The organism is Nostoc sp. XA010, assembly GCF_020829625.1.
Taxonomy (GTDB): domain Bacteria; phylum Cyanobacteriota; class Cyanobacteriia; order Cyanobacteriales; family Nostocaceae; genus Nostoc.
On record NZ_JAIVFX010000001.1, the window covers coordinates 230,686 to 624,561 of the forward strand.

At 41.8% G+C, this 393,876-nt stretch carries 346 protein-coding genes, 2 tRNA genes and 17 pseudogenes (1 of these 365 only partly in view); 190 read left to right on the top strand and 175 right to left on the bottom strand.

All coding sequences use genetic code 11. The features are described 5' to 3' along the window. Together LC608_RS01010 and LC608_RS01015 are read left to right on the top strand one after the other, a co-directional pair. Window positions 1-104, top strand: a pseudogene (locus tag LC608_RS01010) (Uma2 family endonuclease) (its annotated part extends 453 nt beyond the left edge of the window); the annotation flags it as partial. Between the two features lie 604 nt (window positions 105-708). Beyond that, complete coding sequence (locus LC608_RS01015; RefSeq protein ID WP_229551755.1) at window positions 709-1,959, top strand: serine/threonine-protein kinase; 1,251 nt, start codon at window positions 709-711, stop codon at window positions 1,957-1,959. Between the two features lie 138 nt (window positions 1,960-2,097). Here LC608_RS01015 and LC608_RS01020 read toward each other — a convergent pair whose 3' ends face one another. Continuing rightward, on the bottom strand, window positions 2,098-2,283 hold the full coding sequence (locus LC608_RS01020) for a hypothetical protein (protein WP_229551756.1): 186 nt from the start codon (window positions 2,281-2,283) through the stop codon (window positions 2,098-2,100). Between the two features lie 11 nt (window positions 2,284-2,294). Further along, the gene (locus LC608_RS01025) at window positions 2,295-3,203 is read right to left on the bottom strand and encodes a DUF3365 domain-containing protein (RefSeq protein WP_229551757.1); all 909 of its coding nucleotides are present in this window, start codon (window positions 3,201-3,203) and stop codon (window positions 2,295-2,297) included. Window positions 3,204-3,491: 288 nt separating this feature from the next. On the opposite strand from LC608_RS01025, the gene LC608_RS01030 reads away from it, so the two are divergent. Continuing rightward, window positions 3,492-5,384: a serine/threonine-protein kinase gene (locus tag LC608_RS01030; protein WP_229551758.1), complete on the top strand. Its 1,893-nt coding sequence runs from the start codon at window positions 3,492-3,494 to the stop codon at window positions 5,382-5,384. A gap of 130 nt (window positions 5,385-5,514) precedes the next feature. Then, complete coding sequence (locus LC608_RS01035; RefSeq protein ID WP_229551759.1) at window positions 5,515-6,408, top strand: hypothetical protein; 894 nt, start codon at window positions 5,515-5,517, stop codon at window positions 6,406-6,408. Window positions 6,409-6,439: 31 nt separating this feature from the next. On the opposite strand, the gene LC608_RS01040 is transcribed toward LC608_RS01035, so the two are convergent. Then, window positions 6,440-7,177, bottom strand: coding sequence for a peptidoglycan-binding protein (locus tag LC608_RS01040; RefSeq protein WP_229551760.1), 738 nt, complete (start codon window positions 7,175-7,177; stop codon window positions 6,440-6,442). Window positions 7,178-7,632: 455 nt separating this feature from the next. On the opposite strand from LC608_RS01040, the gene LC608_RS01045 reads away from it, so the two are divergent. From LC608_RS01045 to LC608_RS01075, 7 genes are all read left to right on the top strand, one after another. Further along, entirely contained in the window at window positions 7,633-9,051 is a 1,419-nt protein-coding gene (locus tag LC608_RS01045) for a hypothetical protein (RefSeq protein WP_229551761.1), read from the top strand. A 218-nt stretch (window positions 9,052-9,269) separates the two neighbouring features. Beyond that, complete coding sequence (gene rimP, locus LC608_RS01050) at window positions 9,270-9,731, top strand: ribosome maturation factor RimP (protein ID WP_229551762.1); 462 nt, start codon at window positions 9,270-9,272, stop codon at window positions 9,729-9,731. Window positions 9,732-9,919: 188 nt separating this feature from the next. Then, window positions 9,920-11,206 (top strand): transcription termination factor NusA, encoded by a 1,287-nt coding sequence (nusA, locus tag LC608_RS01055; protein ID WP_229551763.1) that lies wholly within the window; start codon window positions 9,920-9,922, stop codon window positions 11,204-11,206. A 148-nt stretch (window positions 11,207-11,354) separates the two neighbouring features. Then, a complete protein-coding gene (locus LC608_RS01060) occupies window positions 11,355-11,624 on the top strand; it encodes a YlxR family protein (protein ID WP_229551764.1) in 270 nt (89 codons plus the stop codon). Between the two features lie 482 nt (window positions 11,625-12,106). Then, window positions 12,107-15,265, top strand: a complete 3,159-nt coding sequence (gene infB / locus LC608_RS01065) for a translation initiation factor IF-2 (RefSeq protein WP_229551765.1) — start codon at window positions 12,107-12,109, stop codon at window positions 15,263-15,265. 104 nt (window positions 15,266-15,369) lie between these two features. After that, the gene (locus LC608_RS01070) at window positions 15,370-15,990 is read left to right on the top strand and encodes a low-complexity tail membrane protein (protein WP_229551766.1); all 621 of its coding nucleotides are present in this window, start codon (window positions 15,370-15,372) and stop codon (window positions 15,988-15,990) included. 138 nt (window positions 15,991-16,128) lie between these two features. After that, on the top strand, window positions 16,129-16,326 hold the full coding sequence (locus LC608_RS01075) for a hypothetical protein (protein WP_229551767.1): 198 nt from the start codon (window positions 16,129-16,131) through the stop codon (window positions 16,324-16,326). On the opposite strand, the gene LC608_RS01080 is transcribed toward LC608_RS01075, so the two are convergent. Then, window positions 16,323-16,856, bottom strand: coding sequence for an alpha/beta hydrolase (locus tag LC608_RS01080; protein ID WP_229552068.1), 534 nt, complete (start codon window positions 16,854-16,856; stop codon window positions 16,323-16,325). The two genes, LC608_RS01075 and LC608_RS01080, sit on opposite strands and share 4 nt — an antisense overlap. A gap of 469 nt (window positions 16,857-17,325) precedes the next feature. On the opposite strand from LC608_RS01080, the gene LC608_RS01085 reads away from it, so the two are divergent. Continuing rightward, entirely contained in the window at window positions 17,326-19,020 is a 1,695-nt protein-coding gene (locus LC608_RS01085; RefSeq protein ID WP_229551768.1) for a DUF1565 domain-containing protein, read from the top strand. 441 nt (window positions 19,021-19,461) lie between these two features. Here LC608_RS01085 and LC608_RS01090 read toward each other — a convergent pair whose 3' ends face one another. Further along, window positions 19,462-19,755, bottom strand: a complete 294-nt coding sequence (locus LC608_RS01090; RefSeq protein WP_229551769.1) for a DUF3493 domain-containing protein — start codon at window positions 19,753-19,755, stop codon at window positions 19,462-19,464. Window positions 19,756-19,788: 33 nt separating this feature from the next. Between LC608_RS01090 and LC608_RS01095 the strand changes: the two genes are divergently transcribed. The 5 genes and pseudogenes from LC608_RS01095 (at window position 19,789) to LC608_RS01115 (ending at window position 21,494) form a co-directional block, all read left to right on the top strand. Then, window positions 19,789-19,860: transfer RNA gene (locus tag LC608_RS01095), tRNA-Thr, on the top strand. A gap of 296 nt (window positions 19,861-20,156) precedes the next feature. Further along, window positions 20,157-20,336 (top strand): hypothetical protein, encoded by a 180-nt coding sequence (locus tag LC608_RS01100; RefSeq protein WP_229551770.1) that lies wholly within the window; start codon window positions 20,157-20,159, stop codon window positions 20,334-20,336. 99 nt (window positions 20,337-20,435) lie between these two features. Next, window positions 20,436-20,714 (top strand): annotated as a pseudogene (locus LC608_RS37430) (BrnT family toxin). 26 nt (window positions 20,715-20,740) lie between these two features. Further along, window positions 20,741-20,911, top strand: coding sequence for a BrnA antitoxin family protein (locus tag LC608_RS01110; RefSeq protein WP_229551772.1), 171 nt, complete (start codon window positions 20,741-20,743; stop codon window positions 20,909-20,911). 43 nt (window positions 20,912-20,954) lie between these two features. Next, the gene (locus LC608_RS01115) at window positions 20,955-21,494 is read left to right on the top strand and encodes a hypothetical protein (protein ID WP_229551773.1); all 540 of its coding nucleotides are present in this window, start codon (window positions 20,955-20,957) and stop codon (window positions 21,492-21,494) included. Between the two features lie 5 nt (window positions 21,495-21,499). Here LC608_RS01115 and LC608_RS01120 read toward each other — a convergent pair whose 3' ends face one another. From LC608_RS01120 to LC608_RS01150, 6 genes are all read right to left on the bottom strand, one after another. After that, entirely contained in the window at window positions 21,500-22,543 is a 1,044-nt protein-coding gene (locus LC608_RS01120) for a M42 family metallopeptidase (RefSeq protein WP_229552069.1), read from the bottom strand. A 433-nt stretch (window positions 22,544-22,976) separates the two neighbouring features. Continuing rightward, window positions 22,977-24,371, bottom strand: a complete 1,395-nt coding sequence (locus LC608_RS01130) for an S-layer homology domain-containing protein (protein ID WP_229551774.1) — start codon at window positions 24,369-24,371, stop codon at window positions 22,977-22,979. Between the two features lie 555 nt (window positions 24,372-24,926). Then, on the bottom strand, window positions 24,927-26,492 hold the full coding sequence (locus tag LC608_RS01135; RefSeq protein WP_229551775.1) for a glucosaminidase domain-containing protein: 1,566 nt from the start codon (window positions 26,490-26,492) through the stop codon (window positions 24,927-24,929). Window positions 26,493-26,623: 131 nt separating this feature from the next. Further along, window positions 26,624-27,382, bottom strand: a complete 759-nt coding sequence (locus tag LC608_RS01140; RefSeq protein WP_229551776.1) for an N-acetylmuramoyl-L-alanine amidase — start codon at window positions 27,380-27,382, stop codon at window positions 26,624-26,626. A 101-nt stretch (window positions 27,383-27,483) separates the two neighbouring features. Further along, window positions 27,484-28,104 carry a hypothetical protein gene (locus LC608_RS01145; protein ID WP_229551777.1) on the bottom strand — a complete coding sequence of 207 codons (621 nt, stop codon included), beginning with the start codon at window positions 28,102-28,104 and terminating at the stop codon, window positions 27,484-27,486. 267 nt (window positions 28,105-28,371) lie between these two features. Then, window positions 28,372-29,313, bottom strand: a complete 942-nt coding sequence (locus LC608_RS01150) for a DNA polymerase III subunit delta' (protein ID WP_229552071.1) — start codon at window positions 29,311-29,313, stop codon at window positions 28,372-28,374. 251 nt (window positions 29,314-29,564) lie between these two features. Between LC608_RS01150 and LC608_RS01155 the strand changes: the two genes are divergently transcribed. Further along, window positions 29,565-30,146, top strand: coding sequence for a DUF411 domain-containing protein (locus LC608_RS01155; protein WP_229551778.1), 582 nt, complete (start codon window positions 29,565-29,567; stop codon window positions 30,144-30,146). Between the two features lie 119 nt (window positions 30,147-30,265). On the opposite strand, the gene LC608_RS01160 is transcribed toward LC608_RS01155, so the two are convergent. Continuing rightward, window positions 30,266-31,234, bottom strand: coding sequence for a tetratricopeptide repeat protein (locus LC608_RS01160; protein WP_229551779.1), 969 nt, complete (start codon window positions 31,232-31,234; stop codon window positions 30,266-30,268). A gap of 249 nt (window positions 31,235-31,483) precedes the next feature. Then, window positions 31,484-31,870, bottom strand: coding sequence for a hypothetical protein (locus tag LC608_RS01165; protein ID WP_229551780.1), 387 nt, complete (start codon window positions 31,868-31,870; stop codon window positions 31,484-31,486). A 677-nt stretch (window positions 31,871-32,547) separates the two neighbouring features. Here LC608_RS01165 and LC608_RS01170 point away from each other — a divergent pair. The 3 genes from LC608_RS01170 to metX all read left to right on the top strand — a co-directional run bounded on the left by LC608_RS01170 (window position 32,548) and on the right by metX (window position 36,122). After that, complete coding sequence (locus LC608_RS01170; protein ID WP_229551781.1) at window positions 32,548-33,363, top strand: SGNH/GDSL hydrolase family protein; 816 nt, start codon at window positions 32,548-32,550, stop codon at window positions 33,361-33,363. A gap of 290 nt (window positions 33,364-33,653) precedes the next feature. After that, entirely contained in the window at window positions 33,654-34,958 is a 1,305-nt protein-coding gene (locus tag LC608_RS01175) for an O-acetylhomoserine aminocarboxypropyltransferase/cysteine synthase family protein (protein WP_229551782.1), read from the top strand. Window positions 34,959-35,042: 84 nt separating this feature from the next. Then, complete coding sequence (gene metX / locus LC608_RS01180) at window positions 35,043-36,122, top strand: homoserine O-acetyltransferase (protein WP_229551783.1); 1,080 nt, start codon at window positions 35,043-35,045, stop codon at window positions 36,120-36,122. A 215-nt stretch (window positions 36,123-36,337) separates the two neighbouring features. Here the strand turns inward: metX and LC608_RS01185 are convergent, their stop codons facing one another. Beyond that, a complete protein-coding gene (locus tag LC608_RS01185) occupies window positions 36,338-37,858 on the bottom strand; it encodes a PLP-dependent aminotransferase family protein (protein ID WP_229551784.1) in 1,521 nt (506 codons plus the stop codon). A 220-nt stretch (window positions 37,859-38,078) separates the two neighbouring features. Between LC608_RS01185 and LC608_RS01190 the strand changes: the two genes are divergently transcribed. Continuing rightward, window positions 38,079-38,294 (top strand): hypothetical protein, encoded by a 216-nt coding sequence (locus tag LC608_RS01190; RefSeq protein ID WP_229551785.1) that lies wholly within the window; start codon window positions 38,079-38,081, stop codon window positions 38,292-38,294. A gap of 60 nt (window positions 38,295-38,354) precedes the next feature. Here LC608_RS01190 and LC608_RS01195 read toward each other — a convergent pair whose 3' ends face one another. The 6 genes and pseudogenes from LC608_RS01195 to LC608_RS01220 form a co-directional block, all read right to left on the bottom strand. Further along, window positions 38,355-39,920 (bottom strand): hydantoinase B/oxoprolinase family protein, encoded by a 1,566-nt coding sequence (locus tag LC608_RS01195; protein ID WP_229551786.1) that lies wholly within the window; start codon window positions 39,918-39,920, stop codon window positions 38,355-38,357. Window positions 39,921-39,958: 38 nt separating this feature from the next. Beyond that, a complete protein-coding gene (locus tag LC608_RS01200) occupies window positions 39,959-40,744 on the bottom strand; it encodes a putative hydro-lyase (protein WP_229551787.1) in 786 nt (261 codons plus the stop codon). A 65-nt stretch (window positions 40,745-40,809) separates the two neighbouring features. Then, the gene (locus LC608_RS01205) at window positions 40,810-42,903 is read right to left on the bottom strand and encodes a hydantoinase/oxoprolinase family protein (RefSeq protein WP_229551788.1); all 2,094 of its coding nucleotides are present in this window, start codon (window positions 42,901-42,903) and stop codon (window positions 40,810-40,812) included. A 124-nt stretch (window positions 42,904-43,027) separates the two neighbouring features. Next, the gene (locus LC608_RS01210) at window positions 43,028-44,872 is read right to left on the bottom strand and encodes an ABC transporter substrate-binding protein (RefSeq protein ID WP_229551789.1); all 1,845 of its coding nucleotides are present in this window, start codon (window positions 44,870-44,872) and stop codon (window positions 43,028-43,030) included. Window positions 44,873-44,964: 92 nt separating this feature from the next. Further along, window positions 44,965-46,665 (bottom strand): annotated as a pseudogene (locus LC608_RS01215) (ATP-binding protein); the annotation flags it as partial. Window positions 46,666-46,740: 75 nt separating this feature from the next. Further along, the gene (locus LC608_RS01220) at window positions 46,741-47,214 is read right to left on the bottom strand and encodes a GMC family oxidoreductase (RefSeq protein WP_229551790.1); all 474 of its coding nucleotides are present in this window, start codon (window positions 47,212-47,214) and stop codon (window positions 46,741-46,743) included. A gap of 504 nt (window positions 47,215-47,718) precedes the next feature. Here LC608_RS01220 and LC608_RS01225 point away from each other — a divergent pair. Together LC608_RS01225 and tmk are read left to right on the top strand one after the other, a co-directional pair. Further along, complete coding sequence (locus LC608_RS01225; RefSeq protein WP_229551791.1) at window positions 47,719-48,948, top strand: transposase; 1,230 nt, start codon at window positions 47,719-47,721, stop codon at window positions 48,946-48,948. 61 nt (window positions 48,949-49,009) lie between these two features. Then, window positions 49,010-49,645 (top strand): dTMP kinase, encoded by a 636-nt coding sequence (tmk, locus tag LC608_RS01230; protein ID WP_229552072.1) that lies wholly within the window; start codon window positions 49,010-49,012, stop codon window positions 49,643-49,645. 15 nt (window positions 49,646-49,660) lie between these two features. Here tmk and LC608_RS01235 read toward each other — a convergent pair whose 3' ends face one another. After that, a complete protein-coding gene (locus LC608_RS01235; RefSeq protein WP_229551792.1) occupies window positions 49,661-49,963 on the bottom strand; it encodes an acylphosphatase in 303 nt (100 codons plus the stop codon). Window positions 49,964-50,277: 314 nt separating this feature from the next. On the opposite strand from LC608_RS01235, the gene LC608_RS01240 reads away from it, so the two are divergent. From LC608_RS01240 to LC608_RS01255, 4 genes are all read left to right on the top strand, one after another. Continuing rightward, a complete protein-coding gene (locus LC608_RS01240) occupies window positions 50,278-50,655 on the top strand; it encodes a DUF1823 family protein (protein ID WP_229551793.1) in 378 nt (125 codons plus the stop codon). A 312-nt stretch (window positions 50,656-50,967) separates the two neighbouring features. Then, on the top strand, window positions 50,968-52,626 hold the full coding sequence (locus tag LC608_RS01245; protein ID WP_229551794.1) for an alpha-amylase family glycosyl hydrolase: 1,659 nt from the start codon (window positions 50,968-50,970) through the stop codon (window positions 52,624-52,626). 196 nt (window positions 52,627-52,822) lie between these two features. Further along, entirely contained in the window at window positions 52,823-53,878 is a 1,056-nt protein-coding gene (locus tag LC608_RS01250) for a 3-deoxy-7-phosphoheptulonate synthase (RefSeq protein ID WP_229551795.1), read from the top strand. Between the two features lie 151 nt (window positions 53,879-54,029). After that, a complete protein-coding gene (locus tag LC608_RS01255; RefSeq protein WP_229551796.1) occupies window positions 54,030-54,269 on the top strand; it encodes a hypothetical protein in 240 nt (79 codons plus the stop codon). 20 nt (window positions 54,270-54,289) lie between these two features. On the opposite strand, the pseudogene LC608_RS37435 reads toward LC608_RS01255, so the two are convergent. Together LC608_RS37435 and LC608_RS01260 are read right to left on the bottom strand one after the other, a co-directional pair. Beyond that, a pseudogene (locus tag LC608_RS37435) lies at window positions 54,290-54,361 on the bottom strand (hypothetical protein); the annotation flags it as partial. Between the two features lie 372 nt (window positions 54,362-54,733). Further along, a complete protein-coding gene (locus LC608_RS01260) occupies window positions 54,734-55,237 on the bottom strand; it encodes a 2TM domain-containing protein (protein ID WP_229551797.1) in 504 nt (167 codons plus the stop codon). A gap of 253 nt (window positions 55,238-55,490) precedes the next feature. Between LC608_RS01260 and LC608_RS01265 the strand changes: the two genes are divergently transcribed. Both LC608_RS01265 and LC608_RS01270 read left to right on the top strand, forming a co-directional pair. Then, window positions 55,491-56,207, top strand: coding sequence for an ROK family protein (locus LC608_RS01265; RefSeq protein WP_229551798.1), 717 nt, complete (start codon window positions 55,491-55,493; stop codon window positions 56,205-56,207). Window positions 56,208-57,088: 881 nt separating this feature from the next. After that, window positions 57,089-57,613, top strand: a complete 525-nt coding sequence (locus LC608_RS01270; protein WP_229551799.1) for a peptidoglycan-binding protein — start codon at window positions 57,089-57,091, stop codon at window positions 57,611-57,613. 46 nt (window positions 57,614-57,659) lie between these two features. On the opposite strand, the gene LC608_RS01275 is transcribed toward LC608_RS01270, so the two are convergent. Both LC608_RS01275 and LC608_RS01280 read right to left on the bottom strand, forming a co-directional pair. Continuing rightward, the gene (locus tag LC608_RS01275) at window positions 57,660-60,080 is read right to left on the bottom strand and encodes a sucrose synthase (RefSeq protein ID WP_229552073.1); all 2,421 of its coding nucleotides are present in this window, start codon (window positions 60,078-60,080) and stop codon (window positions 57,660-57,662) included. 949 nt (window positions 60,081-61,029) lie between these two features. Continuing rightward, window positions 61,030-61,102, bottom strand: a tRNA-His gene (locus LC608_RS01280). Window positions 61,103-61,226: 124 nt separating this feature from the next. Between LC608_RS01280 and LC608_RS01285 the strand changes: the two genes are divergently transcribed. The 3 genes from LC608_RS01285 to cobA (LC608_RS01295) all read left to right on the top strand — a co-directional run bounded on the left by LC608_RS01285 (window position 61,227) and on the right by cobA (LC608_RS01295) (window position 63,356). Then, window positions 61,227-61,610 (top strand): DUF4359 domain-containing protein, encoded by a 384-nt coding sequence (locus tag LC608_RS01285; protein ID WP_229551800.1) that lies wholly within the window; start codon window positions 61,227-61,229, stop codon window positions 61,608-61,610. A gap of 198 nt (window positions 61,611-61,808) precedes the next feature. Next, on the top strand, window positions 61,809-62,576 hold the full coding sequence (locus tag LC608_RS01290) for a sirohydrochlorin chelatase (RefSeq protein ID WP_229551801.1): 768 nt from the start codon (window positions 61,809-61,811) through the stop codon (window positions 62,574-62,576). Beyond that, window positions 62,577-63,356, top strand: a complete 780-nt coding sequence (cobA, locus tag LC608_RS01295; protein WP_229551802.1) for a uroporphyrinogen-III C-methyltransferase — start codon at window positions 62,577-62,579, stop codon at window positions 63,354-63,356. A 30-nt stretch (window positions 63,357-63,386) separates the two neighbouring features. On the opposite strand, the gene LC608_RS01300 is transcribed toward cobA (LC608_RS01295), so the two are convergent. Continuing rightward, window positions 63,387-64,004 (bottom strand): hypothetical protein, encoded by a 618-nt coding sequence (locus LC608_RS01300; RefSeq protein ID WP_229551803.1) that lies wholly within the window; start codon window positions 64,002-64,004, stop codon window positions 63,387-63,389. A 439-nt stretch (window positions 64,005-64,443) separates the two neighbouring features. Between LC608_RS01300 and LC608_RS01305 the strand changes: the two genes are divergently transcribed. The 7 genes from LC608_RS01305 (at window position 64,444) to LC608_RS01335 (ending at window position 73,443) form a co-directional block, all read left to right on the top strand. After that, the gene (locus LC608_RS01305) at window positions 64,444-65,457 is read left to right on the top strand and encodes a homogentisate phytyltransferase (RefSeq protein ID WP_229551804.1); all 1,014 of its coding nucleotides are present in this window, start codon (window positions 64,444-64,446) and stop codon (window positions 65,455-65,457) included. A 3-nt stretch (window positions 65,458-65,460) separates the two neighbouring features. Then, window positions 65,461-65,934 carry a M48 family metallopeptidase gene (locus LC608_RS01310; protein ID WP_229551805.1) on the top strand — a complete coding sequence of 158 codons (474 nt, stop codon included), beginning with the start codon at window positions 65,461-65,463 and terminating at the stop codon, window positions 65,932-65,934. A gap of 623 nt (window positions 65,935-66,557) precedes the next feature. Continuing rightward, entirely contained in the window at window positions 66,558-68,711 is a 2,154-nt protein-coding gene (locus tag LC608_RS01315; RefSeq protein WP_229551806.1) for a hybrid sensor histidine kinase/response regulator, read from the top strand. A gap of 165 nt (window positions 68,712-68,876) precedes the next feature. Continuing rightward, on the top strand, window positions 68,877-70,103 hold the full coding sequence (locus LC608_RS01320) for a tetratricopeptide repeat protein (protein ID WP_229551807.1): 1,227 nt from the start codon (window positions 68,877-68,879) through the stop codon (window positions 70,101-70,103). A 56-nt stretch (window positions 70,104-70,159) separates the two neighbouring features. Further along, entirely contained in the window at window positions 70,160-71,797 is a 1,638-nt protein-coding gene (gene cobA / locus LC608_RS01325; protein WP_229551808.1) for a uroporphyrinogen-III C-methyltransferase, read from the top strand. A gap of 72 nt (window positions 71,798-71,869) precedes the next feature. After that, window positions 71,870-72,466 (top strand): dephospho-CoA kinase, encoded by a 597-nt coding sequence (gene coaE / locus LC608_RS01330; protein WP_229551809.1) that lies wholly within the window; start codon window positions 71,870-71,872, stop codon window positions 72,464-72,466. Between the two features lie 671 nt (window positions 72,467-73,137). Then, entirely contained in the window at window positions 73,138-73,443 is a 306-nt protein-coding gene (locus LC608_RS01335) for a hypothetical protein (RefSeq protein WP_229551810.1), read from the top strand. Between the two features lie 134 nt (window positions 73,444-73,577). Here LC608_RS01335 and LC608_RS01340 read toward each other — a convergent pair whose 3' ends face one another. Both LC608_RS01340 and LC608_RS01345 read right to left on the bottom strand, forming a co-directional pair. Then, a complete protein-coding gene (locus LC608_RS01340; RefSeq protein WP_229551811.1) occupies window positions 73,578-73,943 on the bottom strand; it encodes a DOPA 4,5-dioxygenase family protein in 366 nt (121 codons plus the stop codon). A gap of 177 nt (window positions 73,944-74,120) precedes the next feature. Continuing rightward, the gene (locus LC608_RS01345; protein ID WP_229552074.1) at window positions 74,121-74,651 is read right to left on the bottom strand and encodes a universal stress protein; all 531 of its coding nucleotides are present in this window, start codon (window positions 74,649-74,651) and stop codon (window positions 74,121-74,123) included. A 631-nt stretch (window positions 74,652-75,282) separates the two neighbouring features. On the opposite strand from LC608_RS01345, the gene LC608_RS01350 reads away from it, so the two are divergent. Further along, entirely contained in the window at window positions 75,283-75,888 is a 606-nt protein-coding gene (locus tag LC608_RS01350) for a hypothetical protein (protein WP_229551812.1), read from the top strand. Window positions 75,889-76,244: 356 nt separating this feature from the next. Here the strand turns inward: LC608_RS01350 and LC608_RS01355 are convergent, their stop codons facing one another. Then, on the bottom strand, window positions 76,245-82,883 hold the full coding sequence (locus tag LC608_RS01355; RefSeq protein ID WP_229551813.1) for a HAMP domain-containing protein: 6,639 nt from the start codon (window positions 82,881-82,883) through the stop codon (window positions 76,245-76,247). 365 nt (window positions 82,884-83,248) lie between these two features. Here LC608_RS01355 and LC608_RS01360 point away from each other — a divergent pair, with 365 nt between their 5' ends. Continuing rightward, the gene (locus LC608_RS01360) at window positions 83,249-83,932 is read left to right on the top strand and encodes a Uma2 family endonuclease (RefSeq protein ID WP_229551814.1); all 684 of its coding nucleotides are present in this window, start codon (window positions 83,249-83,251) and stop codon (window positions 83,930-83,932) included. Between the two features lie 268 nt (window positions 83,933-84,200). Here the strand turns inward: LC608_RS01360 and LC608_RS01365 are convergent, their stop codons facing one another. Beyond that, window positions 84,201-84,398, bottom strand: coding sequence for a hypothetical protein (locus LC608_RS01365; protein ID WP_229551815.1), 198 nt, complete (start codon window positions 84,396-84,398; stop codon window positions 84,201-84,203). An 89-nt stretch (window positions 84,399-84,487) separates the two neighbouring features. Between LC608_RS01365 and LC608_RS01370 the strand changes: the two genes are divergently transcribed. After that, the gene (locus tag LC608_RS01370) at window positions 84,488-85,999 is read left to right on the top strand and encodes a hypothetical protein (protein ID WP_229551816.1); all 1,512 of its coding nucleotides are present in this window, start codon (window positions 84,488-84,490) and stop codon (window positions 85,997-85,999) included. Window positions 86,000-86,216: 217 nt separating this feature from the next. Here LC608_RS01370 and LC608_RS01375 read toward each other — a convergent pair whose 3' ends face one another. Next, on the bottom strand, window positions 86,217-86,438 hold the full coding sequence (locus LC608_RS01375; protein ID WP_229551817.1) for a type II toxin-antitoxin system HicB family antitoxin: 222 nt from the start codon (window positions 86,436-86,438) through the stop codon (window positions 86,217-86,219). 424 nt (window positions 86,439-86,862) lie between these two features. After that, complete coding sequence (gene bchH / locus LC608_RS01380) at window positions 86,863-90,534, bottom strand: magnesium chelatase subunit H (protein WP_229551818.1); 3,672 nt, start codon at window positions 90,532-90,534, stop codon at window positions 86,863-86,865. Between the two features lie 654 nt (window positions 90,535-91,188). On the opposite strand from bchH, the gene LC608_RS01385 reads away from it, so the two are divergent. Then, the gene (locus LC608_RS01385) at window positions 91,189-92,130 is read left to right on the top strand and encodes an N-acetylmuramoyl-L-alanine amidase (protein ID WP_229551819.1); all 942 of its coding nucleotides are present in this window, start codon (window positions 91,189-91,191) and stop codon (window positions 92,128-92,130) included. A gap of 714 nt (window positions 92,131-92,844) precedes the next feature. On the opposite strand, the gene LC608_RS01390 is transcribed toward LC608_RS01385, so the two are convergent. Beyond that, window positions 92,845-93,597 carry an alpha/beta fold hydrolase gene (locus tag LC608_RS01390; RefSeq protein ID WP_229551820.1) on the bottom strand — a complete coding sequence of 251 codons (753 nt, stop codon included), beginning with the start codon at window positions 93,595-93,597 and terminating at the stop codon, window positions 92,845-92,847. Between the two features lie 443 nt (window positions 93,598-94,040). On the opposite strand from LC608_RS01390, the gene LC608_RS01395 reads away from it, so the two are divergent. Further along, a complete protein-coding gene (locus LC608_RS01395; protein ID WP_229551821.1) occupies window positions 94,041-94,349 on the top strand; it encodes a hypothetical protein in 309 nt (102 codons plus the stop codon). Between the two features lie 326 nt (window positions 94,350-94,675). Here the strand turns inward: LC608_RS01395 and LC608_RS01400 are convergent, their stop codons facing one another. From LC608_RS01400 to LC608_RS01410, 3 genes are all read right to left on the bottom strand, one after another. After that, complete coding sequence (locus LC608_RS01400) at window positions 94,676-97,204, bottom strand: mannose-1-phosphate guanyltransferase (RefSeq protein ID WP_229551822.1); 2,529 nt, start codon at window positions 97,202-97,204, stop codon at window positions 94,676-94,678. Window positions 97,205-97,663: 459 nt separating this feature from the next. Next, window positions 97,664-99,517 (bottom strand): glycosyltransferase, encoded by a 1,854-nt coding sequence (locus LC608_RS01405; protein ID WP_229551823.1) that lies wholly within the window; start codon window positions 99,515-99,517, stop codon window positions 97,664-97,666. A 102-nt stretch (window positions 99,518-99,619) separates the two neighbouring features. Further along, entirely contained in the window at window positions 99,620-100,858 is a 1,239-nt protein-coding gene (locus tag LC608_RS01410; RefSeq protein WP_229551824.1) for a glycosyltransferase, read from the bottom strand. A 1,054-nt stretch (window positions 100,859-101,912) separates the two neighbouring features. Between LC608_RS01410 and LC608_RS01415 the strand changes: the two genes are divergently transcribed. The 5 genes from LC608_RS01415 to LC608_RS01435 all read left to right on the top strand — a co-directional run bounded on the left by LC608_RS01415 (window position 101,913) and on the right by LC608_RS01435 (window position 106,006). Next, complete coding sequence (locus LC608_RS01415) at window positions 101,913-102,836, top strand: energy-coupling factor ABC transporter permease (protein ID WP_229551825.1); 924 nt, start codon at window positions 101,913-101,915, stop codon at window positions 102,834-102,836. Beyond that, window positions 102,829-103,482 carry an energy-coupling factor transporter transmembrane protein EcfT gene (locus tag LC608_RS01420; protein WP_229551826.1) on the top strand — a complete coding sequence of 218 codons (654 nt, stop codon included), beginning with the start codon at window positions 102,829-102,831 and terminating at the stop codon, window positions 103,480-103,482. Before LC608_RS01415 ends, LC608_RS01420 begins: the two co-directional genes overlap by 8 nt. A 29-nt stretch (window positions 103,483-103,511) precedes the next feature. Then, window positions 103,512-104,276, top strand: coding sequence for an energy-coupling factor ABC transporter ATP-binding protein (locus LC608_RS01425; RefSeq protein ID WP_229551827.1), 765 nt, complete (start codon window positions 103,512-103,514; stop codon window positions 104,274-104,276). A 155-nt stretch (window positions 104,277-104,431) separates the two neighbouring features. Next, a complete protein-coding gene (locus LC608_RS01430) occupies window positions 104,432-104,908 on the top strand; it encodes a hypothetical protein (RefSeq protein ID WP_229551828.1) in 477 nt (158 codons plus the stop codon). A gap of 441 nt (window positions 104,909-105,349) precedes the next feature. Then, complete coding sequence (locus tag LC608_RS01435) at window positions 105,350-106,006, top strand: DUF1361 domain-containing protein (protein ID WP_229551829.1); 657 nt, start codon at window positions 105,350-105,352, stop codon at window positions 106,004-106,006. Here LC608_RS01435 and LC608_RS01440 read toward each other — a convergent pair. After that, window positions 105,970-106,437: pseudogene (locus tag LC608_RS01440) on the bottom strand (ISAzo13 family transposase); the annotation flags it as partial. The gene LC608_RS01435 and the pseudogene LC608_RS01440 sit on opposite strands and share 37 nt — an antisense overlap. 292 nt (window positions 106,438-106,729) lie before the next feature. Beyond that, on the bottom strand, window positions 106,730-107,938 hold the full coding sequence (locus LC608_RS01445; protein WP_229551830.1) for a hypothetical protein: 1,209 nt from the start codon (window positions 107,936-107,938) through the stop codon (window positions 106,730-106,732). A gap of 238 nt (window positions 107,939-108,176) precedes the next feature. Here LC608_RS01445 and LC608_RS37440 point away from each other — a divergent pair. Together LC608_RS37440 and LC608_RS01455 are read left to right on the top strand one after the other, a co-directional pair. Then, window positions 108,177-108,570: pseudogene (locus LC608_RS37440) on the top strand (hypothetical protein); the annotation flags it as partial. A 29-nt stretch (window positions 108,571-108,599) separates the two neighbouring features. Next, complete coding sequence (locus tag LC608_RS01455; protein ID WP_229551832.1) at window positions 108,600-109,439, top strand: hypothetical protein; 840 nt, start codon at window positions 108,600-108,602, stop codon at window positions 109,437-109,439. A 2-nt stretch (window positions 109,440-109,441) separates the two neighbouring features. On the opposite strand, the gene LC608_RS01460 is transcribed toward LC608_RS01455, so the two are convergent. Beyond that, complete coding sequence (locus LC608_RS01460; RefSeq protein WP_229551833.1) at window positions 109,442-111,805, bottom strand: putative PEP-binding protein; 2,364 nt, start codon at window positions 111,803-111,805, stop codon at window positions 109,442-109,444. 901 nt (window positions 111,806-112,706) lie between these two features. Here LC608_RS01460 and LC608_RS01465 point away from each other — a divergent pair. Beyond that, complete coding sequence (locus LC608_RS01465; protein ID WP_229551834.1) at window positions 112,707-113,165, top strand: MgtC/SapB family protein; 459 nt, start codon at window positions 112,707-112,709, stop codon at window positions 113,163-113,165. 98 nt (window positions 113,166-113,263) lie between these two features. Here LC608_RS01465 and recF read toward each other — a convergent pair whose 3' ends face one another. Together recF and LC608_RS01475 are read right to left on the bottom strand one after the other, a co-directional pair. Continuing rightward, window positions 113,264-114,385 carry a DNA replication/repair protein RecF gene (gene recF, locus LC608_RS01470; RefSeq protein ID WP_229551835.1) on the bottom strand — a complete coding sequence of 374 codons (1,122 nt, stop codon included), beginning with the start codon at window positions 114,383-114,385 and terminating at the stop codon, window positions 113,264-113,266. 101 nt (window positions 114,386-114,486) lie between these two features. Then, complete coding sequence (locus LC608_RS01475) at window positions 114,487-117,345, bottom strand: cation-translocating P-type ATPase (protein WP_229551836.1); 2,859 nt, start codon at window positions 117,343-117,345, stop codon at window positions 114,487-114,489. A 491-nt stretch (window positions 117,346-117,836) separates the two neighbouring features. Here LC608_RS01475 and LC608_RS01480 point away from each other — a divergent pair, with 491 nt between their 5' ends. Next, window positions 117,837-119,513: a transglutaminase family protein gene (locus LC608_RS01480; RefSeq protein WP_229551837.1), complete on the top strand. Its 1,677-nt coding sequence runs from the start codon at window positions 117,837-117,839 to the stop codon at window positions 119,511-119,513. A gap of 195 nt (window positions 119,514-119,708) precedes the next feature. Here the strand turns inward: LC608_RS01480 and LC608_RS01485 are convergent, their stop codons facing one another. Continuing rightward, entirely contained in the window at window positions 119,709-120,563 is an 855-nt protein-coding gene (locus LC608_RS01485; RefSeq protein ID WP_229551838.1) for a PD-(D/E)XK nuclease family protein, read from the bottom strand. 146 nt (window positions 120,564-120,709) lie between these two features. Here LC608_RS01485 and LC608_RS01490 point away from each other — a divergent pair, with 146 nt between their 5' ends. The 6 genes and pseudogenes from LC608_RS01490 (at window position 120,710) to LC608_RS01520 (ending at window position 123,806) form a co-directional block, all read left to right on the top strand. Then, window positions 120,710-122,134: a phosphoglucomutase/phosphomannomutase family protein gene (locus LC608_RS01490; RefSeq protein WP_229551839.1), complete on the top strand. Its 1,425-nt coding sequence runs from the start codon at window positions 120,710-120,712 to the stop codon at window positions 122,132-122,134. Window positions 122,135-122,206: 72 nt separating this feature from the next. Continuing rightward, entirely contained in the window at window positions 122,207-122,482 is a 276-nt protein-coding gene (locus LC608_RS01495; RefSeq protein WP_100901829.1) for a LapA family protein, read from the top strand. 12 nt (window positions 122,483-122,494) lie between these two features. Next, complete coding sequence (locus LC608_RS01500) at window positions 122,495-122,719, top strand: DUF433 domain-containing protein (RefSeq protein ID WP_012412401.1); 225 nt, start codon at window positions 122,495-122,497, stop codon at window positions 122,717-122,719. A gap of 53 nt (window positions 122,720-122,772) precedes the next feature. After that, window positions 122,773-123,048: pseudogene (locus LC608_RS37445) on the top strand (DUF5615 family PIN-like protein). A gap of 11 nt (window positions 123,049-123,059) precedes the next feature. After that, window positions 123,060-123,317, top strand: coding sequence for a BrnA antitoxin family protein (locus LC608_RS01515; protein WP_229551840.1), 258 nt, complete (start codon window positions 123,060-123,062; stop codon window positions 123,315-123,317). Window positions 123,318-123,362: 45 nt separating this feature from the next. Beyond that, complete coding sequence (locus LC608_RS01520) at window positions 123,363-123,806, top strand: DUF29 domain-containing protein (protein WP_229551841.1); 444 nt, start codon at window positions 123,363-123,365, stop codon at window positions 123,804-123,806. Between the two features lie 46 nt (window positions 123,807-123,852). On the opposite strand, the gene LC608_RS01525 is transcribed toward LC608_RS01520, so the two are convergent. Then, the gene (locus LC608_RS01525; protein WP_229551842.1) at window positions 123,853-124,095 is read right to left on the bottom strand and encodes a CopG family ribbon-helix-helix protein; all 243 of its coding nucleotides are present in this window, start codon (window positions 124,093-124,095) and stop codon (window positions 123,853-123,855) included. A gap of 117 nt (window positions 124,096-124,212) precedes the next feature. Between LC608_RS01525 and LC608_RS01530 the strand changes: the two genes are divergently transcribed. After that, window positions 124,213-126,195: a DUF262 domain-containing protein gene (locus LC608_RS01530; protein WP_229551843.1), complete on the top strand. Its 1,983-nt coding sequence runs from the start codon at window positions 124,213-124,215 to the stop codon at window positions 126,193-126,195. Between the two features lie 119 nt (window positions 126,196-126,314). On the opposite strand, the gene LC608_RS01535 is transcribed toward LC608_RS01530, so the two are convergent. The 9 genes and pseudogenes from LC608_RS01535 to LC608_RS01585 form a co-directional block, all read right to left on the bottom strand. Then, the gene (locus LC608_RS01535) at window positions 126,315-126,548 is read right to left on the bottom strand and encodes a DUF433 domain-containing protein (protein WP_229551844.1); all 234 of its coding nucleotides are present in this window, start codon (window positions 126,546-126,548) and stop codon (window positions 126,315-126,317) included. 138 nt (window positions 126,549-126,686) lie between these two features. Beyond that, window positions 126,687-127,382: a hypothetical protein gene (locus tag LC608_RS01540; protein ID WP_229551845.1), complete on the bottom strand. Its 696-nt coding sequence runs from the start codon at window positions 127,380-127,382 to the stop codon at window positions 126,687-126,689. A 150-nt stretch (window positions 127,383-127,532) separates the two neighbouring features. After that, window positions 127,533-128,255, bottom strand: a complete 723-nt coding sequence (locus LC608_RS01545; protein ID WP_229551846.1) for a Uma2 family endonuclease — start codon at window positions 128,253-128,255, stop codon at window positions 127,533-127,535. A gap of 506 nt (window positions 128,256-128,761) precedes the next feature. Continuing rightward, window positions 128,762-130,339, bottom strand: a complete 1,578-nt coding sequence (locus LC608_RS01550; RefSeq protein WP_229551847.1) for an NAD(P)H-quinone oxidoreductase subunit 4 — start codon at window positions 130,337-130,339, stop codon at window positions 128,762-128,764. Between the two features lie 291 nt (window positions 130,340-130,630). Further along, window positions 130,631-130,951 carry a nucleotidyltransferase domain-containing protein gene (locus LC608_RS01555; RefSeq protein WP_229551848.1) on the bottom strand — a complete coding sequence of 107 codons (321 nt, stop codon included), beginning with the start codon at window positions 130,949-130,951 and terminating at the stop codon, window positions 130,631-130,633. Between the two features lie 289 nt (window positions 130,952-131,240). Next, window positions 131,241-131,345, bottom strand: coding sequence for a YgiT-type zinc finger protein (locus tag LC608_RS01560; protein WP_229551849.1), 105 nt, complete (start codon window positions 131,343-131,345; stop codon window positions 131,241-131,243). Next, on the bottom strand, window positions 131,346-132,191 hold the full coding sequence (locus LC608_RS01565; RefSeq protein ID WP_229551850.1) for a hypothetical protein: 846 nt from the start codon (window positions 132,189-132,191) through the stop codon (window positions 131,346-131,348). It abuts the gene before it with no gap. A gap of 98 nt (window positions 132,192-132,289) precedes the next feature. Then, the gene (locus LC608_RS37170) at window positions 132,290-134,749 is read right to left on the bottom strand and encodes a serine/threonine-protein kinase (RefSeq protein WP_308189819.1); all 2,460 of its coding nucleotides are present in this window, start codon (window positions 134,747-134,749) and stop codon (window positions 132,290-132,292) included. Window positions 134,750-134,941: 192 nt separating this feature from the next. Beyond that, window positions 134,942-135,223 (bottom strand): annotated as a pseudogene (locus LC608_RS01585) (NAD(P)H-quinone oxidoreductase subunit F); the annotation flags it as partial. Window positions 135,224-135,313: 90 nt separating this feature from the next. Here LC608_RS01585 and LC608_RS01590 point away from each other — a divergent pair. Next, window positions 135,314-135,583, top strand: a complete 270-nt coding sequence (locus LC608_RS01590) for a UPF0175 family protein (protein WP_152588364.1) — start codon at window positions 135,314-135,316, stop codon at window positions 135,581-135,583. Beyond that, entirely contained in the window at window positions 135,580-136,065 is a 486-nt protein-coding gene (locus LC608_RS01595) for a DUF3368 domain-containing protein (RefSeq protein WP_229551851.1), read from the top strand. The genes LC608_RS01590 and LC608_RS01595 overlap by 4 nt, the downstream gene beginning before the upstream one ends. A gap of 49 nt (window positions 136,066-136,114) precedes the next feature. On the opposite strand, the gene LC608_RS01600 is transcribed toward LC608_RS01595, so the two are convergent. The 4 genes from LC608_RS01600 to LC608_RS01615 form a co-directional block, all read right to left on the bottom strand. After that, window positions 136,115-136,339 carry an addiction module protein gene (locus LC608_RS01600; RefSeq protein ID WP_229551852.1) on the bottom strand — a complete coding sequence of 75 codons (225 nt, stop codon included), beginning with the start codon at window positions 136,337-136,339 and terminating at the stop codon, window positions 136,115-136,117. Between the two features lie 167 nt (window positions 136,340-136,506). Beyond that, on the bottom strand, window positions 136,507-138,609 hold the full coding sequence (locus LC608_RS01605; RefSeq protein ID WP_229552075.1) for an NAD(P)H-quinone oxidoreductase subunit 5: 2,103 nt from the start codon (window positions 138,607-138,609) through the stop codon (window positions 136,507-136,509). Window positions 138,610-138,801: 192 nt separating this feature from the next. After that, a complete protein-coding gene (locus tag LC608_RS01610; protein ID WP_229551853.1) occupies window positions 138,802-139,188 on the bottom strand; it encodes a co-chaperone YbbN in 387 nt (128 codons plus the stop codon). A 416-nt stretch (window positions 139,189-139,604) separates the two neighbouring features. After that, entirely contained in the window at window positions 139,605-140,327 is a 723-nt protein-coding gene (locus tag LC608_RS01615; protein WP_229551854.1) for an NnrU family protein, read from the bottom strand. 212 nt (window positions 140,328-140,539) lie between these two features. Here LC608_RS01615 and LC608_RS01620 point away from each other — a divergent pair, with 212 nt between their 5' ends. The 4 genes from LC608_RS01620 (at window position 140,540) to LC608_RS01635 (ending at window position 146,100) form a co-directional block, all read left to right on the top strand. Continuing rightward, the gene (locus LC608_RS01620) at window positions 140,540-141,553 is read left to right on the top strand and encodes a LysR family transcriptional regulator (protein ID WP_229551855.1); all 1,014 of its coding nucleotides are present in this window, start codon (window positions 140,540-140,542) and stop codon (window positions 141,551-141,553) included. 344 nt (window positions 141,554-141,897) lie between these two features. Further along, on the top strand, window positions 141,898-143,295 hold the full coding sequence (locus LC608_RS01625; protein ID WP_229551856.1) for a serine/threonine-protein kinase: 1,398 nt from the start codon (window positions 141,898-141,900) through the stop codon (window positions 143,293-143,295). A gap of 63 nt (window positions 143,296-143,358) precedes the next feature. Further along, the gene (locus LC608_RS01630; protein WP_229551857.1) at window positions 143,359-144,756 is read left to right on the top strand and encodes an ABC transporter substrate-binding protein; all 1,398 of its coding nucleotides are present in this window, start codon (window positions 143,359-143,361) and stop codon (window positions 144,754-144,756) included. Between the two features lie 297 nt (window positions 144,757-145,053). Beyond that, entirely contained in the window at window positions 145,054-146,100 is a 1,047-nt protein-coding gene (locus LC608_RS01635; RefSeq protein ID WP_229551858.1) for a PstS family phosphate ABC transporter substrate-binding protein, read from the top strand. A gap of 79 nt (window positions 146,101-146,179) precedes the next feature. Here LC608_RS01635 and LC608_RS01640 read toward each other — a convergent pair whose 3' ends face one another. Next, on the bottom strand, window positions 146,180-146,899 hold the full coding sequence (locus LC608_RS01640) for a Crp/Fnr family transcriptional regulator (protein WP_100901811.1): 720 nt from the start codon (window positions 146,897-146,899) through the stop codon (window positions 146,180-146,182). Window positions 146,900-147,424: 525 nt separating this feature from the next. Between LC608_RS01640 and LC608_RS01645 the strand changes: the two genes are divergently transcribed. Continuing rightward, entirely contained in the window at window positions 147,425-148,180 is a 756-nt protein-coding gene (locus LC608_RS01645) for a DALR anticodon-binding domain-containing protein (RefSeq protein WP_267870925.1), read from the top strand. A gap of 179 nt (window positions 148,181-148,359) precedes the next feature. Here LC608_RS01645 and LC608_RS01650 read toward each other — a convergent pair whose 3' ends face one another. Further along, window positions 148,360-149,229 carry a Cof-type HAD-IIB family hydrolase gene (locus LC608_RS01650; RefSeq protein ID WP_229551860.1) on the bottom strand — a complete coding sequence of 290 codons (870 nt, stop codon included), beginning with the start codon at window positions 149,227-149,229 and terminating at the stop codon, window positions 148,360-148,362. 197 nt (window positions 149,230-149,426) lie between these two features. Here LC608_RS01650 and polA point away from each other — a divergent pair, with 197 nt between their 5' ends. Next, window positions 149,427-152,366 carry a DNA polymerase I gene (gene polA, locus LC608_RS01655; RefSeq protein WP_229551861.1) on the top strand — a complete coding sequence of 980 codons (2,940 nt, stop codon included), beginning with the start codon at window positions 149,427-149,429 and terminating at the stop codon, window positions 152,364-152,366. A gap of 132 nt (window positions 152,367-152,498) precedes the next feature. On the opposite strand, the gene psb27 is transcribed toward polA, so the two are convergent. The 5 genes from psb27 to LC608_RS01680 form a co-directional block, all read right to left on the bottom strand. After that, a complete protein-coding gene (gene psb27 / locus LC608_RS01660; protein WP_229551862.1) occupies window positions 152,499-152,903 on the bottom strand; it encodes a photosystem II protein Psb27 in 405 nt (134 codons plus the stop codon). 236 nt (window positions 152,904-153,139) lie between these two features. Beyond that, entirely contained in the window at window positions 153,140-154,285 is a 1,146-nt protein-coding gene (gene cofH / locus LC608_RS01665) for a 7,8-didemethyl-8-hydroxy-5-deazariboflavin synthase subunit CofH (RefSeq protein ID WP_374108354.1), read from the bottom strand. A 56-nt stretch (window positions 154,286-154,341) separates the two neighbouring features. Further along, entirely contained in the window at window positions 154,342-156,288 is a 1,947-nt protein-coding gene (locus tag LC608_RS01670) for a glycosyltransferase family 39 protein (protein WP_229551863.1), read from the bottom strand. A gap of 102 nt (window positions 156,289-156,390) precedes the next feature. Continuing rightward, on the bottom strand, window positions 156,391-157,560 hold the full coding sequence (locus LC608_RS01675) for a hypothetical protein (RefSeq protein WP_229551864.1): 1,170 nt from the start codon (window positions 157,558-157,560) through the stop codon (window positions 156,391-156,393). A 279-nt stretch (window positions 157,561-157,839) separates the two neighbouring features. Continuing rightward, complete coding sequence (locus LC608_RS01680) at window positions 157,840-158,031, bottom strand: CbtB domain-containing protein (protein WP_229551865.1); 192 nt, start codon at window positions 158,029-158,031, stop codon at window positions 157,840-157,842. A gap of 683 nt (window positions 158,032-158,714) precedes the next feature. Here LC608_RS01680 and LC608_RS01685 point away from each other — a divergent pair. The 5 genes from LC608_RS01685 to LC608_RS01705 all read left to right on the top strand — a co-directional run bounded on the left by LC608_RS01685 (window position 158,715) and on the right by LC608_RS01705 (window position 163,209). Then, the gene (locus tag LC608_RS01685) at window positions 158,715-159,740 is read left to right on the top strand and encodes a multicopper oxidase domain-containing protein (RefSeq protein WP_229551866.1); all 1,026 of its coding nucleotides are present in this window, start codon (window positions 158,715-158,717) and stop codon (window positions 159,738-159,740) included. A 172-nt stretch (window positions 159,741-159,912) separates the two neighbouring features. Beyond that, entirely contained in the window at window positions 159,913-160,950 is a 1,038-nt protein-coding gene (locus LC608_RS01690; protein ID WP_229551867.1) for a helix-hairpin-helix domain-containing protein, read from the top strand. 198 nt (window positions 160,951-161,148) lie between these two features. Then, entirely contained in the window at window positions 161,149-161,583 is a 435-nt protein-coding gene (locus LC608_RS01695) for a bacterioferritin (RefSeq protein WP_229551868.1), read from the top strand. 107 nt (window positions 161,584-161,690) lie between these two features. Next, window positions 161,691-162,659 carry an FTR1 family protein gene (locus LC608_RS01700; RefSeq protein WP_229551869.1) on the top strand — a complete coding sequence of 323 codons (969 nt, stop codon included), beginning with the start codon at window positions 161,691-161,693 and terminating at the stop codon, window positions 162,657-162,659. A gap of 112 nt (window positions 162,660-162,771) precedes the next feature. Continuing rightward, window positions 162,772-163,209 (top strand): hypothetical protein, encoded by a 438-nt coding sequence (locus tag LC608_RS01705; protein ID WP_229551870.1) that lies wholly within the window; start codon window positions 162,772-162,774, stop codon window positions 163,207-163,209. Between the two features lie 156 nt (window positions 163,210-163,365). Here LC608_RS01705 and LC608_RS01710 read toward each other — a convergent pair. Continuing rightward, window positions 163,366-163,482, bottom strand: a pseudogene (locus LC608_RS01710) (IS1 family transposase); the annotation flags it as partial. 168 nt (window positions 163,483-163,650) lie between these two features. Between LC608_RS01710 and LC608_RS01715 the strand changes: the two are divergent. Next, window positions 163,651-163,782 (top strand): annotated as a pseudogene (locus tag LC608_RS01715) (IS5/IS1182 family transposase); the annotation flags it as partial. Window positions 163,783-163,883: 101 nt separating this feature from the next. Here LC608_RS01715 and LC608_RS01720 read toward each other — a convergent pair. Then, the gene (locus LC608_RS01720; protein WP_229551871.1) at window positions 163,884-164,819 is read right to left on the bottom strand and encodes an ABC transporter substrate-binding protein; all 936 of its coding nucleotides are present in this window, start codon (window positions 164,817-164,819) and stop codon (window positions 163,884-163,886) included. A gap of 270 nt (window positions 164,820-165,089) precedes the next feature. On the opposite strand from LC608_RS01720, the gene LC608_RS01725 reads away from it, so the two are divergent. Further along, a complete protein-coding gene (locus tag LC608_RS01725) occupies window positions 165,090-166,595 on the top strand; it encodes a family 10 glycosylhydrolase (RefSeq protein ID WP_229551872.1) in 1,506 nt (501 codons plus the stop codon). Window positions 166,596-166,687: 92 nt separating this feature from the next. Here the strand turns inward: LC608_RS01725 and LC608_RS01730 are convergent, their stop codons facing one another. From LC608_RS01730 to LC608_RS01740, 3 genes are all read right to left on the bottom strand, one after another. Beyond that, window positions 166,688-167,314 (bottom strand): molybdenum cofactor guanylyltransferase, encoded by a 627-nt coding sequence (locus LC608_RS01730; RefSeq protein ID WP_308189820.1) that lies wholly within the window; start codon window positions 167,312-167,314, stop codon window positions 166,688-166,690. 10 nt (window positions 167,315-167,324) lie between these two features. After that, the gene (locus LC608_RS01735) at window positions 167,325-169,388 is read right to left on the bottom strand and encodes a thioredoxin domain-containing protein (RefSeq protein WP_229551873.1); all 2,064 of its coding nucleotides are present in this window, start codon (window positions 169,386-169,388) and stop codon (window positions 167,325-167,327) included. Between the two features lie 362 nt (window positions 169,389-169,750). Continuing rightward, window positions 169,751-169,906 (bottom strand): hypothetical protein, encoded by a 156-nt coding sequence (locus LC608_RS01740; RefSeq protein ID WP_181373890.1) that lies wholly within the window; start codon window positions 169,904-169,906, stop codon window positions 169,751-169,753. Window positions 169,907-170,489: 583 nt separating this feature from the next. On the opposite strand from LC608_RS01740, the gene clpP reads away from it, so the two are divergent. Beyond that, window positions 170,490-171,101 (top strand): ATP-dependent Clp endopeptidase proteolytic subunit ClpP, encoded by a 612-nt coding sequence (gene clpP, locus LC608_RS01745; protein ID WP_196517036.1) that lies wholly within the window; start codon window positions 170,490-170,492, stop codon window positions 171,099-171,101. Window positions 171,102-171,243: 142 nt separating this feature from the next. On the opposite strand, the gene LC608_RS01750 is transcribed toward clpP, so the two are convergent. Continuing rightward, window positions 171,244-172,131 (bottom strand): hypothetical protein, encoded by an 888-nt coding sequence (locus LC608_RS01750; protein WP_229551874.1) that lies wholly within the window; start codon window positions 172,129-172,131, stop codon window positions 171,244-171,246. Between the two features lie 1,127 nt (window positions 172,132-173,258). Between LC608_RS01750 and LC608_RS01755 the strand changes: the two genes are divergently transcribed. The 3 genes from LC608_RS01755 to LC608_RS01765 all read left to right on the top strand — a co-directional run bounded on the left by LC608_RS01755 (window position 173,259) and on the right by LC608_RS01765 (window position 177,409). Continuing rightward, window positions 173,259-175,613, top strand: a complete 2,355-nt coding sequence (locus tag LC608_RS01755) for a ribonuclease R family protein (RefSeq protein ID WP_229551875.1) — start codon at window positions 173,259-173,261, stop codon at window positions 175,611-175,613. Between the two features lie 182 nt (window positions 175,614-175,795). Continuing rightward, window positions 175,796-176,416, top strand: a complete 621-nt coding sequence (locus tag LC608_RS01760) for a flavin prenyltransferase UbiX (RefSeq protein ID WP_229551876.1) — start codon at window positions 175,796-175,798, stop codon at window positions 176,414-176,416. Between the two features lie 294 nt (window positions 176,417-176,710). Beyond that, the gene (locus tag LC608_RS01765; protein ID WP_229552078.1) at window positions 176,711-177,409 is read left to right on the top strand and encodes a LapA family protein; all 699 of its coding nucleotides are present in this window, start codon (window positions 176,711-176,713) and stop codon (window positions 177,407-177,409) included. Between the two features lie 19 nt (window positions 177,410-177,428). Here the strand turns inward: LC608_RS01765 and LC608_RS01770 are convergent, their stop codons facing one another. The 3 genes from LC608_RS01770 to LC608_RS01780 form a co-directional block, all read right to left on the bottom strand. Next, window positions 177,429-177,623, bottom strand: a complete 195-nt coding sequence (locus LC608_RS01770) for a hypothetical protein (RefSeq protein WP_229551877.1) — start codon at window positions 177,621-177,623, stop codon at window positions 177,429-177,431. A gap of 571 nt (window positions 177,624-178,194) precedes the next feature. Continuing rightward, window positions 178,195-178,446 (bottom strand): DUF5615 family PIN-like protein, encoded by a 252-nt coding sequence (locus LC608_RS01775; RefSeq protein ID WP_229551878.1) that lies wholly within the window; start codon window positions 178,444-178,446, stop codon window positions 178,195-178,197. After that, on the bottom strand, window positions 178,415-178,750 hold the full coding sequence (locus LC608_RS01780) for a DUF433 domain-containing protein (protein ID WP_229551879.1): 336 nt from the start codon (window positions 178,748-178,750) through the stop codon (window positions 178,415-178,417). Before LC608_RS01780 ends, LC608_RS01775 begins: the two co-directional genes overlap by 32 nt. A 221-nt stretch (window positions 178,751-178,971) precedes the next feature. Here LC608_RS01780 and LC608_RS01785 point away from each other — a divergent pair, with 221 nt between their 5' ends. From LC608_RS01785 to argB, 4 genes are all read left to right on the top strand, one after another. Then, on the top strand, window positions 178,972-179,517 hold the full coding sequence (locus LC608_RS01785; RefSeq protein WP_229552079.1) for a shikimate kinase: 546 nt from the start codon (window positions 178,972-178,974) through the stop codon (window positions 179,515-179,517). A 297-nt stretch (window positions 179,518-179,814) separates the two neighbouring features. Further along, a complete protein-coding gene (locus tag LC608_RS01790; protein ID WP_229551880.1) occupies window positions 179,815-180,873 on the top strand; it encodes an ABC transporter substrate-binding protein in 1,059 nt (352 codons plus the stop codon). Then, window positions 180,870-182,615, top strand: coding sequence for an ATP-binding protein (locus LC608_RS37175; protein ID WP_308189821.1), 1,746 nt, complete (start codon window positions 180,870-180,872; stop codon window positions 182,613-182,615). The genes LC608_RS01790 and LC608_RS37175 overlap by 4 nt, the downstream gene beginning before the upstream one ends. A gap of 182 nt (window positions 182,616-182,797) precedes the next feature. After that, a complete protein-coding gene (gene argB, locus LC608_RS01800; protein WP_229551881.1) occupies window positions 182,798-183,691 on the top strand; it encodes an acetylglutamate kinase in 894 nt (297 codons plus the stop codon). A 205-nt stretch (window positions 183,692-183,896) separates the two neighbouring features. On the opposite strand, the gene LC608_RS01805 is transcribed toward argB, so the two are convergent. Continuing rightward, window positions 183,897-184,397: a hypothetical protein gene (locus LC608_RS01805; protein WP_229551882.1), complete on the bottom strand. Its 501-nt coding sequence runs from the start codon at window positions 184,395-184,397 to the stop codon at window positions 183,897-183,899. 170 nt (window positions 184,398-184,567) lie between these two features. Here LC608_RS01805 and LC608_RS01810 point away from each other — a divergent pair, with 170 nt between their 5' ends. Together LC608_RS01810 and LC608_RS01815 are read left to right on the top strand one after the other, a co-directional pair. Continuing rightward, entirely contained in the window at window positions 184,568-185,110 is a 543-nt protein-coding gene (locus LC608_RS01810; protein ID WP_229551883.1) for a tetratricopeptide repeat protein, read from the top strand. 257 nt (window positions 185,111-185,367) lie between these two features. Next, complete coding sequence (locus tag LC608_RS01815) at window positions 185,368-186,270, top strand: DUF3153 domain-containing protein (protein ID WP_229551884.1); 903 nt, start codon at window positions 185,368-185,370, stop codon at window positions 186,268-186,270. Between the two features lie 30 nt (window positions 186,271-186,300). Here the strand turns inward: LC608_RS01815 and LC608_RS01820 are convergent, their stop codons facing one another. Next, window positions 186,301-186,675: a helix-turn-helix domain-containing protein gene (locus LC608_RS01820; RefSeq protein ID WP_229551885.1), complete on the bottom strand. Its 375-nt coding sequence runs from the start codon at window positions 186,673-186,675 to the stop codon at window positions 186,301-186,303. A gap of 146 nt (window positions 186,676-186,821) precedes the next feature. Here LC608_RS01820 and LC608_RS01825 point away from each other — a divergent pair, with 146 nt between their 5' ends. Both LC608_RS01825 and LC608_RS01830 read left to right on the top strand, forming a co-directional pair. Beyond that, window positions 186,822-187,439, top strand: a complete 618-nt coding sequence (locus tag LC608_RS01825) for an FMN-dependent NADH-azoreductase (RefSeq protein ID WP_229551886.1) — start codon at window positions 186,822-186,824, stop codon at window positions 187,437-187,439. A 238-nt stretch (window positions 187,440-187,677) separates the two neighbouring features. Then, a complete protein-coding gene (locus LC608_RS01830; RefSeq protein WP_229551887.1) occupies window positions 187,678-188,802 on the top strand; it encodes a transposase in 1,125 nt (374 codons plus the stop codon). A gap of 185 nt (window positions 188,803-188,987) precedes the next feature. On the opposite strand, the gene pdxH is transcribed toward LC608_RS01830, so the two are convergent. Beyond that, a complete protein-coding gene (gene pdxH, locus LC608_RS01835) occupies window positions 188,988-189,632 on the bottom strand; it encodes a pyridoxamine 5'-phosphate oxidase (protein WP_229551888.1) in 645 nt (214 codons plus the stop codon). A gap of 127 nt (window positions 189,633-189,759) precedes the next feature. Here pdxH and LC608_RS01840 point away from each other — a divergent pair, with 127 nt between their 5' ends. From LC608_RS01840 to LC608_RS01850, 3 genes are all read left to right on the top strand, one after another. Beyond that, window positions 189,760-190,848 (top strand): AI-2E family transporter, encoded by a 1,089-nt coding sequence (locus LC608_RS01840; RefSeq protein ID WP_229551889.1) that lies wholly within the window; start codon window positions 189,760-189,762, stop codon window positions 190,846-190,848. A gap of 281 nt (window positions 190,849-191,129) precedes the next feature. Beyond that, entirely contained in the window at window positions 191,130-191,960 is an 831-nt protein-coding gene (locus LC608_RS01845; RefSeq protein WP_229551890.1) for a segregation/condensation protein A, read from the top strand. A gap of 230 nt (window positions 191,961-192,190) precedes the next feature. Further along, window positions 192,191-193,360 carry a sugar phosphate nucleotidyltransferase gene (locus tag LC608_RS01850; RefSeq protein WP_229551891.1) on the top strand — a complete coding sequence of 390 codons (1,170 nt, stop codon included), beginning with the start codon at window positions 192,191-192,193 and terminating at the stop codon, window positions 193,358-193,360. A gap of 105 nt (window positions 193,361-193,465) precedes the next feature. Here the strand turns inward: LC608_RS01850 and speA are convergent, their stop codons facing one another. Next, complete coding sequence (gene speA, locus LC608_RS01855; RefSeq protein ID WP_229551892.1) at window positions 193,466-195,481, bottom strand: biosynthetic arginine decarboxylase; 2,016 nt, start codon at window positions 195,479-195,481, stop codon at window positions 193,466-193,468. 278 nt (window positions 195,482-195,759) lie between these two features. Between speA and ndk the strand changes: the two genes are divergently transcribed. Beyond that, window positions 195,760-196,209, top strand: coding sequence for a nucleoside-diphosphate kinase (ndk, locus tag LC608_RS01860; RefSeq protein WP_229551893.1), 450 nt, complete (start codon window positions 195,760-195,762; stop codon window positions 196,207-196,209). Window positions 196,210-196,276: 67 nt separating this feature from the next. Here the strand turns inward: ndk and LC608_RS01865 are convergent, their stop codons facing one another. Next, window positions 196,277-196,999: a TerC family protein gene (locus LC608_RS01865; protein WP_229551894.1), complete on the bottom strand. Its 723-nt coding sequence runs from the start codon at window positions 196,997-196,999 to the stop codon at window positions 196,277-196,279. Between the two features lie 90 nt (window positions 197,000-197,089). Then, window positions 197,090-197,224: a hypothetical protein gene (locus tag LC608_RS36745; RefSeq protein WP_267870927.1), complete on the bottom strand. Its 135-nt coding sequence runs from the start codon at window positions 197,222-197,224 to the stop codon at window positions 197,090-197,092. Between the two features lie 47 nt (window positions 197,225-197,271). Here LC608_RS36745 and LC608_RS01870 point away from each other — a divergent pair, with 47 nt between their 5' ends. The 3 genes from LC608_RS01870 (at window position 197,272) to LC608_RS01880 (ending at window position 198,067) form a co-directional block, all read left to right on the top strand. Then, window positions 197,272-197,508, top strand: a complete 237-nt coding sequence (locus LC608_RS01870) for a DUF433 domain-containing protein (protein WP_229551895.1) — start codon at window positions 197,272-197,274, stop codon at window positions 197,506-197,508. After that, window positions 197,505-197,705, top strand: a complete 201-nt coding sequence (locus LC608_RS01875) for a DUF5615 family PIN-like protein (protein WP_229551896.1) — start codon at window positions 197,505-197,507, stop codon at window positions 197,703-197,705. The genes LC608_RS01870 and LC608_RS01875 overlap by 4 nt, the downstream gene beginning before the upstream one ends. Window positions 197,706-197,815: 110 nt before the next feature. Beyond that, the gene (locus tag LC608_RS01880) at window positions 197,816-198,067 is read left to right on the top strand and encodes a type II toxin-antitoxin system RelE/ParE family toxin (protein WP_229551897.1); all 252 of its coding nucleotides are present in this window, start codon (window positions 197,816-197,818) and stop codon (window positions 198,065-198,067) included. 92 nt (window positions 198,068-198,159) lie between these two features. Here the strand turns inward: LC608_RS01880 and LC608_RS01885 are convergent, their stop codons facing one another. The 4 genes from LC608_RS01885 to LC608_RS01900 all read right to left on the bottom strand — a co-directional run bounded on the left by LC608_RS01885 (window position 198,160) and on the right by LC608_RS01900 (window position 200,874). Further along, window positions 198,160-198,600: a hypothetical protein gene (locus LC608_RS01885; protein ID WP_229551898.1), complete on the bottom strand. Its 441-nt coding sequence runs from the start codon at window positions 198,598-198,600 to the stop codon at window positions 198,160-198,162. Window positions 198,601-198,667: 67 nt separating this feature from the next. Next, window positions 198,668-199,357: a hypothetical protein gene (locus LC608_RS01890; RefSeq protein WP_229551899.1), complete on the bottom strand. Its 690-nt coding sequence runs from the start codon at window positions 199,355-199,357 to the stop codon at window positions 198,668-198,670. A gap of 92 nt (window positions 199,358-199,449) precedes the next feature. Then, complete coding sequence (locus LC608_RS01895; RefSeq protein WP_229551900.1) at window positions 199,450-200,199, bottom strand: Uma2 family endonuclease; 750 nt, start codon at window positions 200,197-200,199, stop codon at window positions 199,450-199,452. Between the two features lie 30 nt (window positions 200,200-200,229). Then, a complete protein-coding gene (locus tag LC608_RS01900) occupies window positions 200,230-200,874 on the bottom strand; it encodes a restriction endonuclease subunit R (protein WP_229551901.1) in 645 nt (214 codons plus the stop codon). Window positions 200,875-201,106: 232 nt separating this feature from the next. On the opposite strand from LC608_RS01900, the gene acs reads away from it, so the two are divergent. The 4 genes and pseudogenes from acs to LC608_RS01920 all read left to right on the top strand — a co-directional run bounded on the left by acs (window position 201,107) and on the right by LC608_RS01920 (window position 205,287). Beyond that, window positions 201,107-203,080, top strand: a complete 1,974-nt coding sequence (acs, locus tag LC608_RS01905) for an acetate--CoA ligase (RefSeq protein WP_229551902.1) — start codon at window positions 201,107-201,109, stop codon at window positions 203,078-203,080. Between the two features lie 126 nt (window positions 203,081-203,206). Further along, a complete protein-coding gene (locus LC608_RS01910) occupies window positions 203,207-203,887 on the top strand; it encodes a tetratricopeptide repeat protein (protein WP_229551903.1) in 681 nt (226 codons plus the stop codon). 440 nt (window positions 203,888-204,327) lie between these two features. After that, window positions 204,328-204,917 (top strand): annotated as a pseudogene (locus LC608_RS01915) (Uma2 family endonuclease); the annotation flags it as partial. Window positions 204,918-205,026: 109 nt separating this feature from the next. Further along, a complete protein-coding gene (locus tag LC608_RS01920; protein ID WP_229551904.1) occupies window positions 205,027-205,287 on the top strand; it encodes a MoaD/ThiS family protein in 261 nt (86 codons plus the stop codon). A gap of 142 nt (window positions 205,288-205,429) precedes the next feature. Here LC608_RS01920 and LC608_RS01925 read toward each other — a convergent pair whose 3' ends face one another. From LC608_RS01925 to LC608_RS01950, 6 genes are all read right to left on the bottom strand, one after another. Next, on the bottom strand, window positions 205,430-205,930 hold the full coding sequence (locus LC608_RS01925; RefSeq protein WP_229551905.1) for a hypothetical protein: 501 nt from the start codon (window positions 205,928-205,930) through the stop codon (window positions 205,430-205,432). A gap of 721 nt (window positions 205,931-206,651) precedes the next feature. Then, window positions 206,652-207,500 (bottom strand): lysophospholipid acyltransferase family protein, encoded by an 849-nt coding sequence (locus LC608_RS01930; RefSeq protein WP_229551906.1) that lies wholly within the window; start codon window positions 207,498-207,500, stop codon window positions 206,652-206,654. A 9-nt stretch (window positions 207,501-207,509) separates the two neighbouring features. Beyond that, window positions 207,510-207,743: a hypothetical protein gene (locus tag LC608_RS01935; protein ID WP_229551907.1), complete on the bottom strand. Its 234-nt coding sequence runs from the start codon at window positions 207,741-207,743 to the stop codon at window positions 207,510-207,512. A gap of 192 nt (window positions 207,744-207,935) precedes the next feature. Beyond that, window positions 207,936-208,643 (bottom strand): hypothetical protein, encoded by a 708-nt coding sequence (locus LC608_RS01940; protein WP_229551908.1) that lies wholly within the window; start codon window positions 208,641-208,643, stop codon window positions 207,936-207,938. Window positions 208,644-208,770: 127 nt separating this feature from the next. Beyond that, a complete protein-coding gene (locus tag LC608_RS01945) occupies window positions 208,771-209,223 on the bottom strand; it encodes a hypothetical protein (protein WP_229551909.1) in 453 nt (150 codons plus the stop codon). A 266-nt stretch (window positions 209,224-209,489) separates the two neighbouring features. Next, entirely contained in the window at window positions 209,490-210,683 is a 1,194-nt protein-coding gene (locus LC608_RS01950) for an MFS transporter (RefSeq protein ID WP_229551910.1), read from the bottom strand. 89 nt (window positions 210,684-210,772) lie between these two features. Between LC608_RS01950 and LC608_RS01955 the strand changes: the two genes are divergently transcribed. Together LC608_RS01955 and LC608_RS01960 are read left to right on the top strand one after the other, a co-directional pair. Beyond that, window positions 210,773-211,732 carry an AraC family transcriptional regulator gene (locus LC608_RS01955; protein WP_229551911.1) on the top strand — a complete coding sequence of 320 codons (960 nt, stop codon included), beginning with the start codon at window positions 210,773-210,775 and terminating at the stop codon, window positions 211,730-211,732. Window positions 211,733-211,841: 109 nt separating this feature from the next. Then, window positions 211,842-213,194 (top strand): cytochrome P450, encoded by a 1,353-nt coding sequence (locus tag LC608_RS01960; RefSeq protein ID WP_229551912.1) that lies wholly within the window; start codon window positions 211,842-211,844, stop codon window positions 213,192-213,194. A gap of 45 nt (window positions 213,195-213,239) precedes the next feature. On the opposite strand, the gene LC608_RS01965 is transcribed toward LC608_RS01960, so the two are convergent. Together LC608_RS01965 and LC608_RS01970 are read right to left on the bottom strand one after the other, a co-directional pair. Beyond that, window positions 213,240-213,788 (bottom strand): GNAT family N-acetyltransferase, encoded by a 549-nt coding sequence (locus LC608_RS01965; protein WP_229551913.1) that lies wholly within the window; start codon window positions 213,786-213,788, stop codon window positions 213,240-213,242. A 71-nt stretch (window positions 213,789-213,859) separates the two neighbouring features. Then, entirely contained in the window at window positions 213,860-214,558 is a 699-nt protein-coding gene (locus LC608_RS01970) for a glutathione binding-like protein (RefSeq protein WP_229551914.1), read from the bottom strand. A gap of 601 nt (window positions 214,559-215,159) precedes the next feature. On the opposite strand from LC608_RS01970, the gene LC608_RS01975 reads away from it, so the two are divergent. Then, entirely contained in the window at window positions 215,160-216,131 is a 972-nt protein-coding gene (locus LC608_RS01975; protein ID WP_229551915.1) for a class I SAM-dependent methyltransferase, read from the top strand. 99 nt (window positions 216,132-216,230) lie between these two features. On the opposite strand, the gene LC608_RS01980 is transcribed toward LC608_RS01975, so the two are convergent. The 8 genes from LC608_RS01980 to trxA (LC608_RS02010) form a co-directional block, all read right to left on the bottom strand. Next, window positions 216,231-216,998: a class I SAM-dependent methyltransferase gene (locus LC608_RS01980; RefSeq protein ID WP_229551916.1), complete on the bottom strand. Its 768-nt coding sequence runs from the start codon at window positions 216,996-216,998 to the stop codon at window positions 216,231-216,233. Between the two features lie 34 nt (window positions 216,999-217,032). After that, window positions 217,033-217,722 carry an SDR family NAD(P)-dependent oxidoreductase gene (locus LC608_RS01985; RefSeq protein ID WP_229551917.1) on the bottom strand — a complete coding sequence of 230 codons (690 nt, stop codon included), beginning with the start codon at window positions 217,720-217,722 and terminating at the stop codon, window positions 217,033-217,035. A gap of 75 nt (window positions 217,723-217,797) precedes the next feature. Continuing rightward, complete coding sequence (locus tag LC608_RS01990; protein WP_229551918.1) at window positions 217,798-219,096, bottom strand: MFS transporter; 1,299 nt, start codon at window positions 219,094-219,096, stop codon at window positions 217,798-217,800. 372 nt (window positions 219,097-219,468) lie between these two features. Then, on the bottom strand, window positions 219,469-220,134 hold the full coding sequence (locus LC608_RS01995) for a nitroreductase family protein (protein WP_229551919.1): 666 nt from the start codon (window positions 220,132-220,134) through the stop codon (window positions 219,469-219,471). A 104-nt stretch (window positions 220,135-220,238) separates the two neighbouring features. Continuing rightward, window positions 220,239-221,351 (bottom strand): alkene reductase, encoded by a 1,113-nt coding sequence (locus tag LC608_RS02000; protein ID WP_229551920.1) that lies wholly within the window; start codon window positions 221,349-221,351, stop codon window positions 220,239-220,241. 132 nt (window positions 221,352-221,483) lie between these two features. After that, window positions 221,484-222,122, bottom strand: a complete 639-nt coding sequence (locus tag LC608_RS02005) for an SDR family oxidoreductase (protein ID WP_308189823.1) — start codon at window positions 222,120-222,122, stop codon at window positions 221,484-221,486. Then, the gene (locus tag LC608_RS36750) at window positions 222,109-222,279 is read right to left on the bottom strand and encodes an SDR family NAD(P)-dependent oxidoreductase (protein WP_267870928.1); all 171 of its coding nucleotides are present in this window, start codon (window positions 222,277-222,279) and stop codon (window positions 222,109-222,111) included. The genes LC608_RS02005 and LC608_RS36750 overlap by 14 nt, the downstream gene beginning before the upstream one ends. Before the next feature lie 290 nt (window positions 222,280-222,569). Further along, window positions 222,570-222,893, bottom strand: coding sequence for a thioredoxin (gene trxA / locus LC608_RS02010; RefSeq protein ID WP_012412473.1), 324 nt, complete (start codon window positions 222,891-222,893; stop codon window positions 222,570-222,572). Window positions 222,894-222,974: 81 nt separating this feature from the next. Here trxA (LC608_RS02010) and LC608_RS02015 point away from each other — a divergent pair, with 81 nt between their 5' ends. Then, window positions 222,975-223,325 (top strand): helix-turn-helix transcriptional regulator, encoded by a 351-nt coding sequence (locus tag LC608_RS02015; protein ID WP_229551921.1) that lies wholly within the window; start codon window positions 222,975-222,977, stop codon window positions 223,323-223,325. A gap of 64 nt (window positions 223,326-223,389) precedes the next feature. Continuing rightward, window positions 223,390-223,740, top strand: a pseudogene (locus LC608_RS02020) (zinc ribbon domain-containing protein); the annotation flags it as partial. Here the strand turns inward: LC608_RS02020 and LC608_RS02025 are convergent. After that, entirely contained in the window at window positions 223,714-224,004 is a 291-nt protein-coding gene (locus LC608_RS02025; RefSeq protein ID WP_229551922.1) for a nucleotidyl transferase AbiEii/AbiGii toxin family protein, read from the bottom strand. The pseudogene LC608_RS02020 and the gene LC608_RS02025 overlap by 27 nt on opposite strands. A 143-nt stretch (window positions 224,005-224,147) precedes the next feature. Here LC608_RS02025 and LC608_RS02030 point away from each other — a divergent pair, with 143 nt between their 5' ends. Further along, on the top strand, window positions 224,148-224,528 hold the full coding sequence (locus tag LC608_RS02030; protein ID WP_229551923.1) for a hypothetical protein: 381 nt from the start codon (window positions 224,148-224,150) through the stop codon (window positions 224,526-224,528). 1 nt (window position 224,529) lies between these two features. Continuing rightward, window positions 224,530-224,766, top strand: coding sequence for an HNH endonuclease (locus LC608_RS02035; RefSeq protein ID WP_229551924.1), 237 nt, complete (start codon window positions 224,530-224,532; stop codon window positions 224,764-224,766). Between the two features lie 36 nt (window positions 224,767-224,802). Here the strand turns inward: LC608_RS02035 and LC608_RS02040 are convergent. Continuing rightward, window positions 224,803-225,558, bottom strand: a pseudogene (locus tag LC608_RS02040) (glycosyltransferase); the annotation flags it as partial. 124 nt (window positions 225,559-225,682) lie between these two features. Here LC608_RS02040 and shc point away from each other — a divergent pair. Beyond that, window positions 225,683-227,593, top strand: coding sequence for a squalene--hopene cyclase (gene shc / locus LC608_RS02045; RefSeq protein ID WP_229551925.1), 1,911 nt, complete (start codon window positions 225,683-225,685; stop codon window positions 227,591-227,593). A 242-nt stretch (window positions 227,594-227,835) separates the two neighbouring features. On the opposite strand, the gene LC608_RS02050 is transcribed toward shc, so the two are convergent. The 4 genes from LC608_RS02050 to LC608_RS02065 form a co-directional block, all read right to left on the bottom strand. Continuing rightward, window positions 227,836-228,588, bottom strand: coding sequence for a ZIP family metal transporter (locus LC608_RS02050; protein WP_229551926.1), 753 nt, complete (start codon window positions 228,586-228,588; stop codon window positions 227,836-227,838). 125 nt (window positions 228,589-228,713) lie between these two features. Beyond that, window positions 228,714-229,163 carry an orange carotenoid protein N-terminal domain-containing protein gene (locus LC608_RS02055; protein WP_229551927.1) on the bottom strand — a complete coding sequence of 150 codons (450 nt, stop codon included), beginning with the start codon at window positions 229,161-229,163 and terminating at the stop codon, window positions 228,714-228,716. A 521-nt stretch (window positions 229,164-229,684) separates the two neighbouring features. After that, a complete protein-coding gene (locus LC608_RS02060) occupies window positions 229,685-230,176 on the bottom strand; it encodes an orange carotenoid protein N-terminal domain-containing protein (protein WP_229551928.1) in 492 nt (163 codons plus the stop codon). 353 nt (window positions 230,177-230,529) lie between these two features. Next, window positions 230,530-230,928 (bottom strand): DUF6335 family protein, encoded by a 399-nt coding sequence (locus tag LC608_RS02065; protein ID WP_229551929.1) that lies wholly within the window; start codon window positions 230,926-230,928, stop codon window positions 230,530-230,532. 347 nt (window positions 230,929-231,275) lie between these two features. On the opposite strand from LC608_RS02065, the gene LC608_RS02070 reads away from it, so the two are divergent. The 9 genes from LC608_RS02070 to LC608_RS02110 all read left to right on the top strand — a co-directional run bounded on the left by LC608_RS02070 (window position 231,276) and on the right by LC608_RS02110 (window position 240,626). Beyond that, on the top strand, window positions 231,276-232,373 hold the full coding sequence (locus LC608_RS02070; RefSeq protein ID WP_229551930.1) for a DJ-1/PfpI/YhbO family deglycase/protease: 1,098 nt from the start codon (window positions 231,276-231,278) through the stop codon (window positions 232,371-232,373). A gap of 108 nt (window positions 232,374-232,481) precedes the next feature. Next, window positions 232,482-233,180 (top strand): SRPBCC family protein, encoded by a 699-nt coding sequence (locus LC608_RS02075; protein WP_229551931.1) that lies wholly within the window; start codon window positions 232,482-232,484, stop codon window positions 233,178-233,180. Window positions 233,181-233,211: 31 nt separating this feature from the next. Then, window positions 233,212-234,381 carry a zinc-dependent alcohol dehydrogenase gene (locus tag LC608_RS02080; RefSeq protein ID WP_229551932.1) on the top strand — a complete coding sequence of 390 codons (1,170 nt, stop codon included), beginning with the start codon at window positions 233,212-233,214 and terminating at the stop codon, window positions 234,379-234,381. A gap of 62 nt (window positions 234,382-234,443) precedes the next feature. After that, window positions 234,444-234,830 carry a hypothetical protein gene (locus tag LC608_RS02085; RefSeq protein ID WP_229551933.1) on the top strand — a complete coding sequence of 129 codons (387 nt, stop codon included), beginning with the start codon at window positions 234,444-234,446 and terminating at the stop codon, window positions 234,828-234,830. A 162-nt stretch (window positions 234,831-234,992) separates the two neighbouring features. After that, window positions 234,993-236,162, top strand: a complete 1,170-nt coding sequence (locus LC608_RS02090) for a zinc-dependent alcohol dehydrogenase (protein ID WP_229551934.1) — start codon at window positions 234,993-234,995, stop codon at window positions 236,160-236,162. Between the two features lie 138 nt (window positions 236,163-236,300). Beyond that, window positions 236,301-236,642: a cupin domain-containing protein gene (locus tag LC608_RS02095; RefSeq protein WP_229551935.1), complete on the top strand. Its 342-nt coding sequence runs from the start codon at window positions 236,301-236,303 to the stop codon at window positions 236,640-236,642. Between the two features lie 608 nt (window positions 236,643-237,250). After that, window positions 237,251-238,174, top strand: a complete 924-nt coding sequence (locus LC608_RS02100) for a manganese catalase family protein (protein WP_229551936.1) — start codon at window positions 237,251-237,253, stop codon at window positions 238,172-238,174. 160 nt (window positions 238,175-238,334) lie between these two features. Further along, the gene (locus LC608_RS02105; protein WP_229551937.1) at window positions 238,335-239,249 is read left to right on the top strand and encodes an AraC family transcriptional regulator; all 915 of its coding nucleotides are present in this window, start codon (window positions 238,335-238,337) and stop codon (window positions 239,247-239,249) included. Window positions 239,250-239,432: 183 nt separating this feature from the next. After that, window positions 239,433-240,626, top strand: coding sequence for an NAD(P)H-quinone oxidoreductase subunit H (locus LC608_RS02110; RefSeq protein WP_229551938.1), 1,194 nt, complete (start codon window positions 239,433-239,435; stop codon window positions 240,624-240,626). Window positions 240,627-241,262: 636 nt separating this feature from the next. Here LC608_RS02110 and LC608_RS02115 read toward each other — a convergent pair. Further along, window positions 241,263-242,504, bottom strand: a complete 1,242-nt coding sequence (locus tag LC608_RS02115) for a methionine gamma-lyase family protein (RefSeq protein WP_229551939.1) — start codon at window positions 242,502-242,504, stop codon at window positions 241,263-241,265. Between the two features lie 91 nt (window positions 242,505-242,595). Between LC608_RS02115 and LC608_RS02120 the strand changes: the two genes are divergently transcribed. From LC608_RS02120 to LC608_RS02145, 6 genes are all read left to right on the top strand, one after another. Beyond that, window positions 242,596-243,417, top strand: a complete 822-nt coding sequence (locus tag LC608_RS02120) for an acyl-CoA desaturase (protein WP_229551940.1) — start codon at window positions 242,596-242,598, stop codon at window positions 243,415-243,417. Between the two features lie 216 nt (window positions 243,418-243,633). Continuing rightward, the gene (locus tag LC608_RS02125) at window positions 243,634-244,686 is read left to right on the top strand and encodes a fatty acid desaturase (protein ID WP_229551941.1); all 1,053 of its coding nucleotides are present in this window, start codon (window positions 243,634-243,636) and stop codon (window positions 244,684-244,686) included. A 218-nt stretch (window positions 244,687-244,904) separates the two neighbouring features. Then, a complete protein-coding gene (locus LC608_RS02130) occupies window positions 244,905-245,984 on the top strand; it encodes a fatty acid desaturase (RefSeq protein WP_229551942.1) in 1,080 nt (359 codons plus the stop codon). 482 nt (window positions 245,985-246,466) lie between these two features. Continuing rightward, complete coding sequence (locus LC608_RS02135) at window positions 246,467-247,162, top strand: NYN domain-containing protein (protein WP_229551943.1); 696 nt, start codon at window positions 246,467-246,469, stop codon at window positions 247,160-247,162. A gap of 211 nt (window positions 247,163-247,373) precedes the next feature. Then, window positions 247,374-248,084 carry a response regulator transcription factor gene (locus LC608_RS02140; RefSeq protein ID WP_109008176.1) on the top strand — a complete coding sequence of 237 codons (711 nt, stop codon included), beginning with the start codon at window positions 247,374-247,376 and terminating at the stop codon, window positions 248,082-248,084. A gap of 5 nt (window positions 248,085-248,089) precedes the next feature. After that, a complete protein-coding gene (locus LC608_RS02145) occupies window positions 248,090-249,178 on the top strand; it encodes a cell wall metabolism sensor histidine kinase WalK (RefSeq protein ID WP_229551944.1) in 1,089 nt (362 codons plus the stop codon). A gap of 645 nt (window positions 249,179-249,823) precedes the next feature. On the opposite strand, the gene LC608_RS02150 is transcribed toward LC608_RS02145, so the two are convergent. Next, window positions 249,824-251,332 carry a BamA/TamA family outer membrane protein gene (locus LC608_RS02150; RefSeq protein WP_229551945.1) on the bottom strand — a complete coding sequence of 503 codons (1,509 nt, stop codon included), beginning with the start codon at window positions 251,330-251,332 and terminating at the stop codon, window positions 249,824-249,826. Window positions 251,333-251,877: 545 nt separating this feature from the next. Between LC608_RS02150 and LC608_RS02155 the strand changes: the two genes are divergently transcribed. Genes LC608_RS02155 through LC608_RS02165 form a run of 3 tightly spaced genes read left to right on the top strand, consistent with a single transcriptional unit; the run spans window position 251,878 to window position 253,527 of the window. Next, on the top strand, window positions 251,878-252,993 hold the full coding sequence (locus LC608_RS02155; protein ID WP_374108355.1) for a Gfo/Idh/MocA family protein: 1,116 nt from the start codon (window positions 251,878-251,880) through the stop codon (window positions 252,991-252,993). A 7-nt stretch (window positions 252,994-253,000) separates the two neighbouring features. After that, the gene (locus LC608_RS02160; RefSeq protein WP_190942101.1) at window positions 253,001-253,246 is read left to right on the top strand and encodes an HNH endonuclease; all 246 of its coding nucleotides are present in this window, start codon (window positions 253,001-253,003) and stop codon (window positions 253,244-253,246) included. 35 nt (window positions 253,247-253,281) lie between these two features. Next, window positions 253,282-253,527, top strand: a complete 246-nt coding sequence (locus LC608_RS02165) for a hypothetical protein (protein WP_229551946.1) — start codon at window positions 253,282-253,284, stop codon at window positions 253,525-253,527. Between the two features lie 68 nt (window positions 253,528-253,595). On the opposite strand, the gene LC608_RS02170 is transcribed toward LC608_RS02165, so the two are convergent. Further along, window positions 253,596-256,337 carry a DUF3536 domain-containing protein gene (locus LC608_RS02170; protein ID WP_229551947.1) on the bottom strand — a complete coding sequence of 914 codons (2,742 nt, stop codon included), beginning with the start codon at window positions 256,335-256,337 and terminating at the stop codon, window positions 253,596-253,598. Window positions 256,338-256,867: 530 nt separating this feature from the next. Between LC608_RS02170 and cax the strand changes: the two genes are divergently transcribed. Both cax and LC608_RS02180 read left to right on the top strand, forming a co-directional pair. Then, complete coding sequence (cax, locus tag LC608_RS02175) at window positions 256,868-257,959, top strand: calcium/proton exchanger (RefSeq protein WP_229551948.1); 1,092 nt, start codon at window positions 256,868-256,870, stop codon at window positions 257,957-257,959. Window positions 257,960-258,237: 278 nt separating this feature from the next. Continuing rightward, window positions 258,238-259,380, top strand: coding sequence for a serine/threonine-protein kinase (locus LC608_RS02180; RefSeq protein ID WP_229551949.1), 1,143 nt, complete (start codon window positions 258,238-258,240; stop codon window positions 259,378-259,380). 160 nt (window positions 259,381-259,540) lie between these two features. On the opposite strand, the gene gndA is transcribed toward LC608_RS02180, so the two are convergent. Then, entirely contained in the window at window positions 259,541-260,971 is a 1,431-nt protein-coding gene (gene gndA, locus LC608_RS02185) for an NADP-dependent phosphogluconate dehydrogenase (RefSeq protein ID WP_229551950.1), read from the bottom strand. Between the two features lie 217 nt (window positions 260,972-261,188). Here gndA and LC608_RS02190 point away from each other — a divergent pair, with 217 nt between their 5' ends. Next, window positions 261,189-261,926 (top strand): Ycf66 family protein, encoded by a 738-nt coding sequence (locus tag LC608_RS02190; RefSeq protein WP_229551951.1) that lies wholly within the window; start codon window positions 261,189-261,191, stop codon window positions 261,924-261,926. 471 nt (window positions 261,927-262,397) lie between these two features. Here the strand turns inward: LC608_RS02190 and LC608_RS02195 are convergent, their stop codons facing one another. Further along, complete coding sequence (locus LC608_RS02195; protein ID WP_374108357.1) at window positions 262,398-263,594, bottom strand: glycoside hydrolase family 10 protein; 1,197 nt, start codon at window positions 263,592-263,594, stop codon at window positions 262,398-262,400. 365 nt (window positions 263,595-263,959) lie between these two features. Here LC608_RS02195 and bchI point away from each other — a divergent pair, with 365 nt between their 5' ends. Both bchI and LC608_RS02205 read left to right on the top strand, forming a co-directional pair. Further along, window positions 263,960-265,084: a magnesium chelatase ATPase subunit I gene (gene bchI / locus LC608_RS02200; protein WP_229551953.1), complete on the top strand. Its 1,125-nt coding sequence runs from the start codon at window positions 263,960-263,962 to the stop codon at window positions 265,082-265,084. A gap of 113 nt (window positions 265,085-265,197) precedes the next feature. Further along, on the top strand, window positions 265,198-265,494 hold the full coding sequence (locus LC608_RS02205; protein ID WP_100901737.1) for a hypothetical protein: 297 nt from the start codon (window positions 265,198-265,200) through the stop codon (window positions 265,492-265,494). A 76-nt stretch (window positions 265,495-265,570) separates the two neighbouring features. Here the strand turns inward: LC608_RS02205 and LC608_RS02210 are convergent, their stop codons facing one another. Next, a complete protein-coding gene (locus LC608_RS02210) occupies window positions 265,571-266,659 on the bottom strand; it encodes a DNA polymerase beta superfamily protein (protein WP_229551954.1) in 1,089 nt (362 codons plus the stop codon). Between the two features lie 243 nt (window positions 266,660-266,902). Continuing rightward, on the bottom strand, window positions 266,903-267,136 hold the full coding sequence (locus tag LC608_RS02215) for a Nif11-like leader peptide family natural product precursor (RefSeq protein ID WP_229551955.1): 234 nt from the start codon (window positions 267,134-267,136) through the stop codon (window positions 266,903-266,905). A 454-nt stretch (window positions 267,137-267,590) separates the two neighbouring features. Between LC608_RS02215 and rplU the strand changes: the two genes are divergently transcribed. The 4 genes from rplU (at window position 267,591) to LC608_RS02240 (ending at window position 270,742) form a co-directional block, all read left to right on the top strand. Then, on the top strand, window positions 267,591-268,019 hold the full coding sequence (rplU, locus tag LC608_RS02220; protein ID WP_229551956.1) for a 50S ribosomal protein L21: 429 nt from the start codon (window positions 267,591-267,593) through the stop codon (window positions 268,017-268,019). Between the two features lie 27 nt (window positions 268,020-268,046). Beyond that, window positions 268,047-268,343 (top strand): 50S ribosomal protein L27, encoded by a 297-nt coding sequence (rpmA, locus tag LC608_RS02225; protein ID WP_099099325.1) that lies wholly within the window; start codon window positions 268,047-268,049, stop codon window positions 268,341-268,343. A gap of 251 nt (window positions 268,344-268,594) precedes the next feature. Beyond that, window positions 268,595-269,311: a molybdopterin-dependent oxidoreductase gene (locus LC608_RS02235; protein WP_229551957.1), complete on the top strand. Its 717-nt coding sequence runs from the start codon at window positions 268,595-268,597 to the stop codon at window positions 269,309-269,311. A 237-nt stretch (window positions 269,312-269,548) separates the two neighbouring features. Beyond that, the gene (locus LC608_RS02240) at window positions 269,549-270,742 is read left to right on the top strand and encodes an NADH:flavin oxidoreductase/NADH oxidase (RefSeq protein ID WP_229551958.1); all 1,194 of its coding nucleotides are present in this window, start codon (window positions 269,549-269,551) and stop codon (window positions 270,740-270,742) included. A gap of 377 nt (window positions 270,743-271,119) precedes the next feature. Here LC608_RS02240 and LC608_RS02245 read toward each other — a convergent pair whose 3' ends face one another. After that, a complete protein-coding gene (locus tag LC608_RS02245) occupies window positions 271,120-271,533 on the bottom strand; it encodes a hypothetical protein (RefSeq protein WP_181373946.1) in 414 nt (137 codons plus the stop codon). Between the two features lie 394 nt (window positions 271,534-271,927). Between LC608_RS02245 and LC608_RS02250 the strand changes: the two genes are divergently transcribed. Beyond that, window positions 271,928-272,494 carry a PadR family transcriptional regulator gene (locus LC608_RS02250; RefSeq protein ID WP_229551959.1) on the top strand — a complete coding sequence of 189 codons (567 nt, stop codon included), beginning with the start codon at window positions 271,928-271,930 and terminating at the stop codon, window positions 272,492-272,494. A 199-nt stretch (window positions 272,495-272,693) separates the two neighbouring features. Next, window positions 272,694-274,076 carry a carotenoid oxygenase family protein gene (locus LC608_RS02255; RefSeq protein WP_229551960.1) on the top strand — a complete coding sequence of 461 codons (1,383 nt, stop codon included), beginning with the start codon at window positions 272,694-272,696 and terminating at the stop codon, window positions 274,074-274,076. A 141-nt stretch (window positions 274,077-274,217) separates the two neighbouring features. Here the strand turns inward: LC608_RS02255 and LC608_RS02260 are convergent, their stop codons facing one another. The 3 genes from LC608_RS02260 to LC608_RS02270 all read right to left on the bottom strand — a co-directional run bounded on the left by LC608_RS02260 (window position 274,218) and on the right by LC608_RS02270 (window position 276,771). Then, window positions 274,218-274,925 (bottom strand): CAP domain-containing protein, encoded by a 708-nt coding sequence (locus tag LC608_RS02260; RefSeq protein ID WP_229551961.1) that lies wholly within the window; start codon window positions 274,923-274,925, stop codon window positions 274,218-274,220. Between the two features lie 499 nt (window positions 274,926-275,424). Continuing rightward, on the bottom strand, window positions 275,425-276,552 hold the full coding sequence (locus LC608_RS02265) for an acyltransferase family protein (protein WP_229551962.1): 1,128 nt from the start codon (window positions 276,550-276,552) through the stop codon (window positions 275,425-275,427). Window positions 276,553-276,579: 27 nt separating this feature from the next. After that, entirely contained in the window at window positions 276,580-276,771 is a 192-nt protein-coding gene (locus tag LC608_RS02270) for a hypothetical protein (protein WP_229551963.1), read from the bottom strand. A gap of 121 nt (window positions 276,772-276,892) precedes the next feature. Between LC608_RS02270 and LC608_RS02275 the strand changes: the two genes are divergently transcribed. Continuing rightward, window positions 276,893-277,351, top strand: coding sequence for a peroxiredoxin (locus tag LC608_RS02275; protein WP_229551964.1), 459 nt, complete (start codon window positions 276,893-276,895; stop codon window positions 277,349-277,351). Window positions 277,352-277,454: 103 nt separating this feature from the next. Here LC608_RS02275 and hpf read toward each other — a convergent pair whose 3' ends face one another. Continuing rightward, window positions 277,455-278,102, bottom strand: coding sequence for a ribosome hibernation-promoting factor, HPF/YfiA family (gene hpf, locus LC608_RS02280; protein WP_229551965.1), 648 nt, complete (start codon window positions 278,100-278,102; stop codon window positions 277,455-277,457). 633 nt (window positions 278,103-278,735) lie between these two features. On the opposite strand from hpf, the gene lipB reads away from it, so the two are divergent. Both lipB and LC608_RS02290 read left to right on the top strand, forming a co-directional pair. Next, window positions 278,736-279,416 (top strand): lipoyl(octanoyl) transferase LipB, encoded by a 681-nt coding sequence (lipB, locus tag LC608_RS02285; RefSeq protein ID WP_267870929.1) that lies wholly within the window; start codon window positions 278,736-278,738, stop codon window positions 279,414-279,416. A gap of 280 nt (window positions 279,417-279,696) precedes the next feature. Continuing rightward, the gene (locus tag LC608_RS02290) at window positions 279,697-279,897 is read left to right on the top strand and encodes a hypothetical protein (RefSeq protein WP_229551966.1); all 201 of its coding nucleotides are present in this window, start codon (window positions 279,697-279,699) and stop codon (window positions 279,895-279,897) included. A 92-nt stretch (window positions 279,898-279,989) separates the two neighbouring features. On the opposite strand, the gene LC608_RS02295 is transcribed toward LC608_RS02290, so the two are convergent. Continuing rightward, complete coding sequence (locus LC608_RS02295; protein ID WP_229551967.1) at window positions 279,990-280,745, bottom strand: amino acid ABC transporter ATP-binding protein; 756 nt, start codon at window positions 280,743-280,745, stop codon at window positions 279,990-279,992. A 102-nt stretch (window positions 280,746-280,847) separates the two neighbouring features. Here LC608_RS02295 and LC608_RS02300 point away from each other — a divergent pair, with 102 nt between their 5' ends. Together LC608_RS02300 and LC608_RS02305 are read left to right on the top strand one after the other, a co-directional pair. Beyond that, window positions 280,848-282,356, top strand: a complete 1,509-nt coding sequence (locus LC608_RS02300) for an ABC transporter permease subunit (RefSeq protein WP_229551968.1) — start codon at window positions 280,848-280,850, stop codon at window positions 282,354-282,356. A gap of 599 nt (window positions 282,357-282,955) precedes the next feature. Continuing rightward, window positions 282,956-283,567 (top strand): hypothetical protein, encoded by a 612-nt coding sequence (locus LC608_RS02305; protein WP_229552082.1) that lies wholly within the window; start codon window positions 282,956-282,958, stop codon window positions 283,565-283,567. 116 nt (window positions 283,568-283,683) lie between these two features. Here LC608_RS02305 and LC608_RS02310 read toward each other — a convergent pair whose 3' ends face one another. After that, window positions 283,684-284,052: a Dethiobiotin synthetase gene (locus tag LC608_RS02310; RefSeq protein ID WP_229551969.1), complete on the bottom strand. Its 369-nt coding sequence runs from the start codon at window positions 284,050-284,052 to the stop codon at window positions 283,684-283,686. A 209-nt stretch (window positions 284,053-284,261) separates the two neighbouring features. Between LC608_RS02310 and LC608_RS02315 the strand changes: the two genes are divergently transcribed. Beyond that, a complete protein-coding gene (locus LC608_RS02315; RefSeq protein ID WP_229551970.1) occupies window positions 284,262-284,498 on the top strand; it encodes a hypothetical protein in 237 nt (78 codons plus the stop codon). A 234-nt stretch (window positions 284,499-284,732) separates the two neighbouring features. Here LC608_RS02315 and LC608_RS02320 read toward each other — a convergent pair whose 3' ends face one another. Next, window positions 284,733-285,251, bottom strand: a complete 519-nt coding sequence (locus tag LC608_RS02320; protein ID WP_229551971.1) for a GNAT family N-acetyltransferase — start codon at window positions 285,249-285,251, stop codon at window positions 284,733-284,735. Window positions 285,252-285,823: 572 nt separating this feature from the next. Here LC608_RS02320 and psaC point away from each other — a divergent pair. The 4 genes and pseudogenes from psaC to LC608_RS02340 form a co-directional block, all read left to right on the top strand. After that, window positions 285,824-286,069: a photosystem I iron-sulfur center protein PsaC gene (psaC, locus tag LC608_RS02325; RefSeq protein ID WP_012411495.1), complete on the top strand. Its 246-nt coding sequence runs from the start codon at window positions 285,824-285,826 to the stop codon at window positions 286,067-286,069. 373 nt (window positions 286,070-286,442) lie between these two features. Beyond that, window positions 286,443-288,332 carry a glutamine--fructose-6-phosphate transaminase (isomerizing) gene (glmS, locus tag LC608_RS02330; protein ID WP_229551972.1) on the top strand — a complete coding sequence of 630 codons (1,890 nt, stop codon included), beginning with the start codon at window positions 286,443-286,445 and terminating at the stop codon, window positions 288,330-288,332. Between the two features lie 200 nt (window positions 288,333-288,532). Then, window positions 288,533-288,679, top strand: a complete 147-nt coding sequence (locus tag LC608_RS02335; RefSeq protein WP_229551973.1) for a hypothetical protein — start codon at window positions 288,533-288,535, stop codon at window positions 288,677-288,679. A 421-nt stretch (window positions 288,680-289,100) separates the two neighbouring features. Next, window positions 289,101-289,305: pseudogene (locus LC608_RS02340) on the top strand (gamma-glutamylcyclotransferase); the annotation flags it as partial. Window positions 289,306-289,321: 16 nt separating this feature from the next. Here LC608_RS02340 and LC608_RS02345 read toward each other — a convergent pair. The 3 genes from LC608_RS02345 to LC608_RS02355 all read right to left on the bottom strand — a co-directional run bounded on the left by LC608_RS02345 (window position 289,322) and on the right by LC608_RS02355 (window position 291,252). After that, entirely contained in the window at window positions 289,322-289,936 is a 615-nt protein-coding gene (locus LC608_RS02345; protein ID WP_229551974.1) for an anti-sigma factor, read from the bottom strand. Window positions 289,937-290,090: 154 nt separating this feature from the next. Then, entirely contained in the window at window positions 290,091-290,747 is a 657-nt protein-coding gene (locus LC608_RS02350; RefSeq protein ID WP_229551975.1) for a sigma-70 family RNA polymerase sigma factor, read from the bottom strand. A 364-nt stretch (window positions 290,748-291,111) separates the two neighbouring features. Continuing rightward, a complete protein-coding gene (locus LC608_RS02355; RefSeq protein ID WP_229551976.1) occupies window positions 291,112-291,252 on the bottom strand; it encodes a hypothetical protein in 141 nt (46 codons plus the stop codon). Window positions 291,253-291,531: 279 nt separating this feature from the next. Here LC608_RS02355 and LC608_RS02360 point away from each other — a divergent pair, with 279 nt between their 5' ends. Next, complete coding sequence (locus LC608_RS02360; protein ID WP_374108358.1) at window positions 291,532-292,509, top strand: L,D-transpeptidase; 978 nt, start codon at window positions 291,532-291,534, stop codon at window positions 292,507-292,509. A 59-nt stretch (window positions 292,510-292,568) separates the two neighbouring features. Here LC608_RS02360 and LC608_RS02365 read toward each other — a convergent pair whose 3' ends face one another. The 13 genes from LC608_RS02365 to LC608_RS02425 all read right to left on the bottom strand — a co-directional run bounded on the left by LC608_RS02365 (window position 292,569) and on the right by LC608_RS02425 (window position 309,685). Further along, entirely contained in the window at window positions 292,569-293,108 is a 540-nt protein-coding gene (locus LC608_RS02365; RefSeq protein ID WP_229551978.1) for a late competence development ComFB family protein, read from the bottom strand. Between the two features lie 122 nt (window positions 293,109-293,230). After that, window positions 293,231-294,145 carry a M23 family metallopeptidase gene (locus LC608_RS02370; protein WP_229551979.1) on the bottom strand — a complete coding sequence of 305 codons (915 nt, stop codon included), beginning with the start codon at window positions 294,143-294,145 and terminating at the stop codon, window positions 293,231-293,233. Between the two features lie 735 nt (window positions 294,146-294,880). Further along, on the bottom strand, window positions 294,881-295,573 hold the full coding sequence (locus tag LC608_RS02375) for a DevA family ABC transporter ATP-binding protein (protein WP_229551980.1): 693 nt from the start codon (window positions 295,571-295,573) through the stop codon (window positions 294,881-294,883). A 96-nt stretch (window positions 295,574-295,669) separates the two neighbouring features. Continuing rightward, on the bottom strand, window positions 295,670-296,842 hold the full coding sequence (gene devC / locus LC608_RS02380; protein WP_229552083.1) for an ABC transporter permease DevC: 1,173 nt from the start codon (window positions 296,840-296,842) through the stop codon (window positions 295,670-295,672). Window positions 296,843-296,960: 118 nt separating this feature from the next. Further along, window positions 296,961-298,172 (bottom strand): ABC exporter membrane fusion protein, encoded by a 1,212-nt coding sequence (locus LC608_RS02385; RefSeq protein ID WP_267870931.1) that lies wholly within the window; start codon window positions 298,170-298,172, stop codon window positions 296,961-296,963. 430 nt (window positions 298,173-298,602) lie between these two features. Next, the gene (locus LC608_RS02390) at window positions 298,603-299,829 is read right to left on the bottom strand and encodes a pentapeptide repeat-containing protein (protein ID WP_229551981.1); all 1,227 of its coding nucleotides are present in this window, start codon (window positions 299,827-299,829) and stop codon (window positions 298,603-298,605) included. A 472-nt stretch (window positions 299,830-300,301) separates the two neighbouring features. Continuing rightward, window positions 300,302-302,284 carry a response regulator gene (locus LC608_RS02395; protein ID WP_229551982.1) on the bottom strand — a complete coding sequence of 661 codons (1,983 nt, stop codon included), beginning with the start codon at window positions 302,282-302,284 and terminating at the stop codon, window positions 300,302-300,304. Beyond that, complete coding sequence (locus LC608_RS02400; RefSeq protein ID WP_229551983.1) at window positions 302,284-302,760, bottom strand: response regulator; 477 nt, start codon at window positions 302,758-302,760, stop codon at window positions 302,284-302,286. Before LC608_RS02400 ends, LC608_RS02395 begins: the two co-directional genes overlap by 1 nt. Next, the gene (locus LC608_RS02405) at window positions 302,757-305,861 is read right to left on the bottom strand and encodes a PAS domain S-box protein (RefSeq protein WP_229551984.1); all 3,105 of its coding nucleotides are present in this window, start codon (window positions 305,859-305,861) and stop codon (window positions 302,757-302,759) included. Before LC608_RS02405 ends, LC608_RS02400 begins: the two co-directional genes overlap by 4 nt. A 376-nt stretch (window positions 305,862-306,237) precedes the next feature. After that, a complete protein-coding gene (locus tag LC608_RS02410; protein WP_229551985.1) occupies window positions 306,238-306,561 on the bottom strand; it encodes a hypothetical protein in 324 nt (107 codons plus the stop codon). Between the two features lie 57 nt (window positions 306,562-306,618). Next, the gene (locus tag LC608_RS02415) at window positions 306,619-306,969 is read right to left on the bottom strand and encodes a hypothetical protein (protein ID WP_229551986.1); all 351 of its coding nucleotides are present in this window, start codon (window positions 306,967-306,969) and stop codon (window positions 306,619-306,621) included. A 101-nt stretch (window positions 306,970-307,070) separates the two neighbouring features. After that, window positions 307,071-308,546 carry a pentapeptide repeat-containing protein gene (locus LC608_RS02420; protein WP_229551987.1) on the bottom strand — a complete coding sequence of 492 codons (1,476 nt, stop codon included), beginning with the start codon at window positions 308,544-308,546 and terminating at the stop codon, window positions 307,071-307,073. 395 nt (window positions 308,547-308,941) lie between these two features. Then, the gene (locus LC608_RS02425) at window positions 308,942-309,685 is read right to left on the bottom strand and encodes a pentapeptide repeat-containing protein (RefSeq protein ID WP_229551988.1); all 744 of its coding nucleotides are present in this window, start codon (window positions 309,683-309,685) and stop codon (window positions 308,942-308,944) included. 223 nt (window positions 309,686-309,908) lie between these two features. On the opposite strand from LC608_RS02425, the gene LC608_RS02430 reads away from it, so the two are divergent. Beyond that, entirely contained in the window at window positions 309,909-311,123 is a 1,215-nt protein-coding gene (locus tag LC608_RS02430) for an FAD-dependent oxidoreductase (protein WP_229551989.1), read from the top strand. 116 nt (window positions 311,124-311,239) lie between these two features. On the opposite strand, the gene LC608_RS02435 is transcribed toward LC608_RS02430, so the two are convergent. After that, window positions 311,240-311,719: a beta-lactamase hydrolase domain-containing protein gene (locus LC608_RS02435; RefSeq protein WP_229551990.1), complete on the bottom strand. Its 480-nt coding sequence runs from the start codon at window positions 311,717-311,719 to the stop codon at window positions 311,240-311,242. A 422-nt stretch (window positions 311,720-312,141) separates the two neighbouring features. Here LC608_RS02435 and LC608_RS02440 point away from each other — a divergent pair, with 422 nt between their 5' ends. Together LC608_RS02440 and LC608_RS02445 are read left to right on the top strand one after the other, a co-directional pair. Then, complete coding sequence (locus LC608_RS02440; RefSeq protein ID WP_229551991.1) at window positions 312,142-312,639, top strand: GNAT family N-acetyltransferase; 498 nt, start codon at window positions 312,142-312,144, stop codon at window positions 312,637-312,639. Window positions 312,640-312,763: 124 nt separating this feature from the next. Beyond that, complete coding sequence (locus tag LC608_RS02445; protein WP_229551992.1) at window positions 312,764-313,405, top strand: TetR/AcrR family transcriptional regulator; 642 nt, start codon at window positions 312,764-312,766, stop codon at window positions 313,403-313,405. 192 nt (window positions 313,406-313,597) lie between these two features. On the opposite strand, the gene LC608_RS02450 is transcribed toward LC608_RS02445, so the two are convergent. Continuing rightward, window positions 313,598-314,347 (bottom strand): SDR family NAD(P)-dependent oxidoreductase, encoded by a 750-nt coding sequence (locus LC608_RS02450; protein ID WP_229551993.1) that lies wholly within the window; start codon window positions 314,345-314,347, stop codon window positions 313,598-313,600. A gap of 370 nt (window positions 314,348-314,717) precedes the next feature. Here LC608_RS02450 and LC608_RS02455 point away from each other — a divergent pair, with 370 nt between their 5' ends. Then, complete coding sequence (locus LC608_RS02455) at window positions 314,718-315,167, top strand: hypothetical protein (RefSeq protein ID WP_229551994.1); 450 nt, start codon at window positions 314,718-314,720, stop codon at window positions 315,165-315,167. A gap of 66 nt (window positions 315,168-315,233) precedes the next feature. Here LC608_RS02455 and LC608_RS02460 read toward each other — a convergent pair whose 3' ends face one another. Continuing rightward, entirely contained in the window at window positions 315,234-315,656 is a 423-nt protein-coding gene (locus tag LC608_RS02460; RefSeq protein WP_229551995.1) for an ester cyclase, read from the bottom strand. 248 nt (window positions 315,657-315,904) lie between these two features. Between LC608_RS02460 and LC608_RS02465 the strand changes: the two genes are divergently transcribed. Further along, window positions 315,905-316,852 carry a glycosyltransferase gene (locus LC608_RS02465; protein ID WP_229551996.1) on the top strand — a complete coding sequence of 316 codons (948 nt, stop codon included), beginning with the start codon at window positions 315,905-315,907 and terminating at the stop codon, window positions 316,850-316,852. A gap of 85 nt (window positions 316,853-316,937) precedes the next feature. On the opposite strand, the gene LC608_RS02470 is transcribed toward LC608_RS02465, so the two are convergent. After that, a complete protein-coding gene (locus LC608_RS02470; protein WP_229551997.1) occupies window positions 316,938-317,669 on the bottom strand; it encodes a hypothetical protein in 732 nt (243 codons plus the stop codon). Continuing rightward, complete coding sequence (locus tag LC608_RS02475) at window positions 317,669-319,033, bottom strand: AAA family ATPase (protein ID WP_229551998.1); 1,365 nt, start codon at window positions 319,031-319,033, stop codon at window positions 317,669-317,671. The genes LC608_RS02470 and LC608_RS02475 overlap by 1 nt, the downstream gene beginning before the upstream one ends. A gap of 259 nt (window positions 319,034-319,292) precedes the next feature. On the opposite strand from LC608_RS02475, the gene LC608_RS02480 reads away from it, so the two are divergent. Next, window positions 319,293-319,664: a zinc ribbon domain-containing protein gene (locus LC608_RS02480; RefSeq protein ID WP_229551999.1), complete on the top strand. Its 372-nt coding sequence runs from the start codon at window positions 319,293-319,295 to the stop codon at window positions 319,662-319,664. Window positions 319,665-319,798: 134 nt separating this feature from the next. On the opposite strand, the gene nblS is transcribed toward LC608_RS02480, so the two are convergent. The 4 genes from nblS to LC608_RS02500 form a co-directional block, all read right to left on the bottom strand. Further along, on the bottom strand, window positions 319,799-321,745 hold the full coding sequence (gene nblS, locus LC608_RS02485) for a two-component system sensor histidine kinase NblS (protein ID WP_229552000.1): 1,947 nt from the start codon (window positions 321,743-321,745) through the stop codon (window positions 319,799-319,801). A 131-nt stretch (window positions 321,746-321,876) separates the two neighbouring features. Further along, window positions 321,877-323,154: a phosphoribosylamine--glycine ligase gene (purD, locus tag LC608_RS02490; RefSeq protein WP_229552001.1), complete on the bottom strand. Its 1,278-nt coding sequence runs from the start codon at window positions 323,152-323,154 to the stop codon at window positions 321,877-321,879. Window positions 323,155-323,678: 524 nt separating this feature from the next. After that, complete coding sequence (locus tag LC608_RS02495; RefSeq protein WP_229552002.1) at window positions 323,679-324,302, bottom strand: TenA family protein; 624 nt, start codon at window positions 324,300-324,302, stop codon at window positions 323,679-323,681. A 35-nt stretch (window positions 324,303-324,337) separates the two neighbouring features. Continuing rightward, the gene (locus LC608_RS02500) at window positions 324,338-325,108 is read right to left on the bottom strand and encodes a pentapeptide repeat-containing protein (protein WP_229552003.1); all 771 of its coding nucleotides are present in this window, start codon (window positions 325,106-325,108) and stop codon (window positions 324,338-324,340) included. Window positions 325,109-325,303: 195 nt separating this feature from the next. On the opposite strand from LC608_RS02500, the gene LC608_RS02505 reads away from it, so the two are divergent. Beyond that, window positions 325,304-325,570 carry a type II toxin-antitoxin system HicA family toxin gene (locus LC608_RS02505; protein ID WP_229552004.1) on the top strand — a complete coding sequence of 89 codons (267 nt, stop codon included), beginning with the start codon at window positions 325,304-325,306 and terminating at the stop codon, window positions 325,568-325,570. Then, entirely contained in the window at window positions 325,554-325,766 is a 213-nt protein-coding gene (locus LC608_RS02510) for a type II toxin-antitoxin system HicB family antitoxin (protein ID WP_229552005.1), read from the top strand. Before LC608_RS02505 ends, LC608_RS02510 begins: the two co-directional genes overlap by 17 nt. Window positions 325,767-325,999: 233 nt before the next feature. Here the strand turns inward: LC608_RS02510 and LC608_RS02515 are convergent, their stop codons facing one another. After that, window positions 326,000-327,061: an L-histidine N(alpha)-methyltransferase gene (locus LC608_RS02515; RefSeq protein WP_229552006.1), complete on the bottom strand. Its 1,062-nt coding sequence runs from the start codon at window positions 327,059-327,061 to the stop codon at window positions 326,000-326,002. 211 nt (window positions 327,062-327,272) lie between these two features. Here LC608_RS02515 and LC608_RS02520 point away from each other — a divergent pair, with 211 nt between their 5' ends. The 4 genes from LC608_RS02520 (at window position 327,273) to LC608_RS02535 (ending at window position 331,816) form a co-directional block, all read left to right on the top strand. Next, window positions 327,273-329,069, top strand: a complete 1,797-nt coding sequence (locus tag LC608_RS02520) for an ABC transporter ATP-binding protein (protein ID WP_229552007.1) — start codon at window positions 327,273-327,275, stop codon at window positions 329,067-329,069. An 84-nt stretch (window positions 329,070-329,153) separates the two neighbouring features. After that, window positions 329,154-330,953, top strand: coding sequence for an ABC transporter ATP-binding protein (locus LC608_RS02525; RefSeq protein WP_229552008.1), 1,800 nt, complete (start codon window positions 329,154-329,156; stop codon window positions 330,951-330,953). 39 nt (window positions 330,954-330,992) lie between these two features. Then, window positions 330,993-331,247 carry a TIGR03643 family protein gene (locus tag LC608_RS02530; RefSeq protein ID WP_229552009.1) on the top strand — a complete coding sequence of 85 codons (255 nt, stop codon included), beginning with the start codon at window positions 330,993-330,995 and terminating at the stop codon, window positions 331,245-331,247. 35 nt (window positions 331,248-331,282) lie between these two features. Further along, window positions 331,283-331,816, top strand: a complete 534-nt coding sequence (locus tag LC608_RS02535) for a dihydrofolate reductase family protein (RefSeq protein ID WP_229552010.1) — start codon at window positions 331,283-331,285, stop codon at window positions 331,814-331,816. Between the two features lie 144 nt (window positions 331,817-331,960). On the opposite strand, the gene trxA (LC608_RS02540) is transcribed toward LC608_RS02535, so the two are convergent. Together trxA (LC608_RS02540) and LC608_RS02545 are read right to left on the bottom strand one after the other, a co-directional pair. Continuing rightward, window positions 331,961-332,323: a thioredoxin gene (gene trxA, locus LC608_RS02540; protein ID WP_229552011.1), complete on the bottom strand. Its 363-nt coding sequence runs from the start codon at window positions 332,321-332,323 to the stop codon at window positions 331,961-331,963. 195 nt (window positions 332,324-332,518) lie between these two features. After that, window positions 332,519-332,830 carry a hypothetical protein gene (locus LC608_RS02545; RefSeq protein WP_229552085.1) on the bottom strand — a complete coding sequence of 104 codons (312 nt, stop codon included), beginning with the start codon at window positions 332,828-332,830 and terminating at the stop codon, window positions 332,519-332,521. 565 nt (window positions 332,831-333,395) lie between these two features. Here LC608_RS02545 and LC608_RS02550 point away from each other — a divergent pair. Beyond that, entirely contained in the window at window positions 333,396-333,605 is a 210-nt protein-coding gene (locus LC608_RS02550; protein WP_229552012.1) for a hypothetical protein, read from the top strand. Window positions 333,606-333,717: 112 nt separating this feature from the next. Here LC608_RS02550 and LC608_RS02555 read toward each other — a convergent pair whose 3' ends face one another. Further along, window positions 333,718-334,041, bottom strand: coding sequence for a hypothetical protein (locus LC608_RS02555; protein ID WP_229552013.1), 324 nt, complete (start codon window positions 334,039-334,041; stop codon window positions 333,718-333,720). Window positions 334,042-334,405: 364 nt separating this feature from the next. On the opposite strand from LC608_RS02555, the gene LC608_RS02560 reads away from it, so the two are divergent. After that, the gene (locus LC608_RS02560) at window positions 334,406-334,555 is read left to right on the top strand and encodes a hypothetical protein (RefSeq protein ID WP_229552014.1); all 150 of its coding nucleotides are present in this window, start codon (window positions 334,406-334,408) and stop codon (window positions 334,553-334,555) included. A 40-nt stretch (window positions 334,556-334,595) separates the two neighbouring features. Here the strand turns inward: LC608_RS02560 and LC608_RS02565 are convergent, their stop codons facing one another. Both LC608_RS02565 and LC608_RS02570 read right to left on the bottom strand, forming a co-directional pair. Beyond that, window positions 334,596-337,130: a calcium-binding protein gene (locus tag LC608_RS02565; RefSeq protein WP_229552015.1), complete on the bottom strand. Its 2,535-nt coding sequence runs from the start codon at window positions 337,128-337,130 to the stop codon at window positions 334,596-334,598. A gap of 355 nt (window positions 337,131-337,485) precedes the next feature. Continuing rightward, on the bottom strand, window positions 337,486-337,629 hold the full coding sequence (locus tag LC608_RS02570; protein WP_229552016.1) for a hypothetical protein: 144 nt from the start codon (window positions 337,627-337,629) through the stop codon (window positions 337,486-337,488). A 680-nt stretch (window positions 337,630-338,309) separates the two neighbouring features. Here LC608_RS02570 and LC608_RS02575 point away from each other — a divergent pair. The 3 genes from LC608_RS02575 (at window position 338,310) to LC608_RS02585 (ending at window position 341,853) form a co-directional block, all read left to right on the top strand. Next, entirely contained in the window at window positions 338,310-339,170 is an 861-nt protein-coding gene (locus LC608_RS02575) for a choice-of-anchor I family protein (protein ID WP_229552017.1), read from the top strand. Between the two features lie 408 nt (window positions 339,171-339,578). Continuing rightward, on the top strand, window positions 339,579-339,872 hold the full coding sequence (locus tag LC608_RS02580) for a hypothetical protein (RefSeq protein WP_229552018.1): 294 nt from the start codon (window positions 339,579-339,581) through the stop codon (window positions 339,870-339,872). Between the two features lie 310 nt (window positions 339,873-340,182). Further along, window positions 340,183-341,853: an ABC transporter ATP-binding protein gene (locus tag LC608_RS02585; RefSeq protein WP_229552019.1), complete on the top strand. Its 1,671-nt coding sequence runs from the start codon at window positions 340,183-340,185 to the stop codon at window positions 341,851-341,853. A 48-nt stretch (window positions 341,854-341,901) separates the two neighbouring features. Here the strand turns inward: LC608_RS02585 and LC608_RS02590 are convergent, their stop codons facing one another. Further along, the gene (locus LC608_RS02590; RefSeq protein ID WP_229552086.1) at window positions 341,902-342,843 is read right to left on the bottom strand and encodes a hypothetical protein; all 942 of its coding nucleotides are present in this window, start codon (window positions 342,841-342,843) and stop codon (window positions 341,902-341,904) included. A gap of 728 nt (window positions 342,844-343,571) precedes the next feature. Here LC608_RS02590 and LC608_RS02595 point away from each other — a divergent pair. Both LC608_RS02595 and patX read left to right on the top strand, forming a co-directional pair. Further along, window positions 343,572-345,368, top strand: a complete 1,797-nt coding sequence (locus LC608_RS02595) for an FAD-dependent oxidoreductase (RefSeq protein WP_229552020.1) — start codon at window positions 343,572-343,574, stop codon at window positions 345,366-345,368. A gap of 107 nt (window positions 345,369-345,475) precedes the next feature. Continuing rightward, window positions 345,476-345,673, top strand: coding sequence for a heterocyst-inhibiting protein PatX (gene patX / locus LC608_RS02600; RefSeq protein ID WP_229552021.1), 198 nt, complete (start codon window positions 345,476-345,478; stop codon window positions 345,671-345,673). Between the two features lie 833 nt (window positions 345,674-346,506). Here patX and LC608_RS02605 read toward each other — a convergent pair. After that, the gene (locus LC608_RS02605) at window positions 346,507-347,565 is read right to left on the bottom strand and encodes a class I SAM-dependent methyltransferase (RefSeq protein WP_229552022.1); all 1,059 of its coding nucleotides are present in this window, start codon (window positions 347,563-347,565) and stop codon (window positions 346,507-346,509) included. A 289-nt stretch (window positions 347,566-347,854) separates the two neighbouring features. On the opposite strand from LC608_RS02605, the gene LC608_RS02610 reads away from it, so the two are divergent. Continuing rightward, the gene (locus LC608_RS02610) at window positions 347,855-348,055 is read left to right on the top strand and encodes a hypothetical protein (protein ID WP_100899525.1); all 201 of its coding nucleotides are present in this window, start codon (window positions 347,855-347,857) and stop codon (window positions 348,053-348,055) included. Window positions 348,056-348,176: 121 nt separating this feature from the next. Here the strand turns inward: LC608_RS02610 and glnA are convergent, their stop codons facing one another. Next, window positions 348,177-349,598 (bottom strand): type I glutamate--ammonia ligase, encoded by a 1,422-nt coding sequence (gene glnA / locus LC608_RS02615; RefSeq protein ID WP_229552023.1) that lies wholly within the window; start codon window positions 349,596-349,598, stop codon window positions 348,177-348,179. Window positions 349,599-349,955: 357 nt separating this feature from the next. Here glnA and apcB point away from each other — a divergent pair, with 357 nt between their 5' ends. From apcB to LC608_RS02640, 5 genes and pseudogenes are all read left to right on the top strand, one after another. After that, complete coding sequence (apcB, locus tag LC608_RS02620) at window positions 349,956-350,465, top strand: allophycocyanin subunit beta (RefSeq protein WP_229552024.1); 510 nt, start codon at window positions 349,956-349,958, stop codon at window positions 350,463-350,465. Window positions 350,466-350,684: 219 nt separating this feature from the next. Beyond that, window positions 350,685-351,074 (top strand): annotated as a pseudogene (locus LC608_RS02625) (element excision factor XisH family protein); the annotation flags it as partial. Then, window positions 351,062-351,397, top strand: coding sequence for a XisI protein (locus LC608_RS02630; RefSeq protein ID WP_229552025.1), 336 nt, complete (start codon window positions 351,062-351,064; stop codon window positions 351,395-351,397). The pseudogene LC608_RS02625 and the gene LC608_RS02630, both read left to right, overlap by 13 nt. Window positions 351,398-351,537: 140 nt before the next feature. Next, the gene (locus tag LC608_RS02635; protein WP_229552088.1) at window positions 351,538-351,972 is read left to right on the top strand and encodes a DUF29 family protein; all 435 of its coding nucleotides are present in this window, start codon (window positions 351,538-351,540) and stop codon (window positions 351,970-351,972) included. Continuing rightward, window positions 351,973-352,791, top strand: coding sequence for a TlyA family RNA methyltransferase (locus tag LC608_RS02640; protein WP_229552026.1), 819 nt, complete (start codon window positions 351,973-351,975; stop codon window positions 352,789-352,791). Here the strand turns inward: LC608_RS02640 and LC608_RS02645 are convergent. Further along, window positions 352,788-353,045 carry a Calvin cycle protein CP12 gene (locus LC608_RS02645; RefSeq protein ID WP_229552027.1) on the bottom strand — a complete coding sequence of 86 codons (258 nt, stop codon included), beginning with the start codon at window positions 353,043-353,045 and terminating at the stop codon, window positions 352,788-352,790. The two genes, LC608_RS02640 and LC608_RS02645, sit on opposite strands and share 4 nt — an antisense overlap. Window positions 353,046-353,095: 50 nt before the next feature. On the opposite strand from LC608_RS02645, the gene LC608_RS02650 reads away from it, so the two are divergent. Both LC608_RS02650 and LC608_RS36755 read left to right on the top strand, forming a co-directional pair. Continuing rightward, a complete protein-coding gene (locus tag LC608_RS02650) occupies window positions 353,096-353,317 on the top strand; it encodes a hypothetical protein (protein ID WP_229552028.1) in 222 nt (73 codons plus the stop codon). A 20-nt stretch (window positions 353,318-353,337) separates the two neighbouring features. After that, window positions 353,338-353,469: a hypothetical protein gene (locus LC608_RS36755; RefSeq protein WP_267870932.1), complete on the top strand. Its 132-nt coding sequence runs from the start codon at window positions 353,338-353,340 to the stop codon at window positions 353,467-353,469. Window positions 353,470-353,516: 47 nt separating this feature from the next. Here the strand turns inward: LC608_RS36755 and LC608_RS02655 are convergent, their stop codons facing one another. From LC608_RS02655 to LC608_RS02675, 5 genes are all read right to left on the bottom strand, one after another. After that, complete coding sequence (locus LC608_RS02655; RefSeq protein WP_229552029.1) at window positions 353,517-354,863, bottom strand: GTP-binding protein; 1,347 nt, start codon at window positions 354,861-354,863, stop codon at window positions 353,517-353,519. A 223-nt stretch (window positions 354,864-355,086) separates the two neighbouring features. Then, on the bottom strand, window positions 355,087-355,779 hold the full coding sequence (locus LC608_RS02660; protein WP_229552030.1) for a prolyl oligopeptidase family serine peptidase: 693 nt from the start codon (window positions 355,777-355,779) through the stop codon (window positions 355,087-355,089). A 21-nt stretch (window positions 355,780-355,800) separates the two neighbouring features. Next, window positions 355,801-356,538 (bottom strand): hypothetical protein, encoded by a 738-nt coding sequence (locus tag LC608_RS02665; RefSeq protein ID WP_229552031.1) that lies wholly within the window; start codon window positions 356,536-356,538, stop codon window positions 355,801-355,803. 135 nt (window positions 356,539-356,673) lie between these two features. Next, entirely contained in the window at window positions 356,674-357,009 is a 336-nt protein-coding gene (locus tag LC608_RS02670; RefSeq protein ID WP_229552032.1) for a hypothetical protein, read from the bottom strand. A 129-nt stretch (window positions 357,010-357,138) separates the two neighbouring features. Continuing rightward, window positions 357,139-358,152 carry a metal ABC transporter substrate-binding protein gene (locus tag LC608_RS02675; protein ID WP_374108359.1) on the bottom strand — a complete coding sequence of 338 codons (1,014 nt, stop codon included), beginning with the start codon at window positions 358,150-358,152 and terminating at the stop codon, window positions 357,139-357,141. 146 nt (window positions 358,153-358,298) lie between these two features. On the opposite strand from LC608_RS02675, the gene LC608_RS02680 reads away from it, so the two are divergent. Both LC608_RS02680 and LC608_RS02685 read left to right on the top strand, forming a co-directional pair. Continuing rightward, window positions 358,299-359,069 (top strand): metal ABC transporter ATP-binding protein, encoded by a 771-nt coding sequence (locus tag LC608_RS02680; protein ID WP_229552033.1) that lies wholly within the window; start codon window positions 358,299-358,301, stop codon window positions 359,067-359,069. A 55-nt stretch (window positions 359,070-359,124) separates the two neighbouring features. Continuing rightward, window positions 359,125-359,976, top strand: a complete 852-nt coding sequence (locus tag LC608_RS02685; protein WP_229552034.1) for a metal ABC transporter permease — start codon at window positions 359,125-359,127, stop codon at window positions 359,974-359,976. Window positions 359,977-360,410: 434 nt separating this feature from the next. Here the strand turns inward: LC608_RS02685 and LC608_RS02690 are convergent, their stop codons facing one another. Further along, window positions 360,411-360,845 carry a hypothetical protein gene (locus LC608_RS02690; RefSeq protein ID WP_229552035.1) on the bottom strand — a complete coding sequence of 145 codons (435 nt, stop codon included), beginning with the start codon at window positions 360,843-360,845 and terminating at the stop codon, window positions 360,411-360,413. Window positions 360,846-360,958: 113 nt separating this feature from the next. Here LC608_RS02690 and LC608_RS02695 point away from each other — a divergent pair, with 113 nt between their 5' ends. Continuing rightward, window positions 360,959-362,812, top strand: a complete 1,854-nt coding sequence (locus tag LC608_RS02695; protein ID WP_229552036.1) for a S8 family peptidase — start codon at window positions 360,959-360,961, stop codon at window positions 362,810-362,812. A 132-nt stretch (window positions 362,813-362,944) separates the two neighbouring features. After that, window positions 362,945-363,169: a hypothetical protein gene (locus LC608_RS02700; protein WP_109008009.1), complete on the top strand. Its 225-nt coding sequence runs from the start codon at window positions 362,945-362,947 to the stop codon at window positions 363,167-363,169. On the opposite strand, the gene LC608_RS02705 is transcribed toward LC608_RS02700, so the two are convergent. Further along, on the bottom strand, window positions 363,166-363,489 hold the full coding sequence (locus tag LC608_RS02705; RefSeq protein WP_118170230.1) for a thioredoxin family protein: 324 nt from the start codon (window positions 363,487-363,489) through the stop codon (window positions 363,166-363,168). The two genes, LC608_RS02700 and LC608_RS02705, sit on opposite strands and share 4 nt — an antisense overlap. 190 nt (window positions 363,490-363,679) lie before the next feature. Here LC608_RS02705 and LC608_RS02710 point away from each other — a divergent pair, with 190 nt between their 5' ends. Both LC608_RS02710 and hetF read left to right on the top strand, forming a co-directional pair. Further along, entirely contained in the window at window positions 363,680-363,832 is a 153-nt protein-coding gene (locus LC608_RS02710; RefSeq protein WP_229552037.1) for a hypothetical protein, read from the top strand. 1,306 nt (window positions 363,833-365,138) lie between these two features. Beyond that, the gene (hetF, locus tag LC608_RS02715; protein ID WP_229552038.1) at window positions 365,139-367,670 is read left to right on the top strand and encodes a cell division protein HetF; all 2,532 of its coding nucleotides are present in this window, start codon (window positions 365,139-365,141) and stop codon (window positions 367,668-367,670) included. 501 nt (window positions 367,671-368,171) lie between these two features. On the opposite strand, the gene LC608_RS02720 is transcribed toward hetF, so the two are convergent. The 3 genes from LC608_RS02720 to LC608_RS02730 form a co-directional block, all read right to left on the bottom strand. Continuing rightward, on the bottom strand, window positions 368,172-368,981 hold the full coding sequence (locus LC608_RS02720) for a type 1 glutamine amidotransferase (RefSeq protein ID WP_229552039.1): 810 nt from the start codon (window positions 368,979-368,981) through the stop codon (window positions 368,172-368,174). A 65-nt stretch (window positions 368,982-369,046) separates the two neighbouring features. After that, window positions 369,047-370,384 carry a Mur ligase family protein gene (locus LC608_RS02725; RefSeq protein ID WP_229552040.1) on the bottom strand — a complete coding sequence of 446 codons (1,338 nt, stop codon included), beginning with the start codon at window positions 370,382-370,384 and terminating at the stop codon, window positions 369,047-369,049. 78 nt (window positions 370,385-370,462) lie between these two features. Continuing rightward, window positions 370,463-370,633, bottom strand: coding sequence for a hypothetical protein (locus tag LC608_RS02730; RefSeq protein ID WP_229552041.1), 171 nt, complete (start codon window positions 370,631-370,633; stop codon window positions 370,463-370,465). A 126-nt stretch (window positions 370,634-370,759) separates the two neighbouring features. Here LC608_RS02730 and LC608_RS02735 point away from each other — a divergent pair, with 126 nt between their 5' ends. Together LC608_RS02735 and LC608_RS02740 are read left to right on the top strand one after the other, a co-directional pair. After that, a complete protein-coding gene (locus LC608_RS02735) occupies window positions 370,760-371,347 on the top strand; it encodes a thylakoid membrane photosystem I accumulation factor (protein ID WP_229552042.1) in 588 nt (195 codons plus the stop codon). A gap of 169 nt (window positions 371,348-371,516) precedes the next feature. Further along, on the top strand, window positions 371,517-372,125 hold the full coding sequence (locus tag LC608_RS02740) for a hypothetical protein (RefSeq protein ID WP_229552043.1): 609 nt from the start codon (window positions 371,517-371,519) through the stop codon (window positions 372,123-372,125). A gap of 89 nt (window positions 372,126-372,214) precedes the next feature. Here LC608_RS02740 and LC608_RS02745 read toward each other — a convergent pair whose 3' ends face one another. The 6 genes from LC608_RS02745 to LC608_RS02770 form a co-directional block, all read right to left on the bottom strand. After that, window positions 372,215-377,254 (bottom strand): PAS domain S-box protein, encoded by a 5,040-nt coding sequence (locus LC608_RS02745; RefSeq protein WP_229552044.1) that lies wholly within the window; start codon window positions 377,252-377,254, stop codon window positions 372,215-372,217. A 485-nt stretch (window positions 377,255-377,739) separates the two neighbouring features. After that, window positions 377,740-378,051 carry a hypothetical protein gene (locus tag LC608_RS02750; protein ID WP_229552045.1) on the bottom strand — a complete coding sequence of 104 codons (312 nt, stop codon included), beginning with the start codon at window positions 378,049-378,051 and terminating at the stop codon, window positions 377,740-377,742. Between the two features lie 478 nt (window positions 378,052-378,529). After that, the gene (gene bioF / locus LC608_RS02755; protein ID WP_229552046.1) at window positions 378,530-379,708 is read right to left on the bottom strand and encodes an 8-amino-7-oxononanoate synthase; all 1,179 of its coding nucleotides are present in this window, start codon (window positions 379,706-379,708) and stop codon (window positions 378,530-378,532) included. Between the two features lie 83 nt (window positions 379,709-379,791). Beyond that, window positions 379,792-380,424 (bottom strand): Holliday junction branch migration protein RuvA, encoded by a 633-nt coding sequence (gene ruvA / locus LC608_RS02760; RefSeq protein WP_229552047.1) that lies wholly within the window; start codon window positions 380,422-380,424, stop codon window positions 379,792-379,794. After that, on the bottom strand, window positions 380,421-381,182 hold the full coding sequence (locus LC608_RS02765) for a sucrose-phosphate phosphatase (protein WP_229552048.1): 762 nt from the start codon (window positions 381,180-381,182) through the stop codon (window positions 380,421-380,423). Before LC608_RS02765 ends, ruvA begins: the two co-directional genes overlap by 4 nt. A 187-nt stretch (window positions 381,183-381,369) precedes the next feature. Then, a complete protein-coding gene (locus LC608_RS02770) occupies window positions 381,370-382,554 on the bottom strand; it encodes a transposase (protein ID WP_229552049.1) in 1,185 nt (394 codons plus the stop codon). Between the two features lie 61 nt (window positions 382,555-382,615). On the opposite strand from LC608_RS02770, the gene LC608_RS02775 reads away from it, so the two are divergent. Continuing rightward, window positions 382,616-382,807: a hypothetical protein gene (locus tag LC608_RS02775; protein ID WP_229552050.1), complete on the top strand. Its 192-nt coding sequence runs from the start codon at window positions 382,616-382,618 to the stop codon at window positions 382,805-382,807. 556 nt (window positions 382,808-383,363) lie between these two features. Here the strand turns inward: LC608_RS02775 and LC608_RS02780 are convergent. Further along, the gene (locus tag LC608_RS02780; protein WP_229552051.1) at window positions 383,364-383,936 is read right to left on the bottom strand and encodes a M10 family metallopeptidase C-terminal domain-containing protein; all 573 of its coding nucleotides are present in this window, start codon (window positions 383,934-383,936) and stop codon (window positions 383,364-383,366) included. Between the two features lie 29 nt (window positions 383,937-383,965). Between LC608_RS02780 and LC608_RS02785 the strand changes: the two genes are divergently transcribed. After that, window positions 383,966-384,976, top strand: a complete 1,011-nt coding sequence (locus LC608_RS02785) for a chemotaxis protein CheB (RefSeq protein ID WP_229552052.1) — start codon at window positions 383,966-383,968, stop codon at window positions 384,974-384,976. Between the two features lie 247 nt (window positions 384,977-385,223). On the opposite strand, the gene LC608_RS02790 is transcribed toward LC608_RS02785, so the two are convergent. The 3 genes and pseudogenes from LC608_RS02790 to LC608_RS02800 all read right to left on the bottom strand — a co-directional run bounded on the left by LC608_RS02790 (window position 385,224) and on the right by LC608_RS02800 (window position 388,895). Then, window positions 385,224-386,615 carry a hypothetical protein gene (locus tag LC608_RS02790; protein WP_229552053.1) on the bottom strand — a complete coding sequence of 464 codons (1,392 nt, stop codon included), beginning with the start codon at window positions 386,613-386,615 and terminating at the stop codon, window positions 385,224-385,226. 467 nt (window positions 386,616-387,082) lie between these two features. Further along, a pseudogene (locus tag LC608_RS02795) lies at window positions 387,083-387,547 on the bottom strand (phosphatidylglycerol lysyltransferase domain-containing protein); the annotation flags it as partial. A gap of 61 nt (window positions 387,548-387,608) precedes the next feature. Next, a complete protein-coding gene (locus LC608_RS02800; protein WP_229552054.1) occupies window positions 387,609-388,895 on the bottom strand; it encodes a CCA tRNA nucleotidyltransferase in 1,287 nt (428 codons plus the stop codon). A 647-nt stretch (window positions 388,896-389,542) separates the two neighbouring features. Between LC608_RS02800 and LC608_RS02805 the strand changes: the two genes are divergently transcribed. The 6 genes and pseudogenes from LC608_RS02805 to LC608_RS02825 form a co-directional block, all read left to right on the top strand. Then, window positions 389,543-390,088: a DM9 repeat-containing protein gene (locus tag LC608_RS02805; protein ID WP_229552055.1), complete on the top strand. Its 546-nt coding sequence runs from the start codon at window positions 389,543-389,545 to the stop codon at window positions 390,086-390,088. Between the two features lie 399 nt (window positions 390,089-390,487). After that, window positions 390,488-390,736, top strand: a complete 249-nt coding sequence (locus LC608_RS02810; RefSeq protein ID WP_118167283.1) for a Ycf34 family protein — start codon at window positions 390,488-390,490, stop codon at window positions 390,734-390,736. 6 nt (window positions 390,737-390,742) lie between these two features. Then, complete coding sequence (locus LC608_RS02815) at window positions 390,743-390,931, top strand: hypothetical protein (protein WP_229552056.1); 189 nt, start codon at window positions 390,743-390,745, stop codon at window positions 390,929-390,931. A 138-nt stretch (window positions 390,932-391,069) separates the two neighbouring features. After that, window positions 391,070-391,729: a tRNA (adenosine(37)-N6)-threonylcarbamoyltransferase complex dimerization subunit type 1 TsaB gene (tsaB, locus tag LC608_RS02820; RefSeq protein WP_229552057.1), complete on the top strand. Its 660-nt coding sequence runs from the start codon at window positions 391,070-391,072 to the stop codon at window positions 391,727-391,729. Window positions 391,730-391,940: 211 nt separating this feature from the next. Continuing rightward, on the top strand, window positions 391,941-392,024 hold the full coding sequence (locus tag LC608_RS37450) for a hypothetical protein (RefSeq protein ID WP_374108360.1): 84 nt from the start codon (window positions 391,941-391,943) through the stop codon (window positions 392,022-392,024). Window positions 392,025-392,113: 89 nt separating this feature from the next. After that, a pseudogene (locus LC608_RS02825) lies at window positions 392,114-393,187 on the top strand (DUF3370 domain-containing protein); the annotation flags it as partial. Between the two features lie 10 nt (window positions 393,188-393,197). Here LC608_RS02825 and LC608_RS02830 read toward each other — a convergent pair. After that, window positions 393,198-393,876 (bottom strand): transposase (locus LC608_RS02830; protein ID WP_229552058.1); only part of this gene is annotated, 679 nt, incomplete at its 5' end.

The following is a 393,876-nucleotide window of genomic DNA, read 5'->3' on the forward strand; positions in this document are numbered from 1 at the left end:
AAGCTAAACAAGAAGCTGCTCAAGCTAAACGAAAAGCAGAACAATTAGCTGAACGTTTGCGTCAGTTGGGCGTGAATCCTGATGAACTAAATGAATTATTGTAGCTTTAAAAGTATTTTATTATACGCATCATAATTTTCTGCTATTGAGGAATCATTTATACTGAAAACCTTGATAGCCGATGCTGAAACAGTTATTTAATAATGATATTAGCTCTCAGTAAAGATTAATTTTTCAGAGCGATGTCTACGACGATCTGCGCTAACACATATTCAGCACTTTAAATACATATAATAATTTTTTCGGCAAGTCTATAGCAACCTCAGTTTTTCTGAGAAAATATCATATCACGCTATATCCTTACTGTTACAAAGCTCAGTGCCAATTGAGTTACTAGAGGTAAAATGTGGTTCATCTGCAAATCCAAAAAGCGATGCCCAGAGCAGTCGCAGAGATTACCGCAGACACTGATTATATTCCGGCTGCTAAAATACGTAAGTATGAGTAGTATGATTGAACTGCTTAGGTAAAAATTGTCTATTTGGTCACAAAAGACCGTCGAAAGATTGTAGAAGAGTGTATTTCCTTGTCTTAACAGTGATGCTAATCTCAATTGTAAGGATGTTATAAGCCAATATCAGCTAGAGTTTCTGACTTTCAGCAAACTGAATAATTTATCAATAATAAAATCGCTAGGAGTGCGATGAGATGTCACAGTCCCCTATGACAAGACCAGAAATAGCTGCTGGAACTCTAATCGATAACCGCTATATTATCCAAAAACTTCTGGGGCAGGGAGGATTGGGGCGAACTTACTTGGCCTTTGACACTCGTCGGTTTAATGAAGCTTGTGTTCTCAAGGAGTTTGCGCCCATTGGCACAGGGGAGAGTGGGCTGGAACAATATCGCAACTTGTTTAAAAGAGAGGCAAAAATTCTTCATCAATTGCAACATCCTCAAATTCCCAAGTTTTTGGCTTGCTTTGAAGGAGATGGTCGGTTATTCCTAGTACAAGAGTATGTTGACGGTAAAACATATTCTAGGCTGCTGGGAGAACTTCAACGTCAAGGAAGAAACTTTTCTGAAGAAGAAGTTATAGAGTGGCTAAAAAATCTGCTGCCTGTTTTGGAATATGTTCATCAGCACAACATTATCCATCGAGATATTTCACCTGATAATATCATGTTACCTGATGGTAAGGATCTGCCAGTGCTGATTGATTTTGGTGTAGGCAAGCAAATTGCTGACATCAATGAAGGCAGAAGTTCTAACAACCAGGTGACCTTTGTTGGCAAAATGTCCCTTGTTGGCAAAGTGGGGTATGCTCCCCGTGAACAGATTAGCTTGGGTTTATGTTCTCCCTCTAGTGACCTTTATGCTTTGGGAGTAACAGCTATTGTATTACTCACAGGTAGAGATCCATCCTTACTAATAGATCAATATTCCTTAGAATGGAACTGGCGTTATTATACCTATGTTACTGATGGGTTCGCTCAAGTACTTGATCAGATGTTGGCAGATAGACCTAACAAGCGATACCAAACAGCTAGGGAAGTTCTTATAGATTTAGAGCAGATTGGAGAACTAGAAGTGGTAATGTCTCCTGTAATCATGCTTGATGATTTGCCCCCCACCGTATTTAATCCTGAATTTCAGCCCATGTCGGCAATATCGTCGTCATACAACCAACCTGGAGAAACAATTTTTAGTTCACCTACTTCACCAGCCATTCCGCAAATTGGGCGAATTAAAGAACAGCAACCTTCGCTCCAACCAGCATTTATTAAACATTGTCATCAAGAGTTAGCTTATCACATTGGCCCAATGGCAAATCTAGTTATAGAAGAAATATTAGATCAAAATTCTTACATTTCACCCGACCAATTTATTGAACTCATAGCCAGGGAAATTCCTGACTTTCAAGCAGCTTTTGAGTTCAAAAAAAGCTTATTCTCATAAATATATAGACCACCTTTCATTTAGAGATAATTTTGAATTGTTTAACTAATTCTCAGAGTTTAAGTAAAGAGCAAATAAACGCAGCCAGTTTTGTGGTTGGGTCTAAATCTCCGTTGCCCAACTAAATTACGAATTACGTTAGCGCAGCGTTACCGAGTCTTCTGCCTTGGTGGTAGCCTCTCCCTTTGGGAGAAGGGGAGACGCCAAAGGCGATAGCGCAGCGTTAGCGAGTCTTCTCCCAAGGGGAGACGCCAAAGGCGAACGAGCGTCACGAGCGTCATTACGAATTACGTTAGCGTAGCGGTAGCGACGTAGGAGCGTCATTACGAACTATTTTAATCCCCTATACTTCCCTGAGTGCGTTTGATTCTTTTCATTGCCATTTCTAAACTTAACTGCATCCGTTTAAAGGCTTTAGCTAAATTACCGATTTCATCATTAGACATCTGCTCGAATTCAACTTCCATGTGTCCAATACTAACTTCTTCGGCAATGCGAGTCATGCGTTTGAGAGGCATAACAACTTGTCGATTCAAGAAATAGTTTACTAACAGGATAGTAGCTATAAAAATAGTTGATACAATTAGAATAATTAGTAAGGAAGACTGATGAGCTTTGTTGATGACGTTATTTGCTGGTACTGTAATAATCTGAGCGCCGACAATCTCATTCAGCTTCCACCCAAATCCATTAGCTGTACCATAAAGATTAATCATACTTGGAGGTGCAGCTTCTGGTACACTATGACAGACTAAACAACTTTGTTCAGAAACTGGTAAGGGACGAGCAATATAAAAGATATCCCCACCAGGAATTGAGCGAAATCCACTCAGTTCTTTAAGGTCTGATTTATTTCTGAACCTTTCTACAATTTCCGTCTCAAAAACGTCAGCCTTATCCCGAAGATTTGTAGGATTGAGAGTTGCTTCTTTGTAAAAGAAATCACGGTAGTCTGGTGTTTTCCGTAAAATCTCAAATACCTCCCGTGCTGAGTATGCAGGCACACTTTGCGGCAAAAACTCAGTTGCCAATTTATCAGCTAGCTCTGGATTAACTTGAGTATTGGTATATTTACGAATAGAACTCATGGTTTGCATGAGCATAAGACCTGTTGAGCTAATATCTTGTTTAGCATTCTCTCTAAGCAGAGAAGAAAGAGCAAATCCACTCAAGCTCAGACCGAATGTCAGAATTACCAGTAGGAGAATTGTAAACTTTTGTTTCAGCTTTAAATTCTTTAGCATAATTTCACATTACCTACAAGTCAAATTATGGTGACCAAATATTGCTAAAGTCATCGTTTACTTTAGCATGAACAATCAAATAAAATTTTGGTGTAAAAGTATAGTTTAGCTAAAACTACTAGGGTATACCCAACTCTATATTAGTAATTATTGAGGTTAATGAAAATGTTCTCTAAGTAAGTAATGCAAAAAGCTACAACAGCAAAACAAAATTGAATTTCCAAAAATTCGTGTTGGCTGTTCTGATACCGTGCCAAAATAAATACCAGGAATTGTCAAATATTACTAATGGTGTGGAATGCAGGAAAGTCTTTATTCGGTGGACGGTACATTATTGAAAGCCAACTAGGTGAAGGCGGCATTGGCATTACTTATCTTGCCAGAAATCAACAGAATCAACTGCGAGTGATTAAAACTCTCAAAGAAGAAATCTTGAATCACCCCGCCTGGATACTCCACCGAAACAAGTTACGGCAAGACTTCCGTGATGAAGCAGTAAGGCTGGCTGTGTGTCACCATCCTCATATAGTACAGATAGAAACCATCTTTGATGAGGGAAATTTGCCCTGCATGGTGATGGATTACATCGAAGGCGAAGACTTAGGACAGCGCCTAAGACGGATGGGAGTGCTATCAGAAGCAGAAGCGCTACTGTACATCAGGCAAATTGGCGATGCTTTGACGCTAATTCACTCTAAAGGGCTGCTGCATCGGGATCTCAAACCACGTAATATTATGATCCGCATTGATAAATCAGAAGCAGTGCTGATAGATTTTGGCATCGCTAGAGAATTTATTCCCAATATGATCCAAAGGCATACAGTGTATCGTACTCCTGGTTTTGCCCCACCTGAGCAGTATGAATCAGAAGCACCACGAGGAGAATATATTGATATCTACGCCTTAGCTGCTACTTTGTATAATTTGCTTACCGCAGTTATACCGACGAGTGCAGATGATAGACGTCACAATGTTAATTTAGAACCACCACAATATTTTAATCCTAAAATCAGCGACAGGGTGAATCAGGCTATTATGTGCGGCATGGATTTGGAGTCAACCTATCGTCCCCAGTCTGTGCAGGAGTGGTTAGATTTATTGGGTTCTGATACTGGTGGCGATAAGATAGCACCAATATCATCTAACTTGGTGATAACGCCTAAACTTAAACCACCTCCACCTGTTGTATTAGATCAACAGAAGTGGCAATGTGTACAGACCCTCAAAGGTCATTCTAGTATGGTTCATGCGATCGCCATTAGCTCAGACGGGCAATTTATTGCTAGTGGCAGTAATGACCATACTATTAAACTTTGGCAACTGGGTACTGGCAAGCTAGTGCGTCAACTAGGTCGTTGGTCTTCTGGTCATTCCAGTATGGTTCATTCCATCGCCTTTAGCCCAGTCTCCTCAAAGCTTTCTCATCAAAGGGAGTCAGGCAAATCTGCGGGAGTTGCAGAACTGAACTCGGAAATCTTAGCTAGCGGTAGTTGGGATAACACCATCAAATTATGGGATGTAAACACAGGCAAAGAAATTCGTACTCTCGCTGGTCATACTAATTGGGTGAATTCCGTTGCCTTTAGTCCAGATGGCAAATTTCTAGCTAGTGGCAGCGTTGACTGCACAATTAAACTGTGGCAAGTACACACAGGCATAGAAACCCAAACTCTCATAGGTCATTCTGACTCAGTTTCGTCAGTTGCCTATTCTCCAACAACGCCTGCAACGAATAGCAAAGATAGACAGCTTGTGGCTAGTGCCAGTACTGATTACACCATTAAATTATGGCAAGTATATACAGGCAGAAACATTTGCACATTATTAGGTCATTCCTTCTTTGTTAACTGTATCGCCTTCAGCAAAGATGGCGAAATTATCGCCAGTGGCAGTGGTGACAACACAATTAAACTGTGGGATGTAAATACAGGCAGAGAAATTCGTACTCTTATTGGTCATTCTGATTCAGTTTGGTCAGTTGCCTTTAGCCATAATGGGCAATTTCTCGCTAGTGCCAGTTGGGACAACACTATCAAACTATGGCACGTAGACAGTGGCAGAGAAATTAGCACACTTATAGGGCATTCCAGTTATGTTCGATGCGTCGCCTTTAGTCCCGATGGACAAACCTTAGTTAGCGGTGGTGATGACGACACTATCAAGATTTGGCGACGGGGATAATAAATAATTCATGATTGATAATATTTTTGCTTAGTGTGGTTAGATAGTTTTAAACCTACAGATAGAAATGCGATCGCCCAAAAATTGTCACAATAATGACGACAACCGTTATTTTTGAGCAATAAATTATATGGGCTTTGGTATTGGTGATTTATTCTGGATTTTTCTCCTTCTAACTTCTTTGCAACCCCTTTGGCAAAAACGTCAAATAGAATATCGCCGCTTGCGTGCTTTACAACAATTCCAGCAGGAACGCAATAGTCGGGTAATTTTGCTCATTCACCGCCAAGAGTCCCTTAGCTTCCTGGGAATTCCCTTATCTCGCTACATTACTATCGAAGACTCAGAACAAATATTGCGAGCAATTCGCCTCACACCCCCAGATGTGCCGATTGACTTAATTTTGCACACTCCTGGGGGTTTGGTTTTAGCTACAGAACAAATCGCCAGAGCATTAATTCGCCACCAAGCAAAAGTTACAGTCTTTGTACCTCACTATGCTATGAGTGGCGGTACAATGCTTGCGATCGCCTCTGATGAAATTATTATGGATGCTAACGCTGTCTTAGGACCAGTTGATCCCCAATTGGGTAACTACCCAGCAGCAAGTATCCTAAAAGTAGTCGAAGATAAACCCATCAGTGAGATTGATGACCAAACTCTAATTATGGCCGACCTCTCACGCAAAGCAATTGCACAGGTACAGAGATTTGTACGGACTCTGCTAAAAGACAGTATGCCCAAACAAAAAGTTCTGCCAGAAAATATCGAACCGATTATCGAAGCCTTGACAACTGGGCGCGTCACCCACGACTATCCCATCACTATAGAAGAAGCAACAGAAATGGGGCTGCCCGTAACTGTCGGACTGCCCCATTCTATTTATGATCTCATGGATTTGTACCCACAGCCACAAGGAGGCCGACCCAGCGTCCAGTACATTCCTATGCCTTACAATGACCGTCGTCCAATTCTACCTATACCCAAGGGCAGACCCTTAGAAGAACCAAATCAAATGACTTAAGAGGTTTTGGGGTAGGAGTTTTTGGTGGCGATTAGGGTCTAGTTGTTGGCGTAGCTGTCGGTGTAGCTGTCGGTGTAGCTGTTGGTGTAGCCGTCGGTGTAGCCGTCGGTGTAGCTGTCGGTGTAGCTGTTGGCGTAGCTGTTGGTGTAGCCGTCGGTGTAGCTGTCGGTGTAGCTGTCGGTGTAGCCGTCGGTCTAGCCGTCGGTCTAGCCGTCGGTGTAGCCGTCGGTGTAGTTGTTGGTCTAGCCGTCGGTGTAGCTGTTGGTGTAGCTGTTGGTTTAGCTGTTGGCTGACTGATCACTGTCTTTGCTTCTTCATTCAGCTTTTGGCGGAGTGCTAAATTAGCAATTCCAGTTTCTTGCAACTGATATTTCTTCTGATACTCCTTCACCACTGCTTCTGTGCGGGAACCATAAAAATGATCGCGCGGGAGGGGAGGATTTGGCTTTACCACTGCATTCAAATTTGTGTGCAGAATTTGAATGATGTTAGCAGCAAATGCTTGGGTTTTTGGCCCTGCTATCCCATCAACTGGTTTTAGCTTATAACCCGTCTGAAATTCACGAATTGCCTTTTTAGTTTCCTGATCCGCCAAAGCACCATTTGTTACCTTGACGTTATAGCCTAACCCTCGCAACACAGCACGGAATTGCTGGGGGGTATAGCTACGTTGAGAGGCTGCGAAACCTGTGTCTGCAATTACGACACTAGCCGTTATCAGGCAAGTAACAGCAAAATTCGCGCTTGATTTTCCAAACCCACACCACATACTTAAAACTCCTTTGAGTTAAACCAGCAGGATTATAAATGTTAACAGCTGCATTTTAAGTTTGTTTAATAACTTTTTTTGCGCTTTTTTAATATTTTTTGAATAATTTGTGATTTATTTTTGTTAAATTTAACTTTCTGTACAAAAACCAATTTTCGTCATCCATCAAAAGGAGTATGTTGTATTAGCAGAGATACAGCATCATCTGAATCGAATCCACACCTATGAACACTAAATTAGTGTAGTGCATACATCTGTCACCTGTGTCAAGCTAGAGCCAGGGCAATCAGAGATGTTGCCCGAACGGAGCGGCTTTTGACCTTCGTTCAAAATTCATTCTGTTAGCGGATAGCTAAGGTTTAGCCCATTCTGGCTCCTGACTCCTGAATTCTGTTTCGATAAATGAAAGAGCTTATATTCCAAACATTCATGAAATGTATAATATATGACAAAATATGAAAGATATAAAACCTTCTAAGCAACGGAATCTTTGGTTTGAAAGAATAATGGCAATTACTGCCACCGTAAATTTAGGTTTAGTTTTGTTTAATTTAAGTTACGTACCTTGGCGAGATTTCTACTTGCGAAAACTTCCCCAAATTATTCAGATTTATGACCCAATAAAAGGTATCGAACCCCATCGAGACACAAAAAGTTATCTAGAAACAGTAGACGCATTAGAAGAACAAGTCAGGCAAACAGGGTTAGAGTCTTCTCAGGTAAATAACAGGCTAATACAAATAAGTCGTCTTAGCAGCGAGATGATTGACAGTAACCCATTTGCGGGAGTGAATAAGAGTGGGACTCTGGAAAAAATCAAAAAGCAAATGCGATCGCACATTGGTAATGAATCTGCAAAACAGTCCTTTGCCACTTTTTGGAGTCAGCCTTACTTCTCACAAAATGGCTGGGATCAACAAATTAGTTTTTTCAACCAGAGTATTCGCCCTTTAATTGCCTCTAACTACTTCCGCCAAATCGGTGAAAATGGCGATTTTGTTGATAATTTCTGGATTATTGACTTACCCTTTGTGATTTTATTTGGCGTAGAATTGCTGGGGCGTACTTTCTTAATTAGACGCCGACATCCTGGTTTAAGCTGGTTTGAAGCAGTATTGTGGCGTTGGTATGACCTATTTTTACTACTGCCATTTTGGCGGTGGCTGCGAATTTTACCTGTAGTAGTCCGCCTCGATCAAGCGCAGTTGTTGAATTTGCATCCAGTGCGAAAGCAAATTCATCAGGGGATTGTCGCCAATTTTGCCGAAGAACTCACAGAAGTAGTAGTGGTGAGAGTAATTAATCAGGTTCAGGGTTCAATTCAGAAGGGTGAGTTAACGCGCTGGCTACTGCAACAAGAAAATTTACGTCCCTACATAGATATTAATAATGTAAATGAAGTCGAAGCGATCGCAGGTCTTCTAGTAAAAACAATTGTCTACCAAGTGCTACCCGAAATCCAACCTGCGATCGTAGCCATTTTGCGCCACAACATCGAAACCGTCTTCCATCAAGTCCCCGTCTACCGCAACCTCCAGAACCTCCCTGGCGTGGGACAGGCTCAAACCCAGTTAAGCGAACAACTGGCAACTCAAATCACAACTAATCTTTACAAAACGTTAGTTAGTGCTGTTGAAGACCCTGTGGGCGCAAAACTCACCAGTCAGCTAGTAGAAACTTTTAGCAAAGTCTTAGGATCTCAAATAAAGGAAAAACACGTACTCTCAGAAATTCAGAGTTTACTTTTTGACTTCTTAGAGGAAATCAAAATCAACTACGTCCAGCGTTTGTCCCAAGAAGACATAGACCAAATTATCGAGCAAACCAGACAGTTACGAACACAAATATCAGTTCCAGCAATAGTGAAAAGATGAGGCATGGGGCAAGGGGGAGAAGAAAATAATTAGCTCTTTCCCCTCTGCTCCCTGCTCCCTGCCCCCTGCCCCTCTGCCTCTTCCCAATGCACGACTATAAAAGAAATGCGCTAAACTACGAATTAGGCGAATCATAATTGGTTCGTCACAAGACTTCTTGGAAGATATACCTATCGCAGGAAGTGGGTCAGTGCCCACTTTTTTTATTGAATTTTCTCATGGCTCATCCTTTAGTTCCACAAATTATTGATTTGGCGACACCAGTGGCAGAAGAACTGGGATTGGAAGTGGTTGGCGTGGTTTTTCACACTAACCAAAGTCCACCAGTTTTGCGGGTAGACATTCGCAATCCTGAGCAAGACACCGGTTTAAATGATTGTGAGAGGATGAGCCGTGCTTTAGAAGCCTCCTTAGATACTGCCCAAATCGTTCCAGATGCATACGTCTTGGAAGTGTCTAGTCCTGGGATTTCGCGACAACTGGTAACAGACAGGGAGTTTATTTCCTTTAAAGGATTTCCTGTCATCATCTCCACAACGCCCCCCTACGACGGACAACAAGAGTGGACTGGTCAGTTGATTCGCCGGGATGAGACAGCACTTTACTTAAACCAAAAAGGTCGTGTAGTCGAAATTCCCCGCCCCCTAATTACTAAGGTGCAGCTAGACGAGCGCCGATAAACAAAGGGCTAAGGCTTAGGAGTTAGAGATTAGAACACCTTAGCTCAAGGCTAAAGGTTAGGGACTAAGGGCTAGAGATTAGAGACTAGTGTAAAACTATTTTCTAATCTCTGGCTCTAATGCGTAGTTTTCAGTCTCCACTCCCCACTCCCCACTCCCCATTCCCTAATTTTTAAAGGAGATTGCTTATGTCAATGGTTACTTTACCTGGATTAAAAGAATTAATTGAAAGTATAAGTCGAGAGCGGAATTTACCCCGTCTTGCAGTTCAATCAGCTATTAGAGAAGCACTACTCAAAGGTTACGAACGTTATCGTCGTGCCCAAAATTTAGAACGCAAACAGTTTGACGAAGATTATTTTGAAAATTTTGAAGTAGAACTCGATATTGAAGGAGAAGGATTTCGCGTTCTTTCTACCAAAACCATTGTTGAAGCAGTCAGTAACACAGACCACCAGATTTCCTTAGATGAAGTTCAACAAGTAGCTCCCGAAGCGCAGTTAGGAGACTCTGTGGTGCTGGATGTTACCCCCGACCAAGGAGAGTTTGGTCGGATGGCGGCGATGCAAACCAAGCAGGTACTGGCGCAAAAATTACGGGATCAACAGCGCCAAATGGTGCAAGAAGAGTTCCAAGATTTAGAAGGAACTGTCCTGCAAGCAAGAGTCCTGCGGTTTGAGCGGCAATCAGTGGTTTTGGCAGTTAGCAGTGGCTTTGGTCAGCCAGAAGTAGAAGCCGAATTACCGAAGCGGGAACAGCTGCCCAACGATAATTATCGCGCAAATGCCACCTTCAAGGTATATCTTAAAAAAGTCTCCCAAGGTCAGCAACGAGGGCCACAGTTGCTTGTGTCTCGCGCTGATGCTGGTTTGGTAGTTTATCTTTTTGCCAACGAAGTTCCAGAAATCGAAGATGAAGTGGTACGGATTGTTGCCGTAGCGAGGGAGGCAAACCCCCCTTCGCGTTATGTCGGCCCCCGGACTAAAATAGCAGTAGATACCCTTGATCGCGATGTAGACCCAGTAGGCGCTTGTATCGGAGCCAGGGGATCACGAATTCAAGTGGTAGTCAACGAATTACGCGGTGAAAAAATAGATGTAATTCGCTGGTCACCAGACCCAGCAACATATATTGCCAATGCCTTAAGTCCAGCAAGGGTAGATGAAGTACGCCTGATGGACCCAGAATCCCGGCAAACTCACGTACTAGTGGCTGAAGACCAATTGAGTTTAGCCATAGGCAAAGAAGGACAAAATGTCCGTCTAGCAGCCCGTCTGACTGGTTGGAAAATAGACATCAAAGACAAAGCTAAGTATGACTATGCCGGAGAAGATGCCAAATTTCTGGCTGTAAGAACAAAATATCAATCACAGGAATCAGAGGAAGACGATCTTGAATATGAAGAAGAATTCGAGGATGAAAATCAGGACGGAGCAGAAGAGGAGGATACTTTTGATAATGACGATGATGAATAATTGATTAATTTTGTAAAGTTTTGATAATGTAGATTGTAGTCTCAGTCTCAAGGATTATTTTCTCAAAAGCTACTTGGTATGAGTAAAAAATAGTAATAATAAACTTCTTTTTACATCCAGAATGCTGGACTGAGATCACCCAGAAACGATGAAACCAAATTATCGGCGCTGTATTAGTTGCCGGAAAGTAGGCTCAAAAGATCAGTTTTGGCGGATTGTCCGCGTCTTTCCATCGGGAAAGGTACAATTAGATCAGGGCATGGGGCGTTCTGCCTATATTTGTCCGCAAACGAGTTGCCTACAAGCAGCTCAAAAAAAAAATCGACTAGGGCGATCGCTACATGCATCAGTGCCAGAAACACTGTACCAAAGCTTGTTGCATCGTCTAGCCCAGAGCAATACCCAAAACCAAATTTAATTGGAACAACTTTGTGACGTAATCACCAGAGGAATAGTGCGAAAGCCGAAGTCGCGCTTTCATGACACCCTCTGTTGATCGTTAAGGTTAGTGCCAAAATAGTAAATGGGTGTAAAAGGCATTCGGCTCTCCAATAATTAAGAGAGGCGAGGCAAGATTCCCAGAACAAGATGTAATCGATTGTGTTGTGGAAGGCTCAGAATCACCAAAACAAGAAACTACAAAATGGCAACCTGGTAGCGCTCAGGCGCAGTTCGGCGTCAGGGGTTCCTATAAAAATCTTTTATTTAAAAAATTTTTATGGGTGTCCCTCAACCATCATTCCTGGTGGGGATGCCATTATTAAACCGAAACATCTCTCTTTCCTGATTGGAGGCACCGGCAAAAACTGAACGGCAGTCTAAAAACAGTAATCCAAGGATGGAGATGTCGCACTCCCAGGCAACCATCCGCTAAAACTGTAAATTAAAGGGGAAGAGTGGATGAACAACGGCAAAGTTAGAATCTATGAATTATCAAAGGAATTGAATTTGGATAACAAAGAGCTACTAGCAATTTGCGACCAGCTCAGCATCTCGGTCAAAAGTCATAGCAGCACGATTTCAGAATCCGAGGCAGAAAACATCCGCACGGCTGCGGAAAAACTCGCAGCGACGAATGCCTCCGCCAAAAAGGAACTACGTACAACCAGCCATAAACCAAACTCGCCATCAAACGGCGGATCTGCCCGACCTGCTGCACCCCACAAACAGCAAATTTTGGAAATACGCAAACCCAAAATATTGAGAAATACTACCCCCAACGCCCCAGAGGCGTCAGTTGCTACCAATACCCAAGCTGCCTTGTCTGAAGCTAATCCTCCCTCACCACCACGGCCTTTCGCTACACCAGTCTCACCCATGAAGCCGGCAGCACCAACTCGACCTGTGCCCCGGACTCAATCTGAGACTCAAGAGCAACCTCCTGTCACGGACTTGGAACAAACGCCAAATCCAAATCAGGGATCGGAAAAAATAGCATCCCAAAAACCAGAAAAAATAGTTCCACCGAGACCGAAAGCGGAAAAACCGATCAAACCGCAATTAGCTGCCCCACCGCCAAGACCTGCGGCGGAAGAAGCCCCGGTGGCAGATGAGCAAGTATCGCAGGCAGACAAACCAATCCTCAAGCGTGACCAACGGCAACGACCCGTCGAAGGCGATCGCGAACAAATTAAGCCTAGAGTTGCTAAACTGCCAACTGACCAGTCTCCACCAGGTGCACCACAAAGAACAAGTCGTCCTACCCCTGCACCCACCAGACCAGAGCAGAGGGTCAATAGACCATCTGCACCATCACAACTAGGAGAGGGGCAACGGCCCAGGCCAGCTCGACCTGGTGAAGCGGTAGCAGCAATGCCGATCGCTACTCCACCCAGGCAGATGTCAGGAATGGCGGGCAAATCTCAAGGATTAGGTGATGAGCCAGTCGTAGCACCCGATCTCCTCGATTTGAAACGCCCAAGTCCACCTCGCCCCACCAAAGGCGGCAAGAAGTGGGTAGAAGAGGAAATAATTGACGAAGTTAAAGAAAAGGCTAAAGCTGGCGTTAAAGGCAAGCGGATCAAGCCGATATTGGATGATGAGTTTGAAGAAGATTTGCTAGATGATGACGATCTAGACTCACCAGCCACCGTCCAAGTCAGCCTTTCCATTGCCCGTCCTCCCAAACCCAAAGCGACTCGACCTGTACAGATGCCAGGTGCAACCCTTGCTAGCGCCCCAACTGCTAGAGGCAGTAGAAAGCCTGGTTCTAAGTCTGGTTCTAGCCGTGACCATCACAATAACCGTCGCCAGCAACAAGAAGCTGACACCAAGCGCGATCGTCCAGCAAAAGTGGTGATCACAGGCCCGTTGACTGTGCAAGAACTGTCTGACGTTTTAGCCGTTCCCGATACAGAGATTGTGAAAATCCTGTTCCTCAAAGGCATGGCGGTGAGTATCACCCAAAATCTAGATATTCCCACAATTACCCTGGTAGGAAAAGAACTAGAAATAGAAGTCGAAACCGGCGAACGAGAAGCAGAAGCTCGGAAAGTTACGGAAATGGTCGGCGCAGAAGACTTTGAATATCTCCTCCGCCGTCCGCCAGTCGTGACAATTATGGGTCACGTAGACCACGGTAAAACAACCCTACTCGACTCAATCCGCAAAACAAAAGTGGCTGCTGGCGAAGCTGGCGGGATCACTCAACACATTGGTGCATACCATGTGGATGTAGTACATGAAGGCAAACCGCAGCAGATTGTCTTCCTGGATACTCCTGGTCACGAAGCCTTTACAGCAATGCGGGCCAGAGGAGCGCGGGTAACAGACATTGCCGTATTGGTAGTGGCTGCTGATGATGGTGTCCGTCCTCAAACCATTGAAGCCATTAGCCACGCCCAAGCTGCGGGAGTGCCAATTGTTGTTGCAATCAACAAAATTGACAAAGAAGGGGCACAGCCAGAGCGCGTTAAACAAGAACTCACCCAGTATGGTCTGACCTCAGAAGACTGGGGTGGTGAGACAATCATGGTTCCGGTGAGCGCCATCAGAGGTGAAAACCTGGATACGCTCTTAGAGATGATTCTCTTAGTAGCAGAGGTTGCAGAACTATCTGCCAACCCAGATCGTACCGCCAAAGGAACTGTAATTGAAGCACATCTGGATAAAGCCAAGGGAGCAGTTGCTACCCTGCTAATTCAGAATGGCACCCTGCATGTGGGAGATATCTTGGTAGCTGGCTCGGCTTTCGGTAAAGTCCGGGCGATGGTAGATGACAGAGGTAAGAGAGTAGATATTGCTTCTCCTTCCTTTGCTGTCGAGGTACTAGGTTTAAGTGATGTGCCAGCAGCAGGCGACGAGTTCGAGGTCTTCCAGAACGAAAAAGAAGCCAGAACACTCGCTAGCGATCGCGCAGACAGACAACGCCTATCCCGTTTGTTACAGGGTCGTGTTACCCTTACAACCCTGTCGGCTCAAGCACAAGAAGGCGAGTTGAAAGAACTCAACTTGATCTTGAAGGGAGACGTACAAGGTTCTGTAGAAGCCATTGTGGGAGCGCTCAAGCAAATCCCGCAAAACGAAGTCCAAATTCGGATGCTCTTGGCTACTGCTGGGGAAATCACCGAGACAGATATCGACTTAGCAGCTGCCAGTAACGCTGTAATTATTGGCTTCAACACCACCTTCGCTAGTGGCGCTAGACAAGCCGCCGATGAAGCAGGTGTAGATGTTCGTGAATACAACGTAATCTACAAACTCCTAGAAGATATCCAAGATGCCTTGGAAGGTCTTTTGGAACCAGAGTTGGTGGAAGAACCCTTGGGTCAAACCGAAGTCCGGGCCGTCTTCCCAGTCGGTCGCGGTGCGGTTGCCGGTTGCTACGTTCAATCTGGCAAGCTAGTTCGCAACTGTAAAGTCAGGGTGCGACGTGGCGGTAAGGTGATCTTTGAAGGTGTCCTTGATTCCCTAAAACGGATGAAAGAAGATACCCGTGAGGTCAACGCCGGTTATGAATGCGGTGTCGGCATGGATAAATTTAATGATTGGGTTGAAGGTGACATCATCGAATCCTATCAGATGGTTACGAAGCGCCGCACTCTCACCTTAACGAGGTAGTGTTAAGGGTAAAATGGTTAGAAGTTAGGAGTGATAAATTAAGAGTTAGGAGTTAAAGGCTGCTAATTCTTAACTCCTAACTCTTAACTCATAACTTTTTATATATGCATTCATTTCGCTCTGAACCTATTTTGTGGATTCACGTCGCTGGATTAGCGACGTTGCCTGTTTTTTTAGTCCTCTGCTTATTCTTCCTGTCTGTAGGCGAGCCGTTTTTACCAGTGTGGATGGAGCTATTTTTAGTTGCTGCCATTGGTATTGTCCCTTTGCTATGGATGCAGTTGCGTCGCCCTTTTTATATATTTGCTCTTTTAGGAATAGCCCTAAAGCCAGAAAATCTGACCGAGCGGCAGCGAAAAATTCTCTGTTTAATTAATACAAAGTTAAATCGTATCCTGGCATTAGTAGCAGCAGTATTGTCGGTTTGGGTGTTGTGGCAGCTTTACCAAATTGCCCCATCAGTAGCAAATTCAGCTAAATTTCTCCCACAATGGCGTAGCGTTGCACTATTGTTTGCAGGTTTAGCATTTTTAGGCAGCAATCTATTTTTACAAATACCTGTGAGTGTAATGCGAGTTTTAGTGACTAATGACACAGAATTCGCTGGCATAGAGCCATTATCTTTAGAAAAGATTAAGCAGGATTTCACAATTTTAGGAGTACGGGTTAATCAAATCGTGCCCCGATTGGTGCAATCCTTGTTTAGGATTAATACAGATTCGTAGCAGCCCGTAAAGTATATTATTTAACTTTAAAGGGCTATAAATAAGTAGCAGGAGAGAATAATAATTTCTAACTGCTGACTAATGACCAATCACTAATGACTAATTACCGTTGAAGTTAAAATAAAGGAATGAGAAACTATGGCTCAAATTCCAGCTTCTAGCGATCGCCGATTTTCTGCTGATACTAAAATTTGGTATAGCCTCAAATGTGCGATCTCCACTAGTTCCGGTTTTCAACGCTGGCAACTAGAACGCGATGCTCAATTACACGGAATTCGCTTGGAACAGCAGGTACAACGGTATTTAAGGGAAACTTTAGAAACTTTAGCTTACTAACCAAATAAATCTTGTAGGCTTGTTTGCAAGCGGCGGAGTTGACGGTATGCACCCTGCAAGCGTTTTCCATCAACTTCGACTTCATTTGTGGGATAATTCTTAATAATTTCGATTAGCGACACCTGCCCGTCTTGACTCGCAGAAAGTACCAAAGCGGCTCGCAAAGCCTGCCGATCTGCTCTGTGAGACGGTGTATAAATAACTTGACTAATTTGATCCAAAATAATATTACCAATCCGGCTATTCAGTACTCTATCTAAAAATACAAGGTTTACCTTTACCGGCTCTGTCAAATACTGACGGATGGCTTTGGGATCTTGTCGCGCCAAAGCCAAATTAATTCGTAGTGAACTTGAAAGTTCACCTGTTTGGGCAAAGGTAGATAGCTCCTCTACTGAAAGTGATTCACGGAAGATACCATAGTTTAGCACCACTCGTTCCGCAGCAAAGACAGGCGGGGATAAAAGTAGAAGGCAGGTACTACCTACTAAAACTAAAGCGCGACGCAGCCCCAAAAATTTAAAACGCATTTCTTCCCATTTCCAATAGGTTGGCTTTTCCTGTGATGATATTCCAGGAACATTATTTGCAGCATCTAGCTTTAGGGAAGACAAAAAAATAAATAATTCAGTAGGGAGAATGAGCGCTTAGACAAGCCAGCGAGAGACTTATTGATATACCGCCTCATCCCGAAAGTCCCCAGTACAGGGGGCGCGAAAATCCAGTTACCATCTCCTCTTTTCTCTGACTCTGTGTTCTCTGTGCCTCTGTGGTTCGTTCTTTTACCCTTCAAAGTTGGCTTGACAGAGTACTGGTAGAATTTTCTGAATAAAAAAATATAACTAATGTATAAGTTCTGTGATCTATCTAAGGAATTTAGCTGAATCAGGGCTAATCATCCAGTATAGTTTTGCATGGGTTTTACAGCAGCTACAAGGCTGCTTGCTACCTTTAATCTTGTTCGACACACCATAATTCAGCACATCACAGACTCAAAAAATGAAATACCGGGGTTTTCACATTTCTCTAGCTGAGATTTTTCGCCTTTTTTCTAGCAGTGATCTCAGATATACTTTACGCGTGGGAGCCGGACTAACGGCAATGCTTGTTGTTTCTAGTGGGTCAATACTACTACCTGATGAGGTTAATGCTGGTGCTACTCATCCTGAAGGTATCGCCCCAACTCTCACAGCGCAAGCTCCTGCAACAGCCGCAGTGATTTACGTTAATCCAGCAACTGGTACAGATGGTGCTGGTGCTGGTACAACGTCAACTGCACCCTACAAAAGCATCAATTTTGCTCTCAGTCAAGCCCAACCAGGTGCAGTTATTCAATTAGCACCTGGGAACTATAACCAGGAAAGTGGCGAAACCTTCCCGCTCTTATTGAAACCAGGGGTGACACTGCGGGGTGATGAAGCTACTAAAGGTCAGGCGGTATTGATTACAGGTGGAGGTTTCTACACTAGTCGCGCCTTTGCCAGACAAGACATTACCATCCTTGCCGAACGAGATACCACGATCGCTGGTGTCACCGTCACCAACCCAAATGGGCGCGGTACGGCTGTGTGGGTGGAATCAACTAATCCCATTATCCAAAACAGTACTTTTACTAACAGTGTCAGAGAGGGTGTTTTTGTCACGGGTACAGGCAATCCCAAAATCGAAGGTAATGTCTTTGTGCAAAACCAAGGCAATGGGATTTCAGTTACTAGAACTGCCCAAGGAGAAATTCGGAATAACTTGTTTCAGGATACTGGTTTTGGTTTAGCGATCGGTGGCACTTCCACACCCCTAATTGTGGAAAATCAAATCGTCCAAAACCAAGACGGTCTTTATATCTCTGAATCAGCAAAGCCCATATTGCGTAAGAATGTCATTCAGAACAATAAGCGGGATGGAGTAGTAGCGACTGTCAACGCTCTACCCGACCTCGGCACTAACGAAAATCCTGGTGGCAACCTTATTCGCAATAACACTCGTTATGATGTGAACAACGCCACAAAAACCAGTCAAATTCTCGCTATTGGCAACGATATCGATCAGAAAAAGATTTTTGGCTCAGTAAATTTCGTTGCTGCAACTGTTGACGTACCGCCTGGAGGGACTGTCGCCTTTAAAGATGTGCCAGCAAATTACTGGGCAAAAACTTACATCGAAGCTTTAGCCTCCCAAAATATTATTGCTGGCTTTCCTGATGGCAGCTTTAAACCCAATGATCCTGTAACCCGCGCCCAATTCGCCACTATTGTCACTAAAGCCCTAACACCACCAAGCAAACGCACAGCAATTAAATTTAAGGATGTAGCAAGCAATTTTTGGGCTTACACTGCGATTCAATCTGCTTACCAAAGTGAATTTGTTTCTGGTTATCCCGATGGAACTTTTAAACCACAACAGAAAATTCCCAGAGTTCAGGCGTTAGTCGCTTTAGCTAATGGTTTAGGCTTAACTGCGAGTAATCAGAATGTCCTTTCTTTTTACACCGATGCTGCCCAGATTCCTAATTATGCGATCGCTCCTGTTGCTGCTGCAACTGCACGGCAACTAGTGATCAACTATCCCACAGCGAAGCAACTAAATCCTAATCGTGAAGCGACTAGAGCCGAAGTTGCTGCCTTTGTTTACCAGGCACTCGTCAATGCTGGACGTGCTCAACCAATTCCTTCATCCTATTTGGTAACAGTTCAGTAAATGCCTAGTACCGCATGGTGGAAGTCAAAAGTCAAAAGTCACTTATGCTTTAATTTGGGCTTTCTGGCTGTAATGAAATAATACGTTTATTTCTGCCGTGCTGTACTAGTTAGGAAATTGAAGCGCCAGACTAACAAATTATCAGTCTGGCGCTTCCAAAATTTTAAGCTTTTTAATTTTAGGGATTTTTAAACATAAAAATTGGGGTCTTTAAATATAGCTGACCCCATTTGAATGGGGTTGGTTTTATGGTCAGGGCCTTTATATTGGCTGACCCCGTTTCAACGATTTCTAGTTTCTCAGAAATTTTTGCTTTTTGAGATTTCCTAATAATTTTTTTATTTTTCTCTTTTGATATTTTCATCTTCATCAAAGTATTAATAAATTTGAAGAATATAAAAGGAAAGCAATAAAAATTAACCACTAAAATTTCGTAAGCGTTCAGGAATTAGAATTTTTACCCGATTGGGTGTTTCGTTGCCGACGGTGTTCCCAGCGCCAGAGGAAGACCATTAGGGCAACGATTCCTAGTTGGAGAGCTAAACTTGGCATTGCGCTCTCAACATTGCGTCCGGCAAGCACTTGGAAGAAAAAAACGAATGCACCGAGTGAGCCAGAAGCACCGAAAGCGATGTAGAAAAATTGTCGTAAGCCGCGATAAGGAGCGGCTATTTCTGCTTTGAGGCTGGCGTATTGTTCAGGGTTAAGGCGATTTTTGCGATTTTGATCTACCATGATTAAATCATGTTATACTCTTAGATTGTGTACGCCGATGTGGCTCAGTGGTAGAGCAGCTGATTCGTAATCAGCAGGCCGTGGGTTCAAATCCCATCATCGGCTTTGATGAAAGTATTACTCAACATTAAAGTTTGACATAAATCAAGTGTACAGTGAATAATTATTTGTCATCAGTGACAGATTAATGTCGTTGTGACAAATTATTGTCATCAAACCTAGTAATTTGCTTCCGTATGTATTGGTGACAAATTATCAAAACAGAATTCAGGAGTCAGGAGCCAGAATACCCTTTCAGGTTTGTTGTTGGTCGTAGCTTGTATTGGTATGCTGTCCTCACCTTGTGCCCTCATCTATTAATATTATATTATCATAATAGTGACAACAATGGGTAGACAAACATGAAAACTACTAGGTTAAATGTCAGGATGTCTGAGCGCAGATTAAACAAACTTCGCTCTTACGCTGCAATAAAAGATAAAACAGTCACACAGATAGTAGAAGACTGGGTTGACAGACTGCCAAATATAGAGAGTGTTAAAAATAACGCTGACCCCCTCCCTATCAATCCTGCGGATTGAATTGGTCGGAGGTCGCGTTATTTTTAACCGCCTTATATCTCACCACTGAAACGGTACTCCGTTTCAGTGGGAGGCTTACGGCGTAATAGCTAAATTTTCATGCAGTTTGAGTGGGATGAGGCGAAAAATTTAGAGAATCTTCGCAAACATGAGATTGATTTCGCCGATGTTCCTGAGATGTTTGAAAGTCCAATGCTAATTGAGTTAGATGATCGTTTTGATTACGGAGAAGACCGTTAGTTCGGTATAGGTTTCCTCGGCAACGGTGTAGCCGTTGTAGTTTGGACAGAACGCAAAAATAATGTGATTCGGATCATTTCAGCACGAAGGGCAAATCGGTATGAGCGACAAAGACTTGAGAAATACCTCTCGTACTAACTGGACAGCATTGGAGTCAATGAACGATGAAGAAATTGACTACTCTCCGAGTTCCGGCACCTCAAGCACAGCAATTGGTACAGATTGAGCCAGATATATTAGAGTGGTTTCAAGCTCAAAGCGGAGAATATAAAACCTTAATCAACTCTGTTTTACGTCGTTACATCGAAAACTGTGACGAACAGCCAGCATTATAACAATTCAAAATTCAATATTACACCCGAACTTCCCCCCGATTAGATGACAATTTATATTGGGTGGGTGTTGCTTAATATTTCCTCAGAAGCGCGTCGCCAAAATAATAACTGCGTTGGCGTAGCCCAACCCAGGCATCGCAAAATCTATAATTGCAAACACAAAAATAATAAATGCCGTCGCCGAAATAATAAATGCGTTGGCGTTGTAGTGATGACATCCAATCTAAATGACATCTATGAGCAAACGCTTGAAAGAATCAAAGGGGCATTAAATAGTTTTCAAGTTTTTGGTAAGGCAGAAATTAGCCAAACTTCAAAAGCTACTCATGGTTTACCACTTGCTCTAGTTTGTCCTAAAGCTCCACGTCGTTTGCGAGATGCTTTAAATATCGTCCAGCTATCAAATTGGCAAAACCAACCAGTTATCATCATTGATGATGAGGCAGATCAAGCTAGTTTAGATACGAATATTAATGATCAAAACAAACCTACAAGTTCAGTAAATAGAGCAATTGTTGATTTAAGAACCTTTTTCTGGCTATTTTGGGTTGATATGCGATCGCACCTTCGAGTCAAAGCCTAGAATTATCACTCAAACTCAGTTTCACAGAAAGCTTTTAACAAATCTATACAATTAGCGATCGCTCCTAAATGAGCAATTTCATATCCATGTGTATTTTGTGTGGGAAATGCCAAACAAGCAGCACGCCCAACATGTCCAAATTTCATGGCAATTGAAGCATCACTACCAAACCCACTTAGAGTTGTTAACTGTACTAGCATATCGAGTTGCTTGGCACTATGGCGCAGTTGTCCATTTAACTCCTCATCATATATCCCATAAGCATCTTGAGATAAAAGTACAGGACTTTCTCCATCTTTAACAGGATATTCCTCAGATAATGGACAAATTTCTAAAGCAATCAAGGCATCCAAACGTTGATTTTGGGTGAAAAATAGCGCCCCAATTGCCCCCACTTCTTCTTTTGCTGAAGCTACTAAATAAACATCGACTACTGGCTGCTTCAGGTTTTCAGCCAAAGCTAGCAAAATCGCCACAGAGGCTTTGTTATCCAAAGTGTAACCAGCAATATGATCCTTTAACCGAATTGGACGCTTGCGATGTTTGCCGATTACCATTCTAGTTCCCGGTCGAATCCCAGCTGCTTCTAATTCGGCAGATGTCAGCTTCGTTTCAATCCAGGCATTTTCCCACTTAACAGTAGTATCTTCCTGCTGCACTTTTTGGGGCGATTCGTGGGAAACATGGCGGGAACCAAAGCTGAGAATACCGTTAATGGTTTCGTTATCTCCCAGTAAATCGACAACGCCTTCGCCGTAAACCCACGGGAAAGAACCGCCGAGTTTGCTGACTTTGACACGACCTTCATCACCAAGACTCTTGACAATTGCGCCAATTTCGTCTTTGTGTGCAGTAATCGCGATCGCTCTGTCTGGATTTTTCCCTGGAATTTTCGCAATAATATTATCAGCGCGATCGCACCAGACTTCCACACCCAGCGTCGCAAATCGTTGCATCAACAACTGGTTAATCTCAGCTTCTGCACCACTAGGAGAATGGTGCATGACTAATTCTTCAATAATTTGAAATAAGCGATCGTAATCCCACATCAATACAGTTAGTTCAGTTTTCAACTGTTGTATGAGACAATTGTGCATCAAAAACCCGACCTGCTGATACAAGTGCTGACCTTTTTTGTTGACGCTTTAGCACTCCTACCGCACCAAAAGCACCAAGGGCTAAAATCCCCAAGTTTATCGCAGGTTCCGGGACAGACTTAGCCTCAATCGCCGCCAGTGCAGTGTCTGCTACTAACTTATGAGCAGCAGTCGTTGGGTGGAAACCGTCCCAGATGAGAAACTTGTTATTACCTGGTTTACATATATCTAGCCTAGATAGACAAGACTCGGTTACATTCGTAAAACCTAATGCACTAAGGGTAGATATTGTCCACTTTTGTGATTGCTATGAACTCGCTGCGATCAAATAAAGGCTGCATAAGCGTAACTCGTCGTAGCCATCAACTTTAGCTTTAACTTCACTTTAACTTCGCTTTAATTTCAAAGCTTCAGTAACCGACACACCCTCACCCTGACTGCCGAAATACGACAAAGCTGTAGCAGCCTCAGCACGAGTTACTGGTTTTTTGGGTTGAAACAAAGTTGTATAACCAAACACTCGCCGAATATTTGATTGTTCGGCATTCTGGTAATCAGCCAACACTGCTCTTAAAGCCTTGGGGTCAATTCGCGCCGCGTCTTGAAAACCCCAGGTTTGTTTGACCGCATCTAAGTTAGCAGAGGGTAAAGCTTGGCGAGTATCTAGGGGTGATTTCCATAGCAGCAATTGTTCCCGCGTTAGGGGTGCATCAGGACGAAACAAAACTACTGTAGAATCTCCAGACAAAGGACTCGGAATTAACCCAGCTTCAGCTAATCCCTGAATTGCTGGAAAATCAGGGTCTTTTGCAGACACATCACTAAAAACTGGTTGAGTAGTTTCTGATGCCAAGCGAATTTGTTTAGCTGGATTGCTGGCATACATAGCATTGTTAGCAGCAATTAGCCAACGAGCATATTCCCGATGTGTAACAATTTTACCGGGTTCAAACTGGTTAGTTGTGGTACTAGAGTTGCTCTTGGTTGCTTCTGGTTCTATAGATAAAACACCTAATGCAGCCAAATCTTGGATGTGTTGCCGCCATTCTTGCGGTGCCTTATTCAGATCGTTGAATTCCTGAGATTCGGCTGTAGGTGTAGGAGTTGTTTGGTTATTAGCCGTGCTTGGTGGCTGTGCTGCCAAGTTTGCGGGTAGTACGGGGCCAATAAACTGGGAATCTCCTGGTTGAGAAATGGCGTTAGTAGTTTCGTTAGGACTTGTAGTCGGTGTAGATTGTGCCGTTGCAGTACTATTCGGTACGTAGTCAATCAGTAATTCGGTGGCTGTTTGGGGTTGATTAGGTGTGGCGTTAGTAACTGATTTAGGCTGAATGGAAACCTTCAACAGCAAATCGTTACGACGTGCCTCAAACACACCTCCTGCATCATCTGTTGGCTGTTGCAAAATCTGCCAGTTATTTGTTTGAAACTGGCTACTATAAAAGCTAGCAATAAAGTTGCTGGGGTCAGAACTCAACCAACGAGTTGAGATTCTGTTTTCTGAGCCACTAACAGGTGTCACTTCCTGTAGTTTGGCATTGGAATATAGTGGGATATCTTTGGGAAAATCAGGTGGTAACTGAAGTGTTGATTCGTTTTGCTGTGCTTGCGGTTGATTACCCTGAGATTCTCCAAAGACAACTGGATTGCTTTGCAGGTTGGGATCTGCCGCCAAAGATTCCTCAAGGTTTTTGGCAACTGGACTGTTAGCACAGGCTGTTACCGAAGTCAGTAGAACAGCCCAAATTAGAAATACAGATGGACGTTTGCAGGGAGGCACAGGAAATCACAAATTGAGTTTCAATTCCTACCCTAGCGCAGACTGTTCATTAAATGGGAATGGGGAATGGCGAATGGAATATTGAAACTAACCCATTTCCTCTGCCTCTATGCTTCTCTACGTCTTAAATGTCACCAAAGGACAATATTAATTCACTATGTCCTCTTGGTAAATGTCTCTTTTGGTGAAGATGATGATATCTATTTGTTTTAGCTAAAAATGAGTAAACGGTAGCAAAAGCCACCGTATTGTCTTTGTATTACAGCCATTAGGTTTGATAATTCCCATGCTTATTTATAGAGTTCCCTAAAATCCTGGCAAACTAACATTTTGCGGAAAAAATATAAATAAACCTGAAATACCTGCTAGATAAGAGTTTTGGGATTTGGATGCTCTCAGAACACAGGGATTATTACAGGTTAAAGGAGTTTATGGTAAAAAATCAAGTTCTTTTCTCCCCCAATCTCCTCTGCTTACCTTCACCCATCATTTTTGGGTTAGTCAAGTACTAAGGTTTGCAGAGTGGTGAACTCTAATGCATCAGCTAACTAAGAATTAGCTCCTTATTGGTGGGTTAATTTCAAAATGAATATGATTATCGTGACCACTCAGAGAAACACAAAGTCTCTCTCTAATTAACTGTTGATCGTTGAAAAACACTGTCCGTACCAACTTTTGCTTACCAATAGACTTGAGAATAGCTCGTGCAGCATCTTGATCATATTCAGAACTAGACCAAAAGATGCCACCGAAATTTCCATTTTTTTGGGGTAAGTAAACATCGCACATCATACCAGTTTCATGTCCATGATGGTCGGGAGTGTCGCCTCCATGAGGAAGACTAACATCGTTAATTGCGAATGGAGCAGATGTAGGGTGAGTGTTACGATAACTGTTTTGATAATCTTGGGCAATTTTTTGAATAACATCAGCTAACCAGTGTGTTCCAAAATCGTGGTTATCTTGGATGTCTTCTAGTTCACCGTTAACGAAACCATTATCACGATCGCTTTTTGGCATCAACTTCCACCGTGGTGCATTAGCTGCTTGCAACCATCGATGAGTTATTCCCCCAACATCAACTCGACCATCACCGTTAACAGTACTGCTACCAGCAATAATTGACTGAAATAGTTTGATTGCGTCAAATAGTCCTCTGTCTCTGTCTGCACTGTTAGGATTACCTACCCATGTGTAGCCTAGCTCATGCAATCGCGCCTTAATAGCCTTAACATCATCAGCTTTATTGACTCCGCCAATTCCCACACTACCACCGAGTTTAATTACCTTCGCTCCTGGTAAACTCGATGCTGTAGGTTGTTGAGTGTTCTCACCGTCCCTGTTATCGAAAGGAACAACAACTTTAATGCGGATCTCTAAAGTTTGATCATTAATGGCAATTATCATGCGGCGATCGCCTTCTTGTTTAAAGACGAAATCAAATTGCCATTTGCCGTCCTGACTAATTGTTACACTTGCGACTGGAAATTGATCGTCAATCATAATCGACAAAGCTTTGCCACCATCAGCTAAAGGTGCTACGCCTTCAACCCGGAAATTTTGCCCTAATTCAACTTCTTTTGGCGCACGAATTAACTGTAATTGTTCCACTGAAGCGGGAATGGTAACTCCACCTGCATTAGCCAGTAACTTTTGCGCCTCTGGAAGTAAGTCCACAACTTTACTCACATATTTAGGATCGGACGAATAGCCTTTAGCCTTGAGAAAGCCAAGGAAGTTTTCTGGCGTGTTCGTATAATCTTCTAAGCCTTTATAGGGGGTACGAGTTAAAAACTTCCAATAACCAATAATAAAAGCATCTATATCTGTAAATTTACAGAACTCAACTTCTTCTGGCTCAGAAGGAACTTTGATTTTCAACGGTTCGGCAAACCCTTTCATGTCAGGAACTCGCCATTTTAATCCGGCAAAATTATTTGCATTGACAGCAAGCTCACTTTTGCCTCTAGCAGACTCTAATAACCATTGTGCAAGGGTAACTTCTTTTAAAATTTGCCGATTAATCTCGGTAATTTTCCCATTTGCAATACCAACTTTTATAAATACTGTTGTTAAATCTTTGTTAAAATAATTGTTGACTAAATCATTTACTAATGACATATATTTGCTATTAAAAAGCTTTTAAAATACCAAATTTATTATAGAAGGAATTAGATTTGAAGAAAAATTCAGGAGTCATAAGTTAGAATACCCAACTGAATTCTGACTCCTGAATTCTGCTTGATAAATAGCTAATGTTTTTCTATAACTTTGCTGTATCCAGCAAAAATAAAATGCTCGTTTCGGTTTACTTTAGTTTTATCAGGCCACTTAACCCAATAATGGTTTTCCTCAAAACGGACATCTAAAACGGGGTAACTCCCTGGCTCAATATCAAATAGAGATTCTTTTGGTAGCTCTGATGCCTGTTCTGTAGAAGGCTTTAGAACTGTTTTTGTTGTAACTTGCAAAATATAATTTTTGTTAGGTTTAGCTTCATCTTTTGACTCACCAATTAATCCATCTTTAATTGCTTCGGCCATTTTTTCAGCATCAAAGCGATCCATATCTGTTTTAGAGTCACAGAAGCAGCACTCAATTAAAATAGCTGGCATTTGTGTATTCTTTATAACAAAGAAACCTGTATTTTTAACCCCTCTACTATGAAAACCAAGTTTAACAATCTCTTTAAGAACTGATTGAGCAATACCTTGTGATGCATTACTAATGGCAAAAACTTCTGTGCCATTGGCTATAGCGTTGAATTTATTAAAGTGAATCGAAACATAGAGATTAACGTTATTGGCATTCGCTTTATTAGTTCGTTGTCTCAGAGAATCGGTTACACTGCTAGCACTTGTGGGAGTGCAATCAATAGCGATATGACCTGCTGCTTTAAGTTTTTGTATCAATTGTGTCCCAACTGCTTTAGTTAAAGCATCTTCTTGTTTTATACCTGTTGCTCCTGTATCTGGAGGGCAATTGTGCCCTATATCAATACCAAATTTCATAGAGTTGATGTCCTTTTTATAACTTGAGAAGTACGTCTTAACCTACTATACTGTATTAATATTAACCCAAGTGCGTAGGCGTAGCCCGTCGTAGACATCCCTTAATAAATGTTTCGCCAAGCTTTCACTGTTCCTTTGCCAATTTCGCTATCAACAGTTTGACCACCTTCCAAGACTAGTCTGATGTCTAAGTTCTCATCTGGAGCATTTTTCAAAGCAGTGGCTAATTCTTGACTGACAACAAATGTGCCAGTTGAACCGTCTAATTGAAAAACTTTTTCCTTGATTTTAAGCAAAAGTTTATCGACTTTCTTGGTAGTGACAAACCTAAGAAACTCAGGTCTAGGATACACACGACCTGCGGTGTAGAAAGGAGACCTTGCTTCACCCGAATTGACAGTTACGAGAACTCGAATACTCGAAGGAGTCCACAAACTAATAACTTGTGTTGAACCCTCACGGAACAAATAGCCACCTAAGGAGTTGCGGTCAAAAACCCCAAGAAACTCCCCTTCAAAAGGGTCAACGATTCTCACGGCTTTCGACCAAGGCACATCCATATCGGGAGACAGTCCTGCTGATTTGACTACTGGTAAATCACTTGATGCTTTGGCAAGGCTAACTACCTCTTGAACAGTGAAAGCAGGACAAACTTGGGGTGAAAGCACAGCCAAGATAGTCCCTAAAAAAAGAACTGGAATTGTCTGCGGTAAGTTCATCATGAGTCAGGGTACAATCTTCAAAAACAACAATCGGACAGCCTTTATTAGTCATCCCCCGCAAGGCTTTTATTTGCTATGAAGCTTTGACAATTGAGCAAAATTCAGTGTTTTGGGGCAATCTCTTAACTCACTGCATCCTCTAGGAGACGCTTGGCGTAGCTTACTATTAATAATACACAAGTACTAATATTTACGGGTACTTAAGTAATATCATTTAATATTGCTAAAGGACTTAAGGTTTTTATGCAAGAGTTAGTAGATGGAATTTTATTTTTGACATACAGATAAAAGCAGACATTCCCAAACTAGGCGTGGTTGAGCGTAAGAAAGTAAGTATTTACGAGATTGTTCTAGCTGGTTGATGATGCTGGGTTGATGCCACTGCTGCCAGTAGAATTGCTGAAGATAATCAATTAACCACAGTTGGGCTTCTGTATCTAAATCCTTATCAATCTTCTTAGCTAACTCCAAGGCTTTGCGGTAAGAAGCAGGAGCTTTTTTTAAGTCTTCGAGTAAGTCAGAAGGAATAGCTTGTAATTGCTCGTAAGATGCGATCGCACTTCCGGCACTGCCAGCTGCTATGCTCAATACTGCCTGATTTAGCAAAATTTCTTGATGACCAGTTTGTGTGAGTACAACAGCCAAAGACTGTGCATCTAAGCGATAAAAAGGAATGCGTTGACAGCGTGACACCAAAGTTGGCAAAACAGACTCAGGTGTAGGTGCAATTAAAATCAACGTCGCCTGTCCCGGTTCTTCTAAAGTTTTAAGTAAAGCATTAGCTGCTGCTTCTGCCATTGTTTGGGCTTCTTCCAGGACCACTACATTCCTTGGTGCTTCCAAGGGTGGACGACTCAGAAACTCGGTAATTTCCCGAATTTGCTCTAGCCGAATTACAGGTGGTGCTTTACGCTTAAGTCCTTTTTCGGCTGCTTCTGCTGCTGTTAATCGTTGTCCCTGGTATTGGTACGTCGGTTGCACCCACAACAAAGCTGGATGGTTCCCTTGACGCAAACGGTTTTGTAAAGCCGCAGTGACTCCCATCTCGCTAGAAAATAGCAATTCCACAAAACACCTAGCTGCCAAACTTCTTCCTACACCATCTGGTCCCACAAATAGATACGCTGGAGCAACCCGATTTTGTCTGACAGCCTGAGTGAGTAATTCTATGGCTTGCTGTTGTCCTACAAGTGGTGCAAATGAGTTAATAGTTCAGTACCTTCGCCAAAACAAGAATATAGAAAACAATGGGCTGATGTAGTAGAGTTGTTGTCTTCTAGAACGACAACTTAAGATACTACAAAATGCCAATATTTGACATACTAGCACTGTTGCAATGACTTCTACCGCGTAAAATTGTAGCGTTTTTAAACGCAAAGTAAGCGCATAGATACACAGAGTCTTTTTGAGGGGAATTTGTTACAACAAATTTATGTAATGTTTTACTTAGGAAGTCTCAGATGTCGTACAAACAATTTATTTATTGGTGGCAAAAATCCTTACCTTCTATCTTGGTACGTGTTGCTGTACGTGCAGTGGTAATAATTTGTCTAACAGTAGGGGTGTGTGGCATATTGGGAAGCACTGCTCCTGTGAGTAATGCTCAATTGGTAAGTACCACTAAGGGTATCCAAGATAAACAGACACCATTAAAATCAACAGCCCTAAATGCTACTGTATATCACAGCCCTGATTGTAATTGTTGTGGCGGGTGGATTGACCACTTAAAGGCACAAGGTTTTCAAATCACAGACTTTTCCACACCTGACATCGAAACAGTCAAACAAAAGTATAATGTGCCAGATAACTTGTCATCTTGCCACACAGCAATTGTTAATGGATATGTTATCGAAGGACACGTTCCAGCAGACGATATCAAACGTTTGCTTCAAGAAAAGCCAAATGTCATTGGTTTATCTGTTCCTCAAATGCCTGTAGGCACTCCTGGGATGGAGATCGGGGATAGAAAAGACCCGTTTTCTGTGCTTTCCTTTGATAGCAAAGGCTCAGTTTCGGTATTCAATCGATACCCGTCCTCTTGATGTAATCTGGCTGTATTTAGAGGATGTTTTAAAAGCGTATTTTCATGTATTTTAGCGATTTCTAATCGCCAAAGCCTTTTAAAACATCCTCACATTACCTAAATCAGTGGTGAGAAATATTACTGGTTAGAATAAGCTTTGATGAACTGCGACAAATGACTGAACCATCTCCTAAACCACAATGGAGATACTGCACTTGCAACATTTTGAGAAAGAAGCTCAATGGCATGGTTACAATCTTGCAGACTTGCATCTAGTCCCATTGTCTGATAAGTTTCGCGGGCATGACAAAAAGCATCCATCGCTTCTGATTCTCGATTGATTTTTTCTAACACCAGACCCAAACTAAACCAGGCATTTGCTTCTGCATTTTGATCATCAAGATTTTTTCTGATCTCTAATGAATATTGATGAAACTCAACTGCCTTTTGGTACTGTCCCAGAGCATTATAAGCATTGCCCAACGCACTTAAGGCCATGGCTTCCCCGTTGCGTTGGCATTGCCCGCCGTAGGCATCGTAGATGAATCTTGCCAGCTCTAACCATTGCTGGTAAAACTCAATTGCCAGTTGGTACTGTCCCAACGATTCATAAGTATTGCCCAAACTTCCCAGACAAATGCATTCCCCAGTCCAATCGCCTATTTTCTTGGTGATACTCAACCACTGGTGATAAAATTCGATCGCTTGCTCATACTTGCCCAGGTATTCATAAGTATTGCCCAAGCTTCCCAAGCAAATAGCCTCCCCAGTCCAATCGCCTATTTTTCTAGTGATACTCAACCACTGGTGATAAAATTCAATCGCTCGCTGGTATTTTCCCAGTGATTGGTAAGCGTTGCCCAATCCAGATAAAGATTTAGCTTCCCCTAAGCGATCGCCTATTTCTTTCGCTATATCCAACCACTGCTGATAAAACTCTATTGCCAGGTGATATTCGCCTAGTGAGTGGTAAGCATTGCCCAAACTTCCTAGACAAACGACTTCCCTATTGCGATCGCCTGTTTCTCTGGCTTTGTGCAAGCACCGCTTTTCAAACTCAATGGACTCGATGTTATTTAGGCTCCCGGATTTAATTACTTCTGTCATTCTCTATAGAAAAGGAAATTTGTGATCGATAAGCTGTCGATTATACAATTTTCTGTGGCTTTCGCACACTATAAGTACAACTTATAAGCACAAATTATCTCAAAATTTATAACTTATTTTTCAAGATAAAACTTTCTTTTATACACAGTAATTTCTGCGTAGGAAAGGCTTTTATTTATATTGGTAACAAGCGCACGAATATACTATAATAAAAATTTCGATTTTTAAAAAGATATTAGAAAAACCAAATCAATCAGCAGCAGCGTAATCAGGCAATGCGTTGAGTTGTAAATTAACAGCGCTTAGATAATTTTGGTCATTTAAAACTTGTGATGGTAATTTATCTGCATTAACGGCAGCCTTCACCAAATCTTTTGCAATAATATTTCTGTTTTGAGTTTGAAATATTAGCGTTTCTCCACTAGGAATCCCGTGCTGTTTCAAACCTCCCTGATAAGCAAAAGTAACTAGATTGAAAGGCTGGAGGTAACTAACAGAAGTAGAACTGGATAAATTGTTAGAGTTAATAGCTATCTCGCTACTATTATTACTCGCTGTTTGAGCACCAGCAATTGTAGGTATAAAAGTAATAAAACCAAAAATCAGTCCAGAATTTATTAAAGTAACAAGTTTCATAAGGATTTTCTTAAGTAAAATGCGATTGGTGTCCTTTAGTAATAGATTCCTCTTTATTATTAATCTCAGCTTCCTTCACTCAGGTCACCTGATCGGTTGAGATATGACTCACCCAAAAGGGTGAGCTAATTGAAGAATACAAAGAGCAATAGAGACTCTTTAAGTTCAAATACAGAATAGATTGGTTTAAATTTCCAATTACTTAACTGAGGCGAGTTGAACATTTATGCAATTTTTAATTCGCCTCTTGAGTTCCCCTAATGGGCAAGAATGCCTGAATATCTGCAAATTTAGTAACACAGATTACTTTTTTGTATAAAACTTACATTTATTTTTTGATATACGTAGTAACGCGCTACATAAAGGTTTTGGTGTCCTACTCTCGGCGATAACGTTTAGTGGGGAGATGTTATAAAACACAACAGCGTTGCATTAAGACAATTGGCAAAATCCACACCTGAAAGTATCCGGTTTTGCTCACTAGCTCTGAAGCTAGCTTGTTAAGTTAGAGAAGTGCTCAATTGCAAGCTCAATCTTTACTCACACCAATAATCATCAACAGTTGTAAAAACTATTGTCTTTAGGGTTTGCAGAAAAGTTTAATGCAAAGAAAAAAGTGGCTTTTAAGAACAGGACTTGCTCTCCTTATTTTTATCATGGTTGTAGCGGCAAAATTTATGGATAAAACTCATCCCATTTCAGAAGTTTACGTATTTGGGGATAGTCTTTCGGATACAGGGATGGTATTCCGGGCGACAGGAGGAATGTACCCACCTAATCCAACTTACTTTCAGGGGCGTTACTCGAATGGTCGGGTTTGGATTGAGTATCTTGGCGAAAGCCTCCATCTCTCCTCTAAGCAAACTCACAATTTTGCTTACGGAGGATCAACTACTGGCAGTGTTGGCAACAGTTATGTACCTAGCTTGCTAAATCAAGTGCAGACGTTTACGCAGACACATCAACATACGAATCCAGATGCTTTGTATGTGCTGTGGGCAGGCGCAAATGATTATTTACAAGGGGTAAGCAGTGCAACTATTCCTGTTAAAAATGTGACAACGGCAATCAACTCTCTAACTGATGTGGGTGCTAAAAAGATTCTGGTTGCAAATTTACCAGATTTAGGACAGTTACCTGCCACTAGAAACAGTGCGAATTCTGTGAACCTCAGTGCATTAACACAAGCACATAATCAAGGCTTGAGACGATCGCTTAAAGTACTTAGTCAACAGCATTCCGATCTGGAGATTGTGCAATTAGATGCCAACGCGCTATATCGAGATGCAATGGCAAATCCGGCAGCCTTTAATTTTAGCAATGTCACCAGTCCATGTTTGTCAGGCGATCGCACCTGTGGTAAACCAGACCAGTTTTTGTTCTGGGATGGCATTCATCCGACATCTGCGGCTCATCGCATTATCGGGGAAACTGCTTTTTCAACAATTCAAGAGGCAGGGATGATTAATCCTCGTTCAATGTTGGTTTCGTAACTTATTTGAACAGTTTTTGCAGGGCTAAAATTCGTATCCGCTCAAAAATGTTTTAAATTACAGCGTTTTTCATCTATTTGAACCACAATCTTTGGTAGGGGCGCATAGCTAGCTGTGCGCCCCTACAGTATGTTTGAACTAAAAATAACTTAAAATACGGTAAGCTTTAAGAATTACCGTAGATTTCTCTAACACAACACATCAAATAGTATATTACTTCCTTATATAATTCTTTCCTTCTGCCTCCTGCCCCCTGCCCCCTGCCCCCTGCCTTCTCTTAATAACTACTTATGCCTAAACAATATCGTTTTGAAACCTTGCAAGTTCATGCTGGACAAGAACCGGCTCCCGGAACTAATGCTCGTGCTGTACCAATTTACCAAACCACTTCCTACGTTTTTGACGACGCGGATCACGGAGCGCGGTTGTTTGCTCTCCAGGAATTTGGCAACATTTACACCCGGATCATGAACCCGACGACGGATGTATTTGAAAAGCGAATTGCTGCCCTAGAAGGGGGTGTAGCAGCATTAGCAACTGCTAGTGGGCAAGCGGCGCAATTTTTGGCAATCACTACGATCGCTCAAGCTGGGGATAATATTGTTTCCACCAGTTTTTTGTATGGGGGAACATATAACCAATTTAAAGTATCTTTACCACGTTTAGGTATTAACGTCAAGTTTGTCGAGGGAGATGATCCAGAAAGTTTCCGTCAAGCGATCGACGATCGCACCAAAGCGTTATACGTTGAAACTATTGGCAATCCTGAATTCAACATTCCCGACTTTGCCGCTTTAGCTCACATTGCCCACGAAAACGGCATACCTTTAATTGTGGATAATACCTTCGGTGCTGGTGGATATTTAGCTCGGCCCATTGAACATGGTGCAGACATTGTAGTAGAATCTGCAACTAAATGGATTGGTGGGCATGGTACTTCCATTGGTGGCGTAATTGTCGATTCGGGTAAATTTGACTGGGGTAACGGCAAGTTTCCCTTGTTTACCGATCCAGCACCCGGTTATCATGGGCTGAATTTTCAAGAGGTGTTTGGCCCTAGTGGTTCCTTTGGTAACATTGCCTTTATTATCCGCGCCAGAGTCGAAGGGTTACGGGATTTTGGCCCCTCCTTGAGTCCATTTAACGCCTTTCTTTTACTGCAAGGATTAGAGACTCTTTCCTTACGTGTAGATCGGCATGTGAGCAATGCCCTAGAATTGGCTCGGTGGTTAGAGCAGCAAGAGCAAGTATTATGGGTTAATTATCCGGGACTTCCTAATCACCCATATTATGAACGAGCGAAGAAATATCTCCGGCATGGCTTTGGAGGAGTTTTAAACTTTGGCATCAAAGGTGGATTAGAGGCGGGTAAAGCTTTTATTAATCATGTAAAATTGGCGAGTCATTTAGCAAATGTTGGTGATGCTAAAACCCTCGTTATTCATCCCGCTTCCACAACCCATCAACAGCTAAGTGATGACGAACAGCTTTCAGCAGGTGTGACACCCGATTTAGTGCGAGTATCAGTGGGAATTGAACATATAGATGACATTAAAGAGGATTTTGAGCAGGCTTTCCAACAAGTTAGGAGTTAGTTCTTGAAAAGAGGCAGAGGGAAAACTCTTCTGCCTTGCTCCCTGCTCCCTGCTCCCCTGCTTTTTCCCCACTCCCCACTCCCTATGATCTACTCAGACTTCATCTCACCGCCAACCCAGTTTTACCAGATGACAGTGCCATTTAAACTGGAAGGTGGCGAAACATTAATTGGGGTTCAGGTTGCTTATCGCACCTGGGGACAGTTAAATGCCCAAGGTGATAATGGGGTACTAATTTGTCATGCCTTAACTGGTTCTGCTGATGCCGATGATTGGTGGGAACCTTTGTTTGGTTCAGGGAAAGCCTTCAATCCAGAACGTGATTTTATTGTATGCAGCAATATCTTGGGAAGTTGTTACGGCACAACCGGGCCAACTACTATTAACCCCATAACGGGAAAGCCTTATGGCGTATCCTTCCCTGAGATTACAATCCGAGATATGGTTCACCTGCAAGCTGTACTACTAGAATACCTGGGTGTTCAATCTCTGCGATTAGTAATTGGCGGTTCACTTGGTGGGATGCAAGCACTGGAGTGGGCGTTATTATATCCAGAAAAAGTAAAAGCGATCGCACCCATCGCTGTTTCTGGGAGACATTCAGCTTGGTGTATTGGGTTAAGTGAAACCCAAAGGCAGGCGATTTATGCCGATCCAAACTGGCAAGGAGGGAACTACACCCTGGATGCGCCCCCAAACCAAGGATTAGCTGTTGCGCGGATGATGGCGATGTCTACTTATCGTTCTTGGGATAGTTTTACAATCCGCTTTGGGCGGCAGTATGATGCATCTGAGCAGTTTGTTATAGCCAGTTACTTACAGCATCAAGGTCAAAAGCTGACAGAACGATTTGATGCGAATAGTTACATTACCCTCACCCATGTAATGGATCGCCATGATGTTGCACGCGATCGCACAGTTCCTAATTTATCAGGTTACGAATCTGTTCTGCAAAGCATCCAGCAACCGACTTTAGTTGTCGCCATTGGTTCTGACATTCTCTATCCTCCAGTAGAGCAGCAAGAATTGGCAAATTTAATCCCTAATGCTCAACTAGCTTGGCTGAAATCAACCCACGGACATGATGCATTTTTAATTGAAATGGATGCATTGAATGAAATATTAGTCTCTTTTCAGCAAAGTTTAGATATATTAGCTTCCTAACTCGACAGATTTAGAAAAAAGCTCGGCCTTCCGAGTTCTGAGGTTGAACTTCCGAGATAAAAGCTTGAGTGATGAGGCTCAGAGGTGGAACTACTTTGACGCATCGCATTTACTGCTACAAAAACAAATGTAGAGCGGCGATTTATGATTGCCAAGACGTGGTGCATTGTGCAAATCACCTTCAGCGCGAAGTAAATTAGGACATCTGTGCTAACCTACAAACTCTGAACAAGCGGTTGATAATTAGATATGCGATGTTTAACGACAAGCCGCTCTGTATCTACACATCCTTTGGCAGTATACTTTTTCAGCAACTTACCCAGAATGGAAATACCTTGCTCAATCTCCTCTGGCGGGAGACAGAAAGTCAGACGCATCGCTGGATAACCCTGCTTATCGGGAAAAAATGCCGAACCACACGCCAGGTAGACATTTTGTGCAAAGGCTTCTTTACGAATTGCCTCAATCGGAATATCATCTGGTAACTGTACCCAGAGAAATAATCCACCCGTGGGAACTGTCCACCGGATCTCTTCAGGAAAATAACGCTCTAAAGCTTGCAACATAGTATTACGACTTTGCAGATTATCTGTGCGAAGTCGGCTGAGGTGACGGCGGTAATGTCCTGAAGCGAGATATTCGCTAACTATTGTTTGCGAAATACTGGATGTGTGCAAATCATGGAGCAACTTCCGCTCAATAATTGCTTGATAATGCTTACCTGTAACTACCATATAGCCCACTCGTAAACCAGGCATTAAAGTTTTAGAAAAGGTACTTAAATAAGTGACCAAATTATTTTTATCTAAAGCTTTAATTGGCGCTGGCACAGCATCAAAATTTATTCCTTCATAAGCATTATCTTCTAAAATAGGACACTCATATTTTTCGGCTAATGCTAATAATTGCTGACGATGAGCTTGTGTTGTCGTCAACCCGGTTGGATTGTGAAAGGTACTAATCGTATAAATTAATTTCGGGCGGTGGCTGTGTAGATATTTCTCTAATAAATCTAAATTCATTCCCTCCGCAGTCATGGGAATGCCAATAATCTTAGCTCCTAAGTTTTCTAAAATTGAGATTGCACCATAATAGGTAGGAGCTTCGACAATCACCCAATCACCAGGTTGTACATAATAATTCATGGCTAATGACAACCCTTGCTGAGAGCCATTAGTAATAATCAAATCTTCTGGAAAAACCTCTAATCCTTGATTTACTAGCATCTGGGCAATTTGTCTGCACAGAGTTAGCTGTCCTTGAGGCATCTCATGGGGAAAGAAAATATCAGCGTCATCTTGCCTTAATGCTCGTCTAGCAATGAGGTTAATATCTTTGGGTGGACGAGGATAACCGTAGCCAAAATTAATCACTCCTGGCTGGGTTTGCGCTTGCACTAATGGAGTATACATTTCATAAAAAGAACACTTTCCTGGTTTTGTAATTATGACATTTTGGGCTGGAGCAAATTTAGATTCTAGGTTGGTGCTTTTAGGAGAAACGCTGCTGACAAAATATCCTGAACCTTGACGAGCAGAAACAATACCATCTGCTTCTAAAACGTTATACGCTTCAATAATCGTGAGTTTGTTAACTTGTAAACTTTCTGCCAGAGAGCGGATAGAAGGGAGGCGATCGCCACTTTTGAGTGCGCCAGATTTAATCAGATGACTGATGCGATCGCGTATTTGCAAATAAATCGGTTTGGGTGACTGTCGTTCTAACAAAATTTTCATTTTGGCGCACTCGTTAATGACTAAATAATCATCAATACTGGCAATATAAACTATTTTTACCAAGTTTACCTAGTACAGTTGCGAGATTTTTGACTATACCAGTTGGGATGGCGCTTAACTGTACTAGATTAAATCTGCCAAAACTGTACCTTCTCAGTTGAAAATTCTTACGTGAAAGTAAAAGTAATAGTTCACTATTCATCACGTGCTTTCACTCACTATGAATAAATTTAATTTACTGTCAAATTTACGAAAATATTGGCAACATTTTACCATCTGGATCGCTAGTGCTTCTGACCTCCAAGTGTGGCATGAATCAGACTGGCGCGGTCACATTTCTTGTTGGCGTGCCTACGATCCAATGACAGGACGTTCTGCCTGTTTTGGTTCTGAAGAAGAAATGCGAGTTTGGATTGATAAGTGTTATTACAGATAAAATCTTTTGCCAATCAATATCACAAATAGACACTGCTGAATTCTGAGAGTTGAAAAGTTGCTAGGAGACTTTACCAAATCCGCCGCCTCCAGGAGTTTCTATCACAAAAACATCCCCAGGTTTCATCTCTACCGTTGCTGTACTGTCTAAATTCTCTTCAATTCCATTCTGACGTTCTATCCAGTTGCGTCCGACAATCCCGGCTTCCCCACCATTTAATCCAAAGGGAGGGACAACCCGATGTCCAGAGAGAATATTAGCTGTCATGGGTTCTAGAAAACGGATGCGGCGGACAACTCCATTACCACCGGAATATTGCCCTTTACCACCGCTATCGGGACGAAGACTAAAACTTTCTAAAAGTACAGGATAACGGGTTTCTAAAACTTCTGGATCGGTCAAACGGGAGTTAGTCATGTGAGAATGAACACCATCAGTTCCATCAAAATCAATTCCTGCTCCAGAGCCGCCGCAGATAGTTTCATAATATTGATATTGCTCATTACCAAAAGTAAAATTATTCATCGTTCCTTGAGAAGCAGCCATGATACCTAAAGCGCCATATAAAGCATCGACAATAGTTTGAGAAGTTTCTACATTACCCGCTACTACTGCTGCTGGATAAGTTGGATTCAGCATACAGCCGCTCGGTATAATAATTTCTAGAGGGTTAAGACACCCGGCATTAAGAGGAATATTATCATCAACCAAAGTCCGAAATACATATAAGACTGCTGCTTGAGTTACAGCTTTAGGAGCATTAAAATTACTATTTAGTTGCGAAGAAGTTCCAGTAAAATCGATGGTAGCACTACGATTTTCTTGGAAAATCGTCACTTTAACTTGAATTCGTGCCCCATTATCCATTTCATAAACAAATGATCCATCCTTGAGAAGATTGATAGCCTTTCTCACCGACTCCTCAGCATTAGCTTGCACAAACTTCATGTAAGCTTGAATAGTATCAACCCCGTATTGGTAAACCATTTTACAAAGTTCTTGTACTCCCCGTTCATTTGCGGCAATTTGTGCTTTAAAATCAGCGAGATTTTGGTCAGGGTTACGAGCAGGATAAGTATGATTTGAGAGGTGCTGTCTTACTGCGGTCTCTCGAAAATTACCTTCTTCAACCAAGAGAAAATTATCAAAAATAATTCCTTCCTCTTCTACTGTCGTACTGTGGGGAGGCATTGAACCGGGAGTAATTCCACCAATATCTGCTTGGTGTCCACGAGAAGCAACAAAAAAGAGGGGAGTGGGGAATGGAGTATTTTCACGACTTTCTAGAAAAACAGGGGTAATTGCAGTTACGTCGGGAAGGTGGGTTCCGCCATTATAGGGGTTATTAGATAGATAGACATTCCCTGGTTTTAGGGTGTCACATTTTTCGTTAATTAAGCTGCGGACACTTTCACTCATTGAGCCTAAATGTACAGGAATGTGGGGAGCATTAGCAACTAATAATCCAGAAGAGTCAAAAATAGCGCAGGAGAAATCCAGCCTTTCTTTGATATTTACAGATGCAGCCGTATTTTGGAGAACAATTCCCATTTGTTCTGCAATAAATTGATAGAGATTTTTGAAGATTTCTAAGCGGACGGGATCGGGTTGCGTTGTTGTGTACATTTTTGACTCCTTTTTATAAAAAACACAAACATTAATACTTATAAAGTAAGATACTCATCATTCAAATCACTAATCAACATATATCCAGGAGAATGAGTAATTGCTAGTTCAGGTTTTGCTTGCATAATTGCAGTTTGAGTAGTGACTCCGCAAGCCCAAAAAACGGGAATTTCGCCATCACGAACTGTGACAGCATCACCATAATCAGGTTTTTCTAAATTTTTAATTCCTATCACTTCTGGATTGCCAATATGCACAGGAGAACCATGTGCTTTATAATATCTACTCGTTACTTCTACAGCACGAACAACGTTATTAGCTGGAAGTGGACGCATCGAAACTACTAAGGGACTGGAAAACATTCGAGTCGGGATACATTCAATATTTGTCTTGTACATTGGAACGTTTTTTTGCTCTTCTACGTGCCTAACTGGTAGTCTAGAGTTGAGCATGGCATTTTCAAAGGAAAAGGAACAACCAATTAAAAAGGCTACTAAATCTGTTTTCCAAAATGATTTTATATTGGTTGTTTCTTCAATTAATTCACCGTGTCTAAAAATTCTGTAGCGAGGTAAGTCTGTTCTAATATCGGCGCCTGGAGCGATTATTTTAGGTTCATAGTCTCCAACTTCTGTGACATCAAGTATTGGACAAGCTTTTGAATTTCGTTGACAAAAGAGTAAAAACTCAAATGCTAAAGAATATGGCAATACAACTAAGTTCGCTTGAACAAACCCTAGTGCAAGCCCAGAAGTAGGTGTATCTAATTTTCCGTCTCGACAAAGCTGGCGTATTTCGGAAGGAAGAGAAGAAAAGTTTAACATTGAAAATCTCCTAATAATTTTCAGAAAGTAAGTAGGTTTGGTTAATGAAATTAAACTTCAAAGCTTTATGCAAGACGTTGCAAAATTAAATGATTACTTTCAGTTAATCTTGCTTTCCAGTTAAATTCCACTACAATTGTGCTAATTTTTTCAACAATGATTGCAGGCCCATTAAGACTATCTTCTGGCTGTAAATCTTCCCGCCGATAAACAGGCGTATCATGCCATCTATCAGCAGTAAACATCTTTACTATTTCAACGGCTTCGGGGGCTTCAACTAGAGAACGTGTACGAGTAATTAAAGGTTCTTCGGGTGTCTCCATTTTCTGAATTACTTCTACTGAGGCTGATTCGACAATTAAAGTTTTATCTAATTGGATGAAACCATAGCGAGATTTATGTTCATCCTCAAATTCTTGCCGCATCAATACCACATCATCGGCAAAGTTAACGGTCAATGTAGAGTTAGTTCCTTGATATTTTAAATTGACTTTTTGGACTATTTCTGGTTGAGCATTCGCTTGATTTATTTCACTTATAGCTTGAGTTTCTAAATATTCCATTAACTGGTGTAATTTAGGAATTAATGCTTGGGTTAAAGGCTGTTCTACTCCTCCTTCTCTAATCGCCCTGACATCAGCTAATCCCATTCCATAAGCAGAGAGAACACCAGCATAAGGATGTAGAAATATCTTTTTCATTCCCAAGGTATCGGCAATTAAACAAGCAACTTGCCCGCCTGCGCCACCAAAACAACAAAGCACATATTGGCTGACATCATAACCCCGTTGCAGACTGATTTTTTTAATTGCGTTCGCCATATTTTCCACTGCGATCGCAATAAATCCAGCCGCTACTTGTTCGGGAGTAGAATGATTTAATGTAGCGGCTTGAATATCTTGGGCTAATTGTGTAAATTGCTGAATTACAGTATCTTTATCTAAAGGTAAATTCCCATCAATTCCAAAAACTGAGGGAAAATATTGCGGGTGGATTTTACCTAACATCACATTGGCATCAGTAACCGTTAATGGGCCGCCGCGTCGGTAACAAGCAGGTCCAGGATTTGAACCGGCAGATTTAGGGCCGACACGATAACTAGAACCATCAAAAAAAAGAATAGAACCGCCTCCAGCCGCAATCGTATTAATTGCTAATACGGGAACTCGCATCCGCGCCCCAGCAATTTCCGAATCTAGTTGTCGTTCATACTCTCCTTTAAAGTGGGCGACATCTGTACTTGTCCCTCCCATATCAAAGGTAATAACTAACTCAAAGCCTGCTCTTTTACTAGTTTGTACTGCACCGACAATACCTCCAGCCGGGCCACTCAAAATACTATCTTTGCCTTGAAATTGTTCGGCTGCGACTAAACCGCCATCAGATTTCATAAACATTAATTTGACTCCAGGTAACTGACTCGCTACTTGGTTGACATAGCGGCGTAGAATTGGAGTTAAATAAGCATCGACTACTGTTGTATCTCCTCGGCTGACTAATTTCATTAACGGACTAACTTGATGAGATACAGATATTTGTGTAAAGCCGATTTCTTGGGCGATTTGGGCTATTTGTTTTTCGTGTTCAGGATAGCGATCGCTATGCATAAAAACAATCGCACAACTCCGAGTTCCTGTGTTATAAACTTTTTCTAAGTCATTTTTGACTTTTTGTATATTTATTGGAATTAATTCATTGCCATGAGCATCATAACGTTCATCAATTTCAATTACCTGCTCATAAAGCATGGGTGGTAAAATGATCTGACGGGCAAAGATATTAGGACGGTTTTGGTAGCCAATTCGCAGCGCATCTTTAAAACCTTTGGTGATCAGAAGAACAACCCTGTCTCCTTTCCTTTCTAACAGCGCATTTGTTGCGACTGTTGTCCCCATTTTTACTACTTCTATTACTTCACTAGGAATGGGTTCATTGCCGGAAATACCCATAATATCCCGAATTCCTTGGATGGCTGCATCTTGATATTGTTCGGGATTTTCTGAAAGTAGTTTGTAGACTATAATCCATTGCTGATTAGGCAGAGTCACAATTAAAAAACGTTCAGGATGTCTTGATAGGTTGTCTATAATTGCTTGATTATTAGTAACAGCAACAATATCTGTAAATGTACCACCGCGATCGGCAAAAACTTTCAACATGATTCTGTTTTCTCAACGCTATACAGGTAGCATAACAATGGGTTATGAAGTCTTTCTACTTCAGGTATGGAATATTTTTCTACAGATATGGAATCTTAGATATAGTTAATTGAAAACATAAATATTAAATTGTCCACTGCCATTTATATTGTTGTGTATTCCATTTTACAGCTACTATTTCTGCTGGAGGATTGATGCGATCGCCATTTTTTTCAAATTGGATAATTCCTGTAACTCCTTTAACTTTTTTTTTGTCTTCTTTGAAATATTTATTCATGTATATCAGTAAAGACTGACTATCTGAAATGTCAAATTGCTCTAAAATTCTCAGAATTATTAACACTGAGTCGAAAGCTGTTGCACTACGCCATGTTAAGTTTTCTTCTCCCCATAATTGAGTGCCTAGTTGACAAAACTTTTGCCCTAGTTGATTTTCACTATTGCAGCCATTTGTTTTGCTGTGCCAATGCCAAGGAACACAAGCTATAATTTGACAGTCATTTTTATTTACCAAATTATACTGACTTTGCTCATCAATCCAATGTAAAACATTCTCATGGTAAAAAGTTGCTGAACCAGCTATTAAACAGTTATTGATTTTTAATCTACTAATAAGTCCAGCATTATCGAGGGAATTAGGTTCAATTCCTCCATCAGGAATTATAATAATAATATCAACGCCATTCTGTTTGATATCTTCTAGATAATCTTGAATCTGATAATATTTTTCGCTAATATAACTACATTCTTTTAGAAAAATAAGCTGTTCACTATATTGCTCAAGACATTTTTTGATAGTATTTCTGTATGAAGTGCTATAACTACTATTTTTATTATAGATAATAGCTACTTTTTTATGACTTTCACCAGACAATCTTTCTGTCAAGTAATGAGCTAATTGTGTGGCATTTATGCTATCTTGAGTAGTCAGTCTAAAAAAGGATAAACTTTCACCCCCAGATAAATGAGAAAGTTCATTAGATGTACTGCTAGAATTTACTAAAATTAGTCCATTTTGAGAATATAAATTTAGTGCCTTTTTAGTCATTTCACTTGAATAATGACCGATAATGGAAATCAGGTTTAGTTGTGGCGCTAAATTGGCTAAATTCTCTGCTGTTTGGCTATATGGTGCATATAAATTATTAGGATCATTGACAATTAGAATTTTCAAGGCTATCTGACTATCTGTATTATTTAGACTAAAAATCTTTTCGGGTTTTATGTCATCTAAATTTATCTCTTTTCCTAGTGAAATTCTCTCAAAGCTTTGAAGATTTATTTGGAGTTGAATTTGAGCAATACCTCGTAAAATTTCCGATGCAACATTACCTTGATTATGATAAAATGGCACAACTACAGCCAAAGTATAAATCTGAATTTTTTTCTCTCGTAAAGCAGATTGTTTATATTCACTTAAGCTGTTATTAATATAAATTAAAACTTCTGGATTCCCTGTACCATAAATTTCTATTTCTTTTTTCCAAGCCCAAATAAAGCACTTTAATGCTTGATAATAAAGTCCTTGCTGATAAAATTTATTCCCTTGGATTTGTAACTCAACAATATCTTGATTAGGGGGAGGAAGAAAAATTTGTCTGCCAAAACTACCTTGAAAGTTATCATTGTTTAATTGAGGAGCAGTCTGCAATTTATATCCGTTATTAGGATGAAGTAATAAATTCAGCACCTTAACCCACTTCCCAGCTATTTGTTCTTGGTCAATTTGCATCAGTTCTACTATTCTAGGATAAATATTATTACTCAGCCTATCTCTAATCTGTTGGTCAGATAAATTGAAGATTTTAGCTATATGTTTTTGAGAGTGTCCTAATAGAGATTGACAAATGATTTCCTTGTCAATTTCACTGATTTGCTTTTTATTTGAAGTTGTCTCTAATTTCTGAAAGAAAAGGTCAATATCAATATTTAGCTGTTCTATAACCTGTTGACAGTTTTGACACACCATAATTATCTATCATCCTTTTTTAAAAATGATAGTCTAATTATTAACTTAGGTGATCCTATGGGTGTCGAACTAATTTCTATTTATGTTGACAATTAGATAGCTTGCTGGTTTAGCGGAATTACAATTACAAATTCTGTCCCCTGTCCAGGAGCAGAAATACATTGTAATGTTCCCTGATGTTTTTGAGTGATAATCTGGTAACTAATAGATAAACCTAATCCCGTACCTTTACCAACTGGTTTAGTAGTAAAGAATGGTTCAAACAAGTGTTTTTGTACGTTTTCTGGAATGCCTGTACCATTGTCACCAATGCGAATAACTACCTGATTTTCGCTAGTGAGTTTAGTATGAATGCGTATCTGGGGACTAGGGAGAGCTTTTTCTTTTACTCCCCACTCACCATTCTCCACTGCCTCTTCTAAAGCATCGATCGCATTTGCCAGAAGATTCATAAATACCTGATTCAGTTGTCCAGCATAACATTCTACTAATGGCAGTTCGCCGTATTCTTTGGTGACCTCAATTGGTAGATTGTTAGATTTAGGCTTGAGGCGATGTTCCAAAATCATCAATGTACTCTCGATCCCCTCGTGGATATTCACAGCTTTCATCTCTGCTTCATCTAAGCGGGAAAAGTTTCGTAGAGATAGAACGATTTCTGTGATTCTTTCAGCACCAACTGTCATAGAAGTTAGCAAGTTTGGCAAGTCTGCTATCAGGAAATTTAAGTCTATGGCTTCTGTTTTTTCTTGAATTTTAGTTACTGGATTAGGATAGCTTTGCTGATATAATTGCAACAAACTAAGTAAATCTTGGATATATTGATTGGCAAAAGTGATATTGCCATAGATAAAGCTAACTGGGTTGTTGATTTCGTGCGCTACACCTGCTACCAACTGCCCTAAGCTGGACATTTTTTCACTTTGCACCAGTTGAGAAGCTAGGTGCTTTGCCTCTTGGCGCAATTGTGCTTCTGAGTGTCGCAATATCTCTTCTGCTTGTTTGCGCTGGGTAATGTCGTGGAGAATAACGACATACTCCTGAAAATCTTGATGGGGTCGGTCTGAAATGGAAACTTCCAGGATTTTGTTTTTCCCATTGCGGAGTAAAGTTTGTTCGCTGCGTTTTGCCCACTGGTCTGGATAGTAGACTAATGCGGGTAGCCATTTGTTGAGGTGATTTCCCCGCAACTCAGATGGGTTGACACCAAAGAAAGATTCAGTGGCTGGATTAGCTTGCTGAATAATGCCTCGATCATCCACGACTAAAATACCATCCTGGGCAACAGTAAACAGGTGTTCGGCAGCTTCTCGGGCTTCTGCGATCGCCACCACTTGCGGTAAACTTGTCCAACAAGCGATCGCTACTCCCACAAATGCCACACTCATCAGTAGCACCACAAATAGATTTTCACCCGCCGCAGTTGCAACTTTATTAAGTTTGACACCAAATAACCAGCCAACTCCCACTGCGCTGCACAGTAAAAATATCAGGATGCTTACCTGAAGAACTACTGAGTCTTTGATAATTACCACAGGGCGTGTGCGATATCGCCGCATCCACCAATTGGGATGGAATGGAGGGAAGTTCATGCGGCGAATCACTGCATCAATTCCCATAACGCCAATGGGGAATAATAGCCCAATTAGCAAGTTGAGCCAACCCCAAGCAAGTCCGCCTACCACTAGCACCACAACTTCTAACACCAGAATGGCCAGAGATATGCGAGGAAACAAAACTTCCGGGCGATCGCGCCGCAGCCAAAGCCCCAAATGCAATAACATAAAGGAGACAGTGCGTAGATGCGGGGCAGCTTGTCGTCAGACATTGCTTCAGTAGCCTATCTTTACCTCCTGCGTCCTGCCTTTTTATTCCCACTCCCTGCTTTCAGGAAGTTTTTTATTAAGAAAACGATCCATACACCGCTCCGCTAAAGCCGCGATGGTTAGCGATGGGTTAGTGCAGGCAGTCGAACCAGGAATCAGAGAACCATCAACTACAAATAAATTAGAATAGCCGTGGACTTTGCCGTAAGTGTTGCATACAGCACCCATAGTTGCCCCACCAAGGGGATGAGCTGTAGCACTAAAGTCAAGCGGTGCGCCAAAAGTGGTAGCATTGGCTTGATTTAGAAGTTGGTAAGTATACTGGTTAGCCTGGATAATTTTTTGATTGTTGGCTGAGTTTTTCGGCCAGAACAGATTAGCTGATTGCGTAGAAGTATTGTAACTCAGATAGCCCTCTGGCTTGGCGATCGCTAGGCTCAGAGGAGCTAACACACCTTGTGGAACTATCGGAAATGGAAGTTGCTCAATGACAACTGGAGCGATGGGATTGTCCAAATGTTCAATTACTACTGATACTATTTTGTATATTTAAATACTTTTAAATACAAAAATAACGTGATGTGCAACTTATCCTTAGAACCCCTCTCCAACCCTCGCCCCCACTCCTGAGAGGCTTTGATTCTTGCTCCCATTCCCTTGTAGGGAAGGGGTTGGGGGTTAGGTCTGAGAGAAAGTTGCACACGCCGTAAAATAGCCAACTAGTACAGGTGGGCGGAAATAAACCTACCATTTCATTACAGCCAGAAAGCCCAAAATTAAAGTCTGCGTCACTTTTGACACTTCGACTTTGCTCAGTCTTAACTTTTGACTTCCGCCTTGCAGTACGCCCGCTTGTAACACTTCACGTTATTCTTGATCAAACGTCAGCGAACAAGTTTATGAGGCGTGATGCGTAAAACCCCCGGATAAATCCGGGGGATATAAGCGAAGAAGCCAAATAAATTTGGCTGTATTATGCTAATCATGATAGTATAAGAATGTAGTTGGTTGGTCGAGCCGATGATAATTTACGAGTTTAAAGTCAAGGGGAAAGACAAACAGTATAGAGCGATAGATGACGCTATTCGTACATCTCAATTCATCCAAAACAAATGCTTAAGGCAATGGATAGATGTTAAAGGATTGAGTAAATACGACCTGAATAAGTACTGTGCTGTACTTGCTGATTTATTCCCCTTTGCTAATGAACTCAATTCAATGGCTCGGCAATCTGCGGCAGAACGTGCATGGAGCGCTATAGCCAGGTTTTATGAGAACTGCAAGAAAAAAGCTAAAGGTAAAAAGGGGTTTCCTAAGTTCAAAAAGCATTGCCGTTCAGTGGAATATAAAACAACCGGATGGAAACTCTCTAATACTCGTAAAGCCATAACTTTTTCAGACAAGAAAGGCATAGGAACCTTGAAACTAAAAGGAACTTATGACCTTAACTATTACGACATGAAGCAAATTAAGCGTGTCCGTCTAGTACGTCGCGCTGATGGGTATTACGCTCAATTTGCCATAAGTGTTGACCAAAAAGTTGAAGCCCAACCGACGGGTCAAGTAGTAGGCATTGACTTGGGTTTAAAGTATTTCATTGCTGATAACAAAGGTTGGATTGAGCCATCACCCCAGTTTTACCGTAAATCTGAAAAACAGTTAAACCGCGCCAACCGCAAAAAATCCAAGAAGTACGATTTATCAAAGAAGAAAGCCTTATTGCCACAATCAGCCAACTACCACAAAGCTAGAAATAGGTATGCACGTAAGCATTTGAGAGTAAGTAGGCAGCGAAAAGAGTATTGCAAGAGATTAGCATACTCCGTCATCCAGTCTAACGATTTGGTAGCCTATGAAGACTTAAATGTAAAAGGCATCGTCAGGAACCGACATCTAGCTAAGTCAATATCTGATGCTGGTTGGTCGACTTTTCGCCAATGGTTAGAATATTTTGGGCATAAATATGGGAAAGTAACGGTTGCCGTCCTTCCCCACAATACGAGCCAAAATTGTTCCAACTGTGGTGCTAAAGTCAAAAAGTCTCTATCTACAAGGACTCATGTTTGCCCTCATTGCAACTATATAGAAGATAGAGACATAAACGCTAGTATCAACATTTTGAGGCTAGGACTCAGTACCGTAGGGCATACGGGAACTTACGCTACAGGAGATTTGCCCTCTTGGGCGGTTGGTGCAAGCCTGCTGTCTAACGGCGAGTCGTTGAATGTAGAATCCCCCGACTTTTTGTAAAAATAAGCGTAGCGAAATTTTTACAGTCGGGGGAGTGTCAATGCAGCGAACTTTAAAAAGCATGAGTGGCAAATTAATTGTATTTGAAGGGGTGGAAGGCTGTGGTAAAACCAGCCAAATGCAGCTTTGTTCTGAGTGGTTGGAAAATCTGGGTGTTTCTGTGGTTGTTACTCGTGAACCCGGTGGAACAGAGTTAGGCTTACATCTTCGCCGCTTGCTATTAGAGAAGACGGAGGATAAACCAGTTGCACAAGTGACAGAACTTTTGTTGTATGCTGCTGATCGATCGCAACACGTTGAACAAGAACTCAAACCGCAACTGCAAGCAGGGAAATATATTTTATGCGATCGCTACACTGACTCTACCATTGCCTACCAAGGATATGGTCGCGGTCTTAACATGAGTTTAATCAATCAGCTTAATCATATTGCCACTGCTGGTTTAGAGAGTCACTTAACTATTTGGCTAGATGTCGATGTCGAAGTAGGACTAGCCCGTAAACGGGGAGATGGAATAGGTTTAGACCGCATCGAACAAGAAACAATCGCTTTTCATCGGCGCGTTCAGCAAGGATACGCAGAGTTAGCAGCATCCTATCCCTCAAGAATTGTGCGGGTAGATGGCAGTTTGAGTAAAGAAGCTGTACAACAAGTCATTCAAGGAATTTTGCGCGTACACCTAAAGGAGTTGCCATAGGCAAATGACCAATGATTAATCAACCCGCTTAACTTCAAATCCCCGCAACCCTTCCGGTTCTTCATACTCAACCACAACATCTTGAACTACAGCAGCAGGTGGTCCAGAGTGACACCAGCGAACCATGTTATCTACAACATCTTGCGCTCCTTCAAAGACTGCTTCTACTCGATTATCGGGGAGATTCCGCACCCAGCCGGTTAATCCCAACTGGGTAGCTGTATCTACAGTGGAATACCGATAGCCGACTCCTTGGACTTGGCCAGAAATGAATACATGGGCGCGGATGATCTTTGGCAGTGCTGTGGAATTCTGCATAGACTGGTATAAACTTTACGATTTCCAGTGTACCTAGTTTGTGTATACACAAGCTGTTTTTAACTCCAACTAGCGAAATTAATCCTGGTCTTCGTTATCATCACCACCATGTTTGTACTTGCCACCGACTATTCCCCTATTCCCATAATTTTCCTTCTGAGTTAGCGAATCTCCTTATTCAGAGTCACTTTAGTAATTTGTCTATCTTTGAGAGTGTCGCAGAGTAGTGATAAAGTATTTTTCAATACCGTACTAACTGTAGTGAATTTAATTAATCAGTAGTCAGTTTTCAAACTTGGAATTTTGAATTGCTTATGTCTAACTTGCCATCACTCAATACAGAAACAATTTGGGCAATTATTGACGAAAAACTTGATGATGCCACAGTCAACCAATTGCTATGGCATTATTTAGGCTATCGCTATGATTCCTCAACTGCACAATGGGACACTAGCAAAGTTGCACCCGAATGGCAAGATGATTACCCCCAACCACCAAATTTTATTGAATCTCGTCCCGCAACAGTCAAGCTGACTCGTTCAATTCCTGTTGAAAATAAACAACTGCTCAAAGAAAAACTGGGTTTCAAAGGTTACAAAATTGGGGAATTTGGGCCTCGGCAAACTCGCAGGGCGACAGCAGCAGGTTGGTTATTAAGTTATCTGCAACAAACTAACGGCAAAATTGAGTAATCTTATACAGCAGATATTTAGCAATAACCATTTTAGTTTTACTTAATATCTGCTAATTAACAACTTAATAAAAAGTTTTAAACTTCAGTATTATAGGTAGCAAGACTACTAAATATAATCTGGATATTAGTTAAAAAGTAAATTATAAAAACAGTCGCAAATAGCCAAAAAGTAGCTACTTTTATAAAATATTTATAAATTCATCCTCAAGATAGAAGCACTAGTTATATAATTATTTCTCTAGAGCGATTTGTAAATTTAATTAAGTATCCGAGAATACTTATATCAACCCTTGATATTACAAAGATTTCTATGGCAAAGCCAATTGAATTTAGTTTATTTGCACCTTATAACAAAGGAGCTGCATTAATTGGTTCTTTTTCTGATTGGCAAGAAATTCCGATGGAGAAAGGTGATGATGGTTATTTTCGTACAAGCGTTGAACTAGAAGACGGCGTTTATAAATATAAATTCCGTGTCCAGTCAAATTCATGGTTTTTTGAACCAGAACAATGGGTTGATGTTACAGACCCTCAGGCAACTGATATAGATGAACTGAGTGGAAAAGATGATGGTGTTACCCAGGTCAAAGATGGCGAAAGGATTACCGATACTTATGTTTGGCAACATGATGATAAACCTTTACCTGCTGACCACGAATTAGTAATTTACGAATTGCATGTTGGTGACTTTTCTGGTGGTGAGGATGATCCTTATGCACGAGGTAAGTACAAACACGTCATTGAAAAGTTAGATTATTTATGCGAACTAGGAATCAACGCTATTGAGTTGATGCCACTTAAAGAATATCCTGGTGATTATAGTTGGGGTTATAACCCGCGCCATTTCTTTGCAACAGAATCTAGTTATGGTTCTACTGCTGGTTTGAAAAAATTGATTGATGAGTGTCATGGCAGAGGTATTCGTGTAATTCTAGACGGTATTTATAACCACTCAGAAGCATCTGCTCCTTTAACACAAATTGACCACGATTATTGGTATCATCACGAACCTCGTGACCCTGATAATAACTGGGGCCCTGAGTTTAATTATGAATATTATGACGAAAAATTAGATATTCATCCAGCGTGGAAATTTACTGGTGAGGCAATCCGTTTTTGGATATCAGAATATCATCTTGATGGTATTCGCTATGATGCGGCGCGGCAAATTGCTAACTACGATTTCATGCACTGGATTGTTCAGGAAGCCAAAAAAACTGCTGGCGCGAAGCCTTTTTATAGCGTTGCTGAACACATTCCTGAAACTACCAGCATTACCAATGTAGATGGGCCAATGGATGGTTGCTGGCATGACAGTTTTTATCACTGCATTCTAGAACATATCTGCGGTGATACATTTGATTTGGAGCGTCTCAAAGATGTCATTGACTGCAAGCGCCAAGGCTTCTTAGGTGCTACCAATGTAGTAAATTACCTCACCAACCACGACCATAACCATGTAATGGTTGAATTGGGGAACCGTGAGATTTTTAACGAAGAAGCCTTTAGGCGGGCTAAATTAGGAGTAGCCATTTTAATGACTGCTGTTGGCGTACCTTTGATTTGGATGGGAGAGGAATTTGGTGAGTACAAACCTAAACAACCTGAATCATCCAAAATCGATTGGACGCTGTTAGGTAATGATTTAAATCGGAGTTTATTTGATTCATATAAAGGCTTAACCAACCTGCGTAAAAGCAATCATGCCCTTTACACAGAAAATATTGATTTTATCCACGAAAATGCAGAGGCAAAAGTATTAGCTTATACTCGTTGGAATGATGAAGGTTCTCGTGTAGTGGTAATTGCAAATTTTTCAGAAAATTTCCTAGCTGGCTATCATGTTCCTAACTTTCCTAGCCCTGGTACATGGCACGAGTGGACAGGCAATTATGATGTTGAAGCTGGTGACGATGGCATCATAACTGACTTGGGGCCATACGAAGCTAAAGTGTTTGTATGGCAGTAATTATATACACTACTACTGAGCAGGTAGCCCAATAGTAAAAAAAGGGGAAAATATTTTCCCTTTTTCAGTTATTACCTCTGGTGCATACAACTTAGTGAAAAATTTGTCAAGCCAAAAATAAGCTATTTTAAAATTTCATGGGTTTATGTTACACTTTTGATTTGAAGTGCGTATATAAAATTGCCAGAGCATCCCCATGCACAACAAATTATTTAATAGTAATATCGACAACGCTAACATTGAGAACGATCGCATTTTATTAACTCCCAATGAAGTTAAATCAAAATTACCTTTAACACAATTAGCCGAGCAAAGAGTTTTAGCATATAGGCAGGAAGTAGAACAGATCCTAGATTTTCAGGATCGGAGAAAATTTATAGTAGTTGGACCATGCTCAATCCACGACCCAAAAGCAGCACTCGAATATTCTGAACGGTTGAAAAGATTGGCCGAGCAAGTCCAGGATAAGCTGCTACTAATTATGCGAGTGTACTTTGAAAAACCAAGAACAACCGTAGGCTGGAAAGGGTTAATTAACGATCCAGATATGGATGATTCTTTCCATGTAGAAAATGGGTTATTAATTGCACGGGATCTATTATTAAAAATTACAGAATTGGGATTACCTGCTGGCACAGAAGCACTAGATCCAATCATACCTCAATATATTAGTGAACTAATTACGTGGTCTGCCATTGGGGCACGCACGACCGAATCACAAACTCACCGCGAAATGGCAAGTGGGCTTTCCATGCCTGTGGGTTTTAAAAACGGTACTGATGGGAATATTCAAGTAGCTTTGAATGCCTTACAATCAGCTAGAAACCCACATAATTTTATCGGAATTAATCAAAACGGACAGGTTAGCGTCTTTCAAACTAAAGGCAATGGCTACGGTCACGTAATTTTAAGGGGTGGTAGTCAACCCAACTTTGATGTAGCAAATGTCAAACTGATAGAAGAAAAATTAAAACAGGCAGATTTACCACCGAGGATTGTTATTGACTGTAGCCACGGCAATACCAATAAAGATTACAAATTACAAGGTGCTGTCTTAGAAAATATTATTCAGCAAATAGTAGATGGTAATACATCGATAGTTGGCATGATGCTGGAATCGCATTTGTATGAGGGTAGTCAACCAATTACTGGTAAAGAAGAATTAAAATATGGGATTTCTGTAACTGATAAATGTATCGGCTGGGAAGAAACCGAAAAAATTATTTTGGCTGCTCACGAAAAACTTAAATAAATTCCACAGTCTAGGTTTTCAGAGACTTTGAATCTTACTCCCCAATGCAAGTAGGGCTTGTCATTACCTAATATATGACAATCCCCGCTTCGTTTTTATCCTGCTTCGGAATAGAATTACAAGGTTAATATATAGGACTCATATTTGATTTTTGAACAAAACTCAGTACACCTTTATTCCTTCTTCCCAGTCCCCAGTCCCCAGTCCCCAGTCCCCAGTCCCCAGTCCCTTACCTCTACGAGTGATTCAGAAATCAAAGACGCTCGATAGCGCAGCGTTAGCGACGCAGGAGCGTCTGACTCGCTACCGCTTCGCTATCGGATTGCTATATACGGCGATCGCAACGACAACACCGCAGGTATCCTTGGAGTCTTCCCTAAACAGGAGATAGGGATCGGCAAAAACTGTTACGGCTTCCTCAAATGTAATACTATGCTTAAAAAAATTAGACTCAGCTTTGTTGTCGTCCCACTTAAAGCGCATTTATAATATAGACCAAAAATCTGTTTTCCAGTTATTTTATACTGGCTGATTGCCCAACTGAATTTTGACTACTGACTTCAGAATTCTGTTTTGATAAATCATCTTTCACACTATTGATAGAGTGTCATATCCGTAGAAAGATAGAAAGAATACTTCAGCCAATCAGATAACATCAATTTTAATCCTAATAATTGATGTGTTTATTTAGATTGACTTTCAGTGGTATTACAGAACCAATATTGTGGTAAATATTACTCCAAATTCTCCTGCGGGGTATTTTTATGAATTAGCAATGTTTAGGACGAGCTTGTTTACTAGATGCTGCGCGTAGGTTGCTTCTGGGTAGGGGTACGCTAAAGCCAAGCAAATCTATTAAGCCTGTAATGCCTTAAACCACTTATTCAAAACTGTACTGATGGTTTTCTTAATCTCATGCTTACGATTCCACTTCTGGAAGGCCATTTCATACTCTTCGCCTTTCATTTGAAAGGTATTCCAGACATCCAGTCCTACAGGCAATCCGCAGAATAGCAAAATGTACAGCGACCAAGAAATTCCGCCACCAGTGATTAAATTTAGGAGTATAAAAAAGCCATTGAAAATTGCATAATTCCCTAGACGCTTCTGAAATATTCTGATACGGTAAGCGTCAAAAGCCTTTCGCTGTTGGACTTGTCCCTGTTGTATTACCCAATCGCGTTCTGCTAACTTTAAAGAATCAGGTGAGATTTCTAACTCAGCAGCAATTTCTAATATCTGCTCATAAGAAAATTCTGTATCTTTGTCGTCAGCTTGACGAGCGATCGCTAATTGCAGAATTTGTTGAACATCATCTTGGTTATAAGAGCGGAGACTCTTGGGTTCAAATGTTGTCATAATTCTTTCTCTTATATTACTTTTAATAGAAATTTGCTACCCGATAGATTTTAAGTAGCTACGCCTGTACTATTTCCATTATTCTTACATTAGCAAATCTATTAGTCATTAGTCATTAGTTATTCTCCCTCTACCTCCCTACTCTCCACTCCCCACTCCCCACCAATATAAAGACTCTCCAAATATCCAGATATTATTAAGATGCAGCAGAGGATAATAACTAGGTAACAAGCAACAAGAAGGATGTAACTCAATGGTTGACGAAAATGGATCGATTCGTACCCTATCGGTTGATATTGGCGGTAGTGGCGTTAAGGCTATGGTTTTGGATATTACCGGGAATCCTGTAACGGAAAGAGCGCGTTTAGATACACCCCAACCTGCTACACCAGAGGTTGTAATTAATGCAATTGTTGTGTTAGCAGCCGCTCAAGGTGAATTTCATCGCGTTTCGGTCGGTTTTCCCGGTGTGGTGCGGTATGGAGTCACGGAAACTGCGGTAAACCTACATCCAGATTGGATCGGATTTGATTTGGAAACAGCATTATTAAAACATTTAAACAAGCCTGTACGGGTGATTAATGATGCAGACATGCAGGGGTTTGGTGCGATCGCAGGTAAAGGTGTGGAACTGGTGATTACTTTGGGTACGGGTTTTGGTTCGGCTTTATTTCTAGATGGTAAGCTAGTGCCGAATATGGAAATGGGACATCACCCGTTTCGTAAAGGAGAGACTTTCGAGCAGCAGTTGGGGCGTGCAGAGTTAGAAAAAATTGGTGATAAAAGATGGAACAAGCGTTTAGAAAAAGCGATCGCATCCTTGGAACATCTGTTCAATTATGATTGCCTTTACATTGGTGGCGGTGAAGCTGTGAGAGTGAATTTACAGCTACCGTTAAATGTAAAACTCATCCCCAATATCACTGGTTTGTTAGGCGGTATTGCTTTGTGGCGAGATGAGAAAAGGTAAAAATTTTAGTATCCACAACTGGGTGTATTATGCGATATCTCTGAGGGGCTACGCCTACGCACTTTTTATTAAGGTGCTTCTTTCTCAATATTTAAGATTTTTACAAAAATTAACACAGATTAGGTAAGACAATTGCACAGACAGGATGTTCAGTCCTACTGTGTAATTTTATCATGTAGTAATCTAAATTCTAGTTAAAATTCAAGACTGTGCAACACCGTTGTAGGTTTTTATTTTATTCAGGTCAAAACTATGGGCTTTCCAAGAATACAACAAAGCAGATATTTAGAAATGATGTCTGAATACTCCTAGAGCGAAGCTAGGAAAACCAGATAATACTGTGAAGATTGGTATGTATTTTACAAGATAACAGTGATTGATAAAAAGTTTATAACCCTTATGAGGGGAGAAAAATTGTTTGGAATTAAGAGTTGATCGTGATTGCCAAATGTTGCATTAATCAATACTTAAAAAATGACTCGTGAATCCAGTAGTATTTTTCCTGGCAGTATAAATATGGGAAAATCTACATCAGCATACCAAGGTATATTCAAGATAACTAGGCAAATTTGTTTGATAGTATTCCCAGATGATCGTATAGTATGTTATTGTCTAAACCGTTGATTTAGATACCATATTTTCCAAGTTCATAGTTTGATTAAAGGTAAAAAAAGCACAAAATTAATGATATTAGTCTAATTAGATGGAATAGGAGGTGAGCAAATATGCTCATGAAAATATTATCTGAAAAAATTATTACATGACTTTTTATTTGGTCAGTATGCACTATGCCGCACAGCAGCAATGTTATTGGTTAAAAGAAATTATTGGTTTAAGTGAAATAAATTACAATGACTGAAATTGGCCTAATGATGACGAGCATGTTAACAATAAGACAAGCATCTGGAGCCAATTTGCCACAGCAGCAATTAGTTCAGATGGAGAATGACGTAAACCAATCAAAACAGAGTCAGTTAGAGATAACTGCTCAAGTCACACCACCTGAATTCATGCAGACAGATTGGATTTCTCAGGCTTATTCCTCAGCGATCGCACCAGAGAAAAAACATATACTTAAGAAAATCAGCAAAAAGAATCCGGGACTAGTTTCTTCTAACTTAGGTGAGTCTAATAAGTATCCTCAGCCTGGAGGTAAAGTTAGTACAAAGGCTACAGGACAGTTCCAAAAGTTTAGTAGTCTACCTATGCCGACTCTTTCTTTCGGTACCTCTGGTGTTGCTGTCAGAGCCTTACAACGGTTGTTAGTATCTAACGGTTATGCCGTTAGAGTGGATGGAATCTACGGCGCACTGACAGAGACTGCTGTCAAAGCCTTTCAAAATCAGCAGAATTTAGCAACAGATGGAGTAGTTGGTCAACGAACTTGGCGGGCATTAACAATTTAGTCATTTGTCTTTAGTCTTTAGCTAAAGACAAATGACAAATGACAAACTAACGATATTTATGCTGCTCTAATAGCTGTTGCGCTCTTGGCTTGTAAATTAAATAGAACAAAGCCTCAAGATAACGCAACAAATCTTCGCGATTCTCCTTTGAAGTAAAGTTCCAGAAGCCATAAATCCGTGCTAATGATAACAGCTTGCTAGTATGGATTTTCCAAGTATAGGTGCTGTAAACTCGGTCAATTCCTCGCTGCGAAATTTCATTCCAATAGTTAGGATTTTGTTCGCATTTTGTAATAAAATCCACAATCTTTGTGGCTGTCTCATCTAAATGTGTTGGGTTAATCAAAAAACCATTAACCTTATCTTGAATAATCTCCAGCGGCCCACCAAACTGTGTGGCAAAAGTTGGTAATCCTGAAACCATCGACTCTAAAATTGTCAAACCAAAAGCTTCAAATAAAGCTGGTTGTACAAAAATTCCTTGATGATCGGCAATGACTCGGTAAATTTCACCAGAATCAGTTTTAGTCAGGCGCACACCCAGCCAACGAATCTTGCCGTGGAGATTGTACTCGTCAATTATTTGGTAGAGTTTGATAATTTCGTCACGTTCTTCGTTGTCACCTGATTCTTCGACGCGCAATTTACCCGCCACTAAAATTAAATTGTAATGCTCTTGTAATTCTTTACTTTGACCATAACATTCAGCTAAACCTGTGAGGTTTTTGATGTGGTCAAGACGCGCCATTGAGAAGAGAGGGCGCTTGTTAGGATCGTCGAGTTTGCCAAAGATTTGCGTAGGGTCTTCCAGAGTAAAAAGTGTTTCTGCAAGGCGTTGGCGATCGCTCTCCACCCGATCTTTAGTCCGGGTGTAGGGGAAGTAATTATTTTCGTTGACTCCAGGCGGTACGACATTAAATTTGGGACTGAATAATTCAATGCCATTGGTCACATGGTACAACTCCGGCATGGTGAAGCATTTATAAGACTCGTACTGTCCCACACTATCCGGTGTTCCCACAATTTCTTGGTAGGTGCTGCTGACAACAAAATTGGCAGCATTCATTGCAATCAAGTCAGCCGTGAATTGCAATGAAAAATGATATTTTTCCTCTAATTCTTGCCAGTAGAGGTTACTAAACAAGTATTTAGATTTTTCCAAAGCATGGGCAACATTGCATTGGGTAACTTTCAAACGCCGCGCCAGCAAGAATGCTATTAAATTCCCATCAGTATAGTTTCCAACTATTAAGTCAGGTGTGCCGTGAAATTCTGCCCGTAGTTCTCTTTCTGAATCAATGGCGAAAGTTTCTAGATAAGGCCAAAACTCAAACCGGGAAATCCAGTTTTGAGTCATGTTAGGATTAAATTCCCGTAAAGGCACTCGCAAAATCCAGGCATTTTCGGTATCGTGGACTTTTTCTAGCCGTTGATTACAAAGGGTGCCATCACTATTAGGAATCAAGCGGGTGAGAATAATCACCTTTGGCTCGACATTCAATTTCTCTAAACCCGCAAGCAGGACATCTTCTTGCAGCTGCTTCTCTAGGCTCTTTGCCTGGTCAAGGACGTAAACTACCTGACCGCCAGTATCGGGACGCCCCAAAACTCCCTCTTGCCCAAACCAACCGTGAGCCGACACTAAGACGATTTTAAAAATCATCGGAACCCGTGAAATGAAGGCTTCTAGGGTCTGGGGATCGGCAGAATCAATCAATTCATCGAGAATATTTAAAGTCTCGCGCACTCGCGCTGCGGTGTTACCCCAACCCGGTTCAAAACCCATTGACTGCAATTGGAACCGGAATTGTTCATAGGGTTCATCTTCAGGGCGATTATTAACAAAACTGATAGCTTTCTTAACTTGCTCGGAAAGTTGCTGCTGTGATTGAATGCGATCGTTAAGGAGCAATTGCACACCGTTGTAGTGGTGCAGGCGCAAGAAATTCAATAAGCTGTCCAGCAATTGTTTGGAGTCTTGAAATATTTGGCTGGATAGATAGCGGTTGAGAAATTGTACCCCCTTACCAATATTTTTGGGGTCGCGGATGACTGGGGTGTAGTCATAAAACGGGCCGAAGTCCAATTCTAACAGGCCGCCCTCGTTGGGATGATATTTATTCACCAAGCGATCGCGCAGATCGAGCAAATCTTGCACCGTCATTGGCTCAATGCTTAAGTCTGATGTCAACCAATAAACTTCTTCGCTGGCAATCTTAGAACGGATGATGAAACAAAAGTTTGATTCCTCCTGAATAATTTCTTGAGTATAGTAAATCAGTTTACTTAACTCAGAGGAAGTGTAAAATTCCTCTGGTTTTTGGGACTTTGAGCAATAATCACTATATACATTCAGTATGTCATTCCGCAGCAAATACTTCTTTTCTTGTTGACGTAATTCACTAAGAAAGGAACGTAAATCACTTTTTTCTTCAGTATCTAAGACTGCTTGAAGCAATTCAGACATGGCGACTCCAGTAGATGACGATGTTTGCATTGTTGACTTTCAAGGCGAAACAAATAAGGCTCAACTTTTTGTTAGGCCACATATAAACACGAAATAACACAGATAAATTCTATTTATCTGTGTACCTACAAATATCAACTTTTCAGCAGATAGTTAAATCGTGTTCTTCTTTACCTAAAGTATCTATGGCTCAGTATTTTTTGCTCTAACTAAAGGAATACAATTTTTGTTTCTTTTGATAGAGGTTAGTAAATAACCGCATAATTATATTGAGCAACTTTTTTCACTAATTTTTCCCAACACAATAATATATATAGCAATCCGATAGCGAAGCGGTAGCGAGTCAGACGCTCCTGCGTTGCTAACGCTGCGCTATCGAGCGTCTTTGATTTCTGAATCACTCGTAGAGGTAAGGGACTGGGGACTGGGGACTGGGGACTGGGGACTGGGAAGAAGGAATAAAGGTGTACTGAGTTTTGTTCAAAAATCAAATGTGAGTCCTATATAATTTTAACCAAAACGTTGGAATTTAAAAAATATAATTACTTTTGATTACAGAGGGTTAACCGTTAGATAGGACTCCGTATCGTGGGGCACACGGGAACGCAAATCACCTTTGGAGACATCCACAAGAGCGTGGGAGGATGTGAATTATCAAACTTTTTACACTATGGGCGTTGCGTAGATACCTACTTCTGCAAATAAGCAAGCTACGTGCAGCATTTTGTAGAGAAGTGGACATCGCACACTTAATTTTTATGTAGCAAGTAGATTTGCTTGTATACATTTAGTTAATTTATAAGCTAATCTGATGATTAATAGTGAGTTTGCGACCCTTCCAAGTCAATGAACTCGTAGATAGCAGATCCTTACTAAAGTAATGGTTATGAATATTCACAACCACAACCCATCTTTATATAGGAATATATATGAATATTAAATTATGTAGGGCGAACGATGGGAATTGAACCCACGAATGGTGGTACCACAAACCACTGCCTTAACCACTTGGCTACGCTCGCCATTCAACAATTTGAATTATAGCAATAATTTGGCAAGGGATCAAGAGTTTTTTTTCAAGGAACGGACTTAGTTGATTTAGAGTCTCTGGAATCTAACAATTACAATGAATTTTACTTGGCAAACATGAAACCCTTAAGGATCATTGCATATACTGGAGCAGCAGCAGGACTCGCGGCCTTGGGTGTGGTAATGGCAAAGACCAATCCCAGTCAGGTTGAGTATGAAGAATATGCGGTGCAACGGCTGACAGAATACTTAAAAACCGATGTATGCAAAAAAACTACCAATCTTATAGAAAATTTAATCCGTTTTAATTGTGATAAGTTGGTTGACTCGGCTAACCCGCAAATCCAAGAAATTCTTGCCAGGACTACAGAAAGACAAAATTATATTATTTTTAGCATTTACCGTACAAATTTAAAAATAAACTCTTGGATACCTTCTTACAAATTTGAAACCGTGGGAGCTTTTGATCAATTTTATACTTACACTGCCGAGAAAGAGTAAGGAGCAGGGGGAGATGAGGGAGCAGGGGGAGCAGAAGCTGATAGTCAATTTAATTTTTGTAGTTCCTTATACAAGTGATTAAGAATACTTCTATTTAATATTTGATAATAGTTTCAATAATTACCAGAGTATTTATTACCGCCAGCTTAATATTAAGTAAAATATGATAATTAGTCACTAAGAGTTCAAGCTTTGCCGATGTCATCTGCATATCTATTAGTATCTCACGGAAGCCGCGATCGCCGCCCAGAAATTGCTATGCAGCAACTAGCAAAGCTGGTACATAACAAATTGTCAGAAAACCACAATGCATTAAATAACGAACATCAGGTTGGTATAGCTGCTTTGGAAATGAATCCTCAGCCTTTACACGAGCAGATTCAACAATTTGCTCAGAGCGCTTTTGGCGATGCCTGGGTTGGACTAGGCCAAAGTAAACTATCTCAAAACCAGAATCGCCTCAAAATTGTACCGTTATTTCTGCTGCCGGGAGTCCATGTAATGACAGATATTCCTGCCGAAGTAGCACTAGCACAACAGGCTATTGGTCAGGATATCATGATTGAGTTGCAACCATACTTAGGCTCTCACCCCAATTTAGAGAAATTGCTGGCAAAGCAAATAGCTGCTATAAAAACAGAAGCATGGATTCTCTTAGCTCATGGTAGCCGTCGCCCAGGTTCTAAAGAAACTGTGGAAGCAATGGCGGCGAGTTTACCAGCAGTAACTGCTTATTGGTCTGTCCCTCCTAGTTTAGAATCACGAGTGAAAGAGTTGGTAGCTGCTGGTTATAAAGAAATTGCAATTCTGCCATACTTTTTATTCGCTGGTGGAATAACTGATGCGATCGCGGCCTCAATAGAGGAGCTAAAATTACAATTTCCTGCGGTGAATTTCCAATTGGCAGAACCACTGGGAGCAAGTGCAGAATTAGCCGAGCTAATTTGGGATTTAACAGATAGATAGATGAACCGCACAGAAAAACAGGAGAATAAGTATTTGGGAAAGGTTTATTTAGTAGGTGCGGGGCCAGGAGATCCAGGACTGATTACCTTGAAGGCAAAAGGTTTACTGGAATGTGCAGATGTAGTTATCTATGATGCCTTAGTGAGTCAGGCAATTCTGGCAATGATTAATCCCCAAGCAGAGCAAATTAATGCTGGTAAGCGTGCGGGGAGACATTCGTTGTTGCAAGAAGAAACAACTCAATTGCTGATTGAGAAAGCGCAGGATCATGCAATTGTGGTGCGGTTAAAGGGTGGCGATCCTTTTATTTTTGGTCGCGGTGGCGAAGAGATGGAAGAATTAGTTGAAGCTGGAATACCAACGGAAGTTGTGCCAGGTATTACATCGGGTATTGCAGCCGCAGCTTATGCAGGTATTCCATTGACTCATCGGCTATATAGTTCTTCAGTTACATTTGTAACTGGTCATGAGGCGGCAGGTAAGTATAGACCGAAGGTGGATTGGAATGCGATCGCTCACGGTTCCGAAACCATTGTAATTTATATGGGAATTCACAATCTGCCTTATATTGTGGAACAATTAAGTGCAGCTGGGTTGAATTTAGAAACGCCCATTGCTTTGGTGCGCTGGGGTACGCGTCCAGAACAAGAAGAATTGATTGGTACTTTAAAAACAATTGTAGAACAGGTAGAGCAAACTGGATTTGGTGCGCCTGCGATCGCAGTCATTGGACAAGTAGTAAATATGCACAGTATTTTGTCTAGTTGTCGTCCAGTTTGATAGTTGGGGCAAATGTGAAATCCCCTGTCTTTAAATTTCTCGAATCCAAAATGCCAATCCTCCAGCCCGGCCACGAGCTGCAATAAAATTTTCCGTCACCAAAAAGAAGCCAAAGAAAGGGAGTTTAGCTATAGACTGGTTGTAGAAATCTTCTGCTTGAATACCAGAACCCATTGGTCTGTTATAAACAACACGACCAAACAAACTAATAAGCATTTGGTTAAAGTCAAACGCCAATAAATTTTTCTTACTTAAATATTGCACTGGCCCCGTGAGGTTCAACAAAACTGGGCCAAATTCAACCTGATTACTAATTTCGCCTCTGTTTGAATCCTGTTCCAAAATGGCATTAAAAGAAACATTGATTGTTATAAACTTGGGTACATACAAACCCTTGCCTAATACAATTCCACCACGCTCTCTGACTTTCTTAGTGCCAGTGGCAAAGCAAAGTTGCCATTTGCCCAAAAGAGACTCAAACGGATAAGTTAACCGTTCTTGCCTGGTAGATTTTTCTGCTTGTAGCAACGCATTTACTAATATTTCAGCACTAGGGGGTGTGCCTTCCTGTCCTTGATAGGCAGCCGCAGCTTGGGATAGGACACTCATAAAGTCAAATGTCGCTTTAGATGTCAAATTAGCTGTCATAATTTAATTATTTATTTACTTTTTTGATAGATTGTACCGTTATGGGGAGTAGCAGAAAAGAATCGGGAAGAGGTATTTTCATGGTTGATTGTTAGGTTTTTTCGGGATAGAGCCTCTTTCATAAGGTAGATTGATTCTCTTGAGTAGCATTACGGGGGGCTGTGGCAACGGTTTAAGCCGCCACTACCTCCCCTACATACACTACGTCCAAAGCTTTGGCTCTTGTTAATGACCAAATTCTGTGACAATGGTTAACAATCTGACAATTTAGGCCATGTGGAAAAATTAACGCGAAACCTAACCCCCAGCCCCCTTCCCTAATAGGGAATCGGGAGAATTAAAAGCCTCTCAACAACAGGAGAGAGCAGAAGTGAGGTTTTCTAAATCCCGTGAAAAGTCAGGGTTAACAAATAAGTCGGATACTGAATCTAAGGTACTCATGAGCCAGAGTTTTCCAAACAGCCCTTTGCCACGCAAACCCGTTCAATCATATTTCCATTGGTTATACGCTTTCTGGAAATTCTCTCGCCCTCACACGATTATTGGTACAAGTCTGAGTGTGTTAGGTTTGTATTTTATTGCCATTGCAATTAGTAATAGTACTGTTTCCCTATTCCCTACTCCCCATTCCCTAACGCCACTTGCTCGACTTGGGGAGACCCCAAGACCGCAGTGGCTCTTCCCTGTTTTAGGGGCATGGATTGCTTGTCTGTGTGGCAATGTCTACATTGTGGGGCTGAATCAATTAGAAGATGTTGATATTGACAAGATTAATAAGCCTCATTTACCGTTGGCATCAGGTGAGTTTTCCCAACAGACGGGGCAATTAATTGTTGCTTTTACTGGGATTTTGGCGCTAGTTGTGGCGTGGCTAACTGGGCCATTCTTATTTGGCATGGTAGCAATTAGTTTGGCTATTGGTACTGCTTATTCTTTACCGCCAATTCGCTTGAAACAGTTTCCATTTTGGGCAGCACTATGCATTTTTTCGGTGCGCGGTACGATTGTTAATTTAGGATTGTATTTGCACTATAGTTGGGTGCTGAAACAAAGCCAAGTAATTCCGCCTGTGGTGTGGGTGCTGACGTTATTTATCTTGGTGTTTACCTTTGCGATCGCAATCTTTAAAGATATACCAGATATGGAAGGCGATCGCCTCTACAATATCTCTACTTTCACTATCAAACTGGGTTCGCAAGCTGTGTTTAATCTAGCTCTTTGGGTGATAACTGCCTGCTATCTGGGGATAATTTTAGTTGGTGTGCTACGTGTGGACTCAATTAACCCTATATTTCTGGTAATTACTCATTTAGCCCTGCTAGTTTGGATGTGGTTGCGGAGTTTGGCAGTAGACTTACAAGATAAAAGTGCGATCGCTCAATTCTACCAATTTATTTGGAAACTATTTTTTATCGAATACCTGATTTTTCCTATCGCCTGTCTTTTGGCTTAGACAATGCTAGAAACCTTTCCTACTAGTTCTATTATCGCTACTGTTGTAGTTGTTCTTAGTCTGTCAATTCTTGGCTATTTTGCTTGGAAAACTCTGATTACCTCAGACTTGTTTCAAAAAGGGATTAATCTTTCTCAAGCAAAAGATTACCAAGGTGCAGAAGCAGCGTTTCGTAAAGTGATTTCCCTCAACTCTACTAATGATGTGGTGCGCTTGTTTTTGGGAGATGTTTTAAACCAACAAGGGCAAATAGAGGAAGCAACAGAATTATTCCGGGAAGTGATTCGCCGCAGTCCCAAAAATCCTGACGCTTACTTGCGTCTGGCAAATATTCTCATGCAGCAAGAGCGAGAAGAGGAAGCAAAAACTAACCTGGTACAAGCTAAAGATTTATTGCAAAAACAACGCCAACCTGAAAAAGCTAAAAAAATCAGTGAACTGTTAGATAAAATGAGTGATAAGTCTAGTAAATCTTAAGTTAAGTTAAAATTGCGGAGATTAAATTTTCCTGTTCCGTCTCCTAATTTTTTTACCATTCCCCTCATAATGGGGAGAATGGTTTTTGTTTTGCAATTTCCCAATGTCTGCCGTAACGTTATCCGCAATTTTCGCAAGTTTGACCACTTCGTTTATAGCCCTTAAAATTGCAATTTGCTATAAGCTCGATAGCTACAATGCATTAATAGGAGAAAACTTTGATGATTTTAAAATATTATCTTTTTGCAAACATCTACACTAAGAGTTTTTTTGGGTTTTAAAGAGATATTATAGTCTGCTTAAGCAGTACAGCAACTAGACACGCTGCATCAGTAATATTTTAATACTAAAATAGTATAGCCATTCTCATTTAAATGAGGTATATCGGTAGGGGCACACAGCAGCCCTAAGGAAATATATCTTTATCTGTGGTTAATTATTTTATCTGTACTTATCTGTGCGGTAACTGCTATATCAAGCAAGGACAAGAAAAATCCAAAATGACAATTTAACAGCAAAGCCGCCTTCGGTTCGCTCTTAATACTGATGTGCGAACAAATTAGGCTAATTAAAAAAATAAATTTAGTAGTAAATTTTATAGATTCAAAAAAAGTCAAGTTTTTATGTCAGACATAATATCAGGATTATGGACTAATTTTTTTACATCAGGATCATTTATTCCACATGGGCACTGCTATCTATGGCAAACGAATTTAGTTTGGTTACACATATTATCTGATGGATTCATTGCCCTAGCTTATTACTCGATTCCAGCTACACTCTTCTACTTTGTCCGCAAGCGGCAGGATTTGCCCTTTGTTTGGATTTTTCTCCTATTTAGTGCTTTTATCGTAGCTTGCGGCACTACTCATTTAATAGAGATTTGGACGCTTTGGCATCCAACCTATTGGCTATCGGGGTTTGTCAAAGCAATAACTGCAATGATATCTGTAGTTACAGCGGTACAACTTATACCTCTAGTTCCACAAGCACTGGCACTTCCTAGCCCTGCTCAACTAGAACAAGCAAACCAAGAACTTCAAACACAAATAGCCGAACGGTTGCGGGTAGAGGAAGAACTCCGAAAATACCAGAATCATCTTGAAGAAATGGTTGCTGTTCGTACCAATGAAATTAGCAAAACTAATGAGCAATTACAACAAGAAATCCTTGAACGCCAACGCATCTTAGAAATTCTTCGACAAAGCGAAGAACGCTACCGTTATTTGGCTGAGGCAATTCCTCAACTTGTATGGACAACTAATGCTAACGGTGAATGTGATTATTTTAATCAAAATTGGTGCGAATACACTGGGCTAACATTAGAGCAGTCTTTGGGTTCTGGTTGGTTGGCTGCATTGCATCCAGATGATATCCAAAGTGCTGATGAAGTTTGGTCTAATGCTGTAAATAATAACACTATATATAACAATGAATATCGCTTTAAACGGGCTTCTGATGGCTCCTATCGTTGGCAGCTAGCGCGAGCTTTACCACTCAAAGATGAGCAAGGTATTGTAGTGAAGTGGTTTGGAACATGTACAGATATCCACGAACAAAAACAAATACTTGAAGAACGGGCGCACCTGCTGGAATTAGAACAAGTAGCACGAGCTAAAGCAGAAACAGCCAATCGAATTAAAGATGAATTTTTAGCCGTCCTCTCTCACGAACTACGCACTCCACTAAACGCGATTCTCGGCTGGTCAAAGTTGTTGCAAACTGGCAGGTTAAACCAAGCGAAGACATCTGAAGCGCTAGCTACAATCGAGCGGAATGCCACCTTACAGGTTCAACTTATTGAAGACTTGCTAGATATCTCCAGAATTTTACAGGGCAAACTGACGCTAGATATTACGAAAATTAATCTAGAGTCTACGATATTGACTGCACTACAGACAATGCGTTTAGCAGCAGAAGCAAAGTTAATTGAGGTAAGTACAGTATTTGAACCCCTTATGGGGGAAGTTATGGGCGATTCTACTCGTTTGCAGCAAGTCGTCTGGAATCTCCTTTCTAACGCTGTAAAATTTACACCCAAGGGAGGAAAGGTAAAAGTGGAATTAAAGCAAGCTGATGGCTATGCTCAAATTATAGTTACCGATACAGGTAAGGGAATTAACGCTGAGTTTTTGCCATTCGTGTTTGATTACTTCCGTCAAGCAGATAGCACCTCTACGAGAAATTTTGGTGGATTAGGACTGGGATTAGCAATTGTGCGTAATATCATCGAGATACATGGCGGCATTGTCAAAGCAGATAGCCACGGCGAAAACAAAGGAGCAACATTTACTGTTAGTTTGCCGCTTCTGCAAGATGAAAGCCCAAGCCTGACGGATGAACAAAATTACCCTGTATTATTAACTCCTAAGTCTTTACCTCTCGCTGGCGTTCGGGTTTTAGTTGTCGATGATGATGCTGATTCGCTAGATTTTGCTGCTTTTGTATTAGAGCAAGATGGGGCTTTTGTTATTGCTTTATCTTCCGCTTATAAAGCATTGAAAATCCTAGCAGAGGTAAAGCCAGATGTTTTGGTCAGCGATATTAGTATGCCCGATATGGATGGCTATATGTTAATACGTAAAGTGAGAAGTTTGACACCAGAGCAAGGTGGACAAATTCCAGCGATCGCCTTGACGGCTTTTGCTAGAAACGAAGACCAGCAAGAAGCGCTAAAAGCTGGGTTTCAGATGCATTTACCTAAGCCTTTTAACTCAGAAGAATTAATTGCAGCTATTGCTAAACTTGTTGAAGCAAAAGTGTCAGCAATTACCTAAAAAAGGACTTTTTACTTTTAAGAAAGCCTCCTTGTATGAGATTAGACTTGTATCAAGTGAGGTTAATCACTTATAATTCCTCCTAGAACTCCGCCAAAAGTACCCCTAGAAGGGGAAGGCTTTAGACCCAATTTTTCGGTAAACCAAGCAGGTAAAGTAATAAAAATGCTGAAAAACAAGAATGTCCTGGTAGCAGCTATTATCTGCTTGTGTTTGAGTAATGGAAATAGTGCCTTTGGTAAAAATATTGCTGTTGTTTTATCAAAAATTCATGATGTACAGTCCGTAGTTCCTCAAAGCAAAAACGCAGTTGCTAACTTTGAGCAAGGAACCAATCTCTATAAACAAGGAGATTTCAAAGGAGCTGAGGCGGCTTTTCGGAAAGCAATTGAACTAGAACCGAACTTTGCCCAAGCTTATATTGCTTTGGCAAATACTCTCGACGATCAAGGTAAACCACAAGAAGCGATCGCACATTATAAAAAAGCCATTAGCCTCGATTCTAAAAACTCTGGAGCATACTTTAATTTGGGTTTGACTTTAGCAAGACTCAATCAGTTAGAAGCTGCGATCGCACAATATAAAAAAGCTATCAGCCTTGAACCAAACTATGCAGACGCTCACTATAACTTAGGAAATGCTCTCTACGCTCAAGGCAAGCCAACAGAAGCAGTCACCGAATATACAGCAGCTATTCGCCTCAAACCCAATTATGCGCCAACTTACACCCGTCTGGGAAATGCTCTGTACGATCAAGGTGAGCTAGCACAAGCAGTTACTCACTACAAAAAATCCATTAGCTTTGATCCCAAGTATGCAGACGCTCACTATTACTTAGGGAACGCCTTGTATGCTCAAGGAAAGCCAGCCGAAGCAATAGCCGAATATACAGCAGCCATTCGCCTCGATCCAAAAAATCCCGCAGGTTACAACGCTTTGGGAAATACTCTGTACGCTCAAGGCAAACTTGAAGAAGCGATCGCACATTACAAACAAGCCATAAGCTTCGCTCCTAACTATGCAGACGCTCACTATAATTTAGCAAGTGCTTTTTACGCTCAAGGCAAGCTAACAGAAGCAATCGCTGGCTATACCGAAGCGATTCGCCTCGATCCCAAACATGCACAAGCTTACACGGGTTTGGGAAATGCGATGGACGATCAAGGTAAACCACAAGAAGCGATCGCACATTACAAAAAAGCCATTAGCCTTGTACCCAACGATGCATTCACTTACTATAATCTGGGAATCACTTTAGGAAGAGAACAACAGCTAGAAGAAGCGATCGTTAATCTCAAAAAAGCCAGAGACTTATTCCAAGCTGAGGAAAATAAAGAGATGGTTGAGCAAGTTGATCAGCTAATCCAAAAAATGAATATCCGAACGAATTGAAGCAGGGTGCAGGGAGCAGAGGGAGCAGGGGGAGAAAAAGCAATGACAAATGACAAATGACTCAAAAAAAGGGTAAAGTCTACCTCGTAGGTGCTGGGCCTGGAGATGTGGCATACCTGACGGTAAAAGCTTACAATCTCTTAGCTGTTGCTCAGGTTTTAGTCTACGATGCCCTGGTAGATGCTCAATTGTTGCAGTGCGTACCACCTGATTGTTTGAAGTTGGATGTTGGGAAACGTGGTGGGAAACCTAGTACAACCCAAGCTGAGATTAACAAGTTACTAGTAAAGCATTGCCAGCAAGAGAAACAAGTTGTACGGCTCAAATCAGGCGATCCGTTAATTTTTGGGCGTTGCACTTCCGAAATTGAAGCGCTGAAAGCATCTGGTTGTGATTTTGAACTAGTACCAGGAATTTCCTCAGCCCTTGCAGCACCTTTGTTAGCAGGAATTCCCCTTACAGATCCGGTGTTGAGCCGCACTTTTGCAGTGCTTACAGCTCATGAACCAGAAGTTTTAGACTGGGAGGCACTCTCACGGCTAGAGACATTGGTAATTTTGATGGGAGGGCAACATCTGCCAGAAATTGTACATCAACTGCTGCGACACGGGCGATCGCACTTAACACCCATTGCCATCATTCGTTGGGCAGGAACTCCTCGCCAACAAATTTGGACAGCGCAACTGGGCAATATTGTAGAACAAACCACCGAATTATCCCTTTCTCCAGCAGTAATTGTTATTGGCGAAGTTGTTGGGCTACGGAAGTACTTACAACCTGAGAATATATATTTAGACAAAATTATCAAGCAGGAGCCTGGAACAAGGCATTCCCAGGTTCTGCCTGTGAACGAGAGTATTTTTATACCCCAACCTATGTTAAGTAACTTCCCCTCATCTAGTCTTCCTCTCAGTGGCAAAACAATCTTGGTGACACGTTCAGTTGGACAGTCGAGCCAATTTAGCGATCGCCTCATCGCATTAGGTGCAACAGTCATCGAAATGCCTACCTTAGAAATCGGCCCGCCCTCCTGTTGGGAAGCTTTGGATAATGCGATCGCTCATTTATCTGACTTCGACTGGTTAATTCTTACTTCTACCAATGCCATAGACTACTTTTTTGAAAGGCTAAACGCCCAAGGTAAAGATAGCCGTGCCTTAGCAGGCGTTAAAATTGCCGTCGTTGGTGAGAAAACAGCCCATTGTCTAAAACAACACTCTCTCCAAGCAGATTTTATCCCCCCCAATTTTATTGCTGATTCTTTAGCGGAAAATTTCCCAGAGGATCTGCATGGTAAAAAGGTTTTATTTCCCAGAGTTGAAAGCGGCGGCAGAGAAATTTTAGTTAAGGAATTAACTCTCAAGGGAGCAAAGGTGATAGAAGTTGCCGCATATCAATCTTGTTGTCCGAGTGGTATTCCACCAGAGGCACAGCTAGCTCTCCAAAACCGCAAGATAGATGTGATTACTTTTGCCAGTTCTAAAACTGTGCAATTTTTCTGTCAACTTACTAACAAGATATTTTCCAACAACTCTGATCTTAGTCAATTCTTAGAGGGCGTTTGTATTGCCTCTATCGGGCCTCAAACCTCCAAAACCTGTAATTTTTTATTCAGGCGTGTGGATGTAGAAGCCCAAGAATATACTTTAGATGGTTTAACCCAAGCATTGATAACATGGGGGACAAATTATTAGATGAGGGAGATGAGGGAGCAGGGGGAGCAGGGGGAGAATAACTAATGACTAATGACTAATGACTAATGACTAATGACAAAACGTATAATCGGCTTAACTGGCGGTATTGCCACAGGCAAAACCACTGTCACCAATTATTTGGCTAGCGCTTATAAGCTGCCGATTCTGGATGCAGATATTTATGCTAGAGAGGCAGTATCTTTAGGTTCACCTATTCTTGGTGCGATCGCTCAACGTTACGGCGAACAAATTTTATTACCAGATGGCAGCCTCAACCGCCAAAAGCTAGGCGAAATTATCTTTAATCGTCAAGATGAACGCAACTGGATAGACAATTTGATTCATCCAGATGTGCGCGATCGCTTTGAGCAAGCGATCGCCCTATCTTCCTCACAAACACTGGTGTTAGTAGTGCCTCTATTATTTGAAGCTGGCATGACTGATTTAGTTACAGAAATTTGGGTAGTGCGTTGTTCACAAGAGCAACAGCTACAAAGATTGATACAACGAAACCATTTAAATAGAGAGCAGGCACAAGCCAGGATCAACAGCCAACTATCTATCGAAGAAAAAGTGGCTTATGCAGATGTAGTTTTAGATAACTCTTCCACCCTAGAAGTACTACTGAAGCAAGTAGATGTAGCTCTAAAAACCACAACTAGGGACTAAATACTATTTATATTGAAAAATATACATAGAATACATTCTCAAAATATAAAAGGTTTATAAAATAAATATTATTTAGTTAAGTAAAAAATCCTCCTATCTAACCCAGATTTGTAAAATAATTCGGTGGTTTTACAGTTGAAGCTGTGGTTTATAGTAATGTAAATTTAAATGGTTAATTACTAAATAACTGCTATAAACCTCTGATATTATACTGGATAATATGATTGTAATGATGTTCAAAGTTCAAGGTAGAAAGTAATCAATAGTTGATTTTTACCTGATATATGCAAAATCATGAATGATTTGAAAGGGTTACTGAGCAAAAAATATCATTGGCTAAAAATTAAAAAATATTAATAACTAATAATTAAGATTTAAGAAAACTTAATTGGAAATCATTCCTTCTAATTTACAATTATTTTTCTAAGTACCTTGTCAACGAGCTGCTTGTAATTTATTTTTTGCTACTTGTGGGTGCAGGCACTTAATTAGACATTGGGTGATGTATTGGCTTTACTAGCTGTCAATGCGGTTGATTCCTAACTAGATTTTTCACCTGTTCGATTCTGGATTGGTGATTGAAAGGAATTGAGATTCACCTAGAGTCCAGAACTCTTCGTTATAGATTTCTTCTTGGGGAAAACTCACTTATGTCTTTGATCAGGACAAGTATGAACTTAAGTTTTAGTTTTTTAAGTAAGTTAGCCCTAGTTAACTTTCCAGCAAACGAATTAAAACAGAAGCATAAAGTACACGATTATAGCCGACTAGTTTCTGGAAGCGACTACGTATTTGAGCGCCTCAATGAAGGAACAATCGGGTATATGACTGGAAGTGGGACAGGGATTAAAGCCTCCGATCGCATTATTTTACAAGAAGGTTGTGAATTTTATCAATATCAAGTTGAGGAAGTTGATTATTACTCAGATCCATCCGATATGTGGATAGCTTTACTCAAGCAAGTGCTGATTGACTAAATATTAAAGTCAAGATAATTTATAATTTAAATTTTGTTCAACGCTAATTGGTTTAATATTCCTTAATATGGATTAACAGAAAAAGTTCTACGCCGCATTCCAGAACTTTTACCCAATAAAGTAAGTTACTTATTTTAATTAGATAAAGTCGAATTAAGCCGTTGAAGAAACTCAATATTCAAATCTAGCTTTTCTCCTAACCATAAAGAATGAACTGCGTGGTCAGCCACAGCATCGCCTGTCTCAGGGTGGACGAGAATATCCAATCCCTCACGATTAAGCATTAACCAGGGAACAACTTTATCAAATTGATTCGGTAAAAAAGCAACTTGATACATTCCTTTTGGGTGGGGCCCGATGGGCTTGTCAAACCAGCGTCCGAGTTGCACGTTAAACCTAGCACCCAATCCTTCACGTACACGCGCAGCTATATCCCGACTGGCGGGATCGAAGTAAACATGAGCATGAAAACCAGTGATCTTGATAGTATCTTCTTCCATAGATCCACTTTTCGTTCTCAACTCTAATTTTGGGTAGCAGACTTTTTCTTTTTCACTGAAAAAGCGATGTCTACGCTTAATTTTAGCCCAATACCGTGCGGTTAAAGATTGGTTGTGGAGATTCAAGGAAGTAGGTAGGCGAGAATAAACCAAATTCAGAGTTTGGCTCGCTCAGATTTATGCAATATTACTAGTAGTTTCTTTGACAACTTCATGTGTTTTAGGAGCAACTGAAAGATGCACAACATGCACCGTACAAGGAGCATGGTGAAGAACATAGTTACTCACACTACCGAGAAATAGTTCCATCAGCCCAGAACGACCTCGACGCCCCATTACAATTAGGTCAGCATTATAACTATGAGCAAAATCACAAATGATGCGGCCAGGATTACCAATATTTTGTGTAAATTCAGTAGTTATACCTGCTGCGGTAGCTTGGGCACAGAAAGATTGTAACATCTGGATTCCTAAGTTTTTAAAGGTATCCCACTGGTTTTGGTATAACTCGAAGCTTTGACTGCTCAATCCTGGATAGTAGTCAAAATGAGACAGCATAGGTACGTAAGGACTACCCTCTTCTTCGGGAGACAAGACATGCACTAGCATTAAGCTAGCTTGTGTTAACTTTGCTAAACCCAAGGCTTCCTCAAAAACCTGTTGCCCTATTTCCGAACGATCTAATGCAACTAAAATCTTTTTAAACATCATAATAGACCTCCGATTTCATTGGTAAATGGTCTTTACTGTTTCTGGTTTCCAAATGCTGGATTGTCAAAAATGACTAATCCCTCAACTATGTTTCGTGACTTGTGAATTTTAAATTTCTTAAAGGTTTTCACCCTATATTTATGTTTATAGCAAAACAATTTGAGGAACGTGTGAAGAAGACATTTATCTTTAATTACTAGGAGAAACATGTTTTATACAATACATTGTTGCCTAAGTATTGAGTTCGGGCAGATTTTCATACCTTCGCTTTCACAAATATCACACGGCATTTGCCGCTTTACTAGAGCGTGTCATTAAATACGTATGAATTTTGACACGCCGCTATGCATTCCAATTTAAAGATTTTTATTACTAATTGATGTATTCGGAGACTATTGTTGATTAAAAGTTTTTACCCTCATAACTGTATTGACAACCTATTCAAGTAGTTTAGTATTAGTGGATTAATTCATAATTAATAGATTGCGCGTAGTTTCTAATTAGTATTAATAAGCCACTATATGATAGTCTAATGGTTAAAATAATTTTTCTAGGCTCTTGTAATCTCAAAGTTTATAAGTTCCGAATCTAATGTACAGTCTTTCGTAAGTGGTATTGAGGAAAAAACGTGGAATTTCAGAAGTTATTGTATATTTTTACTCTAGTAAAGATTGCTACGTTTGCTCTGGGTATACCTGTATTTGCTCAAATCGCGCAGACTCCCTCCAATTCTTCACAGTCGAGTTGTCGTGCAACTAAAGTAGATACTGCAATTTTCAAAGAACCTTCAACATCATCCAGCGCTATCAGAATATTGCCGGCAAAAACGAACATTGCTTTAGCATATATACCAGCTAGTGGAGATAGATTTGTCAGAATTAAATCTCCGACTTCAGGGTTTATTCAAACTGCTGTGCTGAGGTTTTGTCAGGCGAATAACAACATGAGTAAACCTACTATTGGCAGTGCATGTCGGCAAATTGTACAACCTGTAACTCTACGTGGTCAACCAAGTATAAAAGGAGCTTTTATTACAACACTTAATTCTAATACAATCGTGTTTGTGAACTTGGTTACAGGTAATATAGTTAAATCATACAAATCTGAAAATTATATTTGGGTAGAAATCGACCTTGCCAGAAGTTTCCCTGGAGAGTTATCCGGTAATGGTTGGATAGCCAATACTGACTTAGTAAATACTCCCGGATTAAGCAATCTGGCTTATTGTAGCTAGTAGCTTATTTCGTTCAATCTTGCCACCCGGTTATTTTTCCATGCACTAGGGGTAACCGTTCAGCTTCCAACCCTATCTACGAGACTCTACCCAAACACAGAGGTTGTGCAATTTTAACCAACCTCGCCATAGTAGTTGAATACCAATGGGTGTTTACTTCGATGTTCTAGGTAGCCGCGAAGACGGGCGATGCTAACGCAACCAAGCACCCAACCAACTGTTAGCAGCTTGGGTAGTTTGGGAGATTTAGCTTTTAAAATCCCAATTTGTTGGGGATTAAGAATTTCAATTGCGGAGGTTGAGGGCTGGGTGCGGTGGAGATAAGCTTTTTTCTCTCCCCCTGCCCCCTGCTATGATTAACGGTATAGCCAAACACGCAATAGTGAAAGCAGTTGTTCAGTATCTACAGGTTTTGTGATGTAGTCTGATGCGCCGGCTTCAATACACTTTTCGCGATCGCCTTGCATGGCTTTAGCGGTCAGTGCAATAATCGGCAAAGATTTAAATAGCTCGTTTTGGCGGATTAAGCGTGTTGTTTCGTAACCATCCATTTCTGGCATCATTACGTCCATCAAAACTACATCAATATCTGGTGTACTTTCCAATAGGCTAATCCCCTCGCTGCCGTTCTCAGCATATAAAACCTGGATTTGATAACGCTCCAACATACTGGTAAGGGCGAAGATATTACGCATATCGTCGTCTACAATTAGCGCTTTCTTGCCAGCGAGTAAGTAGTCTATAGAATGTAGTTGTTCAAGTATTTGTCGTTTGGGTGCTGGTAAATTTGCTTGGACTCGGTGTAAAAATAATGCTGTTTCATCGAGGAGACGTTCGGGCGATCGCACATCTTTAATGATGATTGTTTCGGCAATCCGTCTAAGTTCCGTTTCTTGAGCTTTGCTAATTTCTCTACCTGTGTAGACAATAATTGGTAAAGTTTTACCGTGAGGTAGAAGCTTTATCTGCTCGATAAGTTCAAACCCAGTCATGTCGGGTAGCCCTAAATCGAGAACGAGGCAATCAAAATGCTGGGAACGAATAGCTTCTAAAGCTGCTGCACCAGTGCCCACAGCAATGGTAGCAACATCGCTGTTGCCAATCAGCTCAACAATACTAAGCCGTTGAGTGTCGTCGTCTTCGACTACTAACAAATTTTTCACCTGGCGTTCAACAAAACCTTTAATTTTGCCCAACGCTTCGGATATTGTCTCGCTGGTTAAGGGCTTTTGCAGATATGCGATCGCTCCTAGTTGTAAACCGCGCTGTCTTCCTTCCTCAACGGTCATAATATGTACAGGAATGTGACGCGTATTCGGGTCATGCTTCAGACGATCTAATACAGTCCAACCATCCATTTCTGGCAACCTGATATCTAGCAAAATGGCTGAAGGCTGGAATTGCTGCGCTAACATCAAACCTGTACTGCCTGTTTGGGCAGTGATCACCTTGAATCCGTGCTGTTGTGCCATCTCTAGCAGGATACGCGCAAAATTAATGTCATCCTCAACAATTAGTAACACGCGATCGCCTCTTTCAATAACAGCGCGATCGTCATTTAGGAGTGCTAAGTGGGGAGTGAGGAGTGAGGAGTGGGTAGAGACGCGATTAATCGCGTCTCTAGATTGTGTTGATGTTGACTCAGGACTCAGCACTCGGAACGGGCTAAACGCCCCGCTATCGCTAACAGAACTCAATTGGGGGAAGTAAAATGTAAAGGTGCTACCTTGACCGGGTTGACTGATTAGTTTAATTTCGCCGCCGAAGAGACGGGCAATTTCACGGCTAATTGATAAGCCCAATCCGGTACCGCCGTATCTGCGACTGGTAGAGCCATCGGCTTGCTGAAATGCCTCGAAAATCACTTTTTGCTTGTCGGGGGCAATGCCAATGCCTGTATCGCTAACTGAGAAGGCGATGACAATCTGGGCGCGATTTAAAGTTTCCTGGTCTTTGCTCCATCCCTGCTTCGCCACCGCAATCTGTAAGCGTACCTCCCCTTTTTCTGTAAATTTAAAAGCGTTGGAGAGGAGATTTTTCAACACCTGTTGTAAGCGTTTGACATCTGTATAGATGGTTGTGGGCAATTCGGGAGCCAATTCAATTGTGAAAGCAAGTGCTTTGCTCTGAGCGATTTGTCGGAAGGTGCGCTCAATCTGCTCGCCCAATTCTGTCAATGGCATTTGAGTCATGTCAATCGACATAGTTCCAGATTCAATTTTGGCGAGATCCAGAATGTCATTGATTAACGCCAACAAATCATTACCTGCTGAGTAAATTGTTTGGCTGTATTCGACTTGCTTGTTGGTAAGATTGCGATCAATGTTATCTGACAACAACTTCGCCAAAATCAACAAGCTGTTTAGCGGTGTCCGCAGTTCATGGGACATGTTGGCAAGAAACTCAGACTTGTATTTTGAAGAAAGGGCGAGTTGTTCAGCCTTGTCTTCCAAAGAGAGCCTTGCTTGTTCGATTTCCCGGTTTTTGCGCTCGACTTCTTTCTTTTGGATCGCCAACAACTCTGCCTTTTCTTCTAACTCGGCGTTGGTTTGTTGCAGTTCCTCTTGTTGTCCTTTGAGTAAATCTTCAGAGGTTTTGAGTGATTGGGCTTGTTGTTCTAGGCGCTTGTTGGTTTCCCGGAGTTCATTTTGCTGGGTTTGGAGTTCTTCAGCCAAAGATTGCGACTGCTTGAGTAATTCTTCAGTTCGCATGGATGCTGCGATCGTGTTGAGAACGATCGCTATACTTTCGGTAAGTTGGTCGAAGAATGTCAGATGAATTTCGCTAAAGCGGCGGAAGGAGGCTAATTCTATGACTGCTGTCACCTGTCCTTCAAAGAGTACAGGTAACACCACGGCATTAAGTGGAGACGATTCTCCTAAACCAGAGGCAATTCTGACATAATCAGTTGGTACATCTGTCAACAGTATTCGCTCTTTTTCTAAAGCGCATTGTCCCACCAAACCTTCACCCAAGTGGAAGCGGTTAGCCAAATGTCTGCGTTCGCGGTAAGCGTAGCTACTAATTAATTTCAAATACGGTATATTTTCCCCAGACTCCATCAGGAAGAATACGCCGTGTTGCGCTCCTACTAAAGGTGCTAGTTCTGAGAGAATTAATTTAGATACGGTTTCTAAGTCTCGCTGACCTTGCAACATTCGGGTAAACTTAGCCAGGTTAGTTTTCAACCAGTCTTGCTCAGTATTTTTCTGCGTTGTCTCGCGCAGATTAGCAATCATCTGGTTGATGTTGTCTTTGAGTATCGCAACTTCCCCTAGTGCTTCGACGGCAATTGAACGAGTTAAATCACCTTTAGTTACAGCTGTAGCAACTTCTGCGATCGCTCGCAACTGAGTTGTCAGTGTAGCAGCAAGTTCATTTACATTATCCGTCAAATCTTTCCAAGTTCCAGCCGCGCCAGGTACTCTAGCTTGTCCGCCTAACTTTCCTTCAATTCCCACTTCCCGCGCTACTGTAGTTACCTGATTGGCAAATGTCGCTAGAGTATCAATCATCTCGTTGATTGTCTCTGCTAAGGTTTCGATTTCTCCCTTAGCATCTAACATCAGTTTCCGTTTCAAGTCACCGTTAGCAACTGCTGTTACAACTCTGGCGATACCGCGCACTTGTGCCGTTAAGTTACCCGCCATCGAGTTAACGTTGTCTGTTAAATCTTTCCAAGTTCCTGCAACACCTTGGACTTGCGCTTGTCCGCCTAACTTCCCTTCAGTTCCCACTTCTCGCGCCACCCGCGTTACTTCACTGGCAAACGAACTAAGTTGATCCACCATTGTATTGGTGGTGTTCTTCAAGTCTAAAATTTCGCCTTTGGCATCGACGGTAATTTTCTTAGATAAGTCGCCATTAGCTACCGCCTTAGTAACTTCCGCGATGTTGCGAACTTGTCCGGTGAGGTTCCCCGCCATTGAGTTAACGTTGTCTGTTAAATCTTTCCAAGTCCCTGCAACTCCTCTGACGTAAGCTTGCACGCCTAATTTACCTTCCGTTCCCACTTCGCGGGCAACCCTGGTAACTTCTGATGCAAAAGAATTTAGCTGATCCACCATTGTATTAATGGTGTTTTTGAGTTCCTGAATTTCACCTTTCACATCGACGGTGATTTTCTTGGATAAGTCGCCGTTTGCTACAGCCGTGGTAACTTCGGCAATGTTCCGCACCTGTGCCGTCAAGCTTCCCGCCATGAAGTTCACACTTTCGGTGAGATCCTTCCAAGTCCCGGCTACACCTTTAACTTCTGCTTGTACGCCCAATTTACCTTCAGTTCCCACCTCCCGCGCCACGCGCGTCACTTCACTTGCAAAGGAATTGAGTTGATCCACCATCGTATTGATAGTATTTTTCAACTCTAAAATTTCACCTTTGACATCAACGGAGATTTTCTTCGAGAGGTCGCCATTTGCCACCGCCGTAGTCACTGTAGCAATGTTTCGCACCTGTGCCGTTAAACTTCCCGCCATGAAGTTTACGCTGTCGGTTAAGTCTTTCCAAGTCCCAGCTACGCCGCGCACATCTGCTTGTACGCCCAGTTTACCCTCGCTTCCCACTTCCCGCGCCACCCGCGTCACTTCACTTGCAAAGGAGTTGAGTTGATCCACCATTATATTGATGGTATTCTTGAGTTCGAGAATTTCGCCTTTGACGGCAACAGTAATTTTCTTGGATAAGTCACCATTTGCGATCGCAGTTGTCACTTCGGCAATGTTCCGCACTTGTGCCGTCAAGCTTCCCGCCATGAAGTTCACGCTGTCGGTTAAATCTTTCCAAGTACCAGCAACGTCTTTCACTTCCGCTTGTACACCCAATTTACCTTCAGTCCCCACCTCACGCGCAACTCGCGTCACTTCACTTGCAAAGGAACTGAGTTGATCCACCATTGTATTAATGGTATTTTTCAACTCCAGAATTTCACCTTTAACATCAACAGTGATTTTCTTGGAAAGGTCGCCTGTTGCAACCGCCGTAGTTACTTCGGCAATGTTCCGCACCTGCGCCGTCAAGCTTCCCGCCATGAAGTTCACGCTATCGGTCAAGTCTTTCCACGTACCCGCCACGCCACGCACTTCTGCTTGTACGCCGAGTTTACCCTCACTTCCTACCTCACGGGCAACCCTTGTTACTTCCGATGCAAAGGAATTGAGTTGATCCACCATTGTATTAATGGTATTTTTCAACTCCAGAATTTCACCTTTAACATCAACAGTGATTTTCTTGGATAAGTCGCCTGTTGCAACCGCCGTAGTTACTTCGGCAATATTCCGCACCTGTGCCGTTAAACTTCCCGCCATGAAGTTTACGCTGTCGGTTAAATCTTTCCAAGTTCCAGCCACACCGCGCACATCGGCTTGCACACCCAGTTTACCTTCACTGCCCACCTCACGGGCAACTCTTGTTACTTCTGATGCAAAGGAACTAAGTTGATCCACCATGATATTGATGGTATTTTTCAACTCCAGAATTTCACCTCTGACATCGACGGTGATTTTTTTAGATAGATCACCATTTGCGATCGCAGTGGCAACTTCCGCAATATTTCGCACCTGTCCGGTGAGATTACCCGCCATTAAGTTAACGTTATCAGTTAAATCTTTCCAAGTCCCTGCTACTCCCCGGACTTCTGCTTGTACACCCAACTTCCCTTCGGTTCCCACCTCACGCGCAACTCGCGTCACTTCTGATGCAAAGGAATTAAGCTGATCCACCATTGTATTGATGGTATTTTTCAACTCCAGAATTTCGCCTTTCACATCGACGGTGATTTTCTTGGATAAGTCGCCATTTGCAACCGCCGTTGTCACTTCCGCAATATTCCGCACCTGTGCCGTCAAGCTTCCCGCCATGAAGTTTACGCTGTCGGTTAAATCTTTCCACGTACCCGCTACCCCGCGCACTTCTGCTTGTCCGCCTAATTTTCCTTCTGCACCCACTTCACGCGCAACCCTTGTTACTTCCGATGCAAAAGAATTAAGTTGATCCACCATGATGTTGACGGTGTTTTTCAACTCTAAAATTTCACCTTTGACATCAACAGTAATTTTCTTGGAAAGGTCGCCATTCGCTACCGCCGTTGTCACTTCCGCAATGTTACGGACTTGGGCTGTTAAATTACCTGCCATCAAGTTAACGTTGTCTGTCAGATCCTTCCAAGTACCTGCTACTCCTTTAACTTCGGCTTGTACGCCCAACTTCCCTTCAGTTCCCACCTCACGGGCAACTCGCGTTACTTCACTAGCAAAAGAATTAAGCTGATCCACCATCGTGTTGACGGTGTTTTTTAGTTCTAGAATTTCGCCTTTGACATTTACAGTGATTTTTTTAGATAAGTCCCCATTTGCGATCGCAGTGGCAACTTCGGCAATGTTGCGAACTTGTCCGGTAAGATTACCAGCCATCAAGTTAACGTTATCAGTCAAATCTTTCCAAGTACCAGCAACACCTTGCACTTCGGCTTGAACGCCCAATTTACCTTCGGTTCCCACTTCACGCGCCACCCGCGTTACTTCCGAAGCAAAAGAACCAAGCCGATCCACCATCGTGTTAACGATATTAGCAGTTTGGAGAAACTCACCTTGGAGGGGTCGGCCATCAATTTCTGTAGCGATCGTTTGTGATAAGTCACCATTGGCGACTGACCGAATTACCCGAGTAGTTTCAGCTGTTGGTTGAACTAAATCTGTAATTAGAGTATTGACAGAAGTAACACAATCTGACCATGAACCCCGAACATCTCCGAGAGAGGCGCGATCGGCAATTTTGCCTTCTTTGCCGACAACATTACCAATGCGCTGTAGTTCGGCCGCCATCCGCTCATTCTGGTAAATAATATCATTGAGCGTATCAGCTATTTTCCCTGCCATACCAGTATGGTCTATAGGCATCCGAGCAGAGAAATCACCCTGTTTAACAGCATTCAGCGTTCTTAGTAGCTGATTTAAATCTAGATTATCACTGTCTCTAGTTAACTGTTCGGTTGCCATAGCCGTATCCTTAATCTTAATCCTTGAAGAATTTTTTGTATTTTTTGCACCCCGTACTTAGTCAGGTGACTTTTAGGTAATGCCGATCAAAATAGAGAGCAGGGAGTAGAAAGTGGATCAAACTAATTTTTATGGGTGCGAGTGTAAGCAGTTGATAAAGACTGCTAACTAAATGGTATTGCCGTCGATGTACCTGGCATCCCACTTAGCTAATCATAGCGAGTTGGACTCTGTTATGCAGCATTAATTATCGGCGATGCCTAACTTGGGCGAGTAAGCGATCGCACAGTAGAACACATGATGATTATTAACATCACGTTTTATGATTTTTGGAATAAATATCCGGCAACTCCAAGGATTGGCAAATGGTTAGAGAGTACTCAGATCAGAGACATCTGCCTCCACTTGAAAGTGGCGACCGCCTAACTCGCCCTGAATTTGAACGGCGTTATGCGGCTGCACCCCATATCAAGAAAGCAGAACTGATTGAAGGAATCGTTTACGTGGCATCTCCCTTAAGACATGAGCAGCATGGCAAACCCCACAGTCGAGCTATAACTTGGTTAGGAGTTTACCAATCACTGACTCCTGGCGTTGATTTAAGTGATGCCCCAACCGTCAGACTGGATTTAGACAATGAACCCCAGCCAGATGCAGTGCTGTTTATTGAACCAGACGCAGGCGGACAAACCCGTTTGAGCAGCGACGGTTACATTGAAGGATCTCCCGAATTGATTGTTGAAATTGCAGCGAGTAGCGTTGCGATCGATACAGGCAGCAAAAAGCAGGTTTATCGCCGTAATGGGGTGTTGGAGTACGTAATCTGGCAATCTTACGAGAATCAAATTGAATGGTTTTGCCTAATTGATGGCGACTATCGATTGCTATCTCCTAGTGCAGATGGAATTATTCGCTCTCAGGTGTTTCCGGGTTTGTGGTTAACGGTGGAGGCGCTGTTAAACAATCAGATGGTGCGAGTGTTGGAGGTGGTGCAAGCGGGGTTGAAGTCACCGGAACATAATGCGTTTGTGCAGCAGTTGAAGAAATAGACAAGTCTGAAATAGTTTACTCACTGAGTTTTCGTGTCAGTTTTACCCCACCCTAACCCTCCCCGTATGTATTGGGGAGGGAACTGGATTTCCTGTTTCCCCCCTTTCTAAGGGGGGATTAAGGGGGGTAATTTGACTTGTGTATACACCGTAGCCTTAAGAAGGGGGGAACTAGTGCCCCTTTTTTAAGAGGGTTGGGGGAGGATCTCAAACCACGGTAAATTGAGTGTTTGAGCTTAAGTTGACACTAAACCTTATTAGATTTTACTCAACTCACGATCGCAGCCGATGCCCCATTCATAGATCCATTTGCAGAAGAAAGCTTAACAGAATCAGCTGCTAAAGAATTGGTGAGTTTGGAATTGTCTAGTACGCTTCGCTTCTTCTTGGTATTACCTCGTCTAGCACCACCCCCCATCTCGTATTCTGGGCTGGTTTTACCGTAACGGCTGCCAACTCCTAGCATTTGCTTGTTGTCTGAGATAATACCTTTTACATAAATCAACTGGTTGCGGCGTTAACGTTATTATATTTATTCAACAGGAGTAAACTTCCATGATTAATCTTCCTAAATTAAGTAAAATTGACATTTTAGTTTTAATTTGTGTTCTCATAATTGGTTTGATAAATTTACCGTTTCCATTTGCAGGAGATCAAGCACTATTTACAACAGGTGCTTTAGAGATGCAACAAGGAAAGGTACTCTATCGTGATTTTTGGGATCTAAAGCAACCTGGAATTTATTACTTTTATTATTTAGCAGGAAGTTTATTTGGTTTTAATGATATTGGCATCCATATCTTTGAACTTATTTACATGATGCTTTTCTCTCTAATATTGCAGCTAACTCTAAAAACTTATTTTCGGCATCAGATAGTAGGAAGTTTAGTACCTTTGTTAACGGTTGGTGTTTATTATATTGTTTCATATCATAAGCAATTTACTCAAGTAGAGGGACTAGTTGGTTTTCCTTTATTTTTATGTCTTTGGCTAACTCATCAATCTTTTAACCATGAAGGAAAGCAGAGATTTATTCAACTTTTACTCTCAGGCTTCATGGGTGGAATTGTCCTAATATTTAAATTAATATTTTTGCCTATACTACTTTGTTTTTGGCTAACTATTTTGCTTTATTCTATATTGATAAAACATCAAAAAGCTAAAAAAATTGTTCTAGAAATTTGCTTGCCAATTTTTATAGGAATTACCTTTCCCATTTTACTTATTGTCAGCTATTTTGCCTCTGTCGATAGTTTATTAATTGTATATAAGACATTCTTTGTATATCCAAGTCAAGTGGTTGCTAATGGCAGATTAAATAAATCTAGGTTAATTTCTGGAAATCTATGGTTTTTAAAGAATTTTATCACTTTAGTTGTAATGGCTCTTGTTGCAGTAAATGTATCATTGCGTAAGAATAAAAACTTATTGACCTTGTTATTGGTTGTTTGGTTTGTTTTTGGGCTGGGTATTATTTTTATCCAAATTAGGTCACTTTGGATATATCATTATTTACTATTATTTGTACCTACAGGTATTTTAGCAACTAAAGGTTTAGATATATTGTGGGAGCGTTTCAACGAATTAAGTTCACCAATAATTAAAATTTTGGTATCATTGTTGTTTTTATCACCTTTATTATGGAATTTACAAATTAAGAGTATCGCTTTAGTTAATAATAATTTTGCTTTAACTGAAGATAGCCGATTTAAATATCAGAGTGTATTTAGAGGAGATTATAAATTACTTCGTTCAGAGATTGGCTTTCTCTCTCAACCAGGAAGTTTACCTGGTGAAATTCTTGTTGCTGGTGACCCGTCTATTTATTATTTCTCTGGTCGTACTCAAGCAACCTCACTAAATGCATGGTCACTTGAATTATTTCTATCTGAGCAATGGCCACAACTTCTAGGTGAGTTAGATTCATCCAAGCCTCCTTATATATTCATTACTGATAAATATCAGGCTCTAATTAAAGAAAAGTTTCCAAAAATTCTAGAATTAATTGAAGAAAGATATGATGTTTTATCTAAAACTAGTTATGCTACTTGGTATATTTTAAGCTAGAAGATGAGAGTTACCCATACCACAACAACACTAAGGTGGGGAAATCTCCAAATCTTTGCAAATCTTAATAGCTAGAATATCAACAATCTCACTATGCCTTGGAACTGCCGAGGTTCTATTGTTTGATGGATTGTAATAAATCATATGCCTTCCACCCCCCCCCGAAGAAATAAACAGCCGTTCTTTTCCAAATGGCGAATCAATTCACGTCTTTTCACTATAATTTGACAGTAATCTGTTCACGGACGACATCTTTACCGGAAAGTTGCTGCTCTGCGAGTTCCCGATTTGATATTAGAATTAACTCTATCGCTTCCCGTAGACTTTCTCTAGCTTCTTCCAGAGTTCTCTCTTGGACATTTGCACCAGGTAGCTCTTGAACGTAGCCAATATACCAATCATCTAACTTTTCATATACAGCAGTAAAAGAATTTTCCATAGATTTTATTAATTATTAGTCTCTTTCTTTTAAGTTTAATTGATATATTGACTTTTTCAATGAGTGTTGACAGCGTATTCAAATCTGAATACTATAGTAGTTTAATTTGTAACTAGATTACATAATTTGCTAATTGGTACTTAGCAAGTTGTGCATAGCTCTATGACAATTTAGAGCGCTACAACGTGAAATCCAAAAGATTGCTTAGAACTGATTGATTCAATATTAACAAGAGTATGTGAATCAAACATCGCAGATGCACAAGCGAATCATGATTTTCAGCAAAACGGTAATATGATTCATACTGAAGCTGAAGACTGGCAAATGCCAGAGTTCTAGTTTAATTATCTCAAGACACAATAACTTTAATAGTAGTTAGCTATTTTAACAGTGATGCGTTAAAGCTTATTAACGCATTTATTTCTTAAACCGTCACACCCTCCAACTCCTCATCTGTCAACTCGTACAATTGCCGTAATTTATCTAACTTATCACCATCGGCTTCCCAGAAACCCCGCCCATGTGCCTCTAACATTCTCCCTAAAATATTGCGAAAAGCTTCCGGATTTGCCTTACGCAATTTATCCGCCATCTCTGCATCTAAGGCATAAGTATCAGCCGCTTGGTCATAAACCCAATCATCGGTAAAATCGGCAGTACCACCCCAACCAATCAACGCCGTCATCCGTTGGGAAATTTCAAAAGCACCACCAGAACCTTGATTTGCCATCGCTTGCGCCCATTTGGGATTTACCAACTTAGTGCGGTACTCCATTCGCAGCAAATCATCTAAATTGCGGGGTGTAGTATCCTTTGAGAAACTTTCTACAAAGCTGGTTGTAACCTTCTTACCGCCTTGTTTTTCTGCTGCCTTTTTCAAACCGCCAGTATTGGCGTAATATTCTTGAATATCAGTTAAACCATATTCTACCGAATCGATTTCTTGAACAATGCGATCGCTAGTTTTTAACAAAGTATTCAAAACTTCCGGTCTAGCTTGACCTTTATCTTCTCTCCCATAGCTGAATACATTGCGACTTTGCCAAGTATTGCCTAACTCCTCACCAGATTCCCAGTTACCATCAACTACCCTATCATTCACCAAAGAACCAAAATCACCCGCCGGATTAGAAAACAATCTCGCTGATGCATTCTCTACACCTTGGGCTTTCAAAGCTAAAGCGTGTCTTCTAATAAAATTTTGATCATCCGGTTCATCAGCATCAGCCGCCCGTTGAAATAAATCATCTAATAATTCGATGATATTTACAAAACTATCCCGGAAAATTCCAGACAAATTACCCAACACATCAATGCGGGGATGTCCAACCTCCGCCAATGGCTTTAATTCATAACGAACAACTCTACCAGTTCCTTCCTTAACAGGTTCAGCCCCCACCAACTCCAAAAGAATCCCCAAAGATTCACCCTTAGTTTTAATTGCATCCAATCCCCATAACATCACCGCCACCGTTTCTGGATATTTTCCATATTCATCCAAATGCTGGGCAATAATTTTTTGAGCAATTTCCCGTCCCCGTTCATAAGCAGCAGGTGAAGGCATCCGATAAGGATCTAAAGCATGAATATTTCTCCCAGTCGGTAACACACCAGCGCCATCTCGCAACAAATCTCCACCAGGCGCAGGCGGAATATACTCCCCATTCAACCCTCTTAACAAATTCGTTAACTCATCCGTAGATTGCATTAACAAACCTCTTATTAGTCTTTCTTCTTTTTCTCTTTCTTTAGGTATTCCTTTCTCATCGCCAAAATAAGCTTCCAAATACGATCCTAATTCCTCTTCATTCGGTGCTTCCCCCAACGTATGCAACCCAGAAGAAAACAACCGATTTTCTAAAACCTGCAAATATCCATACAACTCCACCAAATAATCATCAAAAGCATGACCGCTAAACATCCGAATATTTTCCGGAGTAAACGCAATACCCAACCGTTTAGCATCCTCAAACGGACAATCTGCATCCAACCCAGAGTCCACAATTTTTTTACAAATCCCTTCCTTCAGCACATAATTCTTTTGCGGATCTTCCCGATACTCTGCAATCAAATCACGCAACGCCACCAATTCCTTATATAAACCTGCGCGACCATAAGGCGGTACATTATGGGAAATTAATACACCATAACCGCGACGTTTCGCCAACATCGATTCAGAGGGATTATTCGCCGCATATATATATAGATTAGGCAAATTTCCTAACAGAATATCCGACCAAGAATAACCCGTATTACCCAACGGAGAACCAGGCAACCATTCTACTGTCCCATGCATTCCAAAGTGAACTATAGCATCAGCTTGAAACTCATTTTGTAACCATTTATAATAAGCAGCATATTGTGGATGTGGTGTTAAATCTCGTTCAAACATTAAGCGCATCGGGTCGCCTTGTATCCCCAAAGGTGGTTGTACACCTATCCACACATTTCCTAATTGCACACCGCCAATCTGGAATTCGTCACCATAAGTTTTAATACCAGTCCCCGTGAGAGATTTCCACTGTTTTTCGATGCGGGAGGTTTGCAGATATCCCAACCATTTTTCTAAAGTACGGGCGTTAACAGACGCGGGAATATTTTTTGTATCATCGATTTCATCCGCCTCTTTCACCCAGCGAATCAATTCTTCCCCGTCTTCGGGTAAATCTCCAACGATATAGCCTTGTTCTTTGAGTGCATGGAGAAACTTCAGCAGACTACGTGGCACATTTAATAATGCAGCTGTACCCACAGCACCATAACCCGGTGGGAACCCATATAAAATAATGGCAATCTTACGTTCCGATGCAGGTTTTTGCCGCAAAGCCACCCAAGTTTTTACCCTACCAATTAATCGCTGCACTCGTTCGGGAACCAGATAAATATTTTCGCCCACCAAACCACCGAGGGGAACGGTATCAATAGCCCCATCCAATTCTGGTAACGCATACAACACTACACTTTGCAAGCCGCCGATACCTTGGCGCGTCCACGAGGAAATATCTTGAATTAATAGTGGTGCAGCAACAATATAAGGTACATTCTTGGCAGTGAGGATACGTTTTGCTACTTCTATTTGACGGCCGCCTTCCATTGAACCAGCCGGGCCACCCACGAGAGGAAAGCCAATTGTCGAAACGATCGCATCTACTTTTACTGCTTCACTTGATAGTGAGGGAGTTTCTATATTGCCTAGTTGTCGTTGCTGAATTTCATAGTCGGTTGTCATCAAATCTCGTACTGCCACATGTCCTTCCACGCCATTAATGAAAATAGGCAAAGGAGTTAACCCAGCTTTTTCAAAACTGCGAATCAGTTGGGGAATATAGGGTTGTTTGGTAATGACGTGTTTTCGGTAGAGGAGAATTCCAACAACTGGGGAGACGTGATTTGGGGAGACGCGATGAATCGCGTCTCTACAATGGGTTTTATGCCATTCTAAATACTCGCGGGGCGATTCAAAAAACCCTTGATAGTCGGGATGAAGTAATCCGAGGTTGGGGGTTTCAATTAGCGGGGGAATGTCGCCGACTTTTAAATCTAAGTATTTTTCTGCCAGTGTCCAGAATAATGAAGCTACGTTTTCTGGGCCGCCAGCATTCCAGTAACCATAGATGATTAACCAGTTGCGTAAGTCTTGGACTTTTTGCACTGGGACATATTTCAGTAGTTTGGGGCCAATCTTTAAGAAGCTAATGTAACCAGCAAGTTTGTCTTCTTCTCGTCCGTTGCTAAATTTGTCAAGGATGAATTTAACTGGTTTGGGCATTCCTTTGGGTTTGTCGCCAATGGCAAAGTCACCCAACTTGGTTAAACTCATCAATTCCAAGGCTGACTCAAACACTAGGCGAATGGGAATTTTGGCAATGCGATCGCGCAGCCACACAACTTGGTCATAATCAAATAGGAGGCTACCGAAAAACACATCAGCGCCATCTAGTGCTGTTTCTACCTCAGCACGAATGCTGGTAAGATCGCGATCGCTAAATACCCGAATATCCAACTCAGGACAGCGAGAGTTAGCCAAAAAAGCTGCTTTTCTATACAAATCAGCGTTGAACGATTCAAACCCAGCAACCAAGACGATGCGTTTCATGCCTGTAAGCTACGAAATATTTCTTTACTTTGATCTTAAACCTGCTTTCAGGCTGATTGTTAAATATCTACCAGCAGATTTTGGTCATTTAGCCGTACTAGTACCGTAAGGCAAAAGTCAGCCCCAACTCTTGGAGACGCTGCACGCGTTCGGGGAAGTCAAAAGCCGATGCTATCGGTTTTCTTGCTTTTACCCCTGTGCCTTCTTGCAGTAATACAGGTTGGCACAAATAAACCTACCATTTCATTACAGGCAGAAAGCCTAAAATTAAAGCAGGCGTGACTTTTAACTTCCGCTTTGCGGTACTAGGTACATTTGTCATAGCCTTCTACTTTTATGAAGCGTTATTATTTTAAGGATGGGGGTAATTGCTGCATTTCAATTTATTGCAACAATCACCGGAATCTTTCCGATTTTGATAAATTATGAGGGTTGTATTTTTTCTTACAATAAACCTTGTAAAAAGTGGGCTTTACCATATAAAACCTGCTTAAAAAGTTCGCAAAAAACTTATTTTATTTACCAGGATATTAATGGTAAAAATAATGCGACCATCCCCAGAAAGCAGCTAAACAAATTTATTAACAAAACTTTTTCTCTGAAAGTTGAAGAGTTTTGAAACAGTATCAAAATCAGTAATTTGAGGATTAAATTATGAAATTTGGAATTGATAGTGGGCACAATTGTCCACCAGACACAGGAGCCAGAGGCATCAAAATTGAGGATAATTTAACTCTAGATGTAGGTAATAGAGTTATAGCTAAGTTAAGAGCTTTAGGAAATGAAGTCGTAGTATGTAAACCAAGTAGTGCTAGTACAGTCCGTGACTCACTCTCAAAAAGATGTTCTACAGCTAATGCGAGTAGAGTTGATATTTTTGTTTCAATTCATTTTAATGCTTTTAACAATCAAGCTAATGGCACAGAAGTATTTGCAACTAGCGATACAGGCAGAAAAATCGCTAAACCTGTATTAGATGAAATCGTCAAGTTGGGATTTTTTAATCGCGGTGTTAAAAGTGGTTCCCACTTGTTTGTTCTGAAAAATACAGATATGCCTGCTATCTTGATAGAAGGTTGCTTCGTCGATTCGCAAAAAGATATGAATCTTTATAATCCTGAAGCAATGGCTAATGCGATCGTCAAAGGCTTAACTGGTAAATTGCCCACTGTTCCTGTTAACCCTGTACAAGATGAAGAAGATAATGCAGATGCCACTATTCTCAGACTGCAAAAATCCTTAAATCGACTCAAAATAACTGATAGAAATGGTAAGGCGTTAGTCGAAGATGGCTTCACCGGAGCTAACACCAAATCTGCCGTAGAAAAATTTCAGACTATTGTTGGAGTTCAAGGGACTGGAATTGCTGACTCAACTACATGGAATGCCATAAATCTAATTTTGGCAAAACGAATTATCAGAGCAAACCATGCTGGTGGTGCAGTTGTCAGATACTTGCAATACCGTTTAGGTGTTGAGAATGATGGCGTCTACGGGTCGCAAACAGAGGTTACAGTTAAGAACTTTCAAAAGCAAAATGGTTTAGATGTTGATGGGATTGTCGGCCCTGCTAGCTGGCAGAAATTAATTGGTTAGATTGAGGGGTAGGCATTGTTCGTAGTTGGCGCTTTAACGCTGAAGCACCTACTACGAACTTATACGATTGGTTATTACCGAAAAATCAGTCTATAGCTACGCCCTTGCAGGATGGCTTTCATTAAATAAGAGAAATAACCAGGGCGTAGGAAGTTACTTATGTTGCTGACAGAAATATGTTCAACTTAACTAAGTTTACGTTTGATAACTATCAATCGTACTTATCCACAAGTAATTTCCTACCGCTCTGGTGCTTTTTTGGCGGTGAAGTTTCGCCAAAAGTATAAAAGTAAAGCGCTTTTCAAGCCTATAACAATTGTTACTACTTTTTTGTATAAGGAAACACAATTTTTCTGTTTTCAAATTTATTTTTTATGTCATATAACGCCTGGTTCAGCGCTAATCAGTGAACGAGCTAAAAAGCTGTTTTTCTCTTATTTAGAGTAGCTGAAAGCTTCAATATTTAAAAACCAGGATCTCAAAGAGCCACTACAGCCAATTCCCTACAAGTGCGAATAGCATAATTTTTGTAGAATGGGAGTAAGGTTATGGGATTGAGAAACCAAAAATGGCTATGTCAATCTTTTTTATTATTGAACTTTTACCACCTTCCAGGCTAACTGATTACTAATCTTCACTTAAGGATAATTGTAGCGACTGTTTTAAAAGTCAAGCGTAAGCGTAGCCCGTCGTAGGCATCGCACCTCAAAGTTACTAATTTGTAGAACTGCTAAAAGATAGTGCAGATGCTTCCAGTGGATGCGGATGGTGGTGTTGCCAAAAACTCAAAATCTCTTCACCAACCTGTTGAGGATAGAAATAGTGAAAAAAATGATATCCTTCTGGGCATTCCCAGAGTTTATCTTCTGGCTTCAACCAATTCAACCAGTCATGCAATACAGTTGGGTTGACTACTGGATCGCTCTTGCTACCACATACCATCATTGGCATAGAAACTCCACCCTTGGGTAAATAAACCAACTTAAATAAAGAGTGTGACGAGGGAGATTGTTCTAAATCTTTATCTAAGGCAGCTACTAACTTTTTAGTGGTATGAAGCGGTTGATTTCCAAATAGACTGCGAACGCTGCTTGCTAAAACTAGTTCACGGCTGATGCTAAAAAGTTGTCTTTGAAAGTAATAGTGAGCTTGCCAATTGTTTGCAGGTTGAGCAGCTACAGCCAGCAGAGTGAGCGATCGCACTTTTTGCGGAAATCGCCGAGCAAAGCTTAAGGCGATCGCACCACTCATACCATGACCTGCCAAATGCACGGGGCGATCCCGCCATTCTAAAAACTCATATAGCAACTCCACAGCTTGATCTATGGAACTGGCTTCATCTTTGGTTTGCTGGTATTCCCACTGGGCGATTCTCATATACCCAGATAAATATTCAAGTAATGGTTTATCAAAACGCTTCAAAATAGGACTGGCATTTAACCACAGAACATCAAATGAATCAGACATAAATACCTATAACTTCTAAATTATCAATTTCGGCGGTTAGAAACCGAGTCTACACAAACAAAACCCACCTCCGTGGGTTCAAGAACCTTAATTTGAGTACCGTAGCAGACCGATTTTTTTTCGACATACTTTCACCTCATATATAGTTTTGCGATCGCCAAAATACCTATTTGCCTTGTTGAAATATATTTTCACTTAATGAATATCTATCTCAATAAGCCTGAAGATATCCTACCAGAGTTATTGAAAGTTTTTATCATTTAGTTTAAGTTAAATTTTGTAAAGTATTTCAGGAAACAAATCGAAAAGGCAGGCGGCGCTTCATTCCATCCCAACTTCTTGTAAGTGGCTTACGATATGCTCACACAATATTCCGAATTATTACTGGTTTCAAAACATATATCGGTAAAAGAAGCTAGAGAAAGTAAATTTTTTGTGCATTTATGAAATTCATCCAAACACTAAAAGTAGCTGTAATTCCTGTTATGGCTGTGTTGAGCTTGTTGTCTGCATCTAATAAAGTACTAGCTGACTATTTAAATAATCAGGGTTCAGGAGGTGATTACCGTTATGAATTATGGTCTACTGATGATAATAGTCGCTACTATTTGAAAGTCTGGTTATATGAAGCAAGTCCAAATAGTAACCCACGCTACACAAGTAGAGCATTCACCTCTACTAGAGAAGCTTTAATTTATTTTGATTGCAAATACGCTGGTAAGAATTTACCTGAATGTCCGAATGTTCAATAATAATTTTTAACCCTTCTCAAAGCATCCTGGGGGGGTTACCCATAGGAATCATATTTAATTTGTAAAAATTCGCGGTGTCAAGATCCCCGACTTCATTAAAAAGTCGGGGATCTAACTAAATTATGATATGATTGCTATATTTGATAATATTTTAAATTGAATAATTTATAAATATAAATTACCTATATTTTTGGTTAATTTTTAATATTTTAAGTAAACTACAGAGGCAAATGTGAAAGCCTAGTTTTCTTCCGATAGTTAAGTGACTGGTCAATATAATTCGTAGTTCGTAATTAAAGAATCAATTACGAATTACGAATTACAAATTACGCTTCGGCGGGTTGATATTCTTCTTGTCTTTCCACAAAAGTCTGTACACGAGTGCGGTAGTTTCTCACAGTCTCATCTACCCATTCGCGATCATTGCTATTTGCATACAAATGCACCAGTGGTTCGCTGGCATCAGGTAAAACTAACAGCCAACTATCATCGTAGGGCTGACAAATTTTCACTCCATCGATGAGTTCTAGGTTTTGGGCTGGATGAGTTTCCACCAAGTAACGCATCAAAGCACCTTTAGCAGTCCACGGGCAGCGTATTGTATAAGTTTTGTGAATTACACGGGGCAATTCTGACCGCGCAGCAGCAAGCGATCGCTCCTGTATAGTCAACATCTCGATTATCTTCGCAATGCAGAACATAGAATCAAATCCCGGATGCAGTTGCGGGAAAATAAAACCAGTCTCTCCACTACCTCCTAGAACCACATTCGGATTTTTTTGACAAGCCTCCATTAAAGCTGTGGGGTTGGCTTTAGTGCGAATCACTCTGCCATCGTGGCGGCGGGCGACTTGTTCAATAGCACTGGAAGCATGAACTGGTACAACTACTGTTCCTCTGGGGTTAGCGGTTAATATCATGTCTACCATCAGTGCAGTTAAAGTTTCCCCACGAATTGGGTAGCCTGATTCATCAACTAAAATTAGTTGTTCTCCATTAGCGGATACTTGCACACCAAAGTTAGCTTTCAATGCCTCCACTACATGACCTAACTGAGTCAGCAGTCCTTCGCGATCGGTGATTGACATCGCCGTTTTATTGACACTGGCATTCAGTACTACTGCATCAGCACCAAATTTATCCAACATTTGAGGTAAAACTGCCCCCGATACTGCATAAACATAGTCAATCACAACTTTTGCGCGGCTGTTGCGGAGTGTATGAACATGCAACAGTTTCTCAAAAGCAGTACAGTAGCGATCCATGACTTGGCTAGGATAAGATACATCGCCAATTTCATGAATTAGCGCCCGCCGCATATCTTCTTTAAAGTAAGCCCCTTCAATTTTCTTTTCCAGGGCTTTGGTGATATTAATGCCCTTGGCATCCATGAATTCAATCAAAATGTAGTCAGGGCGATCGGGGTGTACCCGCACATGGATACCACCAACTACCGACATTGTGGGTATAACCGTGCGAGCAATGGGGATAGCTGTAGCATCGAGGTTTTGAATATCAATACCTACTGACATCAAACCAGCAATAAGCGATCGCGTCACCATCCGAGAGACATTACGCTGGTCACGCGAAACTGTTACTTTAGAACCAGGTTTTAAGGTAGAACCGTAAGCAGATCCCAATTTCACGGCGAATTCTGGCGTGATGTCGATATTAGCTAATCCTTGCACACCACGTTGCCCAAATAAATTCCGTTGGGCGGTATTTCCCCAAATCAAGTTAATGTTTAAAACTGCCCCTGACTCAATCTTTTTACTGGGCCAAACGCGCACGCCGGGGCTAATTTGAGCTTCTTCTCCCACCGTGGAAAGCGAACCCACAACAGCAGCTTCTAATACATGGGCGCGGCGGTCTACACGAGCGCCACGGGAAATTACACAAGCAGAAAGATGTGCTTCATCGCCAATAAATGCCCCATTCCACACTATGGGACGTTTGAGATTCGCATCAGCGCCAATCGTGACATTATCGCCAATTACAGTTCCTGCCTCAATTTGGACTCTTGCGCCGATGCGGCAATTATCACCAATTACTACTGGGGTTTGAATCACAGCCGTCTGGTCGATGTAAGTATTTTGACCTACCCATAACTCATGAGAAACTTGTTTGTAGGCATAATCTAATTGCACTTTCCCATCTAAAGCGTCATATTGAGCTTCCCGATAGGCATCTAAGTGACCAACATCGCACCAGTAACCTTGAGCAATGTAACCATACATTGGCTCATCTTTTGCTAATAGTAAGGGGAATAAGTCTTTAGAAAAGTCGGATTCAATATTTGCTGGCAGATATTCTAAAACTTCTGGTTCGAGAATGTAAGTGCCAGTGTTAACGGTATCGGAAAAAATTTCACTACTAGAGGGTTTTTCTAAAAATCGGCTAATTCGTCTTTCCTCATCGGTAATCACCACCCCAAATTCAATCGGGTTGGGAACCCTGGTCAAAATCAAAGTAGCTTTCGACTTATTTTGTTTGTGAAATGCGATCGCAGCCGTGAGGTCAAAATCTGTTATGCTATCGCCGCTAATGACTAAAAAAGTTTCATCAAGAAGTTCAGCAATATTTTTCACACAGCCTGCTGTACCCAGAGGTTGATCTTCTTCGACGGCATAAGTCATCTGAACGCCAAAATCACTGCCATCTTGAAAATAGTCTCGCAAGACATCAGGTAAATAATGCAAGGTCGCAATAACTTCTGTAATTTGATGTCGTTTGAGGAGATTGATAATATGTTCGGCTATTGGTCGATTAAGGATCGGCACCATCGGTTTAGGCAGATCGCAAGTTAACGGGCGAAGCCGCGTTCCCGAACCCCCCGCCATCAGTACTGCACGCATAAATCCTCCTTAACTAATTACAGCCTTAGCTGCTTGAAAACCTGTCAGATATATTTTCTTCTTCTTTCTCTAGTCTGCTATGGATATCGATATTTGAGGAACTTCCACAAGATGCATTACCGCAGGGCGGAGTCAAAAGTCACACATTCAAAAGTCAAAAGTTTTGTACAAGGCTTTTGCAATATCTTGAACTAAGCGTGGACTACAACCTTTACTCAGTCTTGAATAGATAGACTTTAGCTATAAGCCTCAGAATTCATTCTGAGGCGGTCGTCGGGACTGATGCAAGTTCTGAGTTTTGCAAGTTTTAAAATGGTAGCTTGATTTTCGCCCCACTGTACTAGATTGGGCATGGGGTATTGATTATTAAATATTCTCCTCTGCTTCCCCTGCCTCCCCTGCTCCCTCTGCTCCCCTTGCCTCCCCCACTCCCCGCTCCCCACCTTAGAGCGGGGAGTGTCAATGACAATGATAAAGTTTATATTCGTAGCCATCTATGCTAGGCATTGATTGAGTATCAGGGATAACGCAGGTTTTGACGGCTTCTGCTACTGGTGCGTGAAAGTTTACCAGCCACAAGTCAAAAGGTCGTGGTAATTGATTTAAAGTATTTTCCAGAGCAATGGTGGAAGTATTCGGGTCTTTGTCTTGATGAGCGAGGAGAAACAGAGGTTTTTGGAGTGAATTGGCAAGTTTAATCTCCCTAGCGACTCCCATCATTTCCCCAGTGTGTACATAAGTTCTGTGGGTGGCGGCAATTAGTACTGGTGTGGCTGATGTTTGTTGAATCAGTTGCACAAACAGATCAGGGCGATAATATTTTTGATAGCCGAGATTGCAGATTACTGTAACTGCACTGAAAAATCCCATTAGCCAAATTAACATCACGGCTTTTTTACCGTTTATTCCCCATTTACCTATGCCTTTTATTTCCTTGGGGGGATGCCAACAAACTGCGAGACTTGCCCCTAGTAAAACAACGATCGCGGGAAAGTAAACAAAGTTATATCTAGCACCTCGAGTCAGGTCAATACCCAAAAAGTACGTAAAGATAAAGAATAAAGCGATTGCACTGCTCACTACTCCAGCAAACACCTGAATCATAATCCGGTTTTCTGAGTGCTGTAGTTGAATCTTGATTGCACGCAGCAAAATTGGTACTGCCCAAATAAAAAAAGTCAACATCACCACTCCAGAAGGAATCACAACTAATAGCTGTGAAGATTCAACTGGTAATAGGGAAATCATTGCAATCAATGTTCCTAAAGCTTGAAAAATGGGGCTTAACCAATCTAGTCCAACGCGCGAACCTCGAATCCACTCGGTCAAAACACCACGATTTTTATTTTCTAATAAGATTGGTATCCAAATTAAACCCGCCACACAAGTACCTACAATAACGGCATATATGCGCCGCCAAGGAGGAGAGAAGAAAAGAGAAAATTTGCTGCTAGTCTGGAATTGAAGCCAAGCAAGAAAAATCAAAACTATGGCTTCTGTGCAGAGGGTGAGGCTAAAGAAATAATGAGTAGCAAAACCTAAAGCATTAATTCCTACCCATAAAAGTGCTACCCATATAGGTAAAGGTGTACGGTTTTGAATATGACGTGTAGCAATTACTAAGCAGGTGAGAGAACCAATTACCCATAAGATTGCTAAAGTGTAATGACGCGCTTCTTGTGCTAAAAATACGCCATAAGGTGATATTGCAATCATTGCAGCAGTCAAGTGCCCCACTAATTTCGAGCGAAATGCTACTCTGCCTAAGACGTAAAAGCACGGTATGGAAGCAGCACCGAATATAACTGGTAGCGATCGCGCCCCAAACAGCGATACTAAGCCTCCGTCGCTGGAAAATAATTTCATCCACAGGTAAGCCAGCACAAAATACAGTGGTGGATGATTATCTTGTGTAGCTAAGTTATGAACCACATCACCAATACTAGCTGCTGGGTTTGGTTGCAGTGGTTGCAATAGGATATCAGGCGCGATCGCTTGATCTAGGGGTACTGATAAAAAAGTATTCCCCAAGCTAAACACCAAGGTGGCAAACTCATCAGTCCAAGGAGGCTTTGTAGTTAAGTTGGTTAGACGTAAACTAATGCCGATGATCAACCACATTAAGTTCAGCAATGGGTGAAGCCAGCAAGGAGGGAGGCGAAACTGCCAATTATGCCAATATTTGCGTTGTAAGGTAGACTTTGCATCTGTAGACTTTGCATCTACTATGGGCAGGAAACGGGCAGCATAGACAGGTAGCAACGAGATAATTTTTCTGTAAAAATCAAATGCACCTTGGAAAAAAGCTCTCATTGCCGGGCCTCGCACGAATGGACTTGTAGATTTGACGTTTTAGATTTTAGTTCGTTCTAAAGTCTAAGAACAAAAATCAAAATCTCAAATCCCTCGTTGTGATTATTTCACATCAGTGACGCGCCAGCTAAGTTTCAAATTAATCCAGAAATTCCAGACGGTAGCAACTGCGATCGCTATCAACTTAGCTAAATACTGATTTGTACCCAAGACATTATAGAGAAAGTTAATTATTAGAGCTTGTAATATAACTCCTGCCAAACAGACCGCACTGAACTTCAAGAATCGCTTGAAACGTTGATGCAAAGCACGTTGCCCCTGAGAAATATCACTAAAAGTCCATACATCATTCCATAGGAAATTATTTACGATTGCCACTCCGGCTGAAAGAATCGTACTGCGAGTTAAACCTAAATGAATTACAGTACGCAGCAAGTGAAACACTGTTAAATCCACAAACACACCACTAAAGCCAACCAACCCAAAACGGATAAATCGACCGATGGGGAAATTGACTTTTCTACGCAATCGTCCTACTTTCCCTGTGGAAAGCCGCAATCGCACTAAGTGGTGGATGTAATCTATATATTGCTTCCATGTCACCTTACTCTCGCCCTCTTTGCGTTCACAGAACACATACCCAACTTCGGCAACTTGGTCTACTTTTCCCCGTCCGATTACTTCTAGGAGAATTTTGTATCCAACTGGATTGAGTGTTGCATTTGCGATCGCACTCCGGCGCACCATAAAATAACCACTCATGGGGTCGGAAACTCTTCCCAGTACCCCCGGTAAGATCACTAAACCCAATAATTGAGCGCCACGAGACAAGATACGCCTAACAACACTCCAGCTACTGACACCCCCTCCGTCCACATGACGACTGGCTACTGCCAAATCTGCTCCCTCCTCAATACTACGCAATAGTTGCATCAGCACCTCTGGTGGATGCTGCAAATCTCCATCAATCACCCCCAAAACATTCCCTGTGGCTGCTTGCCACCCACGAATCACCGCAGAGGATAGCCCCCGTTCCTGTTGGCGTCGCATCACCCGCAACTGAGGGTATTCTGTCGTCAAGGATTGTGCTATTTCCCAAGTTCGGTCTGGGCTATCATCGTCTACCACAATCAATTCATAGTGTCCTGGAATAGATTCATCCAGTAACTGACTCAATATGTTGACCACATTCTTGATGTTTTCACGTTCTTTATAAGTAGGAATTACTAGAGAAAGATGGATAGATTCACCACTTATACTTACACCGTTAGGGGGCAGATCTAAAATCTTTAGTGGCCCAGTTGGTACTGTTAACAGCGAGTTGGATGAGTTTGGCTTCATAATTTCACCTTACAGAAGAAGGATGTGTAAAAACCGAGAGAAACAAAGCCGAACATCTGCTGGCTTGATTGACTGAACCTGGTTAGTTAATTGATGAATACTTTTATTGCAGTTAACTGTTTTGAAAAGTTTAGTAATTTCCGCGCCTCAATTCAAAATATTTTCCTAAACTTCATCTAAACTTTACATTTAACCACTCAATTTTATGGTATAATTATGAAAGTATAAAACTTTTTTATATAAACAATCAATACTGTACCATTAGTTAGCTGAGTCAGCAAATATACTGTTTATCTATGCTATGTGAGGACTTCTGAGTATTAGTAGGTCTAATGTCCCAATCCGAAATCATCCGTGGTAGTAGCTGTAGGGTAGGTTACGGAGATTGTAATGCACCCTATGATATATTCGGTGCTAGGCTAACTATACGAGCTTTTAATGACTCACTAAGTACTAGTTCACAAAATCTTAAAATTGGTAGTAAACAAAAAAGTGGTAAATCCGAATCAAGAGCTAATTGCATTCTGAATCCTGAACTCTGACTTCGGAATTCTTCTTGATTCCAGATAAATATCAAGACAATTTAGTGAATAAACTTGCGCTTTTGGGCACTGGAATGCTGTGTCCCTACGATAGATGTGCTTTAAATAAAAACTGCTCTGATAACTATATCTCAAGCGTAAGAACAGCAAAGCAACTCCAAATATTCGCATAGCGTTTCGTAGAAAAGAAAGGCAATCCTAGCCAGACTTTTGGCGATTGAGAATCTGCAAATAAATGCATGTTACCTTATTAAAGTCAAGTTTTTTCGACTTTTCCAAGAATTTATCAACATTTAGCGATATATATATAAATAAAGTTAACAAAAATTAATAAAATACGAAATGAGTATACTATTTAGCAGCGATTGGATAGTAAATATCTCGAAAGTAACAGCATAAAGTCCCCCAAGAGGGCATTGCAAAAAAGGTGAAAATTTTGTTTGTTATTAATTTAATGCCTTTGTTTTATTGCTTGTATTGAGTAAATAAACGTCTATTGTACAGGGTAGATCATGCATATTCCTGATGGATTTGTTTCTGTTCCAGTGGCAGGGGCTACTGGTTTAGCGAGTGTAGCAGCACTCTTTATTGCTTTGGAGCGATCGCAGGAGGCTTTTGGTATCCGTCGTGCGCCCATACTGGGACTAACTACCGCCTTCATTTTTGCCGCCCAGATGATCAATTTTCCCGTAGCAGGGGGTACTAGTGGTCACTTATTGGGGGGAACCTTAGCTGCGATCGTTTTGGGGAGTCCTTGGGCAGGAACGTTGTGTATCGCCACAGTTTTAATTATTCAAGCTGTGCTGTTTGCTGATGGTGGCATTACAGCCTTGGGAGCGAATATTTTGAACATGGCAGTAGTTGGTGTTTGGGTTGGCTGGGTTTTAACCCAAACCTTGCAGCGACTGTTTGGGGGGTCTAAAGGGCGGTTACCTTTAGCTGCTGGCATTGCAGCTGGTGTAAGTGTAGTGGTAGCGGCTGTAGTTTGTGCCATTGAGTTAGCCCTTTCAGGAACTGCACCCGTAGCCATAGTTTTACCAGCTATGACTGGTGTCCATATTCTGATTGGCATCGGCGAAGGGATAATTACCGGGGGTGTGCTGACTTATTTAGCCACAGCCAGACCAGATTTGTTACCAGGGGAACAGCAGGAGTTTCGCGGTTGGTCTGTACCCATTGTCACCATCTTCTTGATTGCAGGAGTGCTGTCACTCTTTGCCTCAGCATGGCCTGATGGTTTGGAGAAAGTTGCCGAAAACACGGGCTTCATCGACTTAGCCAGTAAAGTACGGGTAATTGTGCCGACTCCCTTAGCTGACTATGGTATTGAAGGTTTAGGATCAATTGGCACAAGTATCGCTGGGCTTGTAGGAGCTACGGTTTGCTTTGCTGTTGCCTTTGGAATTGCCAAGGTAGTGAAAGCGAAGAATGCTTAAATTTTCCTTACCGTTACGTTTGCAACTGTCATTAGTGATTGTAGTGGGAGCAGCTTTATTAAAGCATTATGCTTGGTATTGCTTGGGTGTATATGGCGCGATCGCACTTTTGTGGGCTTGGCTGTTGCGCGTACCCATTCGTCGCTTGGGAGGATTACTCGGTACAGAATTGATTTTTTTGTCATTGCTGGCATTGCCCTTGGGATGGGAACGAGCCAGTTTTTTGCTAGTTCGTTCTCTGATTTGTTTGGTTACCATGAATAGTTTTTTGTTAACCTTACCGCCCCACAGTTTCGGCATCGCCCTCAAAGGCTTACCTGTACCAGGACCTTTAAAAGAAAATTTGTTATTAGCAGGGCAATATATGGAAATTTTGCTCTCAGAAGTGACGAGGATGCAGCGTAGCGCTCAATTACGCGGTTTGAATGGAACTGCGGCATGGCTGCGCTACGCCAGTGCTGCCATGATTGGAGCCTTGTATCTCCGTAGTCTAGACAGGGCAGAGCGAGTCTATGCAGCAATGGTAACTCGTGGTTACAACGGGCAATTGCCCATAGATTCTACCCTCAGACCAAAAGAGCGTTTTGCCATACTAGCAGCTTGGGCGATCGCTAGTTGTGTAACTCTTGCTTCTTACAGAGTTTAGTGCAGTTGTGAATATAGAGTTTGTGAATCTTGAAATCTTTAACTTCTAATCCCCAATCACCAACCGATAATCCCCACGCCGCCGTAGTTGAGGTTGAGAACTTAGCGTATGCCTATTCCCGCCAAGAGCCAGTATTACAAGAAATTTCTTTTACCTTAAATGCGGGCGATCGCGTAGCGTTGATGGGAGCAACTGGTTCTGGAAAAAGCACCTTACTAGAGAACCTTATCGGCTTAAAAGAACCGCAAAGTGGCAAAATTACGATTAATGGCATCCCAGTAGAACCGAAAACTCTACCCCAAGTCCGTCGTCAAATCGGCTTTAGCTTCCAAGATGCCAACGACCAACTATTTATGCCGACCATCTTGGAAGATATCACCTTTGGCCCACGCAACTATGGAATGTCACCAGCAGAGGCAAGCGATCGCGCCCGACAGTTATTAGCTGATTTTGGACTCGTTGCCTACGCTAATCGTTCCGCCCACGAACTCTCTGGTGGACAAAGACGCCTGGCTGCCCTAGCCTCAATTTTAGCCTTAGACCCGACAATTTTAATTTTGGATGAGCCGACTAACGGTCTTGATCCAGCATGGCGGCGGCATTTAGCGCAAGTGTTGTTAAAGTTACCCGTGCAGGTGATGTTAATTGCTTCTCATGACCTACATTGGTTAGGCAGAGTTACTCAACGCGCTTTAGTACTGTCTAATGGTCGCATTCAAATAGACAGCAATATTCAGCCACTTTTGCAAGATGGTGCTACTTTAGACCAGTTGGGTTTGCCAATAGGTTGGTAATTCCAGATGAGGGGGAGAAGAGGGGCAGGGGGAGCAGGGAGAGAGAAGAATTACTGAACAATAACTAATAACTCTCTTTCCTCAATAGCCTCCTCTGCCTTGTTTTCTCGTAATATTGGATACTTATTCTCGGTTTTATTGTTGTTGGGGTGTTAATGTCTGTTTCACATAAATATACTGTTCTTGCTTCTGTTAGCCTAAGCATTGTTTTATTCATTACTAGTTGCAGCGAAAATAAAGTTTCCCAGTGCCAGCGATTGGTTCGAGTTGTAAATGCCGGAACTTCTCTGATTGATAAAAATAAAGGAACGCAAGTGATTACCAGCATACAGCTATCTAAAGATTTAGAATTTGTAACTAAATCGATTAGGGAACTGAATTTAAAAGATCCTAAGCTGAAAGAATTTCAAAGCGGTTTTGTCAAGATTTTTCAAAATCTTAGTCAAGCGGTAGCCAAAGCCGCTAGGGCGCTTGGTGCGACCAAAACAGCAGATGCCTCGGCATCTGGTAGAGAAAAAATCCAAAAGGCCAGAGATGAAATTGACTCAGCACTGACAACAGCTACAGCACTTGGCAAGCAGTCGGATACATTAGTCAATCAGATGAATAAATACTGTAGCCAGCCAGAATAATCTATCTGATGGGGCACAAGTATTTTACACTCTTGGCAAAAACTTTAGGATGCTTCTGGAACTCTAGCAGGGCAAAATTAAATCAATATAATAGTTAGGACAGGGGCAACATTCCCATAAAAAAAGTCCACAGGAAGGTTTTCAGCAGCGTTTTTGCCGCTCAGACTTTCTTTATATAGTAGATTTGACCCTAATGATTTTCTGGCTATACTAGTGATTTCAGCTGATTGATAAATTTATTCCCCAGTATGAAAGACATAAAACTCTAAATTTCAGACATATAAGTGTGCATTTCCTTTTAAGTGACACAAAAGCCTTGTTTGGTCTTGGAGTAAATAAATTTCCTTGGGGGTACAAAAATTTTATCAGTCAATCACTAAGGTTAACATCAACACTACAGAGTGAATCTAGATCAATCAAACGTCTTCTGAGTTAGCACCTATGAAAGAAGAATTGATAGCCAGAGTTGTGCAGATATTACGAATTAATATGAGTTGGATGACTTGGAATTTATTTCTGGCTTTTATACCTTTAGCTTTGAGTGTGTGGCTATTTCGCTTTAGGCGTGGTGGCTCTTGGCTTTGGTGGCTAGGATTTTTAGTTTTTTATGCTTTTTTACCGAATGCACCGTATTTGTTGACTGATGTAATTCACCTGATAGACGATATCCGAAAGATTCAATCGGTGTGGATGATTACTTTAGTACTTATTCCTCTGTATTTATTAGTAATTATCGGTGGATTTGAAGCTTATGTAATATCGTTAATTAATTGGGGTTACTACTTACATCGCATCGGTAAGAGCCAATGGATTTGGCGCGTTGAATTGATTACACATTTTCTGTGCGCTATTGGTGTCTATTGGGGACGATTTTTGCGTTTCAACAGTTGGGATTTGATTACTCAACCTGATGCCTTGCTTACCAAAGGGGTAGAAGAAATTCTAGGGAAACAACCCCTAGTAATTATTGCTATCACCTTTGTGGTACTTACAGGTTTGTACTGGATCATGAAACGAGTAACTTTAGGTCTTAGCCAACGGGATAGTAAAATAGGCGTAAACTCAGGAAGCGCAAACTCTAACACGCCAAATATTTGATGTTTGAGGCGATATCCTAAATCATTTAACTTAACACGAATTGGTTCTGAAGTTGGCAATTCTTCATCTGCATAACCAAATTTCTCAATTAATTGATGTCTCACTTCACCAGCACTCAGGCGCGTGTAGAGCCTTTGACTTTTAAAACTTGGATCTATCTGACTTTGACCATCAACCAACTTTTTGATATCTGATAAAAGATTTGGTAGATGTGATTCTGCTTTATAACGTCCTCGACCTCGATAATTATCTACACAAGTAATACCCCTAGTTAATTCTTTAATTCCTTTACTAATTGTGACACGATTCCATCCTAACTCTTGCTCTGCTTTCAACTGTCCTCCGTGTCCTAATGCTGCAACTATTTGTGCTATAAATTTACGCTTGGCAGTTTCCTTCAACAAGTTTTTCAATGAATCCGTTAGTTGTATTGACACCTGAAACATCCCAAAATCGAATCATCATTGAATTTACTACAAATTGGGGTGGGATAGGCTGCTAACGGTAGCCTATCCCCTAACAATAATTATCATTCTTAGGAACTGTATATTTTATTTTCTGGAAGTCCCCAACGGTAATCCCTTCTAACTCGGAATTTATCGGTGTGTTTGACAAGCACCAAGTCATTGAGGAGCCGTGTGAATCTAACGATTCATGCACGGTTTTGTAGCCGAGTCAGGAGGGTGACTTCCTGGCTTAGGCATCCACCTAACATTGGGCCAATTAGTAGCGAAAGACTGCTGCAACAGGTGCCTCATCCGGCACTGCTCCTGGTTCAACGGCGTACACCGTTCCCCCATGAAAGATCGTTTGAATTGCTGCTGCATTCAGCAAATCTTCATCGCCCGGTTGAGCCTCATTGTGCCTTTCAATCTCCATTGAGTCCGGATCAAAATGTCCCCATTTTTGCACACCGACCGGAACAAAAAGCTGTTCTACACGACCATAAAACGCGCCTTGAATGACTTCATCCAAGTCGTTTGATCCTTTGCCAGCGGCGATCGACTCATGATAGTAATCAATTGCTTTTTGCTGGTCTGCTTGAAATAGCGGCTCCACGATCGCCCAGGCTTCTGCATGAAGTTCTTGTGCTGTTCGCTCCTTCGTGTTGTGTTGAATTCCTTCTTCCACAATGAAATTGTAGGTATTCGCCTCTTGGTAAATCGGCAGTAAATAGTTAACCCCAGCTAGCACAAGTGGCGATCGACGATTGCGAAAGAAGTCATGCAAGCTTTTATCCACTAGATAAAAATATCGCAGCAACTCTTCTTTGACGTTTTCACGCCCGCCGCCGTGTCCGTGATAGGAACCACCCGCTTGCAAAGCTGAACGACCTGCACCCGCGCCCTGGCGTCGCTGTTCATCTTTCGACGTTTCTTCGTCATACTGCAAGGCCTCATCCATACTCTTCGGCAAGCCTTCGATTTCAACTTCACGCGTCATGCCATAGCGATTGCCTTCCAAAAGACGCACATCGCGCTGACCGAGCGTGAGAATATAAAAGCGGTTATCTCCGCTCAACAGGGGAATTAACGGCTTGAGATGAAAGCGAGTGTTCACGACCACCAGTTCAATTATGTCGATCGGCACACGATAGAAGCGGAAGAATCCTTCTGAAATGAATAAAGCTAAACCTGCGTCCTGATGCTGCCAAAAGTCATCTTCATCCAACTCGATCGCGGGTTGAAGAAATTGATCTAGATCAGTCGAAGGCAATTCGTATTTTCCTATCTCTGCTTCTGCCTGCCGAATGAGATTCTTAAAGCGGACAGAGTTTTGCTGAATTTCTGACCCAAGCTGCGCGGTCGGCATGTAGATCGATACACATAGCCCTTGCGGCTGTTCAACGAGTTCTTTCAGTTCTTCGATCGAAAGGAAGCTCATATTATTTATTAAGGTGAAATTAAAGAGAGATAAAGGCAGGTTTTGCACATAACAATCGTAAAAAATTTTCCAAGCTGAAGCCCCTGCCGAATGGTAGAAAAAGCTTGACCGTTTAGAAGGGGTAGATCTAGCGAAGACACGCCCATTAATATTGGACTTTGGACAGAAAAGAAGTGTTTGCGTAAACTACGACTGTGTTGGCGAATTCAAAAAAGCCATGCTTTCGGGTTAGCAAGGTGAGGGTTAGTAGCTTTGCTAACTCTTGCCAACTCCGTAATGAAATTCACACGAATTATTTGGTGGTGATACTGGTAAAGCATCTAACAACCTCCAAGAAGTTATCTCAGGCGCTTATTACCAACGAGTGGATTCATTACTAGTACAGCACGGCGTAAATAAAGCACCCATTCCAAATCAATGAAACGCTTAGGCTGTATTTATTTTGACTTTTGACTTTTGACTTCCGCCTTGCGGTACTAGTTGCAGTTGGTCAGCAACAGTGGGGTTTATTCGATCCAACCTCAGAAACGGTTTATTTGCACCCAGAAAAAGAAACTGGTGATGAGGATTTGTTGGATTTTGTCGCTGCTCATACCTTATTAAACGGTGGCACGGTTTACGCTGTTCCCTTTGAACAGATTCCACATAGCACAGCCGTTGCGGCAATTTACCAATATTGACATTTTGATGGTGTTGTATAAAGTTGAATGTGCTATATACAACAGCAACGATGATTACTATTCGCTCTTTTATCAGTCAATCTCTAATCGGTTTAGCTCTTTTGAGTGCAACGGCTGTATTTACCCAGACTGCAACAGCAGAAACAATAACTGGGCAATCGGGGAATGTGCGAGCAGAAATATCCTACGAGAAGCTAGAGGAATATAAGTATAAAAATGTACGGTTGAAAATTATCCGAGCAGGTAAAACTGTTTTGGATCAAAAACAGCTGCAAGACAATGAATATGACAGACCTGTGGGGAATATATCTGGACAAGAAAATAACTTACCAGTGCGAGACTTGGACGGTAACAAAGAACCAGAAATAATTGCCGATTTCTTTACAGGTGGAGCGCACTGTTGTACTTATTCATTGATTTATCGCTATGACAATAAATCCCAAAAGTATATTAAGATTCGTCATGAATGGGGCAATGGTGGCTATCGGCTCAGAGATTTAGACAAAGATGGACTGCCAGAGTTTGATAGCCAAGACGATCGCTTTGCCTATGCTTTTACAGCTTATGCTGGTTCTGGCTACCCTCTGCAAATTTGGCATTATCGCCAAGGTAAAATGGTTAATGTAACTCGCCGCTATCCTAAATTAATCTCCAATCATGCCTCAGAGCTATGGCAAACTTATACCCAAGCACGGCAACAAGGCGGTGATGGCAAGGGCTTTTTAGCAGCTTATTTGGCAGATAAATATCTGCTAGGTCAAGGACAGGATGGATGGGGGCGAGTGCAGCAAGCTTACAAAAACAGCGATCGCACCAAATTTTTCGCCGATTTACGGAAGTTTTTCCGCGAAACTGGCTATATTAGATAAAATTACTTTTTTCCCTGTTTTAATTCACGTCGTGCTGCTGCTAGAATTATACGCTGTTCGGCACGAGCGATCGCCTGGTATGTTCGCTCTACTGCTTCCGGTTCAACGGAAATGGATGTTATGCCCCATTCCACTAACTTATCGATGATTTCTGGATAGATGGCTGGTGCTTGACCGCAGATTGAACAAGGGATACCGGCACTTTTAGCCATTTGGATTAGTTGAGCGATCGCACTCATAACTGCCGGATGACGTTCATTAAACACTTTTCCTAGCTGTCCTTGCTCTCGATCCACTCCGAGCAATAATTGGGTCAAATCATTTGTACCAATAGAAATTCCGGCTGCACCTGCTTTGACATATTCTGGCAGTAAAAACAGGACGCTTGGCACTTCTGCCATCATCCACAATTGAAACTGTGACACCTCAGTTAAAAGAGCTTGCTCAACTTTGCGACGGCAAAAGACAAATTCTTCCACAGTCCGCACAAAAGGCAACAGTAGATTTACGTTCCTGTAACCAGCTTGCTGGACACTCGCTAAAGCTTGCAGTTCCAACTCAAATACAGCGGGATTTCGTAAATAGCTAAAAGTACCACGTTCACCTAACATCGATTGTGTTGAAGATTGTAAATTATCACTCAATGATGGTAAATCCTGTGGCCAATCTAAAGAACGATAAAAAACTGGTCTTGGTGCAAAAGCACGGGCAAACTGCATAATTTGCTCAGACCATCGCTCTAACAATTCTGTTTGCCGCCCGCCTAAAATCCAACTATTAGGATGTTGCCCGGACAATATATTTAGTACCATCAATTCTGAGCGCAACAATCCCACTCCATCCACAGGAAAGCTTTGCACTTGTTCTATTAAACTAGACTGACTCAAGTTAACCAGCAGTTGGGTAGCAATCATAGGTAGATGAGAACCAAGAGCAAGACGGGATGGGGAGATAGCAGGAAGGAGAGGATTTTCAGCCACTTTTCTCCTCTCCATCTCTTTTTCTCTCCCACTTTCCCCTTCTTCTTTGATCCGATAAACTTCTCCTTTATCGCCATCGAGTAGCAGTCGTTCGCCGGTTTTGATTAAGCTTGTAGCAGATGTTGCGTTAACTACTGCTGCGATACCTAATTCTCTGGCAAGAATTGCAGCATGACTGGTTAATCCGCCTTGTTCAGTAATAATACCACCAACCTGGTGCAGTAATGGTAACCAATCAGGTGCGATCGCTGTTATTACTAAAATCACTCCCTTGGGTAATTGTTCGGGTTTGTGTTGCGGATTATTAATTACTAGAGCAGTCGCCACAACACGTCCTCCTGCCGCTCCTATTCCCCTGATGAAGTGTCTGTGGTTAATTACAGATTGGGGAGAACTAACTTGTGTTATGTAGAGCTTGCTAGATGTATTTTGCCCGGCGATAGTCCATTTAATGATAAAGCTTTTACCCAGTTCACTCACCAGTTGAGTTCCCAGAGCAATTATTTGTTGGATGTATTCTTCTTGTAAAGCGTACTGTTTTTGTTGGGCTGACTGAATTAGGTAGGTAGTTAGACAAGTATGATCTGGTGTTAGCGCTGACTGGGATACAGGTTGCGAAAAAGCTCCAGGTGCTGCATTATCCACACCATAAGCGAGCATTTTATTGCCCAACTGTTGCTCAAGCACAATTCCGGTTGTCTGTTGAATATAGTAAATATCTGGCTGGACTTCGCCAAGAGCGATCGCAATTCCTAATCCCCAAGTAGCTTCAATTTCCCATCCCGAGGAGTTGGCACTCAGCAAGCCACTGGCGATCGCATTCTCAATAGGTTGAACCAAAACGGCTAAACTGATTTGTTGCAGGTTAATTCCTGCCCGTTGCCAATATAGTAGACTTCTGGCACGAAATATCTGGCTCCAGGTACGCTTTAGGGCAAAAGCGATCGCTTCTGGTTCGCATTGGCAAAACACTGACTCCAGCAAACCAGATATATTCTTCATACTGGGAGTAGCATTTGATACTGCTAAGGTAGGTCGAAGAATCAAACAGCCAGTTTGCCATTCTCTAGCTGCTTGGAAAATTGTATTCACCCAATCCTGTGGCACAGTCGCAGTGAGAATTTCTTGGCGCAAACGACCTGCTACCTGCTGGAGTTGACGCCAATTAGCTACATCCAGGTGTAACGAAGAATGGGGTAAGTCAGCCACTAATGACTCTGAACTATTGAGATTTTCGAGAAATTCTCGCAAAATTTCTGCCGAAACGACAAAACCAGGCACCACCGGATAGCCACGCTGCATGATTCTGCTCAAGTAAAATGCTTTGTCACCTACTTTGGCGCGGTCTTGTAGTTTAATTTGGTCTAGCCAGTAGAGTTTGTCCACTCAATTTGTTAGTTGTCAGTTATCTATTTGTAGCCATAGCCATTTCCTGTTAGTACTTTATCAGCCGGAAATCCACTGACTCCCTACTAAAAGAGGACTTTCCAGCATTTACGTTTAATTTGCCGACCTTATTAGTGGTTAATTGCCAGTTACACGATGTATTGCTGTAATTCAACTCCTTTGTAATTCAAATATTTTCCTTCATTTAGCCTCTCTTTTCTAAAATCGGGGGTTTAGCTGTTTGAGCGAGTTATAGATGGCGGTATTATATTTAATTATTGAGTGTATGGGTTAAATCTAGTAATTTAAGGGAGAATTTTATGGTTCAGTCATTTTAAATAGTTTAAAAACTCTATTTAATAAACTTAAAGTTTATTTTTGAGCAAAATAATATTTTATTGGTAAATAATCCTAACAAGCTAAGAGATTAAGTCATACCAAGAAAGTATTAACGAATTAATAGAATCGAAATATGATATAGGCTATTAAATTGCACTCGTTAAATTAGACTCCATCAATAAAAGACTAAAATATTTTTGCACTATTTTTGTAAAAATATTACTAATTAATACCAATTCTGTATGAAGATGCACATAATCAGTCCCCCTTTTACAAGGGGGGACGGCGTAGCCGGGGGGTAAATATATGCAGCTTCACAAAGAAACGGTATAACCTAGTATAGGTTGGCGGAAAGAAATCTAATATTTTATTACAGCAGAAAGCCAAAAATTAAAGTGTGCGTGACTTTTGGCTTTTGCCTTGCGGTACTAGTAACTGTGGCGAAAGTTTGCTTACCTTTAACAATGGGATTTTGCTCGAAGTCTTGTTAATTTATATGTATAGTACCTAGATTTATGCCGTGTTGTACTAATATATAAAATTCTCTACACCAGACTAAGCATTGTCAAACACTTACTATCTAGCAACTAATGATTGGCTAAATATTAGCTTCAGGCTGTGCCTTGCATTGCTTATTGGAGCAATTATCGGCTTCGAACGCCAAACTAGACGTAAACCAGCCGGTTTAAGAACTCACATGTTGGTGAGTTTAGGTTCAGCCGTGTTTACTCTCATAATTATGCAAACAGATGGGTCACTGTCGAGCCGTGATGCACTTAGCCGCGTGATTCAGGGGATTGCAGCCGGTGTAGGATTTCTCGGTGCTGGAGAAATTGTGCGCCAATCTTCTCAAGAATCACAGCGACTTGAAATTCACGGACTCACATCAGCAGCAGCTATTTGGATTTCGGCTGCTTTAGGAATTGCTGCTGGCTGTGGTTTATGGCAGTTAGCATTAATCGGTGCTTTGCTGACTTTTTTAGTTCTCACCGTTTTTAAAAGGTTAGAAAAACGTGATTAGTCACGGTCGCAACTCTCCGAATTCAAAAGTCAAAATTAATAATCCTCATAAATAAATTTAGTTGCTCTGTATGATGAGTCTATTTCGGTTACAAATGACTAATTTGGGATTATTTCTCCTGCTTTCACAAAAAGAATTTGGGAGGACTTCAGCCACTGAGAATCAAAAGAACCCAAGTGAGTAGTAGTAATTAAAGTCTGAAAGCGGTCTTGAATGGCATCGAGCAATTGATTTTGACGCGATAAATCTAGTTCAGCAAGGACATCATCAAGTAATAGCAATGGTGGCTCTTTAACAACTTCTTCAATTAATTGTAATTCTGCTAATTTTAAGGCTAGAACCAGCGTTCTTTGTTGACCTTGAGAACCGTATTGACGAGCAGGTGTCTGGTTAATAGTTAATTCTATTTCGTCTCGATGGGGGCCGACAAGAGTAGTGCTTTGGTGCATTTCAGCGATCGCTCGCTGCTGGATTTTTGCCAAAAAAGCTTGCTGCACTTCTTCTGGCTGGTTATCCTCTAAAGGAATATTCGGCAGATACTTGATTTGTAGAGCTTCTGTACTGCCGCTAATACTGGCGTGCCAAGCCGTAGCAATGGGAGCTAATCGTTGGATGGCGCGATCGCGTCGTCTAATTACCCTGGTTCCTGTAGTAGCTAACTGTGCATCCCACACCGCCAATTCTGAGTGTAGAGACGTTGCATCTAACGTTTCTACATGGCGTTTTAAAAAGGCATTGCGCTGGCGTAACACATGGTTATACTGCTGCAAAATGTGAGCATAAACTGGTTCAAGTTGAATTAAGAGTGTATCTAACCAGTTGCGGCGACCTTCCGGGCCGCCGCGTACTAGTTCTAAATCGAGGCTAGAAAATTGAACTGCATTGAGAACGCCGAGAAAATCCATTTGACGGCGGATAGATTCACCGTTGAGGGCAACGCTACGGCGACCATTGCGGCGCAGGGTTAAAGTCAGGTCACTAATGCCTGTTTGTCGCTCAAGAGTGGCATTAATTTGGGCTATGGCTTCCCCTTCTTGAACCAAATCGCGATCGCGGGTCATTCGGTGCGATCGCAATGTCGCCAGTAACTCCACCGCCTCCAACAAATTCGACTTTCCTTGAGCGTTATTACCTACCAAGATTGTTTTGGCAGCATTAAACTCAACGTTCTGGTCTTGATAATTGCGAAATTGTCGTAGATTTAGAGTTTTCAGGTACATAAGGAAGAGTTAAGAGTTAGAAGTGAGGAGTTAGGAATTTTAAGTTTTGAATGCAAAATTTTCTTAAACTCATAACTCATAACTCATAACTCCTCACTTTTTCAGACAGCCTTCTTGCCCATAATCCGCAGAAATATCTTCTCCGCTTCAATCCACACAAACATTAAGGCACTGAAGCCAATACAAACTCCCAACTCTTGCAGATTCAGGTAGTGAGTACCAAAGAAATCTCGCAGGGGTGGGACGTAAACTAGCATTAACTGCAAAATCGTGGTGACGACAACAGCCGCTAGTACAAATATATTGGAGAAGGGATTCATCTCGATGGCCAGTCGGTTGTTGGAGCGAATGGCGATCGCATGACCCATTTGGGCGAGACACAAGGTAGTGAATACCATCGTCTTCCAAGCATCCCGATTGCCCTGATACTCAGGGGCATGGGTATGTTGATAAGCCCACCACATTAAGGCAATGCTGATAATGGCAAAAATGATCCCAATGCGAATCATGTAAGAACCCAATCCCCTAGCGAAAATACTTTCGCGGGGACTAAAAGGCGGACGTTGCATCACATCTGGTTCTGGAGGTTCTACAGCTAGTGCCAAAGCTGGTAAACCGTCTGTTACCAAGTTCATCCAGAGAATTTGCAAGGGAGTCAGGGGAACGCCTCCCAAACCAATTAAGGGTGCTGCTGCAATTGTCAAAACTTCGCCAATATTACTGCCCAGAATGTATTTAATAAAGCGGCGAATATTCGTGTAAACAACTCTACCTTCTTTGGTGGCGGTGACAATGGTAGCGAAGTTGTCATCAAGTAATACCATATCGCTGGCTTCTTTACTTACATCAGTGCCAGTAATGCCCATTGCAATACCGATGTCAGCTTGTTTGAGGGCTGGGGCATCGTTAACACCATCGCCTGTCATCGCCACAAATCGACCCCGGCGTTGCAGTGCTTGGACAATTCGCAGTTTGTGTTCTGGGGAAACCCTGGCATAGATGCTTACCAGGTCAACGTTTTGCTCTAATTCCTGGTCAGTCATCCGTTGCAATTCTTGACCTGTGAGAACGCGATCGCCTTCTTTGGCAATTCCCAAATCGGTAGCGATCGCTCGTGCTGTTAATTGGTGGTCGCCAGTAATCATCACTGGGCGAATACCTGCATCTCGACATTCTTGCACAGCCGCCCTTACTTCTGGGCGTGGCGCATCTAGCATTCCCACCAGTCCCAACCATACCAAGCCTTGCTCGGATGTTTCGTCTGAACCTTCTGGTGGAATTTCTGCGAGGGGTTTGTAGGCAAAACCTAACACCCGCAAACCTTTACTCGCCATTTGGTCATTTTCTGCCAAAATTTTCTGGCGTTGTTCTTCAGTTAAGGGGGCTGAACGATTACCCAAATGAATCTGAGTGGAACGTGCCAAGGTTAACTCTGGAGAACCTTTGGTAAACATTAAGTAAGATTCAGATTCGATAAAACTAGCGATCGCTGGGTCAATGCCTCTGGAAGATGCGTCACCTGTAGCGACTCCCTCCACCTGAGAAATTACGCTCATCCGCTTCCGTTCTGAGGAAAAGGGAAACTCCCTAACTCTGGGTAATTTACTGTTCCACTGGTCTTTTTCGATTCCAGTTTTTCCCGCCAGTGTTAACAATGCTCCCTCTGTGGGATCTCCCAAAATCGCCCAATTACCTTGTTCTTTTTGCAACACCGAATCATTACAAATAGCACAGGCGACTGATAACGCTGAGATTTCTGGAGAGTCCTCTAGAGAAATTTTTTGACCATCTAACTGAAAATCCCCTGTGGGAGCATAACCTTCACCAGTGACGTGAAAAGTTTTGTTATTAGTGAAAACCGATTGCACCACCATTTTATTTTGAGTCAGGGTGCCGGTTTTATCAGAACAGATGGTAGTTACAGAACCCAATGTTTCCACTGCGGGAAGTTTGCGAATCAAGGCATTTTGGCGCACCATTCGCTGGGTTCCCAGTGCCAGTGTGACGGTAATTACAGCTGGTAAACCTTCTGGTACCACAGCAACCGCCATACTCAAGGAAATTTCCAAGAGTTCTTGGATGTTTTTAAAACCTTGATCCTTGATCACACCACCGACAACAACGATCGCTACGAGAATTAAAGAACCCGTAACTAGGACGTTACCCAGTTGAGTCATCCGTTGCTGTAACGGCGTAGGCTCACTTTCCACCGACTGCAACATGGTGGCAATTTTGCCCAATTCTGTTGTCATTCCGGTGTTAGTCACCAGAACTTTGCCTCGTCCTTGGACGACTTCGGTTCCTTGAAAGACTGAATTGATGCGATCGCCTAAATCTGTTTCTTCTGGTAATTTTAGTGTTGCCTGTTTGTTGACAGCATGGGCTTCACCCGTCAGCGCCGACTCTCGTATTTGCAAATTAGACTGTTCTATCAAGCGTCCATCTGCGGCTATCTGCATCCCAGCTTCCAGCAGCATGACATCCCCTGGAACTAAGTCTTTGGCTGCTATCTCCACCAGTCTAGTGTCGCGCATCACTCGCACTAAGGGAGAAGTCAGTTTTTTCAGGGCTGCTAGGGCTTTTTCGGCACGACTTTCTTGGACATAGCCGAGTATGCCGTTGAGAATGACAATTGCTAGGATAGCGATCGTATCTTTAAATGGCACTTCACCAGGCTTTAAAGTGCCATTTCGCCAACCCCATAGGTCTATAAGCCCAGAAATGAGAGCTACGCCAATCAGCATCAACAACATAATGTTCTTGAACTGATCCAGCAGAATTTCCCAAGTACTACGGCCAGCAACTTCTTGTAATTCGTTGGGCCCGTACTTTTGCAATCTCTGTTGAATTTCTTGGGGTGTTAAGCCACTGTCTGCATTACTATCGAGCAGGTCTAGTGCTTTATCAACTTCTAAACTATGCCAAACGGCGGCACCTTCAGGCAGAGAATTAGCAGACATCGTGTAGTTCACAGCAAATGGTTACAAAGTTTGATCATAATTTAGCGATGGCAGGAATTCCATCTCCTAAAGTTACAATAAGGCGATCACCCAGTTGTATGGGTGTATCTGTAATTATTAACATTTGTAAATTTTTTCTCTTTTGACATAGTATTATTTCTCACGAAAGAGTTTTTCAGAAGACATTCTACCGATAATTGTAAGTAATAGAGCTTTGAAGCTTTGTTAAAGACCTCATGCCACAATTAATTTTAGGCTGCCATTGCGTTCATTTTCATTTAGCCAATAGCTAGGATGCATGGCATAATTGCATTTCTTCTCTACGAGACGCTACGCGAAGATTTTGAATTTTGCCCAAAGTTGAGCCAGTCGCTTGCGTATTTACCCGCTCAAGCGAACTGGGGTGCCAGTAGGGTTTCCCGACCTAGCAAACTTTTTAAGCTGAATTTTGAATTTTGAATTGTCCAGGCGTGCTAAATCATTGAATAAATATGCTTAATATGAGTTTTACACTCCCCACGATCGCAAGCCAGATGTTTGGGCAAAAGACAATTCGACCGCTTACTGCTGCTACCCTGTGTGGCATTACTTTCATTAAAGATCGGCTGATTGCCATTGACAGTATTAAAGGGCATCTACTAGAAATTGATCCCACCTCTGACAACAGCAAAATTATTAATCCCCATCAAGTTAAAGAATTTACTGATGTCACTGGTCTAGCTGCGTGGGAAGATACCCTGTGGGTGAGCCGAGAAAATAGTGTTTACTTGTGCAATCTCAATGCTTTGGGTCTGGAACATTTTGTGACATTGCCTTATCCTGCTGACGGCGTTGCTGTTTGGGAAACAACAGTTTATGTCAGTTGCCAAAGGCTAGGCTACATTCTGATTTTTGACCGTGAAACGCGAAAAGAAATTACCAGGTTTTATGCCCCAGGTGTTGGGATAGAGAATTTAGCAGTCACCCAGGAAATGCTGTGGATTTGCGATCGCACCGAACAATCAGTTTACGCGATGGATAGGGCGACAGGAGAACTTCAATTTAGTGTGCTGACCCCCTTTGAATGTCCCACAGGCATAGCGATACATAAAAATGCCGAAACAGGCAAAGAAAGTATTTACGTCGCCTACGCCTCAGAGGAAGCTTATATTCGGGACAACCCAAATGCTGATCCAAGTCATGAGCTAACGTTCCGCGATCGCACTTTTATTCACCCCCTGTATTATCATTACGATCCAGATAAGCGCTACGCCCTCTCTAATGGCTATCTGATTGAAATGTCTTATGCTGAAGAAATTGCACCCTTAGACGAGGTTTATTTACCTGATGTCGAATGGCGCATCGCCTTACCATCGGAAACTGAGCGTCAAAAGGTGAAACACGTTGAAGCCATTGGTATACCTTTTACGGAAGAAGTGGTAAAAGGGCAACGTGTAGCAGTGTTTAAATTTGATTCTCTTGCCCCAGGTGAACGGCATATATTTGGCTGGAAAGCACTTTTGGAAGTTCGCGGTATTAAGTATCGCATCACACCTAGAGATGTAGAAGATATACCTAAATTATCTTCAGAATTAGAAACACGCTACCTAGTGGATGACGACGATTTAGCAATGGATACTACCATTGTTCGCCGTGCCGCCAGAGAAGCCATTGGTTCTGAAACCAATGTGCTACGGAAAATGCACAGTATCCGCAACTACGTCTATGATGAGTTGTCCTATGGTATTAAACCTTACATTGACACGCCAGATACAGTTTTAGAACGGGGCGTTGGTTCCTGCGGCGAATATGTCGGCGTTTTACTTGCCCTATCCCGTTTAAATGGCATCCCCTGCCGCACCGTAGGTAGGTATAAATGTCCTCCCCATAGTGACTTAATAGGAGTACCTCTACAACCCGACTTTAATCATGTTTGGTTGGAGTTCTACGTCCCGAATTTTGGTTGGTTACCAATGGAATCAAATCCTGATGATATAGGTGAAGGCGGCCCTTATCCGACGCGCTTTTTTATGGGCTTGTGCTGGTACCACATTGAAATTGGTAAAGGTATCACCTTTGAAACCGTGACAAGTCAAGGTGAGCGGCTAACCAAAGAAGATATTCCCATTGGCGATTTGGCGATAAATCATATCCGGTTCACAATTCTTAAAGAATTACCGCCTTTTTAAATTAGGGCATTGGGCATTGGAAAGAGGCAGAGGGACACAAAGCTTGGAGTAGAGGGGAAAGTAGGTAATTGTTTTATTCTTCCCCCTGCCCCCCACTCTCCACTAGTACAGCACAGCGAAAATAAACATACCATTTCAAATGGCGCAAAAGCTTGGAATACAATTCTTTTAACTTTTGACTTCCGCGTTGCGGTACTAGCTATTAACTCTTAAACTAGGCAATGGATACGATTTATACTGCTTAAAATCAGCAAATTCACAGATTGAGTTAAATGGACAAAAGCGGCAGTGAGAGCCAGGATTGGGAGGAAAAATTTTACTGAAATTACTACTTTCTTCCTGATATTTTTGCAAATCGTGCTGGTGCTTGTGGGCAATATTAGCTAACTCAAATTTTATGTATTCTAATTCACTATTATTAATGCTAATTAACTCAGACTTTTTACATATTTCTAAATTATAAAATGATGCAACGGCTTCCCGTCCAGGGTAAAGATAACGAGCAGCTACCAAATACACTAATGCCTGTCGTCGGTCAAAAGCCGACTTACCAGTTTTGAAATCTAAAATATGTAAAGTGCTATCAGACTCAATGAAAACGCAATCCATAGCCGCATATAATCGAAAGCAATAATCTTCTTGTTCCACTACTATCGGTTTAGGAAAGCCTTCATCACCCGGAGTTAATTGGATAATATCTTTATCCAAAAGCAACGGCGCATCATGATATTTTTTGAGAATTTGCAGCACGCGTTGCTGGACTTGATCGCTTGAGTTGCCTAATTTAAGTAGCTGTGCAACTCTTTCTACACCATCGGCTTGCTTCAACAGATACCTGTGATGATGAAACTCATAAATGCCTTTTTGGGCGAGTATGCCAATCCTCTGGGGCGCGGTGGCTTGCCCTAAAAGCGCTTTGACTTGTGGTTCGTGTTGCCGTGCTTTGATAAACCCCCGTCTCATCTGGCAATGCCAGCGTTCTTGCCCAGTCGCTGGGGCAACTAGAGACCAAAGGTGATAACTGGCAAAAGGTCGATCGGGGGTTGACATTGCTCAGAAACAGTGAGAGAAAATACGGTGGGGAGAAGTTTAAACTAAGGCTTGCTTAGAAAAGAACTTCGGAGGATAGTTGCTGCTACACGCGCTTTGCGGGAAGCTTTTATAGTACTGATAATGTACGGGAGCAAGTAGCAAAAATGTCCAGCAAGATAAAATTTGGTACTGATGGATGGCGAGGAATTATTGCTGATGACTTTACTTTCCCCAATGTGCGGAAAGTAACAAGAGCAATAGCCACTTACCTGGATACAGCCTACAAAAAAGATAGACCAGTACTTATTGCCTACGATACTCGCTTTTTAGCTGACCAGTTTGCCCAAACATCGGCCCAAGTTTTGGCAGACTTAGGTTGGACTGTGAAAATTACTAATCGGGATTGCCCTACACCAGTAATTGCCTACAACGCCCGTCATCTAAATTCTGCTGGGGCATTAATGTTTACTGCTAGTCATAATCCAGCACCCTACTGTGGAATTAAATATATACCTGATTATGCTGGGCCTGCCACTCCAGAGATTACTGATATTATTGTGGCAAATATAGAAAGTGCATCGGATGAGTTGCCTGGGAGCAACCCATTAGGTTCAATTTCAATTTTCGATCCGAAACCAGATTACCTGCAATTTATCTACACTCTACTTGATATAGAAAAAATTAAAAGCGCTAATTTAAAGGTAAAGTACGATGCTTTGTATTCTACCTCTCGTGGCTATTTAGATGAAGTTTTGCAACATAGTGGCGTTCAGTTAGAAAGTTTCCACGATTGGAGGGATGTTTTATTTGGGGGTGGAATGCCAGAACCCAAAGGAGAACAATTAGTTGAGTTAGTACAAGCAGTAGTTCGCGATCGCGCTGATTTGGGTTTGGCGACGGATGGAGATAGCGATCGCTTTGGTATCGTCGATGAACAAGGAACCGTCCTGACTCCTAATACTGTGCTGTTAGTTCTAGCACGTCATTTAATCAGAAATAAAGGTAAAACTGGCGCGATAGTCCGCACTGTGGCGACAACGCACCTGCTGGATAATTTCGCGGCTAAAAATGGGCTGCAAATTTACGAAACACCAGTTGGTTTTAAATACATCGGCGAAAAAATGCGGGAAACTGCCGTGTTAATTGGTGGAGAAGAATCAGGCGGTTTGAGTATTATCGGGCATATTCCCGAAAAAGACGGAGTATTGGCCAATATGCTGGTGGCAGAAGCGATCGCCTATGAAGGTAAACCTCTGAGTCAACTTGTCAAAGAAGCGATCACTGAAGCCGATGGCCCACTTTACAACAACCGCCTAGACTTGCACCTCACAGAGGTGCATAAAATCGCCGTCATCGACTCATTTACTAGAAATCCACCAACAGAGGTAGCAGGAATTAAAGTCAAGTCAGTGGGGCGTAAAGATGGTATTAAGCTCTATTTAGAAGAGGGTAGCTGGGTTTTACTGCGTCCTTCCGGTACAGAACCACTGGTGCGCGTCTATCTAGAAACCAACACTCCCGAAAAACTTACCCAAATCGCCCAAGAGTTAGAGAGTGTCATTGCTAAACTAGAGGCTGTAGCAGTTTAATCAGTCAGAACTAGGAGTTAAGAGTTATAAGTTAAGAATTATTAGCTCCTAACTTTTAACTTTTATCAAACTATGAAAATCGCTCCTTTTTTGACATCTTTAGTTTTAGCAGTTTGGGTAATCGCGATCGCAATTATTTCAGTTCAAAATGCCACACCCGTATCGTTAAAATTCTTAACATTCCAATCGATTCAAATACCAATGGGTTTAGTGCTGGCTTTTAGTGCCTGTGTAGGGTTAATTGGCATGGCACTGCTGCAACCTCTCTGGGGGCTTGCTGGTATTGGACAGGGTAATTCTCGATTAGAAGACGATGCGGAGTTTTTTGTTGATGATGAAGATTTTTGAGGTTTGATAGCTGTGCAGTATCAAAACATTATTACAATTGAACCAGGAAAACGAGGTGGTAAACCTTGTATTCGAGGAATGCGAATTACTGTATACGATGTTTTATCTTATCTTGCCTCTGGCATGACCTACGAGGAATTGCTTGATGACTTTCCTTATTTGACACAAGAAGATATTTTGGCTTGCCTAAGCTATGCGGCTGATCGAGAACGGCAAATGCTAACAATGCAAGCATGAAGTTATTGTTTGACCATAACTTATCACCTCGGTTAGTTGATCGACTAGCTGATATGTACCCAAACTCTCAGCATCTTTTTCTTATAAGCTTAGATCAAGCAGATGATCTAACTGTTTGGGAGTATGCCTGACAAAGTGGATTTACTGTTGTCACCAGAGAGGCTGATTTTAATGAGTTGAGCATTTTGCGAGGATTTCCTCCGAAAGTGATTTGGATTCGTTATGGCAATTGTTCAACCAGACAGATTGAAGAGATTTTGCGATCGCATGTAGAGGATATCCAAGCTTTTGACAAAAATCCAGATTTGGGAGTTTTGACATTGTATTAGATTTGAAAATTATGGAAGCTGAGTATGATTTTAGCCAGGGCAAGCGGGGAGCGATTGAATCAACACCAACAGGCAAAACTCGAATTACAATTCGCCTAGATGATGAAGTACTAGCATGGTTTCGTGACCAAGTTCACGCAGCAGGTGGGGGAAATTACCAAACTTTGATTAACGATGCCTTGCGTGAGTACATTCAGCAGCGCTGTGAACCGTTAGAAGAGACATTACGGCGAGTATTGCGAGAGGAACTTGAGCGCATTGGAAAATGAGGACATATTGGCTTGCCTAAGCTATGCGGCTGATCGATAAAGGCTATGAGCGCAACTTATAAACTAGATTTTAACTTGTGGATTGAACAGACAGCCCAACTATTGCGATCGCATCGCTGGCATGAAGTTGATGTAGAACATCTGATTGAAGAGGTTGAAGGCTTGGGCAAAAGTGAACGGCGAGGTATTGCCAGTCAACTAACTCGCTTACTGCTGCATTTGCTCAAGTGGCAATATCAACCCCAGCGTCGCTCAGATAGTTGGCTCGATTCCATCACCGATTCTCGCACCCAAATTGAGTTAGCTATACTCGATAGTCCTAGTCTTAAGAGCTATCCTACAGAGCAACTTGAGGAAAGTTATCACAGGGCGTGTCGGCAAGCAGCCAAGCAAACGGGGATACTTATATCCGTGTTTCCAGAAGAGTGCCCATATTCTGTAGAGTTAGTGTTAGATGAAGACTGGCTACCAGAAGCAAGCGATATTTAATAACTGTAATTGTGACTGTGTGGTTAGTAGCGCATTACGCAGCCACTTAATATACACTGGTGAGTCTTGCAAAAGTCGCTTTTACTTCTTCATCATCGGCAAAGTCTCCAGTATTCGCTTCAGCAATTCCCTTTTGAATTTCCTCAATTTGCCACTGATACATCTCTAGATAAGTGGCTACCGCTTCATTAAGTATGTGGCTGCGATCGCACTTACAATGAATTGCGATCGCATCAAGTGCAGCCTTGCGATCGCTATCTATCCGAAACGTAATATTTTCTTGGCTCATCGTGCCGTCAAATTAAGTTGGATTGCATAGTTTTATTATTGCAATTGTCTTGCTGTTTTTGGGAATGATAGTTCTAGATTGACAGTATAATTCAGGACTACAGAGGATCTATAAGTAATGCAAGCCTCAGAAATTAAGTTGCAACAAATTATTGAAGGAACAAAGCAGTACGTTGTTCCCCTGTTTCAGCGAGCCTACAGTTGGAAAAAATCTGAGTGGCAGGCATTGTGGAATGATCTTGTAGAACTCTGTGCAATGGATAATCCCCGTCCTCACTTCATGGGTTCCATTGTCACTATGCCAACTACATCTGTACCTGAAGGAGTAAGCAAATATCTTTTGATTGACGGGCAACAACGCTTAACGACAGTTTTTATTCTTCTTTCCGCTTTGCGGGATAAAGCCAAGCAGTCTGCGGAACAACTAGCGGCAGAAATTGACAATACTATTCTCGTTAACCCATACAAGAAAGACCTAGATTACTACAAATTACAGCCTACACAGATAGATCGTGAAGCATTTTATCGCATCATCAATTTTCAATCACAGATTGATGGAAGTAGTATTTCAGAATGTTATTCTTTCTTTGAAAATAAAATTCGACAGAGTGGATTAGAATTTCAAAAAATCAAACAGGTTCTCTGTAGTAACTTTTCACTTGTAAGTGTTGTACTCAGTACAGATGATGATCCCCACCTAGTTTTTGAAAGTCTTAATGCTAAAGGGAGACCTCTAAGCCAAGCAGACCTGATTCGTAACTATTTCTTTATGAGAATTCACACGGATAGTCAGGAATCTGTCTATGTTCAGTACTGGCTGCCTATGCAGGAACTTTTGGGAGAAAACTTGACAGAATTTATTCGTCACTACCTGACAAAAAGTGGTGTGGATGTAAAGCAGAGTGAAATTTATTTTGAAATAAAAGAGCGAATTAACAAAAGTGATCCAGTATCGTATCTTAAGGATTTACATATATTTGCCCAATACTATGTAAGGCTTTTGAATCCAGAGCGAGAAAAAAACGAGAAGGTGCGTAAGTATTTCAATCGCCTCAATCGCTTGGAAGTTGCAACTGTTTATCCATTTATTCTGAACTGCTACGATGATTGGATGCAAGCCAGAATCACAGAATACGAATTTATTTCTGTTCTCCAAATTATCGAAAACTTTATCCTTCGTCGCTTTGTTTGCAATATTCAAACAAGAGGATTGAATAGAATATTTGCATTACTTTACTCACAAGTTAGTAAAGATACCAGTCTGGCTTCCGATAATTTTGTAGGGCGATTTAAGTTGGCTCTTCAGAGTCGTGACTATCCGAAGGACGTAGAATTTAGAGCTAGATTAATGGACGTGAAGCTATACGGTAGTAATCGTTCTGAGAAAGCAAAGCTCATTCTTGAATCAATTGAGGAATCTTTCAAACATAAGGAGCAGGTATCTTTTGATGGGCTTTCTATTGAGCACGTCATGCCACAAACTTTGAATGAATGGTGGAAAGAGCATTTAGGAGAAAATTGGGCTGTAACTCATGAATTACTTCGTCATTCTCTGGGAAATCTAACACTTACAGCCTATAATTCAGAGCTTTCTAACGATGAGTTTACATCTAAGTGCATTCACTTTCAAAATAGTCATTTGGAATTGAATAAGTATTTCTACAATAGAGAGTCTTGGCAAAGAGAGGATATTGAAGCACGGGCAGCATATCTTGCTGAACGTGCTTTGCAGATTTGGAACTACTTTGGTAACGAGTTAGCACAGTTGTCTCAACCTAGTATCCTGACTGGTACTATTCCCAAACGACTTCATCTATTTGGTCAAGAGTATTCTGTAAAAAGCTGGCGGGATGTCCTGGAAATGACCATGAATCTGCTTGCTGATTTGGAGCCTGAGCGATTCCAAGACATTATGCAGCAGTTTCCTCGCTTTGTAGGATTGGATGAAAAAGACTTTCGTAACACCCGAAAACTTCACAATGGAGCTTTCATTGAGGTCAACTTATCAGCAAAAGATATTGACGCATTCTGTCGAAAGGCAATAGAAACAGCAGAACTATCAGTCGAAGAATGGCAGATTGAGACAGTGAATTCACCTTGAAAAAGCATTAGACAGGACTAAAGGCTAAAACTTCAATGCAATGGACAAGCGATCGCACATCACTGTAAATTGATTTGAAGTAAGGAAACCCAACAATTACTGAGCATCAATCCAAATTTTCATGCTGTCAATCGAGGAAAGTCAGTTCGCCGTGCTGCAAACAATAGACAGGCTTGGATATCTTCGAGTTCAAGATCGGGAAAATCCTCTAAAATCTCAGAAACACTGACATTCTCAGCCAACATTTCTAAAATGTCACTCACACGAATCCTCATGCCTCGAATACAAGGACGACCACCACACTGACCAGGAGTTTGAGTAATGTGAGTCAACAAATCAACCCTTGAGTTCATGCAAGTATTTTAATATCAGGTACTTTTATTTAACTCTAATTCTGCGATCGCAATTATCCCAGCCTAGCATCTTAGTGTACCAACAGGGGAATCGCTGTTATCGCAGACTAACCCAACAGCAAGCTAACTTGGGCAATTTTAGGTTAGTTGTAGCTTTAAGTAATCAATGAAATCCAGAATTTCTGTATCAGTGAGTTGTAGACGGGATCGCTTGCCATATTTTTGCTGCAAATACTCCCTTCCCTGCTCTGGAGTCCAATTTAATTGGGCTAAATATGTGTCACTTTGAGCTATCAAAACTGCATGAATTTCTGATGACCTTGTATTGGCAGATATTTGGATTTCATCTTGATGTAAATTTTGAATACAATTAATTTTTAAACCTACTTTTTGTCCTAAAGCTTGCCAGTCAATTTCCCTGTGTCCATTCCATATAACACCTATAGAACGATAAGTCACTGGATTATAAATTGCACAAAATACAATTGTTCTCTCTCCAGGACTAACTGCGATCGTAAGTGGATGAGCCAATTGTTCAGAAGTCAAGGCATCAAGTGAAAGCAACAAACTTTTAGAAAAGTAAGATTCACTTCCTGAGCGGATAACATAAGGTTTGTCTGCCAGAATATGCAAATCAGTTTTTTCTGCTTCTCCATGTGAAGTTTCCACTTTTTTATTAACTTCTATCCCTGTTATCACCCCAGTCAAGGCTCTCTCATAAATTGGGATTTGTCTTGTATCGTCGGATAGCATATACCAGCAGTGATCGGATTCTTTGCTGATAAAGACATATTGAGGTTTTGGGACTGCTCCAAATCCTAATTTAACTTCCATATTTCTGATGCAGGCTTTGGTAAATATATTTATTGAGCAACCAGCTTTTACGATTTGTACCGTCAAGTTATTAGTTGCTTTATAAATATAATTCCCTAGCCAGGAAGCTAATTAACATTAAGGCAGCAAAAAATACAAAATCTGCTGAATCTATAACAAACTTTCTGGATCAACACCAAGCGCATTCAACCTTTCAATTAACATTTTCACCTGTTGTTCTGCTTCCACCCGTCGCTGTTCTTCAAAAGCTGTGCGTTCTTCCGCTTCCCTGATGCGTTCTTCTGGTGTCAGCAATTTTTGCCCTTCCTCGTCATACCAGTACAGCCACTCCCGCACTATACCTTGATAAATTCCCCGTTCTCGCCCAATTCCTAAACCAATCTCTGGTAGCCAAACGGGATTTCCTGACATTAAGATATATTCCCCATCAACTAGGCGATACACTTCCAAAGGCGGCTTTTTCCGCCGAAGGGGACTATACACAACGTAGTATAAAATTCCTAATTCTTTTGCATAAAATTCTTTCTTGGTGCTATATTCTTCACGATATATTTGGGAAACAACTTCTAGCGCTAAGATTGGCTGCTTCTTTTCTTCCCACAACACATAACTTAGACGCAAATCCTCATCAATGAAGCGTTTAACTCCTAAGCTGAGAAACCCATCAGGGACAATGGCTGGTTTGTCTGCGTCAAAATAAATACCCATGTCAACACCAAAGAACCAATCCCAACGATCGCACCAAACCAAAGCCAGTGTCGTTTTCAGCAAGCCGGGAATTAAATTTTGAAGTTCATTATCCACAGCAGTATCATCTGAGTCGGCTAATTCTTCGGAAGATGGCAAACAATGCAGTGGATTGTAGTTTAACATGAGCGGTTTTGCCAAATATGATTCTAGATAGATTGTACGTAATCTATTGATGTGCGATCGCAGCACGAGAATAAAGAACCATTTTTAGTGTAAAGGTAGCCCGTGCTAGACATCGCCTGTGCATTTTTCTCAGTATTCACAGACTTGTGATTGCAAAATTTTACATTAAATTCATGCTTTTTCGATATTGATTACCAGAATCTCTAACTGACAATAGCAAAAAAGCGTGGAATATTTTTATTTTGGTATGTACTGCTCCAAAAGCATACCAAAAAGGGTCGGTACAAACACGCCCTCAAAACAATAAATATTTCAACTAAAATAGCGATCGCTATAGTTGTAAAAAATACATCTCATTATTTACCAATACAAAGTTTTTTTTAACTCAGTTCAATGGGTTATTTTTTACTTCACCGAATCGAAAATTTCGAGTGAATAACAAAAAGGGCAGGTACAAAACCTGCCCTCAAAGTAATCAATATTTAAACTAAACTAGCGATCGCAACTTAATTACCAATTTCTGGCGCACTCAAAGAAACCTTTAGTGCATCGTCTTTTTGCTGTGCTAATGTTGGCACGGAATCACGCAATCTTGCTGTCAATTGTACAGTTGTGGCGTCATACATTTGAGTCAGCAATTTTGGATAGAAACCAATACCAATAATTGGCACTAACAAACAGGCAATGATAAATATTTCGCGGGGTTCAGCATCTATCAAAGCTTGGTGAGAAACTAATTCCTTGTTCTCTTCTCCGTAGAAAATTTCTCGCAACATAGACAGCAGATAAATGGGAGTTAAAATTACTCCCACTGCCATCAAGAATACAACAATGACTTTGAAGGTAGAGCTATAAGCATCGCTAGTAGCAAAGCCAACAAATACCATTAATTCTGCCACGAAACCGCTCATCCCTGGCAATGCCAAAGAAGCCATTGCACAGGTGGTGAACATGGCGAAAATCTTCGGCATTCTCTTCGCAACGCCGCCCATTTCATCCAACATCAGGGTGTGTGTGCGATCGTAAGTTGCGCCAACCAGGAAGAACAAACTCGCCCCAATTAAGCCGTGGGAAACCATTTGCAACACTGCCCCACTCAATCCCAAATCGGTGAAGGAGGCGATACCAATCATCACAAAGCCCATGTGAGAAATTGAGGAGTAGGCAATTTTTCGCTTCAGGTTACGCTGGGCAAAGGATGTCAAGGCAGCGTAGATGATATTAACTACCCCCAAAACTACCAACACTGGCGCAAAAAGGGCATGGGCATCGGGGAGCATTTGGGCATTCATCCGAATTAAGGCGTAACCGCCCATTTTCAAAAGAATACCTGCCAATAACATGTGTACGGGCGCTGTAGCCTCACCGTGGGCATCAGGTAGCCAGGTGTGCAAGGGAATAATCGGCAACTTGACGGCGTAGGCAATCAGGAAGCCAGCATAGGCGGCAAGTTGGAAATTGAGGGCGAAGTCTTTTAAGGCGAGCGATCGCATGTCAAACGTCACCGTATCGCCGTAAAATCCCATTGTCAGGGCAGACAGCAAAATAAACAGCGAACCGCCGGCTGTGTATAAAATAAATTTAGTCGCTGCATACTGCCGTCTTTTGCCTCCCCAAATCGACAGCAGAAAGTATATCGGTACTAGTTCCAGTTCCCACACCAGGAAAAATAACAGCATATCCTGGACGGCGAACACGGCAATCTGACCGCCATACATCGCCAAAATCAAGAAGTAAAATAGCTTCGGCTTGAAGGTAACAGGCCAAGCTGCTAAAATCGCCAGCGTGGTAATGAATCCAGTCAAAATAATTAGGGGCATGGATAAGCCATCTGCCCCTACTGACCAATTCAAATCTAGTTGGGGTACCCAGGGGTAACTCTCCACCAACTGCAAATCTGGATTGGAGAAATCATACCCAGTATAAAAAGCATAAACAATTAGTGCAAAATCTATCAGCCCTACGATGAGGGAGTACCAGCGCACTGTTTTGCCTTCTTTATCCGGGATGATGGGAATCAGTAGTGAAGCGGCTATCGGCAACAGAATAATCGTCGTCAGCCACGGAAAATTAGCTGTATTCATCACAATTCGTCTGCTATCAAAATCATGTTTGGCAAAAAGTCACTAGTTATTAAGTAACAGCTTTTTGGAGATTTCGTCTTCCTCGTTAGGTTGATTTAATTAAATTGGCAATCCCCTATTTTTTCTTTTGGGAGTCTTTTTTGACATTTGGGGGTGCGGAATGTGCGTTGTGATACTCCCAGTCCAGTCAAAAATTTACCCTAAAAAAGTTGGTAAAATTATAGCTTAGGGGTGCGATGTCTACGACAAGCCGCAAAGCGGCTTTTTCTAGGAGTCTTTGTTGTTCAGGGGTCATATTAATAACCCATCTTGTCTGACATTACGAAAGAAACCACTATCATAATTTTCTAGTTGTTCCCTGGTAGCAAAAGCACAACTAATTAAAACATTATATTCTAAACATAAATCAGCAATAATTTGACTTATTTTTTCACTTTCTTGAGAATAGTTAAAGACATCTTTCAATACAATTAAAATATCAATATCTGAGTCTGGTTCTGCTGTGCCTCTGGCTTGTGAACCAAATAAAATTAGTTTGTCTAATTGTTCTCCATAAAGTTGTTTTATTTTGCGTATTTGGGGTAAAACTGTTGAAACCGGTTGACTTAGCATAATTTTAAGTAAACAATTACTTTGTTTTATGTCTATGCTAACTCAAAAGCGATATATTCTCTGGAAGACGCTTTGCAAATTGCGATCGCAGCTATCACTAAAAATACACGTTCCTGTTTAATGGTTGTACAGAAAAGCGATTTGGTGCAAAAAAACCGTAACAATAATACTAAGCTGCATATCTAATAATTTCCAATTCTGCTCCATTATTAATAGCTGACTCTGCTTTTCCTAAAACCTGTTCGGTAACTGTATCACTTAAATAATATTCACCACAGTTATCACAAATTTATGCTGGAACGTTTTTTAAAACGATAATACATTCATCTCTTTCTAATGTCACAGTTACTAAATTTGGTTTAGTTTCTCCACGCTGACAAATTACGCATTTCATCTAATTTTGATTAATATGTGATAATAAATTTAATAAACTTATTAGTTTTTTAGCATTTACTACTAATACTGCTATTTTTGAATTATTTCCTCTATCGATAGGGTTCTGATAGCCAGGGATATCTAATTGTAGCCAGGTTTGTGCAACCCCTTTTGGTGGAGTAAATGCATGATTTAGAATTAGGTAATCTACCTCTGACATAATAAGTTTGTCACTATTACCTGTTTCAAGGCTTGCTTTCTGATGCTCTTTACTGATAACCAATAAAGGAGCATTTGTTACAATTAATGGTAAAATATTATAATAATTATATTCTTTTAATTCGTTGGGACTAGACTTTTCTCTGAATTCTAGCTCCTCTAACAAAAATCCATAATAACCCTTGCTGATTTGGTTGGCTGCTTTCCATATAACATCCATTGAACCTTTATTTTTATCTTCTTTATTTCTCGATGAAGATGACAAGTCTATATCAATTCCTTCTATACAAACTTTAAAATGATTTCTTATAAATAGGCTTTGATTTTGTAATATAAGTTCATCATTATAAAAATAATGGAATTTTAATTTATCTTCAGCCTCACAAGATTCAAAGAAAATCCATTTTTTATAGGGTGCATAAGCTTTTTTACATTCTATAGTTAATATATTTAATGTATTTTCATGTTGATACTTAGCAAGAATATCTATTTGTGTACCTCCAAAATAATGTATTGGATATTCTTCGCATATCCTTAAATCAGCGACTTTTTCTAGTTCACGCCTGACAGATTTTTTAAAATAAATGCCATGAGCATTTATAGAGTTAAGTATTATCTTATTTTCATCTTCTGGGATGTTATTCATCGTTTCAGATAAAGCAGAGCTATAAGTTGCACAGCTTAGTGGTAAATTAACCAGTTATAGAGATTAGAAATTTTTTATATCTTTTCAAATATTATACTTTACAAGTCTTTACGCAAGAAAAGATACCTAAAAAATCCTCCTAACCTCACCTTATCTTCCAAGTCCCCAATCCAAGTCCAATCTTGAGAATAACCTATACTCATAGGGAGGTGTCCTTCTAATGCTGTTATGTCAAAAGTAATTTCATAGTCATACAACCAGCGTCTTCCTAAGCTCCAGCCTACAACATCACCAAAAGCTTCCCAAACGCTATCTTTGTCCTGTCTAGTAGTTGCCGCCAGACTTTGATAAATACGTTTTTGCACGGAAAAACCAAAACGACCATTGCTGTACTTTACCCACAATTGATCAATAGTACGAAGGTCTTCACAAGGAAAATTACTAATACTTTCGTAATCTAACCAATTTTTATTTTTCCTTTTAGCTACCGCTAACATTAATTCTGCTGTTTCCTCATCAGCTTTTTCCCACATCCCTTTCATGAGTAAATTACGCAGTTGGGTGTAGTCCATTCCTACAGATGATATTAGCTCAATATCATTTAATTCAGCTAATTTATAAGTTTTAATTTCAGACTTTGGCTCGTAACATAACAAGTCTCTACGCGAAAGAAGAGAGAAACCACCCCCGCATCTAGATCCCACATAACAAGCAACCTCAACCAAACCTTCCCAATCCCGTCCTAAAAAACTAAACAGGCATCTTACTATCGGAAGGTGTGCCTTTGGTGCTGTTATATCAAAAGTAATATCTTGGTAATATAACCAGTCTTTCCCTATCTTCTTCCAGCCTATAATTTCCCCAAACTTCCGCCAAACTTCTGAATTATATTTCCAAATTTGTTCCGTTCCCCCCATATTTTTATAAATATGCTTTTGAACGGAAAATCCAAAATGTCCATCGCTGTATTTTACCCAAAACTGGTCAATGGTACGGAGGTCTTCATAGGGGAAGTTGTCACTACTTTCAATATCTAACCAACCTTCTTCTTCTCGTTTCGCTACCGCTAACATTACTCGCGCTGTTTCCTCATCAGCATCTTTCCATTTCCCTGCTGCTAGTAAGTCACGGAGATGGGTATAGTCCATGTCTACGGCTGATATTAGCTTAATATCATCTAATTCTGATAATTCAGGATTTTGAATTTCAGACTTTGGACTGGGAAGATTACAAGTCTCAATGCGAAAGAATATATCCCACCCTACATTCATAGATTCAAAACTGCTCATAATTTTGAAAACCAAAATCCACAGACACGCTGGGAATTGGGCTTCTGGTGCTTTTATATTAAAAGTAATATGTTTGTAATATAACCACTCTCCTCTTTTTCTCCAGCCTACAACCTCACCGAATGCTTCCCAAATTTTTTGATCGTAATACCTCGTTCCACCGAGACTTTGATAAATTTTTTTCTGTGCAGAAAAGCCAAAACGCCCATTACTGTATTTTCCCCACAGCTGGTCAATAGTGCGGAGGTCTTCACAGGGAAACTTATCAATACTTTTAACATCCAACCAACCTTCTTCTTCCCTGTTCGCAACCGCTAACATTACTCGCGCTGTCTCTTTATCAGCCTCTTTCCACTTCCCTGCTGCGAGTAAATCATCCAGTCCAGTGTATTCTATCCCTACGGTTGATTTTAATTGTACGTCTCCCTGTGTTTTGCTATTGACCAAACCTAATAATTCCCGAAATTCTCTTACAGTCTGGGGACGATTCTCTACTTCCAACTCCATCCCCTTGATAATGGCATTATTGACCCTATTACTAATCCGAGAATTATAATACTGTGGTGGTTTTAAAGGTAAAGAACCATACTTGCGAATAATTGACTCATGTATATATTCATCTTTTTCTTTCAGTCCATCCGCAGTCAATAAATAATACAGCGTTGTCGCTAAAGCATAAACATCTGTATAAAGACCTAACTTTTCATCAGGATGATATTGTTCCGGTGGTGCATAACCTGGGGTACGTCCATCCCTTGTGGTAAGTTTATCAATTTTGCAAGCAAGACCAAAATCAACTAAAATCGTTTCTTTTTTACCGTGACGTAAAACAATATTATGGGGTTTAATATCCCGATGAATCATCCCGTCTTGTTGGTGAATATATTCTAAAGCCTGTCCGATTTGGTCAATATACAAAAGTGCATCATCTTCTGATAATTGCCCATATTCATCAACATAATCATTTAAATCTACACCATCAATAAACTCCATCACCATTCCCCACAGCCCATCTTCCTGAATCATTTTATGGACTTTGACAACATGGGGATGAGAAAAAGCGCGGAGATTAAAAGCCTCATTAACAAATCTTTCCTGTTGCTTAGGAAAATCTTTAGCCCTTTGTCGCTTCCCGTTCAGGGTTTTGATAGCGACTAACTGCTCAGTGCTTGTTTCTATCGCACTATAGGTAATACCAAAACCACCTTCACCCAACACATCTTGAATAATATATTTACCATCACTGATAGATTGATTGGGTGTCCACATACGTAGATGCAATAATAAATATTTTTATACGTTACATGGCAATTTTAGATCAAATAAACGTACATGGCTTGTATTAAAAAATCTTGTTATCTTTTCAGGCGCAACTCTCAATTATTCTCTGGGACTCTGCGCCTCTGCGTGAGACAAACAAAAAATAATATAGGGGCGGACATTTGCCCACCCCGATTAAAATTAGGTAACACCAAAAACAATCACTAAGCCCAAAACCGCCCCAAACACAATCAAGGCATAGAATTGAGCGCGACCGTTTTCTAGGTACTTCAGACCTTCACCGCTAACAAGGGTGAAAAAGCCTGTGAGGTTAACAGCGCCATCAACAACGCGGAAGTCAACTTCCATAACTTGTCTAGCTACGCGACGCAAGCCGAGGACAAAAACCCGATGGTAAATGTCATCAAAATACCACTTGTTGAGGGATAACTCGTAAAGTGGTTGGATTTTAGCAGCGATCGCCTAGCCCAACCGGAGCATTGCTAAAAATGTATGATGCTGCTCAGTTATTCTTAAAAAAAAGCATCATACATTCATCAAAGGACACCGCAAATGCAAATTACCATCGAAATACCCGATGACATTGCCCATCAACTCGCTAATACCCCTGACCAACTTTCTCGCCGCGCCTTAGAATCGCTGGTGGTTGAAGCTTATCGCCACCGGCAAATTTCTACTGCTCAAGTTCAACGTCTGTTAAATCTTTCTTCTCGACTAGCTACCGATGCTTTTCTTAAAACCTATGAAGCTTACCTACCCTACACCGTAGCTGACTTAGAGCAAGACTTGCAAGCTATTGACCAAGCTATTACCCAGCAATGATAGTTGTATGCGATACTTCACCTTTGTGCTATCTCATCTTGATTGATTGTGTTGAAATTCTGCCTCAACTTTTCGGTCGCATCACCATCCCCAATGCCGTCTGCACAGAACTTCTTGCCGAAGGTTCTTACATCCAAGTTCAAAACTGGATTGCCCAACCTCCAAGCTGGTTAGAGATTCAAACTACCACGCCTCTATTACCCAACTTATCTAGCAAACTTGGTATAGGTGAGCAAGAAACCATTTCTCTGGCTGTCCAACTCAACGCCGCCCTAATTATCTTAGATGATATGGATGCTCGACAAGCAGCGATCGCACAAGGTCTTAATGTCACAGGCTTACTCGGTGTTCTTTATCGTGCAGGAACCCAAGATATAATTGATTTTCCTAACACCATTTCTAAATTGCAATTAACCACCTTTCGTGCATCTTCTGCCCTCATCCAAAATTTTTTAGATCGTTATTACCAAGAACAAGGTTAATTTTGCTACTCTTGCTCTGCCAATGAATGAAATACAATTCTTGTCATTGTTAAGATGCACGAACTCGTTGAAACAATTCTTCAGCCGGAATACCAGTAATTTGATTGGTGTTCATATCTTCATCACGCTTCTGGGCTTCTTCAGCCCAACTAGCCGCAATTTCTTGATCTATTCCACTTTCTTGACCCAATCTTTCCAGTAATCTTGCTAATAAAATCACTTGAGAATCTTTTGGAAGTGCAAGAACTTCGGCTTCAAGCTGTTCAAGGGTCATAGTCAGTACCTAAACTCTTTAGTACAGTAGCTCTTATTTTACTAGAAGTACAAATCATAAAACCTCAACAGTTAACACTGCTGAGGAATTAATTTAAGCTAAAAAAAGGAGTCTAAATTAGACTCTTAAAAAACTTAGGGGCGGACATTTGCCCACCCCTATGAAAATCAGGTAACACCAAAAACAATCACTAAGCCCAAAACCGCCCCAAACACAATCAAGGCATAAAATTGAGCGCGACCGTTTTCTAGGTACTTCAGACCTTCACCACTGACAAGGGTGAAAAAGCCTGTGAGGTTAACAGCACCATCTACAACGCGGAAGTCAACTTCCATAACTTGTCTAGCTACACGACGCAAGCCGAGGACAAAAACCCGATGGTAAATGTCATCAAAGTACCACTTGTTGAGGGATAACTCGTAAAGTGGTTGGATTTTAGCAGCGATCGCAGCCGGATCAATTTTACGGCGCAAATACATCAGCGAAGCCAGGGTAATCGCAATCAAGGATATTCCGACTGAGGCACCCGCCATAATGTAGAATTCCGTCGGATTGAACTCGGAAGCCTTTTCTATAACTTCGGAGAGAGTTTCGCTAGGAGGAAAGATAAACTCTTCAAAATAATTGGCGTAGGGAGTTCCCACCAAACCAATCAAAATCGAAGGCACAGCCAACAGTGCCAACGGCAGCGTCATTGTCCACGGCGATTCGTGGGGGGAGTCGCTGTGATGCCCGTGGGAGTCATGGGAATCATGATGCTGACTAGTTGCCGCCAATTCTCCTTTCTTCATCGCCCCAGGCCCAAAATTCGGGACTGGTTCTTCTGACTCTAATTCCAGGACAATTGTCGCCGCAGCCTTCTTGAGTTTTTCCTTGATTTTCTCGTCAGTACCCCGGAATTTGCCTTCAAATGTCATGAAATACATTCTAAACATATAGAAAGCCGTAATACCGGCAGTTAGCCAGCCAATCATCCAGAGAAATGGGTTAGCCTCAAAAGCCTTCCCTAAAATTTCATCTTTTGACCAGAAACCAGCAAAGGGTGGGATACCAGAAATTGCCAAGCAACCAATCAAAAAGGTAGTTGCCGTGACGGGCATATACTTTCGCAGTCCACCCATCAAGCGCATATCTTGCGCTAAGGCGGCGTCGTGTCCAACGACACCTTCCATACCGTGAATTACAGAACCTGAACCCAAGAACAGCATCGCCTTGAAATAGGCGTGGGTCATCAGGTGGAATAGTCCAGCACTATAGGAACCTATTCCCATTGCCATCACCATGTAACCAAGTTGGGAAATGGTGGAGTAAGCCAAGCCCTTTTTGATGTCGTTTTGAGTAATGGCAATGGTTGCCCCCAAAAATGCCGTAAACGCCCCAGTAAAGGCAATGACATTCATTGCGACTGGAACGTCTTCAAATACTGGGTACATCCGGGCAATTAGGAAAACACCCGCCGCGACCATTGTTGCCGCGTGAATCAAGGCAGAAATGGGGGTGGGGCCTTCCATCGCATCTGGTAGCCAGACATGGAGGGGGAATTGGGCTGATTTCGCAACTGGCCCTAAGAAAACTAAAATCGCAAACAGGACAGCGAGAAAATTGCTGATAGAACCTGATTCGACAAGTTGGGCGAGGCGATCGCCCATGATATTAAAATCAAAGCTTCCTGTTGCCCAGTACAGCCCCAAAATGCCCAGTAATAGACCAAAGTCGCCCACGCGGTTGGTCACAAACGCTTTTTGAGCGGCATCTGCTGCTGACTTGCGATCGTACCAAAAACCAACCAGCAAGTAGGAACACATCCCGACTAGTTCCCAGAATATATAAATCTGTACTAGGTTGGGGCTGACCACCAGACCTAACATTGAAGAGCCAAACAAACTGAGATAGGCGTAAAACCTCACGTAACCGGGATCGTGAGCCATGTAGCCATCGGTGTAAACCATGACTAAGCAGGCTACCGTTGTGACAATCACCAGCATTAAGGCTGTCAGGTGGTCAATAGTGTAGCCCATGCTCAGGTGAAAATTACCTGCTGCCGCCCACTCAAAGGTGCGAATATAAGACGCATGTCCTTGAATTTGACTCCATAACAAGGCAAACGACATCCCCATAGCTGCTGCCATCATGGAGATAATCACCACAGCGTTCAACTGCCGCAGGCGGTTTGTCACCTGATTCAACGAGATTAACCCTAGACCGACCAGCATTGCCCCAAGAAGAGGGAACACCGGAATCAGCCAGGCATACTGATAGATTACTTCCATCACTGACGCCTACTTTTAGAATTCTTGATTAGCGTGTCAAAACTGTTAATAATTGTGACACACACCCTTTAGGATAAAATAACCCACCCAAGACTGAGTTGGGTGGGGTGTTAAGCATGGTTTTAGATTTGGTCATTAGTCATTGGTCATTGGTCATTAGTCATTAGTCCCATGCCCCATGCCCAATACCCATCAGGCTGACCGACACTCTAAGTCCACTGTTTTTGAACTCTTGTAAATTTTCGGGCAACTGCTGTACTTAGCTTGAATCTCTTCTAAAGCTAGACGTAAATCTTCTCTACCGCGAAAGCATTCCAAGCGATGGCGAATAGTGCCATTTTCAATCAATAGTAAAGTGGGTAGTGATTTGAGCCTATAAGTAGTAGACAATTTAAAATTTTGATCGGCGTTAACTCCAACTAATTTAATTTCTTCCCCACATTGGGCTTGAAATTGCAATAACAGTGGGTGGATAATCCGACACAAGCCACACCAAGGTGCTTCAAAATTAACTAAAACAGGAATAGGTGATTCTAAAACTTCTTGAGTAAATGTCTGCTCACTAACCAACAAAACCATGACGCCTCTTGGATTATAAGGTTTTTATATTAAACTACCTATCTGCATTGAAGTGAAAGATTGGTAAGTCAGTAACTGCCGATAGATGCTTTCAGGAACCAAATCTCAGGACACAGAATAATTAGGCAAAAATTGAGCTTGTTGATGCGTCTCTGACAATAAAAGCCAGCGCTACTCTCACGGTGGCTTTTTTGGATGTTAGGCTCCTGATTGCCGTGGCCATCTGGGTATCTGACTGAATCTGCCATTTTTTCCCAAGGAAAGGCAACTGACCAACAACTACCAATTTAAAATCTTAACTCGACTCAGACCACCCCCATCTGTAAGATGTTTGAACTTATAGTACATTGATTTAGGGCAATTGATAAACTGAAATCCTCATCTATTTTGGATTTTCTGCTGACACTGGGGATCGCCTAAATTTCCCATCTTATCTTACTAGTTGCTTCCAGCAACAGAGGGTGCGATAACCAAAGCAAAGCTATGAAAATGACAACTCCCAAATAGGAAGGACGAAGAAATTCGTGCCATTTGATAGATTGACGCCCGTCGATAATTGCTTTAAAGGGAATAATTGAAGTCCGTTGTTTGGCAATTTCAAAGGCTTCCCCATAGCGATCGCTTAGACGGCGATCGCCGTGCCAAACTCCAAACAAGTGATGCAACACCAATCCAATGGAAGTAATAAGTGTAAAGGTAGTACCCAGCCACAGAGTATGGGCAACACACCAAATTATTTGTCCTACCATCTGGGGATGACGGGTAATCCGAATAATTCCTGTTTCATAGAGATGAACTTGGGGCTTTTGAATGGCAGCAATTTCTAGTAGATTGAATGTAGCAGGATATAAAAATAAAAACGAGATAGCTGACAGCAGCCAAACAAATTCTCGCACTCCTGTTACTCCTTGTACCTGCCAAAGTTGCAAACCATCATAGCGATGCCCAAAAAAGTAAAGAATTAATATTACAGCCAACGGTAGGCTAACTAATGCAAAGAGAACGCGATAGAGCCTTGGGCCAATATATTTTTCGGCCCTTGGACGCAAAGCAGCGCCTCCACTGTGAGCGATCGCAAAAACTATTTGTAGCCCCAGCATGACAAAATGACTGGGTGTCAACCAAGAAATCAACAGCATATACACGGGTGAAATAATTTAAAGAAAATGGAACTCAGTACAACCAATACCACAAAGTATTCAAAGGGAGACTTTAGTCAAGATGTTGTGCTACTGTCTTTTTCGAGTCAAGTTTTCAAGTTTAATATGCAACAAATCATACCTGGCTGATTGTTGCCAAACCTGATTTGTTGTGTGCATCCGCTCCTTTCAAAGTTTGTGGTTTGAGCCTTATGTCTGACCTTCCTTTCACTTTAGATCAGTTACGTATTTTAAAAGCGATCGCACAAGAAGGAAGCTTCAAGCGTGCCGCTGATAGTCTTTACGTTTCGCAACCTGCCGTCAGCTTGCAAGTGCAAAATCTTGAACGGCAGCTAGATGTCCCCCTATTTGATCGGGGAGGACGACGCGCCCAGTTAACCGAAGCAGGACATCTACTCCTAAGTTACGGTGAAAAAATCCTCAGTCTGTGTCAAGAAACCTGCCGCGCGATCGAGGATTTACAAAATCTCCAAGGCGGTACTTTAATTGTCGGTGCTTCTCAAACCACCGGCACTTATCTTTTGCCCAAGATGATCGGTATGTTCCGACAAAAATATCCAGATGTGGCAGTGCAATTACACGTCCACTCTACCCGGCGGACTGCTTGGAGTGTCGCTAACGGACAAGTTGATTTGGCAATTATCGGCGGTGAAATTCCTGGTGAACTATCAGAATCCTTGGAAGTTGTTTCTTACGCTGAAGATGAACTAGCGCTAATTCTACCTGTCCTTCATCCCTTTAGCAAGCTGGAAAAAATTCAAAAAGAAGACCTATACAAATTACAATTCATTGCCCTAGATTCCCAATCTACTATCCGCAAAGTAATTGACCAAGTGCTATCACGCTGTGAAATTGATACCAGACGTTTTAAGATTGAAATGGAATTAAATTCCATTGAAGCAATTAAAAATGCTGTGCAATCTGGTTTGGGGGCCGCCTTTGTTTCAACTAGCGCGATCGCTAAAGAGTTACAAATGGGTGTTCTGCATCGTACTCCCATTGAAGGCGTTGTCGTCAAACGGACACTCTGGCTGATTTTTAATCCTAATCGCTATAGATCCAAGGCCGCAGAAGCTTTTAGTCGGGAAATTTTGCCCCAGTTTGCTAATCCTGGATGGAGTCAGGATGTGTTAGCATTGGCACAAAAAAGCATCGTGATGTCTACATTGGATATAGCGACGTCTACCTCTGTCACCGAAGACTAAAATTTAGTGATTAGTCCTACCCTTATGGCATCTACGTCATTTGTCCGATGTTTTTTGTAAATGACCAATGAGCAAATAATTCGTAATGACGCCCTCTACGAGACGCTAAAAGCGTAGCTTACTTCTCTGTAAGAGTACGCGGACTCACTACCGCTAGGCTAACGTAATTCGTAATTATTATTCATAGCTTTTCGCGTAGCATACCGTAGGCAAGCTAAGAATCTGACATTAGTAAAAAAGTTTCCTGATCTTGATAAAGAAGTTTAGTTTCTATGTAACCTGAAGGAATTACGAATTACGCATTATCAATTACGAATTATTTTGACTAATGACTAATCACGAAAATGGAAGTTTACTGTACCCGTCCACGTTGCCCACGCCCACAAAACTATTTTGCCGATTTAGATGATATTACGACGCTGAAAACAACGCAGCAAAAATACTGTACTACCTGTGGTATGCCATTACTGCTAGATGGTCGTTATGTCACCGTGAAGCTGCTGGGAAGGGGGGGATTTGGAGCAGCCTTTTTGGCACGCGATCGCCGAATACCAGGAATGCGTCAATGCGTAGTTAAGCAGTTTCAACCTGCGGGAAATTTAAGCTTAAATCAACTGCAACAAGCACAGTTGATGTTTGAGAGAGAGGCAGAAGTTTTATCACAACTGGGTAACGATCACGAACAAATCCCTGACTTGTTTGCCTTCTTTCCAGTAATAGTTAATGGTTTACAACCAGGACAAGAAGACCAGTTTTTTTACTTGGTACAAGAATACATCGATGGGCAAAACTTAGAGGAAGAATTAGTTCAACAAGGCAAATTTTCTGAACAGCAAGTGTTGCAGGTGCTGCAAGAAATCCTAAAGGTGCTAAAGTTTGTCCATCATAGAGGCATTATCCACAGAGATATTAAACCCTCTAACATCATGCGCCGTCGTGATGGCAGACTTTTCTTACTAGATTTTGGCGCAGTTAAGCAAGTAACAAATGCTGCTCTTGGTTCTGCTGCTTCTTCCACAGGAATTTATTCTATGGGATTTGCACCGCCTGAGCAAATGGCTGGGGGTCAAGTATTTCCATCTACGGATTTATACGCTTTGGCTGTAACTATTATTATTTTGTTGACAAACAAAGAAGCAGTTCAACTATTTGACGCTTATAGTAACCAGTGGAAATGGCGATCACAAGTGACTGTCAGCCCTCGCCTTGCTGACATATTAGACAAGATGCTTCTACCTGCTGCTAATCAGCGTTTCCAGTCAGCTCAAGAGGTTTTAGATGCACTTAACCCACAGGCGGCTAAAGCCCCTACACAATTTAATTCGCCTTCTGTAACACTTCCGCCACAACCACCCAGTTCTAGTCCCGTCGTCCCTCGCCCACCAACTCAACCAGCGTTTTCGACAGTGGAATTGCTGGGTGGGGCGGCATTTAGTGGATTTGAAGGAGCATTAATTGCGATCGCTCTCTTCAGTCTAGTAAAATCACCAATAGTTACTTTAAGTATTGCATTTGTAATTTTGGGGATACTGATATTTGCCCAAACTAGACGGTGGATTGAAAAGTTCGATTTATTAATTATTCCGACAATTACATTTGCTATTATTTTTTTTCTCCCTTTTTTACAGGGGGGGCTTGGCATTAAGGCAGTAATAATTTTATCAGTTGCAGCAGCCTTAGTAACCATTTCTTTAACAGCCGTGTTTCGACTTATTTATAAATTATTATCTCTCTTACTTTAAAAAACTTTTTCCAGAGGTAAGCTCTAGAAATAATAAACATTTTTATTTTATTTAAATCTGTTCATGTCACAAAAGAATGAAACTAAAATTTTAGCTTTGACCCTGCTGTTGACTGTTGGAATAGTTGGCGGTAGTGTTTGGTGGTTTACTAACAATGGGGTCAAAATTAATAATAGTATCACTCAAAATCCAGAAATAGGTAGCAATCTATCCTTACAAGACCGCATTAGTTTTGGGGAAAAATCCTTGATTTTGGGTGATATTTCTCCAGTTAAAAAAGAAGGAGTACAGGCGATCGCAGCTAAAAGTTATGATAAAGCGATCGCTAATTTCACAGATGCCCTAAAACTCAAGCGTAACGATCCAGAAACGCTAATTTTTCTGAATAATGCCCGCATTGGTTCTTCTAAGAGCTACACCATTATGGCTTCTGTACCATTCGGCACTGACCCCAATGCTGCTTTAGAAATTTTGCGTGGCATCGCCCAAGCCCAAAATGAAATTAATACCTCTGGAGGAGTCAAGGGAGTACCGTTAAGGGTAGGGATAGCTAACGACGACGACAATCCAGAAATAGCCAAGCAAATCGCTTCCAACCTAGTCAGCAATTCAGAAATATTAGGTGTAGTTGGGCCTAATACTAGCGATTCCACCTTAGCCGCCGGTACTATTTATACTTCAGGACAACTTGTAGCAATTTCCCCTACCAGTACATCTGTAAAAATTTCTAACTTTAGCCGCTACGTTTTTCGCACGGTTCCCAGTGATTTTATGGCTGCTAGAAGTTTAGCCAACTATATGGTGAGAACCTTGCAGAAAAAAAATGCAGTGATTTTTTTTAATTCTCAGAGTAACTATAGCCAGTCTTTAAAGTCGGAGTTTGTCTCATCGGTTTCCCTAGAGGGTGGACAAGTATCCAGCGAATTTGATTTGTCTCAGGTGGGTTTTAGTGCGGTTAAAAGTGTAGAACAAGCAACTAGGCAAGGTGCAGAAGTGTTGATGTTAGCTGCTAACACTGAAACTCTCGATAAAGCGCTGCAAGTAATTCAGATTAACCAGAAAAAGTTAACTCTGCTGGCGGGAGATGATGTTTACACCGCTAAAACTTTAGAAATTGGCAGAGAACAAGCTGTGGGGATGGTATTGGCAGTTCCCTGGCATATTGATGGCGCTCCCAAGTCAGATTTTCCTCAGAAATCCCGGCAGTTATGGGGCGGTGATGTGAGTTGGCGAAGTGCCCTTAGCTATGATGCGACTGTAGCTCTGATTGAGGCATTAAAACGCAATCCTACACGTTTGGGAGTCCAACAAGCACTCTTATCCTCTGACTTTTCTACCATCGGTGCTTCTGGTACAATTCGGTTTTTAGCATCAGGCGATCGCAATGCCCCAGTCCAACTTGTAAAAATTGTTCCTGGTTCTCGTTCCCGCACGGGTTATGACTTTGAACCAGTGCGATAATCAGCAATAAAAAATTAAAAATTAACCAATACTTAACCTGGAAAAAGCTTCAAAATGAGAAATTGAGCTTTATGAGGAAAAATTTTACTGTCAGTTTATTCTTACCAGCGCTCAAATTTTGAGAAAACAGAGGAATAATCCAAGGGATATTTATTATACCTTGGCATCTATTGTAGTAAAAAGTGAGGATTTGTCAGCATTTGTTAATAAAACACCCGTCCTCCAAATACAATTTCAAATAGCAAGCACTTATCAAGTTAAGCATTTGTATTGAATGGACGCGTGAGTAATTATACTATGTCCCAAAAAAATGAAACAACTATTCTTGTATTATCCATCTTAATCACGGTCGGGCTAATAGCTGGCGGTTTTTGGTGGTTTACTAAAAAGTCTGGTGTTAACCTAAATACAATTAATTCTAGTAGCACCAAAACGCCCCAAGCCGCATCAGAACAGCCTAGTGGCAATACTTTCACTTTAGTACAGGATGTTCCTACAGGATTATTCAATTACGGTGGCAGTACATCTTGGGCACCGATTCGGTTGGTAGTTGATCCAGCACTTCAAGCGGCGCGGCCAGAACTTCGGCTGCGCTATGTAGAACCCAGTAATGCATCTCCTGGTTCTGGTACTGGCATTCAATCTCTGATAGACGGTCAACTAGCTTTTGCCCAGTCCTCCCGACCAGTTATAGATCAGGAATTAAGCCGTGCCAAGCAGCGCGGGTTCACTTTGAAACAAATTCCTGTGGCAATTGATGGTTTGGCAGTTGCAGTTAACCCCAACCTTAACATCCAAGGGCTAACGGTAGACCAGTTAAAGTCAATTTACATAGGCAAAATCAATAATTGGAGCCAGGTGGGCGGCCCCAATATTCCGATTAAGCCCTATTCCCGCCGCATTGCTGATGGCGGTACGGTGGAGCTTTTTGTTCAAGATATCTTGGGTGGTCAACCTTTCAGTTCCAATGTGGAATTTATCTCCACAACCACCCAAGCCTTGCAAAAATTGGCTGGTAGTCCTGGTAGTATCTACTACGCTTCTGCCCCAGAGGTGATTCCTCAATGCTCAATCAAAGCCTTGCCGTTGGGGCGAACGCAAGGGCAATATATTGCTCCATACCAAGAACCATCTGTCCTCCCGTCCGAATGTCCTGGTAAACGGAACAAATTGAACATTGAGGCTTTCCAGTCAGGAAAATACCCGATTACCCGCAATCTGTTTGTGGTGGTCAAACAAAATGGTCAGACTGAGCAGCAAGCAGGTGTCGCTTACGCCAACTTACTGCTGACTGAGCAGGGACAGGAACTGATTTCCCAAGCTGGGTTTGTCAAAATTCGCTGACTCTTGCGATCGTCTCCGGCGGGGCGTAGCCCATCGCGCTCAAGACAGAGTGGCGGAAATCGCCGCTCTGAACTGTGCTTTAACCAGCTCTATTAATCGATTCTGCTGGCAAGCAAATGAGATTATCGCCTTGAGTCAGGATTAAGCCACGTTGACGCAGCTTACCCATCAAGCGGGTGACAGTAACACGAGTGGAACCAATCGCGCTCCCAATTTGGGCATGGGTGAGGGGGAAGGGCAGACAATAACCGCGAATCACATCAGGATCAGTATCGCTCATTGCTGGCTCTCCATATTCCTCAATTAACAATGTGAGAAATCCTAAGAGTCGGTCAATTGTGCGGCGTTGTCCCAAGGCACTCAGCCACAGTAGCTTACGCTGGTGCTGATACCTAAAGGCATCCATAACTTCACGACGGAAGTGAGGCCAGTTGTCTAAGTCATGCCAGTACATCCACAACACCGCAGTTTGGTCAACATGGGCGTAGGACTGGAGTGTGAATGGTGATTGGGCAACAATTTCAAATGGCTGTCCCGCTCCCACAAAACCCAAGAACGCTTCTTCTGGGGTTCTGTTAATTCGTCGAGACGTTAGCTGGCTGGCAGTCGCGCTAACTTGGGCGGTTCCTACCATACGGATCGCACCCCTTTGCACCAAATATAGCAATCCAGGCCGGGCTGGAATGCGCTCATCTTTGCTAAAGGTACGGCAGCGGTAGTGTTCTTGAGCCCAGTCAAGAATGCGTTGCCAAGTTAAAAAAGGCCGTGATGCCTCAGAAAAGGAGGATGGAGATTGCATAGGTAACAAAGAGCGTTCGGCTGAAGACAAAGACGTAAATAAAAGGGTGCAAGGAGTGTCTTTGTGTTGGCGAGGCAGGCTTAACGCCTAACAGCGCCAGCCAATCCAAAGAATAGAAAGCAAATTACTCTCTACTCTTTTGTTATACTTCCTACTGTACAATGATGGTAGTAAAGATTACTTACTATTCATCAATTATTCATCAAATTTTATCCTCTTCTCATTTTTCTTTATCTAAATTAAATTTATACCGCACGATAGATGACAGAAAAGTAACAAATATATCTTACATGATGATTTAAATAATATTACGTGCATCATAAAATACAAGTTAGCAAATATACGTCAATTAAACAGTTAGTGTACAGTTATTTAATAAAATCACTAAGCATTGATACTTATAAAGCAGAAAATAAACGCATAAGAGATGAGAAAATTCCTCTACACAAAGGTAGAGATAATAATAGAATTTTATACACCTCAAGTGTGTCTTTGGGACTATCAAAATCTCAGAATCGAAAAGCGATGGAGCTTGCCAGTGCGATCGCCTCAGATATATCAGGGATCTGTGGAGACGTTTTTAGCATCCAAATAGTTCCCCCTGGTTTGATACATTTTGAATTAACTCACTCGACGTTAGCGACTTGGTTACAAAGTCTTGTAGAGGGGAGTGGGGAAGAAGCAGGGGAGCAGGGAGCAGGGAGCAGGGAGCAGGGAGCAGGGGAGAAGAATTTTCCCCTCTGCACCCTGCACCCCGCCCGTATGCCTCTTCATTCCCCTTTGCACCCTGCACCCCGCCCCTCTGCCTCTTTTCAATGCCCAATGCTCAATTTGTTTGCTGTTCAATATGCCCATGCACGCTGCTGTTCGCTAGTGCTTCTGGCTCACCGAGAGGGATTGATTAAACTTAGAGAACTAGTTCCAAATACTAGTCCAGCTTTTTGGAGTGTTATCTCTCCTAACCCTTTACCTTGGCTCAATGGTGACGGAACACTGCGGCTAAATCACCCAGATGAGCGTCGTCTAATTGGTGAGTTAATACAAGTGGTAGACAACATAGAATGCCCTGATGTTAAGGGTTCTCTGAAATGGGAAAAAGTAGCGCTGAGTTTGAGCGAAGCTTTTGAAAAGTTTTGGTGTAATTGCCGGATTTGGGGTGAGGTGAAAATTACTTCACCAGAGTTAGCCCAAGCCAGACTCGGATTGCTTATGGCTACTCAGTCAGTATTAAGATTTGTGCTGGAGGAAAAGTTGGGTGTTTTTGCGCCTTTGGAGTTATGAATCGGTAATGTCGCTTAGGCAAAAATAAAAACTTTTATATATCTATTGACTCAATGCATCTCCTCAGCTACATTAACAGGTGTGTGAGGAGCGAACCAGGTAGGGCACCGAGACGAAACACGGCCAGTCGTCGGTGTCCTTTCTGATTTATATGGGTTAGGTTTGAAAAATTGCCCTCATTACAGCAAAAACTTTTCAATTGCTACTGCTGCTCCATCTTCCTCTACGCTGGGAGCTACCCACTGCGCGATCGCTTGCACTCCTGCTGGTGCGTTGCCCATAGCTACACCAAGTCCAACATATTCCAGCATTTCTACATCATTGAAGTTATCGCCAATTGCCATAACGTTGGCTAACTCTAATCCCAGCAATTCTTCGGCTAGGTAACGCACAGCAGTTCCTTTATTCACAAAGGCGTTAGTTGCTTCAAAGAAGGTAGCAACAGATGTTGTCAGATAAAGTTCAGCAGGTGTATACTGACGGCGCAAATTCCCCAATAGCTTGTCGATCACATCAGTGTCATCAGACAAAGCGAGAATTTTTGTTGGTTCGTTCGTTAAGGCTTGGCGCAAATCACCCACGGGAATCGGGGTAATATCAGAACGTTCTGCATAAATTTGGGTTTCTCTGGTTACTTCACGGACGTATAGTTGATCGTTGATGTAGAAGTGGACAGATAGGAGCGATCGCAACTCCGGCTGTTCAAAATAGTCGAGTAACTGGTGGGCGATTTCCCTGGAAACAGCCCAATGGCGATGAATTTTTTGGGTGATCGGATCTTGAATCCAGGCTCCTTGATAGGCCATCAATGGTAGGGTAGAGCCGATATCTTGGTGAAAGCGCAAGGCTGAACGATACATCCTACCTGTAGCGATCGCCACTTTAATTCCTCGTGCTTGCGCTGCAATAATAGCTTGCTTTACAGGTTCGCTGATGGTGTTAGAGTGTCCAGCGATCGTGCCATCTATATCCAAAACTAATAGTTTAATATCTTTTGTAGCAGCCTGATGATCAGTAGATGCCAAGTGTGTAGCAGATGCTTTCTGCATAATTTCCTAGATTTTAAGTTCCAGTTAGAGGTTAACAGGCTCTAGCAGCCTGTGGTGAGTAGTGGAAAAAATAATTGGACGTTTTTTATTTAGAAGTCCCTTAGTACGCAAAAACTACGCTATTGTTGCCAAAGCAAAGCTGAACTAGCATCTGAAATTGCTAACTATGTAACGAAGCTTCTGGCTAAAATAGGGCTATGTCTGAAATTACTTCTGCAACCGCACCACGCCCCACGTTCATCCTCGTAGATGGACACTCGTTGGCTTATCGTTCATACTTTGCTTTCGCCAAAGGGCGAGATGGAGGGCTGCGTACAAAAACGGGCATTCCTACCAGTATATGTTTTGGTTTTGTGAAGTGCCTGCTGGAGGTAATGGCAACACAACAGCCCCAAGCAATGGCGATCGCTTTTGATTTGGGTGAGGCCACTTTTCGCCATGAAGCTGACGATACTTATAAAGCCGATCGCAAAGAAACGCCAGAAGACTTCATTCCCGACTTAGAAAACCTGCATGAGTTGCTCAATGGCTTCAATTTACCAATTTTCACTGCCCCTGGTTATGAGGCAGATGATGTTTTGGGAACATTATCACAACGAGTAACTGCTGCTGGGTATAGGGTGAAGATTCTCACTGGCGATCGCGATTTATTTCAACTAATCGACTCTGACAAAGAAATCACTGTTCTGAATTTTAGTCCAGATGCCCTAAAACGCTCTACAAATAGCATTACGGAATTTGAAGCAGAACAAGTCAAAGAAAAAATGGGGGTTTTACCTTCACAAATTGTTGATTTTAAAGCACTTTGCGGTGATAAATCAGATAATATTCCTGGTGTCAAGGGAATTGGGGAAAAGACAGCAGTGCAGCTGTTAAATACTTATGGTTCACTTGATCGTGTTTATGCTGCGTTAGATGAAATTAAAGGCGCAACTCAGAAAAAACTGGCAACTGGTAAAGAAGATGCCGAGAAGTCTCGCTATTTGGCAACCATAGTTTTAGATGTTCCTATAGAATTTGATTTAGAAAATTGCAAATTAAAAGGCTTTGATACAAACGTTTTAGCACCAATTTTAGAAAAATTAGAATTCAAGTCTTTTTTAGGTAAAATTAACGACCTTCAACAACGTTTTGGTGGCAAAGTTGAAGAAATCCAAGAAGCCAAAATAGACGCAATTAATCCCAATAGTGACTCAAAATTCAGTGCTGATGAAGATAATGATTTGTGGTTTTTCAGTGCTACTGATACAGCAACAGTTACACAACAATCTACTTCCCCAATTACACCACGCATCATCAACACTGAAGCTAAATTAACTGAGTTAGTGAAACTATTGCAACAATTTACTAACCCAGAGACTCCTGTTGCTTGGGACACTGAAACTACAGCTTTAGAACCAAGAGATGCTGAGTTAGTAGGAATTGGTTGTTGTTGGGGAACGGAACCAGATGAAGTAGCTTATATTCCTGTGGGGCACAAAACTGGGGAAAATCTGCATAAAGATTTGGTGCTAGAAAGATTACGCCCAATTCTCGAAAGTGCTGATTATCCCAAAGCTTTACAGAATGCCAAATTTGACCGCTTAGTTTTGAAGTGTCAAGGAATTAATTTGGCGGGAGTAGTGTTTGATCCCATGCTGGCAAGTTACATTTTAAATCCAGATTCAAGTCATAATTTGATGGATTTGTCGCAGCGATATTTGGGATTAATAGCGAAAAGTTATTTGGATTTAGTTCCTAAAGGTAAAACTATCGCTGATATAGATATTCCTGCCGTAGCAGATTACTGCGGTATGGATGCTTATTCTACCTTTGGCTTAGTGTCGAAATTGCGTGAAGAACTGGACAAAATTCCAACTTTGTCTAAGCTATTAGTGGAAGTGGAACAGCCACTAGAAGCGGTTTTAGCCGAAATGGAATACACGGGTGTCCGCATTAATTCAGCATATTTACAAGAACTTTCACAGCATTTAGAAACTGAGCTAGCCAGGTTAAAAGAGGAAGCAACAGAAATAGCTGGGGAAAATTTTAATTTGGGTTCACCTAAGCAGTTGAGCCAAATCTTGTTTGAAAAGTTGGGGTTAAGTACTAGACATTCTCGGAAAATTCAAACGGGCTTCTCTACAGATGCAGCAACACTAGAAAAACTCCAAGAAGATGATAACACTGGATTTGTTGAGGCGATCATTGAGTATCGCACTCTATCTAAATTAAAGTCTACTTATGTTGATGCATTACCTGCATTGGTGCGTCCAGATACACAGCGAGTGCATACTGATTTTAATCAAGCAGCAACATCAACTGGTAGGTTATCTTCTTCTAATCCGAATTTGCAAAATATCCCCATTCGTACAGCTTTTAGTCGCCAAATTCGTAAGGCGTTTTTGCCAGAATCTGGTTGGTTAATGGTGGCTGCTGATTATTCACAAATTGAATTGCGGATTTTGGCTCATTTGAGTCAAGAGCCAATATTAGTGCAAGCATATCAGCAAAATGAAGATGTTCACACTGTGACGGCGCGGTTAGTGTTTGAAAAAGAAAATATAACCTCAGAAGAACGAGGGATGGCAAAAACTATCAATTTTGGCGTGATTTATGGAATGGGTTCTCTAAGGTTTTCGCGCTCAACTGGGATAGATAAGACTATTGCCAATGAGTTCATTAAGCGGTTTAATGAACGATATCCGAAAGTATTTGCATATTTAGAGCGAATGAAAAAAGAAGCGATCGCTCTTGGTTATGTAGAAACTATTTTCGGTCGCCGTCGTTATTTTGACTTTACTAATAACAGTTTACGCAAATTAAAAGGCAGTAACCCAGAAGATATTGAACTGAGTAAATTGAAAAATTTGGGTGCCTATGATGCAGGTTTACTACGCTCTGCTGCTAATGCACCAATTCAAGGTTCTAACGCTGATATTATCAAAATTGCAATGGTGAGATTGCATGAGGTTTTGAAGAACTATCAGGCGCGTTTGTTGTTGCAAGTTCACGATGAATTAGTGTTTGAAATTCCCCCTGATGAATGGGAAGAATTACAACCGCAAATTAAGTCGGTGATGGAAAACGCAGTCCAGTTAAGTGTGCCGTTGCTGGTGGATGCGCGTGTTGGTGAAAATTGGATGGAGACGAAGTAAGTTGAACTTTGACAAGGCTTTTAACTAGAAAAGTGTCAATTAGTTGAGTTGAAAATTTAATTAATCAAGATAATCAAGAGTCAAAAGTATCGACTCTTGACTCCTGATGATGGAGTAGGCAATAGTTAAGAATTAACCGCCACGCTTGAGCGATAATTCTACCTGCTGTAACTCCTTCTCTAAACGAGTTTTGAGTTTTTCGGGTACGGCACGATTTGGGTAAGAACTGTAGTGTCCAGCCAGGGAGTTGAGGGCTGTTCGCATGGTTGTAAAGGAGCCAAGACCAGAAACAGAGTTAACTCGCTGATAGCGAGCTGAAAAGTCATTAATTTTTTGACGTGCTTCTGCCTGAACTGCTGCTTTTTCTGGTGAATCTTGTGATATATCCAGAGCTTGTCTCATAACATTGACCACAGCTAAGGTGTCTTGGCGATAATCCCCAGTCAAACTATCTGGACTGCCAGAACAGCCCATTAAGCCGATAGATACAACCAAAACCAGCGCAAGCAAACGCGACCAATAGCGCTTCATATGCATTAAGTAAAAGAATACGTAAATCAACGTCCATCGTATCTTGGATTGGTAACTTGGGGAATGGGGAGTGGGGGATGAGGGAGCAGGGGGAGTAGGGGAAGAATAACTATTAGACTTGTCGCGTTATAAAAAATTAGTGTCTGAAACCCTTGCTTTGCCTGGCTCAAAAAATTCAAAACCTTTATTAGGCGACAAGTCTATTAATTATTGACCAATTCCCAATTACCAATGCCCAATGACTAATGACTAATGACTTTTTGATAAAGAGTATTGCGTTGTTGGTAAGGTCTTCCTAAAGAAGCGATCGCATTTTCCAAAGTTTCCACTTCCATACACGTACCGCCCAAAGCACCTGCCATTGTGGTAATATGCTCCTCCATCAATGTGCCGCCGATATCATTACAACCCCAAACTAAGGCTTCTGTTGCACCTGCAAGCCCCAGTTTTACCCAACTCTGCTGATGGTTAGGAATCCAATTACCTAGGTAAATCCGCGCCACAGCGCCTAGCAGCAATGCATCACTCAAAACTGGTTGATCGCGTCCGACACGGCGACGTAAAGGTTTGGGCGCTTCTTGCCCAACGAAGGGTAATAAAATAAACTCTGTGATGTTTGCTGGATATCCCTGATTAATGGCGGTTTGTTGGAGCGATCGCAATTTTTCGAAATGCCCGATTTGCTGTTCGTGGGTTTCAATATGCCCAGATAACATGGTGCTGGTGGTATGCAAGCCTAATTTGTGAGCAGTGCTAACAATTTCTAGCCAAGTGGCTGTGTTAATCTTCTCTGGACACAATATCCGCCTTACTTCATCGTCTAACACCTCAGCTGCTGTTCCTGGCATTGAGTCAACACCAGCATCACGCAAAGCAGCAATTACATCAGCATACCCAAGTCCATCAAGTCTGGCGATAAATTCCACTTCTTGGGGAGAAAAAGCATGTAAATGTATCTGAGGAAATTCCTGTTTAATGGTTTCCACGACCTTGAGATAATAGGGTAAAGATTTACCATTTATCTGTGCTTGTGGATTTAATCCGCCCTGCATACAGATTTCCGTCGCGCCCCGTTGCACTGCATCTGTCGCTTTTTCCAAAATTTGCGCCGAATCTAACCAGTATGCACCGGCATCACCATCATCTCGACGGAATGCACAAAAACTACAGTGCTGCTCACAAATATTAGTAAAGTTGATATTACGATTAATTATGTATGTAACCGTATCGCCTGCTTGGGTGTGGCGGAGTCTGTCAGATGTATCACGTATCGCTGCGATCGCCTCCTCGTCTGTTTGTTGTAACAACACTATTCCCTCTTCGAGAGATAAGTCGTATCCCATCAAGGCACGGTCAAGAATTTTTTCAACAGTAATTTTTGTCAGCATTACTTTCTTAACTTCTGGGTAAATCTTAATTTTAGGAGCTTGTAAATAATAAAATTCTACTTAATAAATACACCAAGTTCTGGAGAATCCCAAGAACGGACATAAGTTTTGTCTTTAAAATTAATTTTTTGAGATTTCTTTTGTTTACTTCTTTTAGTTTCCATTGAAATAATCCCGCAAGGCTCAAAATCTTTATAGGAAGCCTCTTTTTCTAAACTCGACGAAATATTATTAACATTAATATGTTGAATTTTAAGTAATTTTTGATTATTTTGCTGCAAAAGTATCCATAAGGGGTATTCCCAAGAGTCATTTCCCATTGATAGCCCAATATTCGAGCATTTTTTGGAATTTAAAAACTCAACTGCTCCTGTATAAGTACCTTTGAGGAATGGTCTATTACTAAAATACTGCTCAATTCTAGGCGTTTGAAATATATTGTTGCTATCAATAATAGGTCTGTACCTATTAAAAAACACCCACGGTAATGATGAGATTAGCAGAAATGTTACTATGAAAATTGCTATTTTTTGCTGTTTAAGTTTAGATAACACCACACCTACAAATGGAGAAATTAGGACAAACAAAGGTAAATGCAGACGACTATTCCAGACTTGCCATTTTAGCAAGTAGCAAAATATCAAAAATGTAGATACAGTAGCAATGAGATAAGTAAAAATATAACTTTCTTTACGAAGAGATTTTCGAGTTAGAAAAATAATTATACATATCATTATTAGTGCTAGATGTAATAAATTACCAGCACTATTTTCATTACCAGTTATCCCAATTGTTGACCAACCTCCTGGTACAAAGAATGTCTGGGAAAAAGTTATCCGAGGATCGTTATAATCTACACCGATGAATGTATGTATAAGTTGAATTAATCTGTTCGCTTTTCCATTCCAGAAACCAATGGGTGTTCCTATATGTAAAGCAATATTTCTCAGGATATTAGAAATGAGTATATTAACACCTAGTATTTCATTACGATAGCCACTCGCTTCACCAAGTGGCGAAGCAAATAAATTATAATTGCGTAAATAGTGACTAACATTAAGCAACAAAGAGATACTTCCTACTATCAAAGCAGGCTTCCATGCTTGCCAGCGTAAGCGTTTAACCAGGTAAAAACCAAACCAAATTAAAAAGGGAAATACATAAAAATAAGCAGTTCCCTTGCTCAAAATAGCTAATCCCGTGCTACTACCAATATTAAATGAATTCGTCCAAATATTGCTTTTCCCTGCTTGGATAGTTGATAGTAAGTAGTAAGCAAGGCAAACTAACCAAAATGCAGCTACATAATCATTTTGAGTGCTTGAAGCTTGCAAGATTCCCATAGGAATTGTTGCTGTTACAACCGCAGAGAAAACTTGACCTCGTAAATCTGCTCCTAGTTGTTTTGCAATTAATGACACTCCAATAATACAGCCAACCATACTGAACCATTGGACTAAGTTAGCGAAGTAGTCACCACCACTTAAAAGCTGAAAATGCAAAATCACGAACTCTGACCAAGGGTTTTGATATAGCTGTGGGGTATAACTTGTTGGATAATGAGCAACGGTATGATTTTGTATCCAATAAACAACACGACTCATATGATAGTCCATAGAATCCCAGTTATTGGGTGGTGCGATGATAGCAATTAATCCAACTGTTGCTACAACGAAACCTATGCCATATAACAAGAATTTTATTAATGGTTTAACTTTAATATTTTTGTTTATTTGAGAAGAATTTCTTTGCTCTGGATTCGGAATTATTTGGTGATTTAGTCGAAAGTATATATAAATTAATGTGATACATATCAATCCCCAAGTTACCAATATCCAGCCAAAAGTAATTAATTTAAAAATACTCAAAAATTCTGTGATTACAGTGAGTAAAATTCCCCAGTAAGTAATTGTTAATATCAGCGCCTCACGCCAATCGTTACGCTTTTTATTAATTAATAAAAAAATAGTAATTAAGGAAATAAGAGGTAAAAATATAAACATCAATAATATTACCCACTTTAAATATAATTTCTGCTGTGGTAATTGTAATATAGCCTGAAGCCGCTTACTTAATACACATTGTTATATTGGCTGGAATTCTCACTAATTTTCCCTTGCTTGCGGTGTCTGTCGGTGCTGTATTAGCAATCCGATCGCCATACCAATGCCAACAAAGGCTGTAAAGTAAAATAAACCAATCAATCGGATATAAGTTGGTGGTGCGATCGCTTCAACTTCAACTTCTTGTGCTACCTTCACTGGTGCAAATTGACGGCTAGATCCTGGTAGAGGAGTTGCTTCCACCTCGATTTTGTGGGGTGAACCATCAAAAAATTGCTCTAGCCATGTTAACTTCCCTTGTTCGTCAGGAATAGCTTTGTAATCAAAGACTGTTAAATTATATTCAAGGGCGATCGCTTTCACCTGTAACGCTACATCTCTGATAGGTTGTCCAGTTGCGCTATCTTTCACCTGTAGCGCTAAATTCGCAAGTTTTCCGACAGTTGCGTTTTTATCTCCCTCAAGGTTAATTTCCAATCCTTGGGATTTTTGAGATGATGGTGCGATCGCTTCAGTACTATTTGAATGGTGTTCGCTGCTATGAGCTTCAGCAACTTCTGCACTAATGTTAATAACTAATAGGGTTACTATAGCTACCACTGTCAATGCACTTAATAAAAGGCTGACTGACTGTGGTGCAATTTCTCCTTGTTGGAGTTCTTCTTGTCCGCCAATAACCCAACCACCCAGCAATCCAAGTGATAGCAAGATAGCTGCAATAACAACAAAATATTTATATTTAATTGGATTTTCCCGGACATTCAGATTTAAACTTTGCTGATATGGGGCAAAGGCATTTGCTACCAAAGGTGACACATTTACGAGCAGTTGGTAATTACCACGGATGGGTAATATCTGCTGAATTTCTAGCTTTCCATCAGGTGCAGTAGCATCAATTTGCAGCAATTTTGTTCCCTCAACAATGGGAAAATCTGTTGTTAACCAAGGATTCCGATTAGGCGTCAAAATTTGTAAGCTAATTTTGGTATTTTCTAATGGTTTACCCGCAGCATTAACAGCTTGTAACTTTAGGGTAACAGGAGATTGCGGTTTTTCTGCTCCTGCTTCAAAGGGGAGAATACGTTCTAAAGGTGGGTTGGTGGAGAGTAGCACTCTGGATGTAGGAATTTGGGAATTCCCTACAAAGGAATAAAGAATTGATAAAGTAATACAAACAGCGCTGATAACTCCAAAAAGCCGATATTTTTTCATAAAAACTTACGGTATATGTAAAACTCATGTACTTTTGGCAACTGAAACTTAAATAGCAGTTGATGAAAGTTAAAGTAAAAAATTCAAATCAAAGAATTAGTCATAAATTAGACACTATTTTCAATCCAGTTAAGGTGATGTAGAGATGGTAAATAAAGCATCTCTACAAAACCTAAAAGTATATCCAAACAAAAAGGCTGGCGCGAAATTTGCGCTATTTTAGCGTCGTAATTTCGTTAGATGTCAAAGCATTCTAAAAAATCTTGGGATTATGATAATTTAGTGACATGCAACGCCTAATGTGTGGTGACGCGCTGAGTGTGCTGTGTTATGAGCCGCAGGATAGGTGGAGAACAAAACAGTCCAGATAACTAAAGAAGATAGCAACATATAAAGCGTTACCTGCACAGGCTTGGATAAGGTAATACCTGCGGTCTTCTGCAATACTGAAATATGAGAAAAAGTAGTCATTTTTGACCTCCTATAATAAATTCGGGTAATTCATCAATCAAAGGGCATTATGCCGCTTGATTGCAAAAAGATATACGATCAACTTTGTCTTTGACAAGTGTGTATCAAATGTATTGGGTAAGTGGGCTTTAGTGAATACTATACTATCTTTTGAAGATCGACTGATCATGAGACAGAAATTTCCACATAAAGTCCATACAAATAACAAAACAATGACACATGGATTTGAATGATGGCATTTTCAAAGCTGATAACACGAAGGTAACAGATTAAAATTTAAAATTGGTCATGTTGCCAAACATCCAAAATTCCTTGAAATGCAATTGATATTATTTCTAAGCCAATTAAATATGCCACAGATTACCAACAGGTTTTATATTAAAGGTGCTATTATACTCATTGTTTGTACTTAAAGTACTGCTGAAGCAAATAAGTATATCAGGAATAGGTATGAAAAGTTAGTTTTATTTAAGTGTCATTTATACATAGAATAGGCGTATAAATACGGTAAAAATAAAATAATTGGCTATATTTTTCAGGGACTGATTCTAGCTTTAGCAACTTAACTAACTATATTTGAAGCGTTATAAAATTATTGACAATAATTATTAATTCATCTAATATTTAAAAGCAATTGAAAATCTTTTGCAATTCTTTTTTGGCGCTAACCGTAACTGAATGTCATGCCCAACAACTTCGCTCTAGGTAACGGAAAACCTTGGAGCCGCCGTCAATTATTGCAGCTGGGACTAGCAGGTGCTGGAGTGACTGGTGCAGCCGGACTTTGGCAGATGCTAAATCTACAAAGTAAGTCAATCGTCAAAGTGCCACCATTCAGTATGGAAGCACCAGACGACGTTACTAACCCGATGAAGATGTTAAGGGATTTTGACTATGGGACGGTAAAGCAAGAAAATGGGCGGACTATCAGGGAATTTCAGTTAACTGCGGGTACTTCCATAATAAAACTGAATAGTGCTGTATCTTACAACATCTGGGATTTAAACGGTCGCATACCAGGGCCAACGCTACGGGCAAAACAGGGCGATCGCATCCGGGTACTATTTCTCAACAATGCGGGACATTCTCACTCTTTGCATTTTCATGGCGTTCATCCGGCAGAAATGGATGGTATTCGCCCAATCAGCAATGGTAGTGCCACAATTTATGAATTTGATGCTGAACCTTATGGCGTTCACTTATACCACTGCCATATTGAACCAGTCACCCGCCACATCGCTAAGGGGCTGTACGGCATGTTCATCATCGATCCACCTACTCCCCGTCCCCCGGCTGATGAAATCGTACTGGTGATGGGTGGGTATGATGTGAATGATGATAGCCATAATGATTATTACGCCTTCAATGGTCTGCCCCACTATTACATGCATAACCCGATTCGCATTTACAAAGATCAGTTGATTCGGTTGTATGTTCTCAACATCATTGAATACGATCCGGCGGTGACGTTTCATCTCCATGCCAACTTTTTTGATGTCTATCGCAATGGCATGAGTATGACTCCTAGCGAGAAAACTGATGTGATTACGATGGGTGTCGCAGAAAGGCACATCTTGGAATTTGCTTTTCGCTACCCAGGTAAGTATATGTTCCATCCCCATCAAGATGCGATCGCAGAAAACGGTTGCATGGGTCAATTTGAAGTACTTGCTGAGAGTAGCTCTCAAAATCCTGTTAAAAAATCGTGACAATATTATTAGTAATTCGTAATTAGTTTATTAAAGTCTTAGATAAATAGTTGATAAAAAATCTCATTATATGAGACAGTAAAATCTATGACAATGTGTCAAACAAGCTAGCTTCTAGTAGTAGTTTGAAATATTTCAATTAATACCTTTTTTAGTTGTGCGAGGAGCAAAGATGATAAAAGTTCGTTATATCTGTTTAACAGCAGCAGCAGCCTTAATAGTTACCTTGAGTTCCTGTAGTGGTACACCAAGCGCAGAAAATCCATCAGCACCAGTTGCTAGCCCTCCAACGACAGAGGCAGTAAGTAGTAACACTCACAGTGGCCACGGTGGCAAAGAAAAAATTAACATTAACAGTGCTATATTGTCAGAATTAGATAAGTTTGAAGCAAAACTAGGTGTTCCGGCTTTATCGAACAAAATCCAGGCAAGTCGTCCTTATGGTAGCCCAGAAGATTTAGTCACTAAAAAAGTAATTACTCAAGAGCAGTTTGACCAAATTAAAGACCAGGTTAGTGTTCAAGAAGTAGCACTCACGGGTGAGGCAAAAGATGTTGACTATATGTCTAAATTAGGCTTAATGAAAGGACATCTTTTGGTAGCACAAGAACTGCTGGATAAGAATCAGCCGAAACAGGCAGAACCTCATATTGGACATCCAGTTGAAGAGATTTACGTTGATGTAGAAGATCAACTTAATGAGCGCAAAGTCAAAGAATTTAAGACAACATTGGTAAGTTTGCAAGATTTAGTGAAATCTAGTCCGAAGGATAGCAAAGTTAAAACTAATTTTACTTCTTCAGTGCAAGCAGTTGATTCCGCGATCGCAGCTTTACCAGCAGATCAACGCTCAAAACCAGGATTTGTGCTACAGGTAATTAACGAACTACTAGATTCAGCCAACTCCGAATATGGCGCAGCGATCGCAGATAGTAAAATAACCGCCCCAATTGAGTATCAAGACTCCCGTGGTTTTGTGGTTTACGCCAATGATTTATACAAAGGAATTTCTAGTCAAGTAGCTCAAGCAGATCCCGAAGCACACAAAGCGATCGATACTAGTTTCGCTGAACTCATAAAAGTTTGGCCTGCTGCCATCCCACCAGCAAAAGCAGTCAAAACACCTAGTGATGTTACCAAGCTAGTGAAAACCATTGAGGAAAACTCTCAAAAAGTGGTTGACAAATCCAATACCCAAGCACAGCGATAACACTTTCTTTTAATGGGAAGCAGATGGTAAGGAGTTTAAAATAGTTAGGAGAGACGCGATTAATCGCGTCTGTACAAGAGTTAGGAGTTATGAATTATGAGTTAGTTATGAATCCCGAACTGTTAACTCCTAACTTCCAACTCCTCACTCGTAACTCCTAACTAATTACACTCCATTCGTTACTTGAACTAACAACTGATGCAAGAACTTGACCATAAAAAGACCATTGACTTGCTGAACTCCATCATGGAATTTGAACTAGCAGGTGTAGTGCGTTATACACATTATTCTTTGATGGTGACGGGCCCTAACCGTATTCCAATCGTGGCTTTTTTCAAAGCACAGGCAAGTGAATCTTTACTTCATGCTGAACAAGTGGGAGAAATTCTCACCGGTTTAGATGGGCATCCGTCCTTGAAAATTGCCCCAATGGAAGAAACCTACCAGCATAAAGTCAAGGATATCTTAGAAGAAAGCTTATCCCACGAAAAAAAGGCATTGGATCTGTATAAAAATCTGCTTGATACTGTTACCAATGCCAGCATTTATCTTGAAGAATTCGCTCGCGGCATGATTGGGCAAGAAGAGATGCATAATCTCGAACTCAAAAAGATGCTACGCGATTTTAGTTAATAGTCATTAGTCATTAGTCATTAGTCCTTAGTCATTAGTCATTAGCCAAAAACAAATGAAAAAGGACAAAGGACTAATGACAAAGGAGAAAAGACAAAGGATAAAAGATGGATTTTAGTACTGCTCTACCTACTTTTGTAATAACGCTCCGAGAAGGAGTAGAAGCTGCTCTTGTTGTTGGGATTGTGCTAGCTTTACTGAAAAAAGCTAAACAATCCCGGCTCAACTCTTGGGTATATGCTGGTATTGGCGTTGGTATTGTCGTCAGTGCCTTAATAGGCGTGCTATTCAGTTCGATAATTCAAATACTAGGAGCAGCGAATCCTCAATACACCACTGTAGTTGAGCCAGCGTTGGAGGGTGTGTTTAGTGTGTTAGCGATCGCAATGCTCAGTTGGATGCTAATCTGGATGACTAAACAAGCCAGATTTATGAAAGCTACAGTTGAAGGAGCAGTTACACAAGCACTGACACAAAACTCAAATGCTGGTTGGGGTGTTTTTACTTTAATTTTAATTGCCGTTGTCCGCGAAGGCTTTGAAACTGTTCTCTTCGTTGCCGCTAATTTTCAACAGGGATTAATGCCAGCCTTGGGTGCTATTGGTGGTTTGGTAACGGCATCTGCCATTGGGGTGTTGCTATTTAAATGGGGTGTCAAAATTAACATCCGCCAGTTTTTCCAGGTAATGGGCGTTTTCTTAGTATTAATTGTCGCTGGGTTAGTAGTTTCAGCCTTGAAACACTTTGACGAAGCAGTGGCTAACCTTGCCCTTAGCAGTCGCGCCACAGAAGGACTTTGTTTCTATTACGAACGTTTTACAAAAGTCCACTCCTGTATTTTGGGGCCAATGGTTTCAAATACTTCCACAATCTTACCTGACGAACAGTTTCCTGGCATTATTCTCAAATCTTTATTTGGTTATAGAGACAATCTCTATCTTGTGCAAGCAGTGGGATATGTGGCATTTTTACTCACCATTGGAGGACTGTATTTCCGCAGCCTTGGAGGTGGTTTTCCTGAAGGTAAAAAAAATATCCCCTTTGGTCAAAAACCAATTAGTTCTGCAAAAGATTAAAAGCATAGTCAGTTGCCTTGTTCCCAGTCTATTTATGACTGGGAATCACCTTAAGGATCGGCATTTGTCACCAACACAAAGTAACCAAAGCTTTCCTAGAGCGGATTAGGCAATGAGCAAAACTTTTATATTAAATTCCTTACTGTTGCTTTCTCAAATACCTAATTCAGAAGCAAAATTTTTAGATTTAAAAAATAAATTAGAAAAAAAAGGGTTTCAGGTAATCATTGCACTACCACCAAAGCGAGGAGCTTATGGATTACTAAGAGAAGCTGACAAAAAAATTTGGATTAATCCCATAGTGTTTGAGTTAGGTATTGGGACTCAAACATTAATCCATGAAACTGTTCATGCAGCGCAGGTATGTGCCGGAAAAGGAAAAATCAAAACTTTAGGCTTAGACATTCAACCAATCAATTATGCTAGACCATTTTTTAAACGTTATACCGATGTCAAACGACAAGATTTAGAGAGAGAAGCTTATGCAGTACAAACTCAACCTAATAGTTTTGAATTAGCTGTATCTCTTCTTCAACAATATTGTAAATAGCTAGTTTTTAGATTTGTTGATAAAGCTAAACCGCCCTTATTTAACTGCTTTGCAATAAAAAGTATTGAGTGTTGCAGAGTGAGAATCTTGAGTGCAAAGAATGCTTGAAAAATAAATTGGTTAATGATTTTTGGCGTTGCATAAATGCGGGATGATTTAATTCAATACGGGTATTTCCCAATACTTCAAATAATGAAGTAATAATCGAATTGAATATTTCAGCATATCTACTGACTTTGAATAGCACAATGTTTTGCGGTGTAGTCGGGCTAAATTATCTACTGAACAAGTCTACGAAAGGCTGTCAACTTCCGCATAAGGACTTTCCGAAACAGAAACAGCAATCATAATCAAGCATTACGGGTTTAATAGAACTCTTGCAAAAGTTTTTTGTGATACAATAAAAAGTTTATAAATTTTTTATTAGGACAATAATAAGCAGTAAAATTCTGGAGAGCGAAACAGCTTACTTCAAGCAAATTTAAGCGTATGACTGGAGTAAGCCGTCAAACCTTTGAGTTAATAGTTGAGTTAGTCAAAGCTGATGAGAAAAAGAAAAAAGAACGGCAAAGATGTTTTGCAGTAGTTTCAAACTCATTTTAATTTTGAAGTAATTAGAGTAATTGTTGAATTCATCTTGTCTTACTGTTGGGTACAGGCATTAGTAAGACGAGCTAAGTGCCCTGCTTTACAAACAACGCGTGCTTAAGCTGCTGACAAGCCTTTTCAATTGCATCTATACTACCTGGATTCACCAGACCATAATAATCAAACACATAGACTCGGTTATTTTTAGTTGCTTGCAATTGTTGCCAAAAAGCTTCCTTTTTCAACGAATATAAAAGCGCTGCTTCCGAATTCCCTTGTAGGGGATTAACCAAAATTATCACCTCTGGATTCGCTTCTAAAACTTTCTCAGCCGAAAGCGTCACATAGCCACCAATTGGACTTTTGCCTTGTAAATCTGCTGCTATATTTTTCGCCTGGAATTTCGCCAGCAAATCCCCTGCCCAACTATTTTTATTCGGCGCTAAAATTGGTTGACGACTAACCAGCGCTAGAGTAGAAAAACCCTGAGTTGGCTTTTCTGGCAAGAAACTTTTGTAACGATTTAACAAAGGCTGAGGATCAGCGTCAATTGATTTAGCAAGTATTTTAGTAAGTTCTTCTAGAGATTCCCAATTATTCACCTTAGTTAGAAAAGTCGGAATTCCTAGCTGCTGAAGTTTTTGAATTGGAATGTTAGAAAAACCTTCTGCACCAATAACTAAATCTGGTTTGAGTGCTACCACTTTTTCTAAATTTGGCGCACTTTGCCCTTCACTAACACGGGGAATCTCCTTAAATCTTGAGTCATCCTTAAATAATTTACTACCAGTAATGCCAACAATTTTTGTTTGATCGAGTCGAGAGATAATATCAGCAGAAAGAGGAGAAAGAGCAACAACTCTTTTTGCTGCTCCTTTTGGTAATTGCTGAGAATTTGTGTTTGTCGTCTCAGTAGGGTTTATGATTTTTGTTAGTGGCTGCTGAGTGGTTGCAGTCGTGCAAGCAGCTAAAAATATACTCATCAAAAGTGCTAAAGCAGATAAAAGCCAACGACGATGCATATTAAAATTCCTTTTGGGGTAAGAATGCCATAAGCAGATTTTCACTAACTAAGGTACAGGCAAAATCTACCCAATAACAGACTAAGCTTGGTGTGTATTCAAATGTTTTATGTCTTTATCAAAAAATTCAGCAACACAAACAAGCCTTTAGTAGTCTTAAAAAAATAGGTTTAAAAACCCCCGTTATTTAAATGTATAATTATATACATAATATTGTCCACAATTATCTGAATTGGGGTCGATGATTATTGTGTCCATCTACTGCTAGATATGTCTAACCATTCCTTGAACGTTGCAAGATCAACATTATTTTGGCGGCGTCTATTCGCTATTGTTTTCACTAGTAGTTCGTTGCTCCCCAACTTTGGAAGCGAACCGGCAAGGGCACAAGTAACCCAAACCCAGTATTGTCAATTATCATCAACGGCGGCACAAGAAAAAGAAAACTTACGTTTGTCAGCCCTCAAAGGCAAACCAGATGCCCAAACCCGCTATCAAAACATTCTAAAAAAACAGGCACAGGAATTACAGGAGTGCCGCACGCGGACTTGGCCGCAAATACAAGCCATTTGGTTGCGCTTGTATCCTTGTGACGTTCAGCCAGGAACAATTGATCAGATTATGGATCGGATTGTCAACCGTGGCTATAACCAAGTTTATTTAGAAGTATTTTCTGACGGGCAGGCATTATTGCCAGCAAAAGCTAACCCGACGGTTTGGCCTTCTGTAATTCGCACCCCAGGAGCAGAAAACACCGATTTACTCGCCACAGCAATTCAAAAAGGTCGGCAACGTGGTTTAAAGGTTTACGCCTGGATGTTTACGACCAATTTCGGCTATACTTACGCCCAACGCCGAGATAGAGAAAGTGCGATCGCTCGTAATGGCAAAGGTCAGACGAGCCTATATGTCGTAGATAACGGCTCTCAACTATTTATCGACCCCTACAACTTGCAAGCAAAACGCGACTACTACCAATTAGTAAAAGAAATTTTACGCCGTCGCCCAGATGGCTTGCTATTAGACTATGTGCGCTATCCCCGACAAGCAGGAAGTGATTCCATCGCCACCAAAGTTTCAGATTTATGGCTATTTAGTCCTGCAACCCAAGAAGCTTTATTTAAACGGGCACTAAATTACAAAGGGCAGGAATTGATTCGGCGCTTTTTGAGTAAGGGATTCGTCGGCGCCGGAGATATAGCGGAAGTTGATAAACTTTATCCTCAAGAAGGGGAACCTCTGTGGCAAGGACGCATTCCCTCACCAGCGCAAAAATCAATCCTGTCTGCAACCGATAGACAGCCGCTTTTACAATGGGAATTATGGCAGCTTGCTGTTGCCCACGCTATGCAAGGAATTTTAGATTTTGTCACCATAGCCAGTTATCCAGCAAAGCAGCAAGGTATTCCCACAGGAGTAGTGTTTTTCCCAGATGGCAACCAAACTGTAGGACAAGGGTATGATTCCCGTTTGCAACCTTGGGATCGGTTCCCCACTTCATTACAGTGGCATCCTATGGCTTATGGGAATTGCGGTAATGTCAGTTGTATTGTGACACAAGTGCAACGAGTTTTGAGTATGGCAAAACCGGGTACGCAGATAATCCCAGCTTTAGCAGGCAAATGGGGAGAATCTGTTAGTAATCGTCCATCCCTAGAAGCGCAAATGCAGGCACTTCGCAAATTTTCCCCCCAACTGAAGGGAGTTAGCCATTTTGCCTATTCTTGGCAATATCCTGAGAATGATAACGATCGCAAATTTTGTCGCAGTCGGTAAGTAGCAGAATTCAGGAGTCAGGAGTCAGAATTCAGAAGGAAAATTCCCCTCATCTCCCACTAATTGATTCTGAATTCTGTATTCTTCTTCAATTAACTCTTAGCCAAGTCCTCTGGTGTATTACAGTTAAACAGCATTTCGGGTTCTGCTAAGGGCAAAACTTCTACAGGATATTGCTGAAGCCACTGCTGAAACGATCGCCCCCCTTGGTTGATAAACTCTAGAAGTTGTGGCAAACAGCTACGGCGATAGAAACCACACAGAGGTTCCCAACCTTTGGGATGATGAGCTAAAGCTGCGATCGCATTATCTCCCACGCTATCAAGTCTAGTTACCCAATCTTGCAACACCTCAACCCGTAATCTCGGCAAATCGCAAGCTAGCAGTAGTACCCAATCTGTTTGCACTTCGGCTAGCCCTTGGGCAAACCCAACTAAAGGCCCGTGGGCTAGAGATTCTCCAGATAAAGGTACTTCTCGGATAAACTGACAACTAGGCAAAAGCAAGTCTTGATAGCGTTCTGGCCAGGGAGTGACTATATAAACAACATCAGCACAGCTTTGAGCAATCCCAAAAACTCGCTCTAACAACGGCACTCCTTGAATGGGAATCAAGGCTTTATCTTGACCCATCCGAGAACTCTTACCGCCTGCTAATACAATTGCTGTTAATTTACAGCACGTAAAACTAACATTACTCCCTTCTTCAACTTTCCCCACTCCCTACTCCCTATCTCCCTACTCCCCTATTTTGACTTTTCTCCACTTGCTGCAATAAATGCTCTACATTTTCTGCTGGTGCAAGACACTTCAAACCTTGGCAAACTAACCCAACACTTCTCTCTGGTAAATCAGATGTTATGGCAAACACAGCCGTTGGTAAAAACTTGGGGATCAGAGAGTTTATTTGCCCAGTGGTGCTGCGAATCAAGGTAGAATTACGATACCAATCCAACGCTGTAAATAAACTGGGGCAAGCTTGGGGAGCGCGATGCATTACACTCTTAAAAGCTTTTAAACCAAGCTCCGCTAAATCCAAATAATCTAGATTATCGGTGAGTAGGGCGAGACGAACAAGGTTAGCGATCGCAATTCCATTAGCTGATGGTGTAGCATTATCAACGTAACTCCGCTCCCGCACAATTAAATCTTGACTAGAGCCAGTTGATGTGTTATAATAACCACCTAATTCAGCACTCCAAAGAAATTCGTTGAATTCATCTTGGATAGCGATCGCTTTTTCTAGCCATTGCTTATGCTCAGGGTTGGAAGCTTGTAAATCCAGCAGAGCTTTAATAAAAAAGGCGTAATCTTCAGACTGCGCTAAAACGGTTGGTTCTCCTTGATAGTTAAGTCGCTGAAAACGTCCATCGACAAACTGATTTTCCAAGATAAAATTTGCCGCTCGTGCTGCTAATTCCAGATATAACGGTTCTTGGAAAACCCCAGCAGCTTTAGCTAGCCCAGAAATCATCAAGCTATTCCAAGCGACAATCATCTTCGTATCTGTCACTGAGGGAATGCGACCTGGCCAGTTAGTGGTTTTTGCTTCCTGGTTGTTACGAGCCGGAGGAAAAGTTTCTAAAGACTCAGAACTAACGCCATAGCGAGCGGTAAACAGCTTGCTCAGAGCCGTTTCCACCGTTGCACTCAGTTGCCCAGAATAGCGTCTTTGCAAGACATTACGCCCTTCAAAGTTGCCGTTAGGTGTTACCGTAAACTGTTCTAATTCCTTTAGCTCTTCAGGTGTTAACAATTGTTGAAGTTCGCTGTAACTCCAGACGTAAAAGGCTCCTTCTTCTGGTTCTACTGCCGTGGGTTCAATGAAGCTGTCGGCATCTTGAGCAGCATAGAAGTAACCTTCAGGTGCGGTCATTTCCCGCTTCAGCCATTGTACAGTACCGGCAACTGCTCTCTCAAAGGCTGCTTCTTGTACTCCTGCACTCCATAAAGAAGCTATATACTCCACAATCTGTCCATTGTCGTAGAGCATTTTTTCAAAGTGGGGTACTGTCCAAGTAGCGTCAACAGTATAGCGATGAAAGCCACCGCCCACATGGTCGTAAATCCCTCCCAGCGCTAAGTCTAGTCCCCGTTGGGTACAAACTTGCTTGCCATCATAGCGAGATTCAAAATTAAATCGAGTTCCCCGCAGTGCTAATTCTGCATAGGGAATCATCGGAAAGCTATTGCCAGATTGACTAGGAGTGATTACACCTGTGCTGGTTTCCCAACCTTGGCGGACTAATTCATGGTCTTCAAGCTCATCTGTTGTACCATCTTGTAACACCGCAGATGTGAGGAGCGACTCAATAATTAAGGCTTTGCGTTCCTGTAATTCTGCTTTTTCGGTATCGTAATAACGGCGAAGAGCTTGCAACACCTGCAAAAATCCAGGACGACCATAGCGCGGGTCTACAGGAAAATAAGTACCAGCATAAAATGGCACTAAATCTTCTGGGGAAAGAAATACGTTTAAAGGCCAACCCCCTTGACCACTCATCATCTGCAAAGCTTGCATGTAGATGCTATCGAGGTCAGGTCTTTCTTCCCTGTCTACTTTGATGGGAAGATAATTAGCATTCATGTAGTCAGCGATCGCAATATCAGAAAAAGCCTCGCCTTCCATGACAGTACACCAGTGGCAACTAGAATAGCCAATGGAGAGAAAAATCGGTTTATTTTGCGCCCTTGCAGTTGCAAGTGCTTCATCACACCAAGACCACCAATCAATCGGGTTTTCGGCGTGTTTGCGGAGATAGAGGCTCTTAGCTTCAGCAAGGCGATTAGTCATGATTAAATGCAAGTAGTTGCCTTCTTTGCTCAGTCTATCCTCTTCTCAGGAGTCTTAGGCTAGACGGGTATGTAGATAAGCAAGAAATCCTACGAACGAATTATCTCTTGGGTCAGAGGTCGTAGTGCATATCTGTGATATTGCTGACCAAAAAATAATTTGGATGCAGAGCAACTAAATTTATTTATGGGGTTCTTATACCAATTCAAATAGTCTTTGCGACACATCAATTATTTGTATTTGTAAGAGCACAACAATGTTGTGCCCCTATCCATCTGTCGCATTCTTTTTTCAAATTGGTATTAATTTTGACTTTTGACTTCCCCGTAGGGGCTGATACCTATGCAATTTGTGAAAAATTCTTACTGAAAAGATCGCAATAGCAAGCTAACAATATTTGGTGGCGTTTCTCGCACAGGTGATGCTGTCTTTGTCTGAATTAAAGTATTTGGGCTAAGTCCTGCTATCAGATGGAGCAAGAAGGTGATGATGGCGGCTTGTACAAGTTTTTCCAACATGGCACGTCTCTCTGGATGGATAGCATTTCAAGTATGACTAGTTATTCTAAATACATTTAGTTTTATCGGCTTACTGAATGTAACAAAAATAATTTGATATTTGCCGAGGGAAACCCTAAAAAAATGTTTAAATTGTTACAGGAATAACATAATTCCCTAAGCAAGTCTGATTTTGGTTATTGGTCTAATCACCACATCGCCAAAGTTGTCCAGCAAATGCTGAGATATGAGGTTGGCGATGATTGGAGTTTTTTGATTTGTTCTTCATGGGATATTTTCTTAGACACCTTTTGCGGTTAAAAAGTGCCCTTGGGAGTTGAATTTATCGCAAAATCATCTTTTGTACTCTTTTTGGGTAAGAGAAAACGAGAAAGGTTTAAGTTAGGGACTTCCAGAAAATAAATTATCTAATTTACTCAGATAATATTTTTCTTTCTCCCCTGCCCCCCTGCCCCCTGCCTACACCGCGATAGGATATTTTTTTAGTTGGAAGTCCCTTATCTGCTTGAGAACAGTAGATATAAACCCCAGTTTCGTGCTGTCACCGATAAAATGTATTTAAAGTAGCCACAAACACGCTTCCATGATTCCTATCGTTATTGAACAATCGGGTCGAGGCGAACGCGCCTTTGACATCTACTCACGGCTGTTGCGTGAGCGCATCATCTTTTTGGGACAACAAGTTGACAACAACATTGCTAACTTGATTGTTGCCCAACTGCTGTATTTGGATGCCGAAGACTCGGAGAAAGACATTTATATGTACATCAATTCTCCCGGTGGTTCGGTGACGGCTGGTATGGGCATTTTTGACACTATGAAACACATTCGCCCTGATGTCTGTACAATTTGTACCGGATTGGCGGCGAGTATGGGCGCTTTCCTCCTCAGCGCAGGTGCTAAGGGTAAGCGGATGAGTCTACCCCATTCTCGGATTATGATTCATCAACCTCTAGGCGGCGCTCAAGGACAGGCGACTGATATTGAAATTCAGGCGCGGGAGATTCTGTATCACAAACGGCGGCTAAATGACTATTTAGCTGAACATACAGGTCAACCAATTGAGCGCATTGCTGAAGATACTGAACGTGACTTTTTCATGTCACCAGAGGAAGCCAGAGAATATGGCTTGATTGACCAAGTGATTGATCGTCATGCTGCTGGTAGCCGCCCAGCAGTTGCTGTTCTTAATTAATAGTCGCGATTGGTAAATGGTGATTTACCACATTTAATTCCCTTAAACCCCAAAAGTAACCCCTTTTCATAACTGAAGAGGGGTTATTTTTGGAATGGGTGGACTGCTCAGTTACTTAATACCGATTTGGACAAATGACTAATCAAAATCCCGCTATTGGGTCTGGCTGCGATTGGAGGTATTTGAGGAATCCGTGTAATTCTTCTTCAGTTAGCAGAGTACGCCCCCGCTTACCGTAGGTTTCTATCAGATGTTCCCGTCCTTGTTCTGGAGTCCAGCCTAAACGCTGAAGTTCGACATCTGTTTTAGCAATTACATCCGATAAATCAACAGGTTCAGCTTTCTTCTTTCTCTTTCCGGTCACTGGCGGGGTGGCAACATCCTCTTGAGGGCTGTAACTCCGAGGTGTAAATGGTGTGACATTATTGGCAGAAATCCCTGGAAAGGTTTGATTTTCTACCTGGTTATCAAAGGTTATTTCCAAGTTTTCTACTGGAGGATCAAATTCTAGCTCCTTGTTGGCTGTCGCAGGAAAGTTTTGACTTAAATCCTGGCTATAGTTATCGCTTAGTAGAGACGCACCACTGCTGTACCCGTACTGTTCATTATTGTTTGTTACTACTTCTGGTTTTATGTTCCGTACTTTAGAAGACGGTATAGATATTTCTTTGTCGCTGACCACTGGCCACTGACTACTAACAAAATCTTGATCTTTGGCAGAGGAATAGGCAGCAGACTCATTTAATCCACCTTTGGTATTCAAGGAAGGATTTAACTGCGCTGGGGGAATTGGATTTGAGCTAAATGCCACTGATTGCTGTGGCGCATTTGTAATACCCAAAACTATCAACGCCCTGGTTCTGGCTTGGTCTTCTGCTGCTTCTACTGTTTCTGCTGCTGCCATACCCGTAGCACGGGTTACGCCTTCTATTTGCACGCTTGCCCGGACAATATATTTTCCTTGAAAAATTTGCACTAATTCAGAAATCAGACTGCCTTTGGGATACAAGCTCTGGAATTGAGCCAACATAATACTGCTACCAATCTAAATATTTTTAATAACGGAGTTGAAACTGCCTGTATGTTCAAGCTAGCTCATCTGCCCTTACTTTAATTTACATCCACTCGATACCCAGGATGCCTACCAATATTGCTTACTATGTGTCATCAGTTTCTTGGCAGGCGATGAGTCAATACGGTTCGGTTAACAAAGTTATTTGTTGAAGGGAGAAGAGAAGCAGGGGAAGAGAAATTGCTACTCTCTTTCCTCCCCTGCCTCCCCTGCTTATCCGAACCTAGGCGATGAGTAGGTATAATTTTCTGCTTTGAGCCATCAAGGTGATATTCTTGCTTTGTTTTTTGTCCTAATTGTAGCAATAGCTCTTTTTTGACGAAATTTTTGGCTAGTGGTAACTTATCTGGGTAGCCTTGCCTGCAATGCTATACTGATTACCCAACTGGATATCTAGAACTATTTTCTGGAAGTGCGCTCTAAATCTACAATAATGGAGATAAGGTTCGCCCTCACTGCTTATTAACCTGCTTACCTAATTGTTACCGATTCTACATGTGGGAAAATTGGGTTCACGGCAGTTTTGCCTAGTTCAAAATCAGAGTCTAATGTCGTAAAATTACCTTCACTCTAGACAATCAAACACCTGTAGTTTCCACGCCACTTGCTCCACTTGGGGAAACCCCAGACGCTCGCAGACTCGCTAACGCTGCGCTATCGCTTTTAGCGTCTCCCTTTGGGAGAAGACCGCAGTGGCTCCCCTGCATAGCGCTTTTGGGCAGTCTGGATTCTCTAAACCCAGCTTCTCAAAAACCCGTCGCGTAATTACCTAGCGGGGCTAAATCCTAATCAGGCGTGTAATCTTAAGTTTGGTTAGGTGAAGAGACTTGAACGCAGGCAAACTCTGAGAGCATCGTGCAGTGAGAAGTTCCTAGACGCCCATTAGTCTGTGGGTTGCCTTCCTTTGCTCCCAACTGCGGGAGTAGCTTATGGCTCTTACGGGGTCGGGCTTCCTTTCCTTAGAACTTAGGAAGTCTTGCCTCTGAGCAATTCGTTTCCAACTTGTTTCTGTAAGCCGTGAGGGTATACAGAAAAGAACCAGATTAAACAACAAATGATGTTTTGACCAAAGGTCGGTTCACTGCATGGAATTTTCAATCGCTACACTCCTTGCCAATTTCACCGATGATAAATTGGTAGCTCGGAAGGTTTTAGAAAAGAAACTTGGCTGTGAAGATGAAAAAAGCTTACAAAAACTTCACATTGCCTTAGATGTTCTCGAAAAAATCGGTATTTTAGTGAAGGAACGGGGCAAGTACCGCCGCGTCTCAGAAGAGGGAATAATCGAAGCAAAACTCCGTTGTTCTAGTAAAGGCTTTTGCTTTGCTATTCAAGATGTGGAAGGAGCTGAGGATATTTACATCCGCGAAAGTCATCTGAGTAATGCTTGGAATGGCGATCGCGTCTTGGTTAGAGTTCTCAAAGAAGGCAGTCGCCGTCGCTCTCCCGAAGGGGAGGTGAAGCTGATTCTCGAACGTTCTAACCACACTTTACTGGCACGAATTAAGCAGGTGGAAACTGGTTTCCGGGCTGTGCCTTTAGATGATCGATTGCTCTTTGAACTTAAGATCCAGCCTAATGGGGCAAAGTTGGAAGAAGCGATCGATCACCTAGTTCATGTAGAAGTTTTGCGTTATCCATTGGCACAATATCCTCCCCTTGGTCGAGTAGTGCAAATCCTCGGTAGCGATGCCGAAGCTGCTGCTGATATAGATTTAGTTACGTGCAAACACGACCTTTCCCGGACTTTTCCAGATAATGTCCTAGATGCAGCCGCCAAGTTGCCCAAAAAGCTACTCAAAGCAGACCTGAAAAATCGGCTGGATTTGCGTAATTTATTTACCTTCACCATTGAAGGGGTAAATGGCGATACCAAAGTTATAGAAAACGCTTTTAGTTTAGAAAAAAACTTAGCCGGAAATTGGCTTTTAGGCGTTCATATCACCGATGTTTCTCACTATGTCCAACCTGACGAAGCCCTAGATAGAGAAGCACTCAAACGGGGCAAATCAGTGTATCTGGGAGAATTAGTGCTGCCAATTTTGCCCCCAGGTGTGGTAGAACGCTGTTCTTTAGTATCTGGGAGCGATCGCTTAACTATCTCTTTTTTAATTACCATTGATCCCCAATCTGGACAAGTTTTAGAGTGGGAAATTCAACCTAGTGTAATTAACGTCGAAACTGCACTGACTACTGAACAAGCCCAAGCAATTCTTACAGGTGAAGCTCAAGATCAATCCCCACAGGTTTCCCAAATCCTGCAAGACCTACAAGCCTTGCAAACAGCCGTGAAACAGGTACGGTTGAATCGTGGTAGCCTCCAGTTGAATCTGCCCCCCAGCCAAAACGCCTACTATGATGAGGGGATTCTCGGCGCTGTGGTGGTGAATGATTTACCAGTGCGATCGCTACTCACGGAGTTGGTACTGTTAGTTAATCAACTGGTAGCAACTCACTTAAATGCTCTTGGTGTTCCCGCCATCTGGCGAGTTCAAGGCACACCCGATGTTGAAGATGTCCAGGAAATGCTGAAATTGGCAGTCAATTTAGGCGTTGACCTCACACTAGATCCAGAAGTCGATATTCAACCCTTAGATTATCAACATTTGACCACAGCTTTTGCGGAATCTCCCTCTGAGCAAGTTCTTACTTACTTATTACAAGATACACTTAAGCCGTCAGCGTACAGCACCACCAAAGGATCTCACTTTGGTCTGGCATTACCGCAATATGTCCACTTTAGCGCTCCCTTGCGACGTTACCCAGATTTGCTGATGCAGAGAGTGTATTACGCGCTACTCGAAAACGGACGCGATCGCCGCAATACCCGTGTGAGAGAGCGCGTTAACCTGCGCCACTCCTCCAGCCACGAGGAAATTAACTGGAACGTTTTACCCCCAGAATTGCAACAAGAACTGCAAAGCGATTTGACTAGGGTAATTGTCCAAATCAACGACCGAGAAAAAGAAGTCCTAGAAGCTGAAGCCGATTTAGCTGGGCTGCAAAAAGCCCAACTGATGAAGCAGCGCATTGGTCAAGTATTTCAAGGCGTAATTACCGGGGTTCAATCCTACGGTTTCTTTGTAGAAATTGAAGTACCAGCAGCCGAGGTAGAGTCCAGCAGTAATCCTGGTGTGCCTTTGAGGGTAGAAGGATTGGTACACGTCAGTTCTCTCAAAGATGATTGGTATGAATATCGCGCCAGACAACAGGCACTGTTTGGTCGCAAAAATCGCGCTTCTTATAGACTAGGCGATCGCGTCGCCGTACAAGTTAAGAGTGTCGATTACTACCGTCAGCAAATTGATTTGGTAACAGTTGGCAGCGATGGCGTACCCAGAGGTTTAACTGGCAATCCTGCCAATGAGGAGCTTTCAGACCTCTACTTACCAAATGATATTGAACCTGATGACCTAGACCCTTACTCTGATGATGAATAAAGTCAAAAAGCTCTTGAGCAGGGAGCAGGGAGCAGGGGAGAAAAACGAGGCTACTTACAGTTGTTGCTCTCAACTAAGGAAAGAATTGGAGCAACGGTGCTTTAGCCTACAAGAGGCGAGGTTTGTACCTTTCCCCCTACCCCCTGCCCCCTGCTCCCTGCCTCTTATCAACTAAACCTTACGTGTCAAATAACACAAAACCTCTAATTTTAGGCGTATCAGGCGCATCTGGTCTGATTTACGCTGTTCGCGCAATCAAATTTTTGCTAGAAGCGGATTATAGTATTGAATTGGTTGCCTCTAAATCTACTTACATGGTTTGGCAGTCAGAACAGGAAATTCGGATGCCACCAGAACCAACCGGGCAAGAACAATTCTGGCGAGAGCAAGCTGGAGTCGCAATTTCGGGTAAACTTCGCTGCCATCCTTGGGGTGACGTTGGAGCCGGGATTGCCAGTGGTTCATTTCCCACTCTGGGGATGATAATTATTCCATGCAGCATGAGCACAGTCGCAAAGCTAGCGGCTGGCTTGAGTTCCGATTTACTAGAACGGGCGGCAGATGTCCAACTCAAAGAAGGACGAAAGCTCGTCATTGTTCCTCGTGAAACGCCTTTTAGCCTCATCCACCTCCGTAACTTAACCTCTCTAGCAGAAGTTGGAGTGAGAATTGTCCCCGCGATTCCTGCCTGGTATCACAATCCCCAAACCATTGAGGATTTAGTGGATTTTGTAGTTGCCCGTGCTTTAGATCAACTAGATATTGACTGCATTCCAATTCAGCGTTGGCAAGGTCGTCGCTAACATTCTCAATGGATTTATTGTAAATTTCACAATAGTCCTAAAAAGGTAATGATAGAGATGGCTGATAGTGTTAGTAGTCAGTGAACAGTAATTAGCGAAGAATATTCAGACTGATAACTGACCACTGACAAAAGAGGCAGGGGAGTAGTGAGTAGGGGACAGAGGGAGAAAGATTCTGGAATTCCCGGCTCTATTAGGGTGTCAGAGCGAATAAATTTATTTATGAGGTTTTCTCCCTGCCCCCTGCCCCCTGCCCCTTGTCCTCTTCAGTAAATGACAACTGACAAAATTGCTATGGCTGTAATTCGCTTAATTCTATTGGTGGCAGTACTGGGAGGACTAACGCTGTTATTAGTCCAAAATTTTTCACCTGCCCTATCGCTAGTATTTTTGAGCGTGCGAACTCAACCATTACCACTAGCGATATGGATTTTGTTTAGTACTGCCACTGGTGCTTTCACATCTATATTGATTGCTACCTTGTTTAACTTATCCAATTATTTTGGGGGAAGACAACGCCAAACTCCTGACCGCCGAAGCACAACGCCTCGTGCGAAGGCAACCCGTAGAGAAGAATTTACATCTCGCCCTGCCAGTTCTCCACCACCAGCTAGTAAAAAAGAAGAGCCTACTAGTGATGTATTTGATGATTGGGAGACAAATGGCAGTAAAGATGATGATTGGAACTTTGATGAAAAGTCAGAGGAAACACCTATTCCTAATTCTCAAGCTCAACAGCCTAAAGACTCTACAACTTACGAACGTCAATCAGAAGCCAAAAGCAGTTCTCAGTCTGGTTCAGTTTATTCCTACAGCTACCGGGAACCAAAAAATACGGCTGCGGGAAAAACTGAATCTGTTTATGATGCTGATTACCGGGTAATCATCCCCCCTTATCAGCCGCCAACTACCAATCAAGCCGATGATGATGATTGGGAATTTTTTGATGATGATGATGATTTTGAAGATGATGGTAAACGCCCCCGTCGGTGAGATGTAGCAGGCTACGTCTCTATTTGATGCCACACTGCTCTCTAGACTCTTGCTTGACCTTACCAGTCATGGCAGCTTCTTGCAAAGTCATGAAAGCATTAAAATCTTCTAAGTCATACCGGGTAGTCAACAGTTGTCGTAGTTTATTTTCAGCTTCCACTGTCAAATAGCCAATTGCTAAAGCTTTTTGTACAACATCACGAATCCGAGTCATAGTTGACGCCTCATCCATCCTATATTTATTCATTCAGGCTTATTGGGGTGAAATATGCAGTAGTCTTTGTGCCGAAATTTCAACTTGACAAGCTTTTGTGGGCGATCGCAGGATATAAGTCATTATTTATACCTTTATAGGAAACATTTAATTGATTAGGGCTTGTTATAACTGAACTTTTAGAATAACGACCCTGTGCTAGTAGAAACACAGTATTGGGTATACTTAAATTTACCCACCAGAGTGAAAATTCGGACTATTTAAATAGACAGAAATTGTTTGGATAAAGTTTCAAACAAGCTATATTAATTTTTTAGTTAAGCATAGCGATCGCTATACAGCAAATACCAAGTTACAATAGGGATATTACTAGCTTTTTGACAAATTCATCCTTTATTATTTATGGTAATTTCACAGAATAATCGTTAATCTATTGCTTGAGTTACTTTAAATACATTAATAACGGTAATTACAACAATTGATTCCTCTTAAATAGAAGAGAAATTTGTATAATTTAAAAATAAATAAAACCTTTCAAATAAATTCAAGTTTATATTTGATTTCTTCTGGCTCAAGAACTTCCCAGATTAAAATTAAACTTCTCAATATTAATAAAGCCACGTTGATGAAGTATCATAAAGTCATCATCATGGGTGAAAATTACCCGATTCTGAAACATTGCAAAATAAAGCTGTTCTCCATCTGATGCAGCTATCAGTCCTGTTCCTGATGTAGTCGTCCCATCAATACCACGACGACGTAAGCCTTCTGCTATAGCATTACTGACATTCTCATCTAGATGGAATCGAATTTTTTGTGTCATTTCGATTCTTTAGTTTCTCTTGCAAAATTGAAGGAGTTTGAGCCTGCACTTCTGTGATAAAAGCTTCTCCTTCTGCAATTTCTTGCTTGATCTCATCTTGATGATCGTGGTAATAAGCTAGAGCAGCATAGACATCAGCTAAACTAATACTGGGATAATGATAAACGATTTCGTCAGGCGAAAGCCCCATCCGTTCGTGCCAAATAACGATATCTTGCACTCTAATTCGGTGTCCAGCAATGCGCGGTTTACTCCCATCTGGAGTAATTTCAATGTGTTCTGAGATTATTGGTATCTTAGACATTTTATCCAAGAAACACTCCTATAAGAAGAATTTATATTTTAATTATCATATCATTAGCGATCGCCAATCAAGTAATTTTATCTGGTTGCGCGATAGGTGCAAAACTCCGTATTTTTAAATACGAGATTAAGTCGTTGAGTTTATAATTAGAAACTGTGACTCAGCACGGGCTAAACCTTAGCTATCCGCTAACAGAACTCAGAATTGGAGCGAAACAACTGGTGAGCAGCTTATTACAAGGAGTCAACCTGTATTTAATTGGGATGATGGGCGTTGGTAAGACGACAGTAGGGCGCTTACTGGCGAAGGAATTGGGTTATGGGTTTGTGGATACCGATAATGTTATTGCCCAAGCAACAGATAAATCTATCAATGAGTTATTTGCACAAGTTGGTGAAGCAGGCTTTCGCCAGTTAGAAAGCGACGTGCTTTCACAAGTTTGTGCTTTTACAAAGTTGACTATCGCAACCGGTGGCGGCATTGTACTGCGGCGAGAAAATTGGGGCTATCTGCACCACGGTTTGATAGTCTGGCTAGATACGCCAGTGGAGATAATTTACAGCCGTTTAGCTGAGGATACCACAAGACCACTGCTGCAAGATGCTGATCCTAAAGGGAAATTGCGATCGCTCCTCGAACAACGTACACCACTTTACTCTCAAGCCGATTTGCACATCACCGAGCGAGAGGGAGATACACCTGAAGACGTTGCCAAACGAATACTTGAGGCAATTCCTGGCGTTCTCAAAACACAACTTTCTCATTAGCTGGCAGAAATATGTGATGGCTTCACACGAATTTAGTATCAAACTAAATTTTTTAGTCAGGGTAATGTAAATCAACTAACAACTTGCTTGAGAGCGAATTTCTTGGAAATAAGATATTTGAGATTTATTCTTTAGGCTTGTTCATAGAGTTTTCTTAGAGAATGCTTGATCTGGATAACAGCTTGTACTTATTCAAGCAGCTTTTTTGAGCATTTTCCCATAGAATGTTACACCCACTATATTTTTGGGAACTCTTAACATTGAGTACAGTTTTCCCAAACTTTAGATTGGTAAGTCATGAAAGTTGCCCAGATCATTGACACATTAAGTATCTGGTGGAAGCAAAATTTGAGGTTAGGTATCAAGCCTGCCTTGTTTTGTTTGTTTGCGATCGCCCTTTCCCTGACTTTTGTGATCAATGCCTGTAGTCTTGGGCAAAACCAATCTCTCAAACCGCTCCGGGTGGGAATTACAAGCTGGGTAGGATTTGACATTGCACTTTATGCCCAACCCTCACATATCTTCAAGCAGCGCGGTCTAGAAGTTGAATTTGTGCGATTTGATAACCAGCAAGATTCCAGCCGTGCTGTCATGCAAGGAAGATTAGATGCAGCATTTGCCTCCTTCTGGGACGTGATGCAGGTTGATCCGGGCAATGGTAAACCCGTGGTGTTAATGATAACCAATATTTCTGCCGGATCTGATGGGATTGTTGCCAAGCCAGCAATTAAATTGGTGCAAAACCTACGCGGTAAACGAGTAGGAGCAAAGTTAGGAACCGTCAACCATTTAATTTTGCTGGAAGCTCTGAAAGCCCATCAAATCAAACCCTCTGAAGTTCAGATTCTGAATTACTCCAATGAAGTCGCAGCCCAGAAAATTGGGACAGGTGAGATCGATGCTGCTGTGCTGTGGGAACCGATGCTAGGAGAAACAGCGAAGCACATCAAGGGCAACGTGATTCACACCACAAAGCAATTAGACAGTCTGGTGATTGATACCTTGATGTCCAGTGACAGCATAATGAAAGCTAAAAAAGCGGAACTAAAGCAATTCATCCTGGCATGGTTTGATGTAATGCACGCAGTTGAAACCCAGCCGACAGAAGTATTTAACGCAGTTGGAAAAAAACTAGGACAAAGTGGTGAGTCTTTCGCCAGTGATTATGCTGGGCTAAAAAAAGGAGATATTACTTTGAACAAGCGGATGTTTGCAGCAGATGGTCGTCTTAATTCAGCAAAAGCAGAAATTGTCCAACTTCTGCAAGCAGATCCGCGTCATGGTCGGGTGATTCGGCAAGACGTAGAGATTAATCCAGCCCTTGTCAATGAAGCAATGGCAGAATGGAAGTCATGAGCCAGAAGTTATCTAAAAGTAATTTATCCCATCAACTACTGATGGGTTTTGGCATTTCTCTAGCAACAGTCGGCTTAACCACATTAGGATTGAACTTCTTCTTGATTCAATCAAAGCTAGAGCAAGAACTAGAACAACGTGCCCAATCGATTACCCAGGGGGTTGGGTTTTCCACGGAAGGATTAATCGAACTAGGGAATAGAAGCATTATCAAGCGAGTAGTACAAAACTACGCTACACTACCAACGGTCGTGGAGGTGGCGATCGTCACTCCCAATGGACAAACCCTGGCTCGGAGTGGAGAGGCATTACAAAATCCGCCTTATGCTTCGATTTATCCAGAATTGACTCAAGTATTAAAACAGGTTTCTCAAACGGGTTCAGAAACGAGTTTGAGAACCACAATCAATGGTAAGCCCGCATTAGTAGAAATTTTGCCATTTAGCAGCACCATGTTTGGTCAGGCAAATCGACGCGGAATGACGATCGCCATTCTTGATGTCGAAGAACTACAACAGCAAGCGTGGAAAACCTTCTCTACCTCTACCTTTACCCTACTTGTTGGGATGTCAGCGATTCTAGCACTGATGACAGTGATGATTCAGCGATCGGTGTTACATCCACTCCAACGTTTGAATAAAGCCGTCACCGACAGTCAAAGCATTGACCATTTTGTTATGCCCAGTGGATTGCCAGATAACGAAATCCAATTCCTTGCCCATACGATTCAAGCAGCCGCTACACGAGTAGAGGCATACCAGCAACTTGAAGAAGAAGTTGCACAGCGCAAACAAGCAGAAGCCGCTTTACTGGCATCAGAAGGGCAATTACGGCAGCAAGCCCAAGATTTAGAGAAAGCAATCCAAGACTTGCAGCAAGTTCAAATGCAAATCATTCAAAGTGAGAAAATGTCTGCTTTGGGCAATCTGGTGGCTGGGGTTGCCCACGAAATCAACAATCCAGTCGGTTTTCTCAAGGGTAGCCTCAATAACGCAACTGAATACATCCAAGATTTGCTGAACCATTTACACCAATATCAACAAGCCTATCCTAATCCGTCATCTAATATTCAAGACCATGCAGAGGAGATTGACCTGGAGTTTTTAGCTGAAGATTTGCCGAAACTGATCTTGTCTATGAAAGGGGCAACAGATCGAGTTGGGGATATCAGCACCAGCTTACGGACGTTTTCCCGATCGGACACAGAACATCCGGTGCAATTTAATTTGTATCAAGGACTGGATAGTACCCTGCTGATCCTCAAATATCGCCTAAAAGCCAATGAGCTACGTCCAGCAATTGAGGTCGTGCGATTATACGATAAGATTCCTGCGATCACTTGTTTTTCTGGACAGCTCAATCAAGTGTTCATGAATATTCTGGCAAATGCGATCGATGCTCTGGAAGAATCGAATCAAAGGCAAAGTTATGAATATCTCAAACAACATCCAAATCGAATTACGATCAAAACGGCGCTGACAGAGGATCAACAATCAGTCACTATCCGAATTAAAGACAATGGGATTGGCATGACAGATGATGTCAAGCAAAAGATATTTGAGCATTTGTTTACCACCAAAGGAGTTGGCAAAGGAACTGGATTAGGCTTGGCGATCGCTCGTCAAGTAATTGTTGATAAACATCATGGCACTCTGAATTGTGTTTCTAGTCCAGGCAATGGCACAGAGTTCATCATTGAAATTCCAGTTCAACAGGCTGCGTATCAAGTGAAAGCGGCATAGTGTTATCAAACCATAATCTTTTTAAAATCAGAATGATACACTCCACCTAATTGAGCAAATTTCAGCACTAGCTATGGCTTATCAGTACAGACATACTCAACTTTGGCATCAGAGATTGTGAGGAGTTACAAAGTCTTCTACACTGACTGAAATAGGTTTTAACTCTCTCTGTTAGGCTCCTCATGACGGACAACGATTCTGAATACATCAGGCAAGATGAAGCCACTCGTGTACGTGTACTAAGCGAAGCACTACCTTATATTCAACAATTCGCCGGTCGCACTGTTGTTGTTAAATATGGCGGCGCAGCAATGAAAGATAGCACACTCAAAGACAAAGTTATCCGCGACATTGTATTCTTGTCCTGCGTTGGCTTGCGTCCGATTGTAGTCCACGGCGGTGGCCCAGAAATTAACAGTTGGTTAGATAAGCTAGGCATCGAACCACAGTTTAAAAATGGTTTGCGAGTCACTGATGCTGCCACAATGGATGTGGTGGAAATGGTTTTAGTTGGTCGAGTTAACAAAGAAATTGTCGCGCTAATTAACCAAGCTGGTGGATTGGCTGTAGGACTTTGCGGTAAAGACGGGAATCTATTTACAGCCCGTCCCCAAGGTCAAGAAGGCATTGGTTTTGTGGGGGAAGTCAGCAATGTTAACATCAAGATTTTGGACACTCTCGCTAGCAATGGCTATATTCCGGTAGTATCGAGCGTCGCCGGAGACGAGACAGGGCAAGCTTATAACATTAACGCCGATACTGTAGCTGGAGAAATCGCTGCTGCATTAGGAGCAGAAAAGTTAATTTTACTGACTGACACTAGTGGAATTTTAAAAGATTACAAAGACCCATCTACTTTGATTCCAAAAGTAGATATTCGTGAAGCCCGCGAACTGATTGCCGATGGTATAGTTAGCGGTGGGATGATTCCCAAAGTCAGTTGTTGTGTGCGATCGCTTGCTCAAGGAGTCCGTGCAGCACACATTATCGATGGTCGCATTCCTCACGCCCTATTACTAGAAATCTTTACTGATGTAGGGATTGGGACGATGATTCTCGGTTCGCAGTTTATGTAGTAAAAGTTAGGAGTTAGGAGTGAGGAGTGAGGAGTTAGGAGTTAGGTGTTAAAAGTTCTTCCTCATCTCCCTCATCTCTCTTTAGGGACTTGCAAATAAAAAATACTCTATTTATTGTGGGGTGGGCGACATGAGCGCCCAGGAATTAAAGGCGGGCTTTTCGGCCCACCTCACAAGATTGGGTAATTTATTCGTTGGAAGTCCCTTACCGGGGATAAACGAAAACACGCGATCGCCCACCGCTAAATGGTCTACGATGCCATGAATTATCTATAATCACCGGATTAACTATGGTTGAGTCTCGAATTGCCGGATTAATCAAAGTTGGATTAATTAGGGTGGAATTTCTCACGTTCTGCCTGAACTGGGGATAGTAATAATCGGGGTAATTATTGCGTTGTGGCATCAGTCCCGTTCCTGGGTCTACAGGCATAGGTGTTGGAATCGGGCTACCATAAATGAAGGAACCGACAGGAGGCGATGTCTGACGACAAGCTGCTTCGCATCTACGCCTGATTCCATAATCGGGTGTGAGAATCGGATTACCATAAATGAAGGAACCAGCAGCAGGCGATCGCCTGACTCCATAAGCACCATCAATCACAATCACAGACTGTGCAGAAGCTGGAGCAATGCTTACACCCATAACTGCTAAAGTCATGCCTGCTAAGAGCCAATTCAGTTGCGAATGCTTGATTTTCAACATATTTTTGCTCACTTGTATTTGATACCAAAATTTTTAATCAGAAAATAATCGCAGCTACTTAGTTAAAATTTTAGAAGTTTATTTAGTTTCAGGTTGCCAGCTTTTGAAAAAATTCCAAAAAGATTGCTGGTATTGGCAAAATTAAAATAGTGCTGATCTTTATATAAGCCGTGAGTGTAGAAAGTTTAGAAATTGCTAAAACCCGCTACCAGGCTGGGAAAGCTGCCTTTGAAAATGGCCAATACCGTGAAGCCATAGAAAATTTAGAAAAGGCCAGCGCCCTGTTAGCTCCTAATTCTCGCCTTGCGGGGGAAGTAGAAATTCATCTGGTGACAGCCTATGAAGCAGCTGGACGCACCGATGATGCGATCGCTCTTTGCGAAAGACTCAAACGCCATGCCCATTTTGAAATTGGCAAACAAGCGCGACAGATGCTTTACATTTTAAAAGCACCAAAGCTGAAAAGACCCAGCGAGTGGATGACCGAAATCCCCGATTTAGGCGCACTATCCGATAATGAACTCAAAATTTCTGTGCCTGCTAAGTCTACTAAATCTTCTGTGCAGCAAAAGCCTAAACCTGCCGAGCCAGAATTCGTTGACCTCAGTCAGGTCAATACCAGAGATAATCGCTTTATCTGGGTGGCGCTAATTGCCATTGCTTTAACCATCTCGTACTTGCTTTGGTTGAATTTTTCAGGAACCCCAGGCTGATCCTAACAGTAGATATTTCCGTGCTGGGGTTCCTTGCTGCTTTTGCAGCCCGTTCGTCACTCAGCAGTATAGTTCGGATCAGATCCCTCTGCCTGCGGCGACCCCCCTAAAAAGGGGTAGAGGAATAAAAATAGCCTCCCAATTTATCGAGGGGTTGGGGGAATCTTCGGGAGATAAAGCAAGTTAACCGAACCGTATTGCGCCGCCCAGTAGTAGAAGTCAAGATTGGTTAAAAAGTTTGACTTTTGGGGAGATTTATGATTACAAATTCTTCAATTTTCGGAAAGATTTTCTTTTGGCTAATTAGACCATTTAGTTTTGTATTGACAAATATGAAATTTCTCTCAGTACTGAATGGTCGAAATCGAATGAACCGCGTCAAGCGAAATCCTATTTTGTGGCTAGTGCTGTTAACATCCCTGCTGCTGACTGGCTGTGTTAAGTACGATGTAGGGCTTAACTTTGACAACTCAAATAGTGGCGAACTAGTACAGCATATTAAGTTGGGAGAGCGGCTAACTAGTTTTAGTGGCGATTCTGTGTACGAATGGTTAAACAGCATAGAGCGCCGCGCCCGTCAACTAGAGGGGAAAACACAGCGAGTTTCCCAAGAAGAAATCATTGTCACAATTCCTTTTAGTAGTGGTAGGGAATTACAAGAGAAGTTTAACGAATTTTTTAACTCCCGTGCGAATCAACCCTCTGAGTCAGTGGGGAGCCAATCTGACTCAGAACTGCCGAAAATTGAATCAAACGTCCTTTTGGAACAAAACAATTTTTTACTTTTAGTCCGAAATCGATTGATTTATGATTTGGATTTGCGATCGCTATCCTTAATTGCCAGCAAAGGTAACGTTTTGGCTAATGCTGGTTCAATTCTCGACTTGGAATTTAGCTTGAAGACTCCTTGGGGAGCCAAAAATATTCAACTAACTGAAACTGCGATAGAGCCAGAAAAAAATGGCAATCGATTAGTGTGGAAACTCCAGCCTGGTGAGCTAAACCACATAGAAACCATTTTCTGGCTTCCCAGTCCCCTTGGTATTGGTGCGTTGTTAATTATCCTGTTTGTCTGGGGAGGATTGTACTTAAGATACAATTTCATGCCAGATCCCAGAATTCAGTTCACTTCCAAAGCAGCAGCTATCCAAGAACAGTAGAACTATTCATCTGTTTATTTATATTGTCAGTTAAGCCGATGCATTTTCCATCGGCTTTTTTACTTCACATTCAGACTGTTGTTCGCTACCATACCAACGTTCAGCAAGTACATTGAGTTGATGAAGCACATCAATGAGTTCCTGACCACGTTTTGTAAGACCGTAAGTTACTTGGGGTGGGACAGTCGGTTCATAATGGCGATAAATAATCTCTGCTGCCTCAAGCATCCTCAGTCTTTCAGTCAAAACTTTGGTTGAAATGCCCTCGACTAGGTGCTTCAATGCACCAAAGCGAGTAGGCCCACTATTACACAACACCCATAGTATATACATTGTCCAGGGCCCTGATAGTAAGGACATCAGAATACTGACAGGGCAAGCATCAGGATTTTTAGAGACAGACATCGGTAAATTAACTTAAAGTCCGACAGTTACTTTATGGTAACTACTTTACTTTAGTAACTAGTTACTTTTAGTATCTAATGTAATGCTTTGAAATTTAGACTCAAAAAAAGTAAAAGCAGAAATCTTAGCTAATCAGGAGATATTTGGTGGTAAACATCCTACATATTGATTCCAGCCCCCGTGGTGAGCGATCGCACTCCAGAGAATTATCTAAGGAATTCGTCAGTGCTTGGAAAGCTGCACATCCTGAAGATGCGATCGCCTATCGAGATATAGGACGTCACCCAGTTCCTCACGTTAATGAAGCTTGGATTGCAGCTGCATTTTCACCACCAGAAACCCATACCCCAGAATTAGCTGAGGCACTTAGGATTTCTGACGAACTGATTGATGAGTTTTTGGCAGCCGATCGCTACGTCTTTGGAGTGCCAATGTATAACTTGAATATCCCTTCTACTTTTAAGGCTTACATCGACCAAATCGTTCGCGCTAACCGGACTTTTGCTGTAGATGCTCAAGGTTTTAGAGGGTTAGTCGAGGGTAAAAAGGCAGTTATCATTACAGCTCGTGGCAGTGACTTTAGCGCGACCTCCCCTTTCGCTGCCTATGACTTCCAAGAACCCTACCTGCGGGCAATTTTCGGCTTTATTGGGATTACAGACATTCAATTTATTAACGCTAATAGCTTGAACGGGGGAGATGCCCGTACCCAATCTCTATCAGAGGCACGGGCAGCAATTCAAGATGCGATCGCCCAGTGGTAATGTATTGACATTTTACGGATCGTGATGCGTAAAGCCCCCGAATATAATTCGGGGGATATAAGCGAACAGGATAAATTTATTTATCCGTCAAGCTTCTAATAAATTCTCTAAGAATATCATTTAAGCTACGTTCTTTCTTGTGGCAATACTTCACAAGAATCTCGTACTCCTCATCAGAACATCGGACAGTTAATTTTTTCATGCCGTCATAATGCCGCCACTGTGGTACAATACTAGCATGAAGACACTAAGGTTTAAGTTGTACGAACACAAACGGAATAGATACCTCAAGCGGACAATTAACGCAAGTGGGGTTATCTATAACCGTTGCATTGCTCTACATAAACGGTACTACCGGATGTGGGGGAAGCATTTAAACTGTGCAAAACTTCAGGCTCACATTGCCAAATTGCGGAAGCGTATTCCGTTTTGGCAATCAGTAGGTTCTCAGGCTGTACAAGATATTTGTCAACGCATCGAGAAAGCCTACCAACTATTTTTCAAACACAATAAAAATGGCTGTTGTCCGCCAGGATTCAAGAAGGTCAAAAAATACAAGTCATTCACCTTAAAGCAAGCTGGTTATAAGTTTCTGGGCGGCAATCGAGTTAAAGTTGGGAGCCGAGTTTATCAATATTGGAACTCCAGAGAGATAGAAGGAAAAGTTAAGACTTTGACTATTAAACGCACGCCGTTAGGTGAGCTATTTATGGTTATTGTCGTTGATGGTAACGATGGGCCAGAAATCAAATTCACGACTGGTAAAATAGCGGGGTTTGATTTTGGCTTAAAGACATTCCTGACCTGCTCAGACGGGACAACAATTGAGTCTCCCCAATTTTTCAAACAATCACTCAACGTCATAAGAATTGCGAATCGGCATCACTCTAAGAAGCTCAAAGGATCTTCTAACCGAGAACGGGCAAGGAAGAATTTAGTACGCGCTCATGAAGACATAGCCAACCGCAGAACTGATTGGTTTTGGAAGTTAGCGCATGACCTAACTAATAGATTTGATGTGCTGTGTTTCGAGACATTGAACCTCAAAGGCATGAAGCGTCTTTGGGGAAGAAAAGTTAGTGATTTAGCGCTTCGAGATTTTTTAGATATTTTGGAGTGGGTGGCGAGAAAAAAGGGGAAGCAAGTAGTCTATATTGACCAGTGGTATCCAAGCAGTAAAACTTGTTTCAACTGTGGACATATTCTAGATAGTTTAGATTTGTCAGTTACAGAGTGGCGTTGCCCCAGTTGTCAGTCGATTAATGGACGCGATGAAAACGCCGCTAACAACATTCAAGCAGTCGGGGCATCGACTGTTGGCTTAGGCGATGTCAGACAGGCTATGCCTGCAATTGCTGTTTGAAGCTAGAATCCCCCGAATTTAGCGGAGCGCATTCGGGGGAGTATGTCAAAGAATGCTCTGATGTGGAGCATTGGACATAAGAAAGAGACAAGGAAGAAAGAAACTTGTTCAATAATTCTCCCTTGTCTCCCTCATCTCCCCTGCCTCCCCTGCCTCCCCTGCTTCCCCTGCCCCCTGCCTCCCCTTCACGGTGACAACCGCTCAATTTTCCAAGTGTCATTATCTAAACGGCTATAGAGCAAGCGATCGTGCAGACGACTGGGACGGCCTTGCCAAAACTCAATTTCTGTGGGGATCACTCGTAAGCCACCCCAATGAGGCGGTCGGGGAATGTCCTCACTTTCATATTTGCTCTTAAACTCCTGCAAACGTCGCTCCAGGACTTCTCGGCTTTCTATCACCTCACTTTGATTAGATATCCATGCACCCAGACGACTGTTGGCAGGGCGACTGTGAAAATACTGGTCGGACTCAGTTTCGGAAACTTTCTCCACATACCCCGAAATCCGCACTTGACGTTCCAGTTCTGCCCACCAGAACACTAAAGCCCCCTGAGGATTTTCTGCCAGTTCTTGTCCTTTGTGACTGTTGTAGTTAGTAAAGAAGGCAAAGCCCCGTTCATCAAAATCCTTGAGTAACACCATTCTGGCTGAGGGCTTACCGTCTGGTGTGGCGGTAGCAATGGTCATGGCATTGGGTTCTGGGAGTTGCGCCGCTAGTGCCTGATCGAACCATTTTTTAAATTGGATAAACGGATTGAGGTCAACTTCAAGTTCGCTCAAACCTTCTAAGGTGTAGTCTTTGCGAAGGTCAGCTACAGTTTTATCCATTTTGATTTACTTCCTTGTTATCAGATACGCTAATACATGTCTTTGTTAAAAATATCTATGATGATGATCAGCACCATCAAGAATTTTACAAATTCTCTCAAAGAATATTTAAAATAGGTTGCATAAAATGCGCCGTTCGGCCTCCTTTCAACGCCTGTTAATTTATGGTCTAAGCGGCCCGATTATCGCTCTCAATGTCTGGCTGCTGTCTGTGCTTTTTCGCTATTTTCAGCATCCCATTACTGTCTTGATCATTGCAGCGATTCTGGCTTTTCTACTAAATTACCCGGTTAAGTTCTTTGAACGTGCCCAGATCACGCACACTCAGGCGGTGATCATAGTTTTACTTGCAACGTTAACCTTGTTTGGGATTCTGGGCGTGACCCTAGTGCCATTGATCATTGACCAAACAATCCAATTGTTAAATAATATCCCTGATTGGTTAGGCGCGAGTCAAGCAAACTTAGAGCAGTTTGAGAAGCTGGCAAAACAACGACGTTTGCCAATTGATTTGAGGGTTGTGAGCAGTCAAATCAATGCCAACGTTCAGAATCTGGTACAACAGCTAGCTTCTGGTGCAGTCGGATTTGCTGGAACACTGCTCTCAGGATTACTTGACGTAGTGTTAGTAATCGTGCTTGCATTTTATATGCTTTTATATGGCGATCGCGTCTGGTATGGTCTGGTCAATCTTTTGCCCTCTAATATTGCAGATCCTCTTACCGCATCCTTGCGCCTAAATTTTCAGAACTTTTTCCTCAGCCAGTTATTGCTAGGACTGTTCATGGTGCTAACCCTGACGCCAATTTTCTTAGTGATGAAGCTGCCCTTTGCCCTGTTGTTTGCCATATTAATCGGGATCTCGGAACTCATTCCCTTTATTGGGGCATCTCTCGGCATTGGTCTAGTGACGATTTTAGTACTGCTGCAAAATTGGTGGTTGGCAGTTCAAGTTGCCATAGCGGCAATTCTCATGCAGCAGCTTAAAGATAACTTGTTAGCTCCCAGGTTACTAGGCAACTTTATTGGGCTGAATCCCATCTGGATTTTCATAGCTATTTTGATGGGATTTGAAATTGCTGGCTTGTTGGGGACACTTGTTGCTGTTCCCATTGCTGGTACTATCAAAGGAACTTTCGATGCGATCAAGAGCGGGAAGCCAAGTAATTTTGTGTCAACAACTGTCACTATTCCTCGTGACCGACCTCCTGATTAAGAGGGTAGAGGGGCAGAGGGCAGGGGGAACAGGGAGACAAAGTGACTTGTGAGAACTTGCAACAAGTCTTTCCTCTTGTCCTCTTGCCAATACCCTGCAAAAGCCTTGATATACAAAACTTTTGACTTTTGACTTTTGACTTCCGCCTTGCGGTAATGCCCAATGCCCCATACCAAAAGTTGCACAATCAGATATCACAATTCACAATGGTGATTGATTACAAATTTCAGGGGATACTGGCAACAGGCAATTCCTCTCATTAATTAACTTAGAACCCGTTAATGGAAGCTTCCGAGCTATTAGAGACAATCACACTCCTAATTTACCAAGCCCAACAGGGAGAAATTGATCCTTGGGATGTCCAAGTGATTGAGGTGATTGACCGTTACTTAGAACTGATGGCACCGGAGGCAATAGGAAGAGGTTATGAATCGGACTTGTCTCAATCTGGACAGGCATTTTTGTCAGCATCAATGCTGGTATTATTCAAAGCCAATACCTTGATGCAATTGTCAACAGTAGGAGATCTTACGGATGGTGTAGTAGATGATTCTCTATTGGAAGATGAAGGCGGAATATTACATCAGGGCCATCGTCTACCATTAGAACGGCAATTGCGTCGTCGGGCATCGGCAATGCCGCCACCAAAGCGCCGGGTGACTCTGCAAGAGTTAATTAAGCAATTGCAGATTATGGCGAACCAGCTAAAACTGATAGAAAAAGTCAGCAAACCTATTCGTCCCAGACGGCTGCCTAGCGTCCAAAGTATGCGGGAGGCGCTGGAGTTAGCTCACCAGGAAAATCTGACGGAAGTAGCTAGGGAACTGGAGCAGGTGTTGAATGTGTGGGCAAGGGAGCTAAATTTAGAACAAAATTGGTTGAATTTAGAACAACTTGTAGAGTTGTGGACTCAGACAAAGCATTTCAAGCAAAATGGGTCTGGACATGATTCTAAACATAGTCATTTAGTTAGCGTTTTCTGGGCACTACTGTTACTCTCGGCTCAATCGAAAGTAGAGCTATTTCAAGAGGAGTTTTACCATGAGATTAAAGTTCGGCTACTTACAGATTCAGCTAAGACTGGCAAACCTTTTGAGGAATCAATGAACTAAGAAAACGATAAGTAGCTTTACAGATAATTTACAGATTTTTGATTCAGCCCCAAAATCCGAGTAAATTGAAAAGATAAGCGATCGCTTGTCATCTAAGTATACCTATGGTTGCAATAACCACTAAATTCCTGTTATCCCTGTTTAAGGGATAACTTAGAGCAGAAATAAAAACTGATGATTAAGTATCACTCGATAAAAGTAAACTGGCTTGTGGTTGAGGAATAAATTTTATGAAAGCGATGATTCTCGCGGCTGGCAAGGGTACTCGCGTGCGTCCGATTACCTATACAATTCCCAAACCAATGATTCCCATCCTGCAAAAGCCAGTGATGGAGTTCTTGCTGGAACTGTTACGCCAACATGGATTTGACCAAATTATGGTCAATGTTAGTCATTTGGCTGAGGAAATAGAAAACTATTTTCGTGACGGTCAACGGTTTGGGGTGCAAATTGCCTATTCCTTTGAAGGGAAAATTGATGACGAGGGTAAACTGGAAGGCGAAGCAATAGGTTCAGCTGGAGGGATGCGCCGCATCCAAGATTTCTCACCGTTTTTTGATGATACCTTTGTGGTGTTGTGTGGTGATGCTTTAATTGATTTGGATTTAACTGCGGCGGTTAAATGGCATAGAGCTAAAGGCTCGATCGCTACTATTATCACGAAATCTGTCCCCAAGGAAGAAGTTTCTAGCTACGGTGTGGTGGTAACAGACGAAGAGGGGCGTGTTAAAGCTTTCCAAGAAAAACCTTCAACTGAAGAAGCCCTCAGCACCAACATCAACACAGGTATTTACATCTTTGAACCAGAGGTGTTTAACTATATCCCCTCTGGTGTCGAATATGACATTGGTAGCCACTTGTTTCCCAAATTGGTAGAAATCAAAGCTCCCTTCTACGCCATCCCTATGGACTTTGAATGGGTAGATATTGGTAAAGTACCAGATTATTGGCGGGCGATTCGCGGTGTACTGCTGGGTGAAATCAAGAATGTGCAAATTCCTGGTCATGAAGTCGCCCCTGGCATCTACACTGGCTTAAATGTCGCCGTAAATTGGGACAAAGTAGATATCACAGGCCCGGTTTACATTGGCGGGATGACGAGAATAGAAGACGGAGCTAAAATTGTCGGCCCTGCGATGATTGGCCCTAATTGTTGGATATGTAGTGGCGCAACAGTAGAAAACAGCGTCATTTTTGAATGGTCGCGTCTGGGGCCAGGAGCGCGTTTAGTCGATAAGCTGGTGTTTGGACGTTATTGCGTGGATAAAACTGGCGCTGCAATAGATGTTCAAGCGGCTGCTTTAGACTGGCTGATTACCGATGCCCGTCAGACTCCGCCATCAGATACGCCTCTTGAGTTACAAGCGATAGAGGAATTGTTGGGAACAAACGCAAGTTAAAGTTACGAGTTAGGAGTTACAAGTTAGAAGTTTGGAGTTACTATTTCGTGTTTTCCTCTTCACTTCTAACTCTTAACTTTATTCCTAACTCTTCACTTCTAACTCCTAACTATTTAGATACGTATATCTTCTGAGACTCTGCTCATAGGTTTGTAGCAGTCGTTGAGATTCTGCTAGGGTGATACGGTTTTCTTCTAATGCTTTCTCGCAACGCTGGCGAATGTTTTCCACCATATCTTCGGAGTCATACTGGACATAGCTCACCACTTCGCTCATGGTGTCACCTTTGACAATGTGTTCAATCTGGTAGCCTTTGGGGGTCAATTGGATGTGAACGGCGTTAGTATCCCCAAATAGGTTGTGCAAGTTGCCCATGATTTCTTGGTAAGCTCCATTCAAGAACATTCCCAAATAATAGGGTTCTCCAGGCTTGTAGGTGTGCAGCTCTAAAACCGATTTGACATCGCGCAGGTCTATAAAGCGGTCGATTTTACCATCACTATCGCAGGTGAGGTCTGCCAAAATTCCCCGCCGTGTTGGTTCTTCATCCAAGCGGTGGATTGGCATGATCGGGAATAGTTGGTCGATCGCCCAGCAATCTGGTGCTGATTGAAACACTGACATATTCACGTAGTAGATGGAAGCCATGATTTTTTCGAGGTCTTCCAGTTCATCGGGTACGTATTCTTGCTGTCTAGTGATATTAAGAATTTTCTGACAACAAGCCCAATAGAGACGTTCGGCTTTGGCTCGTTCTCTGAGGCGTAAAATTCCTAAGTTGAAACGGCTGATAGCTTCTTCTTTGAATTGTGCAGCGTCGTGGTAGAACTCCTGATAATTCTCTTGGTTGATGGATTGGTAAGTTTCCCAAAGATAATTAATAATCGGGGATTCTCCCTCTTGTGGAGGTTCTGGTGAATCGAGAGGGACATCACTAGTACTGAGAACATCAAAAATTAGTACCGACTGATGAGAAGCGATCGCTCGTCCACTTTCGCTAATCAGTGTTGGTACAGGAACCTGCCGCTCTGCACAGGTATCTTTTAACTCTGCCACGATGTCGTTGGCATAGTTTTGCATGTTGTAATTTTTCGATGCATAGAAGTTGGTTTGGGAGCCATCATAATCTACGCCCAAGCCACCACCAACATCAAGGTATTTCATATCCGCCCCCAGCATCGACAATTCTACATAAATGCGGCTGGCTTCTTGGATGGCATCTTTAATCACATTAATCGCAGAAATTTGTGAGCCGATGTGGAAGTGCATCAACTGCAAAGAATCGAGCAGGTTAGCTTCGCGTAACTTGTCAACAGCCTCGATTACTTCAGGCATTGTCAAACCAAATTTAGCGCGATCGCCACTAGATGCTCCCCAACGTCCCATGCCTTGGGTACTGAGTTTGGCACGAACACCTAATATCGGTTTAATACCTAACTGGCGATTGGCATCAATTACCAAATCAACCTCTTCAATCTGTTCTAAGACGATGATTGGTGTTTGCCCTAGTCTTTGGGCTAACATTGCCGTTTCGATGTATTCTCGGTCTTTGTAGCCGTTGCAAACTAACAATGCTCCTGGTGTATCCAACACAGCTAGAGCAATCATTAATTCTGGCTTGGAACCGGCTTCTAATCCAAATTGATGGGGTTTGCCAAATTTTACTAAATCTTCAATCAAATGCCGTTCTTGATTGCACTTGACGGGAAACACGCCACGGTAGACACCAGGGTAATTATAGCGGGCGATCGCTTTGGCAAAACAAGCGTTTAACCGCTCAATCCGGTCTTCTAAAATATCGGAAAAGCGAATCAACATGGGAAGTCCCAAGTTGCGCTGCTTCATGGCGTTGACCAATTCAAACAAGTCAAGAGATCCCCCGCGATCGCCCTTGGGTGACACGGTAACGTGTCCAGCAGCGCTAATGGAAAAATAAGGTTGTCCCCAACCTTCAATCCGGTACAAGGCTTCACTATCCTCAATTTTCCAGGAGCGAGGTAAATCTCCTGTGGTAGGACTAGGTGGTAACAGCTTTTTTTGCTTATGGTTTTTCACTTCTTTGTGTCCATTGGACGGTACTTTTACCACCTCGTCAGATGTAGCAGTTGAATCAGCACCCATTTCTTCCTAACCTCTGTTTTTCGCCCACAATTTAACAATTTAACGCATTCATTTGGGAACGTATATGCACCCAATGATAATTTCTGAGATAAACTCTGATTGGTCAAGAGTCGTATGTCATTAGTCATTGGTCATTAGCTATTAGTCTCTAGACAGAGGATGACAAAGGACATAGACGCGCTAGCGGCTACTCTTCGAGTTCTCCAACGGAGTACCCGCAGGGTAGGACAAAGGACAATTGACCAGATAAAAAATTCATTAAGTTTTTGGAGATAGCTTTGGAACGTACATTCTTAGCAATTAAGCCAGATGGAGTACAACGGGGATTAGTGGGGGAAATTATCCGTCGCTTTGAAACTAAAGGTTTTACCCTAGTTGGTTTAAAGTTTCTGAAAGTCAGTCGGGAATTGGCTGAACAACACTATGATGTTCACCGGGAACGTCCTTTTTTTGCTGGTTTAGTGGAATTTATCATTTCTAGCCCAGTGGTGGCGATGGTATGGGAAGGTGATGGTGTTGTTGCATCTGCCAGAAAGATTATTGGTGCGACGAACCCCTTAACATCAGAGCCAGGAACGATTCGCGGCGATTTTGGCATCAATATTGGTCGCAACTTAATCCACGGTTCTGATGCTCCAGAAACCGCGCAAAAGGAAATAGCCTTATGGTTTAAGGATGAAGAATTAGTAAATTGGCAACCACACTTAACACCTTGGTTGCACGAGTAAAAAATTAGGGAGTGGGGAATGGGGAGTGGGGAGTAAGTGAACAATTATTCTCCCTCATCCCCCTCACTTATTTAGAGACTTCGCTCTTTTCTGGTTCTACTTGGGTCAATTCAGTGCCAACACGTTTGGAAAATCCCCAGCCTAAAATTAGGAAGATGGCAGTAATCATGATCCATTCTGGTGGAACTAAATTATCGTTCACCACTTTCAACAACAAGCGCAAGCCTACCAACGCTACAGTTACATAGCCTGCGTCTTCTAGGTTTTCATATTCGTCTAGCCAACGGATAAACAATCCCGCCATGAATCGCAGCGTAATAATACCAATTGTTGCACCCGTCAGCACTAGCCATTTTTCTTGAGAAACTGCGATCGCAGTTGTCACACTATCCAAAGAAAATGCCAAATCTGTAAATGCAATCACGGGTATTGCTTGCAACAATGAATTAAAACGGGGCCCGTGATGGTGATCGTCCTTGGTTTCTTCTGAGGTAAAGTGTTGGAATACTAACCACAGCAGATAAGCAGCGCCCAATAATTCAAATTGCCAGAATTGTTGTACCCAAGTGGCAGTGAGAATCAGGGTGATTCGCAGCACATAAGCAACGACTAAACCAAAGTTTAAAGCTCTACGCTCAAGTTCCTTGTCTTCCAACCCTTTTGCGATCGCAGCCAGGGCGATCGCATTGTCGGCAGATAACAGCGCCTCTAAAAGCACCAGTATCACCAGAACTATAAGGGCTTCAAGGCTGAAATGAAAATCGAGGTAATCAAAAATTCGGTCTAGCATTCCGGGTTTCTCAAGCAGAAAAAATTAAAATTTGACAAGAACAGAGATTTATATATTAAAAAGCGCAATAAATTGTCACTCTAATTCAGCTTAACGTGCTTGTGGTGCATTTTGAAGAGGGTTGAATGTATGCGATCGCAATTCGAGTGGGGGAATTTGCGTATAAGTCAATACACCCAAAGTTTTAACATCTGACTCGGTGCGATCGCAATGGGCTGCTGTCATTTCACATCTAAAATTAAAAGATGACAACAAAAATATGGTAAAAGTTTATGGATAACACACTTCTACAACGTATCACTCATAATCCAAATATCTGCCACGGTAAACCCTGCATTCGAGGACTTCGTTATCCAGTTGAGTTTATTTTGGAACTGCTCAGTTCTGGCATGACTACTGAGGAAATATTAGCAGATTATGACGATTTAGAATCTGAAGACATTTTGGCTGTCTTGTTATTTGCCGCTCGACTCAGCCAAGTCAAAAGCATCCATCGAATCGCCTCATGAAATTTATTGTCGATGCTCAGTTACCAGTTCGTCTTGCCCGTTTTCTCAAAACTTCAGGTTATGACACGATCCACACCAGAGACTTACCTGGAGAAAATGCAACGCCAGATAATGAGATTAATGCCGTATCAATTCAACAAAATCGAATTTTAATTACCAAAGATGTGGATTTTGTAAACTCTTTTTTAACAGTTTAGGAACCTTATAAACTACTTTTAATTACCACAGGCAATATCAATAAGATACTAGAGGAAATTGCAGGGCTGGGGACAACACCCTTTGAAGATATTAAAAGAGAGTTAGGGATATGAGCTACCAAGTAATATTAGCACCTTCATCTGTGCAGAAAATTACAGAATTGGACTCAGAGGTACAGCAACGACTAGCAAAAAAGTTAGATGAACTAGCATTAAATCCACATCCAGAAGACGCTCAACCATTGAAGGATACTGAACGGCTGTATAAGGTTCTTCTGGGTGAATACCGCATTATTTACCAGATTCAGGAGCAACCCTTACTACTAACAGTGATAAAGATTGCACATCTCAAAGATTATTAAAGCTTATCTGGTAAAGCGATCGCTTATATTCCACCCAATCGCAACCAAAATAAAACTTCAAAATTTACTCTACCACTACGCAACTAAAAATCTCACAAAATCTCTGCCAACTTTACCACCAGAGTATTTGCCAAATCCAAGAACCTGATGTCATCTGTATCAATGCTATTTCCTTCACCAGCTAACAGATTTTTTACAGCAGATAACCTGTCATTGGTTTGGGAAATTCTCCAAGATTCATCTAAGTTTACTGCAAAATCAAACAGCGATCGCTCTCCTAAATGCTGTCTTACCCTAACAGCTACACTATCATTACTTACCAAAAATTCTTTAATACTATCTAATTGAAAATTACCTAAAATTTCGTTATGTCCCCACGTTTCTAGCCAGTCTCCCTCCACATCTTCAACGTAAATATTGACAAAATCAACCCCATAAGTTAGCCAGTTCTGCTGCATTTGCCGTGCTGTTGCTAAAGCTTCAGCAAATGTATCTACTTGATTGTTGCAGTGAGTTTCTCTTTTGTTAGCCATAAAAGCTCTAATTAGCACGTAAGTATATAGGCTAGACACAAATCTGAAATATGAAATTCCTGAAAAGTCACGAAAATTTTAAATATTTGCCACCAGAAAGGTAATCACTGTTATACAGGGCCACGTTGACTAACTGGTTGACAAAATTAGCATCTTTGGGATTGTAACTTAAGAACAGCCCCCTCTCGATTTCCCACGATCGCAGTGTATTTTGCCAAGCTTCGTACTTTTGCTGATTAAGTTCTTCACTAACACTGGTAATTTGAATGCACAGTGGTTCATTGTTACGACTAACAATTAAATCTGTTGCCATTGAAAGGTCGGCTATATAACGCTGCCAAAAACTACCTTCTCGCTGAACAATATCTTGAGCTATTGATCTAATAATATCATCATCTACCTGATTAAATTCGCCTGCCATCAATTTTTGCTTCCAAATATAAAACTTGGAGTCACTTGCATTAAACCATCTGGGAAATAGATAACCATACCAATATCTCTCAATCGGTGTCATCAGATCGAACTTTGCTTTTTGTTCTTCTTCTGAAGGTAAGGATTTGATTATCAGCCAAATTGTCGAATCCGTAATTACCTCTAGCAGAAAGGCAGTGACAAAGGGTTTTGCCGTCAGAGAACCTGGCTTGATATGTTTTACCCAACGATTGATTTCATCTAATCTTCTCGCTAAATTATGATCTATCGAGGAGGCTTGGAGGGTAAGGGACTTTAGCTGATCCTTAATTTCTTTTGCTTGCAAACGATGCCCTACTTTCAGAAGATTACGCTTTTTTTACACACTGATAACTAGATTTTAACTTGAAAGTGTCTTTAGTTAATTTCCTGATGTCATTAAATATTCTCTAGGTCGATGCCCTGTGTACGTAAAGCCTCCCGCAGTCGAGCAATTTCTTGCTCTGCTTGTTGGGCGCGTTCTTCTGCCTGTTCGGCACGTTCTTCTGCCTGTTGGGCACGTAAACGTTCTTGTTCAGCCAATTCTTCTGATGATAGTATCAATTGATTTTCAGTAGTGAAGAATCTTAATTTACCTTCATAAACTCCCAAATAAAGTTCTAACTGCTGACTCCACAAACGGCCATCAGTGGTTACTTGGATTTCTTGATACTTCCCATCAACTAAATGAAATCCTTGAAGTTCCATTGTTACAGGATCAAACCAGAAATAATCTGGTGTACGGAATGTATCTTGGTAAACTTGTTTTTTTAAACCTTTATCAACTGCTGTGGTTGACCTTGACAAAATTTCCACAATCAGGTTGGGATATTTGCCGTCTTCTTGCCAAACTACCCAACTTTTACGGTCTTTTTTCTGGGTTCCCAAAACTACAAAAAAGTCTGGGCCTCGAAAATGTTCTGATTTTTTCTGGTTAGGACTGTAGTAAATCGTCAAATTGCCAGAAGCATAAAAATCTTGCCTATCTCGCCACCATAATTTGAGGATGCGAATCAGCAAATCAATTTGGTCGCGGTGCAGGTCACTTTCCAAGGGTGGTTCGTCACTCAGTATATCGCCAGGAGGAAAAATAATTTCGTCTTCTGAAATACCATCAGAGATGATTTCTAGAGTAGCAGGTTCAGACATCAGCGATCGCCCCGCAATTATACGTTCATTTTACTGGAAATTCGGTAACTTGCAGATGCTTTTAAGAACTTGTAACAACTTAATTGCACCGGGAGATTCATTCAGATTTAATAATGGCATTAACTGATAAGTTGGCTGTTCGTCACGTCTTAAATAAACAAATTGATAACGCAGTCCGTTAGTTGCCAAACCCGAAACTAATGGTTGTTGATCTAAACTTTTAAAAGCATAAGTGAGTAATTGAGGTAAACCTTCACCCACTTCAACCGCACTATTTTTCGTTTCAATTACTACAACCCAAAAAGGCGGCGCAATATTACTTTGGGGATTATTTATTGCTAAAATATCCATCCGTCCCGTAATTTTTCTGTCTTCATCTTCGACTGCGATCGCAATGCTATCTTCCATTGTCAACCGAATCGGCACATCGTAAAATCCTGAGAGCCGCATCAAGGGTGCGATCGTTAAGAATTTAACCAACCCTTCAGAAATTTTACGATCGCTTAGGTAACGATCAAAATCGTTTCTGATTCGTAATAAATCCTGCTGTTCAAACTCAGATAGTGGTTCTAGAGTTAAGAAGTCTGTGAATGAAGCATTGGAAAGCTTTTCTAATTTGAGAAAGCGATGAACATCGTTGAGAGATAGGCTGCTAGCTTCGACAGTGAGGGGCATAATTTCAGGCGTTCTTTGTCCAGACTACTTACATTTTGCAACATTCCTGGTAGATAGGTTGCAATGTAACCTCTTTACATTTCTTGATCGCTTGCTTTTGCTAGATGAAAATAAATGTAAACTAAATAACTCGGCAATTTCTACCCAGCTTAACGAAAATCTAAACATTGTCTAGCACAACTGGGCTAAGAATGGTTTTTAGTAACAATAGCGATCGCACTCATAACTAACCATGTCTCAACCAACTATAGAATCAATCTTACAAGAGAATCGCCTCTTCCATCCTGCCTCAGAATTCTCGCAGAATGCCCATATCAAAAGCCTGGAAGACTATCAGCGTCTCTACGATAAAGCCAAAGCCGATCCGCAGCAATTTTGGGCAGATTTAGCTGGAACAGAATTAGAATGGTTCCAAAAATGGGATACGGTATTAGATTGGCAACCGCCTTTTGCTAAGTGGTTCGTTGGCGGTAAGATGAATATTTCTTACAACTGCCTTGACAGACATCTCACTACCTGGCGCAAAAATAAAGCCGCATTGATTTGGGAAGGAGAACCAGGTGATTCGCGTACCCTAACTTATGCCCAACTGCACCGGGAAGTTTGCCAGTTCGCCAATGTATTGAAGCAACTGGGCGTCAAAAAAGGCGATCGCGTTGGTATATATATGCCAATGATTCCCGAAGCTGCGATCGCTATGTTAGCCTGTGCCCGAATTGGCGCACCCCACGGCGTAGTATTTGGTGGTTTTAGTGCTGAAGCTTTACGCGATCGCTTAATTGATGCCACAGCTAAACTGGTAATCACGGCTGATGGTGGTTGGCGCAAAGATGCGATCGTTCCTCTCAAAGAACAGGTAGACAAAGCCTTAGCTGATGGTGCTGTTCCCAGTGTAGAAAATGTCCTAGTTGTCAAGCGCACCGGACAAGAAACTTATATGCAGTTGGGGGGACGCGATCATTGGTGGCATGATTTGCAAAAAGGTGTATCAGCAGATTGTCCCGCCGAACCAATGGATAGCGAAGATATGCTGTTTGTTCTCTACACTTCTGGCAGTACTGGCAAACCGAAGGGCGTTGTGCATACAACTGCTGGTTATAATTTGTATACCCATATAACTACCAAGTGGATCTTTGACCTGCAAGACACAGATGTATATTGGTGTACCGCAGATGTCGGTTGGATTACTGGACACAGCTACATTGTCTACGGCCCTCTTTCCAACGGTGCAACCACGGTGATGTATGAAGGTGCACCTCGCGCTTCTAATCCTGGCTGTTTTTGGGATGTAATTGAAAAATACGGTGTTAATATTTTTTATACAGCACCTACGGCAATTCGGGCATTTATTAAGATGGGCGAACAACATCCCAATGCGCGAAACTTGTCTTCATTGCGTTTGCTGGGAAGCGTTGGCGAACCAATTAACCCAGAAGCTTGGATGTGGTATCACAAAGTAATTGGTGGCGATCGCTGTCCAATTGTTGATACCTGGTGGCAAACAGAAACAGGCGGTATCATGATTAGCCCGCTACCAGGGGCAATTCCCACCAAACCCGGTTCCGCTACTCTTCCCTTCCCAGGAATTATTGCAGATGTCGTGGATTTGGCAGGAAACACCGTACCCAATAACGAAGGCGGTTATTTGGCGGTGCGACATCCTTGGCCAGGAATGATGCGGACAGTCTACGGCGATCCAGAACGCTTCCGCCGCACTTACTGGGAACACATACCACCCAAGGATGGTAATTATACTTACTTTGCTGGTGATGGCGCGAGGCAAGATGAAGACGGTTACTTTTGGGTAATGGGTCGTGTGGATGACGTATTGAATGTATCAGGACACCGACTCGGTACAATGGAAGTAGAATCAGCTTTAGTTTCGCATCCAGCAGTTGCAGAAGCGGCAGTAGTGGGTAAGCCAGATGAACTCAAGGGTGAAGAAGTAGTTGCTTTTGTGACTTTAGAAGGCACTTATCAGGCAAGTGAGGAACTGAGCAAAGAACTCAAACTGCACGTTGTCAAAGAAATTGGTGCGATAGCTCGTCCAGGAGAAATTCGCTTTACAGACGCTTTGCCCAAAACGCGATCGGGTAAGATTATGCGGCGCTTGCTGCGGAATCTAGCCGCCGGACAAGAGGTATCTGGGGATACTTCGACATTGGAAGATAGAAGCGTGTTGGATAAATTGCGGGAAGGCTCGTAAGTAATTCCAAATGAGCTTAGTAGGGGCGCATATATGTGCGCCTTTACCGTCTGTCTTGTGATGCATTACGCGATAACGCACCTCATTTATCATAAAGATTAGAACATTATTGAGGCATTCAGAGCGATGAAGGTGAAGCGCAAACTGAAATCAGCATTTGTTCAATCTTTTAGAGGTATGACGCTGAGTATTATCACTGTAATTGGTTTATCACCATTAGTGTTAGCGGTTCCTGCAACAGTTTCTTTGCATTCCCCTGGACAATCGGTTGACAGACAACCACAAAAACTAGCACAGTTTTCAGACACAGGGCCATCAGAGCGATCGCAGATGCTGCAACAAGCCAATGCTTTATTTAATCAGGGAGAGTTAACAGGTGCAGAGGAAAATTTACGCAAATTCGTTAAACAATTTCCAGACGATGCCTTTGGACACTTTCAACTAGGAAATGTGCTTTTTCGGCAAAAGAAACCAGAAGAAGCAATTAGCTCTTATCAAGAAGCCATTCGCCTCCAGCCAAAATACGCTCTCGCTCATAATGCGATGGGTATGGTTTACGCAAGCCAAAGTCGCTGGGAAGAAGCCATTAGTGAATATAAAAAAGCTCTAGAAATTAATCCTAATTATGGTGAGGGGCTGACTAATTTTGCACTGGCATTGTGGCAAACAAATAAAAAAGACGAGGCGTTATCTTCTTTAGAAAAAGCTTTAAATATCTTCAAAGAACAGAATAGAGGTGAAAAAGCTAACCAAGTCGAACGAATCTTGCGAGAGATCAAAACTGCTGATGATCCTAGTGTTTCATGAAAATCACATTATTTAACGTTAAAGGATTGAAATATGTTTGATAACGTGTAGTAGATAGCCTAATTTAGTATCTTTTCGCGCAAAGATGCAAAATGGCATCTTTGCCGTTTTTATGTGAAAATGTAAAAGAGCTTATAAAAATAGATAGAGTAGTAATAATTTGATATCAAATAAATTTTTGGCTTTTTTACAAATAAGTAAAGGGTACAATAATTAAAACCTTTAGATTACTCATGGCGAACATAAAACTACTTTTAAACACTGACCAACGGCATTACGGTATTTTATGTATTCGTCTTTTGTAACTCCCCAAGCAATATTTTGCTCTGAACCAGAATGTGAGACTGTATTTCGATTCCTCCTGTCAAAAAGGTTACGTCTATCTATGCAAATATCATGCGGTCTGCGCTCTAAATGATAAGTCTTTAGCCGGACATGATATGACTGATCCTCCTGAGAAAGGGGCTGAAGCACCAGACTGGTTTTATGTACCCAATGTACCACTGACCCTTGACGGTAAAATGCGGCGTTCTTATGTGCTGTGGAAGGAGTATGTTGCACCCTTGATTGTGCTGGAATTTGTCTCTGGAGATGGTTCAGAAGAACGAGATAACACACCGCCATCTCAACGGGAAGGTGGAAATGTTGGTAAATTTTGGGTTTATGAGCAGGCAATTCGAGTGCCTTATTATGGAATTTATGAAGTAGCAAAAGCGCAAGTGGAAGTTTACCACCTAGTAGATAATACTATCAATTGATGAAACCCAATGACCGAGGACATTACCCAATTGCTCCTATGGGGGTAGAGTTAGGAATCTGGCAAGAATTTTATCAGAATGCAGAGTTACCTTGGTTGCGCTGGTGGGATGCACAGGGAAATTTACTGCTAACAGGTGAGAAACGGGCTGTGATTGAGCGACAAAAGCGGGAGAGAATTGTAGAGAAATTGCGTAGGCGTAGCCCGTCGGAGACATCGCTCTCTATTGAAGAACTCAACGCTTTAGGAATTGACCCAGAAATGTTGGATTAAGAAACATTTTTTTGCTATGAAATTATGTACTTAGCAATGTATAATTAAGCCCAATTCAGGGTGCTTGTCAAGTATTAAACTACTTGCTGGTACTGCCAAAGTATGTTATATGTCTAAATCTGCAATCACCGTTACCGTCAAATTGTTCGCTGCTTATCAAGAAGCCTTTAGGGTTTCGGAACTGGTGCTGGAATTTCCCAATAGTATGCCAGTCAAAACAGTATGCGATCGCCTCATAGCTGAACACCCCGAACTCTCCCAATGGCGTGAGGTTACCCGCTTTGGGATTAATCTAATATTTGTTGAACCAGATACCCTACTACAAGATGGGGATGAAGTCGTGCTGATTCCACCAGTAAGCGGCGGCTAGCAAAAAAGTTAGAAGTTAGGAGTTAAAAATTAAAAACTTCTAACTCATAACTAATGACTATCCATTAGCATACATATTAATCCCTACTTTTACTTAACACTGCAAACTCTTGTTTTAGGGGGGGAGAGTGAAAAACTACCGTCTAAGCAATAGCACTTATAATGCAGAATCCAATGCTAGTAATTGCAAATCTTTTTGAATGTATGTTTAAAGCTAAGACTCCCAGCAGCACAGAAGAATACCAAGGGCAATACCAAGGAGCAGCAAACATAAATAATATTAAAGTAACCCATCCTATACTTATACTAATTGGATAACTTATGAAGGCAATTAACAAAAAGAATGAACTATTTTTTAGGATTTTTATAAAACTTATATCTCTTTTTTTATTTTTGTTTATTATTAGCCATACAATATATATAATAATTAAACAACGGTATTCTATACCTACTCTTATTTTATCAATATTTTTAGAAAAATCAGGTATATATTGACCTGTAGAATTAGCTAAAGCTTCAAGACTAAAAGAATAAGCTCTAATTGCTAATTCAAAACACAATATTAATGAGAATATTATCGCAAGACCTAACAATATTTGGTTTTTTTTCTGATTGCTATAATTATCAAGATTTAGCATAATCATCCAAAAATTATTCAATAAAGTTTTTACTTGTCTTATCAAAATAGAGGTTTATTTGTCATTTAACTCTATACAATTAAATGCGTCTAAACCCTGTCTATTTTATTTGAAATCTAGATTTTTCAGTCCTAGTTTTAGTTTTGAGTTTTTTCCTAATTCCAATAAACTACCGTTTTTAAGGTAGATACGGTTTAAGTCAATATTACTATAAAGTTATGCAGTAAAACTGAATATCTTCAATTACTTTAGCAGGGATTGGTATTGGTATTAAGCTAAAATCCTTGCAAAAAGTGGAAATTAAGTTTGAAAATCCTTGTCAGTTCTGGATTTCAACTATCTTGAGTATAAGGTAAATTATAGTTGCAAATACTTGGCATATATTTTGCTCTTTTCCCACATAATTGCTATGCTAATTGAAATATCTAGTATGTAAAAGTTTAGACCTGTTATCAAGCCTCAAATAACAGTCAGAAAAGCAAAAACTTTTTCTCCAATGAGCAGTAATTTTTTTTCAATCAATATACTATATATCTCTATTTTTGGCGAAGGTATTGCTTTATGGATCACTTTTAAAATAATCGGGAGTGGTGTAATTCAATTAATTGAAAAATGCACTCAATAATTTTTGCACATGTTACCGTTGGCAAGATAATTTTCCTGCTGTCCTTACTGGTCTGTAATTAAACTGGTTAGAAGTTGGACGTGCCAATTCTACTCAATAGCTTTAGGACTTAGTAGCTAGCTTCACTAAGTCATCTAACTCTTGCTGCATTTGACTAACAACTAATTCATAACATTCATTGACATAGTAGCGATCGCTGGCTGCTTCAGGGCCGTAGCGTTGAAATACAATTGGCGGACAAACCCGCGTGTACATGGACACAGGCAATGGAATGTTGGGTAACGGGCCAATTGCTAATCCCCAAGGTAGTCCGAGATAGATCGGAAAAACTTCCGGATCAATCCCCAACAGCCAAGGCATCCCCCATTCGTGGAGTTGCCGCACAATTTTGTAGCAGTCAGCCAGTATAATCAGCGTATCGTGAGCGCCCCAAGAAATCACAGGAACAATCGGCACATTTTCGCGCAACGCTAACTTGATAAATCCTTGTCGCCCCGCAAAGTAGATTTTGTCACGTAAATAATGCGGTCGGAAAATATCTTTGGCTCCACCTGGATAAACTAACAGACTCGCTCCAGAGCGCAAGGCAGTGTAAGCCATTTTCGGATGAGCAATAATTGCTCCAGCCTTAGCAACCAGTTGCGCTAGTGGCGGGCTAACCTGCCAAACCTTGGGATGCATCAAACCATAAACAGGTTGCTCCACACCAAATTGTCGGAACCAGTCGTACATCATCATTGTCATATCGGGAGCCGCGAGTCCCCCATTATGCGAACCGACAAATAGGACTTTTTCTTGGGGTGGAATATTATCCCAGCCACTAGTTTTAACTCGGAAATAGTAGTGATAGAAAAAGCCCAACAGGGGCATCAGAAATTCTATGAACTTTGGATCTCGCTCATCCAAAGACCAACCGGGTTTTTTGTTTAAGAAATGTTGTTTTTTTGACATCGATGCATTCTAACAGGATTGGGAAAGGTCAAACAATCCTTTGTTAGGTATGACCAGATTTGCTCCATGCACAAAACCTGATTTGTCTAAATACTTTAAGTCAGTTTCTTCTCTAACAGCAGCTAATTCCAATTTAATTACTTCTGCTTGGTCTTTCACTTTCTGTGGTAAGTGTGATCTTCTAAGGTTTAACAAACTTTGGTCTTCCCTAGCAGCCAAGAATCCCCTTAAAGCAGCGTCCATATTTTAAGTTACCTTGGTGGATGCATTTTCCCTATTTATTTTTACATAGTTTGGGTTTTTATTGCCTAGTTATATCAAAAATATCATAACAACGGTATATAATGATTTGATTGGCGCAATTACATTTTGGAGTATGCACGTAGTTATTCTACCCAAGTAATAATCCAAGTTGCGGGTTGTCGGATGTGTCTTTTAGTCACTAGATAAAAAAGTTGTTTCTCGTTGAGTAATAAGAAAAAATTGTGTGCGCTTCTCAGTTAACAACAAACTTATTGCCATTACCAATTCAGAATAGCTTCCAGCAAGCGTACCTACTACATAGGAGGGCATAGCATTACCAATAAGACAAACCAAGGTTCCTACAAATAACCACAGCCATTTCAGCCTGAACCAAATACCGATGCCAATTAGGAGGACAAAGAGATTAACTACAATCGTGATAATTGGCGGGCCGCTCAAGTTGGCAACATGATAGCGCAGGATTCCCGCAAACTCTATTGGAACTAATTCCAGCCCTATATAGTGGGTGGTAACATCTATCGCTGTAAGTCCCAATGCAATTACCCAAGATAAAACCCGCACTAGTCTATTAGCCCAACCAGCTCCGGCGCGGTGAGCGAGTTCAACAGCAATTACAATGAATAACGGTACAACTAAATAATGTAATAGAAAGCGCAGCATACAGAGACTTTTCAAAAGCTCTCCTTCACCAATCAGACTTCCTATTGAAAGAATAAGATTGTCATAGCTAATGCTCACTAGCACTATAGGCAACACAATCATTGCTAAACTGGTTGATTGTTGCCACAGACGAATTGCCCAGCCTACTAAAACCCATTCGATCAAGGCAAGACTGAAATGTGTTAGGGGATAAATTATTGACATAAGTAATGTATTCATATAGCGTAATGTATTCCAAGCACAAATATTGAGTGCTGAAACTGATTCAGATAATTTGTGCCTGGAATAAAAGCTAGATCGACTTATTTACGAGACTTGTGACTGTAATTTCGGTTTAAACTGGCGTCTAAAAATCATCCGATAAAACAACTGTTAGGTTGGTGTTAAGTTCTGGTGCAAAACCACTTCCTTCAGCTGCATAAGTAATCGCTCCTCCTGCTTCTAAAACAGCAGGGCCACCACAGGCTTTAATTAAATCAACTCCGTCTTTCACTTTAATATTTTGACAACCAAATTGAAGCCCATTTGGGCTAGTAATTTTAATCTTATTAATTGTTCCAGTTTCACCAGCCGGTAAAAATAGTTTAGCAGAACGAATAACTGTTGTAGCTGGCAAAGGACTTGGTGTTGTTGTGTCTATACTAAACTTCCCTCCAGTAATTTGAGCTTTTTCCGTGATAATTAAGGTAGCAAGGGTGCTTGGCGCTGCTATCGCTGCTGTAGAAAAACAGAATATAAGAAATGACAAGGCAAATGCCAAAATCTTTGCTGGATTGATGAACATCTTCAATGAATTCATGATGATTCTCCTTATTTAACTTTTACAAATTCTTTGGAGCTATGCTCAATAGTCTTATCTGGTTATTTTTAGCTATTTATGCAGATTTTAGAAAAATCATCGGTTTTATTCCCTAATTACAAAAACGTCTTTTACTGTGTCTGTGTCTAGCAAGATAACGCGCTTACGTTTTTCCAGGGACGTTTCAAAGTGATACTACTTATCAGTAATCAAAAAGTAAGCAAGGAAATTTGATTACTAGCGCCAAAGATTGATCTATAGAAGTTTTAGTTAGGTACGACTTGCTTCTGATTGACTAGCCAAACAGAGAGCAAAGCGATCGCTACACCAACCACAATAAAACAATAAATGTAGCCGAAGCTATCCACAATCCTACCGAATAATGCTGCACCAATTCCCTGGCCAACAAACAAGCTGAAGGCGAACAGCGAAACAGCAGTGCCTCGTGCTTCTGGGGAAAGCTCAGTGGCTTGGGTTTGGAGGGTGCTGTGCATCATATAAAAGCCCAATCCCATTAAAATACTCAAGGGGATAAACAGCATCCAGTTCTGGAATAATGCGATCGCTAAGAAGCTGATAGACATTAAGCCCCCTCCCACTCCCATTAAACCAATTTCACCTAGTCGCCTGACTAACCATTTAACTGAGCGACTGTAAATCAGTCCACCGAATCCAAAACCACTGAGCATAAACCCGATCGCTACATAACTAAGACTATAGCGATCGCGCAGAAATGCGCCGATGTAAGCAAATGCCCCAAACACGCAAAAGCCTTCTACAAACACCCCTATAATTACAGTCCGGGCGATCGGTTGGGTCAATAGTTGGTAATAAGGTCGAAATGTTATCCTACTTCTTTGAACTTGGGGACGTTGAGCATTACCTAGATGGCGCGTCCCCCGCCATAAAAGTCCGGCAATACCAAGGGAAACGATACCAAATAAGAGAAAGATGTCACGCCAGCTGATATATTCCCCAAAGATGCCGCCCAAACTACCACCCAGGATTTGACCTAGCATTAAGGCACTTAGATACTTGCCGATCGCAGCTTGGCGTTTTTCATAAGGAAAGTTGTCACCAATATAAGCTAGGGTAACGGGGATGATCCCAGCAGCAGCCATCCCTGTGAGAAATCGGAGCAAGGTAAGTAAGACGATATTTGAGACAAAGGCACAAACAGCAGTACCTACAGCAAATGCCGCCAATGCTACTGTAATTACCTTAAGTTTGCCGATGCGATCGCCTAATGGGCCATATACTAACTGAAATAGCCCGTAGGGAATCGTGTATGCGGAGATAATCACCGCAGCACTACCAACACCGACTTTAAACTCGTCGGCAATAATGTGCAGTAGGGGATCAATTACTCGTGCATCAGCAATCACCATGAAAGCAGCAGCGCCCAACAGTCCTAATGAGACAGGTGTTTTGCCTGCGATGTCCGTTGCTAACCTACCCACTGCTATATTCTCCTGTAGTTTGAGTTTTCGCACTTCTAGAATAGACTTTTTGCAAAAGGGGAAGGGCTGGAGAAGTAAGAGAGTTACTGTTGAGTAAATCTTCTTTGCCGTTTTTAGGTAATTTATATATAGAAAAAAGCGTGCGAATCCTCATGCAAATAGAGCAGCCTTTTAGAATTAATGCCGCCCAACCAGACAAGCTAAAACAATTCCTTCCCCAACCTTTAATTATCTCTAGCCCAGTCGTCGGTTGGAATGGTTTTTATTTTGCTTATCATCGCCAGTCAAACTATCAACTCCCTGAAACATCGCCTTTCCAGCACATCATTACCATTTATAGTAGAGAGTTTCAGGCAAAATTAAAAATTAACGGACACTGGCAAAGTAAATCTTATGCAGCAACTGATGTCGGTATTTTTCCTGCTCATCAAATTTCTCCAGCAGTACAATTTGAACAGGAATTAGGTTTTATCCACATCGGTCTTGAACCAGCAATGATTACTCGTGTTGCCTACGAGTCAGTAAATGCTGATGCAGTTGAAATTGTACAACAACTGCAAACCCCTGATCCACTGATTCAACAAATTGGACTGACACTCAAGCAAGAAATAGAAAGTAGTGGATTTGATAGTTCCTTGTATATAGAGTCAGCAGCAAATCTGCTAGCGGTGCATTTATTAAAACGTTACTCAACGCAAAAATTCATTATTCGAGAATACACAGGTGGATTACCAAAACATAAATTAAAAGAAGCGATCGCCTATATCAACGATAACTTAGACCAAAGTTTGTCTTTAGCAGAAATTGCTGCGATCGCACAGATAAGTCCGCATTATTTTGCTAGCTTATTTAAGCAATCAATGGGAATAGCACCTCACCAATATATTACTAAATGTCGAGTCGAAAGAGCAAAATATTTACTTGCAAAGCGAGAATTATCAGTTATACAAGTCTCCCAACTAGTAGGATTTCAAAGTCAAAGTCATTTTACCAAGGTTTTTCGCAAATATATCGGCATCGCTCCTCAAGCATTTAAGAAACTGCACTGAATTTTTCGGAAGATAACGCTAGTTTTCGGAAGATAACGTGAGACGGCGTGATCTTGTTAAAGCTAGACTCAATAGTTATCACCACACTTTGAGTTCTATAGTCTAAAAAATGACACAACTAAAACCAGCCGAGGAAATGCCCGGTAGCTTTGGGCTACCTATTTTAGGTGAAACTCTGCGATTATTTGCTACTCAAGGATGGGGGCTGACGAAGAATTACCAACGCTACGGGCCCATTTTTAAAACCAGCATTTTAGGAAAGAAATATGCAGTTTTGGTAGGGACGCAAGCAAATCGACTAATTTTGCAAGAACAAGCCGATCATGTATCTTCCTACTTAGGATGGAAAGTGGCTATGGAGCATATTTTCGGGCGGCCAATGATGCTTCAAGATGGTGAAGAACATCGCCGCACTCGTCGCTTAATGGCTCCAGCGTTTCATGGAAAAGCCATTGCTAACTATTTTGACATCATGCAAACTGAAGTTAACAACTGCCTAGAAAACTGGATAGAAGGCAGCCCAATTTCTATCAAGAATGAATTTAATCAGTTAGCATTGCGAATTGGGATTCGGCTATTATTAGGTGTTCAACTACAAAGCGAAGTTGAGCAAGTCGAACAGTTGTATAACACTTTGACTGAGGGAGCATTAGCATTATTGCGGTTAAATATACCGTTCACAAAATATGGACGTTCCCAAAATGCTCGTAGTCAGCTTAAAGCCTTCTTACAAAATATTATTATTCAACGCAAACTTCAAGGCAACTTACAAGAATCTTGTGACGTATTAGGATTGTTTTTGGCAGCAGTAGATGAAGAGGGAAATGGTTTAGCCAACTCGCAGATTATAGACGAACTGATACACTTATTAAATGCAGCGCATTTCACTACTGCTACATCCTTAACGTGGGCAATGGTTGAACTGGCGGCGCGTCCACAATGGCGTGAAAAACTCCGCCAAGAACTGGCAGAAGTTGTAGGAGATGAACCTTTGAACTTGGGACACCTTAAGCAACTTAATCAAATGACTTATTTTTTGAAAGAAATAGAACGACTTTACAACCCCGCAGGTGTAGTACTATTTCGGGGAGTTGTAAAAGAAATTGAATACGCAGGATACCGCATTCCTCCTGGTTGGGTGGTGATTGTTGCTCAAGGATTAACGCATCGCATGAGCGAGATTTATACTAACCCAGAAAGTTTTGAGCCAGAACGCTTTGCCCCTCCCCGCGAAGAAGATAAAAAAGACTCCTTTGCTTTAATTGGTTTTGGTGGTGGCGAACATATATGCATTGGAATGGAGCTTGCCAAGATGGAAATAAAGATTTTTTTGGCAACTTTGCTGCAACGATATGATTGGAAGGTGACACCAGAATATCAATTTAACAACTATCATCAACTACCTTTTCAAGTAGAAGGAAAATTACAGGCGCATATCAGCAACCCCGCTCTAAAAAACTAAGCTCAACATCAGCCTGTATCCGTTGCTAACCTACTCACTCAGTTTTTATTGTTTGTTAAGCACAAATTGCTCTAGATCGTGAAACTGGCTTTTGAAGAAGCCATACTGCTTCAGTACACCCTGACTCTGAAAACCTAACTTTTCTAGCAGCTTTTTAGAAGCTATGTTGTCCAGCATGACTTGGGCAACAACAAAACGCAAACCCATTTTTTCAAACCCAAATTGCAAGATGGTACGCACTGCCTCTGTCATAATGCCTTGTCTCCAAAAAGCACTGGCAAGCTCATAACCGACCTCAGCAGACTGTTCTTGTGGGTTCCATGTAAACCCACAAGAACCAATCACAACGTTGTCTTGCTTACGGGCAATTCCCCAGCGAATTCCATCTCCTAGCTCAAAGCGCTTGGCTCTACGTTCAATAACAGCCATCGCTTCTTTCATAGAAGTGAAGGTATCAAGATCGTGAAACTGAGTCACGCCTGGATTGGAGAATACAGCAAAAATTGCCTCAGCATCCTGCAACGTTGTCTCACGAAGAAGGAGCCTTTCTGTTTCTAATTCAGGAAAGGAAGATAGTGAGAAATCGTTGCTCATAGTTGCGATTGATGATCTGAGTTTAGAGCTAACTTAGCGATCGCCACAGTAACAAGACAATTTCATTAAGCTCAAGGTTGAATAGTCTTTGCCGACTGGTTAAATAACAAATCTCGTGACTTATCAGGATCAAGCGCTTGAGTGTTCAGTGCTTCTGCTTTCTCGTAAGCGCGAATTGTTGCTGGACGGGCTTTAATTGCCTCAAACCACCGTTTGACGTGAGGAAAATCTTCTAGATTTTGACTTTGGCGTTCATAGGGCACAATCCAGGGATAGGCAGCAATATCGGCGATAGAATAATCGCCAGCCACAAATTCTCTATTTGCTAGTTGCTTATTCAGCACTCCATATAAGCGTCCCGTCTCATTCACATAGCGGTTAATGGCATAGTCTATTTTTTCGGGAGCGTAGACGCTAAAGTGATGATTTTGTCCCGCCATTGGCCCCAGTCCTCCCATTTGCCAGAACAACCATTCTAAAACTTGAGTGCGATTACGTAAATCTTGGGGGATTAATTTCCCGGTTTTTTCTGCTAAATACAGCAAGATTGCACCAGACTCAAATACCGAAATCGGCGCACCTCCATCTGCTGGTTCGTGGTCAACGATCGCAGGGATGCGATTGTTAGGAGAAATCTTTAAAAATTCCGGTTTAAATTGATCCCCAGCCCCAATATTCACAGGAATTATGGTATATTGCAAACCGGCTTCTTCTAAAAAAATCGTAATTTTATGACCGTTTGGGGTTGTCCAATAATAAAGATCAATCATGGTTATTTTCCTCAAATTGTGCGTAGGCGTAGCCCGCCGTAGGCATCGTTTTCTAAGTCAATGGTGCGAGCACCTCTTTCGCATTTCTCACCAAATCTGAAAACAAAGGGGCCAATAACGGGGAAAATGTATATACAACAAGCATTTTAGCACTTTATACCCAAAAGTATTGCCTTAGAGGTAAGATGGAAAATCGCTTTCAGGAATGGAGCTACAGCCCCATACTGGACTATTGTGCTGGGCCATTACTGATTTTGCATTATTACAAAAGACGAGATGCTTAAAAAAAATTAACTTTTTAGTTTCTGGATGAAATTTTCAGGTTTTGCCTGGGAATCTTTATTTGAAAGTCAATCTCAATTCCATAACTTCAGGTTACGTGCTTAACACCCATTTTATTCCCTCATTAAGGATTTATCAGCCCCTTGCTGCACTTGAGCGCTAAAAGGTTATTTGTGTTGGGTTTAACGTTAGCTTGCTTTAGTTATCAATAGAGGTGTAGTCCAAAGCTCATCTGTAGAGAAGATGGCGTTTTCGAGATGTTGTTTAAGTTAAATTGTCAACCCAAAATCTAGAATTTCAAAGACTTAGAGAGTAACTTATGAGCGAAAAAACAGTAAAAGTAATTGAAGGGAATTTATTACCAAAAGGAGATTATGTTTCTTCAGGATTTTCCACTATCCAGCCAGATTCCTATTTTCCCAATATAATTTTAGGAAATAAATTTGATTCTTTTTGGCTTTACTTGCGGCGGGATATTACTCATAACTGGTACGTGGATAAACGAAAGCAGAATGTAGGATTTGTCAGCAGAGATGAAGCTCATATTTTATACAATACAGCCTTAAAATTTAAGGGAAAAAAAGCTTTAGAAATAGGTTGCTGGATGGGTTGGTCAGCTTGTCATTTGGCTCTAGGAGGAGTAGAGCTAGATGTAATCGATCCGATGCTATCCGAACAATTATTTAATGAAAGCGTCACAGAGTCACTAAAGTCCGCAGGTGTTAAGGAATCTGTAAATCTAATACCAGGATGTAGCCCTGAAAAAGTAAAAGAAATAGCAAATAAATTTCAACGTAAATGGTCATTGATATTTATAGATGGTAATCACGAAACACCAGCTCCGCTCAATGATACAATTATTTGCGAACAACTTGCAGAAGCAGATGCTTTAATTTTATTTCATGATTTGGCTTCTCCCGACGTAGGCCAAGGTTTGGACTACTTAAAAGAGAAAGGATGGAACACAATGGTCTATCAAACTATGCAAATTATGGGAGTTGCATGGCGGGGAAATGTTGAGCCTGTAATACACCAGCCAGATCCTAAAATTAACTGGCCCCTACCTCCACATTTACAAGGTTATTTTGTAAGTGGTTCAGTTCAAACTGCGGCAGAAGATAAATTTGCAGAAATTCTCAAAGCAGTTCGACCATATACTTTATTGAGTGAAAGAAAGTTATTCTCACTTTATAGTCAGGCAAAACAGCTATATTGTTATCTTTTTTGGCTGCCAAAAATGTTACTATTAGCGATCGCTAGAAACAAACCTATCAAGCACGACCTATTTTAACAATTGCAATATTTGTCTATCTGGTGCAAATAAGCCATCACTAGCAACAACATAGCCAGCCGCTAGTGATGGCTTTCTCTGGATGAAACATAGAGCTTTTCATAGCGGTGATTTGGCGATCGCAGCCCAAACTCTATGGTGAACCTGAAGAATTGGTGTAGGATATTTTGCTTCGAGTAATGTCGCCAATTCCTGATCAAATACTTCTACCAATTCTTGTGTCATACTGGCTCCCACGCCTGCACTAGCACGAATTCGTCCCCGCCAAGCTTCGTGTGTATAAGACACAAATACATCGTAAGAAAATGTGCGGATTTCTCGGAATCCTCCTTCGCCAATGTCTTGTAACCACAAGGGATACATTCCATTACCGCCGGACAAATTCCACGCTGGATTATGAGCCTTGATCAATTGTTCTGTTGCTTCAACTACATTACCTTTTAAGGGTATCCAATCAAAATGAGCGATCGCGATCGAGCCATTTCTTCTCAATATTCGAGTAATTTCTTGGACAGCACGGGGACGATCAAACCAATGCCAACACTGTCCTGCTGTCACCACATCCGCACTTGCGTCTGGTAACTCTGTATTCTCGGCAGTTGCGACTCGATAATCTACTTTGAGTTCGATAGATTCGCTTAACAGTCTCGCTTGTTCTAAAAGTGATGCTGATGGATCTATCCCAATTACATAAGCACCTCTATCGGCAAAGCCCCGCGCTAATGTTCCTGTTCCTGTACCAAGGTCAACAATATTCTGTCCTGGTAAACCTATACCATATTCAGACAATCTATTAAATAATGAACTGGGAAAACCAGCGCGGTGTTTTGCATAATCAGTAGCAGTTGCACCAAAATCAATATTCATATTTGCAAAACTATTCTTGTAACAATTGTCTTCTTTAAAAGTTCTCTACCCACGGACGTAGTTCTACTTCATAAGTCCAAGCACTGCGGGGTTGGCGTAAAATGCTGAGATAAGTTTGAGCGATTGCATCCGGGTCAAGAGTACTATCAGCATTATCTGCTGGATCTTGGCGAACTGTTGAACGGATTGCACCATCAATCACAAAATGCGCTACATGAATATTCTTTGGTGCTAATTCTCTAGCAATACTCTGAGCCAAACCGCGCAGTGCAAATTTCCCCATTGCAAAGGGAGCAGACTGAGCATAACCCTTGACACTCGCTGAGGCTCCAGTAAAGAAGATAGCACCGCCACCAAGTTGCAAAAACCTTTTGGTAGCAGCTTGGGCGACGAGAAACCCTCCATAAGCAGTTATCTCTAGGGTTTTTGCCACCTCAGCAGGGTCTAGATCAACAAGAGACCCACGCACTCGGTAACTAGGATTGTAAACGACAATATTCGGGGAACCAATTTTATTATCAATATCAATAAATAACTGTTCTACTTCATCTGGGTTTGAGGCATCAGCAGCAAAACTAACTGCGCCAATTTCACTGCTCAATTGAGTCAGTTTTTCAATTTGGCGAGCCGCTAAAGCTACGGTGAATCCTTCTTTGGCAAATAGGCGGGCTAAAGATGCGCTTAGTCCACTACCTGCACCGACAATTAAAGCTGTGGTTGCCATATTTTAAACCTGTAGTGCTTATTCTGCCTAGCTTAGAGCTTTACAAGCGTGCCATTCGATTAAGACATTCAAAGATTAAGAATTGAGCGTGACTGAAGATAACTTTGAATTGCCCTTAGTGGGACTTTGACCAATTTGCAGTACACAAACTGCGGCAATCAGACAGAGAACGCCTGATAAAATAAATGCTTGTAAATAACTACCCGTCCAAGTTCTCAACACTCCGGCTCCGAATGCTGCTGTAGCTGCACCAAGCTGGTGTCCTGCTACAATCCAACCAAACATCACGCCGACATTTTCTTTACCGAAGACGTTGGCAACAAGACGAACTGTCGGTGGTACGGTGGCAATCCAATCAAGTCCATAGAAGACGGCAAAAATGGAAAGTCCGTAGAAGGAAAAGTTGAAACTGAAGGGCAAGAAAATCAAAGACAAACCCCGCAGTCCGTAGTACCAACACAATAAGTAGCGATTGTTCCAGCGATCGGATAACCAACCGGACATAGTAGTTCCAAAAAAATCGAATAGCCCCATGATTGCCAAAAGACCAGCAGCCTTGACTTCAGGGATACCGTGGTCAATACAAGCAGGAATCAGATGAGTTCCAATTAACCCATTTGTGCTTGCACCACAGATAAAAAAGCTACCAAATAACAGCCAGAAGTCTCGATTACGCATTCCTACCCAAAGAGCGTTAAGGGTGGAGGCGATGGAATTTGCTCTAGGCTGTAACACTTCCACAGTTTCGCAGTTGTCGCCAAAGGGTCGCAAACCGACATCCGCCGGACGATCACGCATAAAGGCTGCGATCGCTGGAATAATTAGAAGTGCTGCACCAGTAAGAGCTAGAGCGGCAATTCGCCATCCAAAGCGATCGGCTACTGAGGCCAGCATGGGCAGAAATACCAGTTGCCCCGTGGCTGTACTGGCGGTTAAGATGCCCAGAACTAGACCCCGCTTTTCCAAAAACCAGCGATTGACAACAATAGCACCCAAAACCAGGGCGATAACTCCGCTACCAGAGCCGACAACTACACCCCACAGCAAAACTAGCTGCCAGGGATCTGACATCAAAGTAGTTAAACCGACACCAAGAGCAATGACAGCAAGTGAGAACACCATCATCCGGCGAATACCGATCCGCTCCATAACTGTGGCGGCAAAAGGGCCAATCAGTCCGTAGAGTACTAAGTTAATGGAGATTGCCAAAGATATAGTTGCTCTACTCCAGCCGAACTCCTGTTCGAGAGGCACTATAAAAACTCCAGGAGCAGAGCGAATTCCCGCCGCCACCAGTAAGGCTAGGAATGTTAAACCAGCTACGATCCAGGCATAGTGGAACGAACGACGCGCTAGGAAGGAGGGTAAGGACATGGTTGGGGTGGGGCAGGGGGCAGGGGAGGCAGGGGAGGCAGGGGAGGCAGGGGAGGCAGGGGGAGCAGCTTCAAAGACTCGTTGGTGAGTATCAAAGACTCATTCACGAGTATCAAAGACTCGTTAGCGAGTATCAAAGACTCATTTACGAGTATCAAAGACTCGTTGGCGAGTATCAAAGACTCATTCACGAGTATCAAAGACTCGTTGGCGAGTATCAAAGACTCATTCACGAGTATTAAAGACTCGTCGGCGAGTATCAAAGACTCGTTGGCGAGTATTAAAGACTCGTCGGCGAGTATCAAAGACTCATTCACGAGTATTAAAGACTCATCCTCTATTCCCCATTCCCAATTCCCAATTTAGGGAAAGCTACCCTGAATAAGGATTGCCAATTCTGTCTACAGAGACGTTGGAGGAGAATGGCAAACGACCTGGATTTAAGCGTGGTTCGGCTGCATAGCCAACAGGAACTAAAACAGCGATCGCTAAATCTGCATTATCCCCAGCACCAATCACTTGTTTTACCTGATCCTCAATCCAACCGTTCATAAAACAAGTGGATAATCCCAAACTTTCTGCTGCTAAGACCAAATGAGTAGCGGCAATAATCGCATCTTTGATCGCATATTCGCGTCGTTTGTCGCCTAGTCCAGCGTGAAATTGTGGGATGGCGCTTTTAAAGTAGTTTACCGTGCCTTCATTCCATGCCCCAGTTTCAGTTGCCCGCTCAAAAATTGGGGTTAAGTCTCCTTCGCCTACGTTAGGATCGGCGGCAAAGACGAAGGTTACAGGTGCTTGGACAATTTGCTGTTGATTCCACGATGCTGCTGATAATGCTGCCTTTTGCGCCTCATCTTGCACGAGAATAATTTGCCAGTCTTGGATATTAAAGCTGCTAGGCGCTGCCACAGTTAACTCTACCAGTTGCTTGAGCAGTTCTGGGGCGATGGGGTCTGTTTTAAAAGTTTTGATTGAACGGCGTTGAGCGATCGCACTCGGTACATCTAAAGCTTGAGTTTGGGTGATGGAACTCATAAAATTCTCCTGACGCTAGGGTTATGACGCTGCTGTAACGATTTTTAGGATTGGACGAAATGCTTTAGTGGAGTAAAAAGTTGCTTGAAAGTAAATTAGCAGAATTATGCGTTAGCTATCGGCTCGTTAGCGGTTGACCAAAATGGATAATCTGTATATCCCTTTTCACCGCCACCATAAAAGGTTGCTTGATCTGCTTCATTTAGTGGTGCATTCAAAGCCAAGCGTCGGGGTAAATCGGGGTTTGATATAAATAATGTGCCAAAGGCAACTAAATCTGCTGCTTTGTTGGCTAGTACTGCATTGCCTTTTTCACGAGTATAACCACCATTGACGATGAGTGTACCTGTAAAGCGATCGCGTATATGACTAGTGGGTACAATTATCCCGCCATGTCTGATGTCTGCTTCTGTTGCCTCATAAATATGCAGATATGCCAAATTAAATTGGTTCAACGCTTGAGCCGCATAACCGAATGTCTCTAGAGGATTGGAGTCACCTATATCGTTAAAAGTCCCACTGGGAGATAAACGTACCCCTACTCGGTTAGAATCCCACACACTAGTTACTGCTTCTGTGATTTCTAACAGGAATCGGGTGCGATTCTCAATGGAACCGCCATATTTATCTGTACGTTGATTGGTGCGATCGCGGAGAAACTGATCTATTAAATAACCATTAGCTGAGTGAATTTCCACCCCATCAAACCCAGCAGCTAGGGCATTTGCCGCTCCCTGACGGTACTGTTCGACTATCTGCGGTATTTCCGAAGTTTCTAAAGCGCGGGGAGTAACAAAAGGTTTGGGCCCCTGATAAGTTGCGGCTTCACCTTTAGGAGCAATGGCAGAAGGTGCCACTGGTAAAGCTCCATTTGGTTGTAAGTCAGGGTGAGAAATCCTGCCTACATGCCATAGTTGCAGAAAAATTCTCCCTCCCTGCTGATGTACGGCATCGGTTACTAATTTCCAGCCCTCCACCTGTTCTGGTGAATGAATTCCTGGTGTAGCAGGATAGCCCTGTCCTTCAGGAGTTACCTGTGTTGCTTCAGCAATAATCAGTCCGGCGGAAGCACGTTGGACGTAGTAGGTAGCATTCAGTTGGTGTGGTACATTTCCCTGTCCTGCCCTGTTTCGGGTTAAAGGTGCCATTACTATCCGGTTAGGTAGTTCCAGATTCCCTAATTTGTAAGCAGAGAATAAGTTGATATCACTAGTCATTGGTTTTTATCTCCAAATTATTTTAGCCATTGGGCATTGGGCATTGGTCAATATCATAGTTCTTCTTCCCCTACCTCCCCTGCTCCCCCTGCTCCCTCATCCCACACTCCCCACTCTCCACTCCCGCATTAACTAAACAATCGACCGAATAACGCCACCATCTACCCGCAAAGCTGCACCATTAGTTGCTGAAGCTACGGGACTAGAAAGGTAAACTACGATCGCTGCTACTTCTTCATTTGTTGCAAAGCGTTTGATTAGGGAACTTGGACGCACATTTTGAAAAAACTCAGCCTCGACTTCAGCGCGATCAATACCACGTTCCTGCGCCAGGTTGGTGATAAACTCTTCAACTCCTTCTGAACGAGTTGGCCCTGGTAGAACTGAGTTGACTGTGACTCCAGTCCCGACAGTCATTTCTGCTAGACCTCGTGCAATGGCTAGCTGCGCTGTCTTAGTTGTACCGTAGTGAATCATTTCTACGGGAATTTGAATGGCAGATTCGCTGGAGATAAAAATTATCCGCCCCCAGTTTTGCTCTAGCTGCTTTTGCAGATATTGCCGACTCAAACGGACTCCGCTAAGGACGTTAACCTCAAATATGTTTAACCAGTCTTTATCAGTAATATCAAAGAAGGTTTTTGGCTCATAAATACCTAAATTGTTTATCAGGATATCAACGTGAGGAACCTCTTGAAAGAGTTTCTCTACCCCTGATGCAGTACCTGTGTCAGCAACAACACCAGAAACTTTCGCGTCAAGTGTATGAATGCTTAATTTTAGCGATCGCTTGAGCTACGCGTTCTTCAGTCCGACCGTTAATAATCACTGATGCACCCTCTTGAGCTAACCCAAGAGCGATCGCCAAACCAATACCTGCGGTTGAGCCACTCACCAGCGCGGATTTACCATGCAGTTTCAAGTCCATTTCGCTCTTTCCCCGTTAGTTGAAACAGAATTTAGGAGTCAGAAATTGGGAGTGGGGAGTAGGGAGTAGGGAGTAGGGGGTAGGGGGTAGGAATGGGGCATTAGTAATTGGGCACTTGTACTGAGCATTGTCAAAGTATGGAGAAGAGGCTCCAGGGGCAGAGGGAAAGATGCAAAAGAGAGCAATTTCCCCCTGTTCCCTGTTCCCTGCTCCCTGTTCCCCTCACTCCCAACTCCCCACTCCCCACTCCCTACCCTCACCCAGCAATTTTGGGTTGGTCGAGTACTAGATTAAAGATGCTGTGCTAAGGTCTTATTCAAGGTGGTTTTTGGAACTGCCCCTACGACAGTATCGACTTGCCGACCTCCCTTAAAAACCATCAGTGTCGGAATGCTGCGAATTCCATAATGGCTGGCTACAGTAGGATTTTGATCTGTGTTCAGCTTCACAAATTTCACCTGTCCTTCGTATTCAGCAGCAACTTCATCGACGACTGGGCCCACCATCCGGCAAGGGCCGCACCACGGGGCCCAAAAGTCCACTAATACCGGAATCTCACTTTCTAAGACTTCTTGCTTGAATGTGGCTTCTGTGACATTTGTAATGGATGACATAAAATTGCCTTCCTAATTAATTCTATAATTCGATAATATCGAATAATAAAAATATATGCCACCTGATGAGATAATGCAACTATGAGATTTCTTTATCATCCAGATAGAAAAAATATTTCTTTACCGGGAGTGCTGTATGCATTGGGCGATCCAGTCCGGCTAGAGATTGTGCGGCGGTTGGCTACTGAGGGGGAACAATGCTGTGCCAGTTTTGATTTTGCGATCGCCAAGTCTACTATGTCCAATCATTTTAAGATTTTGCGGGAGTCTGGGATAGTCTTGACACGCAAAGAAGGGACACAGCACATTAACATCCTGCGGCGTGAAGATTTAGAGGTGCTGTTTCCAGGGTTGCTGGATGCGATATTGAAAGCGGCTCAACCATTGCCTCTTGGTCCCGCGAGTACTAAACAAACAGCTTCAAGGACTTAGGGCATTGGGCAACGCTACCTGTTTAAGAATCTTCTTGTTTTTTAATTTGTGTTTCTAAATCAGATTCACGAACTTTTTAGCCTATAAGCTAGAACGCAGAGGTGCGAAGTTTGTTGAGATTGATAGATGGTTCCCTAGCTCTAAGCTCTGTCAAAAATGTTTCTATCAAATAGGTGAGATGCCGTTGGATGTCCGTGAGTGGACTTGTCCTCATTGCAATACTCATCATGATAGGGATGGAAATGCCGCGCAGAACATTAGAGCAGAGGGCATCAGAATGATAAAGGCGGAAGGTTCAGCCGTCTCTGCTGTAGGAGGGGAGGTAAGACCAAAACTCGGACGAAAGTCTAAGTTGCGGCACTCGCCTGTGAGTACAGAAGCCCCAACTTCAACCGTACTCGGTAAGTTGGGGTAGTTCACTCGGCATATCATCCACAAAAACGATCATCCGAATTCCATACTGCTCAGTTATGCTACGTCCAATTTTGATTTTACTTAAATCTCGAAATAATGCTTCATGCCCACCATCAAATACTACTGTACGCAGGTATTTGTAGCCTTCTGTACCAACAGAAGCAATAAAATCAATATCCTTACTCCAGCGATATTCGTCAAACTCAAATGCAAGAAGGGTTCCACCACCAAAGTAAGCAGAACCCTTTCTTATAAGGCAGGTCATCCAAAAAAAATCTACGTGCCGCTAAGTATTTGGTTTAATGCCCGTATCAAAGCAATAGCATCTGATCCAGAGTTAGGTTTGAAAGGTATTATTATGATATAAATCATTTTCTTAAAAAGTGCAAAATCGCAACAAAAGCACCAATGGCAGAATTCACCATTCAAATTCCCGATGAACTAGCTCAACGTTTAGAACCTCTGCAAAATCGCTTACCCGAATTGCTTTGGCGATTACTAGACATTGTTAATGTACCAATAACCATTCAGCCAACAGCCAACCCTGAGACTACAAATATTCCAGCAGTTTATCAAGAAGTTATTGATTTTTTAATTAAGGGGCCAAAACCAGAAGAAATTATTAATTTTAAAGTTTCATTTCAATCTCAAACACGCCTACAAGAACTACTGGAAAAAAATCGCTCTGCAACACTCAGTCAAATGGAATTAGCAGAATTAGATGTTTACGAGCAACTAGAGCAAATGATGATTTTATTAAAAGCAAGAGCTTATTCTGCAAGTCCATAATATGACTTCTAATTCGATTTCTGTGGAACTCCGTAGGTTAGTGTTCCAGAGAGCTTCAGCACGCTGTGAATATTGCCAAATCCATCAAAAACTTTCTATTTATACCCATGAAGTAGACCATATTATTGCCGTCAAACATGGGGGTGAAACTACTGCTGATAATTTGGCACTTTCATGTTTATCCTGTAACCGTCATAAAGGCTCTGATTTCGCTACTATAGACCAATTTACTCAATAAATTGTCCCATTGTTTAATCCCCGCCGCCTGGTTTGGAATTCTTCCCATGTTCTTAACAGCCTGAGCTAGGGCGCAATCGTCGATTAAAGCTTGGCGAATGACTTGAATACCTCCGATTCGCTCTAAAGCTTCTCGGCTAATCAGAATAGATCCCCCAGCGGCGGCGGCTGTGGAATTGTTGGGATTATTTACCCAGCGAAAAGGATAGAGTTTTTGGAAGAAAAAGACAAAAGCTGGAATCAAAAGTTTTTCCCAAAAGCTTTCACACCTGAGTCGCACCATTACCGAAACCAGGTCTAAATCTTCCTGCACAGCTTTAGCAACGAGTCGGCGGAGATTACCAGGATCATGTTCGATATCTGCGTCGGTCAGTAAAAAATAGTCAGGTGCAAATTTAATAGCGCTGTTTAGACCTTGCTCAACTGCCCAAAGTTTGCCCGACCAACCGGGAGGCAGTGAAACGCCAGAGATAATATGCAATTGTTGGAGTTTATCTACAACGTGTGCAACCTCTTGGGCGAAATTTGCTGTCCGGTCTGTGCTGCGATCATCTACTAAAAACACGTTGAAAGATCCAGGATAATCTTGGAGTAGGAGCGATTGCAGTGTCGTTGGTAGCAATTGGGCTTCGTTACGGGCTGGAACCACGGCACAAACCATAGGTAATGATTCTAGCTGAGTTTCTGTAACCTCTAATTGCTGGTCTACCCGCCAAAACTGTCCCCAAAAACACAGTAATCCTAACCAAATTGTCAAGGATAACAGCGTTAATCCTAATACAATTACACCCATGACCTATTGCAAATTTTCAGTGACTCAGACAGAATACTATGTCTACTGATAGAGAAAAAATTTTTTCATCATAATATTGCCGTATTCAAAACTAGTGTTGGGTGTTGAGGTTAAATAGTTTTTGATGCAAACACAAGACAGGGTAAAAGTCAATCAAGTCGCAACGGCGATCGCAGCCAGTCAACAATATTTGCTTTCGATTCAAAATCCCGTAGGTTACTGGTGGGCAGAGTTAGAATCTAATGTCACCATCACGGCTGAGGTTGTTCTCCTGCATAAGATTTGGGGAACAGACAAAGGCAGACCTTTACACAAAGTTGCAGCATACCTGCGTCAAGAGCAACGGCAGCATGGCGGCTGGGAACTTTTCTATGGTGATGGTGGAGAACTTAGCACCTCGGTTGAAGCCTACATGGCGCTAAGACTGCTAGGTGTACCAGCAACCGATCCAGCGATGATTCGGGCGAAAGCTTTTATTCTCCAACGGGGTGGGATCAGCAAAACTCGGATTTTTACCAAGTTGCACTTAGCCTTGATTGGCTGCTACAAGTGGCGCGGTATTCCCTCGCTACCACCTTGGATAATGCTGTTGCCCAAAGCTTTTCCAGTTAATATCTACGAGATGTCTAGCTGGGCACGTTCTAGTACAGTGCCGTTGTTGATTGTGTGCGATCGCAAACCTGTTTTTATCACTGATCCAACTATCAACCTAGATGAACTGTACGCTGAAGGCGTTGATCAAGTCCGGTGGGAATTACCCCAAACTGGCGATTGGACAGATTTATTCCTCACCCTTGATCAGGGGTTCAAGTTTGCAGAAAGTCTGAATTTAGTTCCCTTTCGGCAAGAAGGCATCAAAGCCGCCGAAAAATGGATTTTAGAGCGCCAAGAAGCCACAGGCGACTGGGGCGGGATTATTCCGGCGATGTTGAATTCAATGCTGGCTTTGCGGTGTCTGAATTATGACAGAAGCGACCCCATTGTAGAACGAGGTTTGCAAGCAATTGATAACTTTGCCATTGAAACAGAGAATAGCTACCGAGTACAGCCTTGTGTTTCACCCGTCTGGGATACAGCTTGGGCGATGCGTGCCTTAGTAGAATCTGGCTTTGCACCAGACCATCCGGCGGTGGTGCAAGCTGGAGAATGGTTGTTGCAAAAACAAATTTTAGACTACGGAGATTGGGCTGTAAAAAATCGTCAGGGAAAACCAGGAGCTTGGGCATTTGAGTTTGACAATCGCTTTTATCCCGATGTAGACGACTCGGCTGTGGTGGTGATGGCTTTACATTTGGCGAAACTGCCTAACGAAGAAATCAAGCAGGCTGCGATCGCTCGTGCGTTAAACTGGATTGCATCTATGCAATGTAAACCAGGCGGGTGGGCTGCTTTTGATTTGAATAACGATCAAGATTGGCTTAACTCCATTCCTTATGGCGACTTGAAAGCGATGATTGATCCAAACACCGCAGATGTTACGGCTAGAGTCGTAGAAATGCTGGGTGCTTGTGATTTGTCAATTGATAGTGATAATTTAGAGCGATCGCTTACTTATCTTCTGCGCGAACAAGAAACCGAAGGCTGTTGGTTTGGTCGTTGGGGTGTCAACTATATCTACGGCACCAGTGGCGTTTTATCCGCCTTAGCGTTAATTGTTCCTCAAAAGCATAAACTCAGTATAGAACGAGGAGCAGCTTGGTTAGTCGGATGTCAAAATCTAGATGGTGGTTGGGGTGAGACTTGCCGCAGCTACGACGATCCCCGTCTTAAAGGAAAAGGAAATAGTACTGCATCTCAAACTGCTTGGGCTTTAATTGGCCTCTTAGCAGCAGGTGAAGCAACTGGTAAATTCGCTCTTGAGGCCATTGAGCGGGGAATTGCCTACCTAGTGGCAACTCAACAGCCAGATGGTACTTGGTTTGAGGCTGACTTTACAGGTACTGGTTTCCCCTGCCATTTTTATCTCAAGTATCATCTGTATCAACAATACTTTCCCTTAATCGCTCTAGGTCGCTATCAAGCAGTTTTGGAATAGTGGAAGGAGGAAGGGGGAGCAGGGGAGGGTAAGCTAAAACACATCTAATTTGCATCTTGTGGGGTGGGCATCTTGCCTGCCCTGACAGGCTCACTCATATCAAGTCCGGTGAATCATATCATGTCCGCTTAATTAGTTATTATTCCGGGCATCTATGCAAAAATATTGAAACTCTCTTTCCCCCTGCTCCCTGCTCCCTGCTCCCTGCCCCCTGCCCCCTGCCCTGCCTCCCCTGCTCTCTTCTAGAGTTTGCTAAGGACAAAAGCGGCAAGAAATCCAAGCACAGTTATCATTCCAGCAAAATCATGCGCTTGCTCGAAGGCTTCTGGAATCATGGTGTCTGTAAGCATTGCTAAAATAGCACCTGCTGCTACAGCAGTGGTTGCAGCGATGATTTCTGCTGAAAAGTGACTAAACAATGCATAGCCTAGAATTGCTGCTATACCGGAGATGATGGCAATTCCTCCCCACACACTGAAGATGTAAGTAGTTGAACGTCCTGCTCTTTTCATGCCAGCAGCGCTGGAAAGTCCTTCTGGAATATTAGAGAGAAAAACAGCTGCTACAGTGGCCCAGCTGACAACTCCTCCCTCAATCATGCTGACACCAATTACAATAGATTCTGGAATGCCATCGAGTAATGCGCCTATTGCGATCGCTAGCCCACTTCCATCTTGCTCTTCTTCAGATGGTTGCTGTTCACCTGAACGTTTGCGATGTTTAGCACCCTGATAAGCTAGAAACCAGTTTGCTGCTGTATAAACAGTTGCACCACCCACAAAACCGATTGCTGTTGAGTCAAAACCACCACGCTTGTAAGCTTCATCCATCAGTTCAAACGATAGGGCCGAAATTAGTACACCTGCACCAAAAGCCATAACTGCGGCGATCGCTTGCTGAGGAATTTTAGCATAGTATCCCACTGCGGAGCCTAATAGCAGTGCTGACCCGCCAACTAAACCCCAAAAACCCGCTTGTAACCAGAGCGGAAACATCACACACCCTCACTCAGAGATGCAAGGAAAAGACACCATAAGAATTAACTTAAAAACAGAAGTTTCCCAACTTTCAAAAATAAAGGTGGAGCTATGCCCCACCTGTGATTCTTAACTCAAAATTCTTACAGCACCCGCTTAAAGAAATTAACTAAATCCTCAATGTTCGGTGTGTGAAGTAAATCTACTACTTCTGTAGCTTTTTCAGAAGGCATATAGTCATCTGGTACACCAATAATTGTAGTTCCCAAATTTTGGGCTAATTGATACCAAAAAGCTAATTTATCATCAACGCTCATTGAAGTATACTCTTGAGTAGGAATTGCTGTTTCCCCTACTTCATCTTGGTGGAGCAACTGACGCAAAGCAGAAACCTGTTCTTGCTGTGGCAGATTTTGAATTTGTGCAACTAAACTTGCAGTTTTTTCATTTGGCACATCATTGAGAGCGATCGCTGGAATTTCATCAGAGATTTCAGTGTAAAGTAAAGCTAGCACACTTAGGCGATCGTCTGTATCCAAACTCTGAAATTTTGATACACTTTGTTCTAAAAAGTTCACATTTGTAGAAGTCATAAATACCTCAAAGTAATTAACTGCTTTATTAACTAAAAAATCTCGATTTAACTTTATAGAAAACGCTACATAAAAGCAATATAGTCTTAATATAAAGCAAGGATATTTAAACCAACCAAAAGACAGATTAATTCAACTATAATTACTTTTAATATATTGAGTACAAAACAAGGGTCTTACTACTGTCAGATGCAACTAGCTAAGGACATATATGAACACAGAGCAAGAGTTTTAGTTTTTACTCTGTGTTTATTTATCAAAAAGACGCCAGTCGTCAAAATTCAGGTTGATATTAAGCGACTGGTGGATATAGCAAGCTTTACCAAAAGGGATATAACGCCCTTACCCTTCTGATCACGACGATGCTGCATATCGCAGCCTAGAGTTGGTAACGCTATACTAACACCAATCGCCTAAACCTGGCGGAAAGTAAAGACATTCTGATTCCTGAATTCTTCTACTACAACCAAATTAACTTGGTATAAAACGTAGCCTAAAGCAGCCTCAAAACTTCAAAAGTCCTAAATTTCAGCACCTGGTTTTGCTTCAGCGCCCATTGGCGAAACATAATCACGGAAAAGAGTAATTTGTTGCTCAAACTCTAATCCTTGAATTTTGCCAAACAACTCTTGACATTCTGAGGGAAGTTCATAGTCAGAAGGTACAGTAATGATAGTACCATCATCCATACCTTGAGATAATCGATACCAAAATAGTAGCTTAGTGGTATCACCCAAAGAACCATATTCACGAGAAATTAGGGTATCCACTTTATTAATCAAGTCACGCTGAACTTGTAATTGTTGTTCGTGAGATAATTCCTTAACTTGATTAAACAAACCTTCAGCAATTTCTGGGGAAACAGTGCTAGCACCAGGAGCGGCTGGTGTAATTGACTTACCCATTTCTTTATAAATGAACCAAAACAAAGCTAGTTGTTGATCCACATCCAACTGTTGCCAAGCTTGAACATGTTCACGAATAGTTGGATCGCCAGTTTGTGTAAATGTCATTATTAACTCCAATTGCAATTAATTAATTTCATTAGTAAGGTTATCAAATGTACATTTAGCGTTTTACCCTACTGAAGACAGATGTATTGGAATCATAAAGAAGAACAATTATAAACGAAACATAAATTGGGCAACTTGTAGTCCTGCATTAGAAGTATTACACTTAGATAAAAACCCAATATCAAAAACAAAAATAATACTTGCCTTTACCTTAGTAAAGGAGTTAGCAATATTATCAGAACCTATTTCGGTAGATAGATGTTAATTTTATCGGGACAGTGGTTTTCTAAACACTGTCCAATTCAGCGACATTAATTTATTAACAGCGACATCCAATTTTCCTTTTATTTAGCTTATTCTCGCCGATCTTGATAATCTTCAGAAGACTTCGGATCTAACTCCCAGCGAGAATCGTCACGTTCCTCTAAAATTTCGTTAGTGCGAAGAAATGCGAAATCATCCATTTCTAGCCCTACTGCTGCTTCTAGCTCTTCAGTTACATTTTGATCGGGAGTGGAAGTACTACCACCAACTGCTTCATCCCCAACTGCATCTGCATCTTGCCAATAAGCATCAACATCGCCACCAGTGAGTTCAGGACTAGTTTCTGTGTATTCCTGTCTTTCTGCTCTCATCGAGCGCCCACCAATATTGTATCCCGGCAAGTCTTTCACACCAGTACCATAGGATTCGGTAATTTCCTGTGGCAAATCATTGGTTTCAATTTCGTCATTATGATTTTTTTTTGCCATGATACTAGCCATTTTGTGCATTCTCACAATAACGTTTTCCTGTTACGAAGTTATCTAACTAGAGATGTATAGCTTTAGTAATAAAAGAATCTATCCCCTTGGTACGAAGCTAAACTAACCATCGGGCCATACTATTGTCAATATGAATTCATGGTCAAGCAACTTGTAGTTGAAATTTTGAGTTATGAGTCAGGAGTTATCAAACGGGAATTATTCAGTAATAAACTTCTCACTCATAACTATTTTCTATTTAGTAAAAATAAAAATCCTAGCTACTATTTATTAATGCCCTAATGAATAAATATTGTAGCTAGTTAAATACTAGAAATAAACAGGTAATAACATCTATGACTGACCATAACAATCATTCCGGTAAGAAAAAAGTTGCTATCCTTATTGAACATGCAGTAGAGGATGCAGAATTTACAGTTCCTTATAATGGACTAAAACAAGCAGGAATGGAAGTAGTAGTCCTCGGTTCCCGGATGAATGAAAAATATAAGGGTAAACGCGGCAAACTTAGCATCCAAGCTGATGGTACTACCACAGAAGCGATCGCAGCCGAATTCGACGCTGTGATAATTCCCGGTGGGATGGCTCCCGATCAAATGCGGCGGAACACCAACACAGTACGTTTTGTTCAAGAAGCTATACAACAAGGAAAATTAGTCGCTGCTGTTTGTCATGGGCCACAAGTTTTGATTGAAGGCGACTTGCTCAAAGGTAAACAAGCCACTGGTTTTATCGCTATTGCCAAGGACATGATTAACGCTGGCGCAAAATATCTAGATGAGCCAGTGGTAGTTGACGGAAATTTGATTACATCTCGTGAACCTGGAGACTTGCCAATTTTCACCACAGCTATTTTGAGCCGTTTGGGTTATGGTGGCAAAGATGCTGCATTACCAAATGAAAAAGACACAAGTGCTGAATGGTGGAAGCTGGCTGATGCTTGGGGTGGCTCAACTAAAGGTGAGATCACCAAAGGTTTAAATAATGCCCTTGCTGGTGAACGTTATTCGCTAGAAGCATTTGAAAACTACTTGCAAAAGGAATCAGATAACGAAGTTAACTCAGTCTTTCAAGAAATAATTGCTAATAAACAGCGCCACATTCAAAAACTGGAAACTTATCTTCAGCGATTGGACGAAAAACCCTCTTTAGGCGCAAATATCGCTAATCAGTATGCTAAGGTCAAAACTGCCTTAACAGGAAGTGATGACATATATCAGTTACGTTCTGCTTTAGGTGATATGCAAACTGGTATTGGCGATATTGGCAATTTGTCTGCAATGTTCACTGATCCAGTAGCAACTGCTATTTTCAAAGAAATTTACCACAATTTATTGAAATACGAACAGCAATTGGCAGGACTATATCGGGCGCGGATAGGCGGTCAGATTCAGCCTCCTAAGCCAACTACAGGGGCTGCTGTATCAATGTAAGGTTTTTTGAACGTAGACGGTTACCGAAGAGGCGCAAATAACACACAGATAGAAAGAAGGGGGTATTCGCGCCTCTATGGTGAATTTACAGTAATGGAGATATAAAAAGTGACTTCAACATCAGGCGATAAATCAAGTACAAACCAGCCAGAAGCTAGTGAAGTAGAGCGTTGGGCATCCCTTATCGGTGGTGGTGCAATGGTGCTGATGGGTTTAAGGCAAGGTTCATTGCGGGGAGCGCTGACGGCTTTAGCCGGTGGCGGTTTGGTTTATCAAGGTGCAACCAAGCAAAGCACAATCCAGAAAGCACAGGAAGCAATAGGTCTAAACCAAGCCATCAAAGTTGAAAAGACGGTAACAATTAATAAATCGGCAGAAGAATTGTATCGCTTTTGGCACGACTTTGAGAATTTGCCTACATTTATGAAGCATCTCAAATCTGTCAAGGTGCATAACGAAAAACGTTCTCATTGGATTGCTAATGCACCCTTGGGTAACAGCGTAGAATGGGATGCAGATATTCTCGAAGACCGGGAGAATGAATTTATTTCTTGGGCTTCTGTAGAAGGTGCAGACATTGATAACTCTGGTTTTGTCCGCTTCAAAAAAGCACCAGGCGATCGCGGCACGGAAGTTAAGGTTGTTTTGGAGTATAACCCCCCCGGTGGAGCATTGGCAGCTACCGTAGCTAAACTTTTTGGTGAAGAACCAGAACAGCAAATTGGTGATGAATTGCGCCGCTTCAAGATGCTAATGGAAGCAGGTGAAATTGCCACAACCGAAGGTCAAACTTCTGGACGCAGCTAGTTATTTGCCCAATGCCCAATGATTAATAAATATGAAAGCAGTCTGCTGGAACGGTGCTAATGATGTGCGGGTGCAGTCGGTACCAGATCCGACAATTCTCAACCCGCGTGATGCGATTATTAAAATTACTTCCACGGCGATTTGTGGCTCTGATCTACATATATATGGTGGCTATATTCCCACAGTCCAACAGGGTGACATTATTGGTCACGAATTCATGGGGGAAGTCGTGGAAGTTGGTAAGGGAGTCAACAATTTAAAAATAGGCGATCGCGTTGTTGTCCCTTCCACCATTGGCTGTGGTAATTGCCATTATTGCCAACGTGATATGTGGTCATTGTGCGATAACTCCAATCCCAAAGGTTGGATTGAAGAAAAATTATTTGGCAATATCACCTCAGCCATCTATGGCTATTCCCACATGTTAGGTGGGTATGCAGGCGCACAAGCAGAATATATCCGTGTACCCTTTGCTGATGTGGGTGTCGTCAAAGTTCCGCCAGACTTGCCGGATGAGATGTTGTTATTCATTTCCGATGCCATCCCCACCGGTTATATGGGCGCAGAATTATGCGATATTCAACCGGGTGATACTGTAGCCGTTTGGGGTTGCGGTGCTGTTGGACAATTTGCCATGATTAGCGCCTACATGATGGGAGCCGAAAAAGTGATCGCTATAGATCGCTTTCCCGAACGCCTAGAAATGGCGAAAAAGTTTGCCAAAGCAGAAGTGATTAACTATGAAGAAGTTAATTCTGGCGAAGCGTTGAAAGAGATGACTGGTGGACGTGGCCCCGATGCTTGCATCGATGCCGTTGGTTTAGAAGCACACGGTGTTGGTTTAGAAGGCTTCTACGACGAAACAAAACAAAAGCTCAAATTGGAAAGCGACCGTCCCCACGTTTTGCGGGAAATGATGGTTGCCTGTCGTAAAGGCGGGACTCTTTCAATCATGGGTGTTTATGGCGGTTTTGTAGACAAAATACCATTGGGTGCAGCCTTCAATAAGGGACTAACCTTTAGGATGGGACAAATGCATGGACAAAAATATATGCATTCGTTATTGCAGATGATTTTGGATGGAAAACTAGATCCATCCTTTGTTGTCACCCATCAATTGCCTCTAGAGCAAGCACCCCACGCCTACCACATCTTTCAACAAAAAAAGGATAACTGCATCAAAGTTGTTCTTAAACCCTGAATGGTGAATAGTCATCTAGGGTTCTGAATTGTACACCTAACATAATGTAATTGAGGTTTTTTATGAATCGAGTAATTTCTTGGCTGCGGAATATTCGCATTTCCCAAATCGTAGTAGTTTTTCTCGTAGGATTTATGTTTTTGTTAGGTCAGGCTTTTAGTGACGTTAATGTTGCACAAGCTGATGTTAAAACTCCAGAAGGCACTTATTATAAAGGAATACCAGAAGAGCTAAATAGTCCCCAGGTAGAAAATACTGGTAATAGATTAAAACAAGCTGCTGATAATATCCGCGAGAAGCTAAACTTGGATGAAGAAACTCCTCGATCTACAAAAGAGTTTTTGAAGTCTACAAAAAATAAAGTTGAAGAAACAGTTAAGCCATTGGCTGGACACAAAGAAGGTTATTATAACAATCCTCCTAGCAAAGAACTGAGAGATAGGGTCTAGACTCGTAGCAATTTTTGAGTCTAACTTTTTGACTCATACGCTGTAAAACAACCTTTGAAACTTTAGTGAGACGCGATAACTATCGCGTCTCAAAGTCAGGCTAAATCGAGTGTTTATCTTGATATTAACGAGCCAGAAATAATACTTAAGGAATAAATAATTATGAAAGCAGTTTGCTGGCATGGAGCAAACGATGTGCGGGTTGATACAGTTCCCGACCCCAAAATTATCAATCCACGCGATGCCATTGTTAAAATAACTTCCACGGCAATTTGTGGTTCAGATTTGCATATTTATGACGGCTACATTCCCACCATGCAAAAGGGCGATATCCTTGGTCATGAATTCATGGGGGAAGTCGTAGAACTTGGAAGTGCAGTTAAAAATGTCAACCTAGGCGATCGCGTCGTTGTTCCTTTCACTATATCTTGCGGTAGTTGCTTTTTCTGCAATCGGGATTTGTGGTCATTGTGCGATAACTCTAACCCCAATGCTTGGTTGGTAGAAAAGCAAATGGGGCATTCGCCAGCAGGTTTATTTGGCTACTCTCATTTATTCGGCGGTTACGCTGGTGGTCAAGCAGAGTATGCAAGAGTCCCCTTTGCCGATGTAGGCTTGTTCAAAATTCCCGATGGTTTAACGGATGAGCAAGTGTTATTTTTAACAGATGTTTTCCCCACTGGCTATATGGCAGCCGAGAATTGCAACATCAAACCCGGTGATATTGTCGCCGTTTGGGGTTGTGGCCCAGTTGGACAGTTCGCCATCAGAAGTGCATATATGCTCGGCGCGGAACGGGTAATCGCCTTTGACCGCGTTCCCGAACGTCTGCAAATGGCTAAAGAATATGGCAAAGCAGAAGTTCTCAACTACGAAGAAGTGAATATAGGCGAAGCACTCAAAGAAATGACTGGCGGTCGTGGCCCCGATGCTTGCATAGATGCAGTAGGAATGGAGGCACACGGTACAGATTTTATGGCGTTCTATGACCAGGTAAAGCAAGCAGTACGTCTCGAAACAGACCGTCCGACGGCATTACGGCAAGTAATAGTATCTGCTGCTAAAGGTGGTCATGTATCAATTGCGGGTGTGTATGGTGGCTTTTTAGATAAAATCCCGATGGGTGCTGCCATGAACAAGGGATTAACTTTCAAAATGGGACAAACGCATGTCCATAAGTATCTAAAACCTTTGCTAGAACACATCCAAAATGGTGACATTGATCCAACCTTTATCATCACCCATACTTTACCTCTAGAACAAGCGCCCCACGGCTACGAAATTTTTAAGCACAAGAAAGATAACTGCATCAAAGTTGTACTCAAACCTTAGTAGGGAATGGGGAATAGGAAATAGGGAATAGGAAAGAGTTTCCCTCTAATGCCTAATCCCCAGTCCTCAGTACCCAATATCTAACCTTCGATGGTTGATTAAACAATCAAAGTTTAAAAGTATAAAGAGGCAAAAAATATGTCTGATACAACCGTTATCAAAGTAGACTCTAGCCATTCCCCTAAAGGTCAACTTGGTCAGAAATATCTTGCATCTGGCAAAACCATTTCCATGCGCCTGTGGGAGAATGAGGAACCTAACGAACCTAAAGAGCCAACAGCACGAGAATATGAAACTGTTGGTTATGTAATCAATGGTCGTGCAGAATTGCATATTGAAGGGCAAACGATTCTACTAGAGTCTGGGAGTTCTTGGGTAGTACCAAAAGGAGCTAGCCACACCTATAAAATTTTAGAATCATTTACTGCTGTTGAGGCAACCAGTCCACCCGCTCAAGTTCACGGGCGAGATGAAAATTAAATTATAAACAAGCCGTTTTCAACCAAGAGGCAGGGGGCAGGGAGTAGGAGTAGGGGCAGGGGGCAGGGAGCAGGGGGAAATGACCTCATCCTGCTGTGGAATGAATGGGGGAACATGGGTCTGAGTCGCCCACAAGAGGGGGCGTGGTTCTTGTAAAGAGCGAGAAGCTAACGCAACAGGTGGGCTACTCACGTACCTCTGTCGTAAAGCCTGCGGCATATCTATGCTTAGGGCGCAGCCTCCCGTAGAGAAGTGCCGAATCCCCATTATTTTTTATCTCCCCTGCTCCCTGCTCCCTGTTCCCTTGCCTCTTTTTAAATGTAGGTATTTCATAGGGGCGCACAGCTAGCTGTGCGCCCCTATTGTCTTTTGGTTATACCTTTCTCGAAAGAAGCTAGAGCTTTTTGAAATCCTTTCCTAGACAGAACTATAAAGAAAAAAGCCCTAGTCGGAATACTTATTTAAAAGTATTTTTTTTATCAGACTAGAGGCTGATGAAGATAAAGCATTTGATTAGTTTCCTAGTAATAAGAGGCTACGCAAAATCGGATAAAAGTTTGGCAACTGTTTGATTTTGTGTAAACGACATTTATTAACGAGGAATTCAAATGTTTTATCACAATAAGAAACTTCAGTATTTTAAGCCGCCAGAAAAGCCAGATGCAGTTTACGCAATGAAAATTCAAGAACTCATTGGCGGGACTTTTGGTGAAATGACCGTGATGATGCAGTATCTGTTTCAAGGCTGGAACTGTCGAGGCCCTGCCAAGTACCGGGATATGCTGCTAGATGTTGGTACTGAAGAAATCGGTCATATTGAGATGCTGGCGACGATGATTGCCCATCTTCTAGATAAAGCACCGATCAAAATGCAAGAAGAAAGTGCAAAAGATGCGGTAGTAGGTGCTGTGATGGGCGGTAGTAGCCCACGAGATGTAATTATGGCGGCGGCGATGAACCCCCAACACGCCATTGTGTCTGGTTTGGGTGCAACACCATCTGATAGCGTCGGCTATCCTTGGAACGGTCGCTTTATTGTCTCCAGTGGCAACCTGTTGGCAGATTTCCGGTCTAATCTCCACGCCGAAAGTCAAGGACGTTTGCAAGCAGTGCGACTGTATGAGATGACAGACGATCCAGGGGTGAAAGATACCTTGAGTTTTATGATCGCTCGTGATACCATGCATCAAAACTTGTGGCTAGCAACCATTGAGGATTTAGAAAGCTCTGGATTGGAAACCACACCAGTTCCCAGTTCCTTCCCATTGGAATTGGAGAAACGGGAGTTTTCTTATCAGTTCTGGAATCACTCAGAAGGCACAGAAAGCTCTGAAGGTCGTTGGGCAAAAGGCCCCTCAATGGACGGCAAAGGCGAATTCGAGTATGTGGAAAATCCCCAACCACTAGGCCCAGAACCGCAACCTCCTGTGCCCGATCCACGACTGCATGGTACCTCGAAAATGCCACTGGCACAAGGCGATGGTTCGAGCGCACCCTCTTTGATTGACCGTATAACAGGTACCGGTGATTAATCATTGGCATAGAGTTGCATTCACATCTGTTCTAATAATGCTTGACTCCCCCAATCCTCCTTACAAAGGAGGGTTGGGGGAATTTTTGATGAAGATGCATCAGCTAGCTAGCACTGATTTGGTAGTTTGATAAATTAAGAACGTCGAACCAGTGAGAGCGATGCTAAAAACGAAATCCTTATCTGTTGACTTCTCTAAAGAAAAGGAAGATGGGTATAAGCGAATTTTTTCGCAGTTGCCACTTCTTACCAGTTTGAGTGCAAACTGGAATAATGTCTATTTTGCTTACGACTGGCAGGCGGCTGGCGAGACTCCAGAGGTTTTGTCTAAACAGCATGGTATTGCCATTTTTACCGAAGTGCCAACACCAATTCAGGCAGAACGGAGGCTTGATGGTCGCTTTCAAAGTGAGCAAGTAATTCAGGGTAATATTGTTGTCGCCCCTGCTTACACAGGACATCGTGCCTGTTGGGATACAGCAGGTGGTGTGATTCTTCTGGGATTTGAACCAACTGTTTTCGCTCATGCAATTTACGAATCAGTTGATCCCGATCGCATTGAACTTTTACCACATTTTGCCACACCCGATCCACTGGTTTACCAAATTGGGCTAGCTCTCAAATCTGCCCTCGAAAATTATGGTGCAGATAGTCGCCTATATGCAGAAGCAATGGCTAATGCCCTAATAGTTCATTTGTTGCAGCACTACTGTACACAGAAACTTGTATTGCGGGAATATTTAGGCGGTCTACCAAAACACAAGTTGCAGCAAGTGATTGACTATATAAATACTTATCTTGCTCAAGACTTAAGTTTAAAGGAACTTGCAGCCGTTGTCCAAATGAGTTCTCATTACTTTTCACAACTGTTTAAACAATCTACCGGTGCGACTCCACATCAATATATTATTCGCTGTCGGATTGAAAAAGCTAAACAGTTGTTGCTTCAAAGAGAATTTTCCATTGCAGAGATTGCTAGTCAAGTTGGTTTTGTCGATCAAAGCCATCTCAATCGCCACTTCAAGCGTCTCATGGGAGTTACGCCTAAAATGCTGGAACAAAAATATAAAAAATAGGAAAAATGTCCCAAAATCGGACAAATTTACAAGACTACAGTTCATAAGATTTCAATAATGGAGGCTAGTACCGCAAGGCGGAAGTCAAAAGTCAAAAGTCAGAATTTTTCTTCAAATCATTCCTGATCAAAGCGAAGCATCGCCACTCATTTTCAATCTTTGGTAAAGGGGAAATATTTAATTATGACCGTCGGTAGAAGGATTGAAACTAAAACTGAACCCATGCTGCTCAACATGGGACCTCACCATCCCTCTATGCATGGGTGTTTTAGATTGATTGTCACCCTGGATGGTGAAGATGTCGTCGATTGTGAGCCAGTCCTTGGCTATCTGCATAGAGGTATGGAAAAAATTGCTGAGAACCGCAGCAATATAATGTATGTGCCCTATGTTAGCCGCTGGGACTATGCAGCTGGGATGTTTAACGAAGCGGTTACAGTTAATGCCCCAGAAAAATTAGCTGATATTACTGTTCCGAAACGTGCTAGCTATATCCGTGTCATCATGCTGGAATTGAACCGGATTGCTAATCACCTGCTATGGTTGGGCCCATTCTTACTTGATACGGGTGCTGGAACTCCCTTTTTCTACATCTTCCGGGAACGGGAGTTGATTTATGACTTGTGGGAAGCCGCTACAGGTTATCGGATGGTCAACAATAACTACTTTCGCATTGGCGGCGTGGCGGCAGATTTGCCTTATGGCTGGGTAGACAAGTGCGAAGATTTCTGCGATTACTTTGTTCAGAAAGTGGATGAGTATGAGCGCTTAATTACCAATAATCCCATCTTCCGCCGTCGCGTTCAAGGTGTTGGCGCGATCGCTCGTGAAGAAGCCATCAACTGGGGGCTTTCTGGCCCCATGTTACGCGCTTCTGGCGTGAAATGGGATTTGCGAAAAGTAGACCATTATGAATGTTACGACGATTTCGACTGGGAAGTGCAGTGGGATACTGCTGGCGATTGTTATGCTCGTTACCTGGTCAGAATTCGGGAAATGCGCGAATCGGTAAAGATTATTCGCCAAGCCCTCAAAAAACTTCCCGGCGGTGCTTTTGAGAACCTGGAAGCCAAGCGCATGACAGCAGGGAAAAAATCTCAGTGGGATGGCTTTGATTACCAGTACATCGCCAAAAAAGTTGCCCCCACCTTTAAGATTCCCAAGGGGGAAATTTACGTTCGCGTAGAAAGTGGTAAAGGTGAATTGGGAATTTATCTAATTGGCGATGATCATGTCTTCCCCTGGCGATGGAAAATTCGTCCCGCCGATTTCAATAACTTGCAAGTATTACCCAAAATCTTACGCGGCGTGAAGGTTGCCGATCTAGTTGTAGTATTGGGTAGTATCGATATCATCATGGGATCAGTAGATCGGTAGTATAGCAAATGAGATCGCCGAAATAACAAATGGGTTCGCCGAAATAACAAATGGGTTCGCCGAAATAGCAAATGGGTTCGCCGAAATAACAAATGGGTTCGCCGAAATAGCAAATGGGTTCGCCGAAATAACAAATGGGTTCGCCGAAGTAACAAATGGGTTCGCCGAAATAGCAAATGGGTTCGCCGAAATAACAAATGCGTAGGCGTAGCCAGCCGTAGGCATCGCCTTTCACTAAATTTTTCAACAAACCTCAATACAATTCGATTAAGATATTTGGCTCTCGAAGATCCCCCCAACCCTCCGATAAATTGGGGGGCTTTGTCTTTTATTTACCCCCTTTTTAAGGCAGGGCTGATTCATTCGATCTTTTAGGGATTTTGTCAAGAGTATGAGTCAGAAATTTGCTTGAGTGGGATAAAGAAAAACTACCACCTCAACCAGCAAATTTAAGTGCGTTCACCATTTTCTTGCCCAATCAGATTTTTTAGTCACCTGGTTTTTTTGCTTGAAACGCTTGTAAATCAGCGCCTTTTAGGGAATGAATCGGCCCTGCTTTTTAAGGGGGTCGCCGCAGGCGGGGGGATCTTATCCGAATCCTATTGTAACAAAGCTCATGCCCTGCGGAATAATATGCTATAATTCTGTGCCAGCATTTCCTATTGCATTAATCGCAGCCTCTAAGGCGATCGCCACATGAGTCCAATGAGTTCCGCCCTGGCAATAAACCACATACGGTTCACGTAAAGGCCCATCTGCCGATAATTCTAAGGTGCTTCCTTCAATAAATGTCCCCCCAGCCATGACTACTTTGCTCTCATACCCCGGCATTTCATCTGGAACAGGGTCAAGATAGGAACCTATAGGAGAATGCTCTTGTATCGCCTTACAGAAAGCAATTAGCTTTTCGGCAGAACCGAGTTTGATTGCCTGAATTACATCCCCACGAGGAGCCAGAGGTGCGGGATTCACTGGATAACCGAGTTTATCAAATACATAACCAGTTAAGTATGTCCCTTTCATCGCCTCTCCTACCATTTGCGGAGCGAGAAATAAGCCTTGGAACAGCAGGCGATTTTGGTCAAAAGTAGCGCCGCCATAACTACCGATACCGGGAGCAGTGAGGCGACAGGCCGATGCTTCCACTAAGTCGGCGCGACCAGCGACATAACCGCCAGCGCTGACAATGGTACCACCAGGATTTTTAATCAATGACCCCGCCATTAAATCAGCACCAACGGCTGTAGGTTCTTTTGTTTCAATAAATTCGCCGTAGCAGTTATCTACAAAGCAAACTGTATTTGGGTTTTGCTGTTTGACTAAGTGGACGATTTTTTCAATATCGGCAATTGATAAACTAGGACGCCAAGAATAGCCACAAGAACGCTGAATTAACACTAAACGAGTGTTTTCATCCACACTAGTACTTAAAGCTTGCCAATCTATAGTTCCTTCTGAGGTTAGCTCCAATTGGCGGTAATTTATGCCAAACTCGATAAGAGAGCCTTGACCTTGACCTCGTAAACCAATGACTTCTTCAAGTGTATCGTAGGGAGAACCGACCACTGCTAACATTTCATCTCCAGGACGGAGAACACCAAACAAAGCACAAGCGATCGCATGAGTTCCCGAAACGAACTGCACCCGCACGGCCGCAGCTTCAGCGCCCATAACTTCGGCAAAAACTTTATCTAAAGTTTCTCGTCCTAAATCATCGTGACCATAGCCACTTACACCAGCAAAATGGTGTGCGCCCACACGGTGATTACGAAAAGCATTCAGCACTCGTTTTAGATTATGCTTGACCTGAGTGTCAATTCCAGAAAAAATTTCTAATAGTGCCTGTTCTGCTTGCCGCAGCTGCTCTAAGCTGTTCATCAGTTCCTCGTTCAAAAAAAATTAAATTTATAGATATGCGGATTTTAAAATCGCGCACACTAGGCTGGAAAATTCAAATTCAGGTTACTGCATGACAATTGCTACTTCAACCAAACCTCAAATTAACTGGGTTAATACCCTGTTTTTCATTGGACTGCATATCGGCGCTTTATTTGCCTTTGTTCCTGGCAATTTTAGCTGGACGGCAGTTGGTGTGGGTTTCTTGCTGTACTGGGTAACTGGCGGCTTAGGCGTTACTCTAGGATTTCATCGCCTTGTCACCCACCGCAGTTTTCAAACTCCCAAGTGGCTAGAGTATCTTTTGGTTTTCTTTGGGACACTCTCGTGTCAAGGAGGTCCAATTGAGTGGATCGGGACACATCGCATTCATCATCTAAACTCTGATACTGACGCTGATCCCCATGACTCTAATAAAGGCTTTTGGTGGAGCCACATGGATTGGCTGATTCATTATTGTCCCGCTCACGCTGATGTTCCTCGTTTCACCAAAGACATTGCCGAAGACCCAGTTTATCAGTTTTTAGAAAAATATTTCATTTTGATCCAAGTTGCTCTAGGCGCATTGCTTTTGCTTCTGGGTGGCTGGCCCTTTGTTATTTGGGGAATTTTTGTTCGCATTGTCTGGGTTTATCACTGCACTTGGTTGGTGAACAGCGCTACTCATAAATTTGGCTATCGGAGCTATGATTCTGGGGATAAATCGACTAATTGCTGGTGGGTAGCCGTACTAGTTTTCGGTGAAGGGTGGCATAATAACCATCATGCTTTTCAATACTCAGCTCGTCATGGGCTGGAATGGTGGGAAATCGATTTAACTTGGATGACTGTTCAATTGCTACAAGCAGTTGGTCTGGCTACTAATGTGAAGTTGGCCCCAACAAAAGTTAGTTAGGAGTTAGGAGTTAGAAATTAGAAGTTAAGAGTAAGGATATGTATCTTTTTTAACTCATAACTCATCATTTCTGACTCCTAACTTTTCAAAAAGCTATTTACTGGTGCGCTTGTGTCGGTTAGATTGCTATAATCCGAAGCGCTAATATTAAGAAATTTTGCGGCAAGCCACTTTTTTAGTGACTTGGTGGGGGAGTTTGTTGTTTTTTAGGTGTTCATGACTACATCAATAATTAATAGCCAGAAACTAAGTGACGAGCCTGGTAATTCCGACTTTAGGCTCAAAGATATTGTCAAAACCCTGCCACGGGAATGTTTTCAGCAGAACCGTCGCAAAGCTTGGACACAAGTACTGCTCAGTGTCTTGGCGGTTGCCTTGGGCTACTACAGCCTGATCGTTACTCCTTGGTTCCTCTTGCCCCTAGCTTGGATTTTTACAGGCACTGCTTTAACAGGTTTTTTTGTAATTGGCCATGATTGTGGTCACAGGTCTTTTGCCAAACGTCGTTGGGTAAATGATTTGGTGGGGCACTTCTTCATGATGCCGTTGATTTACCCTTTTCACAGTTGGCGCATTAAGCATAATTATCACCATACTCATACCAACAAGCTGGATGAGGACAACGCTTGGCATCCAATCAGACCAGAAGTGTTTGAAAATTGGGATACAACCCGGCAGTCTGCTTTTAAGCTGTTCATGCGTAAACGCCTCTGGTGGGTAGGTTCCATTGGTCATTGGGCTGTGGTGCATTTTGATTGGCGGAACTTCAAAACGAAAGACCAATCAAGTATCAAGCTTTCTGTGGCTGTAGTAGTTGTGTTTGCAGCGATCACTTTCCCGATTCTGATCGCCACAACTGGTATCTGGGGATTTGTCAAGTTTTGGCTAGTGCCCTGGATGATTTACCACTTTTGGATGAGTACTTTTACTATTGTTCACCATACTGCCGCAGATGTTCCTTTTGCGACAGCCAACAAGTGGAACGAGGCTTTAGCACAGTTATTTGGCACTATTCATTGCGATTATCCGCGCTGGGTAGAAATTCTGTGCCACGATATCAATGTTCATGTCCCTCATCATATTTCCACTGCGATTCCTTCTTATAATTTGCGGCTAGCTTACAGCAGCATCAAAGAAAATTGGGAGCCTTATCTGCATGATGAGTGTCAGTTTTCTTGGCCTTTAATGAAGCAGATTACAGACCAATGTCAACTATACACAACTGATGTTGGCTATAAGACTTTCAACGAACATTACACACAGCAATAAATAGCATTGTAATTACATTCACGCTCTTGAACCAACGAGAGCGTTTATAATGCTGTGTTTAAATAGAATCTGGCAATTTTTTACTGACTAAAATCGTTAGGCAAATTGCCAGAAATTATCCTCTTGTGTGTTAGCGATCGCTAGTTTCGTGGGCATCCTAGAGATGGGATAATTTTGTCTCAAATAAAGTTCCGATTTCTATTCAACAAAAGAATCCAGTGCAATTAGATACCATCAGCTTCAACAATCCTCTTAGCAGTGAAACGTCTGAGGATACGACTAAATTACCTTTCACTCTTCAGGATTTAAAAGCTGCAATTCCTGCTGAATGCTTTCAGCCTAATGTGACAAAATCGCTTTTTTACTTTTTCCGTGACATCCTGATTATCGGTCTGCTTTATGCAGTTGCTTCCTACCTGGATTCTTGGCTATTCTTTCCGATTTTCTGGCTAATGCAAGGAACGATGTTTTGGGCTTTGTTTGTAGTCGGCCATGACTGCGGACACCAATCTTTTTCTAAACATAAATGGCTCAATGATTTGATTGGACATCTTTCTCACACGCCAATACTTGTTCCTTATCATGGTTGGCGGATTAGTCACAGAACTCATCACAAAAATACTGGCAATATCGATAATGATGAAAGCTGGTATCCTGTAAGCGAATCACAATATAAGGAGATGCCTTTAGCCCAAAAGATAGGCAGATATTATGTTTTTCTCTTGGCTTATCCTGTGTATTTGTTTAAGCGTTCTCCTAATAAGGAAGGCTCCCACTTTTTGCCCAGCAGTTCGCTTTTCAAACCATCGGAAAAATGGGATGTAATAACTAGTACTGTACTTTTGATTGGCATGGTAGGTTTGCTAGGTTTCCTCACCTACCAATGGGGTTGGATGTGGTTGCTGAAATATTACGCTGTGCCTTACCTTGTGTTCATAGTTTGGCTAGATTTGGTGACCTTCTTGCACCACACTGAGCCAGAGCTTCCCTGGTATCGTGGAGAAGATTGGACTTTCCTAAAAGGCGCAATTTCTAGTATTGACCGTGATTATGGTTTGGTTAATCATATCCATCACGATATCGGTACTCATGTTGCTCACCATATATTCCTTAACATCCCTCATTACAATTTGCTGAAGGCTACTGAGGCAATAAAACCAGTGATGGGTGAATATTTCCATAAATCAGAAGAACCAATTTGGAAGTCAGTATGGAATTCATGCATCAACTGCCATTTTGTCCCTGATACTGGTAGTAAGGTTTACTACACATCCAGCAATAAGCTAGCTAAAGACTAAGACTCAGATTCCCGGCTTCTTTAAATGAAGTCGGGAATCTTGTATTTTCGTCAATGCTTTCTGACTTGACCATTTAGTACTGCCTGATTTAGATATTTTAGAAAACTTGTATTAAAAATTACTTAAATACTTTACTAAAACTTACTTTTTCAGGGGCGTTGGCGTAGCCCGCCGCAGGCATCGCATATTACATTATTAGTGATTCTAACTCTGGGAGTATTTGAGCATCCTTAGCCTGCGGTAAATTTCAACTTCCTAGCTGTAAAATAAAATATAGATAAATGACGTTCGCTGATTCTTGGGCATATCGGAACCTTTGCGCTAGGCACTCTTTCTTGCTTGTGCAGAGACACGAGTTAAGTTTATCTAAATGTAGTGACTTAAGACCATTACCTACTAGGGTTATAAATCAGTACAGACTAGACTATATAGTATAGACAATTTACCCAAAACTCTTTCCAAATTTAAAATCAGAGGTATCAATGATTATAACTAATTTTAGCAAACAAAGAAATGAATTTAAGGAACCTAAAGTACTCAAAGCTAAACCACATTGGCAAGGGCAAAATTTGAGCGATGCTCCTGTCAAAACTAAAGATACCAAGACGGAAGATACAGCACCCGATAGTTCGATTTTAAATAACTTGAATCGTGGTCGAGTTGCTATTTTTATTGATGGCTTAAGCCTATTTCATACAGCGTTACAACTCGGTATAGAAATTGACTACGTTAAATTGCTTTGTCATTTAACTAACGGTTCAAGACTATTACGTGCTTTCTTTTATACTGGGATTGATGTCACTAATGAAAAGCAACAGGGTTTTTTATTGTGGATGCGTCGTAATGGCTATCGTGTAGTAGCTAAAGATATCGCGCAACCAGCAGAAAATTTCAAAAAATCAAATCTGAACGTAGAAATTGCTGTAGACATGATAACCTTAGCTCCTTATTATGATACTGCGGTTTTAGTCAGTGGCGATGGGGATCTGGCATACGCTGTGAACGCCGTCAGCAGAATGGGGGTTCGGGTAGAAGTAGTGAGTCTACAAAATACCACTAGTGAAAGCTTGATTGATGTTGCTGATTGCTTTATTGATCTTGATAGTATTAAGATACATATTCAAAAAGATTCTAATGTTGGCTATAGTTATCGCACGCCCTCAAATTCAAACCTTTAAAACTGTATTTCAAATTTATCGAAATCTATACTGAGTTATTGGAAGCCTGTAAAAGTTTTATCAGCTTGGGTGGGGTTTTAATCCCCATCCATAATCGTCAGATTTCTTAGTACAGCTTGGCATTACTACGAAGTTTTTCATATCTCATAACTAATGCGATAAACCACTAGTTTCCAGTTCTATTTGCGTATTTTGCTTGGCCCTAATTGAAATGGATATTTTAATTGTTGAAGATGAACCAGAAATTGCTCATTTAATTGAACTCTCTTTAGAAAAAGAAGGATTTTTTTGCCGCACTAGCCGCGATGGCATGAATGCTTTGCGAATGTTTCAAGAGCAACCACCTGATTTAATCATTCTAGATTTAATGATTCCTGGTTTGGATGGGTTGGAAGTTTGTGCCAGAATTCGCCAGAAACCAGGTGCAAAAGATCCTTACATTTTAATGCTCACGGCTAAGGGTGAGGAAATCGATCGCGTCATTGGTCTGTCTACTGGTGCTGATGATTACATGGTAAAACCCTTTAGCCCCAGAGAGTTAGTAGCTAGGGTGCGGGCACTATTGCGGCGTAGCCTCCGCCAAGGGGGACAGCATCAAGTCAATCGTACCCAACACTTTATTGTCGATGTAGACCAGCGCACTGCCAGTCGTCAGATGGATTCTCAAGAAGTTGAAGTTTTGGACTTAACGACCCTAGAATTTAACTTGCTAACTACCTTTGTCAGCAATCCTGGTCGAGTTTGGAATCGCACTCAACTAATTGATAAACTTTGGGGAGATAACTTTTTTGGTGATGAACGAGTGGTAGATACTCATGTAGCTCGGTTGCGAAAAAAGATTGAGCCTGATTCGGCAAATCCTACTTTTATTAAAACTGTTGTTGGGGTGGGCTATAAATTTGAAGATCCTCTGGTAGGGTAAATCTTATGAAAATGGGGCTGAGAGAGCGCCTATTTCTCTCCCACTTAGTAGTAATGCTTGTGGGGGTAGCTAGTCTGGTGAGCATCAGCAAAATCTCTTCCCCTCGGTTGTTTGTCTTGCATTTGGAACGATTAGAAAATCGGGGGTTTGACTTAATCAATATCCGTACTGAATTGGTTACAGGATTTGAATTTGCTTGGCAGCGAAGCACTATTTGGTCAGTTTTAGTCGGCACCACCGCCGCCGGAGGATTGAGTTACTGGGTGTCTAGAAGGATTATGCGGCGGTTGACCGAGATGGAACAAATCACCCAAAAATTTGCTGCTGGTCAGATGGATGCACGACTACCGATGTCTGACATTCCAGAACTTAATGGATTGGGTACTAGTTTCAACCGGATGGCAGCCAGTTTAGAAGGGGTAGAAGCGCGGCGGCGAGAAGTGATTGGAGACATGACCCATGAATTACGGACACCGTTAACAGTGGTGCGCGGTTACTTGGAAGAACTGGCTGATGGGGAAATTGAAGCGTCTCCTGAAATTTATCGGCGTTTAGCTAAAGAAACTAGGCGCTTAGAGCGGTTGGTGAATGATTTACAAGAACTGTCTAAAGCAGAAGCTGGTTATTTGCCAATTAATATACAACGGGTAAATCTGCGTCCGTTGTTAGAGTCATTAGTGGAGAAATTCACCGACCAGCTGTTGGAGGATGGGCCAGTTCTGGTATTGCAATGTCCATCTGTGCTACCTCCTGTATTGGCAGATATTGACCGCACAGAACAGGTGTTGGTTAATTTGCTGGGTAATGCGGTGCGTTACACGAATGAAGGTTCAATTACCATTCGTGCTGGAACTGAAGCATCTCAACTCTGGATTGCGGTTATGGATACAGGTATTGGTATCGCTCCAGAAAACTTGCCCCATGTATTTGAGCGCTTCTGGCGAGCCGATCAGTCGCGCGATCGCCATTCGGGAGGTACTGGTATTGGCTTAACTATTTCCCGTCGTTTGATTGAACTACAAGGCGGTCAGATTCAGATAGAAAGCGAGTTGGGAGTTGGCAGTACGTTTCGGTTTTTTCTGCCTTTAGCTTGAGATAAAGGATTGACACAATGTAGTCACTGCTGTGTCATACCCAATTGCTAATTTGAAAGTATCCAAAGTCTTTGTTTTTTGATGAATGCTGAGATTTTGGAAGTGCATAGAGTATAATATTATGTCTACTTTTATTTTGGCTGCTTTTTTGGTTAGTTTAGTCAGTGCTTCGGGTTATGCTGCGATCGCCTACCTATTCCCTCAAAATCGTTCCCAAGACTGACCAAATAACAATCTCTTGCTATTCAAGCTTAAAGAGCGATTGCCAAAATTAAGCAATAAATTTACGGCTCTTGGTTCAATGTCTATATATCAATGGTTATCAAGCACTGACCATCAATAACGCAGCTTAATGATACAGCTTAATACATTGAACTGGGGCTGGAATTAAAAGATAACTTGAATACATTTACGAGCGGAACCTACAGCGATTTATGGCAGAGACTCAGCTTGAGTAAGACTTGGACAAACATTAGTACTACTCCTGCTGCTGTGACTGACCAAGATTCTAACGTTTATAACGGAATGAATTCCACTTACAATTCGAGTCTCAATGGTATTACCTTAACGCATAACTAATCTAGTAATTACTGTGGTCAAAATGATGAAAGAATTGAAGCGAACGCAAAGTAAAAACTAATGCGATTAAAATCGCTGACCTGTGGTAACTTCAAATCTAACTTCTCCTTGGTTGCTAATTCCTAAGTCGCCTCGAATCAGCCCAAAAGATGACTTGAATCGCAATCCTAATCCGTAACCAAAGCCACTTCCAGGTTTATCTCGCAGCACTCCTGGTTCTCCTAATACGGTTTCGCTAGACCCGAAATCTGAGGCGAGGTCAGTAAAGAGAACTCCTCCGATTGACTGTAAAATTGGAAAACGATATTCAACAGAAGCTAAACCATAACTGCGACCACTTGCAACTTTACCATAACCGTAACCTCTGACAGAATCTAGCCCACCAATATTAAAAGCATCAGCTGGTGGAAAGTCTCCAATAGTCGTACCAATTTGTAAATTAATCGCCAACATTTCTGGATTGTCAGTTAGCCGACCATTCCCTATCCAACTGACTGGTAAATACTGAATATAGTCTCCCTGTAGGCGGTTGCTGGAAATATTACCCAGTCCAATGGGAATCGCTTGTTCTGTGCTAAGGGTGAGGATTGATCCTTGAGTGGGATTGTCTCGGCGATCGCGTTGATCTCTGGATACAGCAAATGATACTGTAAATAGATCATCAATGCCAGTACCGCTCACAGATAGGGGACTCCCTAATCTATCCACTTGTACAACGTTATATTCTAGATCGCGTAGGCTAATCCGAGTATAGTTGAGAGCCACTGATGTATCCCACTCATCAAAAGCTCCTAAAAGTCTCACAGAGCCACCAAACCTTCCCTCTCGCACTTTGTTGCCGTTAGACAATCTGATATCTTCGTTGAAGGTTCCTGATATATTTCGACTACGAAAACCTCTAATGCTATAGCCTAAGCGGTTTGGTTCTCCAGGACGATAACGACTAGTGAATTGACCATCAAACTGGATATCTTCACTGCTCAACTGCACAGTTGTATCTAATTTATCGTTAAGACCGCTAATATTTGCATCTCTGTAACCCACTCGCCCGTATAGCCCAACATCATCGTTATTTCCGCCTCCTAAGATTAGAGAAGGGAAGCCACGCTCTTTGATTTTGTAGATAATTTTAATACTAGAAGCATCTTCTTCTCGATCAACGTTTACTTGATTAAATGACTCTAATCTCCTCAATCGTTGCAAGTCTGTTTGAAGTAAATCTTCACGGAATACCTGACCAGGTTTGAGCCTCAGCAGACTAATGATAAAATCTGTCTGAGTCCGCCCTTTGATTGGCTGACCTTTATCATCAAGCAACTCACCTTTGTCATTAACAAAACGAATTTGGATGTCTTTGACAACTTTTTGGGAAAATTCAAGAGTTTGGTTATGTCCTGAAGTTGCTCCTATATAATTACCATATTTGGCATACTCTCCTATATGGATCGTAGCTTCCGGGGTAGCAATACCACTAGATTCATCCTGAGTAGAAGATTGCGAGTCTGCAAGGGCCTCTAGATTTTTCCCACCCACTAACATTACTGCGATCGCAATTACAGTTATTTGAACTCGCATATTGAAAATTCGTTAGTGTTATTAAGTTTACCACGTCGAGCGGATGTCTTGTGCGTAAGTTCTATATGAACCTTGCTATTGGGTATCCCAAAATTCGCTTGTTTGCGCCAGTACTTAGTATAAACTGTCAGACTGTTTTCTGCGATTGCTCAAGTTGATAAAGTCCTCAAAGGTTTAGAAGTTGCGCTGCTACCAGAAAAAGGTATAGTCTGGAAAATAGAACTTATTCCCGAATATTATGAAAGACAAATACTCAGGTTTTAAGCTCTTATTTGGCTTTTTTATATATAATTACAATGGATAATTATCTACTAAATCCACTTACGAATAAAAAACAACGAAAGAAAATCCTAAACAATAAATGCGTAGATAGTTGACCTCTGGGAATTGATATCTACAGGTTTGACAACATATTAAAAGGATTTTGAAAAAATCAGGCAATAGGAAAAGCTATTCGCTAGAAAGTTTGATACAAGGAAAGACTCGGATATATTAGATATGATAGACAAAATGATATTATTAAGTGAATAGTAAATTATACAAGTATGAGAGTAAATAATGATATGATTGGGATTGCGATCGCAGGCACTGGATTTGGTCAAAAAGTCCACATTCCTGGATTCCAAGCACATCCTCAAACTGAGGTAGTTGCTGTTTATCACCGAGATATAAATAAAGCTAAAGCTATAGCAGAATCCCATAATATCCCCCATGCCTCCGACTCACTGGCAGATATTGTGGCATTGCCAGAAGTGCAAGCAGTTAGCATCTCTACACCACCATTTTTGCATTATGAAATGGCAAAAACTGTATTGCAAGCTGGGAAACATTTATTACTAGAAAAACCGACAACTTTAAATGCAGTTGAGGCTAAAGAACTTTATCGGTTAGCTAAAGAAAAAAGCGTTATTGCATCTGTAGACTTTGAATTTCGCTTTGTACCAGGATGGCAGTTGTTTGCTGAATTATTGTCAGAAGATTATGTGGGTGAGTTGCGCCTAATTAAAATTGATTGGTTGGGTTCTTCTCGTGCTGATACTTCACGCCCTTGGAATTGGTATTCTGATAAGGAGAAAGGAGGCGGTGCATTGGGATCTTTGGGTTCCCACGCTTTCGATTATATTCACTGGTTATTCGGCCCAGTCCGTAGATTAAACGCCCATTTAACTACTGCTATTCCTACACGAGTTGACCCTGTTAGTGGGGAATCCAAACCAGTGGATACAGATGACAACTGTATATTGACGCTGGAATTAGCAGATGGTACACCTTGCCAACTCTCTATCAGTGCAGTGGTTCATGCATCAAGAACCCATTGGGTAGAAGTATATGGCGATCGCGGTACATTAATTGTGGGTAGTGAAAATCAAAAGGATTACATACATGGTTTTCGTGTTTGGGGTTCGCAGGTAGGTAAACCCCTAACGGAAATAGAAATACCGAATCGGTTACTTTTTCCGAAAAATTATGCTGATGGGCGCATTTCGGCATTTATCCGCGTAGTAGACCAATGGGTACAAGGAATTGACCACAATCAGGAAATTACACCATCGCTGCGAGAAGGAATTTATTCTCAGTTGTTGATGGATTTATCTCATGAATCGCATCAAAAATCAAGTTGGGTAGATGTTCCAAGCTTGGAAGAATTTCTTATCAACTAGAAATAAAATGAGCAAAACTCCCCGCATTCGTATCCCGCCGGAAGTCAAGAAATATGTTTTTCAACGTGACAAATACCAATGCCAAAGCTGCGGTAAAACTACTGGAGAAACTAACCTCAGTATCGACCATATTATTCCCCTCGCGCGTGGCGGTCAAAACGATATCAGCAATTTACAAACTCTCTGCTTTACCTGCAATCAGCAGAAAACTGATAATATTGATCCACGTTTCCGGCGATATTTTCAACTTTAAGTTACGATAGTATGGGCTATTCGTTTTTCATTTCTATGCATCAAAATCACAATAGCAATTCCCGGAAATTCCTCAACATTAAAACTACAATTTTCTACCTCTTCACTGCCATAGCTATTTTAGTAGTAGCCTTTCCTTGGTTATATGAGATGAAAACTAAAGCTGGGATCGATATATCACGTAAACGTCATGCAGGAACATTTTTTGAGAAACATACTCACGGACTCTTCAGGTGTGAGTGGCTTTATCCCTACCATTGCGATCGCTCTCAGATGAAGTAAAGGAAATCAAAATAAAAGGGGAAATTTTTCCCCTTCTCTCTGTGTGAAATTTTTATCCTACCGTACATCTATCCCAACTGACTTGAGATCATGCTGACATCAACGGCTAATTTTTTGCCCAACTTAAGCAACTGAAGACACTTATTATCTGCTTCATTATCAACGCTAGTGATACATACCGGCCCTATCTGACTGTGCAGACAACTAAAGTATAGTTCCTGCGATCGCTGTAGAGAAACATCAATATTTAGATGATCCCCGACATCAATCAATCGTTCCAATAGCTGGATATCTGCATTAAAACTACCATTGGCATCGTGCAATAATTGCCAAAGTGATCGCGCAATTAACTGTTCTAACATCTGCTTACCGTCGGGAATATTCAGCCGACAACGCAGATGTTTTGCTTCAGTTGCGATCGCCTCCAATTCTAAGATGTGATTCCAACTCTTTTGGGGATCAGCGATATCTTGCTCAAGCGATCGTAATGTCATCAAACAGCGATGCCCTAAAGCAATATCTGCTGCTACCTGTAATTCTTGCGGTACTGCTATTTCATCTCGATGAAACGCCATCAGCACACCATAATTATCACGGTACGCTTGGGTATATAACTGTCCTAGACGTGTCAGTGTTTCCTCACTAAGCAGCCGCATAATCCGGTGGCGTTCTTCAGCAAATAGATTTTGCAAGCTGAAAGCTTCTTCGCCAAATAGCTGTGTCATCGCCAAGATAGTATGAGCCGCGCTAGCTTGTTTTAGTGCCCCAAACAGCTTTTCTTTTAATTGGCTGTAGTTACGTCGCCCAGTAAATTGCTGAATGCCACAGTGGAAATCCCAGCCTCCCAAATGCAGAACCGCAAATACCAAATGCTCACTTTCCCAAGTAATCTCTGATACCAGCTTTAAATTTCCTATAGCCAGAGTTAGCGATCCCATCCGTTGCATTTGGTAATCTAACTCATTGGCTGCATAGCAATAAACCTTTTTGTGGTAACGCTGAGACTGTTTATCAGCAGCATCTTTTCTCGGTAAGGAATTGTGCGCCTCTGCTGGTTTCTGATTGGTAAATAGGGAAGTAATGGCGTAATGGGCTGCTACTTGCTTAAAGCCAAGTTGGGCAGTTAACACAAGTTGCCGATAAATTTCCGCACCGTGTTTGAACTGATCTACATTACTGGGGGCTAAACCAAGACGTTTGACAAAGCCTTTTTCCAACTGCACACCAGCCACATCCCCTGCCAATTCCAAAGCACGGGCGGCATAGCGCAGAATTTGTGTCCCTTCTGGACGGGAAATTTCTTCAAAAAACCAACCGCAACTAGTGAACATCAACAAAGCGTGACGCTGCATTTCTAACAGGCGCAAAGCGTCTACTTGTTCGGCTGCTGTTAGTTTGTGGGTTTGATGACGGGCGAGAAAACGGTTGACATTGGTAGCAGAGCGATCGCGCAATACTTGGATATATTCATCTCGTGCTAGCCAGGGATCGCGAAATAACTGCTTACCATGTTCTGCATACACCTCAGTTAGCTGATCCCGCAGCCAATTTAGGGAATCCCGCAAGGGACGACGCCATTTCTGATGCCAAACACCACCTTCTCCACCGCAACCACAGTCATCTTCCCATCTGCCGACACCGTGGGCGCAACTCCAGGCTGTAACTGACTTTAATTCCACTTCCCAACTGGGAGAATTTAAGCTGAGGTAGTGGGCGAAGTTCGTTACCGTCCAACCCTGTTGAGGAAACTCTTTGGTAAAGGCGTAAGCTAAAGTTTTCTCAGTTCCCTTCTTGTGGTGTCCGAAGGTTTCCCCATCTGTCGCCACAGAAATTAACTGTGCCAGACGATGATCCCCACGCACCGCCGAACCGATACGTCCGGCAAAGTGACTAGAATTATAAACCACATCACTAAAACCCATGTCCCGCGATATCGGCCCATCGTAGAAGAAGATATCAATATAGGGTAATTCTTCTGTACTACTATTGTTAGGGCTAGTAGCGATCGCCTCCGGCGGGGCATAGCCCATCGCACTCAGAGGTGAAGATGAAGTATCTAGTGTGGGCTTCAAATAACAACGGTAGGGACGGGTAGAATCAATCTGACTTCCGCCGACTTCAATCCATTCAGAATGGGGATGATCTTGAGTGGGGAGGGGACGGCAACGCAATGCTTGAGATGGTGCAAGGACAATGAAGCGAATACCCTCAGCAACAAGAGCTTCTAGGGTGGCGTAGTCTACAGCAGTTTCTGCTAGCCACATGCCTTCGGGATCGCGTCCAAAGCGGGAGCGGAAGTCTTCTTTACCCCAGCGAATTTGGGTATATTTGTCGCGTTCATTCGCCAGAGGCATGATAATGTGATTGTATACTTGCGCGATCGCATTCCCGTGACCATGCAAGCGATCGCTACTCTTGGCATCCGCCTCTAAAATGCGCTGATAAACCTCCACATCGTAGCGTTCTAGCCACGACATCAGCGTTGGCCCGATATTAAAACTAAAATACTCATAATTGTTGACGATCCCTACCACTTCGCCTTGGTCATTTAAGACTCTGGCAAAGGCGTTTGGACGATAGCATTCCCAATGAATCCGCTCATTCCAATCATGGAAAGGTGCAGCGCTCGGTTGGCGTTCAATTGCGTCCAGATAAGGGTTTTCCCTTGGTGGCTGGTAAAAATGACCATGCACCGTCACATAAACACCATTAGCCTTGTTCAGGGGATCGGTTTCTTTGGCGTTATTGGGATCTGAATGTAATGTTAACGTTGAGCCAGAGCTAGCTGGCATTTCAGCAGCAGAAGTCATGTATATTTATCCAAAACAAAAACTTGCAGTTGTACCGAAAACATTGTGCGTAAACCTTTCTACAATAGTTTTTACACAAAATCCGGTATAAACAACAACTATGAGTCCAATTAAATTTTGACAAAGCTGTTTTATTGTAGTAGGAAATCTGCGTTATTGCACAGCCCTTTCCCTAAAGGCTTAAAGTAATTAGCCATTGAACAAAGGCTCAGTTAGGGGTTTTCTCTTCTTCAGTGTCAATCAAAATTTTAATTGTCTTTGTAATATATTAAACCCCATTTTCGATGTAATATTTTGGCTCAAATTCATACTTTTGCAACAAAAGATTACGAAAACTCATTATATCGCAATTTTATTTTACATAATAACCGCAGCAATGAATGGAAAACAGTACAATCTCTGAATTAGTCTACAGGCGGTTGAGAGTACCATATCGGAGTGCTGATATGAAAGTGATTGTTAATTCAACACTCCAAACTTAAAACTTAGGATTGCTCGCTGTGAATGATACCCTCAACTTAAGACAACAAATGTCAACCAAAAACATTATTCTTTTCGTTTTACTACTGTTTATCCCGGTTTCTGTAGCAGCCCACTTTCTGGAGTGGGGAGAATTGATAGTTTTCATTACAGCTGGATTAGCAATTCTGCCCTTAGCAGCTTGGATGGGTACAGCCACAGAAGAAATTGCTGTCGTAGTGGGGCCATCACTGGGGGGCTTGTTAAATGCCACTTTTGGCAATGCTACAGAACTAATCATCGCCTTAGTAGCGCTGAATGCTGGGTTAATAGATGTAGTCAAAGCCAGTATCACAGGATCAATTATTAGCAACTTACTACTGGTGATGGGTTTTTCCATGCTTTTGGGGGGACTACGCTACAAAGAACAGACATTTCAGCCAATTGTGGCGCGGGTGAATGCTGCTTCGATGAATTTGGCAGTGATTGCCATTTTGATGCCAACGGCAATGAATTACACCTCTCAAGGAATTAACGAAGAAACAGTGCAAAATCTTTCTATTGCTGTTGCCGTCGTATTAATCCTGGTTTACGCCCTAACGCTGCTATTTTCGATGAAAACCCACTCCTATCTTTATGATGTGGGTGTAGCGGAGACAGAAGAAGAGGAAACCCCTCACGCGAAACCAAATATGATGTTGTGGGTAGGTGTGTTGCTAGTATGTACTTTACTAGTGGCACTTGAGTCAGAAATGCTAGTAGATTCTCTGGAAGTGGCCACATCTCAGCTAGGTTTGACGGCGCTGTTTACAGGGGTAATATTGGTTCCCATCGTCGGTAACGCGGCTGAACACGCTACAGCAGTCACCGTGGCGATGAAAAATAAGATGGATCTTTCCCTTTCGGTAGCTGTGGGATCAAGTATGCAGATTGCCTTATTTGTTGCCCCCGTGTTGGTGATAGCAGGGCGGGTATTAGGTAAACCAATGGATTTGGATTTCCAACCCTTTGAATTAGTAGCTGTAGTTGTGTCAGTGCTAATTGCGAACAGTATTAGTTCTGATGGGAAATCCAATTGGCTCGAAGGCACTTTATTATTAGCTGCTTATACGGTATTGGGGTTCGCTTTCTACTTCCACCCAGTTATGGAAGGTATGGGGTAGTACCGCAAGGCGAAAGTCAGCCCCTTCTCTGCGTTCGCGCAGCGTGTCGCAGACAGACGCTACGCGAATGGGGAAGTCAAAAGTTAAAAGTCAAAAGTCAAAAGTTTTGTATATCAAGGCTTTTGCAAATTTTAAAATGGTAGATTGATTTCCGTTGTGCTGTACTAATTAGTAGTGCGTAGGCGTAGCCCGTCGTAGACATCGCTCATTTAACCCATTGGCAAAAGTCCCTACCCTCAACGCCTGTAAAATAAAGAGATATAAGAGCGATCGCCTATATGAGCTACTGCCTTAATCCTCATTGTCCCAAGCCTGAAAATCCTTATGAGGTCAAGTTTTGCCGGACTTGCGGTTCTAAGTTACTCCTCAAAGAACGTTACCGTGCTATCAAACCAATCGGACAAGGTGGTTTTGGCAAAACCTTCTTAGCTGTGGATGAGGATAAACCCTCAAAACCACGCTGCGTAATTAAGCAGTTTTATCCCCAATCCCAAGGCGCTAATAGTCTTGCCAAAGCTGTAGAGTTATTTAACCAAGAAGCAGTGCAGTTAGATGAATTGGGGAAACATCCGCAGATTCCCGAACTACTGGCATATTTTACCCAAGAAAATCGACAGTATCTTGTACAAGAATTTATCGACGGGCAAAACTTAGCCCAGGAATTAGCACATAAAGGTGCTTTTAGTGAAACACAAATCTGGCAACTATTAAACGATTTATTATCAGTTTTGCAATTTTGTCATGCTAGACACGTAATTCACCGCGATATTAAACCAGAAAATATTATTCGTGAGAGCGATGCCCAACGCAAACTAGTATTAGTAGATTTTGGTGCTGCTAAATCTGCCACTGGTAATGCCTTAAATCAAACTGGTACTAGTATTGGCAGCCCAGAATATGTAGCCCCAGAGCAAATGAGAGGTAGGGCTATTTTTGCCAGCGATATTTACAGTTTGGGTGCAACTTGTATTAATTTATTAACTGTGCGATCGCCGTTCGATTCTTATGATACTAACAACGGTACATGGGTTTGGCAGCAATACTTGAAAACTCCCGTCAGTAATGAGTTGAATCGCATTCTCAACAAAATGCTAGAGAGTATTCCAATTCGGCGTTATCAAACAGTAGAGGAAGTTCTCAAAGACTTAAATAAATACTCGCAAGTAGCATCAAAGCCAGCGATTGCACCAAAACCTATCCCTCAATCACCACCCAATTCTCCACCTGCTTTTGTATCGCCATCTCCTAGTCAACTGGATCGGGAATTAGAAGAAATGAAAACCCAATTTATGGGTAACAACAAACCTCAACCAAATAAAATACAGCCACAAAACGCCACACCTCAGCCTTCTAGTAAAAGTAAAATAGATGAAGAATTAGAAGAATTAAAAGCCAAATATCTTGGTAATAATAACCCTTAAAATCAATAAAAAATAGAAAACTGCGTTCTCTGCGCCTCTGCGGTTTGTTGCTTTATATCTACGTTTAAAAAAAGTGGCTCTGAGTTTCAGAGCCACTTCTAAAGCTGTATTTTGAAACGGACTAACCTTTCACAGTATCCTGATGTAGATGTGTGAAAATTTACTTCTTAGCTTCAGCAATGGGTACCCATTCAGTGTGGAAACTTCCGGGCTTATCAAGACGCAGGTAGGTATGTGCGCCGAAGTAGTCGCGTTGTGCTTGAGTTAGATTTTGAGGCAAGCGATCGCGGCGATAGCTGTCAAAATAATCCAAGGATGCGCTAAATGCGGGTACTGGAATTCCCACTGTTGCAGCTGTCGCAATCACTTCCCGCCAAGCAGTCTGTCTGTCGAGAATTGTCTGCTTAAATTCGGGAGCTAACAGCAAGTTAGGCAAAGCTGGATTTTCGCTAAAAGCCTTCTTAATCTTATTCAAAAAGCGAGCGCGAATAATACAACCACCTTTCCAAATCCGCGCCATTTCGCCCAGATCCAAATTCCAGTTATATGTTTTTGAAGCTGTGGATAACAACGCCATCCCTTGAGCATAAGAACAGATTTTTGAGCAATAGAGAGCATCACGAACTTTGTTGATAAAGTCCTTGGTTTGCCCGTCATACTTGCCACTGGGGCCTGTAAGGACTTTAGATGCTGCAACCCGTTCCTCTTTAATAGAAGATATAATCCGGGCATTAACTGCTGCTGTAATTGTGGGAATAGCAACTCCCAATTCCAATGCAGTTTGCACAGTCCAGCGTCCAGTTCCCTTTTGACCTGCTGCGTCAACAATCAAATCCACCAGGGGTTTATTTGTTTCTGGGTCAAGATATGGGAAGATATTCTTCGTAATCTCAATCAAAAATGAATCGAGTTCGTCGGTGGTGTTCCATTCAGCAAACACCTCATGTAGCTGATTATGGTCTAATCCAGCGACATTTTTCAGTAAGTCGTAGGCTTCAGCAATTAGCTGCATATCGCCATACTCAATGCCGTTGTGTACCATTTTGACATAGTGGCCAGAACCACCAGGGCCAATATAGGTTACACAAGGGCCATCATCGACTTGGGCAGCAATTTTGTTGAAAATTGGTGATAGAAACTCGTAAGAGCTTGTTGTACCTCCAGGCATCAGTGAAGGCCCATTTAGCGCTCCTTCTTCACCGCCACTGACACCCATACCAAGATACCGAAGCCCTGCGGGTTCTAATTCCTGAGTGCGTCGTTCCGTATCTTCAAACCAAGAGTTGCCACCGTCAATAATGATATCGCCTTCCTCTAACAAGGGTTTGAGTTGAGCAATCACCGCATCCACTGGTTTACCAGCTTGCACCATTACTAGGATTTTACGGGGACGTTCCAATAAGGCAACGAATTCTTCCAAGGTAAAGGCGGCTTTGACGTTCCGTCCTGTAGCACGCTGCGCCATAAACGCATCCGTTTTTTCTCGGGAGCGGTTGTAAACTGCAATTGGGAAGCCATTGCGCTCCACGTTTAGAGCGATGTTCTCACCCATAACGGCTAATCCAATCACACCAAAGCTTTGTAGTGTCATAAAAAATTTCTGGCTAACTCTCTTGCAGATCCTTTACCTATAAGGGTAGTCCGATATTTTCCGTTCTCCCCTAAAGAAGACCTTAAGACTTGAATAAAGGGCAAAAATCCGCAACTAATGCGGCTAATTAATTTTAAATTGTATCTAAATCAACAATTGACTGGCAAAATTTGCAAAATTGAAATAGTCAAAGGACGCAGTAAGGAGTAACCAAATAATGCTGGCATTTGTCCTAGCTTTGGTGGTCGGTCTTGGTAGTTTAGCTATTTATATAGCAGCTTTCTTTTTTCCAGAAATCCACCGCAAGAATGACTTTATCTGGAGTGGCGTAGGACTTTTCTATGCTTTAGTCTTATGGGTGTTTGCACCACGCATTACTGGGGGTTTATTGCTGGGTCATGTGGCTAGTGTGGCTCTTTTGGTCTGGTTTGGCTGGCAAACTCTATCATTACGTCGCCAACTGACCCCCCAGCCACAACAAACCCAAGTACCCAGTCCTGAGACGGTGAAAACTGGCATTCAGGAACAGGTAAATAAGTTCTCCCTTCAGGAACGGCTGGGCCAGTTGCAAAAAGGTCTTGGTAGCACCTTCAGTGGAGTGAAAGACAAGGTACAACAAACTGGGAGTAAAAAAACACCCACAACCCCCAAACCTGAAAACATTACCTCTGTAATAGCAGAGAAACCTACTGTTGAGATTATCGACAAAACTACTGCTATACCAGAAAAACCAGCAGAGGAGACAGTTACTACTGACACCGAAGCCAAAACCGAGAGTGTACCGGAAGCGATTCCACCACATCCCCCATCTCCTGAATTGGTGGAAGCAGCGCAACCAGATTTTGAAATTGAGGAGAAGCAACCGATTCCCGTAGAAGAAATTGCGCCGGATGCGGTACTCGCTCCCCCGGCGGAAATGCTACCTGAAGAAATACCGCCTAATCAAGCTAGTTGAATACAGTGAAACCCAGCGTTAACCTAATATAATGTTGGGTTTCACTCAACAGGTTTGAATCTTCAGCTTCAAAAGAATCATATAAGCCAAGACTAGCTACTTTGTCCTCAGCATCCAATGAAACTAAACTTGATTCCTTCAACAATTCGGCTGCCAGGAAATGTATTTTGATCCAAGCCTTAGAGGAATACCCCTAGAGGTTGTTTGAAAACTGTTTCGCTGTAACTTTAGGCACTTTTAGATCCCCCCTAACCCCTTAAAAAGGGGGGAACTGGAATCAAAGTCTCCCAGTTTATGCAGCGATCGCAGTATCATCAAAATCGATAGAAGCACACATCTGAAGTGGTTATAACAAGATTCCCAACTTTTAAAATAAGCCGGGAATCTGAGCCTTTGCAACAGGCAAGGCACTACCAATTAGATGTCAAAACCTTAATTGATATTACAAAAACATAATCTTCAACAGAAAATTTATTCAATTTTGGCCCGGAGTGCGGGAGAGCGAAAGAGAGTTGCAAATCCAGCTTGTCGCTCGTTTAAAGGTTCTAGAGCATCGTTCCAAAGACTTTCATAATAAAAGAAGGTTACGCCTAAACCACGTTCTTGGGCAGCCAGCACCTGAGACTTAATTTGCTGCATGGGAACTGGATTATTTCGTAACCCTGTCATAATGCCAATTCCAGTTGGAATTATTTGTTGCGCTTCTTGAATTTCTGGGCGGGAAATCTTAGCCACAAAACTTTGCAGATCCGGACGATAAACTTGCACGATTAACTCATCCACAATATTTTGTCGTATCCAACTCAGCCAATCTTGTAAGTGAAACTTGTAAGCAAAATCATAGTAATTAGGAGAAACAGAGAAAATCGCCTGGGGTTTTCTCTGTTTCACAGCTTGATTAAGTTGTACCATGAACGCCGTAATTTTATCTGCCCGCCACTTTACCCATGCTGCATCTTGGGAATTAGTTGGGGGAGGATTCTTCGTTTCTTTGGTGTACAAAGCAACTGTATATTGGTCGTAGCCAAATTCGTGAGGCAAACTCATGTGATCGTCAAACTGAATGCCATCTGTATCATATTGGGTGACAGTTTCTAGCACTAGATTGGTGATAAACTGTTGCACTTTTGGATGGAACGGATTGAGCCACATAACCTCACCAGCCGCACTAATCGAAGTTTGGCTACCATCCCGCTTTTGTGTGAACCAATCAGGATAATTCAGCGCCAATTCTGAGGTTGGGGGAGCCATGAAACCAAATTCAAACCAGGGAATCACTAGCAATCCTTTGCGATGGCCTTGGTTAATTAGGTCTGCAAGAATATCATGTCCATCTGAACCTTTGTAGACAAAAGGTTGAATACCTGCACGTTGTGCGATCGCACTAGGATACATCACATAGCCAGAATTCCACACCACAGGATAAATTGTGTTGAAGTTCAGCCGTCGTAATTGACTTACGGCATCCTGCACTTTCTCTCGATTTTTGAGGGTATCAAAATCATTAGTGGTCATCCAAACCCCGCGAATTTCCTGACGGGGTATCTGTGCGATGGCAGGGGTGAAACTGTCCACCAACAATACAGTAAAAAAGGATATTAAAATGAGAATTGGAAAAAGAAACTTGAGTAGTCGCCGCCAATTCTGAACAATAAAAGGTGATTTCATAGATTTGAATGATGCATTAACTACCCACACACGCCATTGTTCGCTTTTACGATTGAATCTACTAACCATATAGTCTACAAGTATTTATGCTTAGTATTGAATTGATGAGTTGGTAGTTGTTCGTTCCCTGCTTATGGAACTTTTGCACCAGAAAAACTAAAGCAGACCTAGCAAAGTTATAAGTTGCTTGACGCAGCAGATAGCCATTAGTGCCCAATTTTGAATGGAGCATTGGGGACAAGGTAAAATTTTCTCCCCCTGCCTCCCCGCCCCCTGCCCCCCGCCCCCGATCTTCTCACTCCCCCACACCTCACCTGTGTCACAATAGAAAACTGTAATAAGAAAAATATTGTTAAGGTAATTTAGTGAGTCCAACTGCTCAATCCACGGCAAGTGCGCGTCGCGTGGTATTTCCTTTTACGGCAATTGTGGGCCAGGAAGAAATGAAACTGGCGCTCCTATTGAACGTGATTGACCCCAAAATTGGTGGTGTAATGATCATGGGCGATCGCGGCACCGGGAAATCCACAACTATCCGGGCGCTGGCGGATCTGCTGCCAGAAATTTCTGTGGTTGCCAATGACCCCTTTAGTAGTGATCCTAGCGACCCCGACTTGATGAGCGATGAAGTCCGCCAACTGTTAGAACAAGGGGCGGAAATTCCTGTAGCTCACAAAAAAGTCCAAATGGTAGACCTGCCGCTAGGAGCTACAGAAGACCGAGTTTGTGGCACAATCGACATTGAGAAAGCTTTATCTGAAGGTGTCAAAGCCTTTGAACCGGGACTGCTGGCAAAGGCTAACCGGGGCATTCTCTATGTGGATGAAGTCAACTTACTAGATGACCACCTCGTAGACGTGCTACTAGATTCCGCCGCGAGTGGATGGAACACTGTAGAACGGGAAGGTATTTCTATCCGTCACCCAGCGCGTTTCGTTCTTGTGGGTTCTGGAAACCCGGAAGAAGGCGAACTACGCCCCCAACTGCTCGATCGCTTTGGGATGCACGCAGAAATTCACACCGTAAAAGAACCAGCCTTGCGGGTGCAAATCGTGGAACAACGGGCGGATTTTGACCAAAATCCTCCAGTATTTCTCGAAAACTACAAACCCCAGCAAGAAGCACTGCAAGAGCAAATTGTCAATGCTCAACAGCTTTTGCCAGAAGTGAAAATGGACTATGAACTACGGGTAAAAATTTCTGAAGTCTGCTCAGAACTGGATGTAGATGGTTTGCGTGGTGACATTGTTAGTAACCGCGCCGCCAAAGCCTTAACAGCTTATGAAGGACGCACTGAAGTTACAGTTGATGATATCCACCGCGTAATTACGCTATGCTTGCGTCACAGGCTGCGGAAAGACCCCTTAGAATCGATTGATTCTGGCTACAAAGTCGCCAAAGTTTTTAGCCGCGTCTTTGGTGTCGAACTACCAGAAAGTGATGTCGCACAAAAAAACGGCACAGGTCAAAAATTAGGGGCTAGGAGCTAATTAATTTTGGATTTTAGATTTTGGATTTTGGATTGAAGAAAAATTCCAAAATCGAAAATTCAAAATCTAAAATTGGCAGAGTCTAACTCAACATTTAGCACTCAAAACTGATTATGAGATTTTGGTCTTTTTGGTTTAACAGCTTTGTTCTATCTAGCCAATACAACCCGCCCAGATTTGTAGAATTACTGATGCTCTTATTAGCGATCGCTATGCTGGCAATAGCCAGTATTTTACCTGATAGACCCTATTTAATCTTAGGCTTGAGCTTAGTAGTTGGGGCATCTATTTCTATCTTAGTGCGGGAAGCGATCGCGCCCTCACCCCAGACACGAATTACCCAACTAACAGCATCGCTATTGCTCATCATCAGTCTCTATGGCTTTGCTGATTTAATGTACGCTCTTTAATGGAGAGTGGGGAATAGGGAATACGGAATAGCGAAGAAACTTAATCAACAATGTCCCATGCCCAATGCCCAACAACTTACCAATTCTGCATTTCCACCAATTCCATACACAACTCATTAATTTGCTCTAAATCAGGTTTGTGAGGTAGAGCAGATTCTTCGTATACAATTTCCATTTCAGCGACCAAATCTTCTGCCTTTTTCATCACCTCCTCATAAGAATACTCACCTTTTAAAATAGCTTTTAAATCCTCAAAATCACCAGCTATTCTCCTATCTACAATCACTTCACCTCGCCGCAATATTTCTACTCCACTGCGTAGCAATCTAATGCAGTGCATTCCATGTTTGAGATCAAAACCCGACTTTCTTTCCATTTCTGCCCTAGCCGGATTTCTATTTTCCTGCCAAGATAAGTAAGCCTTCCATTCTCTTAAAGCTATTTGATAACTTTGGCTTTTTTGAAGTAGGCGGATAAAATCTTTACGGCTATTGGTTAACTTTTGGGTATATTCCAAAGTTTCATCTGGCAAAGTGTATTGTTTCAACACGCCTTTAAAATCAATATCTGCCGTCAGCAATTGATATAATTGTTCTGCTTCTTCCAAAAACTCAATCCGTCCTCTGATTAAATTATAAAGATACTCCAGAAAAGCATTTAACTCATCTTTGCTGAGGGGTGCTTCGTCTTCTATGGCGAAATCAGATGGTATTGGCTTTTTTTGCGGTGGTTTTAACAACCATTTACGATGAGTTTCCATCTTTTTGATTTGGGCAAAGGCATAACCAGTGTAAGTATGTTTTACTTTCTTGCTCAAAAATAACTGCTTATGATTAATTAAATGCTGTCCGACTGCGCTTAAAAAAGGATAGTTACTTAACCAGAGCAATTCTAAAACATTGGGATTCGCACCTGCTAATAACTGGAGGATTTTTCTTAATTCATATATAACTGTGTCTTTGTTACCATCTACGAATGGAAATATTCCTGGTTCATCCCAACCAGCATCTTTTTGTTCTATGTGATCAAACCCTAAGTAATACCTTTTGGGTGCGATAAATACTCCCCGATAATCAAAGTCTGAATCAGGACGATTTAAACCATAGCCGTGGCTACCTGCCAAACCAATTAAAATAGTTCTTTGCTCAACTTCTATTCTTTCCATATCACCTGATTAAAATATAGTCATCCTAACTTATGAGTTAAGCCGATGAGAAGTAGGGAATGTAGATGCAGAGGAGGCAGAGGAGGCAAGGGAAGAATTTCTAACTCTTGACTAATGACTAATACCAAGAATTGCTTAGTTTAACAAAAATGCCCCTAAAGGAGATGATGCAACGATATCCCCTTAAGGAGCAAAACTTGTCAATTTAGTTGTTCCTATATTTTCGCTTTCCTAGAACAGAAATTATCTAGGATTAATGTGCCGTCTATTTCCCCATCCTGGATTAACAATGGCGGCTAAATCTTCTTCAGACAAGTTGCTGATTTCACTCTCCAGTTCTTCGACGCTGAAATCATAGCCACGCTCTTGAGCAATCTTGACGAAGGCTTCTGGATTAGCTGTTGCTTTGAGTCTTTGCTGTAGTGCTTGATCTTGTTTTACGGCTTCAAAAAGCCGAGTAGCATTTTGCTGTGTCATGACAGTTTCTCTCCTGTTTTAAATATCAGGTTTCAATCTTAGTAATTTGACTCTTATGGAATCACTAAATTTTCTGAAGAACCTTACGATTTAAGAGTGTAAGTTTAATTTTAAAACAAAGAAGAAAAATGTGTAGATTCTGATAAGAAAATATAAGTTTTAGTCTAAATATTTCTGCTAATTTATAAAACTCAGTCCTAAGACGGAAGCAGTATCTAACTGAATAACATTGATTTTGAATTATCAATGCATTTTACATTTTTTGCGTGGGTAATTCAGTTATGACGATTTTTGGCAAATGAAAGCTTGACTTGACACCTGTTCATAAAATAGTATGTTAGATTGTCTGTCTAATTCCTGCTCGGATCAGGTAGACATATTACAAAAGCTGGCAAAAGCGTCTCTACACGAGATAAAAACCAGCTACCTGTACGGCAACCTCAAGGACAATTCCATGACCTACGCGATTATTGAAACTGGCGGCAAACAAATACGAGTAGAGCCAGGCCGGTTTTACGATATTGAACTGCTTGCGATCGAACCAGATGAAAAAGTTACAATAGACTCCGTATTACTCGTGCAGCACGATGGCGAAGTCACCATTGGACAGCCACTAGTGACAGGTGCGACTGTAGAAGGGACTGTAATGCGACATTACAGAGGTCGTAAAGTCTTGGTATACAAGATGAAGCCTAAAAAGAAAACCCGTAAAAAGCGGGGGCATCGTCAGGAAATTACCAGACTTATGATTGACTCCATCACCCTTAATGGTGAAGTATTTGCTTTTGAAGGAGAAACGGAGAAGGAAACCCCCGTTTTAGATGAGACTCCTGCCGAAGAAGTTGAAACTGCTGCCGAAGAAGTTGAAACTGCTGCTGAATAATAATAAGAAGATACACAAGAGGAAATCATGGCTCATAAGAAAGGAACAGGTAGTACACGCAACGGTCGTGATTCTAATGCCCAACGTCTGGGTGTCAAGCGTTATGGTGGTCAAGTTGTACGTGCAGGAAACATTCTCGTGCGTCAGCGTGGTACTAAATTCCACCCTGGTAACAATGTCGGCATTGGTAGCGATGACACACTGTTTGCCTTAATCGACGGTGTTGTAATGTTTGAGAGAAAGGGCAAAACCCGTAAAAAAGTTAGTGTTTATTTACCCATAACTGCTGCTGAGGCAGCCCCTGCTGAGGCAGTAGCAAGTTAGAGTGTTAGGGTGGGTAATAGTGCCCACCCTAATTGCTAGTTAGCGATCGCATATCCCAGCAGTTGCTTAAAAGTCGCTTTGTTTCTCTGTTGCCTATAGATTAATATTAGGAGCATCAAAGCGCAGATATTCTTCAATAACAAAATATTACATAAACAAATTGGGTTGCGTAGCTTGCCGTCATTCCTCAATCTTTACTTGCCCTGAAGGTAAAAAGCGTCTAATAAAGTCTATGTTCCTGTAGAGGTTCTATGAGTCTGATTCTTCCCAAACGCACCCTATCCCGTCGTCGGTTACTGCAAGTATCTGGACTTTCAGGCCTAGGCTTTCTTTTAGGTGGCTGTGGGACAAATTTGTTCTCAGATAATCTGCGGCAAATATCTGAGCCACTAAACCAAAGTCTTGAAGCACTTCTGCTAAGTCAAAAACCAGTACCAGAATTTCCTGTTAGTGCCATAGAACCAGACAAATTGCTGATTAATACCTTTGACTTTACGCCGCAAATTGATCCAGCGCAGTTTCGCCTGATGATTGATGGCGAGGTTAGTAACCCGATGCAATTGAGTATGCCAGATATTCAAAAACTTCCCTTGACTTCAATGGTAATTCGCCATGTGTGTGTTGAAGGCTGGGCTGCGATCGCTCAATGGGGAGGTGTGCGATTACGAGACTTGGTTGCACTGGTACAGCCGAAGTCAAACGTCCGCTATGTCTACTTTAAATCTGCTGATGGCTACTATGAAAGCTGGGATATTGCCTCTGCTGTACATCCCCAAACTCTCATGGCTTATCAAAAGAATGGACAACCTTTATCAGTTGATAATGGTGCGCCCATACGCCTAGCATCCCCAATTAAACTGGGCTACAAACAAAGTAAGTGGGTAACTCAAATTACATTCGTCAGCAATTTGTTACCTCGTAAAGGCTATTGGGAGGATCAGGGCTATGAGTGGTTTGCTGGATTATAAGCGAGATAAGGGAAAAAATTTTACCTTGTCTGTTTGCAATGGGATGTTTTTTTATTTGGAAGTTCCTTGCATCTCTACACTATAGAGGGATGGGGAATTATGGGAATTAGTTAAAAATCGTTTGGGAAGTGACAAAAAATCAGACACCCAATATCTGAAACTCCTTATCTAGAATTGATTTTGACGAGCTAACAAAGGACACGGGTTTTAGTCCACAAAGCACGGAAAAGTAACAGCATGACTACAGAGAATCTAAGTACCTTGCCATCATCTCCAGCCCAGACCGAATTAGAATTCATAGATTCCCCCGGTTGTCAATCAACAAGTCTGCACGACTCGGATGTACCAGAAGTGGACTTGTTTAGTCCACTGAAAATTCGAGATATCACCCTGCCCGATCGCATAGCGATGTCACCAATGTGTCAATATTCGGCAGAAAATGGATTCGCGAATGATTGGCATTTTGTCCATTTGGGGAGTCGGGCTACTGGAGGCACTCACCTGATTGTAGTCGAAGCTACAGCCGTGACAGCCCAAGGGCGAATCACCCCTGGCGATCTTGGTCTTTGGGACGACATGCACATTGAGCCACTAGCTCGCATTGTCCGCTTCCTTCGTGAGCAAGGAGCGATCGCAGGGATTCAATTAGCTCATGCTGGCCGGAAGGCGAGTTGCAATCTTCCCTGGCTGGGTGGTACACCGTTAACACCTGAAGAAGGCGGTTGGCCTGTAATCGGGCCAAGCCCAATTCCCTTTCAAGAAGGCGGCCCCCTTCCCATAGCCCTCGATGAGGGTGGGATTGAAGAGGTGATTGAAGCCTTCGTTGCCACAACCGGGCGTGCCCTTCAAGCGGGCTTTCAGATTATCGAAATCCACGCGGCTCATGGATATCTACTGCATTCTTTTCTTTCGCCGCTAAGTAATCAACGAACAGATGGTTACGGAGGTTCGTTGGAGAACCGAATGCGTTTGTTACTGGAGGTTACAAGACGAATCCGAGAGATTCTGCCAAGTGGGATGCCGCTTTTTGTGCGCCTCTCTGCTACCGACTGGGTAGAGGGAGGTTGGGATCTCAAGCAGTCAGTGATATTATCCCGTGAACTAAAGGAATTAGGCGTTGATTTAATCGATGTTTCCACAGGAGGCTTAGTCCCTCATGCCAGGATTCCCGTGCAGACAGGTTATCAAGTGCCTTTTGCTGCCAAAATCCGAGAAGAGGCTGGGATTAGGACAGGGGCTGTGGGGATGATAAAGGAGGCTGAGTATGCCAACCAAGTAATTACTCGTGGATGTGCGGATTTGGTTCTCGTCGGTCGAGAAATGCTCCGCGATCCTTATTGGTCAATTCGTGCGCGTTGCCATTTGGATGAGGAACCTAACTGGGCTTTGCCCTACGGGTATGCAGTTAAACAACGGAGACAGGGGAAATAAATCTAAACAGCAGGTGTTGCGATCGCAATGGTAAAGTTTGAGATTGCCACGGTGCGATCGCAATTTACTAGTGTTTAACCGCAGATGATCAGTAAATGGAGCTAAAAGACTCATTAATCTATTTCAATTAGCTCCCTATCCCGCCCAGCACTCAAAGTACCGGGTTAATAGGCTAAGTCCACTCAAGTGGACCGAAATTAATCTCAAAAAATGGCTTAGTCCTCTTTAGAGGAGTTAAGCTATTAGACTGGGATTTCAATCCCAGGCGGGTAATGCAGTCGGTGCAGATTACCTAAATTACTGAAACCAACGCCAGAAAACTTAAGAACTTGGGGCTTAAGCCCCAAGTCTTGCCATGTCACCTTGACAAGGCTACCTTAAACCTTAGACGTGAGAAATCTTGATATTTCCGCATGTGCCAACACAGCAGCAGGTTCGCGCTGGAGAGCGTTGTAATACTTTCTCTCGAAGGTATTGCCCGTCTCTAACGGTATAATCAGCGTGCGGACATCAGCAATCAACTTTTCAAAATCCTCTATTGCTATTGGTTCATCTGCTTCGAGCATTTCATCAACTTGCACAACCATCTCGGAAATGCGATGTAGCCAAGCAAATTGTTCATGAGCGATAACTAGCTGAAGTAGTTCTCCGCTTGATACTCGTCCACTAACTTGTTCGTAGGCAATGCGTTCTGTATCCAGCAACATCTTATGAAGGTGGAGTAATTTATTTCGTAAATCACGCAGATATTGATGTTGACGTATTCTTTGTGAAAGTGTGTTAGAAGTCAATGTTACCCATCCTTTCGTTACGATAGTCTTGAATGGCTTAAATAATTGCTGCGTCAGTATTCATCACGAATAGACTGTAGCGAACAACTGGTTTGTTGAGTGATACGCTAGCAATCAGAAGCATATCCAATGATGGCGTAGCAAGATCCCCGCAGGTTTACGGGAGCGGCACTCAACATACATCGCCTCACTGTCTTGTGCAAACAGCACCATTAGCCATCTGCCCAACTTCAGTTTATGTATTCGGTTTCCTTGTTAACACGCATGACAATTAACATATCTTTTTATAACTGTTGTATCTTATATTTGATTACTCATATATTAGCATAAACTTATAAGAAGTACATAGTGTAGAACCTATCGAGAAAATATCAATTATGGGAAAACTGTCTTAATGTCGCTAGCATACGTAATTCTAGGTCTTCTTCAGCAGCAGGAAATGACGGGCTATGACCTCAAAACGAGCTGCTTTGATCAATGCATTGCCCATTTGTGGCCAGCAGACCAAGCACAAATTTACAGAACTCTCGATAAGCTAGTTGAGCAAGGCTGGATTACCTGTACAATTGAGATTCAGCGCGATCGCCCCAACCGCAAAGTCTACAGCGTAACGGAGCCAGGGAAAGCCGAATTTGCCCGATGGCTTGGGACTCATCAGCCTTTGCCGACTGTACGAGAACCAATGCTAGTCCAGTTGCATTTTGCAGATCAGTTGCCGAATGACACTATCATTTACCTACTGGAAGAACAATTAGCGGCTCGAAGGAAAAAGCTTGCTGAATGTGAAATCATTGATTTGCCATCACTTGGTGATGAGTCTGCCAACCGTGAGCAAGTAATGCAAAGGCTTGTGTTAGAGTTAGTGATCCGAAGAGAACAGACTTATATTGATTGGTTGAAGATAGCGCTCAATGTTATTAGTCACCAAAAGATTTATGCATCAAATTATCAGATTCTTTGATATACCCTAGCACTAAAGCGAGGGGGATTCCTGTTTCAATCGGCTTCTTTCGGATGATTGGCTCTCTTCTGTTTAGATACGTCCACAGGCTCAAAATTATACTATAGGGCGTTTTCACCAGAAGCTTTGCGCTAGCATCTCAAAAAGAGGAAGCCGTTGGCTCTAGCTCGTTTTTCTGTAACTCTGATAAATCAAGGCAATGGTAACAATAGCAGTCAATCCTTATCTCGATCGCAATTTTGCTCCAGTCAGTGAAGAAATCACCACTGACAAGTTGCCAGTTATCGGTGAATTACCCCTTGACTTATCGGGGATGTTTATCCGAAATGGCCCTAACCCTCAATGGAAACCCATCGGTGAATATCATTGGTTTGATGGGGATGGGATGTTGCATGGTGTACAAATTAGCAACGGCGTAGCCACTTATCGCAACCGTTACGTCCAGACAGCCGGATGGAAAAAAGAACGAGTTGCGGGTAAGGCTCTCTGGAGTGGGTTATTAGAACCACGCCAGATGGATAACCGCCACGGTGGTTACAAAAATACTGCCAATACTGCCTTAGTGTGGCACGCTGGCCAGATGTTGGCACTGAATGAGGGAGGTAAACCTCACGCCATTAAGCTTCCTGAATTAGATACTATTGGCGAGTATAACTACAATGGCAAGCTGGTTTCTGCCTTCACAGCCCATCCCAAGGTAGACCCGGTTACAGGCGAAATGATCTTCTTTGGCTACTCTCTGTTTGTGCCACCATACGTCCAATATAGTGTGGTTTCAGCACAAGGCGAACTGTTGCGGACAGTGCCAATTCATCTGCCAATGGGAGTGATGATGCACGATTTTGCCATCACAGAAAACTACACGATATTCATGGATTTGCCGTTGACTTTTAACCCAGAAAGAGCGCAACGGGGAGAACCCGTTATGATGTTTGAGCGCGATCGCCCCAGTCGTTTTGGCATTTTACCGCGTCACGGTAACAACAGTAATATCCGATGGTTTGAGAGTCCTGCTTGCTACGTCTTCCATACGCTCAACGCTTACGAAGAGGGAGACGAAGTAGTGCTTATTGCCTGTCGCATGAATTCTACTACTGTGTTGATTTCTAGTGATTCGCAACCCGACCCAGATGCAAATATCCCGCGCTTGCATCGCTGGCGATTTAACCTCAACACAGGGACAGTACGCGAAGAAATGTTAGATGATGTAGCTTCTGAATTTCCCCGCGTCAACGAAAACCTATTGGGGCGACCAAACCGATATGGCTACACTAACAAAGCGGCAAATAATCCCCTACCTTTATTTGAAGGTATTATTAAGTACGACTTCAGCAATGGACAATCCCAAACCCACGAATTCGGAAAGGAGCGCTATAGCGGTGAAGCTGTGTTTGCGCCGCGTCCTGGTGCAACGGCTGAGGATGATGGTTGGCTTATGACTTTCGTCCACGATGAGGGTTCAAATACTTCAGAATTAGTAGTTGTGAATGCCCAAGATGTAACTGCTGAACCTGTAGCGCGGGTGATAATTCCTCAACGAGTGCCTTATGGATTTCATGGTACTTGGGTTGCAGGGGAATAGTCGATCATTTCGCTACAGTCAGCAATTATTATAAAAAGACCTCTCCCTGGTTCTGCTACGCAAAATCTGTCCCTCTCCGAGTCGGAGAGGGACAGATTTAAACTTTAGTTTAAAGCAGGGAGAGGTTAGTGGAACTCACGTTTACCTTTTTTCCCTATACCCCCCTGCATAGTCAATTACACAAATTGTTCTATATAATTTGTGAGTTCCATAAGCAACACCAGACACTTTAAAAGCGCCGTTAAAAATGTTTGTTCGATGACCGCGATCGGGCACACCATCATCAATAATTAACTGCATGACAATATCTTGGGCGGTATTTGGGCCATAACTGATATTTTCGCCTGCGGTTGTTTGCCATTTACCATAGCGGTTGATGCGAGTAAAGGGGTTGCTACCATCGCTACCATTATGACCTAGAGCACCTTTTGGTCCTTGGTCTTTAACATGGTCTTTTGCTCCTAAAGACATACCCTTTGATGCACTCAACGCCCCCACAGGACGTGCTGATTTCAAAAATGCGATCGCCTCATCAACTGGTTTGACTCCTTCTTGAGTTCGCAAATAGGTATTATTAGAAATTTTGACTCGGTTCCCCTCAAAGCGCTTTTTATAGTTTTCCAAAATCGGGAGATATGACTTAGGATTTGTTCGTACCTTATTTGTTTCAACAATTACCTGTTGTTCTAGCGGTGAAAGATAACTCGCCTTTGCTAATAAAGTTGGAGCGCTAGGTTTAACTACTACTGGGTTAGAGTTTGCCACAGATGGGTTAGATTGCAACAGTTGATTTGAGCAACCGAATATCAGGGTAATCGGCAAAAGTACCCAGAATTTAATGCGATGCATTCATTACCTCACAATTTTTTCTATGGATTAATTTAGTGAATTAGAAGAAATAATAATTTTCAACACACAGAAGTTTGTAGACGCTTCTTTATTCACAATTGTCAGACATCAGAACTTCGATCATTCCCCTAAGAAGAAGGGAAATGAGTTGAGCAAGAGTATAGATAACGCTGCGAACGTCTTTGTTCCTTGAGTGTTAAAAAAGGATTACTTAATACTTGTTGTAACCTAGCTAACACAAAAACGTAAAGCACAAAAAAATATTTTTACTTTATTACGCTTGATTTTAAATATAATAATTAAGAACGTTACATAATACTAAATATAACGCAAATAAAAACTTTGCATATTTGCGTTTGAGAAAAAAACGCAGAGTTTATATCGTATCCGCTCAAATAAGTGTTGTTGCGATCGCTCGTTCTCAGCATTCCCACAGAGTATGGTAGCAAACTTAAAAAACCTTGCGCTCGCATCGTTTCACTCGCAATTGACTTTCTGATTACACTTTTAAAAACCAGCGTTGGCGATACATCAGAACACCAACAGCCCACCACAACAACACGGTGACTAGGGCAAATAACAGGGAACCATTTAAAACTCCTGCCCAAGATGCGAAAAAATTCTGGTAAATCCAATTGTAGGTACTGGGAGCGTCTTTACCTGTGCCGATAGTGGTTTTCACTAAGATTTTAATCAATAAAACGGATGGAACGAAAAGTGCGATCGCATTTAAGCCCATAATTTCAAAAGGTTTACTCCAGCGACGTATCACCCGGACTTCAATGATTTCATAACAAGCGGCTAGCAAAAGTAACGCCCAACCACTGGTGAAAACTACATAAGAACTTGTCCACAGCTTTTTGTTAATGGGAAATGTCCACCCCCACGCCCAACCGATAATTAAACAACCAACTCCAAATAATGCTAACCCGATACTTGTGCGTGACTGTACAGGTTGGCTGCGTATCCATTGACCAGTGAAATAGCCAGCGAGGACGCTTACTATCGCAGGAATAGTACTGAACAGTCCCTCTGGATCTCCCATAAAGTTGAAACTATCACCTTTATATAGATGTGCTTTGGGAATAATCAAACGGTCAACAAAAGCGCCAAAATTACCTTCCCGCGTCAAAACTCCCGCGCCATATTCTGGGACTGGTACGTACATCATCGTTAACCAGTAGCCGATAAGTAACACAACTGCCAGTATCCATTGACCTTTGCGCGGAAGGTTGAGAACTATTAAGGAAGCCAGCAGATAGGTAATGCTGATGCGTTGCAACACTCCCATAATACGGATACTACCCAAGTCAAAAGTCCAAATACCTTGATTCCAAAAGCCATTTAGTAGCAATCCCAAGGCAAAGAGAATGGCGGCGCGGCGTAAGATGCGCCAGTAAATAGCTGAGGTTGGTTTGTTCTCTTCGGTGTACTTTGACAGCGAGAAAGTCATCGCTACACCGACAATAAACAGAAAGAAAGGGAATACCAGGTCAGTTGGTGTGCAACCGTGCCAATGGGCATGGGCTAAGGGAGGATATACATCATCTGTGACTCCCGCCATATTGACGAGAATCATCGCAGCGATGGTAATGCCGCGAAAAACATCCAGTGAAGTCAGGCGCATAAGTGGAATTTTATGTTAGATGAGTATCTAAGTACAGCATTTCATTAATTCGTAGCGAATTAAATTTGACAATGCCAATGCATCGACTGACAATGCCAACGTATCGACTGACAATGCCAACGCATCGGCTGACAATGCTAATGCATCGACTGACAATGCCAACGTATCGGCTGACAATGCCAACGTATCGACTGACAATGCCAATGCGTCCTTTTGCATTAAAAACGCTACGTTTTACCCAAAGCTGTACTAAGCTACCCCGCTTGATACAAGTAATCAAGCAAAATTTATAAACTTAGATACAAGGTAAAATTTTGTTAAGTAATTACCACAACTCGCTATGCCAATCAAAGTTGGAGATACTGCTCCTAATTTCACTCTACCTGCTCAAAACGGCTCAACAATTAGCCTCCAAAATTTTCGCGGCAAAAATGTTGTCCTATATTTTTACCCCAAGGATGACACACCCGGATGTACGGCTGAATCCTGCGCCTTTCGCGATCAGTATGAAGTGTTTAAAAGCGCTGGCGCTGAAGTTGTCGGCGTGAGTGCTGACTCTACCGAATCTCATCAAAAATTTGCTGCGAAATACAATCTACCTTTTACGCTGTTAACTGACAAAGGCGACCAAGTGCGGAAGCTATATGGCGCAACAGCAGCGTTTGGCTTATTCCCTGGTCGCGTTACTTACGTCATTGACCAACAAGGAGTTGTGCAATACGTCTTTGATTCAATGTTTAACTTTAAAGGTCATGTTGAGGAAGCACTGAAAACTTTGCAACAGATTGCAGCTAAGTAGGAGTTAGGAGTGAGGAGTTAGGAGTGAGGAGTTAGGAGTGAGGAGTTAGGAGTGAGGAGTTAGGAGTTATTTCTCCCTCATCTCCCTCATCTCCCTTATCTCCCTACTTACTCGAATGCGATTTTTCCGGCATGACAATATTGGCGTGGGTTGCTTTACCATTCTTGCCGTTAGTATGGCCGTTAGCATTACGGGGCTGGATAACACCATAACCGCCGTGGTTGCGTTCGTAAATTACATTAATCTCTCCAGTTTCAGAATTGCGGAACATATAAAAGTCATGCCCTACGAGTTGTAGTTGTTCTAGGGCTTCTGCAAGGGTCATCGGCGGCATGGAAAAATATTTGGTGCGAACGACTTCGTTGGGTAATTCGGGGGTGCGATCGCCAATTAAATCTGTGACTACCGATTCTACAACAACTACTTCTTCTGGTGGGGGCTGAGTTTTATGGTCTTGACGCCGTTCTTTGTATTTCCGCAGTTGACGGGCAATTTTATCTGCAACTAAGTCAATGCTGGCATATAGGCTTTCGCTGCTTTCCTCGGCACGGATAACGCTACCATTAGCATAAATAGTTACTTCAGCCGCTTGTCTTGTATTAATTCGAGGATTACGGGCTACGCTAAGATGCACATCTACTTCATTTGTAAGGCTCTGAAAGTGACTAACTGCTTTTTCAATCTTTTGATGTACATATTCCCGAATCGCATCGGTGATTTCAATATTTTTGCCGTGGATGACAAGCTTCATGTAAACTCTCCCACTGAATATTTAATGTGTGAATTTGCTTTGTATGAAAAGAAATTGCGGTAAGGTTTATTACTCCCGCCAAAACAAATTGTGAACTCTTTCTATGTACTGCTGGTAAGCTTTTCTAAACTTACTGCATCGAGGCTTTTGCTCATTATACCCTTGATTTTCCTCATCATCTCTGCGCTGATATCCAATTGGATATCCACCTAGAATTCTTTGGTGAGGAAAATTTAGCAGTAGCTCCTGTAACTGTCTTCTGTGTTAAAACAACGCTTACAGAACTGTTGATAGTTGCTCCTTCTGTGTTCGGTTGAAGTTTGCTTGCTGTTGTTTAATAATACAAGTCTTTGTGGAAATTTGATTCTGTTTGAAATGCAAACTAATGTTATGAGAGTCATCAGCCAGTACATTCGTCTTTATCGTCTTGGCATGATGCTTATTGCAGAGAATTCCTCCTAAAAACCTATTATTGAGGTTGTATATTCAAGCTAGCACTTTGTATTTTCTAATGCATCTTCCCTTGACTTTCCTTTAAAATCCTTTGCAAATCTTGACATTCTGTGACTCCAATCCTGTAAGTTGAAATATATTTAGCGCTTAATGCAGTTGATTTTTGGCATAATCCATAGTATGGAAACCCACAAAAACCGTTGTTTGCTATATAATCAGGGATTAATGCCTTACTTAGAAGCTCATAGATGGCAGCGATCGCTCCTGACTGAGCGTATCCATAATCCCAGTCTAGACGACGTGTTAATTTTGCTAGAACATCCACCCGTCTACACTCTGGGACAAGGAAGCAACTCAGATTTTATCAAATTTGATATTGACAAAGGTCAATATGATATGCATCGAGTTGAACGGGGCGGCGAGGTTACTTATCATTGTCCCGGTCAATTGGTGGGGTATCCAATTTTAAATCTGCAACGTTATCGTAAAGACCTCCATTGGTATTTACGCGAACTCGAAGAAGTCATTATTCGTATATTGGCAGTTTATGGGTTGCAGGGAGAAAGAATTCCGGCTTTTACTGGCGTTTGGTTACAAGGGCGAAAAGTTGCGGCTATTGGTATTAAAGTCAGCCGTTGGATTACCATGCACGGCTTTGCATTAAATGTTTGTCCAGACATGACAGGCTTTGAGCGCATTGTACCCTGCGGTATTTCTGATAAACCTGTAGGCAGTTTAGCCGAATGGATTCCAGGTATCACCTGCGAAGAAGTGCGTTTTTACATAGCACAGTCCTTTGCTGAAGTCTTTGGTGTGGAATTAGTCGAGTCGCAGCCTCAAGGATTTTTCGGGTCTGAGTAAATTAAGCTTGTAATTATGTAATAAATATAGGACTTACGCAAAATATCTCTCAAACTCTGATTTCTCTGTGTCCTCTGCGCCTCTGTGGTTCGTTATTCCGTAACTGTGCGTAAGTCCTAAAATACTATAGCAGTCCTATTTAAATTGTGAGACACTGATGAGGGTAGCCCATATTTAATAGTATGAAAATAACTATCTAATTAAGGTTATCAAAGCTAAAATCTGATTATTTACAAATTTCTATACTAAATTTTTACGGCACTCAAGCACAACTTTGCGCGTGAATTACTCAAATAATCTCCAGGTATATCCCCCATGTTTAACGTCTTTGAGAGAACGTGATTGGACAGCTTTGATAGAACTATTTGATAGAGATGACGTTGATGAAATTGAAGCCGATATTCACAGAAGTTTGTTTTGGCTGATACCTGAACCTTCTTGGGAAGATGATCCCTTTGAGTTCTTGCGTGAGTATCTTTGAATAGTGGGGAATTATGAGTTATGAGTTATGAGTTATGAGTTATGAGTTATGAGTTATGAAAAAACCTTTAATTGACAACTCCTCACTCCTAACTATCTAACGTTGAGGCGACTGAGGAAAAGACGTAGGCGATCGCTTTGGGGATTGGTCAGCAGTTCATAGGCTGGGCCTTGTTCTGTGACAATACCGTTGTCCAAAAATATCACCTGATGGGCAACTTCTTTTGCAAATTGCATTTCATGGGTGACAACTACCATTGTCATCCCTTCTGATGCCAATTGTTGCATCACTTGCAAAACTTCGCCGACTAGTTCAGGATCTAAGGCGCTGGTGGGTTCATCAAATAACATGATTTGGGGATTCATGCATAAACTACGAGCGATCGCTACTCGTTGCTTTTGTCCGCCAGAAAGTTGTTCGGGATAAGCAGAGGCTTTATCAGATAAGCCAACTTTTTCAAGATATAACCTCGCTAATTGGGCGCTTTCTTTCGGTGTTTTACCCAAGACTTTACACGGTGCGAGTGTCATATTTTCTAAGACGCTGAGATGGGGAAACAGGTTGAACTGTTGAAACACCATACCTACTTGTGTTCGTAGTTGCCGTAGTTGGCTATAGTTGAGAGTGGGCCGGGATAAGTTAATTCCGTTGATTATTAAACGCCCTTTGTCAATGGTTTCTAGGCGGTTGAAGCAGCGTAGTAGGGTACTTTTACCACAGCCAGAGGAACCGATAACTGCAACGACTTCTCCCCGGTTGATTTCGCCTGTGATTCCTTTGAGGACTTTTAGGGAACCAAAGTTTTTTTCGATATTGTCAAAAATAATGGCGGGGATGGTATTGTTCATTACTTATGTCAAACTGCTCTACAGTTGATTGTAAGGTTTTAAGGTAGATGCGGAGCGGCTACCGCAGAGGCGCAGAGAGCGCAGAGGGCGAGAGAAAATAATATGGTTAAATTTGGTTTTGTGCGCTGGTGTATAGTTGTTTGTTTTAGCTGTTTGTTACTGGCTGGCTGTGCTGTAAACTCTAGCGCGGGTAAAACTCTGCAAATTGCTACAGATCCGACGTATCCACCTTTTGAGTTTCAAAAACAAAGTGGTGAGTTGCAAGGTTTTTCTATTGAGGTGATGAATGCGATTGCAGTTGCTGCTAACTTTAAATTTAATTTTAAAAGTCTGCCTTTTGATGGCATGATCTCAGCTTTAGGAGCCAAAACGGTAGATGCGGCGATTAGTTCCATCACGATTACAGAGGAGAGGGCGAAGACTATTTCTTTTTCCCGTCCTTATTTTAAGTCTGGGTTAGCGATCGTAATTCGTACAGACAATCAAGATATTACTGGTTTTGACAGTCTCAAAAATAAAAAAATTGCTGTACAAATTGGTACAACTGGGGCTGTAAAGGCTAAAAGTATTCCTGGGGCGCAAATTCGCAGTTTTGATTCTGCGCCCATAGCCTTGCAAGAATTGCTCAATGGCAATGTGGATGCAGTAATTAATGATGCATCTATGACTGTATATGCCATTAATACGGGCAATCTTCAGGGAATTAAAATAGTACAAAAATTGCTGACGGAGGAGTTTTATGGAATTGCTACACCTAAAAACTCGCCGAATTTGGCATTGATAAATGATGGCTTGGATAGGGTGCTGAAAAATGGCACTTATTCTCAAATTTATCAGAAATGGTTTAAAGTTGAACCGCCATCACTACCAGCTAAATCACTATTTGAGGAGCAAAATAATACTAATTCGCCTAAAACACATACCTTATTTGGGGTGATTTTGCAAGCTTTTCCAACTTTATTACAAGGTGCGTTGGTAACGTTGCAATTGGCGATACTTTCTGTAGTGTTTGGTTTAATTGGTGGTTCCCTGATTGGTATTGTCCGCCTTTCTCATCTTGCACCTGTGCGTTGGCTGGCGAGGGCGTATGTAGATTTTTTCCGGGGAACGCCTTTGTTGGTGCAAATTTTTATGATTTACTTTGGATTACCTGCAATTTTGCAAGAACTTGGTTTGACATTTAGTTTTGATCGCCTAACTGCTGGGGTAATTGCTTTAAGTTTAAATAGCGCCGCATACATTGCCGAAGTTGTTCGTGCGGGGATTCAATCAATTGAACCAGGACAAGCAGAAGCTGCACAGTCATTAGGTTTGAGTTCTGTACAAACAATGAGTTATATAATTTTTCCCCAGGCTTTTCGACGGATGATTCCACCTTTAGGTAATGAATTTATTAGTTTGTTGAAAGATACAAGCTTAGTTGCAGTTATTGGTTTTGAAGAATTGTTTCGCAAAGGACAATTAATTGTCGCCGATAACTATCGCGCTTTTGAAATTTACGCGGCTGTGGCGTTGGTTTATTTATGTTTGACGTTACTTTCTTCACAAGCATTTAGTCGTTTAGAAGTGTGGATGAATCCGGTGAAACGGCACAGGAAGCACGATGCTTAATAATCTTTGAGTAATCTTATAATTTATCTATTTCACATAGTCGTAAAAACCTAAACTCATGAGGCTTTACTCGTTCCCATGCTGAATATTTTCTACTGCGAAATAATCTGCGATCGCTTGTAAATCAGCAGAAGCAGGGAGCGAGATAATATACCGATTTATTTTTAAGCTCTTTTGCTTGCTTCAATTGTGTTAAAAGCTGATTCACAAAAGTTTCACCATCAATTGCTTCTCGCCTTTGAGAGCATCCCAATTTTGCCAAAAGATACAGGAGTAGTACAAAAACCCTGTACAAACCTCTTTCCTTTGCGTCCTTCTCTAACGAGACGCTAACGCGTAGCTTGCTTCTTTGCAGGAGTATGCGGTTCGTTATTTCATTACTGTTAAATTAGTAAGATTTAGATTATTTGTTCTTGTTCTGGGCTGAACGTGATATTCATAACGATTCCATTTTTTTGCTTTTTCTATGATAGAGCTGTGATAAATAACATCCCTGATGTATTAAGTTGGGTTGACGCTTGAAATAATCTTGCTGAAAAACGGGAAGACTATGGTTACTCTCTAATGGGGAAATTTCCATGAAAGTCCTCAACAGCAAAATGCTCAAAAAATCTCTGCTTAACTGTTTGATTTTGCCTTTTTCTCTAGTGCCCTGGCTGTGTGTGGGAACCCTTTTCGATTCTCAAGCCAATGCTTTACCAGGGCAAAGTACAGAGGAAGTAGGCACTTGGATTAAAGCACATCCCACACTCCGTCCCAGGAGTGGGGAGCGATTATTTGTGCAAAAGACTGATACAGCTGCTCAACGATTCACTTTTCAAGCGTCAGTATTGCCTCCCGGTAGGGTGGAATTTTCCAAAGACCGTAGCACAATTCGGAGTGAGCGCATTGCCATGTATGATGCCATTAACGGCATGACATTTACGCGTCTCCAGGAATCTTTGCGGGTGATTTATGGCTTAGAGATTTATCAAGATTACGATCGCGCCCAAGTCGTGTACGAGTATCCCAACGAAAAGGTAGTTAACTCGGCGCGTCTTGCCAAAACTCCAATTCGGGAAGCTTTAAAGGGAGAATTACGAGTAGGCGATCGCTATGTATACTGGGTGGAAATTGCCCAACCCAAGACTGGCAAAGCTTTTACTGGTCAAATGACGATTTTGCTCAAAACTGATCTAGGCAAGTTAGAAAGGGAACTGCAAATTCGATAATGGGCATCGGGCAGAAAGAAGTTCTTCAATTTTTAATTTTTAATTTTTAATTGATTTCTCCCCTGCTCCCTCATCCCCCTCATCCCTTCTCGTTTAAAGATGACTGAATTGGTATTCTACAACTTCCCCAACCCTATAGGAGCAAGAGTTTGCCATGTACCCGAAAAGATACTTTCAGATGCTAAGGAAATTCGTAGTAAATCTTCCTTTAGTAGTGGCGGCCAATCAACCCCGGCTTTACGCCCTGCGGCAAACAGCTGTTGCGCCTTAATGCTTAACTGAAAAAGGGTCAAAGCCAGCTCTCGGTCTAGGCTCGTTGCATCTTTGAGGGCTTCAAACACCACTTTCAATGCCAACAAAATCGAGGTGATCTGACCGGGTACCGGCGGTTTTCCCTGTTTCATACGCGTCAACAGCGCATCTGGGTTTTCCTCGGTTGTGATTGTCTGATCTATGAGGAGTTTCCGAGCTGTTTCGTAATTCATTTAGCCAGTTTAGCGTACATTCTGCTTCAGCAGGAATACCTAATTAAAAAGTCATCAAACTGGCTTTTGGTTATTTATAGCAATCTCTTATGATTTGTGAAAAGATAAACTTGGGGAAAATGATGGGGGATTTGCGATGCTCTCGCTTAAGCAGATACACTGAATATAATATCTTTGAAAAATACGTACCGCTTAGAATCAGAAGCAAAATGATATCACCAAATTTACTAGAAATTGAGCGCTCCGTCCGTGCTTTGTCTGTGGAAGAACAACTTTGGCTGCTAGAAAGTATTGCTCGACAAATCCGAGAAAGTGAGTATACAAAAGATAAATTCCCTGATGCCAAACATCCAGAAGAACAACTGGGAGTGATAGTTAATGAGGCAAAGATCCCAGTAGAAATTGCTGCTATAACTGATGAGTTTGCAATTTCAGAAATTCTCTAATGTAGAAAAGTAAAAATTATGAGTTTGTCAGATTTAAAAAGTTAAATATACAGTTTTTATGGATTCTCTCGTTTCTCTCGTTCCTAGTCTCTAACTGGGAATGCTTGATGGGAGGGCTGCCGCCTCAAGACTCGCGGCAGAAGCCAGAAGCTGGAAATGAAGTTTTAAAGGAATTTTAGCTGAAGTTAACACCAATAAGCATTGCTGTGTTCCATGCAATTGAGAACCACTATATTAGCATTTTCGGTATTGTACTTCGTATTTAAATTCATCTTGGTTAGACTCAACATTTTGAGAAACAATCGAGCGTACAAATCCCAGATTATGCAATAAAGCAATAGAACGATGATTTTGGAGATCAACGTAAGCACAAAAATCCAGATTTTGGTATGTCTCAACTAAATAATTAATCATACATGTCACCGCTTCGCGTGCATAACCTTTTCCCCATGAATTAGGAAAAAACACATACGCAATGATTGCACTCTTGTTTACAGTAATTGTTGCTTGAACATATCCAATGTAGCATTTCTCTACAAAAGACCAGACAGCCCAATTGAACCAAATCTCTGTTCCATCTGGTGATTGACGACGCGCCAACACCATGTAGCGATCGCGAAGCGATACAACGCTTTGTGGCGGCACATCTTCGATAAAGTCATATATCCTAGCACTTTGTAATCCATCAAAAAGCAGTTCGGCATGATCCGGTTCTAGTGGTTCTAAACAGAGCCGTTGAGAGTAGATTTTCATTTTGATCTAACCCTACATTAACAAGCCATACCAAACACCTTTGACTAACTCATCTTCAATATGAACCTCTGGAGCCAAAAGCTATATGTCAAGGATGTCAAATTTTTGACTTGAAAAAACTCCATAGATATAGTACTTTTCACAACTGATTTAGGATTGCCATAGTTGCTAATCAATAAATACCATAGATAATTTCTATATCTAGTACACCACAACGGAAATAGAGCAACCATTTAAAATCCCTATAAAGCTTATTCCATAGTCCTTTTGACTTTTTATTTTTGGATTTTAACTTCCACCTTGTGGTACTAGCCTTTTAGATTGACTTTTATTTCATTTATCTTTACGATTCAACCTCATTATGGTATGTCAATGGGGTAAATACGCTTTTATAGTGTTGCTAATTAATAAGCAATAGAGACGATCTCGCAAAACCACTTATTAAGGGTGCTCATTACATTGTTTGAAGTTATGTAGCCTTTTGATTACGGCCTATCAATCACTGCGGTAAACTATGCGTTGATTATGATTCTTTCGCAGAGAAGAACACCTCGAAAGGAGCGGTTTTTTCAATGTCTCATACCGTAAAAATCTACGATACCTGCATTGGTTGCACCCAATGCGTCCGCGCTTGCCCTACTGATGTACTAGAGATGGTTCCTTGGGATGGCTGTAAAGCTGCTCAAATTGCCTCTTCACCCCGTACAGAAGACTGCGTTGGCTGTAAGCGCTGCGAAACCGCTTGTCCCACCGACTTTTTGAGCATCCGGGTTTACCTGGGCGCTGAAACAACTCGCAGTATGGGTCTGGCTTACTAAAAAGCTCAGTGCTAAGTCACCGAACTTCTGATCGCAATGCGGGTCTACTGCCCAACCGTTCTTCTAGAAGGGTTGAGGCGCAAGCCTTTGCTTTGCTCAGAGTTCTCCCTGAGTTCTGAGTCTTGAGTCCAGAGGCAAAAGAAGTAAATCAAAAAAACAATTTCTTGATTCTTCACTCAGCACGGGCTACGCTAACGGAACTCATAACTCAGAACTCAGTGTTCAAAACTTTAAAGTTTCTTAATAGCAAGCATCTTTAAAAATACCTAGTGGCAGAGGGAGTAATTTACTCCCTTTTTTATTTGCAAAAAGTCTACTTTGTGCTACCAACTATACTGGATCTAATCATCCTGAAAAAGAAGCGGTGTGAACAATGTGCGGAATCGTTGGATATATAGGCACTCAAGCGGCGACAGACATTTTACTGGCTGGGCTGGAAAAACTAGAGTATAGGGGTTACGATTCTGCTGGAATCGCTACTGTTTGGGAAGGTGAGGTTAATTGTGTGCGGGCAAAGGGCAAATTGCATAACCTGCGTTCTAAACTGGAACAAATAGAAGCTCCTGCCCAGATTGGTATTGGTCACACTCGCTGGGCAACTCATGGTAAACCAGAAGAGTACAATGCCCATCCCCACATGGATACGGCAAAGCGAGTGGCGGTAGTGCAAAATGGCATTATCGAAAATTACCGCGACTTACGCGAGGAACTCAAAGGAAAAGGGCACAAGTTTCTTTCTGAAACCGATACAGAAGTAATTCCCCATCTTATAGCCGAATTTTTAAAGAATCTGCCCCCTTCATCTCCCTCATCTTCCTCATCTCCCTTCCTAGAAGCAATTCGCCAAGCAGTTAACCACTTGCAAGGGGCATTTGCGATCGCAGTTATTTCTGCTGACTACCCCGATGAATTGATTGTTGTTCGCCAGCAAGCACCTTTGGTAATTGGTTTTGGGCAAGGGGAGTTCTTTTGTGCGTCTGACACGCCAGCGATCGTTGCCTACACGCGTGCGGTGCTACCTCTGGAAAATGGTGAAATTGCCCGTCTTACTCCTTTGGGCGTTGAGATTTACAATTTTGCTGGCGACAGGTTGAAAAAACAACCCCGGCTGCTCAACTTCAATCCTGCAATGGTAGAAAAGCAGGGGTTCAAACACTTCATGCTTAAAGAAATCCATGAGCAACCAGGGGTAGTAAGAGCTAGTTTAGACGCTTACTTTAATCCAGCCGAATCTACCGAATCGCCAATCAATCTTGGTTTACCTGCGGATTTATACACTGATTTAGAACAAATTCAGATCGTCGCCTGTGGTACAAGTTGGCACGCAGCATTAATCGGAAAATATTTACTCGAACAACTAGCAGGAATTTCAACTCAGGTACATTATGCTTCTGAGTATCGTTATGCACCATCACCATTGACATCTAACACGTTGATCATCGGTGTTACCCAATCAGGTGAAACCGCCGATACCCTAGCAGCTTTAGGGATGGAAAAAGAACGTCGCCAGGGGAAAGAACCCAAATATCAAGCGCGACTATTGGGCATTACGAATCGCCCCGAAAGTAGCCTTGGTCATCTAGTACCGCATGTTATCAGTACCCTAGCGGGAATTGAAATTGGAGTAGCAGCAACAAAAACTTTCACTGCCCAACTGATGGCATTTTATGCATTGGCATTGGATTTAGCAGCTCGTCGCCAGACAGTTTCAAAAGATATTTTAGAGAAAATTATTAATGGGTTGCGGCAGATTCCTAAAGAAATTGAAGCAACTTTGGAAAACCAGGAACGTTTAACCGAACAGCTAGCCCACGAATTCGCCGAAACCCAAGATTTCATTTTTCTGGGAAGGGGAATTAACTTTCCTATTGCTTTGGAAGGGGCATTGAAATTAAAAGAAATTAGCTATATTCACGCAGAAGGGTATCCGGCTGGAGAGATGAAACATGGCCCGATCGCACTTTTAGATGCGAAAGTACCAGTAGTTGCGATCGCAATACCTGGTAGTGTTTACGAAAAAGTTATTTCTAATGCCCAAGAAGCCAAAGCCAGAGATTCTCGCTTAATTGGCGTGACTCCCGTTAACGACGGCGAAGCTGCGGAAATTTTTAACGATCTTCTTCCCATCTCTCATGTGGAAGAATTACTTTCTCCGATTTTGACAGTAGTTCCTTTGCAATTATTGGCTTATCATATTGCCGCCCGTCGCGGTTTGGATGTCGATCAACCAAGAAATTTGGCTAAGTCTGTAACGGTAGAATAGTCTATTGATAGTGTGGACAAATAATTGTACAACAATAAAAAAGTTGTATAACCCATAAGATAATTATACAACTTATCCTGTAGGTGAATATGCAAGCATCTACAGGAATTTTTATGATACCAATACAATACTCTACAGTTGCAATAAGCTACGTGTTTATTTTCAATCAAATCCCAATGTGAGCGATCGTACTCTCTGCGATGGCATTGGTCCAAAGAGCAATTAGCTTTGCAGCCAGAAATCAATTACTGCTACTGCGATCGCATACATCACCAACCAGAATTACTGATTTGGCTTTTACTGGGGAGCGATGTCTAGGACGGGCTGCGCCTACGCAATTGGATTAATATTGCACCAAGTAAAAGTGCGATGCCTAGGTTGGGCTGCGCCTACGCATTCCAAATATAAAGTTGAATCAACAGCTTGAGTTTAGCATCTTCCATCTCAACGATGCGATCGCCATTTAGTCTTATAGTAAATACTTCCAAACCCTTACAAGGCTAACTATTGAGGAATTGTACAACTTTTTTATTTATCAATATGACAAATTCTTAGAAAATTCTACAACTTTATTTTTATAAGTCGCGTGAATGCCAACGGTAATATAGAAGTTACAAACTGCAAAATTGTAGAATTTTTTTATACTTCTACAGATTTTAGTAATTTTAGATAAATTGTACAAGTTTATTTTTGGAGATTAGTATTAACGTTAACGCTAATATAATGGTTCTAGCGCCTAAAACTGTACAACTTTTTTAGTTGTTTACAGAAGATTACCAGCCCAATAGACAACCACCAGAAAACCTCTATAATCGACAAATTATTGAGGTTTATGAGCCACAGTAGCTCTCTCTGGGTTGGGCTTGGGTTTATTTAATGACTCTAGACCTTTAACCAATTACCAGGCATCCTCCAACCTGACGGCTGGTGGAGTGGCTGTGGTTTAACCGCAAAGTCCAGTTACGATCTGTGAACTGTTAATTTTGCGATTAGTTTATGTCCTGCTTGGAGTCGTGCCGTTGCGGCTGTAACGGATAGATTGGATTTTCTGGAGAAGCTACTGCTGCTTTAGGAATTTCAATTACCGGGTTATTTAGCCCTACCATCAAAGGAGAAGGTGGAATTATAGAGGCTGAAGATGTTTGTATCGGTTCTGTTTGTGGTCGTTGTGCCAGTTGCGGCACTCTCGAACCAATAGGTACTAAGCCAGATACTGCACCGATTACACAAGCAGCAAGGGCTGCACCTCCCGCCATCCAGTTTAAACGGGAACGGCGGCGCAGACGTGTCAATACTTGCCCAACTGTTACTTCTGGTGACTGTTGGGCTGTGGGCACTGGGAGAGTCCGCAAGCCTTGGCGCAGCTTTAAAAGTCGAGCGTACAAGCATTGAACTGAGGCATCATTTGCCAGCCATTCTTCTACTTGCTTGCGTTCAACGGCTGTGACTTCACCATCGAGATAAGCACTCAATAACTCGAAGCGATCGCGCTTCACTATATCCATAAGACCCGTTGATTCATTGGTATGCTTGGCCATTCCATCTGACAAATCTTGAGGAAGTTGCAAAGGAGAACGGTCGTAAAACTGAGAATCCGTAGTCATCTTAACATTATTACCAATTCATACACGGGTAAACTGGGCGGGAGATTCGGAGAAATTAGCCAATTTTCCTCCTCAGGGCAGAAGCGATCTACGTTGTGGGTATTCTTAATCTATGCTTAAATTCTGCCATTGGGCAGAGGCAAGATACTGTAAATTAGGAATCTAGATAATTCTGCAAGTGAGCTTGCAGCCTCGTTCTAGCTCTGGCTATTCTTGACTTCACAGTTCCTAAGGAAACTCCAGTGATTTCGGCAATTTCTTCATAAGCCATGCCTTCGATTTCTCTCAGGACAATGGTAGTACGAAAAACTTCTGGTAAATCCGCGATCGCTTCTCGCAATTGTTCGTAAAATTCTCTAGTTGTCAGTTCTTCTTCAGGACCGGGAGTATCGCCAGCGATTTCCCAATCCATCTCGCCGTCTTCTAATGAACGGGGAGCATCCAGTGACAAAGGACTCATAACCCGCTTGCGTTTCCGTAACTCGTCGTAAAACAAGTTGGTGGCAATGCGGCTTAACCAGCCCCGAAATTTGGCAGGATCTTGTAATCGGTTGATATTCCGATACACTCGAATCCAAACTTCTTGAGCTAAATCGGCTCTGTCAGCCCAATCTGGAGCCAAGTGGTATAGAACTCTATCAACTTGACTTTGATAGCGGCGTAATAGTTCTGCAAACGCAACACGATCTGGTCGCAGTCCCGCTTGACAGCGCAAAATTAAATCGTGGTTAGGGAGTTTGTCAACTTGCACTGATGCTTCTGGATACTTTGCATCAATCGTTGACCAGGATACAGAGATCGACTGACTCATAGATCGTACTGGCTCTAAATCATCCCTATCTATTAGACCTGCTAATGGAACAGAAGTTCCATGCTAAGGTGACGGATTTATGACTGGAACACTGAGGCAGACAATTTTAGATACATTTATAGCAATAAGGAGGGCCACTTTTTCCTTATACTGCTGGCATAGTTAGCCAAGACCCATTAATTAATAAAAGCGCGGCAACATGCACATTTTAGTACTTTTCGCAACTGGGTATATACGCTTGATAAAAATAATTAAATCTGGGTATAAGGATGAAGATAAAACTTTTGTAATTCTAACTTCTTAATACCTTTAAAGTTGAGGTATTAATTTCTGGAAGTTGGGTTGCTATGGTGATTTATTTTTTTCACTTTGTTACCAGAATAGCTGCTGATTGTTCTGGTTGTGACCCGTAGGTAGCACCATTATGTTGCTCTGGTACACGAACTTGAAAAAGGAAATTGAGGGAAAATGTAATTGTGACTGCTAAGAATAGTTTTTCAAACATGATTTTTCTCCCACTGACACCACTAAGAATTGATTACTACATTTCAAAAGTTGCACCAGAAAGTCTAAGTATTGGCTTACAACCCCCAGAACTTTGGAGGAATGAGGTTGGTCACTTCGAGTTTTCCTGCTGGAACAATTTGCATAGTCTTAGTTTGCCCAGAGGTGTTGGCAGATTTATAACAGAAATGATAAGTATTGATAAATTTTTGATGATCGGATGATGAACTCATCGAATTACTCGGCTGGATATGTCAGGGATAAATAATAGGCGATGGCAATGGTAAGAAATGAATCTGTAGGGCGGGTGGTAATGTTGCTCTGTTTTGGCACAGCATTTTTATCTTTAGCTGTCCATTGGCGCATTACCACGGCACAACGGCAGTCTGATAAGTCTGTATCTACTGCAATGCGGCGAGATTCTACCCTAACCAATCCTAAGGGGAGCCGCCCAGAAGGAGTCTACAGAAATCTTTCCCAAGTTAGTTTAGAGGAAATTGCACTGGGTGCATCTGTGCCAGTTGATGAAGCCACCCAAGGCACAACTGCCCAGAGGGTGTTTACATCAAAGTCCTCTGCTATTAAGCCTCAAACTAAGTCGAAAGTAATTAAAAAAAAGAATGTAGCCAAAGCAACTAAGTCGAAAATAATTAAGAAGAATGTAGCCAAAGCGACTAATGTAGGCGCGATTGTCCCCCAAACTCAGCCCCAAATCATTAGAAAGAATGTAGCTAAAGAAACCGAACGACCAACTAAGACGCGGCTGGTGGCACAAGCAGAAAGACAAAATCCAGTTACAGATAGTTGGCCAAAAAGTATATGGTCTAAAGCTTCAGCCCAACAAGTACCATCTAACAGGCTGGCAGATGCTAAGACGCAAGTAGTAGTTGATTTAAGCGATCGCCGGACTTATGTATACGCAGAAGATGAGGTTATAGCCAGCTACCCAATCGCTATAGGTAAGAAAGGTTGGGAAACGCCCACAGGTTCTTTCCAGGTGATTCACATGCGACACTATCCAATTTGGCGTCACCCGATTACAGGCAAAGTATTTGAGGCTGGTACGGATAGTCCCTTGGGAGACAGATGGATTGGTTTTTGGTCAGATGGACGGAATGAAATTGGCTTTCATGGCACGCCGGAAATTGACCTGGTAGGAACGGCTGTATCCCACGGCTGCTTAAGAATGCGTAATTCTGATGTTCGATTGTTATATGAGCAAGTTAGTTTAGGGACAACAGTATTAGTGCGTGATTAATTATAGAGTCATTAGTCATTGGTCATTTGTTTAAAACAAATGACCAATGACTCTTAAAATTATAATTTTTGCTCAAAGTTAGGTGCGTATGTTTGGAGTAAAGCACTAACTTGGCGTACAACCTCATTTCCAGTGTTTTTACCCAAAGCTTGGCGTTCTGGGAAGAAATGGGGTCGATCGAGGTAACGGTTAATTGCCTCACTTATTTGCTGAGAAATTAAGTCTTGCAGTTGTGCCTGAGCCGTTTGGCGCTGGAAGTTAGCACCTTCTTCTGTAGTAGCATATAAAGGTGGTAGCCTGTTGAGGGCGTAAGCAGCAATATCGCCGACATCTAAAGAACTTTCGCTGGTGGCTTCGATTTCTGCGACTCGGGCGATCGCTTCTGTCAGTACCAATTCTTCCATAACGTTAATGAATTGTTTGCGAGGTACCGCCACTACCTCACTAGTCAATAGCGCACCCATCAGCCGATCCAACGCCATATACTCTTCAATTGAGAGTTCCGAGGCGTTGTCACAGATTCTACCGACTTCTGCTTCCATTGCTGGTGTCAAATAACCATCCTGGAGAGCTTGTTCTACAATTTTTTCGATACTCATAATGCTTATCATCATTTATGTTAGCCAAGCAAGGTAGGGATGGTATCAATCCAAATTCTTTTGTGTAATTCTCAGCAAAAAAAAACACAAATTATGCACAGACGCGACCAACTCCGCCTCTACTACTTAACGACCTTAGTTCGCCAAGGTGTTGGATCAACAGATTGTCCGTTGACATACAGACCCCAGTGCAAGTGCGGTCCCGTAGAAGCACCTGTTGAACCTACTGCGCCAATTAGTTGACCAGCTTTCACAAAATCACCTTCTTTAACGTTAATACGACTTAGGTGCATGAAAATACTGGTTACTCCTTGACCGTGGTCAATGCCAACTACGTTACCGTGTACCCTAAACCCTTGGGATACCCTACCTACCAAAGCAACTCGCCCAGAGGCTGGGGCAATTACGGATGAACCGGCAGCACCAGCGTAGTCAAGACCACGATGATAGTAGTCCTTTGCAAATGTACCATTATAGTAGCGACGTACACCATAGGTTGTACTCATCCGCCCTGCATTTGGCTTCAGAAATACTCCATTCCAATACTTTTCTGGTGTTTGTAGTAGCTTGAAAGCTGCCACACGCTTAAGTTCATACTCTGTAGCATCTACTCCGGCTTTACCAGGTGGCAAAGTAATACGTTGTACGGGGAACTTGCGATTAAGCACATTCACTGCCAAGTTTTGTACTTGACCATCCCCTGTAACCCGAAGTGTTCTAGTTCCAGCTTTTTCTAGCGGAGTTGTGGGAACAAAAGCCCGATACTGATTGGGGGCAATTTCAAAGGCTGGGTAAGTATTCTTACCACTAGCTACTGTTAGATTGGTAGTATTATCGGGATTATCTCGATTAATCTCCACTGAGATTGTATCCCCTAATTTAGGATTAGTTGGAGTCACCTTTACTTGTAAAGCTTCTACAGGCAATGCCAAGGTGAGAGGGAGAACAGCAAATATTCCCTTTAACACATTTATTGCTTTGATATTAAAACCGAGCAACTTCTTGTTTGAACTACTAGCGCTATTCTCAATCATCATAGAGCTACAAAAATCCCTTGCTTGTGTTGCAAAATAGACTAGCTTATTTCTACTAATGTTTCCTGTTTGAAGTAAATATTGTTGAAAACTATAAATATTGGGAAATCGGATAGGACAAAGGCAGGGGGTAAGAGATAAGGGAGAATGATTTGTAACTGTAATCGAGCAAATTGGTATTAACTTTAATAATCAAGATGTATTACATTGGTAATGATCTTAAAATTTAACTAGATTAATGGCAAAGATCCTCTTGTGGCTTGACATAGGTATCATTTGTTAGGCAATAAAAGAGACCTGTTGGGCTTTAACCATTAGATAATAATACTTGAAGAAATTTTTGGAATCAATTGGACACTTGTTCAACTGGACACTCATACTACACTGTTAGGTTAAAGTTGGTGTAAGTAAATCACCAAGCCAGGTAAAGCAAGGGCAAGGGTAAAGCGTCAGAAATAAACCCAAAACATTTAGGCAATGCTATATCTAGTAAGATGTTGAGTATTTAATTTGCACAAATAGGGTAGGCATCTTGCCCACCCTATCATAGATTTTATTGATGTATAGTATAAATTATTTCTAGGATTTTCAGTTTATCTAATCTTAATGCTCGTTTATACACTCGTAACAGATATTACTAATGTTGATATGCGGGTGTCGAGTGTAAAATAACAGTGATTTTACCTAAAATTTTCTCATTCAGAGTTGAAAAGCTCGATTAATAAAGGCTTATCAACTCTAAGCTGACAGTTTTACTTTTGACTTGAGTTTGCCATCTTCCATGTGAAGGATGCGATCGGCAATATCTAGGATGCGGTTATCATGAGTAACCATCAAGATAGTACAGCCTTGTTCTTTTGCTAGTTTTTGCATGAGATTGACTACATCTCGTCCCGATTGACTGTCAAGGGCGGCTGTGGGTTCATCTGCCAGGATTATTTTAGGATGACTAACTAAGGCACGAGCGATCGCTACTCGTTGTTTTTGTCCCCCAGACAGTTTATCAGGATAGTAATGCAAATGATTTCCTAATCCTACGTGTTCTAGCATTTGTGCTGACCTAGCTAGCATCTTTTTCAAGCCAAGATGTTTATGCAATTCCAAAGCCATTTTGACGTTTTGGAGTGCTGTTAAACTACCATGCAAGTTATGTGATTGGAAAATATAACCGTTACGACGTCGCGCCTGCACTAGTTGTTCAGTACTAGCACCACAAAGTTCTCGTCCCAACACCCGCAAACTACCAGATTGGGTAGAACGTAATCCACCTACTAAGGTCAGCAAGGTAGTCTTTCCAGAACCAGAGGGCCCAGTCATAATAATAATTTCACCGGCGTTAATCTCCAAGTTGATGTTAGATAAAACTTGCTTACGGAGTGAGCCTTGACCAAAATGGTGGTCGAGATTCTGGATGGAGATGACGGGAAGCATATTTGGGGAGTGGGGAGTTAAGAGTTAGGAGTTAGGAGTTAGGAGTTGTAAAAATTTTTCACTATTCCCTACTCCCTACTCCCCACTCGCCTAGGTTTAAAACATGTCAGCAGGATCGGCGGCTTGGAGTTTGCGGGTTGCGATCGCACCGGAAATTGCACACATAATGATAGTCAGCACTAATACCTGCAATGCTCGAATCGCAGTCATGTACATGGGTAAATTTGTGGCGCTGCGAGTCAGTTGGTAAAGTGCTAAGGACACTCCTAATCCAGGGAAGAAGCCCAGCGCTGCCAATATCAACGATTCTTCAAGCACCACACCTAGCAGGTAGTAATTGCGATATCCCATTGCTTTGAAGGTAGCGTACTCCCGAACATGGGCATTAACATCGGTGGAAAGAACTTGATAGACGATAATCACGCCCACTACAAAGCCCATTGATACACCCAGGCTGAAGATAAAGCCAATTGGGGAATTTGTTCTCCAGAAGTTGTTCTCAAATTCAATAAATTCGGCGTGGGTTAAGACTATGACATCATCTTTTAGATAGGCTTTCAATGTTGCTGCTACCTTTTTCGGGTCATAACCGGGTTTTACCTTTATCAAACCTAAACTGACACTGCTGGACTGTCGCCCAGAAAATAGCCGCAAAAAGTTTTGATCGCTGGTAATCAAATTGCCATCAGAGCCAAAGGAAGCGCCGACTTGAAATAAGCCACTAATGGTAATTGTGCGCCGTTCTATTTCGGTGGTTAGGGTTTTACCTTGGGCAATTTGAGCGATCGCTTTTTGATAATCTCCTCTAGCACCACGATCAAACAAGACAGCACCTGGCAGCTTGATTGTCTGCAATTGCTGGTTAACATCTGGTAAGTCAAAGGCTGGCTTATCTGGATTAAACCCAATAACTAACACCCCCGCCTCACGGTGTGTTTGGGGATTTTTCCAGATTGTGTTGTTGAAATACATTGGTTCTGCTGACTTCACCCCTGGTATATCCATTGCTTGGTAAAGTCGCCGCCGAGAAAATGTAGACAAGCTTGGCAAATTACGGGCTTGGGGACTAGTTAAAACAATGTCTGCTTGCAAACTGCGATGCAGTCTAGTGTTACTGTCATACAGCGCAGTCTGAAAGCCTAGTTGCATGAACATGAGAAGATCCGCAAAGGCAATCCCTGACAATGCTACTAAAAGACGGCTTTTTTCATGATTCAGTTGCAGCCATCCAAGAGGGGTTCGCCGTCGCAGTTGTTTAATCAATCCCATCATAAGAAGTGGAGGGCAGGGGGCGGGGGGCAGGGGGCAGGGGGCAGGGGGCAGGGGGCAGGGGGCAGGGGGCAGGGGAGATGGGGAATAACTTAAACCAATGCCCAATTCCCAATTCCTAATTCCCTATTCCCAATTCAATTACTGCCTTAACTTGCATATTGCTTAAGGTGGCGGCTTTTTGGCTGGAGGCTTCATCTAGCCGAATATGGACTTCGACTACTCTGTTATCGATATTGTTAGCAGGATCTGTGTTAATAACATTCTGCCGTCGCACTTGTAAGCCTTTGCGATCTACGATTCCCTGGAATTCAATGGAGAGGGAATCACCAAATACTCGTGCTTGCTGCCCTGAACGCACTTTGTCGATATCGCTTTCGTAGACTTCGGCTATGACATACATCTGCTTGGTTTGTCCGATATCAGCAATGCCATCATTTGATATTAATTCGCCAGGATGGGTATGGATCTCAAATACCTGTCCATCTTGAGGCGATCGCACTTCGGCCTGTTTTAAATTTACTTTTGCCAGATTCATGGCTGCTATGGCACGATTGACTTCTGCTTGGGCAGCTTTTATATCCACTCCTGGCACTTCGGCGATTTCATCGAGTGTTGCTGTGGCTTCTTTAATCTTTTGCTGGCTAGTTGATTGAGTCCGATTTAACTGTGCTTGTGCTTCTTGCAGGCTTTTTTGAGCGGTTTCCAAGTTTAAACGCTTATTATCTCGTTGGGAAGCGGAAATTGCCCCCTGTTTATATAGTTGCTGATAGCGTTCATCTTCTGCTTGGGCGTTACGCACTTCGGCTTGGAATCGCTCAATTGTCGCTGCTTGGGCATTAATGTCACCTTGACGTTCTGCTTCTAAGCGAGCGATCGCAGCTTTTTGGGCGGCAATTTCACCGGCTTTAGCACCTGCTTGGGTGCGGTTTAGGTTTGCCTGGGCTACTTTTACTTGTTCTTGTGCCTGTTCTAATTCTGCTTGCAAGCGATCGCGGCTGTTTAAAATCGCAATCACCTGTCCTGCTTTTACCCTATCCCCCTCTTTCACTAACAACTTTTCTACCCGACTTCCTTCGGCAGACACCGCAGCAGAGAGTTTAATTACCTTTCCCTGTGGTTCAATCCGCCCTAAAGCTGTTACCGTTTGTAACTGTGGCAATTGTGTTGCTGGCACTTGTGCTTCCGAATTTGCATAATTTTGCCAGTTTTTTAGTATATAAAAACTTATTGTGCCAATTGATAAAAATGCAATTATACCTATACCAACGGATAGACGCAGAATAGACTTAGGGAACATTCTGTACCCTAGCTTTGAGTTTCGCACCATAGATTACCTCTTAACTAGTGGCGCAGAAAAAACTAAATAGTTATTGTTAATCTTTCGATTCCGAGTTCATTAAAAAATGCTAATTGTTGATAATTTACCAACCTACTCTGATTTAGCTAGATAGGATAACAACAAGTCACTCTCCAATATTAATATACTTATGTTTTTGACGTAATAGTTTTGTTTTTTTTTAAAGTACTAAGGTATAGTAAACGTTCTTAAATTCGCGGGTTGTAACAGCGCCAACAATTAGAGACAAATTCAGTCAAAAGAAGATTTTTGTCAGAAAATAGTAACAAATAAATTCTAATTTAGGACTCATATTTGATTTTTGAACAAAACTCAGTACACCTTTATTCCTTCTTCCCAGTCCCCAGTCCCCAGTCCCCAGTCCCCAGTCCCCAGTTCCTTACCTCTATTAGCTTTTTGTTTACTTCCAGCTTTTGGGTATTTTAAAGTTCTCTGGTAAGATTGTTGTGCGATCGCCAATTGCCTGTTCAATCTGCTGTAATTTAAGGTTTTCACATCCGCTCAAGTTTGCTCTAGAGAGGTTAGCTTCTTGGAAGTTGGCATCTTGCAGGTTGGCTGTACTGAGTAACACAGCTTCTAAGTTGGCTCCAGCAAGTTTTGCGTTTTGCAAGTTACTACCAATCAGGTTTGCATCTTGAAGGTTGCTATCCTCAAAGTTTACTCCTTCCAAGTTGGCATCACAAAGGACTGCTCCTTCTAAGTTGGCACCACAAAGGATTGCTCCTTCTAATTTGGCATCACAAAGGATTGCCCCTTCCAAGTTGGCATCGTAAAGGATTGCCTTTGAGAGGTTCGCTTTTCTGAGGACTACGCCTTGGAGATTGGCTTCTGGGAGCATTGCTTTTTGCAGATTGGCTTCATAGAAGATTGATCCGCAAAGATAGGTTATTGATAAGTCTGCCTCTGAGAGATTTGCTCGGGTAAAATTGACCCATTGCAAGTTAGCTCCAACGAGAATTGCCTTAGAAAGGTTTGCTTCAGTTAAGTCTGCATTACTGAGGTCTGTGTTGCGTAAATCTAGTTTCTGATTTACCGGATCTTTATGTGAATCGCGTCGTCCAATGACAGTCAAGGCTGTTTGAATATCTGTAGGAAGTTTTGATGAGTGCTGTGACTCGTCCTCATATTTCTGATTTACTGGGGCATTCTCGCGGATAAATGCAGCGAGAATTTCCATAATTGTCCAATGGTCTTTGTGAGAATCTCTGGCAATTCGCTCTAAAGCATAAATCGCGGCAAACCGCGTTTCAATCTTTTCATTTCCTAATTGTTCAATTGCTTTAGAAAAACGCTCTGGAACAATTTCTTCTAAAGTTTCTTGGGTGTTCTTAATATCAGTTACGATGTTGTTATCCCAAGCTAGTGCCCCAGAAAGGAGTTTAGTTAATCCACTCTGATTTTCACTAAAAGACAGTCTGGAAGTATAGTAAACATTAATAATTAATGCTAATCCTCCGATAATTATGGCAACAGTCGTTAATGCTTGATTAATATATTCTATTTTTTCTTGATTTGAAAATCCTGCAATGTTTTCAAAGAATGAAAAGATTAGAGTTAATGTGAAAATAAATATAATTGAGACAAATATCAAGAAAGTTGTGAGTCCATTTGTCTTTATGAGAGACATGTCATAAGTCTTCATATCTGACTCCTTACGGAAGTAAATTTAGGTTGATTTTAAGACGATATCCAAGGTTATGATAGAGTACAAACACGTAACTACTTGACAGTTCCTTAAATCTACTTCATAGAAATTATCTATAAAATCTTCGATAAGTTATTTTTCAAACATCCTCTGAACTGCCGTAGATAGTGGTAGAAAGATAACATGGTTGTGCTTGAAGCGAAGCTATTCCACGCAATTGAAACGTTTGTATTAGCTATGGAGTGGTAGAAAGATAACATGGTTGTGCTTGAAGCGAAGCTATTCCACGCAATTGAAACGTTTGTATTAGCTATGGAGAATAATTTAAAAACTTTAACATTAATGAGGATCATCTAATTACTCAGGTTGATCGCAAACACCTAAGTAGATTGGACTAGTACCGCAAGGCGGAGTCAAAAGTCAAAAGTATTATGGAATAAGCTCTTTAGGTATTTTAAATGGTTGCTCTATTTCCGCCGTCGCGTACTAAATTAGAAATCGCCGTGAGCAATTCGTCTGGTGCTACAGGTTTAACGATGTAGTGTTGAAAGCCTGCTTTTAATGCTTGCTGCTGATTGATTTCACCTGCATAAGCAGTCAGAGCGATCGCTGGAATCTGTTTTTCACCTATTTCTGCTTCTAGAGTCCGCACCTGTTTTATCAGCATATAGCCGTTCATCTCTGGCATTCCAATATCGCTGAGTAAGATATCTGGCTTTGACTGTGTTAGCGCTTGTAATGCTTCCTCTCCTGATGCGGCTGTGGTGACGATCGCTCCAAACTGTTCCAGCACAAAGCTGAAAAAGTCACGCGTATCAGCATTGTCATCTACAATCAGAACTTGTAAACCCATGAGGGGAGAAGCGGCAAAAACGGCAGTTGAGGAATCGGAATTCGTGTCATCCTTGATTGTTGCAACTTCCTTTAACAGAGGTAACTTAACTGTGAAGATAGCTCCTTTGTCCTCGCCAAGACTTTCGGCCCAAATCGTTCCACCGTGCATTTCCACCAAGTGACGAGCGATCGCTAAACCTAACCCTAGCCCACCAAACTTTCTAGTTGTTGTACCGTCACCCTGACGGAAATAGTCAAACACATGAGGTAGGAAATCAGGTTGAATGCCTTTACCTGTATCGCTGACGGTAATCTGCACTTGAGTGCCGATGCACTCCAATCGCACATTTACTTTTCCTCCAGTCGCTGTAAACTTGACGGCATTTGATAACAAATTCCAGAAGACCTGCTGTAAACGGGCTGAATCACCCAAAACTTTCCCCTGCGGATCAAGCGTCATGTCAATCTGAATGGTTTTTGCTTCTGCTGCCAAACGGACTGTTTCCATTGCGCCTTCAATGGTGAATGCCAGATTGACTGGCATCATATTGAGATTGAGTTTGCCTTGGAGGATGCGAGAAACATCCAGCAAATCTTCAATTAGTTCAGCTTGTAATTTGGCATTGCGCTCAATAGTTTGAAGGGCTTTTTTAAGTGATATCTCATCAAATTTACGGCTCTGCAACAGTTTTGCCCACCCGATTATCGGATTCAGTGGCGATCGCAATTCATGGGAAAGTACTGCCAAAAACTCATCTTTGATTCGGTTAGCAGCTTCTGCTTGGGCCCTCGCTGTTTGTTCAAGTTGCAAAAGGCGATCGCGTTCTGATTCGGTGCGCTTGCGATCGGTGATATCAGTTAACATAGCGATCGCGCCCAAGAACTCGTTTTGTTCATTCAAAATCGCTCTAGCAGAAATCAGCGTCCAAATATACGAACCATCTTTGCAGCGCAATCGAGCTTCTTTAAGATCGCTCCCTTCTTGCTTGTGCCACTCCAGTTTCTCTTCGGCTGCTACTCCATCAACGTGATCGATAAAATTAAACATAGAACGACCAAGCATTTCTTCTGCCGGATAGCCCAACATCTCACAGAGCCGTTGATTCACAAACTCTGTTCGTGATTGAGAGTCAATCATCCAGATTCCCTCATAAGAGGTATCAACAATTCGGCGATACTTGGCTTCACTCTTCTGTAACAACTCTTCCGCTTGCTGGCGCTCCCGGCGCTCCTTAGCTTCCCGCAATGCCCGTTGCACTGAGGGAACTAACCGCCCTAGCCCTTGCTTTAATACATAATCGGTTGCACCATTCTTCAGGGCTTCGATCGCTAATTCTTCACCCAGTGCAGCAGAAACAAAGATAAAAGGAATCTCTGGAGTGCGATTTCGGGCAATTTCTAAAGCCGAAATTCCATCAAAAGATGGCAGGGCATAATCGGCAAGAATTAAATCGAAAGTCTCTGCTTCCAAAGCAGCCAGGAAATCAGCGCCGGTTTCAACTCGTATTAGTTCGCAATTAATTCCGCCTTCGGTTAACATCGCTTCGGCAAGCTCTGTATCTAACAAACTGTCTTCCAAAAGCAGGAAACGGAGTTGATTCATTAGTTCTTCTCCTGTTGACGATGAGGCGCTGGAGGTAGAGCGCCAACAGGGGGCTGATTAATCACTGCCCAAAACAGTCCCACACCCTTGATAGCATCGGCAAACTCATGGTAATCAAGAGGCTTAACGACATAGGCATTAACACCTAACTCATAGCATCGAACTAAGTCTGGCTCCTCACGGGACGAAGTTAGTACTACAACTGGAATCACTCGCATTATTGGGTCAGATTTTAGTTCTGCCAACACTTCTAATCCATCGATTTTAGGTAGTTTTAAATCGAGCAGCACCACAACCGGATGCCCTTCCATCCGCAACCTAAACAGCCCCCGCCGGTAGAGATAATCTAGTGCTTCCTCTCCATCACGCAGCACCACCACTTCGTTAGCAAGATGATTTTCCGATAAAGCGGCCAATATTAATTCTGCATCGTTGGCACTGTCTTCAATCAGCAGAATTCGCTTAAGTTCTTTCATTCGCCCTCCTTCTTTGACAACTTAGGTAGTGAGAAATAGAAGGTGGCTCCACTGTCAACTATAGCCTCTGCCCAGACTCGACCATTATGCCGATGAATAATGCGTTGCACGTTTGCCAATCCAACACCAGTGCCTTCAAATTGTGGGTTGCTATGCAGACGTTGAAATACTCCGAATAGCTTGTGAACATATTGCATATTAAAGCCTACGCCGTTATCTTGTACAAAAAAGACAACTTCGTTTTCATTGTCAATACTGCCAACAGTAATTTCTGTTGGGTTTCGAGTCTGCGTATATTTTACGGCATTGTCTATGAGGTTACGAAGGACGAGCCGCATCATGGAAGGATCACCTTGGACTTCTGGCAGTGATTCTATGTGCCAATTGATTGTGCGTCCTGGGATTTGGATTTGTAAATCGCGTTTTATTTCTTCCACTAGTTGCTCCATATTGATGTTGATGTAGCGCATTTCGGTGCGCCCCATGCGAGAAAATGTGAGCAACTCATCTATTAGTATTCCTGCCTGTTTGCTAGTTTCTGCAATTATTCTTAAATAACGCTGACTTGTTTCATCTAATGTAGTTGTTGAGCTATGCCGTTTCTGAAGCAATTCTATAAATCCGGCGATGTGGCGAAGCGGCGATCGCAAGTCGTGAGAGACTGAATAAGAGAAGGATTCGAGTTCTTTGTTGGCGGCTTCGAGTTGGGCTGTGCGCTCTTGAATCCGTTGCTCTAGCATTTCGTTCAATTGTTGCAGGGCGGCTTCGGCAACTTTGCGATCGTGAATGTCGCTAGCAATGCCCACCCACTTGATAATCTTTCCGCCTGCATCTCGAAATGGCAAACCCCGGACAATATGCCAACGATAGCTACCATCAGAAACTCGACGGAAGCGAATTTCTGCTTCGTAGTTTGTAGCTTTAGTAACAGCCTGCATCGAAGTTTTAAAGACGCCTACGCGGTCATCGGGGTGAATGATATCAATCCAGCCATAGCCAGAGGTTTGCTCCATTGTCAATCCACTGTAATCAAACCAGTATTGATTGCAATAACTAATACCACCATCTTTATCGCCCATCCAAATAGCTTGGGGCGACACTTCTGTTAAAATTCTGTATCGCTCCTCGCTATCACGTAGCGTTTCTTGTGCCAGATTGTGATCGTGGATATCAACACAGGAGCCGATATAACCCAGAAACTCCCCTGTTGGTGCAAACCGAGGCACACCAGTATCCAAAAGCCAACGGTATTCGCAATCATTGCGTCTGAGACGATATTCCATTTTAAAATTTTGTCGGGCATCAAAGGCATTGATGTATGTATTTAAGCAACGCTGAAAATCATCAGGATGAACACCTTCAGTCCAGCCATTGCCCATTTCTTGCTTTAGAGTCCGCCCGGTAAAATCTAGCCAGTGTTTATTAAAGTAGTTACAAAGTTTGTCAGTCCCGGACATCCAGATTAGTACGGGAGCGGTATCTGCCATTTGCCGAAAGCGGGCTTCACTTTCACGTAACGCGGCTTCTGCCAGATTGCGTTCGCGTAGCGCAGCTTGCTGTTCGCTGATGTCAGTAATCAACGCCGCATACCCTTCAACGGTTCCCTGTTGATTAAACTGGGGAACGTAAACAGCATTAATATAACGTGTGCCGCCATCTTGATAAGGAATTTGACTTTCAAAAGTGACCTGCTCTCCTGCCAGTACTTGTTCCACATAAGGACGAAGCACTTCATAAGCGGATTCACCTAAAACTTCCCAAAGATGCTTTCCATAAACTTCTGCCGCCGGATGCCCAAACCATTCTTGATATGCTCGGTTATTGAAGCGGTAGCGTTGTTCTGAATCTACAAAGGAAATCAAAACTGGTAACGTATCTGTAATTAAGCGAAGTTCTGTTTCTCGTTGTTGCAGTGCCTTCTCCATCTGCTTACGGTTGGTGATATCGCGCCAGCAATTGATTGCACCGATAATTTGACCTTGGAAATCCCGAACTGGTACTACATTAGCGCTGGCTGTAATCCGGGTTCCATCAGGACGTTCAATGATGCATTCTTCATCGCGGATTGTTTCACCGTAGCGCGTAGCACGGTATAAAGGCAGTTCTTCTGGGGTGGGGTGCGTTACACCATCAGCCAAAAATACACCGTAAGACTGAACGTAATCGGCAGAAGTCATGCCAACGAGGGATTCACTAGGTCTGCCCAGAAGGTCTTGCGCGAGTTTGCTATTAGCGATGATTCGGAAATCAGGGGGACCGCCAGCGATCGTAATTCCCTCTGGGACGTGTTCTAAGAGCATTTGCAGGATGCTTTGGGCAACTTCTGCTTGTTTGCGATCGCGCAGCGCAGCTTGCTGTTCGCTCAAGTCAAGAACAAAACCAATAATTGTCCTATCTCCTTGCTTGGCAAAGCCAATTAAGACGGGAACTTGAGAGCCATCTTTGCGAATATATTCTTGCTCAAAGGGCTTACAACTCCCAGTAATTCTAAGTTCTTCAATTGCTCGCTCACTCACCTCAATGTATTCGGGTGGAGTAATCTCATCCCAGCGAATTCTACCAGAGCGCAAATCCTCGCGTGTATAATTGAGCATTTCTAAAAAGGCATCATTGGCTTCAATGATTAAGCCCTTCAGATCAGCCACAATTACCCCAATAATATTGGACTCTGTTAAGCGGCCAAACCTGGCCTCGCTTTCACGTAGAGACTTCAGAGTTGCCTCAGCTTTCCGTTGCGCTGTGAGGCGTGATTCGTTGAGCGAACTAATTAACCCTGCTGCCAGGATGAACACGACCAGAGGGACTAATCTACTTAGATTTGTAATATTATGCGGCTCGAACGGCTTAAAAAAGAAGTAGTTGATTGCCAAAGTAGACAAAACTGTAGCAAGTAACCCCGGGCCTAAGCCTCCGTACCAAGCACTCACCATCACCGCAACATAAAACAGCGCCGCAGGAGTTGCCGTCAGATATGCATTGAGCAGCAGAGTTGCCCCCAGTGCTAAGGCAAAGGATAGCAAAGCAATACCATAATGCAGCAGTTGCTCTCTACTGCCAGGAAAAATCTTTTTAGGTTCCGATGCCCTCACTTTATGAGCCATAACCCTACTCTGCTTCTGGAAAAATACTGGTTTAGCAGCCTTTTGCCGGGTTCACCCATCTGCCGTAACATTTCTTTTATTCGTTTTAGCGCTATCCGTGAAGGCACTGTATACCGATTTTCTCAACCATTGACTGTTTTGAATGAAACTTTTAATCTAGCAGCAAACTATTTCTGAGAAAATTTGAGTTGTTACCGAAGCTCCCGAATTAAATCTAAAATCTTCAGCCGCTTTCTTAGAGACATTTCCTTTTCCTATTCCCATAGCATTGACTAGGATAGGACAGGTGTCTTATTGTTTATCTCCTGCTGAGGGAATATTTCTCAGGTTATACCAGTAAGCTGGGTTTCGCTGTCACTCTAGCTAATGTTCTATCTTAAAAAAGCTTACGTTTGAGGTTAAAAGGCTCAACGTTGGGGTTAAAAGGCTCAACGTTGGAGTTAAAAGGCTCGACGTTGAGGTTAAAAGGCTCAACGTTGAGGTTAAAAGGCTCAACGTTGGAGTTAAAAGGCTCAACGTTGGAGTTAAAAGGCTCAACGTTGGAGTTAAAAGGCTCAACGTTGAGGTTCAAAGGCTCAACGTTGAGGTTCAGAGGGTGAACGTTGAGGTTCAAAGGCTCAATGTTGAGGTTCAGAGGGTGAACGTTGAGGTTCAGAGGGTGAACGTTGAGGTTCAGAGGGTGAAATTTATAACTCTCCAATGTTTGGGTGGTTAAAGATTTTCCGGTAGGATGGTTGTGCGATCGCCTTTTGCCAATTCAATCGCGTTCTGTGATTTGCTTGTCTTGTGCAGCTTCTGCATTTTTTAAAGCAGCTTCAGCACTCTTATTTGCAGCCTCAGCACTTTTATCCATAGCTTCCCAACGCTTGGCTGCATAGTAAGCATTGATTAATACTGCAAATCCACCGAAAATCGTCCCAAGAGTTGTTAAGGCTTTAATTCCATAATTTAATCTTTGCTCTGTTTCCAAACCTTTAGGATTCAAAAATGCAAAATCAGAAAATAAAAATATTCCGATAACGAAAACTAAAAAGATGATAAATATAACAGCTAAAATTATCAAGCAACCTTTAAGTGTGTCTGTCTTATTATCAGACATAGCTTTCATCTTCTTCATCTCCAAAATTATTACGGAGACTTTTGGTAAAAACTATAGTACTAAGTGAAACTGGTAGAATGCGCCCAAATAACTAATGATGCTGTGATAACTCAACTTGATTGTCGCCAATCTGTCGGTGCTTCTATATAATCAGGTAGACGAGTGGTGCGATCGCCAAGTGCTTTTTCAATCTGCTGCAACTCTAAGTTTTTAGCCCCTGTTAAAATTGTCCCTTCCAGTTTGACATCACTGAGGTCAGCTTCTGAAAAGTTAGCTCCCATCAGGTTTGCCTGAGTCAGGTTAGCTTGATAAAAAGTCGCCCTATACAGGTTGGCTCCGATGAGGTTTGCTTGATAAAGGTCAGCTTCCGTTAAACTCGCTTCTGAAAGGTTGGCAAAATAGACTTCTGTTTGGTGGAGTTTGGCTGCATTCAAGTTAGCCCCAGAAAGGTTGGCTCCATTCAAGTTAGCTCCTGAGAGGTTAGCACCAATCAAACCCGTCATGTACAAGTTGGCTTTACCCAATTTTGCTCCTTGCAAGTTAGCTAAAAATAGCTTTGCCCCTGAGAGGTCGGCCATTTTTAAGGTAGCTTGTTGTAAGTTAGCTTTATACAGGTTTGCTCCTTGCAGATTAGCTACACGCAGACTTGCTCCAGAGAGGTTGGCTGAACGCATGTTTGCCCCACTGAGATTAGCGCGGTTGAAATTAGCCCAACAGAGGTTTGCTCCACAAAGGCTAGCTTTTAGTAATTTGGTTTCATAGAGATTAGACTTCACGAGTTTAGCGCCGTTTAGGTCAGCCTCACTCAAGTCTGCTCCGCGCAGGTCAGCGCCACTCAAGTCAGAACCACGTAAGTCTGCTTGTTGCAGATTAACTCCTAGCAAATCTGCCTTTCTAATGTCGATATTACGTAAATCAAGTTTTTGATCTTTTGGGTCTTCGAGTAAATTACGTCTACCGATGACAGTTAAGGCTGCTTGAATATCAGTGCGGATTTTTGGAAATTCTTCATGGAGGTTTTGCTCTAACTGCTGTGTGGGAGGCGACCCACCTCTACGTCTACCTGAGTAAGCTGCTTCTTGATATTCCGGGTTTTGTTGCTCTACCCTCACCTGCTGGATAGGTGTATTCTCTCGCACAAAGGCAGTGAGAATTTCCATGATTGTCCAGTGTTCTTTAGAAAAATCTTGAGCAACTCTTTCTAATGCATAAATTGCGCCTGTCCGGGTTTCAACTTTTTCATGACCAAGCTGGGCAATTGCCCCCATAAAGCGCTCTGAAATCAATCTGTCTTGATTAACTTTTGCATTTTGAATGCCAATTTCCAGGTTTTTCTCACCTGCGATCGCATTTTGCTGCATCGCTTGGGCCCGCTTTGCTGAATAATAAGTATTAAACATAACTGCCGATGCCAGAAAAACTATTGCAGTAGTTGTTAATGCTTGGTTTCTATACTGAATTTTTTCCTGAATTGACAATTCTTTAATACTGGATAAAACAAAAAAAATTACAGTCAATGAGAAGCCAAATATAACTGTTACAGTTATCAACCAATTCAAAAGAGCGTCTGTCTTTTTAGAAGACATGGTAACGATTTTCCTTACAACCTAGAATTATTACTTAGATGTTGAGGAAAAATAGTATAGCATTTAGCAGAAAATTATAATAGGTGTCAAGACACTCAATTAACTAGTTAATTACATGGAATATACTATATCGTACATACTATTTCAAATGGCGCAAGAAGCTCGGAATACAATTATGCCTGACGACTTTTAGAGGCAGTTGCTACCCTGCCTTAATCTGAGTTTAACGAACCTTTCCCTGCCTTGAACTTTAGTTCAAGTCTGTCCCTCTCCGAGTCGAAGAGGGACGGTTTTGGGTAGTAAAACCAGGGAGACGTCTTTTGATTAGGCTAATGAAGTCGGCACCGCAAGGGCGCACTGGCTCCTTTTGACTTTCGCCTTGCAACACGAGTGTTTTATTCAGAGAATTTAGCTTCTCTAAGGTTTGCCCCATCGAGTATGGCATTATTGAGAACTGCCCCATTTAGCCGAGCTAGATATAAGCTCGCACAATGGAGGTTAGCCCCTTCGAGGTTAGCTCCTTTTAGACTAGCTGCACTGAGGATTGCTCCTTCTAGGTTAGCTAAATATAAGTTAGTACCTTCTAGGTTAGCTGCACTGAGAATTGCTCCCGCGAGATTAGCTTCTGTGAGGTTAGCTCCAGCAAGATTAGCTTGATAAAGATTTGTCTGTTCTAGGTTCGCCCTATTTAAATTTGCTCCTCTTATGTCCGTGTGACTCAAATCAAGTTGCTCATTTTCTGGGTCTTTGTTTACATCTCTTCTAGCGATAACGGTAAGGGCTGCTTGAATATCTATACGAAGTTTTGTTGATAGGTTGCTCGTTAATTTCTCTTGGGGCATGTAAGGAGCATTTTCTCGTATAAAAGTAGTAAGAATGCCCATAATTATCCAGTGGTACTGTGCATGATTTTGGGCAATTTGCTCTAAATCATTAATTACAGCGAGACTAATTTCTATTGTGTTATTCCCTAGTTCTTCAATTGCTATTCTTAAACTTTCTTTTGGCGACTGATGCTGAGTTTGGTTAACTTTTCCATAAAAATCATGTATCCTCAGACATATTTTCGATATCTGTCCGTTATTAGTCGGTAAAATATTTTTTATGCCCTGAAAAGCATTAATAATTACTGTCAACATTACTAAGTGATAAAATGAGGTTTCAAAAATGACTTGTACTCACTACTCTTCATTCTTCACTATCAATTAACCCGATCATAATAATTTTGATTGATGCCTACGATAAAGCATCCATAAATCATTTATGAAAACCACTAATAATAAAGGATAGCCTTCTTTTTCCAGATACGCTAGGCTACAAAAAAATCTTACAATTCAAATAGTATTGTTATTAACTACTTCAATGCAACAAAAATTACAGCCTATAGTTAAAAACTTAGTGCTGATTGGTGGCGGTCACAGCCATGCAATTGCCCTGAAAATGTTTGGGAGAAAGCCTTTACCTGGTGTCCGTTTAACGTTGATTACCGCAGCCAAAAATACAGCCTATTCTGGAATGTTACCAGGACATATTGCCGGATTTTATAGCCATGATGAATGTCATATTGACTTGCGACCTTTAGCGAACTTTGCTCAAGCACATCTGTATATTGACAGAGTAGTTGCCCTAGACTTGGAAAATCACAAAGTTCTTTGTGCTAATGGACTTGTGGTAGATTTTGATGTGCTGTCTATTGATATTGGCAGCACTCCAGCCACAGTGTCTGTATCAGGTGCAGCAGAATATGCGATCGCAGCTAAACCAGTATCGCAGCTATTGGAACATTGGTATGAACTAATTGAAGCTGTAGGTAAAAATCCTCAAGAACCAATTAGCATTGCGATCGTGGGTGGTGGCGCTGGCGGTGTAGAATTGGCGCTGTCCATGCAATCTCATTTACATCGCATTTTACGTCAAACTCAACAACCAATTCAAAATCTTGAAGTTCATTTATTCCAGCGTGGCACGGAACTGATGCCCAATTACCATTCATCAGTGCGCCATCAAATTCAGCAAATTTTAACTGCACGAGGTATTAAGCTACATCTTGGGGAAACTGTGTGTAAACTTGCACCTACAATCTACAAGGAAGCTAAAGAAATATTTGAGATAAAATGCGAATCTGGTTTGGTAGTGGAGTGTAATAAAATTTTCTGGGTAACACAAGCATCCGCACCCGAATGGTTAAAAAGCGCTGGACTAGGAACTGATGAGCAAGGTTTTATTTTGGTAGAAGATACCTTGCAATCTCAAACGCACCCGCAAGTATTTGCTGCTGGTGATATTGCCACAATGGTAAATCATCCGCGTCCGAAAGCTGGGGTATTTGCTGTTAGGCAAGGTAAACCTTTATTTGAGAATTTACAGCGAATTTTATTAAATAAGCCGCTCAAACCCTATAGACCACAAAAACAATATTTGAGTTTAATTGGTACAGGAGACGAACGAGCAATCGCAACCAGGGGCGCTTTTACTTTACCACCTCACAAACTATTGTGGCATTACAAAAATTGGATTGACTGCCGTTTCATGGAACGCTTTCGTAACCTCCCAAGTAGCAAGAGTAAAGTGTGTTAGCGCAGTGTACCTGAGTAAAAAAAGGTCTTACTACGCAAAAACGCCCCTCTCCGGCTCGGAAAGGGACAGACTTTAACGACAGTTCAAGGCAGGAAGAGGTTGTCAAACTCGCTGTTTCAGCAAGTAGACACAGCTACTTTCGCGTGTTTGTTAACGTAGTCCATAAATAATTGCTTCAGCCGGGGACTAACACCAGCGTGTTCAAAGAATCCAAAACCCAAATTTTTAGCTTTTGCCAAAGTTTCTTCTGCCGTTAATCCTTCCTGGATAGCGATACTTAAGAGGGCAATTCCAGTCGATCGCATCCCTGCTGCACAATGTACCACTGCTGGTTTAGGAATTTCTTCGAGTGTTGTAAGAATTTTAGTAATAGCCTCTTCATTTAAATTTTTTAAATCCACCTTGAGTGGAACATTCGTATAATGCAGCCCCAATGCTTCCGCTACTTTTTGCTCATCCTTAGAAAATCCTAGCTCATCTGGCGATCGCAGATTTAGAACGGACTTAAAACCTTCTTGGATAGCTTGCTCAAGCTGTTTTGGTATAACTTGTCCTGTTGTTGTCAAGTTTTCGTTAATCTGTATGGCGTTGATCACATTCACTCCTTTTCAATTACTAATGGCTTCCAGCTTGTTAAATAGTCTAATCAGCAAGCTTTAAGAAGATATTCAAATAAGCACCTCAAAATTAGCCAAATATCAAAAGATATTGCTTGATTACTTCAAAATACAGATTTTGAAGCTGGTTATTTTATTGCTTTATCTATAATATACGGTTTGTCGATAGGGTTAATGGTGTTTAAAACTTATTATAGGTTTTGCGTATAAAATTACCGTAGCTTATAGTTTAGGAGTTGTCATCGATTGAATTACAGAGTGCAGTCAGCAGTTATCCCCAAACTTACAAGCTATGTGCAGCGTCGTGTAGAGAAGTGTGGGCTATACCTACGCAACTAAAATTTCTCATAATATACTAAAAAGTAAAACAGGCATGTAATCTGAATACCAGCCCTGAACCTATGAGCGCTAACGAAATATCTCTTCGGCCTGCCCAAGAAACAGATGCGTGGGTGCTGAGTGCAATTCATATTGCTGCCATCAAAGCTCTACCTGCAACTTTCTACACCCGAAAAGAACTTTTAGCTTGGCGTAATAACCGTGACAAACCTGATGGTTCAAATATCTTGAAGAGTATGAAAGCGGAAACTTTCTGGGTTGCGATCCAGGGAGATGTTGTAATAGGTTTTGCTAGTTTTATTGTTGATGAACTTATCGGACTGTATGTTCATCCTAAATATCAAGGTAAAGGGATCGGGCGTGCTTTAGTCCAACATTTTTGCAATGAAGCAACTAATCAAGGTATAAATAAGGTAATTACAACTGCTAGCCTTTATGCCGAAGGCTTTTATTTACGGCTGGGATTTACTGCCATCCAAAGAGCGCCTCATTATTTAAGAAGTGGAATAGTTGTCCCAGTTACTAAAATGAGTAAAGTATTAGCTATTGCACCAAAATAAATTTGATCCGATATAAGAAGATTTTCAATAACTTTAAAAATGCTGGTATCAAGATTATTTTTATTCAAATTGCGACAGCTTTTTCCACATAACATATTATGGAAGTAAGTACTTGCTAGCATAAATGAATAAAACCATCCGGTCATCAGCTCTCACCCGTACACGTTTGATAGAAGCCGCCTCGCAGGTATTTGCTAGTTTAGGTGTTCAAGGAGCAACTACCCGTGAAATAGCTCGTGTTGCTGGTGTGAATGAGGTGACTTTATTTCGCCATTTTGCTAGCAAAGAACAACTTTTAGGAGCAGTTATCAAAAATGCTTTGGCACTCCAGACAGAAGCCCTTGCACACCCCCAAGCGTGGACGCAGGATTTAAAAATTGATTTAATACAGTATGCCCATCTTTACAATACTATGCTGGAGGCACAGGAAGACTTAATTCGTACCTTCATTGGAGAAGCGAAACGTCATCCTGAGGCAGCAAAACAAGTCATTCAAGAAGCTGGCAAGCCCTTGGGGGAAAAACTGGTAGCTTACCTGCAATCGAGTCAGAAACTAGGCACTGTTAGAGCAGATATTGATCTATTCCCAGCAGTTGATATGTTTAAAGGAATGCTATTAGCTGGAATGCTATGTCGTAGTGCAAATTTCAATCAAGGCAGCTATAGCTGTGAGGATTACATCGAAACCTGCGTAGATATTTTTGTAGGCGGTATCATTGCCACTCCCTTCTTAGTGGTCAATACGGCTGTAAGCCATGATTTTTGAAGGTAACTTATTTCTGCGTGACTCTTTACCAAAACTACTCAAGAGGCAACAGTTTTAGCGATCGCGGCTGAATACAATTTATATTCAATCGATATTAATATTAATTAAAATTTAACAACCTATTTACAAAAAAGATAAAGTGTTTCAGGTGCAATTTTAAGAGTACGCTAACGCAGGTAAAAATTATCTTATTTAGTGTTCTTGTCCCGTTGGTCGAATGAGGATTTCATTGACATTAACGCGTGGTGGTTGGGTAACGGCGTAAATGATCGCAGCAGCAACGTCTTCGCTTTGGAGAGGTGTAATTGCCTTGCGTCGTTCTTCGATCCGTTGTTTGGCAACAGGATCAGTTATGTGGCTGTCAATTTCCGTATCCACCAAACCTGGTTCGATGATGGTGACACGGATGTTGTCTTTGTGGACTTCTTGGCGCAATGCTTCTGAGAGGGCATTGACACCCCATTTGGTAGCATTATAAACACCAACGCCCGCCCGCGCTGTCCGGCCAGCCACTGAGGAGATATTGACTATATGCCCGGATTTTTGCGCTTTAAATAGAGGCAAAACAGCATGAGTAGCATATAGCAGTCCTAGTACGTTGAGGTCAAACGATCGCCGCCAGTCAGAGCTATTTCCTGCTTCAATGGTTCCTAGTAAGGCAATCCCTGCATTATTTACAAGAATATCAACCCTTCCCAATTCTGCATTTGCCTTTGCCACCAAGTTATTTACCTGGGTTTCGTCAGTTACATCAGTTACAATGGGCAATGCCTTGCCACCACTAGCTTCGATACGTTGTGTTAATGCTTGAATGCGATCGCCACGCCTAGCAGCCAGCACTACTGTTGCTCCAACTGAAGCCAAAGCGATCGCAGTTGCTTCTCCAATTCCTGCTGAAGCCCCAGTGATAATTGCTACTTTTTCATCTAATTTCCCTGTCATTTATCTAACTCCTTAGTAATTGATAGTATTAGGTATGAATTATTCCTCCTCTGCTCCCCCTGCCTTTTAGCCAGGTGCTATTCTTACTACTTGCTCAGGGCGATCGCAGCAAATGCTTTATTGATCAAAAATGTTCTAGATGAATTGAAAAATTCAGAGGCATCGATTTCTCAATCGGTAAGGCTGGCTTTTCTACTTGTCATATATTTGGTAGAGTACCTAGATACTCTTAACTCCAGACTCGTTCAACTACATTAACAATAATGTTGAATAATATACGGTAATTAGATAGATTTGTTGTATTGATACTAGTTAGCAAACTATCATAGACAACTCCAAGAAGCAAGCTCTAGAGGTTTTCGTATAAGCAATGGCTCAAAAAGTTGCCTTATCTCGATTTGCATTAGCATTTATTGCAGGCTTTGTGTCTGTTTTGCTATTTCACCAAGGTGTATTGGCGCTGCTACATGCAGTGAATTTCGCACCTCGCGCCCCCTATGCAACTGCACCGACACAACCATTAGGAATCCCGCAAATTTGGTCAAGCGCATTCTGGGGAGGGATTTGGGGACTGATTTGGGTAGCCATCGCGCCTCGTTTTCGGCATGATAAAAGCTACTGGTTAGCTGCATTGGTATTTGGTGCAATTGTCCCGACACTAGTGGCTTGGTTTGTGGTCGCACCACTCAAGGGTCAGCCCATTGCTGGAGGCTGGAAACTTGCAGGAATAGTGACAGGTTTATTGGTTAATGGTGCTTGGGGTATTGGAACTGCGGGGTTGCTGAGATTATTTTCTAGAGAGAAGTTGTTTAACAGCTAGACTTATTAGGGAGTTTTACCAGTTTTTCAAGAGACTTGCCAAACAAATGGCGAGCCTCTAAAGTTATTACCCAGAAGTTCCTGGCTCAATCCGCGCTCCAAGCTGAAGAACTCGTCCAAGATCATCAGCGTTACGCCAGGTTTCAATTATTTTCCCGTCAACAATCCAATGAATGAAGATAGCCGTGAAGGTTTGCTCTCGGCCATAACTAGGTATTCCAAAGAAACTTTCCTGAAGGCAGGTATTAGTTGCACGCACCACTACTTTGTCACCTTCAGCAATTACATCTTCAATTGTCCATTTCTGCTGGATAACCCCAAATGAACCAAAAAGTTTACGTACCCCATCTGGCCCCGGAGGAAGCCCAGGTAAACCACCGTGCATTCTCCAAGTTGGGGCAGTCATCTCGCAGATATCTTCAATCCGATGCTCGCTAATGAGTTCTATCCACCGCCGAGCAATTATTTTGTTGTCTTCAATGCCAGACATTGCTACTCCTTTTCTACTTAAATTAAAAATAGTATTTATTTATCATTTATTAACTGTCAGCTAAGTATTTTAATCGAATGCCCAAGGGTACAAGGAGTTTTTAGGAGAAACGATAGCACAGCAAGGATTTTACTAATGCAAACAAACAACTGGTAATTTTAACATCATGCAAACTATACCAATCTTAAATGATTCCTGAAAATTGATATAAAATTTTATTTACTATATTTACTAAAATAGTATAATGTATGCCTAAAATTACTGTTTGCGTTCCTACTTTTAATCGTGTTCATCTGCTTCCTTATGCCATTGACAGTGTACTCAATCAGTCTGAGCAAGACTTTGAGCTAATTGTTTGTGATGACGGGTCTAGCGATCGCACACCCGAATTAATGTCACACTATACAGATCACCGGATTAAATATATCCGTCATCTGCAAAATATTGGTAAAAGCAATAATATGCGCTCTGGCTTTGATGCAGCCAATGGTGAATATTTTATTAAATTTGATGATGATGATCGACTAACACCTGATTTTCTTGCAAGTACCGCAGCTATTCTTACTCAAGACTCTAGCATTGATTTTGTTGGTACAGACCATTGGATAATTGATATTGATAATGTGCGGGATGAGGTAAAAACTCAAGAAAATTCTCATCGCTGGGGTAGAAAGACTTTACCAGCAGGTGTGGTAGATAATTTATTGGAAGTAGTATTTATTCAGCAAAGCTTTCAAGTTGGGGCGACATTATTTCGCCGTAAAACATTGCAAGAATTAGGATATATGCAGCCAAATCTGCAAAATTGTGAGGATAATGATTTATTTGTGCGTCTGGCTTTGGCTGGGAAAAAAGGTTATTACTTACCAGAATTATTGATGGAATATCGCTCTCATGCAGAGCAGCAAGGTATTAATCGAGCCATTCCTTATTTATATGATAAAATGCGGTATTTAGAAAGTTATAAATTTGAGTCTGAGAAAATAGAGACAATCAGGAAAAATCGTCTAACTGAAACACAATTATTATTAGGTTTGCGTTTAATTGAAAAGGGTGAAACGCAAAAAGGCAGAGAGCTAGTTTTAGCGGGACAGTCTTTTTCAACTGCTAAAGCTTGGACTGGTTTAGGATTATCATTGTTACCAGTTAGGTTGCGAGGTAAGGCGTTTAATGCACTGCGACAGGTACGGGGTTAAGGTATGAGAATGCGTTGGTGCAGAAGCATGAATTAAATTATGTAGTGTAAAACTCTGCATTAATGTACTTTACTAATTTCTTTAGTCAATTATTTTCTGACCACCGATCAACTATTTCGAGCATTTTTTCAATACTTATGGCTTTAACCATCCCTTTACCACGCGGTATTTTAACCCTTTCTACTACATCATTCAATGATTGAAATTGTTTCTTATTGCGCTCATTTTCTACTATTTCTGCTATCTGAGAAGCTTTTTTTTGATTAAAACCAGCATTTTGTAATTTTGAGACAATTTTAACTTGACTAAGTGTTTTAAAAACTTCTATTGGTTCAGTCTTATCAGCCATCTGCTTTTTAAGCTCTTTAATTTCATTTTCTAACTTTGCATTAGTAGTTGCTTGCTCTAATATTTGATTCGTTATCTTTTCAAAACGTGATTCCAAATTTATTAAAAATTGTTCTATATCTTTTGATTGTAAAGATGTTTTTACTGAAGAATCAGCTTTTTGTTGTCTAAATAATTGAACTTGCTTTGTTAAAATCTCCTCATTTTCAGACTCAATAATAAATGCTCCAATCATTTCGCCCTTATGAGGCTCTATCTCTCTAGCCCTAGCAGCAGCATGATATTCAAAGTGTCCATCAACTACCTCAAAGGAATTGATACTTGAGCGACGAATAACTATAGGGTTAATAACTCCTGCCGCTTCTAAAATAAGATTTGCTGCCTGTTCTAGTTCATCATCTCCAAAACTTGAACGAGGTACAGTAGAAGTAATTTTCTTGATAGCAACAAGTGATGTAGATAATTTCATTAATTCAACCCTATTTTTTGTAAAACTTCTATTGCTAATAATTCAAATTCTTGTGCAGCAGTTGAATCTGGCTTAAAATCAAGTACAGAAATAGGATCAGCCACCTCCATATCTCCTATAATAAGAAACCTCTCAGCACATTTTGCCAGGTCATCTCTATCATAAATTACCGTATTCATCATCTCAAAATCATACCGTTTTGGAATAGCTTCGAGTCGTTTGGGTAAAGTATGTTTAACAAACTGGTTATTAGTAGATATTTTGCAAGCTAATACACCTAGAATTTCAATTTGAGGCTTTCTTATTTGTTTTCTAAATCCATTTATCTTTTTGAGAAATTCCCTAACGTTTATTAGTCCTTGATTAGCGAATGGTTTGAGATCAGAAGGAATAATAAGATAGTCAGCAGTAATTAGAGCAATTCTAGCGTACAGATTTAATGAAGGAGGAGTATCAATTAATACTACATCATATTCTTCTGCCACTGCATCTAGTTTTTGAGCAAGCATCATTTTACTATCTTCTTGCTGAATTAACTCATTTTCATAATTCATCAAACTAATATGAGAAGGAACAACGCTAATTTCTGGATTTGTGAATTGGGATTTTCTGGCGACTTCATTTATAGGAAAAAAATCTTCTGATTGCAAAATATGACGGATATTAGAATCTTTGATATCATCAAACTCTTCATCATCAAATTTGACTAAACCAGTAGCAAATGTAGTGTTGGCTTGACTATCTAAATCAATAACTAGAACTCGTTTCCCCTTCTTTCTAATAGCAGCAGCTAGATTAACTACAGTTGTTGTCTTACCAACGCCACCTTTATTATGGTAAACCGCGATTGTTTTCATTGAATGTTCCCTTTTCGTTTCAAATTTGGAATTATTTTCAGTTATTTGGACTTCTGGCTTATCTACTAGCTGTCCTTCTTTGAGACTCTCTCTACCAATTAAGCTTTTAATTTTATCTAACTGTATCTCAACTTCCTTTCCAGAACATTGAAATAATAGCTGAATATCAGTCTGTAATTTTTGATAAATTCTAATTTCTTTGCCATTAGTCAACAATCCATACCTGACATTCAAGCTGGTTAAATAATGCCTGAGTCGAGGGACATGATGATTTAAGTTTTGCTTGGGATGCTTTGCCTCCATGACGACACTCAACGGCGAATTGACATCTAAGACAAAGGGAATCACTTGTGCGGCAAATGCTAAAAAATCTAAGCGGATACTACCAACGGCAACCTCTTGATGCCAGGTGTCAGGAGTATAACCTAGCTGCGGTAGCAAATATTGCACTATGAGTTTGCTTTCAACTTCGCTTTCGTTACGGCACAGCTCAGGATTAAAAGGCAATATTTTTCTACCTCTAAATAATTATTGGACTTGGGACAAAACCTGATATTTGCTAGATTATGGCATACCCTTAATTATGTTGAGTGATATAAATCACTTAGAAAAATATAAATAATCATCATAAAATTAGTACTTTTGCTAGTAAAGTAACCACTTCTGAAAACTAGCCATATTCAAAAGTAACAGGCTCGGTATGTATTTCTCCATTATCTTTGTAAATGGATAGAATCAAAGTGTTTACCTATTTGCACTAAAGGTTTTGGCTACTGTATCTTGTCCCCACTGCCATCAACTCGTTGATAGTCAAGTTATTAATTGTCCCTATTGCCGGACGACACTTAAAGCTTACGGTCATCCCGGTATTCCATTGCACCGCGCCACTGGGGACGGGTATCTGTGCGATACCTGCACTTATCACGCTGATGATACTTGCAATTTTCCTCAGCGTCCCTACGCTAAAGACTGTACCCTCTACCAAAATATTGAAGAGACAAAGTTAGAGTTGGAACAGCAGCGTTACACTAATAGTTTTGCAATAACTGTAAAAAGTTGGATAAAACGCAATCAGGCTTTGCTGTTATTTTTGGCTTTATTATTAGTCTGTTTGTTGTTCGTTATATTAAGGTCTTGATTTGTGTTTAGTGGGGAGTAGGGAGTAAGGAAGATGAGGTAGCAGGGAGAGCAGGGGAAGAAGAACTATTAATTATTGCTCAATGCCTTTATTTCCTTCATCTCACCTATTCCCCACTCCCCACTCCCTAACCTTCAAACTGTTGTGATTTTGGATGCTTCAGCAACAGGTTCAATCAATATGGGTGGCGCTTTTTCTTCAAAGGCGGCTAAATCGAACCAAAAAGTGGTGCCAATGCCAACTTCACTCACCAGATGGACTTTACTACGATGTCTGTCGATGATATTTCTGACAATCGATAAACCTAAACCCGTGCCTTCTAGGGTGTGAACTCGGTTTTCTACGCGGAAGAAGCGTTCAAAAATTGAGTGTTGATCTTCTGTGGCGATGCCAATTCCAGTATCAGAAATTTCAATCCGCACTGGAGCAGATTGGGTGTGACTAGGTTTAAAATCTAGCTGGTAAGCGCGGATTGCCACTTTCCCACCGAATTTTGTGAATTTAAGGGCATTTCCAATCAGATTGCCAAACACTTGTACTAACAGATCATAATTACCCATTACTAGTGGCAAATTAGCAGCAACTTCTTGAATGAGTTCAACACCTTTATCTTTAGCGTTCAGTTGGTAAGTACGCAGTGTTTGCTCGATCGCTTGGGCTAAATCTACGCCATCGAAGCTGTAGTTGCGACCAGATTCGAGTTTTGACAAATCTAAAACATCGTTAACTAGGCGGGTTAGGCGATCGGTTTCATGATTTACTGTTTGCAGATACTCTTGCCGTTTCTGTAAATCCAAGTCTTCGGCGTAGTCGTACAGGGTTTCAATATGGTATTTGATGTTGGATAAAGGCGTCCGCAGCTCGTGAGAAACGTTGCTGATAAATTGGCCTTTTGCCTCATTTAATTCCACCTCACGGGTTATATCTTGGACAGTAATCGCAATGCCTTTGATGCTTTCCCTTTGCACATTAAGTACTGTAGTCAAGAGAATACGGATCGTTCGCGGGGTAGGTTGGTTAATAAAAATTCGGAATTCGGCGCTTTCGCATTGGCCTGCTGCCATTTCGTACAAAGGGCTAGCGATTTCCATTTGTACTGCTGGGGGCAAGTGATGTAACAGGTTTTGACCTACCACTTTAACGTTTTCCCAGCCAAAAATTCGCTCTGCTGTGGGGTTGACTAAAATCACCTGCATGTTGTTATCAATCAACACAGCACCATCTGCGATCGTTGAAACTAGGGTTTGTAGCTTGGCTTTTTCTGCGGTCAGTTCCTCAATATTTTGTTCTTCATAGCGCTCTAATCGCTCTCCCATTTCATTAAAGCTTAAAATTAACTCCCCCAGTTCGCCTCCTAAAGGTAAATCAATGCGCTGCTTGAAATTCCCGGTAGCAATTTGCTTTACTCCCACTAGCAGTTCTTTAATGGGCTTAGTGATGGTCAAGGCGTTTATCACTCCTGCCAAAATCACCATTACCCAAATGGTAATAAAAACGGCAATGGTAACATCGCGAGTAAAATTGGTGGAGATGACAGCAGTCTGATTGGGGTTGATACCGATCGCTAATACACCTAAGTATTTTTTATTGACAATCAGGGGAATAAATACATCGGTGACTATTCCATCTGGGGTTGTATGTTGCCGCACCATCGGCTTTTCACCATCACCAGGGTAATCTTCTGGCAGTTGTATCCGCCGTTTAATGGTAAGAGAGTTTTCTACCTCTGCTTCCCAAAAAGGAATGCCAAAAAAGATTTCCCCGTTTTCGTCGGCGTAAAGCATATAACGCACACTAGAGGTGCTGCTGTAGAAGCGTTGAGAAAATTGGGCAACCTCAGTCAGATTATTGTCAGCGATTAAAGGAGCAACGTTGGCAGCAAGCAGCAGCCCCAAGTCACGACCAAAGCGGGTGTCATTCATCCGCGCATCCTGCTGAATTGTATTCACAGCCCAGAAGGTCAGGCCACTCATCACTAATGAAACTACCATTGTGACCACAGCCAATAATTTGGTCTGGAGTGTGAACTCTGACCACCAAGTAGCGATCGCATGTCGAATTGTTTTTAACAGACTTAGCATCTTAAATAAAGTTGTTAATACTCTTTGTTATAAAGCCTAACAACTAAAAAATTAACAGTTAATTTGACAAACATGTTAGGGAATGGGGAATGGGACATTGGCCGTTAGGAATAACTCCAAACTCCAAACTCCTAACTCTTAACTCTATGCCCAATATCTCTCCGGTAATATACCCCCTCAAACTGGATATATTTGATACCTGCGTATGCTTGGGCGATCGCTTGCTCAAAATTTTCTCCAATTCCAGTCACATTTAATACTCGACCCCCATCTGTGACAACTTCTTGTTGCTGGTTCAATTTCGTACCTGCATGAAATACAGTTGCTCCCGTTACCTCTGCCTCACTAATGCCAGTAATGACCTGGCCTTTCTCATATTCTCCTGGATAACCACCTGAAGCTGCAACTACAGTTGCAGATACTCCCTTTTTCCAAGCAATGGGTGGCAATTCACTTAATCGCTGTTGTACACAGGCTAGAAGCAACTCTTCTAAAGGTGTTTCTAACAGTGGCAAAATCACTTGGGTTTCTGGATCGCCAAAGCGACAGTTAAATTCCAAAACCTTCAAGTCGCCATCGGGTGCAATCATTAACCCAGCATACAGTACACCTCGGTAATCAATACCTTTAGCTCGTAAGGTTGCGATCGCTCTTTCTAATACTTCTGTTTGAATGCGTGCCATCAACTCTGGCGTAGCGATGGGTGCTGGGCTGTATGCTCCCATGCCACCAGTATTGTCTCCCGTATCGCCATCACCAATTCGCTTATGGTCTTGAGCTGGCAGCAAGGGGCGAATCGTTAACCCATCTGTTAACGCTAAAATTGATACCTCTTGCCCAACTAAACATTCTTCAATGACAACAAATTCACCAGCACTGCCAAATTGTCCTTGAAAAATCGCATCAACCGCACTTTCTGCTTGTGCAACTGTTTCAGCTACCATTACGCCCTTACCAGCCGCCAAGCCATCAGCTTTAACAACAATTGGCGCTCCCTGAGAGTTGATATAAGATTTTGCTGCTGCTGCCTGCGTAAATACCGCAGCCCGTGCTGTCGGAATCCCTGCTTCTTGCATTAGGGCTTTTGCCCAAGCTTTGCTCGCCTCAATTTGCGCTCCTGCTCTGACTGGGCCAAATACCATCAATCCTTTGTCTTGGAGGTAATCTGTGATTCCCTTTGCCAAAGGCACTTCTGGCCCAACTATCACCAGAGTGATACCATTTTCTAAAGAATATCGGCTCATGCCCTCAAAATCATCTACTGTTAAGGGCAAGTTATGGCAACGTTCTAGACTTGCTGTGCCTCCATTCCCTGGTACACAGACAACTTGCTCAATTTGCCTAGATTGCAACAGTTTCCATGCCAGAGCATGTTCGCGCCCTCCATTACCTACAACTAAAACTTTCACTGCTTTCCTCGTGCGTTCCTTGCGAAACGAGAATGCCCTATTTGGCTCTCGCGGATCAATTTTTCATTAATTTTCACACTTATGCAAGCCCCCTCATGACCAGAAGAAGCAGGGGGGGAGGGGGCAGGGAGCAGGGGAGAAAGATTCTAAGTCCACCTGTCACAGGGGTTTGAGAGCAAATAAATTTATTTATGCCCAGCACAAAAACATTTCTTTTGAGATGCATAGCACAATAAATAAGGGACTTCCAACTAAAAAAAGATCCTATCCCTGCGGGACGCTACGCGTAGCTTGTTTCCCCAAAGGGTAAGCATCTAGGGCAGGGAGCAGGGGGAGGGAAAGTCGTAGTGAAGTCCAGAAATTGGATAATTTATTTTTTGGAGTTACCTAACAATTAACTCCTCGCAAGCGAATAGGAGGTCTTATCACGCAGAAGCGCATGCCAGTATGTTGAAATTTATTTTACTTAATGGGGGAGCTATTCTTCATTAAATTCATAGGGTAGCATAGCTAGTTGTGCTACCCTACTCCAAAATCCACGCAGCCTGAAAAAAGTCGCGCTCGCAAAACATAGCATAACGATAGATTGAATCTACAACAGAATTGCTAGCGGCATAATTGTCAACCAAATTTTCTAATTGTTGTGTTAGTGGTTGAAAATCTGCACTGCTGTAAGTACGAATCCAGTCTGCATATTGATGATTAGGAATGCCATTACGAGCCAACTGTTCTCCCAAAAAGGCATACAAACGCATACAAGGAGACATCGCCGCAGCAGTTAAGCCCGCATCTCCACCCCAAGCAGTTGCTAACAAAAAGTCAGTATAGCGGCGGGTGGTGGTTCTTGGTTGCACAGAATGCAAATCGACTCCCCACTGGGAAGCATAGCCACTATGCAACCGCAGTTCTTCTAAAACTCCACTAGCTAAGTTATGAAATGTGGTGAAACCTAACCAGTCTGGTGCTTTAGCTGCGGCGATACTGTAGGCACGGGCAAAAGCTTCTAGAAAAAAAGCATCTTGCCCTACGTAGTAAGCAAATTTCACTTGTTCAAGAGTACCATCCCCAATGCCTTGAACGAAAGGATGCTCTAGGCAAGCTTGGGCTAAGTCTTGATTTGCTGCCCATAATTCCTGAGATAAAGTCATTTGTTATTATCCCTCTGTTGTTTTAACTCTTCCCTTTAAAAAGGGAAGAACTGGAGCAAGACTGAGCCTAGACTTCCTAAAAAATCAACAAAACTGGGTTTACCAGCACTCACTTTTTCATTGGCAGGTGTTTGCAGTTCTTTTATAAAAGCTTGAGCTGTTAGCGTTCCAGTGCTGTTGCTTTGGGATGTAAACAATTTTTCAGCAATTTGGGCATCTTGGAATGCACCTTGTCTATCTAGTATTTGGTAACGGGCGACACCACGAGCTAAATAAGCACCCGCATATTCTGGTTTAATAGCGATCGCTTGATTAAAATAACTGATTGCTTGCTGTTGGTTACCTTTTTGCCCTTCTGCTACACCCCAAGCATAAAATTCTTCTGGTGAAGCAATTTGTAATGGTATCCCAACTGCACCTTGGAAGTTAGCACCATTCAAGTAAGCACCAGTTAGTTGTGCATTTGCTAAATAAGTATTTCTCAAATCAGCACCCCCTAAATTTGCCCCACTAAATTTAGCTTCGCTCAGGTTAACACCAAACAAACTCGCACCACTCAAGTTAGCACCCCGTAAATCTGCGCCACTCAAGTTTGCCCGACTAAGGTTAGCACCTGTAAGATTGGCACCGCTCAAATTGGCTCCAGATAAGTCAGCCATCACTAAACCTGCATTAGTCAAATCACAGTTTTGACATTGCTTGGTTGCCAATAACTGTTTAACATGTTCAGAATTTGCTGCTTGTACGGTTGTTGCCAAACTAATCGTCGTTAAAAAGGCAGCTATGGCTAGAATTTGGTTCTTCATATTCGTGTAATATTTATTACTCAATATTTTAAGTTAACTGAGACGGATTTATACCTCAGCATTATGATATGACCAATCTGAACAGTTTGCCCTCTGTAGTTCCCTATATTACTTATAAATTTGAGTAAACACTTACATATACCCTGATTTTCAATAAATATGAGACTATAGAAGCATTAAGACAGTCATAAAAACGTGAGTCAGCAAGACAAACTCTTAGAAAAGATCCTCTCTGGGACTTCTGATACAGACATCCCTTTTGCCCAACTGTGGCAACTTTTATATCGACTAGGCTTTGAAGAGCGGATTCGTGGCGATCATCGTATTTTTATCAAACCCGATGTTGAGGAAATATTGAATCTGCAACATAAGAGAGGAAAAGCCAAAAGCTATCAAATTAAACAAGTTCGTGCAGTAATTATCAAGTATAAGTTAGGAAGTAAAAATGATGTTTCACTATGAAGTTATTCTCTACTGGAGTCAATTAGATCAAGCCTTTATTGGTGAAGTACCAGAATTACCAGGCTGTGCTGCTGACGGTGATACTTATCAAGAAGCCCTACATAATGTAGAATTAGTTATGCAGGAATGGATAGAAACGGCTAAGGATTTAGGGCGTCCAGTTCCTCAAGTTAGACCACGTTTGATGTACATTTAATAGGATTTACGCATTTACAAAAATGCCAAAGATGGATAAGTTTAAAAACCACATCTTTCATGAGGCACAGCAGAGTCTATTTACGTAGTTTACCGCCGTAGGCATCGCAGGATAATTAAAAAAAGCCTGGAACGATCTATTTTCGTTAATTCACATCACAATGCATTTGTATAGGCGGAAGTTGGGTTGAGGAATGAAACCCAACATAATCAGAGCAGGTCTAATTGAAAAGGTTAACTACTGGCAACCTTACAAATCACCATAATATGTGATTTGTATTTGTCAATACTATAGTGAATAAGTTGCAATCCAGAACGTTCTAGTTCTTGCAAAAGTTTAGGGATTTCATACTTATGATGTCGCCAAATAGTAATTTCTTCACCTTCAGATATTTCAATCTTCTTATCTATCCCCATCCGACTAAAATTTAGAGTGTAATTATAATGGAGTTTCATATTAGCAACTACACTATCTGTTTTTAAATCATACTTTCTCACCAATTCACAATCTTCAGATTTAATTCCAATCTTGCTTCTAACCCATTCATATATTTCTTCTACATGATACTTGCAGCCACCTCTGACGCTTCCATCCCATTTAGAGTTAGAACCAATTTCATTAGTAAACACCAGAAAATCATTTTTTCCCATGCTATCTCTAAAGTTTTTTAGTACCTGATCTCTATTTTGATGATTACCGATGGTAACGCCTAAGTGGAAAAATATTTTTGCTGTGTCGTCAATTTCAAAGCTATCTTGATTTTGGAATAAATTTTTGCGTACACAACTATTTTCTATGTCAATTGTGGAACTGATGAACTCGACTAGAGGAAACCATTTTGTAAAATTATTTTTGGATACATCAAGCAATTCCTCGCTTATATCTAATGCTATATATTTATTAACTTTTCCTAGGTGATTAAGTTTTTTAATAAAATTCTTAACTGGATATGAGTTTCCTGCACCAACGTCTACAATATTGACTTTTTTACCACTTTGAATATTATCATTCAAGTATTTAAAGTTTTCCTTTAAAAGTTCTATTTCTACATTTGATGTTCGATACCATGTTGGGATAACATATTTTCGATAAAAATTGTCCCAGATTTTTGCGCCTCTACCTTTATAAGAATACTTTAGAGGTATTTCTCGCCTGACTTCTAATGCATGAATTATGCCTAAAACTTCTTCCTCAGAAAAAATAGAGTAGAACTCAGAGCTTGGCTTTGCTGTGCGATTGATAGGAGTTGACATGTCCGAGGGAAGTTGGAAATTGCTATGAAAATTTTGAGCCATTATTCTTGTTCTTTGTTTTTCTGAGGTATTTTATTTTAATGGATTAGCTGCAATGCTTGCCAAAGAGGTATTTTCCCATGCCGTTGTGCGAATATTTAAACCAAATTTTGGACTTACAAGCACAAATAGATCCCACATTATCTACTGGTGGATTGGTTTTTTACCATCAAAAATAGGAGATAATTTTTCAAAGATACAGGGGTGAATACCAGTGGTTCAGCAACCAGAACTCCAGGAAACTTCGTCGATACAGTCAATGCAGCGCGTGCTTAAGAGTTTAAGCGCTTACCGATGGACTTCGCTAGGAGCATTGGTGAGCCTGTTGCTGTTGACGATCGCAAACGCAGTTACTCCACAACTATTTCGGTGGGGAATTGATGAGGGGATCACGCAAAAAAACCTCCAAATTGTGCTACACAGCGCCGCCTGGCTGGTACTCGCCGCGATCGCTCGTGGTGTATTTAACTTTGGACAAAGCTATTTAGCAGAAGCAACGTCTCAAGGTGTAGCTTATGACCTGCGAAACAGAATTTTCAGCAAAATTCAAAATCTCAGTTTCAGTTATCATGACCAGGCGCAGACTTCCCAACTCTTAACCCGTGTCACCAGCGACATAGAGCAGATCCGTACCTTTGTTGGTACTAGTTTAATTCAGGTCATCAGTTCAATTGTGACATTGGTGAGTATATCAGTGGTTTTGCTACTGATGAACTGGCAACTAGCACTGATTACGCTAACGGCAGTGCCTCTAAATGCATGGTTAATGATACAATTTATCTCTCGGAATAACAAAATTTTTCGGCAAGTACAAGAGCAACTAAGCGACCTGAATGCTGTATTGCAAGAGAACTTGTTTGGAATCCGGGTGGTAAAAGCGTTTGTGCGGGAATCAACCGAAAGGTCGCGTTACACGGGCATGAATGATGGTCTAGTTAGGGCAAACATGAAGACCATTAGCGCCATCCACAATATCTTCCCGTTTATCTTTTTGGTGAGTAACTTGGTAACATTGGCAGTTTTCGCCTATGGGGGAGCGCAAGTAATTGGGCGTAGGTTCTCCATTGGCGAACTGGTGGCGTTTAACTCCTACCTAGCGTTGATTCTCCAACCAATTTTGTTGATTGGATTTGCTGCACCGGCGATCGCTCAATCAGCTGCTTCCGCCGAACGCGTCTACGAAGTTGTAGATGCGGAAGTAGAAATTCGCGATCGCCCCGGTGCTGTCCCATTTGACACCTGTGTTGGTAGAATCACCTTTGAAAATGTTTGCTTTCGCTATCCAGGAGCGACAACTGAAACTCTCAAAGGAGTTTCCTTTGAAACCAAACCCAAAGAGCTAATCGCCGTTTTAGGGATGACTGGTTCCGGGAAAAGCACAATTATGAACTTGCTTCCCCGCTTTTACGATGTCACAAAGGGAGCAGTTCGCATTGACGGACGAGATGTAAAAGATTTCACCCTCAAAAGCCTCAGATCGCATATCGGTATTGTATTTCAGGAAACCACCCTCTTTTCTGGCACAATTCGCGAAAATATTGCCTATGCAAAACCCGATGCAACTCTAGAGGAGGTGATTGAGGTTGCCAAAACTGCCCAAATGCACGATTTTATCAGTAGTTTACCTGATGGCTACGAGACAATTGTGGGTGAACGGGGCGTGGGCTTGTCTGGTGGGCAAAAACAACGAATTGCGATCGCTCGTACCTTACTAACCGATTACAGCATTCTGATTTTGGACGATAGCACCTCTGCTGTAGATGCTAAAACTGCTGCCCAGATTCAAGCCGAACTAGATAGCTTAATGCGCCAGAAAGCTTGTACAACTTTTGTAGTAGCTCAACGCATCAGCACCGTCAAAAATGCCGATCGCATTTTTCTCATGGATAAAGGAAGATTAGTAGCACAAGGCACTCACGAGGAATTGATGCAAACCAGCCCCCTCTACGGTGTGATTTTGGAATCTCAAGTAAAGGCGAAAGAAAAAATGATCCCAAACCATAATAAATAGTCTTGCGTAAAATTCTTATTACAGCCTGGTAATCAAGGCAAAGACTTTTAATCCAAAATCCAAAATCTAAAATCCAAAATTCTTATGAGAGGCACAGTTCCCGTTGTTGCATCTGAGCAAGCGAGTCAGCAACTTTCCACTCTGGGACGCTTTTTGCAATACCTGCTACTTTATCGCAAAGAAATTCCCATCGCCCTGACATTAGTATTTATTGGTGCCGTAACCCAGGCAATTGGGCCATTTTTCATCGGTTGGTCCATTGATCACCTAATTGCACAAGGAAATTTGCAAGGACTGCTGCTGTTATTAGGACTACTAGCCCTAAACTACGCACTTGGCGTATTCGCAATCCGAGGTCAAATTATTCGAGTCGGCTGGATTATGCAGCGATTGCTGGCTCAACTAAGGCAAGATATTTTCACTAAAATCCAAAGTCTGCCACTTAGCTTTTTTGATCGCAGCGAAGCAGGCGATTTAATGAGCCGTCTGCTGAATGATGTTAATACTGTAAATCAGGCATTTGGACTGACGATCGCCCAAATGCTGGGCAACACTTTCAGTTTGGTAGGCATCATTATTGCAATGCTCGCAATCAACTTACAACTTGGTTTGTTGAGTAATCTGGTTGTGCCACTGATGATTTTTACCACAAGCTTATTTGCACGTTGGGCAAGAGCCAGATTTCGCGTTACCCGACAAACTATTGGGGAACTTTCCGCCAAGTTAGAAGAAGATATTGGCAGCGTCCGAGAAGCACAAGCATTTAATCGTGTACAGATGAATATTCAAGAGTTTGACGTTCTTAACGCTGCCAATAGAGATGCTAACGTCGACGCTGTAGCAATTACTTCAGCCTTTTTGCCCTCCATTGATTTTCTCAACACCCTAGCAACCGCAGCTGTGCTGGCTTATGGCGGCTATCTCGCAGTCACCGGAGCTGCAACAGTGGGTGTGGTGACAGCTTTTTTACTTTACGTTCAGCAGTTCTTCCGCCCGATCCAAATTCTCAGCCAGTTTTACACCCAAGCTCAATCTGCATTTGCCGGATTAGAGCGAATCTTTCTATTGCTAGATGAACCGTCACAACTCAATGACGCACCTAATGCCACAGAAATGCCGCCTATTCAGGGTGAAGTGACATTTGATAATGTCAAGTTTGGCTACAACCCAGATCAACTGGTTCTCAAAGGGGTGAATTTGCACGCTTATCCAGGGCAGATGATTGCATTAGTAGGGCCAACCGGTTCAGGAAAAAGTACAATTATTAACTTGATTTTGCGCTTCTACGATGTATCTAGTGGTGCAGTGAAAATTGATAATATTGATGTACGTAGCGTTACTCAAGCAAGTCTGCGGCGACAAATTGGCATCGTTCTGCAAGACAATATTTTGTTTACCGGCACCGTCGCTGAAAACATTGCTTTTGGCGCTCCTTACTCCACTCAAGCTGATATCGAAGCTGCTGCACAACTAGCAAATGTGCATGAGTTCATTACCTCACTACCACAGGGTTATACAACTCAATTGGGTGAACGAGGCGCACCCCTAAGTCAAGGACAGCGACAACTACTCAGTATTGCTCGTGCGGTGTTGATTAATCCCCGAATACTGATTCTTGATGAAGCAACCAGCAGCATTGACACGCGTACAGAAGCGCTAGTACAGAGTGCGATCGCTCGCTTGCTGCAAGGTCGTACCAGCTTCGTAATTGCCCACCGCCTCAGTACAGTTACCCAGGCAGATCGGGTATTAGTAATTCAGCAGGGAGAAATTGTAGAGCAGGGTACTCACGCCGAACTGATCAATCAGCAAGGTGTCTATGCTAACTTGTATGCCCTGCAACTGGGTGCAGCAGACACAACGGTTCTTCAAAACAAAAAGTAAAATATATATAGCTCTAATTTATCAATTGCCAGCAAAGAAATGAAGCTACCTGACCTTGATTCACAAACCATCGATCGCATTATTGAAATGGCATGGGAAGATAGAACCTCTTTTGATGCCATTGAGGCTCAGTTTGGGCTGTTGGAGAAAGAGGTAATTGCCCTAATGAGGCGCGAAATGAAAGAATCTAGTTTCCGGATGTGGCGAGAGCGAGTCACCAAACGCAGTACAAAACATTTATCTAAGCGAGAATTTATTGCAGGTCGGTTTAAATCGCACAATCAAAAAACGTAAGTAATTGGGTGAAAACTACCAAATTCAGAAGCACAATGACGAAAGTTACACTCTACATTGCAGCTAGTTTGGATGGCTATATCGCTCGCAGTGATGGCGGAATTGATTGGCTATCATTCCTTGATACAGAAGGTGAAGACTACGGTTACACTGATTTCTACGAATCAATTGATGCGATCGTGTTAGGTAGCAAGACCTATGAAATAGGGCTTGGTTTTGATGAATGGCCTTATCCAGAAAAAAAATCCTTTGTTTTCACCCAGCGCCCTCTCCAATCTGACCGTGAGGACGTTACATTTGTTTCTGATCCAGTAGAGCCAGCCTTAACAAATATACAGGCTCAAGGTTATGAAAACATCTGGTTAGTTGGTGGCGGAGCATTAATCAATTCGTTTCTTCAGCACAGCTTGATTGACGAATATATTATTTCAACTATTCCAATTATCTTAGGTGAAGGTATACGCCTTTTCCCACCGCCTAGCCCTGAAGAAAAATTAGAGCTGATTAACTCAAAACAATATTCTACTGGCTTAGTCCAAGCACATTATAGGCGAAAAGAAAAGGTTTAAAAATTTATAATTGATAATCATGCTTCAAGTGGTGATAAGTCCGAGGGTCGGCTTCCAAAGCTCAGAACTTCGCGGAATTTAAACACCACCTGAAACTTCACTGCCGTTATTAGGCATCGGGTATAAACCCTTATTAATTATGAATTACGAATCAGTGGTTGAAACAACCTCAAGAAGCTTCTGAACAGCTTCGCTAAACTGCTCGTAAGGCGAAACTCCTACGATAGTTTCTGCTAAATCACCATCTTTAAAAATTAAAACTGCTGGAATACTGCGAAGACCGAATCTTTTGAAAATTGGCTTGTTGCTGTCAACATCTACCTTAACGACTTTGGCGCGACCTTTGTATTCCTCAGCAAGTTGCTCCATTAACGGACTAACTAGGCGACATGGGCCACACCAAGTAGCAGTAAAATCAACAACAACAATTTTCTCTTCACTTTCAGTTAAAACAGTATCAAATTCACTTTCTTGAACGTAAGCAACTAAGTGAGTATCTGTAGACATTTTTTAATCCTTTAGTGTCAAACTAAAATTTCAGCAAAAAGCTAACTATACAAACTATACTCCCTTCTGCCTGTCAGATTCACCAGTCACCTACATTCGTGAACCCCAGCGATCGTGGATTTAATAATTTACAACCTTCTTACATAGGGTGCGTTAATACACCCTACCAACCGACCTAATCCAAAAGGGGTACCGTCAAGAGTCATTTTCTGAAGAGAATAGTTCTAACAACCCAATTGTGCCTACAAAAAAAGTATAAGTAGCATATTTTATGGGCATCTTTTTTCTTGAAGGTGCATAAAAAGCTGCTATGATACTTTCGATAAAATGGCTAGTCATAGCAAAACGCTCAATCCAAAAAATTGGATTAAGGCTGGTTGGTAAATTAGTATTAGTTATTGCTGCATAAATATTCCATGATTCCAATCCAATTGCGCTTGTTATAAGCATTGTAGATATAATTTTTACAAAGGTAAAAATCCTTCTTTTTATAAGTTTTAAGTTCATATAATTCACAAAAAGTTGTTTAAAATATCCAGCAATACTCGGTGAAGTAACACACAAGTTAATGTGTAAGTACTTACGCAAAAAAACTCTCTCAAACTATTCACCGTGTCGCGCCAGTTGCTTCTCCCTACAGCCCTTCTCCTAAAGGAGACGCTACGCGAACGGGCATCCTACGGCAGGCGCTAGCCTCTCCCTTTGGGAAAAGGGGAGACGCTGTGCGTAGCTTGCTTCCCCGCAGGGGTACAAGTCGGGGAACCCGCCCAACGCACTGGCTTCTCTGTGCCTCTGTGGTAGCCTGCGGCAAGCTGCTTTAGTCTAGGTTTTTTCGGTACTCATGTGTAGTCTTGTATGTATTGTCTACAACTCCTTTTAAGTCAACCAATCTTATATCATGATTTCCATTTTTGTAAAAGCCTCTAAAAATACGGGTATGGTGTATGTGGGGGACTCTGACTCCCAACTGATAACTGTTAAATCACTAGATATTTAAAAAATGGTAAAAATGTGGAATAATACATAGTGGTAAATTTAATTACGTTCCGTAAATTGATAAAAATATAAAACTATGATTACTCAAAATTACAATTCAATTCATGTTGAAAATAACTTGCTTAAACAAATCAAAGTTAAAGAAAATCAGCTAAAAATTGCACAAGAATCTAATATGCTCCATGTAGCAGAAGCATTACAAGATGAATTATTAAAGTTACAAGGTCAATTATCAGAATCGCAAGACGTTGAAGTTCAAGCGTTGATGGGTCTGCTAGACGATTAATATTGTAAATTTGTGTTGCAAATATTAAAACACAAAAGCTCTGTAAACAGGAACCAGGGCATACTGATTTGGATGCATAGGGTTCTAAGGTTTCATAAACTCACGATGATTCTTACCTAGTTAAGATATTAGGGTTTTGCTGAGTATGTGGTGTTTTAATCTGCGGTAGTGAATTAATCTTAAGAACAGGTTTAATTGGGCGCAGTTGCCTTAGCTTAAGAATTTGAATTTCTCTCTCAATCGAATTTTTTCCTTGCCTAAAAAATTCTTGAGAGTTATATGGTACTAAGTCGCGGGACAAATGTTGAGTTTGTGCTGGAGTCAAACGAGGAAGGGGTTGTTCAGCATTGGCAGAAGTCTGTATAGCCAGAAAAAAAGCTGTTGAAAGCACCAAGGGTTTTATTTTTATACATCCAGTGAATATCAGGTTTAACATGATTGATACATCTGTTGCGTGAATGCTGTATCAAACCATCTTGTGTTGGTCTGATTATAAGTAAAGTATACTTATTTGCTTACTAATTACCTCCCACAAATGGGTGAATTAATCAGCTAAAACTTTATCGAATAGAATTCAGGAGTCAGGAGCGGAGCCGGAGCGTCTCCGGCTCCGCTCCTGAATTCTGACTCCTAAATTCTTGCTAGAAATTACCTTATGTGTTCCTACGCAAATCAAAGGTAGTAATGATGGTAACCGCTCAATAATCCGGGGTAAATCGCTCAGTGACAAAACTCAAATAGCGTAAACTCGTTCCTGAACTGGTAGTTGCCCCGATTTATTGAGCGGATAGTAATGATGGATGAGCAGAACAATCAAAATTATCGTTCACAAAGTCGTTACTGACCGTCCCGCACGCAGGCAACCACGAGTTCAAAAACGCCGCCCCAAAGCTTACCTCTTCATGACAAAACCTCGACAAGAATTACGAAAACAGCTGCAAACTTCTTAATTGGCAACTGTTTCCGCTTTTCTTAGTACCCCATTTGTCTTTAGGCTACAGTGACTCCTAGTGTATAAGAACCAGGATTAAAAGAGCCAGAACTGAAAGTCCCGCCATTTTGCGGGAAGTAATCAAAATCACTTACTGAAATGGAGTAAGTACCTGTCCCTAGTGAAGCGGTGATTGATGGAGAATCACTAGAATTCAGTAAGTTCCCGGCACTATTAAATAGACCGATAACTGTATCGACAGTAAGATTCTCCGTGCTGATAGTCACAGTTCCTGGGTTGGCTAAAGAAAATGTGAAAAAGTCGAAATCAGGATTGTTCCCTGGAAGTGTTGCCAGTTGAGCAGAGGTATTAACTTCTGAACCTGATGTTAAAGTACCTAGCTCCTCAGCAGTGGCTAGTGTGTTGTTTGTCCCTTGTCGAGCATCTTCTTTCTCGTAGAACAGGAAGTCGTCACTATCAAGCCTCAGAGACGACGCTTCCACAACACCAATGAGTTCATCTAGCTCTCCCCCTGATTTGTCCAGAAATACCCTTGTATTGGCTCCCACAGTCTGCAAGCGATAGTCTCCCAGTGTTCCTTTGATCTGGATTGTATCCTCGTTGGAGTTGAAGCCACGGACGGTAGCGTAGTCTGCAAAACCACTACTTCCACTGTTATCGTCATAAAAGACATTATTAGCATCTCCAAGTAAGAACTGATCTTCCCCAGGTCCTCCAGTTAGGATATCAACCTCCCCTAATCCAGGAGAATCAGAACCGTTAGTATCAACGCCTATGAGGACATCATTTCCAGGCCCTCCAAGGAGAGTGTCATTGCCGACCCCGCCAAAGAGTGGGTCATCGCCTTCTCCTCCTTCGAGAAGGTCATTGCCAGCCCCGCCAAACAGGCTGTCATTCCCATCCTCGCCCAAGACGAGGTCATTACCTTCCTGACCATCAAGAAAGTCATCGCTATCCCCACCAAGCAAGGTGTCATTGCCGCCTCTGCCAAAGACGGTATCATTGCTGCCTCCTCCAATTAGGGAGTCGTTAAAACTAGAACCAAAGACTTGCTCGATATTGAACAGGACATCATTCCCATCTCCCCCACTGGCAGTTCCAGTGCCAAGGTCAACGGTGACTCCGGCAGTGGCATTTAAATAATCAGCAGTATCAACACCAGTCCCACCAAAGAGTTGGTCATCCCCGCCTCCAGCAAGGAGTTGGTCATCCCCGTCTCCACCAAGCAGAATGTCATTGCCTCTGCCGCCTAGCAGGGTATCATTGCCTTCTCTACTAATGAGAGTGTCACCCCCGTCCTCACCTTCGAGTTGGTCATTGCCAGCCCCACCAAGCAGGATGTCAATGCCGCTACCGCCAAGCAGGGAGTCATTGCCGTTCCCGCCATTGATAAAGTCGTCGTTAGTCCCGCCAAGCAGGGTGTCATTGCCGTTATCGCCAAAGAGGCGGTCATTACCAGCCCCACCATTGACAGAGTCATTCCCGTCCCCACCACTGAGGAAGAAGTCATTGCCAGCTCCGCCAAAGATGGTGTCATTGAACCTAGAACCAACGATTCTTTCAATCTCCAACAGGACATCATTCCTGCCCTGCCCTGTAGCGGTTCCAGTCGCTAGGTTAATCGTGACTCCGGCAGTGGCACTTAAATAATCAACAGTATCAACACCATCTCCACCGAAGAGTTGGTTATTGCCAGTCCCACCACGCAAGGTGTCATCGCCCAACCCACCACGGACAATATCGTTGCCAATTTCACCATCAAGCACGTCATTGCCAACTCCACCATCAAGCAGGTCATTGCCACCTCTACCAAAGAGGGTGTCATTACCGCGCCCGCCAGTTAGAGAATCGTTGAAACCAGAACCAAAGACTTGTTCGATATTAAACAGGACATCATTCCCAGCCCCTCCACTGGCAGTTCCAGTCGCTAGGTTAACGGTGACACCAGCAGTGGTATTTGAATAGTCAGCAGTATCATTGCCAGTCCCACCAGAGATTTGGTCATCCCCGTCCCCTCCTTCGAGTCGGTCATTGCCAGCCCCGCCAAGAAGTCGGTCATCGCCAGCCTCACCAATCAAGTTGTCATTGCCATCCTCGCCATCAATCTGGTCATCGCCAGCCCCGCCATTGAGGGTGTCAGCCCCTTCCCCGCCAAAAAGTTGGTCTTCACCGTCTTCTCCAGCGAGTCGGTCATTTCCGTCCCCGCCTTCGAGAAGGTCATTGCCAGATCCAGCAAGGAAAACATCATCACCGAACCCACCAAGCAGGGTGTCGTCACCGCCTCTGCCAAGGAGTTGATCGTCATCCTCCTCGCCATCAAGCAGGTCATTGCCAGATCCACCAAGGAGGACATCATCGCCGAACCCACCAAGCAGCGTGTTGTCGCCCTCCTCACCATTGAGAAGGTCATTGCCGTCCTCGCCATTAAGCGAGTCATTGCCAGTCCCACCCAAGAGGTCATCATTGCCGCCCCGACCAAAGAGGTTATCATCACCGCCCTGACCAAGGATAGCGTCATTCTCAAACGTGCCAATTAGACTGTTATTCCTGTTGTCTCCAATAATGTCTGCCATATCAATCCCCTCAGTTATAAGTTTGATTCACAGATATTCGCTGGCAGAGGTGTCATCTATGAGTAGCCCTGCCAGCAGGGCGAAACCCTAGATAGGTAGTTCAAATAAATACAGCATCTACTTAGACTGGTTTCGTAACCGCTCAATAATCCGGGGTAAATCGCTCAGTGACAAGGCTCAAATGGCGTAAACTCGTTCCTGAACTGGTAGTTCGCCCCGATTTATTGAGCGGATACCTGGTTTCTTGGTCTAGACACTGCCTAAATAGCTATCACTAGCATAGGGCAAACGCGTCTTATTTGCTACTAAAAACTAAGAGAGGAATGGCACTAAGAAAAGCTGAAACACTTGCGGTTTAAGCAATTTGCAATTGTTTGCGTAATTCATGCTGTGGTTTGGTCATTAAGGGGTAGGCTTTCGGACGACGTTTACGAACTCGTGGTTCGTTTCTAGTAGGACGGTCAGGAACAGCCTTGTGAGCAATAACTTTGAGTTGCATTGCGATAAATTTTAAGACGTTTTGTTGAAGTTGCAGCTAAGAATTCGGGAATAAAGTTATCTAAATGATGGCGAGTACCTTGCAACGACAAGCGCAAGGGAGGAGTGCCATAAGAGGCTATTTATAAAGTAAATCTAAAAATGAGGAGACCCATCTACCGCCTCCCAATCTAAAATACATAGCCAAGGGAGTTTGTTTTTGGGATTTGGTAGGTCTGGATATAACGCCTAATTGCAAATCTAATGTTAGATTATTGTGATCGCAATATTCAAAACGGCTAATCAATTCCAAGCGCGTAAATTTCTGTTCAACTGCTCATTTCACCCCGTCAGTGGTGGCTTTAGTTTTATAAAGTTTCCGTAAAAATACTCACTTTAATCTTTAGTTAACCTAAAGTTGCCGTAAAAATACTCACTTTAATCTTTAGTTAACCTTTAGTTAGTAATTAATTAACCTAAAACTCATAATTTTGCAGATGTACCTGTGATCGATGGTTCATCTAACTCAGCGTGACTACTTCCGGCTAGGCTAATTTAGTCTAGCCGACGCAGAGATAAGACAAATCCACACAGCTAGTAACTAGCTGTGTAGAGATATTTTCGTGCGATCGATTAGCAGTAAGGAGTGTCTGCTTGTCTGACTGACATCAAAAAAGTTAAACATTTAACATTCCTCAAATTATGACTATCAAAAAGCTTGTCGGCCTACTAGTTCCATCTGCCATTTTGTTGGGAGCAATGACAACGCCAGCAGCAGCGTTGTCGCTCAAAACTATTGGTACTTATAGTACAGGTATCTTTAATGAAGGGGGGGCAGAAATCCCCACTTATGACCCTGTAACCCAACGGCTATTTGTGGTCAATGGAGGTACTAAGAGTATTGACATCATCAATATTAGTGACCCAACTCAGCCTTCACTATTTAAAAGTATCGATATAACTGCCTATGGTGGCGGGGCTAATAGCGTTACTTTCAAAAATGGCTTACTGGCTGCGGCAGTGCAAGGATCTGTGGCCCAAGATCCAGGTAAAGCAGTGTTTTTTAACGCCAACGGTGATTTCTTAAATTCTGTTACTGTGGGAGCGTTGCCTGATATGCTCACCTTTACACCCGATGGAACTCGTGTGTTAGTAGCTAACGAGGGTGAACCAAATAGTTACAATCAGCCCAATAGCGTTGACCCTGAAGGCTCAGTGAGCATTATAAATCTTGCTAATTTTAGTGTAATTAACGCTGGCTTTACGCAATTTAACAGCCAGATTGATCAGATGCGAACTGCGGGAGTGAGAATTTTTGGTCCTAATGCTACCGTTGCTCAAGATTTAGAGCCAGAATATATCACTGTTTCGGAAGATTCTACAAAGGCTTGGGTGTCGTTGCAAGAAAATAATGCGATCGCACTCCTCGACCTGATCAACAATCAAATTACCGATATTCTACCTTTAGGCTTCAAAGATTATAGCCTACCAGGAAACGGCATTGATGCTAGCGATCGCGATAATGCTATCAACATTGCTAACTTTTATTGCGCTATATTTTGATTCCTAGCAAAGATGCGAAACTGAATGATTTTATCTAAGGTAGTTGAGAAAGAAACAGCCCTGTTAGATTACGCGGATAGGCGATCGCACCCTTGGCAATGCATCACCTAAATTGTTAGTTTAGGAATGGTGTCGATCCGATTCAGTGATAATGCTGTAGTAGATATTCCAGTCTGTAACATTCAATACTAAATCATAAAATTGTATTTTATACAGGCAGTCTTTACCAAAATAATAAAATTACTAACTTAGCTATTGGCAAAACCCCAGTTTACATACAGTTAATTTACTAATTTTTAAAATAGGTTAACATAATTTACACTAAAGTATATCAGTATTTTAACTGTTGCTTTACCTATTAATACTTACTTAATATGTAGCACAATCTTTTCCATTATCTTACTCACCGTGAAACCTCTTCTACAGACTTACTTAGAACAAGAAATCTGGATACTAGTACGAGACAAATGGTATTTCGCCACAGTTATCGGAGTTTGGGATGATTTGTTGTGGTTTAAACATAGAACTTACAACAAAGATACAGAGGAGGATACTCTCTGCGAAATGGTTGTCAAAATCAGTGAAGTGGTTGCTATTGATAAAGTTAGGTCTGTTATTAGTAGAAAAGCAGACGTACTTATTTCACGACTACTAGAAACTGAGCAAGGATTAAACAATCATCATCAAGATCATGAACATTAATTAGCTCAATAGTAAAATACTTGCTTGTCTCCTACATGAACGGATAAAAGTTGAGACAAGCAGTATAAATCAGTATGATAGAACATTAGCGGATCTCGTAGCTCCCTTTGGTTGGTTGCCGATAGATACATTAGGTTAATCTAGCTTCAAGGTTTCTTTTGTAAAGGCGATGTCAACTCTTGAAAAGGCTATGCTTACCCTAAGACAATAAAGATAAGATGTTTGTACAACGAAGGTTTAATACTAATTTGATAAACTATCTTAAATTTGAAATTATAAAAACTGGTAGCTCAGGGCTGATAACTAAACTATGAGTGAAGCCTTATTCTGTATCGAAAATTTGCGAGTTGCCTATCCTGCGCGGAGTGGAGAAGAAGCAACCTGGGCGGTTGATGATGTATCTTTCACCTTACAACCAGGCGAAAGAATGGGATTGGTGGGAGAGTCAGGTTGTGGTAAGTCAACTATAGGACGGGCAGTAATGCGTTTACTACCAGCCTCTAGTCGGATTGAGGGACGGGTGACATTTCAAGGACACTCGGTGTTTGACTTGATGCCTAACCAATTACGGAAATTTCGGGGAGAAACGATCGCCTTAATTTTTCAAGATCCCATGACACGCCTTGATCCGTTAATGACGATTGGTAAGCATTGTATTGAAACCCTCCAGGCGCACTCACCAGAATTATCAACGCGAGAAGCCAAAGAGAAAGCACTTGCTACCTTGGCAAAGGTGAATATCCCAGCTAGTCGCTGGAATCAGTATCCCCACGAGTTTAGCGGTGGAATGCGCCAACGGGTAGCGATCGCTTTAGCTTTACTCCTCAACCCTAAGTTAATTGTTGCCGATGAACCCACCACCAGTTTAGATGTCACCGTTTCCGCACAGATATTAAAAGAATTAACTCGTCTGTGCGGTGAAGAAAACATGGGATTGTTGCTGATTTCTCACGATTTAGCAATGGTGGCTGAGTATTGCGATCGCATTGGTGTTATGTACAACGGCAAGATGGTGGAAATGGGTTCTACAGAAACCGTATTTAGACACCCTCAACATGAATATACGCGATCGCTCTTAAAAGCAGCTTTACATATTCAAGCAGTAAAAGATAACGGAGAATTGATAATTGTCAATGACTCAGAAAAGCAATTACCGATTATTAATAAACAATCCCCAATTTTGAGTGTCACAGAACTCAAGCAACACTACACCATCGAACCTAACTTTATTGAACGACTGTTTAAGACACAAACTCAGACAATAAAAGCAGTAGATGGTATCAACCTGGATATTTATCCCGGAGAAATTCTCGGTTTAGTTGGGGAATCAGGTTGTGGTAAAAGTACGCTATCACGAACAATCTTGCAACTAATTCGTCCTACGAGTGGCAAAGTTGAGTTTTTAGGACAGGATTTAACTACACTGTCGCGTCAAGAAATTCGCTCCTCGCGGCGACAAATACAAATGGTTTTTCAAGATCCCCATGCTTGTCTCAATCCGGCGATGACAGTGGGACAAAGTATCGCTGATCCTTTATTTATCCACAATTTAGCAGATCCCGTTAAGGCAAAAGAACAGGTTTTGTGGATGCTAGAGAAAGTTGGGTTAACACCGCCAGAAGTGTATTATGAGCGTTATCCATCAGATTTGTCTGGTGGACAACAGCAAAGAGTTGCGATCGCTCGTGCTTTGATTACTCACCCTAAACTTTTGATCTGCGATGAACCCGTAAGTATGTTAGACGCTAGCGTGCAATCGCAAGTGCTAGATTTAATGTTGCAATTGAAAGAAGAATTTGAGTTAACTTATCTGTTCATCACTCATGATCTTTGGTTAGCTCGATTTTTGTGCGATCGTATTGCCGTGATGAATGGCGGTAAAATTGTCGAACTCGGTCTGACAAAAACTATTTTTGCTAATCCTCAGCATCCTTATACCAAAACCTTACTAGCTGCTGCCCCCTTACTAGCACGCGCTTAACTAAACAAAGTGAGGAGTTATGAATTACTAACTCCTAACTCCTAACTCCTAACTCTCTTCCCTCCCCTCAAGTAATTTAGTTGGTTCTCCAGTGGAACCATATAGCTCAACATATCTTTTAAACAGCAATGCAGTCTCGTGATTTGGAGCTTTGCTTAAATTGAATAAACGCCCTATATTTTTATCAGCTAAAGCTCTTAGATACGGCAAATCTTCAAATAGTGTCAAACAAGAAGCAAAATGCAATATTATTTGTAAGAGTGGCTTTGGCCACTCTAAATCACTATAAATATCTATAAAGAAGTGATGCTCTAAGTCATTTAACGGGAAAGCATGAAATATAACAAATATCCTTTTGTTATTGTAAACTGGAATACTCAGTTCAACAGTGTAGGGAGTATGTAATATTAAATCTACCTCTACAATCGGTTGACGCCAAATCCTCAAAGCATTCGCTGGCGAATCTAATATTGTTTGGAATTTAATTATTCCACCAGTATTTGTGGGCTGAAAGTGGCTAATTTGGAAAATTTTCAGGTTATTAAGGCTAAAGCTATGAACTGTTTCCAAATGCCTTAAATTCAATAAATGATAAATTTGGCAAATATAAGGAAACGGTAAAATATACTCCTGGCTAATCATGTGGAGCTTTTTTACTTGAAGCTTGTTAGCTTGAGTCCGAGCAAGATATTCTTGATATTCGTTGGGACCTAAATCATTGCTGTTAAAGCTTTCATCAGGCTTGAGATATAGCCAACTCAGAAAAAAGAAAGAGGCTGTAAGTAGCTGAAATATTTCTATAGGAGATAAATAACCATCAGCAAATGCAGCTATGCTTCTATCGCTTATGCCAAAAAGCCAAGATGGAATACCAAATAGCCAGACATTACTTTTAATTTGATCTATAAAAAGTGCTATTTCAACATTTGATATATTCCTATCCTTATTTACACTTAAATTATCATTATTTTTAAAACAATTAGTAAACATAGTATTTTGATTATTACTCAATACTAGCAATCCATAAAACTTGTATTTATATTAAGTTTAAATACAAAATATAGTAAGAACCTCTATCTTTAGCTGTATATACAAAATGTATTTCTTCATGGCTGTTTAATATCAAGCTTTTGTTAGATATAATCCCAAATCCTATCTATATCCACTCAAAATAAAATTATTTGTCAGTCTTGCCATTAAAGGATTTGATAGTGTTTTTTCTAATGCATAAATTAAAAATAACAACTTTGCTAAAATATTCCTGCTAGCTGAGTACAAAACTTGAAATTATCTCATTTTTCAAAATAGGTATATCTAGCTAGATAAAAAAGTTGATTTTTTCTGACAATAAAGGATGCCGTACTCTCGGCGGTAATACAACGCTAGTTAGCTCAAGTAGGGAAACCCGCCCACACGACTGGTTTCCCTACCTATCTTTTCACGCAATCAAATAGAAACCCTATATAGGACTAATATTTGATTTCTGAAAAAGCTCGGTACAGATCAAAAAGCCTAATTCCTTATTCCCTATTACCCACTCCCCACTCCCCACTCCCCACTCCCCACTCCCCGCCCACATAGATAATTTCAAAAATCAAATACGATTCCTATAAAACTAATATTTATTTGGGGATTTTTGCGTAAGTTCTGATAATTTATCTTGTTTGATGCCAAGCTATCTGGGGAGAATATGTCAAAACTCCAGTGAGGTATAAGCAATGATTAATCAGACATACACAGCTGATGTTTTAGTTGTCGGTGGGGGAACCGGAGGCACTGCGGCTGCTATCCAAGCGGCGCGACGGGGAGCCAAAACGATTCTGGTGAGTGAATTTCCTTGGTTGGGGGGAATGCTGACTTCGGCTGGAGTATCCGCACCCGATGGCAACGAATTAGAAGCCTTTCAAACGGGATTATGGGGTGCGTTTTTGCAGGAATTGCGACAACGACAGCCCGGAGGATTAGATAACAGTTGGGTAAGCTTTTTTAGTTACGATCCTCGGATTGGGGCAGAGATTTTTGCAGATTGGGTGCAGGAATTGCCAAATCTGGACTGGATTTCTGGACAAGTGCCAATAGAAGTGTTTCGCCAAGGTGATTCTATTACTGGTGTGCGCTTTGCTGATTTTGCTGTCACAGCCAAAATTATTCTCGATGGCACAGAATTGGGAGATTTATTGCCTTTAGGTGAGATACCCTATCGCTGGGGCTGGGAATTGCAATCTGAGTGGGGAGAACCCAGCGCCCCAGTAGCTTTTAACTCTTTAACTGAAAAATATCCAGTGCAAGTGCCCACTTATGTAGTGATTATGCAAGACTTTGGTGAAGCGATGTCTAAGACGGGTATAGCTGGGGCACCAGAAATTCCAGCCGCGCCTAACTATAATTCATCGCAGTTTACAGGCGCTTGGGATGGCTATGGCGCAGAGACATTTTTGAATTATGGACGTTTGCCTGGTGGCCTGTTTATGATGAATTGGCCAATCTGTGGCAATGACTACGGCGAAAGGGTAGGGCGGTTGATAGAGTCAGATCTATCCAGAGGTGAATTCATCCAAGAATCTCGCTGGCACAGCCAAAATTTTGCTCATTTTATCCAAAAACAGCTTGGTCGTCGCTATGGTTTAGCAGAAAAAGTATTTCCTCACGCCCCTACAGGTTTTGCACTGCATCCCTATTACCGGGAAAGCCGCCGCCTAGTGGGGCTAACTACTATCCGAGAACAGGATATTTTACCGATCGCTGGAGGTAAAGTTGCATCTATATATGAAGCATATGAAGCGATCGCAATTGGTAACTACGCCAATGACCATCACTATCCTGGTGTTCAATTCCCACTGCAACCTAAATCTATCCAATGGGGGGGACGCTGGACTGGAACTCCTTTTACAATTCCCTACAGTTCCCTCATTCCAGCCACAACAGATGGTTTCTTAGTTTGTGAAAAAAATATTTCTGTCTCCCACATTGCCAATGGGGCTACTAGATTACAACCTGTGGTTATGGGCATTGGTCAAGCAGCAGGGATGGCAGCAGCGATGTGTGTTGAGTTAAACTGCCAACCGAGGGACTTGCCTGTTAGGGCGCTGCAAACGGCTTTATTGGAAGATAATCGCTCAAAAGCAGCAATTATTCCTTTATTTAATCTTCCACCCAATCATTCGGATTGGCTGCACTGGCAACTGTATTACTTAAATAACCCACAAGCCTATCCAGCTAGTGGTGATTGCCCTTGCCCATCGTGGAATGAGTACCCTGACTCTACTTTTGGCAAGGGATTAATTCGGGAAAGTAACTGTTTCCAAGGCATTTTTTACCGCTTGGATCAGCAGGAATACAGATTCGCTGTCACAGCACCAGCCGCATATCAAGGTCAAAATTGGCAGCTTGTGACTTTGCGATCGCATATTGACAAGCAATTACGCGCTTATCCTCATGAACAATTCGTTACATTGTGGGGTCATCAAAACCACTCTGGTAATTGGTTACTAGTCGAACATTTTAACGGAGGATAAGAAGAGTTTATTTTCAGTAAAACAGAATACTTTTTGATGAATTGTCCGGATATTAATCAAAAAGCTAAGTATCAGTGAAGTGGAGAGTTCCAAAATAGACATCTGCTATGCGTGCTGCCATTTCTCTTTTAGTCTCGAGTCTGATGTTCGGCCCCTTAGCTTCTAACTGCCAAACGATGGTCAATCACTTATCCTATGGGCTGCCTTCCACGCCTACTTCGGAACAGTGGCGCTCGGCGGCATCTGAACAAGCTTCAGATGATGCGCCACGTCATCGCGGTAGTGGGCGTAGAGAAGTAACGTAAAAATCCGAAAATATCTATGTTGTGGTTTAACTACCGTAGGGTAATGCCTTTTTTTTCAACGGAAACAAAGTGCCAGAAAACACAGTGTTGTACTAACATCATTTATACAGCTTTTCTGACAGATATATATACAGTTGACACACGAAAATCTTCAGCGATCGCTTAGTATTTCAACTGCAAGCTTTGTATATATAGTTAGCGTCAATCCTGGCAATCAAAACGCAAATTAAATTAAGTGCCTCGATTAACAGCATCACCAACTTCTCAAAAGTTACACAACTGGTGCTCATATTCGGTGGGAAGCTTTGCGTTTCAATCCTCAACTCTTCTAGAAATAGATGTTACTTAGACTATCAGTTAATCTAAAGCACCTCTAAATTCAGACATTTTGCTTGTTGAGGAAAGTAGTCTTAAAGCAAATCCACTTTATTCCCAAATAGGTTTCTCATACATTGAGTAGCTGGCTATCTACATCAGGAAATAATTGATCTTCGCTTTGGCGTTTTTTGGCGTGCTTTGCCGAAGCATAAAATCTCTTGCGCTGCATCTGAGCTTATCTAGAGCATAAATTCGCACAAGTAGTATACGTTTATTGCACTTGGCAGCGAATCTTAATTATTTTTGACTTTTGACTTTTGACTTCCCCAAAGGGGCTAACCTACTTTTGCTCCTGGTTCCTTCTTCTCACAGATGGCTCCCGACAAAATAAATATTAAGAAGGATTTGCTAACTCCTCTTAGTCCTCTTAATTATTCTACACCCAAGGGCAGATGCAAAATTTTGCATTTGCCCTTTTTTGATAAAGTTTACTTAAAGAAAATGTTGAGAAGCTTTTATGCTGGCTTATGAGCAATGAAATACTTGCTCATAAAATGGACTTGCGTCTCAATATTCTCAAAGCCTACTCTTTGTAAACGTTCTAGTAAGTTATCAGTGGTGTAATGCCTGTAATAGGGTTCATGGAAAGTTTCAGGGAAAGAATCCATCATATATTCCAACTCAGGTGAATCACTCAACTGAATTGAGTCACAGATAATAAAGACTCCTCCTGGTTTTGTTACCCGGAAGCATTGCTCAATCACTGTCTGACGTACAGTTGCTGGTAACTCATGGAAAAGAAAAACAGAAGTTACAGCATGAAAATAGTTATCTAGATAGGGCAACTCTTCGGCATTCGCTTGTAAAAGTTGCGGCAATTCGCCTGGAATTTGGGATAGTAGTTCATTTGCTTTACGCAAATAAGCTGGTGACAAATCTGTACCAAACAGAGATGCTTGAGGTAAGGCTGCCCGAATCAACTTTAGAGTCCGCCCAGTTCCACAAGCTACATCTAGAATACGGGCTTGCCGTGGTGCAACCGAATCAATTGCTTTCAGTCCTTGCTTGAGGGGAGCGAGAATCCGCCGCCGCATGGGATCAGCTGCCCCACCAAAAAGAATTTCTACTTGTAAGTCATATAAATTGGCTGACAACTCACTCAAGTAGCCATTGCTTTGGTGATGGAAGTTCTGCACGTAGTAGCTGGGATAACCATCTGTGTCAATTTCGGGCGAAAAATCTTGGTAATTCTGTTGTTGAACCCGCTCCCAGGTTTGAGGTAAATCTAGACATACCAACGGATAGTAGCGGAAAAAGTCATCCCAAGGGTTGTCAAACAGCAAACTTTCCGGGTATACACCTTTTTGGGCATCTTGCCAGTCTGTTTCCAGCAACTGATTCAATCTGTGTTGAAGTTTGAGTAAAAGCTCATTCGGGATGGGTTTGGTCTTTTGTTCAAGTGTCGGATACACCAGGTTCCTCAACTGTGAACTTAATATTTTGTGAGCCAGACCAAAGTAATTTTTGCTCTGCTGAAAGGTTTGATAAGTCAGCTTAGTTAAACTCTCAGTCATAAAAATAGCTCAAGTTTTGATACTTCTATGTAAATAATTGTAACGAAAAAATTATTGACTGTTGGAAAGGTAAAGGCTCTCAGGTGAGACAAATCTGAAGCCAGATGATTTTAGCCATCAAAGGTAGATTAGGGAAGATTTTTCGAGCTTTGGGGAAAATTACCTGATATTGTCAGCAAAAGTAAATATAAATTTATGTAAAAAGTAGCTTATGTTACAGAATTTTTGCTATATTAGTTTTGTAAGGAACAAATAAATATATATTCACAAAATAGAGAGGACTATGGTTATGTCTATCGCAGATAAATCTCGTGCGTTGATGGTGCGTGAACATCAGCAAGTTAAGAATCGCCAACAATCAATGCTGATGCGGGCTGCACAAGAACTTGGTCTTCCTGAAGAAGCATCCCACTACTGGAACCCGATTCAAGGGAAGGTAGATGCTAACACTCGGATGATTTATGGGCCAAGTCATGCTTCCATGAGCTAAGTTTCAAGAGTTTTAAGGTTGATTTTTTGAGTGAATCTCTCAACTGACAACTCCGGAAAAAAAAGCCACCCTCTACTCTAGGGTGGCAAAACTTATATATTTAGATAGCTACGGTACTTAATTAAGCATCGTAGTAGAGGTAAAACTCGTAGGGATGAGGACGCAGTTGCAACTGCTTGGTTTCGTTAAGCTTGTAGTCAATCCAATTTTCGATAAAGTCTTCCGTGAAGACGCCTGATTCTGTCAAGAAACCGTGATCGTTTTCTAGTGCTTGCAATGCCAGTTCTAAAGAACTTGGAGTTGAGGGAACCTTTGCAAGCTCCTCTGGAGAGAGTTCATAGATATTCTTATCTAAGGGTTCACCAGGATGGATTTTGTTTTTGATGCCATCGATACCAGCACAAAGCATTGCAGCAAATGCCAAGTAGGGGTTAGATGTAGCATCTGGACAACGGAATTCTAAACGCTTGGCTTTGGGGTTCTTACCAGATAGAGGAATACGGATAGAAGCAGAACGGTTCCCTTCAGAGTAAGCCAAGTTAACAGGAGCTTCATAACCAGGTACTAGGCGCTTGTATGAGTTGGTGCTGGGGTTGGTAATTGCTAACAGCGCTGGTGCGTGTCTGAGAAGACCACCAATGTAGTACAATGCCATATCGCTCAAACCGGCATACTTATCACCTGCAAACAGAGGTTGGCCGTCTCTCCAGATGGACTGGTGACAGTGCATTCCCGAACCGTTATCGCCAAAAATCGGTTTTGGCATGAAGGTGACAGTTTTACCGTATTTCTTGGCAACGTTCTTGATGACATATTTGTAAGTCATCAACCAGTCAGCCGCTTCGATCAACTTACCAAAACGGAAACCTAGTTCGCACTGACCGCCAGTAGCAACTTCATGGTGATGCTTTTCAATGGGCACACCTAATTCTGCCATTGTCAACAGCATCTCTGTACGGATATCTTGGAAAGAATCCGTCGGTGCGACTGGGAAGTAACCTTCTTTGAAGCGTGGTTTGTAACCCAAGTTGGGTTTTTCATCTGTACCCGCTTTACCGGAATTCCAAGCACCTTCTTCGGAGTCTAAGAAGTAGTAGCCTTCGTTAGCAGTTTGGGCAAACCTAGCACTATCAAAGATAAAGAACTCAGCTTCAGGGCCAAAGAAGGCTGTATCACCAATGCCACTGGCAACCAGGTAATCTACTGCTTTTTGGGCAATAACGCGTGGGCAACGGTTATAGGGTTCACCCGTGCGGGGGTCTTTAATACTACAAATTATACTTAGTGTTGGCACTTCCATGAATGGGTCGATCCAAGCAGTGTTGGGGTCGAGTACCATCGTCATGTCAGATTCGTTGATCGCTTTCCAACCCCGAATGCTGGAACCGTCAAACGCTACGCCATCAGTGAATGCAGTCTCATCGATTTGGTTTTGGTACAGTGTGAGGTGCTGCCAAGTCCCTACTGTGTCGATGAATTTGAGATCAATCAGTTGAATTTTTTCATCTTGAATTCTCTTCAAGAGTTCTTGGGGTGTTGTCATTGTTACTCCTTCTCTACCAATTTCCTAAAGTAAACCAGAATCTTACGTTGCATCCTAACCCTGCTGATCTCAATCAGGCCGTGACACACCAGAAATATCTTAAATAGTAGACATTAGCAGATTTTGTAGCTTCTGTTACAGATATCTGGATTATCAGGTTATGTTAACCTTTCAGGGATCATCTGTACAAAACTAGAAAGTTCATCATATAGGGGTCAACTTTGGCATAGAATCCATAGATAGTGGATAAATTGTTTTTGTGCCGAATCTATTTTTAATAGCACAAAAATTTACTGGTGCATAAGTGCAGCCAAATAAATATCAAACCATAAATAGTAATGATTGGGAGAAGAAGGAATGCGCGATGCGGTAACAAGTTTAATTAAGAATTATGACTTAACTGGTCGGTATTTTGACCGGAATGCGATCGATAGCCTGAAGTCTTACTTTGATAGTGGTACAGCACGAGTACAAGCGGCGGCGGCGATCAACTCTAATGCAGCTGTACTTGTCAAGCAAGCTGGTTTAAAGTTATTTGAAGAACTGCCAGAATTGATTCGCCCCGGTGGAAATGCTTATACAACTCGTCGTTATGCAGCTTGTCTACGGGATATGGACTACTATCTGCGCTATGCCACCTATGCGCTGGTTGCTGGAAACACGAATGTCTTGGATGAGCGTGTGCTACAAGGGCTACGGGAAACTTACAATTCTTTAGGAGTACCTATTGGGCCTACGGTCCGCGGTATCCAAATTCTCAAGGATCTGATTAAGGAACAAGTGGCAGCAGCAGGTGTAGTTAATACTACTTTTGTGGATGAACCATTTGATCACATCACACGCGAGTTGAGCGAACAGGATATTTAGTCATTCAATAACAAGTATAAAATATAGCGATCGCACTTTTGTCTTTGTTGAGAAAGAGCGATCGCTTTTTTATAAATTTTACCAGGGGTTGACAAGGACTTTATCCAAGTTTTCGCCGCCAAAGGGCAATATCGCACCTCTGTAAAATAGTTTTGCTAGATTAAAGCTGTGTTTTTGGAGCTATCTTCGACTAATGCCTGCTAGAGATATCTATCCGCAGTTATTAAAGCACTGACAGCAGATGGTTGGACAATAACCAACTATCCATTATACCTCGCATACGGGGGTAGAGAACTTTACGTAGATATTGCAGCAGAAAGAGTTACCATTGCTGCTGAGAGGGATAATCAAAAAATAGCTGTTGAAATCAAAAGTTTTTTGAGTCCTTCTCCAGTGAGTGACCTCCAGGAAGCTGTGGGACAGTCTGAAATTTATCGCAGTGTGCTAAAAGAACTACAACCAAAACGCCAACTTTATTTAGCAGTTCCCAAGCGAGTCTATGAAGGTATATTTTCCGAACGCTTTGGTCAGCTAATTCTTAATAGTATAAGAATAAACCTAATTGTCTTTGGCGAGCAACTAGAAAGGATTATCAGATGGATAAGCTAGCTGGATATCGTGAAATTATTCGTCAGTTGATATTTGACTACGCTACTCACAAGCCTGCTAATGGTCAAATAGAGACACAACCCGTCATTGACTCGGAGCGAGACCACTACGAAGTGTTACATGTCGGTTGGGATGGAGTGCGCCGAGTACATGGTTCGGTGGTGCATGTAGATATTATTAATGATAAAGTGTGGATTCAATATGATGGTACTTCGCAGCCAGTAGCAGAGGCATTATTAGAAGCGGGTATCTTGCGCGAAGATATTGTCTTGGGTTTCCATCCGGCAGAACTACGGCAATATACGGATTTTGCTGTATCTTAAATTCTCTTGATGTTGTGTATTTCCAAAGAATAATACATTAAGTAGCGATCGCTCAATAGATTAAATGTATTAGCTTATGTTCTCTGAACTAAAACTGTCATAAGCCACAATAGAAGTTGCCGATGTTTGAGGCGCTGATTATGGAAGAATTATTAACCCTAAAAGACTTGCTTGTTAAAGGCGATGTTCAAGGAGCATTAATTATAGTTGAAGAATTAACAGAAATGAGCCGAAATCACATCATCAAGACGATTCGTAGCTATGCAGTGATTTTGCTGTTGCATTTGATTAAACAACAAGCTGAAAATCGCACGACTCGCTCTTGGGAAGTATCAATTCGGAATTCAGTTCGGGAAATTCAACGGGAAAATCAGTATCACAAAGCGAGGGGTTATTATCTCACGCTAGAAGAATTGTTAGAAATCTTAGCAGAAGCCTATTTAAATGCCATTGATGAAGCTTCCTTAGAAGTAGAAGAAGGTCGTTATGAAGTCCAAGAATTAAAAAAACTGGTTAACCAAGAAGAAATTATTAATCGTGCTTTGGCTTTAATCTTACCAGGAGAGTCTAATTAATTGGCTAAACAGCGACTCGATACATTATTAGTAGAGTTAAATTTATGTTCTTCTCGCGCCTTAGCACAAAGGTTAATTCAGGCGGGGGAAGTTACTGTTAATCAGCAGTTAGTTGATAAACCTGGTACAGAAGTTGATATTACTGCTCAAATAAATATTAAAGAGCGATCGCCTTTTGTTTCTAGAGGCGGTGAAAAACTCTCCAAAGCTTTATCAGTATTTGCCATTCCCATAGAAGAGCGCATTTGTTTAGATGGTGGGATTTCTACTGGTGGTTTTACTGATTGTCTTTTACAAGCTGGAGCAAAACAAGTTTACGGTATTGATGTTGGTTACGGACAAGTTGACTGGCGGTTGCGAAATGATTCGCGGGTGATTTTACGGGAACGCACCAATTTACGGCAATTACGACCAGATGAGTTATATGGTGAAAACGACCCGATTCCTGATTTGGCGGTGGTCGATGTATCGTTTATTTCTTTAACAAAGATTTTGCCTGCTTTGTGGCAACTAACTCAACCGAACCGTGAAGCTGTGTTGTTAGTCAAGCCACAGTTTGAAGTCGGCAGATCCCGTGTGGGTAAAAAAGGTGTTGTGCGCGATCCAAACGACCAAGCTGATGCCATTTTCCAGGTGTTGCAAACAGCCCACGAATTAGGATGGAAATACAAAGGCTTAACTTGGTCGCCGATCACTGGCCCTGCTGGGAATATTGAATATCTTTTGTGGTTGGGAATGGAAAGTGAAACGCCACCACCTGATTTAGAAGCAATTAAGCAAATAACGCAATCAGCAACAACTGATTTACGGAAGAGTTAAACGTCGTAGATTAGACACTCTACGGAATCTGGATGGCGATCGCAGTAGTTTTCCAAAGAGGTTTTCTTTGATTTTGCTTGCTGTTGATCAGCTTTTTCAGCTTGTAATTCTTCCACAATGTCCCAGGCTACGGCACAACCAGGAGAATCACTGCCATCTAGCTCACAAGTTGTCCGGGCTTCAGTAATGGCTTCAATAATGGCTTCTTCAAGATTTGTTGCCCCAGCATCAAATGAGTTTAGAGTAGTTTTCATGATACTTTTACCTTTAATTTACAGAGATAGATATTAACTCTGAGCTTTCAATGACCCCAGGAAGCTCACCTCCGGGTGACGCTCCTGCGTCGCTAACGCTAGTCCAACGCCAGTCGCCTGCGACGGGAAACCCGTCTTCTCCTGACGGAGACGCTGCGCGAACAGCGCTGGCTCCTCTTTGTTGGAGCAACAAGACTGCGCTGGCTCACATTTCCAGTTTAGATAGGCTTCCCACAATAGGTAGTGGTAAACACCGCCATCTTTTTAGCTAATTTGAGTGGGAATTGCCCTCTTGTCATCTTTGATTCAAAAAGCTATGGTAATTCCACTAATTGAAGTCACTCCTAGAGATGGTTATCTTCTTAGTCTTGCATCCCAAATTCGGAATGTCAGTCAATTGTCAGAAGAGTTTGATAGAAGTTGATAAACACTTATAAACGGCAACAAAAGAGAAACAATTTTTATTTATTCTCAATACTTTATGCCTAACTCTTGTCGCAAGCGATACAGAATTGTATTTTGGTCAACTTGAGAGAGAATTTCTTGAATGACGCTGCTAGCACCCAATTGTCCCCAAGTGCAGCCTTTTTCAAGATACACCTGAGCAGCTTTGCCAACGGAGTATGCGCCATAACCAGCGATACCAGCTTGAGCGATCGCACTGCCAGCAAAGGCAGTAATATTGCTGGGATTGTCACCACTAGTTATTGCGGCAGTAGTTTTACCCAAGCCCAAAAGGAAACTACTACCTAATTCTCCCAGTAGCAAGCCACCAGAACTAAATAAAATCGTTTTTAAAATTTTCCCAGCTTCGTAGCTAGTCATCGGCAAACCATACAATCTAGCTAGGGCGCGAATTAAAGCCAAATCAGCAACAGTTCCGCCAAGGATATCTAAAAAGGCGATGGGATTAAGCATTACTGCCAAAGCTTTGTATTTGGTAAATTGCCAAATGATGTCTTCAGCTTCTTGTTCGCGTAAGTCGATGGTTTTTTGAGCGATCGCGGCTTCTGCATCCCGTGCTTGGATGAGTGCATTTAAAGCCAGAAGCGATCGCCCTTCCCGATTGAGAATATTCAGAATTGTCTCTTTAAGTTCGTCTACTTCCGGTGGTGGTGTCTCCCATTCATAACTGACACGCCCATCAGGCCACTCAACCCGCACTTCCATTGCTGCTGGTTCCGCCGCCACCATGACAATTTCATCTGGTAGTAAAGGTTTCGCTTGAGGATGTCCGGCACCTAGTTGTTGCAAATTTTGGTAAATTGTTCCCTGGTCTGTATCTGGGTAAAGGTCTATTTTGTTAAATACTAAAATCAGGGGTTTTTGCGATCGCCGCAATTCCAGCAGTGCTTGATACTCAGTACGTGTGATATCACCAGACACGACAAACAAAATCAAATCAGCCTGATGCACGACTTCTCGCGCCATGTCTGCCCGTGACTCACCTTCAATTTCATCTAATCCGGGGGTATCAATTAACTCTACTAGTACCTTACCACCGGGCTGCCAACGGACGGAACGTGGCCATTGAGTGACACCGTTTAGGGGCCCAGTTTGCAGAATCTTCTCTCCCAGTAAGGCATTTAGAACTGCTGACTTACCACGACTTACCAAACCGAAGGCAGCAATTCTAATGACGTTAGAATCTAGCTTGTTGAGTGTGGAATTTAAAGCTTCCAATTCTGGTTTTAACAAACCTGCCAATTCCGGGTTGGATGAAAGCTGTCCTGACTTACGAAGATATCCATACCAAGCCAGCGCTTGTCTGAGACTGGCGCGGGCACGATTTAAATGAGTTTCTTGCAGATTTCGCACGAAGTTAGGTTAATTCAAGGTTGGACAAACAACAGGCACATATCCATTTTGATCTAATTCCAAGGCTGTTAGCCTGTTTTGTCAAATTAGACAATTATTGTGATCATTTGCATACCTTTTAATGCAATTAAATGAAATATTTATTTTTTTGAAGAAATAATAATAAAACTTGGAATCTCCAGGTTATGTTACTAAAGGCTTTAACAAATATCGTTTAAAAGCTTTAATTTACAGCCTTGTGTCGCTGATGCTGTAAAAACCAATTATACAACTCTGGATTATTATATGTCTGCGTCCAAGAGTCGTGCTTGGCTTCTGGGTAAACTGTAAATTTCACATTTCCGTCGCGGGCTTTGAGTGCAGAAACCATAATTTCAGACTCGCTTAAGGGAACTACATTATCTTTGGCTCCGTGAAATGCCCACACAGGAAGATTTTTTAGATTACGTGCTGCTTGTGGATTACCACCGCCACAGATAGGCGCGATCGCAGCGAATCGTTCTGGCTGGGCTGCTGCTAAATGCCATGTTCCGTAACCACCCATGCTTAAGCCAGTCAGGTAAACTCGATCTGGATCAACGGGGTAGGATGCAATAACCTGATCCAGAAGGATACCTAATCGCTCTACATTCCAATATTCACCGCGCGGAGATTGAGGTGAAATGACAATAAAGGGAAAATCCGCCTGTTCTTCTACAATCTTGGCGACGCCGTACTTTTTCACATCATCTAAGTTAGAACCTCTCTGGCCCGCACCATGTAAAAATAGGATTGTTGGCAAAAGTAGCTGTTGTCTTTGGGTGCGTAGGCGTAGCCCCTCGTAGACATCGCCTGCGTCTCCATGTACCCCATCGGGCAAGAATAACAGATAGTTGTAGCTGTCGGTAGAACTAACTTGTCGTTGTAGTGGCGGCATAGCATTAAAAATTTTGTTAGTTCAACCTTTGCGAACAGCAATAGTATAGCTTGGTCGCTGCGTTGCTTCTCGTTGAGTTTTAACTAACCGAAAGTCATTATCTATATATAGATGCTCTAAAAAAGAAGTAGCTAGGTAAACTTTTTCAAATTTCTTGACAGTATTTCTGTCCATATCTTTTAATTTAAGTTCTTGCTGTAACTCTATGTTTGGCGCTGCTTTCTTAAATTTAGATTCAACTGTTGTTGTAAACCACTCGTCTGCATCGTCAATTGTCAATGGAATTTCTCTATTCTTCAATGCTTGAAATATTCCAACATTTTTGATATTCCACTGCTCATCTCGAACGGAATACTTTTGCAACACCATTAAGTCACAAGCTGGTAGCTTTGACGCAAATTTGTGCCAAAAACCAGACTGATGTCCTGGTGCATAACGGGCAATATTGGCATAGAAACCATCATTATGAAAAATTTGATAAGACTGCTCGTGTATCCTACCAGGTAAAATATCTTGAAAAGGTATAGTAGACCATATTGGCATCCATACTCCTGTGACGATCGCCACTTGCTCTGCAACTTTGCTAAAAGGGTTACGTCGGCTCAACTCTGCAAAATATGCTGCTAATTCATTTTTATAAAATTCTACTTTGGCTTTTAACGGCTCTAGATCGCGTCCCTTAACAACTTCTAAAATTTTATTTTTAATTTCTGGAGTACTCCAATATGCCAACTCTTTGGTAGTTGTGACATTTGCCATTACCGTTTATCCTGGGAAAATTTCCAGATTTTAATTGCGTCATTAATAGACTAACTTGAGCAAAGAAAACAGATACGGGGACGCAAAGAAACAACTCTTCCTGTCCGTGTGCCCCCGTGTCTCTTCAATGAAGGGCTACCACCAAATTCGATTTCCATTTTCGTCAACTCGTGCTTCCCGAATCATGTCAGAAATCTCTTCAGCATCTTTAACGTGGTGGAGTGCTTTCTTTGTGCCATCGGGTTCATCTACAACGAAGTAAGTGGGGACTGTAATTTTGTCGCCTGTAATGTCTGGTACATCATCTATAGCTACCTGTTTAGCCTTTTCTTCAACAGATTGAGACTCATCAGCAATTCTATCTCCAGGATTCGCTGTTAAGTTTCTTTCATTGACATTAGGTTCTTCCCGTAAATGTGTATCTTCACTTACTGGTTGATTAATTTGATTTTCTTGATTATTATCAGTCATGGCTTTTTCAGGTATTGAACAATCTAGCTTTACTAAATAAATTCTAAAAAATCGACGATACAAAGAGTTCTTTCTCTAGAGAGACTTTGAGAAAAACACGTCTTAGGTTAGATATTTACTATGATAAATTTACTTCTTTAGTTGAAATGGGGTATATTTCCCCCCCAATGCTTCTACAATTGTACGGGTATTCGCTTCCATCATTTTGATGTAAGAATCTCCTGGACTTCCCTTAGCGCCAATTGAATCAGAATATAGTTGATTTGGTGCTAATTTAACACCTGCTTCTTGGGCAACAGTTTTAATTAAAGCCGGGTTAATTGTAGTCTCAGCAAAAATTGCAGAAACACCTATTTTTTTAATTGACTCTACCAATCGCTGAACCGTTTGAGCGCTTGGTTGTTCTTCGGTACTAATGCCAATTAAAGTACCTGCGATCGCAATCCCATAAGCACGTCCATAATATTGGAATGCATCATGGGTTGTTACCAGTTTGCGCTTATCTGTGGGGATAGTTTGAATCTGTTGATTAATCCAACTATGCAACTGTTTTAATTCATTAGTAAGTTGCGATGCCTTTTGAGTAAATTTTTCTCTATCTTCAGGTGATTGCTTAATCAAAGCATCCCGTATTACATTCGTCATTGTGAGCGCATTTTCTGCACTACCCCAAACGTGCGGATCTGGCACAATTTCGTTTTTGCCTTTCTCAAGCTGCAAAGATTTGACAGCTTCCCCTACAGCTAACTTTTGCGCCTTACCACCAGAAGCATTCATCAATTTAATCAGTCCCGGTTCCAGGTTGTAGCCGTTATACAAAATCAAGTCAGCTTCTTCCAAAACCCTGCTGTCTGCTGGTACTGGTTCGTAAACATGGGGATCAGTACCCGGTTTCAAGATTCCACTTAGTTGAATCTCGTCTCCTGCAACCTCTTGTGCCAAATCAGCAATGATGGTACTTGTTGCAACGACTCGCGGCTTATCTCCCTTGGCAGTGTTGGAGTTTGAGTCTTTCTGGGTACAACTGAATAAAGCCAAAGGTACAAGTATTCCCAAAAGCCGAAAAAGAATTTTTCCCTTCATTCTGCTGATTATTCCCTTGCCGTAAGGATTACTGCCGTCTATCTCTAGTATTAGTTTCATTTATCTTGGATATTACATCTAATTATAGATCTTTTCATATTTCTCTCATTTTTATAGTAAGCTCAAGAAATAAATATTTAAACCTGATTATGAAAAATGTCTCTTTTCCTGCAAAATTGACCCTACCTCAGACAAAAATAGAGGAAATGCCTGCAAAAACTATCAAAGCTTTTGACACGAGTTCCAAAGCAGCAATTAGCATTGCCCATTTAGGAGTATACTACCGGACACAAGAAGCCTTAAGAGACGTTAGCTGCATCGTCAAACCGGGAAAACTAACGGGTATTTTTGGCCCTAACGGTGCTGGCAAAAGCACGCTGATGAAAGCAATGTTAGGCTTGGTTCCTGTTAGTAGTGGTACGGTGTTATGCGAAGGCAAACCCTTAATGCAACAATTAGAAAAAGTTGCTTATGTACCACAACGTAGCCAAATTGATTGGACTTACCCTGCCACCGTTTGGGATGTAGTCATGATGGGACGGGTAAAGAAAACAGGCTGGTTACGTAGCTTCTCGACAGTTAGCCGCCAAGTAGCGAAAAATGCCATAGAAAGAGTTGGGATGAGCGAATATTGCGATCGCCCCATTGGACAATTATCAGGAGGACAACAACAACGCGTATTTTTAGCCCGTGCTTTAACACAGCAAGCAGAAATCTTCTGCTTTGATGAACCTCTAGTAGGCATTGATCAAAAAACCCAAGCAGTGATTTTTGAAGTGTTCCATGAACTGGCCGCTGATAACAAAATTGTGCTAGTAGTCAACCACGACTTAGGGGAATCAATCACCCACTTTGATGATTTAATATTACTAAATCGTGAATTAATCGCCACAGGTTCACGGCAACAAGTACTTACACAAGAGAATTTAAATCTCGCTTATGGTGGTAAAGTAATGTACTTTTCAGATGCTGCATAAAATGTCATTGGTAGCGAATGACGAATGATAAATGACAAATGACAAATGACAAAACATGTTACAAGCATTAATTGAGCCGTTGCAATACGGCTTTATGCAGCGATCGCTCGTGATTGCCATTTTAGTTGGGATGTTGTGTGCAGTTGTAGGCAGCTACTTAATGGTACAACGACTAGCCTTGCTGGGTGATGCCATCAGTCACTCAGTTTTGCCAGGACTAGCGATCGCTTTTATGGTAGGAGCAAATATATATATTGGGGCATTTATTGCTGGAGTTTTGAGTACAATGGCGATCGCTTGGATTAGAGTGCGATCGCCAATTAAAGAAGATGCGGCAATGGGCATAGTTTTTTCAGCATTCTTCGCCCTTGGTATCACCCTAATTACTGTTATTCAAAAAGATAATAAAATCGACCTTAACCACTTCCTTTTCGGTAACATTCTCGGTGTTACTATTGATGAAGTGCGGGATACTGCTATTATTGCCACTATTGTTTTAATAGTCGTTCTTTTATTATATAAAGAGCTTTTATTTTACACATTTGATCCTTTAGGCGCTCAAGCAGCAGGTTTACCCGTCAATCGGCTAAACTTTGGGCTGATGGTGCTAATAGCTTTAACAATAGTCGCCAGCATGAAAGCTGTCGGTGTCATTTTAGTATTATCACTTTTAATTACACCAGGAGCTACCGCCTATTTATTAGTTAAACGCCTCAACTATGTAATGATTTTGGGTGCGGTAATTGGCGTAATTTCTAGTATTAGCGGTATGTATCTTAGCTACTTTTATAACTTACCCTCTGGGCCTGCGATCGTTTTAGTAGTATCAGGATTCTTTATTTTGGCGTTGTTATTCAGTCCTAAATACGGTATTTTTACCTTGAGCAATAAAAAGCTTACACCATAATCTTTGAATTACGGTGATTTTCCGGCGTATAAAGACTAGACCTCTTGCTATCGGTTAACCGACACCTATAACCTATAATCGTGCCGACTCATTTTGCTGTGTCGTGTTGTGAGATGAATGAGTATTTAGGCTACCGTCGAAGGTATAACATCGGTGAGTACACCTTTTTTTGAAAGCGGCTTTGCATGAAATCGACATTTAATTTTAAGATTCCTTAGACTGCCAGTTATTTTTATAGCTTCGGAATCATCTATTACTGTGAACAAACTTTTCTTTTCTAGCTTTGTATTTTTCATGAAGATTATCCGTCAGAGAATGCTGAGATAGTACCATTCTTTTTTCGGAAATTACGCACGAATTCGCCCCGGCTACTGCCTCGCCCCAAGTAATCTTAGCACCTCACCACCGCGATTTTTAACTTCCGCCTTGCTGTACTACTGATTCGCTTGCGATCGCAAACTTTCTAACGCCCTCTGCAAAAACTTACCCCATTCTGCTGCCAAAGGGATTTCTGTAAACGGAACCCGCACTGAATCAGTAGATTCGGAAAATAGAAATTCTAATTCTATAGAACGGCCTTTTTCTGGTATACTTTCTAAATCTACTTTTTTGTCATCTACTAAAAGATACATTTCTTTAACATTAAGCAAAGAGAATGTTTCTAGTTTAATAGGCCCTTTAGGCGTGGGTTTTCCCCAAGTTAGATTGTTGCCTTTTTGACCTAATACAGCGTAGATATCATACTTAGCCCGTTCAAATTCCTCTGCCCAAGCGCGATAGGCTTCAACTTTTTGATATTCCTTCGAGCCTTGCCAAGCCAACCAGAAAAACATTACTAATAACGGCAACCACAAAAGACCACGTTCCATCGTTTAAAAAATTCCTGAGTGAAACTTGTAACTAAAAGTGCAAAATCCACCACTAAAGGATGGAGATAAGTTATGGTAGTGAGCAAACTGGCAAAAAGCGGTGATGAGTTAATATGAGAAAACTTATATTATTGTGCTTGTTTGTCATTGGGCTAGGATCTGCCATATTTGGTTTCCTGAATTTCCAGGGATTGGCAGCTAAAGGAGAGTTTGAGACGATTTTGCTTGATTTTCGGGAAGATATTCCATCACTTGTGGTGGAACAGGATCTGCAAGCGATCGCCAAACAATACAACGTTACACCCCAATTAGACAACAAGTTTTCCAAAAAAGATAATGTTTATATTATCAAGGGCGATCGTCAACGGCTCAAAGAACTGAAAAAATCTCAGTTTGCCCAAGCTACAGAATTCATTGAACCAAACTATATCTACAACAAGATTCCACAACCCGGTAAAGCAGCTTGGCTGGGAGAATTTTTGAGACCCCAAGAAGATGATGATGAGACAAGCCCCTCATTAACTGGCCCTAATGACCAATATTACAGCAAGCAGTGGAACTTGCACAAAATCGGCATTGAAGGCGCATGGAGTCAAACTAAAGGCAGTGGCATCACAGTTGCAGTAATTGACACCGGGATTACTAAGGTGCGCGACTTATATGAGACAAAATTCGTCAAAGGCTATGATTTCGTTAACGACCGAGAAGAAGCCACAGACGATAATGGTCACGGTACCCATGTTGCCGGAACTATAGCCCAAGCCACAAATAACAAATATGGCGTAGCTGGAATTGCCTATGAAGCCAGCCTGATGCCCTTGAAGGTACTCAGTTCTTATGGTGGCGGTACTGTAGCCGATATTGCCGAAGCGATTAAATTTGCTGCTGATAAAGGCGCAGATGTGATTAATATGAGCTTAGGCGGTGGCGGTGAAAGTCAGTTGATGAAAGAAGCGATCGAGTATGCCCATAGAAAAGGCGTAGTTATCATTGCCGCAGCCGGAAATGAAAACACCAATGGGGCAAGCTATCCAGCCCGCTATCCTTACGTCATCGGCGTTTCCGCAACTGGCCCAGATGGTGAAAGAGCGCCCTATTCTAACTTTGGTGCTGGGGTAGATATCTCTGCTCCTGGTGGTAGTGAAGCTGGTAAGATTCTCCAAGAAACTATCGACGATAACGGCGAAGCGGTATTTCTGGGCTTCCAGGGTACAAGCATGGCTGCTCCCCACGTTGCTGGTGTTGCGGCATTAATCAAAGCTGCTGGCATCAAAGAACCAGATGAAATCTTAAAAGTCCTCAAACAGTCAGCCCGAGTTATCCAAGATGATGGTTTGAACTATTATGGCGCTGGACAACTCAATGCAGAAGCAGCAGTCAAACTAGCCTTTAGTGGACAAATCAGTTTTCCAGATTTCTTTCGATGGTTACGAGATAACGGCTATCTTAACCCCGGCTTTTGGATTGATGGTGGTGCAGTAGCACTGTTACCCAAAGTTTTAATGGTAGTTGGTTCCTATCTGCTGGCTTGGTTTTTACGGGTTTACTTCCCCTTCACTTGGAGTTGGTCTTTATCTAGTGGACTAATCGCTGGCAGTTCCGGGTTATTCTTCCTCAAAGGAATCTATATTTTTGATCTTCCCCAATGGCCTTTCCGGGTTTTGGGCAGTTCAATTCCCGAACTAGGAAATACTCTCCAGGGAACCGATGCATTGAACCCTTTATTTGCTAGCGTACTGATTCCCATTGTGTTAATGGCATTGCTGCTGGGACATCCTAGTTGGAGATGGTTTGCCATTGGTTCAACCTTAGGTGTAGCAGCGTGCTTGACAGTAAGTGCGTTTTTCGATCCAGCAGTTATGGGTTTGGGAAGTGGTCACTTAGCACGCCTCTTCCTCATCGCCAATGCCCTAATCTGTTATGGACTTACTCGTTTAGCATTGAAAAACGAAGAAAAAATAGCATAAATGCAAAGCAGGGAATTGGGAATGGGGAATGGAGAATAAATTTTTATAACTCCTCACTCCTAACTCCTCACTCCTAACTCCTAACTCCTCACTCCTAACTCCTCACTCCTAACTCCTCACTCAGCACTATTTATGAGCATTACACTTACAGGTACAATCGAACGCCGTGATATTGGCACAGGCGCATGGGCGTTAGTTACAGAAGAGGGCGTTACTTACGAAATCCTCAGAGGGGCTGATAAAGACTTACTCAAAGCCGGACAAAAAGCAAAAGTTAAAGGACAGGTGCGTGAAGATATCATGACAGCTGCCATGATTGGCCCTGTCCTAGAGGTTAAATCTTTTGAGGTAATTTAGTTTTGACTAGCTGGGGAATTTAGAACCTCTTGAAGACGGCTTCTAAACTCCCCTTTGGGATGACCTCCTTTTACTTCACCCACAATCTGAAATTCTCCTTCTGGAGAATTGCAGATGATGTAAGTAGGCCATCCCATTTCTGATTTATCGGGATACTGAGTTAATAAAATCTTGCGATACTTGCGGTAAGCAGCCGTATCCTGCATTTTTACATCGATAAATTCTAAACCCAGTTCTTCAGCCACCTTTTTGTCATAAAAAGACATTTTGTGGCAGATGCCGCACTCTTCTGAAGAGAACTTAATTACAGCTAAACTCATGGGTTGGGGACTCTTTGATTTTAGGCAAAGTTTTTTAGCATAATGCCATGAAATATTACCATATAGCTGGTCATTCTTGGCAACCTAACAGTGAAACCCTAAACCAGTAAATTTTTCTCCTTCCCTGCTTGTAGTAGAGAGGGCCATTTTTTGGGAGTAAGGGTCAAAATGTAGAAAAAAAATTAAGAATATGATTAAATATCATAGCAATCATTTTGGTATGCCATCTCTAGCTCATAATAAAAAGAAAGCGATTCAGGGATTGTGCGATCGCGATACTCAAGGTCTACCAGCAGTAGCAACAAGTAGAGTAATGCACTACAGTTATGTAGGCGGTGTTTAACGACAAGCCGCTAGGCATCTAAGCCAAAAAAAACCCCCAGTGGGTGTTAGCCAACCAGGGGAGTTAGTTATCAGGGTGCATCTACCAATTAAATGTTCTCAGGTTGAACACCATACTCCGGATAGATTTGTACAAAGGTTAGTTATTTATTAAAATAAAAAAACCCCAGTTGGTGTTAACCTAACTAGGGAGTGAGTTATCAGGGTGCATCTACCATTAATCTTTTCTAGGAGCAGCCAGTATCTTCCGGAGAAAATAGTCAAAATCGGGTTGATGGCAATGTCTACGACGGGCTATTTGGCGTCGCAACTAGAAAAAACCCCCAGTGGGTGTTAGCCAACTAGGGGAGTGAGTTATCAGGGTGCATCTACCAATAATCTTTTCTACAGTAAATGGGTCGCTACCGGATAAATTAGCAGAGGTTGAATTTATTACTGTTTGTTTATCAAAGAAAAACCTCAGAGGGGTTAGTTATCAGGACTAATTTGCCAATTAAATAATGGGTATGTCAAGCATGATTGCTGCTTTAGAGCTTACGCACAAGAGATCCTCGAATCCCTGAAAAAGTTAGCTCTTAGAGTTTCCCCTTTTGCAGAGGAGCTAGTAGCTTGCTTTTAGCGTAACGGTAGCAACGTAGGAATGTGTAGCGTAGGAACTACTGAAAGGGTTCCCCGACTCTTAAAGCTTGCTAGCAAAAACGTCTTTGAACAGGAGAAGCAACTGGCGTAAGCTCATTTAGATATAGGTTTCAAGCTTTTAGTGCGTAAGTTTTGTGCTTACTTCCTTCATAAAAAAACCCCCCAGTGGGTGTTAGCCAACCAGGGGAGTTAGTTATCAGGGTGCATCTACCAATTAAATGTTCTAGGTTTAACCACCATGCTCCGGATAAATTTCTGAGAAAATTGATTCTTTTCTTGTGTCAAAAAAATAAGAGTGGATATTAATTGAATTAAGGGAGTTAAAGATCAAGGGATATCCCATCTACTAATCAAGTATTCTAGGGTTAAGCACTATTTTCTGGTAGAGAATATCTGCGTCAGAAGTTGCTGTTGTTTGCCAAAATTGAAAAAAACCCCCAGTGGGTTTTAGCCAACTAGGGGAGTTGAAGATCAAGGTGCATCTACCAATTAAATGTTCTAGCCGCAAGTAATCCGATCCGGATAAAGTTGTAAAGGCAGAAAAAGCAAAACAACTAGAATTCAGAAACATTCAGGGGTGGGATGCATCTAAGTTATCAGAGGGAGCGAAAAATCGACTTGAAACTTTCGCGTTTCAAACCAGATTTAGGAGGCAAACAGGAGAAACTGTGACCCAGGAATTCCACATTTCGGTAACTCCTGTAGGGCGAAATGACTACTTGGTGCGGACGGAACAAGTCGCGCCTGGAGTGCCATTGGCAGAAGAATTGGTGACTTGGCCTGTGGTTGATTGGTTAACAACTGCTGGGCATTTAATGAATGATCCGTTGAAGTCGGTGTTGCAAGGAGATGCATTCGCCTCTGGTGGGGACGAAAGCGATATCGCCAGAAACTCTGTTAATTTAGTGGTCTTGGGTCAACAATTTTATAACGCCCTATTTCAAGGCACTCTTAGGGATAGTTGGATTACTGCCCAAGGTATTGCCCAGAACCATCAACAAGTACTTCGCTTACGGTTGGGGCTAAAAGACACTAGATTAGCTCGTCTGCCTTGGGAAGTGATGCACGCTGGCGATCGCCCTCTAGCTACCGGGCCTTATGTCGCTTTTTCTCGCTTCCAAAGTGGAATTTTGGGAGTTTCGCCCTTGCGATCGCTGCGGGGGGCTACGCCTACACAAAATATGCCCACACCACTACAACAAGGTGGTGTAAGAGTATTGATGGTAATTGCTTCCCCCTCAGATCAAGTCCGCCTTGACTTACAAAAACAGGAAGCTATCAAACTGCAAGCAGAGCTTCATCGTATACCACGAATTGCTGAAAATAGCAATCATTTCCCAGAAATTGAACTCACTGTATTAGATCAACCAGGGCGGGAAGAACTGACGCAAGCTCTAGAACAAGGCAGATACCATGTACTCCACTACTCTGGTCATAGTAACTTAGGTTCCAATGGCGGAGAAATTTATCTTGCTAGTCGCAGAACTGGCTTAACAGAAATATTAACTGGGGACGATCTGGCTGGTTTGCTCGTCAACAATAATATCCAAATGGCAGTGTTTAACTCCTGCTTGGGGGCGTACACAGCAGCATCCGATCCCTCTGGAGATACTGGCGAACGAAATCTGGCAGAAAGTCTGGTGAAGCGCGGAATTAGAAGCGTTTTGGCGATGTCAGAACGGATTCCTGATGAAGTGGCGTTGACGCTTACACAATTGTTTTACCGCAACTTGAGTCAGGGATATCCAGTAGATTTGTGCGTCAGTCGGGTACGCCAAGGATTAATTTCTGCTTATGGTTCTCACCAGATGTACTGGGCATTACCGATTTTATATCTCCAGCCAGAATTTGACGGTTTTCTGAGCCAGGAAACTGAGTTATCGGATGCAAAGCCCAATCAGTATAATTCGCCTTTAGGGGCAACTTCTACGATGTACTCTGCTATGGCAGACGATAGCGAGATGCCTTTAGGAATGGAAGATATGATTCCTTCTGGTTTGGCGCGTGATTCTGGGTTGGACTGGCTAAGTGAAGATACTTGGGGCGATCTTGTTGATGAAATTGAGTATGATGACCCAAGCTATGCAGAAGATTGTGCTATAGTTTCGGATTTATTTCGTCAGCTAGATAACCAAACAGCTCCAACTCAACTGGATCAACAAATTTCAGAAAATAGTCTTGAGCAAAGCCACGTTTCAGAAGAAATGACTTCTTCGCAAGAGGAAGCAGATTTGTGGGGAGAAGCCCCAACACCGCCGCCTCCAACTCCTGGAAACTTGGAAGGAAATTGGCAAAATTCTACTGATTTTTTGCGTAGGCGTAGCCAGCCGCAGGTATCGCAACCAGCCCTACCAGCATCTCGTACCCGTCGCCGCCAGATGTGGCCGATTGTGGGTATTGTGGGGATCAGTGCGTTAGTAGCTGCGATCGGTTTAAATTGGTGGTGGCAAAATAGAACCCAGCAGCCAATTCTGCCTAACATCCCAGTAATTCCTACCCAGTCTTTACCCATTAAAAAGCAGCAAAATATCGACTTAGAGGCAGCAGAGACTGGAATTGTCACCGCCACGGCTACAGAAAAGTTGAGCCAGGGCGACTTGCAAAGTGGGTTATTGGCTGTAGAAGAACTACTCAATCGTGGCGCACTGACTGCGGCTGAAACTGCTCTGAAACTGATTTCAAGTAAACAAGCTGACGATCCATCGGTAAACTTTTACAAGGGACGATTAGCGTGGCAGTCTATCCAAGTCGGAAACAATAACTATAGCGTCGATGATGCCCGCCGTTACTGGGAAATTGCTGCAAAAGCTAACCCAGAATCGCTTTTGTATAATAACGCCTTGGGATTTGCTTACTACACTGAAGGCGATCTAAATCGAGGTAATGATTCTTGGTTCAAGGCTTTGAATTTAGCTCTCAAAGAGCAGAACACAGACTCAACATCTACAAAGACAGCAGTACCTCAAGATGCTTTAACTTCTTATGCTGGTTTAGCTCTCGGACTGTATAAATCTGCACTGAGTCAATCTAGTGGTAAGCAGACACAATATTTGAAGGAAGCGATCAAGTTGCGACAATTGGTAATTAAGTCTGATCCAGTAAATTTTCAGGTAGATAAATTAGCTAAAAATTGGCTGTGGACGGAGAAGGCGATTGAAGATTGGCGATCGCTTCTTCAAGAGAAAGGTGAAGAACAGTAAGATGTGTGGTGTTGATTAAATTACCATATCTTCAAGGCCAAAGGCGTTGGATGCAACCTTGAAGCTAGCACGACAGGAAGCTTTAGCAGCTTATCCCTCTTTTGTCACTTTGGGAGAAGCCAATCGCTGAAAGCCTTTCGGAGCTTTAATTTTCAGATTTTAGCTACAAATTTTAGTTACTGTTAGAAAATAAAAGCTTAAAGCGTTATCAAATCAAAGTTTCAGAATTAAGCTTCGATTATTGTTTTCCGAGAGTGACAAAAGAGGGTTATGACGCAGCTTATTTAGTAATTAGCGTTGCGCTTACAATTGCCGTTAGCAACTCTTGATACTCGGTTAGCAGAGGCGGCGACTAGTTGCGGTGTGGGGTTTGTCGTTGTTAACGAGGAAACATGAACTCAAGGCTGAGTTTGGGGCGTTTGTCACACCTTACCATGCGAAACCGGGGAATTGCGTTCCCTGTGAAAGTCAGGGAACGAGAAAAATACGAAAAGTTAAACTTTATGCCACAGCACTTGGTAAACTCACTTTCAACCGCTTAAACATCGCTTCTCGTGCTTGTATAGCGAGGCTATCGTCAAAAGGTTCTAAGGTAATTTGTTGCTGATACTTTAGCCGCAGCGCTGTTTGAATTAACCAATCAGCGACAAAGGGATTTTTCGGTAACAAAGGGCCGTGAGAATAAGTAGCGATCGCATTCTGATAAAATGCCCCTTCTGTCCCATCTTCACCATTATTTCCCAAACCGTACACCACTCGCCCCAATGCTTCCACTTTTCCCAACTTGGTGCGTCCGCCGTGATTTTCAAAGCCTACCAAATATGGTGTGCTACCCGTCATCTCTTTTAAATCTTGCGCTAGGCGTGAAGCTGTCACTTCAATTACCAAGTTACCAATACAGCGCTTAGTATTTTCACCAGGATGCACAGAAACTAAATCGAGTATTCCCAAACCATCAATCCGTTGTCCTAAGCCTGGTTCATAATAATGTCCCAGTAATTGGGGTGAACCACAAGTAAAGACTCCTGGTGTTCCATTTTCGATTTTTTCGCGCATCGCGTCAGCTTTCGCACCTTGCAAATCACGCATGACAATTTCTTGCTGACGGTCTTGTGCGCCACCACCAACGATTACATCTACAGTTTTAATATCTGCGGCTGTGGCATTTTGATCTAAAGGTAACACTTTAACATCGTATCCCCGCCACTCGGCGCGACGTTCTATAGTGATTACATTACCGCGATCGCCATAGGTACTCATCAGCGTCGGATAAAGCCAACCTATTGTTAATTCCAAATTTTGAGAACTCATAAATTTAGGGACTGGGGACTGGAGACTGGGGACTGGGGGAGAATAACAAATGACAAATGACAAATTTAAAGAATTTTACGACCAGTCAGAACTTCTCGCACTTCTAACATGGCTGAGTAGGTGGGGAGAATATGCAAAGTTTCATTCTCTGGTGTATGCTCTAATGCAGTAGCGATCGCTTGTCGTAAATCTTCTTCCACAATTAAATTTAAGTTACTCTGATGGGACTTTTGGCTGTAACGTAGACGTAGTGCCATATCGTAGACGCGATCGCCACTCACTACTAAAGTCCCGCCGCGTTCGACTAATTTCTCGGTATCCACGTCCCAAATCCAGGATACATCAGTACCATCGGGTGTGCGATCGTTCAATACTAGCAGTGTGGTTTTATCTGTGCTTTGAGTAACTACGCGAATGGTTTCATTCGTTCCTACAGGATTTTTTGATAACAATATTCGCACTCGTTTACCGTTAATTACTAAATCTTCCGCACGGCCAAAGGCAGCTTGAAAGGTATTAATAGTATCTCTGATTGTTACTTCGTCAACTCCTAACTCAATAGCCGCAGTAGCAGCAGCTAAAGTATTATATTTGTTGTACAAACCAACTAGAATTTGCGACCATTCACTACTTTCTAAAGTCGGTTTACTTTTACTAAAACCACACTTGGGACAAGTAAAATCTCCTAAATGAGACAAATAAACACCTTTGTAATCTAGAGAATGTCCACACTTGGGACAATAAATAGAATCAACGGCGTGAGGAATTGCTTCTAAATAATGTTCTGGTTCATTCAAGCCAAAGAATAACACCCGTTGGGGTAACTGCTGACCAAGGTTAGATAAAGTTGGGTCGTCGGCATTAGGAATTACCACTGTTTCTGGTGGTAGCGTAGAAATAACTTTTGTCCAACGCTTACTAATTGTGTCTACTTCGCCGTACCTATCGAGTTGGTCGCGGAACAAGTTTAAACAGAGAATAATTCGTGGCTGGAGTGGTGCTAATACTCTTGGTACAATATTTTCATCAACTTCCAAAATGGCATAATCAGTATTTAACGTACCTAGTAAGTTGGTGCTTTCTAAAAGCGCCGTCATCAAGCCATTTTCCAGATTTGCACCTGTAGAATTATGAGTGACGCGAAAACCCTTGCGTTCTAGTATTGTGCATAAAAGCAGGGCTGTAGTGGTTTTGCCGTTAGTACCAGCAATTAAAATCACCCCGTTTTTAACTTGCTGACTCAATAATTGTAAAAGTCGAGGTTCAATGCGACGAGCAATCGAGCCTGGTAATACACTAGCAGCACCCAGACGGAGCGATCGCACTATAAACGTCACACTTTTTGCCACTGACACCGCGAAACCCAATCGCAGCCTATCTATGAATTGTATTTTGCTTCCCACATCGGTATCCTAGTCTTCTGGCAGTTGCTAATTGAAAATATTTAATTGCAAATTTAATATGCGTGAGTTTAGCGAATCCTAGCTGAAAAAGCCAGCCTTAAAATCAAGTTGCAGGAAATCAGGGGGCAGGGGAGAGTTAAAATCTAGTTCATCCACCTCGGAACTGGATTCATCCGCCTCAGAACTTCGTTCATCCGCCTCAGAACTGGATTCATCCACCTCAAAACTCCGTTTATCTCCATCATCCACTTACGAGAGATAATCTCAGTAGGCGTTATCTTAAAAAGTAGTGCGCGGGCGTAGTTACATATCCAGCCCAGTTTGCCGAATTCAGCACAAACTCACGACAAGTAGTAGCTTGCAAGGTTCCTTTTGATGAATAGCACAAAGTTTCTTTTTTTACATAAACAAATTACTGGCTGGCAAAGGTGGTTGTCCAAATGCCTGTTGTTGCTTGCAAGTCTTTTCATTATAAGTATGCAACCTGCACATGCTGGTCTTAATAATGATTTATATGATGGCAACATTTTTGTCGTTTACGCTGGAAATGGTTCATTAGTTCCTCCCAGACAGACACTGGCACAGGCTTTAGCGGAACATAAACCCATATTTTTGGCCTTTTATTTGGATGACAGCAGCGATTCCAAAAGATATGCCATTTCCATTTCACGGGTACAGGAATTCTATGGCCGGGTAGCAGAAATTATGCCTATTAGTGTAGATGCTATCCCGCTTAAACAGACCTATGACCCTACAGAAGCAGGATATTACTATTCTGGCGCTGTTCCTCAAGTCGTGGTGTTTAATAAATCAGGTGAAGTCGTTTTAAATAAAAAAGGTCAAGTAGCTTTTGAAGATATAGACGATCAATTTCGTAAAATCTTTGATTTAGTACCACGTACTGAAACAGCACAGCTAAAACGGCGAGCCTTTAATGAGTTTAGTAGTGAGTTAGCTAAATAACTTATGGGGTAGACCAAATTGGTCTGCCCTAATTTTTAGTGATATCTGTTACTACATTGCCGTCGATGTCAAAGCATAATATTGAAATATCTGTGTTAACAATTCAGTAAATTAATCCATAGTCTATAGTCCGTAATCAATGCCCAATGATTAACTAGAGTGTATTCTAATGTCAAAGGTTTACACGACCCAGGAGCTAATTCAAATTTTGGCAGCCGAACGCCAAGCCTGCCTCAAGGGAAAACGCCTAAAATTAGAAATACCAGTCTCTGGCAATCCTGTAATTGACCAGTTTCTCATGAATGATGGGCTGCAACAGTTCACTGCCTATCAAGATTTCAAAGCTGCAATTCATGAATATCAGAGGGAAAACCAAGTTTCAGGTATTATTTGGCGGGAGGTAACAGTCAAAGGTAAAAACTTGAACTATCCGGAAGTAGATAGTGAGTTAATAGCCCTCGCCAGTGACTTAGAGATATTAAAAACTGCTAAAAATTCTATCGTAGAATTTTGGTATGAAGTCTCTATGGGGATGGATTTATATTTGAGCTTCAATAATAATAAACAGTACCAAAAAATTGTCACATCTGATGTAGAGAGAATTGTTCAAATAACAGAATGGGCAAGTTTGTGCAAGTGGGAAAATTCTAACTTTTTGGAAATAATTTTGCAGCTAGGATGGGGTAAACCAGAAGAAGCTTGTTATAAACGAGGAAGACCGCAATCGGGTAGTGAATATATTCATGCAGTCAATCCTGGTAATCGACCTATTGGTTGAGTGAAGAGACAGGGGGCAGGGGGCAGGGGGAAAAGATACTAGAAGAATTTGCTCCTTTTCCTCTTTTTTGAACAAGCCCTCTTGCCTGCTTAAGGTTGATTTTGAGCGATGAGATTAACGATCGCACTAGCTAAATCTGCTGGATCGACGGGTTTCGGTAGGTGTTTTTGAAATCCTGCTGCTATTGCTTGGTTGTAGTTGATTTCTCCAGCATAAGCTGTCAATGCGATCGCGGGAATTTGCCCACCTTGCTCTGGCGGTAATTTTCTCACCTCGCGCAGCAGCATATAGCCATCCATCAAGGGCATTCCAATATCGCTTAACAAAATATCTGGCTTTGATTGCACTAGTATTTCCAGTGCTTCACTTGCTGATTCAGCTACTGTTACAGTCGCGCCATATTGTTCTAGCGCAAAGCTAAAAAACTCTCGCACATCTGGTTGATCGTCCACAAGCAGGATTTGGACTCCAGCAAGTAATGTGTCGTCAGTACTTAGTTCTGGTTGAGAAGCCTCATCACTACTGACTCGCAACTCAGAATTTTTCAGCAAAGGTAGTCTGACTGTAAATGTAGCTCCTTTTCCTTCTCCCAGACTATCTGCCTGAACTGTACCACCGTGAAGTTCTACTAGATGACGCACAATTGCTAGTCCCAATCCCAGCCCGCCAAATATCCTGGTTGTCTTGGCATCTGCTTGTCGGAAGTAATCAAATACGTAGGGCAAAAATTCCAGCATGATTCCCTTACCTGTATCAATCACCTGAATTTGGGCTTCTAACCCAACTTGCTCTAGACGCACTTCTACTCGTCCTTCTGTGGGTGTGAATTTAACGGCATTGGAGAGGAGATTCCACATTACTTGTTGCAAGCGATCGCCATCACCCAAAACTTTGCCGATATCATTACTTAGCACCGTTTTTATTTCAATTGATTTGGCTTCTGCTGCTAAACGCACCGTTTCTAGTGCAGCTGCGATCGCTACTTTCAAATCCACTGCATAAAGATTTAACCTGACTTTACCTTGTAAAATCCGCGAAACATCAAGTAAATCTCCAATAAGTTGGGTTTGTAATTTGGCATTACGCTCGATTGTTTCCAATGCCCGGATTCTCGTGGCTTCGTCGAACTTGCGGGTTCTAAGTAACTTCGCCCATCCTAAAATCGGATTTAGAGGAGTTCTAAGTTCATGGGAAAGGACAGCGAGAAATTCATCCTTAATCCGATTGGCTGTCTCGGCTTGTGCCCTGGCAGTTTTTTCGGCTTCGTAAAGTTGAGCGCGGACGATCGCTTGGGCACACTGCTGTCCCAGTGTCAACATAAATCCCCGGTCTTCTTCATTAAATATTTGTCCAATAGTAAAGCTGAATCCCAAAGCCCCAATTACTTTACCTTCTGCTACCAGGGGAATAGAAGCCCAGGCATTATTCGCTATAACAGTCACAATATCTACTAAGTCGGGATATCTAGCAATCATGGCTGCTAAATTTTCTAAAAAAACCGGCTGCCCAGTTCTGACTGTTTCTGCTATTTGGTTAGGTGCAGTGATGGGAAAATTTGCCCAAGTATTTATAAGTGTTTGCGGATAGCCAATTGCTTGCACAACTTTTAGGGTAGTACCTCCCTCAGTAAGTAAGACAACGGAACCACCAGTAGCTTCCAAGGCGGCAATGCCTTGGTTCACCACTACATCGGCTACCTGTTGGGGAGTTAAGGCTTCCGAGAAGGCAGCAGTTATTCTTTGCAAAAGTATGGTGCGATTGACAGACCGTTCAGTTTCCTGGTAGAGTCTGGCATTGTCGATCGCTATTGCCGCCCGACGAGCAATATCTTCTGCTAAAGCCAAATCTGTCTGTTGATACTGCCTACCTGACTCGGCTGTAAAAAAAGAGATCGCTCCAAATAATTGCCCACGGGAACGAACTGGAATCACCATTAAAGAACGAATACCCAGGCTTCGCAGCAATTGCAGATGTTCCTCATTTTGAGCCATCTGGACAAAATTGTAGTCAGATAATTGGGGATAAAAGATAGAGATTCCCAATGCTAGCTGCTCTACAAGCTGTTTTGTTTTGGTTTTGGGTGGATAACGCCGTCGGATTTCCTCTAAAATACTTTGTTTTGCGGGATCGGCAATTGCGATCGCAATTTGTTTACTTGACCAATCTTTCTGGAAAACATCTACAATACACCAGTCAGCTAGGGTAGGAACTGCTAGATTAGCCACACTTTCTAAGGTGACTTCATAATCCAAGGAGGCAGCTAGTAAAGTGCTGGCTTCAACTAAAAACTTTTGTGTAGTTTCAACTCGTTTGCGTTCACTAATATCTTCAATAATGCCCAATGCATACTTTGGTTGTCCGTTCTCATCCCAAACTACTGATGAAGTTAGATTTACCCAAACAATGGAACCATCTTTGCGGATGTAGCGCTTTTCTAGGGAATAACCACTAATTTCTTTTGCTAAAACTCGCCGAGCATTTTCCCAATCAATTTCTAAATCGTCAGGGTGGGTAATTTCCTGAAAGTTTAACTGGATTAACTCTTCATGGCTGTATCCAGTAATTTCACATAGGGCAGGATTAGCCTGAATAAATCGTCCATCCAAAGCTATTAAAGTAATACCGACAGATGCTTGATTGAACATTGCCCGGAACCTTTCTTCGCTTTCTCGTAAGGCAACTTCTGTTTGCTTTGCTGCTGTCACATCTGCCAAAATAATCCCAATTCCTACTGTTTCCCCCATCGTGTTGTTGACTGGGTAATAGTTGCCCAGCCAGTAGGCATAACGTTCTGGTTGTTCCCTTGTGTTTCCACTGATTTCTACATTCAGCAGGGGTTCTCCAGTATCCAACACGCGCTGTAACCGTGGCTCAAACTCAGCGGCCATTGCTGGCAACACTTCCCCAAATTTACGTCCTAGATGTTCTTCTATGGTCAAACCATTAATGTCAGCGAAAACTTGATTAATTCGGATATATCGCAGTTCCCGATCGAAAAAGCATACACCAACGGGAGCAGCACCTAAGAGCGCATCTAGAAGAGATAGAGATTCCGCATAATGAATTAAAGCCTGGTGGATATCTCGATAAAGCCGGGCATTTTCCACTGCTAAGGCAGCCCGATGGCTAATATCTGTTGCTAAAGTTAGGTCAGTGCGATCGTAGCGACGGCCTGATTCTGCGCTGACAAAGGTAATAGTTGCGAGGACTCGCCCTTGTGCGATTAACGGCACAATCATCACAGACTTCATCCCCAATTGCCGAACAAGTTCTAAGTGTTCTTGATTCTGAGTAGCTGCCATTAACAGCGAGTCAGGTATCTCTGAGATTAATTCGCTTTGCCCGGTTTGCAGTACTCTACTAATTGCACTTGCACCTTTGTAATCTGTGGCATACTCCTGAAGTTTACGCGCTAACTCCGCTTTCGATGGGTCTGCATGGGCAATGGGTAGGCGGCGAATGGAACCATCTTCATTTAAAATATCAACGCTACACCAATCGGCAAGCTGGAGAACTGAGATTTTAGCGATCTGTTCTAAAGTTTCTTCATAATCTAGCGAAGTAGAGAGTAAACTACTAATTTGGGCGATATAGCGGAGTCTTTCTTCAGCCTGCTTGCGCTCTGTAATATCAAGAACAAAAAAAGCTCCTCTATCTACAGTTCCTTCAAAGCGGCTACCACCTATCAAAATTGGGAAGCGTGAGCCATTTTTACGAATATATTCTTTTTCAAAGGGGGTGCAAAAGGAATTGTCTTGAAATTGAGTTAGTGCTTGCTTATCGAGTGGCACGTATTCTTTAGGAGTTAGGTCTTGCCAACGAAATGTGCCGGCAAGTAATTCTTCACGAGAATAACCCACCATATTCAGCAAGGCATCGTTCGCTTCTATAATCCCACCATCTCTATCCCAGAAGCCAATACCAATCATGTTTGACTCAACCACACTGCGAAACTTCGCTTCGCTTTCTTGCAGTGCTTGCTCACTTTGTTTCAGTTGAGTAATATCAATTGAGCTAATGCCTACTCCTAATAACTGCCCATCCGGTAAACACACCGGATAATAACTGACAAGACCATAACGATATACTCCAGCAGGATAGGTTTCACCGCTCATTTCCTGGTTGAGTAAGGGCTGCCTAGTTTGCATCACTTGCTGAAAAACAGGCTCAATTTGCGCCGCCCATTCCGGTAATACTTCTCTAAAGGTGCGACCAATATGTTGACTTTGTAGTACACCATTGATAGCTGCCAACGCTTCATTTGCATGAATATAGCGAAGTTCAGTATCAAGAAAAGCCAGCCCCACTGGTGAACTAGTAACCCAAGCATTGAGTAACGCTAGAGATTCGTCTTTTTGCTGAATCGCTTGCTGAAGTTCTTCGTGCAACTTGGCTTTGTCTAGTTCTGCCTGCTTGCGCTCAGTAATATTTACACCTACACAAGTAATACCCTGAATGCTATTGTCTACATCCCTTAACGGTTCAACCAGCAAATCGTAGTAACGGTTTTCTCCACCAATTGTCAGATAAACCTCTTCACGGGCTGAAATACCAGTTTCTAGTACCTTCTGCTTAATTGCCCTCAATTGCTCTGCTACTAAGGCTGGAAATAATTCATCATCAGACTTACCCAGCATTTCCTCAGTAGTGTTGTTTAGACTTTGAGGATTATGAATCCACTGATATCGTAAATTGCGATCCTGCTGAAATACCACGATATCTGAACTACTTAACCCTAATCGAAATCGCTCCTCACAAACTCTCAGCTTTTGAAGATTTCCATCAGACCGACTTTTAGCAGTCCTTAATCCCTCACATAAGATACTAAAGAGCAATCCTTGTAATCCAAACAACCCAATTCGCAGAAAATTGGATAAGTCAAAACTCAGATCATCAACTGGGGGGAGAAAGAAGTAATCGCTCAGTAACGCAGATAAGCCGGTTGCTAACAGCCCTGATTTCAAACCACCATACCAAGCACTCACCATTACAGCGCTAAAAAACAGCAAGAAAGGAGTTCCCCTCATGCTTAACCAGGGGTCTAGCATCAACATCAGCACTAATGCAAGTGCGACAATTAATACAACAATGCCATAACGCAGTAACTCGGAATAACGAATATGGGGCATGAAAATGTTTTGGAATAACCAATACTTATTGCAAAGGCTCTATACAACCTAAGCTAGTTTGCAATTTTTAGGAATTTACCTCCAGATAGATTTTTATTTATTTAGAAAACTTCTTTTGTAAGAGGTTAATTACCCGATAATATAGTATGTAAAGCCAGAATTTATTACAATCTTCTATATCTATAACATTGGGTTGCTGCTGATAAATACTCAATCCCAAGAAATGCTGTTAGCCAAGTTTATAAAAAATGTCAAAATAAAGATGATTTTAAATATCCTATAAAACTCATATTTGATTTTTGAACAAAACTCAGTACACCTTTATTCCTTCTTCCCAGTCCCTTACCTCTACGAGTGATTCAGAAATCAAAGACGCTCGATAGCGCAGCGGTAGCGACGCAGGAGCGTCTGACTCGCTACCGCTTCGGTATCGGATTGCTATATATGTTTTCTGGTTTCAATAAATCACAGTCAGCCAGAGACTCTTATTTGAGTATCAATTTCTGTTTGTGTTTGCTTGAAATTGTTTTGCTCGTACCCCAGACACCTAGAGCTAGTATTCCTAATGTAAAAGAGGGTTCAGGAATAGAGTTGACTCGGCGAAACTCAATCGGCGTAGCAAAAAGCAAGTTATCATTAGCTCCAAAAATCTTGTCTAAAGAGTCGATGCCATTTTGGAAGATAGTTATACTAGAAATAACCTTACCAGCAGAACTTGTGGGACAGCCATTAGGAGAGTTATTCCCAATGTAATCAGTCGGTTCCCATAAAAGTTCTAAATTGCAGCTTGTTGGCAAAACTTTCCTAAAATAGATTCATAAATTAATGCAATATCTTAAATTCTCAAAGTATTTTATCTTACTTTTGCTTATGAACTGACAAAAATATAAAATTTTAAGTAGGTAGTAAACTACATATTTCCTATGGGTTTAGCATCGCTCACTAGTGCCAACAAAAGCCTATAAATAACTTAATTGAAGGCTTTCAACCGCCTGGAACTAAAGTTCTTTGGCTTTCAGCTAAAATCTACTGAAGTAGACTAAAGATTTTTGGTTATATTGAGTCAGCTTCAAATACTTTTGGTGGGACACAATGCCCATATAAGTAGATGGGCATAAATAAAAGCATCTTCAATTAATCCCAACCTACTATAGGATTAATAATTGATTTCTGAAAAAGCTTGGTACAACTCGAAAAGCCTAATTCCTTATTCCTTATTCCCTATTCGCTGCCCACGTAGATAATTTCAAAAGTCAAATACGATTCCTATATGACTTAATAAAATTCGCTGTAATTGACATCCTTTAGCACTGCTACCAATTTTTTTATATGTGTTGCTTTATGAGTTGCCATTAAAGATATTCTAATCCGACTTGTGGGCACTGTTGGAGGACGAATTGCTGGGGCAAAAATGCCAGCATCTCTTAGCTGGTTTCCAGCTTTAAGGGCATCTGTCGCACTGGACAATTGAAAACATAGTATAGGTGATTCCGAAGCTAATAATTTTAGATTAGGTAATTCTTGCAGCAAATTTTTTAGGTGATGTACATTTTGCCACAATTGGGCACGGCGTTGCGGTTCTTGTTGGACTATCTTAATTGCTGCTAAGGCCGCCGCCGTATCAGCCGGTGAAAGTCCAGTTGTGTAAATCCAAGTGGGTGCGCGGTTCCGTAAGAAATCAATTAGGGCGTTACTTCCTGCTACATACCCGCCTAAACTACCCAAAGCTTTACTCAAAGTCCCAACTTGGATTAACTGCTTTCCTGTACATCCAAAATGTTCGACACACCCAGCACCAGTTTTTCCTAGTACCCCAGTGGCATGAGCTTCATCAACTAGCAGCATACAGTTAAATTCATCAGCGATCGCCAACAGTGCTGGCAACGGACATAAATCGCCATCCATGCTGAAGACAGTATCAGTAAGAATCAAACAGCGTCGGTAGTTTTGTCGCTGTTGACTCAACTGAGTTTTTAAGACTGCTATATCACAGTGTGGGTATTCCACAAATACTGCACCGCTAAGAATCGCTCCATTTTTCAGACTGGAATGATTGTATTGGTCAGATAAAATTAAATCACGCTTGCCTACAAGGGCGGTAATTGTGCCCAAATTGGCTAGATACCCGGAACTAAATACCAAGGCATCTTCTGTTTGTTTGGTAGATGCGATCGCTTCCTCTAATCCCCTGTGTAAATCCCGATGCCCACTGAGTAATCTAGAACCAGTACTACCAGTGCCAAATTCTGCGATCGCAGCAGTTGCGGCTGCCATCAACCGCTCATCCCCAGCCAATCCTAAATAGTCATTGCTGGCAAAATTAATTACCTCTTGCCCAGCTAAAACCACCGTTGCACCCGGACGACCATTGATAGGTTGTACCGAACGATACCAGTCAGCCCGATGAATCGTTGCTAAGGAATGTTCTAGCCAAGCATAAGGATCGGTGGGCATGGGGAGTAGGGGAGGCAGGGGAGGCAGGGGGCAGGGGGAGAATAACTAATGACAAATGACTAATGACCAATGACTAATAACAATTAAACTTGTTCGCTACTGAGATGAGCGATCGCTTGTTTAATCCAATCTTCGACATAGGCATCTTTGGGTAGTCCGATGTCTTCACTTACCACATGCAGGGCGTGACTGACCTCATGGGCAGTATATCCCAAGGCGAAGAGGGTCATTTGTACCTCTTCGAGAATTCCTGGTGCTGGCCCACCTGTGGCGACGAAGAACCCGGCTGATTTGCGCCACTCTACTAATTTGCTTTTCAGTTCCAAACAGATGCGTTCAGCGATTTTCTTACCGACACCAGGAGCCTGAATTAAGATTTGCGTATTGCCGGCGATAATTGCTTGGACTAAATCTGGTAGTTCCAGAGTGTCCAAGAGTGCGATCGCTAAGGCTGCACCAATACCAGTAACAGTCAGTAAGTGACGAAATAAATCGCGTTCGGCTGGCGAAGCAAAGCCATATAGAAAGGGCACTTCTTCACGAATTTGCAAATGGGTAAAAATTTGTGCCACTCCTCCTGACTCTGGTAAGTGGTTTGCTAGCCGTTGAGGAACTTGCAAATCATACCCCAAGCCATTCACTTCCAGAGTCAGAATCACGCGATTAGCGCCAATTGTTTGGATACCAGCGACTATACCTTTTAGATAACTAATCATAACAAGAGACCAAAATAATTTAAGCCTTCAATAATTCCACCTGCACAAAAACATGAAGCCAGGTAGCGGTGTTCAGAGGGATGCTCATTGTGCCATTGGAGTAACTCTTTGCGGGCATTCCCCACAATGATTCCCCGTGCGTTGCCTACAGCAAATAAAGCAATATCATTACCTGAATCACCACAGACAACTGTTTGTTCTGCTGCAAATTTCCACTTCTGACGTAAAAACTGCATTGCCTGACCTTTATCGCTGCTATGGGGTACAATGTCAAGGTCAATACCGCTACTGTAGATTAACTTTACATTTAATTTATATTTCTGCAACTCCGCTTCAAGTTGTGGTAAAAAATTTGCAGATGCATCTTGTTCTAAGAAAAAACTCACTTTAAACGGACGCTGTTCTGAATCTGGTTGCCGAACTAACTCACGGTATTCCTGGGTAATAGATAATACAGTTTCCCGTTCCCATCCCGGAGAGAGGATTTCTGACCAATCCGAGTCTGGAATATCACTACCATCTAAGTAAATTTCTGTACCCACAGAAAGAACGAGGGCATCGGGTTCCAAAAGATTTTTTTGAGCTTGGAGTTCTTTGTAAAGTACAGGCGATCGCCCAGTAGAATAAACAATTTTCGTACCGTATTCTTGGCGATGTTGACTCAGCAGTTGATTTAGTTCTGCTAAGGCGCTGTCATCGCCCACTGTGCGATACACGAGGGTGTCATCCAAATCTGTTACAAAAAGGAATTTAGCCATAATCATCTCTTATGCTTTGCTTTAACATCAAATTTGCACTTATTTAAAGAAAGCATAGATGTAGTCTGCTTTAATAAAAAAATCAGCCAGGAGATATACAGGAGAAATACTCCTGCAAAAACTGCCTTTGCTGTTATATTTCACGTATTGACACTCCCCGCTCCTTTAGGAGCGGGGATTCTGTAATCTACCTCGTTACTTGCTCTAATAGGCTTTCGCCTAAAAGAGTAGAGGTTACGAGTCCTACAGCGTTACTTCGGGATTGCCCATCCCTAGCTTCAGAAGCAAGATTCAAAATGTTAATTGCTGCGTTTTCGTCTCTATGCAATTTGCAACCACAACTACAAACATGGGTGCGAGTTGATAGGGATTTTTTAACGATTACACCACAGTTTGAACATTTTTGTGATGTGTAATGTGGTGCTACAGCAATAGCTACCCGTCCAAATTTGCCAGCAAAGTACTCAATCCACTGCCTAAACAAATACCAGCTAGTGTCAGCAATTGACTTAGCCAAACAATGGTTTCTGAGTAAGTTACGCACGCTTAAGTTTTCATAGGCTACTAAGTCGTTAGACTTGCACACGTTACGCGCTATTCTCTTAGCGTGTTCATTCCGTTGCCTACTTATTCTTAGGTGTTTTCTGGCAAATATAGCTCTAGCTTTTTTACGTCCTGATGAACCTTTTTTCTTTTTGTAAATGCGTCTTTGAGAGTGTTTAACGGATTTATCAGCTTTCCTCAAAAACTTCGGGTTAGCTTCTTGATGCCCGTTGGAATCAGTGTAAAAGCTCTCAATTCCAACATCTAAACCGATTTCATTCTTTGTCAATGGTTGAATAGCTGAAACTTCAACATCAATACAAAATTGACAATAATAGCCATCAGCACGACGTACCAATCTAACACGCTTGATTGACTTAACAGGGTATGTTTGAATATCCCACTTACCTAACAATTTCAACTCACCAATACCTTTTTTATCAGTAATGGTAATGCGTCTTTTTATTGGGTTTAGCACCCATCCTGATGTTTTATACTCAACCGAGCGGTTGTCATGTTTAAATCTGGGATACCCTTTTTTACCTGATGCTTTCTTTTTACAATTCTCGTAAAACCTTGATATTGCTAACCATGCTCTTTCGGCTGATGATTGTACAGCCATTGAGTTTAAGTTAGCCACAAATTTAAATTCGTTGCGTAGCTCTGTTGAATACTTGTTGAGTGCAAATCTATCAATTTTAGCTTCTCTTGTCGCGTCCATCCAATACCTCAAACACTTATTTCTAATGAATTGAGTAGTTTTAATAGCTTCTTCGATTGCTAAATATTGAAGTTTTTTAGCTTTAACTTTATACTCTAGAACTAGCAACTTGACTCACCCCCTCACTTTGCCTATAATACCTTGTTTAATATAGGTGAATGTTCTAATTATGTCAACAGGAAAAGGTAAGAAAAGAGTAAAAAATACACCTGTTTTGTATGATGAAGCAAAAAAGAAAAGAGGTGTTATGCTCACAGATACCGCTTGGCATTCTGTGCAAGAATCAGCTATAAAAAACGGCATCAGTGCTAGTGAGTATTTAGAGGAGATGATTAGAAAATATTGCGTCACAAAGGCGTAAACGCCTTAATGCGGCTTTCATCCCTTGCCTGAAGTACGGAATACGGCGCACAGCGCCTGTTCCCCAAGGGTTTTCAGCCTGCCTTCCTTATAAGTTCATTACAACGATTGTTGCAAATGCTTAAACGTTTCTTATACATGGAAGAGCATTTGTTGCAAAGTATTAAGCGTTTGCAACAAAGAATTATACATTTGCTGCAAATGCTTAAGGGTTTCTTATATATGGAAGAGCATTTGTTGCAAAGTATTAAGCGTTTGCAACAAAGAATTATACATTTGCTGCAAATGCTTAAGGGTTTCTTATATATGGAAGAGCATTAGCTGCAAACGTTCGAACTTTGACAACTAATGTTTAAATTTGAGCGATGTCTACACAGACGTAGGATTGAAAACAATGTAGAGATGCGATGGCGGTATACTTCTGCGTCACATCCAATCAATAAGGGGGCATAAGACCCTATCGGCACTTGAGCGCTATTTAGAAGTGATTGACGACTCTTAACGGAATGGCGATCGCTTAATTGATTTTTTAATCTTCACAAAAAATTGTACTGTTTTTAGCTAATTGAAGAGGTTAGACCCTCAGAGACAAGCTCAATATCAAGACGGGGTATGAAATTAGGCTTGTTCTCAAGAGTGGCGAATTGGGTTCCCTGGAAGGACAAAGCACCAGTGTTGCGGTTATAACTGAACTCGTTAGTGGAAGTAGCGCCAAACCCAATTGTAGAAATCTGAATTTTGTCGTGCAAGTAGCTGAAGTCTTTGATGATGTCAATGCCTTCAGACCTGAAGTTGAAGACAAATGTATCAGCACCTGCATCACCTGTGAGTGTGTTGTTCCCAGCACCGCCAACGAGTGTGTCGCTACCAGAACCCCCATTTAAAAATATAATTTTTTGCCATAGCCCTGTTTCTTGGCAATGCCTAAAGAAAATAGGCGTTGCATAATCGTGGATGAAAATAATTTTGTGTAATTTTAAAACCCTTTTAGAGACGCGAAATTGCATTTCGTGATATTCGTCCAAAGGCTTATTCCTCAAATGAATAATAAATCCTCTCAAAGCTAGGTGAGCAAATTCTTTGGCTGCGTTATTCTCAGTAGTGGTAGTAAATGTGCTTTTGTTGCCCACACTGCTATAGTAGTGAAATCGTTACATTAATGCTGGAATACAATATTATCCTCGTTGGAACATCAGCCGGTGGAGTTGAGGCGCTGACTTATCTAGTCAAGAATTTGCCGCCCAACCTCAATGCTGCTGTGATTATAGTTCTTCATGTGTCCAGTCACGGCACAAGTGTTCTGCCAAAAATATTAAGTCGCGCTGGCAACTTGCCAGTGTCTCACGCTCAGGACGGCGAAGCTATTGTTCATGGTTGGATTTATGTCGCTCCTCCTGACTACCACTTACTCGTAGAAGAAGGATATTTGCGTTTGACGCGGGGAGCAAAAGAAAACCGTTGTCGTCCCGCCATTGATCCATTGTTTCGCAGTGCAGCGCGAACCTATGGGCAGCGAGTGATTGCTGTGCTACTAACAGGTATGCTTGACGACGGCACGGCAGGACTAATGGCTGTAAAAATGCGGGGCGGTATGGCAATTGTCCAAAATCCCGACGATGCTTTGTTTCCTGATATGCCACGTAATGCGATCAATAATGTAGACGATATTGACCATATAGTGCCACTTTCAGATATTCCTTCTATTTTGGTAGGTTTAGTTAATATGCCAATGGAAATAGAAGCAGAAAACCCCATACCTAGCAAAATGGAGTTTGAAACTGAAATAGCACAATTGAATTTAGAAGCAGTAGAAAATGAAAGCGATCGACCTGGTAAACCATCAACCTTTGGCTGTCCTGACTGCGGTGGTATTCTCTGGGAAGTCGAAGAGGGAAATTTGTTGCGCTTTCGGTGTCGCACGGGTCATGCTTATTCAGCAGAAACTTTGCTGGCCAGCCAATCTGATGGCATAGAGGATGCGCTATGGATCGCTTTGAGGGCATTGGAAGAGAAAGCTTCTTTATCACATCGCATGGCTTCAAGGATGGAGGCTCGCAACCTACCATTGGCAGCACAAAGATTCAAAGAGGAGGCGCACTCTGCTTTTGAGCGCTCCGCCATTATTCGAGAAGTGCTATTAAAAGACAATACAAACACAGATGTTGGTTGAAGGTGTGTATCTGCGTGGATTGTATTAGCTTGGATGTTTGAAAGGCGATGTCTACGGCATTAAAATTGCATAATCAAAGCAGGCAAGATGCCTAACCCACAAGATATTGAGAAAATTTTAATATACGCCTTATGTGAGTTGGGGTAGTGAAAAAGAAAGAGAAACCACAATATAAAGGGGCAGCGCTGATTAGATAATTGAAAACTCTAGAACCCCGGCTTTTTTGATAAGTTGGGGTTCTTGTTGTTCACGAAGGATTTAGGATAGCCACCTTTTTACTGTAATATTCAGTCTTGGCATAGATGCTGATAATACTATCACCAACTGCAAAAAAAGTACCTTCTTGCTCATCTTTAGAGAATTGCAAATTTGGGTATTTAGCAGCAGTTTCTTCAGCAGTCATGGGTTTTACGTTCATTTCTTCTGGCAATACTCCATTACAACCAATGTAAAATACTAAGGGAGATATCTTGTCTTGGTAGATATTCGCTACATATTCTTCTAACTTGGTATTTGCTGCCATCAAAACTGCAATTATTTCCTCTTTGCTAATCTGCTTATCAGCTTGTTTATGCTGCAATAACTGCGCCAAACTATCAGCACCAACTTTCTTAAGAATAGCTCCGACTATGCCATTTTGCTCAAGCCCAAGAAAATCATCAAAAATTGGTTTCATAAAATCATCAACTTTCGTAATTTTGGTGCGTGATGACAGTAGTCTGTGCCTAACAGCGAGATTGTTATTAAATGCCATCTCAAAACTAGGCTTGATGATAATTTCTCCAGTCTCTTTGTCATAAATACGATACATCTTACTTAGAAACTTGTTAGCAGAAGGTAACTTACTCAGATTCAGAATATCTTGACTGCCGATGTCAATTTTATAGCTTAATTTTGCCTCAAGAGTACCATTAGCTAAAGCTTCATGGATGTCTGTGTATTCATTAGTTGTAGGGAAATTGATATAAATGTTCTTGGATAGATAGTGCTTTTTAAACTCATCTAATTGTCCTGCTACAAATACATCTGACTCTTTTTTCAAGTGAGCAGAAATAATACTAGTAAGTACTTTAATCTCTGCGAGTTCATTGAATAGTCCATCAATACTGCTGTAATGACTATTAGCAGCTACAAGTGGCAAGTTATCTAACTGAATGGTATATTCAAAACGAAAGTCAAAATCTTCTGCATCCAACACACCCTTTTCTTTGAGCAAATCAAAGGCTTTTTTACTGCTGATTTTGACTTGTAAGGACTTGACGTTTATTTTGCCGTCGCTAACAATTGTGTAATTATTAAAGCTATTGAGGTCATTTACTAGTAAACCTGCTACCTCAATAGTGGGGGTTTGGTCTTCAAATTTGGCAAGTTTGACTTTACGTTTGATAAGCATATTGATAGTAGCAGTATTGCGATTAAACTGAAACTCGCCCATACCAACATACTCAGCATTGTCTATATTTTCTGTTCGCAACCAAGGCTGAAGCAGTTCCCCATTTTCGTTTCTCACACCTTTAACGCGCTTGATACCTGTCCTTTGATAATGTTCTTGCAGGTGCTTGATATTGACGATGATATTGTTGCGATATTGTGCAAAAATTTGGATTAGTTCTACCAGAGAAATTTTATTATTCGTCATATTGCTACCTTCCATATAAAGGTCAAGAATCTTTTAAAGCCTGTTAAATCGTGGAAAATTGAAGGGAAAACAGACAATAAATTGATGCCAAAATACTAAATTTGGCATATATCAAACTATTGTGTGTTCATGATTGCATTCACGAACTAGTACCGCAAGGCGGAAGTCAAAAATCAAAAGTCAAAAGTCAAAAGTATTATGGAATAAGCTCTTTAGGGATTTTAAATGGTTGCTCTATTTACGCCGTGCCGTACTAGCTAATATCGCGTTTATTTACTACAAACTTTAGGCATCGCCTGGTATTTGCGTTGCATACTCACCGGATATTTTTTATAGTACAATTGTATCACACAAGGGAGAAGTTGTGTAGGCGTAGCCTGTGATAGACATCGCTCTACAAGGAGTATGGTATTGCTGGCCAGAATAGATGCTTTCTTACCTTTGCGCCCATTATTTTTTTTCCACATTTAGGCTCCAGGCTTGAAATAATCAAAGAGGCGATCGCCTGAATCTGCGCGAATTAATGCTACAACTACATCTGGTAAGGCAGCTAAACTGGGGTAAACCAAATAACGTAGTTCCCAACGGGGGCGGAACTTCTCTCTGTAGGCGTGCAGCCCCTTGAAATTGTAGAAGCGATTCAAATGCCCGTAAAGATAGTGTAATACTTTCTCTAAGCGGCGCGATTCTGGGTTCTCTCCAACTCCCGCAAGGGCAGAAAGGCCGAAATTAAAGCTATCGTAGCCACCCTCTTTAAAATGTTGAAGCAGGGAAATAAATAGAAAGTCCATTGTGCCATTTTCGATGGAGGCGCGATGTCGCATCATGTCAATAGTGGCTTCGTTGAGTTGATACTCCTGGAGAATGTTGGCAAAGGCGCTGATGTTACCTTCGGGATTATGCACCACAGCAATCTCACACTCTCGCAGGTAAGCTTAAACGCCCCGCTACTGCTAACAGAATTAATTCTGACCGAAAAAAGTGAATTAATATCTAACCTTCAAGTAATTGACGTGCAAGTGCGATCGCCTCTAGTCTTGTTGAAACTTTCCCCTCAGCTTGTGCTACGCCAATTTCTCTCAACAGTTGGCCAATAATTGGCGATGCTGGAATATCTAATGCTATAATCAACTCCTTCCCGCTCACTAATGGAGTGGGATGAGCGACCAGATCATCAGGGTTCAGGTAGCGGTTGATCAAAGGTGCCCAAATAAGGCAGCGTTTTGCTTTGGTTTCGACTGCTGTGTGTAGTGGCTTGTCACCAGACATCGCCTCTACCAAAATATCAAGTGCCACAGCTAATACTGTCATCGCGGGAAACACAATATCTGCGTCATGGAAAAAAAAGTATTGTTCTCGCAAAGACATATCAACTACTTGAAGCTGCGGTAACAGTTTCAAAGCAGTGGTTACACCCCGGATTTCGACACGACTATAAGTTAGTTCCTGTAGTTCTATTTCTGCTAACTCTGGATTTGGGTTCACAAGACAAGCAAGTTTGGCAATACCTAACCAAGTGGTTTTGATACTATCACGGACATATTCTTGCAGTTGTGCCCCTAATTGCTGCCAATTTTGCGTGAGTAAGGCAGCTGCTTCGTCAACTGCTGCTAGTTTGAGCAAGCTTTCACGGGTGGCATTTTTGAAGAAAGGGGCAAGTAAACCATCTTCCCAAGCACTTGTAATCCAAGGAGTACCCTGAGAATTGCTGAGTAAATAGCCAATTTCTACCCTAACTCGTTCGGCTGCAACTTTGCTAATATGTGATGCCAAAGAACGAATAGCGGCTTGGGTAGCTGGCTCAATAGTAAAACCTAATTGAGCGGCTTGGCGATAACCTCGCATTAATCGTAAAGGGTCATCTTCTAGGTTCGCAGGTGATACCATTCGCAAAATGCCCTGTTGCAAGTCTGCATAACCTTGCAGAGGATCGATGATTTCTTGGGTATGGGGATTATAAGCGATCGCATTTACTGTAAAATCCCGTCTGTGCAAATCAACTTCTATACTATTTCCTTCTTGCTGGGCAAAGTCAGCCGTAGCGTGGGGAAAAACCACACGCGCAATTTGTCGTTCTGCATCGAGTAACACAAAACCAGCTTTGTAATGATGAGCGATCGCTCTCGCTACCTTTACCGCCTTAGATGGTATAACAAAATCTAAATCCAGATATTCGCGATTTCTGCCAAGGATAGCATCTCGGACAGCACCACCTACCATGTAAGCCGGTTGTGGCAAGAATTCCAAGCTGAAAGGCCAATTTTCGGGAGCTAATACCATTTTGGATTTTAGATTTGAGATTTTAGATTGTGTACTCCTACGGACAAGGAAGCTACAGCGCTTGTAAGAGGTAGAGTAATTAAACTTTTGTCAAGAGGGTGCGGGAAAAAGGGATAAATTCTGCTTTGAGACTGGTTTTTGCAGTGCTTTGACTATTCTTAATCCTGATTATCTTTGGCAGCGAAATACTTAATAGTTAAGAGATATTAAACTCTTTGGACGAACAAAACAGAAATAGTTTTATTATTGTAAGAGGATCTATAGCACCCTTAAAATGAGGTTCGTCTATAAGTACCAATAGAACAGAAAACCACACTAAGACCAATCTGGTCTAAAACAAAAGTGAGTTATTGTCACATAAGCAAGTTACAGCCCTAAAGCAAAGGTATCTTGTCAATAAAGGTCATTTCATTATGTTAATCATAAATTTATCAATAGCTGACCTTTATTTATAATTCAGATATCGATATATAGCATAGTATGAAGCCGAAAATACTATTTATATTTTCTGGTTAATTTAGATGCATTTGCGCGGGCTATAACCTTTGTTTGTGCATTTATTAGTGTTTTAACTTTGCTTAAACATTTTTCATCAAAACATAAATAAAAATTACACCTGTCATAAATAGCTCAGTGAGGATAAAAGCATGAACACCAACTTTACAAAAGTAAGTTCGCTGAAATTCAGTCGTATCACAACACTCCTAGCAGTTGGAATAGCAGTTTCTATAGGAGTACCTGCATTGGCGGGTGTTTTATGGGTGAATTACGAAAAGAAAAAAACCAATAATTATATCCCTGTTAATGCTGTTGTAGGTGGCAGCCAGAAAGGATCTAAACTGTATGTTTGCCAAGCGATACATGATAATGAGTATACACCTGGAAAGTTAACTGAGGCTTATAATTGCTATATTCCGTGGGGAAATAAAGAACATCGCTACACAAAGTATCGTGTACTAACGGGAAATAACTGGCGCTGGAGAAATACTGGAGGGAAATTACCTTCTTCTAAAGATAGAGTTTGGGGAGGCAATGAAGATAATGGTGGAAACACATTATATGTTTGTAGAGCCAAGTTAAATAACGAGTATATACCTGGAAAATACTATAACCCGACTAAAACCTGCTACGTATCATACGGTAAACTAGAATACCGATTTACGAAAAACTTCGAGTTTTTAACTGCAAACTAAACTGGATCTTGCTAAATTTTGGTAATCTCAGCTTTAGCTACAAAACTTACGCAAACAGGCAGTAAAAGGCTTGATTTATCATAGGGGCAATTCATGTAGACGCAAAGCGGCTTCCCACATGATATTGCCCCTATAGTCCTAGTGACAAATGTACAATTACCTTAATCTCTCACAGATGAGCTACGAGTAGCATCTTGTAGAGAAAGAATAGAGGCTACGCGTCAATGGCGAGTCCGAATCCCCCACACTGTTGAATTTTGGCCTTTCCTTGCTCCACTTCTGAATTCTGACTTCTGAATTCTTCTTCAAGCATTGTAATAAAAATCAACCCAGCAACTCATGAATAACAGTTGGGCTTACGTTAGATTAACAATAAAGGCCCCTGGAGTTGGTTCTATTATGTGTATTTGCGTGAATTGCCACTATGTAGACAGCTGTGTTACCTATCATGCCGTAGAAGGGCAGCACCAACAGCCTCACTTGACCGAAACACCGAACTTTGATCCGAATGAACCTTCTATCAATGTCAACATTCGGACTAAAGATGATGTAATTGAAATGGAATGGGATGTTGTTGGTTGTCTGAGCTTTAAGCGAGAAACGGGCAAATGGTCGAAGTTGCGTCCTGGTGAATTAGTGCCGACTTGACAGAAAATGATTGGTGTATCTTACAGCTATTTTCAGGTAAATAGACAGGCGGTAGGGGTACAGCATTGCTGTGCCCTTATGTCAAATGTGGTTCAAATACATGATTTCTACTGTAATGAGATTTTGTTCTTCAACGATCGCCAATTCATGGTATGGGCAAGAGATGTCAGGAAAGCGATCGCTATTAGAAAGTGAACAGCATTGGCTCTCACAAATCTTGCAACAAGACCTTTTGACTGATTGTTACTCGGTAGTCTATTCAATTAAGAACCGCTATGTTATATGCTTGAATAAATCACGTTAACTCTATAAAAATAGATATTTTAAATAACTTTGACAACGGAACCAAAAGACTTTGCATTAAATAAATACGCTTTGGCACTACATACCACCACACCAGAATTAGGTTTGGCAATTAGTAATTTTGCAGGCGATACTCGCTCTCAAATTTGGAATTTGGGGCGTGATTTATCTAGTTTAGTACATCAATATCTAATTGAATTTATCAAACCGCAAACTTGGGCAGATTTGTCTTTTATCGCAGTTGCAAAAGGGCCTGGCGGCTTTACGGGAACTAGAATTGGTGTTGTCACTGCTCGTACTTTAGGGCAACAGTTAAATATTCCTGTATTTGCAATTTCAACTTTGGCTGCGGTAGCTTGGGCAGAAGCAGGCAAAAGTCAAAATCCCAAAACTATTGCTGTGGAAATGCCAGCACAACGAGGTCAAATTTTTACTGCTATTTATCAGTTTGAGCCAGATGTTTCTAAATTAAAAGTGTGTTTATCAGATAGAGTGTTGACACCAGAAGCATGGCAGGAAACTTTAGCTAATTGGAACACTAATTATCAGTTGATTCAAGCTCAATCTGGATTAGCAACGACGGTGACAAGTATTTTGGAACTAGCTAATCTCGATTGGCAAGAGGGCAAATTTCCTAATTGGTCAGAGGCTTTGCCATATTATGGGCAGCATCCAGTACAGGATGCATAATGCTTCTAAACTAGTTATAAACATAGCGCTAGGGCGTGTTTTCAAAGTCTTAGATCCCCCCAACCCCCCTTAAAAAGAGGGGCAAAAACTTATCAAAGTCCCCCAATTTATCGGGGGATTTAGGGGGATCTAAAAAGTTAGGAGGCTAAACGAGTAGTTTGAAAACACACCCTAGTCCTAAAACATTGATACCAGACGGCGAGTGATAGAGGTGAAACGTGAGTGTGAAATAGCAAATGCTACAAACAGCGATGGCTGCGCCAACGCCTGCCGTAGGATGCCCGAAGGGCTGTAGGGCGAACGCATTCTCAGAAATTTGCTTACGGGAACTTGTAGTAAGAACTTGTTATCTTTAACACCACAGCTTGATTTACGCTCAAATTTATGCTCTCTCCCTTACCATCATCTCTATTCATACTTATATTAGGACTTGCGATAACTCAAACCTTTGGATGCACAACTCATAAAGATAATTCAGCGATCGCTCAAACTTCACCAAAGCCAGCACCCCAAGAAATTGTGCAACCAGGAGAAGTTCGACCTCTAGCAGGCAAGTTGAATACAATACCTGTTTTTAACAGCAATAGCCCAGAATGGATTAAAACTGAGGGTATTTTACTTTCTACCTTTCCTACAAACGGTAAAAAAGTTCCAGCAGCGCACCTCAATTTTCCCTTTCAGGGACGCTTTGATTTATTCGCCCACCACTACAGCCACACTCCCAAGGATTTACAAACGCTATACCTGGGCGTAATTGTGCATAACCCTGGTAAAAAACCTGTAACACTAGATGTGTTGCAAGCGGCGAGTTATTTGATGCAGGATGCGCCCTTTGTCACCTTACCCCCCTACATAGAAAATAACGATGGTAAGGCTTACTCAGGGCCAGGCGATCGCGCTGTTGGTGATGTACTCCGAGGTATTCGACAAGCTGATTTTCCGACAAAGCTGATAATTCCGCCAGGGCAAAGCCGCATGTTGCTAAATCATCCTATTCCTGTACGGAATCTAGAAAAGCCGGTGAATGGTCGCTCTAGCTTTATGCGGTTGCGTAGTAGCGATCAAGTTTATGCAGCAAGTTTAGCAATGTTTGCCAAGAAAAATTCTGATAATACAGAACGCCAACCCACTCTCGCAGAATGGCAAGCTTTACTAAATACCGGAAACTTGGCCGGGCCGCGAGATAAAACCCCTACTCCTCCAAATGCTACCAGTGGCGTACTGATTTATGGACGTGTAGCTGGTGTTTCTAGTGGTTCCCAATGGCAAGCAAAGTTGGTGGATAATCCCCAAAGCCCAAATCTGACTATTCCCCAGCGTGGCAAAGCAATTTCTTATGCTTTAGACACATTGCTCAGTGGTCGATTAGGCACTCAACAAATCCAAACGGCCAAAATGCTGGTACGTTATCCAGATACGGCTTATGAAGCACATGGTAATTATGGGGTGGAATTTGACACTCCCCGCTCTAAAGAGACGGGGATTCTTGGTTCCCTGACTCGCCGTTAGACAGCAGGCTTGCGCCAACTGCCCAAGAGGGCAAATCTCCCCAAGCGTATCTTCCGGTGTGCCCCACCGTAGTTAATCCAAGTTTAAGAATATTGATACTGGCGTTCACGTCCCTATCTTCTACATAGTTGCAGTGAGGGCAAACATGGGTTCTTGTAGATAGAGACTTCTTCACTTTCTGCCCACAATTAGAGCAATTCTGGCTTGTATTGTGCGGAGAAACGGCAACCGTTACCTTGCCATACTTATGCCCAAAATATTCTAACCATTGACGAAAAGTTGACCAACCAGCGTCAGATATTGATTTAGCTAGATGTCGGTTCTTGACCATGCCCTTCACGTTTAAGTCTTCATAGGCTACCAAATCGTTAGATTGGATGACGGAGTACGCTAATCTTTTGCAATACTCTTTTCGCTGCCTACTTACTCTCAAATGCTTACGCGCATACCTATTTCTAGCTTTGTGGTAGTTGGCTGACTGTGGTTTTTTGGCTTTCTTGCGAGACTTGTTGTATTTCTTGGACTTCTTACGGTTAGCACGATTTAACTGTTTCTCAGACTTACGATAAAACTGGGGTGATGGCTCTACATTACCTTTGTTATCAGCAATGAAATACTTTAATCCCAGATCGATACCT

Excerpts from the sequence above, each read along its gene's own strand:
- LC608_RS01920 (WP_229551904.1), top strand. The coding sequence starts at position 205,027 with ATGTCTAAATCTGCAATCACCGTTACCGTCAAATTGTTCGCTGCTTAT.
- LC608_RS01930 (WP_229551906.1), bottom strand. The coding sequence starts at position 207,500 with ATGTCAAAAAAACAACATTTCTTAAACAAAAAACCCGGTTGGTCTTTG.
- LC608_RS02390 (WP_229551981.1), bottom strand. The coding sequence starts at position 299,829 with ATGTCTCTCATAAAGACAAATGGACTCACAACTTTCTTGATATTTGTC.
- LC608_RS02430 (WP_229551989.1), top strand. The coding sequence starts at position 309,909 with ATGCAACAAAAATTACAGCCTATAGTTAAAAACTTAGTGCTGATTGGT.
- trxA (WP_012412473.1), bottom strand. The coding sequence starts at position 222,893 with ATGTCATCCATTACAAATGTCACAGAAGCCACATTCAAGCAAGAAGTC.
- LC608_RS01555 (WP_229551848.1), bottom strand. The coding sequence starts at position 130,951 with ATGCTAAGTCAACCGGTTTCAACAGTTTTACCCCAAATACGCAAAATA.
- apcB (WP_229552024.1), top strand. The coding sequence starts at position 349,956 with ATGCGCGATGCGGTAACAAGTTTAATTAAGAATTATGACTTAACTGGT.
- cobA (WP_229551802.1), top strand. The coding sequence starts at position 62,577 with ATGAACCGCACAGAAAAACAGGAGAATAAGTATTTGGGAAAGGTTTAT.
- LC608_RS02775 (WP_229552050.1), top strand. The coding sequence starts at position 382,616 with ATGTCAACAGGAAAAGGTAAGAAAAGAGTAAAAAATACACCTGTTTTG.
- LC608_RS02800 (WP_229552054.1), bottom strand. The coding sequence starts at position 388,895 with ATGGTATTAGCTCCCGAAAATTGGCCTTTCAGCTTGGAATTCTTGCCA.
- LC608_RS01175 (WP_229551782.1), top strand. The coding sequence starts at position 33,654 with ATGCCTAAACAATATCGTTTTGAAACCTTGCAAGTTCATGCTGGACAA.
- LC608_RS01045 (WP_229551761.1), top strand. The coding sequence starts at position 7,633 with ATGAAAGATATAAAACCTTCTAAGCAACGGAATCTTTGGTTTGAAAGA.
- LC608_RS01675 (WP_229551864.1), bottom strand. The coding sequence starts at position 157,560 with ATGAAAAAATATCGGCTTTTTGGAGTTATCAGCGCTGTTTGTATTACT.
- LC608_RS02345 (WP_229551974.1), bottom strand. The coding sequence starts at position 289,936 with ATGACTACGGATTCTCAGTTTTACGACCGTTCTCCTTTGCAACTTCCT.
- LC608_RS02765 (WP_229552048.1), bottom strand. The coding sequence starts at position 381,182 with ATGGCTAAATTCCTTTTTGTAACAGATTTGGATGACACCCTCGTGTAT.
- LC608_RS02450 (WP_229551993.1), bottom strand. The coding sequence starts at position 314,347 with ATGACAGGGAAATTAGATGAAAAAGTAGCAATTATCACTGGGGCTTCA.
- LC608_RS01990 (WP_229551918.1), bottom strand. The coding sequence starts at position 219,096 with ATGTCCTTACCCTCCTTCCTAGCGCGTCGTTCGTTCCACTATGCCTGG.
- LC608_RS01155 (WP_229551778.1), top strand. The coding sequence starts at position 29,565 with ATGTCGTACAAACAATTTATTTATTGGTGGCAAAAATCCTTACCTTCT.
- LC608_RS02670 (WP_229552032.1), bottom strand. The coding sequence starts at position 357,009 with ATGACTGATAATAATCAAGAAAATCAAATTAATCAACCAGTAAGTGAA.
- LC608_RS02190 (WP_229551951.1), top strand. The coding sequence starts at position 261,189 with ATGCTGGCATTTGTCCTAGCTTTGGTGGTCGGTCTTGGTAGTTTAGCT.
- LC608_RS02395 (WP_229551982.1), bottom strand. The coding sequence starts at position 302,284 with ATGAATCAACTCCGTTTCCTGCTTTTGGAAGACAGTTTGTTAGATACA.
- LC608_RS01690 (WP_229551867.1), top strand. The coding sequence starts at position 159,913 with ATGATAAAAGTTCGTTATATCTGTTTAACAGCAGCAGCAGCCTTAATA.
- LC608_RS01485 (WP_229551838.1), bottom strand. The coding sequence starts at position 120,563 with ATGTCAACCCCCGATCGACCTTTTGCCAGTTATCACCTTTGGTCTCTA.
- LC608_RS01225 (WP_229551791.1), top strand. The coding sequence starts at position 47,719 with ATGATAATTTACGAGTTTAAAGTCAAGGGGAAAGACAAACAGTATAGA.
- LC608_RS01355 (WP_229551813.1), bottom strand. The coding sequence starts at position 82,883 with ATGGCAACCGAACAGTTAACTAGAGACAGTGATAATCTAGATTTAAAT.
- LC608_RS02415 (WP_229551986.1), bottom strand. The coding sequence starts at position 306,969 with ATGAAAGCTATGTCTGATAATAAGACAGACACACTTAAAGGTTGCTTG.
- LC608_RS02315 (WP_229551970.1), top strand. The coding sequence starts at position 284,262 with ATGATATCACCAAATTTACTAGAAATTGAGCGCTCCGTCCGTGCTTTG.
- LC608_RS02560 (WP_229552014.1), top strand. The coding sequence starts at position 334,406 with ATGAGCAGAACAATCAAAATTATCGTTCACAAAGTCGTTACTGACCGT.
- LC608_RS02310 (WP_229551969.1), bottom strand. The coding sequence starts at position 284,052 with ATGAATTACGAAACAGCTCGGAAACTCCTCATAGATCAGACAATCACA.
- LC608_RS02510 (WP_229552005.1), top strand. The coding sequence starts at position 325,554 with ATGATGTTTCACTATGAAGTTATTCTCTACTGGAGTCAATTAGATCAA.
- LC608_RS02550 (WP_229552012.1), top strand. The coding sequence starts at position 333,396 with ATGATTACTCAAAATTACAATTCAATTCATGTTGAAAATAACTTGCTT.
- infB (WP_229551765.1), top strand. The coding sequence starts at position 12,107 with ATGAACAACGGCAAAGTTAGAATCTATGAATTATCAAAGGAATTGAAT.
- LC608_RS01250 (WP_229551795.1), top strand. The coding sequence starts at position 52,823 with ATGCACAACAAATTATTTAATAGTAATATCGACAACGCTAACATTGAG.
- LC608_RS01265 (WP_229551798.1), top strand. The coding sequence starts at position 55,491 with ATGGTTGACGAAAATGGATCGATTCGTACCCTATCGGTTGATATTGGC.
- LC608_RS02455 (WP_229551994.1), top strand. The coding sequence starts at position 314,718 with ATGGCTCAAAAAGTTGCCTTATCTCGATTTGCATTAGCATTTATTGCA.
- LC608_RS01025 (WP_229551757.1), bottom strand. The coding sequence starts at position 3,203 with ATGCTAAAGAATTTAAAGCTGAAACAAAAGTTTACAATTCTCCTACTG.
- LC608_RS01290 (WP_229551801.1), top strand. The coding sequence starts at position 61,809 with ATGTCATCTGCATATCTATTAGTATCTCACGGAAGCCGCGATCGCCGC.
- LC608_RS02265 (WP_229551962.1), bottom strand. The coding sequence starts at position 276,552 with ATGCGCCTGACTTCACTGGATGTTTTTCGCGGCATTACCATCGCTGCG.
- LC608_RS02405 (WP_229551984.1), bottom strand. The coding sequence starts at position 305,861 with ATGGCTCATAAAGTGAGGGCATCGGAACCTAAAAAGATTTTTCCTGGC.
- LC608_RS02305 (WP_229552082.1), top strand. The coding sequence starts at position 282,956 with ATGCTCAAAAAATCTCTGCTTAACTGTTTGATTTTGCCTTTTTCTCTA.
- LC608_RS01015 (WP_229551755.1), top strand. The coding sequence starts at position 709 with ATGTCACAGTCCCCTATGACAAGACCAGAAATAGCTGCTGGAACTCTA.
- nblS (WP_229552000.1), bottom strand. The coding sequence starts at position 321,745 with ATGCTAAGTCTGTTAAAAACAATTCGACATGCGATCGCTACTTGGTGG.
- LC608_RS01390 (WP_229551820.1), bottom strand. The coding sequence starts at position 93,597 with ATGTCTGATTCATTTGATGTTCTGTGGTTAAATGCCAGTCCTATTTTG.
- LC608_RS02535 (WP_229552010.1), top strand. The coding sequence starts at position 331,283 with ATGACGAAAGTTACACTCTACATTGCAGCTAGTTTGGATGGCTATATC.
- LC608_RS02120 (WP_229551940.1), top strand. The coding sequence starts at position 242,596 with ATGACAATTGCTACTTCAACCAAACCTCAAATTAACTGGGTTAATACC.
- LC608_RS02690 (WP_229552035.1), bottom strand. The coding sequence starts at position 360,845 with ATGGAACGTGGTCTTTTGTGGTTGCCGTTATTAGTAATGTTTTTCTGG.
- LC608_RS01545 (WP_229551846.1), bottom strand. The coding sequence starts at position 128,255 with ATGTTAAACTACAATCCACTGCATTGTTTGCCATCTTCCGAAGAATTA.
- LC608_RS01840 (WP_229551889.1), top strand. The coding sequence starts at position 189,760 with ATGCGCCGTTCGGCCTCCTTTCAACGCCTGTTAATTTATGGTCTAAGC.
- LC608_RS01625 (WP_229551856.1), top strand. The coding sequence starts at position 141,898 with ATGGAAGTTTACTGTACCCGTCCACGTTGCCCACGCCCACAAAACTAT.
- LC608_RS02030 (WP_229551923.1), top strand. The coding sequence starts at position 224,148 with ATGGCAGAATTCACCATTCAAATTCCCGATGAACTAGCTCAACGTTTA.
- LC608_RS02605 (WP_229552022.1), bottom strand. The coding sequence starts at position 347,565 with ATGACTGAGAGTTTAACTAAGCTGACTTATCAAACCTTTCAGCAGAGC.
- LC608_RS01305 (WP_229551804.1), top strand. The coding sequence starts at position 64,444 with ATGAGCCAGAGTTTTCCAAACAGCCCTTTGCCACGCAAACCCGTTCAA.
- LC608_RS02135 (WP_229551943.1), top strand. The coding sequence starts at position 246,467 with ATGATTATAACTAATTTTAGCAAACAAAGAAATGAATTTAAGGAACCT.
- gndA (WP_229551950.1), bottom strand. The coding sequence starts at position 260,971 with ATGACACTACAAAGCTTTGGTGTGATTGGATTAGCCGTTATGGGTGAG.
- LC608_RS01115 (WP_229551773.1), top strand. The coding sequence starts at position 20,955 with ATGACAATTTATATTGGGTGGGTGTTGCTTAATATTTCCTCAGAAGCG.
- LC608_RS01965 (WP_229551913.1), bottom strand. The coding sequence starts at position 213,788 with ATGAGCAACGATTTCTCACTATCTTCCTTTCCTGAATTAGAAACAGAA.
- LC608_RS01375 (WP_229551817.1), bottom strand. The coding sequence starts at position 86,438 with ATGGAAAATTCTTTTACTGCTGTATATGAAAAGTTAGATGATTGGTAT.
- LC608_RS01845 (WP_229551890.1), top strand. The coding sequence starts at position 191,130 with ATGGAAGCTTCCGAGCTATTAGAGACAATCACACTCCTAATTTACCAA.
- LC608_RS01275 (WP_229552073.1), bottom strand. The coding sequence starts at position 60,080 with ATGTCTGAATTGCTTCAAGCAGTCTTAGATACTGAAGAAAAAAGTGAT.
- LC608_RS02805 (WP_229552055.1), top strand. The coding sequence starts at position 389,543 with ATGAACACCAACTTTACAAAAGTAAGTTCGCTGAAATTCAGTCGTATC.
- LC608_RS02035 (WP_229551924.1), top strand. The coding sequence starts at position 224,530 with ATGACTTCTAATTCGATTTCTGTGGAACTCCGTAGGTTAGTGTTCCAG.
- LC608_RS01110 (WP_229551772.1), top strand. The coding sequence starts at position 20,741 with ATGAAGAAATTGACTACTCTCCGAGTTCCGGCACCTCAAGCACAGCAA.
- LC608_RS02115 (WP_229551939.1), bottom strand. The coding sequence starts at position 242,504 with ATGAACAGCTTAGAGCAGCTGCGGCAAGCAGAACAGGCACTATTAGAA.
- LC608_RS02720 (WP_229552039.1), bottom strand. The coding sequence starts at position 368,981 with ATGAGTTCTCAAAATTTGGAATTAACAATAGGTTGGCTTTATCCGACG.
- LC608_RS01075 (WP_229551767.1), top strand. The coding sequence starts at position 16,129 with ATGGCTCAAATTCCAGCTTCTAGCGATCGCCGATTTTCTGCTGATACT.
- LC608_RS02195 (WP_374108357.1), bottom strand. The coding sequence starts at position 263,594 with ATGAAATCACCTTTTATTGTTCAGAATTGGCGGCGACTACTCAAGTTT.
- LC608_RS01790 (WP_229551880.1), top strand. The coding sequence starts at position 179,815 with ATGAAAGTTGCCCAGATCATTGACACATTAAGTATCTGGTGGAAGCAA.
- LC608_RS02070 (WP_229551930.1), top strand. The coding sequence starts at position 231,276 with ATGACTGACCATAACAATCATTCCGGTAAGAAAAAAGTTGCTATCCTT.
- LC608_RS01060 (WP_229551764.1), top strand. The coding sequence starts at position 11,355 with ATGAAACCAAATTATCGGCGCTGTATTAGTTGCCGGAAAGTAGGCTCA.
- LC608_RS02565 (WP_229552015.1), bottom strand. The coding sequence starts at position 337,130 with ATGGCAGACATTATTGGAGACAACAGGAATAACAGTCTAATTGGCACG.
- LC608_RS01680 (WP_229551865.1), bottom strand. The coding sequence starts at position 158,031 with ATGACTACTTTTTCTCATATTTCAGTATTGCAGAAGACCGCAGGTATT.
- LC608_RS01725 (WP_229551872.1), top strand. The coding sequence starts at position 165,090 with ATGTCTAACCATTCCTTGAACGTTGCAAGATCAACATTATTTTGGCGG.
- LC608_RS02685 (WP_229552034.1), top strand. The coding sequence starts at position 359,125 with ATGTTACAAGCATTAATTGAGCCGTTGCAATACGGCTTTATGCAGCGA.
- LC608_RS01550 (WP_229551847.1), bottom strand. The coding sequence starts at position 130,339 with ATGAATACAGCTAATTTTCCGTGGCTGACGACGATTATTCTGTTGCCG.
- LC608_RS02470 (WP_229551997.1), bottom strand. The coding sequence starts at position 317,669 with ATGAAATTATCTACATCACTTGTTGCTATCAAGAAAATTACTTCTACT.
- LC608_RS02250 (WP_229551959.1), top strand. The coding sequence starts at position 271,928 with ATGTCGCTAGCATACGTAATTCTAGGTCTTCTTCAGCAGCAGGAAATG.
- LC608_RS02090 (WP_229551934.1), top strand. The coding sequence starts at position 234,993 with ATGAAAGCAGTTTGCTGGCATGGAGCAAACGATGTGCGGGTTGATACA.
- LC608_RS02515 (WP_229552006.1), bottom strand. The coding sequence starts at position 327,061 with ATGGCTCAAAATTTTCATAGCAATTTCCAACTTCCCTCGGACATGTCA.
- LC608_RS02015 (WP_229551921.1), top strand. The coding sequence starts at position 222,975 with ATGAGATTTCTTTATCATCCAGATAGAAAAAATATTTCTTTACCGGGA.
- LC608_RS01700 (WP_229551869.1), top strand. The coding sequence starts at position 161,691 with ATGGATTTTAGTACTGCTCTACCTACTTTTGTAATAACGCTCCGAGAA.
- clpP (WP_196517036.1), top strand. The coding sequence starts at position 170,490 with ATGATTCCTATCGTTATTGAACAATCGGGTCGAGGCGAACGCGCCTTT.
- LC608_RS02445 (WP_229551992.1), top strand. The coding sequence starts at position 312,764 with ATGAATAAAACCATCCGGTCATCAGCTCTCACCCGTACACGTTTGATA.
- cobA (WP_229551808.1), top strand. The coding sequence starts at position 70,160 with ATGACTCAAAAAAAGGGTAAAGTCTACCTCGTAGGTGCTGGGCCTGGA.
- LC608_RS02365 (WP_229551978.1), bottom strand. The coding sequence starts at position 293,108 with ATGAGTATCGAAAAAATTGTAGAACAAGCTCTCCAGGATGGTTATTTG.
- LC608_RS02555 (WP_229552013.1), bottom strand. The coding sequence starts at position 334,041 with ATGTTAAACCTGATATTCACTGGATGTATAAAAATAAAACCCTTGGTG.
- LC608_RS01195 (WP_229551786.1), bottom strand. The coding sequence starts at position 39,920 with ATGTACACAACAACGCAACCCGATCCCGTCCGCTTAGAAATCTTCAAA.
- LC608_RS02745 (WP_229552044.1), bottom strand. The coding sequence starts at position 377,254 with ATGCCCCATATTCGTTATTCCGAGTTACTGCGTTATGGCATTGTTGTA.
- LC608_RS01405 (WP_229551823.1), bottom strand. The coding sequence starts at position 99,517 with ATGAGAGCTTTTTTCCAAGGTGCATTTGATTTTTACAGAAAAATTATC.
- cax (WP_229551948.1), top strand. The coding sequence starts at position 256,868 with ATGTCAACCAAAAACATTATTCTTTTCGTTTTACTACTGTTTATCCCG.
- LC608_RS02815 (WP_229552056.1), top strand. The coding sequence starts at position 390,743 with ATGATTGGTGTATCTTACAGCTATTTTCAGGTAAATAGACAGGCGGTA.
- LC608_RS02165 (WP_229551946.1), top strand. The coding sequence starts at position 253,282 with ATGCATCAAAATCACAATAGCAATTCCCGGAAATTCCTCAACATTAAA.
- LC608_RS01190 (WP_229551785.1), top strand. The coding sequence starts at position 38,079 with ATGAATAAATTTAATTTACTGTCAAATTTACGAAAATATTGGCAACAT.
- LC608_RS01365 (WP_229551815.1), bottom strand. The coding sequence starts at position 84,398 with ATGCTAGGAGTTGGCAGCCGTTACGGTAAAACCAGCCCAGAATACGAG.
- LC608_RS01705 (WP_229551870.1), top strand. The coding sequence starts at position 162,772 with ATGAGCAAAACTTTTATATTAAATTCCTTACTGTTGCTTTCTCAAATA.
- LC608_RS02150 (WP_229551945.1), bottom strand. The coding sequence starts at position 251,332 with ATGCGAGTTCAAATAACTGTAATTGCGATCGCAGTAATGTTAGTGGGT.
- LC608_RS01765 (WP_229552078.1), top strand. The coding sequence starts at position 176,711 with ATGGCTGTAATTCGCTTAATTCTATTGGTGGCAGTACTGGGAGGACTA.
- LC608_RS01650 (WP_229551860.1), bottom strand. The coding sequence starts at position 149,229 with ATGCAGAAAGCATCTGCTACACACTTGGCATCTACTGATCATCAGGCT.
- LC608_RS01270 (WP_229551799.1), top strand. The coding sequence starts at position 57,089 with ATGTTAACAATAAGACAAGCATCTGGAGCCAATTTGCCACAGCAGCAA.
- LC608_RS01370 (WP_229551816.1), top strand. The coding sequence starts at position 84,488 with ATGATTAATCTTCCTAAATTAAGTAAAATTGACATTTTAGTTTTAATT.
- LC608_RS01315 (WP_229551806.1), top strand. The coding sequence starts at position 66,558 with ATGTCAGACATAATATCAGGATTATGGACTAATTTTTTTACATCAGGA.
- LC608_RS01170 (WP_229551781.1), top strand. The coding sequence starts at position 32,548 with ATGGATAAAACTCATCCCATTTCAGAAGTTTACGTATTTGGGGATAGT.
- recF (WP_229551835.1), bottom strand. The coding sequence starts at position 114,385 with ATGTACCTGAAAACTCTAAATCTACGACAATTTCGCAATTATCAAGAC.
- LC608_RS01475 (WP_229551836.1), bottom strand. The coding sequence starts at position 117,345 with ATGTCTGCTAATTCTCTGCCTGAAGGTGCCGCCGTTTGGCATAGTTTA.
- LC608_RS01605 (WP_229552075.1), bottom strand. The coding sequence starts at position 138,609 with ATGGAAGTAATCTATCAGTATGCCTGGCTGATTCCGGTGTTCCCTCTT.
- LC608_RS02160 (WP_190942101.1), top strand. The coding sequence starts at position 253,001 with ATGAGCAAAACTCCCCGCATTCGTATCCCGCCGGAAGTCAAGAAATAT.
- LC608_RS36750 (WP_267870928.1), bottom strand. The coding sequence starts at position 222,279 with ATGGACTTGAAACTGCATGGTAAATCCGCGCTGGTGAGTGGCTCAACC.
- LC608_RS01735 (WP_229551873.1), bottom strand. The coding sequence starts at position 169,388 with ATGACTAATCGCCTTGCTGAAGCTAAGAGCCTCTATCTCCGCAAACAC.
- LC608_RS02105 (WP_229551937.1), top strand. The coding sequence starts at position 238,335 with ATGCTAAAAACGAAATCCTTATCTGTTGACTTCTCTAAAGAAAAGGAA.
- LC608_RS01345 (WP_229552074.1), bottom strand. The coding sequence starts at position 74,651 with ATGTTTAAAAAGATTTTAGTTGCATTAGATCGTTCGGAAATAGGGCAA.
- LC608_RS01200 (WP_229551787.1), bottom strand. The coding sequence starts at position 40,744 with ATGTTAAACTTTTCTTCTCTTCCTTCCGAAATACGCCAGCTTTGTCGA.
- LC608_RS02525 (WP_229552008.1), top strand. The coding sequence starts at position 329,154 with ATGAGAGGCACAGTTCCCGTTGTTGCATCTGAGCAAGCGAGTCAGCAA.
- LC608_RS02080 (WP_229551932.1), top strand. The coding sequence starts at position 233,212 with ATGAAAGCAGTCTGCTGGAACGGTGCTAATGATGTGCGGGTGCAGTCG.
- LC608_RS02060 (WP_229551928.1), bottom strand. The coding sequence starts at position 230,176 with ATGACATTTACACAAACTGGCGATCCAACTATTCGTGAACATGTTCAA.
- glmS (WP_229551972.1), top strand. The coding sequence starts at position 286,443 with ATGTGCGGAATCGTTGGATATATAGGCACTCAAGCGGCGACAGACATT.
- LC608_RS02645 (WP_229552027.1), bottom strand. The coding sequence starts at position 353,045 with ATGAAAACTACTCTAAACTCATTTGATGCTGGGGCAACAAATCTTGAA.
- LC608_RS01395 (WP_229551821.1), top strand. The coding sequence starts at position 94,041 with ATGAAATTCATCCAAACACTAAAAGTAGCTGTAATTCCTGTTATGGCT.
- LC608_RS02585 (WP_229552019.1), top strand. The coding sequence starts at position 340,183 with ATGAGTGAAGCCTTATTCTGTATCGAAAATTTGCGAGTTGCCTATCCT.
- LC608_RS01850 (WP_229551891.1), top strand. The coding sequence starts at position 192,191 with ATGAAAGCGATGATTCTCGCGGCTGGCAAGGGTACTCGCGTGCGTCCG.
- LC608_RS02140 (WP_109008176.1), top strand. The coding sequence starts at position 247,374 with ATGGATATTTTAATTGTTGAAGATGAACCAGAAATTGCTCATTTAATT.
- LC608_RS37175 (WP_308189821.1), top strand. The coding sequence starts at position 180,870 with ATGAGCCAGAAGTTATCTAAAAGTAATTTATCCCATCAACTACTGATG.
- LC608_RS01165 (WP_229551780.1), bottom strand. The coding sequence starts at position 31,870 with ATGAAACTTGTTACTTTAATAAATTCTGGACTGATTTTTGGTTTTATT.
- LC608_RS01620 (WP_229551855.1), top strand. The coding sequence starts at position 140,540 with ATGTCTGACCTTCCTTTCACTTTAGATCAGTTACGTATTTTAAAAGCG.
- cofH (WP_374108354.1), bottom strand. The coding sequence starts at position 154,285 with ATGCTGACAAAAATTACTGTTGAAAAAATTCTTGACCGTGCCTTGATG.
- LC608_RS02680 (WP_229552033.1), top strand. The coding sequence starts at position 358,299 with ATGCCTGCAAAAACTATCAAAGCTTTTGACACGAGTTCCAAAGCAGCA.
- LC608_RS02320 (WP_229551971.1), bottom strand. The coding sequence starts at position 285,251 with ATGAAAATCTACTCTCAACGGCTCTGTTTAGAACCACTAGAACCGGAT.
- LC608_RS01490 (WP_229551839.1), top strand. The coding sequence starts at position 120,710 with ATGTCCAGCAAGATAAAATTTGGTACTGATGGATGGCGAGGAATTATT.
- LC608_RS02350 (WP_229551975.1), bottom strand. The coding sequence starts at position 290,747 with ATGAGTCAGTCGATCTCTGTATCCTGGTCAACGATTGATGCAAAGTAT.
- LC608_RS02785 (WP_229552052.1), top strand. The coding sequence starts at position 383,966 with ATGCTGGAATACAATATTATCCTCGTTGGAACATCAGCCGGTGGAGTT.
- LC608_RS01480 (WP_229551837.1), top strand. The coding sequence starts at position 117,837 with ATGCTTAATATGAGTTTTACACTCCCCACGATCGCAAGCCAGATGTTT.
- LC608_RS02400 (WP_229551983.1), bottom strand. The coding sequence starts at position 302,760 with ATGAAAGAACTTAAGCGAATTCTGCTGATTGAAGACAGTGCCAACGAT.
- LC608_RS01820 (WP_229551885.1), bottom strand. The coding sequence starts at position 186,675 with ATGTCTGTCTCTAAAAATCCTGATGCTTGCCCTGTCAGTATTCTGATG.
- LC608_RS01685 (WP_229551866.1), top strand. The coding sequence starts at position 158,715 with ATGCCCAACAACTTCGCTCTAGGTAACGGAAAACCTTGGAGCCGCCGT.
- LC608_RS02440 (WP_229551991.1), top strand. The coding sequence starts at position 312,142 with ATGAGCGCTAACGAAATATCTCTTCGGCCTGCCCAAGAAACAGATGCG.
- rpmA (WP_099099325.1), top strand. The coding sequence starts at position 268,047 with ATGGCTCATAAGAAAGGAACAGGTAGTACACGCAACGGTCGTGATTCT.
- LC608_RS02155 (WP_374108355.1), top strand. The coding sequence starts at position 251,878 with ATGAGAGTAAATAATGATATGATTGGGATTGCGATCGCAGGCACTGGA.
- LC608_RS01185 (WP_229551784.1), bottom strand. The coding sequence starts at position 37,858 with ATGAAAATTTTGTTAGAACGACAGTCACCCAAACCGATTTATTTGCAA.
- LC608_RS02575 (WP_229552017.1), top strand. The coding sequence starts at position 338,310 with ATGACTATCAAAAAGCTTGTCGGCCTACTAGTTCCATCTGCCATTTTG.
- LC608_RS02695 (WP_229552036.1), top strand. The coding sequence starts at position 360,959 with ATGAGAAAACTTATATTATTGTGCTTGTTTGTCATTGGGCTAGGATCT.
- LC608_RS01400 (WP_229551822.1), bottom strand. The coding sequence starts at position 97,204 with ATGCGTGCAGTACTGATGGCGGGGGGTTCGGGAACGCGGCTTCGCCCG.
- LC608_RS02705 (WP_118170230.1), bottom strand. The coding sequence starts at position 363,489 with ATGAGTTTAGCTGTAATTAAGTTCTCTTCAGAAGAGTGCGGCATCTGC.
- LC608_RS02530 (WP_229552009.1), top strand. The coding sequence starts at position 330,993 with ATGAAGCTACCTGACCTTGATTCACAAACCATCGATCGCATTATTGAA.
- LC608_RS02385 (WP_267870931.1), bottom strand. The coding sequence starts at position 298,172 with ATGGTGCGAAACTCAAAGCTAGGGTACAGAATGTTCCCTAAGTCTATT.
- LC608_RS01135 (WP_229551775.1), bottom strand. The coding sequence starts at position 26,492 with ATGTCATTAGTAAATGATTTAGTCAACAATTATTTTAACAAAGATTTA.
- LC608_RS02110 (WP_229551938.1), top strand. The coding sequence starts at position 239,433 with ATGACCGTCGGTAGAAGGATTGAAACTAAAACTGAACCCATGCTGCTC.
- LC608_RS02495 (WP_229552002.1), bottom strand. The coding sequence starts at position 324,302 with ATGACTTTATCTCAGGAATTATGGGCAGCAAATCAAGACTTAGCCCAA.
- LC608_RS01750 (WP_229551874.1), bottom strand. The coding sequence starts at position 172,131 with ATGTTGGCTCAATTCCAGAGCTTGTATCCCAAAGGCAGTCTGATTTCT.
- LC608_RS01495 (WP_100901829.1), top strand. The coding sequence starts at position 122,207 with ATGAAAATCGCTCCTTTTTTGACATCTTTAGTTTTAGCAGTTTGGGTA.
- LC608_RS01775 (WP_229551878.1), bottom strand. The coding sequence starts at position 178,446 with ATGACACAAAAAATTCGATTCCATCTAGATGAGAATGTCAGTAATGCT.
- lipB (WP_267870929.1), top strand. The coding sequence starts at position 278,736 with ATGGAAACCCACAAAAACCGTTGTTTGCTATATAATCAGGGATTAATG.
- LC608_RS01085 (WP_229551768.1), top strand. The coding sequence starts at position 17,326 with ATGAAATACCGGGGTTTTCACATTTCTCTAGCTGAGATTTTTCGCCTT.
- LC608_RS01995 (WP_229551919.1), bottom strand. The coding sequence starts at position 220,134 with ATGAGTTCCATCACCCAAACTCAAGCTTTAGATGTACCGAGTGCGATC.
- LC608_RS01080 (WP_229552068.1), bottom strand. The coding sequence starts at position 16,856 with ATGCGTTTTAAATTTTTGGGGCTGCGTCGCGCTTTAGTTTTAGTAGGT.
- metX (WP_229551783.1), top strand. The coding sequence starts at position 35,043 with ATGATCTACTCAGACTTCATCTCACCGCCAACCCAGTTTTACCAGATG.
- LC608_RS01640 (WP_100901811.1), bottom strand. The coding sequence starts at position 146,899 with ATGCAATCTCCATCCTCCTTTTCTGAGGCATCACGGCCTTTTTTAACT.
- LC608_RS02545 (WP_229552085.1), bottom strand. The coding sequence starts at position 332,830 with ATGAACTTAAAACTTATAAAAAGAAGGATTTTTACCTTTGTAAAAATT.
- LC608_RS01900 (WP_229551901.1), bottom strand. The coding sequence starts at position 200,874 with ATGCCCCTCACTGTCGAAGCTAGCAGCCTATCTCTCAACGATGTTCAT.
- LC608_RS01435 (WP_229551829.1), top strand. The coding sequence starts at position 105,350 with ATGAAAGAAGAATTGATAGCCAGAGTTGTGCAGATATTACGAATTAAT.
- LC608_RS02235 (WP_229551957.1), top strand. The coding sequence starts at position 268,595 with ATGAGTCTGATTCTTCCCAAACGCACCCTATCCCGTCGTCGGTTACTG.
- psaC (WP_012411495.1), top strand. The coding sequence starts at position 285,824 with ATGTCTCATACCGTAAAAATCTACGATACCTGCATTGGTTGCACCCAA.
- LC608_RS02660 (WP_229552030.1), bottom strand. The coding sequence starts at position 355,779 with ATGCCGCCACTACAACGACAAGTTAGTTCTACCGACAGCTACAACTAT.
- LC608_RS01970 (WP_229551914.1), bottom strand. The coding sequence starts at position 214,558 with ATGATTGATCTTTATTATTGGACAACCCCAAACGGTCATAAAATTACG.
- LC608_RS02025 (WP_229551922.1), bottom strand. The coding sequence starts at position 224,004 with ATGACCTGCCTTATAAGAAAGGGTTCTGCTTACTTTGGTGGTGGAACC.
- LC608_RS01610 (WP_229551853.1), bottom strand. The coding sequence starts at position 139,188 with ATGGTTTTGTTGGTTAGTGAGCAGACATTTACTCAAGAAGTTTTAGAA.
- shc (WP_229551925.1), top strand. The coding sequence starts at position 225,683 with ATGCAAACACAAGACAGGGTAAAAGTCAATCAAGTCGCAACGGCGATC.
- pdxH (WP_229551888.1), bottom strand. The coding sequence starts at position 189,632 with ATGGATAAAACTGTAGCTGACCTTCGCAAAGACTACACCTTAGAAGGT.
- LC608_RS01895 (WP_229551900.1), bottom strand. The coding sequence starts at position 200,199 with ATGTCTGAACCTGCTACTCTAGAAATCATCTCTGATGGTATTTCAGAA.
- bchH (WP_229551818.1), bottom strand. The coding sequence starts at position 90,534 with ATGAAACGCATCGTCTTGGTTGCTGGGTTTGAATCGTTCAACGCTGAT.
- LC608_RS01520 (WP_229551841.1), top strand. The coding sequence starts at position 123,363 with ATGAGCGCAACTTATAAACTAGATTTTAACTTGTGGATTGAACAGACA.
- coaE (WP_229551809.1), top strand. The coding sequence starts at position 71,870 with ATGACAAAACGTATAATCGGCTTAACTGGCGGTATTGCCACAGGCAAA.
- LC608_RS01925 (WP_229551905.1), bottom strand. The coding sequence starts at position 205,930 with ATGATTATGCTAAATCTTGATAATTATAGCAATCAGAAAAAAAACCAA.
- LC608_RS01865 (WP_229551894.1), bottom strand. The coding sequence starts at position 196,999 with ATGCTAGACCGAATTTTTGATTACCTCGATTTTCATTTCAGCCTTGAA.
- rplU (WP_229551956.1), top strand. The coding sequence starts at position 267,591 with ATGACCTACGCGATTATTGAAACTGGCGGCAAACAAATACGAGTAGAG.
- LC608_RS02675 (WP_374108359.1), bottom strand. The coding sequence starts at position 358,152 with ATGAAACTAATACTAGAGATAGACGGCAGTAATCCTTACGGCAAGGGA.
- LC608_RS01980 (WP_229551916.1), bottom strand. The coding sequence starts at position 216,998 with ATGAATATTGATTTTGGTGCAACTGCTACTGATTATGCAAAACACCGC.
- LC608_RS02270 (WP_229551963.1), bottom strand. The coding sequence starts at position 276,771 with ATGCAAAAGGACGCATTGGCATTGTCAGTCGATACGTTGGCATTGTCA.
- LC608_RS02240 (WP_229551958.1), top strand. The coding sequence starts at position 269,549 with ATGACTACAGAGAATCTAAGTACCTTGCCATCATCTCCAGCCCAGACC.
- LC608_RS01805 (WP_229551882.1), bottom strand. The coding sequence starts at position 184,397 with ATGTTGAAAATCAAGCATTCGCAACTGAATTGGCTCTTAGCAGGCATG.
- polA (WP_229551861.1), top strand. The coding sequence starts at position 149,427 with ATGTCTGAAATTACTTCTGCAACCGCACCACGCCCCACGTTCATCCTC.
- LC608_RS02000 (WP_229551920.1), bottom strand. The coding sequence starts at position 221,351 with ATGACTAGTGATATCAACTTATTCTCTGCTTACAAATTAGGGAATCTG.
- LC608_RS01100 (WP_229551770.1), top strand. The coding sequence starts at position 20,157 with ATGAAAACTACTAGGTTAAATGTCAGGATGTCTGAGCGCAGATTAAAC.
- LC608_RS02260 (WP_229551961.1), bottom strand. The coding sequence starts at position 274,925 with ATGCATCGCATTAAATTCTGGGTACTTTTGCCGATTACCCTGATATTC.
- LC608_RS02420 (WP_229551987.1), bottom strand. The coding sequence starts at position 308,546 with ATGTCTTCTAAAAAGACAGACGCTCTTTTGAATTGGTTGATAACTGTA.
- LC608_RS01945 (WP_229551909.1), bottom strand. The coding sequence starts at position 209,223 with ATGAATTCATTGAAGATGTTCATCAATCCAGCAAAGATTTTGGCATTT.
- LC608_RS01985 (WP_229551917.1), bottom strand. The coding sequence starts at position 217,722 with ATGGCAACCACAGCTTTAATTGTCGGTGCAGGTAGTGGACTAAGCGCA.
- LC608_RS01340 (WP_229551811.1), bottom strand. The coding sequence starts at position 73,943 with ATGGAAGAAGATACTATCAAGATCACTGGTTTTCATGCTCATGTTTAC.
- LC608_RS01770 (WP_229551877.1), bottom strand. The coding sequence starts at position 177,623 with ATGACTCGGATTCGTGATGTTGTACAAAAAGCTTTAGCAATTGGCTAT.
- LC608_RS01880 (WP_229551897.1), top strand. The coding sequence starts at position 197,816 with ATGAGCTACCAAGTAATATTAGCACCTTCATCTGTGCAGAAAATTACA.
- LC608_RS02650 (WP_229552028.1), top strand. The coding sequence starts at position 353,096 with ATGACCCCAGGAAGCTCACCTCCGGGTGACGCTCCTGCGTCGCTAACG.
- LC608_RS02050 (WP_229551926.1), bottom strand. The coding sequence starts at position 228,588 with ATGTTTCCGCTCTGGTTACAAGCGGGTTTTTGGGGTTTAGTTGGCGGG.
- LC608_RS01645 (WP_267870925.1), top strand. The coding sequence starts at position 147,425 with ATGGAGCTTGCCAGTGCGATCGCCTCAGATATATCAGGGATCTGTGGA.
- LC608_RS02125 (WP_229551941.1), top strand. The coding sequence starts at position 243,634 with ATGACTACATCAATAATTAATAGCCAGAAACTAAGTGACGAGCCTGGT.
- LC608_RS02360 (WP_374108358.1), top strand. The coding sequence starts at position 291,532 with ATGGTAAGAAATGAATCTGTAGGGCGGGTGGTAATGTTGCTCTGTTTT.
- LC608_RS01720 (WP_229551871.1), bottom strand. The coding sequence starts at position 164,819 with ATGCATCGTCGTTGGCTTTTATCTGCTTTAGCACTTTTGATGAGTATA.
- LC608_RS02375 (WP_229551980.1), bottom strand. The coding sequence starts at position 295,573 with ATGCTTCCCGTCATCTCCATCCAGAATCTCGACCACCATTTTGGTCAA.
- LC608_RS01160 (WP_229551779.1), bottom strand. The coding sequence starts at position 31,234 with ATGACAGAAGTAATTAAATCCGGGAGCCTAAATAACATCGAGTCCATT.
- LC608_RS01560 (WP_229551849.1), bottom strand. The coding sequence starts at position 131,345 with ATGAAATGCGTAATTTGTCAGCGTGGAGAAACTAAACCAAATTTAGTA.
- LC608_RS01535 (WP_229551844.1), bottom strand. The coding sequence starts at position 126,548 with ATGAACTCAAGGGTTGATTTGTTGACTCACATTACTCAAACTCCTGGT.
- LC608_RS01360 (WP_229551814.1), top strand. The coding sequence starts at position 83,249 with ATGGTTAGAGAGTACTCAGATCAGAGACATCTGCCTCCACTTGAAAGT.
- LC608_RS02295 (WP_229551967.1), bottom strand. The coding sequence starts at position 280,745 with ATGAACAATACCATCCCCGCCATTATTTTTGACAATATCGAAAAAAAC.
- LC608_RS01320 (WP_229551807.1), top strand. The coding sequence starts at position 68,877 with ATGCTGAAAAACAAGAATGTCCTGGTAGCAGCTATTATCTGCTTGTGT.
- LC608_RS01630 (WP_229551857.1), top strand. The coding sequence starts at position 143,359 with ATGTCACAAAAGAATGAAACTAAAATTTTAGCTTTGACCCTGCTGTTG.
- LC608_RS02055 (WP_229551927.1), bottom strand. The coding sequence starts at position 229,163 with ATGACTTCTACAAATGTGAACTTTTTAGAACAAAGTGTATCAAAATTT.
- LC608_RS01815 (WP_229551884.1), top strand. The coding sequence starts at position 185,368 with ATGATTACAAATTCTTCAATTTTCGGAAAGATTTTCTTTTGGCTAATT.
- LC608_RS02735 (WP_229552042.1), top strand. The coding sequence starts at position 370,760 with ATGAATAGCACAAAGTTTCTTTTTTTACATAAACAAATTACTGGCTGG.
- LC608_RS01420 (WP_229551826.1), top strand. The coding sequence starts at position 102,829 with ATGCTTAAATTTTCCTTACCGTTACGTTTGCAACTGTCATTAGTGATT.
- LC608_RS01600 (WP_229551852.1), bottom strand. The coding sequence starts at position 136,339 with ATGACCCTTGAACAGCTTGAAGCCGAAGTTCTTGCACTTCCAAAAGAT.
- LC608_RS01430 (WP_229551828.1), top strand. The coding sequence starts at position 104,432 with ATGTCTGTTTCACATAAATATACTGTTCTTGCTTCTGTTAGCCTAAGC.
- LC608_RS01310 (WP_229551805.1), top strand. The coding sequence starts at position 65,461 with ATGCTAGAAACCTTTCCTACTAGTTCTATTATCGCTACTGTTGTAGTT.
- LC608_RS02170 (WP_229551947.1), bottom strand. The coding sequence starts at position 256,337 with ATGACTTCTGCTGCTGAAATGCCAGCTAGCTCTGGCTCAACGTTAACA.
- LC608_RS02810 (WP_118167283.1), top strand. The coding sequence starts at position 390,488 with ATGTGTATTTGCGTGAATTGCCACTATGTAGACAGCTGTGTTACCTAT.
- LC608_RS01830 (WP_229551887.1), top strand. The coding sequence starts at position 187,678 with ATGAAGACACTAAGGTTTAAGTTGTACGAACACAAACGGAATAGATAC.
- LC608_RS01515 (WP_229551840.1), top strand. The coding sequence starts at position 123,060 with ATGGAAGCTGAGTATGATTTTAGCCAGGGCAAGCGGGGAGCGATTGAA.
- LC608_RS01300 (WP_229551803.1), bottom strand. The coding sequence starts at position 64,004 with ATGACAGCTAATTTGACATCTAAAGCGACATTTGACTTTATGAGTGTC.
- bioF (WP_229552046.1), bottom strand. The coding sequence starts at position 379,708 with ATGCCCACCGATCCTTATGCTTGGCTAGAACATTCCTTAGCAACGATT.
- LC608_RS02255 (WP_229551960.1), top strand. The coding sequence starts at position 272,694 with ATGGTAACAATAGCAGTCAATCCTTATCTCGATCGCAATTTTGCTCCA.
- LC608_RS02570 (WP_229552016.1), bottom strand. The coding sequence starts at position 337,629 with ATGCAACTCAAAGTTATTGCTCACAAGGCTGTTCCTGACCGTCCTACT.
- LC608_RS01140 (WP_229551776.1), bottom strand. The coding sequence starts at position 27,382 with ATGAAATTTGGTATTGATATAGGGCACAATTGCCCTCCAGATACAGGA.
- LC608_RS01590 (WP_152588364.1), top strand. The coding sequence starts at position 135,314 with ATGCAAATTACCATCGAAATACCCGATGACATTGCCCATCAACTCGCT.
- LC608_RS02500 (WP_229552003.1), bottom strand. The coding sequence starts at position 325,108 with ATGAAGAACCAAATTCTAGCCATAGCTGCCTTTTTAACGACGATTAGT.
- LC608_RS01030 (WP_229551758.1), top strand. The coding sequence starts at position 3,492 with ATGGTGTGGAATGCAGGAAAGTCTTTATTCGGTGGACGGTACATTATT.
- LC608_RS01780 (WP_229551879.1), bottom strand. The coding sequence starts at position 178,750 with ATGTCTAAGATACCAATAATCTCAGAACACATTGAAATTACTCCAGAT.
- LC608_RS02595 (WP_229552020.1), top strand. The coding sequence starts at position 343,572 with ATGATTAATCAGACATACACAGCTGATGTTTTAGTTGTCGGTGGGGGA.
- LC608_RS01040 (WP_229551760.1), bottom strand. The coding sequence starts at position 7,177 with ATGTGGTGTGGGTTTGGAAAATCAAGCGCGAATTTTGCTGTTACTTGC.
- LC608_RS01210 (WP_229551789.1), bottom strand. The coding sequence starts at position 44,872 with ATGGTGTGTCAAAACTGTCAACAGGTTATAGAACAGCTAAATATTGAT.
- LC608_RS01120 (WP_229552069.1), bottom strand. The coding sequence starts at position 22,543 with ATGTGGGATTACGATCGCTTATTTCAAATTATTGAAGAATTAGTCATG.
- LC608_RS02370 (WP_229551979.1), bottom strand. The coding sequence starts at position 294,145 with ATGATGATTGAGAATAGCGCTAGTAGTTCAAACAAGAAGTTGCTCGGT.
- LC608_RS02425 (WP_229551988.1), bottom strand. The coding sequence starts at position 309,685 with ATGTTGACAGTAATTATTAATGCTTTTCAGGGCATAAAAAATATTTTA.
- LC608_RS01870 (WP_229551895.1), top strand. The coding sequence starts at position 197,272 with ATGGATAACACACTTCTACAACGTATCACTCATAATCCAAATATCTGC.
- LC608_RS02100 (WP_229551936.1), top strand. The coding sequence starts at position 237,251 with ATGTTTTATCACAATAAGAAACTTCAGTATTTTAAGCCGCCAGAAAAG.
- LC608_RS02205 (WP_100901737.1), top strand. The coding sequence starts at position 265,198 with ATGAGATTTTGGTCTTTTTGGTTTAACAGCTTTGTTCTATCTAGCCAA.
- tmk (WP_229552072.1), top strand. The coding sequence starts at position 49,010 with ATGAGTGGCAAATTAATTGTATTTGAAGGGGTGGAAGGCTGTGGTAAA.
- LC608_RS02700 (WP_109008009.1), top strand. The coding sequence starts at position 362,945 with ATGAGCATTACACTTACAGGTACAATCGAACGCCGTGATATTGGCACA.
- LC608_RS36745 (WP_267870927.1), bottom strand. The coding sequence starts at position 197,224 with ATGACAGCAGCCCATTGCGATCGCACCGAGTCAGATGTTAAAACTTTG.
- LC608_RS01020 (WP_229551756.1), bottom strand. The coding sequence starts at position 2,283 with ATGACGCTCCTACGTCGCTACCGCTACGCTAACGTAATTCGTAATGAC.
- argB (WP_229551881.1), top strand. The coding sequence starts at position 182,798 with ATGACGGACAACGATTCTGAATACATCAGGCAAGATGAAGCCACTCGT.
- speA (WP_229551892.1), bottom strand. The coding sequence starts at position 195,481 with ATGGGTGCTGATTCAACTGCTACATCTGACGAGGTGGTAAAAGTACCG.
- acs (WP_229551902.1), top strand. The coding sequence starts at position 201,107 with ATGTCTCAACCAACTATAGAATCAATCTTACAAGAGAATCGCCTCTTC.
- LC608_RS02590 (WP_229552086.1), bottom strand. The coding sequence starts at position 342,843 with ATGTTTACTAATTGTTTTAAAAATAATGATAATTTAAGTGTAAATAAG.
- LC608_RS02465 (WP_229551996.1), top strand. The coding sequence starts at position 315,905 with ATGCCTAAAATTACTGTTTGCGTTCCTACTTTTAATCGTGTTCATCTG.
- LC608_RS02210 (WP_229551954.1), bottom strand. The coding sequence starts at position 266,659 with ATGGAAAGAATAGAAGTTGAGCAAAGAACTATTTTAATTGGTTTGGCA.
- LC608_RS01035 (WP_229551759.1), top strand. The coding sequence starts at position 5,515 with ATGGGCTTTGGTATTGGTGATTTATTCTGGATTTTTCTCCTTCTAACT.
- LC608_RS02300 (WP_229551968.1), top strand. The coding sequence starts at position 280,848 with ATGGTTAAATTTGGTTTTGTGCGCTGGTGTATAGTTGTTTGTTTTAGC.
- psb27 (WP_229551862.1), bottom strand. The coding sequence starts at position 152,903 with ATGCATATGAAGCGCTATTGGTCGCGTTTGCTTGCGCTGGTTTTGGTT.
- LC608_RS01975 (WP_229551915.1), top strand. The coding sequence starts at position 215,160 with ATGAGCGAAAAAACAGTAAAAGTAATTGAAGGGAATTTATTACCAAAA.
- LC608_RS02710 (WP_229552037.1), top strand. The coding sequence starts at position 363,680 with ATGATTAAATATCATAGCAATCATTTTGGTATGCCATCTCTAGCTCAT.
- LC608_RS02085 (WP_229551933.1), top strand. The coding sequence starts at position 234,444 with ATGAATCGAGTAATTTCTTGGCTGCGGAATATTCGCATTTCCCAAATC.
- LC608_RS01415 (WP_229551825.1), top strand. The coding sequence starts at position 101,913 with ATGCATATTCCTGATGGATTTGTTTCTGTTCCAGTGGCAGGGGCTACT.
- LC608_RS01285 (WP_229551800.1), top strand. The coding sequence starts at position 61,227 with ATGAAACCCTTAAGGATCATTGCATATACTGGAGCAGCAGCAGGACTC.
- LC608_RS01070 (WP_229551766.1), top strand. The coding sequence starts at position 15,370 with ATGCATTCATTTCGCTCTGAACCTATTTTGTGGATTCACGTCGCTGGA.
- LC608_RS01565 (WP_229551850.1), bottom strand. The coding sequence starts at position 132,191 with ATGAATAACATCCCAGAAGATGAAAATAAGATAATACTTAACTCTATA.
- hpf (WP_229551965.1), bottom strand. The coding sequence starts at position 278,102 with ATGAAGCTTGTCATCCACGGCAAAAATATTGAAATCACCGATGCGATT.
- LC608_RS01670 (WP_229551863.1), bottom strand. The coding sequence starts at position 156,288 with ATGTTTATATTTTTACCTCTTATTTCCTTAATTACTATTTTTTTATTA.
- LC608_RS02145 (WP_229551944.1), top strand. The coding sequence starts at position 248,090 with ATGAAAATGGGGCTGAGAGAGCGCCTATTTCTCTCCCACTTAGTAGTA.
- LC608_RS01615 (WP_229551854.1), bottom strand. The coding sequence starts at position 140,327 with ATGCTGTTGATTTCTTGGTTGACACCCAGTCATTTTGTCATGCTGGGG.
- LC608_RS01635 (WP_229551858.1), top strand. The coding sequence starts at position 145,054 with ATGTCCCAAAAAAATGAAACAACTATTCTTGTATTATCCATCTTAATC.
- LC608_RS01695 (WP_229551868.1), top strand. The coding sequence starts at position 161,149 with ATGCAAGAACTTGACCATAAAAAGACCATTGACTTGCTGAACTCCATC.
- LC608_RS01595 (WP_229551851.1), top strand. The coding sequence starts at position 135,580 with ATGATAGTTGTATGCGATACTTCACCTTTGTGCTATCTCATCTTGATT.
- devC (WP_229552083.1), bottom strand. The coding sequence starts at position 296,842 with ATGGGATTGATTAAACAACTGCGACGGCGAACCCCTCTTGGATGGCTG.
- ruvA (WP_229552047.1), bottom strand. The coding sequence starts at position 380,424 with ATGATTAGTTATCTAAAAGGTATAGTCGCTGGTATCCAAACAATTGGC.
- LC608_RS02275 (WP_229551964.1), top strand. The coding sequence starts at position 276,893 with ATGCCAATCAAAGTTGGAGATACTGCTCCTAATTTCACTCTACCTGCT.
- LC608_RS01540 (WP_229551845.1), bottom strand. The coding sequence starts at position 127,382 with ATGGAAGTTAAATTAGGATTTGGAGCAGTCCCAAAACCTCAATATGTC.
- LC608_RS02790 (WP_229552053.1), bottom strand. The coding sequence starts at position 386,615 with ATGACGAATAATAAAATTTCTCTGGTAGAACTAATCCAAATTTTTGCA.
- LC608_RS02095 (WP_229551935.1), top strand. The coding sequence starts at position 236,301 with ATGTCTGATACAACCGTTATCAAAGTAGACTCTAGCCATTCCCCTAAA.
- LC608_RS01530 (WP_229551843.1), top strand. The coding sequence starts at position 124,213 with ATGCAAGCCTCAGAAATTAAGTTGCAACAAATTATTGAAGGAACAAAG.
- LC608_RS01145 (WP_229551777.1), bottom strand. The coding sequence starts at position 28,104 with ATGATGAACTTACCGCAGACAATTCCAGTTCTTTTTTTAGGGACTATC.
- LC608_RS02335 (WP_229551973.1), top strand. The coding sequence starts at position 288,533 with ATGGCATTGGTCCAAAGAGCAATTAGCTTTGCAGCCAGAAATCAATTA.
- rimP (WP_229551762.1), top strand. The coding sequence starts at position 9,270 with ATGGCTCATCCTTTAGTTCCACAAATTATTGATTTGGCGACACCAGTG.
- LC608_RS01090 (WP_229551769.1), bottom strand. The coding sequence starts at position 19,755 with ATGGTAGATCAAAATCGCAAAAATCGCCTTAACCCTGAACAATACGCC.
- LC608_RS01385 (WP_229551819.1), top strand. The coding sequence starts at position 91,189 with ATGAAATTTGGAATTGATAGTGGGCACAATTGTCCACCAGACACAGGA.
- LC608_RS37170 (WP_308189819.1), bottom strand. The coding sequence starts at position 134,749 with ATGTGGACACCCAATCAATCTATCAGTGATGGTAAATATATTATTCAA.
- LC608_RS02740 (WP_229552043.1), top strand. The coding sequence starts at position 371,517 with ATGTCAAAGGTTTACACGACCCAGGAGCTAATTCAAATTTTGGCAGCC.
- LC608_RS02180 (WP_229551949.1), top strand. The coding sequence starts at position 258,238 with ATGAGCTACTGCCTTAATCCTCATTGTCCCAAGCCTGAAAATCCTTAT.
- LC608_RS02630 (WP_229552025.1), top strand. The coding sequence starts at position 351,062 with ATGGATAAGCTAGCTGGATATCGTGAAATTATTCGTCAGTTGATATTT.
- LC608_RS01240 (WP_229551793.1), top strand. The coding sequence starts at position 50,278 with ATGTCTAACTTGCCATCACTCAATACAGAAACAATTTGGGCAATTATT.
- LC608_RS02665 (WP_229552031.1), bottom strand. The coding sequence starts at position 356,538 with ATGGCAAATGTCACAACTACCAAAGAGTTGGCATATTGGAGTACTCCA.
- LC608_RS02065 (WP_229551929.1), bottom strand. The coding sequence starts at position 230,928 with ATGGCAAAAAAAAATCATAATGACGAAATTGAAACCAATGATTTGCCA.
- LC608_RS01960 (WP_229551912.1), top strand. The coding sequence starts at position 211,842 with ATGACACAACTAAAACCAGCCGAGGAAATGCCCGGTAGCTTTGGGCTA.
- LC608_RS01940 (WP_229551908.1), bottom strand. The coding sequence starts at position 208,643 with ATGAATACATTACTTATGTCAATAATTTATCCCCTAACACATTTCAGT.
- LC608_RS01235 (WP_229551792.1), bottom strand. The coding sequence starts at position 49,963 with ATGCAGAATTCCACAGCACTGCCAAAGATCATCCGCGCCCATGTATTC.
- LC608_RS01245 (WP_229551794.1), top strand. The coding sequence starts at position 50,968 with ATGGCAAAGCCAATTGAATTTAGTTTATTTGCACCTTATAACAAAGGA.
- glnA (WP_229552023.1), bottom strand. The coding sequence starts at position 349,598 with ATGACAACACCCCAAGAACTCTTGAAGAGAATTCAAGATGAAAAAATT.
- LC608_RS01205 (WP_229551788.1), bottom strand. The coding sequence starts at position 42,903 with ATGTTGAAAGTTTTTGCCGATCGCGGTGGTACATTTACAGATATTGTT.
- LC608_RS02460 (WP_229551995.1), bottom strand. The coding sequence starts at position 315,656 with ATGTCTGGCATTGAAGACAACAAAATAATTGCTCGGCGGTGGATAGAA.
- LC608_RS01910 (WP_229551903.1), top strand. The coding sequence starts at position 203,207 with ATGAAGGTGAAGCGCAAACTGAAATCAGCATTTGTTCAATCTTTTAGA.
- LC608_RS01755 (WP_229551875.1), top strand. The coding sequence starts at position 173,259 with ATGGAATTTTCAATCGCTACACTCCTTGCCAATTTCACCGATGATAAA.
- LC608_RS02635 (WP_229552088.1), top strand. The coding sequence starts at position 351,538 with ATGGAAGAATTATTAACCCTAAAAGACTTGCTTGTTAAAGGCGATGTT.
- trxA (WP_229552011.1), bottom strand. The coding sequence starts at position 332,323 with ATGTCTACAGATACTCACTTAGTTGCTTACGTTCAAGAAAGTGAATTT.
- LC608_RS02215 (WP_229551955.1), bottom strand. The coding sequence starts at position 267,136 with ATGACACAGCAAAATGCTACTCGGCTTTTTGAAGCCGTAAAACAAGAT.
- LC608_RS01525 (WP_229551842.1), bottom strand. The coding sequence starts at position 124,095 with ATGAGCCAAGAAAATATTACGTTTCGGATAGATAGCGATCGCAAGGCT.
- nusA (WP_229551763.1), top strand. The coding sequence starts at position 9,920 with ATGTCAATGGTTACTTTACCTGGATTAAAAGAATTAATTGAAAGTATA.
- LC608_RS02355 (WP_229551976.1), bottom strand. The coding sequence starts at position 291,252 with ATGTTTGAAAAACTATTCTTAGCAGTCACAATTACATTTTCCCTCAAT.
- LC608_RS01885 (WP_229551898.1), bottom strand. The coding sequence starts at position 198,600 with ATGGCTAACAAAAGAGAAACTCACTGCAACAATCAAGTAGATACATTT.
- LC608_RS01875 (WP_229551896.1), top strand. The coding sequence starts at position 197,505 with ATGAAATTTATTGTCGATGCTCAGTTACCAGTTCGTCTTGCCCGTTTT.
- LC608_RS01335 (WP_229551810.1), top strand. The coding sequence starts at position 73,138 with ATGAACTTAAGTTTTAGTTTTTTAAGTAAGTTAGCCCTAGTTAACTTT.
- LC608_RS01935 (WP_229551907.1), bottom strand. The coding sequence starts at position 207,743 with ATGGACGCTGCTTTAAGGGGATTCTTGGCTGCTAGGGAAGACCAAAGT.
- LC608_RS02610 (WP_100899525.1), top strand. The coding sequence starts at position 347,855 with ATGTCTATCGCAGATAAATCTCGTGCGTTGATGGTGCGTGAACATCAG.
- LC608_RS01740 (WP_181373890.1), bottom strand. The coding sequence starts at position 169,906 with ATGTTGGAAAAACTTGTACAAGCCGCCATCATCACCTTCTTGCTCCAT.
- patX (WP_229552021.1), top strand. The coding sequence starts at position 345,476 with ATGCGTGCTGCCATTTCTCTTTTAGTCTCGAGTCTGATGTTCGGCCCC.
- LC608_RS01410 (WP_229551824.1), bottom strand. The coding sequence starts at position 100,858 with ATGAAGCCAAACTCATCCAACTCGCTGTTAACAGTACCAACTGGGCCA.
- LC608_RS01260 (WP_229551797.1), bottom strand. The coding sequence starts at position 55,237 with ATGACAACATTTGAACCCAAGAGTCTCCGCTCTTATAACCAAGATGAT.